Below are 461373 nucleotides of genomic sequence, written 5' to 3' on the forward strand. Positions count from 1 at the left end.
CCCGGCCGTCCACCCCTCCGCCGTCGCGGTATACCGGAAGCAGCACGTCGGCGCCCCAGCGGATGTCGTAGGCGGTGATGGCGCGCACGGCCTCGTCCACCGACACGCGCCGGATCGCCAGGTCGTGCAGTTGGGCGTCGTAGGCGTCGCCCTCGCTCAGGGCCTTGGCGAAGATCGTCGGGTTGGAGGTGACCCCGACCACGTTGCGCTCGGCGATCAGTGCGGCCAGGCCGCCGCTGCGCAGCCGTTCCCGGCTGATGTCGTCCAGCCAGACCGCCACGCCTGCGTCGGACAGCTTCTGAAGTGGGCTGGTCATAATCGCTCTTCCCTCGATCCCCATCGTCGTTGCGGCGTCGTCAACGGTGGTCGCCTGCCGACGAAGCGGAGGGCCCCGCTCAACGCGAGGCCCTCCCGTCAACCGCTAGCTACCGGTCGTTGTTCCACTTTCGTAGCCCAGTTTGGCGATACTGGCGTGCACTGCCGCCTCCACCCGCTCAGGGGTGATCCCGAACTGCTCGTACAGCGTCTGGTACGGCGCCGAGGCACCGAAGTGCTCCAGGCTCACCGACTCGCCGGCGTCGCCGATCAGCTCGCGCCACCCCAGGGCCAGCCCCGCCTCGACCGAGACGCGGGCCCGCACCTCCGGCGGGAGCACGCGCTGGCGGTAGGCGTCGTTCTGCTCGTTGAACCACTCCACGCACGGCATGGACACCACGCGGGTGGGTGTTCCGGCGTCCTCCAGGCGCCGGCGCGCGGCCAGGGCGATCTCCACCTCGCTGCCGGTGGCGATGATGATCGCCTGCGGGCGGCCGTCGCTCGCCTCGGCCAGCACGTAGCCGCCCTTGGCGGTGCCCTCGGCCGGACCGTACTCCGAACGGTCCAGGACCGGCACGTTCTGGCGGGTGAGCGCCAGGGCGGCCGGGCCGTCGCCCCGCTCGATGATGGTGCGCCAGGCCACGGCCGTCTCGTTGGCGTCGCCGGGACGCACCACGGCCAGGCCCGGGATGGCGCGCAGCGCCCACAGGTGCTCCACCGGCTGGTGGGTGGGGCCGTCTTCGCCCAGGCCGATGGAGTCGTGCGTCCACACGTAGGTGACCGGCAGCTTCATCAGTGCGGCCAGGCGTACAGCAGGGCGCATGTAGTCGCTGAACACCAGGAACGTGCCGCCGTAGGGGCGGGTCGGGCCGTGCAGGGCGATCCCGTTCAGGATCGAGCCCATGCCGTGCTCACGAATGCCGAAGTGCAGCACCCGGCCGTAGCGGTTGCCCGAGAACGCCTTGGTGGAGTACTCCTCGGGGATGAACGACGGCTCGCCCTTGGGCGTGGTGTTGTTGGATCCGGCGAGGTCGGCCGAACCGCCCCACAGCTCGGGGAGCACCGGGGCGATCGCGCTCAGCACGTTGCCGGAGGCGCTGCGGGTGGCCATTCCCTTGGCGTCGGTGTCGAAGGTCGGGACGGCTTCCTCCCAGCCCACGGGCAGCGCGCCGGAGAAGAGCCGGTCGAACAGTTCGGAGCGCTCCCCGGCGCCCGTGCGCCACGCTGCCAGGAACCCGTCCCACTCCGCGCGTGCCTCGCGTCCGCGGGCAACCGCGGCGCGGGTGTGCTCCAGGAGCTCGGCGGGCACGTCGAAGCGGGTGTCGGGGCTGAGGCCGAGCACCTGCTTGGTGGCCTGCAGTTCCTCGGTGCCCAGCTTGGAGCCGTGGACGGCGCCGGTGTTCTGCTTGTTGGGCGCGGGCCAGCCGATGATGGTGCGCAGCCGGATGAAGGACGGGCGGTCGGGCTCGGACTGGGCGGCCGTGATCGCCGCGTGCAGCGCCTCGATGTCCTCGTGGTAGGAACCGCCGCTGGTCCAGTCGACTTCCTGGACGTGCCAGCCGTAGGCCGCGTAGCGCTCGGCAACGTTCTCGGTGAACGCGATCTGGGTGTCGTCCTCGATGGAGATCCGGTTGTCGTCCCAGATCATGATCAGGTTGCCGAGCTTCTGCGTGCCCGCCAGCGAGCTCGCCTCGTGGGAGACACCCTCCTGGACGTCGCCGTCGGAGCAGATGGCGTACACGAAGTGGTCGAACGGACTCTCGCCCTGCGCGGCCTCGGGGTCGAACAGGCCGCGCTCGCGGCGGGCGGCCATCGCCATGCCGACCGCGTTGCCCACTCCCTGGCCCAGCGGACCGGTGGTGGTCTCCACGCCCGCGGTGTGCCCGAACTCGGGGTGCCCGGGGGTCAGGCTTCCCCATTGGCGCAGTCGCTTGATGTCGTCCAGGCTCAGGCCGTAGCCCGCCAGGTAGAGCTGGATGTAGAGGGTGAGGCTGGAGTGGCCGCACGACAGCACGAACCGGTCCCGGCCGACCCAGGTCGGCTCGCTGGGATCGTGTCGCATGATCTTCTGGAACAGCAGGTAGGCGGCTGGGGCCAAGCTCATCGCGGTTCCGGGGTGGCCGGACCCCGCTTCCTCAACCGCGTCCATCGCGAGGGCGCGGACCAGGTTGACGGCACGCTGGTCCAGCTCCGACCACTCAAGGGTCTTGGAGGTACCGGTGTTCACGCGGGCTCAGGGCTCCTTTCGCGCATCCAGGCCAGTGGCAGGCATGGTGGCCCGAAGAAAAAGTAGGTGGGTCAGGTGGTCCGGGACGCCGCGTTGCCCGCACCGCCAGGCGCGACGGCTAGCGACACACGGAGTGGCGGCGGGTGCCATCCGCAGTCCGCGGGGTGCGAAATGCCCAGGGGCATGACTACCCCGACCCTATCGCGCAAACCCCTCAAGCAGGATGTTCACCCCGCCCCACCTCAGGAGGCGGCATATGGCAGGCTCGCAGGAACCGTTCACGTGCCCGGTGCCGTTTCGAGGCGGACCCGGTGAGAGCCGCCATCTGGTAAGCACTACACTCTGTCGTTGATGGCTTGTGGACGGCTCGCGCGGTTGAGCCTGAGACCAGGGCCGTTTTGGGAGGCCGAACCGCGGGTCCGCTGTGGCGAGCGGGCGATCAGTCGTGAAGATTCCCTAATTCTTTCGAGGTTCTAGCGTGTCTGTAGAGCGGATGACCCCCGCCGTGCGTTTCGCGCCGCACGGTCGGCGGGCCGAACGGCGGCGGAGTGCTCCGACCGGGCACGCGTCGAGGAACCGGCGGTCGTCATGACCCTGCTCGACAGGTCCGCGGCCACCCCCGACGCACCCGACCCCGATCCCGCCGACGCTCCCGCCGTCGAGTCCTCGGTCCGTTCGCGTTCTTTCGGCGCCTACGTGCGCGCCTATGTGGCGCTGTCCAAGCCGCGCGTCATCGAACTGCTGCTCATCACCACCATCCCGGTGATGTTCGTGGCGGCCCAGGGCGTGCCTCCGCTGTGGACGGCTGTGTGGACGCTGCTGTTCGGCACGATGTCCGCGGCCAGCGCCAATGCGATCAACTGCTACATCGACCGCGACATCGACCAGGAGATGCGCCGGACCCGCAAGCGGCCCGGAGCCATGCACCAGGTCACCCCCCGCGGGGCGATGATTTATGGCCTCACCCTGGCAGTGGGCTCCACAGTCGGGTTCGCGCTGCTGGTCAACTGGCTTTCCGCGGTGCTTTCGCTGTTCGCGATCGCGTTCTACATCTTCGTCTACACGATGCTGCTCAAGCGGCGCACCGCACAGAACGTCGTATGGGGCGGTATCGCCGGGTGCATGCCGGTGCTGATCGGTTGGGCGGCGGTCACCGATCGTCTCGACTGGGCGCCTTTCATCCTGTTCCTGGTGGTGTTCTTCTGGACCCCCCCGCACACCTGGGCGCTGGCGATGCGCTACCGCGAGGACTACGCCGCGGCCAACGTGCCCATGCTGCCCGTCGTCGCCGGCGACCGTCGGGTGCTGCTGGAGTGCGTGCTCTACACCTGGGCGACCGTCGTGGTCTCGCTGATCCTGTGGCCGGTGGCCCAGACCACGCTGTTCTACCCGGCGGTGGCCGGCGTGCTCGGCCTCGTCTTCCTGGTCCAGGCGCACCGCCTGTTCAACCAGTCGCGCGCCGGTGTGTCGGGCGCCAAGCTGAAGACGATGAACTTCTTCCACCTCTCCAACGCCTACCTGGCGCTGCTCTTCGTGGCGGTCACCATCGACCCGCTCCTGAAGGGCCTGTTCGCCTGAGCGCGAGGCCGCCCGCCCGATCCGGGCGCGCGTGAAATCCGGTGATGCGGATGGGCCGTGCCGACCGGCACGGCCCATTGGCATGAACAGTCCCAAAGCCTGACGGGGAAGGGCAGCTGGCTTTCCCGAACGCCGTTGCCCGTGTCGCTGCCGGGCGCCGGCCGGCCTGCGGCGGGGAGGTCCGGCGATACGCAAGGGCTGTGCTTTGTCGCAGGGGCTCGCTATAACTTCTGCCATGTCCACCACTTCCCCTCCCACCGCCGAGCTGAACTGGGCAGAAGGCCCAGACGGCTACTCGCTCGCGCTGGACGGCACCACCCTCGTGTGCCGCAACGCCAAGGGCCGCCGCCTCAAGTCCGTGCCCAAGAAGGTGCGCGGCTCCGCCGAGGCCGAGCGCCTCACCTCCCTGGCCCAGTTCCTGGAGCGCCACGAGCGCGAGTGCCGCCACAGCGTGGAGTCCTGGCTGCTCGGTTCGCTCCCGGTCCCCGCTGCCACCCTCGCCCAGGTCTGGCCCGACCCGACCTGGCAGGACCTGCTCGCCAACCTCTTCGTGCTCCCCGCGCAGGGCGGCGAAGGCGGCTTCCTGCGCGGCGTTGACGACAACGGGCGCATCGGCGTCGTCGACCTCGACGCCGAGAGCACGTGGCTGGAGGCCGACCGCGTCGTCCTGGCCCACCCCGTCCTCATCGAGGACCTCGACGACGTCCGCGAGTTCGCCCTCGAACTCGACATCACCCAGCGCCTGCCCCAGCTCACCCGCGAGGTCCACCACAAACCGAGCCCCATCGCCCCCGACGCGACCGCGGTCACCGACTACGGCGACGCGGTCTTCGCCGAGCAGCGCCACGCGGTGGGCCGCGCCCAGCGTCTCGGCTTCGCCGTGCGCGGCGGCTATGCCGTATGCCGCGTGCTCGAAGGCGGCCGGTCCGTCCAGGCCCGCTACTGGATCGGTGCCGACTCGCCCGACTACCAGACCGAGGCCGGCTCCCTGATCTGGGTCAACGCCGACGAGCGCCCCATCAGGCTCACCGATGTGGGCCCCATCGCCTGGTCCGAAGGCATCCGCATGGCCGAGCTCGTCTACGCGGGCCGCACGATCAACGAGCAGGAGTCCCAGTGACCGCCACCCACAGCACCGCGATCGGACTCCTCGACGCGGGCCTCGCCCCCCTCGACATTGCCGATGACGGACACATCGACCCGGTGCGCGCCCGCGGCTACACCCATCCCGCCCTCGGCGAGCGCCGCCTGGTGCGCCTGGTCCCCGACACCCTCGCCCCGGCCGAGGACGCGGCGCTGGAGTTCCTGAACTTCGCCGCGCCCACCGTCTCCGAGCCACTGTCCATGGCCCGCCCGCGCGGCCTCGGCTACCCCGAATGGGCGCTGGTGCACGACCCCGAGCGCACCGCCGAGGCGCTCGCCCTGGTCAAGCCGATGGAGCGCGCGGCCCGCACGGCCGCCACCCGACCCGGTGCCGCCATCGAGGCATTCACCCGTCTGGCCACCACCGTCCCGGTCGCCCACCTCGCCTCCTATTGGGAGCAGGTCGGCCGGATCTTCATCGCCGCAGACGGCGCCACCACCGCCGCCGTCATGTTCGGCAAGGCCCGCGAGGCCGAGATCGTCTACAGCCTGCCCGTGCACGAGACCACCAGGCGCGAGGCGTTCCTGGAGTTCGCGTTCGCCGGCGCGCTCACCGTCAAGGCCCTGGCCAACCATGCCGCGGAGCTCAGTCGCCGCTACGAGCCCGCCCGTGCCTACACCGAGTTCCGCGAGCTGTCGCTGCGCCGGACCCTGGGCGGCCTCCCGCCCTGGACCAACCTCCCCAAGCAGCTGCGCTCCCTTGCCACGGCAGCCGGCCTGGACGCCGGCGCGGAGGAGACCGCGCTGCTGCGCGAGCTCATCGACATCCCGGTCGCCGCAGCCGCACCCGGCGGTTTCTGGAGGGCCGCCCGGGCCTCCACGGTCGCCCTCGGCCGTGCCGACGCCGACGCCGCCCGCGCGCTCCTGGGGCTCTTCCCCAACGGTGACACCGCCTTCCAGGGGTGGTGGCTGGACCTGCTGGCCGACGCGGGCGCACTGGACCTGCTCTCCGACGCGGGAGAGGCCGTGCCCGGCGGCGCGGCAGGCTGGCTGTCCCGCATGGTCCGGCACGTCAGGGGCTGGCGCAGTACCACCCCGGCCCAGCTCTTCGACCTCCTGCCGCGCATCGCCGAGCGTCTCATCGCCGACGGCGAGCCCCTCTACCTCGACGGCGGATACCCAGGGCGGGGCCGCGAGGTCAACCTCGGCCTCCTCGACCTCTGCCTCCACCTCGGAGTGCCGGTCCACCCGCCGCGCGAAGGCAGCCACCTGGACCTCGCGGACTGGGCGTACAGCGGCCGAAAGGTCCCGCGCCGCGACCTCGCCGCGTTGCTGGCCGACCCGGTCTGGGAGCCGCTGCTGGAACAGGCCGTCGCCGACTACGGCGGCCACCAGGAGGTGTTGGAGGACCTGCTGCCCTATCCGTTCCTGCACCCCTATGTGGACCGTCGGCTGCACGCCCTCGTGGGCGGCCTGGCCGGGAAGGCCCTGGGCGAGGCGCAGGTGACCATCGAGAGCCTCTCCCGCCAGGTCAGGGGCGAGGCGTTCACCGCCTTCCCCGATCGCCGTGCCGAACTCGACGCGGTCAACTTCGACGAGATCCTGGCCAGGACCCTGCGCGCCGGCATCCTCGACGAGTACGGCTGGGACGCCCTCGACGAGGCCGTCCGCGAGCTGGCCGGCGACAGGCCCAAGAAGCATGCGCTCACTACGACCACGAGCTGGCCGGTGCTCACGCTCACCTCCCAGACCAAGGCGATCGCCGTGGGACCGAAGGGGCGTGTGGCCGAGCACGACCTGCGCCTGCCCCCGGGGGGCAAGCAGCCGCTCGCCGTCTACTCCGGCGGTCAGTTCCTCGTCTGCTACCGCCAGGGGTACGACGATCACGCCTACTGGTCAACAGACCCCGAGACCCGGTTGGAGATCGACAACTACGGTGCCGTCTCCAACTGGCGCTGGCACACCACCGGAAGCCCCGCCCAGCTCGGCGCGGACGGGCTCCGCCTCTCCGGGCACCGTGCACTCGCGCCCGGTGACAAACCGGCCAAGGCCGACCTGCGCCTGTTGGGCGACGGTGCGACCTACTGGGTGCACGAGCACAACACCCTGCGCGAGGTGGACCCCGTCACCGGCGGTCGAGGCCGCGCCAGCCTCCCCGCCTTCCTCGAGGAACTGCCCGTCGCCCAGGGCGAACACCTGCTGTTGGGGAGCTCCAGCCTCGCCCGGCTCCCCGACGGATGCGGTCCCAGCCCGCTCGGCCACGCGGACGGCCTGGCCGGCTTCGCGGTGGTGCGGACCTCCTTCGGGAGGGGGTGGGGCGCGACCCACTCCTACCGGGTCACCACCATCGACGGCCGGACCCGCGCAGTGGCGCTGAAGCAGGGCGAACGCTACGCCCGGCCCGTCCCCGCGGGGCTCATCAGCTACCCGGGCGGCGCCGAGCACGTCCTCTCCAACGACAACGGCGTCTCCCTCCACGGAGCCGACGGAGCCCAGATCTGGAGCTGCCACATCGGCTCCGCCTGCGACTGCACCGCCAAACTGGGCACCCCCTATCTGCCCGAAGTGGCGTTCTGGCACTTCATGACCGCTCGTGATGTCGTCGCCTCCGCCCGGCTGCGCTCCGTTCGCGCGGCCGACCTCGCACCACTGCTCACGGCCGCCGAGGAGGAACACCGCGACGCCGCCGGGGCAGCGCGCACGGAGGCCGCGGCAGCCGCGCTGCTCGCGGACGGCTCCCACACGCCGCACCCTTCCCTGGTGAAGGGCGTCGCGGGCATCGCGCTGGCGGTCGTACGCCAGCAGAGGGCCCTGCGCAGGAAGGCGGTACAGGTCACCCGTACCGCCGCGGTTCCCGTCCAGAAGGAGAGCGCCGCCCTCACCAAGGGGCTCCAGCGTTTCCTGAGTGCCCGCCCCAGCGGTCCGTCCGACACCGTCGCCCAGATCCGGACGGTCTCGGACTTCCTGCGCGGTTCGACCGACGCCGACGCCGCGTCGCGCCATCCGCACTCCTCCGTCAACTGGACGGGCCTGGTCGGCGCGATCGCGCTCCCGGCCTGGTACGCCGTTTTGCCGAGCACCCCCGAAGACGTGCGCTCCGAACTCGTCGGCTTCCTCGGAGCCTGGTCGGAGACGGTCTTCGCCGACCCCTCCGCCTCCCTGGACCACGGCCTCATCCGGCTCGCCGGCGAGGACCGCATCGCGCACGCCGCCCCCGACGGCCGCCGCCGCCTCGGCCTGAACATGGCCGCGTACATCCCCGACATCGAGCGCCGGTACGGGAAGTTCACCCGGGCACGCCGCTTCGTCGAGCTGCGGCGCGGGCCGGCGCTCACGATCGAGGCCCCGGCCGCCGAGCACGAACGCGACCGGATGGCCCCGGGGTGGGGCTCCCCCGCCCAGCTCCAGGCCCTCGTCACCGCGGCCGCCGAGCACGGCCCCCTCACCTGGGACCCCGAAGCCGCACAGCTCCTGGCCGACCGAACCGGACTGACCCGGGCCGCAGCGGTCCTGCTGCTGACGTGCTCGATGCGCCTGACCCGTTGGGAGAGGCCGCTGGCCCCCCAGGCGAGGACCCTGCTGGGGCTCAAGGCCGCCGAGGCGGAGCTCGGCGCGACCGAGCTGTCCGCCCTCGGCCGGGACGGCCTGCTGCCGCTGTTCCGTTCCGCACTGCCCGAGACCCCCGAGGAGATCGCCGGACTGTGGAGCCCCGGTGGGACCCTGGTCGTGGCCGAACGCCTGGCCGAGGCGTGGAACGCGCGCTTCGGCCCCAGGCTCCCCCTGGACAAGACGACGCTGGCGGCCCTCGGTTCCCTCGCCCCCTCCGCGCAGGTGCTGGACTGGGTCCGCATGCTCGCAGACCCTGCCGGCGCGCCCGCCCTGGCCCAGGACACGCGTTCCTGGCTGGGGAGGGAGGAACGGGGCAACGGGCATCGCGCCATCGAGTTGTTCTTCTCCGACAGAACGACCATCACGCTCTCCGACATCGTCCCCGCCCTCACCGCCCTCATCCCCTGGGCCTACACCGAGCTGCCCGAGGGAAACCCCGTACGCAGCGGCATTCCCGCGGTGCTGCGCGCGGTACTGGACCGGCTCGCCGCCCCCGACCTCCTGCTCTTCGCCATGCGCAGTTGGGCGCACGGGGACGAGTCCCGGAACCGGCTCCTGGAGCAGATCGGGGGGACGCCCTACCGCGACCCCAAGGGCACCGAACCCTTCGGGCAAAGCGGTGACAACGGCGTCTCGGTGCTCGTGGCGGAGGGGGCGTACACGCAGCTGTACTTCCGCCCGGCCCGGCTCGGCGACGACGCCGACTCCCGGGTGCTGCGCGCGATGGCCGCCGACTCCTCCCCCTACGTCTCCCTGGTGGACCACGTGGACCTGCTGCGCAGTCCCGGCTTCGCGGCGATCGCGCAGCGCGTGGCGGACGGCCTCCCCGACGGTGCCTACGAGTTCGACCCGGGGGCTTCCGCGCCCCGGACCACCGAGGAGGCGGCGCAGGCACTCGGGGTGTCCTCGGAGGCGGCCCGGCTCTACCTCCAGTTGCTGGCGATGCTCGAACCCACCGACAAGCGGGTGCGTGCGGCCAACGGCTGGACCCCGGCCCGGCACAAGAAGGCACAGACCGAACTCGTGGACGCCGGCCTGGTCGTCGCGGCCAAACGCTCCCGAGCGGGACGGTCGGTGTTCCTGCCCGGTCAGTGGATCGACGCCAAGGCGCCCAACCTGCCCTTCGAGGCGTGGAAACTGCCGCTTTACGGCCTCACGACCGACAGCATGGGGCGTCCCGAAGGGCAGCTGACCAGGTTCGTCGCGCTGGATTCCCTGCCCGCGATCGTTGACCGTGCCTGGCAGCGGGTGCGCGGAGGGGACGGGCCCCGCTAGGGGTGAGGGTGCCCGCGAACCCGATCGCGGGCACCCGCCCCGGACGCGGGGCCGCTCAGGCCGACACGCGCCCCGCCGAACGTGTCCACGTCCACACCAGGACCCACGCCACCAGGACCACCAGGAGCATCGCCACCGGAACGTGCAGTTCAAGCATCAGGTGGCTGCCCAGGTAGGCCTGGACGAACCCCAGGCCGAACGCGAGCGCGCTTACCACCGCCGGCAGTGGGGATCCCCGGCCGGGACGCCACAGCAACAGCGCGGCGACGAACTGGAGCCCGGCCACCACGTGCAGCACGATCGCCCCACCGGCGTGCAGGGAAAGAGCGGTGAAGTCCTGTTCCACCAACCGGCCCGCCGTGACGAACTCCCAGACCAGCACTGCGGTCTGCGCCAACACCGCTGCGCGCAGGCCCCACAGCGGAATCGAGTATCGGGCGGGGACAGCGGTGCGCGCCGTCTGAGACATCGTTGCGGCTCCTTATCCGGATCAAACCAGCCGGGACACGGGGGAGCATAGCCGCCGCTGTCGGACGGTACCGGCTCTCCGCACTGTCAGCACCCTTTGATACTTCTTACTCACCCCACCAGCCTTCGAGGAGACCCGGTGTCCGTCACCACGACCGACGTACAGATCGAGCCGGCCGAGCGCCGCCACGCCGAGGAACTCGCCTTCCTCGCCGCCCACGACTCCGGTCCGCGCCCACCGGGCTGGCGCCTCACCCCGCGCTCGGTCGTCGTCTTCATCGTCGGCAGCGCCGGCGCCAAACTGCGTCTCGCCGACCCCGTGAACGGCCTCCCCGCCGCCATGGAGATCACGCCCAAGTTCGTCGGTGAACGCGGACTCGTGGAACGCTGCGTGGTCACCCTCGCCGGAGAACGAGGACTGCTCCTGGTGGGCGAACCCGGTACCGCCAAGTCGCTGCTGTCGGAGCTGCTGTCGGCCGCCGTCAGCGGGACCAGCGCCCTCACCGTCCAGGGCACGGCCGGAACCACCGAGGAGCACCTCCGGTACGGCTGGAACTACGCCCTGCTCCTGGCCAAGGGGCCCACCCCCGAGGCCCTCGCCCCCTCGCCGGTGCTCACCGCACTGCGTGGCGGCCGCCTGGCCAGGGTGGAGGAGGTCACCCGTTGCCTTCCCGAGGTCCAGGACGCGCTGGTCTCCCTGCTCTCCGACCGTCGCATGGCCGTGCCCGAACTGGCCGGCCTGACCGGAAGCGGTACCGGTGCCGACCTCGACGACGGTATTTTCCTGGCCCGCCCCGGCTTCAACGTCATCGCCACCGCCAACCTGCGCGACCGGGGCGTGTCGGAGATGAGTGCGGCCCTCAAACGACGCTTCAACTTCGAAGTCGTACCGCCCATCGCCGACCTCGACGCCGAGGTCACCCTGGTGCGCCGCCAGGCCGGTGCCGCGCTCGCCCGGCACGGCCACGAGCTCCCCGTGGACGACGCGGTTCTGGAAGCCCTCGTCACCGCCTTTCGCGACCTGCGTTCCGGCACCTCTGCGGAGGGCTGGCCCGTGGAGCGGCCCACCACCGTGCTGAGCACCGCCGAGGCGGTGGGCGTCACCACCTCGCTGGGATTGCAGACCGCCTACCTGGACGTGGCCGACCCCCTCTCCCTACTGCCGGGGTACCTCCTGGGGGCGGTCCGCAAGGACGACGCCGACGACCAGGGCCGGCTGCTGGCCTACTGGGATTCCACTATTCGCCACCGGGCGGAGAAGGGCGCCCGCCTGTGGAAACGCCTCTACGAGCTGCGCCACGTGGTGGGGGAGTGAGCGCCCGGGCTGCCGCCCCCCACGGGGCGGACACGGCGACGGGCATCGGCCCCGACGAAGCCACGGCCCTGCCCGAGGCCCTGGCCGCCGCCCGTGCACCCCACATCATCGGCGTACGCCACCACTCCCCGGCGCTGGCCGCGGCGATGCCCGCCCTCCTGGAAGCCGCCTCCCCCGACGCAGTCCTCGTCGAACTCCCGCTTGAGGCCCAACCCTGGTTGGAGTGGCTGGCCCACCCCGACACCCGCGCACCCGTCGCACTGGTCCTCGGCGACCCGTCCCGCGACCGCCACGGCTACTACCCCTTCGCCGACTTCTCCCCGGAGCTCGCCGCTCTGCGCTGGGCGTACGCCAACGGAGTGCCCGCCTACGCGATCGACCTCCCCTGTGCGCTTTCGGTCCCCGACGACGCACCCGATTTCGACCGCCCCCCGGGGCTGACCGACGCGCTCCTGCGCACTACCGCGACCACCGACTCCGAGGAGATGTGGGACCGCATGGTGGAGGCGCGGTCCTACGGGGCCCAGCCCGAGCAGGTCCGCCGTGCCGCCCTCACCTTCGGCTGGGCGACCAGGGCCGACACCCTGGGAAGGGGCGGTGCGGGCGCCCGCGACCGTGCCCGTGAAGCGTGGATGCGCCGTCGCATCGCCGAGATCGGGGCCCGGCGCCCGGTCGCCGTCGTAGGGGCCTTCCACGCGGCCGCCCTCCTCCCCGACGACCATCGCTTTGCCCACCTGCGGGGCCCGCAACCGGACGGGCTGCCCGCCACCGCCGAGGTAACCGTTCCCGCCCCCGGTACCGCCACCGACACGGGACTCACCACCGCGCTCATTCCCTACACGTTCGCCCTCCTGGACTCCCGTTCGGGCTACCCTGCCGGAATCCGCGACCCGCAGTGGCAGCAGGACGTCTACGAGACGGGCGGCCGCCCGGAGGAGGTCGAACGCGCGGCCGCACGCAGGTTCGCCGGCCTGGGCACGCACTTGCGCGCCCAGGGGCACGTCTCCGGGGTCACCGACACAGTCGCCGCCTACCGGATGGCCCGCGACCTCGCAGTCCTGCGCGGTCTGCCCGCCCCCGGACGACGCGAACTCATCGAGAGCCTCACCAGTGCACTGGCCCAGGGCGAACCGCTGGGCAGGGCCCGCGCCATCGCCCGTGCGGCCCAGCGCGAACTCGTGGGATCCAGGCGAGGCGCGCCCGCCCCCCAGTCCCCCGAGGCCGGACTCACCGTGCACGTGCGCGTGCTGCTGGCCGACCTCGGCCTTCCAGGGCCCGACGGTTCCGGAAAGGTCGAGGAAATACGGCTGGACCCCCTGCGCACCCGACGCGACCGTGACCGCCACATCGCCCTCCAGCGGCTCTGCGCAGCCGGAGTGGGGTACGCCGAGCAGCGCGGATCCTCCGGTGTCGGAGGCACCGAAGCCCTCGGCCGCACCTGGAGCGTGCGTTGGAGTCCCACCACGGCCGCCACCGTGGAACTGAGCGCCTGCTACGGGATCACTCTGGACCAGGCCGCGCGCGGGCGCCTGCGGGCCAGGCTGCGCACGGCACAGGAGAGCGCCGACAACGGTGAGATCACCCCCGCCGTTGCCGGTGCCCTGCTCGGTGACGCGGCCGAGTGCGCACTGCCCGATCTCGTCGGCGAACTCGGGGAGCGCATCGAGACCGAGGTGCTGCCGCGAGCCGGCCTGGCCGACGCCGTCGAACTGCACGAACACGTCCGACGCATCGCCGCAGGCCAGGTCCCCGGCATGGCTGCCGCCCCCGAGTCCCTGACCCGGCTGGGCATTCGGCTGGCCGAGGCGGCCGTGGCATCGGTACCGGGGATGTCCGGCAGCACCGACCCCGCCGACGCCGTGGCGCTGCTGCGGGTGGTACGCCTGGTGCAGGCCCAGACCGCGCTGCCCGGTGCGGTCGGCCCCCAACGCCTGCTGTGGCACCTGCGCGCACTCGCCGCCGACGGCGGTCCCCTCGCGCAGGGGGCGGCGTGCGCCGCGCTGCTGCTCTTGGAGGAGACCGGTACCGACGAATTCGCCGCCCGCCTGTCGGGGTGGCTGGATCTGCCCGCGGCCCACGGCCCGCGCGAAGGCGACCACGCCCCCGGACGCGTCCTCTCCCTGCGTCTCACCGGTGTCCTGACCGTGGCCGCGGCCGTGGTCGAAGGCGACCCCGGAGTGCTGGACGCACTGACCGGGCGGGTGGAGACCTGGTCGGACGACGCATTCCTGCAGCGACTGCCCGCTCTGCGCGACGGCTTCGAGACGCTCTCGACCGCTGCGCGCAGCCGTTTCCTGGAAACCATCACCGAACGCATCGGGGACACCGGCGGCGGCCTCGCCGTCGCCCCGGAGACCGCCGTGGCCTGGGTGCGGGCCGACCTCGCCGCCCGCGACGCCGTTCACGCCCTGCTGCCCGGCCTGACACTGGGCGCCTCCGTCACTGCCCCGGCGGAGCAGGCCCCCGTCGCAGGACCGCCGCGCTCGGAAGAGGCCCGGGTGATCGGCCCCGCCGACCGGTGGCGTCTCGTCCTGGGCCAGGCACCCCAGGCCGCCGGCGAGAAGGGGGCGCGCGCCGCGGCCGCCCTGGACGAGCTGTACGGGCGAGGCCACGGAGAAGGGTCCCGGGCGTCCGGCGGGGCGGGAACCGGCGCCTCGCACCCCGCGCCACGGGAATGGTCCCAGGAACTGGAGGCGCTGTTCGGTGAGAGGGTGCGCGAGGAGGTGCTGGGCCGCGCCGCGCAGAGGGGACGCTCCGATGTGCTGGAGCAGCTCGACCCGGAAAAGGTCGCCCCCTCGGTGGACCTCTTGGAACAGGTGTTGTCCCTGGCCGGGGGGATGCCCGAGGCGCGAGTGGCCCGGCTCAGACCGCTCGTCAACCAGCTCGTCGCCCAGTTGGTCCGCCAACTCGCGCGGCGACTGGCGCCCGCCCTGTCGGGACTGTCGGTACCGCGCCCCACCCGGCGTCGTGGTGGGCGGCTCGACCTCGGGCGCACGCTGCGCGCCAACCTGCACACGGTGCGCCCCGGCCCGGACGGCCCACAGGTCGTTCCGGAAAGGCCGATCTTCACCACCAAGGCCAAGAAGAGCGCGGACTGGCATGTGCGAATCGTGGTGGACGTATCAGGGTCGATGGAGCGGTCCACCATCTACGCCGCTCTGGTGGCGGCGGTCCTGCACGGCCTGCCGGCGTTGAGCGTGTCGTTCACGACTTTCTCCACCCAGGTCGTCAACCTCACCGACCGGGTCAGCGATCCACTGGCCCTGCTCCTGGAGGTCGCGGTCGGCGGGGGCACCGATATCGGTGCCGGCCTCGCCTACACCCGTGCCCGGATGACCGTTCCCGGTCGGACCATCGTCGCCCTGATCACCGACTTCGAGGAGGGCGGGAGCCTGTCCCGCACCCTGGGAGAGGTACGGGCACTGGCCGGTTCGGGTGCGCACCTGCTGGGGTTGGCGGCCCTGGACGATGCCGGCAAGCCCGTCTACAACAAGGCCACTGCCCAGCAGTTCGTCGCGGCGGGAATGCCCGTGGCGGCGCTGAGCCCCCAGGAGCTCGCGGCCTGGATCGGTGAGCAGATCCGCGGCAGCGGTTAGGCGCACCCCGGATGTCCTTCCCCTCCCTTCGTCCTTCCCGTACGCACGGAGTCCGACCGGCTTTCACCCCCGGTCCAGGCTCCTCCCGCGCCAGCCCGCCGAGGAGGCCCCCGGTGACCCAGCCCCGCCCACGCATCGACCCCGGTTTGCTCGCCGACCTGCTCGCCGCCGCGCCCGCCCGGGTGCGCAAGAAGATCGACGCCGACCCCCGTGCCGCCCAGTCATGGGAGTGGACTCTCGACGGCGACAGCTGGCTCGTCGCAGCGGGCACCGAGACCGTACGCCTGGGGGCGTCCGACATCACCGAAGTCGGCCAGGTCGGCTGCGGCTGCCTGCTCAGCCCCCGCTGCCTGCACCTGCTCTCGGTCGTCGGGCTCCTCGACAGCACCGACCCCCCTGAGCCGGGGGTGGACGGGCAGCCGGTCCACCCGCCGGCCCCCGACCCCGCCGAACCGTCCCGCACCGGAACCGTTGACGCCCTCGCCGAACAGGTGGAGGTTGACGAGGACACCCGCACCGCGGCCCGGTTCGCCTGGAGCGCAGGAGCAGGAGCCCTTGCCGTCGGGGTGCGCGCCGCCGGTGCGGCGGAGCGCGTCGAACTGCTGCGCGCGGCCGGGCTGGCCAGGGTCGCCCGGCTGCCCCGGCTCGCCGCCGCCTGCACCGCCGTGGCCGCCGGACCGCGCGACTTCGCCGGCCCCGGTTTCGCGTTGGCCGCCTACGCCGCCGAGCTGTCGAGCCTGTTGGATGTCGCCTGGCGGTTGGGCGGCGGCCCCGAGGGGCCCAGACCGGCCGCGACCCTGGCCGATGTCGGTATCGGGCGTCGTGCCTACACCCGGATCGGTTCGCTGCGGCTCTACGGTCTGGGCTGCGAACGCGTCGTCACCACCTCTGGTTACGGCGGGGTGGTCAGCCACGCCGTCTCCTTCGAGGAGGACGCGCCGCGCTTCTGGCGTATCGGGGCCGTCACGCCAGGGGGAGCGGACCGGGTCGTTCCGGCCTACGGCGGTTCGGTCGCCTTCGGACGGGTCTCGCTCAGCCACCGCGCCCTGACCCGGTCCGGTCTCATCGCCCAGGAGGTGAGCGCCAGCGCGGACGGCCGACTCAGCGGCGGCGCGGCCACCACGGCCGCCCCCATGGGCGGATGCGCCTGGAACGAGCGCCCCTTGGCGGTGCTCTGGGAGCGGCCCCTGGCCGACCAGGTCGGTGCGGCGTTGGCCGCGTTGGCCGCACCGGCGCACCGCACCGGCGCGGACCTGGTCTTCGTCAACCTCGCCCTCACCGGTCTGCTGGACGGGGGAGACGTCGGCGCGGTGGAGGCCGCGACCGGGCGCCGCTTGGTGCTGTCGGCGGGAACGGCGCGCGATCACCAGGGCGTCCGGACCCTCGCCCGCCTGGCCGCGGTTCCCGGCCTGCGGATGCGGGTGGTGGCCCGGCCGGTCGTTGACGCCCCCGGGACGCTCATGCCCCTGACCGTGGCACCGGACCCCGCCTTCCCGCTCGCGGCCGACTGGAAAGGGCTGGTCAACATCTCGCTCGACGACGTCCCGGGAACCGCCGCGCAGTCGGCGAAACCCGAACCGGGGGTGCCCGCGCATCCGGTTCGGGCTTCGCCCTTCACCGGGGTGGCCCGCGTCCTCAACCGGGTGGCAGAGGCGGGCCGCGACGCCGCTCCGCAGCCAGGCGTGCTGCCCGCCCAGCTGCGCAGGCATCACCTGCCGACGGCTGCGGGGCTCCTCGCCGAGCTCACCGGCGCCGCCCGGTACCGCCTGCGCACCACCACCGGCGAGTCGGCCGTCCCGCCGCCCGACGCCCTGGCCACGGCCTGGCTGGCCGCCATGACCTATCTGGACAGTGCCCGTTCCCACCTCGACGCCGACGCCTGGGCGCTGGCCGGCCATGACTGAGCGCTGCCCGGGCCTCGGGTCCCGGGCCGACCGCGGGGTGTTGTCCCATCGGGGAACGTGGCCTCCTGCGGCCGTTGCCGAACTGGCCGGGGGAGTGGACGCGCCTCGTCGGGGCCTTCGGCGCCACGGCACTGACGATGGCCCGCTGCGTGAACGGTTCCACGGCGGAAACCGTGCTGGGCAATACACCCTGGAACGGCGAGGGGCTCTGGTGCCGGAAGGCGAGGCGGCCGGGAACACTGCTCTTTCCCCGTGGGAGGAGCATCTCGACGGCGTCCAGGTGCACCAGGGGTGCTCGACGCGGACGATGCCGGTGGACGAGGCAAGGAACACCGGTCGAGTCGGTGCGGGGCCGCCGCTGGACGCGAGCGGCTCCATCCGCTCTGCCGAGTCGTGATCGGCGCCGTGGCGTGCGGTGCCCCTGTCGGGATGCTCCTACTGGATGTCAGTCGAAGAGGTCCGCTGCCGTCGCGGCCGTGATGGCGCGGCGCAGCCAGAGGGTGAGCTCATCGGGGTCGGTGCAGGAGGTGATCCGCTCGCGCACCGGCTCGGGAACCGCGATGCCGCGGGCATCGAGGATCGTCAGCACGCTCTCGGCCTTGCCCTCGGTCTTGCCCTCTTGGAAGGGGCGGCCGACGAAGTCGGTCTTGAACTCGTAGGTGCCTGCGGTCACGGCGTCCTCCAGGTACTTCCTGGCCGCGGCGGGAAGCGCCGCGAGCACGTAGTCAGAATACAGGGTGCTCTTCGACTCATCGAGGGAGTCGAAAGCAGGCAGCAGCGCGTCCAGTACGGTCGGATCGTCAACGTGGTTGTGGGCCGCGGCCAGGATCGCCAGTTCCGGTTCGGCGCGAGCCTCCTCGGGATCGGTGACCGGCTTGAGTGAGGAGAGCCCCAAGGCGAGGGGCCGGTGTACCAGATAGCCGCCGCCCAGGTCGATCGGTGTGGAACACCACCGTGCCAACGCCTCTGTGGGGGTCAGGGCGAGCAGGATCACCGGGCAGCCGAGGCGGGCGCGCAGGTTCGCCACGTACGCGGGCCAGCTGAAGCGTTTGTGCTGGTCGTAGCCGTTCTGACACTCAACTACGATCGCCAGGACCGGTGCGTCCGACTGCTCGCCGGGGTCCGCGTCGTGTTCGAGCACCACCACGGAATCCGCGCGCAGTTCGGGGGGCGCGGTCGTGGTCATGTCCCCCGAGTCGCAGCGGACCCGGGCGAAGTCGGGCAGCGGCCGTTCCGAGACGTGGTCGAGCAGTCGTACGGCGAGATCGGGCGCATGCCTGATCAGGTCGAGGGGGAACTCGTGGTCGAGTGAGGGCATGTCGATGAGATTAGGGGCACTGCTCCCGAAGGCGTGGCGCAACGGCGAAACATCCGGATATGTTGACATGCGGCACTGGCGTCATGCCGGTCGGCCGCGAAACCCCGATGCTTTCGCAGAGCCCGTTCTTCCTCTCCCGGCCCGCTACGCTCAGATGCCATGCCTGTCCTTGACACCAGAGCGATCCTCGAAGGCCGCAAACCCGGACGGCGCTCCGTCGGGTTGATCGTCGGCAGCGTCATCGGCGTGATCTGCATGTGTCTGATGCTGGGCTACCTGTTCCTGACGGGATTCGTCGCAGCGGGCCCGGCCGGGATCGTCGCGTTCTTCATCAGCGTGGTGGCCGCGGTCATCCCGGTCACGATCCTGATCCCGTTGATCCTGCTGCTGGACCGCCTCGAACCGGAGCCCCACAGCATGCTGGTGTTCGCGTTCCTGTGGGGTGCGGGGATCGCGGTCCTGGCCGCGCTCATCCTCAACACCCTGGGGCTGGAGCTCTACACGGTCCCGACCTTCGGCACCGACCTGGGGACCTTCATCACCACGGCGGTGGGCGCCCCACTGGTCGAGGAGAGTGCCAAGGGAGCCGCGTTGCTGTTCCTGCTGTGGCGGCGCCGCCACGAGATCGACTCCTACACCGACGGGGTCATCTACGCGGCGATGGTGGCCACCGGCTTCGCCTTCACGGAGAACATCTCCTACTTCCTCTCGGCGCTGTTCTCCGACGGCTTCGGCGGTTTCGCCTTCACCTTCGTCCTGCGTGGACTGATCGTCCCCTTCGGCCATCCGATCTACACGGCGATGACCGGATTGGGCGTGGCCTACGCGGCCATGCACAATGGCCGCGCCCGCTTCCTCGCCCCGATCGGGGGATGGATGCTGGCCGTCTTCCTGCACGGGATGTGGAACGCCTCGACCGTTTTCGGCTGGATCGGTCTGGGGGTCGCCTACCTCGTGCTGTTCGGCCTGCTCGTAGGGATCGTGGCCATCGCGGTGCACGACCGCCACAACCAGGTCGCGGCCATCGGCCACTACCTGCCGCCCTACATCCCCACCGGTCTGGTGACCCCGGCCGACGTGAACATGCTCAGTTCGATGCGCGGGCGCAAACAGGCCCGAGCCTGGGCCGCGCGCAACGCAGGCCGCCCCGGACGCAGGGCCATGGAGGATTATCAGATGGCCGCCACCGAGTTGGCGCTGCTCCACCAGCGCATCAACCGCGGTGTGGCGCCCCCCGCCTGGTGGGAGCGGCGCGATGCCTTCCTCGCGCTCATGCACGTGGCCCGCGACGCGTTCCTGGGGCGGATCGCCCAGCCAGCGGCGCCCTCATGGACACCGCAGGCCACCGACTCCGGGTTCCTCCGTCGGGCGGAGTTCTCGCACGTCATCGCCCAGGCGCAAGCCCAGCAGCACCGGCAGCATCCGGGACCTCCGCCGCAGGGCCCGATGCAGTAGGCGCAGTCCGCTCGGTGGTGGCGAAGTACAGGCGCAGGATCGCCACCCACGTCACGGTGGACCCCAGTACGTGCAGTACCACCAGCCACTCGGGCAGGTGCAGCGCGTACTGGACGTAGCCGATCGTGCCCTGGACGATGATCGCGGCGATCAGCAGCCACGCCTGGCGGCGCACCACCTGCGGGGCACGCGTGGCGATCGCCATGACCACGACGGCCACCGCCAGTGCCGACACCGCCCAGGCGAGGACGGAGTGGATCCGCGTCACCACTTCCAGGTCGAAGCCCCAGCGCGGTGCGGCAGCGTCCCCTCCGTGCGGTCCGGTTCCGGTGACCACCGTGCCCGCCACGATCAGCACCAGGCCCAGCGGTACCATCGCGGTGGCCGTACGGTGCAGCGGCCTGGTGACGGTACGCTTCAGCGGCCCTTGCGGTTCCCGGCAGCGCACGTACAGGGCCACGGTCACGATCACCACGAGAGTGGACAGCACGAAGTGCGACCCCACTGCCGCAGGGTGCAGGTCCGTCCACACGGTGATCCCGCCCACGACTCCCTGGCCGAGCACGCCGACCGGGACGATGGCGGCCATGAACACCAGGTCGCGGCGCTTGGGCCGGGTACGCACCGCAGCCACGAGCACGATCACGCCGACCGCCAGCACCAGGAAGGTCAGCGTGCGGTTGCCGAATTCGATGGCGGCGTTGAGCGCCGCGTGTTCGACGCCCACCGGGACGAAGCTCTCGGGTGTGCACTTGGGCCACTCCGAGCAGCCCAGGCCCGAGGAAGTCACGCGAACGGTGGCGCCGGTGACGGCGATTCCGGAGTTGACCACGATGTTGCCCAGCGCCCACCAGCGCAGCGAGCGTGTCGTCGGCTGCCAGATGGTGCGCGCCAGCAGTGCCAGGACCACCACGCCGAGCACGGCCAGTGCCACCTGCCACACCCAGAAGGGCTGGCCGAGAAGCACGAGTTCATCCGTCGCCGCGGCGGCGAGAGGGGGAGAGCCAGTCATACGACACACTGTAGTAGAGGGTTTTCGGTGCGGCTCTCGGGCCCGCCCAACCTCTGTGAGCAGCACGGACGGTCGTTCCCGGGGAGGGGTGGCCGCGCGCCGCGCCCACCGGACCGACGGGGCGGACGCAAGGGACGGTAACGACTACTGCGGCGGTGCACCCGCATCCGGTTGTGCTCGGCCCGTGCCCGGATCGGTCCGATCGGCGCGCGCCGCAGGCCCCCCGGCGGCCCGGCCCGCAGAGCGCGTGGCCCCTACGCTCGCGGCGACGACGCATCCCACCGCCAGCCACTGCCAGCCCGAGAGGAATTCGCCCAGCAGTGCCACGCCGACCAACGCGGCGGCTGCGGGCTCCAGGCTCATCAAGATCCCGAACACCCGCGGCGGCATCCGGCGCAGTGCCTGCATCTCCAGGGTGTAGGGGACGACCGACGACAGCAGGCCCACGGCCAGGCCGATCGCGAGCAGGGTCGGGTTGACGAGTGCGGCGCCGCCCTGGGAGATCCCGGCCGGGGCGATCAGGACCACCCCCACCACGCTGGCGATGGCGAGTCCGGAGGTGCCCGAGAAGCGCTGTCCGGTGGCCGCGCTGAGCAGGATGTAGCCGGCCCACGCGGCGCCGGCCAGCAGCGCGAAGGCCACCCCCGCGATGGTGAGATCGCCTCCGCCGCGTCCCAGGAGCAGCACGCCTGTCGCGGCCAGGGCCACCCACACCAGGTTGACGCGCCGCCGCGATCCGGCTACCGCGACGGCCAACGGGCCCAGGAATTCGATGGTCACCGCGATGCCCAGCGGGATCCGCGCGAACGATTCGTAGATGGCGTAGTTCATGGTCGCCAGGGACACCCCGAAACCGACCACCACCAGCCAGTCGGCGCGGGTCCGGCCGCGCAGCCTGGGACGCGCAATGGCCAGCAGCACCAGGGCCGAGGTGAGCAGCCGCAGCCACACCACCGCGCTCGGTGGCAACACGTCGAACAGGTTCTTGGCGATTCCCGCGCCCACCTGGACCGAGAGGATGCCGATCAGCACCATCCAGGTGGGGGAGAGCGAGCCCCCGGCGGCGCGCGTCAGTTCCGCGGCGCGGGGGAGGAGTCCCCTGCGAGGTGTAGCGGGAGGGCCCGCATCCGGATGCGCATTCACAGCCGATCATCCTATGTACCTGCGGTCGGGGCGTCGGCCGCAGGCCGTCCGGTTGTCCACGTCCATGCACGGCGAAGCCGTTTCCTCCTGGGAGCGGGGCAGCGTAAGTGAGCCGGCCTCCGGGAAGGTCCTCCGGTGGGTGCTGTCCCTGCCTGCCGTTCCGTGGTCACCGCGTCCGGCGTCTCCGGGCCCCGTGAGGGGCCGTCCAGCAACAGAAACCGAGGAGTCATGGCCTTTTCCGTCGCGTCCGAGGTAGGACGATTGCGCCAGGTCATCGTGCACCGTCCCGACCTGGAGCTGAAGCGGCTCACCCCCAGCAACAAGGATGACCTGCTCTTCGACGACGTGCTGTGGGTCGGCCGGGCCCGCGAGGAGCACGACGCCTTTGCCGACGCCCTGCGCGATCGCGGCGTCACCGTGCACGTCTTCCACGAACTGCTCCAGACGGTCCTGGACCTGCCCGAGGCAAGGTCCCACATCCTCGACCACGCGCTGGACGAGCGCTTCTACGGTCCGTTGGCCATCGACGCCATCCGCAACTGTTTCGACGTGATGGACTCCCCGACCCTGCGGCGTTTCCTCATCGGTGGCATCACCAAGCGCGAACTGCTGGAACGGGCGCAGGTGCCGTCCTCCGTGTGGTTCCACACCCTCAAGCCCGACGACTTCGTGCTCCCGCCCCTGCCCAACCACCTGTTCACCCGCGACACCTCCTGTTGGCTCTACCACGGAGTGTCCATCAATCCGATGCGCAAGAGAGCGCGTATGCGTGAGACCAACCACTACGAGGCGATCTACCGGTGGCACCCGTTGTTCGCCCGGGCGGAGTTCGAGATCTGGAATCCCGGTCAGGCCAATGCGCCGGCGACCATCGAGGGCGGCGACGTCATGCCCATCGGCAATGACTCGGTGCTGATCGGTATCAGTGAGCGCACCCAGTCGCAGTCGGTGGAGCTACTGGCCAGGGAGCTGTTCTCCCGGGGCGGAGCCCGGCGCATCCTGGGGATCGACATGCCAAAGGCCCGTGCCGTCATGCATCTGGACACCGTCATGACCAACGTCAACTACGGAGTGTTCACCAAGTACGCCGGTCTGGGAATGCTTCCCTCGTACACGATCGAGCCCGGCGACAACGACAAGGAGCTCAAGGTCACCGACCATGCTCCCGAGGACATGCACCGTGCGATCGCCGCCGCTGCCGGAGTGGACGACATCAAGGTGCTCACCCCCACCCAGGACGTCTTCTCCTCCGAACGCGAGCAGTGGGACGACGGCTGCAACGTCTTCGCCGTCGAGCCGGGCGTCGTGCTCTCCTACGAGCGCAACGTCACTTCCAACACCTATCTGCGCAGGAACGGTATCGAGGTCATCACCGTGCAGGGCAGCGAACTCGGACGCGGTCGAGGCGGGCCGCACTGTATGACCTGTCCGATCGAACGTGATGCGTAGCCCACTGGAAACCATTTCGCATGCATATGCGAATCTATGTATGTTTTTCCAGATGGTGCCGAGTGCACCCGTTCGCAACGACTGAGGCGCCCGCTGTCGGGGGCGCGAACCCGCCCGGCAACGGGCAGACACGGAGAGGGAAGCCGCAATGGCGTTCAACCTGCGCAACCGCAGTTTCGTGAAGGAACTCGACTTCACCCCCCAGGAGATCGCCTTCCTGCTCGCGCTCTCGCGCGACCTCAAGGCGGCCAAGTACGCCGGTACCGAGCGCCAGCGCCTCGCGGGCAAGAACATCGCCCTGATCTTCGAGAAGAGCTCCACCCGGACCCGCTGCGCCTTCGAGGTGGCCGCCCATGATCAGGGCGCCCACGTCACCTACCTGGACCCTGCCGGCTCCCAGATCGGGCACAAGGAGTCGATGAAGGACACCGCGCGTGTCCTCGGCCGGATGTACGACGGCATCGAGTACCGCGGATCCAAGCAGGCCCTGGTGGAGGAACTGGCCGAGTACTCGGGCGTTCCCGTCTGGAACGGTCTCACCGACGAGTGGCATCCCACCCAGATGCTCGCCGATTTCCTCACCATCACCGAGCACACCGACAAGCCGATCGGCGAGGTCACGTTCGCCTACATGGGCGACGCCCGCAACAACCTCGGCAATTCGTTGACCGTGACCGGAGCGCTCCTGGGCATGGACGTCCGCATGGTCGCCCCCAGGCAACTGTGGCCGGACGAGGAGACGGTGGCCCGGCCGGCACGCGAGATCGCCGAGTTGACCGGGGCCACGGTCACCTTCACCGACGACATCGCCGCCGGCCTGGCCGGCGCGGACTTCGTCTACACCGACGTGTGGGTGTCGATGGGCGAGCCCGCCGAGGTGTGGGACGAGCGCATCGCGCTGCTCACGCCCTACCAGGTCAACATGGCGGCGCTCAAGGCCACCAACAACCCCGACGTCAAGTTCATGCACTGCCTGCCGGCCTTCCACGACCGTGGCACCGCGCTCGGCGAGGAGATCTTCCAACGGACCGGCATGGCGGCACTGGAAGTCACCGACGAGGTCTTCGAGTCGCCCGCCTCCATCGTCTTCGACCAGGCGGAGAACCGGATGCACACGATCAAGGCCGTCATGGTCGCCACCCTGGGGAGCTAGTCCGCGATGCGAGTAGTCGCGGCGCTCGGGGGCAACGCGCTCCTACGGCGCGGCCAGCGCCCCGACGCCGAACGTGGCCGCCGCGGTGCGCGCGCTGGCACCGCTGGCCGCCGACAACGAGCTGGTCGTCACACACGGCAACAGTCCGCAGGTGGGGATCCTCGCGTTGGAGAGTGCTGCCGACCACTCGCTCGCCCACCCCTATCCCTTCGATGTCCTGGGCACCCAGACCCAGGGCATGATCGGCTACTGGTTGTTGCAGGCGCTGCAGAACGCGCTGCCCGGTCGTCAAGTGGCTGCACTGATCAATCAGACCCTGGTCGCGCGGGGGGACCCGGCGTTTCGCGACCCGACCAAGTTCGTCGGTCCGGTCTACGACCGGGCGGAGGCCCGACGGCTTGCCGCGGAGCGCGGCTGGGTGGTCAAGCCGGACGGCGACCGGTGGCGCCGCGTCGTCCCCTCCCCGCGTCCCCGGCGCGTGGTGGAGACCCGGCTGATCCGACTCCTGCTGGACTCGGGGGCCATCGCGGTCTGCGGCGGGGGAGGTGGCGTTCCGGTCATCCGCAACGAGCAGGGGCACCTCGCCGGGGTCGAGGCGGTGGTCGACAAGGACCTGACCGCCGCATTGCCGGCCGAGGCACTGGAAGCCGACATCCTCCTCCTGCTCACCGATGTCGCACAGGTCATGGTCGACTACGGCACCCCCGAGGAACGCGGTATCGCCAACGCCACACCCGCGGAACTGGCCGCGCTGGACCTTCCGGCCGGCTCCATGGGGCCCAAGGCCGAGGCGGCCTGCCGGTTCACCGAGCTCACCGGGGGAACGGCCGCGATCGGTTCGCTCGCCGACGCCGCGGAGATCGTGGCGGGTCGGGCGGGCACCGTCGTCACCCCCAGCGGGACCTATCCCGGAACGGGCCTCGCCGGTCCGGGGCGTCCCACCGGCCTCGGCCCGGAGACCGGGCAGGAGAAGCGGTAGCCCTGCCCTGCGTGCGGCGGATCACCGCCCCGGAAGCCACTGGGTATCGCGCCTGTCGGCCGGACCGGTGACGGTCCCGGTTCCCTCGCCCAGCGGCGCCGGCCCGGCCTTCGTGCGCGGCGGCGCCGACAGGACAGCGATCAGCAACAGCATCCAGGCGGTGAAGGTGACCAGCGGCTGTACCAGCAGCGTCACCAGACCGGCCCAGGTCTGGGTGCCCAGGTCCGCGCCGACCTGGAGGAGGATCCAGACGAAGGGCAACGCCGCTGCCAGCAGGTTGACAACCAGCGCCACGGTGACCAGGCCTCCGCGTGCGGGGCGTCGCCACAGGGTGAGGCCGATCCCGACGACCAGCAGTACGGCGGGTGGCCCGAGCTGACGCACGAGTACGAACCAGGGGACACCGAGGGATTCCATCCGCAGCAGTCTAGGTCCGGGCCGTGGCTAGTCCCACTGGAAGAAGCGGGTCGCCAGGACCGTACCCACGAGTGCCCAGACGAGGAGGACCAGCGCGGGAAGGACGGGGAAGGCCGCGCCGCCGGTGAGCACCGCTCGCAGGCCCGAGGCCAGAGCGGTGATCGGGAGCGCCTCCACCACCGGTTGCACGGCGCTCGGGTAGCGGTTGACCGGGAAGACGACGCCGCCCAGGCCGAGCAGTACCACGTAGACCAGGTTGGCCGCGGCCAGGGTCGCCTCGGCGCGCAGGGTTCCGGCCATCAGCAGCGCCAGCGAGCTGAACGCCGCGGTGGCCAGCACCAGTAGCACGACCGACGCGAGGATCGCGCCCAGGCCGCCGGAGGGACGCCATCCCAGGGCCAGTGCCACCCCGGAGAGCATCGCCACCTGGATTGCCTGAACGGCCAGTACCGCCATCGTCTTGGCGCCCAACAGGCCCAGCCGGGACAGCGGGGTGGCTCCGAGACGTTTGAGCACGCCGTAGCGCCGCTCGAAGCCGGTGCCGATCGCCTGGCCGGTGAAGGCGGTGGACATCACCGCCAGCGCGATGATGCCGGGGGCCAGGAAGTCCACTCGGGGCCCGTCGCCGAGGTCCAGTAGGGAGGTGGTGCTGAACCCGATCAGCAGCAGGACCGGGATCACCATGGTCAGCAGCAGTTGCTCGCCGTTGCGCAGCAGTACCCGCAGTTCCATTCCGGCCTGGGCCAGGATCAGGCGGTTCAGTGGTGCCGCACCGGGGCGGGGGGTGAAGGTTCCGGGTTCGACGAAGGAAGGAGAGGAAGTCATGATTCGCGCAGGTCCCGACCGGTGAGTTCGAGGAAGACGTCTTCGAGGGTGCGCCGTTGGATGCGCAGGTCCTCGGGCAGGATGTCGTTGGCCGCGCACCAGGTGGTCACGGTGGCCAGGAAACCGGGGTCCACTCCGCCCGGCTCGGTGGTGGTGACGACGTACTGGCCGCCGGAATGCTCCTCCACACCGCACCGTCCGGGCAGGGCCCGCAGCAGGGACGTGGAGTCCAGGCCGGGGGAGGCGCGGAAACGCAGTTCGTGGTCGGCGTCGGTGAGGTCGCCGGTCGGGCCGTCGGCGACCACGCGACCGCGATCGATGATCACCACGCGGTCGGCCAGGCGTTCGGCCTCCTCCATGTAGTGGGTGGTCAGTACGACCCCCACTCCGGAGGCCCGCAGCTCGGTGACCAGGTCCCAGGCCGCCATCCTGGCCTGGGGGTCCAACCCGGCGGTGGGCTCGTCCAAGAAGACCAGTTCGGGGCGGCCGATCACCGCGGCGGCAAGGGAGAGCCGCTGCTGCTGGCCGCCCGACAGCCGGCGAAACGGGGTACGCGCCGCCGATGTCAACCCCAGACGTTCCAGGAGGAGGTCGGGAGGGACGGGAGCGGCGTGGAAGGAGGCCATCAACCGCAGCCACTCGCCGGCGCGTGCGCCGGTCGGTACCCCACCCGACTGCAACATGACCCCGACCTTGGGTTTGAGGGTGCGCGCGTCGCCGATCGGGTCGAGTCCGAGGACGCGGACCCGGCCGGCGTCACCGCGCCGAAACCCTTCGCAAATCTCGATGGTGGAGGTCTTGCCGGCACCGTTGGGCCCCAGGAGAGCGGTCACGGCCCCACGCGGTGCACAGAAGGACACGCCGGCCACGGCGGTGGTGTCGCCATAGCGTTTGACCAAGTCGGTTACCTCGACCGCGGCTGTGTCCATGACCGAAAGTGTAGGACGGCACCGCACGTGGGGTGCACCGGCCCGTGTCGGCGACGTCGCGCAGCAGGGGCCGTCGCCCCCGGGGCCGTCGTGTCGCACAGTCGGGACCATCGATTTCCCTTCCATTATTTGAGACTGGAGTCTCAAATAATGGATATTGTGCGCCCGTGTCTTCATCCCGGTTGGCCGTGTGGCACGTTTCATTGCCGCGAAACGCCTGTTAGGCAAGGCTAACCTGCGTGATCTATGGCATCGGTCACGGTTTGCCGAAGGGGACTTAATTAAGCCACACTGATGTTGTGAAATACATGGGCGATCATCAGCGAGCAGACGGGACGGCCGTATCGGGCACGTCCCGCGCGCACGCTGTGCCCGAGCTCGGTGCCGAGACCGGCACGCGCGCCCGGGTCGCCCGCCTCATTCTCGAACATGGTCCGATCACGGCGTCCATGCTGGGCGAGCGGCTCGGACTGACGCCCGCCGCGATCCGCCGCCATCTCGACAATCTCATGGCCGAAGGAATGGTCGAGGCCCGCGACGCCCGCCCTATGGGGCGCCGGGGCAGAGGCCGTCCCGCCCGCGTCTTCGCGCTCACGGGTGCGGGGCGCGACGCCTTCGTCCACGGCTACGACGACCTCGCCTCCAGCGCACTGCGCTTCCTCGCCGAGAAAGCCGGTCCCGAGGCAGTCGCCGAGTTCGCCCACCGTCAGGTGGCCGACCTCGAACGCCGCTACCGTCCTCTGCTCGCCGCCGTCCCTCCGCAACAGCGGATCCGGCTGCTCGCAGAGGCACTGTCGGCCGACGGCTACGCGGCCTCGGCCACAAAGGCCCCCGTGCCCGGCGGCGGAGAGCAGCTGTGCCAGCATCACTGCCCGGTCGCCCACGTGGCAGCGGAGTTCCCGGAGCTGTGCGACGCCGAGGTCGAGGCGTTCTCGCGGCTGCTGGGCACACCGGTGCGGCGCCTGGCCACCATCGCTCACGGCGACGGTGTCTGCACCACGCACGTCAGTCCCCGCGACATCAGTACCAGTGCCCACGCCGGCGCCCGCCCCGAGCGGAACGCCGAGGGGCAACGCCAAAACAGGACGTCCCGTCCAGGAGGATCCGCGTAATGACGTCTATCGCGCACCCCGAGCTCGAAGGGCTCGGCACCTATGAGTACGGCTGGGCCGACTCCGACGTGGCCGGCGCCTCCGCGCGCCGAGGCCTCAACAAGGATGTCGTCCTCGACATCTCCGGCAAGAAGAGCGAGCCGGAGTGGATGCGCGACCTGCGCCTGAAGTCCCTCAAGCTCTTCGACAAGAAGCCCATGCCGGCCTGGGGCGCCGACCTCTCGAAGATCGACTTCGACAACATCAAGTACTTCGTGCGCTCCACGGAGAAGCAGGCCACCTCGTGGGAGGACCTGCCCGAGGACATCAAGAACACCTATGACAAGCTCGGCATCCCCGAGGCCGAGAAGCAGCGCCTGGTCGCCGGTGTCGCCGCGCAGTACGAGTCCGAGGTCGTCTACCACCAGATCCGTGAGGACCTGGAGGAGCAGGGCGTCATCTTCCTGGACACCGACACCGCCCTGAAGGAGCACCCCGAGCTCTTCCAGGAGTACTTCGGCACGGTGATCCCCCCCGGCGACAACAAGTTCGCCGCGCTCAACACGGCCGTGTGGAGCGGTGGCTCGTTCATCTACGTGCCGCCGAACGTCAACGTCGAGATCCCGCTCCAGGCCTACTTCCGGATCAACACCGAGAACATGGGCCAGTTCGAGCGGACGCTGATCATCGTCAACGAGGGCGCCTACGTCCACTACGTCGAGGGCTGTACCGCACCGATCTACAAGTCGGACTCGCTGCACTCCGCGGTCGTGGAGATCATCGTCAAGAAGAACGCCCGCTGCCGTTACACGACCATCCAGAACTGGTCGAACAACGTCTTCAACCTGGTCACCAAGCGCGCCGTGGCCTACGAGGGCGCCACCATGGAGTGGATTGACGGCAACATCGGCTCCCAGGTCACCATGAAGTACCCGGCTGTCTACCTCATGGGCGAGCACGCCAAGGGCGAGACGCTGTCCATCGCCTTCGCCGGCGAGGGCCAGCACCAGGACACCGGGTCCAAGATGGTGCACTGCGCGCCCAACACCTCGTCCACCATCATCTCCAAGTCGGTGGCCCGTGGCGGGGGACGTGCCTCCTACCGCGGTCTGGTCCAGGTCCAGGAGGGTGCGGAGCACTCCAAGTCCACGGTCAAGTGCGACGCGCTCCTGATCGACACGATCAGCCGCTCCGACACCTACCCCTACGTGGACCTGCGCGAGGACGACGTGGAGATGGGCCACGAGGCCACCGTCTCCAAGGTCAGTGAGGACCAGCTCTTCTACCTCATGAGCCGTGGGATGGACGAGGACGAGGCCATGGCCATGATCGTCCGCGGGTTCGTCGAGCCCATCGCGCGCGAACTCCCCATGGAGTACGCGCTGGAACTGAACCGGCTCATCGAGCTTCAGATGGAAGGAGCGGTCGGCTAATCATGGCCAGCCCCAATCTCGGAATCAAGGAACACTCGCACGGCGGGGACCTTCCTGTTTCCAAACTCGACGTCCACGGATCGTTCGACCTGAACGACTTCCCCAAGCCCAACGGGCGTGAGGAAGAGTGGCGCTTCACCCCGCTGCGCCGCCTCAGGGGCCTGCACGACGGCCGCGACATCGCCGACGGCGTGGTCACGGTTGACATCAAGGCGCCCGACGGCGTCACGGTTGAGACAGTGGGCCGCGACGACGCTCGACTGGGCACGTCCTTCCTGCCCACCGACCGGGTCAGCGCCCTGGCCTACGCCACCTTCGCCACCGCCACCGTCGTGACGGTGCCAAAGGATGTCCAGGCCGACGCCCCGGTGTTCGTCACGACCACCGGTGTCGAGCAGGGTGACGCCTACGGCCACATCGTGGTGCGTGCCGAGCGCCACTCCAGCGCCACCGTGGTCCTGGAGTACACCGGAAGCTCCGTCTACGCCGACAACGTCGAGTTCATCGTCGAGGACGGCGCCCGACTCAACGTCATCAGCCTCCAGGACTGGGAGCGCGACGCCGTCCAGGTCTCGCACCACTACGCCAGGGTCGGCCGCGACGCCCGCTTCAAGAGCTTCGTGATCACGCTGGGCGGCGACCTCGTCCGGCTGTCGCCCAAGGTCGCCTACACCGGCCCCGGCGGCGACGCCGAGCTGCACGGCCTCTACTTCACCGGTCCGGGCCAGCACCACGAGCACCGCTCGCTCATCGACCACAACGTGTCCAAGACCCGGAGCCGGGTCGAGTACAAGGGCGCGCTCAGTGGAGAAGGCGCCCACGCGGTGTGGATCGGCGACGTCATCATCGGCGAGGGCACCGAGGGCACCGACTCCTACGAGCTCAACCGCAACCTCGCACTCACCGACGGCACCCGGGTCAACTCCGTTCCCAACCTGGAGATCTTCACCGGAGAGGTCGAAGGGGCGGGCCACGCCAGTGCCTCCGGCCGTCTCGACGACATTCACCTCTTCTACCTCCAGTCGCGCGGAATTCCCGCCGACGAGGCCCGACGCCTGGTGCTGCGCGGCTACTTCGCCGAGCTCATCAACCGCATCGAGGTCCCGGAGCTGCGCGAGCGGATCATGGAAGAGGTCGAGGAGAAGCTGGCTCTCCATGAGTAACGACGGTTTCGTACGGGCCTGCGGCCTGGGCGACCTCCCCGACGAGGGCGCCCTGGCCGTGGAGGTTGACGACAACCCGGTCGCGATCGTGCGCTCCGAGGGGCAGGTCTACGCCCTGCGCGACGTCTGCTCCCACGCCGAGGTCAACCTGTCGGAGGGCGAGGTCGAGGACGGCACCATCGAGTGCTGGCTGCACGGTTCGTGCTTCGACCTGCGCACGGGAAAGCCGATCAACCCGCCCGCAACCCAGGCGGTACCCACGTACGTAGTGAAGATCGACGGCGACGACGTCCTCGTCGCGTTGAACACGAAGAACTCTTAGAGGCTGATCAATAAGATGACCAAGTTCGAGATTCGCGGTCTGCGCGCCGATGTCCTCATCGGTGCCGACGAGCGCCAGGAGATCCTCAAGGGCGTTGACCTCACCATCAACTCCGGTGAGACCCACGCCATCATGGGCCCCAACGGCTCGGGCAAGTCCACTCTCGCCTACGCCATCGCGGGCCACCCCAAGTACGAGATCACCGGCGGCGACGTCCTCCTCGACGGTGAGAGCGTCCTGGAGATGAGCGTGGACGAGCGCGCCCGCGCCGGCATGTTCCTCGCCATGCAGTACCCGGTCGAGGTCCCCGGCGTCTCCATGTCCAACTTCCTGCGCAGCGCCGTCACCGCCGTGCGTGGAGAGGCCCCCAAGCTGCGGGCCTTCTCCAAGGAGCTCCAGGGCGCCATGAGCGGCCTCTCCATCGAGTCCTCCTTCGCCGCCCGCGGCGTCAACGAGGGCTTCTCCGGCGGTGAGAAGAAGCGCCACGAGATCCTCCAGCTCGAGCTGCTCAAGCCGAAGGTGGCCATCCTCGACGAGACCGACTCCGGCCTCGACGTGGACGCGCTCAAGGTCGTGTCCGAGGGCGTCAACCGCGCCCGGGCCACCGGTGAGGTCGGCGTCATGCTGATCACCCACTACACCCGGATCCTCAACTACGTGAAGCCCGACTTCGTGCACGTCTTCGCGGCCGGCCGTATCGCCGAATCCGGCGGTCCCGAGCTCGCCGACGTGCTGGAGGCCGACGGCTACGAGCGGTTCGTGAAGGCGGGCGCTTAACCGTGACCGCACGCGAGCTGGACGTCGAGGCGATCCGGGCCGATTTTCCGATCCTGGCCCGGAGCGTCCGCGACGAGCGTCCGCTGGTGTATCTCGACTCCGGGGCGACCTCGCAGAAACCCCGGCAGGTCCTCGATGCCGAGCGGGAGTTCTACGAACACCACAACGCGGCGGTGCACCGCGGCGCGCACCAGCTCGCGGAGGAGGCCACCGACGCCTATGAGGCCGCCCGCGCCACCATCGCGGCCTTCATCGGTGCCCAGACAGACGAGGTGGTGTTCACCAAGAACGCCACCGAGGCCGTCAACCTCGTCGCCTACGCCATGAGCAACGCCGCCACCGCGGGCGACGAATTCGCCCGCATGGTGGTCGGGCCAGGCGACGAGGTCGTCGTCACCGAGATGGAGCACCACGCCAACCTGGTGCCCTGGCAGGAACTGTGCAGGCGCACCGGGGCGACCCTGCGCTGGTTCGGGCTCACCGACGAGGGCCGTCTGGATCTGTCCGATCTCGACGAACTGGTCAACGAGCGCACCAAGCTGGTCGCGCTCGCCCACCAGTCCAACGTGCTGGGCACCGTCAACCCGGTCGCCACCATCGCCGCCCGCGCCCGTGAGGTCGGTGCGCTGGTGCTCCTGGACGGCGCCCAGTCGGTACCGCACATGCCGGTGGACGTCGCCGCACTCGACGCCGACTTCCTGGTGTTCTCCGGGCACAAGATGCTCGGGCCCAACGGGATCGGCGTGCTGTGGGGCCGTCGCGAGCTGTTGGCGGGCATGCCGCCCTTCATCTCGGGCGGCTCCATGATCGGTGTCGTGCGTATGGAGGGCGCCACCTGGGCGGACCCGCCGCAGCGTTTCGAGGCCGGCGTGCCGATGGCCCCGCAGGCGGTCGGGCTGGCCGCTGCGTGCGACTACCTCAGTGCCATCGGAATGGACAACGTCGCCGCCCATGAGCACGCGCTCGTGGAATACGCGCTCAAACAGGTGGGTTCCATCGAGGGCGTGCGCATCATCGGCCCCACTGACGCCGACGGGCGTGGTGGAGCGGTGTCCTTCACGGTCGAGGGTATTCATCCCCACGATGTGGGGCAGGTGTTGGACGATCGCGGTCTGGCCGTGCGGGTGGGGCACCACTGCGCGTGGCCGCTGCACCGGCGCTACTCGGTCATCGCCACCACCCGCGCCTCGTTCTACCTCTACAACTCCTTCGCCGACGTGGACGCCTTGGCCGACGGTATCCGCGAGGCGCAGCGGTTCTTCGGCGTGGCCCGAAGCTAGAAGGGGCGTTTGGAAACCATGAAGCTGGACGCGATGTACCAGGAGATCATCCTGGACCACTACCGCAACCCTCACCACAAGGGTTTGCGGGACCCGTTCAACGCGGAGAGCCACCACATCAACCCGACCTGCGGGGACGAGGTGACGCTGCGCGTCGCCCTGGATCCCGCGGGGGCCGAGCTCGACAGCGCGGCCACGGTCGCCGACGTCTCCTACGACAGCATGGGCTGCTCCATCAGCCAGGCCAGTGCCTCGGTCATGGCCGACCTGCTGATCGGCAAGACGGTTGACGAGGGACTGGCCGTGCTGGACGAGTTCACCACCCTGATGCAGTCCAGGGGACAGGGCGAACCCGACGAGGACGTGTTGGAAGACGCCGTCGCCTTCGCCGGGGTCTCCCAGTACCCGGCCCGTATCAAGTGCGCCCTGCTCGCCTGGATGGCGTGGAAGGACGCGACGGCCAAGTCACTGGCAACAGAGAAGGAGGGCGCCGCATGACCGCAGGAAACGAGACCGTCCAGGTCCCCGACACCGACGCTCCGAACGTCCAGGACGCGGGTGAGGGCACCGAGGTCAACCAGGAGCTCCAGGAAGAGCTCATCGAGGCGTTGAAGGATGTCATCGATCCCGAACTCGGCGTGAACGTCGTGGACCTCGGGCTGATCTACGGCGTCAACGTCAACGGTCAGATCATCACCATCGACATGACCCTGACCAGCGCCGCCTGTCCCCTGACCGACGTGCTCGAGGAGCAGGCCAACAGCGCGCTGGAGGAGTTCGGCCGCGAGGTCAAGATCAACTGGGTCTGGATGCCGCCGTGGGGTCCGGACAAGATCACCGATGACGGGCGCGACCAGCTGCGCATGCTCGGTTTCAACGTCTGAGACCGTTCGAGACGATGCCGAGGGGGTGTCCCGCCACAGGGCGGGGCGCCCCCTCGTGCCCTCCGCCGAAACAGTGCCCCGGTGGAGGGGCTAGGGGACCACCACGGTCTGCACGCTCTCGCGCAGGGCGAAGCCCAGCTTCTCGTAGAGCCCCCGTGCCGGATTGCCCTCGGTCACCGCCAGCCCGAGCTCGGCCGTGCCGCGGTCGGCGGCCAGCACCACGGCGCGGCGCAGAAGAGCCGCGCCTGTTCCCCGTGGAGCGCGGGGATGTTTGAAGAGTTCCCCGACCCAGTCCAGGTCCGGTTCGCGCTCGAACACCAGCACCCCTGCCAGCACCCGATCCTCGGGATCCACCGCCAGCCCGCTCGCCGGTAGCAACGGGCCCAGGACCGCGCCCGACAGCAGGTGTTCGTACAGCGAGCGGCTCGTCGCGGCGTCCCAGGCGTGGTGGTCGGGATGCCCGGGGGGATAGGCGGCTTCGAGCGCGGGCAGCACCGCGTCGATGTCGCGGTCGTACGGTGTGATCCGGATTCCTTCGCCCAGGACGGGTGAGCGCCAGTCGGGGGGAGAGGCAACGCGGCGCAGGTCGCGACGGAGGTCGTGCGCGTGGCGCATGGGGATCGCGCCCCGTCGCAGTAGTTCTTCGCCCAGGGGCGGGTTGACGCTCACGGCCCAGCCGGACAACCGGGTCAGGATCGTGTTGACGGTTCCCGGACCCAAAGGACGCACCGTATGCGCCCAGGGGAGTCCGGCGCGGGTGTCGCGCAGATAGCTGAGTGCCGGGGCACCGTCGTCGTCGAAAGCGACGTGCCGGCCGGTTTCGGCCGCGGTCACGGCGTTCCCGTGCGGTGGAGTGGCGCTGCGCTCATGTCCGCACAGTGTGGACCGCGCTTTCTCGCCCCGCAACCCGGTTCTTCGTCGTCTCAGCGCGAGGCGTAGAGCGTGGACCGCAATTCGGCCGCGATGTCGTCGTCACCGCGTTTGGTCAGCATTTCGATGAGTTGCGTCGGATTGTTGTTCGTCCTGTCCTCGCCGTCCTCGCTGATCCGACGGCCGATGATCTCCAACGCCTCGTCGGTTCCCGCAGCCGCGGTGTAGCCGATCAGGTTGAGAGCCTTGCCGATGGAGCCGTTGTCGCCCAATGCTGCCGTGGGCAGCAGCCGGGCGTCCAAGCGGTCGCCGTTGACGGTGATGAACACGCGGTCGCCGGGCTGGGCCCCCTGGCGGCGCAGCAACGGTCGCAACGAGTCGAACGCGGGCTGGTCCCGCCATACCAGGACCAGGAGATCCGCGCCGGGGCCGGTCAGGCACAGCAACCGTCCCGGCTGCAGCCCCAGATGGGTGGCGTAGCCCGGGGGGACGGTCACCGGTGCGCCGTTGAGCTGGTCGGCGCTGACGTCCACCCGGTGCCACCAGCGTCCGTCCGGTGCGCGGAAGCAGCGAGCCGAGGTGGAGACCCCCAGAACGGGCTCCGGCCGAGGTGCGGCAACCGTCGGCCTGCGCCGTATCGGCAGGCCGCCCGCGGTGGTGGAACCGGGGGAGTCGGGGGTGACCGCTGCGTGTCCGGAGAAGGCGGGCGCCTCGGGGGCGTCGAGGGGCACCGTTTCGTTGACCAGAACGTAGCCGTCGTGGATACTCACGCCGGGCGTACTCAGCAGCCAGGCGCGCAGCGCCTGCGCTCTGATCCCGAGCTTGCCCAGGCGGAGCCCGGCCTCGGTGATGCTGGGCTGGCCCACCACGACCTGGCGGGTCTGCCAGCGCAGCGTTCCCGTCTCCGCCGACAGCAGCCATCCGTTGTCCAGACGGCGGTCGGTGAAGAGGGTGATGATCACCCGCCACAGCGGGATCCCGAGGGACGGGATGTCCACGGGGTGGTCGGGGTGGGAGCCGATCAGGTGATCCACCGTGGTGGCGGTGCCGAGCTGTTCGGAGACGTCGCGTACGTGCTTGGCGATGGGCGCGCCGGCAGGCGAGCCGAGCCAATGGAGCAGGCGCTCTTCGACGGTGCGCTGGGCGGTGCGGAGCTCGCCGATCTCCACCCGTAGCTGGTCCGAGAGCAGCCTGATGCTGGTGGGGTCGGCGGCGAACAGTCGTTCGGCGGCAACCAGCCGCTCAAGGTCGTTCCACTCGCGAAACAGCCGGTCGAGCAGATCGATCAGCGGGTACTGGCCGAGTTCGGGGGCCGGCGCGGTGGCGATGTCGGGGACTTCGGGAACGGCCGGGGTCTCCCCGCGCATTGCCTTGGGCGGGCCGAAGGCGGGGCGCCGCAGGGTGCGGCCCGGGCCCAGAAGGGTACTGCCACCGCGCCGGGCCAGCGCAGGCGTCGCCCCGGTGGCCGAACTGGATCGTCCGGAGCGGCCCGAGCGGGTGGGAGCCGCGTTGGCCCGCTCCTCGGCGAGATCCTCGTCCCGGTTGGCCCGGAGCGCGCGCAGGGTGCGGATGGCGCGGGTGGCCGGGCTCTGCGGTGAGATCTCGGGATCGGTCGTGGGGCCCGCGCAGTCCGAGCCGGTCGCGTTGGTGAGATAGGCCAGCGCGTTGTGCACGTGCTCGGGGGCCGAGGCGGGGATCCAGTTGGCGACGGTCCGCACTGCCTCGATCATCAGCGCCGGGGAGGGGGTCGGCCCGCCGCTGGGGTCGCGGGTGAACGGGTGGACCGCCCGCCACATGACCATGCTGACGACCTCGACGACGTCGCAGTTGCCGGGGAAGCCCCATTCGCGCATGGTTGCGGGGGAGGCCGCGACGAGTTGTTCCCAGTTGCCGGCTGTGGCCAGCACCGCGCCGCGGACGGGCTCGGCGACCTCGTCCATGTTGACGGACAGCGCCCGCAGGGTGGGGAGGAATTCGCAGACGGCGAGGTGGTCCCACTGTTCCACGGTGAGCCGCGCGAGGCAGTGCGCAAGCCAGGTGGGCCCGGCGATGTCGAGGACGCGGGGGAGGGGCAGCGAGCGCCACCAGCCGTCCACGAGTCGGGTGTGCTGCAGGATCTCGGAGATGTCGGCTGACTTGCTCCAGCGAAGAGCCGGGGCGAGGTCGGTTAGGCAGATCGGGGAGACGGCGTTCATCTGCTGGGGACCTCGACCTCCTGGCATACGGCTCGCGAGCGTGTGGGAGCGGCACTGGCATTCGGCTGTGCGCTACACACTACGCCTCCCCGGGCGTGCGCGGATGCCGGACGTGTGGGTTCGATGCGGCGGCTGCGCCTTGCGGGAGATCGCGTTCGGAGCTGAATGCTGATTCGACTTTACGTGGTGCTGATCTCTCGCAGATCGTACGGGCGTGCGCGCGCTATGTGTAGCCCAAGGCGGAGAAAACGGACAGTCGATGGTGAAGTGGCAGGTCAGTGGATCTCGTTCTGGCGTGGGGAATGATCGTCCGACATTCGCTTTTGCTGTGGCAGAAGTCACATTATTGACGCGTCGGGTGGGGGCCGGTCAGCGGACCGGCCCCCACCCGACCCCCGAGGTCGCTGTCTACTCGGCGGCCAGGGTGGCCACCGTCTCCGGATAGATCGGGACGCTCGCCTTGTTGCCGGGATTCACGGCCAGCCCCACGTCGCCGGGCAGCACGTCGGCGAGGTCCTGGGTCGGGATGATCGTGTACGGCAGTTCTCCACTGCGCGCGCTCAACTGCTCCTCGGAGGTGAACACGGGGACGAACGGCGAACCCTTGAGGTCCAGCGTCGGCAGCGCGATGGAGCCGTCGTCCTGGACGCCGGATCCTTCGGGAAGGGGGACCCACAGTGAGCCCTCCCGCAGGGCGCCGATGAAGCGCGACACCGACTCCGCGCCCTCGCTCTGGGTGTCGTCCGCGCTCTCGGGGGCGGCGGCGGTCCGCTCTATGGCCTCGGCGAGGGCGTTCTCCACCGGGTTGACGGGAAACGGTACGGAATCGCCTTCGGCCGAGCCGGTCGGCGTGGTCATGGCAGGACGCTCCTTATGAGTAGGGCACGAGGGTCGGAATCGGCATCCCCGGGGAGTGGTGCGCACGGTTCCCGGATGCCTCGACCAAAACCCGCATTTCATCAAACGCGCCGGTGAACAGCGGCGGTATGCTTATCTGGTCCGCTTTACCCCGACCGTTCGGCTTGACACATTCACCCTCGTGTTACGCAAGGCACGCACTCCGTGGTCCCCATGGGCCCCGTCATTCAGCGTGTCGGTGTCAAGCAGCATGATTGGTTGACGTGACTGATCTCGAGATGAACCCCCCTGACCGCATGCAGGCGGAGACCTCCGCGGTCATCCGCTCTTACGTCGCCATCGGGGACAGCATTACCGAAGGGCTCGACGACCCGAATCCTGATGGCTCCTACCTCGGGTTCGCCGATCGCCTGGCCCAGCACCTGGGCGCTGCCACCTCGGGCTTCCGATATGCCAACCTCGCCGTACGGGGCCGCCGATCGCACCAGATCTTCGGCGAGCAGTTGGAGCAGACACTGAAGTTCGCCCCCGAACTCGTCACGGTCAACGCCGGCGGCAACGACGTCCTGCGTCCCAACACCAACCTCGACCGCCTCGCCCAGCAGTTCGACGACGGTGTGCGCCGGCTGCGCGAGGCAGGTATCCGGGTGGTCATCCTCTCCGGCTACGACACCGGCTGGATCCCGGTGCTGCGGGTCTACCGTGGACGTATCGCCGTGTTCAGCATGCACCTGCGCGCCATCGCCGAGCGCAACGACTGCGACATCGTCAACCTGTGGTCGATGAACGCCCTCAACGACCCGCGTGCCTGGAGCACCGATCGCCTGCACTTCAACGGGGCGGGCCACCAGATCGTCACCGCGCGCATCGCCGAGATCCTCGGGCAGCCCATGGGCGGCCGTGAACTCTGGGCCCACCCCTGGGCGACACCCAACCTCCAGCTCCCGCGGATCCTGCGCCGTCGTCAGACCCGCAAGTGGGCCGTGGACTATCTGGTGCCCTGGTTGAGTCGCCGGGCGATGGGCCGTTCCTCGGGTGACGGCCGTCTTCCCAAGCGGCCCGACATGACCGAACTGGCACCCGACGAGGACTAGCGTCCGCTCATGCCCTCCGGATCAGGATTCCGGTTGCCCCTTGCGTCGATACCCCGACCGCAGCGGACCACCAGCCAGATCCAGGATCTGCGTGGCCACCATCACAAGAGCGCCGGCATCCCCGGTGCTCGCCAGGCGCTGCGCCTGTGCCAGTCGGGCGTGCACCACCGGATCGCACTCCAGCAGCCGCTGGGACAGCCACTTGCCCGCTCCCGACCACTCCCGCCGCACCAGCAGCACCAACCGTGCCCCGCTCCGCACGGTCTCGGCCGCGATGAATCCTCGCTCGTCGGTGTCGGTGCACCCCGTCAGGTCGTCCACCAGGTCGGTCAGCGCATAGCGCGCGTCCTCCAATTCACCGGGTGTGGCGGGGGAGGGGCCAGCCGCAAGGCGAGCGCGCGCCTGGCGTGCGATGGACGCCCCGGTGCCCTCGACGTCGATCAGGAGCTCCCCCGTGGCACACATCGACAACAGGGGCGAGCACCGGGAGGCCGCCTCCCTGCGCGCAGCAGAGTGCCACGACGCCTCGGTGTGCGCGAACACCTCCACCGGCCATTCCCGGTGGACCAGGCTTTCGCGGTAAGGAGCCGGGGGGGCCGGTGAGGATCACCACGATGTCCAGGTCCGACGTCGGGGTACGCCGCGGTGTACGGGAACTGCCCGCCAGAAAGGCCGCCCGCGCGTCCGGATGGTTCTTCCACAGCAGATCGATCGCTGCTTCCAGGGGGTCCATGCGGGTATTCAACCCGAATCCGGGCCGCAGCGCGCTCCCTTGCGGAGGCCGTTCCTGCGCGACCTCATCCCCTCGACAGGCTGCGGATCAGATCGCTCACATGGACGACCCCCATGCACTGGCCGAACTCGTTCACCGCGATCAGGTCCTCGTACACCCGCTCGCGCTCGGTGCCCGCCGACCGCAGCGCCGCGAGAGCCGGAGCCGTGCGCGCAACCGTCCGGGGAGCACCTGCCAGCCGCTGAGCGGGGCGCCGCGCGTGCAGCGCATGTCCGTAGGGCCCGGTGATGGACAGCAGGAACCGGGCACGGTCCAGCGCCGCCACCGGGCGTTCCCGGTGGTCGATGAGGATGACGCTGCTGAGTGCGGAGTCGTTGCCGAACGCTTCCAGCACCTCTTCGGAGGTGGCATCCTGCGTCATCGTCACCGCCGGGACCATGAATTCCGAGACCCGCGGACCCACGTTGACACCGGTCGATGTCAACTCCAACAGCGCCGCGTCCGGGATCGGGGCGACGCGTTCGCCGGGCGCCCAGTCGTCCCGCGCGAAGACCGGCCCCTGCGCCAATCGGACCCCCGCCTTGCGCAATCCCACCAACTGCGCTGTTGAGCACACCCCAGCGGCCAACGGAAAACTTCCCGCGCCCCGGCCGATACGGGTCATGCCCTCGACGATCGCGGTCAGCCGCTCGTCCCCGGGAACACCCGCAGTCAACTCCGCGTCCACGCGGAAGAAGAACGGCGCGGACCGTACGAGGAGGTCCGGCGCGATCCGCGCCGTCCCCAGCGCCGAGCGGAACCCCAGCTCCCGGAGCACGGCCACCCCACGCGTCAGCTGCTCGGACGGTAGTTCGCGCAGCCCGGCGTCCACCATGAGGGTGATGTCGCGAGGACGCCGCCCGGCGCGGCGAAACCAGCTTTCCAGCAAGGAGAACGGCTCCCGGCCCGCACACAGCAGCCGTGCGGGAACCGGCAGGACCAGCGGCAGCAGGCTTTCGCGATCCACCGCGCTGCGGGCCAGCGCCAGGAGCCGTTCGCCCAGTGCAGCGGCGTCGTCGCCCTGCCCGGCGTCGGTGGCCGGGGCGACCTCCACGGCGAGCACCGCTCCGGAGTCCAGGTCCACGATCGGTCGCAGCCGAGCGGTCGGCGGCTCGGCCCGACCGGTTTCGAGCCGCGCGCCGCGGGGGGAGGCACTCGTGGGCAAAGACACCCGTTCATGCTCTCCGGGCAGGGAAACCTTCGAAAGACACCCCGGTGAAGACGTGTTGAACTCATCGCCCGTGCACAACGGTGGGGTTGGCGGGGGAGGTGTTCCCGCCCACCCCACCGTTGCCCGCGCTGCCACAAAAGGGTGCTGTGGGCGGCGCCGCGCCGTGCCGCGGGTTTTTCCGAGCACGCCACGGACCGCCCGCGACCGGGGAAGACACCGTTCGGGGTTACGGCCGGCGGAAGACCAGGGCGATGTTGTGCCCCCCGAAGCCGAAGGAGTTGTTGACCGCTGCGGCGTCGCCGGGAGCGAGCTCGCGCGGCTTGTCGCGCACGATGTTGACCACGACACCGGGATCGATCTCGCGGAGGTTGCGCGTGGCCGGCACCACCCCGTTGTACAGGGACAGAACCGAGGCGATGGACTCCACCGCGCCGGCACCGCCCAGGAGGTGACCGGTCATGGACTTGGTCGAGGTGACCGCGACCCGGTCGGCCACGGAGTCGCCCAGCGCGCTGCGGATGGCGACGGTCTCGGCCACGTCGCCCGCGGGGGTGGACGTGGCATGCGCGTTGACGTGCACGATGTCGTCGGGGCTGAGCCCGGCGTCGGTGATGGCCGCGGAGATGGCGCGCGCCGCACCGGCACCCACCGGGTCGGGCTGCACGATGTCGTGGGCGTCGCAGGTGTAGCCGGAGCCGGCGGCCACCGCGTAGACCCGGGCGCCACGTGCGGCCGCGTGCTCGGCGGACTCCAGGATCACGATGCCGGCGCCCTCGCCCATGACGAAGCCGTCACGGTCAACGTCGAAGGGGCGCGATGCCGCCTGCGGGTCGTCGTTGCGGGTTGACAGCGCGCGCATGGAAGCGAACGAGGCGATGTTGAGCGGGTGGATCGCGGCCTCGGTGCCTCCGGCGATCACGACATCGGCACGGCCGGAGCGGATCATCTCGATGGCGTCGCCGATCGCCTCGGCGCTGGAGGCGCACGCGCTCACCGGGACGTGGGCCCCTGCCCGGGCGGTGAACTCCAGGGCGACGGCCGCTGCGGGGCTGTTGGGCATCAGCATCGGCACCGTGAACGGCGAGACGCGCTTCCAGCCCTGCTCGCGGAAGATGTCGTACTGGTTGAGGATCGTGAGGATCCCCCCTATGCCGCTGGAGACGACGACGCCCAGGCGCAACGGGTCAACCTCGGGAGCGCCGGCGTCGGCCCATGCCTCACGGGCGGCGACCAGCGAGAACTGCTGGGTCCGGTCGAGACGGCGCAGCCGGTGGCGCTCCAGTTTCTCGGCAGGGTCAACGGCGGCGACACCGCCGAAGTGCACGGGGAGTGAGTCGTGCCACTCCTCGGGAAGCGAGGTGATCCCCGACCGACCCTCGAGCAGCGCGGACCAGGTGGTGGCGACGTCACCCCCAAGAGGGGTGGTGGCTCCGAGGCCGGTGACGACGACTTCGCGAGTACTCATGGCCGATCGCCCTTCAGGTCAGATGGTCGAACCCCGATGGCGCGGTGCCGATGATGACGGGGAGGAGTGGGAGGCCGCGGGCCCCACCGGGATCGGTGGGCCCGCGGTGCCCGCCGGCGAACCGCTCCGGCGGGCGAGAAGAGCGAGGCGCCGCTACTTCTGGATGAAGGTGATGACGTCCTGGACCGTCTTGAGGTCCTTCAGCTGGTCGTCGGGGATCTCCACGCCGAACTTGTCCTGCGCGGCGACGGCGATCTCGACCATCGACAGGGAGTCGATGTCGAGGTCGTCCACGAAGCTCTTCTCCGGGCTGACCTGGTCCGCGGGGACACCGGCGATCTCGTCGATGATCTCGCCGAGGCCGGCCAGAATCTCCTGCTCAGAGTGGGCCATGTCAGGTTTCTCCTTCTTGATGCGAGTAGAACGGTTGGTCATGATGGGACCCCGGGCGCAACCGCCCGTGCGGGGTTGGTCCATCGATGTCTAGGGAATGCGCAAGACCTGCGCGGCATACGTCAGACCCGCGCCGTACCCCATGGTCAGCACAGTGCTTCCCGAGGGCAGCTCGCCGCGTCCGATCATGCGCGACAGCGCGAGCGGGACGGACGCCGACGATGTGTTGCCCGCGGTGACAATATCGCGGGCGATGAGCGCCTGCGGAGCCCCCAGCTTGCGAGCGATGGCTTCGACGATGCGCAGGTTGGCCTGGTGCGGGACGAACGCGGTCAGTTCCTCGGGGGCCACGCCCGCGCGTTCCATGGCCTCCAGCGCCACCGGGTACAGCTCGGTGGTGGTCCACCGGAAGACCGCCTGGCCTTCCTGGTGGAGGTATTTGTTCTCGCGCATGTAGATCTTGTCGGCGCGGTCTCCGGCGCTGCCCCAGGCCACGGGCCCGATGCCGGGCTCCTCCGAGGCGGACACGACCGCGGCCCCGGCACCGTCGGCGAAGATCACACACGTCGTTCGGTCGGTCCAGTCCATCCACTGCGACAGCTTCTCGGAGCCGATGACCAGGACGTTGCGCGCTGACCCCGCGCGTACCGCGTCATTGGCGACCGCCAGCGCGTAGCAGAAGCCCGCGCAGGCGGCGTTGACGTCGAAGGCGCCGGGCGCCTCGATCCCGAGGCGGGTGGCCACTCCGGCGGCGGCACTGGGGATCTGGTCGAGCTGGGTGCAGGTCGCGACGATGACGAGGTCGATGTCGGAGGGGCTCAGTCCGCTTGCTGCGAGCGCCTTGCCGCCCGCGACCACCGCCATGTCGCCCACGGTCTCGTCGGGACCGGCGATGCGCCGCTCCTTGATGCCGACGCGGCTTTGGATCCACTCGTCGGAGGTGTCGATCCGGGCTACCAGGTCGGCGTTGGTGACAACGTTGGCCGGCTGGTAGTCGCCGAAGGCGACGATGCGTGCTCCGGGTGAGCTCGGAGGAAATTTCATCAGCTCTGCCCTTCCAGGTCTGCGGTACCCGGACCCGCGTGCGCCTTGACGAGCTCGCGTGCACGGTCCAGGTCCTCGGGGGTCTTGACGGCGAGCAGTTCGACGCCTCGCATCGAGCGCTTTGCCAGACCGGTCAGAGTACCCGCGGGCGGCAGTTCGATCACGGCGGTCACGCCCAGGTCGATCAGCGACCGGGTGCAGGAGTCCCAGCGCACGGGGGAACTGATCTGGGACACGAGCCTGGAGAGGTAGTCGGTGCCCGAGGCCACTGCGGCGCCGTCGCGGTTGGACAGCAGCCGGACAACGGGGTTGACCGGTGTGAGCCCATCGGCCAGTACTTGTACCCGCTTCACCGCGGGCTCCATGTGGAGAGTGTGGAAGGCGCCGGCCACCGACAGCGGGCGCAGCCGGGCCTTGGCCGGAGGGGCGTCGGCGAACGCCTGAAGCTCGCCCAGGGTCCCGGCGGCCACGATCTGACCGGAGCCGTTGTCGTTGGCCGCTGTCAGCCCGGCTGCCCCGATCGCGGCCAGCACCTCGTCGCGGTCACCGCCCAGGACCGCGGTCATCCCGGTGGGGGCGACCGCGGCGGCGTCGGCCATCCCGCGGCCTCGCTCGGCGACCAGGGCCAGCGCGTCGCTGGGGGAGAGAACGCCGGCGATCGCGGCGGCGGTGAACTCGCCGACGCTGTGTCCGGCGACGACGTTGACGGACCCGCGGGCCTCGTCCAGGGTGCCCAACAGCGCGGTGGCCGCGGCTGCCCCTGCACTGACCAGCAGGGGTTGGGCCACTGCTGTGTCGCGGATCTCATCGGCGTCTGCGGTCGTGCCGTAGCGAACCAGATCGAGCCCGGCGACCTCGGACCATTCGGCGAACACTTCGGTCATACCGGGGAGTTCGAGCCATGGGGAGAGGAAACCGGGAACCTGGGCACCTTGGCCGGGAGCGACGATTGCAAGCACGACATCAACCTTGCCCTGTGGAACATCACCAGCTTGATGGGGACAGGCACGAACTTTGACCATCTCGTTTTGTAGGCTTTCCACAAAGAGGGTGGAGTGGGGGCCGTAAGTGCGTGTTCCATCTCACCTTATGACCGCTTGGTAGTGCACGGGGGCGCCGCCCGGAGGAGCAGGCTGCCACCCTAAGGAGGGTGACCACGGATTCTCATGACTCCTCGCCCGATTCCGACGCCGAAAGCGTTCGGGTCGAAACCGTCCAGCGCCTGGAAAGAGCCATGGGCGCGCTCGGTACCGCTGCTGTCGCCAGGATGGAGCAGCGGTTGTTCTGGTTCCGCGCGATGTCGGCGGAGGACCGTTCCTGGGTCGGGTTGGTGGCCCAGTCGGGTGTGGCCGCCTTCGTCAACTGGTTCAAGAACCCCGACCGAGTGCGTCCGGCCATCGCCGTGGAGGTGTTCGGCACCGCTCCGCGTGAACTCACCCGCTCCGTCTCGCTCCAGCAGACCGTGGAGATGGTCCGCGTCGTCATCGACGTCGTGGAGACCCGGGTCCAGGAGCTCGCGGCGCCAGGCGGCGAGCAGCAGTTGCGCGAGGCCATGTTGCACTACAGCCGAGAGGTCGCCTTCAGTACCGCCAAGGTCTATGCCCGGGCCGCCGAGGCGCGCGGCGCGTGGGACGCCCGGCTGGAGGCACTCATCGTCGAGGCGCTGCTCCACGGCGACCGCGAGGAGGGGCTGCAGACCTGGAGCGCCGCGCTGGGCTGGTCGCGCACTCCCGTCATGGCCGTCGCCGGACTCCTGGGCGGCCAGGACGCGGAGGAGGTCCTGGCCGACCTGCGGGCGATGGCCCGCCGGGCCGGCCACGACGTGTTGGCGGGTGCCCAGGGCGATCGGGTCGTCGTCGTGATCGGTGTCGCCGACCAGTTCGGAGCGGCCCCCATCTCCGCGGTCGAGCCACTGGCCGGTCTCTTCGGGCCCGGTCCGGTCGTGGTGGGGCCGCCGGTCACCGACCTGTACGCCGCGGGCCGTTCGGCCCGCGCAGCCGTGGACGGGTTGCGGGCGGCCCCGGCCTGGCCGGACGCTCCTCGTCCGGTCTCCGCCGCCGACCTCCTACCCGAGCGGGCCCTCGACGGGGACGAGGCGGCTCGGCGCAGACTCATCCAGGAGATCTACCTGCCTCTGCGCGGCGCAGGCTCTCCGTTGTTGGACACCCTTTCGGTGTACTTGGAGCACGCGTCCTCACTGGAGTTGACCGCACGCATGCTTTTCGTGCACCCCAACACCGTGCGCTACCGACTCAGCAGGGTCGCCGAACTCACCGGGTTCACCCCCTCGGACGGGCGCGGCTCGTTCGCGCTGAGGGTGGCCGTAACGCTTGGCCGATTGTCGGAGCGCGACTGAGGCGACCGATCCGGAACCTTTACGTGGCAGCCCTCGTTGCATTCAGTGGGACGTGACCGAAAGTGGTTCGTGCGTATGGTCCTCAATATGGGGTATCACGGGCCACGGCGGAGATGGAAACCGGATAACGTGGGTCATGAGCGGCGCGATCACGGTGGGCACCTGATCGCTGCCGCCGAGCAGACGCCTGCCCTCCTCGCGGGCGCGCTCGACCAGGGACGGTCTGTCCTGCTTGGTCTGCGGCGGCACATGGGTTTGGGGCGATAACGGTGTTCGGAGTGAAGCGGCTCTACGCAGGACTGGCGCGGATGGTGGGCGAGCCCACGGCGGCCGGCCACCTCCGGCGGCAGGTGTTCTTTTTCGTCCCCATACCGGTGCTGCTCGGAGGAGTCCTCGCTCTCGCGCTCGACACGCAGTGGTCGGCTCCCGGCTGGACGATCCTGTTCTCGGGGTCGATCTCGGTGACCTGCCTGTTGATCGCCTTTCTGGTGCATCCGACCCCGCTGCCCGAGGGCCTCTCCCAGGAGGCGTCGGTCCGGCGTTCGCTGCACCGTTTCCGTCAGATCACCGGTCTGCGGATCACGCTGGCGATGCTGCCGATCCTGCTCGGGGCCGGTGCCGCCCTGGCAGGCGGCGGGATGTTCCCCTACGCCGTGGCCATGGCCCTGGCCTGGCCGCAACTGCTGCTGGCCCTGCCCGGATACTTCACCGTCTCGCGGGCCCGCAGGGCCATGGAGGCGTGGGGGACCAAGGCGTACCTGTGGGCCGCCCTGGCCCAGCCCGCCAAGGTCGAGTGGCCGCTGATCACCCGCTACCTCGCCCGCCGCAAGGCCAAGGCCGCGTCCGCAGCCGTTCGGGGACCGAGCCGCCCCGCCCCCCGGCCTGCTCCGGCTCCGGCCGTTCAGGAGCAGGCCGCCCCGTCCGCCCAGGTCGCACCCGAGCCCGAGCCGCAGGCTCCCGCACACCGTCCCGAGCCGCTCATTCCGGGGCTGCTCGCCACGGGGGGCTCGGCGGTCGTGCCGCGTCCTTCCGGCCAGTTGCTGCGGCTGCGGGCCAACACTCGGCCCAAGCAGCGCAGCAGCCGCTCCGAGTCCCGTCAGCGCACCAAGAACTAGTCGGTCGCGGCCAGCGCCAGCAGACTCGCCAGCAGGGCGAGTAGGGGGAACAGCCCCTGTTTGAGCGCGCTGCCCCGCATCCGTGGGTCGGAGAAGGCCAGCACGATCGCTGCGCCGGCCATGCATCCGCATGCGAACAGCGACAGGGTGGTCCCCACGACAGGGGCGCCCCCGAGGGATACGGCAATTCCGCCCAGCGCACCCAGCGCCAGGAACAGGTTGTACCAGCCCTGGTTGAACGCCCAGGGACGCACCGCGGGCAAGGTATCGGGGGTGACCAGGAAGACCCGTGCGACTCCTGGCCGGTGCAGCAGGAAGCTCTCCATGACGAAGACGGCGACGTGAAACAGCCCGGACAGGGCGACAAGGACCAACACGGCTAGATTCATCCGGTCATTATTGTCCTGTCCGGTGACCGCTCGTCGCCGGGAGGCTACCGCCCCGGGGTCACCGCGTGGTGACGCCCCGTCCGCCGGAGAACGCCTCGACCAACTGGCGTTCGGCGGCGTCGAAGTACTCGGCCAGGCGGTCGGCGGCCTCGTCGAACGCCCCGGCGGCCAGAGAGTCGTAGATCTCGCGGTTCTCGCCCAGGTAGGGCGCGTGGAACTCGCGCGGAGCGGCCATCGCGTGGAAGACCAGGCGAAGCTCGGCCAGTAGTTGGTGCATGACCTCGTCGATGCGCGGACTGCCCGAGAGCCGGCCGATGGCTTCGTGGAAGTGCATGTTGGCGGTGCCGATGCCCCACCAGTCCCCCCGGGACTCGGCGCGCTCGCCTTCCTCCACAGCGGCCCCGACCGCGCGCACCGCGGCCTGAGGGGCATGGGCGGCGCCGCGCACCGCCGAGAGCTCCAAGGGGCGGCGGACCCGGTACAGGTCCACCACGTCGGCCAGGGTCGGCTTGGCCACGAAGACACCGCGGTTGAACTCGTGCACGAGCAGGCGCTCGTGTCCCAGCAGTCGAAACGCTTCGCGCAGGGTGTTGCGCGAGACCTTGAACTTCTGCCGGATCTTCTCCTCCGACAGGCGGGTGCCCGGAGCGAGCGCGCCGTCGATGACCAGGGCGCGCAGCTTGTCGGCGACCCGCTCAGCGGTGCTGGAGCGCTCCAGTTCCTCCCCGACATCGGGAATCCGGTCGATCCAGTCGTCCGTCACCGTCACGCCTGCTCCTTGTTCACCGTGTCCCACGTCTCGACAGTCCTGCCCATTGTCGCCGATCGCCGTGCCCATGGGAGGTGTGGGACCGCAATGCCCGAGGGGAAACCCCTGTCGGCACTGGTCGGCGGGTAAAAGTTACCGAAATTTACCCGCATGAAATCGCAGTATTGGAGTATTGTTCAACAACTCGGCGACAGTGTGGTCACCATCACTTCCCCTGTCCTTCCTTTGGCCCCAGACCGTGGAGATTCCCGCATGAGCGAGCCACCCAAGGCCGGCATCCGCCCCAACCTGAAGCGCACCGCCGGCAGCAGCGTCCTGCTGGGTGCCATGTTCTTGATGGCCACCAGCGCCATCGGTCCCGGGTTCATCACCCAGACCACGAACTTCACCGCCCAGCTCGGTGCCACGTTCGCTTTTGCGATCATGGTCTCGGTACTGGTGGACATCGCGGTCCAGCTCAACATCTGGCGGGTCGTCGGCGTGGCCGGCACCCGCGCCCAGGACCTCGCCAACAAGGTCCTGCCCGGCGCCGGCTACCTGCTCGCGGCCCTCATCGTCTTCGGCGGCCTCGTCTTCAACGTCGGAAACATCGCCGGTACCGGCCTCGGCCTGGACGCCCTGGCCGGCATCGACGTCAAGATCGGCGGCGCGGTCTCCGCGGCGATCGCCATCGCCCTGTTCATGGTCAAGCGCGCCGGCGTGGCCATGGACCGCATCATGGTGGTCCTGGGCGTGCTCATGATCGCCATGACCCTCTACGTGGCCTTCGCCTCCAGCCCCCCGGTCGGCGAGGCCCTGCGCCAGGCCGTGTGGCCCGACGAGCTGGGCACTGACCTGTTCCTGGCCACCGTCACCATCATCGGCGGTACCGTCGGCGGCTACATCACCTACGCCGGCGCCCACCGCCTGGTCGATGCCGGGGTCAGCGGCCCCGCCAACGTCAAGGAGATCACCCGGGCCTCGGTCACCGGCATCATCGTCACCGGTGTCATGCGGGTGCTGCTGTTCCTCGCGGTGCTCGGCGTGGTCGCCGGAGGCGTGTCCATCCTCGACTCGCCCAACCCGCCGGCCGAGGCGTTCTCCCAGGCCGCCGGAGAGGTCGGACTGCGCCTGTTCGGCGTCATCCTGTGGGCCGCCGGCATCAGCTCCGTCATCGGAGCCTCCTACACCTCGATCTCCTTCGTCGCGACCTTCTCCCCGCGCCTGGAGCGCAACCGCGGCTGGCTCGTCGCCGCGTTCATCTCCATCTCGGCCGTCATCTACCTGCTGCTGGACCAGACCCCTACGACCCTGCTGGTCCTGGCCGGTGCACTCAACGGGCTCATCCTTCCGGTGGGACTGGGCATCATGCTCTGGGTGGCGCTGCGCCGCTCGCGCGACCTCCTGCACGGTTACCAGTACCCCAAGTGGCTGCTGGTGGTCGGCGTCGTCGCCTGGCTGCTCACCATCTTCATCGCCTACCAGGCACTGGGCGGAATCTCCTCGCTCTGGTCCTGACCCCGTCGCCGGCGGCCGCGATCGCGGCCGCCGGCCCCACCGCACAAGGAGCCCACCGATGACCATGGACCTCAACTCCGACCTCGGCGAGAGCTTCGGCCGGTGGGAACTGGGCGACGACGAGGCGCTGCTGTCCATCGTCACCAGCGCCAACGTCGCCTGCGGTTTCCACGCCGGCGACCCCACCGTGCTGCGCCGCACCTGTGCCGCGGCCGTCGGGAACGGGGTCGTCATCGGAGCGCAGGTCGGCTATCGCGACCTCGCCGGATTCGGCCGACGCTTCATCGACGCCGATCCGGGCGAACTCACCAACGACGTCGTCTACCAGATCGGCGCCCTGGACGCCTTCGCCCGCATCGCCGGGGACCGGGTCCGCTACGTCAAGCCGCACGGCGCCCTCTACAACGCCATCGTGCGCCACGAGGCCCAGGCGGCGGCCGTCGTCGAGGCGGTCCGGCTCTACGATCCCGAACTGCCCGTCATGGGACTGCCGGGATCGGTATGGCTGCGCGCCGCGGAGCAGGCGGGGCTGCGCACCATCAGGGAGGCGTTCGCCGACCGCGCCTATACCCCCGAGGGCACCCTCGTCTCCCGTCGCGAACCCGGAGCCGTCCTGCACGACCCCCGTGAGATCGCCGACCGCTGCCTGCGCATCGCACACGGCGAACCGGTGAGCGCGATCGACGGCACGCCGGTGCACATCCGGGCCGACTCCCTGTGCGTGCACGGCGACAGCCCCGGCGCGGTCCAGATCGCCCGCGAGGTCGCCGACCACCTGGGCACATCCGGTGTCCAGATCGCGCCCTTCGTCCCCCGGAGCGGTCGCCGGCCCTCGGACCACAAGCGCTGAGGCACCAGAGTGGAAGAAGACCCACCGTGCAGGACGACCGGACCCCGCGCAGGGTGCCCCTGCCGGCGAAGGCCACCGCGAGGAGACAACGATGCGCATCCTGAACTGCGGCGACACCGGTGTGCTGGTCGAGGTCGCCGACCTCGACCAGGTGCTCGCCCTCCAAGCCGCCCTGGCCGAGGAGCCCCCACCGGGAGTCAGCGAGGCCGTCCCGGCCGCGCGCACCGTCCTGCTGCGACTGGAACCCGGAGCGGACCCGGCCGCGGTGGCCTCCTCGGTGCGCGCCCTGCGGCCCAGCCCCGGCCACCGCCCCGATTCCGGCGAGATCGAGATCCCCGTGCACTACGACGGCGAGGACCTCGCCGACATCGCCGCACACACCGGACTCAGCCGCAACGAGGTCGTGTCCGCGCACACCGCGGCCCTCTGGACCGTCGCCTTCTGCGGTTTCGCCCCCGGGTTCGGCTACCTCGTCGGCGACGACCCGCGTCTGCACGTCCCGCGCCGCGCCGAAGCACGCACCCGCGTCCCCGCCGGATCAGTGGCGCTGGCCGGAGAATTCACCGGGGTCTACCCGCGCAGTTCGCCGGGCGGATGGCAGCTCCTCGGTCGTACCGATGCCCGCATCTGGGACCTCGACCGTGATCCACCCGGCCTGCTGCGCCCCGGAACCCGGGTCCGTTTCATCGCGGCCTAGCAGGGCCCCAAGACACCACCGCCCCTTTTCCCGTGGAAGAAGACGACAGCACTGATGGCAGCCGCAGCCCTGGAAGTACTGGCGACCGGACCGCTCGCAACGGTGCAGGACACCGGTCAACCCGGGCATGCCGGTCTGGGAGTGGGCCGTTCGGGAGCCGCTGACGCGCGCTCCCACGCCCTGGCCAACCGGCTGCTCGCCAACCCCGTGCACGCCGCAACCCTGGAAGTCACCTTCGGCGGACTGCGCGTGCGCGCGCGGGGAACACTGACGGTCGCCGTCACCGGAGCCCCGTGTCCGCTGACCGTCAACGGACACGGGGCGGCCCTCAACAGCGTCCTCACCCTTGCCGACGGCGCCGAACTGGTGATGGGCACCCCGGCCACGGGACTGCGCAGCTACCTCGCGGTGCGGGGCGGCATCGACGTGCCCCCCGTGCTCGGTTCGCGCAGCACCGACACCCTCGCCCAACTCGGCCCCGAGCGGCCCGCTCCGGGAACGCTCCTCCCGGTGGGGGCCCCACCGGAACGGTTCCCCGTCACCGATTTCGCCCCCGTCGCCGCCATCGAGGGCCTCGAACTCGACCTGCGCGTCGTACCGGGCCCGCGCGACGACTGGTTCACCCCCGAAGCCGTGGGCACCCTCCTGTCCGCCGCCTACGAGGTGACCTCCCGCAGCGACCGGGTGGGCGCCCGTCTCCTCGGACCCGCGCTGACCCGCCGCGTCCACCAGGAACTGCCCAGCGAAGGCATGGTGGCCGGCTCGCTCCAGGTTCCCCCCGACGGCGACCCGGTCCTGTTCCTGGCCGACCATCCCGTGACCGGCGGCTACCCGGTGATCGCCGTGGTGGTCGCCGCCGACGTCTCCCGTGCAGCCCAGGCCCGCCCCGGCAGCCGCCTGCGGTTCCACCGCTGAAACCGCCCGATCCGAGACCGCCCCAGGAGGACACCGTGCCCCAGCCGCCCACCGCCCCCGCAGCACTGGCACCCGCCCAGGCGCGCGCCCTTTTCCGCGCGGGACTCAGCACTCCCACAGCCGGCTACTGCGCCGGCTACGCCCAGGCCAACCTCATCGCCCTGCCTCGCGACCTGGCCTTCGACTTCCTGCTGTTCGCCCAGCGCAACCCCAAGGCGTGTCCGGTCCTCGACGTCACCGAGCCCGGTGAGACCCGTTCGGCCGTCTTCGACGGCGACCTGCGCACCGACCTGCCCGCCTACCGCGTCTACGTTGACGGTCGGCTCACCGAGGAGACCACCGACGCCGGCGCCGCCTGGCGCGACGACCTCGTTGCCTTCCTCATCGGGTGCAGCTTCACCTTCGAGACCCCCCTCATCGAGGCAGGTATCCCGGTCCGCCACGTCGAGACCGGGACCAACGTCGCCATGTACCGCACCAACCGTGACTGCCGGCCCGCGGGCCGGCTCGCCGGTCCCCTCGTCGTGTCCATGCGGCCCGTCCCCGCCGACCGGGTCGCCGACGCGGTACGCATCACCTCGCGCTACCCGGCCGTGCACGGCGCCCCCGTCCACGTCGGCGACCCCGCCGCACTGGGCATCGCCGACCTCGGCCGTCCCGACTTCGGCGACCCCGTCGAGGTCCGGGCCGGGGAGATCCCGGTCTTCTGGGCCTGCGGAGTCACCCCGCAGGCCGCGGTCATGGCGTCACGGCCTGCCTACGCCATCGCCCACGCCCCCGGCCACATGGCGGTGACCGACGTCCGTGACAGCGTCTATCAGACGCCCTGAGACGTCGTCTCACCCGGTCAGGGGGTGCTCTGCCAGTTCCCGGACCCTGGGGCGCTCCGACGCCTCAGAGGCGATCTGGCGCGCTGCCGCGGGCACCGACGGCGAGTGGTCCCAGCGAACCGTGGCCGAGCGGCCGTCCAGGGTGAGCGTTGCCAGTGCGTTGTCGTACCAGGGGCCCTCGGCCAGTCGCCAGTCCAACACCGGTGCGCGGACACCCGCCAGCCGAGCGAGCCCCCGGCACAACAGCCCGGTGACCGTGCGCACCGCGACCCACATCAGCCGCCGCATCATCGGCTGCATCCAGTTGCAGGTCGGTGAGCACACCAACTGCGCGATCGTGGTCGTCAACCCCGCAGCTGAACCGCCGCGTGCCCGGGCCCGCGCCAAATAGGAGAAGTGCACGTCCCCGCCGAGGAAGAGCACGCTCGCCGGGGCCGCCCCGCGTTTGCCCCCGGCGACCTCCAGCACCGCCTCCGCAACCGCTCCGAAGGATCGCTGGAAAGCCGGCCAGTGCTCCAGGTCCACCTCTTGGCGCAGTTTCTCGCTCGGGCCGCGCAACCATCGGCCCCACGCCCCGGCGCACAACGCCTCGTTCCACGCCTCCAGGTAGTGCACCCCGGCGGGCATCAGGAACGGGAGCGTGCTGGCGAGCACCAGGTGGTTGACGTCGCCGCTCAACTGCTCGTCCAGCCACGCCGAATCGTCGGGGCCCAGAATCGAGCGTGCGCGGTCGTCGGCCACATCGCGGCCGCACCGGGTGTCCACCATCACCACCCGGCTGCGGCCGAAGTCGTGCCGGTGGCTCCAGCGGTAACTGGTGGGCTCGCTGTGGGCCCGCCAGGCGAACGCGTCCAGTGCCGCGCCCCCGTCTCCCGCGGATGTCATCTCCTGCCACACCGGGTCGGCGGCCCGCGTTTCGGGGGACAGGTTGCCCAGGTGCTGGTAGATCCAGTATGTCCCCAGCCCTGAGGTGATGCGCGGGCGCCACCACGGTGTCCGGGCGATCTGCTCGCGCCAGGTGCCCGATGTGTTCCAGTCGTCACGAATATCGTGGTCGTCGAACAGCATCAGGGTGGGAACCGTTGACAACAGCCAGCGGATATCGGGGTCGGTCCACGCCTGCCGGTACAGCTCGGCGTATTCGTCGAAGAACACGACCTCGTCGTCGGGGGCGCGATCCCGCTCGTCCTCGCCCTCGCGCCGATGCGCCAGGAACTCCTCCATCGACTCCTGGAGTTCGTCGGCGTACACCTGGTCGCCGATGAGCAGCAGCGCTGTCGGCTCGCCTGCGGCCGGTTCGTTTCCGATGTCCCCGACACGTTCGGCGGCCAGGCGCAGCGCATAGGCGCGCAGCATGTCCACCCCGTAACGCAGGACCGCGGCGGCGGAGTGGTCGGTGGGGGTGTGGCACGAGCCGAACAGCAACCGTGCCGGGGCCGAGTGGTCCAGCGGGCGCAGCGTGCTCGGCGGATAGGGGGAGTCCGCCTCGGGCCACACCCGGGTCTCGTCCAGGTACACCTGGTAGGGCACCTGTTTGCCGGGTGCGAGCCCTTCGAGCTCGCACAGGGCGTAATGGTGGCCGTGCACGGTGAAGGTCTCGGTGCGCACGCTCACGTCCTGTGCGCTGACCGTGACGGTGCACGCCGCGTCGGTCTCCACCCAGATCACGGCAGTGGTCTCGGTCACGTGCCGCAGCATCGGACCGAGCCGCAGTTCGGTACTCACTCTCTACTCCCAGCTCGTCGGGGGACGAATCGGCCCGGGGCAGAGGACACCCCTAGGCCGAGTATGACTTCTCGTCCGACTACCCGACGAGGGCGGCGGCGTGCGTTCGAACACCTGCGGATCCGGCACGATTGTGCCGGGCCCATTGTGGGTAGCCGTTGCGCATGCGGACCAAATTGCTCGACCTGCATACCGGTGGGTCCGAGACCGTCACCGACATCACGCCCCAGTGCACCGACTTCGTTGCAGAGACCGGCGGGGACGGCCTGCTCAACGTTTTCGTCCCGCATGCGACCGCGGGAGTGGCGGTCATGGAACTGGGCGCCCGATCCGACGAGGACCTGCTCGCGGCCCTGGGCGACCTGCTGCCCGCGGACGACCGCTGGCGTCACCGCCACGGCTCGCCCGGACACGGAAGATCGCACGTGATGCCCGCGTTGATCGCTCCATACGCCACCGTTCCGGTGATTTCAGGGAGGCCCGCGCTGGGTACATGGCAATCTATCGCCATCGTGGACGTCAACATCGATAATCCGCATCGTCAGGTCCGGCTGTCGTTCTTGACGAGTTCCGCTGACGGGGCAGGATGGTAGAAGCAGAGCGCACGACGGGTGCGACGCGTTGACGGATCAGGTACCCAGCGTGTGAACTTAGCCAGCAACGGCGGGATCGACTCCGGAAACGGGACTAGTCGCGGCCGAGCCCGTAAGGAGCGGGCGACATCGAGTGGAGGAGGACTTTCGTGAGCGCGACCGCGGGTCAGGCACAGAGCGAACGTGGCCTGGCCGATCGACTCGGATTCAAGCCGGGTCAGGTGGTGCAGGAATTCGGGTTCGACGATGACGTGGATGAGCAGCTGCGCGCGTCGATCGCCGAGCGCACCGGCAGTGAGCTGGTTGATGAGGACTACGAGGACGTCGTAGACGCGGCACTGCTGTGGTGGCGCGACGATGAGGAGGATGACCTCACCGACGTGCTCGTGGACGTGTCGGCCACGATTGAGGGCGGCGGAACACTTCTGGTGCTGACCCCCAAGGCCGGCCGTGAGGGGCACGTCTCGCCCAGCGATGTCGCGGAGGCCGCGACGACGGCGGGACTGTCGCAGACCAGCGCTGTGAGCGCGGGATCCGACTGGTCGGGAACCCGACTGGTCCTGCCCAAGGCGCACCGCTGATTCGATTCTGCGAGCCCACCCGGCGACGCCGCAGGCGTCTGACCTAGGGCGGCACGTGCCGCCCGTCGGGCGATTGACGGGCGGCACAACAACGGAACTCGCGCATCAACGACCAGGGACGAGCCAATGTCGATCGAAGTCGGCCAGAACGCCCCGGACTTCGAGCTCTCCGACCAGCACGGTCAAACCGTGCGGTTGTCGGACTTCAAGGGCCGAGCCGACGTCTTCGTGGTGTTCTACCCGCTTGCCTTCTCCGGCATCTGCGGGGGAGAGCTGAGGGAGCTGCGCGACAGCATCGCGGACTTCTCCAACAGCGATGTGCGGCTGCTGAGCATCTCGGTCGATTCCATGTTCGCCCACCGTGTGTGGGCCGACCAGGAGGACCTGCAGTATCCGCTGCTCTCGGATTTCTGGCCACACGGCGCGGTCGCCCAGGCGTATGGTGTCTTCGACGATGCCAAGGGCGTCGCGCTGCGCGGTACCTTCCTCGTGGACAAGGAGGGGGTCGTGCGCTTCAAGGTCGTCAACCCGATCTCCGAGGCCCGCGATATCGAGGACTACCGCAAGGCCCTTGCCGAGCTGAGCTGACTCAACCACCAAGGAGAATCCATGCCCTGCTATCTGTGCGGGGCGCGGCAGGGTGACCCTGCCCGGGGCGCGCAGCCGTGGAAACGCGGGGTGCGCCACGAGCGCCAGGTACTGGTCTGTCCGGAATGCCAACTCACCCAGGACTGGAAGGCCGACATCGACAGGTGCGGCCATTGCCGGTCCACGTTCTTGATCTCGCGACTCGGCGAGATCGAGTGCCACGACTGCAGGACCGTGCGCGAGCAGACGGTCCCGATCCCTGTCCAGGACCGCTCACCCGTGGATGCGGCCCTCACCGACGAGGTCGAGCGCGCGCTGTCCCGCGCCTTGAGCGGCCTGACGGCCCCGCTCGCCCAACGGGCGCGCCGATAGTCGTGAAACCGGTAGTATCGGGTGGAGCCGCCCCGGTGAAAGCCGGGGTGAGCTGTGTCCGGGCGCGTAGCTCAGTTGGTTAGAGCCCTCGCCTTACAAGCGAGTGGTCGGAGGTTCGAGTCCTCTCGCGCCCACAGCCCTTTGACTACGAAAAACGCCCCTTGAACTGTGGAAACAGTTCAAGGGGCGTTGTCATGCCTTAGTGGCTGTCAGTGGTTGCTTGCGGCTTCTGACGGGTGGCTGCGCTGAATACGCGCTGAAGTTCTACGGGCGCCTCAGCGCCTCTTCGATCTGCTTCTTCGCACGCTCCTCCTCACCTACGAGGCACTTGGCGCAGATCTTTTTCAGCACCGCGACACCGTGACCGGCCCACTGGGCGATCGGCGTTCTCGGAGGCCCCGGCATCGAGCCGCCTGGAGACGCACGTGTGGCGCGGTGTGCAAGGTGTCGCCGCCATCGGGGCGATGTCGTCCCCATTTCGGTAAGCGTTATCCGCCGGGCGTGCCGCCGTGCTCCCCGATGGGTGATGGCGGAGAGCATCTCTGTCCCGGGTCCCAGTGGGACGCCCGCCTCCGAACTCCTGTTGTGCCGGCTCGTCCTTGCACTCTCGGGGGCGTTGTCGTGGGACGTGCAGCGGTAGGTGCGGGACGGCGCCCGCTGTCCCGCGGCCACGCGAGGCCTTCGGTGACCCGCCGTATGTCCGCAGGCTTCACGGGTGCGGGACGCAGCCGGGCCCCTCTGGTCGTTCGTCGCGGTGGGCGAGGGGGCCGCAGGACGGTGCCCTCGTGTGTCGAAGTACATTCGAGCGTGTTCTTGCATTTCCGGCAAATTTTATGTAGAGGCTCTTGAAGAGTCGAGGTTTGAACAAGACCGGTGGCCGTGTGAAGTTTTGTTCCGCAGGTGCGCGAGCCGGATGTCGCGTGACTTTCGGTGTTCCTCGACTTTTTGCGCCGAGCGATCGGGGCATCCGCGCGAGTTGTGAATCCTGGCGGTTTGCTCGGTTGGTCAACTCTGTGAATTTTTGGGATGATCTCGAAGCGTCCAGCCGTACTGACCATGGGGTTGGTGGTGCCCGCCCCGGTTGACGCGCGAGGAGAGGGCCTCCCGCCATCCGAGTGTCCGGCCGTTTGAATCAATGCGTCCAGGACCGTTCGCGATTTGGCTCGCAGGCGGTTCACGAAATCCCGTCCGATCCTTTCGATCGGGTGGGATCTTGTTATTTCCTGGCTCGTCGAAAGGTCCCGATACCGGTCCGAGAATTCCCTTTCCTTCAGGGCGCTTCGCGTGCCGTGGACGCCTTTTCCGGCCGCCCGGGGCAGCACGAGTTTTCTGTCCCGCCGTGGCTCCGGGGAGTCGCCGCCCGGGGTGGGGAGATGTCCGGGAGAGGGGCGGAAGGGCGCGTGCGCACCGGTTCCGATGCAGGCGGTCGCGACCGGGCGTCTGTGTCCGGTCCGCTGAGTCGTTGACGAGACGGACCAACGGGTTGCGCTCAGAAGCACCCGACTCGAATTTCGGCGTTGGATTTCAATGAAATCGCAGTACAAAGGGCGTAAAGCGAAGTCGGGGCGTTCGGTTCCCCCAAAAAAGGTTGCGGGAACCCTCTTGACATGGAAAGCGCTTTCTTTACTCTCGGAGGAAGTTACGCCAATGTTTTTTCTCTATTGCCGAAGGGTGAACAGTGAGGCGATCCATTACGCGTTGACTTACATCGACGCTGGTCACCATGGTCATGGTGACGGCCGGTCTGGCCCTGCCGATGTCCCCGGCATCGGCGCAGACCGGTGGCGCCACGGGGTACGCGAGCCAGAACGGCGGGACCACCGGCGGCGCGGGCGGACAGACGGTGCGGGCCACGACCGGAACCCAGATCCACCAGGCCCTGTGCAGCCGGCCCAGCACCAGTACACCGATCATCATCGAGGTGCAGGGAACCATCAACCACGGCAACACCTCCAAGGTGTCGGGCCCCGGTTGCGATACTGCTGCCGACGTGATCGAGCTCAAGAAGATCAGCAACGTCACGATCGTCGGCACTGGCAGCGGAGCCGTGTTCGACCAGCTGGGCATCCACATCCGGGAGTCCAGCAACATCATCGTCCAGAACGTGACCGTCCGGAACGTCAAGAAGTCCGGCTCGCCCACGTCCAACGGCGGTGACGCCATCGGGATGGAAAGCGGTGTCCGCAACGTCTGGATCGACCACGTCACCCTGGAGGCGTCGGGCGGGGAGTCGGAGGGCTACGACGGCCTCTTCGACCTGAAGAACAACACCCAGTACGTCACCCTCTCCTACAGCATCCTGCGCAACTCCGGCCGTGGCGGTCTGGTCGGGTCCAGCGAGAGCGACCGCTCGAACGGCTATGTCACGTACCACCACAACCGATACGAGAACATCGACTCGCGCGTGCCCCTGCTGCGCGGCGGCATAGGGCACATGTACAACAACCACTACGCGGGGATCCACGCGTCCGGCATCAACTCCCGGGCCGGGGCTCGCGCGAAGGTGGAGAACAACTACTTCGAGGACTCCAAGGACGTCCTGGGCACCTTCTACACCAACGAGAGGGGTTCCTGGGAGGTCGGCGGCAACATCTTCGACAACGTGACCTGGTCCAGCGAGGGCAACCAGAACTACCCCGCCGGGCCCAACCCGCGGTCCACCACGTCGGTGAGTATTCCCTACACCTACGGGCTCGATGACGCGGGCTGCGTGCCGGAGGTGCTGAGCCAGACCGCAGGTGCGGGCAAGGGCAACCGGGTCTCCGACGGCAACTGCGAAGCGGAGGAGCCGACCGACCCCACCGACCCCACCGACCCGACAGATCCCACCGACCCCACCGACCCCACCGACCCTCCCGCGGGGACCAACCTCAGCACCGGGGCCGGCGCCGACGGCTCCAGCAAGGCCGGCGGGACCAGCTACGGCAACGTCGTCAACGGCAACATGGGCACCTACTGGTCGCCGAGCGGCTCGACCGGTCGCATCTCGGTCAAGTGGGACTCCGGCACCGCGGTGTCCAGGATCAACATCCGTGAGGCGGTCGGAGCCGGAGGCAACATCGGTTCCTGGCGGGTCGTCAACAACGACACCGGTGCCGTTCTGGCCACCGGAAGCGGAGCGGGCGTCGTCACCTTCAACCGGACGACGCTTCGAAAGATCAATTTCGAGATCACCAGCTCGAACGGCACCCCCCGCGTCGCGGAGTTCGAGACCTACGCCGGTTAGCGTCGGCGGGCGGGCTACCTCCCGCGGCGGTAGCGAAGCCGACCTGTGACCGATCCGGCCGAGAGCACCGGAGCCGGCCGGTCCGTCCGAAGAACTGGGCGGGCCGGCCGTTCCGGCTGTTGACGCCAGGGCCGGGCCGTGGGGCCCTTCGGTTGGGGTTCAGGGAGTCACCGCCATGGCGATCGCCCATCCCCACCGGTCGGCACCGCCTCTGGCAGCGCCCCGATACGTCCGGGTGACCTGAGATCGTGGCCGGCCTGCTCGCTCCGGCGGCGGCCGTGGTCGCACCCGTGCTCTTCGGTCCGCTCGGCCCGTTGGACCTGGACTCGGTGACCTTCGGGCTGGTCGCCACCCCGTCGGCTTCGCCGCAGCGTGTGCCGGACCACATGCGCTGGATGCTCGTCGGTGTGGTGGCGGGCATGGTCGCCTTGATCGTCAAAAGTGTGCTGAGCCATGCCGGCACGTCCCTGAACGGTTCGACGCCAACCTCAAGACATGTACGACGACGCGGGTGGTGGCGGCGCGTGGCCGCTGCGGGCCCGACGGAGCGGGTCGGCCTCGGCTGCTTTCTGCCCCGTCCGTCGATGCGGGCCAGGGCGGTGGGTGGGAAGAGCACACCGCGAACCGGTCAGCCCGGTCGGCGGATTGTGGCCTGAATTTTTGCTCCGATGTTCCTCAAGTGCCGGACCTCCACCCAGTCGATTACTTATTGTTATCAATGATTGCCGAAAGTGATATCCCGGGGTTCTGGGCGGCGGGCGGCCATCCCTTCACTGTTACTCAAGGCAAAATCGCACCGTTCTCCCGCTGTCCTGGGCATTCGGGGCCTTCCACTCCGAACCTCCACACAGTCAGGGAGAGCCATGAACGAGACATTGCCCTACTTCCCCTTCGCTCACCACGGTGATGCCGTGAGCCCGGAATGTCGCCAATTGCAGGAGACGCGGCCCATCAGCCGCGTGCGCACTGCCTCGGCAGAGGCGTGGCTGATCACCAGTCACCCGATGGCCGTCCGGGCGCTTGAGGACGAACGCCTGTCCCCGGCCCTGAAAGCGGACCTACAGGCGCCCGGTCAGGTCCTCGGGATGCCTGCGGACGCGGTCTCCTCCATGGAGACCTTCGCGCGAGACGGACTGCGCAAGGAATTCCTGCGTGCCATTGCGCCTCCGCGCCTGGCCGAACTCGAACCCTGGGCCCGCGGGGCCGCGCGGTCCATTCTCGACGGGATCGCCGCGTCCCCGCAGCCGGTGGACCTGTTCTCCGGGTACGCCAGGAGGTTTCCGATCGCCCTGAGCTGTCGCCTGGTCGGCATGCCGCTCGCCGAAGGCGAGACGCTCGCGGAACTGAGCGAGGCAGTGATGTCGCTTCGCCCCCGGGAGCCCGACGCCTATCTCGACGACTGGCAGCAGCTGCGCGATTATTTCAGTGGTTTGTTGGCCCGCCCGGGCCTGCCCGACGGCGTCGCCCGTCGCTACCGTGATGCCAACGCGGCGCGCCCTCCCGCGGACCGCGTTGACGAGCCCCGGGTTGCCGATGCGCTGGCCTGGTTCTTCGAATCCAGCCACGTCAGCGCCTCCAGTGTGCTGGGACATGCCTTCGTGACCATGCTCGACCAGTGCGGGATGATGGAGCACCTGCGGGGTGATTCCGGGGACCTGTCCGGTGTAGTGGAGGAAGCGCTGCGCCACGCCCTGTTCCTGAACACCGGCCTGCAACGTGTGGCCAGGCAGGACATCGAGTTGGGCGGCGCGACGATACGCGCGGGCGAACTCGTGCTGATCAGTGCGGACACGGCCAACCGTGACCCCGAGGCGTTCCCCCGGCCCGAGTGCTTCGATCCGAGCCGTGCCGCCAAGGGGCATCTGGCGTTCGGGCACGGCGCGGGCCACTGCCCGGGCAGCGCCCTGGGGAGGCTGATGCTGAAAGTGGCGATCGGTGAACTCGCGGACCGGTTTCCCCGGATGCGCCTGGCTGTTCCGTGCACCGAGATCGAGTGGCGCGACGACCTCCTGAACCGTCGGCCCATCCGGATTCCCGTCAGCTGGTGAGTCCGGAGTCCGTTCGCGCGACGTGCGCCGGGCCCCTCCGTGGAGTGCTCGACGGCTGAGAGCGGCTGGTCGTCCCGGCCGCACCGCATGGCCGGGACGACCCGGGCGGATGCCGAGACGCAGCCGTCCGGCTCGCTTGCCAGCTTCCTGAAGGTTGGGATTATTTGCCTAAAGGTATTAGGCAAATGTACGATCCTTTTCGTCAAAGAGAAGGAGCGATATGGCACGCGCGGGACTGACGACGGAACGCCTCGCCCGAGCAGGGGCAGAGCTGGCCGACGAGGCCGGCTTCGACCAGGTGACCGTCTCCGCGCTGGCCAGACGGTTCGACGTCAAGGTCGCGAGTCTGTATTCGCACCTGAGGAACTCCCACGACCTCAAGACCAGGATCGCCCTGCTCGCTCTGGAGGAACTAGCCGACCGGGCCGCCGATGCCCTTGCCGGGCGCGCGGGCAAGGACGCGCTGACCGCTCTTGCGAACGTCTACCGCGACTATGCCCGCGAGCATCCCGGCCGCTACGCCGCAGCCCAGCTCAGGTTGGACCCGGAGACGGCGGTCGCGAGCGCCGGAGTCCGGCACGCCCAGATGACACGGGCGATCCTGCGCGGTTACGACCTGACGGAGCCGGACCAGACCCACGCCGTCCGGCTGCTGGGCAGTGTCTTCCACGGCTACGTGACCCTGGAGATGGGAGGAGGGTTCAGCCATAGCGCCCCCGACACCCAGGAAACCTGGTCACGGACGATGGACGCCCTCGACGCCCTGCTGCGGAACTGGCCCGCGTCCTGAGCGCCGCCGGTGCTTCGCCGCCGCCGGTCGATGCGCGCAGCGGCAACGGGTCAACGCAACCCCACACCCTCGACCAACAGGCTGACATGATGAGCACCCAGAACAACTGGACCACCACACCCATCACTCCCGACCTCCTGCGCGGCGCTCTCGACCTGGAGCACACCGAGCACGGTGTGCTTCCCCACCGGCTGCCGGCAGCGGCCCGTGCCCAGTGCGCCGATCCGCAGCTGACCATGGCGGAGTCCCAGCCTTCGGGGGTGCGGTTGGTCTTTCGGACCCGGGCCACTGCCGTCGAGCTCGACGTATTGCCCACCAAGCGCTCCTACACCGGCGCCCCGCCACGCCCCGACGGGGTGTACGACCTTGTCGTTGACGGTCGGCTCGTCGACCAGGCCGTCGCAGCCGGCGGCAACGCCCTGGTCATCGATATGGCCACCGGTGCCGCCGAGACCCGCCCCGGCCCGGTCGGCACCCTCCGTTTCACCGGTCTGCCCGATCACGACAAGGACGTCGAGATCTGGCTGCCGCACAACGAGACCACCGAACTCGTCGCTCTGCGCACCGACGCCCGCACCGAACCCGCGCCGGACCGGGGGCGAAAGGTCTGGCTGCACCACGGAAGCTCGATCAGCCACGGCTCCGACGCCGCCAGCCCCACCACCACCTGGCCCGCGCTCGCGGCCGCCCTCGGCGCCGCGGAGCTGGTCAACCTCGGCCTGGCCGGCAGCGCTCTGCTCGACCCCTTCACCGCCCGCGCCATGCGCGACACCCCCGCAGACCTGATCAGCCTCAAGATCGGCATCAACCTGGTCAACTCCGACCTGATGCGCCTGCGCGCCTTCGCCCCCGCGGTGCACGGCTTCCTCGACACCATTCGCGAAGGACACCCCACCACGCCGTTGCTCGTCGTCTCGCCCCTCCACTGCCCCATCCACGAAGACACGCCGGGCCCCTGCGCTGTCAACCTCAGTAGTCTCGGCGCCGGAGAACTGCGGTTCCGAGCGACCGGCGATCCTGGTGAGCGCGCCGCCGGGAAGTTGACGCTCGCCGTCATCCGGGAGGAACTGTCCCGTATCGTGCAGCAACGGGCGGCCGACGATCCGAACCTGGACTACCTCGACGGTCGTGCCCTCTACGGGGAGGCGGACTTCGCCGAACTTCCGCTGCCCGACCAGCTCCACCCGGACGCCGCCGCACACCGCCGCATCGGCGAACGCTTCGCCGAACTGGCCTTCGGCAACGGCGGCCCGTTCTCCACCGAGCCTGTCTGAGGGCCCCGCACCCTCAAGGCGGAGACAGCCGGCGGGCACGCCCCGCTCCTTCGCGCGACCGCGTTCAGCGATCGTCGGAGGCCCGGTCGGCGGCGAGGGCGTCCAGCGTGCGGCGGGTCGCCTCCGTCAGTTCCGTGCCGGGCTCGGGCAGGGCTTGGGCCAGTCCCCAGCCGCGTCCGCGCACCCAGGTGGCGTCGTTGACTCCGAGTGCCGATCGAAAGACCTGCCTGGTGTGCCGGGTCGCCAGAAACAGCCAGGCGGGGATCAGGTCGCAGGCGGGGTCGCCCACGGCCAGGGTTCCGAAGTCGATGACCGCGCTCAGCCGGCCGTCCTTCATCAGGAGGTTGCCGGCGGCAAGGTCGCCGTGCACCCACACCGGTGCCTTCCCCCAGGCCGGGGCGGACATGGCGGCCTCCCACACCCCGTTGAGGAGGGCCAGGTCGTAGCGCCCCTCCAAGGCGGCGATCTTGGGGAGTACGCGCGCCTCCACGGTGACCGAGTCGGCGCTGTCGCCCATGGCAACGCCGCGAAACCCGTTACTCCACTCGGGGGGAGGGCCGCCGGTGGCGTCCGCGCCCTGGAGCGCGGTGATGAACGCGGCCAGGTCCGCCGCCGCTCGGTCGGGTGCGTCCAATCGCTCGAACCGCATGTCCTCGCCGTCGATCCACCGGTAGACCGACCAGGGGAAAGGAAAGTCCGCGTCGGGTTCGCCCCGTCCCAGGGGGTGCGGGACGGGGAGCGGTAGGTACGGGGCGAGGCGGGGAAGCCAGCGTTGCTCACGTTCCACCTGGCCGGTCCATCGGGGACAGCGGGGGAGCCGTACCGACATCTCCTCGCCGAGCCGGAAGGTCATGTTGTCGTACCCCGGTTTGGCGACGGCCCGGACGGTGTGGCCGGACCATTGGGGGAACTGGGCGCTGATCAGTCGCGTGACCAGGTGGGAGTCGATACGCGGGTGGGATTTGCGGCTGGTGGGCAATGCGCACCCTTTCGCTCGGTCGGATGTCCATCCCATCCGCCGAAAGGAACGGCTGTCCACTTGTTTTCGGCCGCTCCCGAGTGACACCACGGCCCGTCCGCGCGCCTGTCGCCCGACACCGACCCGGACAGGCTTAAATGATCTACGTCGTAAAGGCGATGGTTGTGAGCAACGCATCGGTCATCGAAAGCCGGTCGGGCAAATGCGGTGCGGGTTCACGCCCACGCGTCCCAGGCGAGTTTGGCGGCCAGGCCCAGACCGGCCAGGCCGATGCCGATCCGCAGCGGCCGCATGGGGAGTCGCCGGACGATCGCGGGGCTGATGCGGCCACCGATGAAGAAGCCGACGGCGAGCGGGAGGACGGCCGCCCAGTGCACCGGTCCGAACACGGCGAACGCCAACGCGGCCACAGCGTTGGGTGCCACCATCACCACGTTCTTCAACGCGTTGATCCGGGCCAGTGTCTCGTTGAACAGTGCCAGTAGCAGAGCGAGCAGCAGGACTCCTGCGGCAGCGCCGAAATAACCGCCGTAGACTCCGATCGCGAACACCACGACCCCTGTTCTGGCGCGGTGGGACTCCGCTGCGTCGAACGTGCTGGGGCGCGGGGGGAGAAGCACCATCAACGATGCTCCTCCGACGAGTACCGGAACGACCCGGGCGAAGGTGTCGCCTGGGGCTGCGAGGAGCAGGGCACCACCACATGCGCCACCCATCCCGGCCAGGAGTGCGAAGCGGCGGATCCGGTGGCCTTGGCCCCGCAATTCGAGCCGCGACCCCGCGGTCGCCCCGATGCCGTTGAACACCAGGGCCACCGTGTTGGTGACGTTGGCGGCCACGGGCGACAGGCCCGTCGCCAACAGGGCCGGATAGGACACCAGGGACGCCAGTCCCGCGATTGACCCGGTCAAGCCGGCAAGAACGCCAGCTCCGAGCAGTAGTAACGCCTCAAGCATGGTTAGCGAGTCTAACGATCTGGGACTGCCGTCCCATGGGTGGCCCCGCTGCGGGGCGTCCACCAGTGGCGGGCCCGGTCTCCTTTCGCCCGTATTGATTGGCAAAAAGGAGTAATGGGGCATTGTTTTGCTTTTGGTGGTCCGGTGGTGGGTTCTGGTGGTCGCGTGCGGTTGGGGCTGCTGCTTTTCTGGTGATCGGCCTGTGCTTGGTGCTTCGGGTGGAGTAGGATTCGGATTGGATTTTCTGCCGACGATTCCCAATCATGGTCACCTGAAATTGATCAGCTGGTACTCGCGGGCTCTTTAGCCGTAATGGTTGGTTGAACCGGCGGATCTGCATGCAGTCGTACTGTTGATTGCCGCGCTTTGCACATTTCCCGGCGGACCCGGATCCCGGCGACAATCACTCCTCAGTTTCCCCGCGGCCTTGTACCCGGAAGAGAAAAACCTTGGAATTCGTCCTGATCACCGTTGCCGTTGCACTGCTCGCCCTGGGCGGGTTCTTCGCCGTGCGCAGGTACGCCATCTCCGACGACGACTGCGGTGGGCCGATCGGCTCGTTCGTCGCCCCGGGCGTGCTGGCCATCTACCTCGTCGCCGTTGCGATGGCCATCGTCATCGGCTGGGAGAACAACTCCGCGGCCCAGGACTTGTCGGTTAGAGAGTCGGCAGCCGCCACCGACCTGTACTGGAGTACCGGGGCGATGCCGGAGGAGGAAGGGGAGCGGGTCCGCGCCGCCCTGCGTGACTACCTCGGCTCGGTGATCGAGGACGACTGGCCGCTGATGGCGGCCGGGGCCATGAGCGATGTCGCCGAAGAACGCCTCGGTGAGCTGCGGATGAGCGTCGGGGCGATCACCGCGGACGATCAGAGCGCGGTAATGGACCGGATGCTCGCCCACCAGGAGACGGCGTCGCTGATCGAGTTGCGCATCGACCGCGGTGACACCGCCGGCCCCAACATCCCGACCCTGTTGCTGTTGGCGAGCGTCGTGAGCGCGGTCGCGGTCATCGTCATGCCCTTCGCCATGGGGGTCAAGGGATCTCCCACCCGCAGGTTCTGGGCGATCGTCAACCTCGCACTGGTGGCCGGCAGCGTGTTGGTGCTGTTCTTCATCGACAACCCTTATGCCGGCCTGCTGGCCCTGGACCCCGGCAGCGTCGAGGACACCCTGGCCGGGTTCGATCGGATCGACCAGATCTTCGCCGGGGTCTGAGGCGCCCCGCGGCTCCGCGGATCGATCACCGCGGAGCCTGTGCTGGAGCAGGCGCCGCATGTCCCTCGCTCAGGAGGAGCGCGAGCGCGACGACCCCACCGAGGCCCCCACGCACACCCCGATGATGATCAGCATGACCGCCATGGTCTGCGGGGTGCTGAGGCCGGCTGAGGGGCGGTCGTCGCCCGCGCCGTGTGCCTCCGTCACGATCGTCAGGAGCTCGGCCCGAACCGGTGGGGTCAGCGGCGCGGGTGGCGCCGACGGGAAGGCCGGTTCAGCGGCGGACGGGACCGGCTCGGGGGCCGGTTGCGGCATCGGCGGCACCACGACCGGAAACAGCGGGGCGGCCAGGCCGGGGGAGGGAGCCGGTGGGTCTGTGGCGGGAGCCGGGGGAGGCGCAGAGACGGAAGGCGCGGGGGAAGGGGAAGGCGCCGGTGGCGACGGCTGCGCGGACCAACTCGGGCTGGGCGTCGGGGGCGCGGGTGACGGTACCGGCGGATGACAGTACCCGAAGTGGCCGTAGACGACGGTGATCCATTCCAGGCATCCCACGACGTCGTCGTAGATCTCCACCCCGAGCCCGGGCAGGTCCTGGGCGGGCCCGGGAATCGTGTCGGGGACGGACGCGGTGGGAAGGCCGACCTCGGGGAGCGGAGGGCTCGGGGGGTCGGCCGGTGCGCCCCCTGTCGTGGCGGCCAACGCTGCGGCGCCGATGAGGAGCGCGCCCGTTCCCCGTGTCGCCGCCCGTAGGGCCTGCAGCTGGTTGGGCCGGTGTCAACGACGCCACACGTGAGCACTCTCCGTACCTGATTGATTGCTTTTCGGAGTGTAGTGCTGCTCGGGATGGTGGATCCGGGAGTTGGGAGAAGTCGGTGGGCTGGGTTTCGCGGGTGTGCGCCGCAGGGCCGGCGGGGCGCGGTCGGCCCTGCCGGCGGCGGGGGGTAAGGCTGTTTTCGGGTGGGTTTTTCCGTGATTTCGGTTGGACTCGGCGGCGGCTGATCCTTCGCCTGTTCGGGGCGGCCGAAACCGGGTTTCACGATTATTTTGCGGAGTTTCGACTGCTTTATCGGTATTAAAAGACACCGGTGGGAGGCGTGATCGAATTCGCTTTCCCTGTGCGGTGACGGGGTTTCGGTTCAAGAGGATTTCTTTCTCCGACTTCGCGCTTGGTCGGCGGGTAATATCGCTCCAGCTGCGTTCGGTGGGCTTTTGGTAGACGAATTGATTTCGCCATTGCTGGGTCCAAGTGATTTCCGGTCCCGTAGTGTGCTCGTTGATTCGTACCCTTTTTCCTCGGGTGCGTGGCCGGATGTCCGCTTCTCCCATTAACTTTCTCGTTGATCGGCGGTTCGTTTCGTGACGGAAACTATTGGCACCGGTGCTGCTACGGGTGAGACTCAGCTGAGCCTGGGTACCGCGGCGGCGCGCAATCTGGCCACGACCACCAAGTCGGTGCCCCAGATGCAGGGCATCTCCTCCCGTTGGCTGCTGCGCAAGCTGCCCTGGGTGCAGGCCGCGGGTGGTGCCTACCGGGTGAACCGGCGGTTGAGCTATGCGGTCGGGGACGGTCGGGTGACGTTCACCAGCACCGGTTCGACCGTTCGGGTCATCCCGCAGGAACTGCAAGAACTCGCGCTGTTGCGGGGGTTCGACGACGAGGCCACGCTGAGTGCGCTGGCCGACCGGTTCGAGCAGCGCGAGTTCGCCCCCGGGGACGCGCTTGTCACCTCGGGCGATCCCGCCGAGCAGTTGTTCCTCATCGCGCACGGCAAGATCGGCATGGTCGTGGCCGGCGAGTACGGCAACGACACGGCACTGGGCACGCTCGCCGACGGCGATCACTTCGGCGACCGTGCGCTTGCCGATTCCCCGGGGGACTGGGAGTTCACCGCCAAGGCCCTGACCGCCTGCACCGTTCTGGTCCTGCCCCGCCGGGCCTTCCAGGAGCTGACCGACCAGTCAGAGCAGCTGCGCGAGCACATCAACCAGGTGCAGTCCGCCACCACCCAGCCCAGCAACAACCACGGCGAGGCGGCGATTGATTTGTCGTCGGGGCATGTGGGTGAGCCGGTGTTGCCGGGGACGTTCGTGGATTATGAGTTGGCGCCGCGTGAGTATGAGTTGAGTGTGGCTCAGACGGTGTTGCGGGTGCACAGTCGGGTGGCTGATCTGTACAACCAGCCGATGAACCAGGTGGAGCAGCAGTTGCGGCTGACCATCGAGGCGTTGCGGGAGCGTCAGGAGCACGAGCTGATCAACAGTCGTGACTTCGGGTTGTTGCACAATGCTGATCTGAAGCAGCGGATTCATACGCGTACGGGGCCGCCCACCCCCGACGACCTCGACGAACTGCTTGCGAAGGTGTGGAAGGACCCCGGTTTCTTCCTGGCCCACCCGCGAACCATCGCGGCGTTTGGCCGGGAGTGCACCCGCAGGGGAATCTACCCCCAGAGCATCGACATCAACGGCCACCAGGTCCCGGCCTGGCGCGGCGTGGCGATCCTGCCCTCGAACAAGATCCCGGTCTCCAAGACCCGGACCAGCTCCATTCTCCTGATGCGCACCGGCGAGGCCCAGCAGGGCGTCATCGGCCTGCACCAGACCGGCATCCCCGACGAGTACCAGCCCGGCCTGTCCGTGCGGTTCATGGGGATCAACGACCAGGCGGTCATCTCCTACCTGGTCAGCGCCTACTACTCCGCCGCGGTCCTGGTGCCCGACGCCCTCGCCGTCCTGGAGCACGTGGAGATCGGTCGCGAGGACTGACCCGGACCTTATGGTCCATCGGCCCCGGTCCGCCGGCCCGGCCCCCGGTCGTACATGCCCGGCGGGCCGGGCCGTCCTGCGGTACGGGGCCGCTTCTTCCCAGCACGAACACTGATTGGCGGTAGCAGAAATGACCATCATGGAGTCGCGTCCCAGCGCCGAAGAGGCGAGCGCCCAGCTGAGTCTGGCCACCGGCGCGGCGCGCAAACTGGCCACGACCACCAAGTCGGTGCCCCAGATGCAGGGCATCTCGCCGCGTTGGCTGCTGAACAAGCTGCCCTGGGTGGAGGCCGCGGGTGGTGCCTACCGGGTGAACCGGCGGTTGAGCTATGCGGTCGGGGACGGTCGGGTGACGTTCACCAGCACCGGTTCGACCGTTCGGGTCATCCCGCAGGAACTCTGCGAGCTGCCGCTGTTGCGCGGGTTCGACGACGTCGCCGCGCTGAGTGCGCTGGCCGACCGGTTCGAGCAGCGCGAGTTCGCTGCCGACGAGGTGATCGTGCGCTCGGGGGAGGACCTCGACCGGGTGTTCCTCATCGCGCACGGCAAGGTCGGTAAGACCGGCCTGGGCGAGTACGGCAACGACACGGCACTGGGCACGCTCGCAGACGGTGACTACTTCGGCCACCAGGCCCTGGCCGGGGACGCCGGCACGTTCGACTTCACCGCCAAGGCGGTCACCCCCTGCACCGTTCTGGTCCTCCCCGCCCGGGAGCTGGGCCAGGTCGCCGACCGGGTCGAATCGCTGCGCGAGTACCTGGACCGGGTTGACCGCGGAGACTCCCAGCCGCAGAACAAGTACGGCGAGGCGGCGATTGATTTGTCGTCGGGGCATGTGGGTGAGCCGGTGTTGCCGGGGACGTTCGTGGATTATGAGTTGGCGCCGCGTGAGTATGAGTTGAGTGTGGCTCAGACGGTGTTGCGGGTGCACAGTCGGGTGGCTGATCTGTACAACCAGCCGATGAACCAGGTGGAGCAGCAGTTGCGGCTGACCATCGAGGCGTTGCGGGAGCGTCAGGAGCACGAGCTGATCAACAGTCGTGACTTCGGGTTGTTGCACAATGCTGATCTGAAGCAGCGGATTCATACGCGTACGGGGCCGCCCACCCCCGACGACCTCGACGAACTGCTGTCGCGTCGCCGTAAGTCCGAGTTCTTCCTGGCCCACCCCGAAACCATCGCGGCGTTTGGCCGGGAGTGCAGCAAACGCGGGATCTATCCCGGCTCCGAGCGGGTGGAGGGCCACGCCGTCACCACGTGGCGCGGCGTTCCGCTGCTGCCCTGCGACAAGATCCCGATCTCCGACACCCGGACCAGTTCCATCCTGGTCATGCGCACCGGCGTTGACGACCAGGGGGTCGTGGGCCTGCACCAGACCGGCATCCCCGACGAGTACGAGCCCGGCCTGAACGTGCGGTTCATGGGGATCAACGACCAGGCGGTCATCTCCTACCTGGTCAGCACCTACTATTCCGCCGCGGTCCTGGTGCCCGACGCCCTCGGCGTCCTCGAACACGTTGAAATCGGACACTGAGTTCCGCGGAAGCAAGGGGGGAAGGGCCACATGACCTCAACGGGGGAACTGATCGAGGGCAGGCCGGCCCGTGAAGTGTTGGCGTGGAGCCGCGCCGTTGTGGAGCCCGCCCTGCGGGCCACCGCCGACGGGCTGCCCGAGTCGATGCGACACATCGCCGGTTACCACTTCGGTTGGTGGGACGAGAAGGGGAGCCCGAGCGCGACCAGCGGGGGCAAGGCGATCCGGCCGGCGCTGGCCGTGCTGTCGGCCCAGGCGGTCGGAGGGACCGCGCAGGACGCGTTGCCCGCGGCTGTGGCCGTGCAGTTGGTACACGACTTCTCGCTGCTGCACGACGATGTGATGGACGGCGACGTTTCCCGCCGCCACCGGCCCACGGCCTGGACGGTGTTCGGGCGGGGGCCGGCGATCCTGGCGGGGGACGCGCTGGTCACGGTCGCCTTCGACGTCCTCGCCGCCAGCGGTCACCCTGCGGCGGCCTCGGGGATGCGCATGCTCAGCAAGACGGTCCTGGGCCTGGTCGAGGGACAGAGCGCCGATGTGTCCTTCGAGGAGCGCACCGATGTGGGCCTCCCCGAGTGCGTGCGCATGGTGGAGGGCAAGACCGGCACGTTGCTGGGCTGTTCGTGTGCCTTGGGGGCGGCGTACGGGGGTGGAACCCCCGAGCAGGTCGAGGCGCTGGGCGATTTCGGACGTAATGTGGGGATCGCGTTCCAGCTCGTGGACGACCTCCTCGGTATCTGGGGCGACCCCGACATCACCGGTAAGCCCGTCTACTCCGATCTGCGCAACCGCAAGAAGTCCCTGCCGGTCGTGGCCGCATTGGACTCTCCGACCCCCGAGGCCGAGGAGTTGGCGGCGCTCTACTACCGGGCGGAGCCGCTCACCGACAGCGAGTTGGTGCACGCCGCACGGTTGGTTGACGGCGCGGGAGGGCGGTCCTGGAGCCAGCAGCGGGCCGATGAGCTGCTGGACCAGTCACTGCTGCGGTTGGAGGCCGAGTTGCCGGCCTCCCAGGCCGTCGCGGAGTTGAGTGCTCTCGCGCGGCTGGCGGTGCGCCGCGACCACTGAGGACTGTCAGCGCGGGGGGCGTTGGTCGGCCAGGCGGTGGCCCAGCGCGGTGTGGCGGCGGCCGGCGCCGGCGTTGCGCACCGCCTGGGCGATCGCCTTGCGGGCACCCACCAGGACGACGAGTTTCTTGGCGCGGGTGATGGCGGTGTAGAGAAGGTTGCGTTGCAACATCATCCACGCGCTCATGGTCACCGGGACCACCACGCAGGGGTATTCGCTGCCTTGGGAGCGGTGCACGGTCAGCGCGTAGGCGTGGGTGAGTTCGTCGAGTTCGCTGAACTCGTAGCCGATCTCCTCGTTCTCGTCGGTGCGCACGGTCATCGTCTGCTCGTCGTTGTCGATGGCGATGACGTTGCCCAGGGTTCCGTTGAAGACGCCGTTGGCGCCCTTGTCGTAGTTGTTGCGGATCTGGGTGACCTTGTCGCCCACGCGGAAGGTGCGCCCGCCGAAGCGCCGTTCGGGCAGTCCTTCGCGCCCGGGGGTGAGGGCGTTCTGCAACAGGGTGTTGAGGTTGCCGGCTCCGGCGGGGCCGCGATGCATCGGGGCCAGTACCTGGACGTCGCGCCGCGGGTCGAGGCCGAACTTCGCGGGGATGCGGTTGGCGACCACGTCCACGGTGATGTCGGCTGCGGCGTCGGTGTCGTCGCAGCCGAACAGGAAGAAGTCGTCCATCCCGTCCAGCAGGATGGGCTCACCGGTGTTGACACGGTGGGCGTTGACCACCACGCCCGAGCGCGCTGCCTGGCGAAAGACCTGGGTGAGGCGGACGTTGGGGACGGGGGAGCCCGCGCTCAGCAGGTCGCGCAGGACCTGGCCGGCTCCCACCGAGGGCAGCTGGTCCACGTCGCCGACCAGGAGCAGGTGGGCGCCGGGGGCGACTGCCTTGGCGAGTTTGTTGGCCAGGAGCAGGTCCAGCATGGAGGCCTCGTCCACTACCAACAGGTCGCAGTCCAGGGGGCGGTCGCGGTCGTAGGAGGCGTCGCCGCCGGGTTTGAGTTCCAGGAGCCGGTGCACGGTGGCGGCCTCGTGCCCGGTGAGTTCGGTGAGGCGCTTGGCGGCACGTCCGGTCGGCGCGGCCAGGACGATCTTGGCCCCTTTGGCGGCGGCCAGGGTGATGATCGAGGCCACGGTGAAGGACTTGCCGCAGCCGGGGCCGCCGGTGAGTACCGCGACCTTCGAGGTGAGGGCGAGACGGACGGCTTTTTCCTGTTCGGGGGCGAGTTCTGTTCCGGTGCGCTCCTTCAACCACCCCAGGGCGCGGTCCCAGTCAACGTCGTGGAAGGCGCCCATCCGGTCGGTTTCGGCGCCCAGCAGGGTACGGAGCTGGCCGGCAAGGGAGATCTCGGCGCGGTGGAAGGGCACCAGGTACACCCCCGCCACGGCCCCGTTGTCGCCGTCGGGCAGTTTCTCGCGGACCACTCCCTCTTCGGCCACGAGTTCGGCGAGGCAGTCGATGACCAGTGCCGAGTCCACCTGCAAGATCTTGACCGCGTCGGAGATCAGTTTCTCTTCGGGGAGGTAGCAGTGGCCGCTGCTGGTGGATTCGGACAGGGTGAACTGGATGCCGGCCTTGACCCGTTGGGGGCTGTCGTGGGGGATGCCCACCGCGCGGGCGATGGTGTCGGCGGTCTTGAAGCCGATGCCCCATACGTCGGCGGCCAGCGAGTAGGGCTCCTCCCTGACCACGCGGATGGAGGCGTCCCCGTGCTTCTTGTAGATCTTCACCGCCAGGGAGGTGGAGACGTCGATGCCCTGGAGAAAGACCATGACTTCTTTGATGGCCTTCTGTTCTTCCCACGCCTCGGCGATGATCTTGGTCCGTTTGGGGCCGAGCTTGGGGACCTCGATGAGGCGTTCGGGGGAGTGCTCGATGACGTCGAGGGCGTCGGCGCCGAAGTGGCCGACGATGTGTTCGGCCAGGCGTGGCCCCACGCCTTTGACGAGTCCGGAACCGAGGTAGCGCTGAATGCCCTGCACGGTGGCGGGCAGGACGGTGGTGTAGTTCTCCACCTGGAACTGCTTGCCGTACTGGGGGTGGGACCCCCAGCGGCCTTCCATGCGCAGGGACTCGCCGGGGTGGGCGCCCAGGAGCGCGCCGACCACTGTGACCAGGTCGCCGCCGCGTCCGGGGTCCACGCGGGCCACGGTGTAGCCGGTGTCCTCGTTGGCATAGGTGATGCGTTCCAGCACCGCTTCCAGGACCGAGAAGCGAAACGGTTCGCCCGAAGCCACCGCCCAACACCTCCTGCGCGGGTCGTCAATAGGGCCGGCTCGACGCTATCCGACCGTCGAGACAGCGGGGAGCGGAAAATAGGGTTCTGCCGTCTTTCCCCGCTGTGCTGTTGCCACCATCATGTGGGAGGGCCCTGATGCGAGCCGTGGTCGGGTCGTGGTTCCCGCACGATGGGGCCCGGGGTGCCGACAGTCGTGACCTTCGACCGTGAGGACTGCACCGTGCCCGATTCCGCCATTGATCCCCGCGACCCGCAACGCTCAGCGCCGCACACCCTGTTGCGCGACGTGCGCTTGGGCAGCGGCGGCCCCACGGTCGATGTGCGTTCGGCGGGCGGGAGAGTCGTGGAGGTGATGGCTCCGGGCGCACCCGAGGACGGTGCCCGGGTGCTGCGGTGTGCGGGAGGCACCCTGCTGCCGGGGCTGGTGGACGCGCACGTGCACGCCGTGCAATGGGCGGGGGCCCGGCGGAAGGTGTCGTTGGCGGCGGCCGACTCCGCGCAGGCAGCGGTCAACTTGCTGGCCGCCGAGCTGGAGCGTCGCCCCGTGCCGGCGGGCGAGCTGGTCCAGGGGTACGACTTCCGCGACGGGTTGTGGCCCGATCTTTTGCACAAGGACCTGCTGGAGCGGGCCCTGCCGGGCCGCGCGGTCACCCTGTTCAGCAGTGACCTGCACACGTGCTGGCTCAGCCCGGCCGCGCTCGACCTCATCGGCCGCGACCATCCCACGGGGGTCTTCGTCGAGGGCGAGTGCATGGCGGTCACCGCGGCCCTGCCCGCTGAACCGGTCGCGTTGCGCGACCGCTGGGTGATGGAGGCGATGGAGGCCGCTGCGGCGCGCGGGGTCACCGGGGTCACCGATTTCGAGTTCGCCGACACGGTCGAGGACTGGACCCGGCGCCTCCGGACGGCCCCGCCGACGGTGCGGGTCGCCTGCTCCATCGCGCGGCCCCTGCTCGACGCGGCGATCGGGCGTGGACTGCGCACGGGGCAGCCCGTGCCCGAGGGGCACGGCGTGCTGACGGTCGGCCCGCTCAAGCTGTTCGTGGACGGCTCGCTCAACACCCGTACGGCGCTGTGCCACGAGCCCTACCCGGGGGCGGACGCCGGCTCCGGGCGTTTGGAACTGGAACCCGAGGAGCTCGTGGCATTGATGGAGCGGGCCTGGGCGCACGGCGTGGAGCCGGCGGTGCACGCCATCGGAGATCGCGCGGCGACAGTGGCTCTGGACGCCTTCGCCGAGGTGGGCTGTCCGGGCAGGGTGGAGCACGCCCAGTTGGTGCGCGCCGAGGACCTGCACCGGTTCGCGGCGCTGGGCGTCGTGGTCGGGGTGCAGCCCGCGCACGCCCCCGACGACCGCGACGTCGCCGAGCGCTACTGGCCGGACCGTCTGGAGCGGGCCTACCGCTACGCCGACCTGCTGGCGGCGGGTGCCCGCCTGGAGATCGGTTCCGACGCTCCCGTGGCGCCCTTGGACCCCTGGGACGGGATCGCCTCGGCGGTGGCCCGGACCGATGACGAGCGGCCGCCCTGGCACGCTGAACAGGCGATCCCGGTGGGGGCGGCGCTGGCCGCCGCGAGCGAGGGCCGCACCGGGATTGCGGTGGGGGACCGGGCCGATCTGATGGTCACCGCGCTGGATCCGGCGGAGGTCGCGCCCCAGGACCTGCGTGAACTGCCCGTTGTCGCGACGCTGCTCGCCGGTCGCCCCACCCATGTGGCCGACGCGCTGCGTTGAGCGGTGGTGGGGCGCCCGGGGCGGCCCCCGTGCGGGCGGATGGGTATTACAGTGCGGACGGGGACGGCCGGGAGCCATGAGCCGTTCAGTGTCAACGGACAGGACATGCACCGTGAAGGACCAGGGAGAGAACCCCGCTGGAGCGGGCGGCGCCGAGGGGCGGACCGCACCGGTGCGGCCGTTGCCACCGGGGCCGTCCACCGCCCGGGTCAACCGTTGGCTGTGGGCGGTTCGTCTCACCAAGACCCGCGCCGATGCGGCGCAGGCGTGCCGGGCGGGCCACGTCCGGGTCAACGACCGCCCGGCCAAGCCCGCCACGGCGGTGCGCGTGGGCGACGACGTCCGGATCCACCTCAACGCCAGGACCCGCATCGTGGAGGTCGGCCACGTGATCGAGAAGCGGGTGGGTGCGCCCGATGCCGTGCGCTGCTACGTTGACAACACCCCGGTCCTGCCCCCGGAGGCCACGATCCCGGTGGCCAGACGGGACCGGGGGGCGGGCCGTCCCACCAAGCGCGATCGCCGACAGCTCGACCGGCTGCGCGTCGAGGAGCCCTGACCGGTCCGCGCCGCTGTGGTGGTGCGGACCGGTCGTTTCGGCGTGCGTTCAGGCGAGCGGTTCTTCCACTGGGGAGAGGTCACCGGCGGCGAGTCCCGCGGGGTGCTGTTCCCGGAGCGGATCGACCTCGGAGGAGGGCGCGGGCAGGGCGATCCGGGGCAGCAGGCCGGCCAAGACGCTGCGGTCCGCGGCCGGGATGAGGTTCCATGCCTGTTCCAGCCGCCGACGCCGGTAGCCGTGGATGGAGGTCAGCAGGGTGCGGCCCGCCGGCGTCAGGAAGACGATCACTCTCCGTCCAGCGGGGCGCCGTTCGAGCAGCCCGTGGCGTTCCAGCCGGTCGCACAGCCGGGTGGCCGAGGACGGCGGGAGGCCCAGGACCTCGGCCAGGGAGGACAGGTTGGTGTCGGACCGCTCCAGCGCGGTCAGGACGCGCATCTGCTGTTCGGAGATGCTCGGTGCTACTTGTTCACGTGTCGTGCGCCACAGTCCGATCAGTGTCTCGGCGATCTGTTCGAGCGCGGTGATCGTTTCCGTCGGCGTGGGTTGCCTGTCCACTGTCGCACCCTCTCTGTCGAAGGCAAGCGGGAGGGCATGGACGCCGTGGTTTCCGCTGAGCGGCGACGAATGTCTCGTCTGGCGCCATGCCCGCTAACATTTGCTGCGCGGCAACTATTCTGGGTCGATCGTGCCCGGCCGAGTGAGGCCGGAGCCGCGGATCTACTATCGCAACAGACGAGGAGGCATGTGAATGTCGGAGCCCGACGCGACGACGCAGCGCTCAGCGGCACAGTCCGTGGCTGATGTCCTGCTGCGGCGCCGTGAGCAGGTGGCACAACGGTGGGCGGAGCTCCCGCTGTTTCGTACCGTGTTCACGGTCACCCGTGACGAGGCGGTGGAAGCGGGACAGTCCGTCGTGGACGCGTTGGCCGTGGTCGCGTCGTCCGGACGTCCCGGCGACCTGGAGGCGTCGGGTTTCGATCCGGTCCGTGTCCAGATCGGGCGGATGTCGGCTTCGCGCTCGCGTGCGGGCGTGTCCGTGGGCCAGGTGGCCGCCGAGGTCGCGGCGCTCAAGGACGCCGTCGTGGACCTGCTGAAGGCGGAGTTGGAGCAGGAGCCCGCTGAGATCCGGCACGAGGCCGTGCTCTTCGCCTCGGAGCTGCTTGCCACCCTGCGGCTGGTGACGCTGGAGACCATGCTCGACGACGGCCAGGAGATCATCGTGCGCCAACGCCAGCAACTGCTGGAGGGCGCCACCCCGGTGATCAAGCTCTGGGAGGGCATCGTGGCGGTGCCGCTGATCGGCACGCTGGACAGCGCCCGCAGCCAGGTGGTCATGGAGAGCCTGCTGGAGGCGATCGTCGCCCAGCAGGCCAAGGTCGTGATCCTGGACATCACCGGTGTCTCCACGGTGGACACCCTGGTGGCCCAGCACCTGATGAAGACGGTCGCCTCGGCGCGGTTGATGGGGGCCGAGTGCATCGTCTCCGGAATCCGTCCCGCGATCGCCCAGACCATCGTCCAGCTCGGTATCGACCTCGGGTCGGTCATCACCCGATCGTCCCTCGCCGACGCGCTCGCGATGGCACTGCACCGGATCGGTCTTCGCGTGCACTCGGCACCCGATTCTCCACCTGTCGCAGGTCCGGCCGCCCTCTGAGTCAACGATCCTAAGGAGGGGCGCACCCCCGTGTCCCAGATCCCGGTCATCCCCCTCGGGGACGTCCTTTTCGTCAGCATCCAAGGAGAACTCTACGACGCCGTCGCCCTCAGCCTGCAGGACGATGTCACCAACGCGATCCAGGCCCACAACGCACGCGGCGTGATCATCGACATCTCCGCGCTGGACATGGTGGACTCCTTCCTCGGCAGGGTGCTGGCCGAGATCGCCGGCTGCTCGCGACTGCTGGGCGCGGACACGGTGGTCACGGGAATGCGTCCGGCCGTGGCCATCACCCTGGTCGAGCTCGGCCTGACCCTGCCGGAACTGCGGACCGCGCGCACGGTCGAGGACGCGGCCTTGATGCTGGGCGTGTGGGTGTCCTCCAGGACCTCGCGTGCGGCCCCCGTGGCCGTTCGACAGGACGAGCCGGAGGCCATGGACGGCGGCAGTGGAACGGACGGCCCATGAGCACGCCGGTGGACGAGACGGTGCGGCTGCGGATCGGTTCCGACGCCGACCTCTCCGCGGTGCGCCTCCAGGTCCGCGCCAAGGCGCAGGCGGCCGGGTTCGGCCTGGTGCAGCAGACCAAACTGGTGACCGCCGCCAGCGAGCTGGCTCGCAACACCCTCGTCCACGGCGGGGGAGGAGAGATGGAGATGAGCGAGGTCGCCCAGGCGGGCGTGCACGGCATCAAGTTGGCCTTCACCGATTCCGGGCCGGGGATCGCCGACGTCGAACAAGCGCTCGCCGACGGTTACACCAGCGGGAACGGGTTGGGCATGGGGTTGGGCGGAGCGCGTCGCCTCGTCCACCACTTCGACATCGACACCCGCTCGCAGGGCACCACCGTCACGATCGTGTCGTGGGCCACCACGCCGGTTGACCCGCAGGCAGTGTTGCGGTGACACGTGTCTGGGACGTGCCCGTGCACGACGCGACGCGGGTCAGGGACGCGCGGGTCGCCGTCGAGGAGGCGGCGGAGCTGGTGGGCCTGGGGGAGCGGCGCAGCGCCTCCGCGGCCCTGGTCGCCACCGAGCTCGCCACCAATCTCCTCAAGCACGGCGGCGGCGGACGGATGCTGATCGAACTGGCGCCCCATCCGGCGGCCGACCGCGACCGCGGCGCCGAGGCACCGGAGGCGGCCGTACAGATCCTGGCCATCGACCACGGCGACGGCATCCCCAGTCTCGCGGACGCAATGCAGGACGGTTTCTCCAGCACCGACTCCCTGGGAGCGGGGCTGGGGACCTGCCGGCGGACCTCCGACGTGTTCGACATCCACAGCGCCCGTGGCCGGGGCACCGTTGTGCTGGCACGGATCGCGCGCCCCGTTCCCGAGTACCTGTCGGTCGAGCCGCCCGCCCCGATCCTCGGGCGCATCGGCGGCGTGCACGTGCCTGTGGCGGGGATGCAGGAGTCCGGGGACGCCTGGACCTGCTGGTCCTCTCCGGGGCGCCGCACCCTGATGGTCGTCAACGGGCTGGGGCACGGCCCCGAGGCAGCCGAGGCGGGCGACGCGGCGGTCCGACGTTTCCACCGGTCGCCCGACCTGCCGTTGGAGGCGCTGCTGCGGGAGATCGACACCGCGCTGCACGGCACCCGGGGAGCGGCCATCGCCATCGCCCGGATCGATCCGTGGGCGGGACGCCTCGACTACGCCGGTATCGGCAACATCGCCGCGCGCCTGCGTACGGGGGGGCAGTGGCAGCACCTGCTGTCCAAGCCGGGTATCGTCGGCGCGCACCGGACGGTGGCCGCACCCCCGGCCCGCCACCCCTGGACCGCAGATGGCCTGCTGGTCATGCACAGCGACGGGTTACCCAACCGGTGGCAGTACAGCGGTGACGCCGACGGGGAACTGCACCGCCACGATCCCGCGCTGATCTCCGCGGTGCTGCTGCGCGACGCCAGCAGTCCGGCCAGTACCAACCGCGACGACACCACCATCGCCATCGCCACCGCTGATGGGGACCCGTGGCAGGAACGATCATGAACGACACCTTGCTTTCCCGCACCATCGCCACCATCGACGATGCCGTGATGGCGCGGGCCGCGGCCGGAGCCATCACGGTGGCGGCCGACCTCGACCCGGTCGAGCGCCTGGCCTTCCTGGCGGAGCTCTCGCGCAATCTGCGCCTCGTACTGATCGCGGAGGGCGATCACCACCTCCTCATCGGCACGGTGCCCGACCCCACCCCGCGTCTGCGGGCCGCGTTGCACCCGCCCGCGGACGCGGCCGACGAGGTGGCCGCGGCGGTCTGGGAGGCCGAGGCGGGACTGGGCGCGGAGGCCACCGCCGACCGGTTGGTCGAGGCGGCGGCCGGGGCCGAGGGCGGGACGGACCCCGAACGGGTCCGGGACGAGGCCGTGCAGGCGCTGTTGGACGGCGACGAGGACGCCGGTACGGTCGTGGAGCTGTTGCGCGAGGAACGCGCGCTCGTGGAGTGGCACCGCGACGAGATCGAGCACACCAACCGCGGCGTCCTGGCCCTGCACGCCGAACTCGACGCCGCCAGCCAGGCCCAGCGCCGACTGCTGGAGGCCGAGCACGCCGCGCGCACCACCGCCGAGACCGCGCGCAACCGGCTCAACTTCCTCTCCAGCGCCAGTGTCGCGCTGGCCGTCTCGCTGAATCACGAGGAGGTCCTGCGCCGCCTCACCCAACTGCTCGTGCCTGAGCGCGCCAGGGCGGCGCGGGTGTGGCTGCTGGACACGCGCCAGGGGCTGAGCCGGGCCATCTCCGCCGAAGGGGTCAGCGAACCCGGCGATGAGGACCGCCACCCTGCCGAGGCGGCGGTGCGCACCAGGCGCGTTCAGCACGTCGGTCCACGACCGACCGGCATCGAGGGCCTTGAGGACATCGTTGTCTCTGAGGACGAACCGCCGATGCTGGCCGTTCCGCTGATCGCGCGCGACACCGTCCTGGGCGTCCTCACGCTGACCGCCCCCGGCGACACCGTCACCCCCGACGAGGCGGTCATGCTGGTCGAACTGTCCCGCCGGGCCGCGATCTCCGCCGACAACGCCCTGCGCTACGAGCGCGAGCGCGACATCGCCGAAACGCTCCAGCGCGCGATGCTCACCGATCTCCCCGCTCGTGCCGACCTCCGGCTGGCGGCCCGGTACCTGCCCGCCACCAGCGGGATGAACGTGGGCGGCGACTGGTACGACGTCTTCCTGCAACCCGACGACAGCCTGATCGGCGTCATCGGCGACGTCACCGGGCACGGCATCCAGGCCGCGGTCATGATGGGCCAACTGCGCAACGCGTTGCGCGCCTACGCCATCGAGGGGCACGGTCCGGGCGGTCTGCTCACCCGGCTGCACAACCTGCTGCGCCATCTGGAACCGGACCTGTTCGCCAGTGCGATCATCGCCAGGATCCAGCCGGGAAACCCCACGGTCTCCTGGTCCAGTGCGGGGCATCTCCCGCCGTTGCTACGCGACCCCGACGGCCGGGTGCACGTTCTCCAGCCCCGCCTGGGCGCCATGCTCGGGCTGCCCATCGACCAGACCATCGAGGACCACGAACTCACCCTCGCCCCCGGCTCCACCCTCCTGCTCTACACCGACGGCCTCGTCGAGCGCCGCGCCAACGGTGTCGACCCCGGGATCGACCAGCTCGCCGAGGTCTTCGGTCGCCTGGGGCCGGTCCTGGAGCACGACCCCGACACCGCCGCCGATCTCATCCTCGAAGAGATGCTGCGCGACTACCCGGGGGAGGACGATGTGTGCCTGCTGCTCTGCCACGCGGACGGCGCGGTGTCCGGGACCGAGGGAACCAGTCGCCTCTCCGGTGTGGCCGGCACCACGGTGGTGATGTCCCAGACGGGCTGAACCGGCCACGAAGAACCGGGCGGTCGGCTCCCGTCCACCGCGCCCGGGGAACGGGGACCGCCCTTGTCGAGCAGGCACCTCCGGTGTTGCGGGGGAGGGGCGGTGCCGCCTCGATGCTCGCCGCCGCAGAGACGCGAAGAGCCGGCCCCGATGACGGCCCCTCGGTGGGCGGCACGATGCGCGGCGAAACCGCTGGGTGGCGGATGCGCCCCGGGGCGACCCCGGGACTGTCGGTGTTGCCCGACGTCCGCGCCGTGCCCTGCGAGTGATGCGTGTGCGGCGACGCAAGCCGCGGGAGGACTATCCCGGCTCTGCCCGACGGGATTGATCTCCGGAACAGACCGTTTCCGGTGCCTCGCTCCGATGAACCTGTGTGGTTACTTCCTTCGCGTGAGGAAAGGGGTTTTTCATGTCGGATGTTCTTTTCTCGACAAGTGAATGAAACGAGGGTTACCCACTGGTAGAGTCCCTGGTCATTAAGGGTGCTCCCCGCGCACGCGGGGATGGTCCCACCGACGACCTCTCTGCCGTCTACGGGGGCACGTGCTCCCCGCGCACGCGGGGATGGTCCGCGCACTTCCGCCCCTTGCGCGCCGATCCCCATGTGCTCCCCGCGCACGCGGGGATGGTCCCGTAACTCGCCTCCGGGTTGACTTTTTCGATGAGTGCTCCCCGCGCACGCGGGGATGGTCCCAGTCCAACGCCGCTATCACAGCGCTAAGCGCGGTGCTCCCCGCGCACGCGGGGATGGTCCTCGCGAATTACGTTGCCCCCGCGCGCGGCGACGGTGCTCCCCGCGCACGCGGGGATGGTCCTGTCGGTTCGGTTTCTGTCCCACTTACCTGGACGTGCTCCCCGCGCACGCGGGGATGGTCCGACCACACCGGAGGACTTGTAGGCGCCGTGGACGTGCTCCCCGCACACGCGGGGATGGTCCCTGCCACTTGCCGTCGGTGTCCTTGCCCATCCGGTGATCCCCGCGCACGCGGGGATGGTCCGGCAGCGGGCCATTCCCGGCCCCACGTGATCAAGTGCTCCCCGCGCACGCGGGGACGGACCGAGCGTGTCTATGTTCGTCACCGTTGTACGCATCGCCCGAGCACTGGACGTCCCGGTGCGGGGGTGTTGTGGAACGAGGAGGACAGCGGCTCCGACGAGGAGCACACCCGCAGCCCACCCGGCAGCGGGACCATGCCGGGATGGGGGCTTACAAGAACGTCCCGACCAAAGACGTTCGTTCCGGCTGTTCGGCGTGCTCCTGGGCAGTACCGGGGTGTGCGCAGCCGCCGGTCCGAGCGAAGGGACGTCCACCATGTCCGATGAGGGTTCCGGCGCGACCCCGCAGCCGCCGCCCGCGACACTGCGCAAGTGGCGTCGCCTGCTTGCCAACGAGCGCGAGGCCGCTCGTGGATACCGCGAACTGGCATCGCGCCGTACCGGTGAGGAGCGCGACATCCTGCTGGGGCTGGCCGCGGCCGAGCAGCGCCACGTCGCCCACTGGGAGGGCCTGCTGGGCGAGCATGTCGGACCGCCGCGTCGCGGCAGCCCCCAGACCCGGGTGCTCACCTTCCTCGCCCGCCATTTCGGCTGGGTCTTCGTGCTCGCACTCATGCAGCAGGCGGAGGCGCGCCCCCTTTACGAAGGCGACGCCGACGCGCCCGCCGCCATGGCGGCCGACGAGCGCATCCACGGTGAGGTCGTGCGCGGGTTGGCCGCGCGCGGGCGCACACGGATGTCGGGGACGCTTCGTGCCGCGGTCTTCGGCGCCAACGACGGCCTGGTCAGCAATATCTCGCTGGTGCTGGGGGTCATCGGTGGGGGAGCGAGCCCCCAGACCGTGCTGCTGACCGGGATGTCGGGGCTGCTGGCCGGGGCGCTGTCCATGGCCGCGGGGGAGTTCATCTCGGTGAATTCTCAGCGTGAACTGCTGGCGGCCTCCGACCCCGACGGTCGGGCGCGGGAGTCGGTGATTCACCTCGACGTTGACGCCAACGAACTCGCGCTGGTGTATCGGGCCCGGGGGATGTCCGCCGACGAGGCACATGCCCACGCCGATGCCGTGCTGCGGCAGGGCGCGTCCGCCCCCGCGTCCGCCGAACCGGTCCGCGAACGGGGCACCGACGCCGTGGGAAGCGGCCTGGGCGCCGCGGCGTCCAGTTTCGCGTTCTTCGCCACCGGTGCGCTCATCCCGGTCCTGCCGTTCCTGTTCGGGGCGGGCGGGGTGACCGCTGTGGTCGTCGCCGGCGTGCTCACCGGCTCCGCGTTGATGCTGACCGGAGGGGTGGTGGGGGTGCTCTCGGGGGCGCCGCCGTTGTGGCGGGCGCTGCGCCAACTGGTGATCGGCGCGGCCGCCGCGACCGCCACCTACCTGCTCGGGCTGGCGTTCGGCGCCGTGACCGGGTGAGGGAGGAACAGGACAGGGGCGCAGCACTCAGCCGCCCCGGCCGGGGGCGCCTGCCGACACGGCACCGTGGGGACCGCTAGCGAGGGGAGGCCGGCCAAGCCGAACAGTGAACCCGGTCCGCCCGGACCGGGCCGAACCCGTAGGCGGCGAACATCACCACCCCCGCTCCCTCCGAGCCCAGGCCCGCGAACGAGGTCACGGGCGCCCGCGCCTCCTCGCCCGCGACCTCTTGCCGACGCGATCGACCGCGCCTGCCGTCGGGCCGGTTGGCGCGGGTTCGTGAGGGTGGACTCACCGGGAGTGCCGGGGCGGTGCCCGAAACAGTGGGCATACCGGAGATGATGGATTTTTCCGCTGTCTTTCCCGTCTGCGAGGCTTTTCCCATGAGACCGCCCTACGACCTGCCCCCGCTGCCGGTGTTGACCGTTCAGGGATGCAGCGTGGTCACCCTGCCAGCGGACATCGACATGCTGGTGCGCGACCACATCACCGCCACCCTGCACCAGGTGCTCCAGGAGGGGCCCGCCGCGATGGTCATCGACATGACCGCCACGTCCTTCTGCGACTCCGCCGGGATCTCGGTGTTCATGAGCGCCTACCGGCGTGCCCGCGAGGCCGACGTGGGCCTGCACCTGGCCATCGCCAACCCCCGGGTGCGCAGGGTCTTCCACCTCGCCGGGATCGACCTCGTCACAGCCATCCACGCCACTCTCGACGAGGCGGTTCACGCCGCACGTACCGCCTCGGGCCGGCCCTGAGCGTTCTTCCGGGGGCGGCCCGGCCGCCCGAACCGGCGCTTCGCGCCCCTCGTCGAGCAGGTCGAGCAGGTCGCGCAGGTATCGACGAGCCTTCCGCCCGCCACGGCATTCGATACCTTCACTCAAGGCACCCCCGCCGATAAATTAGGGTAGCCTAACTTTGTTTTGAGTGTCAGGAGTTTCATGACCGAGTCGCAGGCGCCCGCTGCCACCGGTGCGGCCCCGGCCCGCCCCCCGAAACACGAGACCCGCCCCCATGTCGGTTGACGCCCGGCCCCCCGGGGGCGGTGGCCGCCTGCTGCGCCGTGCGCTGGCCAGGAACCGCGGCCGTCTGGCCGTCGGTGTCACCGGCGCCTCCGGTCACCAGGCCGCAGAAGCGATGGTGCCGGTTGCGATCGGCCTGATCATCGACCGCGCCGTCGCCACCGGTGACCTTTTCGCACTCGCCCTCTCCCTGGTCGGTCTGGTGGTCCTGTTCACCTTCCTGACCATGGCCTGGCGCTTCGGAGCCCGCTCGCTGGTCGCCGCCATCCAGCGCGAGGCCCACCTGCTGCGGGTCGAGGCCGCGGGCCGCATGGTCGACCCCCGAAGGCAGCAGACCGGGAAGCTCTCCGGCGAACTCCTCAGCATCGCCACCTCCGACGCCGACCGGATGTCCCGGCTGCTGCACTTCGTACCGGCCTTCGTCTCCGGTCTGGTCGCCCTTGCCGTCGCCGCGGTTGCGCTGCTGCGCATCGACACCGCCCTGGGGCTCGCCGTACTCGTGGGGGTTCCTCTTCTGGTCGTGGCCGTGCAGCTCCTGGGGCCGCTGCTCACCCGGAGGGCCGCCCTCCAACAGGCGGCCACCGCCGAGACCACGGCGCTGGCCACCGACCTGATTCGCGGAATCTCCGCACTGCGCGGGATCGGGGCCGAGCACAACGCAGCCCTGCGCTACCGCGACTCCAGCGGTGCCGCCCTGCGCAGCACCCTGCGGGCAGCCGCCCCCACCGGCGCCTACCACGGCGCAACCATCGCGGGCGGCGGTCTGCTCCTCGCGGGGGTCGCCGCACTCGCGGGATGGGCGGCCCTACAGGGCCGGATCAGCATCGGAGAGCTGGTGGCCGTCGTCGGCCTGGCCCAGTTCATCACCGAGCCGGTACGCGAACTCGGTCTGTGCGGCCAGGGGATCGCCCTGTGTCGCGCCTCGGCGCGTCGGCTGGCGATGGTGTTCGACGCCGGTTTCCGGCTCGCCCCCGGGGAGCTCGACGTCAAAGGCACGGGCCGAGTGGAACTGCGCGGGGTGCACTACCGGTCGCTGCGCGGGATCGACCTGGAGTTGCAGCCGGGGGAGATGCTCGGTGTGGTCAGTTACGACCCTGCCGACGCCCAGGCACTGGCGGCGTTGCTGGCCGGTCGGGTCCCGCCCCGGGAACGTGAAGGCGAGATCCTCTTCGACGGGGTCCCGCTGGAGCGGATCTCCCTGGACGCGGCCCGCCGCGCCGTCCTCGTGGAACCGCACGAGGTTGACCTCTTCGAGGGGTCACTGCGCTCCAACGTGCTGGTCGGGGCTCCCGAGAGCACAGAGGACGCCCTCGATTCGGCGCTGCGCGCCTCCGCCGGGAACGAGGCCGTCAGTGCCCATCCCGACGGCCTCGACCACCGGATCACCGACCGCGGCACGGTCCTCTCGGGTGGCCAGCGCCAACGGTTGGGCCTTGCCCGAGCGTTGGTCGCCCGCCCGTCGGTGCTGGTGCTCGACGAGCCCACGACGGCGGTCAACGCCATGACCGAGGAAAGCATCGCCGAAGGGCTGCGGCTGGCCCGGCACGGTGCCGAGGCCGACGCGGTCTACGGAACGATCGTACTGACCAGCAGCCCCGCGCTCCTGGCCCGCGCCGATCGGGTGCTGGTGGTCGCGGGGGGAGCCGTCGTTGGTGAAGGCACGCACGCCGAACTCGCCGGCGATCCCGACTACCGAAAGGCGGTGCTGCGATGACGGTCAACACGCAACGACCACGGGAGGCGGCAGCACCGGCTGCGCACCGGCTGCTTCCGATCGCCTCGGCGCGGGAGACACTGGCCCTCGTCCTGGCCGAGCTGGGGCAGGCCAGGAGCGGCGCGCTGGCGGCCCTGTCGCTGTCCGTGGCCGCCAACGCCTGCCTGTTGGTCGCCCCCTGGGTCCTGGGCCTCCTGGTCAACGCCGTGACCCAGGGAACGACGGGTGCCCAGGTCGCGTCCTTCGCCGTGATCATCGCCGTGGCCGCCGTTGTGGGCGGTGTGCTCACCTCGGTGGCGTTCACCCTGGTCGCGCGCACGGGGGAGACCGTCCTGGCCCGGCTCCGGGAGCGGGTGGTCGAACGTACCCTTCGGTTGCCGGCCCCCACCCTCGCCCGGTTGAGCGCGGGCGACCTGCTCTCCCGGGTCGGGGACGACGTCTCCGTGGTCAGCGAGACCGTGCGGGAGAAGGTCCCGTTCATCCTGTCCGCGCTGATCACGGTGGTACTCACCATGGGCGGTCTGTTCGCCCTGGACTGGCGTCTGGGGCTGGCCGGCATGTGCTCGCTGCCCGTCTACGTGTGGTCCCTGCGCTGGTACCTGCCGCGTTCTGCCCCGCTCTACGCCCAGGAGCGCGCTGCCATGGGCGAGCGGGCCCAGGCGCTGGTGGGATCGCTGCACGGAGTGGAGACGGTGCACGCCTACCGGTTGCACGACCGACGCCTGAGACTGGTGAACGAGCGCTCCACCGCGGCGATGAACACGACCGTCCGGGTGTTCAGGCTCTTCACCCGGTTCGCCGGTGGAATGAACATGGCCGAGTGCGTCGGTCTGGCGGCCATCGTCACGGTGGGGTTCTGGCTGGTCGGCGCCGACCTGGTGACGGTGGGGGCGACCACCGCGGCCGCGCTCTACTTCCACCGCCTCTTCGGGCCGCTGGGCGCGATCATGCTCACCTTCAACGACGTGCAGTCGGCGGGGGTCAGCCTGGCCCGGATGGCCGGGGTGGCGCTACTGCCCGAGCCGGAGGCCCCGGCCGACCCCGTACGGCCGGGCGACGCCGGCGTCGAGATCCGTGGAGTCGCCCACCGCTACGACGACGGCCCGGTCGTGCTCGACGGGGTCACGTTGCACATCGCCCCCGGTGAGCGGGTGGCCCTCGTCGGAAGCAGCGGTGCCGGAAAGACCACCCTGGCTTCCGTGGTCGTGGGGCTCATCGCCCCGACCGAGGGAACGGTACTGCTGGGCGGGGTACCCGTCGAGCGGCTCCACCCCGATGTCATGCGGCGGCACCTGGCGCTGATCAGCCAGGAGTCGCACGTGTTCGCCGGAACGTTCGCCGACAACGTCCGGCTGGCGGCACCGGAGGCCACCGAAACGCAGGTGCTCGAAGCGTTGGACACGGTCGGGGCCCGCGACTGGGCGCTCGCGTTGCCCGACGGTGTGGCCACCGTGGTCGGGGAGAGCGGACTGCGGTTGACGGCACACCAGGCGCAGCACCTCGCGCTGGCGCGCCTGGTACTCGCCGACCCCGCCGTGGCGGTGCTGGACGAGGCCAGTGCGGAGGCCGGGAGCGCGGGTGCCCGCGATCTCGAACGTGCTGCCACAGCCGCCACCCGGGGACGAACGACCCTGGTGGTCGCCCACCGGCTTCCCCAGGCGGTGGAGGCCGACCGGATCGTGGTGCTCGAAGGAGGACGGATCGTCGAGGTCGGCCCGCACGCCGAACTGGTGGCCCGTGGCGGCCGTTACGCCGCGTTGTGGAGGGCCTGGCAGGACGGCGGCCGTGACGCCAACGATCCCGACGAGCGGCTGTCGGCCGCCGACGTCTGAGGCGGGGCGCCCGGAACCGGAGGCGGGAACCGCGTGCGGTCCCGGCCCCGTCCGGTCCGTCGGCGCGAGGACCGGACGAATTCCCGCGCGTCCGCGACCGGCGCCCGGGGCCCTTCCCCCGGCTGCGTCGTCGGGGGAACGTCGTGGGTCCGTTGACCGTCGAAGCGGGCCCGGACGGGGCGGTGCGGCCGGCGCTGCACGGAGGGGGCCCGGGTGCGGTTCCGGGGTGCACGGGCAGCCCGGAACCGATCGGTCTGGTGCGGTCTGTCCGCGGTTGGGCCGCCCGGGGCTCTTGCCCGTGGGCGAGGCGCGGGCGGTCCACTGGTCGCGGCATTGCCTGCGCTTCACCTTTGGGCCCGGCACGGTCCGGGACAGGGGAAGCGAGAAGGGAAGCCCAGCAGCGGATCAGGCGCGATCGCGCAAAAGTCCTGTTCGTCGCCGTGCATTTGATGGCGGGGTTGACCAACGGCACCCCAACGACGGCAATTATTACTTTCGGTCGCTCAGCGGGTTTGCAGGGTTAGCGTCCGCCTCTGAGGGTCATGGGACCTATTAGCCATTCATTCACCGGTGATCGTCTTCGGGTCGCTTCGGCAGAGCTGGGGGTCCGGGAGGCGTAGAACGCAATGGCAGACAGTTACACCGCCAGAGAAAGGAAGTATCAGCAATGAGCCGCAAGACTCTGGCCCGCATCGCCTTCACCGCTGTCGCTGTCCCGGCGCTGGCCTTTGGAGCTCCGGCGCTGGCCCTGGCCGACAGCTACTACAACGCGAACTACACCTCGGCAGGGTACGACGGGGCGTTCTCCGGGAGCGTGAGCTCCTACGCCAACAGTGGCTACTACTACGGTCACGGCTACTACGGCAACGGCTACTACGGCAACGGTTACTACGGTGGCGGTTACTACGGTGGCGGTTACGACTACTGGTACTAAACGCACGAGCCTGAGGCCGAGGCCGCGACCCTTCGGGGGCCGCGGTCTCCCCTGTGTCCCGGGTGCTGCGCCATGGGCGCCGCCCGGTTTCCAGATCGCCCCCGTTTCCCCTTCCTGCCCCTGTCAACGGGGTCGGGGCTCGGAGGGTCCGCAGCAGCCATGAAAAGATATTTCCCCCAAAGTAATTAATTGGCTACTTTCTGTTGCCATCGGTGGCAGGGTTGGCATTCCGAACAGGGGTGCACAGAACTGCGGGGGAACCGGTGAGCCGGGATGTGATTCGCGAGTCCGCTCTGGCGGGCAGGGTGGTGCTGTGGGAGGAATCGGCCCGCGACGGTGCGCAGGCCAAGACGTTGATGAGCCCGGACTTCCGGGTCCGCCTCGCCCGTGAGCACGGACGGGTCTTCGGGGCGGACGGCCCGCGCCATGTGGTTTTCGCGGCAGGGTTTCCGGCGGTGTGCGCGCAAGAGTTCGAAGCGGTCCGACGCGTCGCCGTGGAGGCGGAAGGTCTGGTCAGCGTGGCCGCGGTGTGCCGGGGCACGGTCGAGGACGTGCGGCAGGCATTGGCGTCCGTGCGGGACACCGCACACGCGCGGATCATGGTCGTCGTTCCCGCGTCGGAGCCGATGGCCGCGGTGATGACGCACCGGACGGCCGGCGCGGCCCTGGAGGAGGGGGTCGCGCTCGTCCAGGCCGCGCGGGAGCGTGACGACCGGGTGGCGGTGGACGTCTGTCTCGCCGACGCCTCACGAGCCGACCACGGACTCATGGCCGCCGGCGCGTCGGCGATGACCGAGGCCGGAGCGGGAACCGTGCTCCTCGCCGACACCGTCGGCTGCCAGCTCCCGGCCGAGGCGGGGGGCATGTTCGCGCGGGTCCGGGCCGCATCCGGGGACGAGGTCGTCCTGGCCTCGCACATGCACAACGACCTCGGCCTGGGCCTGTGCAACACGATCGAGGCGCTGCGTGCGGGCGTGCGGGTCGTGTCCAGCTCCTGGCTGGGCATCGCAGAGCGCAGCGGACTGGTGGCAACGGAACAACTGCTCTTCCTGCTCGCCTACCGGGCCGAACGCACAGCGGTACTCCTGGGGGAGGCGATCGCCCCGTGGTGGACGGCCCCCGACCTGACCAGGCTGCCCGCCATCGCGCGGATGGTCTCCCAGGAAACAGGGGTACCGCTGAGCGTGACGTCACCGATCGTCGGTTCCGGAGTGGGGACGATCTCCACCGGTACACCCTTCGTGCACCCCCAACTCTTCCAACCGTTCGACCCGCAGGAGTCGCTGGGCATCACCCCGACAGTGGTGCTCACCCATCTGGCCAGTGCCCGGGTGGTGCGTGCGGTGGCCGCCGGCCTGGGACACGAACTCGACGACGAGCAGGTCCGCACGGCGATGACGTGGGTCAAGTCCCGTGCCTACCGGTCGGGGCAGGCCGTCGTCGCCGATCAGGACTTCGCCGGCTACCTCGACAGACAGCAGACCGTGGGAGTGGGCGAGCGATGAATGCGGGCATCGTCAACACGCGCGGTGCCCGATGCGCGCTCGGCAGGGGGGAGGCCGTCGTCCTGCCCAATCCGGCACCGCTGACCTTCGTCGTCGCGGCCACCAGTCCGCAGGCCGTCAACGCGGCCAAAGGACGTCCGCTCGATCAGGCCGTCGCACTCTGGACCCACGGGGCACGCGCACTCACGGCCCTCGACGGCGCGCTCGATCTCCACGGCCGGACCGTATCGGTGGCCGGCCGCCTGCTCAGCGAGGAGCGGGTGACCCTGTTGGTCCCCCTGCGGTTGACCGCCCACCCGCCGCACTGGCTTCGCCCGGCCAGCAGGGACGGGTGGGCCCTGCTCTTCGGCGCCCGCTGGGCCCCCTTGTCGCCCGTTCTGGCAGGTGCGCCGATCCTCTACGTGAGCAGCGCCAATCGCACCGGTCACCCGCCGGCCGCCTCGGTCGCCGAAGCCATCGCGATGTTCGCGGCCACCCCCGTTCTCGGGGCGGTCGTGCCCGACTGCGCCGCGGAGCGGGGCCGCGGTGCCCCCCGCAGGGCGACCACGACCCTGCGCCTGCACCCAGACGGACGACTGGAGCTGCACCGCCGCGGAGCGCAGGACCTGGTCCATCCCGATCCCGAGGAGTACCTCGACCGCATCCGCGCCGCCTACTGTTCGGAAAACGGCCCGGAGCCGTTCAGCGGTCTTTCCCCGCGCCGTCGCCGGTCGCCAAGACGTGGTAGTTCTCCTCCTCCTGGGTGAAATGCAACTGGAGTACCGCGTACAACTCGATCACCAGCCGGGCGGCGTGTCGCCGTGTCTCGGGGCGGCAGTCGGTGCGCAGTTCCCCGATCGCGGCGCCGATCCGCCGGGAGAGGACGTCGATCTCCGAATGCCCCCGGCTCATCGCCGCGGTTGCGCCCCGGACCCCCAGGGCCCGGTTGACCTGTGGGTAGAGCAGCTTCTCGTCGCGCTCCTCGTGCTCGCCCACTTCGGCCAGGAACGCGGTCAGGCCGTCGAGCAGTTCCGTACTCGGTTCCCCGCTCCCCAGCGCTATGGCTTCGGACACCTGGGGCAGCTCGTGGATGCGCGGCCACAGCCTGTGGTGTTCCTCGTCGAGTGAGCGCACCAGTTCGGCCGATGCCCCTCTGAGTTCGTGGGAATGTCCGCGCAGTCCGCCGTTCAGGGCACGCAGGGCGTTGACCACCACAGCGACGTCGATCAACTCCTGGAGCACAGCGCCCGCTGTGGGAGGCAGCAGCCCTGCGGCGGCCACCAGCATCGCGCCGAACGAGAGCACCATGCCCACCAGGGCGCTCTCCCGTGCGATGGAACGGGTCCGCCGGGCGATGACCAGGGTCTCGGCGAGCCGAGCCAACCGGTCCACGGTGATGACCACGTCCGCTGACTCCGATGAGGCGGTTGACCCGCGTGCGCCCAGCGCCACTCCGACTCCGGCGCATGCAAGCGCAGGCGCGTCGTTGACACCGTCGCCGACCATGACCGTCGGTGCCCGACCGCTCTCCGTCCGGACGACCTCGACCTTGTCCTCGGGGGACTGCTCCGCGCGGACCTCGTCGGCTCCCACGTACGCGCCGACGAGGTCCGCCACGGCCTGCCGGTCACCGGTGACCATCACGGTCCGGTCGATGCCCGCGATGCGCAGCAACCGGAACGTGCGCGGCGCGTCGGTGCGCAGGCGGTCCTTGAGCAGCAGCACTCCGGCGAACCGACCGTCAACCCCGACGAAAACGGTTACCGACCCGTCCCGTGCGGCCTCGGAACGGGCCGCGGACACCCAAGGCGGTTCTTCCTCACCGCACCCTGCCCAGGCGGCTTTTCCCACCCTGACCAGGTACTCGCCCACCACCCCCTCAATGCCTTCACCGAGGGATTCGGACACCCGCCCGGGTTGCTCCAGCCCCAGACCGTTTTCGCGCGCGGCGCGAACGATGGCCGTGGCCAGTACATGCGCGGAGACCTGGTCCAGACAGGCGGCCAGGCGCAGGACGTCCTCGCCGGAGCCGTCGGTTCCGGTGGCGGTGCGGGCCAGCCGAGGCCGCCCCTCGGTGACGGTTCCGGTCTTGTCGAACAGGAGTACCCGGGCGCGGGCCAGCCGCTCCAGCGCGGCACCGCTCTTGACGATCACCCCGCGCCGTGCGCACCGGGACATCCCCGAGGTGAAGGCGATGGGGGCGGCCAGGATCAGGGGGCAGGGCGTCGCCACGACCAGTACCGCCACGGCCCGCACCGGATCCTGGGACATCAGCCAGGCGACGCCGGCCACCACGACCGACACGGGAAGGAAAATCGCTGAGTATCGATCGGCCAGCCGTACGAACGGGGCGTTGTCGCTCTTGGCGTCACCGGCCAGCCGGACGATGGCGGCGAACGTGCCCCGCCGGGCGTCGGTCGTGGCCCGCAGCCGGAACGGGCCGGCCGCGTTGACCGTCCCACTGCGCGCGGCCTCACCGGCCTGCCGTTCGACCGGTAGGGGTTCACCGGTCACCACGGACTCGTCGAGAACCGCGGCGTCCCCCTCGATCCTGCCGTTGACGGGGAGGACCTCCCCGGAGCGGACCAAGAGAAGGTCGCCCGGCCGCACGTCGTCGGCCGGGACCGTGACGATCTCCCCGTCCAGCAGCCGATGCGCGGTTGTGGGCGATCGCGCCAGCAGCGCGCTCAGGTCGCGTCGGGCCCTTCGGCCGGCCCGCTCCTCCAGCACGCGCCCGCCGGTGAGCATCACCGCGATGATCGACCCGGCCAGGAGCTCGCCGACCAGGAGCGTTCCGATGAGCGCCAGCAATGCGAGGGTGTCGGTGCCGAAGCGTTTGTGGCGCAGGCCGTCGAGCACCCACCAGGCCGACGCCGCGGTCCCCAGGAGGGTGGCGCCCAGCCACGCGGTGTGCGCGGAGGAGGGCGACCAGGCGAGATGGAGCAGGCCCCCGGACACGAGTCCCGCCAGACACAGGACGAGCAGGGTTGACTGCGTGCTGGGGCCTTTGCGGACTGCGTCGTTGCCCTGGTCCATGTTCTCCACTGTGCGGTCTTTCCGCTCGCCCGGGGCAGGGAGGAGGTCCCGATGGGCCGGGCCGTTGGTCACGTGTCGGTCTGCCCCGGGGCACTGGGAAGCGCGCACGTGCGGCCCGCGGACACCCGCACCTTCTGTCCCTTGAGCTCCACGGTGACGGGTGGGGCGCGGTCGTCGGGCATCTCGATCCCGACCCGTTCGTCGAAGAAGTCCAGGCGCATTCCCCAATGACCGCGATAGCGCAGGGTGAAGGACAGGCCGTCGAGTTCGGCGGGAACCAACGGGCTCAGTTGGAGGCTTTCGTTACGTGCGACCAGGCCGGTGTAACAACGGGTGAGCAGGTTGACGGTGCCGGCCATCGAGCCCAGGTGGATGCCTTCGGAAGTGGTCCCGCCCTGGACGTCGTCGAAGTCGCAGCGGAGCGCGTCGAGGAAGAACTCCCAGGAGGCGTGCCGGTCCGTACGGGCAACCACCCAGGAGTGCACGACGGAGCTGAGGGTGGAGCCGTGACAGGTGCGCGCCATGTAGTAGTTGACCGTGCGCGGGATGAGGCCGGGATCGTAGGGATAGCCCAGGTCCTCCAGGAGCTCGGCGAGTTCTTCCGCGGGAAGCAGGAAGAACAGCATGAGCACGTCGGCTTGCTTCGAGGCCTTGTAGCGGTTGCATGAGTCGCCTTCCGCCTCCAGGATCCGGTCGAGTCTGCGGATGTCGCCGTAGGTCTTGCGGTACCCGGGCCAGTCCAGTTCGGCCAGCGACTCGTATCCGGCGAACTGGCTGATGACACCGTCGTGGAAGGGGACGCGCATCCTGGTGCAGATGTCCTCGAACCGGTCGAGTTCTTCCGGTGCCACCTCCAGTTGCTCCAGGAGTTCGGCCCTGCCGCGTCCGGGCAGGGCCGCCAGCGTGTCCAGCGCCCGGCGCAGTACCCACACCGTCATGACGTTGGTGTAGGCGTTGTCGTCCACCCCTGCCGTGTCCCGGTCGGGGTAACCGTCGTGGTATTCGTCCGGCCCCATGACACCGCGGATCACGTAGCGGCCGAGATCGGTGTCGAGCGAGGCGAGCGAGGCGAGCAGCCGGGCGGTCTCCAGCAGTAGTTCGGCGCCGAAGTCGACGAGGAAACTCGTCTCGCCGGTCACCTGGTAGTGCTGCCAGACGTTGTGGGCGATCGCGATGTTGACGTGGCGTTGCAGGTGCGAGTTGTCGGGGATCCACCGCTTCGACCGTGGGTTGACGTGCAGCCTCTGGGCTTCCTCCCTGCCGTCGCTGCCGCTCTGCCAGGGGAACATGGCTCCCCGGTGCCCCGCCGCGTGTGCTGCCGCACGGGCCTGGGGAAGCCTGCGCCAGCGGTAGCGCAGCAGGGCGCGCGCGGTCTCGGGGAACCGCGTCGTGAGGAACGGGAAGACGAACAGCTCGTCCCAGAAGACGTGCCCCCGGTACGCCTCCCCGTGCAGGCCGCGCGCGGGGACCCCCACGTCGAGGTCCGCTGTGTGCGGTGACAGCGTCTGGAGCAGGTGGAACTGGTGGAGGTTCAGAAGCCGTTGGTCCTCCTCGTTCCCGATGTCCACCGACGACGCCCACCACAGCCGGCCCCAGGCCGCGTGGTGACGGTGCGACAGTTCGTCGAAGCCGTCTGCCAGCGAGACGTTCTCCAGTGCCTCGGTCAGACAGTCGCTGATCGCGGTGTCACGGGAAGTGTGGATGGCCACGACCTTCTCCACCGTTACGCCCCGGGACGCGCGGGCTTCGACCTCCAGGTCCTGTTCGATCAGGCCGTCCGGGGAATCCGGCCGCGTCACCGTGGGAGCCGGGCCCTGGGTGACCGTTGTGCGGGCGGCCAGGGCGATGTCGATGCCGGAGGACACGGTCCGTGACCGCAGCCACATGAGACCCGGGGCGCGCCTTCCGCTGCCCGCGGGGCGCAGGTGCGTGCGGTCGAGGTCGCTGTAACGCGCTACCCCGGCGTTCACCACCCGGCCGTCCAGCCCGGAGCGGACCGTCAACGTCCCCGTCCAGTTCTGCGGAACGATCACGGTTCGTAGTGCCACCACGTGCGGGGAGTCCATCGACACCAGTTGACGCTGCTCGAATCGTGTCCGTCGCCCCCCTCGGTCGCAGACCACACCGGTACGGATCAGCACACCGGAGCGCATGTCCAGTTCGCGTTCGTCCTCCTCGACGAAGCTTCCGTCGCCGCCCAGCCAGTCCCCGCCGTCCGCCCGGAAAGTGAACGGCAACCAGTTCGGGACGTTGACGATGTCCTCGTTCTCCACTTCGTGGCCTCCGACCGTCGAGGTGAGCCGGTCGTAGCAGCCCGCGACATAGGTCCCCGGATAATGCGTGCCGTCGGCGTGCGACTCCGCAGCCGCGCCGCGCGTGGCGAGATACCCGTTGGCCAGTGTGCACAAGGCCTCCCGGACCCCCTCGGCCGCTGGGTCGAAGCCGCTGTATGTCAGGTGCCAGTGATCCATGGGACCGCCTTCTTCTCACTCAGGGCCAGTTCCCCCAGGTCCGCCACGACGACGTCGGCTCCACGGTCGATCAGCCCGTCGTGCTGCCCCGCGCGGTCAACGCCCACGGTGAATCCGAAACCGCCGCGGCGTGCGGCCTCGACCCCGGCCAGGGAGTCCTCGACCACGGCGGCACGGGACGGGGCCACGGCCAGGCGCCGCGCGGCCTCCTGGAACAGGGCCGGGTCGGGCTTGCCGGGCAGGTTCCACCGAGCCGCGTCGATGCCGTCCACCCGGACGTCGAACAGGGCGGCCACCCCCGCGGCCCGTAGGACCGCCTTGCAGTTGCGACTGGCCGAGACCGCGGCGGTTCGAAGGCCTCTGTCGCGGAGCTCGTGGACGAAAGCCACCGTTGAGGGAAAGGCGGCGACGCCGTACCTGCGGATGTAGTCCAGGAAATAGTGGTTCTTGCGATCGCCCAGGGAGGACACGGTGAGGGCTTCCGGCCGGTTCGGTTCGTCCCCCTCCGGAAGGGTGATGTCGCGTGAGGCCAGGAAGGTTCGGACACCGTCGGACCGGCCCATGCCGTTGACGAACCTCCGATAGTCCTGGCGCAGGTCGAATGGCCGGAACGGCCCGAGGCCGCTGCGGGACCGGTCCAGGAGGAATTCGTCGAATGTCCGCTTCCACGCCGCGGCGTGCACCGATGCGGTATCGGTGACCACTCCGTCAACGTCGAAGATCACCGCCAGGATCTGGCCGAGCGGTACACCGTTGCCGTTGCTGTCGAACACCTTCATCACATCCTCTCCACGCCTGGCCGGCTCCTCTCGGCCCGTCCACCTCCCATTCCACGCCGTTTTCATGCCCGCCGACCGGGGCGTTGGTCATGATCCGCAGGGCCGAAGGCACCCGGGGCGGTCCCGGACCGGCCGGTTCAGTCCGGTCCGGACGCGAAGTCGAGGACAGCCGCCCCGTCAACCCTGTCCGCGGCAACGTCCGCCAACGCACGGTCGGCCTGGTCGAACGAGTAGGAAGTGGTCGTCACGGACAGCGGGTTCCCGGCCGCGATCGTGAGGAAGCTCCGGGCGTCGTCTCTGGTGTTCGCGGTCACGCTGCGCACGGTGCGCTCCTGGAAGAGGTGCCGCTGGTAGTTCAGCGGTGGGATGTCGCTGAGGTGGATGCCCGCGATCGACAGGGTTCCCCCTCGGTCCAGGGCGCTGAGGGCCGTCGGAACCAGGGTGCCGACCGGTGCGAACAGGATCGCGGAGTCCAGTGGTTCGGGTGGGGCCGTGTCGGCTCCGGAAGCGGAGGCGCACCCCAGCTCCAGGGCCAGGGCGCGGGCTCGCACCGCACGTGTCATCACGTGCACCCGTGCCCCACCGGCCAGTGCGACCTGCGCGGTGAGATGGGCCGAGGCACCGAAGCCGTAGATGCCGAGCACGCCTCCGGCCGGCAACTGCGCGCGCCGCAGCGCCCGGTAGCCGATTATGCCCGCGCACAACAGCGGCGCGGTGGCCGGGGCCGCCGCGTCCTCGGGCAGCGGGTAGACATAGCGTTCGTCGGCGCTCAGGTAGCGCGCGTATCCGCCGTTGACGTCCCAGCCGGTGTACGTGGAGCGCGGACACAGGTTCTCGGCTCCGCGCAGGCAGTACCGGCACGTTCCACAGGTCGAGTGCAGCCAGGCGACGCCCACCCGGCTACCAACGGTGATCTCGCGCGCGTCGGGACCGTGCGCGACGACGTTTCCGACCACCTCGTGGCCCGGTACGGTGCCGCGGTGCTTGGGCCGGAGATCGCCTTCGGCGAGGTGGAGATCGGTCCGGCACACCGCGCACGCTTCCACCCGGACCAGTAGTTCGCGCTCCACCGGTCGCGGAACCGGGCGGCGCACCAGGCGCAACGGCTTCGTCGCGATCGGTCCCGGGCTGTTGACGACCCATGCGTCCATCTCGGCGGCGACTGTGTCCATGCCCTCAAGCCCACCACCGATTCCCGTGTCGGGCGGAGGGGCGAAGGCCCTCGTTTCCGGGACCTTCTTCCCCGGGGCCGTTCGGAGCCGTGCCGGTCAGGCTCCGCTGTTCCATTGAACGTAGGCGGGCACGACGTCGTCGGTTCGCCAGTCGGGACCGACGGGGACCGACACCACGCCCTCCACACCGCTGACGCGCCTGACCAGTTTCTGGGCCTCGCTGCGCCGCTCCACGGTTCCCGACAGGGTGACCACACCGTCGTGTACGGCCGCTGCGGGGTGCTCGATGCGGATGCTCCGCATCGCGACGGCCAGTTCGGCCTGGACCGTTTCGGTGATGTCGTCGTCATCGTGGAGGAACACCAGGAGCAGGTTGCGTTGACTGATCATTCCTTTCAGACACCCCGAGTCGTCCACTACCGGCAAGTGCCGTATTCCGCATCGTTCGATGAGCCGCGCCGCCTCGACCACGGAGGCACCGGTGCGAATCGTCACGGCGGGGCGGGTCATGAGATCGGCGGCCCGCCGCCCCGCGGCCTTGGCCGCCGGAGGGGATGCCTGTAGACCGGTGCCGCGCAACCGGTCGCGCAGCCGGGACCGCACTGGAGGCCGGTAGGCGTCGTCTTCCTTGAACTCCTCCTTGTACAGCAGGTCTCCCTCCGAGACCACTCCGATCACCCGGCCGTCCCGGGCGATCACCGGAAGCGCACCTACTCCGTACTCCACCATTGTGGCGACGATCTTCTTGTAATCGGCTTCCTCGGTCACCGAGACGACCCTCGTCGTCATGACCTCGCCGACAGTGCTGTCCATGCCGCCCCCTTGTTTTCGGCCGGACCCGGGCCCGGCCGGTAACCGGAAACGCCGCCGCCCCCGACGGACAGCGACCTGCTCTCCTTCTCCACTCTCCTCCGATCACGCCGTACCGGGGAGAGTCCTCCGTGCCTTCGTCGAGGGACCTTCGTGCCACTGCCGTTGCGGATCGTCCCCGAGCGCTTCCGTGTCGGAGGCCCCACCCGAGTCGTCGTCAGGAGCGGTCTCCGGCGTGCACGACCATCACGGGGCAGCGCGCGTGCGACAGCACTGACTGGCTGATCGACCCAAGGAGCATTCCGCCGAAGCCGCCCCGCCCGTGCGACCCGACCACGAGCAGGTCCGCCTTTTCCGATTCGGCGGCCAGTACCTCGGCGGGGTGACCGGAGACCGCCTTCTCCCGCACAGCCACGTCGGGGTGCAGCTCCCTCTGTCCGGCGAGCGACTCCGACAGGTGCCGGCGGGCCTCCTCCAAGGCGGCGCCTCTCTCAGGCACACCGGAGAACCCCGGGGGAGGGGTCTCCAGGGTGCGGAAAACACCGTGTGAGGCGTGGTCGTACGCGGTCACCGCGTGCACGGTCGCCCCACGGGCGGACGCCTCGGTGAATCCCCAGGCGGCTGCGACCTGCGCTGTGTCGGAACCGTTGACGCCCACCACCACGCGGCCGGTGGCGGAGCGGGGTTCCCGGGTGACGACGGTGACAGGACATGCCGCCCTGGCGGCGAGCTCCAGGCCGGTGGAGCCGAGAAGAACAGCTTGAAGGCCGTGCAGACCACGTGAGCCGACGACGACGGTGTGCGCGTTCTCGGCCTCCAGGAGCAGGGTGGGGGCGACCCCGCCGGTGATGTGTACGGCCTCGACGGTCAGTTCCGGGGCACGTCAACGGACTTCGTCGTCGGCGGCGGCCACAAGCCGCCGGGGAAGTTCGTCGATGTCGAAACCCGGGAGGTCGCGCGGGATCGTGTGGTGGAGAGGCCACTCGAACGCATACACGATGCGCAATCCGCGGTGCGTCAGGAGGGCCTGGTCGGTGGCCCAGGCGAGGGCGCGTTCGCTACCGGGCGTCGCGTCGATCGCCGCGACCACGGGCTCGGTGCTGTTGTGGGACACGGGTGCCTCCTCGAACACTCGAATCGCTCCGTTTCCGGTTCCCGCCGTCTGCGGGAGGATCCCGCTAAGGGGGCGGTGTGCTCCCGCTTCCAGATGGTCGTTCCTGGTCGTGCCGGGTGCTTTCGGCTTTGAGTCGTGCGGCCAGTGCGGCGGCCTGGGTGCGGCGTTGCATGTCGAGTTTGGCCAGCACGGTGGAGACGTGGTTCTTCACCGTCTTCTCCGCGAGGAAGACCCGTTCGCCGATCTGGCGGTTGGTCAGCCCCTCGCCGATGAGGGTGAAGATCCGGTGTTCGCGCTCGGTCAGCTCCGACAGCGGGTCCTCGCGGGTGGCGTCCTGGCGGATGCGCTCCATGATGCGGGCGGTGCTGCGCGGGTCCAGCAGGGACTGTCCGGCTGCGACGGTGCGCACCGCGCCCACGAGGTCGGAGCCGTGGATCTGCTTGAGGACGTATCCGGCGGCGCCGGCCATGACGGCTTCGTAGAGGGCGTCGTCGTCGGAGTAGGAGGTGAGCATCAGGCAGGCCAGGCCGGGCAGTTGGGAGCGGACGTCGCGGCAGACCTCCACGCCGCTGCCGTCGGGCAGGCGCACGTCCAGGACGGCCACGTCGGGTCGGGTCGCGGGGATCCTGGCGAGTGCTTGGGCGGCGGTGGCGGCCTCGCCCACGATCACGATGTCGCCCTCGGCCTCCAGCAGGGCCGCCACCCCGCGGCGCACCACGGCGTGGTCGTTGACCAGGAACACCCGGATCACGTCGTCACCGGTCTCTTTCACGTGAAAGCCTCCTCGGGGTGCTGTGCCGTACCGGAAGGCCCGCACCCGTCTGGTCCTTTCCGCACGCCTACCGTGTCCCCGGCCCTCGGGAGCCCCTCCGTCATGGGTGCCCTCCGAGGACCCTGCGCCCGGTGATCTTCGTGGGAACGATCATGACCAAGAGGTCCCGCTTTCCGGCGGCCCAGGGCCGGACGGGCGCGGTCGCCCGCAGCGCGGACAGTTCGGCGGTGTCGCGCACGGCACGCGCCCGGCCGGTGATCAGCACGCTCCACCCCTCGCTCGTGGCGCCGTCGAGCCTGTCCGTCTCGAAGCAGACGTCGATGCCGATGGCGTGCTCGGCGATCATTCCGTGCGCGGCCGTGCGGAAGACGACTCCGTTGCCGGCTATGAGGAAGTTGACGGGAAGTACGGTCGGCGCGGTGTCCCCGGCCACGGTGAAGGCGATGCGCCCCACCCCGCCCTTTCCGATCAGCTCCATGCACTCCTGCGAGTCCAGGGAACACAGGCGGGGATCCGGGATCCGGGTGCTTGCCGATCCCGCCGGTTCCTCGAATCCCGCCCCCAGCAGTGAGTCCGGACTGGTGTGCAGAGCGTCGGCCAATCGGTTGAGTGCGGCCCTGCTCAGGTTGGGGGGGTTGTGTTCCAGGTAGTCGATGTATCCGAGGGCCATGCCCGCACGCTCGGCGAGCTGCGGTCGGGTCAGGCCCAGTTCGATGCGACGGTGCGCCACCCTTCTGCCGAGGTCGTCCCGCGATCTGTTCGAATCATTCGTCACGTTCACCGTTCCCCCTCGGAGCGCGTGTGCTCGGACACCCCTCCTCAGCTGATGTCCGCAACGTCACTGTTCCAACCAGGGCGAACGTCCCGGATTGTCGTCTTGCGCGATTTCTGTCGAGGTGGTGTTGACGGAGCAGGGCCCCGGACCGTCGGTTCAGGTGAGGCAGTCCTCGTCGAGGGGCGCGCTCCAGTGGAGCCGTGTCCCTCCCCTCACCCCGGGGCCGGCCTCGAACGCCCCGCCCAAGGCCCTCGCCCGGTCGGCGAGGTTGCGCAGACCACTGCGCCGCCCCTGCTCGGGGATGCCGATCCCGTCGTCGGTCACCTCGATGCTCACCGCGTCGTTGACCGTGACGCGGATCTCCACTCGCGAGGCCCCGGCGTGCCGGGCGACATTGGAGAGCGCTTCGCGCAGGACCGCCAGGACATGCTCGGAGACATGGTCGGGGACCCTGCTGTCGATGGGGCCGTCCAAGCGCAGGTCGGCGGAGAAGCCCAGCGGACCGGTGGCCTCGTTGACCACCTCCAGGATCTGGTTGCGCAGCCACGGGCGGTCGCCGCCGACGTTTTGCAGGGCGAAGATCGTCGAGCGGATCTGGCGGATGGTGTCGTCCAGGTCGTCCACGGCCTGTCGGACCCGGTGGGCGGGGTCGGGGGAGTCGATGCGCCGGACGCTGCCCATCAACGACATCGCGATGGCGAACAGGCGCTGGATCACGATGTCGTGCAGGTCTTTGGCGATGCGGTCCCGGTCCTCCAGGATGCTCAGCCGCTCGGCGTCGCTGCGTGTTCGGGCCAGTTCCAGGGCCACGGTCGCGTGGTCGGCGAAGGAGTGCAGCATGTGCACGGTCGAGGCGGGGAAGGGGGCGCTGCCCCGGTTCCTGGCCAGGAGCAGGACGCCCATGACGCCGTCGCGTCCACCCAGCGGAACCACCAGGGCCGGCCCGGTCCCCAGGTCGTGCAGGAGAAGCGCGGGTTCACCGCACGGCTGGGTGGAATCGGCGAAGACGGGTGCACCGTTGCGCACCGCCTGCCCGACCAAGGTTCCTTCCACGTCCATGGTCCGGCCGAGCCACTCCGCGGAACCGGGGCCGTCGGCGGTGCGCACGGTCAGCCGCTTGTCGTGGTCGTCGGGGGTCGCGATTGCCACCAGTTCGGCGTCGGCCATGCGTCGTGCGCGATGGGCGATGAGTTGCAGTACTTCGTCGGCCCCGGCGCCGCGCAGCAGCCGGGTGGTGATCTCGTCGGAGGCGTCCAGCCACAGTTCCCGGCGGTGGGTCTGTCCGTACAGGCGCGCGTTGGCGATCCCCACGCCCGCGGCGGTGGCCAGTGCGGTGACGACGGCCTCGTCGTCCTCGTCGAAGTGTCCGCCGTCGGCCTTCTCGGTCAGGTACAGGTTGCCGAACACCTCGTCGCGGATGCGGATCGGCACCCCGAGGAATCCGCGCATGGGCGGGTGGCCGGGAGGGAATCCCCGGGAGGCGGGGTGGTCGGCCAGGTTCTTCAGGCGAAGAGGGCGGGGGGACTTGATCAACAGGCCGAGCACGCCCCGGCCCTGCGGCCAGTGCTCGATGGCTGCGATCTGCTCCCGGTCCAGACCCACAGGGACGAACCGCTCCAGTTCGCCGTCGCCGCCGATGACTCCGAGCGCCCCGTAGCGGGCGTTGACCAGCGCCATGGACGTTTCGACGATCCGGCGCAACATCGTTTCCAGATCCAGGCCGCTGCCGATGGTGACCACCGCGTTGAGCAGGCCGTGCACCCGATCTCGCGTCAACATCACCCTGTCGAGGCGTTCCTGTACTTCCACGAGCAACTCATCGGGTTGTCCCTGGGGGAGGAGAAGGTCGGCCCGCTCTGGTTCGGGAGCGTTGTTGGCCATGGTCGGTCCCCAAGGAAGTCGAAGCGTTGTCGTAATCACCCGTTGGTGTTCCCTGAGGCCGATTGTAGGCTCCTCTCGGAGGAATATCGGCTGGTCAGCGCGGTGAATTGTCGATGGTCGCTTAAAAACGAGCACAGGATCGAACCCCCGCCGACGGTCGGCGGCACTGCTCAACAGGGCCGGTCTGCCTCGGCCGGGCAGCACGGCCACCGTCACCGCTCGGTCAGTAGCCGGTCAACATGGACTCGATCGCCTCGTCGCGCTCATCGAAGCAGGGCCCTGCCCGGCCCAGGCGCATGAGCATCTGCGGGTGGGCGCCGCCGCACAGGCGTTCGGTGACGAAAGCGCGCAACAGCGGCTCTTCCAGGGGTTGGGTGTGAAACGCCGAGGCGACCCCCGCCGCTGTCGCTGTCAGCAGCACACGCTCCAGGGCCTGCCCGGCGGCCAGGTGACTCACCCGTGTATCGGAGACCGTGGTGAGCAGCGCTACCGTGCCTCGTACGGCGCCGTGGACTTCTCGGCTTCCGCTGATCCGGCCGTGTCCGTAGTCCCGGTCGGGGAACAGTGCGCCGGCGACCCGCCGTTCGGGCGGGAAGTCCGCGGCCCGCATCCCGCCCGGTCGTCCGCTCTTGGGCGCGTGGACCCAGCGCGCCAGCTCGTCGGTGTGCGCGCGCTCGCGCCGGTGGATGTGTTCGGCAGCGGCCACGAGGCCGGCGAGGGAGTGGACCAGCGAGTCGTCGGTGACCAGCCTCAGGGTCGCTTCCTCGGCGGAAGCGGCCGCCACCAGGACCCGGGCAAGTTGTTCGTTGCCGATGTCGGAAAGGAACGGCCCGCGATGGGTCCGCCGTTGTTCGATGGAGTCGAACAGCAGGTTGTCGAGTCCGCTCGCCTGCGCCTCCTCTGTCGTGATCACGTCCGCGAGGAGCCCGGGACGGTCCGGATCGGGGAAGACCTCGACCCGCGGAATGACACCGTGTGCGCGCAGCGCGGTCCGGATGTTGAACAGCGCCGCGCCGCAGCTGATCACCAGCTCCCTCGCCCCAGGGTCGGCCGTGCCCAGCTGCCGGTCGGTGTCGGTGCTGATGGAGATACGGCCGCTGTCGTTGACCAGTCTCCATGGCCGCGTGTTGTGGACCGACGGAGCCCGTTCGGCGGCGCGCAGTGCGGCCCGAACGGGATCGCTTCCGGTCAGGTGGGTGCTGTGCGTCCTCAACGTACTCACCTCTTCTCGGCCGCGTTTCCGACGAGCCCCGGTCGCGATGACGCGGACTCCTGCTGCATCGGCAAGGGGATAACCACGACAGGGCACGAAGCGGTGCGGACGCATGCCGACGTGGTCGGGCCCAGGGCCGGGGACGTCGGGGAAGAGTGCTCCGGCGCTCCCAGTACCAATAGTGCCGCGCTGGTGGCGGCCTTGTTCAGGGCCCGGGCGGCGAGAGCGTCGTAGACCAGGACCTGGAGGACACGGGTTCCGCTGCCCTTGGCCTCTTCGGCCGCACGGTGGAGTTCGTGGATGGCGACCGCGTGTTGGGCGGTGGTGTCCCCGTCGGCTCCCGCGTATTGGGCACGTGGGAGCCGGCCGTCATCGAGCGCGCGCACGATCCACAGCTCGCAGTCGCGCAGGCGTGCTTCGCGGGCAGCCCAGTCCAAAGCCACGGTCGCTGGCCTCGAACCGTCGTAGCCGACGACGATCGCTTCTGCCGCGGATGTCTCGTTCATCGGGTGAACCTCTCGTGTGTGCCGCCAACGTCCTTGTCGGAGCCGCCGCCGCAGGAGCGGATGGTCGGCCGCCGAGCCTTCCTGTCCTCACTCCATCCGATGGCCGGCAGCTCGGCCAGGGCCTGACGGTTGCCATGACGGGGACAGAGGTCCCGTTGACGTTTCGGCCCCCCGCAGGGCCGGTCAGTCGGCGGTCAACAGGGGGCGACTGGGGAGCCACTGGGCCACCGGCGGACTGGGCCTGGCCACTGCCAGCATCTCCTCCAGCGCGGCCCGCACACTGTGTGAGGTGTCCACGCACGTCGCGTCGGGCCATGGTGCGAAGGTCGATGACACGGCTCGCTCGATCGCGGCGTCGGCGTCGGAGAGGCAACCGTCCCTGGGACGTTCGGCCAGACGCCGGGCCACGGTCGCGGCGGGCGCTGTGCAGCGGAACTGCGTGAAGTCGGCGGCGTTGTCCTCGGCGGTCATCGCTGCGGCCTGCCGCCACGAGGCATCGGCCCAGCAGGCGTCGAGCACGACCGATTCTCCGTTGGCCAGGAGCAGCCCCGCGCGTTCGAGTATTTCGGTGTAGACCCGCCTGCTCGTCTCCGCATCGTAGGGACCCTCCCCGAAGGCGGCGGCGGAGGAGGCAAGGGGAGAAATCCCGCACTGTTCCTTCCGGACCCGGTCACTGCTGATGAGTACCGCCCCGAGCAGGTCGGCCAGTCCACCGGCGACCGTTGTCTTGCCCGTTGCGGGCGTACCGCCGACGACGACCAGCCGTACCGCTCCGTCGCGCAGGTGTCCGAGGGCGATGTGTTCGAGCAGCCGTGCCTGCGGCCCTGCCGAGCCGTCGCCCTGGGTGTGGCGCAGACAGGCGACCTTGGCGCGCACGAGCGCCCGGTAGGCCACGTAGTGGTGGTGGAGCGACGCGGGTGCGGGGTCGCCGGTGAACTCGGCGTAGAGGCGAAGGAACACCTCGGCTGCCCCGGCGGCACCGAGCCGTTCCAGGTCCATCGCCAGGAAAGCCGCGTCGTCCAGCGCGTTGACCCAGCGCAGCCGGTCGTCGAACTCCAGGCAGTCCAGGATGCGCGGGCCGTCGTCGAGGCAGAAGATGTCATCGGCGAGCAGGTCGCCGTGTCCGTCGATGACGCGCCCTGCGTTGACACGGGCGGTGAACAGGGCCTGCCGACCGTTGACGAACCGTAGGGCCAGCCGTTCGATCTCCTCGGTCTCCCCGCCCAGTACCTCGCCACGAAAAGGGCGGATCTGGTGGAGACTGGCGGCCCATCTGCCCCGAAGCGCGTCGGTTGACCCTTGCTCACGGACCTCCGGGCCGCTCGGCGCGCGGCTGTGGAACGCGGCCAGGAGGCGGGCGACGGCGCGTAGTTCGCCGCCGAGATCGCGATCGCCGTGCACCAGGGTGGACAGTCGGCGCGACTCCGGCATCCGTCGCATCGCGATCAGGTGATCGAACGGTCGTCCGGTGGAGTTGACGACATCGAGCACGCCCTCGTACACGTCAGGGGCGAGACGGCTGTTCAGTTCGACCTCGCGCAGGCAGGCGGCCAACCGCAGCTCGCGCGTACTGTAGTCCAGGAACCCGAAGTCCTTCGGTTTTTTCAGCTTGTAGGCCTTTTCCCCGATGAGGACGACCACGCCCGCATGGGTTTCCCGGATGTCCGCGTAGCGAGCCCCGGCAACGTTTGGCTGCATGTGTTGTCCTCTGCCTCGAAGCGCCGTCGCGCGAGGGACCTGCACGAACACCCCCGCGCGGTGTCCGCGTCTACTCGGTGGAGCTGATGGGGACTCGGCGGCTTTCCGTTCCCTGTTGGGCGAGGCCGAGGCTGACTTCGAGAATCCCTTTCTCATACGTCGCGGTCACGTCGTTCTCGTCGCAGTTCTTCGGGAGCGCGACGGTGCGGGTGAACGAGCCGTAGCGAAATTCCGAACGGCGGCCTTCCCGGTGCTCCTCCCGCCGTTCGGCTTCGATGGTCAGCCGTCCGGGCGATACCGTCACAGCGACGTCCTTGTCCGGATCGATGCCGGGAAGTTCGGCCCGGATGACGTAGTGCCCGTCGCGCACGACGTCTTCGACGCTGATGTCCGACAGGTGCCGGAACGGTAGGAGCGGGGATTCGAGCAGTTCGGTGAGATCGGGCATGAATTGGTGTCCTTCGCGACGTGCGAGCGTGTCCATGGTCTCCTCCGTCGTTGGTCGGTGTCCTCTCCTGCCCTCCCAGTCCACCCCCGTGACGCCCGGGGCGGCATGGTCCGTTCGTCTGCCCGGCCAGGGCCGAAGGTCACTCTCGTCGGTGTCCGGGTGTCCGGGTGTCCGGGTGTCCGGGTGTCCGGGTGTCCGGGTGTCCGGGTGTCCGGCACTACGGCCACCGCGGCGCAAAGTCCCTTTCGTTGAACTTTCGGTGCTTCTGGTGTCGGGGAGTCGTCCTGCGGGACATGGGGCGGCCGGTCTCGGCGACCGTCCGTGAGCGGGGAAGCCGGCCCTCCACGCCGCTGTGCGGGACCTGTCGGCCCTTCGCGTCCGGTGGGTGCGTGTGGCACGCGGAGACGACCGGTGACTTTCGAAGTACCGGGAGAGGACCTCGGACCGTTGGTGGTGAGGGCCGCAAAGGTTGAGGCTTGTCCCAGGAGCATCGAGTGCGAGGGGGTTGTGATGAAGAGGGAGATTCTGGTCGGGGTGGACGGATCGGGGACCGGACTGAGGGCGGTTGACTGGGCTGCCGGTGAGGCGGCACGCCGTGGATGTGCTCTGCGGTTGCTGACCGCGTTCGCCCTTCCCTCGGGCGAGGCCGCGTTCGTGTGGCCGGAGGACGAGATCCGGAAGAACTCGACAGCGGTCCTGAGGGAGGCGGAGGAGCACGTCCACGAAATCGCCCCTGGCACGGAGGTCGCCTCGACCACTGTGATCAGTGCGCCGGCCGCCACGTTGGTGGAGCTGGCAGAGACGGCGCTGATGGTGGTCGTGGGGCTACGAGGGAGAGGAGGGTTTCCCGGCTTGAGGATCGGTTCCGTCGCCTATCAGGTCGCCGCTCACTGTTCGGTGCCCGTCGTTGTGGTCGGTCCGGAGCCTGTCGTTGACTCCGAGGCCGAGGTCGTCGTCGGACTGGACGGCTCCGAGTCCTCCGAGGACGTCCTGGCGGAGGCGTTCGAGTGGGCTGCCCTGACGGGCACGCGGCTACGTGCGATCCGAGCCTGGACCGATCCGATGCTTCCGGCGCCGGCCATGCGACCGATGCTCTACGACACCGATCGGGTCCGGGAGGCGGAGGCCGCCGCACTCCACCACGCGCTGTCGCCGTGGAAGTCCAAGTATCCGCAGGTGGAGGTTGTTGCCCAGGTAATGGAGCAGCAACCGGTCCACGCCTTGGTCGATGCTGCCGAACACGCCCGCCTGCTCGTCGTGGGGGCGAGGGGCAGGCGCGGGTTCAGCCGGTTGGCCCTGGGGGGAACCGCGCACGGATTGCTGCACCACGCGCCGTGCCCGATCATGGTCGTCCACAAGACGCTTTGACCCGACGTGATCGGAGAGGGGATTTCTCCGAAGAACGATTGCCTGAGCGAGGTTGACGTTGACGAACCGGGCTTTCTCCGGCCTCTCGGGCTCTCGGTGTGAATACGGATCGAAGCTGCCGAAGACCGCGTCGTCAACGGCGGTAGGTGGTCGGGCCGAGTCGGCGCGGCCCCATTGAGGGACCGGTATGGAACGGAGCTGTGACCCCGTCTCGGCTTGCGGGGTTTGCCGGCCGGGCGTTGCGGAAATCCTGGTTTCCAGGGCATTCAGCCGTTTCTTTTGCGGCTGCTGCTGCCCATTTCTTCGCCGGGCGTCGGGGCCTCTCCCCTCCGATGCCGTCGGGCTCTCCGCGTTTGCCCGAGGTGTCTGGAAGTCACGCGGAACCGTCGTTTTCGCTACGGTCCCAAAGTTGCTCTTCCGGTGGAGAGGGAAGCTCGGGTTGACGGTGCCACTATGGGGAGCGGTGGGAAAAATGATTAACGCGCGGTCGATTGGAAAGGTGGTCCGAGGGAGACGCGTTCACTGAAGCCGCCGTCCTTCTCGGCTTCCCTGTGGCAGGGGCGGTCCAATGGGGGTTCGGCGTGTGATGGGCAGTTGGCCAATGGGGGAGTCCTGTATCTCCTTGGAGCTTAAAATATAACCTTTCAATATTTCCTTGGATCATGTAGAAATAGCTTTCTCGGGGCGTGCGTGTAGGCTATATTGATCTTGTAGGGAATAGTAGATTTGTTTAAGGAATAACTTCGTGGCGCAAAAAGTCCAGGTAATGCTCATTGATGACCTTAACGGGGGAGAGGCCGAGGAGACCGTCTCTTTCGCTGTGGATGGTGCCACCTACGAGATCGACCTCAGTGGGGACAATGCCGCTGCGTTGCGTGAGTCGCTCGCGCCGTTCGTCGATGCCGCTCGCAAGGCTCCGGCCAAGGGGCGCACGGTGCGCGGGGCCAAGCAACGCACCGCACCCGGTCGGGAGCGCAGCTCGGAGGTTCGCGCCTGGGCCAAGGCCCAGGGGAAAGAGGTCAGCGAGCGAGGCCGGATCCCGCAGTCGATCATGGACGAGTACGAAGCCGCCCACTGATCCACTGCTTTTCGCTCAGTAGGTCCTAGGGGCGAGGTCCTTCCTCGCCCCTATCGGTGAGGCACGACCGGTGTCGCGTGCGCTCCCGTGCACCCCGCCTGCGCTTCGGCGCCCGCGGTGCGGTGGACCCGGTCCGCTCGGGCCGGGGACTCGCCGGCGTCGTCCTCGCCATCCACCACGGGAGCCCCACCGACCAGATCGCCCACGTCGGGATCGACCGGTCCCCGACCCGGCGCCGATCGGCGGACCGGAGCGTTCGTCTGCTCCGGCGACCGTGCGCTGACCGGCTCCGGTCGCCCGAATCGGGGCACCCGACCCGCGGGATCTGAGAAAATGGCGGATGTGCGAGTAGCGTTGCTGGGCCCCTTCGAGCTCCTGGACGGGCAGAGCCGTACCGTCGCACTCGGCGGACGCCGGGTCGAGACCCTGCTCGCCCGCCTCGCACTGTCGCCCGGCGAACTGGTCCCGGCCGGCTTGCTGATCGACGATCTGTGGGGCGACGCCCCCTCCGGAGGCGGAGCCAACGCACTCCAGCGACTGGTCTCGCGGGCTCGACGCGCGATCCAGGAGCACGGCGCCGGCGACGTGACGGTCCAGTCGGGGCCAGGCGGCTACCTGCTCACCGTCGCCCCCGACGAGGTGGACGCCACCGTATTCGAGGGGCTGGCCGCAGAGGGGCGTCGGCTGCTGCGCGAGTCCGACCCCGCGCGGGCCGTCGAGCCACTGCGCGGCGCCCTGGAGCTGTGGCGCGGCGTCCCGCTCGCCGAGTTCGATGTCGGCTTCGCCCATGCGGCAGCCCAGCGACTGGGGGAGCTGCGGCTGTCGGCCACAGAGGACCTGTTCGAGGCCGAACTCCGGCTGGGCCGCTCCGCGGAAGCCGCGGTCGAGCTCGCACGGTTGTGCGCGGAGCACCCTCTCCGGGAACGTGCCGCGGGCCTGCTGATGATGGCGCTGAACGCGAGCGGTCGCCAGACCGACGCCCTGGGCGCCTACGAACGCATCCGATCCGCGCTGGCCGAGGAACTGGGCGCCGACCCCTCCCCCTGGCTAGGCGAACTGCACGTGGGCCTGCTCCGCGGAAACAGTGCCGCGCGGCAGGGGGACGGCAAGGAGCAGCCGCGATCGGAGGCGGCCAGGCTGCCCGCGCGACTCGCCCGGTTCGTCGGCCGCCGGAACGAACTCGCGCAGTTGGAGACGGCGCTGGAACGTTCGCGCCTGACCACCCTGTTCGGTTCCGGTGGGGTGGGCAAGACCCGCCTGGCCATCGAGTACGCGACCCGGTTGCGCGACCGCACGGCCGAACGCATCCGGTTCGTGGAGCTCGCCCCGCTCCGGGCGGGGACCGACCTGGCCGAGACGGTCGCCGCCGCGCTCGGCTCGGGCCAGACCCTGCTGCTCGACCGGCCCTTTCCCGACCGCAACCGCTTCGACCAGCTCGTGTCCGTGCTGTCGGGCGATCCCACCCTTCTCATCCTGGACAACTGCGAGCACATGCTCGACGACGTCGTCCTGTTCGTCGGACGAATCCTCACCGACTGCCCCCAGCTACGGATCCTGGCCACCAGCCGCGAGCCGCTGGCGATCACCGGCGAGGCGCTGTGCCACATCGGCCCGCTGGGCGTCCCGGAAAACGTCGAGGATGCGGAAGGGGCCGCGGCCATCCAGCTCTTCTGTGACCGCGCGGCCCTGGTCAGGCCCGGTTTCGCCCTCACCCCCGAGACTGTCGGGGCCGTTGTGGAGATCTGCCGCAGACTCGACGGTCTTCCGTTGGCCGTCGAACTGGCCGCAGCCCGGTTGCGCACCATGACCGTGCGGCAGGTGGCCGACCGCCTGGACGACCGCTTCCGGCTGCTCACCGGTGGCAATCGCACCTCAGGGGTGCGCCACCGTACGCTTCGCGCGGTACTGGACTGGAGTTGGGACCTCCTGGAGGAGCCCGAACGCGTCCTGGCCCGGCGCCTGTCGGTCATGGCCGGGGGGACCACCGCCGACGCGGCGGCGGTTGTGTGCGCCGGGGCCGGCCTGATCGGTGACGACGTGCTGTACGTGCTCTCCTCCCTGGCGGAGAAGTCACTGGTCCAGGTGCTGGAGCCGGAGCCCGGCGAGGTCCGCTACCGAATGCCCGAGACCACCCGGGCCTACTGCCGGGAGCGGCTGGTCGAGGCAGAGGAACTGGTCCGTACCGAGGTCGCGTGCACCGCGTATCTCCTGGAACTGGCCGAGCGTGCCGGAACCGGGCTGCACGGCCGCGACCAGCCCCGACTCCTGGCCCTGTTGGACGCCGAGCACGACAACCTCGTCCAGGCCGTGCAGCGCGCGGTCGTTGACGCCGACCTGGACGTCGCGGTGCGGTTGTGCCTCGCGCTGAGCTGGTACTGGGTGATGCGCGGGCGTTACGCCGAGGCGGACCGCTGGTTCGGTGCGCTGCTGCGGTTCGGTGACGGTATCCCGGTGCGGGCCCGCGCGGTGTTCGCGGCGACACGCGTGGTCATCCCGGTGTCCTTGGAAGCGGACCGTGCCCGGGTCACCGCCGAGGCCGCCGACCTCGCGGACCGCGTCGGCGCCATGGCCGACCACCGGCTGCTGGCCATGGTGGAGCCCAAGTGCTGGCTGCTGGTGGGCGACTACGAGCGCCTGGCCGCCAGCGCCGAGCGTGCCCGTGCGCATCCCGACCCCTGGGCCAGGGCGGCGGGGATCGCGTCGTTGGGCCTGGCCGCCCAGGCAGCAGGGGACGTGGCAGCCGCCGAGCGGCACGTCGTTTCGGCCCTGATGGCGTTTCGCGAACTCGGTGACCTATGGATGGCCGGACAGCTCATCAGCGAGCTGTCGGACTTCCAGTCGCTGCGGGGGGACACCCTGGAGGCCGTGCACAGCCTGGGGGAGGCACTGGAGGCGGTCCGTATGGTCGGCTCACCTGACGACCTCACCCCCATCCTGATCCGGCGGGGGACCGAACAGTTGCGTTCGGGGATGCTCGCCGAGGCCGAGGCCAGTTTCCACCAGGCCCTGGGCAGCACCCGCTCGCCGGCCACCGAGCACCGGATCCTGGTGTCGGTAGGTCTCGCCCGGTTGGCGCTGGCGCGCGGGCGCCCCGAAACCGCTCGCGTGTTGCTGGCAGACGCCTCGGCGCTGCTGGGTGACGCGTCGTTCGGGGTCCTTGCGTTGCGGGTGGAGGTACTGCTCCAGGTGGCGGCCCTGAAACTGGAAATGGACGCGACGGTTCCGGCGGCCCGTGCGGCGTTCGAGTCGGCGGTTCGGCTCGCCCGGGAGTTCGGCGACAAGGCGGTTCAGGCCAAGGCCGCCGAGGTCGGGGCGCAAGTCCTGTTGGCCGAGGGCGATCCGCAGGCCGCGGCCCGGACCTTGGGTGAGGCGACCCGGCTGAGAGGGGTGCGCGACGACGGAAGCCCACAGGTCAGGGGACTGGTGGCGCGGCTTACGGCAGCCCTGGGGGATGAGGGCTACCGGCGCGCCTACGCGGCCGGGGCAGGAACGGCCCCGCTCAGCTGTTGAGGAAGGCCAGTACCGCCAGGACCCGGCGGTGCCCGCTTCCGGTTCCCGACGCGGCCAACCCGAGCTTGCCGAAAATGTTGCCGATGTGCTTGCTGACCGCTGCCGAGGACAGCTCCAGCAGGTGACAGATCCTCGCGTTGTCGTGTCCCTCGGCCATCAGCGCCAGGACCTCGCGTTCACGCGCGGTGAGCGAGCCGAGGGGGTCGCCGGCGGTGTGTCGGCTGAACAACTGGGAGATCACCTCGGGGTCCAGCGCGATGCCACCGGAGGCGACCCGGCGCAGGGCGTCGACGAAGTCGCCGACCTCGCCCACCCGGTCCTTGAGCAGGTAACCGATGCCGCTGGCACCGTCGCCCAGAAGTTCTGTGGCGTACCCGTCCTCGACGTAGGCGGAGAGGACCAGCACCGGGAAACCGGGGGTGGCCCGTCGCAGTTGGGCGGCGGCACGCAGCCCTTCGTCGCGGAAGGTCGGAGGAAGGCGGACATCGACCACCACCGCATCGGGGGTGTGCCGGTTGACGAGGACCATGAACTCCTCGATGTCCGCGGCGGCCCCCACGACCTCGACCCCTTCGGTCTCAAGGAGGAGCGCGAGTCCCTGGCGCAACAGGGCGTCGTCCTCGGCTATCACGACCCGCATGGCAGCACCACCCGGATCGTGGTCGGCCCGCCCGGCGGACTGGCGACCTCGGTCGTTCCGTCGAACGCGGCTGCCCGGCGCCGAATCCCGGCCAGGCCGGTTCCCGACGCCTCGTCGGCGCCGCCGTGACCGTCGTCGACGACCTCGACACACATCGCGGTGTCGTCGATGCGCAGTTCCACCTGGATGGCGGTGGCGCCGGCGTGTTTGATCGCGTTGGTCAACGATTCCGCGACCACGAAGTAGGCGGCGACCTCCAACGCGGCCGGTGCGCGTTCGAGCTCCGTCAGTCGGGTGGAGCAGGGGACCGGGCAGCGTGCGGCCAGCGCCGACACGGCGCTGGCCAGCCCGCGGTCGGCCAGTATCGGCGGATAGATGCTGCGGACGACGCCGCGGAGTTCGGCGAGCGCGTCGTCGGCCGCGGTCTGTGCGGTCGTGATCAGTTCCAGGGCCTTGGCCGGGTCGGTGCGCAGCATCCGCTCCACCAAGCCGAGGTGCATGCGTACCGCGACCAGCCGGTTCTGTGTGCCGTCGTGGAGGTCGCGCTCGATTCTGCGCAGTTCCGCGCCGTGTGCCTCCAGAGCTTCGAACCGGGAGGCGGTCACTTCGGCGAGCCGGACACTGATCCCCGCACGGCCGACGGAGGTCAGCAGGGCGTAGGCGATTCGGGCGTGCCCGGTGGCCATCGCCGGCACCGCCACCATGAGCGCCGCGATGTAGACGAGGCCGGCGACCGGAGTGAGAATTGCCGCCGGCCAGGAATCAACAGGGTAGCCAGCTGGATTGACCGCAAAGCCTTCGGGGAGTATCCACCACCACAGCGGAATGGTCAGAGAAATCGTGGTGCCGACGGTGAGGATGAGTACGGTTACCCCGAAAAGCAGGCCGACGACCGCATTCGTGAAAATCCAGCGGAGCTGGAGCCAGAAACCGATTATTGCGGATGCCCGTAATTTGTCTCGGTGGGGGCCAGTGCGGCCGAGGAGCCGTGTGCTGGAACGAAGATCGCGGTCGGCTGCTCTTTCGACGGCTCCCATGAGAAGGGCGCGGAGGGGAATCCCGATTCCCACCGCCGACAGTCCCTGCGCCCCCAGCAGGCCGCACAGCAGGAACCAGTAGACGAGGGAATTGCCGCCCGCGTCCAAGAGGTAGGGCAGGCCCGATCTGGTGTCGCGGATCAATCGTTGCGCCACAAAACCCCTGTTGGGAGAGGGTTTCCGTGAGTCGTCGAGGCGGATTTGAGGCTGTTCGCCTCCCGCGGGGAACCGCGAGTGCGAATTCAATTCCATGGAATCGGTGATCGTCCCAACCCCCTTCCGGTTCGCCCGCGCAGCCGCAGTATTTCGATGTGCCGGCACCGCGGCCGCCTGTTCTACCGTTCCCGGCGGCGTCGGTTCCGTCTTTTTCGGGCTGTCGCCGGTAAACGGCAGATAATCCTTCGTCGCGGGAATTTCACGAAACTGATGTATGGTACCGTCGCGACGATTATTCAGAGGGGGGAGCCTCGTGGCAAGTGGGGTGGGGGATTACGGTCGTGCGGTGCGCACCACCGGCAGGGGGGCGGGAGGAGAATCCGGCCCGATAAACGCGCTGAGAATGGACGGACTATACAAGACGTACGGGTCTGGTGAGAATCAGGTCGATGCTCTTCGGGATATTTCCGTAGGGCTTGCCGCGGGCACGTTCACGGCGGTAATGGGCCCCTCGGGCTCGGGGAAGAGCACCTTCCTGCACTGCGCGGCGGGGCTCGACCGGCCCACCCGGGGAGAGGTCTGGCTCGGCGACACGCCGCTCTCGACCATGCGCGAGACCAAATTGACCCGGCTGCGCCGCGACCGGATCGGCTTCGTCTTCCAGGCATACAACCTGCTCCAGGCGCTGACCGTGCAGGACAACATCACGATGCCGCTGCGGCTCAGCGGTCGCCCCCTGGACCGTGCCTGGTGCGACCGCGTCATCACCCAGGTCGGTATCGCCGACCGGCTGCGGCACCGTCCCGCCGAGCTCTCCGGCGGTCAGCAGCAGCGTGTGGCCATCGCACGCGCACTGATCGCCCGCCCCGACCTGGTCCTGGCCGACGAACCCACCGGGGCCCTCGACTCCCGGACCGGTGGCCAGGTCCTGGCGCTGCTACGCGACATCGTCACCGACATGGGGCAGACCGTGCTCATGGTCACGCATGATCCGGTGGCGGCCTCCTTCGCCCAGAGCGTGCTGTTCCTTGCCGACGGGCGGTTGGTGGAACGCTTGGAATCGCCCACCCCCGATGCCGTCGCCGAGCGCATGACCCACCTCGGGGACCGGTGAGCACCGTGCTGTCGATCGCGTGGAAGACGCTGCGCGCGCGCAAGGCCGCATTCGTCGGTGCGTTCGTCGCACTGCTGGGCGGTTCGGCGGTGCTGACCGCCTCCGGGGTGCTGCTGGAGTCCGGGCTGCGCTCCTCGGTCGCTCCCGAGCGCTATGCCGGGGCGTCCCTGGTGGTGGCCGCCGACCAGACGTTGCGGTTGCCCGGGGCCGACTTCACGGTTCGTGAGCGGCTGCCCGAGCCGGTCACCCTGGACGCGGGCACCGCCGCCACGATCGACGCACTGGCGGGGGTGGACCGTGCCATCGGCGACTACCGGGTGGCGGTGGCGGTGCGCTCCACCGGCAGCACCGATGCCCCGGCACCCGCGTCCGGGCACGGCTGGGACTCCGCCGGACTGGCACCCTACGCCCTGACCGACGGCCGAGCCCCCGAGTCCGACGGCGATGTCGTCCTGGACGCGGCCGTCGCCCGGAACGCGGGGGTCGGCGTCGGGGACAGCGTTGACCTCGTCGTCCGGTCCGCGGCTGCCCCGTACAGGGTCAGCGGGACCGCGGTCCCGGAGTCGGGGGAGACCTTCCGACGTACCGGGGCGGTGTTCTTCACCGAACAGGAGGCCGGACGGCTCTCGGGGCACGCGGGCCGTTTCGACGCCGTCGGAGTGCTCGCCGCCCCCGGAAGCGACATCGACGCCCTCGCCGGCTCCATTGCCGAAGAGGTGGCCGAACCGGTCGTCGTCCACGAGGGTTCCGCCGCCAGTCAGGTCGAGTTCGCCGACGTGGGCGCTTCTCGTGGGGTGCTGCTGCTGGTGGCGGGTTCCTTCGGTGGGATGGCCATGCTGATCGCGATGTTCGTCGTGGCCACGACCCTGGCGCTGTCCATCGACCAGCGGCGCCGGGAGTTCGCCGTTTTGCGCGCGATCGGTTCGACCCCCTGGCAGATCGTCCGACTGGTCGCGGCCGAAGCCCTGCTCCTCTCCCTGCTCGGCGGAATCGCGGGTGTCGTGCCCGGCTTCCTGCTCGCCGAACTCCTGCGCGGCTTGTTCGCCGGCTTGGGAGTGGTGCCCCCCGACCTGCCGATGTCGATGGGCCCGCTGCCACCCCTGGCGGCCGTACTGCTGATCGTCGTGACCGCGGTGGCGGGCGGCCTGGTCGCCGCGGTCCGGCCTGCCCGGATCAACCCCGTCGAGGCACTGCGCGAATCCGCCGTCCCTCCGGCCGACCTTCCCCGGTGGCGCAGGACGGCCGGTCTCATCTGCCTGGTCCTGGGGGGTACCGCCGCGCTGACCCCGCTGTCGGTCCAGGGCGCGATCGGCGCTGCGGGCACCGGGAGCGCCGCGCTGCTCCTCGTGGTCGCGGTGGCGCTGCTGGGGCCGGTCGTGCTGCGCGGTGCCGTCTCGGTGTGCGCGGTACCGCTGCGATGGTCGCGGGTGAGCGGTTTCCTGGCCGCGGCCAACAGCGAGTCCGGTGCGCGGCGCATGAGCGCGGCGGTGACCCCGTTGGTCCTGGCGATCGGATTCACCGTGACCATGGTCTACTCCCAGAATGTGGTGGCCGCGGCCGTCCAGGCCCAGTCGCAGCGCGCGATCACGGCGGACTTCGTGGTCGCCGACACCGGTTCCGGCGGGGTCGGTGAGGAGGCCGCGGACGCGGTACGCGCCGTGCCCGGTGTGGCACGGGCGACCGCGGTGGCCACGACCACGGTCTTCGTCCCCTACAGCGTGTTCGGCGACCCCGACCTCGCGGTCTACTCCGCGCGGGGGGTCACCTCCCAGGGCCTGGCCCAGACCGTCGATCTCGGCGTCGTCAACGGCGACCTCGCCGACCTGTCCGGTCGCGCGGTCGCGCTGGAGGACTCCGGCGCCGGCCTGCTGGGCGCCTCGGTAGGCGACGACGTCGAGGTGCGCTTGGGCGACGGCGCGACCGAGACACTGCGCCTGGTGGCCACCTACGAGCACGGTATGGGGTTCGCCGAGATGACCCTGCCGATGGAGGTGGTGGAGGGACACCTCGGGGCCGCCCCCAGTCATCTGCTGGTCCGCGCCCAGGACGGCGAGGCATCGGCCGTCGAGGCGCGGCTCGCCGAACTGGTGCAGCGCTATCCCGGTCTGACCGTCACCGACCGGGGCGCGTTCACCGCGGCCGCCGGCGCGGAGGCCGCGTTGGTGGCCTGGGTGAATCTCGTGGGACTCGCGATGATCCTGGCCTACATCGCCATCGCGGTCGTCAACACGTTGGTGATGGCCACTGCGGGGCGCGCACGGGAGTTCGCCCTCCTGCGCCTGATCGGGATGTCGCGTGCCCAGGTGGTGCGCACCATGCGGTTGGAGGCACTGCTGCTCGTGACCCTGGCCGCCCTGCTGGGCACGGCCGTCGCGGCCGTGCCGTTGGGGGTGCTGAGCCTGGCCTTCCTGGGCACTCTGCTTCCGGCAGGGTCACCACTCGCCTACTTCGGGGTGCTGGCCGTGACCGCCCTGTTGGGGCTGGTGTCGGTGCTGGTCCCCGTGCGCCTGGCGCTGCGCAGCAGGCCGGTGGACGCGGTCGGTGTCCGGGAGTAGCCGGCGGACGCCGCCCCGGCCGGGGTGAGCTCCCAGGCGCACGCCGTGGGGCGCCCCACTGCTCGTCCAGTTGAGATCCCTGCTCTCCTTCTCGGGGAGCAGGGATCTTTTTAGCCTCGGCCGTGGGAGTCGGTCGGCGTCCCCGCCTCCGTCGGAACGCGTGCCCCGCTCGGCGCGCAGCGGCACCGGCCCGGTCCGAACCGACAACGGAGGGGCCCGCGGCGGATGCGTGGGCCGTCGTCCTGCCCAGCAGCGGTTGCCGCTCACCGCTGCGCCCGGCCCTGTTTTTGAGATGTCAGCGTCCTGTGGGTGCCGTGTCAGGTCCCGCGCCCACTGTGGGGTGCAGACCTAGGAGGAACCTTCGATGACACTTGCGATCCAGGCCGAAGGCCTGGTGAAACGCTTCGGTGACACAACGGCGCTGGCCGGGGTGGACCTGGCCGTGCCGGCCGGCAGCATTCTCGGGGTGCTCGGCCCCAACGGTGCGGGCAAGACCACGGCTGTGCGCATCCTCGCGACGCTGTTGCGTCCCGACGCCGGAACCGTCACCGTCGCCGGCTACGACGCCCTGCGCGATCCGGTACTCGTGCGGGGTGTGATCGGGCTGACCGGCCAGTACGCCTCCGTTGACGAGGAGCTCACCGGTTACGAGAACCTGGTGCTGATCGGACGGCTCCTGGAACTGCCCTCCCGGGAGGCCAAAGCGCGGGCCACGGAGCTGCTGGAACGCTTCGACCTCGTCGAGGCGGGCGGCAGGGCGATCAAGACCTACTCCGGGGGCATGCGGCGCCGGGTTGACCTGGCCTCCAGCCTGGTGGGCCGCCCCCAGGTGCTCTACCTGGACGAGCCCACCACCGGCCTGGACCCCCGCAGCCGCAACCAGGTGTGGGACATCGTCCGCCGGCTCTCCGACGAGGGGACCTCGGTGCTGCTGACCACCCAGTACCTGGAAGAGGCCGACCAGCTCGCCGAGCGGATCACCGTGATCGACCACGGCCGCGTCGTCGCCGAGGGGCGCCCCGAGGAACTGAAGCGGCGTGTTGGCGGGCGCAGCATCCAGGTGCGTCCGGCAGACCCCGCCGACAGTGCGCGTACCGCGCGCATCCTCGGCGAACTGACCGGGTGCGTTCCCGCCTCCGACAACGACACGGGTCTGCTCACCGCTCCGGTTGACGACCCCGTCCTGCTGTCGGCGCTGGTGCGCCGCCTGGACGAGGCCGCGATCAGTGCGGAGGAACTGGCCATCCGGCTGCCGAGTCTGGACGAAGTCTTCCTCGCCATCACCGGACGCCCCGCACAGGCGGAGGCCGAGACCAGCGGCCCGAGCGCCGTCCCCGAACGGAGCGCCGTATGACCGCCCTCGCCCAACGCCCCCCGCTCGTCCACATACCTCCACGGCGACGCATCGGCCCGCTCCGCGGCCTGCGCCACGGACTCACCCTCGCCAACCGCAACATCCGCTACATCGTCCGCTCTCCCTCGACCCTGATCGACACCGTCATCCAACCGGTGCTGTTCCTTCTGGTGTTCGTGTTCCTCTTCGGCGGGGCCATCGCGGGAGGGTGGCAGGAGTACCTCCAGACCCTGGTCCCCGGACTGATGGTGCAGATCACCCTCTACGCGAGCGTCGGCACCGGGCTCGCCCTGAACACCGACATCTCCAAAGGGGTCTTCGACCGGTTCCGCAGCCTGCCCATCGCGCGTTCGGCGCCGCTGGTAGGCGCGGTCCTGGGCGACGTGGTCCGCTACGCGGTCGCGGTGACCGTGCTCCTCGCCCTGGCGTTCGCGCTCGGGTTCCGCACGAGCACGGGCCTGTTGCCGGTGCTCGGGGCGGTCGCCCTGGTGATCGTGTTCGGACTCACCCTGTGCTGGCTGTCCGTGCTGGTCGGGATGGTCGCCAAGAACCCTCAGGCCGTGCCGGGTATCGCCATGGCGGTGATTTTGCCCCTGACGTTCGGCAGCAACATCTTCGCCGACCCGCAGACGATGCCCGGGTGGCTCCAGGTGTGGGTTGCCGTCAACCCGGTGACGCACTTCGTCGACGCCGTCCGCGGCCTGATGCTGGGGGGCGAGACGGCCGGTCCGCTGATGGCGAGCCTGGTCGCCGTCGTCCTCCTGCACGCGGTCCTGTTCCCGTTGGCGATCCGCGCCTACCTGCGCCGCACTCGCTGACCCGCTCCACCCGCACCGAACCGATACGACGCACGGGTGCCGCCCGGGGCCACAAGCCCGCTACGGACGGCACCCGGTGCTGGGACGCGCCCCAGCACCGCAACGATCGAGGAGTTTTCCCTTGTCCACGACCCATTTCACCCACGACGACATCGCGCGGACACGTCTGTCTCCGGCCACGAACCCGATGATCGAGGCGCTCTTCGCGCTGGACTTCCTGTTGTGCGACCCGGGGCGGGCCCGGCCCGGCGGCTGGGTGCGCCACGCGCGCGCCCGCCTCGCGGAGACGGCCAGTATCCGCTCGGAGCTGGAGCGCGCGGCCGGACTGGCCGCCGAGCTGATGCCGTTCCTCCAGGACTCGGCCGCCTCCCCGGGGGTCCGTGACACCACTGGCTGGCCCCCGGCGCTGCGCGGCCCCATGGCGACACTGGTCGAGGTGCAGCGCTCGTGTGTCGCGCCGTACTGGTCCAGTGTGCGCGGCCTTCAGGCGCAAGCCGGGCGCCGGGTCCACCGGTTGATCGCCGAACACGGTATCGCCGCAGCGTTGGAGACCGCCGGAGAGCGCGTGCGGTGGTCGGGGGGAGTCCTCACCCTGGACGACGGCGCGGACCGCACGGTGTTCCTCGGCGGTCGGGGCGCGATCCTGCTGCCGTCGGTGTTCCTGAGCGGCGGCCCGCGGTTCTTCTCCTGGCCCGAACCGGGCACCGGCCGGGCCACCGGTGTCCTTGCCTTCTCGGTGTGCCCGCACGGACGGGCGGCCGGCGCCCTGACCAAGGAGGACGAGGACGTCCCGGAGACGCTGGCCAGGCTCTTGGGGCGGACCAGGGCCGCGGTGCTGGCCGCCCTGACTCGCGCGCGTTCCACCGGTGGGTTGAGCCGGGAGCTCAACATCTCGGCGACCACGGTCAGCGAACACACCTCGGTGCTGCGCGGTGCGGGACTGATCACCACGACCCGGCGCAGCAACAGCGTGCGACACCTCGTCACCCCCTTGGGGATGACGGTGCTGCACTCACCGGGGGAACAGCAGGAGCAGTGGTGCGGGGAGTGCGCATACCGCAACACACCGCTGGCGCGCTCGGCATGAGAACGGCGGCCCCGCACCGGGGCCGCCGGCCGGCTAACCCTCCATCGCCTTGACCAGACTCGCGGGTCGGAGGTCGGTCCAGTTGCGTTCGACGTACTCCAGTGCGTCGGCGCGGCCGGTCTCGGCCAGTGCTACGTCCCAGCCCTCGGGCACCTGCGCGAACGACGGCCACAGGGAGTGCTGGCCCTCGTCGTTGACCAGGACCAGGAAGGTGCCGTTCTCGTCGTCGAAGGGGTTGGTCACGGGGGTTCCTTTCAATCGGTGGGTGCTGTGGTGGTCGGTGGGGACGGGCTCAGCGCCCGTCGGGTGGGGCCGCGCCCGCGATGGCGCGCAGGTGGTCGGCGAAGGCCAGTGCGACGCGTTCGACGGTTTCCCGGTGGTGCAGCTCGGTCGAGTAGGTCCAGGAGAACTCCAGCCGTTCACCGGTGACGGCCCCGGTGACGTCGAGAAGGTTGGTGCGTTCCTGGCTGGGCGCCTGGTCGCCGCCGGGGGAGGACAGGAAGCGGTGGTAGAGGCCGCCTCCGCCGTCGTCGCCGAATCGGCCGAGGTAGTTGAAGGAGACAGGGACGGTGGGCATCGCACGCAGGGGGTCGGTCCGCGGCCCCGTCGCCAGGTGGCGCAGGGCCCCGAAGCCGATGCCCCGGTTGGGGACGCGGCGCAGCTGCCGTTTGACCGAGGAGACTGTTGTGCGCCAGCCGCCGTCGGCCCCGACGTCGAGCAGCACCGGGTAGACGGTGGTGAACCAGCCGACGGTGCGGGACAGGTCGATCTCGTCGAACAGTTCCTCCCTGCCGTGCCCCTCCATCTCCACCAAAACGCGCGAGGAGCCGGTCCACTCGCCGAGGGCCCGGCCCAGTGCGGCCAGGAGCACGTCGTTGACCTGGCTGCGAAATACCCCGGGGACGCCGTGCAGCAGCCGCCGGGTGTCCCCCGGGGACAGGGACACCGTGACCACGTCCTGGGAGGCGACGGTTCCGGGGCCCTCGACGGGAAGGTTGACCGGGATCGGGGCGACCGGCTGCGTGGCGACAGTGGTCCAGTGGTCGATCTCGTCGTCGAAGCCGCCCTCCCCGGTGAACTTCGCGAGGCGAAGCGCCCAGTCCCGGAAGGAGCTGGTGGCGGTGCCGAGGTCGAGGGCCCGCCCCGATGCGAGTTGCCGATGGGCTGTTGCCAGGTCCTCCAGGAGTACCCGCCAGGACACACCGTCCACGACCAGGTGGTGGGCCGACAGCAGCAGTCGGGAGTGGCGGTCGGTTCCGCCGTCGAAGAGGACCGCGTCCAGGAGAGGCCCCTGGGCCAGACGTGCCGCTGGGCGCTCCCTGTGCGCGACCGCGTCCACCGCCGCCGCCAGGCCGGCGTCGTCCAGCGCGCGGACGTCCACCGTACGCATCAAGTGCCTGGCGTCCTGCTCGGCCGGGATCCACTGGTGCCACCGACCGTCCCGGTGCTCCGCGCGGGCGCGCAGCATGGCGTGACGGGTGCCGAGCGCGGCCACGGCCTGTTCCACCAGCGCGGGGTCGGTGCCCTTTTCCAGTTCCACGAGCACCGACATGTCGAAGTGCCAGGGGGCGTGCGGATGGGTGTCGAGGAACCAGCGCTGCACCGGGGTCAGCGCGACGTCGCCGGTGACCGGGGGCGAGGCCGCCGTCGGTTTCGCGGAACCCACGGCGGCCGTTTCGCCGATTCCGGCCGCCAGCCCGGCGATCGTCTGGCGCACGAAGACGTCCTTCGAGGTCAGTGCGAGGCCGGCCCGGCGGGCGCGCGAGACGAGCTGGATGGTGAGGATGGATTCGCCGCCCAAGTCGAAGAAGTTGTCCTCCACACCGATCTTCTCCACTCCGAGCAGCTCCGACCAGATCTCGGCCAGCACCCGCTCGGCCTCGGTGCTGGGCGGAAGATAACCGGCCCCGCCCAGCGCCTCGTGGCGCACGGCGGGCAGTGCGCGGCGGTCGAGTTTGCCGTTGGCGCTGAGCGGGAGCTCGTCCAGCACCACCACGGCAGCGGGGACCATGTACTCGGGCAGGAGGTGGCGCAGACGGGCGCGTGCGTCAGCGGCGGAGAACGTTCCGGCGACGTCCTGGTTGACCACCGCGTAGGCGACCAGCCGGGCGGGCCCCGACGGCTCCCGCTGGAGCACGACCGCGTTGTGGCGTACTTCCGCAAGACCGGCCAGCGCGGCCTCGACCTCGCCGAGTTCGATGCGGAAGCCGCGCAGTTTCACCTGGGAGTCGGACCGGCCGATGAACTCCAGCTGGGCCTCGGACGTCCACCGCACCACGTCGCCGGTGCGGTACAGCCGCCCGCCCGCCCCGAAGGGGTCGGCGACGAAGCGTTCCGCCGTGCTGCCCGGACGGCCGTCGTAGCCCTGCGCGACGCACGCGCCGGCCAGGTACAGCTCGCCGTGCACCCCCGTCGGTACCGGCCGGAGCCGGTCGTCCAGCACATGGACGTTGACCCCGGGCATGGGGCGGCCGATGAGGGGGCGCACACCGGCGCGAATCGGCCAGTAGACGCTGTTGACCGTGTTCTCGGTGGGGCCGTAGAAGTTGTACCCGGTGGCCACCCCACCCGCGTGCAGTGCGTCGAGCAGCGCGTCGTCCAGGGCCTCGGCGCCCACGGTGAGCACGGTCGGCCGGTGCGCGCCCTCGGCGAGCAGCCCCGCGGCCACGAGCTGGGCGAGGTAGGAGGGTGTGGTGTCGAAGTAGTCGATCCGGTGGCCGTCGAGGTAGCGGCACAGCGCTTCGGCGTCCAGGCGGGTGTCCTCGTCGATGACGTGCAGGTGCTGTCCGTGCAGTAGCCACACGAGCGGGTCCCAGGAGGCGTCGAAGGACCAGGCGGCGATGTGTGCGGCGGTCAGGGCGCGCTCGGGCACACCGGCGGGGGCGAGCACCGCGTGGCGGTAGCCCTCGATCATGGCGCGCAGGTTGGCGTGGCTGACCACCACCCCCTTTGGGGTGCCGGTGGAGCCGGAGGTGTACATGACGTAGGCGGTGTGGGCGTCGCTCAGGGGGAGGAGCCGCTCGGCGTCGGTGATCGGCGCGCTGTCGTGTGCGGTGAATGCGGCTGCGGTGTCGGCCGCGTTGACGACCACGACGGGCCGGTCGGGGCCCAGCAGGTCGGTGAGCCCGGGAGCGGTGGCCTCGGCGGCCAGGACCAGGGAGGGGGCGGCCTGCTCGACGATGCCGCGCACCCGCTCCGCCGGGTAGGCGGGGTCGATGGGGACGTAGGCGGCTCCCGCGCGCAGTACCGCGAACACGGCGATGACGGCGTCGGCGGTGCGGGGAAGGAGCAGCGCGACCCGGTCGCCCGGGCCCACCCCCGCGGCGACGAGGAAGCGGGCCGTCCGGTTGACGCGGCGTTCCAGTTCGCCGAAGGACAGGGTGAGGGCCCCGGCGGTGAGCGCGGGCCGGTCCGGCCCGCGGTGTGCCGCGTCGGTCAGGCCGCCCAGGACGTGGCCGGTCCCGGGCTCCTGGACGGGGCCCCTCGCCGCGGCCGACAGGGCGGAGCGCTCCTCGGGGGTGCGCAGGTCGAGATCGTCCAGTGGGGTTCGGGGGGAGCCGGCGAACAGGCCCAGCAGGGCGCACAGGTGGTCGCTGAGACGGTTGACGGTGGCGGGCTCGAACAGGGCGGTGTCGTACTCGATCGCCCCGAGCAGCCGCCCTCCGCTCTCGGTGAAGTCCACGCTGATGTCGAACAGTGAGTACCGCCGGGTCAGCGGGTGTTCCCGCAGCGACAGCCCGGCCAGTTCCAGATGTTCCTCCGGCGCGTTCTGCAACGCCACGACCGCCTGGACCAGGGTCGGCCGCGCGGGGTCGCGTTCGGGTGCCACCGCCTCCACGACCCGGTCGAAGGGGACGTCGGCGTGCGCGAACGCCTCCAGCAGGCCCTCGCGCACCGAGGCCAGCAGATCGGCGAGGGTTCCGGTGTCGTTGACGCGGGTGCGTACCGCCAGTGTGTTGGTGAAGAACCCGACGACGCCCTCCAACTCGGCGCGTTCACGGCCGGAGGTGACGGTGCCCACCGTGATGTCGCGCTGGCCGGAGTAGCGCGACAGCAGGAGTTGGACGGCGGCGGTCAGCACCATGAACAGTGTGGTGTCGTGGGAGCGTCCCAGTTCCCGCAGGCCGGTGTGGATGTCGGCCGGCACCTCGAAGAGGCGGGTGGCGCCGGTGGTCCCGCGCACCGGGGGGCGTGGATGGTCGGTGGGCAGTTCCAGGGGCGTGACGCCGTCCAGGTGTGTGGCCCAGTAGGCCAGGGCGTCCTCGAAGTCCGCGCTGTTCAGGTACGCGTCCTGCCAGGCCGCGAAGTCGGCGTACTGCAACGGCACCGGTGCCAGTCCGGCCTGCTCGGCGAGCTGGTCCGCGGGGAGCCCCGGGTGAGCGGCTGCGGCCGCGTACAGGGCGCCGAGTTCGCGGGTGAGCACCGACATCGACCAGGCGTCCATGACGATGTGGTGCAGGGTCAGCAGGAGCACGTGGTCCTCGGGGCCCAGGGCGACCAGCAGCGACCGCACGAGTGGTCCGGTCCCCAGGGAGAAGGGGAGGTCTACCTGCTCGGCGAGCAGCCGGTCCAGCTCGGCGTCCCGCAGGGGGGCGTCCCACGCGGAGAGGTCGGCGGTGGCCGGGGTGGTCGCCACCCGGTCGTGCACGACCTGGACGGGGCGGCCCTCACGCTCCTCGAAGGTGGTGCGCAGCGACTCGTGCCGGCCCACCAGTTCCGCCAGGGCGGCGTCCAGTGCGGCGCGGTCCAGCGGGCCGGCCAGTCGCAGTGCGGCACCGGAGTTGTACTCGGCGCTGCCGGGCTCGTACTGGTCGAGGAACCACAGTCGGCGCTGGGCGGCCGACAGCGGCAGGTCGGCGCCGCGCGCCACGGGGGTGATGCGCGCGCCCGGTGCCTCGCCGCGTCCCGCGGCGGCGAGCAGCACGGGGGCGAACCCGGCGATCGTGGGGTGGTCGAAGACGGCCCGTGGCGGCAGCCGTACCCCGAACGCGTCGGCCACGCGGGAGGTCAGCCGGATGGCGCCGATGGAGTCGCCTCCCGCGCCGAAGAAGTCGTCGTGTACTCCTACGCGTTCCCGCCCCAGGAGGTCGCGCCACAGCGCGGCGAGGGCCTCCTCGGTGGCGTCGCGCGGTGCGACCGTTTCGGCCGGCCCGGTTCGGTCCACGGCAGGAAGGGCGGACCGGTCCACCTTGCCGTTGCCGGTCAGGGGGATGGCGGCCATGCGGTGCACCACCGCGGGCACCATGTATCCGGGGAGGACGGCCGCGGCCCGCCCGCGCACCTCCTCGGCCCCGACACCGTCGTCGAGGACGACGTAGGCGAGGAGCCGGCTTCCCGCTGCGGTGCGTTCAGCGGTCACGACCGCTTGCGCGACCCCGGTCAGCGCGGTCAGCGCGGCTTCGACCTCGCCGGGTTCAATCCGGTGGCCACGGATCTTGACCTGATCATCCACCCGGCCGATGAATTCCAGTTCGCCGTCGGGGCGCCGCCGCACTACGTCACCGGAGCGGTACATCCGCGCCCCCGGTACGCCGAACGGATCGGCCACGAAACGTCCCGCGCTCAGACCGGGCCTGCGCCAGTAGCCGCGGGCCAGGCCGTCCCCGGCGATGTAGAGCTCACCGGGAACCCCGTTGCCCACCGGGCGCAGCCACGGGTCGAGCACGTACACCCGGGTGCCGGAGACCGGCCCGCCGATGGGGGGCGTGTTCGCCCCGGTCAACGGCCGGCTCATCGTGGCGCACACGGTGGACTCGGTGGGGCCGTAGGCGTTGACCATCGTGCGGTCCGGGGCGAACGTCGCGACCAGTTCCCCGGAACACGCCTCTCCGGCCACCAACAGCGTCAACACCGGGCCCAGTTCGGTTGGCGACAGTGCGGGCAGCAGTGCGGGCGGCAGGGTGACGTGGCTGATCCGGTGCTCGCGCAGGGCCGCGGGCAACCCCTCGCCCAGCAGGGTCCGCTGCGGCAGGACCACGACGGCTGCACCGTTGAGCAGTGCCACCGCCAGTTCGGCGATCGCGGCGTCGAAGCTGGGGGAGGCGAATTGCAGCATCCTGCTGTCGGTGCCGACCGCGAGCACGGTCCCTTGGGCGTGCGCCAGGCTCGCGATGCCGCGGTGCGTCACGACGACACCCTTGGGGGTGCCGGTGGAGCCGGAGGTGTAGATGACGTAGGCGGCGTCGTCGATCCCGATCCCGATCCCGATCCCGATCCCGGAGTCGGAGTCGGGGGCGGAGCCGACGGGCGCGGTGGCCGCCTCGGCCACCGATACCGCCTCGACCGACGACGGCAGCCGGACGGCGAGCCCTGGGACGGTCAGCACCGTGCGCACGCCCGAGTCCTCGATCATGAACGCCAGACGCCGGGCCGGGTAGTCGGGGTCCAACGGCAGGTAGGCGCCACCCGCGCGGGTGATGCCCAGCAACGCCACCACCAGTTCGGCGCCGCGTTCCAGGCAGACACCGACGAACACGCCGCGGCGCACGCCGCGCTCGCGCAGCCCGGCAGCCAGGGTGCGGACCCGCGCGTCGAGTTCGGCGTAACTGAGCTCCCCGCCGGGAAAGACCACCGCGGTGGCGTCGGGGTGGGCCGCGACCCGGTCGGCGAACAGTTCCGGCAGGGTGCGCGGTACCGGCGGGGCACCGGCAGCGGACCCCGCTGCCAGGATGCGGACGCGCTCGGCGTCGGCGACGAGGTCGATCGCACGCAGCGGACGCTCGTCACCCACCGCGGCGAACACCGCGCGCAGGTCCGCGCCCAGCGACTCGATGGTGGCGCGATCGAAGAGGTCGGTGCTGAACTCCACGCCGACGTCGATCCCCTCGGGACCGGGGGCGAACTCCACGGTCAGATCGAACACGGAGTGCTCGCGCCGCACCGGGAACACCTCGGCGGCGAGGTCCCCCAGGGAGACGGCCCGGGCGTCGCCGGCGTTCTGGACGACGATCGCGGCCTGGACCAGAGGGGGGATGGAACTGTCGCGTTCGCCCAGCACGGCGTTGACCACCGTGTCGAAGGGCACTTCGGCGTGGTCGAGGTCGGCCAGCACGTCGTCCTTGGTGCGGTCCAGGAGGTCGCCGAAGCAGTCGCGCTCGTCGATGTGTCCGCGCAGGGCAACGGTGTTGACGAAGAAACCGGTGACCCCGTGCAGGCGGGGGTCCTCGCGGCCGCTGGTGACCGTGCCCACGACCACGTCCTGGGTCCGGCTCCACCTCGCCAGGGTCAGGCGCACTCCGGCGACCAGGAGCACGAACAGGTTCGCGTCGCGGGCCCGCGCGACCTCGGCCATGCGCGTGGCGGTCGCCGCGGGCAGCCGGAAGGCGACGGAGTCGCCGTGGGTGCCGCGCACCGGCGGTCGTGGACGATCGGTGGGCAGTTCCAGCGGCTGCGCCCCCGTGAGCCGTTCGCGCCAGTGCGCCAGGGACTGCTCGTGGCGTGCGCCGGTGAGACGGCCGTTCTGCCAGACGGCGTAGTCGGCGTACTGGATTTCCGGTTCGCTCAACGAGGCGGCGGCAGGCAGGGCGATAGCAGCAAGGTCCGGGGAGGCGCACGCGGCGGTGTAGAGCCGGTCGAGTTCGTCGCGCAGCAGTCCGATGGACCAGCCGTCGGTGATGATGTGGTGCAGCACCACGAGCAGCACGCACCGCCCGGGGCCCGCGCGCAGCAGGTGGATGCGCAGCAGAGGCCCGGTCTCCAGGTCGAAAGGCAGGGCGTAGCATTCGCCCACCCGTGCGGACAGGGCGTCCTCCCCGCCGGGAGGCGCGGACTCGGTCCGCAGGGGCGGGGCAGTCGGTTCGTGCACGACCTGCACGCCCTCGCCGTTGACCTCGTGGAAGGTGGTGCGCAGCGACTCGTGCCGCACCACCAGCGCCGCGCAGGCCCGAGCCAGAGCGGCTTCGTCCAGGTCGCCGTGCAGGTCCAGGGCGAACCCGGAGTTGTAGTCCGCTCGCCCGGGCGCCATCCGGTCCAGGAACCACAACCGCCGTTGAGCGGGTGAGAGCACGATGGGCGCGTCGCGCGGCACACGGGGGATCTCCGCGTTCCGCTCGCGCCGCGCGGCCAACCGCCGCAGCATCTCCGCGCGTACCCGGGCACTGGTCCCGGTGGACGGGGGTTCGGCGGTGCGGGGGGTAGCGGGGCCGTCCTGGGCCGGGTTGGCGGTCATCGCCTGGTCCTCCACCGTTGGGTCGAAAAACGTCTCGGGCTGGGGGCGGTCGGGGTGGGACGCACCGGCTCAGCCGCCCATCTCGTCCAGAACCGCGGCCTCCACCGCGGCGGCGAACTCCCGCAGCGTCTGGTGGTCGAACACGGTCCGAGTGGGGAGACGGACCGCGAACGCGGCTTCGATCTCCCCGGTCACGCGGATACTGGCCACCGAGTCGCCGCCGATCTCGAAGAAGTTGTCGTGCACACCGACCCGGTCGAGCTTGAGTGCGGTGGACCAGATATCGGCGACGACCTCTTCGGCGACCGTCTCCGGCGCGGTGTAGCGGGCCCGTGCGGCCGGCGCCCAGTCGGGGGCGGGCAGTGCCCCGCGGTCCACCTTGCCGTTGTGGTTGAGGGGAAGCGCGTCCATGACCGTGAGCACTGCGGGCACCATGTAGGCGGGCAGGGACGCTCCCAGCGCTGCCGTCAGCGCCCCCGTGTCGGGTGCGTGGCCGGTTTCGGGCCGGATATGGCCCACCAGGACCTGGGTGCCCGAGGGGGCGGTGGCCACGGTCACCGCGGCCTGGGCCACCCCCGCGCACGCGGTCAGCGCGGCCTCCACCTCGCCCAGTTCGATGCGGTGCCCGCGCACTTTGACCTGGCCGTCGGCACGGCCCAGGAACTCGATGCGGCCGTCGGTCCCCCAGCGCACCACGTCACCGGTGCGGTAGAGCCGTCCGCCCGAACCGAAGGGATCGGCCACGAACCGTTCGGCGGTGAGCCCGGGACGCCCCTCGTAGCCGCGTGCCACACCGTCGCCGGCGAGGTAGAGCTCACCGGGCACCCCGACCGGTACGGGCCGCACCATCGCGTCGAGCACGTAGGCCCGGGTGCCGTCCATGGGGCGACCGATGGGCGTCCGGGCGGACTGTGCTCCGACAAGGTCGATCGGGGTGCAGGTGGCGAAGGTCGTCGTCTCGGTGGGGCCGTACACGTGCACGACCCGGGTGGTCGGGCACGCCTGGAGCACGCGGGCGAACGCCGCGGGCTGGGCGGCCTCGCCTCCGGTCCACACCTCGCCCAGGTCGGCGAAGCACTCCGGATCCTGTTGGGCGAACAGGGTGAACAGGGCGGTGGTGAGAAACAGTGCGCGCACGCCGTGCTCCCTGCCGGCCCGGCGGATCTCCGCGGCGGTGAGGTCGCCCTCGGCCACGACCACGGCACCCCCGCCCAGCAGTGGCGCCCACACCTCGTAGGTGGCGGCGTCGAAGGCGTGCGGGGAGTGCCACAGCACCCGTTCGTGGCCGCGGCGCCAGTGCCGGTCCAGGGCCAGGCCCACGATGTTGTGGTGGTTCACGACCACGCCTTTGGGCGCACCGGTGGAGCCGGAGGTGAACATCGTGTACGCGGCTGTGGCCGGGGGCACCGCGACAGCGTCGGCGAGGGGCCCCGAGTCGGGGCCGAGGTCGGTGTCGGGCCCGAACTCCAGGATCTGCGGCACCGAGGTGTCGGGAAGCCGATCCGCCATCGCGGGGTTGACGACGGCCGTGCACGCCCCGGTGTCGGCGCGTAGCCGGGCGACCCGGTCGGGCGGGAACGACGCGTGCACGGGAACGTAGGCCGCGCCTGCCTTGAGCACGGCGAGCATCGCCACCACGACCCGTGGGGAACGCGGCATCAGCAGCAGCACCCGCGACTCAGGGCCCACCCCCAGATCGCGCAGCCGTGCGGCGAGGCGTCCGGACTCGGCGTCCAGTTCGGCGTAGGTGAGGGTGCGTTCGGTGGAGATCAGCGCAGGGGCGTCCGGGTGCTTGGCGACCCGGGCGCCGAACAGGTCGGTCACCGAGCCCGCCGGCAGGTCGGCGTGCTCGCCCCGGGCCAGGCCCAGGGGGCGGTGCGGTGCGGTGCGTTCCAGCCGGCCCAGCGGAGCGTCGGGAGCGGCGGCCAGTGCGGTGACGATACCGGCCAGGTCGGCGAGCAGTCCTCGGATCGTGGCCGCGTCGAAGTGGGCCGGTTCGTAGCCGATGAGCAGCCGGATGCGCTCGGTGGCGTAGGCGCTGAGGGCCAACGGGTAGTTGGTGGCCTCGCTGGCGGTCACACCGGAGACGGTGACGCCGTGGTCGGTGGTGGTGGTGTCGGGGTAGTTCTCGAAGACGACGATGCTGTCGAACAGGGGGGTGTCGGCGGGGAGGTCGGTGTGGTTGTGGATGGCTGTGAGTGAGATGTGGTCGTGGGGGCGTGAGTGGAGTTGGTTGTCTTGGATGGTGTGTAGCCAGTGGGTGACGGTTGTGGTGGGGTCGATTCGTATGCGTACGGGCAGGGTGTTGATGAAGATGCCGATGGTGGATTCGACGTTGGGGAGGTCGGTGGGGCGTCCGGAGGTCGTGGCGCCGAAGACGATGTCGGTCTGGCCGGAGTGGGCCGACAGCAGCAGCGCCCACGCGCCCTGGACCACGGCGTTGACCGTGAGCCGGTTGCGGCGTGCGAATCCGTGGACCGCCTCCGAGGCGTCGGCCGACAGGTCGTGGCTGATGCGCAGACTGGAGCGGGCGGCGCGGACGTCCTCGGGTGCGCGGTCGTAGGGCAGCGCGACGGGGGTGTCGAACCCGGCCAGTGCGTCGCGCCAGTACGCGAGCCCGGCTTCCTGGTCCTGCTCGCCCAGCCAGCGCAGGTGCTCGCGGAAGCCGGGGCGCGCGGGGAGCGCCCCGCCGCGGTAGGCGGTGAGGACGTCGTCGAGTACCAGTGGCAGGCTCCAGCCGTCCAGGAGCAGGTGGTGGAAGGTCCAGACCAGTTGGACCCTGGTGTCGTCCAGGCGGGCCAGCGCCACCCGCGCGGCGGGGGCGACGGCGAGGTCGATACCGGTGGCCTCGTCGGCGGCCAGTAGCGCGGTGAGCGCGTCGGCCTGTTCTGCCGGGGAACGTCCCCGCCAGTCCAGCACCGTCACGGGCAGCACGGCGTCGCGGTGTACCAGCAGCACGGGGGACGGCGTTCCCCGCCACACCGCCGACGTGCGCAGCAGGGGAGTGGCCGCCACGAGTTCCTGCCAGGCACGGGCCAGCGCTCCGGTGTCGTTGACCCCGTCGAGCTCCAGCACGATCTGTTCGAGGTACGCACCCGAGTCGGGTTCGAGTAGGGAGTGGAAGAGCATGCCCTGTTGCATGGGGGTGAGGGGGTAGACGTCCTCGATGGTGCGGCCCGCCCCGACGAGCCGGTCGAGGGTCTGCTGGTCCAGGTCCACGAGCGGGAAGTCCGACGGGGTCGCGCCGCCGCGACCCTCGGCGAGGCAGAAATCGGCCAGCTCGGCCAGTTCCGCGGTGAAGCGCTCCGCGAGCCCGGTCACGGTGGACTCCTCGTGGAGCGTGCGCGAGTAGGCCCAGTCGAAGACGAGGGCGCCGCCCTCCAACCGGCCCACCACGTCGATCAGGTGGGCGCGCTCGGCCCCGGGGGACTCCGCACCTCCCGGCCGGATCGAGGTGAACAGGGAATCGGGGCCGGTGGTGTCGAAGCGGCCCAGGTAGTTGAAGCTGACGGCGGGGGTGGGGACGGCGGCCAGTGCGGCCTGTTGTTCGCTGGTGCCCAGGTAGCGCAGTGCGCCGAAGCCCACGCCGCGGTTGGGCACCGCGCGCAACGTCTCCTTGGTCTCCTTCAGCGACGCGGCCCGGTCGGTGCCGACCCCCAGTGCCACGGGGAACATGCTGGTGAACCAGCCCACCGTGCGGGAGGTGTCCACTCCCTCGAACAGGTCCTCGCGGCCGTGGCCCTCCAGATCGACGAGGATCCGTTCCCTGCCCGTCCACGCGCACAGCACCCGGCCCAGTGCGGCCAGCAGCACGTCGTTGACCTGCGTGCGATACACCGCGGGGACGTCCTGGACGAGGCGCCGGGTCAGGTCCGGGGGGAGTGTCGTTGACACCAGGGAGCGGGAGGCGACCGTGTTGTCCCCTGTCCCGTCCACCGGGACCGCCGCGGGTGCGTCCAGGTTCGTCCAGTAGTGGGTTTCGGTGTCGAAGCCGCCGGTGGTGGTGAGGGTGGTCAGTTGTCGGGCCCATTGGGGGAAGGGGGTGGTGCGTGGTCCGAGGTCGGGTGGGTGGCCGGTGGTGGTGTGGGTGTAGGCGGTTGCGAGGTCGTCGAGGAGGATGCGCCAGGACACGCCGTCCACGATGAGGTGGTGGGCGACCAGGAGCAGTCGGGTGGGTTCGTTGTCGTTGCCGGTGAACAGGACGGCTCGGATGAGTGGTCCCGTGGCCAGGTCCAGGGATGCCTGCACCCGCTCCACCACGGTGGCGACCAACGCATCCAGCGCCTCTCCCGTTGCCGTTGAGGCGTCCACGAATTCCACGACCGGTCCGGCATCGGCCTCGGTGCCGATGCGCGGCCCCGGGCCGTCGCCGCCGTCCACCCGCAGCCGCAGCATGTCGTGCCGGTCCAGCAGCACGCCGATCGCGGCCACGAGCGCCGCGCGGTCCAGGCGTTGGGCCGTCTCCACCAGCACCGACATGGTGAAGTGGTGCGGGGACAGCGGGTGGGTGTCGAAGAACCACCGCATGATCGGCGTCTGCGCCACCGGCCCGTACACGGGGCCGTTGACGGCCCCCGCTTCGCGGGCCGGTGGTGCGGCTGCGGCCAGCGCCGCCACGGTCTGGTGGGTGAAGACGTCCTTGGAGCTGAGGGAAACCCCCGCGCGGCGGGCGCGCGAGACCAACTGGATGCTGACGATGGAGTCGCCGCCCAGGTCGAAGAAGTTGTCGTGCACGCCTACCCGGTCCACGCCCAGGACCGAGGCGAACACCTCGGCCAGCACCCGCTCGGCGTCCGTGCGTGGGGCGACATGGTCCCCGGCGCTCTTCGCCCCGGGGGCGGGCAGCGCACGATGGTCGGTCTTGCCGTTGGGGGTGCGGGGGATCGCGTCCACGACGACCACGGCCGTGGGCACCATCGCGCCCGGCAGGACCGCGGCCACAGCCGTGCGCAGCCGTGCTCCGTCCGGCACGCTTCCCGGGCCGCCCACGACGTAGCCCACCAGCTGCCGCACACCGGGCCGGTCCTCACGGACCACGGCCACGGCCTGGCGCACACCGGGCTGGGCCGCCAGCGCCGCCTCGACCTCGCCCAACTCGATGCGCACACCGCGCACCTTCACCTGGCCGTCGGCGCGGCCCAGGAACTCCAACTGCCCCGAAAAGGTCCATCGGGCCAGGTCGCCCGTGCGGTAGAGGCGCCCGCCCGAACCGAAGGGGTCGGCCACGAACCGCTCGGCGGTCAGCGCATTCCTGCCGTGATAGCCGCGGGCCACGCCCGCCCCGCCCACGTACAACTCACCCGGTGCGCCCACCGGTACCGGCCGCAGGAATGTGTCCAGCACGTAGATGCGGGTGCCCTGGACCGGACGGCCGATCGGTGGGGTGCGGCCCGGTTCGAGGGGGTCGCTCAGCGAGGCGGCGATCGTGATCTCGGTCGGCCCGTAAGCGTTGACCATGCGCCTCCCCGGTGCCCAGCGGCGCACGAGTTCGGCCGGGCACGCCTCGGCGCCCACCACCAGGGTGCGCAGGTCGGGGAAGTCGCCTTCGGGCAGAGTGGCCAGTACCGACGGCGGAACGATCGTGAGGTTGACGCGGTAGTCCCGCAGCACCCCGGCCAGCGCCTCTCCGGCCAGTGCTCCCGGAGGTGGCAGGACCAGCGCGGCACCTGAGCCCAGGGCCATCAGCACCTCCATGACGGAGGCGTCGAAACTGGCGGAGGCCAGTTGCAGGACCCGGAACCCCTGCTCGGTGGCGAAGCGGTGCGCCTGCGCGGCGGCCAACTCCGCCACCCCCCGGTGGGTGACCACCACTCCCTTGGGAGTGCCGGTGGAGCCGGAGGTGTAGATCAGGTAGGCGGCGTCGTCCAGCCCGATGACGGGCCGTACCGCCTCGGGTGCCGATCCGGCGGGCGTCCTCGCCAGCGCGTCCGGGGACACCCGGCGCACCCCCTCGGGCAGGGCGAGGGCGGTGCCGTCGCCGGCGATGACCACGCGGGTCCCGGAGTCGGCGATCATGAACGCCAGACGCTCGGGCGGGTAGCCGGGATCCAGCGGAAGGTAGGCGGCCCCGGCCCCGACCACGCCCAACAGTGCTGCGACCAGGTCCGGGCCTCGCTCCAGCGCAACCCCCACCACCGCGCCCCGGCCCACGCCCAGGGCGAGCAGGCCCTCGGTGACGGTGTCGGCGCGATCCGCCAGACCTGCGTAGTCGATCTCCGTGCCGGCACTGATCAGGGCCGGCGCGTCAGGGCGCTGTGCCACCTGCTCCGCCAGCAGCTCCACCAGAGTCTGTGCGCGCGACGGCCCCTCGGGGGCACCCCACGTGTGCAGGACGAGGTCCCGTTCGGCGGCGTCCTGTTGCGGCAGCGCCGCGAGGACGTGCTCCGGCCCGGCCACGAGCGCATCCACCAGACACAGGAACCGGTCCAGGAGGGTGGCGGCGGTATCCGGATCGAAGTGGGCGGGGTCGTACGCGAGATGGAACCCGACGCGCTCGCCGTCGTAGGCGACCAGGGTCAGGGGATAATTCGTGGCCTCGTGCGCACCGGCCTCCTCGACGGTGACGCCGTGGTCGGTGGTGGTGGTGTCGGGGTAGTTCTCGAAGACGACGATGCTGTCGAACAGGGGGGTGTCGGCGGGGAGGTCGGTGTGGTTGTGGATGGCTGTGAGTGAGATGTGGTCGTGGGGGCGTGAGTGGAGTTGGTTGTCTTGGATGGTGTGTAGCCAGTGGGTGACGGTTGTGGTGGGGTCGATTCGTATGCGTACGGGCAGGGTGTTGATGAAGATGCCGATGGTGGATTCGACGTTGGGGAGGTCGGTGGGGCGTCCGGAGGTCGTGGCGCCGAAGACGATGTCGGTCTGGCCGGAGTGGGCCGACAGCAGCAGCGCCCACGCGCCCTGCACGACGGTGTTGGGGGTGAGGCGGTGCTGCCTGGTGAAAGCGTGCAGTGCCGCCGAGCGCTCGGCCGACAGCTCAGCCGTGCTCCGCTCGGTGGAGCGGGCGGCGCGCGCGTCGTCGGGACGGCGGTCGTAGGGCAGCGCGACGGGGGTGTCGAACCCGGCCAGCGCGTCGCGCCAGTGCTCCAGGGCGGCGCCGGGGTCCTGATCGGCCAACCAGCGCAGATAGTCGCCGAACGCCGGACGGGGCGGCAGGACGGCGCCGCGGTAGGCGGTGAGGACGTCGTCGAGTACCAGTGGCAGGCTCCAGCCGTCCAGGAGCAGGTGGTGGAAGGTCCAGACCAGTTGGACCCTGGTGTCGTCCAAGCGGGCCAGCGCCACCCGGACCGGAGGCCGGGCTGTCAGGTCCAGGCCCGCGGCCTCGTCGGCGGCCAGTAGCGCGGTGAGCGCGTCGGCCTGTTCTGCCGGGGAGCGTCCCCGCCAGTCCAGCACCGTCACGGGCAGCACGGCGTCGCGGTGCACCACCTGGACCGGGGCCTCCAGGCCCTCCCAGGCCACCGTCGTGCGCAGTACCGGTGTGGCGGCGGCCACCGAGGTCCAGGCGCGGGCCAGCGCGTCAACCTCCCCACCGACCCCCGCCACGACGTAGCAGACCTGCTCGACATAGGCGGCGGAGTCGGGTTCGAGTAGGGAGTGGAAGAGCATGCCCTGTTGCATGGGGGTGAGGGGGTAGACGTCCTCGATGGTGCGGCCCGCCCCGACGAGCCGGTCGAGGGTCTGCTGGTCCAGGTCCACCAGGGGGAAGTCCGACGGGGTCGCGCCGTCGCCGTCCTCGGCGAGACAGGCGTCCACGGTCGCGGAGAGTTCCGCGGTGAAGCGCTTTGCGACCTCGGTGATCGTGGCCCGGGAGTGCAGGGTCCCGGAGTGGATCCAGTCGAACAGCAGCCGGCCCTCGACGACGCGGCCCACGACGTCGAGCACGTGGCTGCGCACCTCGTCCGGTGCGTACTCGCCGCCCGCGTTGAGCACGACCGAACCGATCAAAGACGTGTCCGCGCCGGTGGTGTCGAAGCGGCCCAGGTAGTTGAAGCTGACGGCGGGGGTGGGGACGGCGGCCAGTGCGGCCTGTTGTTCGCTGGTGCCCAGGTAGCGCAGTGCGCCGAAGCCCACGCCGCGGTTGGGCACCGCGCGCAACGTCTCCTTGGTCTCCTTCACCTGGTCGCAACGGTCCGCCCGCGTCCCCAGTACCACGGGGAACATGCTGGTGAACCAGCCCACCGTGCGGGAGGTGTCCACTCCCTCGAACAGGTCCTCGCGACCGTGGCCCTCCAGGTCCACCAGCACCTGCCGCGCGCCGGTCCACGCGCACAGCACCCGGCCCAGTGCGGCCAGCAGCACGTCGTTGACCTGCGTGCGATACACCGCGGGGAGGTCGTGCAGCAGCCGGTGCGTCGCCTCCTCGTCCAGCTCGACGCGCACCGTCTCCCGGGTGCTCTCGGTGGTGTCGGTGGCGTCGGGGAAATCGAGGAGGAGTTCGTGGACGGCGCCGTTGGCCAGGTTCGTCCAGTAGTGGGTTTCGGTGTCGAAGCCGCCGGTGGTGGTGAGGGTGGTCAGTTGTCGGGCCCATTGGGGGAAGGGGGTGGTGCGTGGTCCGAGGTCGGGTGGGTGGCCGGTGGTGGTGTGGGTGTAGGCGGTTGCGAGGTCGTCGAGGAGGATGCGCCAGGACACGCCGTCCACGATGAGGTGGTGGGCGACCAGGAGCAGTCGGGTGGGTTCGTTGTCGTTGCCGGTGAACAGGACGGCTCGGATGAGTGGTCCCGTGGCCAGGTCCAGGGATGCCTGCACCCGCTCCACCACGGCGCGTACCGCCGGGGTGCGGTCGCCGTCCGTCGCGGCGAGGTCGGCGACCTCCAGCGGCAGCTCGGCCTGCCCCACCGGTACCACCAGAGGAGACGGGGCGCCCTCGGCGTCGCGGGGAACCCGCAGCCGCAGCATGTCGTGCTGGGCGGCCAGGGCGTCCAGCGCCCGCGCCAGCGCGGTGATGTCGGTGCCGGTGTCCAGATCGAGCAGCACCGACATGGTGAAGTGGTGCGGGGACAGCGGGTGGGTGTCGAAGAACCACCGCATGATCGGCGTCTGCACCACCGGCCCCTCCGCCGGGCCGCTGCCGACGGCCCTGGCACCGTCGGCGTCAACCGGTACTGCCGCCTCGGCCAGCGCCGCCACGGTCTGGCGGGCGAAGACGTCCTTGGAAGTGACCAGGAGGCCCGCGCGCCGGGCCCGCGCCACGACCTGGATGCTCAGGATGGAGTCGCCGCCCAGGGTGAAGAAGTTGTCGTGCACGCCTACCCGGTCCACGCCCAGGACCGAGGCGAACACCTCGGCCAGCACCCGCTCGGCGTCGGTGCGCGGCGGCGTGAAAGCGGCTGTGCCCAATGCGTCGCGGTCGGGGGCGGGCAGTGCGCGGCGGTCCACCTTGCCGTTGGCGTTCAGCGGCATCGCCTCCATTCGGACGAGGACCGAAGGCACCATGTACTCCGGCAGCGTCGCGGTGAGCAGCCCGCGGATCGTCTCGGTGTCACCCGTCCCCACCAGGTAGCCCACTAGTTGGCGCACCCCTGCGTCGGTCGAGTGGACGATCACGGCCGCTTCGTCCACGCCCGGGAAGCGCAGCAGCGCCGACTCCACCTCCCCGAGTTCGATCCGGAAACCGCGGACCTTCACCTGGGCGTCGCCGCGGCCCACGAACTCCAGTTCCCCGGTCGTTGTCCACCGCACCAGGTCCCCGGTGCGGTACAGCCGTCCGCCACCGCCGGAGGGGTCGGCGACGAACCGTTCCGCGGTGAGCCCCGGGCGCCGCCAATACCCGCGAGCCGTCCCCGCACCGCCGATGTAGAGCTCTGCGACCACCCCCGCCGGGACCGGCCGCAGGAACCCGTCCAGGACGTGCACCCGCATCCCGTCCAATGGTGAACCGATCGGCGGTGCCACCGTTGACGCGAACCCCGGGACGAGTGGCGAACAGGTCGCGAACGTAGTGGTCTCGGTAGGGCCGTAGATGTTGGCCACCACCGTGTCCGGGCAGGCCCGCACCACCCGGGCCAACGCCTGCGGGTTGGCGGCCTCGCCGCCGGTCAACACGGCGCGCAGCCCCGCGAAGCAGGCCGGGTCCTGGCCGGCGAACAGGACGAACAGCGCCGTCGTGACGAAGGCCGCCGTGACGTCGTACTCCCGGACCAGACCGGCGAAGGAGACGGGATCGAGTCGTCCGGGGGGCGCCACGACCACGGTCGTTCCCGACAGCAGAGGCACCCAGACCTCGTAGGTGGCGGCGTCGAAGGCATGCGAGGAGTGGAAGAGGACACGGTCGTGACGCCCGCCCCGCCACCGCTGGTCGGCGGCCAGGGCGACGATGTCCTGGTGCGTGACGGCCACGCCCTTGGGCGCGCCGGTGGAGCCGGAGGTGAACATCAGGTAGGCGAGGGTGTCCGGTCGCACCGCGCACGCACGCGCCTCGGGTCGGGCGACGGCACCGGATTCCCGTGCCACCAGCCCCGATTCCTCCAGGACCAACAACGGGCAGCCCAGGTCCTCGGGCACTCTCGGTGTCGAGGGGGTGTCGGTGAGGACGCAGACCGCACCGGTCTCCCCGGCCAGGTGGCGTACCCGTTCGACCGGGTCGCCGGCGTGGGAGGGAACGTAGGCGCCCCCTGCCCGTAGCACGGCGAGCATCGCGACCACGGTGTGGACGCCACGCTCCACCACCAACAGCACCGGCGACTCCGCGCCCACCCCCAGGGCCCGCAGCCGCTGTGCCAGCAGCCGTGCCCTCTCGTCGAGCTCGGCGTAGCTCACCGGCCCCCCGGGACCGTCCAACGCCGTCGCCCGGGGGGCGGTCGCGACCCGGGACGCGAACAGCTCGGGCACCGTGGCCGGCGCCGCAGCCGCGACGTCGCCCCTCCATCGTTCGAGCGTTCGCCGTTCGGCATCGGTGCGCAGGTCCAGTGCGGCCAACGGTGTCCGGGGGGAGTCGGCTGCCCGGTTGACCAGCGATCCCAGCGCGGCGGCGAGCCGGGCGATGCGCTCGGGCCGGTAGAGGTCGGTGTTGTACTCGATGTTCAGCCGCAGTCCGCCGGCGTGCTCCTCGAACTCCAGGACCAGGTCGAACAGGGCACACGCCCGCGGAAGGTCCAGTGCCTCGACGTCGAGGCCCCCCAGTTCCAGTCGCCCGGAGTGGGCGTTCTGCACAACCAGGAGTGCCTGGAAGAGCGGTGTGCGAGAGGGGTCGCGTTCGCCGACCAGTCGTTCGACCAACAAGTCGAACGGCACCTCGTTGTCGAAGGCGGTGAGCACGGTGTCGCGCACGTCGCCCACGAAGGACTCCAGGGTTGCGCGGCGGTCCAGCGTCGAGCGGATCACCAGGGGGTTGACGAAGAACCCGACCACCGGGTCGAGCTCGGGGCGGTCGCGCCCCGCGGAGGCCACGCCCAAGGCGATGTCGCGCTCGCCCGATACCGAGGCCAGCAGGACCTGTGTCACCGCGGTCAACGTCATGAACAGGGTCGCCCCGCAGCGGCGTCCCAGCTCTCTGAGCCCCCCGACTGCGGCAGCGGGGATCGTCGAGCGGTGCACCGCGCCCGTCGTCGTGCGGATCTCCGGACGCGGATGGTCGGTGGGGACGGCCAGTACCGGCGGTTCGGCGAGGTGCCGGGACCAGTACTCCAGGCTCCGCTGTACCCGGGGCCCGTTCCAGCGTCCCTGCTCCCAGACCGCGAAGTCGGCGTAGCGTGGCCCCGGCGCTGGGGGGACGGCCTGCTCGCCCCGTACCCGGGCGCGGTACAGGGCGGCGAGGTCGGCGGTCAGCACGTCCAGTGACCAGCCGTCGCTGACGATGTGGTGCGCACTGAGCACGAGCACGTGCTCGTCGGTGTCCTTGCGTACCAGCAGGGCCCGAAACGGGGGCCCTTCGGCGAGGTCGAAGGGCCGGGCCACCTCGGCGGCCAGCAGCCCCGCCAACGCTGACTCGCGCTCGGCCGGAGGCAGCGAACCGAGATCCTCGTGGCGGGTGAGGGCGAGGGGGTCGGGCACCGCGGCGACGCGCTGCCGCGGTTCGCCGTCCACCTGCTCGAAGACGGTGCGCAGCGACTCGTGCCGGTCGGTGAGGTCGGCCAGCGCGGCGCCCAGTGCCGTGGCCGACAGCGCACCGCGGATCAGGTAGGCGCTACCGGTGTAGTACTCGGCACTCGTCTGCTCGTACTGGTCCAGGAACCACAGGCGGCGCTGGGCAAAGGACAGGGGAAGCGGCCCCGTGGCGGAGGTCCTCCCGATGACGGCGTCGGTCGCGTCCTGCGCGTCGCGCAGCCGCTCGGCGAGCAGCGCCGCGGTGGGCGACGCGAACAGGGCGCGCCGCTCCAGTGTCCGACCCGAGACAGCGGTCACCCGCGACAGCACCCGGGCCGCGAGGATGGAGTCGCCGCCCAGGTCGAAGAAGTCGTCCTCGACACCCACCCGCTCCAGCCCCAGGGCAGCGGCGAACTCCTCGGCCACGGTCTGCTCGACGGAGTCGCGGGGAGCGGTGAACGACGTCTCGAACGTCGGTGCGGGCAGGGCGGCCCGGTCCACCTTGCCGTTGGCCGTCATCGGCAGCGCCTCCAGCACCACCACCGCTGAGGGCACCAGGTGCTCGGGCAGCGTCGCGGCCAGTGCGGCACGCAACGCGTCGGGTGAGACCTCGGGGGCGTCGGGGGCGACGACCGGGTAGGCGACCAGCCGTCGTTGTCCGGGTCGGTCCTCGCGGACCGTCACCACGGCGTGCAGCACCCCGGGCAGAGCGGTGACCGCTGCTTCGACCTCGCCGGGCTCGATCCGAAAACCCCGGAGTTTCACCTGGTCGTCGGTGCGGCCGAGGAAATCGAGGTCACCGTCGGGCCGGATCCGCACGAGGTCACCGGAACGGTACATCCGGGCACCCGGAGGTCCGAAGGGGTCGGCGACGAAGCGCTGCGCGGTCAGCCCGGCGCGGCCGTGGTACCCGCGGGCCAGCCCTCGCCCCGCGATGTAGAGCTCACCGGTGCCGCCCGGCCCGAGCGGGCGCAGCGCCTCGTCCAGGACGTAGACCGACGTCTCCTGCACCGCCCGTCCGATCGGCGGACGTCCGGTGCCGTCCAGGGGGGCGCTCATCGTGGCGCACACCGTGGACTCGGTGGGGCCGTAGCCGTTGTACATCCGCCGGCCGCGCGACCACAGCTCCACCAGTTCGTCGGGACAGGACTCCCCGGCCACCATCAACGCGGCCAGGTCGGGCAGGCCCGTGGGGTCCAGGCCGGGCAGTACCGCCGGGGGCAGGGTCACGTGCGTGATCCGCTGCTCGCGCATTGTGGCCACCAGCGAATCGCCGAGCAGTCGCTCCTGGGACAGCACCACGAACGCCGCGCCGTTGAGCAGCGACATGCAGACCTCGAAGATCGAGGCGTCGAAACTGGGGGAGGCGAACTGCAGTACCCGCGAGTCCGGCTGCACCGCCATACGCACGCGCTGGGTCTCGGCCAACGCGGCTATCCCCCCGTGGGTCACCACTACGCCCTTGGGGACGCCGGTGGAACCCGACGTGTAGATCATGTAGGCGGCCTCCTCCACCCCCGGAGCGGCCGGTAGGACTGCCCCGTTGCCTTCGGCCCGTTCGATGAGCAGCGTGCGTACCCCGGCCGGTACCACGCGGGCAAGGCCCTCCTGGGTCAGCACCAGTTCCGCCCCGGAGTCGGCGACCATGAACTCCAGTCGGGCACGCGGGTAGGCCGGGTCCAGCGGCAGGTAGACCCCGCCCGCGCGCATCACCGCCAGCAGCGCCACCACCAGGCCCACGCCCCGCTCCAGGCACACCCCCACGGGCGCTCCCCGCGAAACGCCGCCGGCGACCAGTGCCGCGGCCAGTTGTTCGACCCGTCCGGCCAGATCGGCGTAGGCCAGGGTCTCGTCCTCCGCGACCAGCGCCACTGCCTTCGGTGTGCGCTGTGCGTGCGCTGCGAACAGGTCCGGCAGCGCACACGCGGTCCGTGCCGCCCGGTTGAGGGAAGGGCTGACGTGCTCCGCGGTATGGGTGGACTCCTGGGCAGACGGCACGGGGCCCTCTCCTTATGGTGTTCTTCGACGGCCGTGCGACCGGCCGACCGTTACGGGGGACTGCGGGAAGGGTGCGGGGTCAGGCGGCGAGGTGCCGGGCCACGGCCGCGCGGCGCAGCGTCCGGCCGTTGTACTGCATGGACTCGATGGGGCCAAAGACCCCTGCGGCACGCAGGAAACGGCCACTGAACAGCGGCTGGTCACGTTCGGCCGACGTCACGCTGAAGGTGAGGTCGGGGTCGGCGTCCAGTACGCCCACGAAGCCGTTGGAGACGCCGAACCGCAGCGCTCCCGTGCTGTCGGAGGTGACGCTGATGGAGAGGTCGCCGTTGGTGTAGTCACCGGTGACCTGCTCGCCGACACCCGCCGCCGCGCCGACCGGGGCGGGCTGGCAGTAGTGGCCGATTCGCAGACCGGCGTTGCGCAGCTCCACCACCAGCTCCTCCCACAGCTGTAGACCGCTGGTGGCATTGGTGGTGAGGGCCACGGCCGCTCCGCCAATGGGGTCGAACCGGACGTTGCAGGTTCCGCCGTCCAGGGTGCCGTCGTGGCCCAGCCAGCGGGTTCCGTCGGCGTGGAAGATCCCCCACCCCGCGCCCCAGCCGTCGGCGAGGCCGAAGGGATCGGCACCGGTGACGGAACGCCCCATCTCGGCCAGCACGTCGGGCCCGGCGATCGCTGTTCCGGGCACGGTGTCGTCGTCGCCCATGAAGGCGCGGGCGAAAGCGACCAGGTCGGTTGCGCTGCCGGCGATTCCTCCGGCGGCGGCCAGCGTGGACTCCACGTAGAAGTCGATCGGGGTGACCTGGCCGGTCGCGGCGTGCACGGCGTGTCCGCTGACCGTGTCCGCCACGGCCGAGGGAAAGCGTGCATCGTGGATGAAGGCGAGGTCGAGTCCGGCGGGGCGGGCCAGGTAGGAGCCGAGGGTTTCCCACCAGTCCTGTCCGGTGACGGCCTCCACGATGTAGGCGGCCACGGCGTAACCGGTGTTGGAGTAGGAGAACGCGGTACCGGGGCGCAGGAGCTGCTCGGTGCCCAGCACCGAGGCGAAGTAGCGGCGCAGCGATGCCGAACGCAGCGGTTCGCCCTCGTGGTCGGAGACCAGGCCCGCGGTGTGGCTGAGCAGATGGCGCAGCGTCACCGTGTGCATCGGGTGGCCCTGTGCGATCCGGTGTGTCGCCAGGTAGGCGGGGACGGGTTCGTCCAGGTTGACCTCGCCCTCCTCCACCAGTTGCATGATCAGCGCGGCGGTGAAGACCTTGCTGACCGAACCGAAGGCGAATCGTGAGCGGGGGGAGACCGGCCGAGTCGTCCCGGACCGTTCCACCCCGTAGGTCATTTCGTGCAGCCCGCCGTCCCGGTAGACGGTGAGTTGTGCGCCCGGTACACGATGCCTGTGGGCCAGCTTCTCAAAGAGGTCCGACAGGTGTTCGCGTTCCATTTCGTCTCCCCCGTGCAATCTCGTAAATCCGGTGAATCTATGCGATTCCGCCCCTGAGTGGTACGGCTGACCCTAAAACCCGTAGTAGGGCAGGGTCTACCTATAGGGAAAGACTCACCCATACCGAGGTAAATGTGCAAGTGGGTGCGGCGGGAGCCGAAAAGCGCAGGTGCGGGCCTCGGAGGTGCTGGAGCAGGGCTTCTGCGGGGTTTGCGGAGGTGAGGCGGATGTGTGGCTGTGCACCCCTCCGCTGTGAGGCGCAAATGCCTATTGGATAAGGGATTCGGAAATTCGAGCAGCCTCGGGGAGGGGTGGTGGCTCTTCGGTGCTGTGCGATCCGTCCCGCTCTCCCTGAATCCCGGATCCGGTGGTTTCCCTCGTGGGGCGGAGGTCAGGTGCACCAGGTGGCTGTGTACCTATTTTTGAGTAGAGAGCGCTTTTTCTCGGTTCCGACCCGGTGGAGAACGCGGTGGAAAAAGTGTTTCACAAGTGCTCTGAACAGCAAAAACAGTATGTCTGTGGCAGGGGGGCCGGTGCTCTTCCCTTGTGAAGGTCTTTCGAGGATTGGTCGAGGGGAATGGCCGGAATTGGCCATGGGGGGAGCTGGGGAAATAAAAGCGGTCCGCTCCCCGGGCAATCGTGAAAAGAAGTGGGGCGTTCGTGCGGATGAGTGGGGGATTCGGTGGGGTGGCCATCGGCGGCGAGGAGAAGGGGGTGTTTGGAAGGGCTCGTGCTGTGCGGGCAAAAGGTGCGTTCCATGGTCATGGGGAGCACGAAAGCTGCACTGTTCTATTGCCGTGTTGTCGAATCGATCATAAAGACGAAGAGGCTTGCCGAAAAATCTTCGCGGTGGCCATTTTCGGCCATTACGACAAAAGCAACTATTTTTCGCCTGCCGGTGCGGTATGAGGTGGGAACGTGAAGGAAAGTTTTGCCGAACAAGGGCGGCAGCGTCGCCCGGTGGGAGAGTGGGGCGCTTCCGGGGTCGGCGGGAAACCATTCACCGGCGCTCGGTAGAGGCGGCGGGAACCATTCACGTCTTTGGCCCGGCGGAGAAAAACCGGGGACGGTCGGAGGAGTGGACCGTCATCGGCCACTGCGACAGCGCCCGGCAAAGGCATTCCGGCCGGCGCGCAACCAGGCCGATCACACCGCGGTCATCGCAGGTGGGCGCCGCTTCTCCGGAGTTTCGGTGCCGCGCGCGGCAGCGGTGTCACGTCACGCTCCGGGCGGGCGCGGTCCCACGGCGATCGCGCAGCGAGGAGCCCGTACGGATCGACGGCCGGCTGCCGCATCCCTGCCCGGGCACAGAATCCGCGGCTCCTCCGCGCCCCGTGCCGAGCGGGTTGACCAGCGACCGCACCTCAAACACCACGAGCCCGCGCCTGGCCGCAACCCGGTCCGGTCGGGGCAGCCGCTCAACGAACGGCACCGCGCCCGGCCGGCGTGTGCTTCGACGACGTCACCGCCGGCGCAGGTGGCCGACCACCAGCAGCACGATGCACAGCACGGTGATCAGCCCGAAACTCAGGCTGACCAGCGTGGGGAACCCACTCAACGAGGTGACCGCGTTGGCCGTGGCGCTGACGATCAGTACCGTCCACAGCAGTCCGCGTCGCAGGGAACCGTCGCGCACCGCCTCCCGGCGCCGTCCTCTGCGCGGCGCATCAGGGGTGTTGTCGATCCGATAGGGGTCGCTCATGACTACTCCGTTGCTCGTAGGCGGATACAGGTGGGGCGAGGCACATGGCACACATCGGCCACAGCGTGCCTTACCCGAGGCTAGGAAGAAGGCCCCGAGAACAGCGATCCCGCACCCTGGCGCAACGGGAGTAGTGCAGGCTGTACCCGCACCGTCCCCTGATTTTCCGGGCGACCGGTCCGCGACGGACGGTAAGGTTCAGAGCCGACCGCCCCACCGGTTCGGAGAGGAACACGGGTCAGCCATGGACCGCAGTCAACGGTTGTCCCCCCGCACCGCAGTCCTTCGCGAAGCCGCCGTCACCGGCCTGCGCAACCTCTTCGACGCGCTGGAGCGCCTCGCCGGTGGCCTGGTCACAGCGGTCCTGGCACTGGCCACCGCTACCGCACTGCTGATCGTGGCAGTCACCGGCCCGCTCGGTATCGGTCTGCTCCTGCTCCCCTCCGTGCTGAAACTGGTGCGCACGGTCGCCGACCGCGAACGCGACCGGCTCTCCCGCTGGGGGGTGGATGTCCTCCACCCCTACACCCGTTTTCCGGCCGGCCCCGTGGACAGCCTGCGCAGCATGGTCCACGACCCCGCCACCCGACGTGATCTCGCCTGGCTGCTGGCACACGCCTCCCTGGGATTTCTCCTCGGGCTCCTGGGCGTCCTTCTGCCCGTCTTCGCCGTACGCGACCTCAGCTTCCCGCTGTGGTGGTGGCTCCTGCCCCGCGAGGACGCCGGCGCGGCCATCGGAATCCCCGTCAACGACTGGCCCGCCGCCTTCGCCGTCAGCCTCATGGGCCTGGGGTGGGGCGCTGTCGTCTTCGGACTGGGGCCACTGATCGCACGAGCCCAGTCCTGGCCCGGACGCAAGCTCCTCGGCCCGCCCGCAGGCACCGACCTCACCCAACGCATCGCCGAACTCACCAGCACCCGTGCGGCGGGACTCCACGCACACGCCGTGGAACTACGCCGCATCGAGCGCTCATTGCACGACGGGGCGCAGAACCGGCTGGTCGGCGTCACGGTGCTCATCGGTGCCGCACGGCGCGCACTCCAGAACGACCCGGCCCGCGCCGACGCCGCTCTCGAACGCGCCCAGACGATCACCGAGGAGGCGCTGGCGGAACTGCGCGTGGTCGTCCGCGCGATCCTGCCCCCCATGATCGCCGACCGCGGACTGGACGGCGCCCTCGAAGCCTTGGCCGCCGCCTGCTCGGTGCCCTGCGAGGTTGACGTCGAACCCATCGGACGCTGTCCGGCCTCCATCGAGTCCACCGCCTACTTCGTGGTCGCCGAGGCACTGACCAACGTGACCCGCCACAGCGGAGCCGGACGGGCCGAGGTCGCCGTGCGCCGCGAAGGCGACCGGCTCGTCGTCCTCGTGCACGACGACGGCCGAGGCGGCGCCCACGAGGCGGCAGGAACCGGCATCCTCGGGATCCGACAACGCGTGGAAGCCCACGACGGAACCGTCCGCGTGCTCAGTCCCGAGGGCGGACCCACCACCATCACCGCGGAGCTGCCATGCGGATTGTGATCGCCGAGGACGACGCCCTGCTGCGCGAGGGCCTGACCCTCCTGCTGCGCGGGGAAGGACACGAGGTGGCCGCCGCGGTGGCCACTCCACACGAGTTCCTGGCCGCCGTGGCCGCGCAGCCCCCCGACATCGCCCTGGTCAACGTCCGCATGCCCCCCACCTACACCGACGAGGGCATCCGCGCGGCGGTCCAGGCCCGCAGCGCCAACCCCGGCCTGCCTGTTCTGGTGCTCTCCGCGCACGTCGAGCAGACCTTCGCCACGGACCTGCTGGGAGCGGGTACCTCCGGTATCGGCTACCTGCTCAAGGAACGGGTCGGCCGGGTCAACCGGTTCCTCGACACCCTCGACCGGGTCGCGGCCGGGGAGACCGCCATCGACCCCGAGGTCGTGGCGCAACTGTTCACCCGCAAACGTCCCGGCGACCCCCTCGGCCGGCTCAGCCCCCGAGAGCACGAGGTGCTCGCCACGATGGCCGAGGGACTGGGCAACGCCGCCATCGCTGAGAAGCTGGTCGTCACCGAGGGCGCCGTTCACAAGCACATCCGCAGCATCTTCAACAAACTGGACCTCGCCCCGACCGACCGCTCCGACCGCCGCGTCGCGGCCGTACTGCGCTACCTCGACTCCAACCGCTGATCCGTACGGTCGGGGCCCGCCGCCACCGCGCGGGGATTCGCCCCTCCTGCGGCAGGGCGTCCCGCCCCACGGCGCGGCCCGTTCGCGAACTCCTCGGGCTCGGCGGGAACCGGGTGCACACCGGTTCGGCCCTCGCCCCGTCTGGAGCGGGGTGCTCGTCGAGGACGGTGCGGATCGAGGCGGTCGTGGCGTCATGGATGGCGGACGGCGTTGACAGTTCGGTTCCCCCACCCGAGAAACTGGCGTGGACCCCCGCCCTTTCGCTTCTCGACGTAGGGGCGGCGGGGGCGGCGTGTCCCTGGCGTACGGCGGTCTCAGTACCCCGCATCGGTGTAGGCGTCGCGCTCCCAGTCGGTGACGGCGGTGCAGAACCGCCTCCATTCCAGGGATTTCATCGCCAGGAAGAGCGCGGCGGTCTCCTCGCCCAGGGCCCCGGTGCTGACGGGGTCGGCGGAGAACCGCTCCAGGGCCTGCTCCAGCGTGTGCGGCAGTGCGGGGAAGCGTTGCGCGGAAGCGTGGTCCTCATGGGCCTTGTCCGGACCGGGGTCGGTCTGGTTCTTGATGCCGTCCTCGATCGCGGCGATGAGGACGGCATGGGACAGGTAGGGGTTGGCCATGGCGTCCGGGAGCCGGAACTCGACCCTCCCGTTCGCCGGTAGACGCAGGGCGCACGCCTTGGTCTCCCGGCCCCAGTTGACGTGCGAGGGGGTGAATTCGCTCGCTTGGGCGAGGCGTTTGTAGGAGTTGACGGTGGGACACACGACGGCCGACATCGCGGCCGCGTGGGTGAGGATGCCGCCCATCGCGTACCGACCGATGTCGCTCAGGTGCAGCTCGCGCGTCTGGGGGTCGCTGAACACGTTGACCCCGTCCCGCCACAGGCTGAGGTTGTGATGGCAGCCGTTTCCCATGTGGCGGTCGCTCGGCTTGGGCATGAAGCTGACGGTGAGCCCCAGTTCGCGTGCGACCTGTCGGCAGATCTGGCGGTGGACGATCAGCCGATCGGCGGTGCGGTCGGCATGGTCGAACATCCAGTTCATCTCCAACTGGCCGTCGTCGCCCTCGTGCCCGCCCTCGGTCATGTCCAGGCCCAGCGCCTGCCCGTACGCGATGATGCGCTGGTAGACGGGCCGGAACCGGTCAAGGGAGTCGAGATGGAGCGCCGGAGTCACCCGATGGCCCCGAGGAGGTTCCAGGCCAGGTCCGCTCCACGCGGCCTCCGGCTCGCAGCCGCTGCGCAGCTCCAAACCGGTGCGGGTGGTGAAGTCGGCGTGCATGCGTTGCAGGCCGCCCCGTACGTCGGTGGGGAGGGGCTGGCCGCGCACTCCCTCGGGCCGGTGGTCGGGCTCGTAGAGGCGACAGAAGAACCGGGCCGTGCGGGGATCCCAGGGGAGTACGGCGAAGGTGTCGAGGTCGGGCATGGCCGTGAACTCGGCCGCGTCGTTGCCGCCGCCGAGAAGCTCCCCGGTCGGATCGGTGTGCAGGTCCCCGAGGACGGTGCGGAACTGCTGGACGCCGTTCTCCAGGCTGCGTCGGAGATGCCGGGCGGGCACGGTCTTGCCGACGACCCGCCCGGTGAGCGTCACCGCCTGGTAGTGCACGTAGTCGATGCCGGTTTCCAGGATGCGTTTGCTGACATCCTCCACAGCGGTCGAGTCAGTGTTCAGCTCGCGGTGCTCATCCAGCGTGGTGCGGCCGTTCGAGATTGTCATACTTACCTCGCAGACAGCAGGGCGGGCCAAGTGGCAAGGAATGGCTAACCCCGGGCCGCGGGACGTAAACCAGGAGGATGGGCCGGTCTCACACCCGGGTGTGGTTGTCGTCGGTTGTGGACTGCACCGCTGTGTCGGCCGCTGCCGCGTACGGGGCGGGCGGTGCGGCGGGTGCGCGCCCGATCGAGGGAGGCCCGGCCGTTCGCCGGCTGCGTGATGGTGCACCCTCGATGGCACCGGCCTCGTCATCCGTGCTTTTCGACCCGGCTGTCCGGGCTCTGTCGGCGTCTTCCGAGCAGGCTCCGCCCCCGGGACGTGCCTGCCCGGTGCGATACGTCGCTACCTGTCCTTGACGGTGATGCCCAGGGTGAACGCCGGCGCCGGCGCCATCCCGGTCAGTTGCGCCTCGCTGATGGTCGCCCCCGCAACGACTCGTAGCCCGAGGCCAGGTCCAGTCCGGCCGCGTCGCGAAGATCGACCTTGGTCATCGATGCCTTGGCCAGGTGGACGCCTTCGAGGGTGGAGCCGGGGAAGGAGACCCGGTTCAGGACGGCCTGGCTGAAGTCCACGTCGATGAGGGCGCAGTTCTCGAAGACGACGTCGAACAGTTCTGCGGCCCGGACGTTGACCGCGTTGAGCTTGCAGGACGAGGACACCACCCGCTGGATGCCGGAGCCGAACGAAAACTAGCACCGGGCCGTGTGTGCTCTTCTCTCAGCGGCACCCACTGAAGGGCGACCGCTCCCGATCTGTTGAGAGCGGGAGCGGTCGCCCTGCTGTTCCTCACCCCGAAGGGTGCGCCGGCAATTGTTCCGCGTTGCTCGGCTCCGCGTCTTCCGGCGTGTCCCCGGTGGCCTTGATATGCCTCAGCGTCACTGCGGTCAGGACCGCCAGGGCCAGAATCGTCACCGCACCGACGACGCCGGCGGTGTTCAATCCCGATATGAAGGCGTCCTTGGCCTGTTCCACGACCTCTGCCGGAACCCGGTCGGCAACCGAAGTCGCACCGGACAGGCTGTTCTCGACCGAATCGACAGCATCGGAGGGAAGGTCGGCGGAGTACTCGACAGCCTGCATGCGGTTCCGGTAGACCGCGGCAGCCATGCTGCCCACGAGCGCGATGCCGGCGGCCAGCCCCAGTTCCTGCACGGTCTCCGACATCGCCGATGCCGACCCCGCTTTCTCCGGTGGTGCCGCTCCGACGACCAGATCCGTTCCCAGAGCGGCGATCGCTCCCAGCCCCAGATAGACCAGGGAGAAACCGAGTACGACGAGGACCAGTCCGTCGGAGCTTCCGACGAGGCCAAGGAGGACGTATCCCACGGCGGAAAGCGTGAGTACGCCCGCCACGACGTATCCCGCGCGGATACGTCGTGCGATCAGCGGCGCGATGATCGCCGAGAGCATCATCATCAACGCCGGCGGGCCGTACCACAGGCCGGCCACCAGGGGGGAGAGCCCTTCCACCAACTGCAGGTACTGCGTCACCAACAGCATGGTCCCGCCGACGCCGACCAGCCCGACGAGCATCATGCCCAGCGCCACGCTGAATGCCCGGTTGCGGAACAGGCTCACGTCCAGCAAGGGGCTGGCCAGAAGCCGTTGACGTTGGACGAACACGACCGTGAAGACAAGGCCCGAGACGACGGCCGCGATCACGCCGACGGTTAGCCCGTCCTTCGCGAACTGTTTGATGCCGTATACGACCGGAAGGATGGCAGCCAGCGAAAGAACCACACTGAGCAGATCGAGCCTGCCGCTCTCCGGGTCCCGGTACTCGGGGAGCAGGAAAGGCGCGGCCAGCAGCATGATCCCGATCATGGGGATCGCCAACAAGAACGCGGCACCCCACCAGAAGTGCTCCAACAGCACTCCTCCGACCAGGGGCCCGGCAGCCATCCCGCCGGCGAAGAACGTCGCCCACAATCCGATCGCGAGGGCACGCTGTTGAGCGTTGTGGAACATGTTGCTGATCAGTGCCAGTGTCAACGGCATGAGAGTGGCGCCGGCGATCCCCAACGCCGCGCGGGCGGCGATCAGCATTTCCGCGCTGGTGGAATAGGCGGCAGCCAGTGAGGCAGCGACAAAAGCGATGCCGCCTATCATGAGGAGCCGGCGACGGCCGATCCGGTCCCCGAGGGTCCCCATCGTTATGAGGAAACCGGCGATCAAGAACCCGTAGGCGTCCACGATCCACAGTTCCTGGGTTCCGCTCGGACGCAGGTTGACCGCCAGCGAGGGCAACGCCAAGTGCAGGACGGTGACGTCCAGGCCCAACAGAACGGTGGGCAGTGCCAGGACGGCAAGTCCTCCCCACTCCGCCGGGCCGGCCCTGCGGTCACTTGTCCGGGGCATGGAAGCTCCTCTTCTTCATAGGTGGAAGAGGCTTCATCGTCCTCGACCGTGCGCACGGTCCGCGCACGAAATACTGGGGGCTCTGCCGGTAGGATTCAGCTATGCGTTACGGGGTGCTCGGCCCGCTGGCTGCCTGGGACACCAGCGGAAGACAGGTAAAGATCCCCGAAGCGAAGGTACGGGCAATCCTGGCGAACCTCTTGGTCCACCAAGGAGGTCCGATATCCGCCGATCGGCTCATCGACGACCTCTGGGGGGACGCACCGCCCGGTCGTCCCCTCAACACACTGCAGACCAAGATCTCCCAGTTGCGACGTGCGCTCGGCCCGGACCAGGTGGTCCGTCAGCCGGCGGGCTATCAGTTGAACCTGGACGGGGACGGCCTCGACGCGTACTCGTTCCAGCAGCTGACCGAACTGGCGGCCCGCACCGGCAACCCGCGCAGCCGGGTGAAAGTGTTGACCGACGCCTTGGCATTGTGGCGGGGGCCCGCTTACGCCGACGTCGCCGACGCCGCGTTCGCCGGCGCGGAGATCACCCGTCTCGAAGAGTTGCGGTTGGCCGCCCTCGAACATCGGGCCGCGGCGCGCCTTGAGCTCGGCGAGCACAGCGCGACCATCGCCGAGCTCGGTGAATTGGTGAAGCTGAATCCGTTGCGCGAGCAGCTTCGTGCGCTCCACATGCTCGCCCTCTACAAGGCCGGGCGTCAGGGCGAGGCGCTGGACTCCTTCCACGACCTCCGGACCAAGCTCGGCGAGGAATTGGGGGTCAACCCGGGGCCGGCACTGAGCGGGCTTCACACGTCGATCCTGCGTCAGGAGCCGAGCCTGGTGGCCGAGGTGCCCGCGGCCCCGTACCGGACCAACCTGCCGAGTCCGGCCACCCCACTGATCGGGAGGGAGAAGGAAGTTGAACAGCGTCCGCAGGGCGCTGTCGGCCGGCCAAGGGGGTCGGTTGGTGACGTTGACCGGTCCGGGGGGCGTCGGGAAGACCCGGCTCGCGATCTCGGCGGCCAGGACGCTGACCGAAGAGTTTCCCGACGGAGTTTGGCTCGTGGAGCTTGCCGGCCTGGACCGCCATGCCTCGGCAGGAGACGTCGCGGAACGGATCATCACGACACTGGGCCTCTGCGACACGGCGGCCGAATCCGACCCCGTCAACCTGGTGAACTGGCTTTGTGTCGCCATCGCCGACAAACGTCTCCTGATTCTTCTGGACAACTGCGAACATGTGGTCGAACCGGTCTCCGTCGTGGCCACGGAACTGCTTGCCGCCGCTGCGGTGACGCACACCTTGGTGACCACTCAGGAGGCACTCGACGTTCCTGGTGAAACGGTCTGCCCTGTGGCGCCGTTGGCCCTGCCGAAGCTCCCCACCGTCCCTTCGGTCAGGATCGCCGAAGAGATCGGCCGTTCCAGCGCCGTCCAGCTGTTCGTGGAGCGCGCCGCTGCGGCGGTGCCCGGTTTTGCCATCACTCCTGACAACGCGTCGTTCATCGCCTCGATTTGCAGGCGGCTCGACGGCATACCGCTTGCCCTGGAACTGGTGGCCACCCGCCTTCGCGTGCTCAGCCCCGAACAGATCACCGAAGGGCTGGACGACCGGTTCGCGCTTCCCACCGGTCCGGGGCGCGGGCGCCCCACGCGGCAGCAGACACTGCGAGCGATGATCGGTTGGAGCTGGGAGCTCCTGTCCGATTCGGAACGGGCGGTGCTGCGCCGTCTGGCGGTGAGCGCGGACGGCAGCACACTCGTCGGCGCGCGTACGGTGTGCGCCGACCGCTCCGTCCCCGAACGCGATGTCCTGGACGTGCTCTCGCGCCTGGTCAACCGATCGCTCGTGGTCCGGGACGGTGAACGGTTCCGTCTGCTGGAGTCGGTCGCGGCCTACTGCATGGAGCAGCTGGCGGAATCGGGAGAACTGGCCGAGGTCCGGCTCAAATTCGTGCGCTTCCACGTGGCACAGGCCGAGACGGCGGAAAGAAATTTGCGCGGTCCCGACCAGGGCCGGTTCCTCGAACTGCTGGATACCGAGACGGTCAACATGCGAAGGGCGCTGGAGCTCGCGGTACGACACGGTGAGGCGGCTCTCGCGCTGCGACTGGTGAACGCATTGGCCTGGTACTGGCTGCTCCGCAGCAGGCTGACCGAGGCGCGCAGGTCTTTCCGGGCGGCACTTGAGGTGGAAGGCAGCGCCGAGGGAAGCCGGGAGATCGCCGAGGCGTGGTTGGCGGGCATGGAGGGAAAACCGGCCCGGATCCGCATCGAGGATCTCGTGCTCAGCTCACGCCTTCATTGGTTCGTGGGGGCTTCCCTCTACCGGGTCGGACGCCATCAGGAGGGACGGGCCCTGATAGAGGAGGCGTTGGTCGCCGCGCGTTCGCATTCCGACTGGTGGGGGGAAGCCGCGGCCCTCGCAGAACGGGCCGACCACAGCTTTGACGGCAAAGATTTTCTTTCGGCGCGCAGCGATGCCGAAAGGAGTGCGATGCTGTTCGCCCAATTGGGTGACCGTTGGGGGCACCTGCGTGCGGGACGGTCGCTGGCCCGTGTGGCAGAGACCGACGGGAACCACGCAGAGGTGACCGGGCTTCTCAGCGAATGCCTGCGGGCGGCTGAAGGCCTCGGCCTGTGGGTCGAAGCCGTCGAAACCTTGTTCCGCATCGGTCGTGCCTTTTATGTCCACGGTGATCTTGCCGCGGCCGGGAGAATGTATGAAAGAGCTCTCCAGGTGGCTTCAGAGCGTTCCTACACACGCGGTGAGGTCGAGGCCGACACCTGGTTGGCCAAGGTCGCCCTGTGCGGCGGAGACACCGGCGCCGCCGAGTTCCATCTCCGTCGTGCGGTGGAGCGCGGTCAGTCGCACGGGTTTGCCGTAGGCGGGGAAGAGACGTTTCCGGGCATCGGCAGAAAAGCCTACGAAACGTCTCCACCGGGAAAGACACTGCCTGGAATGCCTGTGCAGGGACGTTCGTGACGCTTTCCTGAGCTCTGCCGGGATGCCCGTTCGGTTTGGGGCCCGGGGCCGGCGCTGCTTCGTCAAACCCGGTACCGCGTGGTTTGCCCGCCGACGCCGGACGCGCATACTGGCCCGGGTGAGTAGCTTTCAGGCCCGACCCGTAGGAGGAGAACTGGACGAGTCCACAACGGATGGGCGAAGGCTCAAGGGCCTGAGGCGTAGACACGCGCTCATCGAGGCGACCTTGCGGGTTATCGAACGGGATGGGGTGGCGGGTGTCAGCCACCGGAAGGTGGCCCGTGAGGCGGGAATGCCCACGTCCGCATCGACCTACCATTTCACCAGCCTGGGAGAGTTGCTGACCGCAGCATTGACCAGTGTCATGGAAGAGGACTCGGCGCGTATGCGCAGGCTGTCTTCCGGAGGTGATCGACGACGTGATCTGGCGGTCCTGCTCGCGCAGGTCGTGGCTGATCCAGGGCGTCTACTAGCTGAATACGAGTTGTTTCTCCTGGCGGCAAGGCGCCCCCATCTGCGATCGGCGACCGACGGATGGCTCGGTGCGGTCAAGGCATTCGCAAATTGCTATACCGACGATCCGGTGCGAGTACGGGTGGTCGCAGGTGCGATCGACGGATTGCTGCTGCACACCTTGCTCACGGACGACAAACCGAGTGCTGAGGAGTTCGAGGGCTTTCTCACCGACCTTCTCCCGTCTCCTGGCAGGTCGTGAGCTCTACCGACTTCTGTGGAGCCCGTTGGTGGTGCGGCAGGATCGGGGACGACCGGTGCCCCGGCTGTCCTTGCGGAGTGCGCCCGCGGCCCGGTGCGGGGCGGCGCCCTTCGGATATCGGTTTACCCGGCTGAGCCGGAGCGGTTGAGGAGGACGGCCCTGTCGGTTCTGCTCGATCCGCCTGCAAGAACATTGAGCACCACGGCTCCGGTCCGGGTCGGCAGACGGCCCCGCGGTCAACCTAGCGCGGTGGGTGTCGCCGAGGCGCGCTAGGGCCTGTTTGGGAATGTGTTGGCCTGGGACGAAGCGCATCAAAACAGTAACGGCGGGCGCGTCGCCCCACACATAAGCGAAGCCTTCGGTGGACGAGTCAACGACGAAGAAGACCAAGCCCACCGAAGGCTTCGCTGTGACCCTACCCGGCCACGGACGCGGTGACCTCACCGACATCCAATGGGCACTGCTCGAACCGCTCCTGCCCACCCCGACCACCGGCCGCCCGCCCGGGTTGGACAGGGGCGATTATCGGGCCCGGCACGCGGTGGAGTGTGGGATCAACCGGCTCAAACGTAATCGGGCGGTGGCCACGCGCTATGACAAGCTCGCGCTTCGCCACGAGGCCACCCGCCACGTCGCTGCCATCAACGAATGGCTCTAACTATCCAAACAGGCCCTAGTCGGCTTGGTCCAACGGAGGCCGGCCGACTCGACGGTCTCGTGGGTAGAGGCGGCGCGGTGCATCCGGTGTTCAGTCCGCCAGCCGTGCCAATAGTTCGGGGTGGTCGGCCAGGGAGGACCGCACCAGTTCCTGGGTCAGCCGTGCGAAGGAGGGACGATCCACCGTCAACCAGTCGATTCCGCCCAGGGGTGGTTCAGGGTCATATTCGATCACCAGTTGGGCGTTGCGCGCGGCCTGCTCGCCGGCGAACAGGTGCACCAGTTGCAGCGCCATGTCGATGCCCGCCGATACCCCGGCCGCGGTGAGCACGTTGCCGTCACGGACCCAGCGCTCGTCCACCGGATGCGCACCGAACTTGGGCAACAGGTCCCGAAAACCCCAGTGGGTGGTGGCTCTGCGGCCCTGGAGCAGACCGGCCGCACCCAGGATCAACGAACCGGTGCACACCGAGGCCATCACCTCGGCCGTGGTCGAGGCCTGGCGGAGCCACGCGAGCAGCGACTCGTCCGCGCAGGCTTTGAAGGTTCCCCCCATGCCGCCGGGCACGATGACGATGTCGGGTGCGCTGACCTCGTCGAAAGTGGCCGTCGCGGACAGGTGCAGCGGAGCGTCGCTGGGTTGGGGAGCCAGGTCGTGGGCGAGGACCACTGACCGGAATTCGGGCCCCACGGCTGTGGTCACGGTGAGCGGGCCCACCAGGTCCAGGGCGGTGAGGCCGGGGTAGAGCACGAAGGCGATGGTTTTGGTCATGGCTCTACTGTGGGCGCCGGCCCGCAGCCGGGCGAGACTTCCATCCAAGTAGGTCCGAATTGCTGGGAAACCTGTCATTCGGACCTAGAGTTGGATTCATGGACGTGCGTCGGGTGGTGGTCGTCGGGTACGAACAGGCGGAGTTGTTGGACATCGCCTGTGTGACTTCCACGCTGGAGACGGCCAACCTGATGGGGACCCGGGTCCCCTACGAAGTGGTCCTGGCCACGCCGGGCGGGCACCCGATCACCTCCTCCTCGGGACTGGTGCTCCAGGGACAGGCCGTGCTGGAGCGGACCGTGGGCCCTCTCGACACCGTCCTGGTCTCGGGTGGGTTCGGCTCTGAGCGGGCCGCTGCCGACACGCACGTCGTCGCGCACGTGCGTCGGCTGGCGCGCGAGAGCCATCGGGTGGCCTCGGTGTGTACGGGGGCCGCCATCCTGGCCGCTGCCGGACTGCTCGACGGCAAACGCGCCACCACCCACTGGTTCGCGGCGCAGCGGTTGGCGGCCCGATACCCACGGGTCGAGGTGGACCCCACGCCGATCTATGTCAGGGACGGCAAGGTGTCCACCTCGGCGGGGGTCACCACCGCCCTGGACCTGACGTTGGCCTTCGTCGAGGACGACCACGGGGCGGATGTTGCCCGATCGGTGGCGCGGGCCCTGGTGACCTACCTCCAACGCCCCGGCAACCAGGCGCAGATGAGCGTGTACGTCGCCGGCCCGCCGCCCGAGCACGTCCTGGTCCGGCAGGTGGCGGACTACGTCACCGCCACCCTGGCCGGGGACCTGCGTACGAGCGTCCTGGCCGAACGGGCGGGCGTGAGCGAACGACATCTGACCAGGCTGTGCGTGGAGCACCTGGGGCGCACACCGGGCCGGTTCGTGCGCGAAGCGCGAGTCGAGGCGGCCGCGCGCCTGCTCGTGTCGTCCCGTCTGCCGTTGGCGGGGGTCGCGAAACGATGCGGGTTCGGGTCGGTGGAGACGCTGCGGCAGGCGTTCACGGCCCGGTTCGGGGTGGCGCCCTCCAGGTACCGGTCAACCCAGCTGCGCCGGAGTGGTTGAGGAGGGTGGTCCCGGCGATTCTGTTCGATCCGCCTGTACGAACAGCGGGCACCACAGCTCCGGGGCGGGCCGGCGGGCGGCCCGGGAGCGGTCTGGCGCGTGGGGTGCCGCCGGGACCGACAGGGGTTCGGCTGTTCAGTCGGTTCTGGCCGGAGAGCCGAGCAAAGCCCGAACGGCGTCTGCGAGACCGCCCGCCTCGACGGTGATCGTCTCGGCCGCGCTCTGCGCTGCGCCGTCGAAGAGCCACCGGACCCAGACGGCGAGCCGGTCAACGGGAACGTCGTCACGGATCGTGCCGTGCTCTTGGGCGATGGCCAGGTTCCGGGTGATGAACTCCGACGTCGCCCTGGCCTCGTCGAGCAGTACGCCGGCGACTTCCGGTACCTGCTCCACTCCGGCGATGGCGTGCACGAACCCGCTGTAGGACGGGTCCGTCAGTTCGTTCTCGAACGCCTTGACGTAGGCCAGTATCGCGTCAACGCCCTTCTGCTGCTGTTCGATCAGTGCCAACTGCCGCACCGTCGCCTCCGCGCCTGAGGCGAGGAGGCCGATGAGCGCGTCGAGCTTGGTCGGAAAGTAGTGGAAGAACGTTCCCGACGAGATCCCCGCGCCGCGGCAGATGGACGCGGTGGTCGTGCGGTCGAAGCCAGACGCCGAGAACTGGCGGTGGGCCTCTTGGAGTATCGCGTTGCGCCGCTCGTGATAGCGGTGCTGGTCAACTGTTCGAGCCATGCCACGAGCATAGTGCATTATTAGATTTACTGCTCTAGAGTGACCACTCTATGAATGAGAATGCAGGCCCTTCGTCTTCCGGTACCGCGCGTCCCTCCGAGGGCGAGACCGCAGGCACGTCACGCACCGCGTGGCGATGGGCGGTCGTCCTCGGGGGGCTCGGTCTGGCCTATTCCCCGATGTGGCTGCCGCGGGTCCGTGAGGCGACGGGTATCGACATCGGGATAACAGGACCCGCTTCGTCGATCGTGTGGAACGCGCTGGCCGTAGCCCTGTTGATCGGTTACGTCCATGCCGTGGAACGACGCGGGCTCGATTCGGTCCGGCTCGTGCGCCCCTGTGGAACAGACCTGGAATGGGCGCTTGTCCTGTTCGGCTGCCACATGGGGTGGACCTGGATCGTGCACACGCTCTGGCCGCCTCCGACGGACACGGGAACGGCGACGATCACGGCGCTGCCGATCGTCGTCGTGTTCGCCGTCGTCGTCTCCGCTGCGGTCTTCGAAGAGATCCTCTACCGCGGGTACCCGATCGAACGGCTCACCGAACTCACCGGGCACCGCTGGATCGCGCTCGTATGCACCCTGCCGCTCTTCATCGTGCCCCACCTCTTCTTCTTCGGGCCGCAGTGGCTCCTTTACCACGGCAGCGGCACGCTCGCAATCTACGTACTCTTCCTGTGGCGACGCAACCTCGTCGCGTGCATGCTCCTGCACCTGGGCATCAATCTCCCGATCCTCATCCCCACGATCGCGGGCCACCTCGCCGAGTAGCGTCTGGTGGCCCGCAGCGGCAGGGGCGGTCCGACCGCGCGATCCTGCCGTTTTCCCTGACGGGTTCCGGAGCCCGGACCGCCCCGGGCGGCGGACGCTTCCATCCGGCCGGGCTCCGGCGGTCCCACCCCGCCCGAGCCGCCCGCGCGTGCACCGCCCGCAGGAAGCCACCCGCGACGAGGCGCGGTACCGGCGCGCGCCCGGCTCACGGGGCCGGGGGTGCTGCGCCGGTCGCGGCGTCGGTGTAGCGGCGGGCCAGGTGGGCGAAGGCCTCCCTGAGGTCGGCCGGTCCGACGACCTCGATGTCCGCGTCGAACCTGCCGATGGCGGCGGCCAGACTGGTCCACGACCACGAGCCCAGGCTGAGGCGGCAGCGGTGCGGACCGAGCTCCTCCACGACCCCGTCGTGGGTGTGGCGGGACACGGAGGCGGCGGGCAGGGCGAGGATCACCTCGCCGCGGCAGGGCCAGTCGCCCGAGCCGTCGGAGCCCCGGAACCTGTTGGTGATGAAGGCGGCCACCTCGCCCCCGGGCAGTTCGCGCGGGGTGAAGCGGGGTCCGGCGGGGGTACGCGCAGTGATCCGGTCCGCCCGGAAAACGCGCCAGTCCCCACGGTCGAGGTCCCAGGCCACGAGATACCAGCGCCCGCCCCAGGTGACGAGGTGGTGGGGCTCCACCCGGCGAGGGGATGCGGGGGAGAGGCCGTCGCCGGCGGTCCCCGCCGGGAGGGCGTAGTCGAAGCGCAGCACCGTGCAGGCGTGGACGGCGGCGCCCAGCACCGTGAGCACGGTGCTGTCAACCGTGGAGCCCGTCCCGGTCGTGGGCCGTTCGACGGCGGTGACCTGGAGGGTGTCGATGCGACGGCGCAGCCGGGCGGGCATGACCTGCCGAACGGTGTTCAGCGCGCGCAGGGCTGCTTCCTCGATACCCGCGCCGGCGGTGACGGCGACCTGGAGGCCCACGGCGAGGGCGACGGCCTGCTCGTCGTCGAACAGCAGCGGCGGCAGCTCCGCGCCGGCGTCGAGCCGGTATCCGCCGTCGGGGCCCTTGGCGGCCGTTATGGGGTAGCCGAGTTCGCGCAGCCGGTTGACGTCGCGGCGCACCGTGCGCGGACTGACGTCCAGCCGCTCGGCCAGCAGCGCCCCGGGCCAGTCCCGGCGCGCCTGGAGCAGCGAGAGCAACGAGAGGAGTCGCGCTGAAGTCTTCTGCATAATTCCATGGTGCCGGGAGAAGAGGACACATCCTGTCCGCTGCCGCTGCGATTGTTCTCGCATGTCAGACAACAAGAACGACCAGCAGGGCACGGTCACCGCGCCCGCCACGACCACGTCGGCTCCGGACCTCGACGCGGAGCGGGCCGATCTGCTCGCCCAACTCGCGGCCGCGCGGTCGGCCCTGACCACCACGGCGCGCGGGCTCGGCGACGAACAGGCCGGTGAGCAACCCACGGTCAGCACACTGTGCCTGGGCGGGCTGATCAAACACGTGGCGTCCATGGAGGAGGGGTGGCTGCGCTTCGCGGTCGAGGGCCCGTCGGCCATGCGCTACGACCTGCCCGACGGGGTCACCTGGGCCGACCTCGAAGCCGGCACCGCGCGCGAGTTCCCGCAGTGGGCGATCGACCACCAGAGCGACTTCCGGATGCAGCCGGGCGAAACGCTGGCCGGGATCATCGCGCACTACGAGCGGGTCGCCGCACGGAGCGAGGAGGTCATCGCCTCCGTGCCCGACCTATCGGCGACGCATCCGCTGCCGGAGGCGCCCTGGAACGCACCTGGGGCCGTATACAGCGTGCGCCGGGTGTTGCTGCACGTCATCGCCGAGACCGCCCAGCACGCCGGTCACGCGGACATCGTGCGGGAGACGCTCGACGGTCGGACGTCCACCTGAGCGCCGCCCGCCCCAGGGCCCGGGGGCGAGCAGCCGCCCGCCCCCGGGCCCCGCTGTGTCAGGCCGGTCGGTCGGTGACCACCGATCATTACTACGGAGACGAATATGTTCAATGTTGTGGGCGATGTGAACTGGATCGGCGTCCTGGTCGCCTTTCTCGCTTTTTCGGTGCTGGGCGCCCTGTGGTTCGCGCTCCTGTTCACCAAGGCGTACAACGTTTCGCTGGGGCGGGACGCGTCGGCCAAGCAGGAGGGGTCCGCGCTCTTCTATGCCGGGCCGCCGCTGGCCTCGCTGGTCATCACCATCACCAGCGCGGTCCTGATGGCGGCGCTGGGGGTCGACTCCTATCCGGACGCCCTGCTGTTCGGTCTGATCGTCGGAGCCGGATACCTGGTGGCCAACACGGTCACCATCGCGATCAACCCCAATTTCCCGCGGCCCCTGTTCTACTCGCTGATTTCCGGAGCGTACAACCTGCTCGGAAGCGTCCTGGTCAGCGCCGTCCTGGTGACTGTCTAGGTCGTTGCCGACGGTAAGGCACCCGACGGTTCGTCCCCGTGGGCGTCGAGGAGACCGGCCGGTCAACGGTGCTCGACCGCGCCGGCCTCGGCGGCCCGCCCCTCGCGGGAACGTTCGTGGGGGCCGGCGCCGCCGTGTTCTCGCCTCGGCCGTGTTCGCTGGTGGGCGGGCGGTGCTGCGGCCTGTGCCCAGGCGACGACGGGGCCACCGCCCCAGGACGGGAGGCGTCGGCCGTCAGTCGTGGAAGCGGAGGTCGCCGGGGGTGAGAGGGCGGCCGGGCAGGGGAGCGTCGGAATTTGCCCGCAACCCGTCCAGACTCAGGGCCAGAACCCTCTCGTACACCGTCGCCCCCAGCGCGCCGGAGGACGCCCGCATACCGGTGACCACGAGCGCGATGAGCATCAACACGTCCCCGGTGCCGACGTCGGAGCGCAGTGTCCCCTCGGCCTGTCCGACCCGGACCAGGCCGTCGAACACGGTCGTGAACTCCTCGGCCCTGGCGAGGGCGTGCGCATCGCCCTGGATGATCGCCCAGGCATCCGGTGAGAAGAGTGTCAGGCGCAGGGTGAACCACAGTTCGGGCAGGTCCTTAAGCACTCCCAGGAAAGCCTCCCAACCGCGGTCGCCCTCGGCCTCCGCCTCCCGGGCCCTGGAGAGCAGGACCGTGAAACTGTCCCGCGCGACCTCCCGGATCAGCGTGTCACGGTCGGGGAAGCGCCGGTAGAGGGTTCCGACGCCCACGCCGGCCCGGCGGGCGACCTCCTCCATCGGAACGTCCGGGCCGCGCTCCGCGAAGACCGTCTTGGCCGCGGCGATGATCTGGTCGCGGTTGCGTCTCGCGTCGGCCCGCAGCGTCTGCGGCTCCGCCATCGTGTCACTCCCCCTTCTTGTCGGGACGGACCCATTGTCCCACCGCCGGATGATGTGGACGAATCTCTTCCGCTTTGTTAGCGTCGGAAGGCAAGCGGAGGAAATCGTTCCAGATAAGAACCGCGCAAGGGGAGTCCAACCGTGCCCGCAGAACAGTCGCCCGCCCTGCCCATCGCCCGCACCTGTCCGTACGCCCCGCGAGACGAGCACGTCCGGCTCCGCGAAACCGACCCCGTCAGCAAGGTCACGCTGCCCACCGGCGCCGAGGTGTGGGTCGTCACCCGGCACGAGGACATCCGCGCCCTGCTGGCCGACACGCGCTTCAGCTCCGACCGGAGACGGCCCGGATTCCCGATGCTGGACAACGGGAGCGGAGCACCCACGGACGTCCTTCCCCCACTTCTGCTCACCATGGACCCGCCCGAGCACGGCCCGGCCCGCCGCGCGGTGCTCGGCGAGTTCACCGTCAAGCGGATGAACAAGCTCAAGCCGCGCATCCAGGAGATCGTGGACGAGCACATCGACCGGATGCTCGCCGGGCCGCGCCCGGTCAACCTGGTCCGGGCGTTGTCGCTGCCGGTTCCGTCCCTGGTGATCAGCGAACTCCTCGGGGTGCCCTACGACGACCACGCGTTCTTCCAGAGCAGGTCCGCCTCGCTCGTGAGCCGTACCGTGTCGCAGGAAGAGAAGCAGAAGGCCCTGTTCGATCTGGCCGGCTACCTGGACGAACTGCTGCGGGCCAAGGAGGAGGTCCCCACCGACGACCTCCTGGGGCGCCAGATCCTCCGCCAGCGCGAGGTGAACGGTGCCGTCAACCGCAAGGACCTGATGGGCCTGGCCTTCCTTCTCCTCATCGCGGGGCATGAGACCACGGCCAACATGATCTCGCTGACCATGCTGCAACTGGTCCGCGACCCCGGGGCCAGGGAGGCGCTGCGCCAGGACCCGGGCACGACCCTGCCCGCAGTCGAGGAACTGCTGCGGTACTTCACCATCGCCGAGCAGGCCCTCGCCCGGGTCGCCGTCGAAGACGTCGAACTGGGCGGACGGCTCATCAAGGCCGGGGACGGCGTCCTCGCCCTCGCCCACACGGCCAACCGCGACCCGCGGGTGTTCCCCGACCCCGACACGTTCGACGTCGGACGCGGGGCCCGCAACCATCTGGCGTTCGGCTACGGTCACCACCAGTGCCTCGGCCAGAACCTCGCCCGCCTGGAACTCCAGATCGTCATCGACACCCTGCTGCGCAAAATCCCCGACATCCGGCCCGCCGTGCCCGTCGACGAACTGTCGTTCAAGGACGACGCCATCATCTACGGCATCTACGAGTTCCCGGTCACCTGGTAGGGGTGCGCCCGCCGATACGACCAGCCGCGAGGAAGAAAGGACACGGGCATGAAGGTCCGCGTGGAAGAGGACAGGTGCTGCGGGGCCGGGCAGTGCGTACTGCTGGCGCCGCAGGTGTTCGACCAGCGTGATGACGACGGGATCGTGGTCCTGCTCGACGGGACACCGCCGGAGGCAGAACACGAGGCCGTCCGGGAGGCTGTCTCCGTGTGCCCGGCGGCGGCGATCCATGTCAACGGGGACGGATGAACGACCCCGTCGGACGTCCTGGCCGTAGGCGTCACCACCGCCTCCGGGGGACACCGGTCGCGGTCCCGTCGTCACCACGACGGGACCGCGACCGCGTACCAGGGCCCTAGCTGTCGAACCCCAGGCCGAGGCGATCCAGAAGACGCAACCACGGATTGCGCCGACCCTGGTTGCGGTCGGCGCGGTCCAGCGACCACCGCGTCAGCTGGATGCCGATGTAGCGGACCGGCTCGGGAGGGAAGGGAAGCGGACGGCGACGCACCATCTCCAGGCGGGTGCGTTCGGTGTCGGCGCCGGCCAGCAGGTCGAGCATGACCTCGGCGGCGAATCGGGTGGCCCCCACCCCCAAACCGGTGAATCCCTGCGCGTAGGCCACCCGGCCGCCGCGCGCGGTTCCGAAGAACGCGGTGAAGCGGGTGCAGGTGTCGATGGCGCCGCCCCAGGCATGGGTGAAACGCACGTCGGCCAGGGCCGGGAAGGTGTCGAGGAACTGCCCGGCCAGGCGCTCGAAGGTCGCGGAGCGGGTGTCGTGCTCGGACCGGATCCGACCCGCGTAGTGGTAGACGGCGTCGTAGCCGCCCCACAGGATGCGGTCGTCGGGGGTGCGCCGGAAATAGTGGAACTGGTTGCCGGCGTCGGTGAGGCCCTTGCGGGTGGGCCACCCCAGTTCATCGAGGCGTTCGGCGCCGATGGGCTCGGTGACCAGGACGTAGTCGTAGACGGGCACGGTGGACAGCCGGGTGCGGCGCAGGAGCGGTCGGAAGCCGTTGGTGGCCAGGGCGACGCGCTGGGCGCCGACCCGTGCGGTGTCGGTGGCCAGGACGACGCCGCGCGCGGTGGCGGTCAGCCTGCGCACGGGCGTGTGCTCGAAGACGCGTACTCCCATCGCCAAGCAGGCGGCCTTGAGCCCCCAGGCGAGTCGGGCGGGGTCAAGGGTGGCGCAGCCTTCGGGGTCCAGGAGCCCGGCGAGGTAGCCGGGGGCGTCCACGGAGGTGCGCAGTTCGTCCCGGCTCAGAAGCTTCAGCGACCGGCCGTGCCGGTCCGCCAGGGCCACGGCTTCCTCGAACGCCCGTACCTGGTAGGGCTCGGTGGCCAGACTGATCTTGCCCTGGCGGTCGAAGGCGCAGTCGATGCCGTAACGGGTGAGGGCCGCCTCGATCTCGTCGAGGTTGCGCAGTCCCAGGCGTTCCAGCAGGGCCAGGTCGTCGGGCCAGCGCTGCGCACCGTTCTCCATGCCGTGGGTGAGGCTGGAGGCGCAGAAACCACCGTTGCGGCCCGAGGCCGCCCAGCCGGCGGTGCGGCCCTCCACGAGGACGACGTCGCGTGCTGGGTCCCGCTCTTTTGCCAGGAGCGCTGTCCACAGCCCGGCGTAGCCACCGCCCACGACGGCGAGGTCGCACACGGTGTCGGCGGCGAGTGCGGGTTCAGGTCCTGGGGCGTCGGGGGAGTCGAGCCAGAAGGGGGTGTGGCTGATGCCGGCCAGTGCTCGGGCCACGTCGGGGCGGGACATGGGATCTCCTCAGGCGATGACGCGCAGCGCGTGGTCGAGGGCGGAGAGGGACCGGGGCCCCTCGGGCGTGCACAGGACCGTGTCGCCCATCTTCAGGCCGAACCCCTCGTCCAGGAGGGCGAGATTGGGTTCGATCGTGAAGGACATGCCGGGGGTGATGACGTGGTCGTCGCCGGCGACCAGGGTCATGGGCTCCAGCCAGCCCGGCGGGTAGGCCACCCCCACGCTGTAGCCGATGCGGTGGCAGCGGTTGGCGACCAGGCCGAGTTCGGAGAGGACGTCGTCGCAGGCGGTGTCGGGGGCGTGCGCCGGAGCGCCGGGGACGGCTGCGGCGATGGCCGCCTCGGTGGCGCGTTCCAGGCAGTCGGCGACCTCGCGCACCCGCGGCGAGGGCTCGCCGATAACGGCCGAGCGCATCAGCACCGCATGGTAGCGGTTGACGACCCCGGCCAGTTCCACGCACACCACGTCGCCGTGTGCCACGGTGCGCCTGCCGGCCATCGCGTGCACCAGGGCACTGCGCTCACCGGTGACGACCATGGGCGGGATCGCGGCGTGTTCGCCGCCGGCCGCGCCCAGCGCCGCCGCGGCGATTCCGGCCAGCTCCACCTCCGAGATCCCCGGGCGCAGTGCCGCGAAGACCTCGTTCATGGCGTGGTCGGCGATGCGGGCCGCCTGATGTTGGTAGGCGAGTTCGTCGGCGGACTTCACCAGCCGTTCCTCGGGTACGAGCATAGAGGTGTCCACCCATGTCACCTCGGGCAGCAGTGTGCGCAGGCGGTCCCAGCCCCCAGGGGAGAGGGTGAAGGTGTCCAGGTCCAGGCCGACGGTGGCGCTGCCCAGCCCGGCCGCGCGGATTGCCTCGGCGATGACGGCGATGGGTTCCTCGGCCGCGATGTCGTAGTAGCGGACCGAGCGCAGCCAGGACAGCCGTCGCACGCACGGCTCCTCCGTGGTCCGGGTGACCAGGGTGGGCTCGCCCGCCCCCGCCCCCACGACCAGTGCTTGGGGCCAGAGGTAGCCCACCGAGCTGACGCCGGTGAGCCAGTGGATGGTGTCGGGCATCGTCAGCACGATGCCGTCCAGGCTCTGGGCGCCCATCCGGGCCCGGGTCCGGGTCAGCCGCTCGTCGTAGGTGGAGAGGGTGAAGGCGAGTTCCATCGGTTGTCCTCGTGGTTGAGGGGGCGGGGGTCTAAGGAGCGGGGTCCGCAGGGGGAGCGCCGGCGCCACCGGGCCGGGAGGGGGCGATGGGGACGGCGTTCTGTTCGCCGACGCCCCAGCCGTAGGCCATCTTGTGGATCTCCAGGATCAGGAAGGACTCGGTGGAGGCGACTCCGTCGATGCGGTGCAGCTGTTTGGTCAGCAGCTGGTTGTAGTGGGCGGTGTCGCGGCACACGACCTCGACGATGAGGTCGAAGGAGCCGGCCAGGGAGGCCACGTAGCTGGTCTCGGGCAGGGTCTTGATCTCCTCCACGACGCTCTCCAGACGGCCGGGGACGACCCGGACGCCGATCATCGACATCAGGTCGAACCCGATCTTGAGGGGATCGGCGATGCCCACGATCTGCAGGATCTTGGCCCGCTCCAGGCGCTGGACCCGGTAGCGCACCACGCTCTCGCTCGTGCCGATCTCCTTGGCGAGTTTGGTGAACGAGCGCCGCCCGTCCACTTGGAGGACGGCCACGATGCGGCGATCGATCTCGTCCAGTTGCGCCAGGCCGCTATCAACCAACTCTTGCGAAATCCGAGACATCTCACGTTCCATGAAGGTTAATTCGCGAATACAGCCTTGACCATCTGCGGAATACGAGAGATAGTCAAGCCCACATTGCGAATATTCGTCAACAGGTACCAGCCCATTGGATGGACCGTCGGCTCGCTGGGGGGCGAGCCGGGAACGGCCATCCTCTCGGGGCTACGCACGCCTTAGGGCACAGGGCTTCGCCCAATTTCCATGCGGATCTTTCCAGTCTCAGGAGAAGCGACCGTGGACCTCGCCGCACTCGAAACCTTTCTGGCCCGGCACCGGGAGCAGAACCAACCCGCCCCCGCCATCCCCTTCACTCCCGAGGAGTACGACCGACGCCTCACGGCGCTGCGCGCCGCGATGGCCAAGGACGGCATCGACCTGCTCCTCCTGTCCTCACCCGAGGCCATGTACTGGCTGCACGGTTTCGCCAGCCGCTGGTACAAGGCCCACGCGCCGCGTCAATGGCGCCCGCTCATCTGTACCGCCGTCCACGTGGACCACGACCGGCACATCAGCTTCGACGGCGCCGAGCACGCCGAACTGTTCAGGCGCACGTCGATCGCCACCGACGTGCGTTTCCTCCCCCGCGACCAGCGCGACGGCATGCTGGGGTTCATCGTCGAAGAGCTGCGGGCCGAGGGCTGGCTGGGCACCACCGCCGGACTGGAGAAGTACTCCTACCTGCCCAACCCGGCCGTCAGCGCCCAACTCCAGGAGGCGCTTGAGGCTCAGGGATGCACGGTGGTGGACGGCACCGACGCAGTGCGGCGGGTCCGGCGACGCAAGTCCGCGGCCGAGCTGGCCTGCGTGGAACGCGCCGCCGAGATCTGCGACATCGGCCTGACCCACCTGGCCTCGGTCCTGCGCCCCGGCATGACCGAGCTGGAGGCGTGGTCGGAGATGGTGCACGCGATGTCGGCAGCAGGAGGCGAGCCGGCGGCCATCCACGAGATGGCGGTGGTGGGGCCGCGCGCCGGACACGCCATCGCCGGGCGGCGGGTGCTCAAGGAGGGCGACATCGTCAACGTCAACCCTTGTGGCGTCTACAACCGCTACCACTCCAACCGCACCGGCACCCTGTGCCTGGGCGAGCCGCCCCGAGAGCTCGTGCAACTCATGGAGATCCTGGCCGGAGCCTTCCCCGTGCTGTGCGCGACCGCCAAGGCCGGCACACCGGTGCGCGAGGTCAACCGCGCGCTGCGCGAGTACTACGACTCCCAGGGCCTGTGGCGCCTGCGCGACCAGATCTGGATCGGCGGCTACGAACTGGGCGTGAGCTTCCCGCCCGACTGGGTCGGGGACTGGATCTTCACCGTCAACGACGACGACACCGAAGAGGTCTTCGAGGAGGGGATGGTCACCAACTACGAGTCCATGCTCTACCTCGGCCTCATCGACACCCTCATCTACGAACCCTCAGGCGCGCGAACCCTCTCCGCGCTGCCCCACGAGATCACGGCGGTGGACTGTTGAGCACGACACGCACGACCCTCATCCCCTGTGCCGCCGCAGTGGCGGCGCTGACCTTGCTGGCCTCCGCATGCGCGTCCCCTGCCGCCGACGGCGGCGGAGCGGGTTCCGGTTCCGACGGCGCCCTGGTCATCGCCAGTTGGGGCGGACGTTTCACCGAGACCACCCAGAAGCACCTGGCCGACCCCTTCACCGAGGAGACCGGCATCCAGGTCCAGATCGTGGACAGTCCGGGCACCTTCGCCACGAAACTGCAGTCCATGAGCGAGGCCGGCAACATCGAGTGGGACATCATCGACAGCTCCGGTGCCGCCGACGCCTTCTTCATGGCCCAGGAGGGGCTGGTCCAGGACCTCCCCGCCGACATGCGCTCCTCCTTCGAGGACGCCCTGGGCGAGGGAAAGGTGAGCGACTTCGGCTTCACCTACGCCAACCTCGGCTACGTGATCGCCTGCAACGACGAGGCGGTGGACGCCTGCCCCACGACGATCCCGGAATTCTTCGACACCGATGCGTTCCCCGGCCGACGCATCATGCCCGGTGAGGCCTACAGTCAGATGACAGCCGTCCTGGCCCAGGCCGCGGGCAGACCGGTTGACGACGCACTGCCCATCGACGTGCCGGAGATGCTCGAACCCCTGCGCGACATCAAGGCCGACACCTCGGTGTGGTGGACCTCGGGCGACCAGATGGAGCAGAGCCTGCGCCAGGGCGAGGGGGACCTGGGCATCTTCATGAGCGGACGGGCCTACAACCTCGCCGAGACCGGCATGGACGTCACCGTCAACTGGGCGGGCTCCTACGACCCCGGCTACACCATGGCCGTGACCGACGCCCCCAACCAGGAGGAGGCCATGCAGTTCCTGCAATGGGTGGTGGACCACCCGGAGGCGCAGGCGGCGTGGGCTGAGGAGATGCAGTACAGCGTGCCCAGTCCCGACGCGCTCGACCTGCTTCCCACCGAGGTGGCGGAGACGCTGGCCGACTACCCCGCCAACTTCGAGGGCCTGGCCCAGCAGGACTTCGAGTGGTACCTGGAGAACAAATCCGAGATCGACTCCGGGATGCAGCAGATCATCCAGGGCGGATGAGTCCGAGGCTCCACACGGCCACGGACACGGAAAGGGAGACCGATGGCGACGGTTGAGACGGTGCGGCCGGCGAAAGGGCGGGTCCGCGCCCGCCCATGGCGGCCGGAGGCGGGGCCGGTCACCGGACTGCTCCTGGCAGCCCCGATGCTGGTGGCGATCGTGCTGTTCGTCGCCTTCCCCCTGGTCCAGGTGTTCGTTGACGCCTCATCGGGTGGTGTGCCCGTCCAGCGCTACACGGACGTGTTCACCAACCCGGTGAGTCGTCGGGCCCTGGCCACGACCCTCACCGACAGTGCGCTGGTGGCGGTCGTGACCGTGGCACTGGGCGCGGTCATCGCCTGGACACTGCACACCACCGCCCGCCGCTGGGTGCGGGTGCTGCTGTGGACCACGGCCCTGGTGCCGTTCTGGATGGGCATGATCATCAAGAACTATGCGATCTACCTGCTGTTGGCAGCCAACGGTCCCCTCAACGCGCTGCTGATGGGGCTGGGGGTCGTGGACAGCCCGCTGAGCCTGCTCTACACCAAGTTCGCGGTGGTCTACGGGATCTCCTACTCCCTGCTGCCCTACGCGGTGCTGGCGCTGTACTCGGTGTTCGTCCAGGTGGACCGGAGCCTGCTGTCCTCGGCCGCGGTCCTGGGCGCAGGCAGGGCACAGGTACTGGCCACCGTGGTCGCGCCGCTGGTGCGCGGCGGGGTACTGGTGGCACTGGCCCTGATCTTCCTGCTGTCGATCGGTTTCTACGTCACCCCCATCATGCTCGGCGGTCTGCAGACCCCGTTCATGGCCACCGTGATCAACCAGCAGGTCTTCTCCCTCTACGACTTCCCCGGCGCGGCGGCCTCCGCGGCGATCCTCCTGGTCATCGCGTTCGTCGTGGTGGCCACGATCCTGGCGCTGGCCGGAGGGAAAACCCTGCGGAGGATGCTGTGAGCGCCCCCCGACGCGCCGGCGAGAAGCTGTTCGCGGCCTGCGGTGCCGTGATCACCGGCACGATCGTCGTCCTGGTCCTGGCGCCGGTGGTGCTCACGGTGCTGTTGTCCTTCTCCAACGACGCCGCCATCCAGTTCCCGCCGCAGTCCTGGGGGGTGCAGCGCTACCTGGACCTGGCCGCCAGCACCAAGTGGCTGACCGCGCTGTGGCTGTCGGTGCGGCTGGCCCTGACCAGCGCGACCATCGCCTTCGTCCTGGGCGTCGGTGCGCTGCTGGCCATCCACCGCACCCGGCTGCCGCTGCGCTCGTGGCTGGAGCAGGCCGGGATCGTGAGCCTGCTGATCCCGATGTCGGCCTACTCGGTGGCCATGTACTCGGTGTTCTCCCAACTGGGGCTGCTGGGCAGTTTCCTGGGCCTTGCGCTGGCCCACGCGGTCCTGGCCCTGCCCTTCATCATCCTGGTGGGCAGCGCCTCGATGCGCGGGGTGCCGCCCGACCTGGAACTGACCGCGATCACGTTGGGCGCGAGCCGAGCACGGGCCTGGGGCGGCATCACCCTGCGCCTGGTCACGCCAGCGCTGGCCGGGGGGTTCGTGATGGCCTTCCAGACCAGCTTCGAAGAAGCGGTGTTCGTCAACTTCCTGGGCGGTCCGGGGCTGGTGACGCTGCCCAAGGCCATCTTCGACTCCGTGCAGTTCGGCAGCGACCCCGTTATCACCGCCATCTCCGCCAGCATCGTCTTGATTTCGTCCGTGGCCGTGGCACTGCCGTTGGCCCTGACGCGAGGAGCACGCCGTTGAACACCATCGAGGAGCGCCCGCAGCAGGCATCCACCGCCGGGCCCCCGACCGCGCCCCCGGCAGGTTGACACGCCGTGGAACTGATCGGCCTGGGCAAGAGCTACGGTCCCGAGACCGCGGTCGCCGGGGTGGATCTGGCCGTGGAGCACGGAGAGCTCATCGCCATCCTGGGGGCCAGCGGGTCGGGCAAGAGCACCCTGCTGAAGATGGTGGCGGGCTTCGAGGGCCCGAGCCGGGGCCGCATCCTGCTGCACGGGCAGGACGTGTCCAGCCTGAGTCCCGCCGACCGCGAGATCGGCATGGTCGTGCAGAACTACGCACTGTTTCCGCACCTGAGCGTGGCCCGCAACGTGGAGTACGGGCTGCGCATGCGCAAGTGGCCCAAACGCGAGCGCGCCGAGCGCGTCGCGGAGATGCTGGAGCGCATGCGGCTCAGCGCCTTGGGCGACCGGCTGCCGCGCCAGCTCTCCGGCGGTCAGCAGCAGCGCGTGGCGATCGCTCGGGCGCTGGCCTATTCGCCGCGCATCATGCTCATGGACGAGCCGCTGGGGGCGCTGGACAAGGCGCTCAAACAGGACCTGGTGGAGGAGATCCACCGGGTGCACCGGGAGTTCGCCACCACCATCCTCTACGTCACCCACGACCGGGAGGAGGCGATGACCCTGGCCGATCGGGTGGTGCTGATGCGCGACGGCCGGATGGCGGCCTGCGCACCGGTGGAAGAGCTGTACCTGCGCCCCCCGACGGCGTACGCGGCCGGGTTCTTCTCCGGGGCGAACCTGGTGCCGGCCCGGGTCGTCGATCGCGTCGAGGGCCGTGCCCGGGTGGAGATCGGCGGTCGGACCCTCGACACGACCTGCCCCGTGGACCCGCTCGGCTCTCCCGTCACGGCCGCGGTCCGACCGGTGTGCGTGGTCCTCGACCCGCCCGACGACGCCTGGGCACTGGAGGGGGAGGTGACCGACCGGCTGTTCCTGGGCGACTCCGTCCAGCTCAAGCTCGCCTACTCCGATGCGGACACATCGGGGGTGGTCAGCTGCCTGCTCCCGGCCACGGCCCCCGGACTTCCCGGCGCGGTCGGGGAGAAGGTCAGATTCGGTTTCACCCCCGACACGGCACGGATCGTGCCCGACGATCAGGAGACGCGATGACATCGACGACCGCCGCCGATCTGGTGGTGCGCGGCCCCGTTTACACCTGTGACGCGGCGGGCTCGTGGGCCTCGGCGTTCGCGGTCCGCGACGGGCGGATCGCCGCCGTGGGCGGTGTGGCCGACGTCGCCGACCTGGTGGGGCCGGGAACCGAGGTCGTGGAGGTGGACGACGCGGGGGCGGTCGTGCCCGGATTCGTCAACTCCCACGTGCACCCGCTCAACGGCGGCCTGGAGCGGTTGCGCTGCGACCTGTCCGGGGCCCGTACGCGTCACGACTGCCTGGAGACGATCGCGGAGTACACGCGCACCCGCCCTGGAGCGGGCTGGGTGCGCGGGGGCGGCTGGTCCTTCGACGCGTTCCCCGGCGGGGTGCCCGACGCGGCCGACCTCGACGCCATCGACGCCACGCGCCCCATGGCCTTCTACAACCGTGACCATCACACACTGTGGGTGAACTCCCGGGCCATGGAACTGGCCGGCATCGACGCCGCCACGCCCGATCCGGTGGACGGACGCATCGAACGCCGTGCCGACGGCAGCCCGTGCGGCGCCCTGCAGGAGGGCGCGATGACCCTGGTGGAGCGGGTCCTGCCCGACCTGTCCCCCGACGAGTTGCGCGCAGGACTGCTGGCGGGGCAGGAGTACCTGCACTCGTTGGGCGTGACGGCGTGGCAGGACGCCAAGGTGCACGAACGCGACTTCGGCGTGTACGCCGACCTCGTGGCGCGCGGAGAGCTCAGCGCCACGGTGGTGGGCGCCATGTGGTGGGACCGCCACGCCGGCCTGGACCAGTTGGCGGGCCTGACGGAGCGTCGGGCCGAGGCCGCGCGCCGGGGGCTGTCGCGCTTCGACTCGGTCAAGGTCATGCTCGACGGGGTGTGCGAGAACTTCACCGCGGCCATGCTGGATCCCTACGTGGGGTCAGCCGCATCCGCCGACCTGGGCACGCGCTTCTTCGCCCAGGACGACCTGGAGCGCTACGTGGTCGCCATGGACGCCGCCGGCCTGCAGGTGCACTTCCACGCGGTGGGCGACGCGGCCGTGCGCCAGGGACTGGACGCGGTGGCCGCGGCGCGGTCGGCCAACGGCGACACCGGGCGCTACCACCACATCGCCCACGTCCAGGTGGTGCACCCTGATGACCTCCCGCGGTTCAGGGCGCTTCGGGTCGCGGTCAACGCCCAGCCGCTGTGGGCCCGCTACGAACCGCAGATGACCGACCTCACCATTCCGTTCTTCGCGGAGCACCGTGTGGGATGGCAGTACCCCTTCGGTGACTTCGTGCGGCACGGGGCGGTGCTGGCGATGGGCAGCGACTGGCCGGTCTCCACCCCCGACCCGGTGCATCAGATCCATGTGGCGGTCAACCGGACGCCGGTGCCGGTGAACACCGCGTGGACGCCGGAACAAGGGGTGTTCTTCCCGGAGCAGCGCATCACCCTGGCCCAGGCGCTGCGCGCCTTCACCATGGGCAGCGCGTTCGTCAGCGGACTGGCGAACACGCACGGCTCGATCGAGGTGGGCAAGACCGCGGACTTCGCGGTGCTGGACCGCAACCCCTTCGCCGGGCCGCCGGCCGACATCCACCGGTCACGGGTGCGCCAGACCCGGGTGGCCGGACGGACGGTGTTCGAGGCCGGGTGAGAGCCCACGGCCGCGCGGCCCGCCGGGGCCCGGACAAGGGAGACCCGGCGGGCACCGCGTTCGCGCGTCGGAAGGACGACGAGCCTTCCTGCCCCTGGACCGACGCATGCGTCGCCGGCAAGGGGCGGGGGCGGGCGCAGTGGACGGGGGTCGTTCAGGGGGCGACGCGGCGGGTGCCGCGTTCTCGTTCCCGGAGCGGTCCATCCCGGGAACGAGGAGCTGTCACCTGCTGCAGTTCAGCCGCAACCGCGCCCAGGAGTTGTTCGCGTACCCCTTGGGGTTCCACAGGTGCGCCGCCGATTCCGGTTGGGCGGCGCCGGTGGAGTCCCAGGCGCGAGCGGTGATCTCGACCTCCCCTTCGGGAAGGTCGAGGGTGGTGCGCCAGTACTGCCAGGTCCAGGGGCCGATCGGGGCGTCCACGCCGGCCTGGGACCAGGTGCGCCCACCGTTCACGGAGACGTTGACCCGCGCCACGGTGCGGTCGTCGCCGGCGAAGGCGTAGCCGACGATCTCGGCGGGCCCCGCGATCCGGCGTACCGTGCCGTCGGGGCGCAGGATCGCGCAGTTGAGTGCGACAGGACCGAGAGAAATGCCTTCGTGGGCTCCGACCGCGGCCGGGTCGGCGTCGGCGGGCAGCAGCCGGTACGCCGTGGCCTGGAAGTAGTTGCCGGAGGGTTTGCGCTGCGCGGTGATCCGCTGGAGCCATTTGACGCTGCGCGCACCGATCCAGCCGGGCACGACCACGCGCAGCGGAGCGCCGTGGACGCGCGGCAGGGGAGCCCCGTTCATCGTCCAGGCCAGGAGCACTTCGCCGTGGACGGCCTTGGCGACGGGCACCGACGCGCCGTAGGGCTGGGGCGGATCGGCCAACTGGGAGACGTCGGGGGCGGCGAAGGCGATGTGCTCTGCGCCGGCCTTCAGCCCGGCCGCGGTCAGGAGGTCAAGCAGGCGCACTCCCGTCCATCGGGCGGTCAACGTGGCGCACGGGCCCCACGGGTCCTCCCCGGGGATGTCGCGTATCTCGGTGAAGCCGGACCGCTGGTTGCCCGCGCACTGGAGGGTCGCCGCCACCGTGTGCTCCTGGAAGCGCTCGCGCAGTTCGGCCAGCGACAGCAGCAACGGCCGTTGGACCAGGCCGTCCAGTGCCAGCCGCCACGATGCCGCGTCGATTTCGGGAACGGGGCCGTGGTTGCGGCTGTAGAAGGTGTCCGCGGGCGTGAGCGGCCCGCCCGCCAGCGCGCTCCTGGGCGGTTCCGCGTTGTACGGGTCCCGCTCGTGTACCACCATGTCGTCTCTTTTGCCCCATGGTCCCATGGGGAGGCGGCTACCCAGTGGGGCCTGGTGGTACCCCTGCCCATCTGCGGTGACTGCTGTGGCCGGGCCGCCCGGGCCCGGCCGTGGGCAGTTGCTCCCGGCCGGGCGCGGGATCAGCTCCCGTCGTCTCCGGTGTAGAACGCCCGCGTGCGCTCGCCCGCGGTGCGCGCGACGTCGGCGGGCGCACCGTCGGCGATGTGGGCCCGGGCCCAGCCGCTGCTCGCGGCCGCGATGGAGGCACGCCCCTGGGCACTGGCCGTCCAGGCCGCCCCGTCGAAGTCCGCGGTGCCCGTGCCCAGGTGGTGCTCCAGGGCGATGAGCATGATGTCCCAGCCCACACCGGCGGCGCCGGGGCCGTACGTGATCCAGTGGTCGTCGTCGACCGCGGCACAGACATGTGCGAGCTCGAAGGCCGTACGGTCGAGGTCGGTCTCGCTCAGGTGTACCTCCACGACGGAGAAGGCATCGTCGAACTCCCAGGTCACCCTGAGCCGGTTGGGTTTCTCGCAGACCTCCACGATTCCGCCGGCGTTGCCTTCGAGTTGGTAGCGCCCGCCGACGGTGAAGTCGCCGGAGACCGGCCCCACCCAGCGCCCGAGCCGTTCGGAGGAGGTGCACGCGTCCCACACTCCACTGATCGGCTCGGGGAACTCGCGGCGCAGGACGACGGCCCTGGCGGGGGCGCCGCGAAGGGTTGTCGCCTCCAGTGTGCGCTGGGTCCGCTGATGATCGGTCATGTCGCTCGCTCTCGTGTCGCGCGTCGTCCGGTGCCGTTCGCGGTCTTGCGGTGGGTGCGGTGACACGAGTCCGTCGGGACGCTTTTCCCAGAAGGGGCGGAAGCGCTGCACCCACTCGTCAACCTCGGCCATGCGCTCTCCACGGATCGTGTAGAGCCGTCGGGTGCCCTCGGGGCGTACGTTCGCGAACCCGGTGTCGCGGAGGACCCGAAGGTGCTGCGAGACAGCGGGCTGGGTGACCCCGAACTCTGCGCGCACGGCCTCGGTGAGCAGCCCCGATGTCGTCTCGCCCGACGTCAGCAGTTCGAGGATGCGGCGGCGGATCGGGTCGCCCAGGACGTCGAACGCGTGCATTCACCCATTATATAAACCACGTCTTCAATAAGCGGGAGCTGTTAAAAGCCGCTCGGCAAACAACGAGGACGGCCGGCGTGTCGGGCACGTCGGCCGTCGTGAACGGACAGGGAGCGGCCCGAGCGGTTCAACGCTGCGGGAGCCGGTTCGACGTCCACTTCTGCAGGGCCTCCAGCGGCCCCTGGGAGAAGCGGCGCAGCCACAGGGTGGATCCCACGAGCAGGACCGCGCAGACCGTTGCCCACAGTCCGAACACCCACCACGGCCCGGTGCCCTCCAAGCGCTCGGCCAGCCCCAGGCCGATGCCGTAGCAGGCCAGCACGCACAGCACGTTCTGGAGCACGTACCCGCTCATCGCGGTGCGGCCCAGCGACGACAGGCCGGTGACCAGCGGTCCGTCGGATCGGACCCGGTCCGCGCCCCAGCCGATGAGTCCGATGAGTCCCAGTGCGAACAGTGGCGCGGCCAGGTAGCGGTCGGCGAAGAAGAACGACGGTCCGGCCAGGGTGGTGGCCACGTTCAACGGCAGCCCCACGCCCAGGCCCCACGCCATCAGCCGGGCGCGGATGCGCCGACCGGTGGTGTCGTCGCCGAACGCGCCGGCTCGCAAGAGCAGGACGCCCACCAGGAACAGGAGCACCAACAGCGGGAAGGAGACGACGGGTTCCACCCGCAGCAGCAGTACGTTGTCCAGTCGGAACGCGATCTGCTCCGCATAGGAGCCCTCTGCGTAGAGGGCGACCACATCGGCGGGGGCGCCCCCGGCCCCGTTTCCGGCCGGCGCGGCCTGCTCCACGAGGACCAGGGCGCCGGTGGCCAGCGCGGTCATTGCCCCGTGCAGAACCGCTGCCGTCCACAGCGCGGCCTTTTGCACACGTTCGGTACGCGCCAGCAGCCACGCCACCAGCAGCGCGGTCACCGCGTACCCCATGAGCACGTCCCAGGCGAACACCAGGGTGAAGTGCACCGCGCCCTCGACGAACAGGAACAGCGCCCGGCGGGGGTAGGAGCCCGGCCAACGCCGGCCCCGCGAGGTCGCGGAGCGGTACTGGATGGCCAGGCCCACCCCGAAGAGCAGGGCGAGCATCGCCAGGAACTTGCCGTTGGCCGCGAACCGGAAGGTCTCGGCCAGCACCGTGCCCACCGAGGGATCGGCTGACACGCCGGCCACCGGCGAGAACGCGTCGGGATCGAACAGTGGTCCCGCCTCGGCCCCGGGCGAGGCGAAGATCCACACGTTGGTCGCCAGCGTGCCCAGGATCGCCACCCCGCGCAGCACGTCCAGCAGCGGAAGCCGCTTGCGTGCCTCCCCGCCGGAACGCTCCACGGGAGCCCTCGCCCGACGGGCCGTGGTCGGATCCATGCTGTCCCCTGATCGGCCGTGCGACGGCCACTGCGGCGTCGCGACTGGTTTTAGTCTGGGCACGACAGGGGGCGCGACACCTCCTGCGCGCAGCCGAACCCGCCTGGCACTTTGGATGTACGTCGGTGCGGTGGTCAGGCCAAGGGCGGTCGCAGGAGGAATTCGGTGATGTGCTCGGAGAGGGGGACGCCTGCTCCCAGTCGGTGGCCGCGGTGGCGGTTGGCCCGCCAGGAAGGAGGGCCGGCCCGTTTCACGCCGTGCTGCTGCCGCCGGAGTGGTCGTGGTGAAGCGTCTCGGCGCGGTCCACGGTCCGCAATCGTGCCCCGACCAATGCCCCCACCGAGAGCAGCAGGACGCAGAGGCCCAGGAAGACCGCCGGGACGCCCAGAGCGCCCGCGGTCACTCCCGCGGCGAGCGCCGCGAACGGCATGACCCCCCAGGTGATCCAGCGGTAGGCGGCGTTGATCCGGGAGAACATCTCAGCGGGGACGGTGCGCTGGCGGTAGGTGATGCTGGCGACGTTCCAGAACATGATCACCATTCCGTAGAGAGCGAGCCCGGCGACCAGGGCCCCGACGTGCCGCACGGTCAACAGCAGCACGCAGCCGGCCAGCAGGGGCAGGCACAGCCGGAAGACCGTCCGCTCCCCGATGACGGCCATCACCCGGTGCGTCAGCATTCCGGCGGTGATGCCGCCGAAAGCGCCGGCCGAGACGACCAGTCCGTAGGCTGCCGGCGTCAGCCCCAGGGGGCCCGTGCCCCAGAGGGGGATCACCGTCATCATCGCGGTCAGGGCGAAGTTGGCCGCGGCCGCCAGGGCCGCCAGCGAGAGGATGTCGGGCCGCCGGACGAAATAGCCCATCCCTTCGCGGATGTCCGAGACGGAGACCGCCACCGCGGCGCCCAGCTGACGGATACCGGGGCGGTGCGATCCCGGTTCCGGCCCCCGGTCCGACCGGACGGACAGCAGGGCGACCAGGCCGAGGAGGTAGACCGCCCCCAGAAGTCCGAAACTCCCGGAGATGCCCAGCAGTACGAAGTAGCCGGCCACAGCGGGCCCCACCAGTTGGACGGTGGTGATCTGGATCGACTGCGTGCGGCCGTTCGCGCGTACCAGGTTCGGCGCCTCCACCAGGCGGGGAACCATCGCCTGGGCCGAGAGGTCGCTGAACACGCCGGCGGTGCCGAGGACCAGGGCGCCCACCGCGAACCCCCACAGGGGCAGCAGCCCGAGGAAAGCCAGCCCGCCGAGGCCGAGGATCAGTGACGCCCGGACGATGATCGCGTATCGCATCACCAGCAGCGGTGCCGACCGGTCGGTGAGCGCTCCGGCGGGAAGCGCGACGACCAGCCACGGAAGCCAGGACGCGGCGACGATCAGGCCGATCGCCTCGGGGGAGCGGGTGAGGGAGAGGGCGAGCAGGGGAAGTGCCACGCGGTAGACGCCGTCTGCGAGTCCGGAGAAGACCAGGACTCCTTGAAAGACCGAGAAGGGTTTTCCGAGTCGCGGCCGGGATGTGTCCTCGATGGAAATCGCCCCTCCAAGCCGAGGTTTCCTCGGCTCTTGTACTCGGTGCAGGTTAATTCTCGGATTTTTGTGTAAACGAAGGGTTTCCGGATGAAAGCGCCGCGATTCTAATTGCGGAGGGAGAGTGCGGCAAGGTGGTGCATTTTGTGAAAAATTACCAAAGGGGAAAGAGTTGCGGAACGCATTCTTCACGGAGGGTAGCCGTGCCGGAAGGCGGGGACTGCGTTCTTTCGTGGCCTCGTCGATCGCTGTAGGGGAAAGTCCGTTGCGGGGGTGCGGGCGGTTGGCATCCGCCAGAAGGGTCGTCGCGCACAGTAGTCGGTTCGGTGGTTTCCTGGATAAAGAAAGGCGGGTCCACCGTCGGTTTCGTGGCCGTTTTCGGCCATCGGGGGGAGGGGGGGAAGTCAGCGGTAAACGCTGCGGCAAGAGGGAAGGATGAAAGAAATTGACGAAAATGACTGGGTGGACGGGAGCGGATCGGTGAATGTCCGGTCAGCGACCCGCAAGCCCAGTGCGCACATCTTGGCGAAAGACGGCTGATTTCTGCTGTTTATGGTTGTCCGGGGCCGCGTTGGGCCTGGGGCGAGCGTGGCGGACGAACGCGAGGCCGCCATCCCCTACGGCACGGTCAGGGGCTGCGTTCGGGGTCAGCCGACGGCGCGTGATGCCACTTGATCAGGTCCGCCGATGCCGTTGCACCTGTCCCGGACCGACGTCGTCGTCAACGGACACCCGGGGTGTCGTGCCGGGATTCCCCGAGTCGAAGGACGTGGAGTCGTGAGGACGTTCGAGGTCTGGTTCGTTTTCCTCTTGATGCTGGGGGCGGGGCTGTACCTGGTCCTCAGCAGCCTGCCCTCCACCCCGAAAGAGGTGGCGACCTGCGACGGGGAGTTCATGACCGGCGAGGACGTCTGCGAGTACGTCTCCTCACGGGATGGCCTCGTCGGACGCTACGACCTGGACGCGATGCGGGAGAAACAGGACCGGGACGCGCAGTTCCAACCGGTGGTGCTGGTGGCGGGCCTCGCGATCGTTTCCATGGGTGTCCTCTTTTGCGTCGGCATGGTCTACGCGGAGCGAAAACAGGATGCGGAAGCCTGGGATGAGGACTGACCCGGGAGCGGTGCGCGTCCGAGAGGCGCTCGCCCCGGACGTGCTCCGACAAGAGAGTCGATCCACTGAACGAGGGCGAACTGTCCGTTGGCAATGAAAGTCGGCCCATTGGCAGCGAATCCCATCCACAGACGGTTCTGGTGAGCGATCCTGATCTCAAGGTGAGACCCGCAGGAGGCTGCTGTGGACACAGGGCCGGCCGAGACCGAACCTGACCGGCCGAGCGCCGAGGTCTCGTGTCTCGACGGCTCGGGGAACCGCCAACGAAGACCACTGCTGTCGTGCGCGCCCACCAGCATGCCGGCGAGGCCGCGAAAAAAGGGGAAGGTGCAGGTCACGAAACGGCAGAGCCCGCCGACCACGGGCTGGGACGTGCACGCGGTGGGTGGACCAGGCGTGGCCGACCGAGGGGCTGGTTCCGGCCGTGGTCGAGTTTGAGCACTTGAAGGCCACGGGCACCGACCACCGCGGCCTGCGGCTCGTGCTGGACACAACCCGCATCGCCCCGTCGGCAGTAGTCACCCCGAGCCGCTGACCGATCGCGACAGGGGTCGGGCCGCGGGCACTGAGGAACAGGTCGCGCCCCACGTTGAGGGAGAGGGCCGCCCAGCTACCTAGACACCGAGCGGGACAGTGCGTCCCCGAGGATGAAAGACAGCGGCTGTCGGGTGATCGGGTGCCGCGGCGGCAACGAGGCGGTCGATGCCGGCCTCGATCATCCCCACGGCTTCGTCAAGTGCGTCGTCGGCCGCTTGGGGGCTTGGTGGGATTCGGTCGTACGCGGCGCCGAGGAGCCTTTGGATCGACGCGATGAGGACCGGAACCCGGGTCGGATCGGCAAAGGCGGCCGACAGGGTGCCGGTGGCGAGAATCTCGAGCGCAGTCACTGTCTCATCGATGTCAACGTCATGGACCAGGCCGTGTCGCTGCATGCTTGAGACGAGCTGATGCACGGTGTTGCGGGGAAATTCGTCGATGCTCGTGTCCTCCAAGCTCAGGAGTCGCGAGGCCATGGTCGGGTTGGCCACTGTTGCGCTGATCTCCCGGCTGAGGATCGCACTCAACGTCAGCGCGACCGTGCCGCCACGCAGTTCATCCGATAGATCGGCGAGCATGCGTGCGGTCTCGAGCCGGATCACCGCCTGGCGCAATCGTGCCTTGGAGGGCCAGTACAGGAACACCGTGCCCTTGCCGACTCCTGCCTGCGAGGCGATGGCGTCCATGGTCGTCGCGTCAGGACCGTGTTCCTGGAACTGCTGTCTCGCCGCGGCCATGATCACCTCGGCGCGGTCTTCTGCGGTGCGTGCCATCTCGGGCTCCTCTCCTCGCGTCGATAGTACGAGAAAATTCTTGACTCAAATGACCAGTTCGGTCAATAATTCCATGCATCGGCGACCGAAGCCTGCGCGATTCTGTGCTGGGGCGGCCGAGACACGAGCGGAGACGAGCATGGAACAGAAAAACGGACCGCGTGCCCTTGTGGTCGGCATGGGTATAGCGGGTCTGACGACCGCGCTCCGTCTGCACGAAATCGGATGGTCCACGGTGTTGCTGGAGAGATCGCAGCAACGACGGGCGGGCGGGTACTTCATCGGGTTGTTCCCCACGGGGGCGGCTGCCGCGCAACGGCTCGGCATTCTCGACGCCATCGGAGACCGGACCCACCCGGAAGGCAAGGTCTACGACGTTTCCCGAAGCGGTGCGAAGCGGCCGGGTCTCGGGTTCAGCGACATCCCGGGCTCCCCGCGGTTGATTCTGCGCGGGGATGTCGAGGCCGCGCTGTACGAGGTAGCCGGCTCGGTGAGCGAACAGCGATTCGGCTCCACCCCGGTGGAGATCGTTGAGGATTCCGCCGGTGTCGAGGTCACGATCCAGACGACGACTGCGGACGGCGAGGTCAGTGAGACGACCGAGCGTTTCGATCTGGTCGTGGGTGCCGATGGTGTGCGTTCGACCGTGCGGCGCCTGCGCTACGGGCCGGACGAGGACTATCTGTCCTCGATGAACCACATCGCTGCGGCCTCCATCCTTCAGGCTCCCGTCGCCGGGTACACCGCATCCGACGGGTTGGTGCTCGCCGAGCCGGGCCGCGCTCTGTGGGTATTCCCGTTTGTCGGCCACCCGCCGGGCGTCATGATGAGCTACCGGACGAACGACGAGGCCGCGGAGTTCCGGGGCCGTCCTGTCGACGCACTGCGTCGAGCGTTCGGACCGGCCCGGCTCGGTCCCGTGCTCACCGACGTCCTGGACCAGTTCGAGGCATCTGACGATTTCCTGTTCGACTCCACTCATCAGGTGGTGATGCCGCGATGGCACACCGACCGCACCGTGCTCGTGGGTGATTCCGCATGGTGCTTGACACTGTTCTCGGCCATGGGTGCGTCTTCGGCGCTTGCCGGCGCCGACTACCTCGGCTCCGCGCTACAGCGCAACCCCGGAAACGTCCCCCGGGCGCTTCGTGAATGGGAGGGGCGTATGCGGCCCTTCGTGGACCGTCTCCAGAAACTCGGACGCAAGGACATCACGATGTTCGTGCCGCAGACCCGACGAGACAAGCTGAGCCGCACGGTACTCCAGAGCGTGTTCGGAACCCCGTGGGGCAAGCAGATCGCCCGTAGGGTGTTCGTGGATAAGCCCAACGATCCGCGCTCGACCGACATCGCCGCAGCCTGATGAGCGAGCTGAGGCCGGAAGGGTCCTCGGCCCAGGGAAAAGGCCGCAGACCACTCCGGTATGTCGAGAAGAACCGCCACGTGCTCCACGCCTCGGTGCTCAGCACCGAACGAGTGACCCCGAGCATGGTGAAGGTCACCATCGGGGGCCCCGAACTCGCGCAGTTCCATCCGTTCGGCGGGGATCAGATGCTGCGGCTTTTCTTCCGTAGGAGCGGCCAGAGCTCGTTGCGCCTTCCCACGCAGCGCAAGGGCGGATGGATGCGCGGTTACGCGCTCATGTCGAGCGCGGCCAGGCCGTACACCCGCTTCTACACCGTGCGTGCATTCCGGCCAGAGACACTGGAGATGGACATCGAGTTCGTCGTGCACGGCGACGCCGCGCCCGCCTCCGGGTGGGCGCTCCGAGCGGAACCAGGTGAACAGGTCGGGATCTTCGACGAAGGCGCCACGTTCCTGCCGCAGTCCCTGGACGGCTGGCAACTGCTCGCCGGAGACGAGAGCGCGCTTCCTGCGATACTCGCAATCCTGGACGGCGCGCCCGCCGACATGAGCGCGCACGTGTTCGTCGAGGTCCCGCACGCATCCGATATCCGAAACGTCACGGTACCCGACGGGATCAAGGTGCACTGGTTGCCGCGGGAGGACGACCGAGCCGTGCCCGGCAGGCTCGCTCTGCGGACGCTCACTTCGGCGCCATTGCCTGCGCAAAACCCCGCAAGGGCGTTTATCGCAGGCGAGAGCGGTCTCGCGACCGCCGCTCGCCGATTTCTCGTCAACGAGCGCGGGATGCAGAAGTCGGAGGTACGCTTCCTCGGCTACTGGAAGCACGGCCGCGCGAGCCTCTGAGGGCTTGTCGGTAATCGACACGTCGCTTTGATCTTTTTGTCCGGGGCAAGGAACCTCTCAGCGTCACCTGGTGTGACGGAGAGGGACGAAAAAGGAAAAGCAGGCCAGAGAAAATCTCTGACCTGCTTTTTCGCTGGTGGGCGATACTGGGATTGAACCAGTGACCCCTACCGTGTCAAGGTAGTGCTCTCCCACTGAGCTAATCGCCCGAGCTTGTCAACTCGGAGGTGGAGACGGGATTTGAACCCGTGTGGACGGCTTTGCAGGCCGCTGCCTCGCCTCTCGGCCACTCCACCGGAGGACCAGACGGAGAGGGTGGGCCCTCTTCGCCGATTCCGAGCGGACGACGGGATTCGAACCCGCGACCCTCACCTTGGCAAGGTGATGCTCTACCACTGAGCCACGTCCGCGTGCCGTGGGGACCGGACCCGGTTGGAGCCGGTTCCAGCGCCTCGCTGCATTAAGAACTGTAGCGGAAACTGGCCAGACGGCAAATCCGGTTCGCCATCGACCTCGGCCGACGGTGTCGCCGCCGTCCCGACGGTCCCACCGGGGAGGTGCGCCCGAACCGTTGAGATGTCGAGATATACAGGGAGGTGTGCGAGTACATGGGGAGACCGGCCGACGCGGCGGCACCGGGCGCGCCGCCGACGCGGCCATGCCCTGGGCGGCCGCGCGGCGCGCCGCGCGAGAACTGGGCGCCCGCAGCGGACCGGTGCCCGCGGTGCGCGAGCCGTTGGCCGCTGCGCTGGACGCGGCCCTGGCCGACGATCTGATCGCCCGCATCCCCCTGCCCCCGTTCGACGCCTCGGCAATGGACGGATACGCCGTCTGCGGTCCCGGCCCCTGGGCGCTGCGCGGCCAAATCCTCGCCGGACGCCCCTCCGACATCGACCTCCGTCCCGGCGAGGCGGCCGAGATCGCCACCGGTGCGCGCGTGCCCACCGGCACCACCGCGGTACTGCCCTATGAGCGTTCCGAGGTGCGCGACGCCTCGCTGCACGGTGCGATCGAATCCGGCCGCCATGTCCGCTGGCGGGGCGAAGAGCTCGCCGAGGGCTCCGTCGTGCTGCCGGCGGGGCAGACCGTGACCCCCGCCGTCCTGGGCCTGGCCGCGAGTCTCGCCCACGACGACCTCGCGGTGCGCCGGCCCAGGGTCGCGGCCTTCGTCAGCGGCGACGAGCTCGTCAACGACGGCGTCCCGGCCGTGGGCGCGGTCCGCGACGCCATCGGCCCGATGCTCGAAGGACTGGTGCGCTGGGGCGGGGGAACGCTCGCCTCGCGCGAGCGCATCGGTGACGGTTTCGCCGCGATGGTCTCGGCCCTCGGCGGTGCGGCCGGCGCCTCGGTCGTCGTGGTGTGCGGGGCCTCCTCGGCGGGGCCGGCCGACCACCTGCGTGGAGCATTGGCCGAACTGGGCGCCTCCGTCGTGGTCAACGGTGTGCGCTGTCGGCCCGGACACCCCCAGCTCCTGGGCCACCTGGGTCCCCCCTCCGAGCCGGGGACACTGGTCGTGGGACTGCCCGGGAACCCCAACGCCGCGCTCGTCGCCGCGCTCACCCTCCTCGTGCCGCTCCTGCGCGCGCTGGCCGACCGTCCCCCGGCCGACCCCGGCCTGGCCGCGGGCTGCCTCGTCGAGGGCGACGTCCGCCCGCACGAGCGCGACACCCGCCTGGTCGCGGTCCGTGTCGAGCAGGGGCGGGCCCGGCCGGTGGGCCACGACGGGCCCGCGGTGCTGCGCGGCGCGGCCCTGGCCGATGCCTTCGCCGTCATCCCGCCGGACTGGCGCGGCCCCGACGCGCGGCTGATGTGGCTGCCGCGCTGAGCCCCGGGGCCCGAGGCCCCCACTGAGTACAATCGCGCCAACGCCCACGTCCCGCCCAGAACGGAAAGTACGGAGCCCCAGTGCCCTCGACCCCGCTCCCCAAGGGACTGCTCGCCAAGCAGGTGCGCCACCCCGCACCGTTGCGCGAGAGCGTGCACGAGGCGCTGCTCGAGCTGATCACCCAGCGCGGACTGCCGCCGGGGCGGCATCTGGTCGAGAGCGAACTGGCGTCGATGCTCGGTGTCTCGCGTCAGCCCGTGCGCGAGGCCCTGCAACGGTTGGCCAACGAGGGCTGGGTGGACCTGCGCCCCGGTTACGGCGCGTTCGTGCACCAGCCCACCGAGAGCGAGGCCGAGCAGCTCCTGGCGGTGCGCGGACTCTTGGAGACGGAGTCGGCGCGCCTCGCGGCCCGCAGCGCCACCGCCGAGGGCCTGGAGCGGTTGCGCGCGGTGTACCGGTCGGGGGTGGCGGTTCTCGAAGGGGGCGGCGGGCCCCAGGAACTGGTCGAGGCCAATGCCGAGCTGCACCGCTGTGTCACCGAGCTGTCGGGCAACACGGTCCTGGCCGAACTCACCGGTCAGGTCGCGCGCCGGGTGCGCTGGTACCACGCGCTGGTGGCGGTCCAGCGGGGGAGCGGCGCCTGGGACGAGCACGCCGCGATCATCGCGGCCATCGCCGAGGGCCGCGAGGATGATGCGGGCCGGCTGATGCGCGAGCACACCGAGACGACCCGCCTGGCCTACCACGCCCGCGCCGCCCAGGACGGTTCGTCCCGGGTGTGAGCCCCGGGAGGCGCGGCGCTACTTCTTCGAGGCCCGCACCCCGGCCCGGTCGCGGCGGCGCCGGGGTCCGTAGGCGCCCAGGGCGCTCAACGCGCAGACCGCGCCGAACACCCCGGCCACCAGCACCGAGGAGGTACGGGCGTCCTGGGTGGGCAGGGTCAGGCCGAAGCCGATCGCGTCGCCCAGGTCGGAGGCGACCCGGATACCGATCGCGGTGTAGAGCGCCGCGCCGGAGGGGACCAGCAGCATCGCCGCGCCGCACGCGAGGTCCCGGGCGAGCACCGCCCGGGTCAGGGTCGCGACCTCGGGGTCGGCGACCTGCCCCGAGAGCGCTGTGGGCACGGTCATGGCCTCGGGGCTGGCGATGACGTAGAGCGCGTACCCCATGGTGAACACCCCCAGCGCGCGGGGCAGCAGCCGCAACGCGGTCGTGGCGGGGGTGTCGTCCAGGTAGTGGTCGCGCACGTAGCGGCTGAGGTTCATGCCCGCGCTCTGCCCGCTGGCACGGGCGTTAACCGCGTGCCGCGGGCAGAGCGTCTGGCATTATGCGTCCGGGGTGCGCCGGGGCTCGGGGGAGACCGCGCCGTGCTTGGTCGAGCCGCGCAGCAGCAGTCCGGCCTGGAGCGCGGCGTAGGCGACGATGAGCCCGCCCACCAGGCTGGTGGCGTGGATGCCGTCGGTGAAGGCGATCTGGGCGGTGGCCAACAGGTTCTCGCCGACAGGGCCGCCGATCTCCTCGGAGATGACAGCGGCGGCCCCCAGTGTCTCGCGGGCCCCGTCCATGGATGCGGCGTCCACCCCCGGTACCGCCGCGAGCTCCAGGCGGTACACACCCGTCAGCAGGCTGCCGAGGACCGCCACGCCCAGCGCTCCGCCCAGTTCGTAGGCGGTCTCCGACACCGCGGAGGCGGCGCCGGCGCGCTCGGGGGGAGCGGCGGTGATGATGGCGTCGTTGGTCAGGGTCTCGGAAATGCCCACTCCGAAGCCCACCAGGGCGAAGGCGCCCATGACCAGGACGGTGCCGCCCTCCAGGGGCAGCTGGGTGAGGGCGAGGAAACCGGTGGCGGTCAACGACAGGCCCATCACGATCATGGTGCCCAGGGTCAACCGGCGGGCGAGCACCACTGCCACCAGGTGTCCCACTACGGCCAGGGTCAGCCCGGGCAGGAGCAGCAGGCCGGCCTTGAGCGGGGTGATGCCCAGGACCAGCTGGATGTACTGGGTGAGGAAGAACAGGGAGGAGACCATCGCGAAGACCACCATGAGGTTGGTGGCGATGCTGACGCTGAACGTGCGGATGGCGAACAGCCGCATGTCCAGCATCGGCGACTCCAGGCTCAGCTGGCGGCGGACGAACACCCAGCCCAGCGTCAGGCCCAGCGCGATGGAGGCGAGTGCCAGCAGGGTGGGGCCGTTGGCCGCGATCTTCTTGACGCCGTAGACGACCGGCAGGATGGCCAGCAGTGACAAGGCCGCACTGGGCAGGTCGTAGCGGCCGGGTGCGGGGTCGCGGAACTCCGGCACCAGAATCGGGGTGAGGACCAGGATCAGCGCCATCACCGGCAGGTTGATCAGGAAGACCGAGCCCCAGTGGAAGTGCTCCAGCAGCCAGCCGCCCAGGATCGGGCCCAGCGCGGCGCCGCCGGAGAACATCGTGCCCCACACCGCGATGGCCATCAGGCGCTGGCGCGGGTCGAGGAAGATGTTGCGCAGCAGCGACAGGGTTGAGGGCATCAGGGTGGCCCCGGCCAGGCCCAGAAGGGCGCGCGCGGCGATGAGCACCTCGGAACTGGGGGAGTAGGCCGCCAGCAACGAGGCCAGACCGAATCCGGCCGAGCCGATCATCAGCAGTCGGCGCCGCCCGATGCGGTCGCCGAGGGTGCCCATCGTGACCAGGAGCCCGGCCAGCATGAACGCGTAGATGTCGATGATCCACAGCAGCTGGGTGCCCGAGGGGCGCAGTTCCTCGCTGAGGAAGGGCACGGCGAAACCGAGCACGGTCATGTCCACGGAGATCAGCAGGACCGGAAGGGTCAGGACGGCCAGTGCTGCCCACGCCCGCGGTCCGGCGGTGGGCGGGCCCCCGCTCGCGGGCGTCCGGGGGTGGGCGGCGGCGGAACTCATGGTCGCTCGGTTTCTGCTCGTGATCGGTGTGTCGGTCGAGTGAGAGGTTGTCCGGTCATGGGACTAATCGCGCTCTCAACCGTCCAGACGGTACAGTACCGTCTGGACGGTAAATTACCGTCTGGACGGTAAAGTGGCAACCGTGAGTTCTTCGACAACGCGCGACCGCATCCTGGATGCGCTCCAGGACGTCCTGATCGAGGGCGGGACCTCCGCAGCCACGCTGGAGAGCGTCGCCGCCGCCGCGGGAGTCTCCAAGGGCGGCCTGCTCTACCACTTCCCGTCCAAGGCGGCCATGATGATCGGGCTGGTCCGGCGCATGAGCGACCGTGCCGAGGAGGAGTTCCGCGAGTGTGTGGCGCAACCGGGCGGTGTCGTGCGCGCCTGCCTGCGTACCTCGCTGCCGGGGTCGTCGGAGGAGGCCGCGCTCTACTGGTCGGTCATCGCCTCCCTGCGCAGCAAGGAGGACCTCCCCGACGAGGCGCGCGACCTCATCCACAACCTGTTCGCGCAGTGGTCCACCCTGCTGCGCGAGGAGATCGACGATCCGGTCCTGGCCGAGACCATCCGGCTGGTGGGCGACGGCCTCTACCTCACCGCCATCGCGGGTCTGCCCCAGCCCGACCCCGAGGTGATCGAGCAGATGATCGAACGTCTCGTGGCCCAGGCCGACGCCGCCCGCTCGGTGTCCTGATCCGGCCGGGGTCCGAGCACGGCCGTGTCGGTATCCGTCCTGCTCAGCCTGCGTCGCCCCGCTCGCGGATCAGCCGCACGGACTCCTCGACCAGTTCCTCGGGGGAGCACGCGATGTCCAGGACCCACCCGGCCTCGTCGGTGCCCAGTGGTTCCAGGGTGGCCGCCTGCGAGGCCAGTAGGCCGGGGGGCATGAAGTGGTCGGCGCGGGCGCGCAGCCGCTCCCCGATCAGTTCCGTGGTGCCGTCCAGGTGGATGAAGGCCACGCCGGGCGCTTTGCTGCGCAGGATGTCGCGGTAGGAGTGCTTGAGCGCCGAGCAGGCCATGATCGTGGTGGCCCCGGCACGGTCGTGCTCGCCGATCCAGGCGGCCAGCGACTCCAGCCAGGGGCGCCGGTCGTTGTCGGTCAGCGCGACCCCGCTGGACATCTTGGCGATGTTGGCGGCCGGGTGGAAGGCGTCGGCCTCGGCGTAGGGCAGCCCCAGGCGCTCGGAGACCCGAAGCGCAACGGTGCTCTTGCCGCTGCCGGACACACCCATGAAGACGAAGTGCATGTGACGGACTCTCGTTCTTTAATAGTGATACGAATTGCGGCGCATGATTGCTGCGCCTTCATCAAGCACGAGGGAGACCGATGACCGACGCGGACCACCGAACGCTGCACAATCGCGTCCTGGCGGCCCTGGGCCCGGCGATCGCCGCCGGCGAGTTCGCCCCCGGTCACGTGTTCACCCTGGAGCGGTTGGAACGCGAGTACGGCGTCTCGCGCACCGTTGCCCGCGAGGCGGTGCGGGTGTTGGAGTCGATGCACCTGGTGTACAGCCGTCCGCGACTGGGGGTGCGCGTGCGTCCCCAGGACGAGTGGAGCGTCTTCGACCCCCAGCTCATCCGCTGGCGCCTGGCCGGCTCGGCCCGCACCCACCAACTGCGCTCGCTGACCGAACTGCGCGCGGCCGTGGAACCCCAGGCCGCGGCTGCCGCTGCCCGGCGCGCCCCCGAGGAGGAGCGCCGGCGCCTGGTCGAGATCAACGAGGCCATGCTCGCCACCGGTGCCGCGGGCGACCTCGAGGCGTTCCTCGACCTGGACATCCAGTTCCACCGGCTGGTCCTTCGGTTGTCGGGCAACGAGATGTTCGCCGGCCTGTCGGGGGTGGTGGCCGAGGTACTGGCAGGGCGTACCGCCTACGACCTCATGCCCCACCACCCCCGCCCGGAGGCGCTGCGGCTGCACACCCACGTGGCGGCCGCCGTGCGCGACGGCCTCCCCGCGGTGGCGGAGGCCGCCATGCGCGCCATCGTTGACGAGGTCGTCGAGGCGCTGGAGGAGCTCGGCTAGAACACCAGGCTCAGGAGCAGCGCGAAGGTGAAGCCGACCACGCCGATCAGGGTCTCCATGACCGTCCACGTCTTGAGGGTGGTCTTGACGTCCATGTTGAGGAAGCGTCCGACCAGCCAGAAACCGGAGTCGTTGACGTGGCTGAGCACGGTCGAACCACAGGCGATCGCGATCACGATCAGCGCCAGGTTGACGGAGGACAGTCCCGAGGTCTCGGCCACCGCCGGAGCGATCAGCGCCGCGGCGGTGGTCAGGGCCACCGTCGCCGACCCCTGGGCCACCCGCAGGCAGGTGGCGATCACGAAGGCCGCCACGATCACCGGCAGCCCGGTGGCCTCCAGGCTGGAGGACAGCGCGTCGCCGATGCCGCTGGCGCGCAGCACGCCGCCGAACATCCCGCCCGCGCCGGTGATCAGGATGATGGAGCAGACCGGGCCCAGCGCGCCGTTGGCCAGCTCCTCGACCCGGTCGCGGCTCAGACGGCCCCAGGTCAGCACGAACATGCTGACCAGTGCCGTGATCAGCAGGGCAACGGGGGTCTGGCCGATGAGCAGCAGCGCCTGGACCACCGGGTTGTCACCGTCGAGCGCTCCGGAGGTGACCAGGGTGTTGGTGCCGGTGTTGGCGAAGATCAGGATCAGCGGCAGCACCAGGATGCCCACGACGGAGGCGAAGCGGGGCGGGTTCTCGTAGGCGAGCTCGCCGTCGGCGGTGAAGTCCTCGGGAACCGGGATCTCCCAGCGCTTGCCGGCGTAGCGGGAGAACAGGTAGGAGGCGATGTACCAGGTGGGGATGCCCAGGAGGGTGCCGACCAGCAGGGTCAGTCCCATGTCGGCGCCGATCAGGTCGGCGGCGGCCACCGGGCCGGGGTGCGGGGGCACGAACGCGTGCATCACCGCGAAGGCGCCCGCTGCGGGCAGCGCGTAGAGCAGTACCGACCCGCCCACGCGTCGGGCGACGCTGAAGACGATCGGCAGCATGACGACCAGGCCGGCGTCGAAGAAGATCGGGAAGCCGAACAGCAGACAGGCCACGCCCAGCGCCATCGGGGCGCGTTTCTCCCCGAACGTGGAGATCAACGTGTTGGCCAGCACGGCGGCACCGCCGGTGACTTCCAGCATCCGCCCGATCATCACACCGAGCCCGACCAGCAGGGCGACGCTGGCCAGGGTGCTGCCGAAGCCGCCCAGCAGGGTCGGCATGACGTTGACCAGTGGGATCCTGGTGGCCAGGGCGGTCAGCAGGCTGACCAGCACCAGTGCCACGAAGGCGTGCATCCTCAACTTCATGATCAAGAACAGCAGCACGCCGACGGCGCCGAGCGCGATCAGCAGCAGTGGAACGGTCCCGTAGGCGGGCTCGATCGCTTCCATGGTGGGCCTCCGGTGGGAAAAGGCAGGTGGGAGGTGGTGGGACGGGGGCGGCGCCATGCCGCGGATCACATTGCCGGAATGGTAACACCATTAATGGGAATTGGTGAGAAGGGTTGTGTGGAAATGTGACGCCGGCCGGACGGTCGTGCAGTTCGTGTGCCCCAGAACACAGTCGCGCGCTCCGATCGGACCCGTCCCGGTCGTTGCGACCTGCGTGCACACCCCACCCGCCCAAGACGCGAACGCGAAGGGGCTGGACACGCGAACAGCCGACTGGTGCGGTAGTACCTGCACCACATTCGTTGGTAGCGGAGACGCTGGTGCCGGTGCCGGGCGGGACCGGCCAGACTGAGATGGTCACAAGCCACGGGACGGCAACGAAAGTGCGGGGCGGATGCGAAGGCTGATCAACCAGGTGCGTCCCTATCAATGGGGGTCGTCCACCGCGATCCCCCGCCTGTTGGGAACACCCCCCGACGGCCGGCCCCAGGCCGAGCTCTGGCTGGGCGCGCACCCGGGCGCCCCCAGCGCGCTGCTGACCGAGGACGGCGAACGCTCCTTCGACAGCGTCATCACCGCCGACCCCAAGGAAGTGCTGGGCGAGCGCACCGTGACCACCTTCGGTGAACGGCTGCCCTTCCTGCTCAAGGTCCTGGCCGCCGACGCTCCGTTGTCGCTGCAGGTGCACCCCGACGCCGACCGCGCCCACGCGGGGTTCGCCCTGGAAGAGGCGAAGGGGATCGCCGCGGACGCCCCCGAGCGCAACTACCGCGACCCCAACCACAAGCCCGAACTGGTGCTGGCGCTGGAGCCCTTCGAGGCGCTGTGCGGATTTCGTTCTCCTCGGGATGCCTGTGTCGAGCTGGCCGGTTTCACCTCGCCCCTGGCCCGCGCCTTGCACGAGGACCTCGCCCGGCCCGACGAGCGCACCGCGCTGCGCTCGGCCATGACCCGGCTGTTGACCCTGCCGCGCGACGATCGTGCCGAACTCGTGGACACGATGGTCGCCGAGCTCGCCCTGCGGCCCCGGTGCGGTCCGCACGCCGCCACCGTCGCCGAGCTCGCCCACCGCTACCCCGGCGACCCCGGGGCGGTGGCCGCGCTCCTGCTCAACCGGATCACCCTGCAACCGGGGGAAGCCCTCTTCCTGCCCGCCGGCAACGTCCACGCCTACCTGCGGGGGGTGGCCGTCGAGGTCATGGCCAGTTCCGACAACGTGTTGCGCGCCGGTCTGACGGGCAAGCACGTCAACCCCGTCGAACTGCTCGACGTCGTGGACTTCGCGGTTCTGCCGATCCCCTACGCCAGCCCCGCGCGCGAGGCCAACCGATTGGACTACCGTCCCGCGGTCCCCGACTTCGCCCTGTCGGTGCTGGAGCCCGGCAGCGGACCGACGGTGCTCGACGGGGGCGCGCCGTCGATCGTGCTCGTGCTGGAGGGGGCGGCGCGCATGCGTGCACAGTGCGGATCCGAACTCGTGCTGGTCCGGGGCGAGTCGGCCTTCGTGGCAGCCTCCGACGGTGCGATCGCCGTCGACGGCGGCGCGCACGCCGTGGTGGCCACGACCGGGGCCCTGGACTGAACCGCCTGGGCCGAGCCCTCGGGCGGGGCGGGGGTGCCGTCGGCACGCTCGTGACCCCGCTAGGCTGAAGAGTTCCGTCACCTCCACGACAAGGGGCTTTACCCATGGCGCTTGAGCGTCCCGAGATCGACTTCATCGACGGCCCGCCCCCGAGCGAGCTTCAGGTCACCGACATCTCCGTCGGCGACGGCGCCGCCGCGGAGCCCGGCTCCACGGTCCACGTGCACTACGTCGGTGTGGCCCACTCCAGCGGCGAGGAGTTCGACGCCTCCTGGAACCGCGGCGAGCCGCTGGTCTTCCCGCTGGGTGCGGGCCGGGTCATCGCCGGCTGGGACCAGGGCGTAGCGGGGATGCGCGTGGGCGGCCGGCGTCAGCTGGTCATCCCGCCGCACCTGGGCTACGGCGACCGCGGCGCGGGTGCCGTCATCAAGCCGGGCGAGACGCTGATCTTCGTGGTCAACCTCATCGGTGTGAGCTGACGCGTCACCCCGATCGCGGGGCCGTTCCCCGCCGACGGGGAACGGCCCCGCGACGTTTGGAGCGGCTCCGCCGGCAAGGGAAGCCGACCATTATTACCAGAGTATTCCTCTGTCGCTTTTCACGTTGCTAATCTCCTGGCATGGAGCCAGTGTTTTATCGGCAGTTCGCGGTCAAATTGTCCCTTCCTGACAAAACCCTTCAGGGAGTCACCGAACTCGCCGAAACGGGCAATTTGCGTTTTGGTCCGCTGATTCAATGGGCGCAGTCCTGGGCGGACTACTTCGGTCAGCCCGTTCCCTGGCAGGCCAGTCAGAACGGGAAGCTCGTGCGCGAGGGGGTGGCGCGGCCGGCGTCGGCCGACCGCGCCACGGTGGAGGGCAGCTCCCGGTAGGACGTTCACCACCACCGGGAGCCGCCGGTCTGGGTCAGCCGAACAACTCCTCGTGGGCGGCGAAGGCCGTCGCGATCTCCACCTGGGCCCAGAACCGGTGCCGCTGAACGATCGGGGCGGGCACGTTCTCCGGGTCGGCCAGGTGCGCCTCCACGTCCGGCCACATCGGGTCGTCCTCCAGGAAGGAACGGATCGACAGGAAGGTGGCTCCCGGCTCGATCACGTCGCCGTTGGGCATCGTGCCGGAGAAGCCCGGAGGAATGTAGAGGCCGTCCTGGCTCTGGGAATCCCAGGTGTCGGTCAGCCGGCTCCAGTCGGGCTGGTCGGGAGTGGTGATGCCCAGATCCCCGCTGTGGGCCAGTAGGGCGTCCAGCAACCCCTCGCCGGTTGCGCGGGCGTCGGCGTCGCCGGAGCCCTCGGCGTAGTACAGCAGGGTCTTGGCCAGCGCTGCGGCCACACCGACATCCTGGCTGTAGTCCTGCACGTCCACGTGCAGGCCCGGGTTGCCCGTGGACGTCCCGGTCCAGGTGTCGGGCTGGCCCGACCACGTGAGGTTGGCGGGGACCTGGAAGTCGGCCCCGCCGTTGTCGGTGTCGGTGTGCTCGATGGCCCACGGCACCCACGTGTCGAGGATGGCCTCGGCCCGCGGGTCACCGGTCACCTGGTAGAGCTGGGCCACGCGCTCCATGTTCCACACCTGGAAACCGAACCAGTTGTTGGAGGGCGGGTCGTTCCACACCGGCTGCCAGTCGTAGTACATGCCGTAGAACGTTGACAGTCCGCCCGGGGGCTGGGCGTAGCTTCCGCCCCAGCTGTTCGTTGCCCCGCCGGCGATGCCGCCTTCGGATGCCTGCAGCCACTGCAGGAACTCCAGCTGCCGGTCGTAACTGATGGCCCAGTCGTCGGCACCGGTGGGGGAGGCCGGCTTGAGCTCGGGAACCTGCGACAGCGCGTAGGCGGCCAGCACGTTCTGGTAGCCCTGGTGGGAGGCGCTGGAGCCGATGCGCCACGCCCACGGCGAGGATGTGTCGGTCGCCCCGCCCCAGGCGTAGTACCAGGACATCAGGTAGTGCGCGCTGTCCTTTCCACTGGCGCCCTGGCAGGCAGAGGCCCCTACGCAGTCGCCGATCTCCTTGAAGTACTTGTCGAACATCGCGTAGCGCAGGTAGTCGCCCATCTTGGCCGCGTCGTCCAGCAGTCCGTCCAGCTCGCCGCCGTTGCCCTGCTCCTCGGCCCACTGCTGCGCCCAGAACATCACCTGGACGGCGCGCGCGTCGGCGTCGGGGGCATTGGTGTAGCGCCACTGCTCGGCATAGTCGGAGTCGTCGGTGAACAGGTCGAGGTAGCCGTTGGGACCGCCGTGCTCGAAGGTCTCGCAGGAGGGATGGGGGACGGTTTCCCAGACCGACTCCTTGGAGCCGCGCTGGTAGCTGTTCATGTAGACGGGGGCGTCGTCGGAGCCGTCACCGCAGAACCCGAAGCCGTAGACGTTGTCCACGTCCAGCAGCCAGTGCATCCCGTACACCTCGTCGGTGCCGTAGGTGCTGCTGAGCTCGGTGGCGATCGGGTCGTTGCCCACGTTGACGTTCTGCTGTAGGGCCGAGGGGTAGCCGTCCATGTTGGGCTGCTCGGGGATGTAGGTCGCCGGAGAACCGGGGTTGTAGGCGGCGTTGGTCGGCTGGTCGGCCGTGCCGGGGATGATGAAGGCCTCCATCGACTCCCAGGCGTCGTGCAGCGGCTCCCAGTCACCGGTGACCCGCCCGTAGTAGGCCTCCAGCCAGAGGTAGTAGCTGAACGCCTCCGACGTGGTCTGGTGCCCGTGGTCGGGGGCCTCCACGATCATCGTTTCGATGGAGTGGTAGGGGACCAGGAGCCCGTCGAACTCGCGGAAGTATCCGCTGGCGGGGTCCTTGATCTTCTCGTACTGCTCCAGGAACGCCTCGTCGTAGGCCGAAGCCGAGGCCGAGGTCTCGCGCACGGTCACGGTCGCGGCGTCGTGGCCGCTGGCGGAGACGGTGAAGACGGCCTCGCCCGGGTCGCCGCCATTGTCGGCGGAGGCCACGGTGACCTGCTGGGGCTGGTCCCAGTTGCTCGTGGTGAACGACAGGGAGGCGCCGCTGGAGACGCTCAGGTCGGAGCTGCCGGAGCTGCGTGCCACCGTTGCGGTGACGGTGCCCGAGGGCTGGTTGGACAGCTTCACCCCGAAGGTCGCCGTCTGGCCCTGGCGGACGCGCACGGTGGCGGGGGTGGCCAGGAGGCCCGGTGTGTCCAGGACCTGCACCGTGACGGGTGCGGAAACGGTGCTGGCACCGGCGTCGTCGTAGGCCGTCGCGGTCAGTGCGTGCCGGCCGGCCGTGGCGTTGGTCCAGGAGAACGTGTAGGGGGCGGTGGTGTCGGTGCCCAGTACCGTGCCGTTGGCCGCGAACTCCACCCGGTTGACAGAACCATCGGAGTCCGACGCGCTGGCTGCCAGGTTCACTGCCTGGCCCACCAGGAAGGACGCGTTGGCCGCGGGCGCGGTCAGCGCAACCTCGGGGGCGACGTTTCCGGGGTTGCCCCCACCGCAGGGGGCACCGTTGACGGTGAACGACCCGGGGGCGGTGTTGGTGCCCGAGTAGGTGGCCTGGAAGCCGAACGACGTTGACTGACCGGGGGCGATGGAGGGGGCCCAGGCGGGGTGCTGGGCGGTGACGGCCGTTCCGCTCTGGGCCACGACCGCGTTCCAGCCGTTGCTGATCTGCTGGTTGCCGGGGAAGGTCCAGCCCACCGACCAGTTGTTGATGGCTTCGCTGCCCTCGTTGTGCACGGAGACGTTGGCGGTGAAGCCCGTCCCCCATTCATTGCTGACCTGGTAGTCCACGGAGCAGGCCACGGCGGCCGCTTGAGCTGGGCCGGGCGTCATCAACGCCGCGACCATCGCCGCGGCGAGCGCGCCCGGCAGCAGCGCGCGTCTGCGCGCGGAGGAGAAGGATGCGAATTTCACGGGGGGCGACCTCCGGATTTCCCGGTCCCTGGTCGTGCCGCTTCGCACGGGCATGGCGCTGAGCGGCGCGACTTCGCCTCGGCGGGGACCGCGTCGTCACAAAAAGCGGGTGCGGGGCCGTCCTGCGGGAGGTGCGGACGACACAGCGGGGGAGGCGCGCGGTGGGTCGGGGGTGGGGCCGGGCGCCGGCGGGTCAGCGGGGGGACAGACGGATCGTGGCCCGGTGGTCGAGGGGGTGGCACCGGGCGCCGTGGCTGCCGTACTCCTTCCGAACAGTTCCACCGATATTTTGGGAGCGCTCCCACGCGACTTCGAGAGCTCCGGCCGCCATTTCCCCATCCACCGGGGTGGTGGGGGCGAACCCCGGTGGATGGGGAGCGGAGCCGGAAGTCGAGAAGGGCTCTCAATGGGGAGATTAACCCCAGAAATGCCCGGTGTAAACGGTCTGTAAATAATAACTTGACCGGTTTTGTTCTCCGGGCCCGTCTTTGTGGAATCCGTACTGGTGGGGGTGTTTTTTCGCCGTTTCCCCGCTCGTGCGGCCCCCGTTGCGTCCCGCTGCCGGTCGGTAGGGTTCTCGGGCCGGACCAGTGCGAGGGAGGGCCCGACCGAGATGGTGTCGGACGACCGCGCGGGAGTGGGGTTCACCCTGGGGCGCCCCGTACCCGATGACATCAACGGGGTGCTCGCCTGCCGCGCGACTCCCGCACCCGACGGCGCAGCCGCCCCGGGACTGCTCCCTGGCGAGGAGGACCACATCCGTGCCATGGTCGATTCCTGGATCGGGGACTGGCACGACCGGGGTATCGGCTACTGGGTCCTTCGCGGGCGCGCGCACGCAGGATCGGGGAGCAGACCGATCCTGGGCGAGGGCGGAGTCCGCTACTCCCCGACCCCGGTCGGCGAGGTCTTCAACCTCTACTACCGCCTCGACTTCCGGGTGCGCGGGCGCGGGTGGGCCCGGCTGCTGGCCCGCCTCGCCGTGATCGCCGCGCACGCCCACGACCCCGACACCGTCGTGATCGCGCGGATGGCGCCGGACAACCACGCTTCGCACCGCACCGCGCTGGCGGCGGGGTTGCGCCCCGTGGGACGGGACGCCTCCGGACGCCTCGCGCTGGCCGACCGCCCGATCGACGGGCGTCTCACATGGGCGCTGGCCGCTCTGTGACCGCCCGACGGACGTCCCGGAGCGGGGGAGCGGTACCCGCGCCTGCGCAGGAGCAGAAGGTGAGGACTCCTCGACGTCACATCCCGCCGTCGAGGATGTCGGGCGCGTAGTACTCGTCCACCGGGACCGGACCGCGGTACCCCTGGCACATGCACTTGCGGTAGGAGTTGGCGTTCTCGCCCGTCCACTTGCCCGGGATCACCACCTGGGCTTGGCAGACCTTCTTCTCGTGGTCGTGGAACACCAGATGGTGTCCACAGCCGCACATCGGTTGAGGGGTCGGCGGGCGTTGTTGGGCGACCGCCGGGTACCTCGACGACTGCTGCGGCCGGGGGGCCTTGCGATTGGGCAGTGCACGTCCCAGCAGGACGCCGCCCAGTGCGATCATCGCGCCGACCACCAGACTTACGGGCTCCATGACGGCACCGACCTCCAATCACCTCGCTCGTCATCATTGTGGTCTACCCCGCCCCGGTTTCCTCCCCGCATGGCGGTCGTGACCGATTTCGTGCCCGGCCTGCCGCCTCTTACCCGGGGAGGGCGGCACGTTGTCGCGCAGCTTCTTCAGCATCTCCACGTCGGAGGCATGCGCGCCCGTCGGCCCTGGCGTCTCCAACGTGACGGGTACTCCCGCCGACACCGGATGGGTGAACAGTTCGGCGAAGGGCGTGGACCCGATGTAGCCGGAACCGATGTTGGCGTGGCGGTCCCGGTTGGCGCCGCACGGGGCCGCGGAGTCGTTGGCGTGCACCAGCCGCAGCCGGTGGGCGCCCGCGACCTCGCCGAACCGGTCCAGCATCGCCCGCATCCCGGCAGGGGTGGAGATATCGTGTCCGGCAGCGAAGACGTGCGCGGTGTCCAGGCACACCGCCGCCTTGGGGTGGTCGTCCAGCGCCCGGAGATAAGGGCCCAGATCGTCCACGGTCGCACACAGCACCCGGCCCTGGCCGGCCATCGGCTCCAACAACACTTGGGGTGCGTCCTCGGCCAAGCCCTCCAAGATCGGTAGGAGCCGGGCGCGCATCCGCTCCAACCCGTGCGTCCGGGAACCGTTCACCGCCGACCCGGTGTGCACCACCACCCCCCGTGCGCCGATCTCGGCCCCGCGGCGCAGCGCGTGCTCCAGCGACGCCACCGACTTGGCGGCCACCGCCTCATCGGGGGCGCCCAGGTTGATCAGGTAGGGGGCGTGGATGAAGACCGGAAGATCGGCGCGCTCGCGCAGCAGCGCGTCCTGCCCGGGGTCGCCCGGCCCGGTGGCCCACCCGCGCGGGTTGCTCACGAAGACCTGAATGGTCTCGGCCCCGATCTCGGCGGCGTAGGCCAGCCCGCTCTTGGCGAGCCCTCCGGCGACAGGAACGTGCGCCCCGACGGGCGAGAAAGATTCGGTAGTCATGGCCGCACCAGCCTAGGGCGTCACCCGCGGCACACCGGTACCGGACCGGGCCCCTACCGGTAAAGGGTTTCTGAGCCGCTTCGCGCCTTCGGGGCTGAGCTCTGCTACTCAGGGAAACCGTTTCGACTGGTGCGACCATGAAGACATGACGACACAGACGAAGAGCACTGCGTCCCGAGACTTCCTGGTCGCCGCAGGAACCGGTGCGGTGGCGGGGATCCTTTCCTACGGCCTCACCCACGGCATCGCATCGGTCGTCCTGGCGGTCACCGATCCGCCCGACGCCAACATCGGCCTGGGAATCCTGATGATGGCGCTGAACGTGCTCTTAGTGCCGCTGCTGTCCTGGCCGGCACTGCGCGGCCTGGGCGTATCGAGCCCGGGACTGTCGGCACTGTTCGGCGGGATCATCCACCTGGCGCTGCTGATCGTGCTCGTCCCGGTCGGGAACACGGTGGACGGCGCGCTGGTCCAGAGCTCCGCCGCGGCGCCGGTGAGCATCGCCGTCGGCCTGATCGCGGCCGCGGTGCAGGCGGGCCTGGGCCTCGGCGTGGGCGCGCTGGCGGCCCGCCGGATCGCGCGCGGCCGGACCGCGCGGGCCTAGCGGACGAACCGCAGGGAAGCGCCCCGGTACGGGGCATCCGTACCGGGGCGCCGGCCATGGCGGTTCCCGCGCAGCGCACCCGGCGTCTCGCCGGGGCCGGAAGGAAAGCTAGTCCCCGCCTTCCTCGTCGTCGGTCAGCGCGTCCACGCACACCGCCACGCTCAGCACGAGCGCCGGGTCGCCGCCCGCGTCCTTGCGGTGCGTGTTCACGTCCACGGCATAGGTGTCGCGGACCCGGAACCACTTGCGGCTGATGTGGGCGATCGGTCCGTCACCGTCGCCGATCACGTACTCCTTGTCGAGGAAGTCGCCGGTGACCTCCCATTCCCCGCCCTCGGCGAGGTTGACGATCAGCTTGTTCCTGATCGGGTTGAACAACCGCTTGCGCACGGTGGCCACGGTCTTGCCGTCGCGTTCGATGCGCATCGTGTCGCGTACCGACAGCAGCCGCTTGCGGATCCGGAAGATCTCGTTGCCGTCCATGTCCTTCAGCTCGAAGGTCTGGCGGATGCGCAGCGCCTTGCCGTCCACCAGGAACGCACGGTCGCCGTTCTGGTCCTCCACCCAGTAGTCGTCACCGATGTCGAACACGCGCTCGCGTACCAGGAACTTCACTCTTGACCCCGATTCCTCGTCACTGACGTCAGCGCGGTCGAGGCTATTGGAGGGACGGCGGCTTCGGCCAGGGGGACGGGCCGATCAGCCCACCCCGGCCAACGACTGCACCCCGATCGTCCCCTCGTTGCCCAGCGCACGCAGCAGCGCGAGAACCGCCCGGTTGAGGGGCACGTCGATGCCGTGCCGCTCGGCGGCACGCACCACCGCCCCGGTGATCAGGTCGTGCTCCACCGAGCGTCCTGCGAGACGGTCGTAGAGCATCGAGGTGCCGCTGTGCGGGTGCATCGCCGCGAAGAAGTCCAGTGTCTGGTCCACGTCGGAGGAGGCCAGCGACGCACCCTCCGCCCGGCCCACCGCCACGGCCTCGGCCAGCATGCCCCGCGCGAGCTCGCGCATGTCGGGGTTCTGGAGCACGCCGATGCGACGCATCGTCAGTGCGGTCAACGGGTTGGCCGCGAGGTTGGTCAACAGCTTGCGCCAGGCAGCGGTGGTGAAGTCGGCGTCCAGGACCACGTCCACCGTCGAGCCGCTGAACAGTCGCGCCAGACCGGTTCCCTCGGCACCCGTCGGGACGACCACCTTGCGGCCCCAACGGTGGGTGACATGGTCGCGCGAAACCCGCTCGGCCGCGATGTAGACCAGCGCCGGGACGAGAGTGCCGCGGGCCAGCAAGGGGGTGATGCGCTGGACATGGTCCACCCCGTTCTGTAGCGCCACCACCTTCGTCGTGGGGCCGGCCAGCCGCCGGATCCAGCTCAGCGCGCGTTCGGTGTCCTGGGCCTTGGTCGCCAGCAGCAGGTAGTCCACCGGTGCCCCGACCGCGTCGGGCGTGGTTGCGGTGGGCAGCCGAAGTCGGCGCCGGGCGTCCCCGCGTTCGATCGTCAGGGCAGGCAACGGACTGCGCACGCACAGGGTGACGTCGTGTCCGGCCAGGTGGGCGGCCTCGGCCACAATCGCCCCGATCGCGCCCGCCCCTACGACGGCAACGCGCTGTGAGCGCTCCAGGGGAGCCGGGGTGGTGGCCGGGGCCTGGTGCTCAGCGGTCGTCGATTCGATCATCGAGTCCCTCCAAAGGAAGACCAGCGGGTCTCGCCGGTCGCCGTCGATGCTCGGGCCGTCGTGTTGCAGCCATGTCACTAGCGAACAAACCGGGAGTTAAGTCACTTGTCAGACACTGTGGTGCTTCTGACACCGCGTATGGCAGAGGCGTTAACCTGCCCACCGTGACTACTTCACCGGCGCCGCCGACCCTGCACGATGTCATCGCCGCTTTCGAGGGCGTCTACGACCCCTCCTGGGCCGCCTCCTGGGACGCGGTCGGCCTGGTGTGCGGCGACCCCGTCCAGCCCGTGCGGCGTGTCATGTTCGCCGTGGACCCGGTCGCCGAGGTCGTGGAGGAGGCCGTGGAGTGGGGTGCGGATCTGCTCGTCACCCACCATCCCCTCTTCCTGCGCGGTGTCACCAGCGTCGCCGCCACCACCCCCAAGGGGCGCCTCGTCCACCGGCTGATCGGTGCGGGCACCGCCCTCTACACCGCGCACACCAACGCCGACACCGCGGCCCCGGGCGTCTCCGACGCACTCGCCGCGGCCATCGGGCTCACCGGCGAACTGCGTCCTTTGGATCCCGACCCCGCTGACCCTCTCGGCCGCAGGGGAATCGGCCGCATCGGCACGCTCGACACCCCTGAGTCCCTGCGCTCCTTCGCCGACCGCGTCGCCGGCGGGCTGCCCGCGACGGCCGCGGGGGTGCGCGTGGCCGGGGATCTCGACCGCCCGGTCCGCGTGGTCGCGGTCTCCGGTGGAGCCGGCGACTCCCTGCTGGGGGCGGCCCGGGCCGCCGGCGTGGACGTCTTCCTCACCGCCGACCTGCGCCACCATCCCGCCTCGGAGTTCGCCGAACACGGCGACACCGCCCTGGTGGACGCCGCGCACTGGGCCACCGAGTGGCCGTGGCTGGCTGAGGGCGCAGCCCGACTCGCGCACGCGTTGGGCGGAGAACGGGCTAACGTGGAGATGCGTGTGTCCGGCCTCGTCACCGACGCCTGGACACGGGCAGTGGGAACCCCCGACACCCCCACGAGTCGCCACAAGGAATCAGAGGACAAGTGAAAGCAGAACCCGTCCACCAGGTCCGCCTCCTGGACCTTCAGGAGATCGACGCCGCCCTGGACCGCTTGAAGCACCGCGCGCGCACCATCCCCGAAATCGCCGAGGTCAAGGAACTGGACGTCCGCATCGTGGCGTTGCGCGACCAGGTGGCGGTCGCTGAGACCGCGCTGCGCGACCTGGACCGGGAACAGCGCAAGGCCGAGAGCGACGTTGACCAGGTCCGGGTCCGCTCCGACCGCGACGCCCGGCGGCTGGAGACCGGCCAGGTCTCCTCCCCCAAGGAACTGGAGGGACTGCAGTCCGAGATCGTGTCGCTGCAGCGCCGCCAGGCCGAGCTGGAGGAGATCGTCCTGGACGTCATGGAGCGCCAGGAGCTCGCCCAGGCCCGCCGCGCCGACATCGAGAAGGAACTCGTCGCCCTCACCGCGGAGCGCGAGGCCGCAGAGGACCGTCGTTCCGAGGCGATCCTGGAGATCCGGGCCGACGCCGACAGCACCAACCAGCGTCGGGAGCGGGTCGCCGCGGAGATCCCCGAGGACCTGCGCGCGCTGTACCTGAAACTGCGCGAGCAGCAGGGCGGCGTCGGGGCCGCGGCGCTGCGCTACGGCAGGTGCGAGGGCTGCAAGCTGGCGTTGAGCACTGCCGAACTCAGCCAGATCCGCTCCGCCCCCGCCGACGAGGTGCTGCGCTGTGAGGACTGCCGCCGCATCCTCGTGCGCACCAACGAGTCCGGGTTGAGCGGGCCGGTGCAGGAGTGAGGGCCGCCGCGCACGGGCGGGGCCGATGAGCCGGGCGCTGATCGTCGAGGCCGACGGCGGTTCCCGCGGCAACCCCGGGCCGGCCGGTTACGGGGCGCTCGTGCGTGACGCCGGCACCGGCGAACTCCTTGCCGAGGTCGCGGAGCCGATCGGTGTGGCCACCAACAACGTCGCCGAGTACCGCGGCCTCATCGCGGGCCTCGAGACGGTGGCCGCTCTCGCCGCGGCGGCCGACGTCGAGGTCCGGATGGATTCCAAGCTCGTGGTGGAGCAGATGTCGGGGCGGTGGAAGATCAAGCACCCCGACATGCGTCCCCTGGCAGCCCGTGCGGGTGAGCTCGCGTCGGGGCTCGGGCGGGTCCGCTACACCTGGATCCCGCGTGCGGAGAACGCCCACGCCGACCGGCTCGCCAACGAGGCCATGGATGGTGCGTCGCGCGGCATCGGCGACGGTGTCCCCGACGCCTCGGTCGAAAGCGCCGCGCCGGTATCCGGCTGGTCCGCGCCCGACACCGCCCCCACCCAGCTCGTGTTGCTGCGGCACGGGCAGACCCCGCTGTCGGTCGAGCGTCGGTTCGCCGGTGTCGGCGACATCCCTCTCACCGACACCGGTCACGAGCAGGCCCGCCGCGCTGCACGCCGGTTAGCCGGCCGCGGGATCGACGCGATCGTGTCCTCGCCGCTGCGCCGCACCCGGGACACCGCGGCCTACGCAGCCGCTGAACTCGGCCTGCGGGTCCACATCGACGAGGATCTGCGGGAGACCGACTTCGGTGACTGGGAGGGCATGTCCTTCGCCGAGGTGCGGGCCAAGCAGCCCGATGAGCTGTCGCGCTGGCTCGCCGACCCGGCCGCAGCGCCACCGGGAGGGGAGAGTTTCGCGGAGGCCGCGGATCGTGTCGCCGCTGCCAGGGACCGGTTGCTTGCCGACCACCCCGGTCGGACGGTGCTCGTGGTCAGCCACGTCACCCCGATCAAGGTGCTCCTCCAGCAGGCGCTGCTCGCGCCGTTGCAGGCGCTGTACCGGATGCACCTGGACGTGGCCTGCTTCTCGGAGGTCCATTGCTTCAGCGATGGTCCCATGGTGGTGCGGCTGCTCAACGACACCGGGCATCTGGCCTAGGCGCTAGAATCGTGGGACGAGGGGGAGTCGGCCAGACGGTCGCGGCGTCGCTTGCGGCGTCGAGGAAAGTCCGGACTCCACAGGGCAGGGTGGTCGGTAACGCCGACCCGGGGCGACCCGCGGGACAGTGCCACAGAGAACAGACCGCCGCCGGGCGACCGGCGGTAAGGGTGAAACGGTGGTGTAAGAGACCACCAGCGTCCGGAGTGATCCGGGCGGCTTGGTAAACCCCACCCGGAGCAAGGTCAAAAGGGGGACGCGAGTCCTCTGCGCGGACGATCGAGGGCGGCCCGCCCGATGTTCGCGGGTAGACCGCACCGAGGTCGCTGGTAACAGCGGCCCCAGATGGATGGCCGTCCGGCCCGGCGACGGGCCGACAGAATCCGGCTTACCGGCCGACTCCCCCTCCTTTAAGGTCTCTGACCTGCACCTTAGCTTCGGATCAGAAGCCCTGTTCCGTCTCTGTTCCGGAATCCTCCTTAGAACGGGTCAGCATCGTCTCGACCGCACCCCGGCCAAGTTCCTCGTGGTCAGGGAAGAGGTGACCGTAGGTATCGAAGGTCTCCGTGATCGATGCGTGCCCCATACGCCGTTGAATGGCTTTGGCGTTCACCCCCGCAGCGATGAGCGTCGATGCGTAGAAGTGCCTCAGGTCGTGGAAACGGGTGCCCGCAGGGAGCCCCACCTTTCCCACGGCCTTGGCCCAACACGAGTTGAACGACGATGGCTTGGCGATCGCCCCCCACGTATTGCTGATGAGAACCTGCTCAGGGCCGGGGGAGTAGCACCCCATGTAGCGCCGTAGCTCGTCCAGGATGAGGTCGTTGACAGGCACGACCCGTTTGGAGTACTTCGTCTTCAACTCGACGAGCTTGCCTTTCTGTGCCTGTAGGCGCACATCGAGGTTGCGCTTGAGGAAGTCCACTCGCGGCACCACCAAGCCGAGGGCTTCCCCGCGGCGAAGTCCGGCGCCAGCACCGAGGAACACCGCCACGCGGTAGCGGGGAGCGATCGCTTCGGCAAGTCCCAGCACCGCGTCCGGGGGCAGGGGGTCAACGACCCGGTCCGTCAGCCGGGGCAGTTTCACACGCGAACACGGATTCGCCATGATGACCTCGTCGTCCACGGCCGCCTGCATCAGAATCCGCAAGGTCGCGAACGCGGTGTGGATCGTACTGGCGGAAAGGTCGGGGTTCCGGTCCATCAAAGCCACGAAGTGCTTCGCGTCGGTGCGGGTGAGACTGCCGATCTCCCGCTCACCAAGAGCCGGATAGACCCGGTTGCGAAGGTGTCGAACGTAGGTCTCCCTGGTGCTTTCGCTGATGTGAACCAGGAGCGGAAGCCACCGCGTTTCCGCGTAAGTGCGCACAGTCACCCGTCCCGCCCGGGGATCGATGTACGCCCCTCGCAGGCGATCGGCCTCCATCACCGATCCGTGACGTGCCGCATCGATCTTGCGCTCGAAAGCCCTGGTCTTCTCCCTGCCGTCCGGACCGTCCCAGACTGCGAGGTACCGCTTACCGGCGCCGTACCGCGAAGTCCGAGAACCGTCCTTGTTCTTCCACAAGTCCTTGACCCGTGCCATCAGGCTGCCTTCTCTTTCTAGGGCTGTTGGGTCACCCAGACGTAGACCTCAGTGGGGATGTAACGGACGTGCCGGCCGACTCGATGAGAGGGCGGGCCTACCTTCTTGTGCCGCCACTGGTAAAGGGTTTTCGCAGGCACCCCCAAGAAAAGAGCCGTTTGCCCAACCGACCACAGGGAATCGGCGGCAGATGTGCGCTTCGTGAGTTCGTGAACGGTCATGCCGACAGTGCTCCTCTTGGGGGTGCGGCCCCGGTTGGCAGTGGATGGGTGCGGAGCCCGGGGCGGTCGGTATTAGAGAGTTGGGGAAGTTAGCCTCCGCAGCCCCCGCAGGCTCCGAGACCGTTCCTGAGCTGGTGTTTTGTGCGGGGGCTGGTGCGGAGGCTGCGGAGGCTACAGCCCCCGCCCGTTCTGGCCGGGAGCGTCATCCGTCTGTAGGAAAAGCCCGTCTTGCCTGGTCGTCGGGGTGTTCGTGGTCGGGATGTCGTGCGGAGGCTGGATGTTGACGTCGTGAGCGGTGAAGGTGTAGAGCTGGCGGCGGTGCCTGTCCTTGGATCGGCCGGCCTCTTCCACGGTGATGCCGATCGAGCGCAGAACCGGGGCATCGCGTTTGAGCTGTCCGGAGGCGCGGGTGGCGTCGATGGGCCAGGAACGGGGCCGTGGGTCGGGCGCCTGAATGAGCGCGAGAAGCTGACTAATGGGTCCGGTCCAAGAGCCCCGCCCGTCGATGAAGTCGGCCACCGCGCTGGTGAAGGGCTTGGCGTCCAGCAGGTCGGCGCTGCTGATCTCGGATGCGGACCGGTAGGTGTGCAGGGTGTCCCACCCCATGACCGTGTCCAGGGCTCCCAGGATGCGGGCGAAGTCCGCCATGCGCGGCAGGGTGGTCAGGTGAGTGGTGGGCAGGGTGGCCAGCACGAGGCACAGCAGGTCCAGCAGGGCGGCGCGGATGGCGGGGGCGGCCTGGTCAAAGGCTGCTTTGACTTCGGCGTCGGTGCGGCGCTGGTCACCCTTGATGGGCAGGAACTCCGCGGTGAGCATCCGCTCGGAGAGATCGGAGGCAAGGGCTCCGGTGTCAATCGAGGTGAGCGCGAGCAGTCGCCGGAAGGACAGCACGGACACGTCGTCGTCGGAGTAGAGCGCGCGGTTGACCAGGCCGTCACCCGTGACCGCTTTGCACAGGGTGTCCGACAACCACGCCGGGATCACCGACACGTTGTCCAGGCACACCGCCCAACTCGCGCTGGCCACGGTGGCCCAGGTCTTGATGTCCTTGGGCAGCGACCTCAGCGGCGCGGGGGATGGGTTGACCAGGTTGATCAGCATGGACAGCGCCGTGCTCTTGCCGGTTCCCTGTTCGCCTTTGGCAGCAAGGATCGGGTGGGGGATGTCGGGCAGGAACGCGGCGACCAGCCATCCCACGATCAGGCGGAAGTGGTGTTCGTTGACGTTCAGCAGGGCCCGCAGCGCGGCCAGTCCTCGGTCGGTCTGCCCGGCCGGGCCGGGGTCGGGCATGGGTGAGGTCAGTTTGGTGCGTCGAAACAGCACCGGTGAGGTCTGTTCGATGCCCCACCCGTTGGGGCCTGCGACCACACACCGCCCGTCGGGGGTGCCCAGGTCGATGACGATCTGGTCGCCGTCGTCGGTGCGGCGGGTGGCCAACCGGAGGTTGATGTTCTGGGGGTCGGAGTCCATGGCGCGTCCTTCCAGAACGCTGATGGCATCGGTGAGAGCGCTTTGGCTCGGTACGGACTTGTGCTCCTGGTAGTACTGGCGGGCCAGTTGCACACGCAGTCCGTCCTTGCGCAGGAGCGGGAACGCCAGCGACGGTCCGCCCCTGCGCACGGCGTAGGTGCGTCCGTCGCCCCCGGCCACGACGTTGACCTGGCGGTCGGCCATCTCGATCAGCAGGGTGGCTTGGCTCTTCTTGTCGTCGGTGTCCCCGCTCATCTACGCGGCTGCCTTCCTCGGTGGTGTGGTGCGGTGGGTGCGTCGGGGCTCCCTGAGCCCTTTGGCCAGTCCGGAGCGGATGGTGGCGGCGATCTCGCCGGCCGGGTTGGGGTCGTCGTGGCCGTTGGCGGCCAGCGCGGCCGAATACAGCGCTTCCTGAATCCACCCGGCATCGAGCAGCCCTTCGCGTGCGAGCTGTCCCAGGGAGGCGGCGGCGACGTACAAGCTGGTGTTGCGGGTGCCGGGGAGAGCAGCCCCCACCCTGGCTAGCTCCCCCGTGACGGCCGCGTGGGTGTAGGCCCTACGGCGTCGGTCATCGGTGGTGATGGCTGCCAACACGTCGGTTGCGGGCCGGGCAGAGGGCACACGCGCGGTGGTGGGCCGGTCCGGGGAATCGGGCCTGCGAAGCAGGCTCCCTATCCAGTCGGGCAGGGGCGCGGGCCGGTCGCGATTGAGCGGTTCGTAGCGCCCGGTCCCGTCGCGCTCGTCCACGTAGCCGCCGGGGCCGACCACGTAGCCGCCGTGTGCGCGGGTGTCGATCAACCACCCCATCGCGGCGGCGGTGTTGGTGAGGCGCGCCCCGGCGGGGTGGGTGAAGTACAGGTGCAGGCCGCCACGCCGGGTGCGGACCATGAACGTCTCCAGGGGCATCGCTTGGCCGGCGCGCTCTGCCAGGACGGCCAGGACGTCGGCCCCGTCGGTGACCCCGGACAGGTCCCATTGCCGGGGCACGGTCGCCCCGGGCTTGGGCACGTCCAGATCGACGACGACCAGGCAAGACGGGCCGGTGGCAATGCCGTAGTTGGCGGTGGGCCACTGCCGCCACCACGCCCGGATCTGCCGCTCGTCGGTGCTGGCGGCCTTCTCCCAGTCGCGCACGAGAGGGGGTTTCTTGGAGCGGGGAGTGAGGGGGAAGACAGGCCACCCCCGACGGGCAGCGGCCAGGGCGTAGTCAAGGGGCGTGAACGTGCTCATCGAACCTCTTTCGTGACTCTGAGTAGTTGGATATGGGTGTGGTGATGTTCGGGCGTGAGACGGTTGGGGTGGGGGTGCTTGGATGAGAGGACGCGCCACCTGGCGGCCGTGCGGTGGGGTTGGCGTGGTGGCGCTTGGGGCCTCTACCTCCGCTACCGTGCAGGTGGCGAGGGGCTACCGGCCCCGCTACCGGGGTAGTGGGACCCCTCTACTCGCCGGGGGTGTCCGGGGAGTGGAAAGCGGGGGAGTTTCAGGGGGTGGGGGTAGAGGCGACCCCTCTACCCCCACCCCCTTTCCGGCTACTGAGAGTCGCCACCGGTGGTGGTGTCGTCGGTGCGGGCGGCGAAGATGTTGACGGGCACGGCCGCCTCGATGTCGGCGCGGCGGTATCCGGCCCGGTTGACGCCGTTGATCTTGACCTGCTTGCCCTTGCGTTCCACACCGGCCGTCTCCAGCTCGCTGGCCAGTCGGGTGGCGTCCCAGTCGCCGTAGCCGTCTTCGTCGAGGTTGACCAGCCCGTTCAAGATGTCCTCGGAGTGCATCCGGTCGGAGTGGCGCATCACGTCCAACACGTCGGTGACCAGGGGGTGGATCATGACCCCGGCCGCGTCCGCGCTGGCCTGTACGCCGGTGGCGGCCTCTCCGGTGAGCTGGCCGTGCTCTTCGCGAAGAGCGCGACCACGCGCGCACATCGCCAAAAACGCGGGCCCGTCCAACAGGTTGACCTTGACGGTGACCGCGCTTGAGGGGCCGGTGACCAGAACCCCTACACCCTTGTGGTCTTCGCTGAGAACGGAGGCGTCAGCGCCCTGGGTGGCCTTGCCCTTGCCCAGCACCATGTCCGAGGACGCCTTGTCGATGACCTGGGTGCAGTAGCGAAGGCTGATGATCTCGCGCAACTTGGTGGGCACCGATTGGGCGTCGGGGCGCTGGCTCGCGAAGTTGCAGATGAACCCCGCAGCCGGGCCCCGCCGCGCCAGGCGGCACAGCCAGTCGATGATCTGCTCCCTCGTCTTGTCGTCCACCGCGGTGAAGAGTTCTTGCAGTTCGTCGATGGTGATGAAGGTGACGGGCATGTCGTACTTCTTGGAGATCTCCGGGGTGAGCTTGCCTTCGGGGCACACCGACACCGGCAGGTCACGCAGCTTCTTGAAGCGGGCTTCCATGTCGGCCAGCAGCTCGGAGAGGAACGCCTTGAACGCCTCCACCGCGTCGTCTTCGGCTCCCAGCACCAGACGGTGGGCGACTTGGCGCATCCCCATCCAGTCCGCTCCACCCTTGAAGTCGGCCACGTAGTGGCGCACGTGCGGGTCGAGCAGTCCGGCGGCGGTCAGCAGCCGCTGAGAGAAGGTCTTGCCCCGGCGGGGCAGCCCGCCGAAGAACATGGACTGCCAGATGATCTGGAACGCCACCCGGTTGCCCCGGGCGTCAGCGCCGAAGGGGATGTCGCGCCACACACTGAAGGTGTCCATGTCCACCAGCGGCGACGTGGTGGGTTTGCCGATGTAGGGGTCATCGTCGGCCACCCACATGGACATGCGCCCGGCGTGGCCACCGGCAGCGGCGCGCACCCGCTCCATGATGAGCTGGATCTCATCCACTCCCAGTTCGGCGGCGATCACCTCGCGCTTGGCCAAAACGTCCTTGGCGGACTTGCCCGAACCACGCGGCATGTCCACCACGGCCGCCCACCCCTTGCCCTCACGCAGGATCGGCGTGCACAGCGTCAGCGACGTCTCGCCCTTGAGCAGCCCGGCCGAGCGGAAGGCGTCGTTGAGGTGATCAGGTGCCAGGTCCACCCGAACGGGAAGGTTCGGGGAATCCATCATGGGGCGCGCGTCCTCAGGGCGACCGGCCATGTAGGCCGCGACCAGCGCGGCGGTGGTGACCACGACCAGCACCAACGGCCCAAACGCCATGGTGCCCACCCCCACCAGAGCGGCCCCGGCGGCGGCGGTGATGCCCACGATCTTGGCACGCTTGGCCCGCTCAACGCCTTGAGAGGCACGGTGAGCCACCACGAGGTCAGCGTGACCGGCCGCCTTCTCTGCCTTGATGAGCTGGGAATACTCACTGGCGCGCATGTAGCCGACGACGTGGGCACCACCGATGCAGGTTCCCCGGGTCACCCGCCAGGTCACGCGCCCCACGTAGATGGGAGAGCGCAACGCGTGCCAGGCCACGACGTGACCGCCACGCCGGGCTTGTGCGGCCACCTGCGCCTTGAAGGCATCAGGGGTGGCAGCCCACGCGGGCAGGATCGGCCCCATCGAATCGGGAACAGGGGTTCCCACCAGAACGGGGTCATCGGTGGTGACCTCTCCCTGATACACCGGCCCCACCACCGCCCCACCGGTCGCGGTAGGGGGCGGTGGTGGGGTGGCGGTGTGCTGATCAGGGGCATCGGGCGTGGCAGCGTCGTTCAGACCGACCGGGAAGGGGATGACAACGGCGTCGTGGTGATGGTTGGGGTGAGACATTGGAGGCTCCTCCTGGTGAGGGGCGGGCGACGGTGATCTTGGCGGATGGCGTCGCCCGCTGTTGCGTTCTGGTCAGGTAGTGCCGGTCGGCCCCTCCCGCCACCAGGTACGTGACCTGGTGGCCAGGGGCGCCTACCGGGTGGCGCGGTGGTGAGCGGTAACGGTGCGTCCTTGCCGGGTGTGGGTGCGCACCAGCGCGCCAGTGCTTCGCCGGGCCTTGCCGGCGCCCTTGGTGCGGCGCTTAGCGGTGGACACGGTGCGGGTGCCGAAGTACCAGCGCGCACCAGCGGTGGCCTTCACCCGACCGGTCCGGATGGCTTTGCGTATGGCGGCTTTGGCGCGGGCCTTGAATGGGTGGTGTTTGCGCTTCCCGGCGAGTCGGCCGCTGGACACCGCCAGGGCGGCACCGCCCACGGTGAGGACGGTGGCGACCCCGGCGAAAACGAACAACATGGTTGCTCCTCAGAAGAGACACAGTTGCGAGGCGCACAGCGTGCACGCCTCCCAGGGGCGGTTGCCGTGGGTGGTGGTGTCGCGGCACCGCGTGGACTCAGGGGCGGCGACGGTGTCGATGTGGGCGGCGCGGTCGTGGTCAGCCGCGCTCTTGACGTAGCGGGCGGGGCCGTGGTGTCCACACGGGCACACCACCCGGTAGACCAGCACCGACCCCTCCCGCTTGCTCTCCTCCACGGTCTTGACCACGCGGGGGCGGTGCCGGATACTCACGCCGCCTCCCGTTCTGCCTCAACAGCGGCATCAACGACGCTCAGCTGTCCCGGCACAAGGGTTTCGGTGCTCTCGGAGTGCAGCGCCATGACGCGCTTGGCACGCTCGAACCCGACTCCCAAAGCCTTCTGGACAGCAGCCACGGGCGCGGACTCGGCCAGCTCCCCGGACTTCACGAGAGCGGTCAACCGCTCGGCCAGATCGGCGTCGGAGAGCTTGCGCGGGGAGGTCTCCACGGGCTTGCGGGCAGCGGAGGGAACACGCGTCCCCTTGTCCACGCGCGGCTTGGCAGAGGCTTTCGAACCCTGCTTTTCGCCCTGGTCAATGACCGAACGGCGCCCCTGTCGGACCTCGTGGCGCGGGTGCGGCACAAGAGGAAGCAACCGCACGCCTGAGGGCACCGTCCACGAGGGTTCGGGACGCTTCCCCTCCGCGCTCTCGACAACGGTCGGGCGGGCGGTGAGGGTGAGCAGCCGCACCCCTTGGGGAGCGGCACCCGGCCACGCCGGGACACTCTCAACAGCACTCTCGAAAGCGGCTTCCTCTTCCTTCTCGACAGCGTCAGAGAGCACCAGCGATGGTGCTTTCGATCCGTCGTCGAGAGTCCAGGGAGTCGCCTTGGCCACTCCCTCTTGGACGATGCTGATGAGGTAGGCCGCGCCTGCCGCGCCGATGGGGCCAAGGGCGTGTCCGGCCATCGCGGCCAGGGCCGCGCCGTCGAAGCTGTCGGGCCAGTGTCCGGCCATGTTGAGGATGATGGAGGTGGCCAGCGCCCCGAACTCCACGTAGGTGGCGCGCTCGTCCAGGGTTCCGCCCGCCGACTGGAGCCGGGCGCGGATCAGGATGACCCCGGCCACGATCCCCAACAGCGCGGGCTCGACCAGCCACGCGGCATAGGCGGCCGGGGAGTTGGGTGCCAGACCGAGCATGGCCACCATCCCGGCCTGCACACCGGCCGCGCTCCACGCACCGAACGCGGCCATGACCGGCAGCAGAGTGGCCAAGGCCAGAGCGCGGGTGCGCTCCACCCGCATCGCGCGGGCCTCCCCCGACTGGTTGACCTCATGGCTGGTGCGCGCCAACTGCCCGGCGATCTCGGCCGATCTGCGCAGGTTGTCGCGCCGCTGGTCGGCACGCCGCGCCGCACGGCGTGCGGCCACATCGCTCTTGACGCCAGCGCGGGCCTCGCGCTGTTCCAGACGCTGACGCAGCTTCACAAGCTCCGGAGACTCCGGCGGCCGGGTCGTGGCTGTGGTGCTCACGTGTTGACCTCCTCGGCCTTGGCCAAGACGTCCTTGGCGTCGTCGTGGGGGATCATCGGCGGTCTCCTCGGATTTTTCGCAGAGTGGCCAGGTCGGCGGAGCGGTCGGGGATGAGACGCCACACGATCACCGCGACCACGGCCGCGCCCGTCAGCGTCAAAAGCACAGCGATCACGAGGGCTCACCGGCCCCGGTCACCGAAAGGGGGGTGGCGGCCAGATCGGCCAGGGTGTCCAAGCCCATCGCGGCGGCGGCCAAGGGCAGAGCGATCAGACGCAGCAGGGTGACCGCCAACGTGATGAGCAGCAGTACCAAAACGGCGAAGGTGCCGGCGGCGGCGATAGCGTGCGTGGTGGTTGACATCACGCCTCCACGTAGGTCCACAACCGCACGGTCACGCCGTTGACGGTGAAGAGCACCTCGGGGTAGCGGTCGCCAAGTCGGTCCCAGTCCACGGTCGTGTTGAAGACGGTGGCCCACGCGGTGAGGTCGGCGCGGGCCTGCTCAAGGGTGCGATCGTCAGGGAGGTAGCCATCGAGCCGGTCGGGGCGGGCAGTGCTGATGCTCCACTCCGCTTCGGGCAGGCGCATGGACAGCAGGGTGTCGAGCACACGCACGCTGCGCTGCTGTGCGGTGAGGTAGTCGGTGTGCGACATTAGAATCACTCCTTTGGAGTGCGGCCCCGGCAGGGCTTGTTGGCTTGTGTGCCGGGGCCGCTGGTTGATTGCGTGGCTCCACCCGTGCTTGGGGCTTGGGTGGGGCCGCGTTCATGTCAGGGACGGTCTTGGGGCGGTTTCTGCTCCTGTTTGCGCTGCCATTCATCGGCGGCGTCACGCACCTCGCGCGGTTCCCCGTCGGGCCAGTCGGCCATCAGGCCGCCCACCCCGTGGCCAGGTCGGCGGCCGACATATCCCACACGGGGGCGGTGCGAACGATGCTCAACACCAGGGCGTCGTCACCGTCGTCGGGGCCGGTGTCGCAACCGAGGTAGTGGGCGGCGATGTCGGTCGCGGCGTCGCGGCGCGCGGCCCGCTCGACGTCGTCCTCACCGTCGAGAGCGATGGCGAACAGGTCGGGGTCACTCAGCAGCTCGGGCGGGATGCTGGGGAGCAGGGCGGTGGTCTCAGTGGTCACGGTGGGTGGTCCTCTCGGTGGATCGGTGGGTGTGGGTGTGAAAGAGCCCCGCCGGGGCGGCTGTCGCCAGGCGGGGCTCGCTGTGTAGGGCCTAGAGCGGGCCGACGTCGGCCATCAGCTCCTCGGTCAGCGCCAGACCGTAGTCCTCCTCGTCGTCGATGCTGACGTGGTCGTAGCCGTAGAAGTCCTCATTCATCGCGTTTCTCCCGTTCGTCGAGCTGATGTGGGCCGTGTGGTCCCGGCACCGCCCCGAAGGGCGGCACCGCCATCACACGGAAAGCGCCGCGTCCAGAAGCGGGCGATGCGCCTCGTAGAGGCCGCCGTGCGCCGCGAGGTCGGCAACCAGCTGTTCGATAGAGGTGAAGGGCACCCACATGGCGTCGGTCGCGTCGTCGGCGGCCTCAGCGGGGATCACGTCGGGCAGCGTGTAGAGGGCGGCCGTGGTGGTGATCCACGCGTGGTCGGTGTTGCGCCAGTCGGCCACGTAGCGGCGGGCGAGGATCACGGGGGTGTGGTCGGTGAGGTCCACGCCGGTCTCCTCGCGCAACTCCCGCACGAGGGCGGCCGGGGCGGTCTCGCCGGGGTTGACCATGCCGCCCGGCAGGGCCCACACGCCGATGTCGCTGCGCTGGATGAGCAGCACGCGGCGGGTGGCACCGGTTCCCGCGACGACGACGGGGTCGGCGGCCTGGTTCTCCCCCCACGCTCCCAAGTTGCGTCCGGACCGGCCGGTGCGGCCGGTGGGGTTGAGCGGCCATCCAGCGGCGGAGGTTTCATAGTCCACCAAGGCGTTGATCTGCCGGGCGTCCCAAACGGCTTCGGGCAGCTGTTGGGGGGAAGCGACCGTGTCGGTGATCCAGGTGGGGGTTTCGCCGGTCAAGGCGTCGGCCCGCAGCTCCGGCGGGGTGATGTTCACGGGGGTGTAGTCGGTCCAGGTTTTGAACCAGGGGCGCTTGTTGTCGGGTACCGGGGTGCCGGGGTGGTCAACGGGCGCGTTCTGCATCGGGTGCCTTTCTGGGGGCGGGTGGCGGACCGGTCTGGTCCCGGACCCCCGCCCGCGAGGACGGCGCGGGCGGAGGAGCGGGAAAGGCCGGGCTGCTACCAGCTGTTCATGTCGCGGGCGATCTTTTTGGCCGCCTCGATCTCTGCGGGGGAGGCGTTGCGGATGAGGGCGTCACGGCGCGCGGCGGACTTGCGGCCCTTGGTGTTGGTGTCGTCCGAGCCGAGACCATAGGTCGAGTGGCCCCCCTTGGCGGCCTTCTCGTAGAGGGCTGCGTTGGTGATCGAGGCGGCGAGCTTGTTGACGTGGTCGTTGCGGAACAGGCCCATGAGGGGCTCCTTTGAGTGAGGTCGTGCGGTGTGGACCCGGGTGGTCCCTGCCGGCCCCCGCTCTTCTGGTGGTCCAGGAGAGCGGGGGCGGACAGGCACCCCAGGGGGTGCGGCGCGGCCATTCCGTGCGGCCCCGGGATCACCCGGGGCGGCGCACCCGTATGGGGTGCCGTGGCCGCTTCCCTTCGCCGCCCCTTGTCTGCTCGGGGTGGGGTCGGGGCGTGCTCGCTATGTGCCGTGGGCTTGTCAACGCTCGTGCGCTCCGGGCTTCCACACGCCTCACCACAGGTGAAACGGAGTCCGCTGCCAGGCGCCTAACTGGCTTGCGCCAGTGCTGGCTTAAGCCAGTAGAACACTTGGCTGGGAGTCCGTCAAGTGGGTGGCTTGAGCCAGCTGGGTACAGTGGGGGTATGAGTGAGAACGAGCAGGCACAGCAGCTCCCCAGTAGGCGTATGGCGGACGACTTACGTGCAGCCATCGCGTCTGGCGAGTTGAAAGAGAATCAGAAATTGGATTCTGAGAGAAAGCTCGCTGAAAAATACGGAACCGCTCGAAATACGGCTCGCGAAGCTTTTCGCCTGTTGGCGGAAGAAGGGCTCGTTGACATTCGACATGGAAAAGGTGTTTTTGTCCGAGTGAAGCGCAAACTCCTCCGCTTTGGTGGGGAGCGCTACTCGAAACGAGTTCGCGAACAGACGGGACTTTCTCCCTATCGAGCTGAGTTGGAAAAGCAGGGGCTGACTCCCCGAGTGGAATGCACGTCGATCGAACGGGTAGTTCCACCGCCGGACATCGCCAAGCGTTTGAAATTAGATCCAGATCGGTATGTTGTTCGACGCGAAAACTGGTATTACGCCAGCGATGGAAAAGAAGAGTATCCGGTTCAGCTCGGGGTCACTTATATCCCTTGGGAAATCGCAGAGGGTAGCGTCCTTGCGACCTCGGCTCAGATGGGAAAGGGGAGCCTCTATGCAAGATTTGAGGACCTTGGTTACCCAATTACCCGAAGTCGAGAGGAAGTGTGTGCGCGCATGCCGACCCCTCAAGAGGTAGTCGGCCTGGGTATTCCTGAGGGGGTTCCGGTCCTCGACGTCATCCATACCGGAATCAACCCAGACGGAGTACCCTTTGAAATTACCCACTTCGTCATGCGTGCTGACTTCAGCGGGTTGGATTACAACATGCCGATTGAGGACTGAGAGTGAATACACCCCCCATAATTCGCATTCGGACAGAAGGCGATATTGCTGCCTGTGCAGAAGCATTGATTCAGGTGTATGCCAGTGATGGGTACCCCGTTGAAGGCGTTGCAGACCCTAAGGCGTGGCTGAATCCAGAAGGAATACTTTCCTCTTGGGTGGCAGAAGTTGACGGCTTAATAGTCGGCCATGTCATTATCAGTGAGCCCGATGGGGAAGATGCGGTTGACCTGTGGATCAAACAGGCTTCCGTGGCGGCCGATGAGGTGGGAGTTCTTGCGCGTCTTTTTGTTCTATCGGAGGCGCGAGGGCATTCGATAGGGGCGAAGTTGACTGAAGCGGCGACTTCCCATGCGCGAACTATTGGACGCCGATTGGTGCTCGATGTGATGGAAAAAGATCGATCTGCCATTCGACTCTATGAGCGCTTGGGGTGGCGGCATATCGGGGATACCGCCCATAAGATGGACGGGACTTCCGATGTTCCTGCCCGCTGTTACATCTCGCCCGAACTTCCCCTAGCTAGTAGCTAGCCAGTGGGGGTGAATCCAGGAGGTTCACCCCCATTTTTGTGTGCTTAGGCGGTGAGAGCTGGCACTATGGCGGCGATTTCCTTGGAACGCTTGGACAGGATCACCGCAGAGCCTTGAACGGCCGGGGCGATGGTGGTGGGGAACGCTTCGCGGGCGGCTTGCAGGCCGATGGTGGCTTTGGCGCGGTCGGTGGGGGTCCACCCGGTCCAGTCCACAGAGTCGATGGCGACCAGGGCCACCACGACGGTGGTGGTCATCGCAATGAGCGTGCTCTGTCCCGAAGCGGCCAAGGTGGCCAGTTTCGATAGGTCGGTGCGGGCCTGTTCCAAGGTGAGTGCGGGGCCGTGGGCGGAGATGAGACGGTCCAGGCGTGCGGCGTGCACCGACGCCGGCGTCACCACGGGAGTGTTCTGGTGGCGTGTGTGATGCGCTGTCCATGGCAGGGACAGGCCGTCTTCGGGGTCGCGGGGCACGAGGTGTACGTGTAGGTGCGGCACGCTTTGGGTGGCGGCGTCGCCCACGCTGGTGATCAGGTTGACGTCGTCGAGCCCCTCGTCGCCTATGAGTTCGGCGGCGCGGCCCATCACGGTGGCGGTGACGGTCGGGTCGGCGGCGGCGTCGATTACGTGGGTGCGGGGGATGATCAGCCAGTGTCCGGGGGTCACGGGGGACAGGGGGACAATGGCCAGCGCGTCGTCCCATTCGCGTATGACGGTGGCCGGTGCGTCGCCTCGCACGATCTGGCACATCACGCACTCGCCGGTCCCGGGGTCGGGCAGTCTCATCAGGGAGTCCTCTCACAGCCAGGAAGGCCCCGCCCAATTGGGCGGGGCCACGGTTTCAGGCCACAGGTAGCGGTGTCGTTCCCATGGTGCCGCTGTGGCGGGAGGTGGTTGACGCTTTTGGCCGGGTCGGGTTCAGGGCTGGATGACGGGTAGGTCGATGTGGGCGTGGGTGATCTCCACGGCCAGGCCCATCGCGGCCAGGACTTCACCGGCGCGCTGGGCCACCCACACCGAGCGGTGCCGGCCGCCCTTGCAGCGGGTGAGCAGTTCGACGAACTCCCCGCGTCGGCGGGCGGTGGGCAGGGCGCCCAGGACCTGGGCCACGGTGCGCTGCACGGTCTCCCATGCGTCGGGGGTGTTGGCCATGTGCGCGCTCACCGGGGCGTCGAGGCCGGTCATTTCGCGCATGGCCGGGTCGTGATGGGGATTGCGCAGTGCGGTGGTGAGGTTGACGGTGATGGCGTCGGCGGAGTGGCCGGGGGTGTCGTTGTGCAGGACGCCGTAGGAGGTGATGACCACGTCCAGGTGGGCGTCGTCGGGGGTCGTGGCGGCAGTGGTGGGGGGCTGGTAAAGGCCGGTGTGGTTGTCACCCTCGACCACGGTTACCGGGCCTGATCCGGCGAACACGGGACCGGTGACGGTGTCGCCGGTCCCGGTGTGGCGGGGGCCGTTCTCGGTGGCGATGATCGTGCCGTGGTTGAAAGCCACGCTGGGCATGGTGCGCATGGGGTCCTCTTTCGTTCGGTGTTCTCTCCAACACGTTTAACCTTACGAATTCGTAAGGTTAAATGCAAGTCCTGATCGGGGAGGTCTCCGCCGCGTTGGTGTCTGCCTGTTGGGCTAGCCAGTGGGGGTGATGCGGAGGCTGATGCGGAGGCTGCGGAGGCTAGCGGAGGCTGAGGATTGGTGCTAGCCTCCGCATCGAAGGTGCAGGTCAGACATGGTTTCTGCTGCATGGCGGAGGCTGCGGAGGCTGTTTCTTCTTACTCTCTAAAAAGGAAGAGGTAGTACAGGAGGGTCACCCCCCACTGGCTAGCTCCAGAGGTCGAACTGTGTTCCGGCTCTGTTCCGAAGCGAGCTGAGAAACAGTAGGGAACAGCGAGAAGCCACGAGACCTGTCGGTGCAGGTCACGCGACCTCTTGGAGCGTCTGTCCAGGTGAGCGGAACGGGGCTTTTGGAATCCGGCTTACCGGCCGACTCCCCCTCGCTTTTTGTTCGCCGCCTTCTGGGCCGGCCCTCCGGCCCTTCGGGTGTTTCGGCGCACGTACAGAATTCGGGGCAGGGGCAAATAGGGTGTTGCGGACGGTTCGCCGATACTGATGAACCCCGATTGTCTCCGACGAGAAATCCCCGGTCAGCCGGGTGCCGGTGTGCAGCCGGGTGCCGGGGTCCCTGATTTGGTGGTGTGCCGGGCTGTCGGGCCGGGCCGACGACGCTAGATTGGTGGGGTCCGGGCGTCACCCAGCATCGAAGTCGGTGAGCATGAGTTCCACGTTGTACCTGCTGATGTTCGGTCTGCCCATCGTCGCGATCATCGTGATCATCGGCTTCGCGCGGTACCAGGCGTCCCCCGTCGAACGCGACGAGCGTGAGGACGAGCGTTCCAGCGAGGAGTAGTCGGCGCTGCCGTACACCCGAGAGGCGGTTGGCCGCGCCGACCTGCCAGCTCGCGTGCGGGACGGGTGCGTCCCGCACGCTTGTCAACTACTGCGGCTGGTGTTCCATGCCGCCCACGCGCTGTTCCGGGATCCGGTGGCCGCCAACCGCCACGAACTGCCTGGTCGATGCGTCCAGCACGTGCACCATCGCGGTCTCCAGGTCGAAGTACATCCCGGTCAGCTCCAGACGACCGGCTTCGTAGCGTTCCCGGACCGCCGGGTAGCTGAGCAGATGCTCCAGTTGCTGGACGATGTTGGCCTCCGCCAGCCGTCGTACCGTCTCCGCCGCGGGCAGCCCATGGCGGTCCGTGCCCAGCCGGGTCACACTGGGTGCACCGTGGCGCAACCAGCGCACAACCGAGGAGAGGTCCGCCTCACCGGGTCTGACCGGGCACCCTTCGATCAGCGCCCGCATCGCCCCGCAGTGTGAGTGCCCGCACACCACGATCGAAGGCACCTCCAGTACCGACACCGCGTACTCCACGGCAGAGCCCACGGAGTCGTCGCTGACCCCCGGCTCCCATCGCGGCACGAAGTTGCCGACGTTGCGCACCGTGAACAGGTCGCCCGGCCCGCTCGCGGTGATCAGGTTGGGTACCACCCGGGCATCCGCGCATGCGATGAACAACGCGGCCGGTCGCTGACGCTGGGACAACCGCCCCATGAGCGTGCGCATTTTCTCGGTGGTGGAGGAGTGGTACTCCCGGGCCCCTGCCACGAGCAGACCGGACGCACTCTCTCCCGAGCTGCCGTCCTGGCGCATCCCCCATGGGGCCCACCAGCGGGACCGTGAACTGGACGGGGTCTTGGCCACCGGCGCGGTACTCGTGCAGTTGCGCTCGTACCAGTTCTCGTGCGCCTCGTCGATGTCCACGCGTCCGCCGGTGCGCTCATGGTCGAGCCGCCAGGCGTGGATGGACTCGAACGCGGCGTGGTCCATGAAGTCCACGTGCAGGTCCAGGTCCACCTTCGCACCGGTGGGAATGGTGCGCAGGACCTGGGTGACCTGCGGGACGCCCAGGAACGTCAACGACCCCTGTACGACCACGTGCCACTCGTTCTTGTCACCGGGCCGCTCCTCGGTCCGCACGTTCACCTTGGTCAGTCGGCGCAGTGAGACCAGGACCGCCAGGGCGAAGCCGATCAGGACCCCTTCGAGCAGACCCAGCCCCACGACGCCGGCAACCGTCACCAGGTACACGCTCACCTCGTGGTGTTTGCGCAGGTTGCGCATGTGGGCGAGGCTGACCATCTGGAGGCCGATGTAGACCAGCAGCCCGGCGAGGGCCGCCATCGGGATCAGCTCCACCGCTGAGGCGAACAGCACGACGAACAGCAGTGTCCAGACACTGTGCAGGATCGTGGAAAGCGGGGTGCGGGCACCGGCCCGCGCGTTGGCTGTGCTGCGGACGATCACGCCGGCCACGGGCAGTCCGCCCAGGGCGCCGCTGGTGGCGTTGGCCGCGCCCTGGCCGAAGAGTTCCCGGTTGAGGCGAACCCTGCGTCCGTCGTGGAGCCGGTCCACGGCCACGGCGCACAGCAGCGATTCCACGCTGGCGACCATGGCGACCGTCGCCACGGCGATGACGACTCCGTGGATCTGCCCGGTCTCGGGCAGGGCCGGACCGCTCCAGGCACTGGCCAGGGAATCGGGCAGGTTCACCCGCTCGACCTGCCAGCCGGCGAAGACGGCCACACCGGTTGCCGCGGCCACCGCGACGAGGGCGGAGGGCACTCGGCGCAGGCGCACCCGGCCGAGGTCGGGAATCCGCGACCACACCAGCATCACCGCGATGGTCACCAAGCCCACCATCACCGCGGGGCCGTGGTTGTCGGCGATCTGCCCGGGGAGTTCCTGGATGTTGGCGATCGCCGAGCTCTGCGGGGCGCCGCCCAGGACCACGTGCAGTTGGGCCAATGCGATGGTGATGCCGATTCCCGCGAGCATTCCGTGGATGACCGCGGGGGAGATGGCCAGCGCCGCGCGGGCCACCCGAAACAGTCCCAGCGCGATCTGCACCAGTCCGGCCAGGAGCGTGATGAGGCAGGTGATGCCCCAACCGTAGGTGAAGACGAGATCGGCGACGATGATGGTCAGTCCCGCGGCCGGGCCGCTGACCTGGATGGCCGAACCGCCGACCGCGCCGGCGACGATGCCGCCGACCACGACCGCGATGATTCCTGCGATGAGCGGGGCGCCCGACGCGACGGCGATGCCCAGCGACAGTGGGACGGCGACGAGGAAGACCACCAGCGAGGCCCCGAAGTCCGCGGCCGCTGTGTGCGGTAACCGGATACGTCGGCGAGCCGGTTGGCTGTCGTACCCCTCCTGGGTCGGCTGTGTTCCCTGAGCGTCTTCACGCATGCGATACCCCCGGTGGGTGTGGGGTCCGCGCGCCCGAACCGGGTGCAGCCGGTCCGTTGGTCGCGCACGGTTCCCAGATGAAATGGCGCTTGGGGACAGCGGCACAGCTGAGGGCGGGCCGTCACGGCCGGGTAGGGTCACATCCCTTGTTCCGGCAGCGTCGGGGTTGCAATCACCCGTCGAGCGCTGTCAGTCACTTACTGTAATCAATCTTTTGATGTGAAAAATTCTCTACAGAAGTGATCTTCGTGACTGTTTTTCACGGAACGACTGAGAAGTGTCATGCGTTCTTGCAGGCTGTGGCTTTTTTAATGGTATTAAAACGGAAAATGGGGCCCAAATTGGACCCCATTTCCCGTTTCGTGAAATGCAATTAAGCGAATTATGTCCGAACTTTTATCTATACGTTCCGTCACCGTAGCGGTAGCCGTGCGGGTCGTAGTTCGGATCGTCCTCCGGCGTGTTGGGCCGCCTCTGCTGAGAGCCGCCCTGCCCGAAGTCCTGCCAGTCGCTGTTCTGGGTGTCATAGCCCGACGGGCCGGCCCCGTACCCGTCGTTGCGCGGGTGCGCGGGAGGCTGTGCCGCCCCACCGCCGTAACCGCCCAACGCGTCTGTGGTGTAGCCGTTGTAGGCCGGCGGCTGCGGGTTCACGGGCTGGCCGTAGTCGCCGCGGGCGTAGGACCCGGTGTCGTAGGAGCTGGTGTAGCCGGGCGGTGTGGTGTAGCCGTCCACGGCCGGTTGCTCGCCGGTCGGGGAGTACCCGCCGCCGAACGCCGGTCGCTGCTGCTCGGCCCCGCCGAGAGGAGACTGGGCACTGCTTCCGCCCGCCCAGGACGACTGGTCCCAGCCGCCCTGTCGGGTGCTGTCGCCGTACCCCGCCGCCGGGTACTGCTGTCCCTGGTCGGACACGGGCTGGCCGTAGTCGCCGCGGGCGTAGGACCCGGTGTCGTAGGAGCTGGTGTAGCCGGGCGGTGTGGTGTAGCCGTCCACGGCCGGTTGCTCGCCGGTCGGGGAGTACCCGCCGCCGAACGCCGGTCGCTGCTGCTCGATTCCTCCGTGGCGGGGAGGCTGCGCAGCGTTCGGCGGAACCGACGGTCCACCGAACGAGGACGGTTGGGCGGGCGGCGGCGGGACCTGCGGCCGCTGGTGCGACCCAGTGTCCATGCTCGACCAGATCGGCGACCCCGTCTCCGGTGCCGCGCTCGGCGACCGGGAGAAGGAAGGGTCGGTGAGCGGGTCGCCCGAGGACGGCGTCGCAGCCGCTCCCCCCGAGGAGAAGGATCCGGTGTCGTAGGAGGAGCGGTTGTGCGAACCGGTGTCGTAGGAGGGTCGCGAGTGCGAGCCGGTGTCGTAGGACGATCCGGTTGACTGCGGTGCCTCGTAGCCGCCCCGGCTGTGCGAGCCGGTGTCGTAGGACGACGGACCCGAGGAGAAGGATCCGGTGTCGTAGGAGGAGCGGTTGTGCGAACCGGTGTCGTAGGAGGGTCGCGAGTGCGAGCCGGTGTCGTAGGACGATCCGGTTGACTGCGGTGCCTCGTAGCCGCCCCGGCTGTGCGAGCCGGTGTCGTAGGACGACGGACCCGAGGAGAAGGATCCGGTGTCGTAGGAGGAGCGGTTGTGCGAACCGGTGCTTCCCGACGACGACGAGAGTGGCCCGCCCAGCGGGTCGTCGTCACGGGGGCTCCACGCCTGGGTGCGGTCCGAGGGGCCGGTGCCCGATGCCTGCTCCGGCTTGGGGGCAGGAGGCGCGGGAAGCTCGCGTCGGGCCTGCTGGCCCAGCGGGTCGTGCAGTGCCTCGCCGGCCACCGGGGTGGGCGGATCCGAAGCGGCGGGATCACCGCTCTCAGTGCCCTGGCCGAGACTTGCCAGCATCGCCAGCGGATCCGCACCGACGGCGGGCGCCGGCTCCGCGGCCGCCGCGCGACCCCGCCGAGAGCCGCGGGTGTCCTCCGCCGGGTAGTCCTCGGGGTCGGGTACCACCGTCATGGCCTGGGTGGACTCGTCGCGGGTGTCGCGGCGCGGCCGTGCCGCATCGCGGTCCTCGTCGTCGTTGACCGGCGCATCATCGGCCAGGCTCGACCAGAAATCGTTGTCGGAGAGCCCGTCGTCCCCGTCGCCCCACTCCTCGGCCACGGCGTCACGGCTGCGGCGGGAGCGCTGCTTGCGGGAACTGCGGGGCTCGGCCTCGGCGCGGGAGCGCCGGCCACCGCGCGAGCGCGGTGCGGGCTCCTCGTCCGCCTCGATGTCGTCGTCCTCATCGACATCGTCCGCGGCAGCGGGGCGGCGGGAACGCCGCGGCCGGCGTTCCTCCTCGTCGTCCTCCACGCCCTCGTCTTCGGCGGCGTCGTACTCGTCGTCGTAGTCGTCCTGGTTGTTGCCGGCCCCCAGGGCACGCAGCCCCAAGACGATCAGCAGGAGTACGACGATGACGATGACGATGACAAACGCAGTAATCATGGTGTACGCACCACCCTGGGCCCCGCGGCCTGATAGAGGACAGAGTTGGCACCGGCAATGGTGATGCGACCGGCCGGTGTCGGACCGTTCCCGCCGTGATGGCGTCCGTACACGATTGGCGGTTCGGGCCATCCCGAAAAGGGATGGCCGTCGTCGGCGCGTACGCGGTCGCGCGTACGAACACGCCGGCGCCAGAACGCGCACGGAACGAATTCGGTCATCAAAGAATCAACGGGGGGCACGGCCCCACTTTATGCATAGATGTGCTGTCCGTGCAGAGGGCGACGTCAGCTTCTCCCTGCAACACGGGGGACGGGGTGTCGATGGCGTGGGCCATGTCACGAATCGCTCACGGACATCAGACGCCCCCTGGCCAGCGTATGCGCAGCAATGGCTCCAAGGGCCTCGTCCAACGGAGCCCCGTCGGACAACTCCAGTTTCTTGGATAGCGCATAAACGGTGAAACGGAACTCGTGCTCCCGTCCTTCCTGAGGACACAGCGGCGCGTAGGCCGCCTCTTCGAAACTGTTCTGTCCCTGCTGCGAGGGCAGGGGCAGCCCGCCCTCGGGAATTTGTGTTTCGCTCGGGTCGATCCCGTAGACCACCCAGTGCACGGTCGCCCCGCCGACGGCCTCGGGATCGTCCACGATCAACGCCAGAGACTCGGTGCTGGTGGGCAGACCCGACCAGCTCAACGGCGGCGAGGCCCCGTCGCCCGCACAGGTGTAACGCTCGGGGACGGCTTCGCCTTCCTGGAGCATCGGACTGGTGACGGTGATGTCGTCCGTGGTTTCACCGTTGTTCGTCTCGATCAGCACCCCGCACCCAGTGGTGAGGGCGGCCAGCGTGACCGCGGCACCGCCGGTGGCGGTGAGTCGGCGGACGCGCTCTCCGACCGGGAGATGTCGTGCGAAGGCGAACATGGGACTCCTGCGAGAACGGGATGAACAAGGGCGCTTCGGCCGGGCCGGCGCGCGGCGGTCCCCGGCGGGACCACGGCAGCGGCGCATCCCCGGCGGGCTCCAACGAACCATACTGCCGTCGGCGGGTCGCTCGCCCCAGAGAACGCGTGTGTCCGGCAGGTCACGACGCCTTGATGACGGCAAGGAGCTGGGATCGGCCACCATAGTGGGGTGAAGTTCTCGATCCTGGGTCCTTTGAGTGTTCGCGACGATCAGGGGAGGTCCGTGCGGGGCGGCGGAGCCTGACCGCGCACCCTGCTCGGACTCCTGCTCGCGGAACCCGGCCACACCGTGGGTGCCCAACGACTCATCGACGAGATCTGGGACGGTGTACCCCCGGCCAGGGCCGACAACATGTTGCAGGCCCTGGTGTCCAAGCTGCGCCGGATCCTCGGCGAGGGGGCAGCGCCCAGCGCTGAGCCGGCCGGCTACCGACTGGCCGTCGAACCCGCCGACGTCGATCCGTGGGCGTTCCAGGACCTCGTGGACCGTGGTCGCCGCGCGGTTCCTCGCCGCCTGCCCCAACGCCCGCGCCCTCGCCATCAGCCGTGAGCAGCTGGGCGTGGCGGGGGAGCGTCTACTCCAGGTGGCGTCGTTGGACCTTCCCCCGAGGGGGGCGATGCCGAACGGGCCACGGGACACGCCTCGGTCCGGCTGTTCGTCGAACGGGCGCGAGCCGTCCAACCCGGTTTCGCGATCACCGAGGGCACAGTGGGCCGCGTCGTGCGGGTGGGCCGCGGGCTCGACGGGATGCCGCCGGCTGGCCGCCGACACCGGTGAGCAGGGGCGCGCGGCCGGCCTGCTGGGGGTCACCGACCGGGTCCGCGGCATCACCGACACGGTCACCCCCGACGCGGTGGCCATGCGGGTCCGGCTGCTGTCGGAGCTGGGGGAGGAGAGGTTCACTCGCGACTACGGCGAAGGACACGCGTTTGACACCGCCGCGACGGTGGCCGGGATCGGCACGTGGATCGCGGGGTGGAACGCCGCCCCGGACAGGTGAACCGTCCGGGGCAGCAGGGCGGGGTCAGGAGCGGCGGCGGTAGGCGCGGGTGGCCAGCGGGAAGAACACGGCCGTCAGCAGCACCGTCCACACCCCGCTCCACAGCAGGGACTCGGCCAGCGGCACGGTCACCGAGGGGTCGTCCGGTCCCAGCATCAGCGACCGCATCGCGTTGGTGACGTGGGTGACCGGGTTGGCGTCGGCGAACACCTGCAACCAGCCCGGCATGTTCTCCGTGGGCACGAACGTGGAACTCGCGAAGGTCAGCGGGAACATCCAGATCGAACCGAAGATGTTGACCGCCATCGGGGTGCGCAGCAGCAGCCCCATGAACGCCGACAACCAGCACAGCGAGAACGCGAAGACCATCAGCACCGCGACTGCCCCCAGGACCCCGGCCGCCCCGCCGCTGGGGCGGAACCCGATGACCAGGGCCACCACGAGGACCATCACCACGGTCAGGAGGTAGCGCACGAGGTCGCCGAGGATCGCCCCGATCAACGGGGCCGAGCGGGCCACCGGGAGGGAGCGGAACCGGTCGAAGATGCCCTTCTCGATGTCGGTGTTGAGCGCGACACCGGTGCCGATGGTGGCGAACACCACCGACTGCGCGGTGATACCGGGGATGATGAAGTCCCGGTAGGTCTGCCAGTCGCCCATCATGGCCTGCCCGAACACGAACACGAACAGCGCCACGAACATGATGGGCATGAAGGTCAGGCCCAGGACCTCTTCGGGGTTGCTCTTGATTCGCAGCAGGCTGCGCCAGGTCAGCAGCAGGCCGTGTTGCACCGCGGTGGCGGGGGAGATGCGGGCCGCTGGTTCCGGCGCCGTCGGTGCGGAGCCCCGCACCGCGGGGTTGTCGGTCACGGCGCTCATACGGCGGTCCTCTCGGGGGAATCGATGGGGGCGTCGGCGCGCTCCGGCGCGGCCGTCCGGCCGGTGATGGCCAGGAACACCTCGTCCAGGCTGGGTTTGCGCAGGGAGAGCTCGGCCACCCCGATCTGTGCGGCGTCCAGGCGCCGCACGACCTCGGGCATCGTGCCGGGGTCGGTGACCGAGGCGCCCACGCCGTGTTCGGTGAGGCGGGCCTCGGCCCCGGTCACCTCTGCCACGATGGCCGCCGCCGTCTGTGCCTGTTCCGGGCGCACCGTCTGTAGTTGCAGGACCTGGTGGCCGGCACGGCCCTTGAGCTCCTCGGGGGTGCCCGTGGCGATGACCTTGCCATGGTCGAGCACCATGATGTCGTCGGCCAGTTGGTCGGCCTCCTCCAGGTACTGGGTGGTCAGCAGGACGGTCACGCCTTCGTCCACCAGCCCGCGCACCACGTCCCACAGTTCGTTGCGGCTGTGCGGGTCGAGTCCGGTGGTGGGTTCGTCCAGGTAGAGAACGCTGGGCCGGCCCACCAGGCTCGCCGCGAGGTCGAGGCGCCGGCGCATGCCCCCGGAGTAGGTCTTCGCGGTGCGGTCGCCGGCATCGGTGAGCGCGAAGCGTTCCAGCAGTTCGGCGGTGCGCAGCCGGGCGTCCGGGCGGGAGTAGCCGAGCAGGCGCGCGATCAGCATCAGGTTCTGCACACCGGTCAGCTCCTGGTCCACCGCCGCGTACTGGCCGGTCAGGCCGATCAGGCGGCGCACCTGATGGGGCTGGCGCACCACGTCGAAGCCGCCCACCAGCGCGTGTCCCTCGTCGGGACGCAGCAGAGTGGACAGGATGCGCACCGTGGTGGTCTTGCCCGATCCGTTGGGACCGAGCACGCCGAGTACGGCCCCGGCGCGGGCGACCAGGTCCACTCCGGCCAGGGCGGCCTTGCCCTTGAAGCGCTTGACGAGGCCCTCGGCGCGGATGGCGTTGGTCATCGGTCCTCCGTGTAAGTCGTGTTCACGCCGGTCAGTCTTGTCGATGCCACTGACAAGAAGCTGACAGGTATCCCCCGAGCGGCTGAGGGGCGGCAGGGGCCGCCACTGGTGCAACACCGCGCCCGTCGGGTGAGTTCCCGTCGAATCGGTGCTTTTCCGCTCGCCGGTCGATCCGGACGTCATGGGATCCAAGCCACAAACCCCTAGACTTGGCCGGGTGACCACCGCCGCCAGCCTTCGCCCCCCGCAGAACCGTGTTTCGCGACGAGCCGTCTGGATGTGGACGGTCCGCAGCGCCATCGGTGTCCTTTTCATGCTCGCCCTGATCGGGGGTGCGTCCTGGGCGGTCGGTTTCTTCGCGTGGTCGTGGGTCCCCGCCCCGGTCGTTGACCACGTCTGGGCCCTCCCGGCCCTCTACGCCTGCTACGGCGTGGCCAAGACGATCATCGCGCCCCGCTGGCGCTACCGGGTGCACCGTTGGGAGGTCACCGCCGACGTCGTGTATACCAGGGTCGGCTGGCTCAGCCGCTCCTGGCAGCTGGTCCCCGTGGGCCGCATCCAGACGGTGGATCACACCCAGGGGTGGCTGGAGCGGATGTTCCGGCTGGCCACCCTTGAGGTGCAGACCGCCTCACACGCCGGTTCCTCCACCATCGAAGGGCTGGAGGAGCCCGAGGCGCAGCGGATCTCCGAGGAACTCGCGGCGCGCGCCGGCGACCTGAGAGACGATGCCACGTGAGCGATCCCCACGAGCAGCCCGAACCGGACCGGCAGCCCGAGCGGCCCCCGGGCCCTCCGGCCGAACCGGGGAGGGCGCCCGACACCGCCGATCCCGCTGCCGGGGTTCCGGTCACGGGGCCGGCCCCGGCCCCCGACCCCCTCTCCGAGGCGGTCGGGGGCACCGGTGACGACGGTGCACCCGCCGCGGCCGCGGCCGAACCGGAGGAGGACCGTCGGCTCAGCCCGAAGACGATGGTCACCGCCTCGCTCAACCAACTGCGGTCCTTCATCATCCCCATCGCCGTCGCCCTGTTCGCGGGGCAGTTCAACCCCTGGGTACTGGGCGGTTCGGGCATCGCACTGGTCGGCATCCTCATTTCGGGCGTCTACACCTACAAGACCTTCCGCTACCGCGTGGGAGCCGAGCGTCTGGAGATCCGCAGCGGCCTCATCGCCCGGTCCCGCCGCACCATTCCGCTGGAGCGCATCCGCGGGGTGGACATCACCTCCACCCTCCTGCACCGCGTCTTCGGGCTCGCCGTGGTCAAGATCGAGGCCGCGGCCGGTGGCAGCGGTGCGGAGGAAGGCAAGCTCGACGCGGTCACCCGTGCCGAGGCCGAACGGCTGCGTACCGAACTCCTGCACCGCCGTGCGCTGCTGACCGGCGCGCCGGAGCCGGACGCCGCTGCCGTTCAGGTCGATTCCCAGGACCCGCAGACCGAGGAAGGCGGGCACGAGCAGCACGCTCCAGGCGCAGCGGCACCGGCGGACGTCGTCTACTTCCAGATGCCCACGCGCTGGTACTTCTACGCGGTACTGAGCCTGGGCTACCTGCTCACCCCATTCGCGGCCCTCGCCGCGCTGTTCGGTTTCGCCTCCCAGGTGTTCGGCGGCGACACCCTCAGCGACTACCTGGCCGACGGTGCGATCGCCGCGGTGGACGCCGCGCGCGACGGACTGCTGGTCCTCGTCCTGTTGGCAGTAGGGCTGGTTCTGTTCCTGGCCGTGGCCATGCCGCTGTTCGCGGTCATCACCTACGCGGTGAACCACTGGAACTTCACGCTGCGCCGCAGCGGTGAGTCGTTGGTGACCGAGCGCGGGCTGTTCACCCGGCGCAGCGTCACCCTGGAGCACCGCCGTATCCGCGGGCACGAGCTCGCCGACACCCCCTTGGAGCGGACGCGTTCCCTGGTCAAGCTGTCGGCGATCGTGACCGGGCTCGCCGACAGCTCCACCCGCGCCACCCTGTTGCCCATCGGCAAGCGCGTCACCGTCAACGCCGTCGTCGCCCGGGCGCTGGCGCCCTTCACCGCGTCGCTCATCGCGCACCCGCCGGCGGCCCGCACCCGCCGCCTGGTGCGGGCGATCGTGCCCTTCGCCCTGCTCGCCGCCGGGGCCGGGGCGCTGGGCTGGTACTGGGTGGCGGGCGGCCTGGCGGTCCTCGCCCTGTTGGGCGTCCCACTGGGGCTGGACCGTTACCGCTCGCTGGGGCACGGCTACGACGGCGGCCGGGTCAGCGTGCGCTCGGGGTCGTTGCAGCGCGGCCAGGCCGTCGTGGAGCAGAGCGCGATCATCGGCTGGTCGTGGTCGCAGACGCTGTTCCAACGACGCTCGGGCCTGGCCACCATGGAGGTCGCGGTTGGGGCCGGCAGCGGCAGCTACGACGCCGTCAACGCCGACTTCCACGAGTCGGTGGCTTTCGCCGCGGGCGTCACCCCGGCCATGATCGGACCGTTCCTGGTCGCCGAGCCCGAGCCGGATCAGAGCCGACCGTAGTACCGCAACGACGAAGGGGGCCACCGATGAAGATCGGTGGCCCCCTTCGTCGTTGCGGCGTGCGCTACTCCGACTTCTTGGAGCCGAACATGATCTCGTCCCAGGAGGGGACCGAGGCGCGCCGTCCGCGTCCCTTGCGCCGAGGCGGCTGGGCCCCACCGGAGGTGGAGGTGGGCAGTGGCGGTTCGGGGCGGGCGGGTGGTTGGGCCGCGGCGGGACGCTGTGCCGCCGCCGGTTGGGCGGCCGGTGGCCGCTCGGAGACGGGCTGTTGCGCCGCGGGAGCCTCGGGCCGGGGCTCGGGCTGCACGGGCCTGGCGGGTTCCGGGCGGTACCGGGGTTCGGCCGCCGGACGTCCGGGCGAACCGAAACCGGAGTCGGGCTCCATGGCGCGCACCCGATCAGGAGTGATCGGGACCCGGGGTCCCTGCGCGCCGAGCGGGCGTGGCGCGGGCGCCGGGGCCTGCGTCGGCTCGGGCTCTGGTTCGGGGGGCGGCGCCACCTGCTCCATGGCCGGGGCGATGTCACGCACGCTGGGCCGCCGGGGCACGAACGGGGTGACGTTGGCGCTGCCGGGGCCGAGGTCCAGCGGTTCTTCGGGGGGAGCGCCGCTCAGGAAGCGCACGGCCTCCTCGTCGTAGGGCGTGACCGAGCGCCGTCTGGGGTCGAAGACCCAGTGCGCGACGTGTTCCATGCCGGAGAGCGAGAAGGTCAGCTTGACCTGCCAGGTGTTGTCCTCGCGCTTCCAGGAGTCCCACAGTGCGTCGCCGGTTTCGAGCTGGTGCTGGCCGATCCGCTCGGCCACCACCTCTCCCAGGGTCGGCCCCGGTGAGGAGTCGCCCTGGCGGCGTACGCTGACCCGTTGGGCCTGCTGGGCGATGTACTCGCGTTCTTGAAGGACCGGGCCCTCGAACCAGCGCACACGCTCGATGGGGATCCCGGCGGCCTGGGCGATGGACTCCGCGGTCTCGCCCGAGCGGATCCGGGCCTGGATTTCCTTTGGGCGCAACGGATTCTCCACTTCGATCTCGTACTGGCCGAGCCGAGAGAACTGGCCGCGCACAGCGGCGCGCAGACGATCGTTGACGGGCAGCATGAACCGGGTTCCGCGGCCGGCGCTCGCCAGCACCAGGTAGGTTCCGTCCTCGCTGACGGCGACCAGGCGAAGCTCCTGCATCGCCCTCCCTTTCGCGTCCCGTCGAGGGTATGTCGGTATGCCCTACATCCCCCACGTCTTCAGTCTTGTCGGCCTCAGCCCTTTCGGCCAGTACCGCGCCCGGCATGTCCGAACCCGCGAGGCTGGTTCGGATGAAATGGTGCGCCCGAGCCCGGACATGCCGGGAGCTCTCAGGCGTCGCGTTCCTATCGTGCCATCTTGACACGCCGATGGGGCGGCCCCGAGGTCACGGATTCGACTCCGCCGCGATCCGCGCTTGACGCCGTGCCGGTGATGCTATCCGCACAGGTGATGCGGGGAAGGTCAAGCCCCTCCAATCGGCGCGTCTTCCGTGTGAAGCACATAAAACCGACTTTTGGCGAATCGACACGCCGCTCGCTATCCAAGGGTGATCCATCCAATTTCTTCTAGTTATAGGAACATTGTTGGCCTTGGTGAAAGTTGTCCACTTGTGGACGCATGACTAGTGAAGTGTCCGTAGTGAGTCATGAGCGGTGTCCACCGCGCCACCACGGTCCACCACCAGGAGAGGGGGAAGATGAGCGAGGACGCGCAAGAGAAGAAGAAACGGATCGATCTGAGCATGTCCCAGATCGCCGGCGGTGGGCTCGCCACGTTGACTGCGGCAACGGCGGCCTCCTACCTGGGGGTCTACGGCACGATCATCGGTGCCGCGGTCATGAGCGTCATCAGCACGGTTGGAACGGCCGTCGCCCAGCACTACCTCAAGCGCAGCGGGGACCAGGCCCGTGTCCTGGCCGAACGGGCCCACCTGGTGCCCGGTGGGCCCAACGCCCCCATGACCGCCACCGGCGAACTGCGTGTCAGTGGACCGGGGACCGTCACCGACGCCGACACCCTGCTGGCGGCGACCACCGAGACCGGTGCCGCCGACCTCGACGACCACACGCGGACCCGGGCGCTTCCCGTTCTGGGCACAGACGTCACTGGTGCCACCGACACCACACGGGCGATCCCCGAGCCCGACGCCGACGACCCCCAGGACGGTCCCGGCCCCCTCCCCGCAGCGAAGTGGAAGAGCCCGCGCTCGATGATCCTGGCCGCCGTCGCGGTTTTCCTCGTGGTCATGGCCGTCATCTTCACGTTCGAGCTGGTCTCGGGGCGCTCACTGGGAGACACCGTGCGCGGCCGGGACGGCGCATCGGCACCCTCGCTGCTGGGCGGCGCGCCGGCGACGGAACCGGCCGACCCCGGTGAGCAGGAGTCCGGCCCCCGGCCCGACGCGGTGGAGTCCTCACCGGAGCCGGTGGCCCCCGAGCCGTCAACCGATCCGCAGGACGGGACCACCGACGACAGCACCACCGGGCCCGTCAACCCGACCGGGCCCGCCCCGGACGAGCCAGGCGAGCCGACCGCACAGCCCGAGCCCGGTTCCGAGGGCGGGCAGGACGGTGGCGACCAGGAGCCCGGCGCCCCCGCACCCGCCCCCGGCGGGCAGGGCGAGCAGGGGACGCCGCCCTGATCCTCGGCCGCCCAGGACTCAGGGGCCCAGGACGGTGTCCAGGTAGGGGTTGGCGAACCGGCGCCGGGGATCGACCCGTTCGCGAACGGCCAGTGCGCTGTCGAGCCGGGGGTACACCGTCTCCAGGTAGGAGCGGTCGCGGGTGTGCATCTTGGCCCAGTGCGGCCGTCCGCCCACACTCGTGAAGATGGCCTCCAGGTCCGCGAAGTACGCCTCGTGCGGCGTTCCCTTGTAGACGTGCGCGGCCACGTAGGCGGTCTCGCGGCCGTAGGCCGTGGACAGCCACACCTCGTCGGCCGGGGCGAAGCGGATCTCCAACGGGAAACTGATCCGGTGCCTGCCCCGGTCCAGGACCTCCTTGACCGCGCGCAGCACGTCGGCGAGGTGCTCGGCGGGGACCGCGTACTCCATCTCCAGGAACTTCACCCGCCGCGGGCTGGCGAAGACCTTGTGGGAGCGGTCGCTGTAGGTGCGCGCCGAGAGCGCGCGGGCCGACACCTGGTTGAGGGCCGGAACGACCGACGGCATCCTGCGGGCCGCCCTGTTCGCTGCCTCGAACACCGTGTTGGACAGGAATTCGTCGTCCAGCCACGCCTTGAACGCCGTCAGCGGCCGGGCCGGCCCCCCGACCCGGTTGTTGCGCTTGGTGTTGGTGGACCCGGTGTGGGGGAACCAGTAGAACTCGAAGTGCTCGTTGTCGGCGCGCAGTTCCGGCAACCGTTCCAGCACCTCCGCCAACGGCATGGGTTCTTCCCGCGCGTGCAGCAGGAAGGCCGGTTCGATCGCCATGGTCACCGCGCTCACCACGCCGAACGCGCCCAGTCCCAGGCGCGCCGCCGCGAACAGCTCCGGTTCGACGTCGGCCGAGCAGGTCACCACCGACCCGTCGGCCAGCACGATCTCCAGGCCGCGGACCTGCGCGGCGAGACCGGCCGAGGAACGTCCGGTGCCGTGCGTCCCGGTCTGGGTGGCCCCGGCCACGGTCTGCACCGCGATGTCGCCCATGTTGGTCAGGGCGACCCCGTGCTCGGCCAGGGCGGTGTTGAAGTCGCACAGCTGGGCGCCCGCCTCCACCGTCGCGGTGCCCGCCGCGGGGTCGATCGAGCGGACGCGCGACAGCGCGGTGGGGGAGAGCATCAGGCCGTCGGTCACGGCGACGGCGGTGAAGGAATGGCCCGAGCCGACCATCCGTACCCGCAGGCCGTCGTCGCCGGCTGAGCGCACCGCCGCGACGATCTCGGCGGTGCTGTTGGGGGTTGCCATCCGGCGCGGACGCGCTCGGTGTGTATCGGCCCACGTGAGCCAAGTCACATTGCTCATGGGGGGAGGCTACCCAGCCGAACGGGAGAGGGTAACCGCTCGGTAACTTTTGTTCCGGGACGGTTACCCGCGCTTGCCCGGGGGTCGGGCGGGACACGCCCGAACAGCTGGTTTCATGGGACCTATGAGCTCCTACGACGCGTTTTTGCTCCTCTCCTTCGGCGGCCCGGAGAAGACCGACGATGTCATCCCGTTCCTCGAAAACGTCACCCGAGGCCGCAACATCCCGCGCGAGCGGCTGGCCCAGGTGGGCGAGCACTATTTCCTCTTCGGCGGGGTCAGCCCCATCAACCAGCAGTGCCGCGACCTGATCGAGGCGATCCGCGCCGACTTCGACGCCAACGGCGTCGAACTCCCCGTCTACTGGGGCAACCGCAACTGGGACCCCTACCTGGAGGAAACCGTCGCGCAGATGGCCCGCGACGGCGTCCGCCGCGTCGTCGCACTGGCCACGTCGGCCCACAGCTGCTACTCCAGCCACCGCCAGTACATCGAGGACATCGACCGGGCCCGGGCCGCCGTCGAGGACGCCCCGCACATCGACCTCATCCGTCCCTACTACGACCACCCCGGCTTCATCGAGTCCTTCGCGGACAACACCGTCAAGGCACTGGAGCGGCTGCCCGCCGAGCTGCGCCCCGGCGCCCGGCTGCTGTACTCCGCGCACTCGATCCCCGAGACCATGGCCCAGGCGTCGGGAGACCCGCGCCAGGACTACGGGCCCACCGGCGCCTACGAGGCCCAGCTGGCCGAGGCCGCCCGCCTGATCACCGAACGCGTGGGCGGCGGGCACCGGTACGAGCTCGTCTACCAGAGCCGCAGCGGTCCGCCCAGCCAGCCGTGGCTGGAGCCCGACATCAACGACCGCCTCGCCGAACTCAAGGACGAAGGGGTGGAAGCGGTCGTCGTCGTGCCGCACGGCTTCGTCTCCGACCACATGGAGGTCAAGTACGACCTCGACGTCGAGGCGCTGGAGACCGCCGGCAAGCTCGGAATGCGCCTGGAGCGCGCACTGTGCCCGGGCACCCACCCGGCCTTCGTGGCGATGGTGCGCGACCTGGTCGCCGAGCGCTCCGAGGAACGCCCGCCCGCCGGTCTGAGCAGGATCGTGCGCAAGTGCCACGAATGCCCGCCCGACTGCTGCAAGATCCGCTGACCCCGCGCGCCCGCCGTCCGCGTCGCGGCGGGCGCCGTCCAAGGCGGCCCCTCCCCTCCTCACGCCGGGTATCCCCCCGTGGATAGGGTCCGAGGAGATCCGATGTCAACGATGCGGAGGGTTCTGTGAGTCACCCGTGGTGTGAGCTAGACGGATACATGGCGTTGCGCCGAGTCAACGGACTGTGCCTGTCCCCGGACGGTCAACGGCTGGTCGCCCCGGTTGGCGAACTCGCCCCGGACGGCACATCGTTTGGCACCTCGCTCTGGGAGATCGACCCCGAGGGCCGCACCGCGCCCCGCAGGATCACCCGCTCCGCCGCGGGCGAGAGCGCGCCCGCCTTCCTGCCGGACGGCTCGCTGCTGTTCTCGACCAGGCGCCCCGACCCCGACGCCGCACCCGGCACCGACCCCACCGCAGCCCTGTGGCTGCTGCCCGCGGGCGGGGGAGAGGCCAGGCCCGTGGCCGCCCGGCCGGGAGGAATCGGCGCGGTCACGGTCGCGCGCGACGCCGGGACGGTCCTCTACACCGCCCAGACCCTGCCCGGGGCCACCGACGCGGACGAGGACACGGCGGCGCGCAAGGCCCGCAAGGACGCCGGCGTGACCGCGATCCTGCACGAGGCCCACCCGGTCCGCTCCTGGGACCACGACCTCGGCCCCGCCCAGCCCCGGTTGTTCGCGGCGGCGCCCCCCGAAGGCCCCGACTCCGGCCTGGGGGCCACGCGCGACCTCACCCCCGCTCCCGGGGGAGCACTGCACAATGCCGACCCGGCGATCTCCCCGGACGGCCGCACCGCGGTGGTCGTCTGGCTGACCTCCACCGAGACCGCCGAACCGTATGAGGAACTGGTCGCGATCGACATCGCCACCGGCGACCGCAGAACCCTCGCCGACGACCCCCGGCACGACTCCTACGGGTCCCCGCGGATCTCCCCGGACGGGCGCTGGGTCCTGACCGTGGCCTCCCACGAGGGCACCTACGACGGCGAACCCCGCAACAGCACCCTCTGGCTGATCGACCTCGCAACCGGCCGGGGCCGCGACCTGCTGCCCGAACACGAACTGTGGCCGCGCGAGACCGCCTGGGCACCCGACTCCTCGGCCGTCTACTTCGTCGCCGACGACCACGGCCGCCGCCCCGCCTGGCGGGTCGGCCTCGACGACGCGGCACCGGTCCGCCTCACCGCGGAGGGCGCCTACAGCGCGCTCAACCCCGCCCCCGACGGCGCGTTCCTCTACGCCCTGCGCGACTCCTGGGACGAGCCGCCCACCCCCGTGCGCCTGGACACCCGCGCCACCGGCCAGGACCCCGCACGCCTCCCCTCGCCCACCCCCGCACTGGACCCGCCGGGCACCCTCACCGAGGTCGAGGCCACCGCCGACGACGGCACCGTCATCAGGTCCTGGCTGGTACTGCCCGACGGCGCCTCCGACTCCGCACCGGCCCCGCTGCTGCTGTGGGTGCACGGCGGCCCCTACATGAGCTTCAACGGCTGGTCCTGGCGCTGGAACCCCTGGCTGATGGCGGCCCGGGGCTACGCGGTGCTGCTGCCCGACCCGGCACTGTCCACGGGGTACGGCCAGCAGATGCTGCGCCGCGGCTGGGGCGACTGGGGGCCGCGTACCTTCGCCGACGTCATGGCCGCCACCGACGCCGCCGTGGCCCGCCCCGACATCGACGCCGAGCGCACCGCCATGATGGGCGGCTCCTTCGGCGGCTTCATGGCGAACTGGATCGCCGGACACACCGACCGTTTCAAGGCGATCGTCTCCCACGCCTCCCTGTGGTCGTTGGACGGCTTCCACGCCACCACCGACTCCCCGGCGGTGTGGATGCGCGAGTTCGGCGAGCCCCGCACCCAGCCGGAGCGCTACCTGCGCAACTCACCCCATCTGCACGTCGCGGACATCCGCACGCCGATGCTGGTCATCCACGGCGACAAGGACTACCGGGTGCCCATCGGCGAAGGGCTGCGGCTGTGGTGGGACCTGCTCAGCCACCGGGTCAACGCCAAATTCCTCTACTACCCAAACGAGAACCACTGGATCCTCGGCCCGGGCAACGCCAAGGTCTGGTACGAGACCGTCTTCGCCTTCCTCGACCACCACGTGCACGGCAACGAATGGCGCCGCCCCGACCTGCTGTGAACCCGGCGAACATCGGCACCACCGATCGGGCTCGGGCCCACAACCGGCAACAACCAAGGAGAGACAACTGATGGCCGACCACGACCCGCACGACCTCCTGGCACTGGCGCTGCGCGCCGCCGAGGACGCCGGTGCGCTGGCCGCGCGCGGCCAGGCCGGAATCGCGGTCCTGGACACGAAGTCCTCGCCCACCGACGTCGTGACCGAGATGGACCGGGCCGCCGAGGAGTTGATCCGGGAGGTGCTGCTCGGCGCGCGCCCGGGCGACGCGATCCTGGGGGAGGAGGGCGGCGCCGCCGAGGGCCGATCCGGCGTGCGCTGGCTGGTCAACCCGATCGACGGCACCGTCAACTACCTCTACGGGCGCCCCGACTGGGCGGTGTCCATCGCAGCGGAGGCCGACGGCGTCGTGGTGGCCGGGGTGGTCTTCGCGCCGGCGCGCGGCACCGTCTACACGGCGGTGCTGGGGGAGGGCGCCACCCGGGACGGGAGCCCCATCACGGCGGCCCCTCGGGTGGGGCTGGGACTCGCGCTGGTGGGCACCGGTTTCGGCTACGCGGCCCAGCGCCGCGTCCACCAGGCCGCGGTGTTGAGCGAGGTGGTTCCGCGCGTCCGCGACATCCGCAGGGCGGGCGCGGCGGCCCTGGACTTGTGCGCGGTGGCCGACGGCCAGCTCAACGCCTACTACGAGCGCGGGCTGCACCCCTGGGACTGGGGCGCGGGCGCGCTCGTCGCGCAGGAGGCGGGCGCCCGGGTGGGCGGCCTCCGCGGGCTCGGCCCCAACGGGGACCTGACCCTGGCGGCGGCGCCGGGACTGTTCGAGGAACTGCACAACCTGCTGGAGCCCTTGGGGGCCGACCGGGACGCCTAAAGGCGGCGGGAAGCGACGAGGCCGGGCCGTGTCCCCTCACGGGGACGCGGCCCGGCCTCGGTGGATCCGTGGGCTCGGCGCTCTAGGCGAAGCGCGGGTCGATGCCGTTTCTGGCGGCGATGCGGCGCAGGTCCTCAAGTTCCGACGCGTGCGTGTCGGCAAGGAAGTCGTCTTCGGCGGCCTGGGCCGCTTGCAGCGACGTGTAGGTCTCGTTGATGCGGACCCGAATCTCAGACAGGAACTCGCCCATCGTCACTCCCCTCTCACCCACATGGTCAGCGGTCGCGGAACATACCCACGACGGCGCTGGTGCCGAACCCCGCAGAGGCAAAGTTCACCAACCGGTAACACGACGTTGTGCCAGATCCGGGCGGTTCCCCCGCGAGGTCCCAACATGATGCCAACCCCTCCGGAAATCCCGCAAGCGGGGGTGCCTTAGGCGTTTTCGGTCGGGACGAGCGGTCCGCGCGCCACGGGGGTGTGAGTGCGGAGGGGAGTTGGAGGGAAAGGCCCCCGACTGCCGGAGGTCGCGCCTGCCGTGCCGGCCCCACGCTGGCGGGCCGTGGTGTTCGCGCGGCTGACGGTGGCGGTTAGGGCCGTTGCCGGTCGGGGATGGGTGCGGGCCAAAACGGCTGCCCGGTGAGCGGGGGAGGCACAGGCCAGGGGAAACGCGGTGCTGTCCGCTGAGCCCGTCCTGCCGGCCAGCGATCACTCCCGGGCGTTCGACCCCGGCGGATCTGCGTGCTTACGGCCCCTGGGGAGAAGAAGGGGGTCTTGTGTGTGGAATGTTCTTTTCTCGACAAGTGAATGAAATCAGGGTTACTCGCTGGTAGAGTCCCAGGTCAACGAGAGTGCTCCCCGCGCACGCGGGGATGGTCCGATGGGCAACCCGCGCTACCTCTGACCCCTCTAGTGCTCCCCGCGCACGCGGGGATGGTCCTCGTCGTCTCCAACGATGCCGATCTCACCTCGAGTGCTCCCCGTGCACGCGGGGATGGTCCCCACCCGGTCCCCGCCCCGTGCGCGGCGATGGGGTGCTCCCCGCGTACGCGGGGTTGGCCCGTGAGAGGCCCAATTTTTTCGTGTGTGGCTTCTGGGATGTGGTTTGCCTTGCTGTGGCTGCTCATCCGTCTCTGAAAAGCAGCGCGTCCAACCGGTTCCAGACACGAAACAACCCCCTCTCGATGAGCGAAAGGGGGCGGCTGAAACCTGGAAGGGAGTAGCTACAGACGGCCGGATTTCACCTCGGCGAGGAACGCGCCCCACGCCTCAACCGAAACCCCCACATGCCCAAGGCCCCGGTTCTGCGTGTCACGCACGAACACCGCATCCGCAGTCTCCGCGACCTCTACACAGTTACCGCCGGTGTCGCTGCTGTAGCTGGACTTGTGCCAGGACAGGTCGGTATTCATGAGAACTCTCCTTGAATCCTTTCGATGAGGCTGCGCGATGCGTCGGGCGGCAGTGCCACCCCCCTCAACTCTCCGAAGAGTCGGGCGTAGTGCTCCAGCTCCTCTGATGTGTCGATTGGTGTTCCAGAAACTCTGGTTTCCAGGTAGAGGAGCTGTCCCTTGTCCGGGATCGTCAACATCTGGAACCCCGCCAGCAGTTCGGGGTGGTACTCGGTCGCCATCGGTATCACGTAGATCATCACATGCGGCAGCCTCGACATTTCCAGCAGGTGGTCCAACTGCGCGTGCATGACGGCCTTGCCCCCGACGGGGCGCACCAGGGCCGACTCGTCCAGGACCACTACGAGGTGTGGAGGCTTGGCGCCGGTGAGAATGGTTTGTCGTTCGAGTCGTGCCGTTACCTGTTGTTCGACCTCTTCGGCGGTGGCCGTTTGTTGAGCGAGGCGAACACGTGTGTGCGCGTAGCCCTGGGTCTGCAACAGTCCGGGGATAAGGGCGATTTGGTATTCCCAGATCTCCGTGGCTGCCCGTTGCAACTGATCGACGTCGCGGAACCAGTCGGGAAACACACTGTTTCTCTGGTTGGTTTTCCAGAGCCGGTGGATTTTGCCGCCTGTGTTGAGGGCCTGGTCGATCTGTATCGCCAAGTCCGGTTTGCAACTTCGGATTCCGCGTTCCACGGCGCTGAGCATCGCGGGCGAAACGGTAAGAGCTTTGGTCAGTTGCGCTTGGGAGATCCCTTGGGATTCCCGAATCGCGCGGATTTGAGAGCCAACCTTGAGCCACTGGGGGCGCACTTTGTCAGTCACACCTCAACACTCCACCACGTAGCCAACACTCCTGGCAACACGGTTAGACGAAAAACCCCAGTTCAGTTGAGTCTCTAGAAAACCAAGTTCTGTTGAGTAAGTGTTGATACTGGCTCGGATCTCAAATTCGAGAATCTGAGTGTGTACCAACGCAAGCGGCCCTGACCAGCGGTAACGACGCCGGGCAGGGCCTTAAGCCCCCACGACTGGAATGGCCAGGTGGAGACTCTATGGACAAGGTTAGTGCCCGACTCGCCCCTCAATGCCCCTATGCGCGAACAGCCCGGCGGGTGCGCTTCTACGTACGACGCGTGAATGGCTGGGTGGCGTGATGACGGTGTGCACAGCAGTGTTTCCCGGCATCCCCGGCAGTGTGGCCGAGGTGCGGCGCTTCGTCGCCGCAGCGTTGGCCACCGCCCCTGAGGCGGTGGTTCCCTCCGAGGTGGTGGAGGCCGCTGGGTTGTTGGTCAGTGAGCTTGCGACCAACGCCATCACGCATACCCACAGCGGTGATCCGGGTTCGTCTTATGGCGTGGAGGTGCGCGTGGATGCGGGCAGGGTGCGGGTGGAGGTGAGCAATCGCAGTCCCCACGACGTGTTGGACCGTCCCCGGGTGCGCACGCCTGAGGCGGATGCCGAGCACGGACGCGGACTGTTCCTGGTGGCGGTGCTGTCCACCGAGTGGGGCGCTATGGCCCACACGCAGGGCGTGTTCTTCACCCTGGAATGGGTGGTGGGAGCCCCCGCCGAAGAGGCGGTCCTGGCTCGGGCGCGACCGTGCGGGGAGCGAGGAAGCCATTGGGTGAGCCGCCCTCGTCCAACGGCAGGACCTCACCGGAAGGGGACCCCGCCGCGTTTGTTGCCCCTGCTCGCGTTGGCGGGTGTGTTGGTGGTGGCGGCGGTGATGCCTGCCCGGCGAGTGGGCCGTCACTGTGCCGGTGCCCCCGGTATGCCTGGTGCCGCGCCGGGTGTGTTCGGGCCGCAGCCTGCGCCGGTGCGTCAGGCGCGGGTGGTGCCGCGTATCCCGGACTATCCGCGTTTCGCGGAGGTGGCGGAGTCGCATTCGGCTCTGTGGGAGGTGACCTACCGCTATGGCGAGGCTGCGCCTTATGCCGCGCGCAACCGCGTCACCGCCCACGTGCTCGCGGTCTCGGACGTGGAGTTGTTGGACCACTGCCTGCACGTCTACGAGCCGCCCTCACCGCTGCGCGCCTACACCGCACCGCGCGTACGCGCCTACGCCCCGGCGCAGTGCCCACCGGGCCGGTGAGGACAGTGGTCGCCTCCGACGGTGTCGCGGCTGCTTTGGCCCGGGTGCGGTGGGACTTCCCGGCCTGGACCATCACCCACACCCCTGACACCGACCCCCAACGGGCGTGGAGCGCACACCGTCGAGCGCCGTTGACCCGGGCCGAACACGCACACGGGCGCAGGCGTCACCTGCACGCCCCCACCCTCGACGCCCTCCTCACCCAGCTGGGCGCCGAGCAGCGGGCCCTGGACGACCACCCCGGCCATCCGGACCGCCCCGGCCGGTGAGTGACCGGCCCTCAAGCGAGGGGCCGCGCGTTCGCTCACCCCGACACGCGGCCCCTCCCTCCCCTCAACCACCAGCTGTGCGTCTGCCGTCCAAGGCGGGTGCCGGTTTTGCCCGAACGGACTCCTCACTCTCATGTCTTGCACCGACTCCACCCCCACCGGACCGGATACGCCCCTGGAAAGCGTCCACGGCGCCCTGTTGATGAACCACCAGGTAGCGACCCTGTTCGGGGTGGACGCCTCCACCGTGGCCCGCTGGGGAAGCCACGGCCTCATCACCTACGTGACCACCCCCGGCGGAGCACGCCGCTACCCCGCAGCGCAGTTCCGCGACCTGCTCGACGAAACCCCGCGCACTGGCCCTGCCAACCACACCGGTCCGCTGGGCCACGCGGACTCTCCCGGTCAGGACACCCCCTGATGGGTGGTGACGTCTCGGGCGCGCTCGTCAAACACCAACGCAACCTGGCCTTGGATGAACCCCACGGCCAGATCCGCGCCTTCGCACCCTCGATCGTGCCCGCGCCCCTGCAAACCGCGACCTACGCCCGCACGGTCCTGACTGCTTCGGGGCTGTTACGGCCTGAGCATGTGGAAGAGGTCGTGGCGATCCGGATGCGCCGCCAGCGCTTGCTGATCGATGCCGAATACCCCCGCACCTACGTGGTGACCGAGACGGCGCTGCGTCGTCCTATTGGTGGGGTGGAGACCATGGCCGAACAACACCTGCTGCTCCTGGCGTTGGCCGAGCTGCCACATGTCACCCTGCGCATCCTGCCCGAGAAGCAGGACCCTCCGGTGATCTGGTCGTGCGGGTTCACCCTGACCGAGAACGCCACCACGGTGGAGACGATCCCTTTCCCCTTGGCGTTGCCGATCACCGACACCCGCCACTACCTCGCCCACTTCCAGGACCTCTTCCACGCCGCCCACCCCTACCGGCTCTGAGTGGGGGAGTGGGTGGGGTGTTGGTGCCTGTTCAACGCAGGTGGTCAACAAGTCGCGAGGGGCAATGCGGACGGTTTCCTTCCGCGATCGCTTCCGCCTTTCCCGCGCAGTGGGGGTGTGGCATCTGTTGGAGGTCCCTGTTGCGAAGCCCTGCTTGGTCGCGTGTCGTGGACGTAGTGCCTGGTGGGGGTGGGGGAGTGGTTGGTCTGGCAGGGGGTGGGAGTGGGTGGATAATAGGGATGCTGGACGCCTCACCGAAAATCTCATAATGGTAACGGCTCGCAAAGTGCCAGGTCATTAACTGTGAGCCCCGCGCACGCGGGGATGGACCGGCTCCCATGTCTCACCAGCCCAGCAGGGGACCGTGAGCCCCGCGCACGCGGGGATGGACCGTTTGCTTGAGGCCGGTGTCACCACCAACCCAAGTGAGCCCCGCGCACGCGGGGATGGACCGGCGGGCGTGCCGGTCAGCGGCCTGCGCGTCGGGTGAGCCCCGCGCACGCGGGGATGGACCGCGGCACAGGTCGGTGAGGGTGCGCTTGCCTTTGTGAGCCCCGCGCACGCGGGGATGGACCCACCCTGTTCACCTGGGTCCGCGTCCTGCACTCGTGAGCCCCGCGCACGCGGGGATGGACCGGAACGGGTTACTACTGAATGACTCGTTGTCCGGGTGAGCCCCGCGCACGCGGGGATGGACCTTTGTGAGCGTGACGCTGTTGGTTCTCTTCCGAGTGAGCCCCGCGCACGCGGGGATGGACCGGTGTGCCGGGCCAAGCTCGCCGGCTACTGGCGGTGAGCCCCGCGCACGCGGGGATGGACCGCTCAGCTTCCTTCGCGTCCTCCTGCGAGGTCCGTGAGCCCCGCGCACGCGGGGATGGACCGGCGTGAGCCGCCGGTCCGCGAGCCTGTACGCCGTGAGCCCCGCGCACGCGGGGATGGACCGAAGCTCGCGCCGTCGTCGGCGACCAGGCGTCCGTGAGCCCCGCGCACGCGGGGATGGACCGGTGGCCGATCATGACGGCCGCCCGTCTGGCCAGTGAGCCCCGCGCACGCGGGGATGGACCGGCCGGGCAGGCTCCCCCGGCTCTGGCGGCCGGGTGAGCCCCGCGCACGCGGGGATGGACCCTCCCGTGCACGTGTATCTACCGGACAAGTGCCGTGAGCCCCGCGCACGCGGGGATGGACCGGACCGACCGCGACACCGAGCTGGGGGAGATGTGTGAGCCCCGCGCACGCGGGGATGGACCGGTGCGCGGGGCGATGGGCAGCGCCGGGTCGATGTGAGCCCCGCGCACGCGGGGATGGACCGGTTCTCCGAGGGTTGACGTGCGCGGGTGCCTAGTGAGCCCCGCGTACGCGGGGATGGACCCTCCCGTGCACGTGTATCTACCGGACAAGTGCCGTGAGCCCCGCGCACGCGGGGATGGACCGGACCGACCGCGACACCGAGCTGGGGGAGATGTGTGAGCCCCGCGCACGCGGGGATGGGCCTTTCAACTTCCTCGGGGAGACCATCAACGGCGCGTGAGCCCCGCGCACGCGGGGATGGACCGGGGTTCACGGTGCCGTAGTCGATGCCCACCGCGTGAGCCCCGCGCACGCGGGGATGGACCGCGGCGCGGGGAGTATGGGCTCGGCGGCCAGCGTGAGCCCCGCGCACGCGGGGATGGACCGCTCGAATCGATCCTGGTACTGGCCTCACGCATGTGAGCCCCGCGCACGCGGGGATGGACCGACGCACGTGGCCAGGTAGAGCGGATGCGTTCCGTGAGCCCCGCGCACGCGGGGATGGACCTTCATCACGACCCCCACGACCCCAGCGGGCTTCGTGAGCCCCGCGCACGCGGGGATGGACCGGGATAGACCCCCATGGCCAACCAGCTTTTGACGTGAGCCCCGCGCACGCGGGGATGGACTGCGAGAACGGGGAACGGCTCACCCCTCGTCGCGAAGCGCGGCGCGCAGGTCCTCCGCTCCCGGCTGCCCGTGCAGATCGGTGGCCAGCTGTCGCAACCGCCCTCGGGTGGTTGCCCGCAACGCCCCCGACGGGACCGACTCCAGCACGCCCACGCCCAAAGCGGTCGCGCTCCGAGAGTCCCGGGCAGCGGCGTGGGCACGCGCGAGGACCGCCGTTGCCGCGGCCCATCCCGGAGACCCGGCGCGCTTGAGCCCGGCCGAGGTCTCGGCGTGGCGGCCGGCCGCTGCGGGGTCGCGGCCGAGCAGCGCTTCGCCGAGGTGCAGGTGGAACTCGGCGCGGTCGAACCCGAAACGGCCTCCCTCCTCCTGGTCGGCGGCGTCCATGTGCAGCTGCGACGCGGCGACGGATTCGTCCAGTCGTTCCCAGTCGCCCAAGGCCGCGAGCGGACGCAGCCGGCACCAGGCGGTCGTCTGGGCGCGGCGCAGCGGGGTGTCGGCGTATTCGGCCGCCTGCTCCGCGAGCTCCAGGGCTTCAGCGGGCCGGTCCTGGGCCATGGCCGCCATCGACTGCGCGCCCAACGCCCACCCCGTCAGACGCGGCTCACCCACCCGCACTCCGGCCCGGGAGGCGGCACCGAGGTGCACGAAAGCGCCGGGGGCGTCGCCGGTGTGGTGGGCGAGGTTGCCCAGGAGGGCGGAGAGCCATCCCACGACGCGCCGCATGTCCGTGGAGACGGTGCTGTGGTCGATGAGCAGGGAGCGGCAGCGGGCCACCTCCGAGGCGAGCACCCGGGGAGGGTAGTCGCTGTAGCGGATGGTGTAGAAGTCGAGGGCGTGCTGGGCCAGATCGAGCACCCCGACTCCCGGACCGTTCAGGGCGATGCTGTCGGCAACGGCTGTGAGTTCGGGGTGATGGCCGGGCATTGGATGCTCCTGTCGCGGATGCGGTACCCGGCGACCGTACCAACCGGGTAACCGCAAGGGGGGCGGTATGCCCAGGCCGGTCCGAGCAACCCCGTCCCCGCACGCCTTGGCGTGCGTGTGGCCCATGGTCGGGTGCCGGAGCGTGGTGCCCGCTGCCCCTGCCCCGTGCGGACGCGCCCCGCCGAAGCAAGGTGCCACTTCCGCGAAGAGGGGACGGGCGTACCGGTGGGGCTGCGGGCCGACCGGGCGCGGTTCGCCCGGTCCACGCTCCGCGCCACACGAGAGCCGCGAGGCTCCCCGTCCCGATCCGTTCACGTTCCGCCGAGGACCGTCCGGATTCTCTGAATCTACGCCGTAAAGGCAGGGATTCGTGTCGCTGGGAGACCGCTGTCGAGGAGCCCCTTCTGGCGAACCTCGGCATGCCGGTGGAGCCCGCACGGCCGTGGAGGCCACCGGAGCCGCCCGCTTCGGTCGGCGCAGTCAACTGCGCCTTGCCTCGAAGGGCCCGTTCACCCGCCCCGGGACCCCCGCGGACCTCACGCCGGTGATCCGGCGGTGGTCAGGAATCCGCGGATGTACCCGGCCACGGTGTCCAGGTGGCTTTCGAGCAGGAAGTGCCCGCCCCCGGGGACCAGGTGGATCTCCGCGTCCGGCAGGTCCCTCGCGAAGGCGCGCGCCCCGTCCGGGCCGAAGATCTCGTCGCCCGCGCCCCAGACCGCCAGGAGCGGGACCCGGTGTTCCCGGAAGTAGGCGTGCACCCGGGGGTAGAGGGGCCGATTGCTCGCGTAGTCGCGAAACAGGGCCAGTTGCGCCAGGTCGTTGCCCGGCCGGTTGACCTCGCGGTGGTCGGCGGCCCAGGTGTCGGGGTTGACCAGCTCGGGCCGGTCCACTCCGTGCAGGTACTGCCAGCGGATGGCGTCGAGTGAGAGTGCGGCCCGGACGGCGGGTTCGGTCCGGGGGCCCGGGTTCTCGGCGTACGCCCATACGGGCTCCCAGAAGTCCGGTACGAAGCCGTCCTCGTAGGCGTTGCCGTTCTGCGTGATCACCGCGGTGATCGCCTCGGGGGAGCGCAGGGCCAGCCGCCAGCCGATGGGCGCGCCGTAGTCCTGGACGTATACGGCGTAGCGGGTGACGTCGAGCTGGGCCAGCAGGGCTTCGGTGACATCGGTCAGGGAGTCGAAGGTGTAGGCGAACGTGTCCACGGGCGGGGTGTCGGAGTTGCCGAAGCCGAGGTGGTCGGGGGCGATGACGTGGAATCGATCGGCCAGTGCCGGGATGAGGTGGCGGAACATGCGCGAACCGGAGGGAAAGCCGTGCAGGAGTACGAGCGTGGGTGCCTCGCGGGGCCCTGCCTCGCGGTAGAAGACACGATGCCCCCGCACCGTCGCGTACTGGTGGCGAACCTCGGCCATTTCTAACCCCTTCAATTAATTTTGCTGGTTATCCCGGATGCCCAGTAGACCGCCCGTCGAGTAACCTGTCAAGTGGCTTGATAGAGTTAGGTGGAGAGGTGGGGCAGTGCTGGACGACCAAGCTTTGATGCAGGCGCTGAACAGCACCCCTGTCGTGGACGGCCGGCGCCGGGACCTCTGGCGCGACGACCACGCGGTGGACGGCTGGGCGCGGGAGCACGGGGGCCTCGGCGGCGGCGAGGAGCGCCGGTGGCTGCGCACCGCGCGGGATGCGCTCCAGGCGGTGGAGTCGGGCGCCCCGGCGGAACCCCGCCTGCGCCGGATCCTCGCCGGTGTTCGCAAGGTTCCGCGGCCCGGCACGTCGGGCGTCGAGTGGCGCCTGGAGGTGCCGTCGGAGCGACGGCTCGCGGTGGAGCTCGTGCTCGCGTGGGCGGACGTCAAGGAGCGCATGCCCGGCCGCCTGCGGCCGTGCGGGAACCCCGAATGCCGCCTCTTCCTCCTGGATCGCAGCCGTGCCAACGCCGCGCGGTGGTGCTCGATGAAGACCTGTGGGAACCGGCTCAAGGCCCGTCGGCACCAGGCGCGGGTGCGGGAGGCGCCGCGGTCCGAGTAGGGCGCCGTCGGCAGGGGCGCTTTTTCGGTAGCGGACGTGTGGGGACGTGGCGGCCGGTAGGGGGTGGGCTTCCCGCCGGCCCGGGGGTGCCGGTCGGGCGGGACGCTCGCGGGGCCGGGGGCGCGCGCCTCGACTGGTTCGCTGGGCCGTCGATGTCGAACTCGCGCGGCTGTGCGGGGTCGGGTCCGAGGCGCTGCACGCGACGGTCTTCCGTCCTGTGGCCTGTGTGCGACCCATGCACACGGCGGGCGGGAGAAAAATCTGCGGGCGGACCCGAACCATCGGGGCCGGGCGGGCATCTCCCACAAGGAAACCCGGAAGCATTGGGCGGGATGTGTCCTACCCCACAAGTGTCAAGATTGTCCCCCTTCTTACTTACTTCTTATCCATCTTGTGTCAGATTTGAGATGTGCGGGGTGAGCGTTGCCGCCGGCGGTTGGGGGATGCGCCGGCGGCAACGCTCCTTCTTTGGGGCTCCCCTCGGCTTCCTCGGGGGCTTGAGGAGTACCCCGGACGCCGTATTATCGGGATGCTTGCCGGTGCGGCCCTGGAGTGCCCTGGAGTTTGCCCTCTCCGCCCAATGGCCATAGCGTTGAGTTGCGCAGGTCAGGCCCGACCGAGCAAGACCAAAGTCTTCCTGGTTGCGAAGCGTCGAAAACGGTTTACCCGCCCCTTATCCGGGGTGTGGAATAACGGTTGACGCAGCCGGGATTGAACGCCGCTGCCGGTGTGTTGGGGGATGCGCCGGCAGCGGCCTTTTTTCTGCACCGACGCTCCGGGAAGCGAAGGAAACAGTGCGCGTACTCGTGGTCGAAGACGAACAGGTCCTCGCCGACGCGGTTGCCGTGGGCCTACGGCGCGAGTCGATGGCCGTGGACGTCGTCTACGACGGGGACAGCGCCCTGGAGCGCACCAGCGTCAACGAGTACGACGTGGTCATCCTCGACCGCGACCTCCCGGGAACGCACGGCGACGACGTCTGCCGGATTCTTTCCTCGCAGAGCTACACCGGCCGGATCCTGATGCTCACCGCCGCCGGCGAACTCGACGACAAGGTCGCCGGACTCACGATCGGCGCCGACGACTACATGGCCAAGCCCTTCGCCTTCGCCGAGCTCATCGCCCGGGTCCGTGCCCTCGGCCGGCGCGCCACCCCCCCGCTTCCCCCCGTCCTCCAGCGCGGCGGCATCGTCTTGGACCCCGCCAACCACACCGTGGAGCGCGACGGCCGTCCCGTCGTGCTCACCCCCAAGGAGTTTGCCGTCCTCGAAGTCCTGATGCGCGCCGGGGGCACCGTGGTCAGCGCCGAAGGGCTCCTGGAGAAAGCCTGGGACGAGAACGCCGACCCCTTCACCAACGTCGTACGGGTGACCGTCATGACCCTGCGCAAGAAACTCGGCGAACCCCCGGTGATCCGGACCGTGCAAGGCGCGGGGTACCGGATTTGAGTTCCACCGAGCCGACCGGCGCGGGACGGACGGCCCCGAACAAGGGGGAACGGGAACCGGCCTTCGCCCCCGCTCCGGTCCCGCTCGGCGAGGTCGCGCCCACGCCTCCCGGCGAGACCGGGACCTGGCGGCGCCTCACCCAGCCGGCCAAGGCGCAGGACCCGCGCATCGACGCCGACGGTGCGGTGCGCAGGGGCAGCCACTTCGCCGACAACATCAGCCTGCGGATGCGCCTCACCCTCATCTACGGGATGCTCTTCTTCGCGGCCGGCTCGCTGTTGGTCCTGCTCAACTACGTGGTCCTGGTCAGCGTCCTGGACAACCCCAACTTCAGCGTCAAGGTCGGCGACTACAACCTCGACCCGATGATCGCCCAGGGGATCAAGGACGACCTGATCGACGGCATCGCCAACCAGGTCACCCGGTTCTCGGTCATCGCCCTGGTCCTCGTGGGCATCCTCGCCGTGGCCCTGGGATACGCCGTGGCGGGCCGGGCGCTGTCGCCGCTTCACAAGATCACCCGGACCGCGCGCCGTCTCTCTGAGCGCTCTCTGCACGAACGCATCGCCATGAGCGGCCCCGACGACGAGATCCGCGAACTCTCCGACACCTTCGACGCGATGCTGGAGCGCCTGGACCGGGCCTTCGACGGTCAGCGCCGGTTCGTCGCCAACGCCTCCCACGAGTTGCGCACGCCCCTGGCGATCAACCGGACCCTCCTGGAGGTCGCCCTCGCCGACCCTGAGGCGTCCGCGGACCTGCGGACCATCGCCCGCACGCTGCTGGAGACCAATTCCCGCCACGAACGCCTCATCGACGGCCTGCTGTTCCTGGCGAAGAGCGACCGCGAACTCAACGTCCGTGCCGTCGTGGACCTCGGCGAGGTCTCGGCCACCGTGCTCAGCCAGCTCAGCCACGACATCGAGTCCTCTGGGCTGAAGGTCCGCACCGACCTGCGCGACGCCCCCGTGACCGGCGACCCGGTCCTGCTCGAACGCCTGGTGGGCAACCTCGTGGAGAACGCGCTGCGCTACAACGTCGAGGGCGGGGAGATCACGGTCCGCTCGGGCATCAACGAGGGCGCACCGGCGATGCAGGTGGAGAACTCCGGGCCCGTCATCCCCGTCTACGAGATCGAGGGGCTGTTCGAGCCCTTCCGGCGGGGTTCCGGCGACCGGGTGCGCTCCAAGAAGAGCGCGGGGCTGGGACTGTCCATCGTGCGTTCGGTCGTGCGGGCCCACGGCGGCGCGGTGAGTGCTTGGCCGCGCGTCGGAGGTGGCCTTGTGGTGACTGTTCGCTTCCCCGTTTTCCGCCGCCGCCTCGACGCCGAGAGCGGCGGCTGAGGTCTTGCTGAAACGGCCGACCGGGGAGCTCGCAGGACCGGCTGCGGTTGTTCCCGACTCCGTGATATTCATACGTGGCCGATGACACGGTCCTCCGCGGTACGGAGTGGTCCCACGGGTAGGTATGCTCACCCGGGCATCGGTACGGCGGGAAGACGTCCTGTCGTGACATGTCCGCTCTGACCTCGTGACTTGGTGTGAGTAACCGCGCTCCAGCCGGTTAGGGGAAAGACGGAAAAACAGGTCAGAATCCCTTGGGCGTTGGGTAGCACATGAGAGCGGGCCGGATGGCGAAGCACCAGGTGCTCCGCCTGTTCGGCCACTCAACGCTGCCATTTCAGGTGCGACCGCACCCGGGAGGGGTCACAGTCCACTTACGCCCGAGGGACTTTCTGGCCGGATCGGGCACAAGAAACGTCTCTCAAGCGTTACAACCGCGCGACGAGGCACATAGATCGAGGGGGATGGAGTAAGAAAGATGGCCACCGACTACGACAGCCCGCGCAAGACCGACGAGGACCTCAACGAGGACAGCCTTCAAGAGCTGCAGGCGCGTCGGGTGGACAAGGGAACCAGCACCATCGACGTCGATCCTGACGACGTCGCCGAGGGCCTGGAACTGCCGGGCGCGGACCTGTCCGGCGAGGAACTCGCCGTCCGGGTACTGCCGCGCCAGGCCGACGAGTTCACCTGCGGCCGCTGCTTCCTGGTTCACCACCGAAGCCAGCTCGCCGAGGAGCGAAAGGGACAGCTCGTCTGCAGGGAGTGCGCTTAAGCCTTACGGCAGGGCACCCCTACCTCCCTCCGCACCGCCTCACCGGTCGAAACGCGCTATGTGATGCGTCCCCGGGACCCTGTGTCTTCCGGGGCGCATCCGTTTTTCGTCCGGTTGTTCATCCCCCTTATGGAACGACCGCGACCTGCCGCTCGTCTACGTTGTGTGCACTGGACGCCTTCACCTCAAGGGGGATGAGACCGTGTCCGACAAGACTGAGCACGATCGTGACGACCCGGACGCCCCGGACCCGGGCGAGAACCAGAACCTGCCCGAGCGTTCCCATGACGCCGAGGTGGGCGAGCTGGTCACCCTCCTGGCCGCCGACGACGGCACCGACAAGCAGGGACGCGCCAAGCTGCTGCGGCGTCTCACGGGGGCCGTCGCCCGCAGCGCCCGTACGGCGGGCGTCAGGAGCATGGCCGGCGGGCGTTGGCTGACCGACCTCTTCAGCGAGGAGATCGCCCCGCGCATCGCGGTGCGCGACCGCGAGACGCTGATCCGCCACCACAAGGGCCTCCAGGGCGAGGACCTCGCCGACGCGCTGGAACGCAACGCCGTCAACGGAACCACCGCCGTTGGGGCGGCCGGTGGCGCGCTGGCCGCCGTCCAGTTCACCGCACCACCCCTGCTGCTGACCGCCCCCGCCCAGATCGTGGCCGAGACCATCGTCGTCGCCGCCATCGAGATCAAGCTGATCGGCGAACTGCACGAGGTGTACGGCACGCCGGCCCAGGGCAGTGCGCTGCAACGCAACTCCGGCTACCTGGTGGCCTGGACCAAGCGCCGCGGCGTCAACCCCACGCAGGCCGCGGAGTCGGTCACCGTCGCGCTGGGCGCCGCGGCCAAGACCGCGCTGCGCAACCGCCTCATGAAGTTGATGGGCCGGCACCTGAGCACGCTGGGCCCCTACCTGACCGGAGCCGTCGCGGGGGGAAGCCTGAACCGGGCCGGTACCCGCGCCATGGCCGGCGCGGTCCGCTCCGACCTGCGCTCCCTCACCCTGCCCACCATGGACAAGAGCGCCGTGGTCCCGCTCGATTCGCGCCGGGCCGTGGAGCGCGACTAGCGACGCAGCCGCAGACGACATGGGCGAGGGGGCGGCGCTTCCCGCGCCGCCCCCTGCCCCGTGTTCGCACGGACCGTCGGATCAGACGCCGAGGTCCTCGATCTCGCGGTGGCGCCGGGGTGCGAACCGCTTGTGGGCGGTGCGCGTCGCCAGCACGCGGGCGACCTCCATGCCCACACCCGTCACGACCGCCCAGCCCAGTGCCTCGCCCAGACTGATGTCGGGCGACTCCGGGTCGATGGGGGGTTCCTTGCCCATCGTCTTGGTCCAGGCGTAGGTCAGGGCCTTGCGCGTGACGTAGGCGGCGGCCAGTGCGGCCACACCGCCGACGATGCGAGCGGTGAGCTCGCCATCCTTGTCAGCCATCTGAAATAGGTCACTTCCGTTGTCGTCATCGGACGCCCAGCCGGGGAATGCTGTCCGAAATACTGTCATGGCGGTGCCGCCCCCGCAGGGACGACGCCCGCCGCGCCTCGCGTGCGCAGCGGCCTGGCGAACCAGGAGCGATCAGGGGCTCCGGAGCAATACCATTACCCCCATGACCAACCGCTCTCATTCCTTCAACGTGCCCGACAAGCCTTCGCTCGACGGTATCGAGGCGAAATGGGTGGACGTCTGGAATGAGTCCGGCGTCTACCACTTCGACCGCACCAAGAGCCGCGAAGAGATCTTCTCGATCGACACCCCGCCGCCCACGGTCTCCGGTTCGCTGCACATCGGCCACGTCTTCTCCTACACCCACACCGACACCGTCGCCCGCTTCCAGCGGATGAACGGCAAGTCCGTCTTCTACCCGATGGGGTGGGACGATAACGGACTGCCCACCGAGCGCCGGGTGCAGAACTACTACGGCGTGCGGTGCGACCCCTCGATCCCCTACGTCGAGGACTACGTCCCCCCGGCCAAGCCCGACCCCAAGCGCCAGGTCCCCATCTCGCGGCGCAACTTCATCGAGCTGTGCGACAAGCTCACCACCGAGGACGAGAAGGTCTTCGAGCGCATCTGGCGCACCCTGGGCCTCAGCGTCAACTGGCGCCACACCTACGCCACCATCGACGACAACTCCCGCGCCACCGCCCAGCGCGCGTTCCTGCGCAACCTGGCGCGCGGCGAGGCCTACATGGCCGAGGCGCCCACCCTGTGGGACGTCACGTTCCGCACCGCTGTGGCCCAGGCCGAGCTGGAGGACCGCGACCGTCCCAGCGCCTACCACACGCTGTCCTTCCACCGCGAGGGCGGTGAGCCGGTCCTCATCGAGACCACCCGGCCCGAGCTGCTGGCCGCCTGCGTCGCGCTCGTGGCCAACCCCGACGACGAGCGCTACCAGCCGCTGTTCGGTTCGACCGTGCGCACGCCCGTCTTCGGCGTCGAGGTGCCCGTCGTGGCGCACCGCCTCGCCGACCCCGAGAAGGGGTCCGGCATCGCCATGATCTGCACCTTCGGCGACCTCACCGACGTCACCTGGTGGCGGGAGCTACAGCTGCCCACCCGCCCCATCATCGGCTGGGACGGCCGGATCGTGGCCGACCCGCCCGCGGGCCTTGACTCCGATGCCGGTCGCGCCGCCTACGCCACCCTGGCCGGGGCCACCGTGCACACCGCGCGCGAGCGCATGATCGGGCTGCTGCGCGAGTCCGGCGACCTGCTCGGCGAGCCCAAGCAGATCACCCACCCGGTGAAGTTCTACGAGAAGGGCGACAAGCCCCTCGAAATCGTCACGACCCGGCAGTGGTACATCCGCAACGGCGGGCGCGACGAGCAGATCCGTGAGGACCTGCTGGCTCGCGGACGCGAACTCACCTGGCACCCCGGCCACATGAGCAGCCGCTACGAGCACTGGGTCGGCGGGCTCAACGGCGACTGGCTGATCAGCCGACAGCGCTTCTTCGGCGTGCCGTTCCCGGTCTGGTATCCGCTGGACGACGAGGGCAACCCCCGCTACGACGCCCCCATCACCCCTGCGGAGTCCGCACTGCCGGTGGACCCCAGTTCCGAGGCGCCCGAGGGCTACACCGCCGACCAGCGCGGCGTGCCCGGCGGATTCACCGGCGATCCCGACGTCATGGACACCTGGGCCACCTCCTCGCTGTCGCCCCAGGTGGCCGGTGGCTGGGAGCGCGACAACGACCTCTTCCAGCGGGTCTTTCCCATGGACCTGCGCCCCCAGGGCCAGGACATCATCCGCACCTGGCTGTTCGCCACCGTGGTCCGCTCGCACTTCGAGCACGGCTCGCTGCCCTGGAGCACCGCAGGGATCTCCGGGTGGATCCTGGACCCCGACCGCAAGAAGATGTCCAAGTCCAAGGGCAACGTCGTCACCCCCATCGACCTGCTCGAAAAATACAGCTCCGACGCGGTGCGCTACTGGGCTGCCAGCGGACGGCTGGGCACCGACACAGCGCTGGACGAGGGCCAGATGAAGGTCGGGCGCCGCCTGGCCATCAAGATCCTCAACGCCAGCAAGTTCGCGCTCTCGGTCGCCGGACAGGACACCGCGGTCAACGCCTCCGCCGTCACCGAGCCGCTGGACCGGTCCATGCTGGCGGCCCTCGCCGAGGTCGTGGCCGAGGCCACCGCCGCGTTCGAGAACTACGACCACACCCGGGCCCTGGAACGCACCGAACGGTTCTTCTGGGACCTGTGCGACGACTACCTGGAGCTGGTCAAGGCCCGCGCCTACGACACCGAGTCGCCCGCGGGCGCGTCGGCGCGCGCCTCGCTGCTCATCGCGCTCTCCACCCTGCACCGGCTGTTCGCCCCGTTCGTGCCGTTCGTCGCCGACGAGGTGTGGTCGTGGTGGCAGGAGGGCTCCGTGCACGGCGCCGCCTGGCCGGCCGCCGCGGAGCTGCGCACCGCGGCGGGCGACGGCGACCCCCAGGTCCTGGCGGCCACCGCCGAGGTCCTGCGGGCCATCCGCAAGTCCAAGTCCGCTGCGAAGCTGTCCATGCGCGCCGAGGTCTCCAACGTCGTCGTGCGCGGCAAGCAGGCCGACCACGCCCGACTCGCCGGAGCCGACATCGCCTCCGCGGGCCGGGCCGAGGCCCTGGACTTCGTTCCCAGCGACGACACCGACCTGCACGTCGAGGTCACCCTGCCCGAAACCGTCGAGTAGCCCCGCACGCCCGTGCGGGCGCCCCGCCACATGGCGGGGCGCCCGCCGCCGTTAGCGGTAGGCTCGGCCAGTGTGAGCAACGTTTCCCTGGACACTGACCCGGTGGAGATCCCGATCGTGCGGATCGACCCCGACCTCCCCCTGCCCGGCTACGCCCACCCGGGTGACGCCGGCGCCGACCTGGTGACCGCCGAGGACGTGGTCCTGGACCCCGGCCAGCGGGAAACCGTGCGGACCGGGGTCGCCATCGCGCTGCCCGAGGGCTACGCGGCCTTCGTGCACCCGCGTTCGGGCCTGGCCGCCAGGTGCGGACTGACCGTGGTCAACGCTCCCGGCACCGTGGACTCCGGGTACCGGGGGGAGATCAGGGTGACCCTGCTCAACACCGACACCACCACTCCGGTGAAACTGACCCGCGGCGACCGTGTCGCCCAGCTCGTCGTCCAACGGGTCGAACGTGCGGCCTTCCGCGAGGTCCGCGAACTCGACGATTCCGAGCGCGGCGCAGCCGGGTTCGGTTCCACTGGCGGGCACGCCGCGCGGCCCGACCACAGATGAACGGTTCCCGGGGCCCCCGGGACGCAAGGAAGAGGTGTTGAGGCGTGTTCGGACGCCGAGGCAAGAAGAACGTCAAGAGCGGCGCTAACGACATCGCCCCGCCCGTCCCGTCCGGCCACAGCGCTGTTGTGGAACCGACCAAGGACGACGACCGGCACCGTCTTCAGGGGCCGTGGGACACCTCTGAGGACAGTCCCGAGCTGCCGCGCGTCAACCTGGGAAGCCTGCGCATCCCCATCGGGTCCGACATCGAGGTCCAGGTCAACGTCGCCAAGCAGAACAACAAGGTCATCGGGGTGACGGTCCTCAACGGCCAGACCGCGCTACAGGTGCAGCCCTTCGCCGCGCCCAAGACCACCGGGCTGTGGGAGGAGATCCGCGCCGAGATCAGCGCGGAGATCGCCCAGTCGGGCGGCAAGAGCGAAGACTTCCAGGGAACCTTCGGACCCGAGCTGCGCGCGATCGTGCCCATGCCGGGAAAGACCACCGACGAGGGGCGCCAGCTCGGCCAGCCCGCCCGCTTCATCGGGGTGGACGGTCCGCGCTGGTTCCTGCGCGGTGTGATCCGCGGGGAAGGGGCGGTCAAACCCGACGTCGCGGCGCGCATCGAGGAGATCTTCGCCGGCATCGTGGTGGTCCGCGGCGACAACCCGGTCCCGCCCCGGGAACTGCTCGAACTCAAGCTCCCGCAGCAGACCCAGGCGGCGATGGCGGCCCAGCAGGCCCAAGCCGCCAAACCGGCCGCGAACCCCGCCACACCGGACGCGACCTCGTAAAATGGTTGCCCGCGGGGGTCTTACCGCCGATCATGGCTTCATGCTGATCCGACGCGAGACCCCCGCGGACATCGACGCCATCCGCTCCGTGACCACCAAGGCGTTCTCCGCGCCGGGACAGGAACCTCCGCGCGAGGCCCCGCTCGTGGACGAACTGCGCGTCCATGCGTCATGGCTGCCACTGCTCTCCCACGTCGCGATCCACGACGACCAGGTCGTGGGTCACGTGGTGTGTACCCGAGGCAAGATCGGCGGCGCACCCGTGCTCGGCCTCGGCCCGATCAGCGTGCTGCCGGAGCACCAGCGCTCGGGCGTCGGCTCGGCCCTGATGCACTCGGTGATCGGTGCGGCCGACGCACTCGGCGAAACCCTCGTGGGGCTGCTGGGCGATCCCGCCTACTACGCCCGGTTCGGCTTCGTCCCCGCTGAGAAGCACGGGGTCGTCGCGCCGGTGCCCGAATGGAGCCCCTACTTCCAGGTGCGCCCGCTCGCCGCCCACTTCCCCGGACTGCACGGCACCTTCGCCTTCCCCGAACCCTTCGACCGGGTCTGAGCGGCCACACCGGTCCGGGTCACTCGGCGGGCCCGGGGTCCTTCGGCTCGGTGACCTCGCCCAGGAACAGGATCGCGCCGCGGCGTCGCAGGATGATGCGGAAGGGGCGGTCCACGACGAAGGGCACCGGTGGAGGCGGCGGGGTGATGCTCGCGCGCATCATCACCACCGCGGTGGCGGCCGCGCCCTCCGCGCCCTTCTCGTCCACTCGCAGTTTGGCCTGGTGGATCACCTGATCGACCTTGAGGGGGACGGGGGAGAGCCCGCTGAGGTCGGCCCCGTCGCCGAAGACGGTGTGCACCCCGGCCGCGACCAGGGGTTCGGTGAGTTCCTGGTGGTGGGTGATGTCGAAACGCGGCAGCATCAGCCGGACGTCAACGACGTCGGTCCCCTGGTACAGCGCGCCCAGCGTCTTCTCGTCGAGGACGGCCCCGGGGGCGTCCTCGGGCGGCAGGAGGACATCCATGAACAGCTCGTCGTGGCCGGCCAGGGTCACCATCCGCCAGCCACCGGACACGGCGTAGGGGAGCTGGCCCGTGCGGCTCATGGTGGCGGTCTCGCGGGTCCCCGACGGCGCGCGGAAGGGATGGTCCACGGTGGAGTCGGTCGTGAACGGCGTCAGCCAGCGCATCTTCACCCACAGTGCGTTGACCAGAACCGAAATCGTGCCCGGGTTGATGCTCCCGGAGGTGAGCAGGTCGGTGATCATGCCCCGGGTGGTCGTGGCGACGTCGTCGTTGATGCGGGCGCGTACCCCTTCGGGGTCGCCGCGGAAGTCGGCGACGCGCACGTCGGAGTCGGGCCGTGCGCGCACCCTGGCCTCGAAGTCCTCGTGCACGGGAATGTCGCCGCGCAGCCACAGCGCGGTCCGCGACGCCAGTTCGGGCCCGCCCTCCACCGCTTCGTCCAGGCCGGCCAGCACGGCGTCGATGTCGGGGCCCAGCAGCCCGGTCAGCTCCTCGCGGGTCGCCCCGGCCGCCCCCGAGGCCACCAGTCCCAGCGCGCACGCCACCGAATAGGGCGACCACATCGCTCCGGTGTCGGTCGTGTCGTCGCTGAGCACCGCGTTCAGTCCGAGCGCGAACGCGACGTGGTCGGGACGCAGCGGGGTGGTGGGCATCAGGCACACTCCTCGTAGTCCTGCGGGTACTCCTCGCCCACCGAGCCTAGGCGACACGCCGTTCGTATTCCATCGGCGGCGACCGTCGGAGTCCGAGGGCCGTGTCGCAAAACCGCCAGCCGGGCGGGTGTCCAGCAGCGATGATGGAATGCGTAGGCCATCACATCGATCGACGACGAAAAGGGGCGCCATGACCGCCGCGCAGGAGATGCTCGGCCTGGAGCTGCCCGAGGACGGCGACTGGCTCGACCCGGTGGACTTCTCCGCCCCCGGTGATGGGCCGGTCCGCTACACCACGACGCCCACACCCATCGGTGAGCTGCTGCTCACCGGTGACGGCCATGCACTCACCGGCCTCTACATGCTGCCCGAGCACCGGTGGGGGCCCGAGGTGGGGTCCGACTGGGTGCGCGAGGACACCGCCTTCACCGAGGCGTGTACGCAGTTGGCCGCGTATTTCGCGGGGGAACTCGACGTCTTCGCCCTGCCGATGGCCCCGCGCGGCACTCCGTGGCAGCTCCAGGTGTGGCAGGCGCTGTCAACCATCCCCCACGGGCGGACCCGATCGTACGGGCAACTGGCCGCCCGGCTGGGACGCCCCACGGCCTCCCGGGCGGTGGGGATGGCCAACGGGCGCAACCCCATCTCGATCATCGTGCCCTGTCACCGGGTGATCGGCGCGAACGGTTCGCTCGTCGGATACGGCGGCGGTCTGGAACGCAAACAACAGCTGCTCGGGCTGGAGCGCGGGGGCCGATAGAGCGGCGGATACCTTCCGTTGGGGAACGTCGCACTACTCTGGTGTGATGCCACGGTGATGGTGTTGCCCCATGTTCGTTCGCGAGTCCCGTCCGGTAGGAGCAGCATGACCGATCAACAGCAGGGTGTGGAGGCCACGGGCGGCCAGGGCGCCCCTCCCGACAAGGAGGGGCCCGGGCCCAACGGATCCACCTCTGATGGGACCGGTGCGCGCGAGAAGGTCTCCGAGCAGACCGTCGAGGAAGTCGTACGCGGCCAGCTGGGCAAGGCCCTGGGCGGCAAGCGCGGCATGCTCGAAGCCGCGGTGCCCACGGTCGCCTTCACCCTCACCTACATCATCGGCTCCCGCTACGGCCTGGGCGATGCCGTGGGCTTCAGCGACGTCCAGGTCGCCCTGGGCCTCGGTGTGGGCGCCGCGCTGGTGCTGGGCGCGATCCGGCTGGTGCAGCGCTCCTCCGTCCAGTTCGTGGCCAACAGCCTGTTCGGTATCGGGATCGCCGCGGTCTTCGCGCTGCGCAGCGGACAGGCCGAGGACGCGTTCCTGCCCGGCATCATCTACAACGCCGTCTACGCGGTCGTGCTGATCTTCAGCATCCTGGTCCGCTGGCCGGTGATGGGCCTGCTCATCGGCGCGGTGACCGGAGACCCCACGGGTTGGCGCTCCAACCCCGCCGTCGTCCGGCTCAGTTCTCAGCTGACCTGGCTGTTCGTCCTTCCCTGCGTGATCCGCGTCCTCGTCCAGTACCCGCTGTGGGCCTCGGGCATGGTGGGGTGGTTGGGCGCCTCCAAGATCCTGATGGGCTGGCCCCTCCAGGTGGCGGCCCTGGCTGCCATGGTCTGGCTCCTGGCGCGAGGCCGCACCCCCATCGAGCCGGTGCCCGAGGAGCGCACGGCCTGACCGTCCGCGTTGTGCTCCGGCGTGGTTCAGCCCGCGCCGGACAGCAGCGCGTCGAGACCGTCGTCGGTGGTCCCGTCGCTCAGCAGGATCAGGTCGTCGCCCGGCGACAGGATCGTGCCGGGCAGGGGCGCCGTCACCCGGCCCGAGCTGACCACCGCCACCAGCACGACCCCTTCGGGCAGCAGCGCGGCCAACTCACCGGCACCGCGCCCGGCGTGCGGGGAGTCCGCGGGCAGGGTGATCTCCAGCAGGTCGGCGCTGTCCAGTCCGGCCGCCGCCACCGTGTCGCCCGCGGACGCAGCGGCGCCCTCGTCCTCCACCAGCGCCGCCATCAGCCGCGGCGGGGACACCGCCACGTCCACGCCCCAGGAGTCGGTGAACAGCCACTCGTTGCGGGGGTCGTTGATGCGGGCCACCACCCGGGCGGTGCCGAACTGGGTCTTGGCCAGCAGCGCCACCACCAGGTTGACCTTGTCGTCGCCGGTGGCGGCCACGACCACGTCGAACGCGTCGAGCCGGGCGTGTTCCAGGGAACTGAGCTCGCAGGCGTCGGCCAGCATCCACTCCGCGCGCTCCAGCGCGTGCACGTCGATCGCACGCGAGTCGCGGTTGACGAGCAGCACCTCGTGCCCGTTGTCCAACAGTTCGGCGGCGATGGAGCGTCCGACCCCACCCGCTCCGGCGATGGCGATGCGCATCACGCCCGACCTTCCTCGTCCTCGTCCGCACCCAGGCGGGCCAGCAGTTCCCGGGCCGCTTCCGTCTTCGTCAGCACGTGCACCACGTCGCCGTCCACCACCCGGGTGTCCCCGCGCGGCAACAGGGCCGCTCCGGCCCGCTCCAGGTAGGCCACGCGCAGGCCGAGCGCCGTCTCGATCTCGTTGACCGTGCGATCCGACCACTGTGGCCCGGGCGTGTCCGCGGCCATCACGAGGGCGCCCGACGGGTCGTGCCACGGCGTCCCACCGGTCGGGGAGGCATCGGAGGGCAGCAGACGGCGCAGGATGGTGTCGGCGGTCCAGTGCACGGTGCCCACCGTGGGGATCCCCAGCCGCTGGTAGACCTCCGCGCGCCGCGGGTCGTAGATCCGCGCCACCACGTTGCGCACCCCGAACGTCTCCCGGGCCACGCGCGCGGCGATGATGTTGGAGTTGTCGCCGCTGCTGACCGCGGCGAACGCGTCGGCGCGCTCGATCCCGGCCCTGACAAGCGCGTCCCGGTCGTGGCCCAGGCCGGTGACCGCGGTCTTCGCGGTGGCCGAGCGCAACCGCCGAAACGCCTCGGGCGACCGGTTGACCACCGCGACGGTGTGACCGGAGTCCTCCAGGGTGTGCGCGAGGGTGGAACCCACCCGCCCGCAACCCAATATGACGATATGCACGTGCTGTCCGCTCCGCTCGACCCGAATCCTCTGTGGAATCCCCGCTCGGGCGCGCGGCCCGGGTGACAATGGTCTACCCAACGGGCCAGCCCGCCCAACGGGTCAGCTTAGGGGGATCACGCGTGCGGCGCGGGACCCCGCGACTCCCGGGCCCGATACGGCCCCGATCGTGGAGCACGGATTCTGCGCCCCCGTGCTCGACTACAGTTGTCGCAGATGGGCGGTGGCTAGCAGGGGTCACCCGTGCGATGCCCAGAATGTCCCGTCTGTGTGGAGGTCGTTTTTCATGAGCCGTGTCGGAACCCACCTCGAACTGAGCGTCAACGGCGTCGCCCACGGGGGATGGTGTGTGGGCCGCCACGACGAGCAGGTCGTCTTCGTGCGCCACGCCCTGCCCGGCGAGCGCGTCCGTGTACTGGTGACCGAGCAGACCAAGCGTTTCCTGCGCGGCGACGCCGTCGAGGTGCTGGAGGCGTCCGCGGACCGCGTCGAGCCGCCCTGCCCCTCGGCGGGACCGGGCAAGTGCGGCGGCTGCGACTGGCAGCACGCCTCGCTGGAGGCCCAGCGCGCGATCAAGGCGCGCGTGGTCACCGAGCAGCTGCGCCGCATCGCCGGCATCGAGCGCGACGTGGTGGTCGAGGAGCTGCCGGGCACCCCCGACGGCCTGGGCTGGCGCACCCGCGTGCGCTTCGCCATGGACGCCCAGGGCTCGCCCGGGCTGCGCAAGCACCGCTCCCACGAACTCCAGCTCATCGACGACTGCCCCATCGCCCACCCCGAGGTCAACCGGCTGGGCGTGACCCACCTGGAGTGGCCGGGTATCGCCGAGGTCGAGGCCGTCACCTCGGCCGCCACCGCCGACACCGCGCTCATCGTGACCCCCAGCGCCGCGAAGATGCCGTTGCTGCCCACGCCGGAGGCGTCCACCGCCGTGCTGCGCCGCTTCAAGGGCGGCCGCACCCAGCCCGTCAAGGGCAAGCGCGGCATCCGCGAGCGCGTCGCGGGCCGCGAATGGCGGGTCAGCGCGGGCGCCTTCTGGCAGGTGCACCCGGCCGCCGCCGAGACGCTGACCGCCGCCGTCCTGGACGCCCTGGAGCCCAAGCCGGGCGAGACCGCCCTGGACCTCTACTGCGGCGCGGGGCTGTTCGCCGGCGCCCTGGCCGAGGTCGTCGGCCCCGAGGGCCGGGTCATGGGTGTCGAGGGCCAGGCCGACGCGGTGCGCGACGCCCAGCACAACCTGCGCGACCTTCCCCAGGCCAAGATCGAGCGCGGCGACGTCGCCGGACGCCTGCGCGAGTGGGCCGACCTGCGCGCCGACATCGCGGTCCTGGACCCGCCCCGCGCGGGCGTGGGCCCCGAGGTCGTGCAGTCCCTGGCGAACCTGCGGCTGCGCCGGGTCGCCTACGTCTCCTGCGACCCCGCCACGCTGTCGCGCGACATCGCCTCCTTCCTGGAGCTGGGGTACCGCCTCGGCGACCTCCGCGCGTTCGACGCCTTCCCGATGACCCACCACGTGGAGTGCGTCGCGGTGCTCGAACGGGCCACGAAGCGCTCCTGAACTGTGGTTCTTCCCGTGCAGGGGCGGTACCCCGACGCCGGTGACGCCCACTTGACGCTCGTCCTGACGGAGCGCCAGGTGGGCGGAGGGCTGGTCAGGCGGCCTGCCCATCCCTCCGGTGAGCCGAGGGCGGCAGGAGCCACAGCGGCGCAAGGGGCACGGTGCGCTTGCGGGAATCCTCCCGGCAGTGGGGTCCCCGCGTCCACCGTGCACCTGTGCGGGCGGTGAACGCGGGGACGTAGCGGACAGGCCCGAAGCAGGACCGCTCGTCCACGGATGGCCGACGGGATTCCGCGGAGCCTTTCGACCAGAGGTTTCCGCGTTTCTCCGTCCGTGTCCGCCTCTGTCACCTGTTGGACGTCCGCCAGCGCGTTCTGGTCGCGGGGCCGTCCGTGGACGTGAAGCATCGAACGGTCGGCCTCGGACGCCCGGCTGCTTTGAACCCCGGTCCTCACCAGGGTTCGGCCGGCCTGCGGTTCTCCGTGCCGGCGGCGGTGCACCCCATGACTTCTCTTTTCCGGCCGACGGGACGAACGCCGACGCAGACCTGCGCGTGAGGACGTCGTGCTCCCGGCGTCGGGCAGGGCAATCGCCGCTGCGCGTCAGGCCGGCCCCTGCGCCGAGCCGTCCCGCGTCGCGGCCACGGCTTGGTCCACGTTGTCCACGACCGTGACCCGGCCGCCGTCGCCGGGGTCGGGATCGGGCATGACCGATTCCGGGTCGACGAGGTAGATCTCGTGACCGCCCAGCGTCAGCCGGCGTGCGATCTCCAACAGCACGCGCCGTGCCACGTCGTCGATCGAATTGACCCGTGTCAGGTCGAAAGCGACCCTGCCGTCCGAAGCGGAGATGTCCATGGCTTCCTGGACGACTCTCTCGGCTCCGGCGAAGCCGACGCCGCCTTGCAGTTGCAGCACCCGCAGCGCGTTCGATCCGCTGCCGGCGACATGGTTGGACCGCACGACGGCACGCGCGGCGGCGGGGACCTCCATCACGTGCAGACCCATGTCCGAGGAGAATCGTTCGAACAGCGACACCCCGCGAACACTGTTCCCGTGAACGTCCAGCCGTGGCGAGAACGTGGCGATGCCGATCTGTCCGGGGAGCGCGCCGATCAGGCCCCCGGCCACCCCGCTCTTCGCCGGAATACCGACCTGGGTCGCCCAGTCGCCGGCGGCGTCGTACATTCCACAGCTGAACATGACGCTCAGTACCTGACGCACCACCGGTTCCGGCACCACCTGCTCGCCCGAGAGGGGGTTCGTCCCGCGGTTGGCCAGCGTCGCGGCCATCATGGCCAGATCCCGCGTGGTGACGAGCACGGAACACTGGCGGGTGTAGCCGTCCACGACGGCCCTCGGGTCCTGGGTGAGGACATCGTGGCTGCGGAGCATGTGGGCAATGGCGAGGTTGCGATGCGCGTGCTCCATCTCCGACGCGCACACCGCCTCGTCCATCCTCAGCCGACGACCAGCGAACGCCGACAGACCGTGGAGCACGTGCTCCACACGCTCTGTCGGATTCAGGTCCTTCGCGCCGGCCAGTGAGTGCACGGTGATCGCGCCCGCGTTGATCATGGGGTTGAGAGGGCGCCCCGTATCGCTTTCGAGAGAGATCTCGTTGAACGCCTCTCCGGACGGCTCGACACCCACTTTGGCGAGCACGGGGCCGAATCCGCGATCGGACAGGGCCAGCGCATAGACGAACGGCTTGGAGATCGACTGGATCGTGAACTCCATATCGATGTCACCGGCGCCGTAGACCTCCCCGTCGGTCATGGCGAAGGCCACGCCGAGGCGCTCGGGGTCCGCTGCCGCGAGCTCGGGGATGTATCCCGCCGGCTCTCCGGACCTGTCCGACTCCACGTCTCCCAGCGCCTCGGCCAGGTAGTCGGGAATGATCGGCCGCATTCGTCCTCCATGTGTGGTTGCGATCTTCGCGCCGTGAGAACCGCGTTGCGTCCGCCCTGGTATCAGGAGGAACCCGGAGGCGCTGCACGGCGCCGCATCGTGTGATGCGCCCCAGGGAGATGTCATCACGCTTCGCCGAACGCGGGGTTCGGCCGAAGCGCTCCTGTTCTTTTGTTACGAGTGCTCAAGAAGTCGTGTCGGAGCGGGGGCGGCGGTAAGCACGCGGAGCTGGTCGGCGTCAACATTGGCTCCGAATGCGGGGGTTCCGGGTTCGAGCCGGACGCCCGCTGCGAGGTCGCCGATGGTGAGGGGGTCGAATCCGAGAGCGTCGATCAGCGCGGACACGACGGCGAGATCCTCGGGCGAGTCGCCGGCGATCGCGATGGCCTTGCGTCCGGGCTCGCCGGCCGGACGGGCCCCGTCCTCCAGGTCGTGGTAGCCCATGTGGTTGAGGGCTTTCACGACACGTGCGCCCGTCAGGAACCGCTGGACGACTTCGCTCGACGAGGTGTTGGGCGGGAGGACCGTGTCGCGCGGACCATCGACCTCCCACCAGTGGTTCATCGCGTTGACGACCAGTCTTCCCTCCAGCTCCGGGACGGGGAGGCCGCGGTGTTTGCCGAGCGGGAGAGCCAGGACCACCACGTCGGCGGCATCCGCTGCCCGGGCCGGCCATACGGCGGTCGCTCCGGGGGTGAGGATCGTGGCGGTCAGCGCGATCTCGGCGGGGTCACCGGACCCGGAGACCAGGACGCGATAGCCGGCGGCGACCGCCAGACGCGCCAGGACGGTGCCGACTTTCCCGGCTCCCAGGATCCCGATAGTGGTGACAGGGTCGGTCATCGCGTCGCTCCCGCCGGGGCCGCGGGCTGCTCGGCCAGAAGCTCGCGGACCCGAGGGATGACCTGGGTGCCGTACAGCTCGACCGAACGCAGCCGTGCGGAGGCCGAAACGGTGCCGGCGGTGGAGTAGATCATGTCGAACCGGCCCGCGTTCAGTACCCGGACGGCATGGGCGATCTTGGCCGCGACGGTCTCGACCGAGCCGACGTACAGCGATCCGCGGTCCACCTCGGAGTCGAATTCCTCCCGGCGCAGCGGCGGCCAGCCGCGCTGCGCCCCGATCCGGTCGCGGATCTCCTTATACCCGGGGTAGAAGAGCTGTTTGGCCTCTTCGTCGGTGGACGCGACGAAGCCGGGCGAATGCATCCCGACCGGCTGTGCGGTCGTACCGAACTCCTGGGCGGCACGCTGGTACAGATCCACGTAGGGAGCGAACCGGTCGGGGGAGCCGCCGATGATCGCGAGCATGAGCCGGAAGCCGTATTTGGCGGTGCGGATCACGGACTGCGGTGTCCCGCCGACCCCTACCCAAGTGGCGAGACGTCCCGAATCCGTCTTCGGGTACACGTCCGCGTCGTGCAGGGCGGCACGAGTGGTGCCTTCCCAGGTGACCGGCTTCTCGTCCAGGAGCCGGTGGAAGAGGTCGATCTTCTCCTCGAACAGCACCTCGTAGTCCTTGAGGTCGTATCCGAACAGGGGGAACGACTCGGTGAAGGAACCGCGTCCGAGGATCACCTCGGCGCGGCCGTTGGAGAGCGCGTTGACCGTGGCGAACCGCTGGAACACCCGCACCGGGTCGTCCGAGGACAGCACCGTCACGCCCGAGGCGAGCCGGATGCGCTTCGTGGCCGTCGCGATGCCCGCCAGCACCGTCTCAGGGCTGGAGAGCGCGTACTCGGGCCGGTGGTGCTCGCCCAACGCGACGACGTCGATACCGACCTGGTCGGCGAGGACCGCTTCGGCCACCGTGGCGCGGATCGCCTGCGCGTGCGAGACGATCACGCCCCGGTCGTTTCGGGGCAGGTCTCCGAAGCTGTCGATACCGAACTCGATTTGCGAGACATCCGTCGTGTTCACTTCGCTCAACGCTTTCGTTGTGTCGGGGTGTGGCGGTGCGTACTCCGTGACGACCGGGCAGTGCGCACCCCGGGGCGACCCGCGCGTTCCCCGTTCACGGGGAACGCGCCCACACCACCTCCGCCAATTTAGTTGACGCGTAAACAATTGCATCTTTATGGTTTACATGTCAACTAGATTGTGGTGCGGCGGTAGGGGGTGCTTGCTCATGATCGACACGCGATTGAACGCGTCGATGGTGACCGCCGTCCAGATCACGGCCGGGATCCGGTCTTCGGAGAGGGCCTGTCGGGCGGCCTCGTAGGCGGATGCCTGGGTCGCGGCGTCCGCCGGATCGGTTTCGGCCTCGGAGGCCGTTGCTCGGACCGCCTCCGAGACCTGCGTCAGGGTAGGGGGTCTTGGGGCTCTACTTGTCGATGAAAATCCTGCGGAGTGGGGGCTTGGGGGCTGGTCGCTTGCGTCGGGGTCTCCTTCGGGCCATGCCCGGAGCGGCCCGCGTTCGTGCGGGGGTCGTGGTCATCGCCCTGCCTCCGTGCCACTATGGTTGACGAGACAACTAGATTTCTGAGGAGGCGCTCTCGGTGAGCAACCCGGAAGCCGATGCCGAGGCCCTGCGCTGCGGTGCGCTCGTCGAAGACGACCGGCCGACCGGAGTCCCGCGGGTCGATGTCCTGTCGGCGCGTGAGGTCCCTCTCGGCGGTCCACGTGCGATGCGCGTGCGGCGGACGCTGCCCCAACGGGAGCGCACGCTCATCGGCGCCTGGTGCTTCGCCGACCACTACGGCCCGCACCAGGTCGCCGCGTCGGGCGGCATGGACCTGCCCCCGCATCCACACACCGGACTGCAGACGGTGACCTGGCTGTTCAGCGGAGAGGTCGAGCATCGCGACACCCTCGGCACCCATTCCCTGGTCAGGCCCGGCGAGGTGAACCTCATGACCGGGGGATACGGCATCGCCCACTCGGAGATCTCCACGCCGAACACCAGGGTCATCCACGGTGTCCAGTTGTGGGTCGCGCTGCCCGAGGAACACCGCAACGCCGCCCGCGACTTCCAGCATCACGTGCCCGAACCCGCGCAGGTCAACGGAGCCCGGATCAGGGTCTTCCTGGGCTCGCTCGCCGGCCGGACCTCCCCGGTCCGGACCTTCACGCCGCTGCTCGGCGCCGAGATCGTCATCGAACCCCGTGCGGCGCTCTCCCTCGCCGTCAACGCGGCTTTCGAACACGGCCTCCTCGTGGACAGCGGGGACATCCGCCTGATTGACACGGTGCTGCGGTCTGCCGAACTCGGCTATGTCCCTCGCGGCGCGGACACCCTGACGATGGTGAACGAGACCGACGCCCCGGCGCGGGCCATCCTCCTGGGCGGGCCTCCCTTCGGGGAGGAGATCGTCATGTGGTGGAACTTCGTCGGCCGCAGCCACGAGGACATCGTGAAGGCCCGCGAGGACTGGGAAGCCTCCTCCGACCGCTTCGGCGTCATCGAGGACTCTCCCGGCGGACGCCTTCCCGCACCGGCCCTGCCCAACGCCGTCATCACACCGCGCCGGAACCCGCCGACCCGCTGACCTCCCTTGCGAAAGGCACACCATGAGCGAGTCCTCCACCACCACGATCGTCGAGCGTGCGGACGCCGACAGCCGGTACGACATCCTGGTCAACGGCCGGCGCGCCGGTCTGGCCGCCTACCGCGACCTGGGCGTGCAGCGTGTCTTCTTCCACACGGAGATCGACGAGGACTTCGCCGGCCAGGGGCTGGCCCCGCAGCTGGTCCGGCAGGCACTCGTCAACGTGCGCGCATCCGGAATGCGGATCGTCCCGGTCTGCCCCTACGTCGCCAAGTTCCTCAAGCGGCACGGCGAGTTCGCGGACATCACCGACCCGGTCACACCTGACGTCCTGCGGTGGTTGGAGACGCAGCTCGGCTGAACAGCCGATTCGACTCCTCCCTCTCCTGGCGGAGGCGGTTCCCGGCCCCTTCGCCCGGCTCCCGGCAGCCCCGCGTGCACCTCGGGCCGGTGCGGCCGGTCGTCGTGGGAGAGGGCCTCGCCCGCGAGGCCCATGCGCCATTGGATCAGGTACTCCGACGTCTCCGATACCCGGCGCATCCCGTCGTGGCGGGTGCGGCGCCCGGCTACGGGGCATGCCGCCGGTGCAGGAGTTCCAGCGCGTCGGCCCTGCCCCTGCCCCTGCCGATCGCCGCGAGCAGTGTGGCGTCCGAACTGTCCGCGTCGTAGTCGGGGACGCGTCGAGCGCGTCGAAACAGCTTCACAGTGCTCTTATCGTGTCCCGACCGCGTTCCGGTTCATCCCGGGGACCTTTCCTTGGTCCCACGAGGATCCCCGGCGGTTGCGCGCACACGGCAGTGAGCAGTCCCATCGCCGGTTCGGGGCGCGCCGGGCGGGGTCCGGGGCCCCGGTGCAGGAGAATCGGCACATGCGTTTGAGGATTTTCACCGAACCACAGCAGGGCGCCGACTACGACACGCTCCTCACCGTGGCCAAGGCCGCCGAGGACCTCGGATTCGACGCCTTTTTCCGTTCAGACCACTATTTGAAAATGGGCGACGTCAGCGGTCTTCCCGGCCCCACCGACGCCTGGATCACGCTGGCGGGTCTGGCCCGCGACACCTCCAGCATCCGGCTGGGCACGCTGATGACCGCCGCGACGTTTCGCCACCCGGGGCCGCTGGCCATCAGCGTGGCCCAGGTGGACGCCATGAGCGGGGGACGGGTGGAGTTCGGGCTGGGGGCCGGTTGGTACGAGGCCGAGCACACCGCCTACGGACTGCCCTACCCCACGGCCGCTCGGGAGCGCTTCGAGCGCTACGAGGAGCAGTTGGAGATCATCACCGGGCTGTGGTCCACCCCGGTGGGGGAGACCTTCGACTTCACCGGGCGCCACTACCGCCTCGCCGACAGTCCCGCGCTGCCCAAGCCGGTGCAGTCGCCGCGCCCGCCGGTGCTCATCGGCGGCACCGGGCCCAAGCGCACCCCGCGGCTGGCGGCGACCTACGCCGACGAGTACAACGTCCCGTTCGCCTCGGTGGACGACACCTCGGCGGCCTTCGAGCGCACCCGGGCCGCTGTCCGGGCCGCCGGACGCACGGCCCCGATGGTCTACTCGGCCGCGCAGGTGGTCTGCGCCGGTCGTGACGACGCCGAGGTCGCCCGCCGCGCCGCGGCGATCGGCCGCGACGTCAACGAGCTCAGGACCAACGGTCTGACCGGTAGCGCCGCCGAGATCGTGGACCGGATCGGGAGCTTCGCCGAGGTCGGCGCGGAGCGGGTCTACCTCCAGATCCTCGACCTGTCCGACCTCGACCACCTGGAGTTCATCGCCTCCGAGGTCGCCCCGCAGTTGGGGTAGTGGACGCGGCGTCCGGTGGGGTGCTCCGTACCGCGGCGCACCCCACCGCGCCTACCCGAAAGTAACTTGATATCGAGATACATGTTGGATAACTTGATGTCGAGATAAAATCAAACCACTGAGCACGCTTCACCGTTGTCCGGGGACCGGCCTGCCATGATGGGACCGAGGCGGTCCGTGCGGCCCACGGCGAGGCCAAGGCCGTCGGCGCCGATGGAATCCGCCCTCCGGCGGATGGCAGGTCGCGGGTGCCTCGGGTCTTAGGGGGAGCGATCTCGTAAGGGCAGCCTCAGTGGTTTCCCGGCATCGCGGCTACGGCAGGATGCTGGGAAAAAGTGGCGAGATCAGGAGGCGAACAACCGTGTCCGCGAACAGCTTCGGCAGCCGTGACACGCTCCGCGTTGGCGACGAGTCGTACGAGATTTTCCGTCTGGACGCCGTTGACGGCGCCCAGCGGCTTCCCTACAGCCTGAAGGTGCTGCTGGAGAACCTCCTGCGCACCGAGGACGGGGCGAACGTCACCGCCGAGCACATCCGTGCCCTTGGCAACTGGGACGCCACCGCGCAGCCCAGCCAGGAGATCCAGTTCACCCCCGCGCGGGTGATCATGCAGGACTTCACCGGTGTCCCCTGCGTGGTGGACCTCGCCACGATGCGCGAGGCCGTCAACGACCTGGGCGGCGACCCGGCCAAGATCAACCCGCTGGCCCCCGCCGAACTCGTCATCGACCACTCCGTGATCGTCAACGTCTTCGGCCGTGCCGACGCCTTCGAGCGCAACGTCGAGATCGAGTACGAGCGCAACCGCGAGCGCTACCAGTTCCTGCGCTGGGGCCAGACCGCCTTCGACGAGTTCAAGGTCGTCCCGCCCGGCACCGGCATCGTGCACCAGGCCAACATCGAGCACCTCGCGCGCGTCACCATGACCCGCAACGGCCAGGCCTACCCCGACACCTGTGTGGGCACCGACTCCCACACCACCATGCAGAACGGCCTGGGCATCCTGGGCTGGGGCGTGGGCGGTATCGAGGCCGAGGCCGCGATGCTGGGGCAGCCGATCTCCATGCTGATCCCGCGCGTCGTCGGCTTCAAGCTCACCGGTGAGCTGCCCGCGGGCACCACCGCCACCGACCTCGTGCTCACCATCACCGAGATGCTGCGCAAGCACGGCGTCGTGGGCAAGTTCGTGGAGTTCTACGGCGACGGCGTCGCGGCCGTGCCGCTGGCCAACCGCGCGACCATCGGCAACATGAGCCCGGAGTTCGGCTCCACCGCCGCCATGTTCCCGATCGACGCCGAGACCATCCGCTACATGCGCCTGACCGGCCGCAGCGAGGCCCAGACCGCTCTGGTCGAGTCCTACGCCAAGGAGCAGGGCCTGTGGCACGACCCCTCGGTCGAGCCCGTCTTCTCCGAGTACCTTGAACTGGACCTGGCCGAGGTGGTCCCTTCCATCGCCGGCCCCAAGCGTCCCCAGGACCGCATCATCCTGGCCGACGCCAAGCCGACCTGGCGCAAGAACGTGCGCGACTACGTGCACGACGACGGTCTCGACGGCAAGGTCAACGAGGCCAACGCCGAGTCCTTCCCCGCCTCGGACTCTCCCGCGGTCTCGGGCAACGGCAACGGCCAGCCCGCCGACCAGGGAACCGAGGTGCCGGGTGCACGCCCGCGCAACCCCGCCAAGGTCACGATGGCCGACGGCACCCAGACCGAGATCGACCACGGCGCCGTCGTCATCGCCGCGATCACCTCGTGCACCAACACCTCCAACCCCTCGGTCATGCTGGGCGCCGCCCTGCTGGCCAAGAAGGCGGTGGAGAAGGGCCTGTCCCGCAAGCCCTGGGTCAAGACCTCCATGGCGCCGGGCTCCAAGGTCGTCACCGACTACTACGAGCGCTCCGGTCTGACGCCCTACCTGGACAAGCTGGGCTTCAACCTGGTCGGCTACGGCTGCACCACCTGCATCGGCAACTCCGGTCCGCTGCCGGAGGAAGTCTCCAAGGCCGTCAACGACAACGACCTCGCCGTGACCGCGGTGCTCTCGGGCAACCGCAACTTCGAGGGCCGGATCAACCCGGACGTGAAGATGAACTACCTGGCCTCGCCGCCGCTGGTGGTCGCCTACGCGCTGGCCGGGTCGATGGACATCGACATCACCACCGAGCCGCTGGGCACGGACACCGACGGCGAGCCGGTCTACCTGGCCGACATCTGGCCCTCCGCCGAGGAGATCCAGGAGGTCATGGACTCCGCGATCGCCTCGGACATGTACGAGCAGGCGTACTCCGACGTGTTCGCCGGCGACGAGCGCTGGAAGTCGCTGCCCACGCCCACCGGCAACACCTTCGAGTGGTCCGACGACTCCACCTACGTGCGCAAGCCTCCGTACTTCGACGGCCTGCAGCCCACCCCGGCCCCGGTCACCGACATCGAGGGCGCACGGGTGCTGGCCAAGCTCGGCGACTCCGTCACCACCGACCACATCTCCCCGGCCGGTGCCATCAAGCCCGGCACCCCGGCCGCGGAGTACCTCAAGGGGCACGGCGTCGAGCGCCGCGACTTCAACTCCTACGGTTCGCGTCGCGGCAACCACGAGGTGATGATCCGGGGCACCTTCGCCAACATCCGGCTGCGCAACCAGATCGCACCGGGCACCGAGGGCGGCTACACCCGCGACTTCACCCAGGCCGACGGCCCGGTGTCGTTCATCTACGACGCCGCGCAGAACTACGCCGAGCAGGGCACCCCGCTGGTCGTCCTGGGCGGCAAGGAGTACGGTTCGGGCTCCTCCCGCGACTGGGCGGCCAAGGGCACCAGCCTGCTGGGCGTGCGCGCGGTCATCACCGAGTCCTACGAGCGCATCCACCGCTCCAACCTCATCGGGATGGGCGTCATCCCCCTCCAGTTCCCCGAGGGCCAGTCGGCGGACTCGCTCGGCCTGACCGGTGAGGAGACCTTTTCCATCAGCGGCATCACCGAGCTCAACGAGGGCCGCACCCCCGCCACGGTCAAGGTCAGCACCGACACCGGCGTCGAGTTCGACGCCGTGGTGCGCATCGACACCCCGGGCGAGGCCGACTACTACCGCAACGGCGGCATCCTGCAGTACGTGCTGCGCCAGCTCATCGCGAAGTAGCGGTTCACCGCGCCACCCCGTGACCGGGCCCACCAGGCCCGGTCACGGACGCCAAAGGGTCCGTCCCCGTCGAGAAGAGGGGGCGGACCCTTTGGCGTCCGGGCTCAGCCGAGGTGGGGAAGCCTCTCGGGGAGAAGGGCGTGCCGGACGCGGAGGCGCTGGGTCCGGTGCAGGAGGAGCGCGTCGATCTCGTCGCGCGGGATCCAGCGCACCACGACGGACTCGTCGCTGACGGCCAGGAGGCCGCCCACCGGGCGGCCGCGGAAGCAGATGTTGAACTGGCGGCGGACCTCGCCGTCGGTATAGGCGATGATGTGCCGGGGATCGGTGTAGGTACCGACCAGGCCGGTGATCTCGATGTCGATCCCGGTCTCTTCCCTGGTCTCGCGCACGGCCGCCTCGGGCAGGCTCTCGGTGGGCTCCAGTACCCCACCGGGCAGGGCCCACAGCCCGTTGTTGACGCGTCGCTGCATCAGCAACCGCCCCTTGGAGTCGAACACGGCCGCGCTGGCGGTGACCACCGTGCTGTTGGGCGCGGGTGCGGTGGGATCGTCGTAGTACTCGGTGCGGGCCATGGCGGGGTCACTCCCGAATCGGATTCGACGTAGTCCGCACCGTGCCGCCGATCGCCGTGTGAGACGACGGAGAGACCCCGGGAACGGCCACGTCGGAGGTGGAAGGCGAAATCGGCACGGACGCCCGCTCCGCAGACACGGACCTTGCTCCGATGGGGGAGCCGGCCGGTGCTGACCCAGCGTTCAATGGTCTTCGGGTCGGTCAACAATGCCGCGGCGAGGGAACGCACCGTGTGCCCCGTGGTGATCATCGCGGAACGCAAACGTTCATTGGGCATGGGGACCTTCTACCGCACCGGTCCGTGTCGGCGCGGGGGAGAACGAAAGAAGCCGACCCTCCCCGCCCACACGGTCAGAGCAGGGTGAGCAGTTCGGCCGGTCCGAAGAGGACGAGCAGTGCACCCACGGCGCTGGACGCGGAGACGACCAGCGCCAGCGCGCCCCACAGCCACTCGCCGCGCCGTCGCCGCCACGACACCACCAGCATCACCAGACCGCCCACGACCCCCGCCAACCAGCCGGCCCAGGGCAGGAGCAGCGCCACGACCAGCAGGATCGGGTTGCACGCGGGGGCGTCGGCCACGGAAGTGCAGGAGGCGGGCTGCATCACCGTGGCGATGGACATGAAGGGGAGCACGGCCCCGCCGGCGAAGGCCGCCAACAGCAGGATCATGCCCAGGCCGCGCGACACCACCCGTTGGGGCGTCAGGGGCTGCGGGGGAGAGAAAGGCTGCTGGATCATACGACCCCTTTTCGTCAAGGAGCCGGGCAGGGCGGCTCGGATGCGTTCGCCTGGTTCGACGCCGCAACCGCCCGGGTGGTTCACCGCGGCCCGATTGCTCGTGTGGCGTAGGAATAATCACGGTTGTCGGGGTATCTGGTGGATTGACGACGCTACGGAAGGCGATCCCATGACACAGGGTGACACTCCGAGACAGCCGCGCCCGAGGCCGTGGGCCGCCCTGCTGCTCCTGGTGCTTCCGGCACTGCTTCTCGGGTGGGCAGGCGCGGAAGCCGCCGGCGGCCTGCCGTCGCGGCCCGATGCGGCGGTCGCCCAGGTCCTGGCGGTCGCGATGCCGGTCTGGCTGGTTCTCGCCGCTGCGCTGTCCGGCGTGCGTCGATGGCGGCGCAGGTCCTCCGAAGCGTCCCCGATGTCCACACGACCGGGTGAGCCGCGCTCCCTGGAGCGCCGCCTCGCCCGTGCGCTGGCCAGGCACGGCGAGTACCATCCCCGCGCCATGCGCCTGCGCCGTAGGCTCGGCGCCCACTACGCCCACCACCAGCGCCGCGACTGGGAGAAGGCGCTGGAGCACTACGGGCCGCTGATGGCGGCGCTGGAGCACTGGCAGGACGCGCGCTCGGCACGACTGCGCCGTCTGGAGACCGGGGCGGAACTGCTTCGGCTCTATGACGCCACCGGTCGTGCCGAGCTGCGTGACGCGCTGTGGGAGCGGTTGGTCTATCCGGGGCCGCGCGAACGCGGTGACCGGTCCGTGCTGACCCTGCGGCGCGATCTCGTCGTCCAGATGGGCTACCTCGACCTGGCCCGGACAACCGCGGCGTGGGCGGCCCTGGTCCCCGAACTCACCCGCGCTTTCGGCGACGACGCCCAGATCACGATGGAAGCCCGTGAGCAGCACGCCAACGCACTGCTCGCCGCGGGAGACGTCCGCCGCGCCCATAGCGTCCTCAACGCCCTCCTGGACCGCCAGATCCGGCTCTACGGGGCAGGGGACGGCAGGGTCGCGCGTACCAGAAGGCGTATCGAGGGTGCCCGGGACCGCGAGCGCGAGGACGGCGCGGGACGAGGACTCGGCCGGCTGAGAGAGGCCCTGTCCTGGCTGCCCCGTCCCCGTTCGCACGCGTCCGCCGAGACCGGCGAACCACCGGTCAGCGAGGACCCCGACGCGCGTCCGGTGGGGTAGGGCCGGCGCAGCGGGCCGACTCCCGTCGCCTTCGGCTCCGCCCCGGTCACCACCCCTTTGCCGGCCCCCGTCGCGCGACTCGTCCGGATGCGCCGGCAGGCCGCGGATGCCGGTTGCGCGTTGCCGGGCGCGGTCGCCGGCGAACCCGTCCGATGCCGGTCCGCAAGGACACCCCAGCGTGGGGGCGGGCAACCGGCCGCTTCACCGCTGAAACGTATGTCTGCTGTTGGCTCCCCTCGGCGGGCCGGATGGATTGTCCACGATCGTGTCGGCGTGGTCGTCGCACCGGTGCTCGGCGTAGAAGAGGTCCTCCTGGGCGGCCCACATCGAGCGGTGGGGAGCGTAGTCGGCCGCGTCCGACCTGGCGTCCAGCCGCCTGGTCCGCAGCGAGGCAGGCGCCTCGACCCAGATCAGCGCGGCCAGGAACGGGCGCAGCCCTTGTGCCCCGCTGCCGCACCCCTCGACGACCAGACCGTCGGAGACGGGGGTGCGCACCCATTCGGTGTGCTCCCCCCGTTCCCAGTCGTAGCGACGCCAGCACGGGTCCGCACCTCCTACCAGTGGATCGACGACCCACCGGCGCACCAGTGCCTCCGTGGCCGCCAGGCCCGTCCACCCGGGGTAGAGATCGTCCAGGTGCAGGACCGGCCATCCCAGGTGGGAGCCGAGCAGAGCGGCGACGAAGCTCTTTCCCGCTCCCGATCTGCCCTCGATCGCAACCACCCGTGCCGCCCCGGCCCGGGCAGGGGCGCGCTGTGCACGCATTGCCAGCGCTGCCGCGAAGCCGGCATCGGCGGTCAACAACCGCACGGCCCGGCCCTCGTCACCGGTCCGTTCCATGGCTCAACCACCCGCCCGAACCGGAGTAGGCCAGGGCAGGGTGCGGGCCGCCACTCGCCGTGGCCCGTTCCTTGATGCAGCCGCTTCCACTCGACCCCCACTGCCCGCGCCGTCGTTTGCCGAGGTTCCACTTTCGCACCCGATTCCCCCGGTGGTGCGTTCCGGCTTCCGTACCTGGAGATCGCCGCGGTCCCGTTCGTCGCCGCCCGCACGGGGTAGAGACGCCATCGCGCAACCGATCCCGTCCGGTCGGGGTCACCGGCGAAGAGGAGAACCACCATGGCAGCTCGCACCCTTGGGACGCTCACCGCGTTGCGCCGCCTAGCCGTGGCGGGAGCGATCGTGCTGTTCGCGGTGACCTCGCTCTCCGCCTGCGACGACACCCCCGGTGTGGGCGAAACGGAGGCTCCGGCCCAAGAGGAGCGCGACGAGGCCCCGGATGGTTCCGAGGACACCGACGAAGAGCGGGACGAGGACACCCGGGACGACGTTCGGGACGGCGGCGACGAGGACGGTGACAGGGACGACGACAGAGAGGACGGCGACGACAACTGATCCGCGTTTCCCGGCGCGCCGGCATTCGAGGTGCCATCTCACCGGGTGTTTTCAAGCCTTGTAAGCTCGACTGCACCGGCCTTGGGCCACCGATGGTCGAGCGAAGGAGCATCCGTGACGACGGACGCGCAGGTTACGCCCGGGTCGCAGGCTGCTTTGCGCCAGGCCAACCGCGAGCGGGTCGTGGCCGCACTGCGTGAAGGCGGCACCCTGACCCAGGCCGAGATCGCGCGCTCCACCGGCCTCTCGGCGGCCAGCGTCTCCAACATCGTGCGCGACCTGCGCTCCACCGGTGCGGTATCGGTGCGAGAGACTTCCTCCAACGGTCGCCGGGCGCGTGCGGTCACCCTGCTGCGTCCGCCCGGTGTGGTGGTGGCGATCGACTTCGCCAACACCCGTCTCGGCGTCGCCCTGGGCGACAGCCAGGGGCGGTTGCTGTTGGAGGAGTCGATCGCCTACGACGTGGCCGACGACCCCGTGCGCGGCGTCCGGCGTGCCGTCTGGCTGACCGAGACACTGCTCACCCAGGCCCGAGTGGACCACTCGATGGTCATCGGGGTGGCCGCAGCCGTTCCCGGCCCCATCGACCCGGTCAGCGGAGCGGTCGGGGGGATCACCTGCATGCCGCGTTGGGCGGGGTTCGCTCCGGGCAGCGAGCTCGCCGAACGGCTGGGGCTCCCCGTCACCGTCGACAACGACGCCAACCTGTGCGCCCTGGCGGAGTCCTTCGAGGGCGTGGCCCGCGGAGTGGAGCACGTGGTCTACGTCAACGTCGCCCAGGGGGTGGGGGCGGGCGTGATGATCTCGGGACAGCTCTTCCGCGGTGCGGGGGGAACCGCCGGGGAGATCGGGCATATCGGTCTCGACGAGCGCGGACAGGTGTGCCGTTGCGGCAACCGCGGCTGCCTGGAGACGCTGGTGGGGGCCCCGCACCTGTTGGACATGCTGCCCCAGTACAGCAGTGTCGAACACGGGGCCACGCTTGAGGGGCTGATCGCGGCTGCTGTCGCGGGCGATCCCGGATGCCGGCGGATCGTCTCCGAGGCGGGCTCGGCCCTGGGGCGCGGTGTGGCGATCATGGTCAACATGTTCAACCCGCAGATGGTCATCGTGGGCGGTGCCATCGCCGAGTCGGGAGAGCTGCTGCTCGAACCCATGCGCCGGGCCATGGAACTGGGAGCACTGGGCAGCGCACTCGCCGACCTACAGCTCGTTCAAGGCGAACTCGGCCGCCGTGCGGCCCTGCGCGGTGCCCTGCGAACCGCTCTTGTCTCCACTGTCTGAAGCTACTAGGTAAAAGACTTCCGACGGCACAGATTTTCACAAATCGGGCGATAAGCCCATTGACCTGGGTGAACGCTGTCTTCAAGGCGTGAAGTCGATGTCCGTAACGTTTCAGTTATGTGTTCAAGACTTGACGTCAAGGTTTCCAAGAGTTTGACTTCACGGCATCGGTTCACCGAGTGATCCAGCGCACGTTGCGGTGGGCGCGTCCGCATCCCCCGGGTCGGTGGACCCACAAGGAGGCCAAGTAATGAGCAAGCGAAACAGGTTCGTCCACCGCGTGATGGTCGGCACCGCGGTCGGTGCCGCGACCGTGCTGACACTGGCGGGCTGCGGGGCCACCACCACGGGTGGAGCCGCAGGCGAAGGCGGCGATGCCTCGGTCGAGGAGGGCTTCACCATCGGGCTGCTCCTCCCCGAGTCAAAGACCGCGCGCTACGAGAAGTTCGACAAGCCCTACTTCGAAGAGGCCGTCGCCGAGCTCTGTCCCAACTGCGACGTCGCCTACCAGAACGCCGATCAGGACACCGCCAAGCAGCAGTCGCAGGCCGAGGCCATGCTGACCGAGGGCGTCAACGTCCTGGTCCTGGACGCCGTTGACGCCGAAGCAGCCGGAGGTATCGTCCAGCAGGCCAAGGGGCAGAACGTTCCGGTCGTCGCCTACGACCGTCTGGCCCAGGGCGGCGTGGACTACTACGTCTCCTTCGACAACAAGACCGTCGGCACCGTTCAGGGCGAGTCGCTCCTCGAAGGCATCGAGGAGGCCGGCGCGACCGGCGAGGGCGAGATCGTCATGATCAACGGTTCGCCCACCGACCCCAACGCCGCCGACTTCAAGGCCGGCGCGCACGAGGCCCTGGACGGCCAGGTCGAGATCGGTGCCGAGTACGACACCCCCGACTGGTCCAACGACAAGGCCCAGCAGCAGATGGAACAGGCGATCACCTCCATCGGCGTCGAGAACATCTCCGGCGTCTACAGCGCCAACGACGGCATGGCCGGCGGCATCATCGCCGCGCTCAAGAGCGCCGGCGTGGACGAGATGCCCCCCATCACCGGTCAGGACGCCGAGCTCGCGGGCATCCAGCGCATCATCTCCGGTGACCAGTACATGACCGTCTACAAGGCCATCCGCCCCGAGGCCCAGGTGGCCGCGGAGATGGCGATCGCCGCAGCCACCGGCGGCGAGTACGACGGCGGTGGCGAGTACACCGTCACCGAGGCCACCGACGGCGGCGGCGAGACCGTCCCCGCCGTGCTGCTCCCGGCGGTCGCGGTCACCGTCAACAACATCGAGGACACCATCATCGCTGACGGCCTCTACACCGTCGAAGAGATCTGCACCTCGGCCTACGCCGACACCGACCTGTGCAAGTCGGCAGGGTCGGGGCAGTAGCGAAACCGGAAGCAGGGGCACCGGGCCCGTCCATTCGCCCGGTGCCCCCTCCACGGCGACAACAGGCGGCCGAGGGATCCACAGACCCCGTCGGGGCGCGGCTTGAGGAAGCGACAATGACACAACCAGTCCTGGAACTCTCCGGGATCTCCAAGCGGTTCGGCGCGGTACAGGCGCTCAGCGAGGTCGATCTTCGGGTCAACCCGGGCGAGGTCGTCGCCCTGCTGGGTGACAACGGCGCCGGAAAGTCCACCCTCGTCAAGGTGATCGCGGGCGTTCACCCCGCTGACACCGGCACCATCTTCTGGGACGGCCGGGCAGTCCCGGTCGCCAAGCCCGGGGACGCCCAGCAACTGGGCATCGCCACCATCTACCAGGACCTCGCGCTCTGCGACAACCTGGACATCGTCGCCAATCTGTTCCTCGGAAACGAGCGCACCACCGGCGGAGTCCTGGACGAGGTGGAGATGGAGCGCCGTGCCAGCGAACTGCTGGACTCGCTCTCCGTCAGCATCCCCAGCCTGCGCATCCCGGTGGCCTCCCTCTCGGGAGGCCAGCGCCAGATCATCGCCATCGCCCGCTCCCTGCTGGGCGACCCCAAGGTCGTCATGCTGGACGAGCCCACCGCGGCGCTGGGCGTCGCCCAGACCGCCCAGGTCCTCGACCTCATCGAACGCCTCCGTGACAAGGGGCTCGGAGTGATCCTGATCAGCCACAACATGGCAGACGTCCGCGCGGTCGCCGACCGGGCAGCGGTCCTGCGCCTGGGCCGCAACGCCGGAGACTTCCGGGTCGAGGACACCAGCTACGAGGAGATCGTGGCAGCCATCACCGGAGCCTCGGACAACGCCGTGTCCCGGCGGGCCGGTCGTGTCTCGGTGCCGGGAACGGAGGAAGCGTGATGGCCCAGCAGACCCCAGTCGCGGACAGCGCCGTCGGCGTGCGCGACCCCCGCCTCATCGTGACCGCCAAGTCGCCCAGCGGCCTGGCCTCGGCCGTGGTACGCCGCCTGCGCGGCGGTGAACTCGGCCCGGCCCCGGTCCTCATCGGCCTCGTTCTCATCTGCGTGGTCTTCCAGTCCCTGAACGCCAACTTCCTGTCCCCGCAGAACCTCTCCAACCTGGCGTTGCAGATCGTCGCGCCCGGCCTGATGTCCTGCGGCGTCATCATGGTCCTGCTGCTGGGGGAAATCGACCTGTCGGTCGGTTCGGTCTCCGGCGTCTCCGGTGCGGTCCTGGCCGTCCTGGCCGTCAACCAGGGGCTGCCCGAGATCGCGGCGATCGCCCTCGCGGTGGTGTCGGGTGTCGTGATCGGCGTGCTGCAGGGCACGGTCTTCGCCAAGATCGGCGTTCCCGCGTTCGTGGTCACCCTGGCCGGCCTGATCGGCTGGCAGGGCATGCAGCTCTACCTGCTGGGCTCCGACGGCACCGTCAACGTGCCCTACACCGGCGCCATCGCCTACCTCACCCAGACCTTCTTCGTCCCGGTCATCGGGTGGACGATCGCCGGGATCGCGGTCGCGCTCTACCTCGTGCTCAACATCCTCGGGGAACGCCGACGCGCGGCGGCGGGCCTGCCCGCCAAGTCGCTCATCGAGATCGCCGTGCGTACCGTGTTCCTGGCCGTCCCGGTCTTCGGGTCGGTGGCCGTGCTCAACCTGTGGAAGGGCGTCCCCCTCTCCTTCCTGATCTTCGTCGGCTTCGTCGTGGCCTTCGACCTGATGCTGCGCAAGACCCGATACGGCCGGATGGTCTTCGCCGTCGGCGGCAGCGCAGAGGCCGCACGGCGTGCGGGCATCAACGTCAACTTCGTGCGCATCTCGGTGTTCGCGCTGGCCTCGACGCTGGCAGCGGTGGGCGGCATCATGGCCGTCTCCCGGGCCTTCGCCATCAGCCAGTCCACCGGCTCCGGTGACGTGCTCATGCTCGCCATCGCCGCGGCCGTCATCGGCGGCACGAGCCTGTTCGGTGGACGCGGCAGCGCCTACTCCGCGCTGCTGGGCGGTCTGGTCCTGGGAGCCATCACCTCCGGGCTGTACCTGCTCCAGATGGACTCCTCGGTCCGGTTCATGATCACCGCCGCGGTCCTGCTGATCGCCGTCATCCTCGACGCCGTGTCGCGCCGGAGCAGAAAGACCCACGCCCGAGGCTGACCCCCGGGCTCTCCCAGCCGGCCGCGCCGCCGACCCACCACTCCATCGGCGCGCACGACCGGTACCGCGGCCCCCGGAGCTCCCTCCCCTCCGGGGGCCGCCTCTCACCTTTTTCCAACACTGGGCGCACCTTCCTCTAGTCCGTCGCGCACATGATTGGCCGTGCAGAACCGATCAGGGCAGACGAAGGGGAGTGGTTCCCGATGCCGCTGCTACAGCAGAACGCGGAGTCAACCGCGCGGGGAGTGCTGGTCCATCAGCGCCCCCGCGAACGCCCCGGCGACCCGTCTCCGGAGCCGTCCGGCCCGGCCTCGGCCGACGTCCCCGTGACCATCGTCGAGACCCAGGCCGCCCGGCCCTGGTGGACCTGGCCGATCCCGGGGCTGCGCAACCCGCCCACGAGCGTGCTCTAGCACCCACCGGCCCCGCACGGCCGGCCGGGGAGTAGTCTCGCCTTCCGTGTCCGATCTGGTCTTTGTGCTCATCGCCGGTACGGCCGTGCTCCTCGGCGCCCTGGTACAGAGCGGGGCCGGTCTCGGACTCGGTCTCATCGCCGCCCCGGTCGTATCGATGCTGGACCCTTCACTGATGCCGGGGTCCATGCTCGTGGCCACCGCGGTGCTGCCGATGCTCACGATCGGTTCGGAGTGGCGCCACGTCAACTTCCGGGGTGTCTCCTGGGCACTGGCCGGACGGATGGTGGGCACGGTGGCCGGGGTGTGGGTGGTGGCGGTGCTGTCGCCCCGCACGCTCGGGATCGCGGTCGGGATCCTGGTCCTGGTGGCCGTGGCCCTCACCGTCTCCACCGTGCGACTGCGCCCCACCCCCCGCACGCTGAGCGTGGCCGGGACGATCTCCGGGGTGACCGGGACGGCCACCTCCATCGGAGGACCGCCCATCGCCCTGGTCTACCAACACGAGACCGGTCCTCGCGTGCGCGCGACACTCGGCGGTTATTTCATCGTCGGGGCGCTCGTCTCCTTGGTCGCGCTGGCCGTCGGTGGCCAACTACAGCTGCGCGAACTCCTGGTCGGCTGTGTCTTCGTGCCGTTCACCATCGCCGGTTTCCTGCTCGCCCGCCCGCTGCGCCGCTTCCTCGACGGGCCGTGCCTGCGGTGGACACTGTTGGTACTCATCACTGCTTCGGGAACGGTGCTCCTGGTCCGCTCGCTTCTGGCCTGAGCAGTACCCGCCCCGGAAAGGACCCCTATGCCCGCCCGTCCCACCAGGGCCGACCTCGTCGCGGCTGCCGACCGGACCGTGCCCGACGTCCTCGGCCCGGACCTGGACATCCTGTTGTGCGGAATCAACCCCGGTCTCTACTCCGCCTGGACGGGATTTCACTTCGCCCGTCCCGGAAACCGGTTCTGGCCCGCACTGCACGCCGCCGGCCTCACCCCTCGGCTGCTGCGGCCCGACGAGCAGGACCAACTGCCCGCACTGGGGGTGGGGATCACCAACCTGGCAGCCAGGGCCAGCGCCCGTGCCGACGAGCTGGCCCCCGCCGAGCTGCGCGAGGGCGGTGCGGTGCTCGCCGCACTGTTGGAGCGCCATCGCCCCAGGACACTGGGGGTGCTGGGCGTCACCGCCTACCGTCGCGCCTTCGGTCGGCCCAAGGCCCGGATCGGCCGCCAGGACACGGAAGAGGCCATCAGCGGGGTGCCGGTCTGGGTCCTGCCCAACCCCAGCGGCCTCAACGCCCATTGGACCACCACCGACATCGGTGACGAGCTGCGGCGTTTGCACGTGTGGGCCCGAGGCGCCCGAGCAGGGCGAGAAGCTGGGTGACTTCGGTAGGTTCGGGGCGAGAACGGCGTTCGGGGCTCGTAGACTCGGGATGAGCGCGCCCGCATGCGCGGCGCGTCCGATTCGCAGACGAGGGGCATCCGCTCCCCGCCCGCGGCGCCCGGGTCCCGCTTCGCCGAGGGGCCCGCGGGTTGACCCGGACCGAGTCATCGGTACCAGAGGGAGGTGCACTCGTGATGGCTGAGTTTCACGCTGATGAGCGGTTGCGCTCGGGTGGGCCATCCGGTGACGGGCGTTGCGCTCGGTACCCGGAACGTACCCCGCGTGGAACACGGTTGTGGGGAGCCCCGCAGGGCCGACACCCGGCCCCGCAAAGACCCCGCCCCGCCGCCCCCGCCGGGGACGAGCGGGACGATCCGGGCCGTGCGGCCCGCATCGTGTCTGACACGGGCAACGGGAGGCCCCGACGCCGCCCGTGTCCGACCAACACCCTCAGGAAGGAGCGAGGCGCGTTCTTCCCGGCGTGACCGCCGGACCATCCGCGCCAGAATCCAGATGACGAGAGTGACGTTGCTCGAGTCGGTGCACAATCCGGACGACCTGAAAAAGCTCTCCGCGGAGCAGGTCCCCCAGCTCGCGGCCGAGATCCGTGAGTCCCTGATCTCACAGGTCGCCAGAACGGGCGGACATCTCGGCCCCAACCTGGGTGTCGTTGAGCTCACCGTTGCGCTGCACCGGGTCTTTGACTCCCCGCGCGACCCCATCCTGTTCGACACCGGGCACCAGGCATACGTGCACAAGATGCTCACCGGTCGCCAGGACCTCTCCGACCTGCGCAGCGAGGGCGGCCTTTCGGGCTACCCGTCGCGCGCGGAGTCCGAGCACGACTTCATCGAGAACTCGCACGCCTCCACCGCACTGTCCTACGCCGACGGCCTGGCCAAGGCCAACGAGGTGCAGGGCCGTACCGACCGCACCGTGGTCGCCCTCATCGGCGACGGCGCGCTCACCGGTGGCATGGCCTGGGAGGCGCTCAACAACATCGCGGAGGGCAAGAACCGGCGCGTGGTCATCGTCGTCAACGACAACGGCCGCTCCTACTCGCCGACCATCGGCGGGCTCGCCGACCACTTCGCGTCCTTGCGTATGACACAGGGCTACGAGCAGGTCCTCGACATCGCCAAAACCGCCCTGAACCGGGCCCCGGTCGTCGGACCGCCGCTGTACGAGGCGCTGCACGGCTTCAAGAAGGGCCTCAAGGACGCGATCCAACCGCAGATCATGTTCGAGGACCTGGGACTGAAGTACCTCGGCCCCATCGACGGCCACGACACGGCCGCGGTCGAGAAGGCGCTGCGGCGCGCCCGCGACTTCGGCGGCCCCGTCATCGTGCACGTGCTCACCCACAAGGGCAAGGGCTACGCCCCGGCCGAGAACCACGAGGAGGACCAGTTCCACTCCCTCGGCGCGTTCGACGTCGAGACGGGGCTGCAGTCGGCCAAGCCCGGGCTGAAGTGGACCTCGGTGTTCAGCGAGGAAATGGTCAGCCTCGGTTCCGAGCGCTCCGACCTCGTCGCCATCACCGCGGCCATGCTGCATCCCACCGGCCTCGCCGCGTTCGCCGAGGCACACCCCGATCGCATCTACGACGTGGGTATCGCCGAGCAGCACGCCGCGACCTCGGCAGCCGGCCTGGCCATGGGCGGCCTGCACCCGGTCGTGGCCGTCTACGCCACCTTCCTCAACCGCTGTTTCGACCAGGTCCTGATGGACGTGGCCCTGCACCGTCAGGGCGTCACCTTCGTCCTCGACCGTGCTGGGGTCACCGGGGACGACGGGGCCAGCCACAACGGGATGTGGGACATGTCGATCCTGCAGGTCGTGCCCAACCTCGGCCTGGCCGTGCCGCGCGATGCAACCCGGCTGCGCGAACTCCTGCGCGAGGCCGTCGCCGTGGACGACGGCCCCACCGTCGTGCGCTACCCCAAGGGAGTCGTGGGAGCGGACATCCCGGCCGTCGGTCACATCGGCGGTATGGACTTGCTGCGGCGCGCGGAGAAGGACGGCCGGACCCCCGATCTGCTGCTGGTCGCCGTCGGTGCGATGGCCGAGACCTGCTGTGAGGTCGCTGATCGGATGGCCGCCCAGGGCATCGGGGTCACCGTCGTCAACCCGCGATGGGTCAAACCCCTGGACCCGGCCCTCGTGCCCGAGGCCGCTCGGCACAGCGTCGTGGCCGTCGTCGAGGACAACGGCCGCGTCGGCGCGGTGGGTGACGCGGTCGCCCGTGCGATGCGCGATGCCGAGATCGACGTTCCGGTACGTACCTTCGGTGTGCAGCAGCGTTTCCTCGACCACGCGAAGCGCGAGAAGATCCTCGGCGAGATGGGTCTGGCCCCCCAGGACCTGGCCCGCAAGCTCATCGAGACGGTCGCCAAGCAGACCGAGAAGGCGCTGGCCGACGAGCCTGCCGGCTGAGCCCGCTGGCCCCGCGTTCCGCCCCCGCCGGGCGGAACGCGGGACGCGCATCGCCCCCGTTCTACCGCTGCGACCTGCGGTTGTGAGGCACAATGGTGGGGTGGAGCCATCCGACGCGCTACGCGTCGCCGTCATCGGATCCGGACCTGCGGGCATCTACACGGCCCAAGCGCTGATCGGCCAGACCCGCGAACCCGTGGCCGTGGACGTCATCGACAGGCTGCCCACCCCCTACGGCCTCGTCCGCTACGGTGTCGCTCCCGACCACCCCACCATCAAGACGATTGCCGCCGTACTGGCCCGGGTCCTGGAGGACCCCCGCGTGCAATTCGTGGGCGGGGTGGAATTCGGTCGCGATGTCACCCGCACCGACCTGGCCCACGCCTACCACGCCGTGGTCTACGCCACCGGTGCCTCCACCGACCGCCTCATGGGGATTCCCGGCGAGGAGCTGCCGGGAAGCATCGCCGCCGTCAACATCGTCAACTGGTACTCCGGCCACCCCGACACCGGCCTCGGGTGTTTCGCGCTCGACTCCGAAGAGGTCGCGGTCGTGGGGGCGGGCAATGTCGCGCTGGATGTGGTCCGCGTCCTCAGCCGCACCGTCAACGACCTGCGCCGCACCGATGTCCCCGCACCCGTCCTGGACGCGCTGGCCGCCAGCCGGATCCACAGGGTGCACCTGGTCGCGCGGCGCGGACCGGACCGGACCAGATTCTCCCCCAAGGAACTGCGCGAGCTGGGGCGCCTGCCCGGTGTCGGTATCGGGGTGCACCCCACCGATCCGCTCCTGTCCCCGTCCCTCGCCCCGGAGGAGATGTCGCGCACGGCACGCACCAATGTGCGGACCCTGGCCGAATGGGCCCGGCATCCGAAAGAAGGCATGCGCCGTGTCGAACTGAGGTTCTGGCGAAGGCCCACCGCGGTCCTCGGCACCCGGCGGGTCGAGGGCCTGGAGCTCGAGCACACGCGACTCGACGACGAGGGGCGGCTGCAGGGGACCGGTGAACGCGAGGTATTGCCGGTGGGAATGGTCGTCCGCTCGGTCGGCTCGGTCGGTCGGCCGCTTCCCGGTGTTCCCTTCGACCCCGTGACAGCGACGGTCCCTCACGACCGGGGCCGGGCCCTCGACTCCCACGGGCATCCGATGCACGGAGAGTACGTCGCCGGATGGCTCAAACGAGGCGCTTACGGGGTGATCGGCACGAACAAGTCCGACGCCGCCGAGACCGCCCGGGCGCTCCTAGAGGACGCGCCCATGCTGCGCAGGACCCCACCCGACGTCTGCGCCGACCGGATGCTGGCCGATTGCGGTGCGGCGACCAGCTCCTATACTGACTGGCTGGACATCGATGCCGCGGAGGCCGCGCTGGCCCGGCGGTTGTCGCGCGGTGAACGCGTCAAGCTCTGCGGATGGCCGGAGTTGCTCAGGGCAATCGGAGACCGGCGACATCCCGGTCGCTGACCGTGCCGACACGGCCGCATTCGGCACCGGCCCGCTTCGGTGTCCGTCAAACATCCCGGTGCCGGCAGACTGCGCGGGCGGGAAAAGGTGCCGATGCTGCGAGGGGAACGCGACGGTGACGCAAGAAGCGGCTAACGGTGAGAACCTGAAGGTCGGCGGTTACCGGTTGCAGCGCCTGCTCGGCGAAGGCGGCTTCGGCGCCGTCTACCTGGGTGAGGACGACCAAGGCCGGCTCGCCGCCGTCAAACTCCTGCACCGCGGCCAGGCGACCGAGGGCGTGCGCGAAAGTCTTTCCCGAGAGATCGAGGCCGCCCGCAAGGTCAGTCCCTTCTGCATCGCCCAGGTCTTCGACGCCGATCTTTTTGCCCCCCAGCCCTGGATCGCCACCGAGTACCTCGAAGGCCCCACGCTGGCCGAACGCGTGCGTGATCGAGGGCCGCTCTCCGGGGCCGGACTACAACGACTGGCGATCTCCACCGCCACGGCGTTGACCGCCATCCACCGGGCCGGCATCCTGCACCGCGACTTCAAACCCGACAACATCATCCTCGCCCCGGACGGCCCCCGCGTCATCGACTTCGGGATCGCCAAGGCCACAGAGCAGACCAAGGTCCTGGCCAGCGCGGTTATCGGGACCCCCGCCTACATGGCCCCCGAACAGATCGAGGGCGTCGCACTCACCCCGCACGTGGACGTCTTCTCCTGGGGGGCGGTCATGGCCTACGCGGCGACGGGGCGCAACGCCTTCGACGGGCCCAACGTACCGGCGGTCATCAAACGGGTGATCATGGACGAGCCCGACCTTGCCGGCCTGGACCCGGCGCTGCTGCCGGTGGTGCGTCGTTGTCTGGAGAAGGAACCCGGGCGGCGCTACCGCGCCCACGAACTCCTCAACACCCTCCTCGGAGCAGGGGAACGGGGAATGGACACCGAGTCGGCGTTGAGCGAGGGCAGCACAGCGGTGGAGAAGCTGGAGCCCACCGGGCCCCGCCGGTCCTCCGCGGCCTCGTCCTTCGCCTACCGCTCGCAGCCCCCGCCCGTTGCCAGTGGGGTCGTCACCGGCCCGGGCCACCAGTTGTCCCGTTCCGCCAGGTCCGTTCCGCCATTCGAGTTCGCCGGCCGGCGTTTCTACGAACCCGGGGCACTGGCCGAGGCGATGCAGGGAGACTGGCCGGCGGCCGTGCTGATGTTCGGGGATTCGCTCAGCCGCGGTGATCTGCGCGACTGGATCATCGACGACCTGGGCGACACCCTGGTCAACCGGGCCGTACTGCGTCGCGAACCCGAGGCCCCCGACCTCGCGGTGGCACGCTTCGTCGCCGACCTGCGCCCCGACCTCGCCCCTCGTTACCGGGGCTTCGACATGCGGATGGGGCTGCTCAAGCAGAACCTGGTCCGTGGCGACGGGGTGAACCCCGCGGCCGTGGACACCCTGGTCCGCGCCTTCTTCGTGCCCGGGATGCGGCGCAGCCCGATCGGCTGGTTGGAGGAGGTGCTGTCGGTCATGGCCACCCACCACTGCGCCGACCCCCGGCACTCCTGCCCGTCCGAGGCCCCCTGCCAGGGCTATCAGATGCTGGTCCGCGACTATCAGGAGGCGGCCCGCGCAGTATTTCGGACCGCGCAGCACATCAACCGGATTCTGGCGCAGGGCCACGACAGCGCGGTCCTGTTCGAGCCCGACCGGCCGGACACCGCGGTCCTGGTCCTTGCCCGGCTGCTCGCGGGGGAACGCCGGTCCGAGAAGGAGGACCAGTTCGTCTCCACGACGACTGAGGCGTGGACGGCCGCCTTCCAGGCCGCTGCCGGTCCGGTCACGGGTCCGGCCCGCGCCGGTGCGGACGCGCTGCTGGGGCAGGCCGGTGACGTCGCCCATCATTTGGGGAGTCTGGAGCACACCTGCCGCAGGGAACAGGACAACTACGTCGCGGCGATCGACAAGGCCGTGCGGGTGCGCCGCTGGTACGAGATCGGTTCGGTCGCCCACCCGATCGTCTGTGCACTCCTGTTGCTGGGCCTGGTTACCGGCTGTGTCGCCGATCTCTCCTCGGGCGGTGGGGGAGCAGGCGGTTACTTCACGTGGATCCTGGTGGTGGGAGTGCTGTCCCTCGTGCTGCGCAAAGTCGTGCGCAACAGTGCGGACTTCCCTGGTCGTCAGGCCCATATCAATTATCTGAAGCAGACCCTGTACTCCATCCGCGACCGGATCGCCCAGGCCGAGGGCAAGCGCCACCAGCTGGAGAGAACCCGCTAGCAGGCCCGCCCGGTCCTGCCACCGCGACGTTGGGCATCGGAGGGCGCACCGGAACGGGCCGTGCTCGCGATGGTGGCCGCGAGCACGGCCCGTTCCGGTGATGCGGGGGAGCGCGCTTCCCCGGCTACTTGGTCAGCGCCTTGCTCGCGCCGAAGGTGTTGCACGCCTCAAGGGTCTCCATCTCGGCCCCGGAGTCGAACCAGTGCACGCGGTTGGTCGCGCTCCCGTGGCTGGTGCTGTCGGCACTGTCGGCGTTGAAGTTGCGGTTGGTGAACTCCGCATCGTCGGCTCCGTACCCGTTGACCGCTGTGAAGGCCGCTCCTGCGAAGCACTCGGCCTGGAGTTCCACCCGGCGGCTCGAGTCCAGGAACTCGTTGTCGGACGTGGAGCTGTTGCCGACGGAGTCGCTCTCCGCCAGGATCTCGGTCTGTCCCTGGATGTGGTGGCCGTACTCGTGGGCCAGGAGCGCGAACCAAATGCGCTCGTCGCCCATGTTGGGGTACGGCAGCAGGTTGCGGACGCTGGGTACGAGCACGGTGATGGTGAGGTCGTAGTCCATGTAGTACGCCAGGACCCACCCCTCCTCGTCGTCGCCCTCCATCTCCGGCGGCACCTTGTCCAGCACGACGTAGGAGGGAGTCTCCGGGTGCAGTCCCAGTTCCGCCATGGTCGGGTTCCACATGGCGTCCAGGCAGGGGCCCACCGTCTCGGTGAAGGACTCCCACTCCGCCGCAGAGGAGGCGTCGAAGGCGGGGACGTCGCAGTCCACCGGTGCCGGCGGCGACAGGTCGTACAGCGGGTGGTCCTGGATGTCCACGGCGATCGGGTCGGCGGAGGAGTACCAGCTGGAGTCGTAGGGCCGTTCGGGTTTTCCGGGGGAGGTCGAACCGTCCTGGATGGAGACGACCATGAGCCCCACGCACAGCACCAGTGAGACCACCGCGGCGAACGCCGAGCCTCCCGCGGTCAGCCAGAGGCCGAGTCCGCGGCGGCGGGGCCGGGGTTGTGAGGGCTGAGGCGCCCACGGGCCGTACCCCGAGGCAGGGTGCGCCGCGTACGGCCACGGCCCCTGGCCGTGCCCCGGGGGAGACGGTTGCACACCGTAGCCCCATCCGGGCGGCTGCTGGTAGCCGGGACCGGACGTTCCCTGCTGCCAGGCGGGCGGGCCGTGGGGACGAGCCGGTGCGGCGGGGAAGGGCCCGCCCGGTGCTGCCCAGGGAGGGGGACCGACGGGGGACCGCCGGCCGTTCTCGGCTGTTGGCTGCGAAGGCGGCCGGCCGTCGGTGTGCGCTGGGGAAGGGGGCGGCTGTGCGGGCGAGGGACCCTGCTGGGGGCGGGGCTCATCCACGGTCGGCTCACGCGGTGCGGCCTGGGGAACCGGGGGCGGCTCCTGGCCGGGCTCAGGCTCACCGTCGCGGGGAACGTCCAAAACGGGGTCCTTCGGTGTGAGGGGTTGCCAATAGGGTTGATCAACTCTATTCGGACATGGGGTGGGCGTGGGTGGCTCGGGGCGCCGTGCGGATTGCGCATGGGGCGCGGTCGCAGACGAGTGCGTTCCCGTTTACCGGGGTGACCGGTACTCCACCCCTGCTGAGCTCAGGATGTCGCTCAACTCAGCCTCGAACAGGGCTTCCATGGTGTCCATGGCGAATTCCATGTGCTGGAACACCTCCATGCACACCAGCCCGTAAAGCCGGACCCAGCAGCCGACGAGCACGCGTAGCGCACCGTCGCTGGCGTTTTCCGTGGTGAAGCCGGCGTGTTCGGCAAAAGCCCGCAGCTGCCGGCTCAGTTCCGGGGAGATGTCGTCCTCGGGAGGAAGGCTGACCCGGTGCTGTTGGAGCAACTCGTCGAACAGGGTCAGGAAGGTCGCCGCGAAGTGCCGGCCCGCTTCGATCGCCACGCTCTCGTGCTGGCAGGAGCGGTGCGGGTGGGACGGGCCGAACAACAGGGTGAACTCGGCACGGTTGGCCAGCGCCCAGGTACGAAAGGCGCGCAGCGAGCTCAGGAGACGGCCGTCCACGTCCCTTTCCGGGAGGGCGTCGTTGGCGGTGCGTACGGCCATCGAAAGTTCGGTGAAGAAGTCCGCGCTCAGCGACAGCAACAGGTCGTCCAGGCTGGAGAAATAGCGGTAGAGGCCGGGGGCGGTCATGCCCATGTCGCGCGCGATCGCGCGCAGCGAGACTCCGCCCGGACCGTGTTCCACCAGGTGGCGCCGCGCGATGTCCTTGATCTCCACGAGTGTGGCTTCGCGCACACGTTCACGCCTGGACAGCGGCTGGATTGCCGGTTCCGTCCCGCTGACCTGTGTTGATACCGCCTCGTTTGGCACAGTTGTTCCTTACCGGAGGGTTGGGCCCGCCTTGCCCACCTTGACATCGGTTAACGCGGTCCGCTTCAGTAAACGGCGTAAGCTTACGCCGTTTACTGAAATTAGGCGTATTTACCTCAAATTAACACCCATCGGAGGGTCGCTTCATGTTCACTGCGCTCGGCAGGCTCGCCTACCGTGGCCGGGTCTGGGTGCTTCTGCTGACCGGGGCGTTCGTCGTGTTCGCCGGGGTCTGGGGCACGGGCCTGTTCAGCGCCGTCACCGACGGTGGTTTCGAGGATCCCGGTGCGGAGTCGGCCAGAGCCGCCGAAGTCCTCCAGGAGGAACTGGGGCGCGACGACGTGGATGTCGTCGCGGTCTACCGCGACGACGACGTCGAAGTCAACGACCCAACCTTCGCACGTGCCATCGGCGACGTCGTCAACCGGCTGCCCGACGAGCACGTGAAATCGGCCACGACCTATCTCGACGAGGGGCTCACCGACATGCAGCGCGGTGCCCTCGTCTCCGAGGACCGCCACGCCACGTACATCCCGCTCACCCTCAACGGTGCGGACAAGGCCGAGCGGATGGAGTCCTACCACGCCATCGTCGACGACATCGACTCCGATGTACTGGACGCCCGGTTCGGCGGCCCGCTGCCCATCGAGGCCGAGATCTCCGAGCAGGCCGAGAGCGACATCATTCGCGCCGAACTGTTCTCGCTCCCGGTTCTGCTCCTGCTGCTGGTGGTCATCTTCGGTGGCCTGGTGGCAGCGCTCATGCCGCTCGCGGTGGGCGGTCTGGCCATCCTCGGGTCCCTCACGCTGCTGCGCGCGCTCACCTATGTCACCGACATCTCCGTCTTCGCCGTCAACGTCGCCACCATCCTGGGACTGGGGTTGGCCATCGACTACGGGCTGTTCATGGTCAGCCGCTTCCGCGAGGAGATGAAACGTTCCGGCAATACCGCCGCTGCCATCCCCACAACCCTGGCAACCGCGGGGCGTACCGTCGCCTTCTCAGGCGTCACCGTCATGATCGCCTTCGCCGGGCTGCTGTTCTTCCCCCAGCCCATCATGCGCTCCATCGGGATCGGCGGTATTGCCGTGGTCCTGTTCGACCTGGTTGCCGCCCTCATCGTCCTTCCCGCGCTGCTCGCCGTCATCGGCCGCAGAGTTGACGCCCTGCGCCTTCCCTCCTTCGGCGGACAGGGATCGCTGCTGGGCTCCCTCACGGCCCGGTGGCGCAGCCGCTCCGAACGTGACGCCTCTGCACGCCCCGGCGAGGGCGACAGCCGCCCGGGCGCCACGGGAGCCTGGTCGCGCCTGGCCTACAGCGTGATGCGCCGCCCCACCCTCTACCTGCTCGTCGTCGGCGCGGTACTCGTCGCCTTCGCGTCATCCCTGATGTCCCTGCACATCGGCTCCACCGACCAGCGCTACCTCCCCGACACCTCCGACAGCCGAATCGCCACCGAGATGCTGAGCGACGACTTCCCCGGCGGAGGCTTCGGCTCGCTGGACGTCGCCGTTGTGGGGGACGTGGCCACTGACGACCTCGATGCCTTCGCCGCCGAACTCGGTGACCTCGACGGGGCCGAGGGCGCCGCAGTCGTGCGCGCCGGCGACGACGTCGCGCACCTGACCGTCAGCTACGAGGGCGAGACCGACGACCCCGGTACCGCTGACCTGGTGCGTGACGTCCGCGCGGCAGAGATCCCCCAAGGCGCCGACGAGGTACTGGTGGGCGGGGCCGCGCCGATGCAGATCGACAACGTTGACGCCATCGTTGACGCCGTGCCCTACACGCTGCTGTTCGTCTCGCTGTTGACCCTGGTGCTGCTGTTCATGGCCTTCGGCTCGGTGGTTCTGCCCATCAAGGCCGTCCTGATGGGCTTCTTGTCGCTGGGCGCGTCGCTGGGCGTGGTCATCTGGGGTTTCCAGGAGGGTCACCTCGCCGGTCTGCTGGGTTTCGAGGCCGTGGGCACCATCGACCCGACCTATCTCGTGCTGATCATCATCATCGCCTTCGGTCTCGCCATGGACTACGAGCTGTTCCTGCTCAGCCGCGTGCGGGAGGAGTACCTGCTCACCGGGGACAACTCCCATTCCGTGGCCGTCGGACTCCAGCGCACCGGCCAGATCATCACGAGTGCCGCGCTGCTGCTGGTGGTCGTGTTGGCGGGTATGGGGGTCTCCGGGCTGCTGTCCCTGAAGATCATGGGCATCGGCCTGGTCGTCGCGGTCGTCATCGACGCCACCCTGGTGCGCGCCCTGCTGGTTCCGGCCACCATGCGGTTGCTGGGCAGCGCCAACTGGTGGCTGCCGCGTCCGCTGCGCTGGCTGCACGACCGCATCGGCATCAGCGAGTCCGAGGAGGTTCCCGAGGCGACGTCTGAGGGCGCACGCGAACGCGAGACCGCGCCCGTGGGCTGACCCTGTCTCGGTCGTCCCCCTATCCCGGCCGAAACGGGGGCGGGCGGGGGGACGCAAGTGGGCAATTGGCCGAAGATCACCCTTGGTGATCGGTTGGTTGTGTAGCGTCGTGGGGATCGGGTCGGGGGTCGGCCCGGTCCCCGCTGTCGCGGCGGCTACCGCATGCCCACAATGGAGGACTTCTCCGTGCTGCACATTCCATGGGCCGATTCGAACGCGCTGATCACACGACTGGTCCAATGGCACCCCGAACCGGCCCACGGGTCCCGGGCCACCGACGGCCGCGTCCGGGCCACCGCCTCGTTCAACCAGTACAGGCACTTCAGTGCCGCCCGCGAGGCACGCGAGCAGAAGCGCCCGGAACACACGTGGGTCGCGGTCTCCTCCAAGGTGGCCGGCCCATGCGCCCCGGCAGCGGGTCCGGGCCGTGCCCGCCTCCCCCGGGGGGCGAGGAGCGACGGAATCCGGCCGGTCGGCCGCGGACGAGCGCTGAGAGACGATCCGCGTCGGGGCCGGCGCCGGCGCTTCGCCGCGGTTTCGGGGGCAGCCGATCGACAAGGGGGCAGCGCCTCCTTTGTCCGCCCCCCGACGCCGCAGCAGCTGTTCCGGTCCCCCGCCCGCGTTCCCGTGCCCGGAGCGTGCGCGAACGACCGCTCCCTGTTCGGCGGGTACGCGTGCGCCCGGACGACACCCAACTGCCTCCACGCTCTCCACGACCGCCTCCGAAACGGTGGTCCGACGTGCTCGCTGGTGTCGCGCACGGCCGAGGTGGGCGAAGGCGTGACAGGACATCTGCCGGTGTCCGCAACGCAGAGGTCGGCGCGGCCCTTCCGATCGCGGGCGTCCCGGCTATCGGATGCCCGGAGCTCCCCGATGCCGGGGTAAGTGGCGTTCAGTTGCCCGATCGACGTCATCTGCCCGGGCGCTTCCCTGGGATGCGCGGCGAGCCGATGGCGTTGCAGGACGAACACGTGTCCGGCGGGGGCCGCCCCGCCGTTGACGACCACTACCGGCGCTGGTCGTTTTCTCGGACGACAGCCGCTATCGGACAAGTAATTCCTTTGAGTCGTTTCGGGAATTGGTTGTCCTGAGCCCGACGGTGCCTGTCTCGTTCAAATTCTGATCCGCCGGTGTCGTCCCGGTCGCCTTCGATGCGATCGAGCGGATTTGGTCGTGCGCCGGGTCGCAGCCGGATAGTTGCGTTGAATGCCAGCGTCTGTCCGTTTCCCGCCCGATGATGAATCCCGAATGTGCCGGCGATACGGCAATTGACAACAGGAAAGGCAATCATGCGTCAGATTCCCATCGAAGAGTTGGATATTGCGCCGGGGTACGCCGTGGAATGGAGCGTGGTATCCCCGACCAGGGGTGGAGCCGCCGAACCCACGCAAACGCCTCCGGTCGCCTCCTACATCCAGGAGCAGCATTTCGCCCTTGCGCAGTACCTGGAGGGAGAAGAGATCTCCTGCCCGTCGTACATCGGCGGATCATTCGAGATCCGGGGGCGACTCGACCGTGACGCGCTCGGAGCCGCTCTCCTCCACTTCGTGCGCCGTCACGAGGTGCTGCGCTGCGTGTTCCGGACAACCGACGACGGGCCGGCCATCGAGCTCCTGGCACCCGAGGAGATCAAGGTTGACCTCGTCGAGGTGGGGCAGCTCGCGTTGACCGCAGACGTCCGTTCGTACGTCCACCGGTTCCTCCAGGGCACCCACACGCTCCGCGGCCCTTGGTTCGTCATGGGGGCGATGATCAGGGACGAATCCACGACGGTGTACTTCGCCTGCGACCACCTCGTGACGGACGGGGTGTCAACCCCGGTCGTCGTGGAGGACATCAGCACCGCCTATGAGGCCTTCTCCCGCGGTGAGGAGGTCGTCCTCCCCGAGGTGGGCAGCTACCTCGACTTCGCCGTCCAGGAGCGCGACCGCGGCCGGTCGCTCACCCCCGACGACAGCCGACTGGACTACTGGAAGGGGTTCACGGCGCGCAACGGCGGGATGTTCCCGCGGTTTCCCCTCGACCTCGGGGTCGAGCCGGGCGTGATGTACCCCGTGATCAACGAGACGTACCCCCTGCTGGGAGGCCATGACGCCGACGCGATGGAGCTCCGCTGCCGAGAAGCGGGCAGCGAGCTGGCCGCGGGGGTCCTGGCCGCTGTCGCGGTCACCCTAAGGAAAGAAGGGGGACCGGAGGTCTACCGAGGTCTCATGCCGGTCAGCCGGCGCGGGCGGGGCAAATACGCCAACAGCATGGGCTGGTTCGTCAACACCCTTCCGGTCGAGTTCTCCGTTGCAGGGGAAAAGGACTTCGCGGAAACTATTGGTGCGGTGCGGACCGCGCTCGTCGCGATGCTGAAGAGTGCCAATGTGCCGTTCCCCAAAGTTTTCGACCTGATGCCGTCGCAACATGCAGGCCCTCAAGGGTGGCCCTTCCCCATCAATTTCTTCTCCTACCTTGATTTCGGCAAGACTCCGGGGGCGGGTAGTCAGGTCGCGCGAAAAGCCTGCGGACATATCTGGGGGTCGCACAGCAACGGCATCTTCTTCTGGTTCTATCGGAACGACACGGGGCTGTACCTGAACGCGGCCTTTCCAGACACGCCGCAGGCCCGCAGGACCGCGAAAGAGTTCCTGGGGACGCTCGGCACGACGATGGACAACATCATCGGGAACGGAACCTTCTGACCGGTTCCGTGCTCCGTGCCCACCTGCCGGCGACCACGCGCCCCGCAGCCTGCCACAGGCCGACGGCCTCCTCGATGCGGTCCCACAACCGCACCGGGCCGTGCTGACGCACGACCCACCCCCGTCCCCGTCGTCGTCGGCGAGCGCCCACGACCCTGACGCGATGTCACGCACCCCACGCCCAGCACCCAACACGAGCGGGGTCGCGCCCGGCGCCGCGAGCTGGACGACGAAACGCCCCGCCCAATCATCGGACACCCCCGGTCCCACCTCGGTGGGCCGCTCGGACGCATCGGAGGAGAACACCATCGGCGGCGCGGGCGGGGCCTGCATCGAGCGGGCCGTCATGAACGACCATCCGTCCGACGCCCGATAGTCACTGTTCCAAAGGGTTTTGTATACCGCCGGGGCGTTTGCACGTATGAAGGCACGTGCCCGGTCCGAAACATTGGTGATCAGCGTGCGTGGAATCGTGAGCCCGCACCGGGTCGCGGCTTCGAGCTGAGCGGGTTTGGCCTCAGTGTCCCGGTTGCGCCACGGGTGGTTGACGTAGAACGCTCCCGGTATCGACGCCAAGATCTCGCCCAGCCCCCACCGGATCTGGTTGACGGTCCACGCGGCATCCTGCTCTTCCACGCCGGCAGGAGCGGTGTAGGCGGACGCACGCCGCCAATACACAGCCCGGACTCTCTCCAGCGAAAGCTCGCGCGTGAGGGTGCTGAGGTAGCCGCCCATACCCCTTACAGAGAATTCGGTGCTCGTCTCCACCTGGTGGGGAAAGGTGCGGGGGTCCAACCGGACCAGCGGTACGTGCCGCTCGTTGAGTCGGGAGATCACCAGGTCGGCGGTAGGGTCATGCGCGCGTGCGCGGGGAGCAGAACACAGGTGCCTGTGTAGAGGTTGCCGAAACTGTGGATGAGGTGTTCGTGCGTGACACGCAGAACCGGGGCCTTGGGCATGTGGGGGTTTCGGTTGAGGCGTGGGGTGTGTTTCCCGCCGCAGTAAAGGCGGGGCGCGTGTAGCCGCATGGCAGGTGACGATAGCCCTCGGGGTTTTGAACCGCTCCCCGGAAGGTGGACTGAGAAATCAGTTCTGACTCCTGGGGAGCGGCTCGTTGCCGAGCAGCGTGCGGCTCCTAGACCGCCTTCAGGCCGTCGGGGTGGAACAGGCGCCCGTTGACCTTCTCCGAGATTCCGGAGCGGTCCAGGTAGGGCGTGATCCCACCCAGGTGGAAGGGCCAGCCCCCACCCGTGATCAGGCACAGGTCGATGTCGGCGGGCTCGGCCACCACGCCTTCGTCCAGCATCAGCCTGATCTCCCGGGTCAGCGCCACCAGGACGCGTTCGAGGATCTCGGCCTCGCCGGAGGGGCGGTCACCACCGGTGAGCAGCGCACGCACCTCCGGGTCGATGGTGAAGTCCGGGGCGAAGATGTTCTTCTTGCCCGTGGCCACCAGTTCCTCGAACTGGGCCGAGACCGCGAACCGGTCGGGGAAGGCGGCCTGCAGGGTCTGGGCCACGTGCAGGCCCACCGCCGGCCCGACCAGCTGGAGCAGCAGCAGCGGCGACATCGGCAGTCCGAGCGGTGCCACCGCGCGGTCGGCGACCTCGGGCTCGGTGCCCTCCTCGATCGCCGCCATGACCTCGCCCATGAAGACCGTCAGCAGTCGGTTGACCACGAACGCGGGAGCGTCCTTGACCAGCACCGCCGACTTCTTCAGGCCCTTTGCGGTCACGAACGCCGTGGCCAGTGTGGCCTCGTCGGTGGCGTCGCCGCGGATGACCTCCAGCAGCGGCATCACCGCCACGGGATTGAAGAAGTGGAAGCCGACCAGGCGCTCGGGGTGCTTGAGGTCTGCGCCCATCTCCGACAGCGACAGCGAGGAGGTGTTGGTCGCCAGAACGGCCTCGGCCGACACGTGCTCCTCGACCTTGGCGAAGACGGTCTTCTTGACCGCCATCTCCTCGAAGACCGCCTCGATCACGAAGTCCGCGTCGGAGAACGCCTCGTAGGACAGCGAACCGGTGACCAGGCTCTTGAGCCGGTTGGCCTTGTCCGTGGAGACCCGGCCCTTGGCCAGGAGCGTGTTGACCTCGCCGTGCACGTAGCCCACGCCCCGGTCCAGACGTTCCTGGTCCAGGTCGGTCATGACCACGGGCACCCCGAGTCGGCGCGCGAACAGCAGCGCGAACTGACCGGCCATCAGACCGGCGCCCACCACGCCGACCTTGGTGACCTTGCGTGCCAGCGACTTGTCCGGCGCACCGGCGGGGCGGCGGGCCCTCTTCTGGACGAGGTCGAAGGCGTACAGGCCGGCCGTGAGCTCGTCACTCATGATCAGGTCGGCCAGGGCCTCGTCCTCGGCGGCGAAGCCCTCGTCACGGGTGCGGTCCTTGGCCTTGGCCACCAGGTCCAGCGCGCGCACCGGAGCGGGGGCCGCACCGTGCAGCTTGCCCTCCACGACCCAGCCGGTGTTGGCCACCGCCTGGTCCCAGGCCTCGCCCTTGTCCACGCCGGCGCGCTCGACGGTGACGTCGCCGTTGACCACGCGTGCCGCCCAGCGCAGAGATTCCTCGACGAAGTCGGCGGGCTCGAACATCGCGTCGGCGATGCCCATGTCGAACGCCTTCGGGCCCTTGATCGTCCGGTTCTGGGCGAGCGGGTTGTCGATGATCAGTTTGAGGGCCTGCTCGGCGCCGATCAGGTTGGGAAGCAGGTAGGTGCCGCCCCAGCCGGGAACCAAGCCGAGGAAGGTCTCGGGCAGCGCGATCGCCGGTACGCCCGAGGAGACGGTGCGGTAGCGGCAGTGCAGTGCGACCTCCAGGCCGCCGCCCATGGCCGCGCCGTTGACGAACGCGAAGGTCGGCACCGAGATCTCGCCGAGTTTGCGGAAGACGTCGTGGCCGAGCCTGCCGATGGCGTGGGCCTGTTCGCGGGTCCGGATCCTGGGCACGCCGTTGAGGTCGGCGCCCACCGCGAAGATGAACGGCTTTCCGGTCAGGGCCACCGCGACGACGTCGGTGCGCGCCGCGGCGGCGTCGATCGCCGCACCCAGGCTCAGGAGACCGCCGGGGCCGAACGTGTTGGGCTTGGTGTGGTCGTGCCCGTTGTCCAGGGTGATCAGTACGGCAGTGCCGGCACCGTAGGGGAGTTCGACGTCGCGGGAGAGCGCGCGTGTGACGACCTCGTCGCCGAACAGGTCCTGTGCTTCCTCGAGGGGACCGCTCACTTGGTGTCCTTCCCGTCCCAGTTGGTGTTCTCCCACAGCACGGTGCCGCCCATACCCAGCCCCACGCACATCGTGGTCAGGCCGTAGCGGACGTCGGTACGCTCGCCGAAGAGGCGCGAGAGCTGCGTCATCAGCCGTACGCCGGAGGAGGCCAGCGGGTGGCCCAGGGCGATCGCGCCCCCCCACGGGTTGACGCGGGAGTCGTCGTCGGCGATACCGAAGTGCTCCAGGAACGCCAGCACCTGGACCGCGAACGCCTCGTTGATCTCGATCAGGCCGATGTCGTCGATGCCCAGGCCGTTGCGTTCCAGCAGCCGCTCGGTCGCCGGGACGGGGCCGACCCCCATGACCTCGGGCTCGACGCCGGCGAAGGAGAAGTCCACCAGGCGCATGCGTCCGCTCAGGCCCAGTTCCGCGGCGACGTCCTCGGCGGCCAGGATCGCCCCGGTCGCGCCGTCGTTGAGCCCCGCGGCGTTGCCCGGTGTCACGTTGCCGTGTGAGCGGAACGGGGTCTTGAGCGAGGCCAGACCCTCCATGGTCGTCCCCGGGCGCGGCGGCTCGTCCGCGGTGGCCAGGCCGTACCCCTGTTCGGCCGAACGGACCAGCATCTCCACCAGGTCGCGCTGGATCTTGCCGTCGGCGTAAGCCTTGGCGACCTTCTCCTGGCTGCGCACCGCGTAGGCGTCGGCGCGCTCCTTGGTGATGCCGGGGAAGCGGTCGTGGAGGTTTTCGGCGGTGTTGCCCATGACCAGGGCGGATACGTCCACCAGTTTCTCGGAGAGGAACCGGGGGTTGGGGTCAACGCCTTCGCCCATGGGGTGGCGGCCCATGTGCTCGACGCCGCCGGCGATGACGACGTCATAGGCACCGAAGGAGATCCCGGCGCCGCTGGTGGTCACCGCGGTCATCGCGCCGGCGCACATCCGGTCGATGGCGTAGCCGGGGACGCTGCGCGGCAATCCGGCCAGGAGGGCGGCACTGCGGCCGATGGTGAGGCCCTGGTCGCCGATCTGGGTGGTGGCGGCAATGGCGACCTCGTTGACGCGCTCCGGGGGCAGCCCCGGATTGCGGCGCAGCAGTTCCCGGATGACCCGGACGATCAGGTCGTCGGCACGGGTCTCGGCGTAGAGGCCCTTGCCGGCCTTGCCGAACGGAGTGCGCACCCCGTTCACAAAAACGACATCGCGGGCAGTTCGCGGCACGATTGCCCCTCTCTTCTCAAGCGGGTGGGTGGACGTGATGTCCATATGCTACTCGCCGGTAACTAGTGGCGCGAGCATTGGGGGTGGGGGTTTTGAAGCCGTCGCTGGAATGTCAGGCGAGATGGTGAAGATGGGGGGAATGGTTCGCTTCTGTCGAGCATCCGTCAATCAAAATTGACGATCCATGATTGCCTGTGTCAACTTTTGTTGACCGCTTTTCCGGGTCGGACATCCCCATCGAGACGAGGAGCCCATGCCACCCACGGACCACGAGAGACCCGGCCCCGACCTCCAAGAGGCCCCGAAAGCCTCGATGCGCCGGTTGTGGGACTATGCCCGACCGCACTGGCGGATCCTCGTCGTCGGCGCAACACTGACCTTCCTCGGCGGACTCACCGAGCTCGCCCAGCCGCTGGTGGCCAAGACGGTCATCGACGCTCTGGGTGCAGGGACCTCGCTCACCCGCCCCTTGCTCGTCCTCGGCGGGCTCATCCTGGTCGGCGCCGCCCTCGGGGCCATCGGGGCGTTCGTCCTCGAACGCGTCGCCCAGAGCGTCGTCCTGGACGCGCGCCGCGGACTGGCCGTGCGGCTTCTGCGGCTGCGGGTCGCCGAAGTGGACCGCCTCAAACCCGGTGACCTGATCTCGCGTGTCACCAGTGACAGCACCCTGCTGCGCTCGGTCGCCACCGGAAGCGTCGTCAACGCCTTCACCAGTGGGCTCCTCCTGCTCGGCGGCGTCGGGCTCATGGCCGTCATGGACCTCACCCTCTTCGGCGTCACCTTCGGGGTACTCGTCCTGGTCGGCCTCGTCATGGCGTTCGTGCTGCCCAGGATCAACAAGGCCACCATCGCCGGCCAGGTCGCGGTGGGAGAGATGGGAGCACTGCTCGAACGGCTCTTCGGTGCCTTCCGCACCGTCAAGGCCAGCGGCGCCGAACACGCCGAAGGGGCAAAGGTCGAAGCCGCTGCCCAGCGCGCCTGGGAGAAAGGGGTGACGGTCGCCGGCTGGACCGCCTTCTCCGGAACGCTGTCCATGCTCTCCGTCAACATCGCCTTTCTGACCGTCCTGGGGATCGGCGGCGCGCGGGTAGCGGCCGGGGACCTGGAGATCTCCGCGTTGATCGCCTTCCTGCTGCTGCTGTTCTACCTGATGGGCCCGATCACGTCGCTGATCAGCGCCGCCACGCAGATCCAGAGCGGCCTTGCCGCCATCCACCGCATCGACGAGGTCGGTCGTCTCGACATGGAGCCGGAGAGCACCGGTGTCCCCGCGCCGACCGCCGGGGCCCGGCCCGCCACCGTCTCCTTCGTCAACGTCGCCTTCCGGTACGCCCCCGACCTGCCGATGATCCACCACGGCGTCACCTTCGACAGCGCCGCCGGGTTGACCGCCCTGGTCGGTCCCTCCGGGGCGGGCAAGACCACGGTCTTCTCCCTGCTGGAGCGCTTCTACGATCCGGTGGCCGGAACCGTGCTCCTGGACGGCAAGGACGTCGGGGAGTGGCCGCTGGCCGACCTGCGTGCCGCGATCGGCTACGTCGAACAGGACGCCCCGGTCCTAAACGGAACCCTGCGCGAGAACCTGGTGCTGGCCGCCCCCGCTGCGGACGATGCCGAGGTGGAGCGGGTGGTGCGCCTGGCCCGCCTCTCCGAGCTGGTCCAGCGCCTCCCGGAAGGGCTCGACAGCAGGATCGGGCACCGCGGGACAACGCTGTCGGGGGGAGAACGCCAGCGCGTTGCCATCGCACGGGCGCTGCTGCGCCGCCCGCGCCTGCTGCTCATGGACGAGGCCACCTCGCAGTTGGACGCGGGCAACGAGGAGGCGCTGCGCCAGGTGATGCTGGAGGCGGCGCGCGAGACCAGTGTCATGGTGGTGGCCCACCGACTGTTGACGGTGACCCGCGCCGACCGGATCGTCGTACTGGAAGCCGGAGCGGTGCGGGCCACCGGCACGCACGAGGAGCTGATCGCCGCTGACGCCCTCTACCGCGACCTCGCGACCTCGCAGCTCCTGGCCACGTCGGACTCCTGAGGAGGCCCCTCCCTTTCCGGGCCCCCGCGCAGGTCGGTGCGGGGGCCCGTATCCAGGCAGGCCGCCGCCAGGGGACGATCCGCCCGCCGGTAGGCGTCGGCGAGGTTGCGCCGTACGGTCAGGGTCTCGGGATGGTGCGGGCCCTGGACGTGGATGGCGAAGGTCAGCGCGACCTCGTAGTGCCTGATCGCTTCGGAGAGCCGCCCGGCCAGGACGTAGTCGAAAGCCAGGTTGTTACGGCTGGTCAGTGTCTCGGGGTGGGCCTGCCCCAGAAGTTCCTCGTGATGCCCCAGGAGCAGTTCGTCCCGGGAGATCTCCTTGGCCAGGGCTGCTCCGCTGGGGGGCGGGGGCCGTCGTTCGAACAGCCACCAGGTCACCCCGGGGATGATCACGGCCACCGCCAGGGCCAGTGCGACCCCCAGGAACGGACGCCCCGATTCCCAGAGGACCCACCCCAGGGCCAGCCCGATGGCGATCTGTCCACTTCTCGTCAACAACAGTGCGAGTTTCACGGCACTCCGTTCCGCGTCACCTGTCCGACTGACGCGTAACGTTCCACAAAACTCGAAGAAATAACGTGATCGCCGTTTTCCGGGGGTTCCGGACCGCTTTGTTGACGACCGTGCTGCTCGATCCGCGGTGGACGCGGCGAAACCGTCGGGGGGAGCAGGGGCGGCTCCCCCCGACGTCGCTAGAACAGTGCGGCGGCCTCGCGGTGCAGGCCCGCCGTGCGGTAGACCCCTGCGAGGTCGCGGCGTACCCGCATGGTGAGCAGCCGGACCTCGTGGTCGCCGGCCGCAGCGAGGCAGTCGCGGTAGGTCTGGCGCAAGGTGCGCAGCGCCTCCGGCTCGCGGCCCGCCGCCACGTAGGCCCGCCCCAGTTGGTGGTGCACGCTCAGCGTCAAGTGGTGCCGGGCACCCAGGCGTCGGCGGCGCTGGGCCAGCACCATCCGGAACTGTCCACAGGTCTCTTCCAGCCGCCCGATCGCCTTCAGCGCCAACGCCAAACCGATCCGCATACCCTCCAGTTCGTCGGAGGCCACCCCGCGGGAATCGCCGATGGCGAGCTCGAAGTGGGCGATGGCCGCGTCGTAGAGACCGCTCTTGCGGTAGGCCGAAGCCAGACTCGCCCGGGCCGACACCGTCTCGGCGGCGTGCGGCCCCATGCGCTCGTTGCGCTGTTGGACCAGGCTCTCCCACTGTCCTGCCGCCTCGCTCGGACGTGCGGCGTCCTCATAGCACAGGGCCAGGTTCTCCCGGATGACCTCTGTTTCGGGGTGCTCCTCGCCCAGCGTTGCCAGAGCGTCCTCCACCGCCTGCTCGAACTGGGCGATGGCGGCCGTACGGCGACCGATCTCGGCGTACTTGCTGGCCAGGTTGTTGCGGGCGGCGATGGTACGTGGATGGTGCGTGCCCAGGGTCTGCACAGCCGAATCCAGGGCCAGCTCCAGGCGAGCTGCTCGTTCCGCAGGGGTCACCCCGGTGCTGTCGCCGAAGGTCGTCGGCTCCGGCGCGGAGAAACCGATCGTTCGAAGCACGGATTGCCAGGCGGCCGTCAGAGCATCCACCGTGCGCCGGCTCAGCGCCAGGCGGACGTCGCCGTTTCGCGTCAAGGTCAACACGATTCCATAACATAAACGACCCAAAGCGGCATGAGGTACCGAGTGGGTGGGAGTGGCCAGAGTGAGACGCATCACCTTCTCTGAAGAAAAGGTTTAGCCGCGCTCGCGTCAAGTGTCGGTTTTTTGCGGCGGCTATGCAAGAGGGAAAAGACCGCTTCGCGAAGTGATCTACGGTACGCGCAGCCCAGCGCGCCGGTCGAACCCCCATGCCGTTTCAGCTGGGGGTTCGACCGTTACCACGGAGTCTAGGAGGCGGCCTCGCGCAGTGCTGACGCCAGCCCCTCGCTGGTCAGCTCGATCTGCCATTCCCGGGCGTTGTGCTCGCGCAGACGCGTTTTGACGGTCTCGGCGTTCACCGGGCGCGGAGGGGCCCAGGCCAGGCGTCGGACCGCGTCCGGCTGAAGCAGGTTCTCCGTCGGCATCCGCACCCGTTCGGCGATACCGCTTACCGCCGAGCGCGCTGCCTCCAGCCGGCGGGCAGCCGCGGGATCGCGATCGGCCCACCGGTTTGTGGGCGGCGGGCCGTCCCCGGGGGCGCTGGGCTGCGGAAGCTCCACGGTGCGCATGTCGCGGGCCCGGTTGATCGCCTTCACCCACACCGGCACATAGCGCCGGGCGAGCCGGATACTGAACGCCTTGATCTCCACCAGCTCCGCCGAGGTCCGTGGCATCGCCAGCGCGGCCTCCACCATGGCCGCATCCTGGAGGACCCGGCCGGGGGAGATGTCGCGTTCCTGGGCGATTCGGTCGCGCTCCAGCCACAGCTCCCGGACGATTCCCAGAGCCCGCTGGTTGCGTACCTTGTGGATGCCCGACGTGCGCCGCCATGGATCGGGACGGGGTTCCTTGGGCGGTGCCGCCAGTGACGCCGCGAACTCCTCGCGCGCCCATTCGAGCTTGCCGGCCTCGGCGAGCTCGGCCTCCATCGCGTTGCGCAACTCGACCAGGATCTCCACGTCCAGTGCCGCGTATCGCAGCCAGTCCTCGGGAAGCGGCCGGATCGACCAGTCCACGGCGGAGTGCTCCTTGGCCAGCCGCAGTCCCAGGACGCGCTCCACCATCGCTCCCAGACCGACCCGCTGGTAGCCCAGCAGCCGACCGGCGAGCTCGGTGTCGAACAGGACGTCCGGGCGCAGGTTCACCTCGGTCAGGCACGGCAGGTCCTGGTGCGCGGCGTGCAGGACCATCTCCGCACCGGAGAGAGCCTCGCTCAGCGGTGCGAGGTCGGGGCAGGCGATGGGGTCGATCAGTGCGGACCCCGACCCCATACGGCGCAGCTGGACCAGGTAGGCGCGCTGGCCGTAGCGGTAACCCGAGGCGCGTTCGGCGTCCACCGCGACCGGCCCGGTCCCTTTGGCGAATGCCGCGACCACGCCGGCCAGACCTTCGGCGTCGGAGACGACAGGCGGCAGCCCCTCGCTGGGTTCGCTCAGCAAGGGAGCCTCTTCGGCCTCCTGCCCGTTCGAGGCACTGGGGTCAGGGTCGCCTGTCTTTGAGTTCAGCACGTTCGCCACATAACTAAGGTATGTGGTTTCGCTCCCACCCTGGTGCCCGGCACCGGGGCTAAAGACGGCAAAGAACGCCTCGATCTACTGGTGGGCGGTATTTCAGGACTCCTGGCGGCTTCGTCGAGAGATGTCGGCGACATCCACCGGCGGCAGGCCGGCAGCCGTGGACAGCAGATCCAGCCACGCGGCCATGTGCCCGGAGAGGTCGTCCTCCTCGGTGGGCGTCCACGAGGCGCGCATCTCCAGTTCGGTCGTCGTCGGCTGGTCGGCCTTGCGGCCGAACCCCTCGGTGGTCGCCCGGGTCACGGTGCCGCTCAGCGTGTGGTGCCCGGCGGACTTCGTGCGCAGGGCATCGGTCAACCAGGTCCACGCGACCTGCCCCAGCAAGGGATCGGCCGACATGTCCGGCTCCAGCTCCGCGCTCACATAGGCCACGACCCTGAACGGGCCGGGCCAGTCGCGCACACCCTCGGGGTCGTACAGGACGATCAGCCGCCCAAAGGCCGCGTCCTCCTCACCACCGGCGTGCACGCTCGCCGACATCGCCACCGAGTGCGCTGCCAGTCGTTGCGGTGCGGGAATGTTCTCCAGCGCGATTTCGTGCCGCACCACCTGTGCGCGCAGGCTCGCGACCGCCCGCTTGAAGACAGGTGGAGCGTCATCGGCCCTACTGCGAGGGGGCATGGTGGAAGCGTCAGCCTTAATCTTGTGAAAGTCAGCCACGTGGTGCCGCTGGACGCCGATTCTCCGCGAATGCGTTTTTCACCGGGTCCCGGAAGGGCACGCTTAAGACGGTGGCACGAGTCACGCCCTTGCCAGTGGAGCTTTTCCGGCGTGTCGGCGTTTTGTGATGATCTTGGGATGTGCGGCGCCCCACCGCCGGGTACCCGCCGAAGCCCCGACCGCGCCCCAACGGTCCCGCGCACATGGCACGATCGAGGGGTGACGCTCCAAGACTCTCCTTTCCTCCGCGCCTGCAAGCGGCTGCCCGTCTCCCACACCCCGGTGTGGTTCATGCGCCAGGCCGGGCGTTCGCTGCCCGAGTACCGCAAGCTCCGCGAAGGCGTGGCGATGCTCGACGCGTGCGCTCGACCCGACATGATCGTCGAGATCACCATGCAGCCCGTCCGCCGCTACGGCGTGGACGCAGCCATCTTCTTCAGCGACATCGTCGTTCCGCTCAAGGCCATCGGTATCGACCTCGACATCAAGCCGGGCGTCGGGCCGGTCGTCGCCGAGCCCATCCGCGACCTCGCCGCGGTCAACCGCCTCCGCGCACTCGAACCCGACGACGTCCCTTACGTGACCGCCGCGGTCGGCGCGCTCACCGGCGAGCTGGGCGACCGTCCCCTGATCGGCTTCGCCGGAGGCCCCTTCACCCTGGCCTCCTACCTGATCGAGGGTGGCCCCTCCAAGAACCACGAGCACACCAAGGCCCTCATGTACGGGGAGCCCGACGTGTGGGCCGAGCTGATGCAGCGCCTGTCGGCCATCGCGCTGGACTTCCTGCGGGTCCAGATCGCTGCGGGCGCCAGCGCCGTCCAGTTGTTCGACTCCTGGGTGGGTGCGCTCAGCGCCGAGGACTACCGCGCCAGTGTGCTGCCCTACACCTCCTGGATCTTCGAGCAGCTGGGCGAGCTGGACGTACCCCGGATCCACTTCGGTGTGGGAACAGGGGAACTGCTCAGCCTGCTCAGCGAGGCGGGCCCCGACGTGGTGGGCGTGGACTGGCGGGTTCCCCTGGACAAGGCCGTGCAGCGGGTCCAGCCGGGCACCGCTCTTCAGGGCAACCTCGACCCCGCCACTCTCTTCGCGCCCTGGAGCGTCGTCGCAGAGCGCACCGACGCCGTCCTGTCCAGCGCGAAGGCAGCCGACGGCCACGTCTTCAATCTGGGCCACGGTGTCCTCCCGACCACCGACCCGGCAGTTCTGGAGCGGCTTGTGGACTACGTGCACGAGAAGACCGCGCGCTGACCCGGGACGCCAGCCCGCCGCGCCCGAACCCGTCGAAGGGCCTGCCGCGCAGGGCAGGCCGCCCCGTGGCGCCGATGGCCGCTGCGAGCCCCCGTCACGACGCGCGGGGCTCGCAGCGGACCGGCTAGGACTTCTCCGTGTCCGTGCCGTCGGGGCTTTCGGCGGACGCATGGCCCTGCGACGATCCGGGCTCCGCGGCCGGCTGCGGGGCCGCACCGCTCGGCGGCGCGTTTCCGGGGGCCGGGCGAGTTCGGCGAAGGCCACCGCGGGTGCGACGGAGCACCCACAGGGCCGGAACCGCGAACAGCGCGATCACGACGAGGAACGGGAGCAGCAGGCCCACTGTCACCGACAGGAAGTCCACCGTGGACAGCAGCCCCCGCCACCCGACGGACAGCCCGCCCACGAAACCGGGCGAGTCGCGGTCGGCCTCGGGGGCAGCCGAGGACGGCAGGCTGAGATTCAGCTGCACGGTGCTGAAGGACGTGAGATCGGCCAGCGACTCCTGACGTGCCAGCAGCGACTCGAGATCGGCCTGGCGTGTGCTGACCTGCGCCTCGATCTTCAGAACCTCCTCGACGGTCTCCGCGTCGTCCAGGAGTGCCAGCAGTCGCTCCAGGGACGCTTCGGCAGAGGCGACCCGGCTGTTGACATCGGCGACCTCCTCGGTGACGTCCTGGGCCTGGCGGTCCAGGTCGAGTTGGCGGCCCAGGCCGGCCAGCTCCTCCAGTCCTTCCTCGTAGCGGTCCACCGGCACCTTGAAGGTGAACTCCGCGGTGGGCGCGGCCGCATCGGGGCTGCTCGCGTACTCGGCGGCGATATAGCCCCCGGTCGAGCGCACCCACTTCTTGGCCTCGGCCCCCGCCGCGTCGAGATCGTCCACCCGCACACTCAGCGATGCGGAATGGATCACAGCGCGTTCGGAGACGTTCACGTCGGCTCCGGCGGCCGTACCCGCCCCGGAGCCGTCCGCGTCGGTGCGGGCGGCCTCGGGCGCCGCCTCGTGGGGGGCGGCCGCGCCGCCCATGTCAGCAGCCCCCGAGCTGCTCTGCTCGCCGGCGCCGCCGCACCCGGCCAGGAGAAGGGCGAACACAATGGGGACGAAGGGGAGGACCAGCCGGCGTCGCTGCGCACGCCTGCGCACAATGGCGTTCATACCGGTTTCGACTCCACCCGCACCAGAGGCGTTTCTCCCGAGGCGTAACGTATCGGTCACGTTGTCCGCCCCAGAACCGGCGGGGGCGAACGCGGACCGGCGCCGATATCTGCAAAGCTGGGCTGCATGGAGACGAAACCGCACGTTGTTGTGGTCGGCGGCGGGGTGTCCGGGCTGGCTGCGGCGCATCGGCTCAGCGTGGACGGCCACGCGGTCACGGTGTTGGAGGGCTCTCCCCGGTTGGGCGGCAAGATCGACGTCTCGCCCGTTGCCGGGGTGCCGGTGGACGCGGGGGCTGAGTCGGTCCTGGCCCGTCGCCCGGAGGGGATCGCCCTCATCGGCACCCTCGGCCTCGACGGCCGCCTCGCCTACCCGGGGACCCTGACGGCCGGCCTGTACAGCCGGGGCGCGCTGCGCGATTTCCCCGCCAACCACATGATGGGAGTGCCCGGCGACCTGTTGTCCCTGGTCCGCAGCGGCGTGCTTTCACCGGCGGGCGCCCTGCGCGCCGCCCGGGACCTGGTGTGGCCGGCCACGCTGGTCCGCGACGACGTCCCGGTGGCCGCCTACATCGGTATCCGCATGGGCCACGAGGTCGTGGAGCGGTTGGTCGAGCCGCTCTTGGGCGGCGTCTACGCGGGACGCGCCGACCGGCTGTCGCTTGATTCCACCCTGCCCCAGATCGCCCCTTTGGCCCGCAAAGAGCGTTCGCTGATGACCGCGGTCCGCACCGCCAAGCAACGCGCGGCCGACGCCGCGCCCGAGGGGAAGCCCACGCCGGTCTTCGCCACGCTGCGCGGCGGCCTGGGCACCCTGATCGATGCCCTGGCCGCGCGCCCCGGTGTGCGGGTGGAGACCTCGGCGACGGTGCGCGAGCTCAAGCGCACCGAGCAGGGCTGGCGACTCACCGTGGGGTGCGCGACCCAGCCCCGCACCCTCGACGCCGACGCAGTGGTGCTGGCCTGCCCCGCACCGGCCGCCGCGCGGCTGCTGAGCGCAGAGGTCCCCCTCGCCGCCACCGAGCTCGCAGCCATCGACTACGCCAGCATGGCCGTGATCACACTGGCCTACCGGGCCTCGGCGTTCCCCTCCGGTCCGGTCGGAAGCGGATTCCTGGTCCCTGCCGTGGAAGGGCGTGCCGTCAAGGCCGCAACCTTCAGCAGCCTCAAATGGCCGTGGCTGGCCGACGCACTCGATGCCGCCCATCCCGACACCCCGATGGTGATGCTGCGCTGCTCCATCGGCAGGGTGGGGGAGGAGGCGCTGCTCCAGCGCTCGGACGAGGAACTGGCCGCGCTCGCCATGGCCGACCTCGCCGATATCTGCGGCATCCGCGAGCTTCCCGTTGACCGCAGGGTCACCCGCTGGGGCGGCGGACTCCCGCAATACGCTGTCGGGCACGCCGATCGGATCGCGCGGGTCCGCTCGGCGCTGGCCGAACACGAGGGCCTTGCCGTCTGCGGAGCGGCCTACGACGGAGTGGGCGTCCCCGCCTGTATCGGCAGCGCCGATGACGCGGCGACCTTGATCAGCCGATCGACACAACAGATCATCCGACGAAGGAGTCACACGTGAGCACCGGGCAGCACAACCACACCGTCACCCCCGAGGCGGAGGAGCTCAACCGTCTCATCCGCTACACCATGTGGTCGGTGTTCAAGGTTGACAGCCTCGGCGACCTCGACCGCGCCGCCGTCGGCGACGAACTGGCCCATTTCCTCAAGGACGCCGAGGAGCAGGGCGTGACCACCCGGGGCGGTTACGACGTCCAGGGGTTCCGCGCCGACGCCGACATCATGTTCTGGTGGATCGCGGACACCCCCGACCAGCTCCAGGACGTCTACTCGGCCTTTCGTCGTACCGCGGTCGGCCGCAACTCCGAGCCGGTGTGGTCGGTTATGGCACTGCACCGCCCCGCCGAGTTCAACCGCGGTCACGTCCCGGCGTTCCTGGCGGGGGAGGACCCGCACGACTACATCTGCGTCTACCCTTTCGTGCGTTCCTACGAGTGGTACCTGCTGCCCGACGACGAGCGCCGCGCCATGCTCGCCGAGCACGGACGCATGGCCGCGCCCTACCCCGACGTGCGCGCCAACACGGTCTCGACCTTCGCGCTCAGCGACTACGAGTGGATGCTGGCCTTCGAGGCCGCTGAACTGCACCGCATCGTGGACCTGATGCGCACCCTGCGTGCGGCCGAGGCCCGTCGCCACACCCGTATCGAGGTCCCCTTCTACACGGGCAAGCGAAAGACCCCGGCGGAACTGGTCGCGGCCCTGCCCTAACCGGAGCCCGCGCGAAGCGGAGCCTCAAGCGGCCAGCACGACCAACAGCGGCGCGGCGACCAGGCTTCCCCATCGGATGGCCGCCTCGGGAGCGCCTCCCACGGTGATCCTGTGAGCCGGGCCGAGCATCCGCCACCGCTGGCCGCGCATCCGCACGGGCCACAGCAGGGGTGCGCCCGCCTTGGTGAGGGCGTCGCCCAGGGAGTGCGTGATCATCCCGACGGCGACCGTGAGCCCCATCAGGGAAGGGGACACCCCTGCATCGATGAGCAGCCATGTCGCTGCTCCGGCCAGCAGGCTCACCGCCCCCCAGTTCGCCCGACGCGCCCTGACGCACCCCCACAGACCGCGCACGGCCAGGCTGAGCAGGAACCACAACAGCACGGTCAGCAGCGGCAGCCACTGGCCCGCACCGGCCACGAGAAGGCCCGCCACCACCGCCGCGAGCACGGTGTGGGTGAGGTGCCGGTGTGCGCCGTCACGGTCGTGTCCGCCGCGATCGTAGTGCGTACGGGTGGCCCGCCACACGGCCGTGCTCGCGGCCCGGGCAACCGCCGAAGCCGCTTCGGACACCGGGCCCTGGGAGCGGGTCGCGGTGGCGTCGGGGTGGTCCAGGTCGGGCAGGAGCGCGGCTCCGGCGCAGACCAGGATTGCGGCGATGATGTCGGGCAGCGACAAGGACACACCGGCAGCGGCCATCGTCATGGTGACCGCTGTGCCGGCCGCCAGCCCGGTCGCGGCATGGGAAGGACCCATCATGGGGGGCTCCGCTCACTTGGGGGTCGGTGAGGTCCGCCCCCGACCGACCGGGTGTGCGGTAGAGGTCGGCGAGCACACGAAATCCCGCCGGAGCCGGCCTCGGAGTGGATTTTCCCGGGACGGGTTCCACTCGTGCAACCCTGCTGTGTCGCAGCAGCGGCGCCTTGCCGCGCGGTGATCGTGCAACAGGACCGTGGCCAGCGGCGACGACAACGGCGCTGCCGTCACGGCCTGATCCGGCCAGTACACGTCGGGGTCCGGGAAGCCCGTGGCGCATCGGCCTGCCCACGCCTCGCCCCGCCCGAACGGTCCGGTTGTCCTTACCCGGAGTTCACAGCGATCGCAGTACCATTCGCGCAGTCGCTTGAGACCGCTGCCGGGCGTCGTGACACGACGCCTTCCGGTAAATCCCGTCGTGCTGCGGCCAAGACGAGCCGCTGCGTTCCCGGGTTGTTACGAGCCAGGGACACGCCGGCTCCGTATTCCCGCACTCTTTGCCAGAGGTTCGGTCTCGCGATCTTCCTTTTTCCGGCCGCACAGAGACAATGAGGAACATGGCACCGCTGGAATGGTCCCTCTCCCTTGCCGCAGGCACCGTCGATCCGGCGATCGACCCCTCCCACCAATACGAGGGGTTCATCGGCTGGGTCCTCAGCCTGATGACCACCCTGGGCGAACCCGGGGTGGGCCTCGCCCTGGTGATCGAGACCTTCTTCCCCCCGATGCCCAGTGAAGCGGTGCTCCCCGGAGCGGGTTTCCTGGCCTACGCCGGTCACATGAACGTCTGGCTGGCCATCCTGTGGGCCACCATCGGCTGTCTCGTCGGCTCCTGGGCCTTCTACGGCATCGGTGCGCTCCTGGGCCGTGAGCGCACCATGTGGCTGGTTCAGAAGACCCCTTTGCTGGAGATCGAGGACTTCTACAAGGCCGAGCGTTTCTTCGCCCGATTCGGTGGCCTGGCGGTGCTGTTGGGACGCTGCGTGCCCCTCGTACGCAGCTTCATCTCCGTTCCTGCCGGTATCGAGCGCATGCCACTGGTGAAGTTCTCCGCCTACACCGTTATCGGCAGCGCAGTGTGGAACAGCCTCTGGATCGGCCTGGGCTACGTGTTCGGACCGGCCATCGAGCCGATCCTGGTGCAGTGGAGCGGCGTGATCAGCAACGTCGTACTCGCCATCATCGCGGTGCTCATGCTGTGGTTCGTCGTCGTGCGTCTGCGCAAGATCCTCAAGGCCCGCAAGGCCGGTTCGAGTGCTGCCGCCGTCGCGCCCACGGCGGAGACCGCCCCGACCGCTCCGTTTCCGCAGGAGCCCCCGATGAACCAGCCCCACCCGCCGCGGCGCGACTAGGGCACGCACGACGCGTCCGCGACCCGATGACGAAGGGCCGCTCCCCGACGGGGGAGCGGCCCTTGCGCACGCACAGCCAGAACGTCTACACCTCGACGCGACGGGCGTCCTCGTCCCGGCGGCGGGCATTGCGACGAACCGTCACCAGGTAGACCGGGGCGAGAAGCGTCAGCGTCAGCATCAGCCCGGAGCCCGAGTAGAGCAACAGTTCGCCGCCGGGGGCGTTCATGGCCCAGGCGGCGAGGCAGGCCACCCCCGCCATGATCGCGCCGAGAACGGCGTAGGCGACCCGTCCGCGCGGCTTGGGGTAGCGCACCTGGCTGATCATCAGCCAGGCCACGAGCAGGATTGCCGCAACCCCCAGGTACAGCGGTGGGTGCAGCACCACGATCACGATGACCGCCATCGCGCCGAAGGGACTGGGCAGGCCGGTGAAGTAGCGCTCACCCGGAGCCTGGCACGAGAAACGGGCCAGCCGGACCACAACCGCCAGCAGTACGGCCGCGGCAGCGACAATCGGCAGCACCGAGGCGGCGGCGTCGGTCCGGTCGCTGAGCGCCCCCCACGTGACCACGAAGAACGCAGGGGCGAACCCGAAGCTGATCACATCGGCCAGGTTGTCCAGTTCCGCGCCCATCGCACTGCCGCCCAGCTTGCGGGCGACCCGACCGTCGAAAAGGTCGCAGGCAGCAGCGATGAGGAGCAGGATGACCGAGACGGCCACGGCGTTGCGCTGAAGCGGACCTTCCGCGCCGGCCGAGATGTGTGCCATCTGCGCCGCCGCCAGTTGCCACACCGCCATGAAGCCGCACAGGGCGTTGCCGAGGGTGAAGTAGTCGGCCACCGCCAAGCGCATCCTGGGCGTCGCCTCGACCGCCACGGAGGCGGGGAGGATCTGCTCAGGAGTCGCGGTCAAGACGGGTTTCTCCGGCGCGGACCTTTTGCCCGATTTCCACGGCAGGAGCAATACCCGCGGGGAGGTAGACGTTGACGCGCGACCCGAACCGGATGAGCCCGATCCTTTCGCCCTGTTCGACCTTCTGCCCGACCGCGTGATACGGGACGATGCGGCGGACCATCGCCCCCGCGATCTGAATGACCGTGACTTCGCCCATTTCGGTGTCGAAGGTCCAGATGACGCGTTCATTACGTTCGCTGTCCTTGTCAAAAGCCGGTCGGAAGCCCCCGGGGCGGTGTTCGATACTGGTCACCACGCCGGCGAGGGGAGCCCGGTTCACGTGGACGTTCAGTGGATTCATGAACACCGCGACCCTGGTCCTGCCGTCGGGCTGGGGGTCGATGCTCTGCACGACGCCGTCGGCGGCGGAGATGAACCGTCCGCTTGCGGGGCCGCGATCGGGGTCGCGGAAGAACCACGCCATCCCGGCGGCCAGCCCAACCACGGGGACGGCCACGGCCGTTCGAACGGCCGAGCCGCGGCTTGCGAGTACGGCGACACCGGCTGCTGCGACAGCCGGCACGAGCCAGGGCGCTGAGCCCCGGGCCATTCTCACAAGTGGTCGGGAGGAGGGGGCTGCGTGATGGTCGTGGGTCATTGCGAGCTTTCGTTGAGGATGCCGGGAAGAGGCGTCAAGGACCTTCGGGAAGAAGAAGAGGTCGCGGGCGCGCCCGCACACCCGATGCAGAAGAGGATGCTATTGCACTGCGTCGTCCGGCTCCAGGGTCAAGGATACGGAGTTGATGCAGTAGCGGTCGTCGGTCGGGGTCGGGTAGCCCTCTCCGTGGAAGACGTGCCCCAGGTGGGAATCGCATCGGGAGCAGCGGACCTCGGTACGTATCATGCCAAGGGTTTGGTCCTGATGCAGAGTTACCGCTGAGCTCTCCGCGGGATCATAGAAGCTCGGCCACCCACAGTGCGACTCGAACTTTTCGCTTGAGCGGAACAATTCCGCGCCGCACGCCCGGCAGCGGTAGACGCCGGTGGTCGCGGTCAACACGTATTCCCCGCTCCACGGCCGTTCGGTGGCACCCTGGCGCAGCACCGCGAAGGCCTGTGGATCGAGTCGTTCGCGCCACTCCTCCTCGGTCCGTTCTACCTGTGCTTGTGATTCGTCCATGTCATTGACGCTACCTGGTTTCCGTTTCCCTGCGCAGGAACACCCTCTGCGATATATCGGGCACTCGGGGTAAAGCAGTCATGGGAGTTTCCTGTCTCTTTCTTCGCTCTTGGGGAGTTCGTCCCCGAAACCATGGGGTAGGGCCTCAGGGGCAGAGCGAGAGCGGGAGTGATGACCATGGTCACGTACCAGCAGTCAATGGGTTGTCGTCAACCGCTTCGCGTGGGGTGGATGCGCTACGGCCGCATGTGGATGGAACACCAGACCGATCGTGCGGTGGTGCGGGTGCGCACCGCGGGGATCGCGGCACGGTCGGTTTCGGTTCCGGGCGCCACCGCCGTGGCCTCCGGTGCCGCCTTGGCGGCTTCGTTGGCCGCGGGAGCCAGGACGGTCGTCGCCCAGCGGGTGCCGGCGCGTCCTCGGCCGATGGATGACGGTGCGCTTCTGGCCACCGCCGTCCTGACCGGGTTGGGGGCGCTGGTCGTCGCCGTGCTGCTGGGGTTCTCCCTGGCGGGGTGGATGGCGACCACGCCTCACGACGCGCCGGCCGTGGTCGGCGGGGTCGCGGTGGGTGCCGCGTTCCTCGGTCTGGGGTACCTGGTGTTCGCGTCGCACCGTCGGCGCGGCGAAACACGACACGCGAAGAATCGGTCGGCCTGACGGGGACGGCGTCCCGGCTCGTGGCGGCGGGCCGGGGCCGTCCTCCCCGGCCCGCCGCGCACGGCTCCTCCCTCGTGGCACGAGAAAAGCGGCACACGAGGTGGTTCTCTAGAGAGCCGATTGCTCCATATCGACACACAAGCGCCGGCTAGTCAACCTTTATGTGGCTCTGTGTCCGTTTGCTGGGGTGTGTCACGGTTGCCTGGATGACATGTTCCGAATTTCCACCGACGCGTGAACACACTGACCAGCGAAGGGCCAACGGTTAATCCAGCTTCACCGTAACGCCCGTGTGTCACAGAACGGTAGCGTTCGGCGAACCCGTGACGTCCGACGACGGAATGCGGCCATGCCCGTATGTCGAGTCCGGTGTCCGTGCGGCGACCACGGGGTCGGCTCACGCGTCGAAGTCGTATTGGAGGACGTACGCCGAACCGTCCAATGTCATCTCGTTGAGTTCCACCGCGCGGTGTTCCTTCGTCAACGCAACCCGCATGACGTGCATGACCGGAGTCCCCGGGGAGAGGGAGAGCTTCGTGCGCTCGTCGGGGGAGGGCATGCGAACCCGGATCTCCTCGGTGAAGTGAGCCGGAGCCTGCCCCAATTCGGCCAGGCGGGCGTAGATTCCGCCGGGGCCGGTGTCTGGACGGGTCACCGAAGTTCCCGCTACGAGCTCGGCCGGCAGGTAAGAGGTCGCCAGCTGCATCGGCCGGTCGTCCAAGCGGTAACGGCGCCGCCGCCGCAGGACCCTGTCGCCTTCGTCCAGGTCGAGGGCGCGTGCCACGTGGGCGGGCGCGCGCATCTCGCTCACGGTGACACTGTCGGTGGCAAAAGGCCGTTCGGCGGTATCGGCTCCCCAGATGGCGCGGCCCGTGCTCCACAGCTCTTTCGACAGGCGTCGTCAACCGTGTCGCACCAGCGGACTGAAGCCGCGCACATATACGCCCGAACCGCGCACGGCTACCGCGATTCCCTCGTTGATGAGGACCGAAAGCGCCTGACGTGCTGTCGCGCGAGCGACTCCGTGCCGTTTCATCAGCTCGTTCTCGCCTGGGATGCGGTCTCCGTCGGAAAGCTCCCCTGAGGCGATCGCGATGCGCAGTGTGTCAGCTATTTCTCGGTAGACCGGCGGGGAGTCGTTTTCGGGCGTCAGCACTCAGTTCATCCTCTCGACAAGCGCGAGACTCATACATCCGGTATGTCCGATCAATAGCCGCTTCATGCCTAAATTGCGGTTATCCGAATTTGAGTGATCTCGGAGATAATTTGGCTTTGTGTCGGCAGCCAAGTTATCGGGACGGTTCGCCGACTGGGCGGACGGGGCGTGCCCGGCCGCGTACGGCGTGTCCACACGTGCGACTGTGCGTCCTGCCCGTCGTGAGCGGTCAGGGTCTGGTGTAGCGCAGGAACAGCGACCCTTCGGCCTCTGCGAGCGCGGCCAGACACATCCGCTGCACCTCCGGCCGGGGGCCACCGGTGACGATCCGATCTGCTCCGGGGCCTGCCAGCGTGGGACTCATGGTCAGGCACAACTCGTCCAGAAGATTCGCCCCCGTCAACTCGCCCAGGAGCCGGGGGCCGCCCTCGGTCAGTACCCGGTGCAGGCCACGATCGCCCAGAGCGGCCAATACTGCCGCAGGCTCGACCGACTCCTCCCCGGCGACGACGACGTCCGCGTGCTCGGCCGCGGCGATCCTGCGCTCCCGCGGGGAGTTCTCGGTGGTGAAGACGATGGTCCGCGCGTCGTCGGGAGCATCGCGCAACAGTTCCGGCTCCAGGTCGAGGCCGCGCGTCACGACCGCGATGCGCGGGGTGGCGGGTCGGCCGGTGCGCAACCGGTCCCATACCTCGCGGGGGCGCACCGGACGGTAGCGTTCTGCCCGTGCGGTACCCGCACCGGTCAGCACCACGTCGGCGAGTCCGCGCAGGACTCCCATGAGCGCGCGGTCGGCGGGGCCGGAGAGGTCCCGGCTGCGCTGGGAGGGCCCCCAGGCGGCCCCGTCGGTGCTGGTAACCATGTTGGCCCGCAACCAGGGGGCGGAGAGCCCGTCCGGATAGGCGTAGCCCGCCACGAGGTCGAAGTCGTCGCACGCGTCGGGGAGGAGCCGCCGAAAGCGCGGCGGAGTTGGGGAACTCATGGTCCCTGAGATTAGAGCCTCGACCATCGCCACCTGCGATTGGGACGCCCTACCCGCCCGGCGTGGCGCGTTTTCGGGCCGTTCTCCTTCACCCGTCCCTGTCTCCCGCGGGCCGGGCGCCGGTACGGAACCGGTGCCCCTTCCCCGCCGCAGACACTCTGCCCCGGTGTTCCCAGGGGCGCCCACTAGCCCTCGGACACGCGTTTGAGCATCAGGAAGGCGCGGTCGATCACTGTCACGGTGCCGTCCGGCAGAGCGAACGGCCGGTCGCTGATATCGGGATCGGCGGTGTCGAGCACCGTCTCCCACGCGGTGCCGTAGCTCTTGTCCGGCACGGTGAACGCCACGTCAGTGGCCCCGGCGTTGAGCAGCAGCAGGAAGGAGCCGTCGTGCACCCTGCGCCCGGTGGGGTCCGGCTCGGTGATGGCGTCGCCGTTGAGGAAGATCCCCAGCGCCTGTTGCCCGTTGCCCCAGTCGTCGTCGCTCATGATCGCGCCGTCGGGCCGCAGCCACGCGATGTCGCGGAGTTCGTCGCCGTTGGGCGACACGCCCTGGAAGAATCGTCGGCGCCGGAAGACCGGATGGGCACGGCGCAGGTGGGACAGCGTACGCACGAACTCCAGCAGGTCCTCCTGCTTCTCCGCGTGCTTCCAGTCCATCCAGGCGATCTCGTTGTCCTGGCAGTAGGCGTTGTTGTTGCCGCCCTGCGTGCGGGCGATTTCGTCGCCGTGGGACAACATGACCACGCCCTGCGAACAGAACAGTGTGGCCAGGAGGTTGCGCACCTGACGGCGGCGCAACGACAGGATCCCGGGGTCGTCGGTGGGGCCCTCGACCCCGCAGTTCCAGGACCGGTTGTCGTCGGTGCCGTCGCGGTTGTCCTCGCCGTTGGCCTCGTTGTGCTTGTCGTTGTAGGACACCAGGTCCGCCAGCGGGAAACCGTCGTGGCAGGTCACGAAGTTGATCGAGGCGACCGGGCGCCGACCGTCCGCCTGGTAGAGGTCGGAGGAGCCCGATATGCGGGAGGCGAGTTCGGGCAGTACCGGATGACCGCGCCAGAAGTCGCGCACGGTGTCGCGGTACTTGCCGTTCCACTCGGTCCACAGCGGCGGGAAGTTGCCGACCTGGTAGCCGCCGGGCCCGACGTCCCACGGTTCGGCGATCAGCTTGACCTGCGAGATCACCGGGTCCTGCTGCACGATGTCGAAGAACGTGCTGAGCCGGTTGACGTCGTGGAACTCCCGGGCCAGCGCCGAGGCGAGGTCGAAGCGGAACCCGTCCACGTGCATGTCCAGCACCCAGTAGCGCAGCGAGTCCATGATCAGCTGCAACGAGTGCGGGTGCCGGGCGTTCAGCGAATTGCCGCAACCCGTGTAGTCCAGGTAGTAGCGCTGGTCGTCATCGCGTACCCGGTAGTAGCTGAGGTTGTCGATACCGCGCAGCGACAGGGTCGGTCCCATGTGGTCGCCCTCGGCGGTGTGGTTGTAGACCACGTCGAGGATCACCTCGATGTCGGCCTCGTGCAGGGCCTTGACCATGGCCTTGAACTCCTGCACCTGCTCGCCGCGCGTTCCCGTGGCCGCGTACCCGCTGTCGGGGGACAGGAAGGCCAGGGTGTTGTAGCCCCAGTAGTTGGTGAGGCCGCGTGCCACCAGGGCGTGTTCGGGCAGGGAGTGGTGCACGGGCATCAGCTCGACCGCGGTCACCCCCAGCGACTTCAGGTACTCGATCATGACCGGGTGGGCCAGGCCGGCATAGGTCCCGCGCAGGGACTCGGGCACGCCGGGGTGGCGCATGGTCAGCCCCCGCACGTGCGCCTCGTAGATCACCGTCTCGTGGTAGGGCGCGTTGGGGCGGTGTTCGTTGCCCCAGTCGAAGAACGGGCTGATGACCACGCACTTGGGCAGATACGGTGCGCTGTCGCGCGTGTTGACCTTGGCGGGGTCGTCGAAGTGGTAGTCGAAGAGCGAGTCGTGCCAGTCGATTCGGCCGTCGATCGCCTTGGCGTAGGGGTCCACCAGCAGTTTGGCCGGGTTGCAGCGCAGACCGCGGGAGGGGTCGTGCGGCCCGTGCACCCGGTAGCCGTAGCGCTGCCCCGAGCCCACGCCCGGCAGGTAGCCGTGCCAGACGTGGCCGTCCTTCTCGGTCAGCACGATCCGTGTCTCGGTGTCGTCCTCGTCGAACAGGCACAGCTCGACACCGGTGGCTATCTCCGAGAACAAGGAGAAATTGGTTCCGGAGCCGTCATAGGTTGCACCGAGCGGATAAGAGGTACCGGGCCAGACTTCCACCATGGACACGTTTCTCTCTGCAATGCGCGGGTGCGGACGGACCTGGTTGTTCCGCTATAGCGTGCGGTCTATGCCTGCGTTGGGTTATCGACACCCGATTGTGCTGAGAAGGCGCGGATGAATGCTCGCAAAAACCCGATGCCGGCTAATTCGGGCTGCTGTGAATCCGCGAATGATGGCGAAGGTTTCCCGGTGCGGTCATGGCCGGTTCCGGTCGATGATCGCTCCGACGTCGGCTGCCCGGTCCAGCGTCCCGAAAACGTGGCCGCGCCCGTCACCGAGGCGGGATGCGACGAAGGCATCGGCGACTGCCGGGGGTGCATGGCGTACCAGAAGGGCTCCCTGCAGGCACAGCGCCATCAGTTCCACCACTGAGCGCGCGCGGTACTTGATGCCGTCCGTATCGGCGAGCTCCGCGCGCAGGCGGGTGACCGCTGCGTCCAGGCGGATGTCGCCTCCGGCTGCCAGGTCGAGTTCGGCCAGCAACGCCGCGATACTGTCGGGTTCGCGCTCTATCGCACGCAGCACGTCCAGTGCCGCCACGTTGCCCGCCCCCTCCCAGATCGAGTTGAGTGGCGACTCGCGAAACAGTCGCGGCATCCCCGACTCCTCCACGTAGCCGTTGCCACCCAGGCATTCCAGTGCCTCGGCGACGTGCGGTGCCTGGCGCTTGGTCACCCAGAACTTGCCCACCGCCACGGCAAGGCGCCGAAAGGCGATCTCCTCGGCGTCGCCGCCGATGGCGCGATCGGTCGAGCCGGCCAGGCGCAGCATCAGGGTGGTGGCGGCCTCCGACTCCAGCGCGAGGTCGGCCAGTACGTTGCGCATCAGTGGCTGTTCCAGCAGTGCCCGGCCGAAAACGTACCGCTGGCTCGTGTGGTGCACGGCCTGGCCCAGCGCCGCGCGCATTCCGGCCGCGGAACCGATCACGCAGTCCAGCCTTGTGCTGTTGACCATTTCGATGATCGTGCGCACCCCGTGCTCCGGGTCGCCGACCGGCCAGGCCAGCGCCCCGTCGTACTCCAGTTCGGCGGATGCGTTGGAACGGTTGCCGAGTTTGTCCTTGAGACGCTGGATGACGAGGGCGTTGCGGGAACCGTCCTCCAGTACTCGCGGCACCAGGAAGCACCCCAGCCCCTCGGGGGACTGGGCCAACGTCAGGAAGAGGTCGCCCATCGGAGCGGAGGTGAACCACTTGTGGCCGCGCAACCGGTAGGTGCCGTCAGGAGCGGGCACTGCCTGGGTGGTGCCCGCCCGGACGTCGGAACCGCCCTGTTTCTCGGTCATCGACATGCCTGCCAGTAGCCCCTGCTTGGTGTGGGGAGGCCGCAGCCCGAAGTCGTAGGAGCGTGCGGTCAGCAGCGGCTCGAACTGCTTGGCGAGTCCGGGGGAGTGGCGCAGAGCCGGGATCGCGGCGTAGGTCATGGACATCGGACATCCGTGGCCGGCCTCGTTCTGGCTCCACACGAAGAACTTGGCGGCCCGAGCCACGTGCGCCCCGGGCCGGTCCTCGGCCCACGGGGCGGCGTGCAGGCCGTGCGCCACTGCCGTGTCGGTGAGGACGTGCCACGCGGGGTGGAAGTCAACCTCGTCGATGCGGTTGCCGTAGCGGTCATGGGTGCGCAGCACCGGTTCGTTGACGTTGGCCTGCTCGGCCCATCCGTGCGCCGCAGCACTCCCGGCCAGCTTTCCGAGCTCGGAGAGTTCACCGGCCGCCCACCCCGCGCCCTCGCGTTCGATCCCCTCGGTCAGCGCGGCGTCGTCGGCGACGTCGTAGTCCTCCAGGGGGGAGGGCTGATTGAACACCTCGTGCGTGGGGGGCATGGCTGCTGGCTTCCCTTCCGGCCGGTCCTGGCGTGCTTTCCACCCTAGTCGGAGGGGGCGGCGATGAAAATGAATCGAATTCATTTTCTGTCCCTGTCCCTGCTCCTGCGCCGACGCCGGTCCGCCGTGCACTGCCCTCCCGGTCGGTGCGGTGGGGCGGAAACAGCCGTGCGCCCGGCCCCATGAGGGAACCGGGCGCACGCGGGACCGGATCAGCGCGTCGCGCAGCCCGAGGCCGGTACCGGACGCAGCGCCGCGTCGTAACGCGCAACGACGATCTCGGCCAGTTCCGGGCAGTCGCCCAACGCGTCCGACACCACCACCGCGCCGGCCGCCTCCGCCTGCTGTGCCACCCGATCGGCGAAGAAACCCGGTGCTAACAGGTAGGTGGCCACCGCGACCCGACCCGCACCCTGTGTGCGCAGCAGCTCCACCGCTTCACCGGGAGTGGGAGCGGACGCGGAGGCGAAGGCCGGGCGCACCGCACCCCAGTCCCCCCGCTCGGCCAGCCGACGCGCCATCTCGGTGACCACCGCGTTGGCGCCCGCATCGCTGGAACCGGCTGATGCCAGCACCAGCGCGGTGTCGGGCCCCGCCGTCGCACCCGCCTCGGCGAGCCGCCGCTCCACCGCCGCCAGCAGCAGTGGATCAGGCCCCAGGGTGTCGGCGTAGCGGACCTTGAGCCACGGGTAGGCCGTACGGACCCGGGTCAGGACCCGGGGCAGGTCCACCTTGCTGTGGTAGGCCGCCGTCAGCAGGGCCGGCAGCACCACGACCTCTCCCGCACCCTGGGCGGCCAGCGTCGCCACCGCGGTCCCGGGATCGGGGGAGACGTGGTCCAGGTAGGCCACCCGCACGTCCAGTCCCGGCCGCAGTCGGCGCACCCGGGCGAAGAGCGCCTCCACGGCGGCGGCCGAACGCGGGTCCCGGCTGCCATGTGCCACCGCGATCAGTGGTGCCCGCTCCGGGACCGGACGGGTGTTGCCGCCGGTCACAGGTGAATACCGCATTCCGTCTTGCCCGTCCCCGCCCAGCGCCCGCTGCGGGGATCGGCCCCCTCCTCGACACGCCGGGTGCACGGTGCGCACCCGATCGAGGGGTATCCGTCGTACTGCAGCGGGTTGACCAGCACACCGTGCTCGGTCATGTAGGAGTCCACGTCCTCCTTGCTCCACCGCGCGATCGGGTTGACCTTCACCATCTTCTTGCGCTTGTCCCACTGCACGACGCCCACGTCGCGCCGGGTCGTGGAGTCCGCGCGGCGCAACCCGCTCAGCCACGCGTCGTACGGTTCCAGCGCGCGCTTGAGCGGTTCGACCTTGCGCAGGTGACAACAGATGTTGGGGTCGCGTCCGTGCAGGCGCGGACCCAGGTCGCGGTCCTGCTCCGCCACGGTGCGCAGCGGCTCCACGTTGACCAGGTTGATCGGGTAGATCGCTTTGACCGCGTCCCGGGTGCCGAGGGTCTCGGCGAAGTGGTAGCCGGTGTCCAGGAAGATGACGTCGATCCCGGGCACCACCTTGGAGACCAGGTCCACCATGAGGGCGTCAGCCATCGAGGAGGTCATGCACAGCCGGTCGCCGAAGGTCTCCGACGCCCACCGGATGATCTCCTGGGCGCTGGCCTCCTCTAGCTCGGCCGCGGCCCCGGCTGCCAGCGCGGCGCCGTCCAGTGTGACGTTCATGCGTTCTCCTCCAGCGTCGGTGTAGCGCGTCCCGCCTCGGCGATGGCAGCGGCACGAAGGCCCACGAACTTGACCCGGAACACGCGGGCGCACGAGGCGCAGGCCCAGGCATAGCCTGATCCCTTCTCCCCGTCCCCCTCGTGCGGTTCCAGGTCTTCGTCACCGCAGTAAGGGCAGTAGTAGGGTGCGGCTCGCTCGCTCATCGGCGGGCCACCTCCGCGCGGTCCGTTCGGTGTCCGGTACTCACTTGAGGTCCGCCTCCTCGGCTCGGGTCACCCAGGTCGCGAACGCCTCGCCCTCCTGCTTCTGCGCCAGGAAACGGCGCAACACCCGCTCGACGTAGTCGGGCAGTTCCTCGGCGGTGGCCTTGAGCCCGCGTACCTTGCGGCCGAACCCGGCCGTCTCCAGGCCCAGGCTGCCGCCCAAGTGGATCTGGTAGCCCTCGACCTGGTTGCCCGCGGAGTCGGTGACCAGTTGGCCCTTCAGCCCGATGTCGGCCACCTGGATGCGCGCGCAGGAGTTCGGGCAGCCGTTGACGTTGATGGTCAGCTGCTCGGCGAACTCCGGGAGCCGTCGCTCCAGCTCCTCGATCAAGGTCATCGCCCGCCCCTTGGTCTCGACGATGGCGAGCTTGCAGAACTCGATGCCCGTGCAGGCCATCGTCTGACGGCGGAAGGTACTGGGCCGGACCTGGAGGTCCTCGGCTTCCAGCGCCGCCACGATCGACTCGACCCGGTCCTCGTCGATGTCGAGGACGACCAGTTTCTGGTCGGTGGTCGTACGGATGCGGTCCGACCCGTGTGCCTCGGCGATATCGGCGACTCGGTCCAGGAGGGTTCCCGAGACCCGCCCCACCCGCGGGGCGAATCCGACGTAGAACCGGCCGTCCTGCTGGCGGTGCACGCCCACGTGGTCGCGCAGCGAACCTTCGGCGATACCGGAGTCGGGGCCGTCCGCCAGCGCGTAGCCGAGGTACTCCTTCTCCAGTACCTCGCGGAACTTCTCGGCCCCCCAGTCCTTGATCAGGAACTTGATGCGGGCGCGGTGGCGCAGCCTGCGGTAGCCGTAGTCGCGGAAGATGCCGCAGACTCCGGCCCAGACCTCGGGCACCTGCTCGGGGCGTACGAAGGTCCCCAGCCGCTTGGCCAGCATCGGGTTCGTGGACAGGCCCCCGCCCACGTACAGGTCGAACCCCGGGGCGCCGTCGGGGCCGATGACGCCGATGAAGGAGATGTCGTTGATCAGTCGGGTGTCGGCGGTCAACGGGTTGCCGCTGATGAGGGTCTTGAACTTGCGCGGAAGGTTGGAGAACTCGGGGGAGCCGATGTAGTCGTCGTAGATCTTCTGGATCTGCGGCGTACCGTCGATGATCTCGTCCTCGGCGATTCCGGCCAGTGGACAGCCCAGGATCACCCGGGGGGTGTCGCCGCACGCCTCCATCGTGGACAGTCCCACCGACTCCAGCCGGTCCCAGATGGCAGGCACGTCCTCGACCCGCACCCAGTGCAACTGCACGTTCTGGCGGTCGGTGATGTCGGCCGTGTCGCGCCCGTAGGCGGTGGAGACCTCGGCCACGGCCCGCAGCTGGGCGACGCTGAGCTGACCGCCGTCGATGCGCACGCGCAGCATGAAGTAGCGGGCGTCGAGCTCCTCGGGTTCCAGGACCGCGGTCTTGCCGCCGTCGATGCCCGGTGCGCGCTGGGTGTAGAGACCGAACCAGCGGAACCGGCCGCGCAGATCGGCCGGGTCGATGGAGTCGAAGCCCCGCTTGGAGTAGACGTTGATGATCCGATCGCGGACGTTGAGTCCGTCGTCGTTCTTCTTGTTCTCCTCGTTCTTGTTCAGCGGTTCACGGTAGCCGAGGGCCCATTGGCCCTCGCCGCGGCGGGGACGGGCGGTCGCTGCTGATGCGGGAGGCATCGCGGGGTCCTCCGAAGTCTCTGGGTGTCAACCGAGCCGCGGGTCGAGGGCTGGTACCCGGGAGCGCGGCCGGCGGTGCGGGTTGTGGACCGGCCCAGAAGACGTGCATCCCGCAGGGCTCCCGTACCGTGGACGTCATTGTGCGCGTGGCAGGGAGGAAGCGAGAGAGCGAGAGCAACGTCGGCGCTGAGCTGGCCCCGTATAGGGCGGAAATAGCTACAAAGCTGGCGTGGAATCAACCGACGTTGCGACAGATGGCGCTGCGGACCCGAAGGAAGTCCACGTGCCGGCGCACGCAGAGCATCGGGTCGATAGCAGCAGTCATAGGAACGACAATGACATGCCGGAGAAACCTTTGTCCAGGCATGGGCGTCCCGGCTCGACAGTGAGCCGCGTCACGTTAACTACCTTTAACTGACTGATTGAGTGGGATATGTGGCGCAGTGGTCACGGTTCGCCATCGAAACGGTGTGAATCCATAGCCTGTGCCGTGTAGGGCCCGCCCTGTGCCGGTTCGAACAGTAGCTTTGACCTGTGCGACGCATCTCGGACCGGATCCGCCAGGCCGCGGAGGACGCGCGTGACCGCCATCCGCGTACTGGCGCGGCCGGCACACTCGTCGTGCGTACCGTCAAGTCGGTCATTCGGGTGCGTGTCCTGGGGCTCGCCGCCGAATCGGCATTCTTCACCCTGTTGTCGCTGCCGGCCCTCCTGCTTGGACTGCTGGGCACCCTCGGCTACTACAGCTCGGTGCTCGGCGCCGACACCGTTCTGGAGATCCGGGTCTGGATCCTCGACCTGGCCGCCCGGGTCCTGACCAGCGAAACCGTGGACTCCCTGGTGGCACCCCTGGTCAACGACTTCCTCGGCGGTGTCCAGGGCGGGATCATCTCGCTGACCTTCCTGGTGTCGCTGTGGTCGGGGTCGCGGGCCATGAGCGTCTTCATCGAGTCGATCACCATCGCCTACGGACTGGCCGATGTGCGCGGCTATATCCATCACCGCGGGCTCGCCTTCCTGGCCTACCTGGGCGGACTGTTGTTCGCGCTGCTCGTGTTGCCGGTCCTGGTCGCCGGTCCCGACCTCATCCGCCGCCTGCTGCCCTTCCTTGACGAGCCCTTGCGCCTGGCCTACTGGCCGGCCGTCGGCATCCTCCTGCTGGTCTGCATCGTCACTCTCTACACGGTCAGCGTCCCGGTGCGCACCCCGCTATGGCGCCACCTGCCCGGCGGCATCCTCGCGATGCTGATCCTGCTGCTGGGCTCGGTCGGCCTGCGGGTCTACCTGGACGTCTCGTTCGGCCAGGTGAGCATCTACGGTTCCTTGGCCGCCCCCATCGCGATCATGGCCTGGCTGTACGTCATGGCGCTGGCGATCCTGATCGGCTCCTCCCTCAACGCCGAGATCGACGCGATGTGGCCCACCCCCACAACCGCTGAGGCCCGCGCCGAGATCGCTGCCCGCCGGCATGCCTGGGCCGTGCGCAACGTGCGCTACCGGGAGGAGGCGCTACAGAGCCTTGCCGAGAGCACGGAAGCCAAGAAAGGCAACAACGGCAACGATGACACCCCCGGCGAGACGGTGACCGACGGAGCGCCCCCCGTGGACACCGGTGCTGTTGGCCGAGAGGACGCCCCCGACCGCCCCGTCCCCGATGACGTCGCTGCCTGTCCCGCGCCCGCCGTCCCTGTTGCCCGGCCTGCCGGTGAGAGTGCGACCATCGCATCGCGCACCACCGAGGACCACTGATCCCCGACCCCGACCCGACGAGTATCCCCCCACGACCCCGCCCCGACCCGGGCGGGCGAAGAGAGCAAAATGGCGCGATCGACCAAGAAGCCCCCCAAGTCCCCGAAGTCCACCATCACCGGCCTGGTCGCCTCCATCGCTGCGCTGGCGGTGGCCGCACTCCTGGTTGCCTTCCTCACCGGCAACAACGTCATCGATGTCTTCCGCGACCTCAGCGGCCAGGAGGGCCAGGGCGGTTCCGGTGGCAGCACCGAGCAGCAGGGACCGGCCACCGAGGCCGATGCGGAGCAGGCCCGCGAGCAGTTGGCCGCCCTCCAGATCACCGAGCCCGCACCCCGCGGCGACTACGAACGCAGCGAGTTCGGCAGCGGCTGGATCGACACCGACAAGAACGGCTGCTCCACCCGCAACGACGTGCTCGCCCGCGACCTCACCGACACCGATATCGCCCCCGACTGCAAGGTGCACAGCGGCACACTGGACGACCCCTACACCGGCCAGAGCATCGAGTTCAGCAGCCAGGACCCCCAGGCGGTGCAGATCGATCACGTGGTGCCGCTCTCACTGGCCTGGCGTATGGGAGCCGACCAGTGGGATCGCGACCGGCGTGTGGAGTTCGCCAACGACTTCGGCAACCTGTTGGCCTCCGACGGTCCCGCCAACCGGCAGAAGAGCGACTCCGGTCCCGGGGAATGGCAGCCCTACGAGGGGTACCGCTGCTCCTATGCCGTGGCATACGTGGACGTGAGCCATCGCTACGAACTCCCTGTCTCCACAGCCGACCACGACGGACTGACCGAAATGCTCGACACCTGCGCCTCCTAGCCGGAGCCGTCACCCGGGAGCCGGCCCGGAACCGCTGTGCGTGGACGCAGACTCCAGGCCAGGCACGCAGCGACCAGGCCGGCCACCGGAACCGCCAGCAGGCCCACGCGTAGCGACGACAGGTCACCGATGGCGCCGATCAGGGGCGGGAAGGCCAGGAATCCCAGCCTGGCCAACCACGCCACCACGGTCACGCCGTCACCGCTGCGCACGCCCGGGATCTCACCGGCCGCGGCCAACGCGAGCGGAAAGAGGGGAGCCACCCCCAGTCCGCACAGACCGAACCCGACGATCGTCAGCATCTGGCCGCCACCGGCCAGTGCGAGGCCGAGCCCGACCGCAGACAGCAGAAGGCCGCTCCGGGCCACCGTCACCGCTCCGAACGCGTCGGTGAGCCGGTCGCCCACCAGGCGGCCCAGCGTCATCATCGCCTGGCAGGCGACGAAGGGCAGTCCGGCCAGGAAAGCGGTCGCGGAGAGTTCGTCACGCATGTAGACCGCGCCCCAGGAAGCCGCCGCATCCTCGATCGCGCCCGAGAGCATCAGCAGGACGCTCAGCGCCATCAGCAGGCCCAGTGCCCCTGAAGGCAGTCGCCATCGTCGGCCCCGCACCGTGGTGGCCCCGTCGGCCCGTTCGCTGTGCTCGGCGCCGCCCAGCAGGAACTGCGCCGCCACCAACGACGCCAGGGTCAGCGTCACGGCGACGCCCGTCAAGTGTCCGACGATGGGTATTCCCAGCCCGGCCATGAGGACGCCCAGGAGTCCGCCCGCAACCGCCGCGATGCTCCAGACCGCGTGGAAGGTGTTGATGATGGTGCGCGCATAGCGCCTCTGCACCCGCAACCCGTGGGCGTTCATCGCGGAGTCGCCCCAGGTGTCGCCGCACCCCAGCACGAAGAGCGCCGTGGCCAGTACCCCCCAGGACGGAGCGAGCGCCACGACCGGCAGCGTCCACGCGGCCAGGATTCCGGAGGCGACCGCGACCCGGCCGCTGCCAAACCGTGCGATGAGCGGTCCCGCCACCATTCCGGTCAACGCCGCGCCCAACGGCATCGCCGCGATCGCGGTCCCCAGTGCGGCGTTGGACAGGTCCAACCGGTCCTTGATGATCGGCAGCCAGGGCACCACGTTGGTGTAGGTGAAACCGTTGATCGCGAACAGTGCGAGCACGGAGGTCCTGGCCCGCTGCGCCTGGGCATCGGGTGGCGCCGTTGTGCGCTGAACGCCGGTCACCGTTCTCCCTCGGCGGATCCTGCGGGGGCCTGGATTGCACCATCGGCGGACTGTGCGGGCACTCGCTCATCCCCTCGGGTCGATGACCGGGGCAGCTTCGGTACAAACGCTTAGGCTGTGAGCGCTCCCCTGCCGATGGGATACGGACCGCCCGGAGCTGCTGACGACCTTCCGACCCTAATCCTTCACATGAAGTTGCGGAATCGGTTTCACCCCCTCTAAATATGAACTCCCGGACCTGCTTCCCCCCGGACGACCGGAGCCTCGTACCGATGATCGACATGACCGCACTGCGCGAGAAGCCGGTACTGGCCGGCGAGCACGTTCGACTGGTACCGCTGACCGAGGAGCACGCTGAGGTCTTTCACGCCTCGACGTTGGACCCCGAGGTTCGGAGGTTGACCGGCACCCATCGGTTCCTCGACCGGAAGGAGGCCGAGGACTGGTGCGCCACCCGCGACGCGCAGGCCGACCGGCTGGACCTGGCGATCATCGAGCAGCACAGCGGCAGGTTCTTCGGTGAACTGTCCCTTATGAGCGTTGATGTCAACAACGAGAGCGCGGCCTACCGCATCGCGCTCTCGGCGATCGAGTTCACCGGTCGTGGTCTCGGCAAGGAGGCGACCCGCCTGTTGCTCGACTACGCCTTCGACCGGATCGGACTCCACCGGGTCTGGCTTCGTGTCTATGCGTTCAACATGCGCGCCATCGCCGCCTATCTCTCCTGTGGTTTCACCGTCGAAGGGCGGATGCGCGACGCGCTGCTGTGGGAAGGCCGTCGCCACGACGCACTGCTGATGTCGGTCCTGCGTGACGACCCGCGAAAAGACGGCGGACGAGCGGTCGCCGGTCAGGGCCTCTGATTCGACGGCCGGCCGGTAGCGCTTCGGAAAACGCGCGTCGCGGGCCGGGGCAAGGGCCGACAACCGTACTGATGGTTCCCCGGGCGGATCGGCCGCTCCGTCGTGGTTGGTCCGGCGACTTCAACGGGTATGCCGGTAGGCACGTTTTCCGTGCAGAGCCGAGTTGTGCGGTGGTTGCCGTGAGTCCACTACCCGTATCACTGCCGTTCGCCGACCGGGCAGAGGCCGGACGACTGCTCGCCGAACGGGTGGGCGCCCTTGCCGAAACCGACCCGGTCGTGATCGCGCTGCCGCGCGGTGGGGTGCCGGTGGGTGCGGAACTGGCCAGGCGATTATCCGTTCCATTGGACGTCCTGGTAGTGCGCAAGATCGGTCTGCCGGGCCGCCCTGAGGCCGGAGTCGGAGCCCTCGCCGAAGACGGGCACGTCTGCTACGACGACGGCACGTTGTCGAGGCTGCGCCTGTCCCGTGGGCAGTTGGCCGATGTGGTCGGTGCCGAGCGCGTCGAACTCGGACGCCGCCTGGAGGTCTATCGGGGAGACAGACAGGCGCCCAGACTCACCGGCCGCGACGTCATCGTCGTCAACGACGGTGCGGCCACCGGTGGCACCGCCCGAACCGCACTGCGCATGGTGCGTCGTCAGTGCCCGGCCCGGCTCTTCCTCGCGGTCCCGGTCATCGCGCCCCGGGCGCTCACCCTGTTGCAACCGGAGGCCGACCAGGTTGTCGCGCTGGCCGTTCCGGAGAACTTTCGGGCGGTGGGGGAGTGGTACCGCGATTTCACCCAGGTGGGCGACGGCCACGTCACTGCCGTGCTGACCGAGTTGCGCGACGCCGACTCCACGGGGCAGACCGAGCGTGCTGTTCGTGTCCAGGTGCACGACCGGCACCTGGACGGCGACCTCACCCTGCCGGCAGCCATCCGCGGGGCGGTCGTGTGCGGGGTCGGGCACGGCAGGGGCAGTCCCTACAACCGTGCCATCGGCACGGTCCTGCGCCAAAGCGGGTACGCCACCCTGCTGCTCGACCTTCTCACCCCCGCAGAGCGCAACGAGGCGGCCAACGGCGGAAGCGGGGCAGGCCCCCTTGTGCTGGGGGACCGATTGGCGGCCGCGGTGAGCTGGTTGCGTCGGGCCACCACCGTGGCCGGCGGCCCGGTCGGTCTGCTGGGCATCGGCACCGCGGCGCCGGCGGCTCTGGTGGCCGCGGCCCGGCTGCCGCACGACGTGGGAGCGCTGGTGCTCAGCGGTGGCCGGATCGACCTGGCCGGTGACGCGCTTTCGCAGGTCCGCTCCCCGGCGCTGATCATGGTGCGGGGGGCGGACCCGTTCGTCCGGGAACTCGCCGAGTGGGCGTTGGGCCGGTTGGGGGCGCCCTACGAGCTGGTCGTACTTCCGGGCGCCGAACAGCTGCTCGACCACTCGGAGGAATGGCGCTCGGTGGGAGAGCGGGCCGCGGAGTGGTTCCGGCGCACTCTCTGACGGGGGTACCGGTGGCTGGACGACACCGCGGCGCCCTCGACGAGGAAACGTCGGGGCGCCGCGGGGAACGGCCGATCGGGCCGGATACTGAGTTGTTGCCGGGGGAGGTCCGTTAGGGAACGTGCCTTGCCGGTCCTTGCCGAGCCACCCAAAGGGGGCGGGTGCTCAGCGCCGCGATTCTCGCCGGGGGCGAGGCGGGATCAGGCTGCGTTGGCGCGGCGCATACGACGCCGGCGCTCGGACGCGCGCTCGTCTTCGTTGAGCCCGCCCCACGTTCCGTACTTCTCGGGACGCGAGATCGCGTAGTCGAGACATTCGGTGCGGACGGGGCAGTGAGCGCAGATCTCCTTGGCCTTGCGCTCGCGAATCTCCCGCTCCGGCTGGCGTTCGCCATCCGGGCCGAAGAAGAGCACAAGGTCCTCGCCCCGGCACGCGGCGGCATCCTGCCACCCCCAGCTCGGGCGGGGGCGCAGCGCGGCCTGCCGACGTACCTGAGACATGGTTGAACCACCTCTACTGAAATCGCTAGTAAGCTATGTGCAAGCTGATGATCAAACTGGGCAAAGCTACGTGAGTCGCCCAGCACGGTGTTAACGCCGTGCTGTGCTTCGGTGTTCCCCGTGTGGTTGAGACCACGCTGGCGCAGATCCGCCGAATCGGCGGGCGCTCACGCGACGGGCCGAGGAGGCGGAAGACGCTCTCCCTGCGGGCCGGTACGTAATCATGCCATCCCCGCTCCCGATCGCGCACGGGGGGTAGGGAAATTCCTCGCTGAACCGTTACCGAAAACTAGATTAGGGCACTGGACGAACCGGGTACCTGTCATGGTTTACGGCAGAAATACGTGATCCACCCCTGACGGGACGGATAAGGAACATCCTAGGGGGGTTTTCGGTCTCTGGCCAGAGGTCTGTGTTGATACGCCGGTCACATCCTTGTCGCCGATGGCGCTCACACCTCACTGCTCTCTCCGGGCGACAGTCGTTCGTATCCCGCGTCGCTGCCGGTCATGGCCAGATTGCGTCCGTAGACGGCTATCCCGTTCTCGTTGAGCAGCCCGTCGTGGATGGCGACACTCCGTCTGGCCCCGACCGCGCGGACGTAGTCGATGAGTTCCGCGGACTTCATCCAGGGGGCGTGCAGCGGGACCAGGAGTGTGCCGACCGGATCGTCGGGAACGGTGTAGGCGTCGCCGGGATGGAACACCCCGCCGGTAGGGGTATCAATCCGAAACCCGATGTTGGGTACGACCGGAATATCGGGGTGGATGACAGCGTGCCGCTCCCCGTGCACCTGGACGTCGAACCCCTCGACCTCGAAGCGGTCGCCCGACTCCACGCCCAGGTGGGTCACCCCGAGAGGGAGCAGGTGCGGGGCGAGCGAAGGGTGCGCGTACACCCGCAGCCCCGGGTTGGCGGCCGCAGCCGCACGCAACCGGTCGGTGTCGAGGTGGTCGGGATGCTCGTGCGTGATGGCGACGACGTCGGCACCCACCGCGGCCTCCTCCTCGCTGAAGGAGCCGGGGTCGATCACCAGCGTCGCTCCGTCTTTCTCCAGACGCACGCACGAGTGGCCGAGTTTGGTCAATCGCATGACCGCCTCCTTGACTGTCGGCGTTCTGCCGCGTTGGTCCGGGTGGCCTACCCGCCGACTCCGACGCTATTCACCCGGCGCTGGGACAACTGCCGTCCGGTCCGCTTCACCCGGCGCAGCAACTCATCCATCACGGAGGCGTCAACGGAGTCGCGTGCAGTCGAGATCCTCGGCGGATCGGCCGGCAGGGGCAGCAGGACCTCGGCTTCTCGTGTCTTCTCCACGACGCATGGCCTCCCCATGGCGAACAGACGCCACACCGGAGGCAAATAGATTTTTGGCCCGGCGTTTCCCGGGAAGGGGAACGAAGCGGGACAACAGGGCTTCCCCTAGGGGGGAAGTACGGGATGGGCGCCGGAACTGGTGGCGCCGCGTCCCCGTCAGACGTAGTAGACCTTGAGCGGTCGCCGCCGTTGTCGGCCGACCGTGCAAAGACCAAAGAAGAATGAGGTGTCGGGCAACGTGGGCCTGCTGCGGTTAATCCTTAACATCATCTGGCTGTTCGTGGCGGGGCTCTGGCTTGCGATTGGTTACGCCATCGCCGGGATCATCTGCTGCATCCTCATCATCACCATCCCCTTCGGTGTCGCGTCCTTCCGGATGGCCGCTTACGCGCTCTGGCCTTTCGGCCGCGACCTGGTGCGCCGTCATGATGCCGGCACCGCCAGCACCGTCGGCAACGTCATCTGGATCATCGTGGCCGGCTGGTGGCTGACCATCGGTCACATCACGACCGCGGCGGCGCTTGCGATCACCATCATCGGTATCCCCATGGCCTGGGCGTCGATCAAGATGATTCCGATGGCCCTCGCGCCGTTCGGCAACGAGGTCGTTCCCTCCGGTTCCCACCGATCCACATGGGGCATCTGATTCGAATAGGTCCTTGAGCGACCGCGGTCAGGGGTACGGGTCCGAGTGCTTCGGACCCGTACCCAGTCGGTGGGAAACGGGGCCGAGTGGGACTTAAGGGGTAAAAAGGTGGAATTCAAGCGATCGAAATGGTGGTCCGCGGCGCGCAAGCGTCGTGCGGCGCGGACCAGGGCTGTGCCCGCGCCCGAGTCGGTGCCGGCTCCCACACCGGAACCGGTGCACCAGGACGACCTCTTGAAGACGGTCAGCAATGCCGCCTGGCGCCTCTTGGTCATCGGGGTGGTGGTCGCCCTGCTGTTGTGGGGGGCGATCTACATCCGGGTCGTGGTCCTGCCGATCATCCTCGCCATTTTCGCCACGGCGCTGCTCATGCCGGTCGCCAACTGGCTGCGGTCAAAGGGGATGGGGCGCGGGACCGCCACCGCCATCACCGTGTTGGGGGCGCTGATCGCTTTCGGCGGCGTCGTCACCATCGTCGTGATGCCGGCGGTCTCGGGTTTCAACAGCATCGCCACCAGCGTCAACCAGGCCGTGGTCACGCTGCAGGACTTCGCCGCCTCGCTGGGATTAAACGACCGCCTGGTCAGTGACTGGGTGGCCAGCGCCCAGGCCGAGATCCAGCGCAACAGCAGCCAGTTGGTCAGCGGGACCTGGGCGGTGGCCGTCGGGGTCGGCGAGGTCCTGATCGGCGTGATCCTGGTCCTGGTCCTCACCGTCTACTTCGTGCACTCGGGCGACGAGCTGATGAAGTGGGTGCGCGAACTGTTCCCCCAACCGAGCCGTCGCGCGATCCAGATCGCCGGCGAGGTCAGTTACGACGTCATGGGCCGCTACGTGCGCGGGGTCGCGCTGGTGGGTCTGTTCGACGCCATCGGCATCGGCATCGTCCTGCTGTTCTGCCTCGACCCCACCCTGGCCTGGCCGCTCATCGTGTTGACCTTCATCGGTGCCTTCCTGCCGGTCATCGGTGCCTTCCTGACCGGGCTGATCTCGGTCCTGGTGGGCCTCGTCGCGGAAGGCTGGATCGTGGCGCTGATCATTCTGGCCGGCACTGTTGCCGTACAGCAGTTGGAGAGTCACGTCTTCGCCCCCCGTGTCTACGGAAAGGCCCTGGAGCTTCCTTCCGCGGTGGTGCTCCTGGCGATCGCCATCGGTTCGATCATCGGTGGCATCACCGGTGCGTTCCTGGCGACCCCGGTGGCAGCGGTCCTGGCCGCGCTGCTGCGCAACCGGCCCTTCGCGATCGCCGAGGCGCAGGTGCTCGGCGCCTCCGCTCCTTCCGTCCCGTCGCCCCAGGGCACAGCGGCCCCGGCAGCCCCGGCAGCCCCGGCGGCGTCGCCGGCCCCGACGACGCGTCCGGCCACCAGCCCACCCCCCGCGGCGGACGGGTAGCAGTCCTCTCCCGCCGGTTGCGTCCGGTCGGGCCACCGAATCCTGTGGACGGATCGGTGGCCCGGCCGCTTTACCGGACCGGTTAGGGTAGTGGGGTGCGTCTTGCGGACTGACGAGCCTTACGTCCCCAAACAGCGGTCCCCGCTCCATGAGCGGCTGAGCCGCCGAACCGTCGTCCCCTCCACGCACCCCGCGCGCCGTAGCGAGAAAGTCGTCATCACCCATGCTCATTGCTTCTGACCTCGAACTCCGTGTAGGCGCCCGCCTGCTGCTGGAGCCCACGTCCTTCCGGGTGGGCCCTGGCGACCGGATCGGCCTGGTCGGCCGCAACGGAGCCGGGAAAACGACGATGACCAAGGTCCTCGCCGGAGAGGGCATGCCGGTCGGTGGTGGGGTCACGTCCTCGGGGAGTATCGGTTACCTGCCCCAGGACCCGCGCACCGGCGACCTCGAAGTCCTGGCGCGCGACCGTATCCTCTCCGCCCGTGGCATCGACGACGTCCTCCGCACGATGCGTGCGGCCGAGCAGAAGATGACCAGCGACGTTCCCAAGACCCGCGACCAAGGGGTGCGCGCCTACGCGCGGGCCGAGGAGCGGTTGCACGTGCTGGGCGGTTACGCGGTCGAGTCCGAAGCGGCCTCGATCGCCACCAGCCTGGGGTTGCCCCAGCGCATCCTGGAGCAGCCGTTGCACACCCTCTCCGGCGGCCAGCGCCGCCGGGTCGAGCTGGCGCGCATCCTCTTCAGCGGTGCCGACACCCTGCTGTTGGACGAGCCCACCAACCACCTCGACGGTGACTCCATCGTCTGGCTGCGCGACTTCCTCAAGTCCCACCAGGGCGGGCTCATCGTGATCAGTCACGACGTGGAACTCGTCGAACACGTGGTCAACAAGGTCTTCTACCTCGACGCCAACCGCTGCGTCATCGACATCTACAACATGGGTTGGAAGGCCTACCAGACCCAGCGCGAGGCCGACGAGCGCCGGCGTCAACGCGAGCAGGCCAACGCCGAGAAGCAGGCGTCGGCCCTACAGAAGCAGGCCGACAAGTTCCGGGCCAAGGCCAGCAAGGCCAAAGCGGCCCAGCAGATGCTCAACCGTGCGGACCGCCTGCTCAACTCGGTCGCCGGCCAGCGGGTCGCCGACCGGGTCGCCAAACTGCGGTTCCCCGACCCCGCCCCCAGCGGTCGCACCCCGCTCGCCGCTGAAGGGCTCTCCAAGTCCTACGGGTCGTTGGAGATCTTCACGGGAGTCAACCTCGCCATCGACCGCGGCAGTCGGGTGGTCATCCTCGGTCTCAACGGTGCGGGCAAGACAACGCTGCTCCGGATCCTTGCCGGGGTGGAAAAGCCCGACACCGGAGGCGTGGTCCCGGGGCACGGGCTGCGGCTGGGCTACTACGCCCAGGAGCACGAGACCCTGGACACCGAGCGCTCGGTGCTGGCCAACATGATGAGCGCAGCTCCCGACCTGCCCGAGGTCGAGGCCCGTCGCACGCTGGGATCGTTCCTGTTCACCGGCGACGACGTTGACAAGCCGGCCAGCGTCCTCTCCGGTGGAGAGAAGACCCGGCTGGCGCTGGCCGCCCTGGTCGTCTCCAGTGCCAATGTGCTCCTCCTGGACGAGCCGACGAACAACCTCGACCCGGCCAGCCGCGAGGAGATCCTCAGCGCGCTGCGCAACTACAAGGGCGCGATCGTTCTGGTCACGCACGACGAGGGCGCGGTCGAGGCACTTCAGCCCGAAAGAGTCATCCTGTTGCCCGACGGCGTCGAGGACGTCTGGAACACCGAGTTTGCCGACCTCATCGCGCTGGCCTGACCTCCTGCGCAGCGCCGGACGGGTCCCGCAGGTGGTTCCCCGGCACGGTTTTTCGTACCCGGGAACCACCGCTATCACAACGACATCCTTTCTTTCCCCTCCGGTGGGTAGCCAGTTGGCGGTCCATGGCTGATCATGGGCAGCAATGTGTCGCCCATCTCGCTGACCCACCAGGAGGCATCCGTGGCAGAGACTCTGAGAAAGGGCACCCGCGTGACGGGAAGCGATCGGTCGGATCTTGCCTCTGACCTGAAGGAACGCTACGAGCAGGGGGAAAGTATCCGCTCGCTCGCCGCTGCCACCGGGCGCTCCTACGGTTTTGTGCACCGGTTGCTCACCGAGGCGGGCGTGGTGTTGCGTGGCCGCGGCGGTGCCACGCGCAGAAACCAGGGGTGAGTCCCGCGCGCCGGGGGCGTGCGGGCTACGGTCTCTTCCAACAACGGTAAACCGAACCGGATTCTGGGTGCGGTCCGAGTGCGCGGAGGCATGTATGGGGCAGGCGACGATCCCCTCGACCGAGGAATTGGCCGCGGCGGGGCTGGGTATGGCGGTCAACGGTGCCGTCGTGCGGATCACCATCGCACGCCCCGAACGCCGCAACGCCATGACCGGCCGAACCTGGACCACTCTGGCCCGGATCGGGCAGTCCCTTTCCGAGTCGGTGCGTGTCGTCGTGATCACGGGGGAGGGGGCCACCTTCTCCTCCGGTATCGACCTGGCGATGTTCGAGCCCGGCGGGGTCCCCGGTGAGGAGTCGCTGTTCGCCCGGGCCGTCAGCGACCCCGACGACACCGCCGCCCTGGACGCGGGAATCGCCGCCTACCAAGACGGCTACCTATGGTTGCGGCGGCCCGGCATCGTCTCCATCGCCGCTGTGCGGGGCCATGCCATCGGTGCCGGTTTTCAGCTTGCTCTGGCCTGCGACATCAGGGTTCTGGCCGACGACGCCCAGTTGTGCATGAAGGAGCCCGCGCTCGGTCTCGTCCCCGACCTCACCGGTACCAAGCCCCTTGTGGACCTGGTCGGCGTCAACCGCGCCATCGAGTTGTGCCTGACCGCTCGGACGGTCTCGGCACAGGAGGCCCACGAACTACGCCTGGCCGAACGCGTGGTGCCCGAGCCGCAGCTCGACGCCGCCGTAGCCGATTTGGTGGAAGCGCTACTGGCCACGCCGGTCGAGGCCGCGGCGGCCACCAAAGCACTGCTGCTTCAGGCCCGGCACAACGACCTCCCCACTCAGGCACGGGCAGAGCGCACCGCGCAGATCGCCCGCCTGCGCGCGCTGGTTGCGGGCGCCTAGCGGGTGCCGCGCGTGGTGCGCCCGCCCCGGGCGCAAGACGGTCCTGCCCGATCGCCCCGGGGCGTCTTCCCTTCAGTATTGATCGCGCCGGCCGTTGACCGGGGAGCGCGCAATCCCACCGCTGTTCGTGCGGCTTTTGGTCCCAGGCGGCTTTGTGCCGCAACGAGAACGTCCAGACCCGCTTACCGGTTCGTAAGAGTTGTCTAGTATGTTGTTCGAGGCGGTCAATTAGTGCTGCGCGCATCCGGCGCGCCGGGCCGCCTGGCGCCGGGGGAAGTCCATACCCCCCGTGTCGCGTTTACCCGGCGCGTTTGTGTGATTTCTTCGCGGTTCCATGTTGACCAACCTCGGAGCCTTCCTCGAAACGCAGCCCAACGATGAGGAAGGTTTACGTCACTTGACGGACAATGCCGCATGCCCGCAATTCGGTGATCTCGGTCTCCCCGAGGCGATCGTCGAAAAGCTGGCGCAGAACGGTGTGACCACCCCGTTCCCGATTCAGGCAGCGACCATTCCGGACGCCATCGCCGGTCGCGACGTGCTCGGCTGCGGGCGCACCGGATCCGGCAAGACCCTGGCCTTCGGCCTGCCGATGCTGGTTCGCGCGGCCCAGGCACGTGCGGAGTCCCGCCGCCCCCGCGGCCTCGTGCTGGTGCCCACCCGCGAACTCGCCCACCAGGTCCGCGACGCCCTGCTTCCCTACGCCCACGTGCTCGGCGTCCGCGTCGGCGACGTCGTCGGGGGCAGCTCCTACACCCGCCAGATCAGCGAACTGCGTCGCGGTATCGAGATCCTGGTCGCCACGCCCGGCCGCCTCAGCGACCTGATCGACCAGGGCGCCTGCGACCTGCGCGACGTCGAGCTGTCCGTGCTGGACGAGGCCGACCAGATGTGCGACATGGGTTTCATGCCCCAGGTCAGCGAGCTGCTCGACCAGGTGCGCCCCAAGGGGCAGACGCTGCTGTTCTCCGCGACCCTGGACGGCGACGTCAACAAACTGGTCCGCCGCTACATGAACGACCCGCAGACCCACTCGGTCAACCCGCCGGTCTCCCAGGTCAGCACGATGGAGCACCACCTGCTCAAGGTGCTTCCGCGCGACAAGAGCCGCATCATCACCGAGATTGCCGCCCGCGACGGTCGCACCATCCTGTTCGTGCGCAGCAAGCACCGCGCTGACAGCATCAGCGAGCAACTGGTCAACGCCGGCGTTCCGGCCGCTTCGCTGCACGGCGGCAAGACCCAGAGCGTACGCACCAAGACGCTGGCCAAGTTCCGCGAGGGCAAGATCCAGACCCTGGTCGCCACCGACGTCGCGGCCCGCGGTATCCACGTCAACGGCATCGACCTCGTGCTCAACGTCAACCTGCCCACCGGGCACAAGGACTACCTGCACCGCGGCGGCCGTACCGCCCGTGCGGGCGAGTCCGGTCGGGTCGTCTCCATCGTGGCACCCAACCAGCGCCGTCAGGCCCGCCGTCTGCTCATCGACGCCGGGGTGGACGCCAAGCAGCACCTGGTCAACCCCGGTGACGAGCTGCTGACCGAGGTCACCGGCGCCCGCGAGCCCTCGTGGGAGCCCTGGATCGAGCCGCCCGAGCCCGAGCGTCGCGGCCGTGGCCGCGGCGGTCCCCGCCGCGGTGGGTACGGAGGTGGGGGCGGCCGTCCGCGTCGCGACTTCGGTGACCGCGACAGCCGTCCGCGTCGCGACTTCGGTGAGCGTTCCCAGGGCGGCGAGCGCCGTTCGTTCGGTGACCGCGACGACCGTCCGCGCCGCGACTCCGCGGACCGCCCACAGGGCGAGCGCCGTTCGTTCGGCGACCGCGACGACCGTCCGCGCCGCGACTTCGGCGACCGCGAGGGCCGTCCCGCCTTCCGCAGTGACGACCGCCGGGGCGGCGGAGCACGCACGCCTGCCTTCCGTGGTGGTGACGACCGCCGTCAGGGCGCTCCGCGCGCCTGACCCCGCCTGAAACGCCGGTGGCCGCGCTCCCCTCGGGAGCGCGGCCACCGGCGTTTCACGGGCTGTTCGGGCGGCGCTCGTTCTACGGAGGGTTCCCCTCGCTCCCACCGCGCTTTCGCGCCGAGCGTGGCGGCCGCTTCTCCTGCACCACCCCGGTGTCCTTGAAAATGCCGATCGCCAAAGCGACCAGGCCGCCGAACGCGAACACCACGACGCCGATCCCGACCACGAGCCAGGACGGCCCCTGCGTCAGGCCGACCCCTGCCGTGATGAAGCCGACGACCATGACCAGAACCATCGCCCATGACGAGGCCCGCCCCTTGTGCGAGCGGTGCAGACCGGCCCCGTCGATGTCCGGTGCGTCGCCGAAGTGCCCCTGCCGGTCGTTCATGTCAATCCCCCTGACCAGGACAACTGCCCGTGGCCGCTCGACGCCAAACACCACGGAGGCGGACGGCATACTGCCGGTGTGAGACGGCGCGTTGTGGGAAGCCAATGGGGTGACCAGTCCCGCAGATCCAGGAAAGCCGAGTGCCGTCATGTCGGTCACCGCCCGTGAGATCCACCTCGCCGCCTACCCCAAGGGTGAGCCCACGCCCACCAACTTCACCCTGGCCGAGCGCGTGCTACCCGATCCCGGGCAGGGCGAGTTGCTGGTGCGCAACCTCGCGCTCTCGGTGGATCCCTACATGCGGGGCAAGATGACCGGTGTCCGCAGCTACACCGACCCCTACGAGATCGGCGAACCCATGGACGGCGCCGCCGTCGGTGTCGTCGAGGCGAGCGGGGACCCCTCCTATCCCGTCGGCACCACCGTCCTGCACGGCCAGGGCTGGCGTTCCCACGCCCTGCTGCCCGTCTCCTCGGTGCGTCCGGTCAACGTGACAGGGGACCTGCCCGCCAGCGCTTACCTCGGGGTCCTCGGGATGCCCGGCCAGACCGCCTACATCGGCCTCTTCCACAAGGCGGAGATGCGTGAGGGCGACACCGTGTTCGTCTCGGGCGCGGCCGGCGCGGTGGGCAGCGTCGTGGGACAACTGGCCAAACGCAACGGTGCCAAGCGGGTCATCGGCAGTGCGGGATCGTCGGAGAAGGTGCGCCACCTCGTCGAGGACCTCGGGTTCGACGCCGCCTTCAACTACAAGGACGGGCCGGTGCGCGACCAACTCGTCGAGGCGGCCCCCGACGGAATCGACGTCTACTTCGACAACGTCGGTGGCGAGCACCTGGAGGCAGCCATAGCGGTGGCCAACGATTTCGCCCGTTTCGCGCTGTGCGGAGCGATCTCCGGCTACAACGCCACCGAGCCGCCCCAGGCTCCGCGCAACCTCTTCCAGATCGTCGCCAAGCGGCTCACCCTGCGTGGTTTCATCGTCGGTGACAACCCCGAACTCGTGGGATCGTTCTACCGCGATGTGGCCCCTGCCGTGGCCGAGGGCGCCATCACCTTCCGAGAGACCATCGTGGACGGACTGGAGAACGCCCCCCGGGCGTTCATCGACATGCTGCGTGGCGCCAACACCGGGAAGATGATCGTGCGCCTCGGACAGTAACCGCCCCGGGAGGGCACAGCACGGCGGCGCACAGTGAAAACGGTTATCGGCTACCATGCGACGGAATCCCTGACTTCGACCGACGAGTGAGGATCCGGCGTGCCGGAACGACCATCCCCTGGGGCTCCTCCTGCCCTGGGCGACTCCCTGGCCCACGGGTGGGACGACCCCGACGGCCAGAACCTGCCGCCCGCGGACTGGGGGCGCCCCACTGGGCCGCGGCGTACCGCAACCATCTGGCTCTTCGCGCTGTTCATCATCGCACTGGCCGTTGGAAACGCGTGGCTGTCCGACACACTGACCAGTGAGGCGTTCCTCGCCTGGGCGACGATCTTCACCGCCATCAGCCTCCAGGCGCTGCCGTTCCTGGTGTTCGGCGTCGCATTGTCGGCGGCGCTGAGCGCGTTCGTCCCGGCGTCGTTCTGGCAGCGCGTCATCCCGCGCAGACCTGCCCTGGCGGTACCGGTGGCGGGCCTCTCCGGTGCCGTCCTGCCCGGCTGCGAGTGCGCCTCGGTGCCCGTGGCCAGCGGACTGATGCGCCAGGGGGTCGCCCCGGCTGCCGCGCTGACCTTCCTGCTGGCCGCCCCGGCCATCAACCCCATCGTCTTGGTGGCCACCGCGGTGGCCTTCCCGAACCAGCCCGAGATGGTGGCCGCGCGGTTCCTGGCGTCGCTCGGCGCGGCCGTGGTGGTCGGCTGGGTGTGGGCACGGTTCGGTCGCACCGACTGGCTGCGGCCGCCGCGCCGCCACCACGATCCCGACGCCTCCAAGTGGCTGGTCTTCCGGGAGTCCATGCAGCACGACCTCATGCACGCGGGAGGCTTCCTGGTCGTGGGCGGCCTGGCCGCAGCCACGCTCAACGTGCTCGTCCCCCGGGACTGGATCACGGCCGTCGCCGACCGGCCGGTGCTGTCGGTCCTGGTTCTTGCGCTGCTGGCCATCCTGCTGTCGATCTGCTCGGAGGCCGACGCGTTCGTCGCGGCGAGCCTGACCGCGTTCTCGCCCACCGCCAAGCTCGCCTTCCTGGTGGTCGGTCCCATGGTTGACCTCAAGCTCATCGCGTTGCAGGCCGGTACCTTCGGTTGGTCCTTCGTCTACCGGTTCGTGCCGCTCACGCTGGCAATGACCCTGATCTTCACCTTCGGAATCGGCTGGTGGCTGCTGTGAACCGGATCGCCCAAGGAATGGTCCTCGTCCTGCTGGGGGCCTCCGCGCTGAGTGTCACGCTCGCTTCAGGCCTCTACCTGAACTATGTGCAGGCGGCCTTCAAACCGTTCCTGGTCGCCGCCGGCGTCGTATTGGTCGTCCTCGGCGTTGTCGCCGTGGCCAGTGACCTGCTGGCCGCGGCGCGCGGCGCGGACGAGAACCCGGAGTCCGGGGGCGGCGATGACGACCACCACGGACACTCCCATGCGCGGGGTCCCGGAGTGGCCTGGCTGCTGCTCATGCCGGTCATCGCGGTGTTCGTGGTCGCGCCGCCGGCACTGGGCGCTTATACGGCCTCGGCGGCCAACCCGCCGGCGCCCTCCGACGTCGAGGCCGGTTCCCTGGACGAGTTCGGCGCCGATGTCCCGGCCGGTGAGCCCGTGCCCATGGAGCTCCAGGCGTTCGTCATGCGTGCCTGGACCGACGCGGACCGGCAAATGGCCGGGCGCGAGATCGAGCTCACCGGGTTCGCGGTACCCAACCCCGAGGGGGAGGGCTGGTATCTGGCGCGGTTGCAGATGGCCTGTTGCGCGGCGGACGCCATCGTCAACCGTGTCCTGGTCGAGAACGAGCCGGAGCCACCCAAGGACTCGTGGTGGACGGTCACCGGGACCTGGGCGGAGCCCGAGGGCGACCTTCAGGAGATCCGGGACCACCGGTTCACCGTCGGCGAGATGACCGCGGTGGACAACCCCCCGGATCCCTACGAGTAGTCGGAGCCCCACGTCGAGGGGCGAGTACGCGAGGGCGGGTCAGATCCGGCGGGCGCCCAGCTCACCGGATATGCGTGCGGCCGTGCCGACCACATCGGGCCCCAGCTCGCGGACCTGGGCGGCGGTGAGCCGGCTGGCCAGGGAGGAGACGCTGATCGCGGCGGTGGCCTCGTCGTTGTGGTCGAACACCGCGGCGGCCACGCACCGGACCTCCGGCTCGTTCTCCCGGTCGTCGATGGCGTAACCGCGTTCGCGCACGCGCACCAGTTCGCGCCGGAAGGCATCGGGATCGGTGATGGTCTTCCCCGTCACCGGGGGCAGCCCTGCGGCGACCACGTCGTTGACCAGGTCGGGCGGACCGTGGGACAGGATGGCCTTGCCCACCGCGGTGCGGTAGGCGGGCATGCGCGCCCCGATCCGTGAGGCCATGCGCACCGTGGCGGTGTCCTCGACCTTGTCCGCGTAGACGACGTCCAGTCCCTCCAGCACCACCAGGTGGCAGGTGTGCCCGGTGCGCCGCATCAGCTCCCGCAGGTGCTTGGACGCCACCGAGCGCAGGTCCAGCTGGTCGAGGTAGGCCTGTCCGAGTGAGAGCGCGGCGGCGCCCAGGCGGAACCGGCCGGTCTCGCGGTCCCGGGTCAGCAGCCGGGCCTCCAGGAGCGGGGTGGCCAGCCGCAGGACGGTGCTTTTGTTCAGTTCCAGGGCCTCGGCCAGGTGGGTGAGGCTCACCCCTCGACTGCCTGCCGGCTGGAAACGCACCTGTTCCAGGATGGCCAGTGCGCGGCGCAGCGACGCCGAGGAGTTGCGTGCGGGCCGCGTCCCCGGGGTGTCGGCCGTCATCCCTTCACCGCCCCTCCCAGTCCGGAGACGAGGTGGCGCTGGACCAGGATGAAGAACACCAGGACGGGGATGGTCATCAGCACCGATCCCGCCATGATGCCACCCCAGTCGTTCTCGTCGGGTTTGAAGAAGGTCAGGAGCGCGATGGGCAGCGTCTGGTTCTCCTGCGCCGAGATGATGAAAGTCCTGGCGAAGAGGAAGTCGTTCCAAGTGGCGATGAAGGAGAAGATGCTGCACGCGACCACCCCCGGCGCCACGAGCGGGAACAGGATGCGTCGCACGAAGGTGAAGCTGCCGGCCCCGTCCAGCCGGGCGGCCTCTTCCACTTCGCGCGGGACCGCCGCGACGAACCCTCGCAGCATCCAGATCGCGAAGGGGATCGAGAAGGCGAGGTGCACCAGGACGAGGGAACCGAGATGGTTGAGGCCGAGCGCCGGAACGGTTCCGCCGATGTTGCGCATGAGGAAGAACAGCGGGATGGTCAGTGCCTCCACCGGAACCATCTGGGCGACCAGCACCATGACCAGCAGGGTCGTGCGGCTGCGGAACCGGTAGCGGGTCAGGGCGACAGCGGCGAGGAACGCGCACACCGTGGACAGCACCACCACCGCGGCGGCGATCAACAGGCTGTTGAACAGGTACTGGCCGAATCCGTCCACCAGGATCACCCGGCGAAACGACTCCAGGGTGGGGGCGAGGGTGAACGGGGTGGCGTCTCCGGCCTCCAGTTCGGTGCGCGGTCGCAGCGCCGACAGCAGCATCCAGTACAGCGGGAACGCAACGACCGCTGCCACCGCCAGTGCTGCCAGGTCGGCCAGCGGGAACCGCCGTCGGGTGCGACCGGTGGTCGAAGTACTCACAAGACCTCCCCGTTGCGGCGCAGGACGCGCAGGTAGACCAGCGTGATGGCCAGGAGCAGCAGGGTGGTGACCACGCCGATGGCCGAGCCGAGCCCGTACTCGCTGGCGGCGAACGCCTGCTGGTAGCCGTAGACGTTGAGGACCAGGTTCTGGCCCGAGACACCACCGCCGTTGGTCATGATGTAGATCTGCGTGAAGATCTTGAAGTCCCAGATGATCGACTGGATCGTCACGATCATCATCACCGGGCGCAGCATCGGCAGCATGATGCTCCAGGCGATGCGGGGGGTTGTGGCGCCGTCCAGCCTGGCTGCCTCCACGATCTCCTCGGGAATCGACTGGATCCCCGCGTACAGCGTCACCATGACGAAGGGGAACGAGCACCACACCACCTGCGCGCCGACCAGGCCGAAGGCCGACCACTTGTCGTAGGTCCAGGAATGTCCGGCGAACCCGTCGAACCCGATCCCCGCCAAGGTCTGGTTGACCAGCCCCAGGGTGGGATCGAAGAGGAACAGCCACACCGCACTCCCGGTCACCGCGGGGGTCGCCCAGGCAGCCAGCGCTGTCAGGAACAGTGCGGTGCGCACCCAGGGACGCAGCCGCGTGGCCAGCACCGCCAGGGAACCGCCGACCAGCAGCGTGCCCAGGACACAGGCCCCGGCGAAGACCGTCGTGTTGGCGAGAACCGTCCAGAACCGCTCGCTGCCCAGTAGGGCCGTGTAGTTGTCCAGCCCGATGAAACGCAGCGGCTCGGTTCCGCTGACCTGTGCCTGGCGGTAGTCGAACAGCGAGACGAGGCCGAGCTGGTACAGGGGGTAGACCAGCATGACGGCGAGGATCACCAGCGCGGGCGCGAGATAGACCCATGGTTCGTGGCCGCCGCGTCGGCGGCCGGGGGCTTTGCGGCCCCCGGCCTGCCGCACGGGCAGAACGGGTGTTGTCATCGGTTCACTGACCGAACGCGTCGTTCATCTGGCCGGCCGCATCGTCGGTGGCCTCGTTGACCGACGCGCGGTCGCCGGCGATCTGCTGCATCATCGAGGGCAGCACGGTCTGGGCGTCGATCGTGGCCCATGCGCCGGTGGCCGGTACGAACCGGGTGCCCGCATCCAGGGTGGTGACGAACGGGTCCATCTCGGGGTGTTCCGCGGTGATGTCGGCTTGGACGTCGGTGAACGCCGGCAGGTTGCCCATGGCGTCGAACATCTTGCGCTGGTACTCCTTGCCGCCCAGCAACTGGGTGAATTCCAGGGCGAGGGTGCGGCGTTCGGTCCCTGCCAGGATCCCCAGGTTGTTGCCGCCGGCGAACGCGGGGGCCACCGAGCCCTCCTCCACCCCGGGCAGCGGGACGACGGCGAAGTCCTCACCGATCGCGCTCTCCTGGACGGCGTTGAGGCTGAAGTTGCCGCCGATGGTCATTCCGGCTTTGCCCGCGACGAAGTTCTGGACGCTGTCGTTGCCGCCCATCTCCGAACAGGTCTGGGGCGGGCAGATGTCGTCGGAGAGCAGCTCGGCGTACTGTTCGACACCGGCGCGGGACTCGGCCGAGTCGATGGCGGAGGTGAAGGAACCGCCGGAGGGGATGGCGATGTCACCGCCGTGCGCCCAGATGAAGGGCATGAAACCGTAGGTGTAGGCGCCGCCGGTGGAGATGCCGAGCAGGTCGGGCTCCTTCGCACGGATCGTGCGCGCGGTCGTGGCGAGCTCGCCCAGCGTCGCGGGCACGTCCAGGTCGTGGTCGGCGAAGACGTCGGTCCGGTAGAAGAGGGCGCGGATGCCCACGTACCAAGGGACACCGTAGGTGCTGCCGTTGACCTGGGTCGTCCGGGCGAGTTCGGCATCGATGTCGGCGGCCTCGTCCCAGGCGTCGATGTCGGCGCTGATGTCGGCGAAGCCGCCTGCCTCCACGTACCCCGCGAGGTCGGTGTTGCCGAACTCCGCGACATCGGGGGCACTGGCGGGATCGTTGAAGGCCGCGCGGAACCGCTCGGCGCGGGTGTCCACCGGGATGTACTGCACGTCTACGGTGACGTCGTCGTGGGCTGCCTCGAAGGCCGCGATCGCCTCGTCCACGACTTCCTCTTTGGGGCCTTGGTTGACTTCGGAGAACAACCAGACGCGCAGGGTACCGGTGTCGAGGTCGGCGTCGGAGGCGGAGTTGGTCAACTGTGCGGGGGCGCACGAAGCCAGTAGTGCGGCCGTGCAGGCCACTCCCAGGGTGCGGATCAGTCGCATCGAAGCTCCTTGGCGCGGGGATCGTTCGTGACGGTGGCGAGAACGGGCCGTGGCCGGGATGGGGCCCGGAGGCGGCCTGTCTTTCTCTAGCTCGGCAAGCTATAGATCCGTTGACGAGTCTTTGAAGAGCCCGCGCGCAAAGTTGTGCATTGCACAATCGCTGAGTACCTATGCAGTGCTCAGGTGGATTTCGATTCCTGGAGCTGGGGTTACGCAAGGTGTCGTGGCCGTCTTGCGGCCAGATCCGGGCCCGGGCGTGACATGACGCGGGGCGCGAGAACGTTCTCGCGCCCCGCGTCCGCGCCCGGGTGTGGTTTTAGAAGGCGAAGACCCCGGCGGCCGCCTGGGCGGCCATGCAGGGGTTGCCGAACTCCCTGCCGTAGTTCACTTCTTGACCCAGCCAGTAACCGCGGGCGGTGACGGTCACCGGCTCGTACTGCATGGTGCAGAAGCCCCCACGATGCGGCAGCGACTCGAAGTCACCGTTGGTCGCCTTGAGCGCCGCACACGCCCCCCGGGAATTGGGGTGGCTGCCGACTGCGGCGGGGTGGCAGGCCAGAGTCACCCGGCGGTGGTCGGTCAAGGGGCCGTCGGCGGCCTGGGAGCCCTTTGCCGTGGTCAGCACCAGTGCCGATCGCAGAGCTGGCTCGGCGGCTGCCGCGGGGGATGCCGTCACCAGGGCTGCTGCGGTGGCGGTCAGGGCGGTCGCGATGGTCAAAAACGTGCGCACGAGCTCTCCCGGAGTCATGATGGGTCGCCCTACCGGCAAGGACAACTAAGTGTTATTTAACAGTCACTTAAAGTAGCGCGCACGCTTTTTTGGAAATCCGCCCCATTGCGCGGAGGGGGTAGATGTCCAGTAAGATAATGATAATCGTTTTCAATCGAAGGGGAGTGAAGGTCCTGATGCCACAGGCCACGGCCGCCCGAGTGGTTGTCGTCGCGGGGTTGCACCGCGCGGCGCGCTCGTACGCGGTGGACGAGTTCCTGTACGGGATGCCCGACGCAGTTGCGGTGCACCACGATCTCACCGGTATCGCGGAGGGGGTCGTCCACCGGGTGGTGCGCGACCGTTGGGGCGAGCGCGACCGTCAGCGCGTCAACCTGGTGCACGCCTGCGTCTCCTGCACTCTGCGCGAGGACCTCGTCCCCCTCCTCCTGAAGCTCGCGGCGCAGGGGGAGGCCGCTCTCTATGTCGTGGAGGCGTGGGACGGTGTCGAGCCCCGCGCCATCGTCGAGGCGTTGACGATGGCCGAGGTCAACCGGAGCCCCATCGCCGACTGGTTGACGGTGGAAGCCGCGGTCACCGTCGTGGACGCCGAACTGTTGGTCGCCGATCTGACCTCCGGCGACGACATGTGCGATCGCGGTCTGGACATCGCTCTCCAGGACGACCGTACGGTCGCCGAGGTGCTCAGCCGGCAGGTGGAATACCCCACCGCGTTGGTACTGCACGGAGGCGAGCGCGCTCCGGAACTGACCGAGCAGTGCACGGCAGTGCTCAGCCAGCTCAACCCCGCCGCAGCGATCATCGCCCCCGACCGGGGCCGGCTCGCCGCGCTCGCGGGCGGTCGCTTCGACGCCGTCGCCGCTGCTGCACGGTTGGACCCGGCATGCGTCCAGCCCCTGGACTTCTGCGAGACGGGTCAGGTGCGTACCGTCACCTGGCGGCGTTCGCGTCCTTTGCACCCCGGCAGGCTGCACGCCGCGCTCGACGACGTGGTGGGTGCGGGGTTGCGCAGTCGGGGGCGGTTCTGGCTGGCCAGTCGTCCCGACACGCTGCTGGTCTGGGATGCGAGCGGGACCTCGCTGGCCATGGAGACCGCCGGCCCGTGGTTGGCGGCGCTGCCCGACGCCGCCTGGGACCTGGTACCCGAGCAGCGTCGTATCGCCGCGCGGCTGGATTGGCATCCCACCGCCGGGGACCGCTGCCAGTGCCTGTCCTTCACCGGGATCGGTCTGGATGCCGGGCGGCTGGTCGAGCTGTTGGACTCCTGCTTGCTCACCGAGGCCGAGCTGGAGGAGGCGGCGCGCGAGTGGCCCGCTGCCGAGGACCCCTTCGCCGAAGTACTCGACGCGGTCTCCTGAGAACCGTGCTTCGGACCGATTCTCCCGTGACCTGCAAAGAGGAAAGAGGAGGCCGTATGGCTCCCCGTCCACGTCCCCAGCGCGCACCGCACCGTTTCGCCAATCCGCTGCACGGTGTGACCTCCATCGACTACAAGGACGTCGCCCTGCTGCGTACGTTCATCTCCGACCGCGGCAAGATCCGCAGTCGCAGGGTCACCCGGCTGACCGCCTGCCAGCAGCGGCTGCTGGCGGCAGCGGTCAAGAACGCCCGTGAGATGGCCCTGCTGCCCTATCCCAATACCGACGGTACGTCTGCTGCCCGTCGCTGAGAAGCCGGATGGCCCGCCGCGATCGTGGTGGGCCATCCGGAGATCCGGCGCTGTCAAAGGGCACTACCAGCTGGACTTGGTGACTCCGGGCAGCTCGCCGCGATGGGCCATCTCGCGGAAGCGGATGCGCGACAGCCCGAATCTGCGCAGGTGCCCGCGCGGGCGGCCGTCTACGGAGTCGCGGTTGCGCAGTCGGGTCGTGCTGGCGTCGCGCGGTTGGCGGCCCAGTGCCAGAACGGCTTCGGCCCGTGTCCGCGGATCGGTGTCGGAGGCCTTGATGATCCGCTTCAGTTCGGCGCGACGCCCGGCATGGCGCGCCACGACGAGGGAGCGCCGGTCGTTGCGGGCGATCGTGCTTTTCTTCGCCACGGTGGCTCCTAGATCTTTGTGCCACGGGCGCGCATGCCCGCCACCACGCGTTCGATGCCTTGTGCGTCGATGACACGAATGCCCTTGGTGCTCAGACGCAGCCGGATGTAGCGCTGTTCGCTGGGTAGCCAGTACCGCTTGACCTGGATGTTCGGGTCGAAACGGCGCTTGGTGCGCCGGTTCGAGTGGGAGACGTTGTTGCCGAACGCGGGCGCTTTGCCCGTCACCTGGCAGACCTGGGACATCGGATTGCTCCTCTCGGGGGAACGGGGGTGGGAAGCCCCAGCTTACTAAAATGAAAACCATTTTCATAATTGGAAGAGGGGTGACTCCGAGAAGAATCGCCGCTCGGCCTTCCGGCGGGTCGGGGGCCGGCTCGGTTAGGTTGTGAGTCGATCCCGGTGCTGGAGAGGGCGGCTCATGGCGGCGGACAGCGGACAAGAGACCGTGGGAGCCACGCCTTCCGTGCCCCCGGCCGCCGTCGGTGGAAGTACTGCGGGGCGCCCGGCCGCCCCCGGTGGTCCGGTCGCACCCGTCGGGCCGCCCGGCCCCGCCGACCGTCCCGAACCCCGGCGCCGCAACAATTACTTCGCCATCGGCTTCACCGGTGCGCTGGGCGTGCTGACGGCGTGGCTGCTCGCTCAAGCGCTGGTCCAGGCGCGCGCCATCCTCATCTACATTCTGGTCGCGCTCTTCCTGGCGGTCGGCCTCAATCCGATGATCGAATTTTTGAGGCGTCGTCTGCTCCCGCGCTGGGCGGCGATCGTGGCTGTGTGCGTGGGTCTGGTGGTCCTGGCCGGCGGATTCGTCTGGGCGATCGTCCCGCCGCTCACCCAGCAGGTCGCCGGTATCGCTGCGGACGCGCCCCGCTACATCCAGGAGCTACAGGACAACAAGTTCGTCGCCGACCTCGACGAGCGATTCAAGATCCTCAGTCATCTCCAGAAGGCGGTCGTCAGTCCCGACTTCGGGCAGCAGCTCTTCGGCGGGCTCGTCGGGGTCGGCCAGGTAGTGGTCAACTCGCTGGTGGCCACCTTCACCGTGCTCATCCTGACGCTGTTCTTCATGTCCTCGCTCCCCGGCATCACCGAGGTCGCCTACCGGTTGGTGCCGCGGTCGCGCCGCGAAAGGGTGCGCGAACTGGGGGACGAGATCCTGGAGCGCATCGGCAGCTATATCGGCGGACAGCTGCTGATCGCGCTGATCAGTGGGCTGGTCGCCTTCGTCTTCTTGATGCTCATCGGCTCCGACTACGCACTCACCCTGGCCCTCGTCGTCGGAGTCACCGCGCTCATCCCGCTGATCGGCACCACCCTCGGCGCGCTGGCGGCCTCGCTCGTGGTGGGGATCGGCGACCTGCGGCTCGGGTTGCTCACCCTGGCCTTTTTCCTGGTGTACCAACAGATCGAGAGTTATGTGATCGCGCCCCGGGTGATGCAGCGCTCGGTGGACGTCGCGCCCACCGTGACCATCACCGCCGCGTTGCTGGGCGGTGCGCTGCTCGGTCTGGTGGGCGCACTGATCGCGATCCCCACCGCCGCCGCGGTCACCCTGTTGCTCAAGAAAGTGGTTTTTCCCCGCCTGGAAGAGCGCTGAACAGGGTTTTCCCGGCCCGCTGTCAACGACCGCCCGTGTGACGAGCATGTTGCACGGTGGTTTCAAACGTGATTTCTCAGACACTGTCCTGTGCACTTTTTATGGCTGATCGTCACTTTTGCGAACCTTTCTCGTCTTGACACCGCGCACTCCGTCAATCGACACTTGCACACAGTTGCTTAGGTAAGCATTGCCTTAGTAAGGCAAGGCTGTGCAAAATGCTGCGCAAAAACCATAGGGGGAGATGTGGGCCGGAACGGGATCGATGGGTCGATCGCCCTGGTCACCGGTGCGGGGCAGGGGATCGGCAGAGCGGTCGCCGCAGCACTCGCCGACGAGGGTGCCACCGTTGCCGCGGTCAACATCGATCCCCACCGGATCGAGGCGTCCGGTGCCGACCGGACCGGCGCCGAGGCCACCATCTGCGCCTACCCCGCCGACGTCACCGATCCTCGGCAGGTCAACTCCCTCCTGGAGCGCATCGAACGCGACCTCGGCGCCGTCAACCTGGCCGTCAACGTCGCCGGGATCCTGCGCACCGGTCCGGTCACCGAGTGCACCGACGCCGACTGGGCCGCGATGCTCGCCGTCAACGCGACCGGCGTCTTCACCGTTTCCAGGGCAGCGGCCCGGTTGATGCGGCCGCGCCGCAGGGGACAGATCATCACCGTCGCCTCCAACGCCGCGGGCGTGCCCCGCGCGAACATGGCCGCCTACGCCGCGTCCAAAGCCGCAGCGGTCGCCTTCACCAAATCGCTGGGCCTGGAGCTGGCCCCACACGGGATCCGCTGCAACGTGGTCTCCCCCGGATCGACCGACACCCCGATGCTGCACGGCATGAACGGCGCCACGGGCACCCCCGACGTCGTCGCCGGCGACCCCGCCTCCTACAAGGTCGGCATCCCGTTGGGCAGGATCGCCGACCCGGGCGACATCGCCGCGGCCGTCTGCTTCCTGGCCTCCGACGCAGCCCGACACATCACCATGCACGACCTCTACGTCAACGGCGGAGCCGCCCTGCGCTGACCCCGCGCACCACGCGACCCTCCAGCACCCCGCTGCACAGCGGGGACCAGGCTGCCCGGCCCACCACCACCCTTACGGCGGTGCCCGGCATGTCCCGACACAGAAAGGCCAATCGGTGCCCCAACAGCGTGTCGTCACCAGCGCCTCTACGGCCGGCGACCTTCTCGACCACTACCGGCCCGGTGATTCCTTCTTCTCCTCGGCCGCGCGTGCGGTCCGCGGGGAGGGAGTCCTCGCCACCGCGACCAGGATCGACGACCTCCCCACCGTTCTCAGCGGCATCGACACCGACGACTCCCAACCGCCGATCGCCATGGGTGCGCTGCCTTTCGACCCGGCCGAACCCGCCCACCTCGTTGTCCCGAGCACCGTGTGCTGGGCGCCTCCGTTGGCCGCCCACGCCGCCGCACCCGTTGCGCGCCGCCCGCTCGCGGGGACCTGGAGCATCACCCCCGTGCCCCCGCCCGCCGAACACGTGGCCGCAGTGGAGCAGGCCCTCAAACTGCTGGCCGGCGCCTCCGGCGAGGGCCTGCGCAAGGTCGTCCTTGCCCGCTGCCTGAGGGTGAGAGGCAGCGAGCCCGTGGACGTCGCCCAGGTCCTCGCCAACCTGGCCCGGCGCGACCGCTCCGGTTTCACCTTCGCCATGAACCTGCCCGAACGGGCAGCCGGGACCCGCACCCTGATCGGGGCCAGTCCCGAACTGCTCGTGGCCAAACGCGGCCGTTCGGTGACCTCCAACCCCTTGGCCGGATCGGCGCCGCGCAGTGCCGATCCCACCCTCGACCAGCAGCGGGCAGTCGCCCTGCTCACCTCGGCCAAGGACCGCTACGAGCACGCCGTGGTGGTCGATGCGGTCGTCGAGGCGCTGCGTCCCCACTGTCGAGGACTGGACGTCCCAGCCGAGCCCGAACTCATCGGGACCGCCACGATGTGGCACCTGTCCACGCGGGTCTCCGGGGAACTGCGCGACCCGACCACGCCCTCCCACACCCTGGTCAAGGCACTGCACCCGACACCCGCCGTGTGCGGCACCCCGACGGCCGCGGCGCATCGCGCCATCACCGGCATCGAACCCTTCGACCGCGGCTTCTACACCGGAGCGGTGGGTTACACCGATGCCGCCGGAGACGGCGAGTGGGTCGTCACCATCCGCTGCGCCGACACCGAGGGCCGCGACCTCGAACTCTTCGCCGGCGGCGGCATCGTGCCCGAATCCGACCCCGAGGCCGAGCTCGCGGAAACCTCCGCCAAGCTGCGCACCCTGCTGCTCGCCCTCGGTATCAACCAGTCCCTCTGACCCTCTCGCCCGACGCCCCTACGAAAGGCCGGTTCGACCATGCTCGCCGGATGCACCCCCTGGCCCGAGGCGGACGCCGCCCGGTACCGCGCCGCCGGGTACTGGACGGGCGAGACCCTCGGCGCGTTCCTACGCGAACGCGCCGAACGTTTCGCCGACCGCCCCGCAGTCGTCGGAGACGGCCGCCGCTGGACCTACGCCGATCTCGACGCCCGCGTCAACCGGCTGGCCACCGGCCTCTCCCGGCTCGGACTGGACCGCGGCGACCGGGTCGTCGTGCAACTCCCCAACATCCCCGAACTCATCGAACTGGTCTTCGCGCTGTTTCGGCTGGGCGCACTGCCGGTGTACGCGCTGCCCGCGCACCGCCGCAGCGAGATCGAGCACCTGTGCACGGCCACCGGAGCCGTCGCGCTCGCGGTGCCCGGACGCCACGGGGGATTCGACTACGCGGCCATGGCGGCCGGCATCGCCGACACCAGTCCCGCGCTGCGCCACGTCCTCGTCGCCGGTGACACCGACGCGTTCACCGCGCTGGACGACGTGCGCGCAGCAGAGCCCGACGCAGTCGCGTTCATCGACGCGGACCCCGGTGACGTCGCGTTCTTCCAGCTTTCGGGTGGCACCACCGGGCTTCCCAAGCTCATTCCGCGCACCCACGACGACTACCTGTATTCGGTGCGCGCCAGCGCCGACATCTGCGGCCTGGGCCCCGAAACCGTCTACCTGGGGGCTCTGCCCCTCACCCACAACTTCCCCATGAGTTCGCCCGGTTTTCTGGGCGTCCTGCACACCGGGGGCACCATCGTCCTGGCGCCCGATCCCAGCCCCGCCACGGCGCTGGCGCTCATCGAGGCCGAACGCGTCACCATCACCGCCGTCGTTCCGCCGGTCGCGCTGCTGTGGCTGGACGCCGTCCAGAGCGGAGCCCAGTCCGACCGCGACCTTTCCTCGTTGCAGGTACTCCAGGTCGGCGGAGCCAAATTCAGCCGGGAAGCCGCCCGGCGGGTGCGTCCGCTTCTGGGCTGCACGCTCCAACAGGTCTTCGGCATGGCGGAGGGCCTGGTCAACTACACCCGACTCGACGACGCGGAGGACGTGGTGACGGGGACGCAGGGCCGACCGATCAGCGTCAACGACGAGATCCTGGTCGTCGACGACCAGGACCGCCCGGTGCCCGACGGCACCCCCGGCCACCTGCTCACCCGAGGGCCCTACACCATCCGCGGCTACTACCGGGCCGACGCGCACAACGCCACTGCCTTCACCGCCGACGGCTTCTACCGCACCGGCGATATCGTGCGCCGCGACCCCGCCGGCTCCCTCGTCGTCGAGGGCCGGGCCAAGGACCAGATCAACCGCGGGGGAGAGAAGGTCGCGGCCGAGGAGATCGAGAACCACATCCTGGCCCACCCCGACGTGCACGACGCGGCCGTCGTCGCGATGCCCGACCCCTTCCTGGGCGAACGAGTGTGCGCCTACGTCATTCCCCGCGCCCAGGCCCCTGCGAAGAGCGTCCTGCTGCGCTTCCTGCGCGGACGCGGGCTGGCCGCCTACAAGATCCCCGACCGCGTCGAGTTCGTGGAGCGCTTCCCCGCCACGGGCGTCGGAAAGATCTCCAAGCGCGAACTCCGCCGGGCGATCACGGCCGGTCTACGCGCCGCCCAGGCCCAGTCCTGAGACCGCTTCGTTTCCACCCAGCGATTGGACCACCTGATGGCACTGCCCACGATCGAGCCCTACCCGCTCCCCGGCGCGGGGGACCTGCCCGAAAACCGGGCCGGATGGACCCTCGACCCGCGGCGCGCACTGCTCGTCGTGCACGACATGCAGCGTTACTTCCTGCGCCCCTACCCCGAGGCCCAGCCGCTCCACGGCGCCCTGGCCAACATCCGTGCGCTGAGCGCGGACTGCCGCGCCGCCGGGGTCCCGGTCGTCTACACCGCAAAACCCGGCGGCATGAGTGCGGGCGAGCGCGGGCTGGAGCAGCACTTCTGGGGGGCCGGGATGAGGGCGGTCGCCGAGCACACCGACATCGACGAGCGTCTTGCCCGCGAGCCGCAGGACGTACTGCTCACCAAATGGCGCTACAGCGCGTTCGTGCAGACCGACCTTGCCCAGCGCATGGAACAGGCCGGACGCGACCAGATCATCCTGACCGGCGTCTACGCCCACATCGGCTGCCTGTTGACGGCTGCCGACGCGTTCATGCGCGACATCCAGGTGTTCTTCGTCGCCGATGCGATGGCGGACTTCACCGCAGAGGACCACCGATTCGCGGTCGGCTACGCGGCCCGCCGTTGCGCCGTCGCGGTGCTCGCCGACCAGGCACGCACCGCACTGGGCGCCGACCTGGCCAGCACCCCGGCCAGAGCCTGACCGGCCCACTCGCGCCACACCACTAGTGAAGGGCAACGACATGTCAACGCTTGAGCAGGAGACCGTGGTCCACGACCTGGTCGGGGTCGGGTTCGGCCCCTCCAACCTCGGCCTGGCCATCGCACTGGACGAGCGCGCCACGCAGGAACGATCGCTCAGCGGAGTATTCCTGGAGCGTCAGGCCGCCTTCGGATGGCATCGGGGAATGCTGCTGGACGACGCCACCATGCAGGTCTCCTTCCTCAAGGACCTGGTCACCACCCGCAACCCCGCCAGCGACTTCAGTTTCCTGGCGTTTTTGCACCAGGCCGACCGCCTGCACGACTTCATCAACCACAAGACCCTGTTCCCGCTGCGCGCCGAGTTCCACGACTACCTCGCCTGGGCAGCTGCCAGGGTCGCCGGCCAGGTCCGTTACGGCCACGAGGTGACCGGCCTGCGGCCGGTGCGCTCCGAGGGCAGGGTCACCTGCCTCGACGTCATCGCCCGGGACCAGGCGGGCCGGGAGAGCACGCTGCGGACCCGAAACGTCGTCTTCGGCCCCGGCCTGACCCCCCGCCTGCCCACGGGCGTCACCCCGTCCACGCGGGTATGGCACAACGAGTACCTGCTGCACGAACTCGCCGCGCTGCCCGAGGACGCCGCCCCTCGGTCGTTCGCGGTCGTGGGTGCAGGCCAGAGCGCCGCCGAGGTCGTGGACCACCTGCACCAGCGTTTCCCCGCGGCCGAGGTCAACGCGGTGTTCTCCCGCTACGGCTACAGCCCCTCCGACGACAGCCCCTTTGCCAACCGGATCTTCGACCCCGAGGCCGTGGACGCCTTCTTCGAGGCCCCCACCGAGGTCAAGGCCGAACTGATGGGCTACCACCGCAACACCAACTACTCGGTGGTCAACCCCGACCTCATCGACACGCTCTACCGCCGGGTCTACGCCGAAAAGGTCCACGGCGTCCAACGCCTGCGGATGCACAACACCTCGCGGGTCGCGGGCCTCGTCGAAGGGCCCGACAACGTCACCCTGACCGTCGAGCACCTGCCCACCGGCAAGCAGACGCCTCTGATCGCGGACTACGTCGTCTACGCCACCGGCTACCACCCCGCCGACCCCCGCCCCCTCCTGGGCGACCTGGCCGCGCACTGCGCCACCACACCCGAGGGGCGACCGGCCGTCCAACGGGACTACCGGCTGGTCACCAGCGACGACATCACCTGCGGTATCTACCTCCAGGGCGGTACCGAGCACACCCACGGGGTCTCCTCCTCCCTGTTGTCCAACGTGGCCACCAGAGTTGCCGAGATCCTCGACTCCATCCAGACCAGAAGCGGCGCTTCCGCGCGCGGCTGACCACCCCCTCCAGGAGAGCGAGCACCATGTCCGAACCGACCGGCACCACCCCCGGACTCACCGCCCGACAGGTCCGCGCCGACGTCGAACGGGTCCTCGGACCCGACAGCGCCGGCCTCGCCGGCGACGAGGACCTCCTCGACCACGGCATGGATTCCATCCGGCTGATGAGCCTGGTCGAGACCTGGCGTGCGGCAGGGGTGGAGACCGACTTCATCACCCTGGCCGAGGAGCCGACCCTGGACGCCTGGTCGGCGCTGTTGTCCCGCAGCTGAGCAACGGCCGCCACCCACCGCGGCGGCCCCGCCAGCCGTTCGTCCCACCCCGCAACCGAGGAGCCCCCTGCCGATGGCCGACCACTCCGCATCCCGCCTCCCGCTCACCGCGGCCCAGGCCGGCGTCTGGTACGCCCAGCAGGTTGACGTCACCAACCCCGTCTACAACGTCGGGCAGTACGTTGACATCCCGGCGGCCCTCGATCCCCGGCTGCTGGCGGCCGCCCTGCGCAAGGCGGTCGCCGAGGCCGAGGCGCTGAGAACCCGCTTCGCCGACGCGGACGGCCATCCCCTGCAAGAGGTCCTCGACGACTGGGACCCCCTGTTGGACGTGCGCGACCTGCGGACGCAGGCCGACCCCGAGGCCACGGCACTGGAATGGATGCGCCAGGACATGGCGGTGCCCGCCGATCTCGCGGCGGGGCCGCCGCACGCCCACGCCCTGCTCCTCCTAAGCGAGCACCGCTGCCTGTGGTACCAGCGCTACCACCACGTCGTCGCCGACGCCTTCACCGTCACGCAGGTCGCCCGCCGGGTCGCGGAGGTCTACACCGCCCTGGCCGAGGGAAGCGAGCCCCGGGCAGCGCGCACCGGAGCACTGGCCGACGTCATCGCCGCCGAGCACGCGTACACCGGTTCCGCCGCTGCCGCCGCGGACCGTACCTACTGGGGGGAGCTGCTGTCCGGTCGGGCCGAACCCGCCCTGCTCAGCGATGCCCCGCCCGCGCCGCCCCGCACCACCGTCCGCGCCGACGGCGGGCTCGGCCCCGATGCCCTCGCCGGGATCGACCGACTCGCCGCCGAGACCGGAGGGACGTGGGCCGAGACGGTCATCGCGGCCTTCGGTCTCTACACCCATCGTCGTACGGGGCGTCGTGACGTGGTGGTGGGGGTGCCGGTGATGGGGCGTCTGGGGTCGGTGGCGCTGCGCACCCCCGCCATGGTCGTCAACGTGTTGCCACTGTGCCTGGACCTCGCCCCCGCCACCGCTATCGGCGATGCCCTGGCCCACACCCTCGACCGGCTGCGGGGGGTGCGTGGGCATCAGCGGTACCGGGCGGAGGAGGTGCGGCGTGATCTGGGGCTGGTGGGTCGTGCGACGGGTCTGTACGGTCCGATGGTCAATATCAAGGCGTTCGACTATGCGTTGTCCTTTGCCGGGGCGGGGGCACTCACGCACACGCTTTCGGAGGGCCCGGTCAACGACCTCTCGCTGTCGGTCTACCGCGGCACCGACAGTGCCCTGCGCTTTGAACTCAACGCCAACGCCGCACGCTACTGTGCGGCCGACGCCGCACAGCGCCTGGCCGAATTCGTCCGACTGCTCACCGACCTGTCCCGGGCACGCACCACCGATCCCGTGGCCCGCCTGGGCCTCCTCACCGACGGCGAGCGCCACCGGCTCCTGACCGGCCTCAACGCCACCGACCGTGCCGTGCCCGACCGGCCACTGCCCGATCTGTTGGCGGAGGCCGCCGCACGTACTCCCGACGCCCCCGCTCTGATCACCGCAGACGCCGTTGTCACCCACGGGCGACTCGACGCCCGCGCCGACCGGCTGGCCCACGTCCTCCACCAGCGCGGTGCGGCTCCCGGCCGGGTCGTGGCAGTGGCGCTGGAGCGCACCGCCGACCTCGTCGCCACCCTCCTTGCCGTGCTCAAGACCGGGGCCGCCTACCTGCCCCTCGACCCCGGTTTCCCCGCGGACCGGCTCGCCCACATGCTCGCCGACTCCGGCGCGGTCCTCCTGGTGACCACCACCGACCTCGCCCCCGCCCTCCCCGACACGGCCGAACGGGTGGTCCTGGACGCGCCCGACACCCTGACCGCGGTGGCCGCGGCCCCGGGGCGCCCCTTCGACCGAGCCGGGGCCGGCTCGGGCACGTCGGCCATCGACAGCGCCGCCTACGTCCTCTACACCTCCGGTTCCACCGGCCGCCCCAAGGGGGTGGTCGTCTCCCACCGCGGCCTCGTCAACTTCCTCGTCAACATGGCCGCCCGGTTCCCGCTCGCGCCCGAGGACCGGATGCTGGCGGTCACCACGGTGGGCTTCGACATCTTCGCCCTGGAGCTCTACCTGCCGCTGCTGCACGGCGCGGCCGTGGTCCTGGCCACCCGTGACACGGTGCGCGACCCCGCGGCGTTGGCGGCCCTGTGCGCCTCCAGCGGGGCCACCGTCATGCAGGCCACCCCCACCCTGTGGCAGGCCCTGGCCGACGAGAACGCCGATGTCCTGAGAGGGCTGCGCATCCTGGTGGGCGGCGAAGCACTGCCCCCCGCCCTGGCCCGCCGACTGGCCGCCCACGGTCCCACCACCAACCTCTACGGTCCGACCGAGACCACGGTGTGGTCCACGGCAGCAGCCGTGGAGAGCGGGGAGGTGAGCATCGGGCGGCCCATCGCCAACACCCGGGTCTACGTGCTCGACGGTGCCCTGCACCCGGTGGGGGAGGGCACCCCCGGCGACCTCTACATCGCCGGAGCCGGTCTCGCCCACGGCTACCTGGGCCGGTTCTCCCTCACCGCCGAGCGGTTCGTCGCCGATCCGTACGGGGGGCCGGGGGAGCGGATGTATCGCACCGGTGACCTGGCGAGCTGGCGGGCCGACGGGTCACTGGACTTTCTGGGGCGCAGCGATCACCAGGTCAAGATCCGCGGTTTCCGGATCGAGTTGGGCGAGATCGAGGCGGCCCTCACCGAACATCCCGACGTCGCCCAGGCCGTCGTCGTGGCCCGGGAGGACACCCCGGGGCGTACCGTCCTCGTCGGGTACCTGGTCCCTGTCGGACGGGAGCCCGACCCGGCGGAACTGCGCACCCACCTGGCCGGTCGGCTGCCCGACTCCATGCTTCCCGCAGCGCTGGTGACGTTGGACGCCCTGCCACTGACCGCCAACCGCAAGATCGACCGTGCCGCACTGCCCGAACCCGGGCCCGTCGCCGGTCCCAGCGGACGTGCACCGCGCGGCGCGGGGGAGCGGACGCTGCTCGCTGTCTTCGGTGACCTTCTCGGCGGCGACGCCGTAGGTGTTGACGACGACTTCTTCGCGCTGGGCGGCGACAGCATCCTGGCCATCCAGGCCGTGAACCGGGCGCGCACCGCCGGAATCGCCCTGACCATGGCGCAGGTCTTCGAGCACCGGACCGTTGCGGCCCTCGCGCGCGTCGCCACGGCCGCCCCGGCCCCCGTATCGGCGGTGTCCCTCCGACCCGACGCCGACATCGAGCGTCTGATCCGGGCGGACCGGGCCGGGCTCGACCCCGATGGCCCGACCGGCATCGACCACGTCCTGCCCCTCACCCCCCTCCAGGAGGGGTTGTTCTTCCAGAGCCGCTACTTTGCCGGACACGATCCCTACGTCGTACGCACCCAAGTGGACCTGGACGGTGAACTGGATACCGCGCGGTTGCGCGCTGCGCTGGCCGCACTGGCCAACCGCCACCCCGCCCTGCGCACGGGCTTCTGGCAGGACGGTGACGCCTCGCCCGTTCAGTTCGCGGCCGTCGGCATCCACGCGCCGCTCACCGAGGTTGACCTGGGTGAGCTGTCCGACGACGAGCGCGCACGTGCCCTCACCGATCTCGCCGAGCACGATCTCGCCGAGCCCTTCGACCTGACCAGGCCCCCGTTGTGGCGCGTCACGCTGATCCGGCTGGGACCGGGACACCAGCGCATCGCCGTCACCCACCACCACATCCTGCTCGACGGCTGGTCCATCCCTCTCTACCTGCGCGATCTCCTCCACCTCTACGCCACCGGCGCGTCGGGAACCGCGCCGGCCGGGCCTGGCCCGATACGTGCCCACCTGGAGTGGCTCGCCGGGCGCGACAACCGGTCGGCCGATGAGGCATGGGCCGCGGAACTGCGCGGACTGTCCGCCCCGACCCTCGTGGCGCCCGAAGCACCGACCGCAGTCCCGGGGCCGACCGCAACCGCCCTACTGGAACTGCCGGGCGCGACCACCGACGCCCTCGACGCCACCGCCCGACGCCTCGGCACCACCCCCAACACGCTCGTCCAGGCAGGGTGGGGGCTGCTGCTCGGCGCCCTCACCGACAGTCCCGACGTCGTGTTCGGTGCCACCGTCGCCGGACGATCCGCCGACGTCGCCGACGCCGAGACCGCGATCGGGATGTTCATCAACACCATCGCCGTCCGCGTGCAGGCCCGCCCGGGCGACCGCGTGAGCGACGTGCTCGGCGACCTGCGCGCCCGCCAGACCGCGCTGTTGGAGCACCAGCACCGCGGCCTGGCCGACATTCAACGCGCCGCAGGTCTGGGCCCCCTCTTCGACACCCTCCTGGTCTTCGAGAACTTCCCCTTGCGTGCACGCGTGGCGGACGGGGAGCACGGCGGGCTGACCGTCACCGACACCACCGTCACCGACGCCACCCACTACCCGTTGGCGCTGAGCGTGTTCCCCGGCGCACGCCTCGGGCTGCGGCTGGTTCACCGCACCGACGCCTTCGACGCGCGGGAGGCCGCCCTGATCCTCGACCGCCTCGCGGCGGTCCTCACCCAAGTCGCGACCGATCCCGGGGTCCGGGTCCGCGACATCGACCCGCGCTCCCCCCACGAGCGCGCGCACCCGCCCGCGGCCCCCGCCCCCGAAACCGTTGACCTCACCGACCGCGTCGCCGAGTACGCCCGGCTCGACCCGGGCGCTCCCGCCGTCGTCGCCGCCGACGCCGTCCTGGACTACGCCGAACTCGACGCCGCCGCCAACCGGACCGCGCGCCTGCTCGCCGCCCGGGGTGCGGGGCCCGAGTCGGTCACGGGCGTGGCCCTGCCTCGTTCCTCGGTGCTGGTGCCGACCCTGCTGGGGATACTGCGTGCCGGAGGCGCCTACCTGCCGCTCGACCCCGCACAACCCGCCGGGCGCATCACCGGGATGCTGTCCGACGCCCGGGCGCGCCTACTCGTCACCACCACCGAGCTCGCTGCCGCCTTGCCCGACGACGTCGCGACGATCATCCTGGACGCCCCCGAAACCGCCGCTGAACTGCGCTCGCTCTCCCCGAAGCCGCTGACTGGCGGCGAACAGGCCCTGCGCGACCCGGCCGCGACCGCCTACGCCATCTTCACCTCGGGCTCAACCGGTCGGCCCAAGGGCGTGGTGGTGTCCCGCGGCGCGATGGACGCCTTCCTGGCCTCCGTCGGGGAAGCGGTGCCATTGGGGCGGGGCGAGCGGATGCTGGCCGTGACCACGCTCGTCTTCGACATCTCCGTCCTGGAACTGTTCCTGCCCCTGCTGCACGGCGCGACCGTGGTTCTCGCCGACCGCGACACGGTGCTGGACCCCGCGGCGTTGGCGGCCCTGCGCGCCTTTAGCGGCGCCGACGTCATGCAGGGCACCCCCACGCTGTGGCGAGCGCTGTTGAGCGAGGCACCACAGATCCTCCCCGGGCTGAGGCTGCTCACCGGCGGCGAGAGCCTGCCCGCCGATCTGGCCACCGGCCTCGCCGCGGCGGGTGCCCGGGTGACCAACCTCTACGGCCCCACCGAAGCCACCGTCTGGGCATCGGCCGAGCAGGTCACCGACCCCGCCGATCCCACCATCGGCCGTCCCCTTCCCGGCTACCGGTTCCACGTACTCGACCACGCACTGCGCCCCGTGCCGCCGGGAACGGTGGGCGACCTCTTCATCGGCGGCCCGTTCACCGCCCGCGGTTACGCCGGGCGCCCCGACCTCACCAGCGCGGCCTTCGTCGCCGACCCCTTCGGTCCGCCCGGCACCCGGCTCTACCGGACCGGGGACCGTGCCCGGGTGCGCGCCGACGGCCGCACCGACTTCCTGGGCCGCACCGACCACCAGGTCAAGATTCGCGGGCACCGCATCGAACTCGGCGAGATCGAGTCGGTCCTGGCCCGCCAGCCGGGGGTGACCGCTGCGGCAGCCGCCGCGCACGCCAGCGCGGCCGGCGTCACCCAGTTGACCGGTTATGCCGTGGTGGGCACCGGTGAACGCCCCGATCCCGCCGTACTGCTGGGGGCACTGGCCCGGCTGCTTCCCGACTACATGGTCCCCTCAGCGTTGGTGTTCCTCGACGCGCTACCGCTGACATCGAGCAACAAGGTCAACCGCGCGGCGCTTCCCGCGCCCGACGCCGCCGCCCCCGTCCAGCGCACGGCCCCCCGCAACCGGGCCGAGCAGGTCCTCGCAACCGCCGTCGGGCGACTGCTGGCCGGTACCGAACCCGGGACGGACGACGACTTCTTCGCTTTGGGCGGCGACAGCATCACCGCCATGAAACTGGTGGGCCGGGCCCGGTCGGCAGGGCTGGAACTCACCGTGCGCGAGGTGTTCGAGCTGCGCACGGTCGCCGCACTGGCCCGCGCGGCCCGCACGGCCGCAACCGCCCCTTCGGCCACCGTCCTCGACGTGCCCCTCACCGACGCCCAGCGGCGCGCCGTGACGACCGCGGCCGGCCCGGCCGGCGTTGACCAGATCTGGCCCACCACCCCACTACAGGCGGGTTTCGTCTTCCACGCCCTGCACGGCGGAGCCGACGACACCTACGTCTACCAGGCCGTTCTTGAACTGGCCGGTGACATCGACCCCGAGCGGCTGCACCGGGCCGCCGACGCTCTGCTACAGCGCTACCCCAACCTGCGCGCCGGGTTCGCCCACGAGGGCCTTGACGAACCGGTGCAGTTCGTCGTCGAGGGCGCGCGGCTGCCCTGGCGGTCCGACACCGCGGACCCGGCCGGTGACCCCGAGGCGTTGGTGGCCGGCGTCGCCCGCGCCGAACGCGCGGCCGGCTTCGACCTGGCGCGACCGCCGCTGCTGCGCATGGCTCTGGTGCGGATGTCCGCGCACGCCTCCCGGTTGGTCCTGACCCACCACCACGCCGTCCTGGACGGATGGTCGATGCCCCTGCTCCTGCGCGACCTGCTCGCCCAGTACGCCGGGTACCCCCTCGACCCGGCACCGGCCTACCGCGACCACCTCGCCTGGCTGGCCGACCAGGACCCCTCCGTCGCGGAGGACGCCTGGCGCAGCGCCCTGAGCGGGCTCGACGGCCCCACCCTGGTCGCCCCCAACGGTGACGCCGACACCGGGCCGGCCGTGCGCGCCCGCCTGGAGCTCTCCCCGGAACTCACCGGGCGCCTCGCCGACCTGGTGCGCCGACTGGAGATCACCACGGGCACGCTGCTGCGCGCCGTGTGGGCCCTGGTGCTGGGCACGCTCGCCGACCGCACCGACGTGGTCTTCGGCGAGACCGTGTCGGGGCGCCCGGCCGCGCTGCCCGGTGTCGAGGAGATGGTCGGACTGTTCGTCAACACCGTGCCGGCACGGGTCCGACTGAACCCGGGGGAGAGCGCCGCCGCACTGCTGCGTCGGGTCCACGCCGAGCAGGCCGCGCTGCTGGACCACCAGCACGCCGGGCTCCCACAGGTGCAGCGCGCTGCGGGCCTGGGCACCCTCTTCGACACGCTCCTGGTCGTGGAGAACCACCCCGACGACCAGGAGCTGCGCGGTCGGGACTTCGCCGGTGCGGTGCTGAGCGCGGTGTCCTTCGACGACGCCACCCACTACCCCCTCACCCTTACCGCCTACCCTCGCCGGCGCCTGCTGCTGCACCTGGACCACCGCATCGGCGTGCTCCCCGAGGCGACGGCCCGCGAACTGGTCAACCGGATCGCCGGCCTGCTGGAACAGATCGCGGCCGACCCCGACCAGCCGGTGAACCGCCTCGCCCTGGTCACCGGCGCCGAAAGAACGACGCTTGCGCCCGCCCCGCTCGCCACCGCCCCCCGGGACGCGGCCGACGTCTTCGCGGACACCGTCGCCCGGTGGCCGGACCGTCGCGCACTGGTCCACCCCGCCGGCGTGCTCACCTTCGCCGAGCTCGACGCGGCCGCCGAGCGCCTGGCCCGCCTGCTGCGCACCCGTGGAGTGGCGCCGGGCGACCGGATCGCGCTGGCGGTGCCCCGCTCGGTCCGCCTGCCCGTGGCGATCCTGGCCGCCCTCAAGGTCGGCGCCGCCTACCTGGTCCTCGACGCCGACCACCCGCCCGCGCGACTGGCGACGCTCCTCGCCGACCTCGCACCCGTCGCCGTCCTGCGCGCCGCCGGCTTCGACACCGAGTTGCCGGAGAAGAGCCCGGTCATCGACCTCGACGCGTCCGACCGCGTCGATGCTCCCGGCCCACCCCCGGCCGATCCTCCCCGGACGCCCGACGCCCCCGCCTACCTCGTCTCCACCTCGGGCTCCACCGGAACCCCTAAGGGCGTGGTCGTGCCGCGCCGGGCCCTGGCCAACCTGCTCGACCACCACCGCACCGGTTTGTTCGGCTCCGCGCGGGAGCCGCTGCGCGTCGCCCACACCGTGTCCTTCACCTTCGACGCCTCCTGGGACGCCTTCCTGGCGCTGTTCCTGGGACACGAACTCCACCTGCTGGACCAGGACCACTACCTTGACCCGCCGCGCCTGGCCCGCTACGTCACCGAACACGCCATCGACTACCTGGACTTCACCCCGACGTTCTGGCAGCGGCTCCTGGACGCGGGCCACGACTTCACCATGCCGCGGATCGCGGTGGTGGGGGGTGAGGCGTTCCCCGCATCGCTGTGGACGCGGATGCGGGCCCTGCCCGACACCCGGGTGCTCAATCTCTACGGCCCCACCGAGAGCACCGTGGACGCCCTCGTCGGGGACGTCGCCGACACTCCCGCGCCCACTGCGGGGCATCCACTGCCCGGCACCGCCCGCTACGTGCTCGACGCCTGGCTGCGACCGGTACCGCCAGGTGTGGCCGGCGAGCTCTACCTCTCCGGAGCCCACCTGGCACTGGGGTACCTCAACCGCCCCGGCGGAACCGCCGAGCGATTCGTCGCCGACCCCTTCGCCGCACCGGGAGCACGCATGTACCGCACCGGCGACCGCGCCCGGCTGCGCGCCGACGGCCGGGTCGAGATCCTGGGCCGCGCCGACGGCCAGGTCAAGATCCGCGGCCTGCGCGTGGAACCCGGAGAGGTCGAGGCCGCACTGGCGGAACTGCGGGGGGTCGCACGGTGCGCGGTCGTGGCACGTTCGGACGGTCCCGCGGGGCCGCGCCTGGTCGGCTACGCCGTCCCCGGCCCCGACACCGCCCTCGACCCCGATGCGCTCGGCGCCGAACTCGCCCGGGTCCTGCCGACGCACCTCGTCCCCTCGGCCCTGGTCGTCATGGACGACCTGCCGCTGATGGTCAGCGGCAAGCTCGACGTGTCCGCGCTGCCCGCGCCCCAGACCCCGGGCAGGGGGACGGGGCGGGGGGCAGCCGACACCGTCGAAGCAGCGTTGGCCGCCGCGTTCGCCGAGGTGCTCGGCCTCCCCGAGGTGACCGTTGACGACGACTTCTTCGCCCTCGGCGGTGACAGCATCGTCTCCATCCAATTGGTGGGTCGTGTGCGCGGACTGGGACTGGCCCTCTCCACCCGCGACGTCTTCGAGCATCCGACGGTCGCCGGACTCGCCGGCGTCGCGGTCCCCCTCGACGACACCGAATCCCCCCGGGCGGCAGATCCCGAGGCCGGCCTGGGCCGCCTGCCGTGGACCCCGATCATGCGCGACCTGTTCGAGCGCGGCGGTCCGGTGCGCCGGTACAACCAGACCCAGTTGGTGCGCCTGCCGGCCCCCACCGACCACAGGGCGCTCACCACGGCCCTCCAGGCGTTGTTGGACCACCACGACGCGCTTCGCCTGATCGTTGACCCGGCCGACCCCGACGCCGGCGCACTGGTCCCGCCCCCCGGCACGGTACGCGCGGAGGAGGTCCTGCGCGAGGCGGACCTGTCCGGTCTGGACGGCGACGCCCTCCGGCACCGAACCGCCCACGAGGCCCACGCCGCGGCCGACCGCCTCGACCCCGCCGCGGGTCGGGTCGTGGCCGCCGTACGCCTGGACGCGGGCCCCGACCGACCCGGCCGGCTCCTGCTGGTCGTGCACCACCTCGCCGTTGACGGCGTCTCCTGGCGCATCCTGCTGCCCGACCTGGGCCGGGCCTATACGGCGGCGCTGGCCGGGCGGGACCCCGCCCCCCAACCCACGGGGACCCCCCTGCGCCGTTGGGCCGAAGACCTCGTCGAGCACGCCCGCGGCGCCCACCGCGCCGGTGAACTCGACCTGTGGCGTGCGACCCTGGCCGCGCCCGCACCGTTCACCGCACGCCTGGACCCCGCCGGCGATACGGTCGCCACCGCGGCCACCCGCACCTACACCCTGTCCGCCGACCTCACCGACACCGTTCTGAGCGTCGTCGCACCCGCCTTCGGAGCGGGCGCCGACGACGTGCTCCTGAGCGCCCTCGCGCTGGCACTCGCCCGATGGCGCGCCCCGGGCGTCCCCGCAGGGGCCTGGCGGGTAGACATCGAGGGCCACGGTCGCGAGGACGTCATCGGCGGTGCCGAGCTGTCGCGCACGGTCGGCTGGTTCACCACCGTCTACCCCGTGGCACTGGACCTGGGCGGTCTGGACGCCGAGGACGCCGTCGCGGGCGGCCCGGCCGCGGGCGTCGCCGTCAAACGCGTCAAAGAGGCACTGCGCCGCGTCCCCGACCACGGAATCGGGTTCGGCCTGCTGCGCCACCTCGCCCCCGACACCGCGGCCGAGCTCGCCCGCCTGGACACCCCCGGTCTGCTGTTCAACTACCTGGGCCGCTTCCCGGTGGGCACGGACGCTCCATGGCAGCGCGTCCCCGAAGCGGCCGAACTGCCCGACACCGCCGACCCGGACCAGCCGCTCAGCCACCCCGTCGAGGTCAACGCGGTCGTCCACGAGGAGGACGGCGCCGTGCGCCTGGTGGCGTCCTGGCGGTGGGCGCCCCGGCTGGTCAGTGAACAGCAGGTTGACGACCTGGCCGAAGGATGGTTCGCGGCATTGCGCGGTATCGCCGCCCACGCGGCCGGCACCGGTGCGGGCGGGGCCACCCCCTCGGACCTGTCACTGGTCTCCCTGGACCAGGACGAGATCGACGACATCGAAGCCCTGTTGCGTGACCTGTGATCCCCTTCGTCAGCGCCCCACCCACCGAGAGCAGGAGACCATGAACTCCCCCGACAGTGTCCGCCTGGCACTGACCGGCGCCCAACTGGGCGTGTGGTACGCGCTGCGCGTCGATCCGGGGACGGCCGCCTACAACGTCGGCCAGTACGCCCGGATCACCGGCCCCCTGGATCTCGCCGTCTTCGAAGAGGCCGTGCGTGCGGTCATCGACGAGACCGATGCGCTGCGCACCGGTCTGGGCGTCGAGGGCGACGTCCCCCACCAGATCATCCGGCCCCGACTGGACTGGTCGCTGCCGGTGGTGGACCTGCGCGGCCACACCGACCCCCGCACCGTCGCATACGGGCTCATGCACCGCGACATGGCCACCGCCGTCAACCCGCTGAGCGGACCGCTGTTCGACTACACCGTCTACCGCCTCGCCGACGACCAGCACCTGTGGTACCAGCGGGCCCACCACATCATTCTCGACGCCTACGGGATCACCACCCTGGCCCGCCGCGTCGCCGAGGTGCACACCGCACTGGCGGCCGGACGTGTGCCGCCCCGCCGCTTCGGGACCCTGGCCGACGTCGTCGGGGCCGAGGCCGCCTACCGTGCCGGCCCCCAGTACCTCGCCGACCGTGCGTTCTGGACGAAGACCCTGGCCGACCGGCCCGAACCCGCACTGCTCAGCACCGCCCCTCCCGCACCCGCACGGGGCTGCCGAAGACACGTCCTCGACCTGCCGGAGGGCATGGCCGGCGCACTCGACGCGCTGGGCGGGCGCAGCGGGGCGACCTGGGCCGAGGCCGTGGTCGCCGGTGTCGCCGCCTACACCCATCGTCGTACGGGGCGTCGTGACGTGGTGGTGGGGGTGCCGGTGATGGGGCGTCTGGGGTCGGTGGCGCTGCGCACCCCCGCCATGGTCGTCAACATCCTGCCCCTGCGATTGGACATCGGTCCGGCCACCGGCGTTCACGCCCTGGTCGCCGCGACCCGGGATGGCCTGCGGGGGGTGCGTGGGCATCAGCGGTACCGGGCGGAGGAGGTGCGGCGTGATCTGGGGCTGGTGGGTCGTGCGACGGGTCTGTACGGTCCGATGGTCAATATCAAGGCGTTCGACTATGCGTTGTCCTTTGCCGGGGCGGGGGCACTCACGCACACGCTTTCGGAGGGGCCGGTCAACGACCTCTCGCTGTCGGTGCGCCGAACCGGCGACACCCTCCAGGTCCACGCCAACGCCAACGCCGCACGCTACCCCGAAGCCGACCTCGCCGAGCGCGCCGCAGAGCTCACCGAGTTCCTCACCGGATTCACCGCGCCCACCCCTCCCTCGGCCGACCGGCCGGTGGGCCGGCCGTACCTGCTGCCCCCAACACGCCGTGCGACCGTGCAATCCTTCGGTGCGCCCGCGGTCAGCGGTCCGGTCGGACCCTCCTCGTTTCACCGCATGGAGGTCGCCGCACGCAATGCTCCCGACCACGTCGCCGTTGTCAGCGACGAGGGGAAATGTTCCTACCGCGACCTCGACGCGCGCGCCGACCGCTTGGCGCGGCTTCTCCTGCGGCGCGGTGCGGCCCCCGAACGCGTCGTGGCAGTGGCGCTGGAGCGCAGCGTTGACCTCGTCGCCGCCCTCCTGGCGGTGCGCAAGACCGGGGCCGCCTACCTGCCCCTCGACCCCGGTTTCCCCGCGGACCGGCTCGCCCACATGCTCGCCGACTCCGGCGCGGTCCTCCTGGTGACCACCACCGACCTCGCCCCCGCTCTCCCCGACACGGCCGAACGGGTGGTCCTGGACGCGCCCGACACCCTGACCGCCCTCGCCGCACTCCCCGACACCCCCCTCGCTTCCGAGGAGCGTGTCGGTTCCCGCCGCGCCGACGAACTGGCCTACCTGCTCTACACCTCCGGTTCCACCGGACGCCCCAAGGGGGTGGCGGTGCCCGACGACGCCCTGGCCAACTTCCTCGCCGACATGGCCGCCCGGTTCCCGCTCACGCCCGAGGACCGGATGCTGGCGGTCACCACGGTGGGCTTCGACATCTTCGCCCTGGAGCTCTACCTGCCGCTCATGGCCGGAGCAACCCTGGTGCTGGCCGGCAAGGAGACGGTGCGCGACCCCGCGGCGTTGGCGGCCCTGTGCGCCTCCAGCGGGGCCACCGTCATGCAGGCCACCCCCACCCTGTGGCGGGCGCTGCTTGCCCACGCCCCGACGGCGGCGAGCGGGCTGCGCGCCCTCGTGGGGGGCGAGGCGCTTCCCCCCGACCTGGCCGAGGACCTCGCGCATGGAACACGCGGCGCGGTGAACCTCTACGGTCCGACCGAGACCACGGTGTGGTCCACCGCCGACCGTGTGACGGGACGCCGGGTGGGTATCGGGCGGCCCATCGCCAACACCCGGGTCTACGTGCTCGACGGTGCCCTGCACCCGGTGGGGGAGGGCACCCCCGGCGACCTCTACATCGCGGGGATCGGACTGGCCAGGGGATATGTCGGTCGTCCCGATCTGTCGGCCGAGCGGTTCGTCGCCGATCCGTACGGGGGGCCGGGGGAGCGGATGTATCGCACCGGTGACCTGGCGAGCTGGCGGGCCGACGGGTCACTGGACTTTCTGGGGCGCAGCGATCACCAGGTCAAGATCCGCGGTTTCCGGATCGAGTTGGGCGAGATCGAGGCGGCCCTCACCGAACATCCCGACGTCGCCCAGGCCGTCGTCGTGGCCCGGGAGGACGCGACCGGACGCCCCCGGCTGCTGGGCTACGCAGTAGCGCACACCGGCACAGCCCCCGACCCGGTCCGACTGCGCCAGGACCTGGCACGGACACTGCCGGAATACATGGTGCCCGCAGCGATCACGCTCCTCGACCGGTTCCCGCTCACGGCCAACCGCAAGGTTGACCGCGCGGCACTGCCCGAACCCGACCTGGCCGTGTTCAGCGGACGGCACCGCCCCCGCACCGCCGTGGAGACGACGCTGTGTGCCGCCTTCGCCGACGTCCTGGGACTGCCCGACGCCGGCGTTGACACCGACTTCTTCGCCCTGGGCGGCGACAGCATCCTGGCCATCCAGCTCGGCAACCGGCTGCGCGCCCGCGGTCTGGCCATCACCGTCCAGGACGTGTTCGCCCACAAGACCCCGGACGCGCTGGCCCGCGCCGCACGTCCGCTCGCAGAGGAACCGGCGGATACCCCGGCCGGGCCCGCCGCCATGTCCCTGGTGTCGCTGGAGGACGACGACCTCGGCGCGTTGGAGGCACTACTGCGCGATGAGCAGTGACGCCCGGGCAGTCCACCGACAACGAACCAAGTATGAGGAGGCAGCGGTGCCCAAGCCCGCACTCGAAGACGTGCTCCCGCTCACCCCGCTCCAGGAGGGGCTGCTCTACCACGCCGTCTACACCGCCGATGACATCGACGTCTACACCGTGCAGACGCTGTTCCGCTTCACCGGGCCGGTGGACACCACCGCGTTGCGCACCGCCGCCTGCGAGACCGTGTTCGAGCGTCATCCCAATCTTCGCGCCGGGTTCCTGCACGAGGGCGTCAAACAACCGGTCCAGTTCATTGTGCGCACGGCCGTCGCCCCTTGGCGCGAGGTTGACCTCGGCGCCACCGCGCCCGCCGAACGCGAGGCCGCGCTGGAACGGGTCTGGCAGGACGAGCGCCATCGCCGGTTCAACCTCGCCAAACCACCCCTGTTCCGTTACGTGTTCGTGCGCCTGGACGACGAGCACTCCGCGTTGTTGTCCACCAGCCACCACATCCTCGCCGACGGCTGGTCGCTCGGTCTGTTCAAACGCGAGCTGCTGGAGCTCTACCGCGGCACCGAACCCGCAGCCCTGCCCGAGGTCCGTCCCTTCCGCGATTACCTCGCCTGGCTGCGCGACCGTGATCAGGCCGCCGACTTGGCCGCCTGGCAGGAGGCGCTGTCGGGGTTCACCGAACCCACGCTCGTGGCCCGCCCCGATCCCGACGGCCGCAACGTGGTCTCGGTCCCGCTCACCGAGCACCTGTCCGGTGCCGAAGCCGATGCCGTCACCGCGCTCACCCGCACGGCGCGGGTCACCGCCAACACCGTCTTCAGCACGGCGTGGGCAATGGCGCTCGGTGCACTGGTGGGCCGGGACGACGTGGTTTTCGGCAGCACGGTCTCGGGACGTCCGCCCGAGTTGGCCGGGGTGGAATCGATGATCGGGCTGTTCCTCAACACCCTGCCGGTGCGGGTCGTGCTGCGTCCCGGCGAGCGCGTCCTGGACCTGCTCCGCAGAGTGCAGGCCGAGCAGACCGCGCTGCTGCCCCACCACTACACGGGCTTGGCCCAGATCCAGCACGCCACCGGCGCCGGGCAGCTCTTCGACACCCTCTACGTGTTGCAGAACATGCCCCGCCGTGACGCCGCCTTCGAAGAACTGGTGCGCGAGACCGGCCTCAGCGAGATCAGCGACTCCGACCAGACGCACTACCCGTTGACCTTCGTCATCCGCCCCGATGAGAACGGTTACGAGATCCAGTTGGCCTATCGGCCCGACAAGGTGGACGACGCGCTGGCCCGCCGCACCCTCGACTCCGCACTTCGGGCGGTGCGCCTGATGGCGGCCCGTCCCGAACAACAAGTGGGCCGCCTGCGGCTCTTCGCCGACACCGACCTGGCCCCGATCGAGGCGTTCAACGACACGGCCCTGGACCTGCCCGCGACCTCCATCGCCACGCTTTTCGAGGAGGGCGCCCAGCGCTGGCCCGAACGCACCGCGTTGGTCTTCGGCGACATCGAACTCTCCTTCGCCGAACTCAACGCGAGGATCAACCGCCTGGCCCGCGTGCTCATCGACCGCGGGGTCGGCCCGGAGACGCTGGTGGCCATCGGGGTGCCGCGCTCGGTGGACTCCGTGGTGGCCCTGTTCGCGGTCCTCAAGGCGGGGGCGGGTTACGTCCCCCTCGAACTCGACCATCCGGCCGAACGCCTGGCGGGTATGCTCGTCCGCTCCGCCCCGGCCATGGTCCTCGTCAGCCGTTCTTCCCACGACCGGGTTCCCGGGGTGCCCGGCCTGGAGCGCCTGGTCCTGGACGCCCCGGAGACGCTCGACCTGCTGGACGTGACCGGCGCCGCCGATATCACCGACGCCGAACGCACCGCTCCCGCCTCGCCCGACGCCATCGCCTACACCATCTACACCTCCGGCTCCACCGGCGAACCCAAAGGCGTGGCGGTGCCCTACCGCGGCCTGACCAACATGCTGCTCAACCACCGCGCCGCCATCTTCGACCCGGTCGTGGCCGATGCCGGCAACCGGGTGCTGCGCATCGCCCACACGGTTTCGTTCTCCTTCGACATGTCGTGGGAGGAACTGCTGTGGCTCGTCCAAGGGCACGAAGTCCACCTCATGGACGAGGAGATGCGCCGCGACTCCCTGACCCTCACTTCCTACTGTGCGAAGCACGCCATCGACGTCATCAACGTCACGCCCTCCTACTGCGCCCAACTCGTCGACGACGGTCTGCTCGACGCCTCGCGGCATCGGCCGTGCCTGGTGCTGCTCGGGGGAGAGGCGGTCTCGGAAGCGGTCTGGGAGCGCCTTGCCGAGGCCGAGGGTGTACTGGGCTACAACCTCTACGGCCCCACCGAGTACACCATCAACGCGCTGGGCGGTGGCACCCACGAGAGCGCCACCCCCACCGTCGGCGGCCCCATCGCCAACACCAGGGCCCTGGTGCTGGACACCGCCCTGCGCCCCGTTGCGGTGGGGGTCCCCGGAGAGCTCTACCTGGACGGTGTGGGGCTTGCACGCGGATACGCCGGCCGCCCCGACCTCACCGCGGAACGGTTCGTGGCCAACCCCGCCGGTGCGGCGGGCAGCCTCGTCTACCGCACCGGCGACCTCGTGCGCTGGCGCGCCGACGGACGGCTGGACTTCCTGGGCCGCACCGACGACCAGGTCAAGATCCGGGGCTTTCGTATCGAGCCCGGGGAGGTGGAGTCGGAGCTGGCCGCGTGTGCGGGTGTGGCCCAGGCCGCCATCGCGGTGCGTGAGGACGTCCCCGGGGCGAAACGGCTGATCGGTTACGTCGTCCCCGCCAGGGGCGGTGCCGATCTGGAGGAGGTGCGTGCGGATCTGGCGCGGCGGCTGCCCGCAGCCATGGTCCCCGCAGCTCTCGTCGAGCTCGACGCGCTTCCGCTGACGGTCAACGGCAAGCTCGACCAGCGCGCGCTGCCCGCCCCCGAACCGCGCCCGAGCGTCGGGCGGGCCCCGCGCGACGAGCGCGAAACGGCGCTGTGCGCGATCTTCGCGGAGGTGCTGGGTCTGCCCGAGGTCACCGTGGACGACGATTTCTTCGTCCTGGGCGGCCACTCACTGCTGGCGATGCGTGCGGTGGGCCGCATCCGCAAGGCCATGGGGGTCCGGCTCACCGCCAGCATCCTGGTTCTCGCCCCCACGGTCGCCCGGCTGGCCGCGCACGTGGCCGACACCGGTGCGGCCTCCGAACATGCCCGGTCCTCCCTGCTGCCTCTGCGCGAGGGACGCCGCAAGAAGGCCGTCTTCTGCTTCAGCCCCGGGCATGGCGTCTCCTGGGGATTCGCCGGACTGGCCCCCTACATCGAGGAGGGGCGGGCCGTCTACGGACTCCAACCGCCCTCCTCGGGCGACGTCTCCCGGATGCCGGCCAGTACCGAGGAGATGGCGCACTACTACCTGGAGCGCATCCGCGCGGTCCAGCCCGAAGGGCCCTACCACCTGGTGGGCTGGTCCTACGGCGGGCAGGTCGCCTACACGGCGGCCACCCTGCTGCGCGAAGCCGGGGAGCGGGTCGGACTACTGGCCCTGCTGGACACCTTCCCGGTTCCCCCGCTGGAGGAGATGTTGACGGTGACCGACCCGGTCGAACTGGAGCAGACGGCACTGTCGGACATGCTCGCCTACGCCCGCGCCACCGTCCAGGACGCGGGAGGGCCGCCCTTGGTGCGCGAACAGGTGTTCCCGGTTCTGCGCGCCAGTGACCACCCGCTCCTGGCCGCCCAGGACGACGCCACCCTGACCTGGATCCTGGAGTCCTGGATCCACATCGGGCGCCTGATGCCCTTCACCGAGTACCGCCCCTACGACGGTGATCTCGTGGTCTTCACCGCCAAGGCCAACGTCAGCCCCGGTGCCCAGTATCGCGACCACCGGCACTGGGGCCCCAAGGTTGACGGAACGGTCGTCAACCACGACGTCAACTGCGACCACGACGATTTCGCCACCCCCGCGGTGATGGCCGTGATCGGCCCGGTTGTCGCCGAGGGCGTCGAGAACGCCGAACCCCAGGGCCGCTAGGCCCCTGTTTTCCCGTCCCCGAGCATTGATGGAGGAATACCGATGAGCAACCCGTTCGACGACACCGAAGGCGTGTTCCTGGTCCTGGTCAACGACGAGGACCAGCACTCCCTGTGGCCCGAGTTCGCCGAAGTCCCTGCGGGCTGGCGGATCGTGCACGGCCCGGGCAGCCGGGAGGAGGCGCTGGACTACGTTAACGCCAATTGGGGGGACCTGCGCCCGCGCAGTCTGCGCGTGGCCATGGGGGAGTCCTAGGCCGGGCCTCCGGGTCGGTACGCGGGCGTAAAGCGCCGCCCGCCGACCCGGAGGGCGTGTCACCGTCGTCCCGAGGACAGCCGAACCGGTTGACCCACCCTGATAAGGTGAGCCTTGCCTAATATTATGTTGTGGGGCGGGTGCCGAGCCGCGCAAACTGGAGTCCCGTGAAACTCGCCGATTTCGTCATCGACCTCAGCCCGCTGCGTTCCAGTCCCGCCTTTCGGGCAGTGTTCACCGCCCGGGTCGTCTCCTTGTTCGGGATCGGCTTCACCATGGTGGCGCTGCCGCTCCAGGTCTATGACGCGACCCGGTCGTCCCTCCTGGTGGCCACCGTCTCCGCCACGGCCGGGGCCTCGGTTCTGGCGGGCACGCTCATCGGGGGGTTGCTGGCCGATCGGGTGGACCGTCGCCGGTTGATCATCACCGGCAGGGCCGCGGCGACCCTGGCGTTCGCCGGCCTCGCCCTCAACTCCGCCCTGCCCGACCAGCCCGCCCTCGCGGCGATCTACGCCTGTGCGGTCCTCAACGGTGTGGTCGGGACGTTCAGCGCAGTGGGCCTACAGGCATCGGCTCCCGCGCTGGTGGGCAGGGACAAGCTCCCCGCGGCCGGTGCCCTGATCGCGCTCAGCAGCGAAGTGGGAATGGTGGCTGCCCCGGCGCTGGGCGGGATCATCATCGCGGCCTGGGGTTTCACCGCGAACTACACGGTGACGGCCGTCGCGTCCGCACTGACCACTCTGCTCGTACTGCGGTTGCCGGCACTGCACCCGCAGGGCGCGGTCGCGCGGCAGTCGGTGGTCGCGGCGATCGGCGAAGGGCTGGGCTTCGCCGTTCGCCACCGTGTCGTGGGCCCGTTGCTGCTCCTGGGGTTCGTCCAACTGCTGTTCGCCGCTCCGCAGGTCCTCATCCCGGAGTTCACCGACAAGGTCCTCGACGGTGACGCCACGACCGCGGCACTGCTCTACACGGCACCCGCTGTGGGCGCGCTGCTCGGCTCGCTGACCAGTGGCTGGACCGGAAGAGTGGACCGTGCGGGGGCTGTGGTGGGCGGTGCCGTCCTGATGTGCGGTGGCGCCGTCCTGTGCCTGGGGGCCAGCCCCACCCTGCTGCCGGCGTGCGGGGCCCTCGTCCTTCTCGGTCTGGCCGAGGTCGTCGAGGAGATCCTGCGGTATTCGCTCCTCCAGTCCCAGACCCCGGACGCGCTGCGCGGCCGGGTCAACAGCGTCTGGACCGCCCAATCCACTCTCGGGGCCTCCGCCGGAGCGTTGACCCTGGGGGCGATAGCGCCTTTTGTCGGCCCTGCTGCGGCCGTCATGGCGGGGGGCGTGCTGACCATCGCGTTGGGGGGCGCCGTCCTGGCGGCCTTCCCGTCGCTGCGCGCCGCCCGTATGGCGGACCCGGCCGACGAGGCCGACAGCGCCCCACAACCGACCTGAGACGGTGGGGCCGTGCGGTCCCGCCCCGACCCCGACCCCGACGACGACCGGCTCCGGACCGGGTTCGTCGCACGAGTGCAGAGGTGCCGCCCATGACCGCGACCCGATCCGCCGGCCGCGTCGAGTTCTATCCGCTCACACCCCGGGCCCTTGAGGTGGCCGCGGTACGCCGCATCACCCCGCGGATGATCCAGGTGGTTCTGGTCGGCGACGACCTGGCGGGTTTTCGCACCGACAACCACGCCGACCACGTCAAGCTGTTCTTTCCCGAAGAGGGCACCGGCCGCCACGTCATGCCGGTGATGGTCGAGGACGAGCGCTGGAACATCCGCGCAGAGGGGATCGTCTTTCGCGACTACACCGTCCGGCGCTACGATGCGCGGGCCGGTGAGCTCGTCGTGGACTTCGTCGCCCACGAGCACGGGCCGGCCGGCCGCTGGGCGGCGCAGGCCCGGCCCGGCCAGGTCCTTGGCGTACTGGGGCCGCGCGGAACCCGGTTCCCGCCCACCGGATTCGACTACCACTTGGTCGCCGCGGACGAGACCGCGCTGCCGGCGGCACTGCGCCTGATCGAAGGGCTGGCGCCCGACGCGGTCGTACACGCCTTCCTCGAAGTCGTCGATGCCGCTGAGGAGCAGGAGGTCGCCGCACCCCGGGGCGCGCGCATCACCTGGGTGCACCGAGGGGACGCGGAGCCGGGCACGACCGACGTGCTGGAGCGCGCACTGCGCGCGTGGCGGCCCCCGGAGGGGAGCGGATTCGCCTGGGCCGCCGGTGAGGCCGACAGCCTCAAACCGATCCGCGGGTTGCTCAAGGAGTACGGCTTCGTCCGCGGGGAGTCGGCCGAGACCGACGGCTACTGGCGCCGAGGAGCCGTCAACCTCGACCACCACGCCTGACCCGTCGGGCGGGGTGGCCGCCGTATTCTGGTGCCGTCCCGCCCGATCATCGTGGTGTTGCTAGGGGACAATCTCGCCGATAAAACTGACGTCGTCCTGGTAGACCAGGGCAATGTTTTCCGCAATGAGAAGCTTTTGGAGATCCTGATCCGGCTCGCTCGGCACCAGGACGGCAAGCCTCGGATTTGGGGGAGTGACGTGGCGTCGGTAGTCAAGAAGCTGGCCGATGGCCATGCGTATGTCCTTGCGGGTGCTCGTCCCCTTGGCTTCGTACAACACATGGTCGGTCACATCGTAAAGATCAGTCATCAGAGTTGAGGTGAGTCCCTCTGGTCTGATCTGGACCCGCTTGACCTCATGGCCGTTAGTTGCGAGGTGCTTCTGATAGGCATCGGATAATGCTGCTTCGCGGCGCTCGGTCGGGGTGCTGGGCTGAGCAGAGCGTATGCCCTTGATCTTCTTGTTGTTTTCTGGTTCCACCATGGAACTGGTGGTGACCTCGGCGGGAACCAAGTTCACCTGTGTGGCTGGAGCCGGCGGGATAGTGTCTTTTTCGTTGCGTTTGACGTCACTAGTCGGGCGCAACCGAAAAACGATGACGGTTCTCAAGGTATCGGTGTCATCGGGAGCCTGCCGGAGGACGTACGGCTGTTGCAGATCTAATGCGAACTGGCCGACGTAGCGCTGAAATTTTGTTCCCGACCCCGGAACTTTGCCGGCCGCAATGAAAACGCGGAGAACACGATCGTCAGCATCATGATGCAGAATCGCTTTGTTGCCGCTTCCCTTTTGTCCTTGAAAGGTTTGATCGCCAACGGTGCCGGCCCCGGTGTATTCGAAGATTGGTCCGTGCTCGTCTTCTTCGGCCAGCCAGCCGTCGTAGTACCCGTAGCGGTGTCCGGTGGAATGGTCGGAGTAGATGAGGATGGTGTCCGTCGTGGTGGAGGGAACGATTCCCCCCTGTGGGCCGCCCCCGAAGAGGTCCTTCATTTCGGCGCGGGTTGTAATCTGTCCCGGTTCGATGCCTGCTTCAGCCATCTCATGAGAGTAATTGGTCGTACGGACAGCGGCGTATGGGTGTGACTTCCGGGCACCCATTGCGACGGTCGGTCGCTGGCGACCTTGGGGAGCCAGCAGTCATCAATCGAGCAGTCTTTGTGCGGTGCAAAAATCCGGTTGCACCGCGCAGGCCCCTGGCAGTTGCCCACGGGCCTGCGCGGTGACCCGAAGCGCCCACATCGTTGGGGGCGCTTCAGCGCAGCGGGGGAAGAAGGCGGTTGCCCGCGCGGCTCTTCCCCCTGGTGGCTACAGCTTGCTGAGTAGATCCTTCTCCAGCGCGTCCAGGCGCAGCATGGCGGTCGTGTAGGTCAGTGCCTCGGGCCAGGCCACGGTGTAGACCCGGCCCGCCTCGACCGGCTCCAGTTCCTGCCAGACCGACTGCTCCAGCACAGGCCGGATGAGTTCGGTGGGTTCCCCCGTCCCGTCGCCGGGAATGACGACCAGGTCGTAGTCGTCGAGCCGGTCCAACTCCTCGAAGGACAGCGTCTCGAAGAAACCGCCGTCCTCGGCCGCCTGGTCGAAACGCAGCCCCGCGTCCTGGATGACACTGGTTGACCAGGAGTCCTGGTAGTCGAACTGCCACTGGTTCTTCTCGAACCCGGCGGCGATCGAGGCTGCGGAGACGCCCTCCAGCTTCTCGCCGTAGGTTTCGTTCAGCTCCGCCGTACGGGCATCGTAGTCCTGCGCCATCCGCGCGACCGTGTCCTGTACGCCGGCGGCGTCGGCGATGGTCTCGTTGGTGGTGCGCCACTCGCCGGGGTTGCCCGGTTCGGCCACGACGACCGGGGCGATCTCGGTCAGGGCGGTGTAGTCGAACTCCATCTTCGATGGGATGCCGGAGATGATCAGGTCCGGTGCGAGGGTGGCGATCTCCTCGATGTTGATCTCGGTGCGCTGCCCGACCTTGGGCAGTTCCTCGTAGCTCGTCAGCGCGTCGGGGGCGATCAACGTGGTGTCGGCCTCGCTCACCCCCACCAGCGGGATGCCCAGCTCCAGTGCGGAGGGGGTGGCCTGACCCAGGGTGATTACGCGTTGGGGCGCAACGGGGATCTGCACCGTCGTGCCGTCGGGGTTGGTGTAGTCCCGGATCTCCGCGGCGTCGGGAGCCGCCGGCTCCTGGGCGCCTGAGCCGCCGCAAGCACTGGCGCCCAGCAGGGTCAACGCCCCGACACCGGCGACCAGCACCCGCCACGCCGCGGGTGTGCGGTCCCGGGCGCGCTCGACCGCGGAGCCGCGGTTCGACAGACGGTTCATTCGTCCTCCAACACTTGGGGCAGAGGGGACGTCCCCTCCATAGCCATGCCTAACTTAGGTAAGGCTAGCCTGTGAGGCTGGTGGTTGGGGAGGGGGGTTCCTGGTCGATCCGTAGAGGCCGGCTCCGGCCGGGGGTGACCGGATCCGGCCCGATCCGTAACGGTATTGCTCTTCCCCGGAAAGCGGCCCGCATGTGAGCCTTGGGGGACACCGGGACACGCTCGGGCGGGTGAAGAGGAGAGCCGCGGGTGCGTAAGGGGGCGGGGACGGGGCGCGCTGAGGGAGAACGCTACGACCCCGACCGGGACCGGATCGCCACCTACATCGAGTGGCAGAAACAGGGGGCCTGGGTCGTGCTCTGGGGCCCCTATACCCGCAGGTTCTGGGCCTTCGCCTGCTGGCCGCTGCCCGAAGGCGGCGAGGCGGTCTCCGCGCTCGATCCCACCGAGCTCTACTCGGAGATGCGCCGGGTGGAGCGCGAGCGCGGTTTCCTCCAGTGGCGCTACGGGCGCCGGCGCTCGGTCCAGGTCGAGCCGGCCTCGGTCGAACCCGCCTAGGGGCCGCCCCGTCGGTGTGCCCCTGCCCTGCGCGCGTCTCACGGGTCCTCGTCGCACATACTGCCCCCGCAGCCAGGACGAGCAGCCCTCCCTTCGTGCAGACCGAACACTCGGTTGGCCGTGGAAAGGCGGAGCAACCAATGGTCGAGGCTGCTTGTCGGCGCGTCCGCAGGCAGGGGCCGAGGGACCGGGTGAGGCGGCGCTAAAGGCCGGGAGCCTGTTAACGCTCCGGACGTGATCGTGGAACGGATCGGTCCTTTCGTATGCGCAGGATCAAGGCGACCGCGTCCTCCGGGCGGGTTCCGGGAGTCAGGACTTCCTGCAGGAGGAGGCCGCGAATCGCGGCAACGGTGACGGTGGCCGCATCCCGCGCTTCCTTCGTGCCGAGCCCTTCGCGTTCCGCGAGCGAGGACAGCATCACGGTCAGGTCGTCGATCGACTCTATGAACTCACGGAAGCCCTCGGAGTCGTACGTGGCCAGTCCGACGACGTAGAAGAAGCCACGGACTCGCGACAGCTGTTCCGGCCGGGTGTAGGTACGCCAGATCGCCACGACGAAATCGTCGAAGGTGCTCTGCCGGGCGGCTTCCAGAAGTGCCTTGTTGTCACGGGATCGCTGCGCCTTGAGCATGGCGGCCAAGACGCCCGAGAGCGAACCGAAGTGGTATCGCAACAGGGCGTGGCTGGTCCCGATCCGGGCGGCGACCTCACGGAGCGACATCTCCGGCGGGGGAAGGGCCGCGCCGAAGGCGTCGAGAAGCCGTGCCAGGAGTCGCTCGCGCGCGCTGCCCGCGCGTTCCGAAATTGACAGGATCACTCCCATAGTTTATCCATTGGAAAAGAAAAATCGGCGGTTCCGTGTCGCTTCGCACATGATCGCAGTCAGCTCGCAACGGCGGAGGACCGACTATGGGGCCCGAACATGTGGTCGGCGCGGCGGGCATCGACGGATCGCGGCGCGATCCCGGCAATCTCGGCATCCCTGTCGGGAACGGCCGCACCGCCGGAGCCGGTCCCGCCGAGTCGACCCGCGACCGGGCCAGGGGCACGTGCGAGCAGACGGCGAAAGCGCTCGCCGTCGCCGAGCACGCAGGAGTACGGATCGGGCCGGGTGTTGACCTCGTCGGTCCGGCCCAGGGCCGTCGCGGCAAGGAACTCGGCCTGCGCGCGGCCCGCGAGACGCCGATGGAAGCGCTCGGGGCGACGACCCGGACCGACGCCGAGGTCCTCGACCTGTCCGGCCGGGTGGGTGTCGTCGCTCCCCGAGCCCGGGCAGACCCCGTTCTTCGGAACGGCAACCCGCTCGACGGCCCAGAACCGTTCCCCGATCCCACCGACGCCGTCCTCGTCATCCAAGGCCGGCCAAATCGTGAAGGACCTCAGATGAGCACCATGTGGCAGGGCTGCCTCCCCCATACCGACTACTTCGAGATGCGCTCCAGCGGTGGGCACGACTACGGGGTCTGGGTCACCACGCCACCGCGCTACGACCCTGCCGCGGCGCAAGCGCCTGTCGTGTACGTCCTCGACGGCAACTGGGCCGTGGGCTTGACCGCCCCACTCATCGTCACGCAACTGGACCCCATGCAGTCGATTCAGCCCTACGTCCAAGTCAGCGTGGGGTACGCGGGCAAGGAAGCAGAGCAGTGGGAGCGGTTGCGCAACCGCGACCTCGTGCCCCCCCGGCGAACCCATCGCGAAGGAGTACATCGATGCGGTGGAGATGGGGATCGAAACGGGCACGATGACTCGCGAACAAGCCGACGCCTACCTCGCTGAACTGAGCGACAGCCGCGGAGATGTGTTCCTGAACTTCCTTACCGACGAGCTGCACCCGCGGATCGAACGCGACTACGGCACGGCCCCGGGCGGTCACGGCCTCTTCGGCTATTCCTACGGCGGACTCTTCAGTCTCTACGCCTGGCTCACCAACAGCACCTTCTTCGAGAGCATCGGCGCGGGCAGCCCCGGCATTGTCAACGCGGAGAGCCAGGTGTTCGCTCGTCTTCAAGCAATGGACGACACCCTGCCCGCCACGAAGCTTCACGTGACCTTCAACGACCGCGAGCTCCTCGGAGACCTGGCGGTCTACCAGAACCTCGCGAAGAACGCGGCCACGTTCCTTCACCACCTCACCCCGCGCAGCGGATCCGTCACCAGCGCACTCATGCACGAAACGCACGTGACCGGGCTACAGGCATCGTTCCTCAGCTACCTCAGAACCTGCCGTGCCCAGTAGACCGGGACGCCGAGGCCCTGCCGGACCGCAGCGCTGAGCGGTGGTGCTCCCGGCCGGTGCCGCCGCCCCGGATTCCCGGCATCGCTCGTGGTACCCGACCGGAACGCGTTTCGAGCCGGTCGGGCAGGGAAGCCGCTGCCACGTGCATCCGGAAGTCGCTGTGCACACGATCGCGGCCGGAACCTCCCGACCGCCATGCCGACGCCGACCGCCGCCCTGTGGTCGCGAAGGTGCCTCGGGCATCACCCGCCGCACGATCGAAACCACGACCGACAGGTCGGCGATCCGAACGAGATGACGTCTAAGGGGCAAGTGTTCTAAGGGGCAAGTGCGGGGTTGCGGATCCACTCCTGCAACTCGTCGCGCCGCTGGGTGTCGTTCTTGAGCGGACACGTGGTGCAGTATCCGTGCGCGGGATCGCCCTTGTAGTCGAAGCAGCAGGTACCGCGTACGGCCCACGTGCCCCGCGGGTCCTCCTCGCAGAAGGGAAAGAGCCGGGGGCGGGCCCGGGTGACGGCCCCGGCCTCGACCAGGGCGTCGGCCAGTCGGTCGGCACGACTCCATGCCGCCCCCGCGTCACGGCCCAGGAACCTGGCCGGGTTGAGCATGTAGAAGTGCATGGTGTCCATGATCCAGCCCCAGAGAGTGCGCAGCCCTACCCGGGTATGGGCCTGCACGGCGGTGACCAGCGGGGAGAAGGCGTCGAACATCCCCTGGGCAGCCAGGCGGTCCAGTTCGTCGGCGTCGGCGGCCACCACCGCGTCGGGGTGGTCGGCGAATGCGTCGCCGCGCAGGACCGCAACACGCGAGCCGGTCAGCATCGGGGTACCGAAATCGGCGTTGTAACCGGTGGGGAACCACAGGTGATGGGCCCGCAGCAGCGGTGCCCGCCCGGTGAGATAGATCCCCGCTGCCACCATGAAGATGGGCTCGCGCAAGAGCCGGCGCAACAGGTGTGTCGCCGACGGAAGAGGGTGTCCGGGGCCGTGCGCGGCCATGAAGCGGTCGTAGACGGGGCCCAGCGCACCCTTGGCCGAGAGGAGGTCGGCCCGGTACCAGTGCTCGGTCTCCGGTTCTTCCGTCGCAGTCAGGACCTCGGCGGTCCGGATCTGCGGCAGCGGCGAGAACTTCAACGGCGCACAGGCGTCTACCACCGTGGAGAGCGGGTGGCGCGAGTGAGCCATGGCGAAAAGCCTTCCTGCGGACGCGAGTGCGCCCGACGCGATCAATGCCCCGGTGGCCTGCGCGGCAGCGTCGGTCTTCCCGACGGCGCGGCAGTCACCTCCTGTATACAAGTGAGGGTAGCCTCACCTATTGACTTTGGCAATTAACGCGGATCGGTTTGGTGTGTCCTGCCTTTCCGCGGCAAAGCCGCAGAAGGGGAAGGTTATACGCAACGATGGCGCACCGGGGGTCCGGAACGCCATCGTCACCTGCGTGTCATCTGCGGCTTTCGCCGGTTCTACCGCAACAGCACCAGCTGGTGGCGAACCAGGACCCGGGCCAGTTCCGCGGCCGTCGCCACGTCGGTTCCGGTGCTCGTGGCCAGTTCGCCCAGTGTCAGGGTCCGCGCGCGGGCCAGTTCGGCCAGCATCGGCTCGGCCGCCACCGGGAACCGGTAGCGCCGCCCCGACACCGCCAGGGCAACCCGGTCGTCTTCCCGCTCCAGGGCGGGGGGCAGGATCGGGGTGAACTCCACGACGGTGTCGGCATCCGGCACCGTAGCGTCCACCGCCCAGGGAAGGGCGAAGGACTGCCGGCGCGGGAATCGGGCGTCGCGTTCGGCAAAGAATCCGTCCAGGTCGTGTTCTTCCGCCAGATCGGTCAGCCGCCGGACCAGCTCGTGCTGGTGCTTGCGGCGTTCCTCGGCAGAGGCGAACCGGGGAAGGTCGGTGCGCAGGAACTCCGCCTCGTGCAGCCGCTTCAGCAGCGACTGTGCCCAATCGATCCCGGTGGCGCGAGTGAACCCGAACGTCAGGTGCATACTGACGTCCCCGTTGCCCTTGACGGTGTGCCACCAGCCGCGCGGAACGTGCAGTACCTGGCCGGGGCGCAGGATCCCTTCCCACACGGTCGTCCCGGGTGGGGTGTGCGCGTGGTCGGCATCCACCTTCATCGGGTGCGGGCGGCTGCCCTGGCCGTGCACCTGCCAGGACTTGCTCCCCGCCAGTTGCACGATGAAGGTGTCGTGGTCGTCCCAGTGGGTGTCGAAACCGTGGGAGTCGCCCCAGATCAGATACAGGTTCACTTGGGCGCGTTCACGGACGAGCCGCATCAGGTCGTCGGTGGCCGCACGGACCGGCGGATGCAGCCGGTCCACGCCGTCCAGGACCAGGCTCGCCCCCTCGCGCAACTGCTGGTACAGCGCCTCGGGGCGCACCACGCGCCGTTCGCCCCCGGAGGAGTCACCCAGCTCGGTGTAGTCGCTGAGGGGAACCGGCTTTCCCAACCGGTGCAGCCGAAGCCGGGGCGGCTCCAACTGGTGGGAGCCGAGGATGTCGCTGAGGGCATCGAAGGTCAGTAGTTCGCGCACGGTCTCCTCACCCAGGTCGGCGAACACGAACTCGTTCGACAACCGGGACTGGAGCAGGTCCTCGCCGACGGCGGTGCGCAGCGTCTCGGTGAACAGGCGATCGGTCACGAGCGGTGGTCCTCCACAATCACAGGGGGGCTGGGCGTGCGCGGACACCGCCCGGAAAACGCGGGGGAGCGGAAAAAGAGGGGGCGGCCGCCGAAAAGGCCCCTTCGGCGACCGCCCGAGCGTGCTAGATGAAGTCGGAACTGCTGTCAGTGCCGTCGCTGTCGCCGCCTGCGGTGATGTCCCGCGAGGTGACCTCGGTCAGCTCTTCGACCTCTGCCTCGAACTGGTTGGGGTCCATCTGCGTTCACCTCATCTTTCGTTATGGGGCCGGGCCCGCCGTCGGCGGGCCGGTGACAGCCCCGTCTCCGCAGCCGCGAACGCGTGTGCGTCGGCCGCGAGTTCGATTGCGCGGGTCACGGATCGCGGGCCGTGGCCCACGCCGTGCTCGTAGCGCAGCAGGATCGGGCGCGGTCCGGTCGCCGCCGCCAGCAGAGCCGCGCACATTTTGCGGGGATGGGCGGCACCGGTGCGGGTGTCACCGCCGAACCCGGTCAGCAGTACCGCCGGGTAGCGGGTCGGCCCGCCGCGCAGCACGCGGTGGTACGGGGAGTAGTCCAGGAGGGCGGCGAAGTCCTCGGGATCGGCGGCCGTGCCGAACTCCCGGATCCACATCGCGCCCAACCCCAGCCGTTCGAAGCGGACCATGTCGGCCAGTGGCGCCGAGGCGATCACCGCCGCGCACAGGTCGGGCCGCCGTGCAGTCGCGGCCAGCACCAGCAGTCCACCCGCCGATCCGCCGGACAGGCACAGTTGGTCGCGGTCGCACATCCCCCGCGCCACAAGGGTGTCGGCCGCGGCGACGAGATCCATGACCGCGCGCGCCTTGTTCCGTCCGGCGCCTGCCAGATGCCAGGCACGCCCGCGGTCGCCACCGCCGCGTACGTGTGCGACCGCGTAGCGTCCGCCTGCCCGCAGCCAGGCCAGCACCGTCGCGGAGAAGCCGAACTGGCGCGGACGGCCGAACCCGCCGTAGCCGTGCAGGATGGTCGGTCCGGCGGACGCGCCGTCCAGGGAGAAGACGCTCACCGGAACCCGGGTGCCGTCGGCGGAGGAGCACCACAGGACACTCCTGCGAACCGGCGTGCGGTCCGGGGCCGATGCGAGGTCGGCCGGCCAGCGGATCGGCGGCTCGCCGCTGCGGTACACCCATACCGACAATTGCGAGGAGACGTCGGCATAACAGAAATGGGCGCCTCCCCGGGAGTCCGCGGCCAGTTCGGCGACCATTCCCTCACCGGGCAGTTCGACCGCCCGTTCCGTGCCCCTTTCAGGATCGTGTGAGGCCAACTCGCTGATGCCCAGTCGGGTCCGGGTCACCAGCACCTCGACCGATCCGGGGCGTCCCGTGACCGCGAAACCGTCCAGGGTCGCCTCGGGGTCCTCGGGGACCACTTCGCGCCAGTTGCCTGTGTCGGGGCGTTCGGGCGTGGTGACGCACACCCGGCGCAGCGGTGCGCCGTGCGTGGTGCGCAGGTACAACAGCCCGTCCGGCCCGACGTCGGCCTCGGACTCCGCCTCCAGCCCCACGTGGACCGGGCGCAGCGCAGGAGCACCGGGATCCTCACCGGACAGGTCGGCGATCCACAGGTCGCTGCGGTGCCCGGTGCCGTGGCTCTCGCTGATCAGTAGCCAGCGCCCGCGGCGCAACCGGACGCCCGGTACGGTCCGCGGACCGGTGCACGCGTGCACCAACGTGTCGGTTCCCCTGGCAGCGCCGATCCGGTGCAGCCACACCCCGCGGCGGCCGTCGCCGTCGTCGCGCCGGGCGAAATAGAAGGCGGGGCCGTGCTCGGCGGGCAACCAGGCCACGTGGGAGTACCGCACCCCGGGCACGGGGCGTTCGACGGGGTTTCCGTCCGTGGCCGAGAGCACTTCGAGTGCGCCGCGTTCGGTGCCGCCGCTGGAGGTCTGCACCGCCACCAGTGCGCCGTCGGGGCTGGGCTCCCAGGCATCCAGCGTGGTCGCCCCGGACGGGTCCACGGCCAATGGGTCGAACAGCACCCGCTCGTGGTCGCCCTCCACCACGACCAGCCGCGGATGCTCGTCCCCGGCGTCGCGCCGGGTGGCGAACACGGCCGTGCCGCGCGTTTGCGGTACCGACCAGAGCACACCGGAGACGAGGCCGCGGATGTCGTCGGCCAGGTCGGCGCGCAGCGGCCACTGTGTCGCGGCTGCGCGCAGTTCTGCGTCGCGGTCGGCCAGCCAGCGCTTCGTCTCCGGCGATTCGTCTTGTTCGAGTCCCTGGTAGGGATCGACGACCCGGTGCCCGTGCAGGGTCTGGGTGAACGACTCGCTGTCGAGCCGCGCTTCCTGGTCCGCGCGCACCTAGCGGGCCTCCGAGGTCGCACCTGTGGGGCGGTGGGGAGGCAAGGGGCGGGAGGCACTGAGCAGGCTGGGCACGTCTGCAATACATCAATGCCGGTCGCCCACGGTCAAGGCAGGAACGGCTTGCCTGACCACGACAGGAGTGTGGCGTCAGGTATACGTTTACCCGCGCGATTTTTGTGTCGGTCCAGGTCGAGACGGTGTGGCAGGAAATGCCGGAAAGGTTCTGTCGTCGGCTGCTGTGATCTTTCCCGGTCCGGCTCGCCACCCTCAATCGGCTTCGCGGTGCTCCTGCGGGGGGAGAAGGGGACCGCCCTCCCACTCCTCGAAGACCAGCATCGTCTGCACCTGGGTGACCTCCGGGCGGGTGGTGAATTCGTCCACGACCAGCCGTTGCAGGTCGGCCACATCGGCGGCGGCGACCAGCACCAGGAAGTCGTTGACCCCGGCCAGGTGGTAGAGGGCCCGGGTCTCGGGCAGCGCGCGGATGTGCTCGGCGGTGGAGCGCAGCATCGTGTGGCTGTGGTGGACCCGCAGCGACAGGAACGCCTGGATGGGGCGGCCCAGTGCGCTGGGGTTCACCCGGAGCCGGTTGCCGGTGATCACGCCCGATTCGCGCAGTCGTGCCACGCGATCGAGGCAGGTCGAGGGGGCAAGGCCCACGGAGGCCGCGAGATCGCGGTTGGTGATCCGTGCGTCGTTCTGCAAGATCCGCAGAATCTCCAGGTCGGCCGAATCCAAGCGAACATTCTCAGTCATTTGCCGAACTTAGCACGGCAATTTGCGATTCTTGCGGAAGTATCTTCATAATTGAAGCATTGTGGCCGTGAACTGGGCGGATTTTCGCCGCCCCGACCGTGTGTCGTTCGCAGCTCTCGGAGTCCCGTCTCCGCACCCCGATCATCACCTGAGGAGTACCGCTATGCCCATGCCCGAACACCTTCTCGTGTTCGTGCTCGCCTCGGCCGTCATCGTCGTCCTGCCCGGGCCGGACTTCGTGCTGGTCACGCGGAACACGTTGGCGCATGGGCGCGGTTCCGGAATGGCGACCGGGCTGGGGTCCACGACGGGGATCGCCGCCTACACGTTGCTTGCCGCCGCAGGGCTCACCGTGATGATCGCGGCCAGTCCGGTCGCCCTGGTCGTGCTGCGTTTCGCCGGTGCGGCCTACCTCGTCTACCTCGGCGCGGCCGTCCTCCTGCGACTGTGGCGCGGCTGGCGGCGCGGGGACCTCGCGGAGCTGGCGCCGGGGGCCGAGTCCGGCCGAGGAGGTTCGCCCTTTACGCAGGGGCTGCTCAACAACCTGCTCAACCCAAAGCCGCTGGCGTTCTTCCTGACCTTCCTTCCCCAGTTCGTTGCTCCTGACGCGGCCGCCGCACCGCAGATCATGCTCCTGGGGGCGATCGTCATCGCCATCGCGTTGATGTGGTGGGCGGTCTACGTGTTCGCCATCTCCCACCTCTCCGAGCTGCTGCGCCGGCGAAGGGTTCGCCAGGGCATCGAGCTGACCAGTGGAATGGCGCTGACCGCCTTCGGGGTGGCGCTGGCCGTGGCCGCCTAGCGTCCCCGCGCGCCCCTGCTGCCCGTCCGGTTGTCCGTCCTCGGGCAGGTCGGGGCGGGGGATCAGTGGGAGGCGAGCAGGGCGGCGCCGTCGTGAACGGTGAGGGCCAGGGGGCCCGGGGCCAGGGCGGCCAAGGCCGCCCGGTAGCCGGCTCCGGCGTCCAGATCGGTGAGGCACACGGCTGCGGGAGCATTGGGCGGATCCCAGTGCAGCACGGCCGCGTCCTCGTGCGGACCGTTGACCGCAACCGAGGTCAACCCGCCCGAGAGTCCCGCCCCGGTCGCTTTGAGCAGTGCCTCCTTGCGCGACCAGTAGGAGAAGAAGCCCGCGGCCCGCTCGGCCTCGGGCCGGGCGTCCAGGGTTGCCCGCTCGGCGGCGGTCAGTGCGTAGTCGGCCAGGCCGTCGAGGTCGCGCGTGGGCTTGATCGCTTCCACGTCCAGTCCCACGGGCACTCCCCGGGACAACGCCACCCCCACGCGTTCCCCCGAGTGCGTGATCGAGATTTCCAGCCCCTCGGACGGACCCGTGGGGCGGGGTTTGCCGTGGGGGTCGGTGCGCGTGCAGTACCCGCAGTGCAGGGCGAACGTCACCTCTCGCGGGTCGCACCCGCTCTCCTGCGCGCACAGCAACCGGGCGAGGGCGTGTGCCACGGCGTAACGGTCGCGGTCGCTCGATTGGCGCAGGCGGCCGTGCCGGGCCCGTTCGTCGGTGTCGAGAATGTCGAGAAGGGCCGGCGTGGCAAGGGCCGGGGCGGCCCACCAGACGGCGCAGGGGACGGGGCTGCTGGCTGATGAGGAGAGCACCCCACCATTGTGACCGGTTCGGGATGTCGCGCGGCAATGTGCTTCGGTTCACTCGACAATGCTGATAGTTCACACATATTTAAGGTCCGTACCTCGATCTAATGAACATCTTCTGTGTTTGAATTGCGACATGGACAGCGTCGAACGGATGGATCTCATCGTCGCCCGGCTCCGTGAGGAGGGCGAGGTCACCGTTGTGGAACTCGCCGAGACCACCGGACACTCGGAGATGACCGTCCGACGCGACCTCGACCACCTCGCAGGGCAGGGCGTTTTGCGTCGGGTGCGCGGCGGTGCGGTCAGCCTGTTGCCCCGTGGACAGGAGCCGCCCTATGCGATCCGGGAGCGCCAAGCCCCCGATGCCAAACGGCGGATCGCCGAGGCGGTCGGTGAGCTGATCGGTGACGGCCAGGCGGTGCTGCTCGACAGCGGGACGACCACCCTCCAGGTGGCTCGGGAACTCGCCGAGCGACACATCACCGTGATGCCCTTGTCGTTGCAGGTGGCTCAGGTTCTCAGTGATGGTCGAACTGCCCGCCTCCTCATGGCGGGGGGAGAAGTGCGCGTCGGCGAGCTCTCCCTGATCGGCCCTCTCGCAGAGGCGTCGCTGAACGCGGTGCGCTTCGACACCGCCGTCCTTGGATGCTGCGGCCTGTCGGTCGCGGAAGGGGTCACTGCCTACGACCTCGGCGATGTCGCCATCAAACGGGCAGCCATGCGGTCGGCGCGGCGCGTCGTCCTGGCGGCCGACTCCACCAAACTCGCCCAGGTGGCCATGGGATACGTCTGCCCGGTGGGCGACATCGACGTCCTGGTCACCGATACCGATGCCCCCGACGAGGCCGTGGCCGCGATCAGCGCCGCCGGTGTCGTCGTCCAGTGCGTCTAGCGCACCTTCCTCCCATCCGTCAACCGTGTGCCCCCGGGCGGTCCGTGCGCCCGGTTCCAGGCGCCGGTGCGCTCCTGTCCGGAGCTCCCGGTCCGCTCGGGCGACGGGGCCGACCCGGCCGCGCCGCCCCTCGCCCCGTCGCCGCCGGCCGATCCCGGCGACGTCGGGCCCGCCCAGTACGCCCCCAGCACGACCCGAGTGAGGGTGAACCGTGACCGAGAACCAGCGCATTCCCCGTCCTGTGCCACCGAAGGCCGCTCCGGCTGTTTCCCCTGTTCTGCGTCGAGCACGCCGTACCGTCTGGGCCTACTTCTTCGTTGCGGGAATGATCATCGCGACCTGGGCTGCCCGCATCCCCGCTGTCAAGGAGCAGGCAGGACTCAACGACGGGCAGTTGAGCCTCGCCCTGCTGGGGCTGGCCGTCGGTGCGCTGGCCGCGATGCAGGTCGCCGGACGCCTGGTGGACCGGCACGGCAGCACCGCCACCATCCTGCCCGCGGCCGTCATCGGCAGTCTCGCGCTGGTCGCGCCGGGCTACGCCAACTCCCTGCCCTTCCTCTTCGTGGCACTGTTCGCGATCGGGGCCGGCCACGGCATGATCGACGTCCCCATCAACGTGCACGCCGCCCGGGTCGAACGCCTCTACGGTCGTCCGATCATGGCCTCTTTTCATGCGGCCTTCTCCATCGGCGGTTTCACCGGCGCGGCCCTCGGCGGACTGGCCGCCTACGCCCGGATGAGCGCCGCTCTCACCTTCTGGATCGTCGCCCTGGTCCTGGTCGTGCTTTCGGTGGCCGTGCGTCGTGGGCTGCTGGGCGGACTGGACTCCACCGCCCCGGCCCCGGTCCGTGGTGACCAGGACCCGACCAGCCCGAAACCAGGGGGTCGCGCCCGGATCTCGCCCAAGGTCGTGTTCTTCGGTCTGGTCGCCCTGTGCTGCATGCTCGCCGAGGGATCGGCCACGGACTGGGCCACGGTATTCCTCCACGACCAGCGGGGCGCGTCCGGTGCGCTGGCCGCGGCAGGCTTCGCCGCGTTCTCCGCCCTCATGGCCGCCGGCCGTCTCGTGGGAGACCGCCTGACCGCCCGCTTCGGCCCGGTCGCCATCGTGCGCGCGGGCGGGCTCCTGGGGGCCTGCGGGCTCACCCTGAGCCTGGTGGCGCCCTGGACCCTCGCCTCCATCGTGGGCTTCGCGATCATGGGGGCGGGTCTCTCCTGCATCATTCCCCAGGTCTTCACCGCCGCCGTCGACTACGACCCCGCCCGCGCCGGCCGCAATCTCGGATTCGTCGCCGCGATCGGCTATGTGGGACTGCTCAGCGGCCCCGTGGCCATCGGTGCCCTTGCCCACGTCACCAACCTGACCGTGGCCATGGCGGTGCCGGCCGTGCTCTCGGTGTTCATCGCACTGGCTGCTGTCGCGCTCCGCCCCGACCGCGAGGGTTCGGTCCACCCCGTCAACGCATGACTCCTCTCCGACCGCCCGGCACCGGAGCCGGTGCCGGGCGGCAGTGCGTCCGCCCACCATCCGATATCGGGTGACAGCACTATCACCAAGGCGAGCCCCTGGGCGCGTGTAACGAGTGCGTGGGCAGGGAATCCCCACAGGGACGTACTCGGTGAGCTGGGTCATATCCCGGATGCCGTGCATGGTGGTTCACCCCCGGCCCGAGGGAGCCAAGGCATGTCCGTGCTGCTGATGTTCGGCATCGCCACACTGGTCGCGTTCGCCGTTGTGGTGACGCTCTTCATCCTGGCCCTGGTCCTCGGCAACGGAACCGAGGACGGCGACGATTCCTCCGACGACCATGGTGACGACGAGGCGATCGACAAGGCGTTCTCCGCACACGGCGTTCGCTTCGACTGACCGCCTGCTCCCTTATGATCTGATCGCGGCATCAGCGGTCGGACCACCCGGTCCGACCGTCGCCGCGGCAGATCGAGATGGGGTCAAATGGCTCGGGAGGGCAAACCGGTGTTCGCCGCCGAGCGCCGGGAGCGGATCCTGGAGCTGGTGCGGGCCAACGGCACGATGGCGCTGCGCGACCTCGCCGATCGGGTGTGCGCCTCGGAGGTGACGGTCCGCCGCGACGTGCGCACGCTCGAGGCGCAAGGGCTCATCGACCGCAGGCGGGGCGGGGCTGCCCTTCCAGGGCGAATACGTGCCGGCGATACCCGCTCCGCCGACCACGCCCGGTCCGAATGGCCGGCGATCGCCCGATCCGCGGCGCGGCTGGTCGTCGACGACGACGCGATCGTGCTCGGCCCCGGCGATGCCACCGAGGCGCTGGCCCGCGAGCTCACCGGCCGCGCGGGCCTCACCGTCGTCACCAACTCGCTGCGCGTCGCCCAGGTCCTGGCCGAAGCCACCGGTGTGGAGGTCGTGATGACCGGGGGGACGCTGCGCGGCTCGCTCATGGCGCTCGTCGGCAGCGCGGCCGAACACTCCCTGGGCGGCCTGCGGGTGCACCGCGCATTCGTCTCGGGCAACGGGGTGACCGCGGAACGGGGCCTGAGCACGTCCAACGCCGCAGTGGCGAGTGTGGACCGCGCGCTGGTCGCCTGCGCCGAGGAGGTCATCGTGCTCGCCGACCACACCACCGTCGGAGCCGACACGATGGTGCAGACGGTTGCTCCCGAGGCCATCGCGCACCTGGTCACCGACAACCACGCCGACCCCGAGATCCTGATGACCCTGGAGGACACGGGGACCACGGTGCACGTCGCCGTCCCGGAGAGCGACCGCGGGGAGTAACGGCCCGATGCCGTCGCCGTGACGGTCGGCGTCGGAGGGCGGCGGTTCCGGCCACAATGGTTGGAGTGAGACGCAGCCAGCGACCACGACCCGCCACCGGTTACGCTCCCGGATTCCGATGATGGAGGCCTTCTCCCCCATGCCCACCCCGGTCACCCTGCCCGAGCCGTGGTCCCGATCCCGGCTAAGCGTCGTCGTCCCCACCTACAACGAGGCGGACAACCTGCCCGTGCTGGTCGCCCAGCTGATGGCACTCGAACTGCCCGGCCTGGGCCTGGTGATCGTGGACGACAACTCACCCGATGGCACCGGCGAGGTCGCCGACAAGCTTGCCGCCGAGCACGCGGGCCGGATCACGGTGGTGCATCGCACCGCAAAGGACGGCTTGGGGCGCGCCTACATCGCCGGGATGACCCGAGCCCTCGACGACGGGGCCGACTTCGTCGCCCAGATGGACGCCGACCTCTCCCACCCCCCGGCCTATGTGCCCCAGTTGCTGGGCACCCTGCTCTCCACCGGTGCCGGTGTGGTCATCGGCAGCCGTTACGTACCCGGTGGCAGTCTGTCGGGGGAGTGGGGAGTGCGCCGCCGCCTGCTCAGCGGCTGGGCCAACACCTACGTCAAGGCGATCCTGGCGATGCCCATCCGCGACGTCACCGCGGGCTTCAAACTCTGGCGCCGTGAGGCCCTGGAAGCCCTCGACCTGGGCAGCATCCACAGCAGCGGGTACAGCTTCCAGGTGGAGATGCACTTTCGCGCCTACCGTCGAGGCCAGAAGATGCTGGAGATCCCCATTCACTTCGAGGACCGCGCCGAAGGCATCAGCAAGATGGACCTCGCGGTGCAGGTCGAATCCGCGCTGCGCCCCTTCCGGTTGCGCAAGTACGAGCGCGAGGCGCATCGCCCCGGTTGATCCACCCCTGCGCCGGCTCCCACGGTCCGGTGCCGGCGCAGGGCCAGGGCCTGTTTCAGGGCACCACGGTCGGTTCCACCGCGCGATTGCGGAGCACGGTGTCGGCGATTCGCTGGGCCAACTGCTCGGCCTGGGCACGGATCTCGGGAATCGCCGTGGTCTCGTAGAGCTGGCCGCGGCGTACCGGCCCCAAAGCGAACAGGCGTCGGCTGACCCGCCCGGACGGGGTCACCAGGGCGCCGCGCGGGCAGGTGTCCACCCCTAGGCCCAGGTGGTTGGGGCGCGCCAGGCCGTCACCGAGGATGCGGGTGATGAAAGGCGCGCTTCCGGGGTTGGCACCGGTGCAGTTCAGCACCGCGTCCACGTCCAGGGCCGTTCCATCGCCCAGTCGGGCGCGCAACGCGCCGTCTGCCCGGCCGACCTCGCGGAGCCCACCGCTGTGGATCCGGAGCCGGCCCTGTGCGCGCAGCGCCGAAAGCCGGGCGGCGACCTCGGGGGCCATCCGGTGGCGTGCGGCCTCCCAGTGCCGGGCCAGGCGGTCCAGGAAGCGGCGCTGTTCGCTCGCGGACAGCCCTTGCCACACCATCTGCACGTGCGGCCGCAGCGAGTCCACGACGTGGCGCCAGTCCCCCGGATAGTCCCGTACCGCCGCGCGGACCCGCCGGGTCAGGTCGCGCAACGACGGAGGGTTGCCCGCCATGCCGTGCAGGTTGACCAGTCCCGGCGGGGTGACCAGGGGAAGCCGGTGCTCCTGCGGCAGCAGTCCGTGCCGCGAGACCGCGTGCACCACCGTGTCCGGGCGGCTGCGGGTCAGGCTCAGGGCGACATCGACCATGGTGAGGCCGGTTCCCACCGCCAGAACCCGGTCGGCGCGCTCAAGGGCTGTGATCCCGGAGTCCGGGTGCCACGGGTCGGAGACGACTCCCGGCAATTCCGGGCAGCCGGGGGTGTGCATCCCGGCGGCGTTGCCGGTGGCAACCACGACGCCGGAGGCGCGCAGCTCCTCGCCGCTGCCCAGACGCAGGGTGACACCGTCGTCGCCCGGACGGGCCGACTCCACCCGGGCGGTGCGCAACTCCAGGGAGGCGTGCGGTTGCGCCCAGGCCGCCGTCCGGGCCAGCGTCTGGGCCAGGTAGTCGCCGTAGACGCGACGGGGGAGAAAGGAGTCCGGTCCGTGTCCGAGAGCGTGCTCGTGCGACCATTCGGCGAGATGGCCGGGTTGGTCGGGGAGCGCGGACATGGATTTCAGCGGCGAGTTGAGCAGGTGGCCGTCGTCGTGGGTGGAGTAGGCGACCCCGCGCGCGTGCCGGCCGTGCTCGTCGAACAGCACGAGCCGGTAGCGCAGTCGCAGCCACGTGGTGGCGCGCAGCAGCGCGATCGCGGTGAGGGCGGAACTTGCCCCGCCACCCACGCAGGCGATGACCGGCCGCGGATCGGGCTCCATCAGATCGCGGACCATAAACCTACTCTATCGATCGGAATTAGCGATTGGAATGGTCCGGCGCAGCGGGCCTTCCGGCGGCGATACCCAGGAATGTAACCCGGAAGCAGCTCCGGAGGGAAATAGGAAACGCAAAGCGGGCGCTCGACGAGAAACTCCTGGAAAACGCCCGTTTCGCGCAATCGGCCGATGCTGGTCGCTCGTCAGCGCCCCCGTGATCGAGGTCCGCACGGCCCGGCGCGATCGAGGCGATCAGTCCTGTCGGCACCGCGATCGCGATGAAGGCGCAGATCTGCCCCACCGGCAGGGCCCGGTCCATGAACATGTTTCCCGCAGCCCAGCCGAACAGGATGCCCAGCACGGCGCCCACCAGCGACACCAGTACCGCCTCGATGCTCAAGCATCGCGCCCACCTGTCCTTTGGACAGCCCCAGGGCGCGCACCAGAGCCGATTCCCGGCGACGTTCGATCACCGGCAGCGCCATGGTGGTGGCGACGCCGAACACCGCGATCAGGATCTCTGCTCCCGAGCGCGCGTCCAGGTTGCCGGTGGGCGTCGGAATAGACCGCCTCGGGCGCGTCCAGCAGGGCGCGGGCCACGGGCCACGCGCTGTGGCCGACCCCCGGAAAGTTCGGAGGTCGGGTGGTCCAGGCGGTCGGCCACCCCCACCGCCCCGATCACGTGGGCCAGGCATCGGGCGTCCACGGTGCGTTTGGCGATCCGGGCGGGCAGCACGATGGTGTGGTGCGCGGTCGGCATGGGGAGCAGGTTGAAGGACTGGAAGATGAATCCGATGCGCTCGCGGCGCGGCCGGGTGAGCCGTCTGTCGTCGAGGGTGGTGATGCCGGTGCGGCCCAGGCGCATGCTTTTGGACGTGGCGGTGTCGGCCCGCCAAGCACTGCATCAGGGGGGACCGCCCGACTCCGAGGGCCCACGACGGCCGTGAACGCGCCCCGGGCGAACTCCACGTCCACCCCGCCCGATCCCCGCACCGCAGGGGTTCTCGCCCCGTACACCTTGGTCGGCCCGCGCGCCGTCACCGCGGGCGCGGCGGATGGGACGGGGGACGCCGCCGTCCGGCTCACGGTGGTTCTCCTGGGCATGGGTGGAGGCATCAGCCGGTCGGGCGCAGACGTGACTGTGCAGGCCGCCCGGCCGACGAATTCCACGCTGGGCCGGCCCGCCCCTTCGACCTCGCCCGAACTGCTGATCGCGGCCACGGTCGAAGGGGGAGGGAAGGCCCAGGGTCGTCCTTTCGCCCGAAACCGTTCCCGACTTTCGTCGGTGCCCTGCAACACCATCGGGAAGCAGAGCGTCGGCCGATTGCGCCGCTACCTGCCCGGATACGGGCCATCGACTTTCGTCACCCGCGCGCCACGCCTTTGAACAGGGATTCTTTGGCTGCTCATCCGCTCGTAGAATCCCGCTCATGGTGTGGCGATGGATGCAACGGACGGCCGCGCCCTGGAAGTGGGGCCGGACGCACCGCTACAGGGTGGCCGACGTCTGCTGGGCGATCGGCTTCTTCCCCTTCGTGATGCTGGGGATGGCCGGCGGATTCGGTTCCACCCTCGGCAACGGCATACTGACCTTCAGCCTTTTCGCCGGCGATTCGGGCAGTGTCCTGCCCCGTCTGCTGGTCGTCACGTATGCGCTGATCCTCCTGCTGGTCCTGCCGACCGCGGTCGCCGTCACGATCATGCTGCGCCGCTCGCGGCCCATCTGGCTGCTGGCACTGAGCCTGGCGCTGCTGCTGCTCTTCGGCAATTTCGTCCCGCTGTCCATCGCTATCTACAGCTACGCGGTCTGGTCCGCTGACCGGTTCCGGCTGGTGTCCTGGGCAATCGCCTACTTCCTGGCGCTGGTCGTCGTCTACTGGGAGCAGCCTTTCGGGACCACCCTCTTCACCGTCAGCTTCTCCCTTGTCCTCCCGCTGGTCCTGGGGCTGTGGGTGGGGACCCGGCGTCAACTCGTGGACAACCTCCGCGACCGTGCCGCGCGGCTGGAGCGCGAGCAGAACCTCAAGGCCGAGACCGCGATCGCAGCCGAGCGGACCCGAATCGCCCGGGAGATGCACGATGTGGTGGCCCACCGGGTCAGCCTGATGGTCCTGCACGCCGGCGGACTGGAGGTGTCGGCCGGGGACGACGCGACCGTGCGGACGGCCGGACTGATCCGCACCACCGGACGGGAGGCGCTGGCCGAACTGCGGGAGATCCTTGGGGTGTTGCGGGACGACCAGACGGCAGGCGCCCCCACTGCTCCCCAGCCGATGCTCAGCGACCTCGCCAAACTGATCAACGATTCGCGTGCTGCCGGTGTGGAGGTGCGGTGGCGGACCACCGGAACCCCGCGCCCTTTGGCGGCCCAGCTGGAGCGCACCGCTTACCGGGTGGTCCAGGAAGCGTTGACCAACGTTGCCAAGCATGCCCCCAACAGCCCGGCGAGCCTGCGGCTGGACTACGGTTCCTGCGACCTGGAGGTGGTGGTGGTCAACGACCCGCCGTCAACGGGCGCAAAGGAGAGCCCGCCCAGCAGTGGGTACGGCCTGGCGGGGTTGCGCGAGCGCGTCACCCTGGCCGGCGGTACGCTCGCCGCGGGGCCCCACCCCGACGGTGCGTGGCAGGTGCGCGCCGTCCTGCCGTTGGTGGAGGCAGCGCGGGCCGAGGGCCCGTCAACCGGAGAGCAACCATGACGGGGGCCGCGTGATTTCGATCGTTTTGGTCGATGACGAACAGTTGGTGCGTTCAGGACTGCGGATGATCCTGGACTCCGCCCCCGATCTCGAAGTCGTCGGCGAGGGGGCGGACGGAGCCGAAGCGCTGGAACTGGCGGCCCGGCTCGCTCCCGACGTCATTCTGCTGGACATCCGGATGCCGGGGATGGACGGGCTGACCGCTGCGGCCCGACTCGCCGAGTTGCCCGGATCGCCCAAAGTCATCCTGTTGACCACTTTCGACCTGGACGAGTACGTGCACGCGGCGCTGCGCGCCGGGGCGATGGGTTTCCTCCTCAAGGACACTCCGCCCCGGGACCTGATCACAGCGGTGCGCACCATCGACGAGGGCAATGCGATGCTGGCCCCCAGTGTCACCAAGCGGATGCTGGAGCGTTTCGCGGCCCAGGCTCCTGCGGCAGGTGCGGACCAGGCTGCTCGGCGGCTGGACGTGCTGAGCGAACGCGAGCGCGCCGTCCTGGTGGCTGTCGCCCGGGGCATGTCCAATGCCGAGGCGGGGCGGGAACTCGGTATGCGCGAGGCGACGGTGAAGGCCCATGTGAGCCGAATCCTGGCCAAACTGGACATGAGCAACCGGGTGCAGGCCGCGATCTCGGCCCACGATGCCGGCTGGGTGTGAGTCGGATCGGAACCGATGTCTTCGTAACAGTGGCGACACATGAAGGTCACGTATAAATAACGCCTGGAGTGGGTGATGGTGACCGGCGCGTCCTAAGGTGGTTCCGTGTGCACCGCGGTGGCCGTGTCCGGCCGTCTCGGGCCGAGGTTGTTCGAGCCGCAGAAGGGCAGTGCCGTGGCCGTTGTGGTCAGCCGCTTTGACTCCATTGTCGCAGGGACGGGAGTCGAGGGGCGCCTGCGCGCCGCCGCCGTCGAGGTCGTGGTCGCGGCGGTCGCCGGACCGGTGGCCGTTTTTCCCGGTCGGAGCGAGCGCGAACTCTTCCACGGGTTGATCGAGCAGGGTCAGCGCAGCGGTGTCTTCGCCGATCAGGTTGCCGGGGACGTGGTGGCCGACTTCTTCTTCGGTTCGGTGCGTTCGCTGCGCACCTGGTTCCAGCCGCGGGGGGAATGGACGCCCGCGGCGGCGGGAGAATACTACGCGCGGTTGCTCCTCGACGGCCTGCGTCCGGCCGCCTCCTCGATCGCTCGATAATTGTGGCCCGCGACGCTTTTCTCTTCTCCTCGCGGTCCTCCCGGTCGTGACCCTCTGGGGTATATTGCGCTACGCCCGGTAGTAGATACCGGTCGGTCGGTATGTGATGGGGGAGGGGAACTGTGAGCGGAGCCAACCCACCCGGGCTCGACCTCGAACGGCTGAGAAGGTACCTGGACAAGGCACGCCCCGGCCTGGTGGGCGAAACGTTGACCGGGCGACTCATCGCGGGAGGCCGCTCCAACCTGACGTATGCCGTCACCGACGGCGTGCACCACTGGGTGGTGCGCCGGCCCCCGTTGGGCCACGTCCTGCCCACCGCACACGACATGGCCCGCGAGTACCGCGTCATCACCGCCCTGGCCGCCACCCCCGTTCCGGTCCCCGCCACCCGGCTGCTGTGCACGGACGAATCGGTCATCGGTGCGCGTTTCTACGTGATGGACCTCGTCCCCGGCACTCCCTACCGCGACGGCGCCCAACTGGCGGCCATCGGCCCCCGGCGCACTCACGCTGTTCTGCTGCGGCTCGTGGACACCCTCGCCGAACTGCATGCGGTCAACCCGGTTTCCGTGGGGCTCGCCGACTTCGGGCGTCCCGACGGCTTCCTGGAGCGGCAACTGCGTCGCTGGAGCAGACAACTGGCCGCCTCGCACAGTCGCGACCTCGCCGGTGCCGAGGAGCTTCGCGCCCGGCTCGCCGCGGGTCTTCCGCGGGAACGCGCCGCGGCGATCGTCCATGGGGACTACCGCCTGGACAACGTCCTGGTGGATGACGCCGACCGCATTACGGCCGTTCTGGACTGGGAGATGTCCACTCTTGGCGACCCGCTCACCGATCTCGCCCTCGTCCTGGCCTACAGCAGCGCGGAACTCCCCGAGGACATCGGGGTGAGCAGTGTGCGTCGGGCCCCGGGATTCCCGGGGAGTCGGGAGATCGTCGCCCGTTACGTCGAGCGCTCCGGGTGCGATGTTGACGACCTCGCCTGGTATGTGAGCTTCGCCTACTTCAAGATCGCCGTGATCCTGGAAGGCATCCACTACCGGTTCATCCACGGCCAGACCGTAGGAGCCGACTTCGAGCGGGTCGGTACCGCCGTGCCCGCCCTGATCGCCGCGGGCATCGACCGTCTCGACGCGCACTGACGGGCGGGCTGGTCGTGCCGGACGTCGGGCGAGGGGCGTGATCGCCCGGTCCACACGCTTGTCCCAGCGGTGATCTGAGTCTCCGTACCGGGTTCCCCGACGGTGCTCAGCGGCCGTGTCGCGGGGCAAATGCCGTGTCGGTGTAACCGAATCCGCCGATGTTCCCGGGGCCTCGGTTGGGACTACCCATCGGTAGCTGGATAGCCTGCTGTCCGTTCTTCACACGATACGCAATGTCTGCGCTGCTCTGCAGCGACTTCGGAGGTGCCGTTCATATGTCTCGCTCGGTTCTGGTCACCGGCGGCAGCCGGGGGATCGGCCTGGCCATCGCCCGGGAGCTCAAAGAGGCCGGCGACGACGTCGCGGTGACCTACCGCTCGGGCGAGCCTCCCGAGGGTCTCCTGGGTGTCCAGTGCGACATCACCGACACCGCCCAGGTTGACGCCGCCTTCAAGCAGGTGGAGGAGGAGCAAGGCCAAGTGCAGGTCCTGGTCGCCAACGCCGGCATCACCAAGGACCAGCTCCTCGCCCTGATGAGCGAGGAGGATTTCTCCTCGGTGGTCAACACCAACCTCACCGGTTCCTTCCGCGTCGCCAAGCGTGCCGTGCGCGGCATGATGCGCAAGCGCACCGGCCGCATCATCTTGATCTCTTCCGTGGTGGGACTGCTCGGCTCGGGCGGCCAGGCCAACTACTCCGCCTCCAAGGCCGGCCTCGTCGGTTTCGCGCGTTCCCTCGCCCGCGAGCTCGGCTCGCGCAACATCACCGTGAACGTCGTGGCGCCCGGTTTCATCGAGACCGACATGACCGCCGCGCTTCCCGAAGACCGCCAGGTCGGCATCAAGAAGAACGTGCCCCTGGGCCGCTTCGGCTCCGCCGACGAGATCGCCAAGGCCGTGCGCTTCCTCGCCAGTGACGACGCCGCCTACATCACCGGCGCGGTCATCCCCGTTGACGGCGGCCTCGGCATGGGCCACTAGGCGCCCCCCGTCGGCTTCGGCCGACCCTGATTCCGCACGGCAACTATCGAACAAGGACAAAAACCGCCAATGGGAATTCTTGAAGGAAAGCGCATCCTGGTCACCGGGGTGCTCACCGACTCCTCGATCGCCTTCCACGTGGCCAAGCTCTGCCAGGAGCAGGGCGCCACGGTCGTGCTCACCGGATACGGTCGGCTCAGCCTGGTCAACCGCATCGCCCAACGGCTGCCCGACACGCCCCCCGTGCTGGAACTCGACGTGACCGACGAGGGCCACCTGGAAAGCCTCGCCGGACGTATCGCCGAGCACGTGGACGGCCTCGACGGCGTCGTGCACTCCATCGGCTTCACCCCCCAGGACGCGTTGGGCGGCAACTTCCTCAACACCAAGTGGGAGGACGTCGCCACGGCCATCCACACCTCGACCTTCTCGCTGAAGTCCCTCACCACCGCGGTGCTGCCGCTGATGAAGGACGGTGGCTCGGTGGTGGCGCTGGACTTCGACAACAGCGTCTCCTACCCGATCTACGACTGGATGGGCGTGGCCAAGTCCGGCCTCACCTCCACCGCGCGCTACCTGGCCCGCTACCTCGGCGAGCAGAACATCCGGGTCAACCTGGTCTCCGCGGGCCCGCTGAGCACCATGGCCGCCCGCAGCATCCCCGGCTTCGACCAGCTGGCCTCGGCGTGGCCCGAGCGCGCCCCGCTGGGCTGGGACACCACCGACCCCGAGCCCGCCGCCCGCGCCGTCGTCGCGCTGCTCTCGGACTGGTTCCCGGCCACCACCGGCGAGATCGTGCACGTCAACGGAGGGTTCCACTCCACCGGCGCGTAGTGTCCAGCACCACCCGGCCGCGGGTACCCGCCACCACTCGGGTACCCGCGGCCTTTGCCTGACCCACGGTCACCGACAGAGGGAGACGACAATGGACTTGGGACTCGACGGAGCAAGGGTCGTGGTCACCGGCGCCAGTCGCGGCATCGGCCGTGCCATCGCCCAGGCCTTCGCCGACGAAGGCGCCGACCTCGCGATCTGTGCGCGCTCCCCGGAGCCGCTCACCGAGGCGGCCGGGCAACTGCGCGGCACGGGTGCCACGGTCGTGGATCAGGCGCTGGACGTCACCGACGAGGCGGCCCTGCGCGCCTTCGTCGCCCGCGCGGCCCATGAACTGGGTGGAATCGACATCGTGGTATCCAACGTCTCCGCCGGCAGCAGTGCGTCTCCCGACCAGTGGCAACGGAATTTCAGTACCGACCTCATGCCCTTCGTCCACCTCGTGGACGAGGCCGAGGAGCACCTGGCGGCCTCCGCCCGGGGCGGCTCGGTGGTACTGATCTCCAGCACCTCGGCGCTGCACACCTCCGCTCCGTCCGGACCGAAGGCGTACGGCCCGCTCAAGGCAGCACTCAACCACTACGCGGCCGGTCTGGCCCGCACGCTCCCTGCCCGAGGGGTGCGCGTCAACACCGTCTCCCCGGGGCCCACCGAGTTCGAGGGAGGCGGCTGGGCCCGGCGTCGGGAGACCGACCCCGACTTCTATGCCGGCATCCGCTCCCGTATCCCCAGCGGTCGCCTCGGCACGGCCGAGGACGTCGCCCGTGCCGTGGTGTTCCTGGGCTCGCCGGCGGCCGAGTACATCACCGGGACCAACCTGGTCGTGGACGGCGGTTTCCTAGACCGTGTGTGACGCACGTTTCCCGGAGGCTCAGCTCTCGCGCAGGATCTGCACCAGCCGGGTGTGTCGTTCGGGGGCGGTCGCGTCGCGCACCGCCCCCGACAGCGCGGGAGCGTTGGCGGTCACCACACAGACGTGGCTCTCCCCCCTGGTGAGCGCGGTGTAGAACTGCGCACGCGACACAGGGGCGTCGGGACCGTAGACCAGGATCGCTGCGGGCCAGGTCCCGCCCTGCGCGGCGGGGACGGTGATCGCCCAGCCCGGCCGCAAGTGGGCCGGCACCGAGACGGTGACGGTACGTCCGTTGACCAGTTCCACCGCGGCGCCTTTCTCGCCCACCGCACCCAGCACGCCTGCGTCACCGGGGAGGTACCCGGGCCCGCTTCCGGCGAGCAGGACCCGGTCGCCGGGGTCCAGACCGGCCACCGCGCCGGGGCCGGGATTGAAGTGCGCCTTGCACGCGGCGTTGACGGCGTCCGAGCCGGCCTCCCCGGTGCGCTCGGCCGTGATGATCTGGACGTGCTCGGCGGCGATCCCGAACGCACGCGGAACGGCATCGGTGATCAGCTGGACCGCGCGGTGCGCGGCCTCACCCGCGGAGGCCGCCGGGACGACCACGACCTCGCGATCGGGAGCGTGGACGTCAGTGGGGTCGAACCGGCCGTCGGCGACCTCCGCGGCCAGGAGCACCTGCGGGCCCGGAGCCGGGTCGCCCGGCAGCACGGCCACGGCCGCCACCCGTGAGGTGATCAGGTCGTCAACCAACTGTCCGGGCCCCACCGAGGGGAGCAGCCCGGGGTCGGCCACCAGCACCAGGTGGGTATCGTCGCCGCAGGCCGCCACCAGCGCCGCGGCCGTCTCGGTGTCCAGGGCGGTGGCGTCGGTGAGGACCACGAGCCCCGCTTCTCCGGGACCACCCGCGTCCAGGAGTCCGGCCACCGTGCCCGCCCGTACCGCGGAGTCCGCCAGCCTGAGGTTCAACGCGGCGGCACCGGATGCGGTCGGCGCTGCCACCGCCAGGCCGACCTGGCTCTCCTCCGCGATCGCCGAGGCGTAGCGCACGGCGTCGGCGATGGTCGCGTGCGAGCCCGCCCCGTGCACGAGCACGCTCACGCCCCGCAACGCGACGGTGACCATTGCCGCGGCCGTCTCGGGCAGCAGCTCCCGGTCGAGCGAGGCAGCCGCGGCCTGCACGGTCTCCACGGCCGTTGCCGAGTCCATGATCGGTTCTGCACTGATGAGCCGCAGCAGGCCCTCGCCCAGCTGCTGTTCGGCCAGGCCCAGTCCGTCCAACGCCAGAAAGCGTTCGGCATCGGGCATCTCGGGGGAATCCTCGCCGAACTCGTCGTCGTCGGCGGAGTCGGGGAACACTTCGACGAGCTGCACGTGCGGCCCGTCGGTCGCTGCGCTCATGGCCGCGTTGACCGAGCGCACCTGCTGGTCGCGCAGGGCGCCGGCCACCCGGGCCTCGGCCAGGGCGGTGTGCCCGCTGCGCGCTGCGCGACGCAGCAGATGGGCCACCAGTGCGCGGCCGCGCCGGGGGTCGTCGGGGTGTGCGGCGTCACCCAGCAGCGTCCGCGCGCAGAAGTCCGCCTGCCGCACGGTGACCGCGGGCAGCTCCAGCAGGCGCCAGGGGTCGGCGGTGAGCTCGTGGGCCGCAGTGGGTCCGAGCACGGCCACCAGGCGCGGCGCCAGTTCCGCGGGGGCGCCCATCCGTGCCAGCACCTGCCGGGTGCCTTCGGCGGCGTCGTCCGCTGCGGCGGGCGGGGGCGGCGATGACGGGTTGACCACGGGAACAGACCTCACTGGTGTGCTGGCGTCGGGCATGGGCTGCGGGGCGAACCCCGATGGGCGAGCCTATCGAGAACCGCCCACCGGACCGCGCGAAACGTCTCCGGGGGCGCGTTCGCGGGTCACGAGCATGCGTCGAACCTGGTGGGTGCCGTTGCCCCGCCGATGCCGCGGTGTACGTCCAAGGGTGCCACTGTTCGCGCGCTTGCGCCGGACCACCGCGTGAACTGTGGACGATCGGGTCCGGTCGCGGGTCAGTGGGCGGTCGCGGCCGATGCGTCGGTCAGGGCCTCACGAATCTCTCGGGGCAGTGTCACCGTCTCGGCCGCCAAGATCTCGCCCAGTTGGGTCGCGGTGCGCGGGCCCACGGTCGCGGTGGCCACGTGCGGCTGGTCGCGGACCCAACTGAGCGCGACCGCCAGCGGAGAGACACCCAGGCCGTCGGCAGCGGTGCACACCGACTCCACGACGCGTCTGCTGTGCTCGTCCAGGTAAGGCTCGACGTAGGGCGCCATGTGCGGCAACGCTCCGCGGGAGTCGCTGGGCACCCCGTTGCGGTATTTGGCGGTCAGCACACCGCGCCCCAGCGGGCCCCAGGCGATCATCCCGACCCTGGAGTCGGTGGCCGCGTCCAACAGCCGGCTCTCGCAGCGGCGGTTGAGCAGCGAGTACTCCGTGCCGACCGAGATGATGGGGGAACGCCCCTGGTCGCGGCCGGCCGCCTGCCACGTGGCGTACTTGGCCAGCTGCCATGCGGCCACGTCGCCCACCCCGACGTAGCGGACCTTGCCCGAGGCGACGGCCGCGTCCACCGCCGACAACGTCTCCTCGACCGGGGTGTCTGGGTCGTGCACGTGCAACTGCCACAGGTCCACGTGCTCGACCTGCATCCGGCGCAGTGAAGCCTCCAAGGAGGCCATGAGGTGGCGCCGGGAGGTATCACACGGGCGTTGGCGGTCCGGAGTGTGCCCCACCTTAGTGGCGATTATCACATCGTCGCGACGCACTACCGTGCGGAGCAGACGGCCCACAATGCGTTCGCTGTGGCCGCCGGTGTAGATGTCGGCCGTGTCGATCAACGTGCCGCCCGCGTCCACGAACGCGGCGAGCTGATCGCCCGCCTCTTCCTCCTCGGTGTCTTTGCCCCAGGTCATCGTCCCCAGGGCGACCCGGGAGACCCACAGGCCAGACCCGCCCACCTGTCGCTGTTCCATGGCGCGGAGAGTACCGCTTCGCGTGCGTCGGCACAGCTCGACGTGCGGTACGACCCCCATGCGGCCCCCGCGCCGCCGTTCGGGCGACCGGCGCGCTTCACCACTCGTTCACCGTCCGTCCGCGCCCGAATTCGCGGGTCGGGGCGCCGAGGGGCGGACGGAGTAAGCTGCCGGGGTCTTCCCACCCACTCCTCCCGCGGCACCCGCGTGGCAGTGTCCATATCTCCAGGAGCCGAACCAGCCGTGTCCATCATCGAGGCCATCGTCCTTGGGCTTGTCCAGGGACTGACCGAGTTCCTGCCGATCTCCTCCAGCGGCCACCTGCGCATCGTCGCGGCCTTCTCCGGATGGCCCGACCCGGGTGCGGCGTTCACCGCGGTCAGCCAGATCGGTACCGAACTCGCGGTGTTGATCTATTTCCGCAAAGACGTCTGGAACATCATCAGCACCTGGTGCCGTTCCCTGGTCGTCAAGGAACTCCGGCGCGACATCAATGCCCGTATGGGCTGGTACGTCATCCTGGGCAGCCTGCCCATCGCCATCGCCGGGCTGCTGTTCGAGGAGCAGATCGCCGAACCCTTCCGCGACCTGCGCCTCATCGCCCTGACCCTCATCGTCTTCGGCGTGCTGCTGGGCATCGTGGACCGTTACTCCCGCAAGCACCGCGAGCTCACCGACCTCACCGCCCAGCGCGGCGTCGTCTTCGGCCTCTTCCAGATGCTCGCCCTGGTCCCGGGCGTCTCCCGTTCCGGAGCCACCGTCACCGGCGGGATGCTGCTGGGCTTCAAGCGCGAGGCCGCGGCCCGGTACGCCTTCCTGCTCGCGATGCCCGCAGTCTTCGCCTCGGGGGTCTACAAGCTCAAGGACATCGGCGGTGACGAATACGCCGGAGTCGGTGCCACCATCGTGGGCACCGTGGTCGCCTTCGTGGTGGGCTACGCGGTCATCGCCTGGTTCATGCGGTTCATCTCCACCAACAGCTTCATGCCCTTCGTCTACTACCGCATCGTGCTCGGCGTGCTCATCCTGACCCTCGTCAGCTTCGGGGTGCTCACCCCGGAGTCGGGAGCGGATGCCTCGTCGGGAGAGGTCACCGTCCAGGAGCAGGGCACCGAGACCGCCGTCCCCGCGGATTCCTGACCGGGGCGGGGACGTCCCGGGACAGGGGTGTTTCCCCGGCCCGCCTGCTTATATGGTCTGGTGATGAGCACCCCACACGATCGCGCCTCCCGGCGATGGGCCTCCCCCTTGGGGAGCGAGGCGGACCCCGGTTTCCTCGCCTCGTTGGGCGGCAGTGCCACGCCGTTGTCGGTCCTTCGCCTGCTCTCCGTGGCCATGGCGGGTGTGATCCCGCTGATCACCGGGGTCATGGTCGTCGTCATCGGGGTGGAGTTCGCCTTCACCCCGATCGCCATCGCGCTTCCGGCCGTCGGGCTGGGCGCGGTGGCCGCGGCGTTCCTGCTCCGGCCGGCGCCCCTGGACACGGACCTCACCCCGGGGGCCGCTGGGCATCAGGCGGTCCTCAGGGCCAACTCCACGACCCTGGTCCGCCTCGCGTTGTGCGAGGCCGCTGTGATGCTCGGTCTGGTCGGGGCGTTCCTGGGCGAGATGAGCCTCACCCCGCTCCTGGCCGGGGCGGTCATCTCCCTGCTGGGTATGGCCATGGTCGCGCTGCCCACCAGGTCCACCATCGAGGAGTACCGCGAGCGCCTCGAATCCCGAGGGGCCACCTCCTACCTCTGGAACGGTCTCACCGATCCCGACCGTCCGCGAGCCGGCGACGAGGTCCCGGGCCAGTGAGCGGCACGCGAACCGCGACCCTGGTGCTGGTCCGGCACGGACTGACCCCCCTCACCGGTTCCGCCCTCGCCGGATGGACCCCGGGCGTGCACCTGGACGAACGCGGGCGCGCCCAGGCCGCCCGGGTCGGTGCGCGACTGGCCCCGATCCGCTTCGACGCGATCGTGTCCAGCCCGCTGGAGCGCTGCCGCGAGACCGCCCAGGCGATCGCGGACGCGGCCGAGGCCGCCCCCGCGATCACCGTTGACGAGCGCTTCGGGGAGTGCCACTACGGCGAGTGGACCGGACGTCCGCTGGCGGAGCTGGCCCATGAGCCGCTGTGGCAGGTCGTGCAGTCCCATCCCAGCGGTGCGCGCTTCCCCGGCGGGGAGAGCCTGGCCGAGACGGCCCACCGTGCGGTCGCGGCGGTACGCGACCACAACACGCGTCTCACCGAGCACACGGAGCATCCGGTCTACCTGGTGTGCAGTCACGGTGACGTGATCAAGGCGATCCTCGCCGACGCACTCGGCCTGCACCTGGACCAGTTTCAGCGCCTCAACGCCGACCCGTGCTCGCTCAGCGCGGTGCGTTACACCGCGTTCCGCCCGTTCCTGCTGCGCCTCAACGACCTCGGGGAGTCCCTGTCGGGACTCCAGGTCGGTGGGGCGGCCGGCTCTACCGACGCAGTGGTCGGCGGAGGCGCAGGCGAAGGCTGATAGAACAGTTCCCAGCCGGTTTCCCGTCCCCGCACGCGCGGGGCCGTCACCATGCCCAGCCAGCGCAGACCATTCCCGGAGCCTCAGCGATGCCCGTGTTCCAGTACGACCCGCCCGAACGATTCGTGGCCGGCACCGTCGGCCAGCCAGGGGAGCGCACCTTCTTCCTCCAGGCCGTCGGCGATGGCCGTGTCACCAGTGTTGCCCTGGAGAAAGCGCAGGTCACTGCACTTGCGGAACGGGTCGGGGAACTCTTGGACGAGGTCCGGCGCCGCTTCGGCGACGACACCGACCTCGACGCCACGGCGGGAAGCGACGATGCTCCGCTGGAGCAGCCGATCGAGGAGGACTTCCGGGTCGGCACGATGGCTCTGGCCTGGGACTCCGACACCAGGCGCGTGGTGATCGAGGCCCAGCAGATCCGCGAGGTCGAATCGGGCGGGGAACCCACCACGGAAGAAGAGGTGGAGGCATTCGCCGACACCGAGACCGCCCACGACGTCCTCCGCGTCTACCTCACGCCGGCCTTTGCGCGGGCTTTTGCCGGACGGGCGCTGCGCGTCGTGGCAGCCGGGCGTCCCAACTGCCCCCTGTGCGGTGGACCGTTGGACCCCGAGGGGCACATCTGTCCGCGCCAGAATGGGTACAAGCCTGTCGGGCTGAACTAGGGCACGAAGAAAAACGGGGGGCCGCATGACAGCGTCGTCGCCGTCCGATCGCCGCACCGCAGCCGACTTTCTGGAGCTTCTCCGAGCCGGCCACATCCAGGTGCTCGGGCGGTTGACCGGCGCTTCCAACACCACCCTCTACTGCGAGGTCTCCTCGGGCCTCGACAGTGCCGCCTGCGTGTACAAACCGGTCGCGGGGGAGCGGCCGCTGTGGGACTTCCCCGACGGCACGCTTGCCGGCCGGGAGGTCGCGGCGCACGCGGTGTCGGAGGCGCTGGGCTGGGCGGTGGTCCCGCCGACGGTGTACCGCGACGGCCCGCACGGGCCGGGGATGGTGCAGTTGTGGACCGAACCCGACCCGGCGGTCAACCTCATCGCGCTTGCCCGCGACCTCGACCATCCGGGGCTGCGCCGGATGGCCGTTTTCGACGCCGTCATCAACAATTCCGACCGCAAGATCGGACATCTGCTGCCGGTCCCGGACGGCCATCTCTACGGCTGCGACCACGGGGTCGCGTTCGCCGAGGACTACAAACTGCGCACCGTGCTGTGGCAGTGGGCCGGGGAATCCCTGCCCGAGGGAGCGCTGGAGCGGCTGAATTCCCTGCTCACCCTGCTCACCACCCCCCACAGCGACCTCGCGCGGACCCTGGAGCAACACCTGACGGGGCCCGAACGCTACGCCACCCGCCGGCGGGTCGAGGTCTTGTGCGAGCACGATCTGCACCCCTACCCCTCCCCGGACTGGCCGGCCGTCCCCTGGCCGCCGATCTGACCGCTGCCGGCGCGGGACGTGCCCGCGCCGGCCGGCCGCACCACGCGACCGCCGCCGAAGGTCAGGAAGCGGTGTCGCGCGCGAAGAACCAGTCGTCCACAATCCGCACGACGGTGATCAGCGTTGCCGCGACCCCCGCCACCACCAGGGCGGTGGTGAGCTTCGCGGGGTCGCTGACGTCCAGGGCGAAGAAGGTCCGGCCCGCCGGGGTGAGCAGCGCGGTCAGCAACAGCCCGGCCATCGCCCCCACCAGCACCACCTTCCACCACACGTAGGGTTTGGCCACCAGCAGCAGCACCCACAGCGTCGTCGCGCACAGCGTCACCACGACCGCTGTCCGGTCGGTGAGGTCGGGTGTCCTCGCGCCTTCGAGCACCATCAGATAGGTGGTGATCGCTGCGAATCCGCTGATCAGGCCGGCTGGTACCGCCAAGCGCAGGGTGCGCTTGACGAACCCCGGCCGGGCACGTTCGTTGTTGGGGGCCAGCGCCAGGAAGAACGAGGGGATGCCGAACGTGACCGCGTTGATCAACGTGGCGTGCCGGGGCAGGAACGGGTAGGCCACAGCGAGCACCCCGACGACACTGGCCATCGTCATGGAGTACACGGTCTTGGTGAGGAAGAGGTTGGCGACGCGCTCGATGTTGCCGATGACGCGGCGCCCCTCGGCCACCACGTACGGCAGGGTGGCGAACCGGTTGTCCAGCAGGACCAGTTGGGCGACCGATCGGGCCGCCTGGCTTCCCGACCCCATGGCGACGCCGATATCGGAGTCCTTCAGCGCCAGGACGTCGTTGACGCCGTCGCCGGTCATGGCGACGGTGTGTCCCCGCTCGCGCAGCCCGCGCACCATGGAGCGTTTCTGCTCAGGCGAGACGCGGCCGAAGACCGTGCCCTCCTCAACCCGGTCGGCGAACGCCGCGGCCTCGGTGGGCAGCTTCCGCGCGTCCACCGGATCGTGGGCGCCGGGGAGCTCCAACTCGGCGGCCACCGCTCCCACCGACACGGCGTTGTCGCCGGAGACCACCTTGACCTCGACGTCCTGGTCGGCGAAATAACGCAGTGTCGCCGCCGCGTCGTCCCGGATGCGCTGCTCCAGCACCACCAACGCCACCGGGGTGATCACGGTGGGGGCGGCGTCGGCACTGACCCGTTCGGGGGCGGCTGCCAACAGCAGCACCCGAAGACCCGTCGCACCGATCTCCTCGGCCTGGTCGGCCACCGCACTACCCGGTGCGGCCAGGACGTCGGCCGCCCCCAGGACCCAGTTGCGCCCGCCCTCGGGAGTGGCGAAACTGGCGCCGCTCCACCTGCGCCCCGAGGAGAACGCGGCGATGGACGTGGGCTCCCAATCCGGGGCCTGCGGGTACGCCTCGGCGATGGCCAGCATGCTCAGGTTGGGGCGCGGGTCCACCGCGGCCAGGGCGGCGAGCACTTCGCCGACCGGGAAATCGTGGGTGTCGCCGAGCTGATGGATCCGCGACAGCCGCATACCGTTCTCGGTGAGGGTGCCCGTCTTGTCGGTGCAGACCACGTCCACCCGGGCCAGGCCCTCGATCGCGGGAAGCTCCTGGACCAGGCACTGGCGTCGTCCCAACCGGACCACGCCAACGGCGAACGCGATGCTGATCAGCAGCACGAGTCCTTCGGGCACCATCGAGACCAGCGCGGCCACCATGCCGCGCAGGGCGTCGGGTACGGGGCCGTTGATGAATCCGTCGGTGACGGCGGCGTCACTGGTGACCTGGCTGCCCAGGTACAGCTGACTGTAGATCAGCAGAGCCCCCACGGGCAGGAGCAGCCAGGTGATGAAGGTCAGGATCCGGTTGACGCCCGCGCGCAGCTCGGAGTTGACCAGTCCGAACCTGCCCGCCTCCTCGGCCAGGCGCGCGGCGTAGGCGTCCCGGCCGACCTTCGTCGCCCGAAACCGCCCACTGCCGGCGACCACGAAACTGCCCGACAGGATCGGGTCACCCGGCTGCTTCACCACGGGGTCGGCTTCTCCGGTCAGCAGCGATTCGTCCACCTCCAGGCCCGCGGAGGAAAGCACGACCCCGTCCACGACGGCCTGCTCGCCCTGACCGAACTCCAGGACGTCGTCCAGGACGACGCCCTGGGTTGACACCTCCGTCACCTCGTTGTCGCGCACCACACGGGGGTGGGCGGCGTTGACGATGGCCAGCGCGTCCAGGGTGCGTTTGGCGCGCAGTTCCTGGATCACGCCGATCAGTGTGTTGAAGACGATGACCAGAGCGAACAAGCCGTCCTGGAGCGGGCCGATCACCGCGATGACGGCGAACAGCACCGCGACCATCGCGTTGATCCGGGTGAACACGTTGGCTCGGACGATCTGCCCGAGACTCCGGCTCGCCCGGATCGGAACGTCGTTGCCCAGCCCTGACGCCAGCCGGCGCGCTGCCTCCGCGGAGCTGAGTCCCCGCACGTCCTGTGCTGCGACCGCCGCTGCTCCACCCTGCTGGACCATCCGGTCTCCATCCGTGAATTGCCTTCTGGGGCCAGCGGCGGCGTCTAGAGGACGCGGCCGGGCCGGGGTGCTCACGCACCGGAGGTCTGAGCTTATGAGACCGGTGGCTTTCGCGTGTTCGCGCGAGCATTGTTTTCCACCCTGGCCAGAGCCGGGGCCGGCCCCGGCTCTTTCATTCGGTCGGCCCGTTATCCGGCGCTTATGGTGGGTGTGTCTCTTGCGTTAAGGAGTGCTCGGATGTGCACCGTCATCATCGGCTTCGACCCGGCGTCGCCCGTCCCGCTGGTCGTCGCAGCGCTGCGCGACGAGATGACCGACCGCCCCTTCGAGTCGCCGGGCGCGCACTGGCCCAGTAGCCCAGGACTGCTCGGCGGACGCGACCTGCTGGCCGGTGGGACATGGCTGGCGGTCTCGACGCAGGGTTCCCCCCGCGTCGCCGCCGTCCTCAACGGACGGCTCGACACCGCGCACACCGCTGGTCGGCGCCCCGTACTGGACCGCACCGTCGCCCCTGACATCCCGCGCCGCAGCAGGGGCGAGCTCCCCCTCCTGGCAGCACGCACGGGTGAACTCGGGCTTTCCCTCGACCAGTTGCGCGCATTCGACCCGTTTCACCTGATCATCGCGGACAGCGAAGCTGCGGCCCTGCTCAGCTGGGACGGGACCGGGCTCGCGCGCCAGGCGCTCGCCCCGGGGGTCACCATCGTCGTCAACAACGGTGTTGACCCGGCCGAGCCGCGCGCCGCCCGCAACACCCCGCTGTTCGAGCGCACCCGTCCGGTGCCGGGCGCCACCGTCCTGGCGTCGGCCGGCTCGGTCGGAGCCGTCTGGGGGGCCTGGCCCGGCCTGCTCGACGGTTCCGTACGCGACGGGGCGCGCACCGCCGGCACCGGTTCGGGGACCGACGACCCCGCAGCCCTGATCACCCGGGTCGAACTCATGGACGGCAGGGTGTGGGCCACCGGGTCGATCACCCTGTTGGCCTGCGCGCCCACGGCGCTGCGCTACGCCTTCAGCGACCGGCCGGGCGACCCGACCGCCTGGCGGATGATCCGCTGATCCGTCGAACGCTGCCCCGGTAAACCACTGTCGCCAGGCAGACGTCTGTTAGTCGAGCCAGTTGAGGCAGGACCGAAAAAGCCCCAGTCGGAAGGGTTGCGTACTCGAAGTGACCAATCGCGGAGCGCACGCGCGCCCGGGCGGCCCCAACGGCGGTGCGGGCCGGGCCAAAGCCGCGCTGGCCTGGGAGCGCGCGGCCTACTGGCTGCTCTACGTGGTCGCGCTGGCGGCCACCCTGTGGCACTGGAGTCACGACAACCTGGGACTGTCGGTGCTGTGCCTGGGGGCGGTCGTGGCGAGCATGGCGATGGTCGCCCTCTCCTCGCGGCCGCCCGACACGCCCTGAGTGCCTCCCACGAACACATCCGCCGCCCGATCCGATTCCCACGACGACTGGGGCGTTCGTCTCCCTAGGTCAGATGCCATGCCGGGCCGATTCCGCCCAGACGGGCAGATAGTCTCTTGCTCATGCGTTCTTGGTCTGCGCCCGAAACCGTCGCCCTCCCCGGAAACGGCGGGCCGCTCAGCGTCCACGACACCGTCACCGGCACCCTGCGCACGACAACCCCCGACCGTACAGCGCGACTCTACGTCTGCGGGATCACCCCCTACGATGCCGCACACCTGGGGCACGCCTTCACCTACCTCGTCTTCGACCTGCTCAACCGGGTGTGGCGCGATGCCGGCCATGACGTGGACTACGTCCAGAACACGACCGACATCGACGACCCCCTCCTGGAACGGGCCGAGGCCACCGGCGAGGACTGGCGGGCCCTGGCCGAACGCGAGATCCAGGTGTTTCGTGAGGACATGACGGCCCTGCGGATCCTGCCGCCGCGCGCCTACGTCGGAGTCGTCGAGTCCATCGACCTCATCGCCGATTTCGTCGCCCGCCTGCGGGAACGGGGCGCGGCCTACGAACTCGACGGTGACATCTACTTCTCCGCCGCCTCCTCCGAGGGCTTCGGCTCGGTCAGCGGCCTGGACCGCGACCAGATGCTGCACCTGTTCGCCGAGCGTGGCGGCGACCCCCAGCGCCCCGGCAAGAAGGATCCCCTGGACTGGCTGTTGTGGCGTGCCCAGCGTCCCGGAGAGCCTGCCTGGGATACCCCGCTCGGCCGTGGCCGTCCCGGCTGGCACGTCGAGTGCAGCGCCATCTCCCTGCACGAGCTCGGCATGTCCTTCGACCTCAACGGCGGCGGCGACGACCTCGTGTTCCCCCATCACGAGATGGGCGCGGCCGAGGCGCGTTGTGCGACCGGTACCGCCCCGCACGCGCAGAACTACGTGCACGTGGCGATGGTCGGCCTGGACGGCGAGAAGATGTCCAAGTCGTTGGGCAACCTGGTCTTCGTCTCGCGGCTGCGCGCCGACGGGGTGGACCCGATGGCGGTACGCCTGGCCCTGCTCGAACACCATTACCGCACCGCCTGGGAGTGGGGCGACACCTCCCTGGACGAAGCCCGTGCCCGCCTGGAGCTCTGGCGTTCCGCCGCCGCCCTGCCCGCTGCACCCGACGCCGCTCCACTGCTGGCCGAGGTGCGTGCGGCGCTTGCCGCCGACCTCGATTCGCCCGCGGCGCTGCTGGCCGTCAACACCTGGGCGAGGAGAGCACTGGCCGAGCCGCACGGCGACCCCGCAGCCCCGGCCCTGCTGCGCGACATCGTTGACACCCTCCTGGGTGTAGCGCTCTGACCCGTGCGGTCTCTCCAGGCCGCTGCGATCGCCCGCCCCCCGGGGAGACCGACCGTGCGCCGCGCAGTCGCGGGCACGGTCGGGGGAGCCGCCGAACCGTCATCACGCGATGGCGTTCCGTGATGTCATATCCCTATGACAACCCCCACCAAGAAGAGCGGCGCCGCCGCTCTCATCCACACCTTCATCAGTACCGGGGACTCGCTCTCCGACCGGGCCGATCTCGCCCGCTTCCTCCGGGAGCAGCGGCTGGCCACCGAGGGGGCCATCCCCATCACCCTCGCCGACCTCGACGAGGCGATCGCCCTGCGCGACGGACTGCGCGCCCAGTTGAGCCACGCGGCAGGGGGCCCCGGCGATCCCGAGGCCGTGGCCCGTGCCCAGCGGGTGCTCGACGGATTGCGTGTGACCGTGCGCCTGGTGCCGGGTGAGGCGGCGTTGTCGCCACTGGCCCCGGCCGTGGTCGACGAGGTGCGGCGCGGCCTGGCCCGGATCGCCGGCGCCTGGGCCGCGGTACTGGCCACGGGGGAGTGGCGCCAGATCACCCCGGGCTGACGGCAGGGAGGATCCGGCCCCGTGGGGGCCGGATCGTGCCGTCTGGCGAGCGTGCGCGGAGCCGGCCAGTCGGTTCCCGGTCGAATCGGGCGCGGCCGCAGGGAAAACGGGGCCGGGCCCGGTGGAGAAACCCCACCGGGCCCGGCCCCTGGACCCATGAACCGCTAGGATCCCTGGCCGCGTCGCTTCAAATAGCGTTCGAACTCCCGCGCGATCGCCTCGCCCGTCGCCTCGGGCAGCTCCGAGGCGTCCTTGGCCTCTTCAAGGCTGCGCACGTACCCGGCGACGTCCGAGTCCTCGGCCGCCAACTCGTCCACCCCGCGCTCCCAGGCCCTGGCGTCCTCGGGCAGCTCGCCCAGGCGCACGGTGAGGTCGAGGGTGTCCTCGACCCGACGCAGCAACGCCAGGGTTGCCTTGGGGCTGGGCGGCTGCGCCACGTAGTGCGGTACAGCGGCCCACAACGAGAACGTCTCCACACCCGCTCGGCTGAACACGTCGTGCAGCACGCCGATGATCCCCGTGGGGCCGTCGTAGGTCGTCGGCTCCAGGTTCATCGTCTTGGCCAGTTCGGGATGGGAGAACACGCTCGTCACCGGCACCGGCCGGGTATGCGGCACGTCCGCGAGCAACGCGCCGAGCAGGACGACCCGGCGCACTCCCAACTCCTGCGCCACCGACAACAGGTCGCTGGCGAACCCTCGCCAGCGCATGCTCGGCTCCGACCCCCGGACCAGCAGCACATCCCGCCCGCCGGGCGGACGCGACACCGACACCTTCACCCCCGGCCATCGGATGGACTGGCTGTTGCCGTTGACCGACTTCACCCGCGGCCGCGCGACCTGGAAGTCGTAGTAGTCCTCCGAATCCAGAGAAAGAAGTTCTTCGGAACCCCACGTGGTGGCCAGGTGCTCGACGACGGCGCTGGCCGCGTCACCGGCGTCGTTCCACCCCTCGAACGCGGCCACCATCACGGGCTCGACGAGCTTTCCGACGCTGTCGAGCTCAGGCACAGGCCGTCTCCTCACATTCCGGGCGCCACTGGTGGGTCACCCGGTCAACACCACCGACTGCCATCCGGCCGTTCCGCGAACCCAAGTCGCGTCGGCGGCGAACTCATCCGACGACGAAGTCGAACGCGGCTCGGCCGGTCCCGACCACCCTATGTCCAACGCCCCAGTGGGCGCAGTGGGCGAGCACCAAGTGTGTGCCCCTCCCGTACAACGACACGGTGTCGGGTCAACGAGGGCATAACAACGGCGGCACCGGTGTTCTTCCGACGCGTCCGAGCCCTTGTTGAACCCGTGCGATATCGTCGGGAGGTCGGCCGCGCCGCCAGCCGTAGGACACCGTCGTCCGACCCCGAGGGCTGAGCCGGTCACGGCTACGGCCCCCTGGACAACGGGCACGGCCCGCGGAACCCCAGTCCAACACCGAAGCCAGGTATATGAGTTCTCGACCCTCCTTTCGCGATGTCCTCACTTCCCGCGTCATCGTCGCCGACGGTGCGATGGGCACCATGCTCCAGGCGCACGACCTCGGTCTGGACGACTTTCAGGGACACGAGGGCTGCAACGAGATCCTCAACGTCACCCGGCCCGAGGTCGTGCGCGCCACCCATGCCGCTTTCTTCGACGTCGGTGTCAACTGCGTCGAGACCAACACCTTCGGCGCCAATTTCGGCAACCTCGGCGAGTACGACATCGTCGAACGCACCTACGAACTGGCCGAGTCCGGTGCCCGCCTCGCTCGTGAGGTCGCCGACGAGTACACCACGCGCGACCAGCCCCGTTACGTCCTCGGTTCGGTTGGTCCCGGGACCAAGCTGCCCACCCTCGGCCACGCGCCCTACGCCCTCCTGCGCGACTACTACGAGCAGTGCGGCCAGGGCCTCATCGACGGCGGCGCCGACGCCATTTTGATCGAGACCTGCCAGGACCTCCTCCAGGTCAAGGCGGCCGTCGTGGGTTCGCTGCGCGCGGTGCGCGCCGCGGGCCGCGATGTCCCCGTCATCGCCCAGGTGACCATCGAGACCACCGGCACCATGCTGATGGGCTCCGAGATCGGTGCGGCGCTCACCTCGCTGGAGCCGCTGGGCATCGACATGATCGGGTTGAACTGCGCCACCGGACCGGCCGAGATGAGCGAGCACCTGCGCTACCTCGCCCAGCACGCCCGTGTCCCGATCTCCTGCATGCCCAACGCCGGCCTGCCGGAGCTGGGCTCCACCGGTGCCGTCTACCCGCTCAGCCCCACCGAGCTCGCGGACGCCCACGACTCCTTCACCTCGGAGTTCGGTCTGGCCCTGGCCGGTGGCTGCTGCGGTACCACTCCCGAACACCTGCGCCAGGTGGTGGAACGGGTCCAGGGCCGCGGTATCAGGGAGCGCAAGCCGCTGAGCGAGCCCAGCGCCGCCTCGCTCTACCAGAGCGTTCCGCTCCGTCAGGACAGCAGCTACCTCGCAGTGGGCGAGCGCACCAACGCCAACGGCTCCAAGGTCTTTCGCACCGCGATGATCGAGGAGCGCTACGACGACTGTGTGGAGATCGCCCGCGACCAGATCCGTGACGGTGCTCACCTGCTCGACCTCAACATCGACTACGTGGGCCGTGACGGCGCCGGTGACATGCGCGAGCTCGCCTCCCGCCTGGCGACCGCCTCCACGCTGCCACTGATGCTGGACTCCACCGAGCCCGCTGTTCTGGAGGCCGGACTGGAGATGGTGGGCGGACGCGCCGTCGTCAACTCCGTCAACTACGAGGACGGCGACGGACCCGAGTCCCGGTTCACCACAATCATGGCCCTGGTCAAAGAGCACGGCGCGGCCGTGGTGGCGCTGACCATCGACGAGGAGGGCCAGGCGCGCACCGCCGAATGGAAGGTGCGCGTCGCGGTCCGGCTCATCGAGGAACTGACCGGTACCTGGGGGATGCGGGTCGAGGACATCATCGTCAACACCCTGACGTTCCCCATCGCCACCGGGCAGGAGGAGACCCGGCGCGACGGTATCGAGACGATCGAGGCCATCCGCGAGGTCTGCCGCCGCTACCCCGGGGTGCAGACGACGCTGGGGCTGTCCAACGTCTCCTTCGGCCTCAACCCGGCCGCGCGGATCGTGCTCAACTCGGTGTTCCTCAACGAGTGCGTCGAGGCCGGGCTGACCTCGGCGATCGTGCACGCCGCGAAGATCCTGCCGATGAACCGCATCCCCGAGGACCAGCGCCAGGTCGCCCTGGACATGGTCTACGACCGGCGCACCGCCGACTACGACCCGCTCGAGCGGTTCCTGGAGATGTTCGACGGGGTCAACGCCCAGCAGCTCAAAGCTTCGCGTGCTCAGGAACTGGCCGCCCTCCCGCTGTGGGAACGCCTCGAACGCCGCATCATCGACGGCGAACTGGTGGGGATCGAGAAGGACCTCGACGCCGGTCTCGCCGAGCGCCCGGCGCTGGCCATCGTCAACGACACCCTGCTCGCCGGGATGAAGGTCGTGGGCGAGCTGTTCGGCTCGGGGCAGATGCAACTCCCCTTCGTCCTCAAGTCCGCCGAGGTCATGAAGAAGGCCGTGGCCTACCTCGAACCGCACATGGAGAAGAGCGACGACGACGGCAAGGGCCGTATCGTGCTGGCCACGGTCAAAGGTGACGTCCACGACATCGGCAAGAACCTCGTGGACATCATCTTGAGCAACAACGGCTACGACGTCGTCAACATCGGTATCAAGCAGCCGGTCGCGGCGATCCTGGACGCCGCGGAGGAGCACCGGGCCGACGTCATCGGAATGTCGGGTCTTCTGGTCAAGTCCACGGTCATCATGCGCGAGAACCTGGAGGAGATGAACTCCCGAGGTATCTCCGAGCGCTACCCGGTGCTGCTCGGTGGCGCCGCACTGACCCGCTCCTACGTCGAGCAGGACCTCGCCGGGATATTCGACGGCCACGTCCGCTACGCGCGCGACGCCTTCGACGGACTGCGGCTGATGGACGCCTTCATGGCGGTGAAGCGCGGGGTCGCGGGAGCCGAGCTGCCTCCCCTGCGCCAGCGCCGGGTCAAGACCGGCGCCAAGCTCACCGTCACCGAGCCCGAGGCGATGCCGGAGCGCAGCGACGTCTCGGTGGTCAACCCCGTACCGGCCCCGCCGTTCTGGGGGGACCGGATCAGCAAGGGCGTACCGCTCGCCGACTACACCGCCTTCCTGGACGAGCGCGCCACCTTCATGGGGCAGTGGGGACTGAAGGGATCGCGTGGCGACGGCCCCGGCTACGAGGAGCTGGTGGAGACCGAAGGCCGACCGCGCATGCGCATGTGGCTGGACCGTATCCAGACCGAGGGGTGGTTGGAGGCCGCGGTCGTCTACGGCTACTACCCCTGCTACAGCGAGGGCGACGACCTCGTCGTGCTGGACGAGGACGGCGCGACCGAGCGGACCCGGTTCACCTTCCCCCGCCAGCGCCGCGACCGCCACCTGTGCCTGGCCGACTACTTCCGCCCCAAATCCTCGGGGGAACTGGACGTGGTGGCCTTTCAGGTGGTCACCGTGGGCTCGGCGATCAGCCGGGCCACCGCGGAGCTGTTCGAACGCAACGCCTACCGCGACTACCTCGAACTCCACGGTCTTTCGGTACAGCTCACCGAGGCGCTGGCGGAGTACTGGCACACCCGCGTGCGTGCCGAGCTCGGGTACGCCGGTGAAGATCCAGCCGAGCTCGACGCCTTCTTCAAGCTCGGCTACCGCGGCGCACGGTTCTCCTTGGGCTACGGCGCATGCCCCAACCTGGAGGACCGCGCCAAGATCGTGGGGCTTCTCCAGCCCGAGCGTGTCGGAGTCACCCTGTCGGAGGAGTTCCAACTCGTTCCCGAGCAGGCAACCGACGCCATCGTCATCCACCACCCGGAAGCGAAATATTTCAACGTATGACAGCTGAGACGATCCACGCCGTGCTGTTCGACATGGACGGCACTTTGATCGACACCGAGCACCTGTGGGGGGAATGCGAGCGCGAGGTTGTGAGCGAGCTCGGCGCGGTCTGGACCGACCAGGACCAGCGCAACACGGTCGGCGCCTCGGCGACCATGGTCACCCGGTACATGATCGACAAGACGGGCACCGACCGTTCCGCGGAGCAGATCCACACCATGCTCGCGGAGGCCATGGAGACCCGGCTCAAGGGCGGGGCGGACCTGCGCCCCGGAGCCAAGGAGCTCCTCGCCCAGATCGCTGATGCCGGTATCCCGATGGCACTGGTCACCTCCACCCATCGGCCGCTGATCGGCTACTCCCTGGACCTCATCGGCGCCGACTACTTCCAGGTCACCGTCGCCGGTGACGAGGTGTCGCACAACAAGCCGCACCCCGAGCCCTACCTCAAGGCCGCACGGATGCTGGGCGTCAACCCCCGGCGGTGTGTGGCGTTCGAGGACTCGCCCACCGGTGTCGCCTCGGCCCAGGCCGCCGGTTGCGTCACCGTGGCCGTGCCGCACCTGATGGCCATCGAAGAGGCCGACCGGCGCCACGTCGTGCAATCACTGGAGGGCATCGACGCCCAGTGGGTCCGTTCGGTGGCGCGTCCCTGACGACAATCCGAGCGTGAACCGTGGCCACCCGTCGCGACCTGCCCTCCCTAGGGGACACGCCTGATGCTCTCGGGCAGCAGGTGATGTCAGACTGGAACCATGCCGACACAGATCCCTTTTGAAGGTCCGGTGCTGGGAGCCGCTCTCACTGTGGTGGGGCTGATCGTCTCGTGGCTGGTGTGGCGCCGCAAGGGCGCCGCGCCCGGGCTGCGTGCGGTGGCCTGGTCACTGCTCCCCCTGGCCGTTGGCCTCATGGGGCTGATGACGATCCTGTGGCGCCTGGTCGCCGATGTCATCGGTTTTTTCGCGAGCCTGGTGTTCAATCCGATCGTCTGGGCCGGTGTCGCCCTGACCGGCCTGGCCGTGGTGCTGTGGGTGGCCGGCGGCTTCATGGCGGCACGCGGGATCGGTGTCCGGGCGGGGGCCAAGCGCCCGACCGCGGCAGCCGGGGGTGCTGCTGAGGGTGCGCCCCAGGTCGCGGCGCCCAAGGCCAAGCCCGCCGCAGCACCGACGTCCGGGGCGGACGACGATTTCGACGACATCGAGGCGTTGCTGCGCAAGCGCGGAATCGACTGAGCCGGCGGTGACCGCGTCGCGCCAACGCTCGAAGGGCCGTCGTGTCCGATTCGGTCGTGCGTTTTCGACGGCGGTTCCGCCCGGTTTCCTTCATGGGAAGCTGGTGGCGGGGCCGCCGTTGCTCGTGTCGGGAAAGTTCCTTTTCGGATCACATATGCTCACTCTGCGCGAGACATTGCAGGCCGCCGTCCTGGCACGGAAAGCCTCCGTTCGTGCACAATGAGTAACCAGTGCATGGTCCCAAGGGTCGGTGTGCGTCCTGCGCACAGATGACGGATTTAGCTTTGTCTCGTCACGATTCAGCTACAAGGTGCCTGGCTGGACGTTTTGCTACCTACTCGGGCGTAAATTGTCCGTCGTGCGCTGTAGGGCGCACAATGAGGGTTAGTTCTGTTTGCGTCATCCGTTAAGCGGGGCTTAGTTTGACGCCACTGGTGTGAGAGACCCACTCACAGCCAGTGACGGCCGGATCAGTCGAAGCGTGATCATCGGGCTCCTCTTCACCCCCGAATCACGTCGGTCCCGCCGAGTTATCCGGAAGATCCACCGGAGTCGAATCCGCAGCCACAAGCAGGTAGTGGGGGAGTAGTGGTGTCATGACCGCGCCTTTGGACGCACCAGAATCGGCGCAGCAGGCCGATCCAGAGGCGATTGCCCGAGGGGCCCGCAACGTTGCGAGTCGTTCGCTCACCCAGATCGCCTGGCAGCGCCTTCGTCGCGACAAGATCGCGATGATCGCCGGCCTCATCGTGCTGCTGCTCATCCTCGCCGCGGTGTTCGCGCCGCTGCTGGTCAAGTGGTTCGGCTACCCGCCCACCGAGTTCAACCAGGCTCCCATCGACCCGGCCACCGGTGGCGTCTACAAGGACCCCGACAACCCGTTCGCGGGGATCGACAAGACCGGCGGCATCAGCTGGGACCACCTGCTGGGTCTGGAGCCCAAGACCGGGCGAGACCTCTTCAGCCGCATCCTCTACGGTGCGCAGATCTCGCTGCTGGTCGCCTTCCTGTCCACGATCCTGTGCGTGTTCATCGGCACCGTCTTGGGGATCATCGCCGGATACGTGGGCGGCTGGGTTGACACCGTGATCAGCCGGGCCATGGACATCTTCCTGGCCTTCCCGCTGCTGCTGTTCGCAATCGCGCTGGTCGGTGTCATCCCCGACTCCGCGTTCGGGCTCACCGGAAACGGGCTGCGGGTCGGACTGATCGTCTTCATCATCGGCTTCTTCAACTGGCCCTACGTCGGCCGCATCGTCCGGGGCCAGACCCTGACGCTGAAGGAGCGAGAGTTCGTCGAGGCCGCCCGGAGCCTGGGCGCGAGCAACCGGCACATCCTCTTCCGAGAGCTGCTGCCCAATCTGCTCACGCCGATCCTGGTGTACGCGACGCTGCTCATCCCCACCAACATCCTCTTCGAGGCGGCGCTGTCCTTCCTCGGTGTGGGAATCAGCCCCCCCACCCCGACCTGGGGACGCATGCTCTCCGAGGCGCTGCCCTATTACACGACGTCACCCCACTTCGTGATCATCCCCGGTGTGGCGATCTTCATCACCGTGCTTGCCTTCAACCTCTTCGGCGACGGCCTGCGCGATGCCTTCGACCCTCGCTCCTCCGACTAAGCGGTGACCGGTCGCAACCGGACCGGGCACCTGCCGGAGGACATCCCCACCGTATTTCCCTAGCCCGTAAGAAAGGCTGACTACATTGAAGAAACGAGCACTGGGGTTTATCGCGCTCGGCGCGGCCTCTGCTCTGTTGCTCTCCGCCTGTGGCGGAAGTGACGGCGGCGGTACCGGAAGCGGTGACGCACCGGGTGAGTTCAACCAGGGCGCGACCGAGGTCGTCAACCCCTCCGACGCCACCGGTGGCACCCTGCGTTACGCCATCAACGACGACTTCGACTCCACGGACCCCGGTAACACCTACTACGGGTTCTCCTGGAACTTCTCGCGTTACTACGCGCGCACCCTGGTCACCTACAAGACCGAGCCGGGCGCAGCCTCCTCCGAGATCGTCCCCGACCTCGCCGAGGAGATGCCCGAGCCCAGCGACGAGGCCAAGACCTGGACCGTCAAGCTCAAGCAGGGTCTGAAGTACGAGGACGGCACGGACATCGTCGCCGAGGACATCAAGTACGCCATCGCGCGCAGCAACTACGGCGGCCAGCTGAGCAAGGGCCCCGAGTTCTTCGCGCAGCTCCTCGACGAGGACGACTACAAGGGTCCCTACGAGGACGACGACCTCGACAACTTCACCGCGATCGAGACCCCTGACGACCACACCCTGGTCTTCAAGCTCAAGGAGTCGTTCTCGGAGTTCCCCTACGTCCTGCTCCAGCCGCAGACCGCTCCGGTCCCGGCCGAGGCCGACAATGGCGAGCAGTACCAGACCAGCGTCCTCTCGTCCGGCCCGTACAAGTTCGACGGCGACTACGAGCCCGGCGTGAAGCTGAACCTGACCCGTAACGAGGAGTGGGACGCCGAGTCCGACCCCATCCGCACGGCGCTGCCCGACAACATCACCGTCGAGCTCGGTGTTGACCAGGACGAGATCGACCAGCGTCTGGTCAACGGCCAGCTCGACGTCAACCTCGCCGGTGTCGGCGTGGGCCCGGCCATGAAGGGCCAGCTCGTCGGTGACGAGTCCAAGCAGGCCTTCCTGGACAACCCGCCCAGCGGCGCCCTGCGCTACGTCAACATCAACAACACCGTCATCCCCGACGTGGCCTGCCGCCAGGCGATCATGTACGCCGCCAACCGCGACAGCCTCCAGCGCGCCTGGGGCGGCGCCATCGGTGGCGACATCGCCACCCAGCTCATGCCGCCGCAGCTGCCGGGTGCCGACAACGACTACGACCCCTACCCCTCCGAGGACAACACCGGCGACCTCGACGCCGCCAAGGAGAAGCTGAAGGAGTGCGGCGAGGAGGACGGTTTCAGCGTCAACATCGCCGCGCGCGAGGGCCGCGACAACGACATCGCGACCGCCGAGGCCCTGCAGGAGTCGCTGTCCCGCGTCGGGATCGAGACCAGCATCAAGTCCTACCCGGCCTCGGACTTCGCCACCCAGTACGCGGGTTCGCCCGACTACGTCAAGGACAACGACCTCGGTCTGATCGTCCTCGGCTGGATCCCCGACTGGCCCACCGGCTACGGCTTCATGAAGAGCATCATCGACGGTCGCTCCATCAAGGACTCCGGCAACTACAACATGGCCGAGTTCGACAACAAGGAGGTCAACGACCTCTTCGACGAGTCCGTCGAGACCGTTGACGACGACGAGCGCGCCGCGATCTACACCGAGATCGACAAGATCGTCATGGAGGAGGCCGCGGTCCTGCCGGTCGTCTTCGACAAGGGCCTGCTCTACCGCCCGGAGAACCTGACCAACGTCCACTTCTCCAACGGCTTCGCGATGTACGACTACATGACCCTCGGCACCAGCAACACCGAGTAATCGAGTAGTAGTCGGCAGTACGGTTCGCCGCTACCGCGAAGCGGCACCACACCTGCGGGTGACGGGGCCCGGATCCCGAACGGATCCGGGCCCCGGTCCCGCTCGTATCCGGACCGACCGCCCCCTCTGGTCGGCCCGGGACTTCGGAACCTTGACGGGCGCGCCGCCAATCGCCCCTGGCTCGCCCCGCACGAAAGGCACCCCATGAACAAGCGCGGACTCGGTTCCGTCGCGGTCGCGACCGCTACGGTGCTCCTCCTCGGCGCCTGCGGTTCAGTCGAAGAAGGGAGCGACGTCGAGGACACGTACAACTTTGCCACCGAGCAGGTTGTCAACCCTTCTGACGCCACCGGTGGAACGCTCCGCTTCGGATACAGCGACCAGATCGAAAGCACCGACCCGGGAAACACCTATTACGGGTACAACTGGAACTTCACGCGCTTCTACGCGCGGGCGCTGATGACCTATGCCCCCGACGTCGGCACCGCCGGAACCGCTGCGGTCCCCGACCTCGCCGTCGATCTGCCCGTCCCCAGCGACGACGGTCTGAGCTGGACGGTCAAGATCCACCCCGGCCTCAAGTACGAGGACGGCACGGAGATCGTCGCCGAGGACATCAAGTACGCCGTCGCGCGCAGCAACTACGGCGAAGAACTGCTCAACGGTCCCAAGTACTTCCAGGAGCTGCTGGCCGACAGCGACTCCTACGCAGGCCCCTATGCCGGCGGCGACCCGCTGGCCGGCTTCGGCGGCATCGAGACCCCTGACGACCACACCCTGGTCTTCAAGCTCAAGCGGCCCTTCGCCGACTTCCCCTACATCCTCACCGAGCCCCAGAGCGCGCCGGTCCCCGTTGACACCGAAGAAGGCAAGGGCGAGCTCTACCAGACCCGCGTCCTCTCCTCCGGCCCCTACAAGTTCGCCGAGGACTACCAGCCCGGAAGCGGACTCCACCTGGTCCGCAACGACCAATGGGACCCTGCCACCGACCCGATCCGCAAGGCCCTGCCCGACGAGATCACCGTCGAGGAAGAGCTCGACCCCAACGAGATCGACCAGCGCCTCATGACGGGGGCGCTCGACGTTGACCTCGGCGGAAACGGCCTCTCCCCGGCAGCCAAGGGCGCCGCGATCAGCGACGGGCAGATCAAGCCCCGGCTGGACAACCCCTCGACCGGCGCCGTACGCTATGCGGCGATCAACACCCAGGTCGAGCCGCTGGACGATGTGGCCTGCCGCCAGGCCATCATGTTCGCCGCCGACCACGATTCGCTGCGCCGCGCCTGGGGTGGTGAGATCGGTGGTGAGATCCCCACCCAGTTCCTGCCGCCCACCCTGGCCGGCCACGACGCCACCATCGACTTCTACCCCTCGGAAGACGACAAGGGCGACGCCGACCTGGCGCTGGAGAAGCTCCAGGAGTGCGGTGAACCCGACGGGTTCAGCACCAACATCGCCGTGCGCAGCGACCGCCCGGCCGAGGTCGAGGCCGCGCAGGCACTCCAGCAAAGCCTTGAACGGGTCGGGATCTCCACCGAGATCAAGGAGTACCCGAGCAGCCCGTTCACCAAGAGCTACGCCGGCTCGCCGGAGTACGCCAACAGCAACGACATCGGGCTCACCTTCTACGGCTGGATCCCCGACTGGCCGACCGGCTACGGCGTGCTGTACCCGCTGCTCTACGGCGGGGACAACATCCGCGCCCAGTCCAACAGCAACCTGTCGCAGCTCGACGACCCCGACATCAACCGGTTGCTCGAACGCTCCACCGAGACCACCGACCCCGATGAGCAGGCGGCGATCTACGCTAACGTCAACAGGCTGGTCATGGAGAACGCGGCGATCGTGCCCGCGGTCTTCGAGAAATCAGTGCTCTACCGGCCCGAGAACCTGACGAACGTCTACTTCCACTCGGGTTACGCCATGTACGACTTCATGGCACTGGGCACCACGAACAAGTAACACCCAAGCACCGTCCACGAGTTTGAGATAGGCAGGTGAAGGCCGCGGGGGCGGCCGGGACCTCCACAAGGGGTCCCGGCCGACCGTCGCTGCCGGCGTACGTTGCTCACATACATCCTTCGTCGCCTCGGCGCCGGCGCACTACTGCTGGGTATCGTCACCATGGTGACGTTCGTCATCTTCTACGGAGTGCCCCGCATGGCCGGGCAGACCGTGGAGCAGCTCGCTGCCATGTACGTCGGTAGGGCGCCCACCCCGGCGGCCATCGAGGCCACCATCGAGCGCCTCAACCTCGACCAGCCCATCGCGGTCCAGTTCTGGGAATTCCTCAAGGGCATCTTCATCGGCGCCGACTACCAGTACGGCCGCGACATCGTGCACTGCTCCGCGCCGTGCTTCGGCTACTCCTTCCAGAACAACACCGAGGTCTTCGGCGAGATCGTCAAGCGCCTCCCGGTGACCTTCTCCCTCGCCATCGGCGCGGGCGTGCTCTGGCTCATCGGCGGCGTGGCCGTCGGTGTGGTCTCCGCGATCAAGAAGGGCAGCATCTTCGACCGCGTCGCCATGGGCGTCGCCCTGGCCGGCGTGTCCATGCCGATCTTCTTCACCGGTCTGCTGGCGCTCGCCTTCCTGGTCCACAGCTGGAAGATCCTGCCCAACGCCAGCTACACGCCGTTCACCGAGAACCCCGTGGCCTGGGCGTCGGGCTTGTTCCTGCCCTGGGTCGTCCTGGCCTTCCTGCACGCGGCCCAGTACGCGCGCCAGACCCGCGCCGGAATGCTGGAGACCATGGGCGAGGACTACATCCGCACCGCTCGGGCCAAGGGCCTCAAGGAGCGTACGGTCGTCCTCAAGCACGGCCTGCGTCCGACCCTCACCCCGATCCTGACCATCTTCGGTCTGGACATCGGTCTGGTCCTGGGTGGTGCGGTGCTCACCGAGCAGGTGTTCTCGCTCAACGGCATCGGCCGCTACGCGGTCAACGCCATCGCTTACAAGGACCTCCCCGTCGTGCTGGGTGTCACCCTGTTCGGCGCAATCTTCATCGTCGTCTGCAACCTGCTCGTCAACCTGCTCTACCCGCTGGTCAACCCCCGGGTGCGGGCCGCGCACTAGCCGGCCTGGCGGTACCGCGATCCGGTACCGCCTCGCCGGACCCAGTACCACGATGACGATCCTCTCCCGCCCCGGGACAACCCTCCCGCGGCGCCCGAGCCGAAGGAAGACCGGCAATGACCAACCCGGGAACCCGCACCGCGGGCAGCGGTGACCCCGTCGTCTCCGTGCGAGACCTCTCCATCACGTTCGCGTCCATGGACGGCGACGTCCACGCGGTGAAGAACCTCTCCTTCGAGGTTCCCGCCGGCGGCGCGCTGGGCATCGTGGGCGAGTCGGGCTCGGGCAAGAGCGTCACCTCGCTCGCGCTCATGGGCCTGCACCGCGGTTCCAAGGCCCGTATGAGCGGCGGTCTCACCGTTGCCGGGGTCAACGTGGTGAGCGCGCCCGACTCCAGGATCCGCGCCATGCGCGGAAACGACATCGCGATGGTCTTCCAGGACCCGATGTCGTCGCTGCACCCGCAGTACACGATCGGCAACCAGCTGATCGAGGCCTACCGCACGCACCGGCCCAAGGCCAGTGCCGCGGAGGCCAAGGCGCGTTCGATCGACGCCCTTGAGCGGGTCGGCATCCCCGAGCCCGCCAAACGGATCAACTCCTACCCGCACGAGTTCTCCGGCGGTATGCGCCAGCGCGTGCTGATCGCCATGGGGCTGGTGTGCGAGCCCAAGGTGCTGCTCGCCGACGAGCCCACCACGGCCCTGGACGTCACCGTGCAGGCGCAGATCCTCGACCTCCTCGACGACCTGCGCCAGGACCTGGGCATGTCGCTGATCCTGGTCAGCCACGACCTCGCGGTCGTCGCCGGATCGGTGGACGAGGTCCTGGTCATGAAGAAGGGCGAGGCCGTCGAGCGGGGCGACGTGCGCTCGGTGCTCTCCTCGCCCGAGCACCCCTACACCCGCTCGCTGCTGGCCGCGGTGCCCCGGGTCGAGGTCTCCCGGGCCCAGCGCCGTGCAGAGGTGCGCGCCGACCGTGCTGCCGCGCAGCAGGCCGCCCCCCAGGCCGAGGCCACCCCGAAGGGCAGCGTCAAGGATTCCGGATCCGGCGTCGCAAAGGGCGAGCTGCTGCTGAGCGTGACCGACGTCCGGCAGAAGTTCAAGGTCCGCGGCGGCATGTTCGGCCGCACCACCGACTTCTACGCCGTGGACGGCGTCTCCTTCGACCTCTACCAGGGGGAGACCCTGGGCATCGTGGGCGAGTCGGGCTCGGGCAAGAGCACCCTGTCGCGGATGGTCATGCGACTGCTCCAGCCGACCGAGGGCTCGATCGTCTTCGAGGGCAACGACATCACCCGGCTGCCCGAGCGCAAGCTGCGCCCGCTGCGCCGCGACATCCAGATGATCTTCCAGAACCCCTACTCCTCGCTCAACCCGCGTCTCACCGTGGGCGACAGCATCGGCACCGCGCTCCGGGTGCAGGGAGAGGGCGACGGCAAGCTCATCAAGCGCAAGGTTCAGGAGCTGCTGGAGCGCGTCGGCCTGGAGGCCAACCACTACAACCGCTTCCCGCACGCCTTCTCGGGCGGCCAGCGCCAGCGCATCGCCATCGCCCGCGCGCTGATCCTCAATCCCAAGCTGGTCATCTGCGACGAGCCGGTCTCGGCGCTGGACGTCTCCACCCAGGACCAGGTGTTGCGCCTGCTCTCGGAACTGCAGGACGACTTCGACCTGACGCTCATTTTCGTGGCCCACGACCTCGCGGTGGTCCGCCAGGTCAGCGACCGGGTCGCGGTCATGCGCAAGGGCAAGGTCGTGGAGATGGGGGACGGCGACGCCGTGTACGAGAACCCCCAGCACGATTACACCAAGCAGTTGCTGGCAGCCGCCCCGATCCTGGACCCCGACGAGGCCAAGCGGCAGCGCTCCGCGCGTCAACAACTGCGCAAGCAGGTCAGCGCGGTCGTCTAGGATCCACCGCCGGCCCCGGCCGTCGTCAGCGCCCGTTCGCCGGGTCTCCCGTCAAGGGGGGACCGGCGGGCGGGCGTTCTTGCTGTCCGGGTCACGGTTCGGGAGAACCCGTCGGTAACAGGCGGGGGAGCGGTGAGAGTTGTCGCCAGTAGATCCGAACGCTGGGAGCGGGAACGGGGCACTGTGGTGTGGTCGGCACGGGGATCGGGTCCTTCGTACAGCCGTGCTCTCGGCGCGCGGCACCTGAGCGTGCTCGCGGCCGTGGCGGCGCCATTGCTCGTCGCAGCGGTGCTGCTCGGTTTCCTGATGCTCAGTGCGTACGGACCAGGCGGGCGCTGGTGGGCGACGATCGGATACGTGACCGCTTTTTGCATCCTCGCTGTCAGTCTCCTGCGCGGAACCCCCGCTTTCCTGCCCGGAGCCCTCGTCTTCCTGGCGATCGGGACCACGGCGACCGCCTTCGAGAACTGGGTACTGGCTGACCGGGGACGGGTGGCCGACTGCACCGTGCTGGACGTGGACACGCGGGTCGTGACGCTCACCCGTACTGACGTCGATGATTACGGCTTTACCACCGACACGGTCCACTACGACTACCGTCTCGACTGTCTGGGCGGTGCTCCCGCCACCCTGACCACGGGCAGTCCGGCCCACCGCGCGGACCGACCCCTGACGGTGGCCTACGACCCCGGCGGCAGGGTCGATCCCAAACCGCAGGCCCACGTGGACATCGACTCGGCATGGTGGGCCGCGGGCCTGATCGCGGCCTCGATCATCGTGGGCGTGGGGTGGACGCTGTGCGAAAAGGAACCCTGGTAGGCATGGGGTGCTCCGGCAGCGGACCGTCGAACGGGGCGGGCCCGTGTCCGTACCGCTATGGACACGGGCCGTCGGTCAGTAGCCGCCGCGGGTGCGCCGTGCGGCCTGGCGCCCACGGCGTCCGGCGCCGGCCAGTCCGCCCCGTTGGAAGGCGCGTACGAGTTCGCCACCGAAGTTGACTCCGGCGCCCAGGGCCATGCCCACGGCCACGGCCTCGCAGATACTCACCATGCCCGACACCGGGTCCCCCATGCTGATCTGCAGCAGCCCCCGGTACAGGATGCTGCCCGGCAGCAGCGGTGCGATCGCCGGGACGATGTAGGTCAGCGCCGGGCGCTGGGTACGTCGTGCCAGCCAGTGCCCGAGGACGCCGATCACGATCGCGCCCACCGCGGTTCCCACGATCGGCGGTACATCCAGGACCTCGCGCAGTCCTGCGTAGCAGACCCAGATCAACACGCCCAACGCGCCGATGGGGGCGAGGGTCGGCAGCGGTACTGCCATGGACACCGCGAACGCCACGGCGATCCCGGCCGCTCCCAGCAGTACGGGGGGAGCCATCGAGGTCCCGGCCGAGGGCAGATTGTCCAGGTCCATGTTCACGCCCAGCTGCACGGCCGTGTAGGCCACCATGCCGACGCCCGCGATGATCGCGCCCAGGGTGAAGAACACCTCCAGCAGCCGTGCCGCCGACGAGACGTAGGCCCCGCTGATGCCGTCCTGCAGACTGGAGACGAGGGGCCGCCCGGGCAGCAGCGCCATGATGTTTCCGGTGATGATCGCCGCAGCCTGCAACCGCAGATCCAGCTCGGAGCTGATCCACAGCAGGCCCACGCCCATGCTCGCGGCGATGGTCGCGGCCGCGATCATCTGGTAGAACTCCGCCACGCCGCGCTCGGCCAGTCCGACCGAGACCCGGTCGCCCAGCACCGTCGCCAGGAACGCGGCGGTGGCCACGATGAGGCCGCCGCCCATCATCACGCTGGCGCTGGAGGCGATCAGCCCGAACCCAGCCACCATCAGCCAGCGCGGGTAGGGCGGTTGGGCCCGTTTGACCGCGCGCAGCCGTGCGATCGCCCCTTCCAGTTCCACCTGGCCCAGTGCCGCATCCTGGACCAGGGTGTGCAGTTCGCTGACCCGGAAGTAGTCGAGGGTGCGCCGCCGTACGACACGCTCCCCGGTGACCGGGGGCTGGTCGCCGCCGGGGTGGCAGGACAGGGTGATCGCGGTGAAGGTCACCGACACCTCGCTGCGCGGCAGTCCGAAGGCCACCGACAGGCTCAGCATCGCCTCGCTGACGGCTTCGGTGGACTCCCCACTGGCGAGCAGGAGTTCTCCCACCCGAAGGACCAGATCGATCGCCCGCGGGTCGGGAAGCTGCACCGCGTCGTCGTCGAACTCCTCCGCCCCCGATTCGGGATCGCGCGAGGCGCGCCAGTCGCGCAGGCGGCTCAGCAGGGTGTCGTCGTTCAGCGGGCTGTGCCGCTGGGCTCGCTCGGTCATCGCCGGGGTTGGATACCTCCTCCAAGACGGTCCCGTCTCGATCCGGTCATCGGATGAGTTCGGGGGATCGAGGCATGTGCCCCGCCCCGTGGGACGCGGGGCGGGGGCGTGGGGTTGGCGGCGCACGACCGACTCCGAAGAGTGACCTCCGTCACGTGGAATCTCCCCTGTTGCCCCGCCGATACGGTGGGCCCGCTCCAAACCGTGGCAGCCCTCGGGTCAGTCGTCCGCCTTACCCGGAGTGATTACCCCGTTCTCGTACGCGTAGACCACCGCCTGCACCCGGTCGCGCAGCCCCAGCTTCGTCAGTACGTTGCCGACGTGGGTCTTCACCGTCGTCTCACTGACCACCAACCGGTGCGCGATCTCGGCGTTGGACAGTCCGCGTGCCAACAGCCGAAGAACCTCGCGCTCGCGTTCGGTCAGATAGTGCATCCGTGGTGGGACGGAGACACGCGTCGAGGGCAGCCGGTCGGCGAACCGGTCGAGGAGACGGCGGGTCATCGAGGGGGCCACGGTCGCGGCGCCCGCGGCCACCACGTGGATCGCCGACAGCAGCTCGGTGGGAGGGACGTCCTTGAGGAGGAAGCCACTGGCACCGGCGCGCAGCGCCTCCACCACGTATTCGTCGAGGTCGAAGGTGGTCAGGACCAGTACCCGCACGGCCTGTCCGGCATGTGTCGCCCACGTGGTGATCTCCCGGGTGGCGTCGATACCGTCCTTCCCGGGCATCCTGATGTCCATGAGCACCACGTCGGGCAGCAACCGCCTGGTGGCGGACACCGCGGCGTGACCGTCACCGGCCTCGCCCACCACACTGACCCCGGACTGGGACTCCAGGATCATCCGGAAGCCCTGGCGTAGGAGGGGTTGGTCGTCAACGAGCAGCACACGGATGGACATGGTCCCGATTCTTCCCGATCAGCGGACCACAATCACGGTTGGCGCTTCCCGGAGACCGGATCGGCACCGCCGGTCAGGAGGAGGCCGGCAGCGGCGGGGGAGTCCCACCGAACTCCGGGCAGTGCGCCTGGTAGTCACACCATCCGCACAGCTTGGACTTGCGCGGTTGCCATTCCCCGGCCCGCGCGGCCGCGGTGATCTCGTCCCACACCGACCGGATGTGCGCCTCGGCGTCGCGTAGCTCGGCCTCGGTGGGGTCGTACCATCGTGCGCCGCCGTCGCCGCCCAGGTACAGCAGCTGCAGGCGATCGGGGACCCGGCCGGTCTCGCGCCAGATCATGACGGCGTAGAAGAAGATCTGGAATCGGGCCTTCTCCTCGAACCGGGCCGATGGTTTCTTGCCGGTCTTGTAGTTGACGATGCGCACCTGGCCGTTGGGCGCGACGTCCAGCCGGTCGATGTAGCCGCGCAGCCGTGGTCCGTCCGCGAGCTCGACCTCCAGCCGCATCTCGCGCTCCCGTGGTTCGAGCCGTTCGGGGCGTTCCATCTCGAAATAGCGTTCCACCAGCGCCCGTGCGGCGCTCAGCCATTCCTGGAGCGCCGTGTCGTCGGCGAACATCTCCATGATCTCGGGTTCGCGTTCGCGCAGCTCCTTCCACTGCGGCTCCAGCAGCGCCAGTGCCGAGCGCGGGGTGCGGCTCTCGGCGGGCAGTTCGAACAGGCGCTCCAGCACCGCGTGGACCAAAGTCCCGCGCTTGGCCGCCGGGCTGGGCTTCTCCGGCAACCGGTCGATCACCCGGAACCTGAACATCAGAGGGCACTGCATGAAGTCCCCGGCACGCGATGGCGACAGTGCCCGGAGCACGGGAGAAGGAGTGGAGCTCATGACTCCTCACCCTAGACGCGCACGACGACATCCGCAGGCCCGGCGTTCGGGGACCGCGTAGCCTGAAGGAGTGACCGAACAAGGCAGGACCCCCCGGCAGACACGGACCACGAGCAGTTCGAGAGGGCGCGGTGGGATCCGGATCGTCACCCTGCTGGGCGTACCCGTCTACGTCACGCCCTCGTGGCTGCTCATCGCGGTGATCATCACGGTCCTCTACCAGCCGATGGTGGAGCGTGCGCTGCACCTGGGGCCGGCCTCCTATCTGGTCGCCCTGGCCTTCGCCGTGTTGCTGTACGTCTCGGTGCTCATCCACGAACTCGCCCACTGCGTGGCCGCGCGTTCCTTCGGCCTCCCGGTGCGCCGTATCACCCTCTACATGCTGGGCGGGGTCTCCGAGATCGAACGGGAGGCGCCGACCCCGGGACGCGAGTTCTGGGTCGCGTTCTCCGGGCCGCTGCTCTCGGCGGTACTGGCCGGTGGCGGTTTCGTCGTCTATCTTCTCGTCGATCCGGCCACCGTCGTCGGGGTTCTGGTCTGGCAGCTCTGGGTGGCCAACCTCCTGGTGACGGTCTTCAACCTGCTGCCCGGCCTCCCGTTGGACGGGGGGAGAATCCTGCGCGCCGGGGTGTGGGCCGTCACCCGCCGGCCGCACAGCGGAACGGTCGCGGCAGCCTGGGTCGGCAGGGGGCTGGGTGCCCTCATCATCGCGCTGCCGTTCGTGTACGCGGTCTGGTTGGGCGTCGCACCCAGCCTGTTCGGGATGCTCTGGTCGGTGCTGCTGGGCGCCTTCATCTGGATGGGGGCCAGCTCGTCGTTGCGCAACGCACAACTGCGTCAGCGCATCCCCGCGATCCGCGCTCGGCTCCTCGCCCGTCGGGCCGTCCTGGTGATCGGGGACACCCCGTTGGCCGAGGCGCTGCGGCAACGAGCAGTGGCCGATGCCGGGGCCATCATCGTCACCGACTCGCTGGGCACCCCGACCTCGTTGGTCAGCGACACCGCTGTGTCGGCGGTCCCCGAGCCCCGGCGTCCGTGGCTGCCGGTCGCCAACACCGCGCGCGCCATCGTTCCGGAGATCGTGCTCTCGGCAGACTCCAGCGGAGAGGAACTGCTGCGGGCGATGCACGACTACCCGTCCGCCGAGTACCTCCTGGTCGAGGCGGACGGGAGCCCCTACGGCGTGCTGATTGCAGCCGACGTGAACCGGGCCTTCGCCGCGGCGGGGTGAGTCCGCGGAAAGGACCCGGGGCGCCTCCTCTCAGGCCGGCAACCGACCGGTGATCATCGCGGTGAGTTGTTCGTCCAGCAGGCTGACACAGCGGGCACGCGGGCCGTGGTAGTCGCGGCGAAACCGCCTGACCCGCCCGATCACCCGTTCGGAGCGGAAGTTCACTCCGGTGCGCAGCGCTTCGGAGGCCAGTCGGAACGCCTCGTCAACGTCTCCGGCATCGGCGTGCGCCGAGGCGAGCTCCACCATCAGGATCGCCCCTTGCTTGGCCCCGGGGGGCCGGGAGTTGCCGAACGCCTCGTAGAACGCCGAGCGGGCTTCGTGCGGGCGCCGCAGGCGGACCGCGGCCAGTGCCCGGTACCCCGCCACCTTCGCGTCGTCGAACGCGAACACCCACGGCCATGGTGGTTCGGCGTTGTCGGGGCGGGCCACCTCGGCTCCGGCCGTCCTCAGCTCGCGGTGCGTGGAGGAGGAGTCGCCCAGACCGGCGTACCCCATCGCGCGTACGCACGCCAGCCAGGCGCGCGCCGTGGGGTGGGAGTCGTTGCCGAGGCGGCGGGTCGCCTCGGCGGCCAGGCCCAGCCCGAGCTCGGCATCGTCGGAGTCGATTTCGAACGCGGCCAGGCTGCCCAGCATGTACACGTCGAGCAGGCCGTGGCCGGCCTGACGGGCATGCTCGACCGCCACCCGGTAATAGGACCGTGCCGACCCGGCGTCACCCATGTCGGCATGCAGCCACGCGGCGAAGCCCGCTGCTTCGCTGGCTGCGGCGGCCACGTCCACCAGGTGCGGTGTACGTCGTGCCCTCCCCAGGGTCCGCCCCGACAACTCCAGGTGGGCCAGTGCGGCCTTGGCCAGGTCGCGGGAGGGGGAGGATGCGTCCAGACGCCGCTGCCCACCGGTGATGGAGCGCAGGGTCGGCGCCGTGGTCTCATTGATGTTGCCCGCTGCGCTCGCCAACGGCAGTGGGGTGGCCGTCATGGCGACGACCTTTGCGAACTCTCGGCGCCTCGTTGGATCCGCCCCCTTCACGATGCCCACCGCGCTCACGGTGGGACGGCGTGACGATGCGAAGGACGTAGGCATGGCGCCCACGGTCGCGAACCTGAGAAGATGGACCGGGATATCGAGCCGTCCCGCGATCTCCCTCACCTGGTCGATGGTGAGGGACTGTTGGCCGTTGACGACTCGTGACACCCAGCTCTGGCTGTAGCCCACGGTTCGGGCCAACTCAGCCTGAGACCATCCGCGGGTCAACCGGATGGCTTCCACGATCGCCGCCATGTCGCAGGTGGCCAGTGCGGTGGCCATTGCGGGGCGGGACCAGAACTCCGGAGGTAAGGCACCATCACGCTGGGGCATGAGCCTAGATTAGGGACCCGACCTGGGCTTCGTGGCTATCCGTAAAAGAAATACCTCTATGCGTGATTTGCATAGGGTTATCTTTCGAGGTGAAAGGGGGTGCAGAGTCAAGGGACTAAAGTCCCGTTTTCGTGGGAAATCACCAGTGGATAGGACCTGTGAATGACCATCGAGACACCCCCAATGGGCATGCCTTCGCTGGCCGGATCCGGACAGCACATTGATTACGGCCGCAACGACGTGCTGTGGCTCTCCGCTCTGCGCTCGCTCGACGCGCGGCTGCAGGAGTGTGGGCTGGAGACGTCCCTGGACGGCCAAATAGGCGCAATTGACGCAACTCTACGCGACCCGTCCTCTATCTGGGGTGTGCCCCTGAGGACTCAGCGCACAGTGCTGCGTCCGCACCGCGGCCGGCTGTGGTGGTGGCTGCGTGCCTCGCACGAAGAGCCGGCCGTGCCGTTCATGAGCCCGCTCACCCCGGCAGTCAACTCCTCGGCTGCGGCGCGCCGCATCCTCGGAGTGCTCACCCCCCGCGCCAACTAGCAGGCGCACCGAGCACGTATGACCGGTCCGGTCCCGCCTCTGGTGGCGGAGGACGGGCTGTTGCACCGCACACCCTGGGAGGGGAAACGCCCGGCCGTCGGGAGAGGCACGGCCGGGCAGTGGTCTTTTCGGTGCGTCAGCCCAGTTGCTCCGCGGCCAGGACGGCGGCACCGACGATCCCGGCGGTGTTGCGCAGCTGAGCCGCGACGATCGGCGCCCGCAGGTGCAGGTGCGGCAGGAACTTGTCGGCCTTGCGGCTCACCCCGCCACCGACCACGATCAGGTCCGGCCAGAGCAGGTCCTCCACCACCGAGTAGTAACGCTGCAGGCGTTCCTCGGCCCACTGCTGGTAGGACAGGTCCTCGCGCTCCTTGGCACTGGAGGCAGCCCGGGTCTCGGCGTCGTGCCCGTCGATCTCCAGGTGACCGAACTCGGTGTTGGGCACCAGGCGGCCGTCCAGCAGCAACGCGGTCCCGATTCCGGTTCCCAGCGTGGTCAGCAGTACGACTCCTTCGGTTCCCGCAGCCGCCCCGTAGCGGTGCTCGGCCACCGCTGCCGCGTCGGCGTCGTTGACGACGTAGACCCGGCGCCCGGTGGCCTTGGCCAGCAGGTGCTCCACATTGGTGCCCACCCAGGACGGGTTGACGTTGGCCGCGCTGCGCGCGACCCCGTGCTGGATCACCGCGGGGAACGTGACGCCCAGAGGGCAGTCGGCATCCACGTGATGGGGGAAGTGCGCGGCGATCTCGGCCACCACCTCGGCCACCGCCTCGGGGGTCGCGGGCTGCGGGGTGGCGATCTTGACCCGCTCCACCAGGAACTCCCCGGTGTCCAGGTTCACCGGGGCCCCCTTGATCCCGCTCCCGCCGATGTCGATTCCCAGTCCGGTCCGCACCGCGTGCTGCACCATCGAGTTCATGCCCTTCTGCTGTCGGCCACACCCGCCACTTGGCCACCGGTACTCCGAGGCCGTCCGACCAGTATCCAACCCCCGCCGGGCGAAGTGTGTGGCGCGTCACCCCTGCGCGTTTCGGGGGGTGCGCGAAGGCCGATACGCTGGGCGACCGGCCCAGAAGCACACGATCTACACCGCAGAGACGAGAAATCAGTGACCGGCATCCACGGCCGCCGCGGACCCTTCGGGGACGGCGACATCGTGCAGCTGACCGACCCCAAGGGGCGGATGCACACCATCACCCTGCGCGCCGGGACGGCGTTCCACACGCACCGTGGCCGCCTGGACCACGACGATCTGATCGGCGCCCCCGAGGGCAGCGTGGTCACCGCCAGTTCGGGGACCGCCTACGTGGCGCTGCGTCCCCTGTTGGCCGACTTCACCCTGTCGATGAAGCGCGGCGCGACCATCGTCTACCCCAAGGACGCCGCACAGATCGTCGCGCAGGCCGACATCTTTCCCGGCGCCCGCGTGCTGGAGGCCGGTGTCGGATCGGGCGGGCTGTCGTGCTGGATGCTGCGCGCTGTGGGGGATGACGGCCTGCTCTCCTCCTACGAGCGTCGCGCCGATTTCGCCGACATCGCGCGTACCAACGTCCAGCGTTTCTTCGGGGCCGAGCACCCCGCCTGGAAACTGACGGTCGGCGACCTGGTGGAGAGCCTGGACGAAGGCGACTTCGACCGGGTGGTCCTGGACATGCTGGCCCCTTGGGAGTGCCTGGACGCCGTTGCCAAGGCGATGGTCCCCGGCGGTCTCATCTGCGTCTACGTCGCAACCACCACCCAGCTTTCCAGGGTCGTCGAAGGGCTGCGCGAGCACGGCTCCTTCTACGAGCCCTACTCCTTCGAGACCATGCTGCGCACCTGGCACGTCGAGGGCCTGGCCGTGCGCCCCGACCACCGGATGATCGGCCACACCGGTTTCCTGGTCACCGCCCGTCGTCTGGCCGACGACACCACCGCGCCGGACCGCCGCCGTCGTCCCGCCAAGGGCTCCTACGGCGAGGAGTACGCCAAGAACCGCGCACAGTCCGCTCCTGAAGCCGCCGCTGCCGGTTCGGTGGAGCCCGCCGCGACGCCGGACGCCGCGGCCACGGACGCTGCGACTCCTCCTGTCAACTCCGAAAACGGACAGTAAGGCCGGGACCGGACGTTACGTTCTCATTACGAGAACACCCTGATCGGCAGGGTGAGCTCGTCTTATCCGCGATTAAAAACCGAGTGGTTCGACACTGGCCGCCGAGGACAGGTTAGGAATGGGCCCCGGGTAGGTAGGCTCCCGATTAGGTTTTTCCTCTTAACGGGAGGTGGCGGACGTGGCCGATCGCGACGACGAGCGTCAGGCAGAGCGCGACCGTGAGGAGCTCGTGGCCCAGGTCTCCTACTTGGAGCAGGAACTGGGCGTCCTGCGGCGCAAACTCGCCGATTCCCCTCGGCACGTACGGTTGCTCGAGGACCGACTCCGGGAGGCCCAGGCCAGCCTGGCTGCGACCAATGGTCAGAACGAGCGCCTGGTGGCGACGCTGAAGGAGGCGCGCGACCAGATCGTGGCGCTCAAGGAGGAGGTCAACCGGCTGGCGCAGCCGCCGTCAGGCTTCGGGGTCTTCCTTGAGGCCCGTGACGACGAGACCGTCGAGATCTTCACCAACGGCCGCAAGATGCGGGTCAACGTGAGTCCCTCGGTCGATCTCGACACCCTGCGGCCGGGGCAGGAGGTCATGCTCAACGAGGCGTTCAACATCGTCGAGGCGGCCTCCTACGAGACGATCGGTGAGGTCGTCATGCTCAAGGAGCTCCTTGAGGACGGCGAGCGCGCCCTGGTCATCTCCAACCACGACGAAGAGAAGATCGTTCGACTGGCCGAGCCGCTGCGCGACCAGCCGGTGCGCGTGGGCGACTCGCTGCTGTTGGAGTCGCGTTCGGGCTACGTCTACGAGCGCATCCCCAAGTCCGAGGTGGAGGAGCTGGTCCTCGAAGAGGTCCCCGACATCGCCTACAGCGACATCGGTGGCCTCGGTGGTCAGATCGAACTGATCCGCGACGCGGTCGAGCTTCCCTACCTGCACAAAGACCTGTTCTACGAACACAAACTGCGTCCGCCCAAGGGCGTCCTGCTCTACGGTCCGCCCGGCTGCGGCAAGACGCTCATCGCCAAGGCGGTGGCCAACTCCCTGGCGAAGCAGGTGGCGGAGCGCACCGGCCAGGACGCGGGCAAGAGCTTCTTCCTCAACATCAAGGGTCCGGAGCTGCTCAACAAGTACGTCGGCGAGACCGAGCGGCACATCCGCTTGGTCTTCCAGCGTGCGCGGGAGAAGGCCAGCGAAGGCACCCCGGTCATCGTGTTCTTCGACGAGATGGACTCGATCTTCCGCACGCGCGGCTCGGGTGTTTCCAGCGATGTCGAGAACACGATCGTGCCCCAGCTGCTCAGTGAGATCGACGGTGTCGAGGGCCTGGAGAACGTCATCGTCATCGGCGCCTCCAACCGCGAGGACATGATCGACCCGGCGATCCTGCGTCCGGGGCGACTCGACGTCAAGATCAAGATCGAGCGTCCCGACGCCGAAGCGGCCCGCGACATCTTCGCCAAGTACATCGTCAACGACCTTCCGCTGCACCCCGACGACCTCGCCGAACACAGCGGTTCTGCGGCCGAGACCGTCAACGCCATGATCCAGCGCGTCGTGGAGCGGATGTACGGCGAGACCGAGGAGAACCGCTTCCTGGAGGTCACCTACGCCAACGGCGACAAGGAGGTCCTGTACTTCAAGGACTTCAACTCCGGCGCGATGATCCAGAACATCGTGGACCGCGGCAAGAAGATGGCGATCAAGGACTTCCTGGAAGTCGGCGCGCGCGGGCTGCGGGTCGCCCACCTGCTCCAGGCGTGCGTGGACGAGTTCGCCGAGAACGAGGACCTGCCCAACACCACCAACCCCGACGACTGGGCGCGCATCTCCGGTAAGAAGGGCGAGCGCATCGTCTACATCCGGACGCTGGTCTCGGGTAAGAAGGGCGCCGACTCCGGCCGGTCCATCGACACCGTGGCCAACACCGGCCAGTACCTGTAGGAACGCGCTTCACCGAAAGAACGACGGGGACCTGCCGGCCACCGGTGGCTCCCCGTCGTCCTCGTTCTTCCCGGTCGTCACGGTTGCGCGATCGTCCCGGGGCGAGAGGAGCGGACAAGCAAGCCCCCGGTTCCCCTCGGGCCTGCCGTCCCGAGGGGAACCCCGGAACGACCAGGGGCGTTGGTGTAGGGTCGGCCATCTCGCACGGCCCGGGGCCGCAGCCGGGCGCGGGCCTGTGGGCACGTGGCCCCGGAGGGGCGCCTCCGGAGCGTTCCGAGCCTCCCCCACCTTCAGGAGTTCTCCCACATGCACCGCGCAGTACTCTTTGCCGCCACCGCCTTCTGCCTCGCCCTGCTCGCCGGCTGCTCCGCCGGCGACGGCTCGCAGGAGACGGATCAGGACGCCGCCCGCGGGTGGACGCTGCCCGAGGACTGCGCGGGTCTCGCGCAGCAGGCTCCGGCGCTGGGCGACGCGGTGGCCGGGCTGGACCCGCTCATCGACCAGTTCAACGATCCCGCCGAGTTCTCGCTGCCCGCCGACGAGCAGGAGCTGATCGGACAGGACATGGAGTCCCTGCCGGGCCTGGTCTGTTCCTGGCAGGGCGGAGAGGTCGCCTCCCTCGTCGTGGAGGTGTTCCCTGACGAGCCGTTCTGGTCGGAGCACCGTTTCGACCCCGAGGGCGCCGGAGACGGTACCGAGGTGACCGGTCTGGGCGAGGAGGCCCTGCACCGCGAACGCAACGGCATGCATTCCATGGTCAGCCGTTCGGGTCGGACCCTCGTCTTCGCCACCACCTACGAACTCGGCCTGGGGCGTGCGGAGCTGACGGCCCTGCACACCGACATCCTGGCAGCCGAATAGGCCACCCCTGCGGTACGCGCCAAGTCGATGAGCAGCAGGGGTGGCGCAGGGCAGCCGAACCGGTACTATCCGGTGGCTCAGGGAGCGCATGCCCCGGGTCGCCCCGAGCGGTGCTCCCCGCCCCGCTATCACCTGGAGTACCCATGCGCGTCATCCCCCCATCCCTGACCCTGTGCGCTCTCGTCCTGCTCGTGGGCTGTGCCGCAGCAGACGAACCGGATACCTCCTCCGCCGCCCCCGACGCTGCCGGACAGAGTCCTGAGGCCAGCACGTGGCCGCTGCCCGAGACGTGCGCCGGCCTTGTCGAGGCCGCGCCCGCCCTCGACGGTGCCGTCACGGACATGGAACTGTCGGAGGAGTGGTTCAACGACCCCGCCGAGTTCGAGATGCCCGCTGACGCCGAGGCCGCCGCAGGTCAGGCACACGATCGTTTCCCGGGCCTGCACTGCGGCTGGATGGGTGCCACCGGCGGCTACATGCTCGACGTCTATCCCCACGACCCCGTCTTCTCCGAGCTGCGCCTGGCCGGCTCGGCCCAGACGGAGGTTGCCGGACTGGGCGAGGAAGCCGTGTACCGGGCCGACGCGGGCTCGCTGACCAGCCGCACCGAGGAGATCCTCGTCTTCAGCACCGCGCTCGGGGAACAGGCGACCCAGGAGGACCAGGTCGCCGTCCACGAAGAGGTCATCGCCCAGGCAGACTGAGCAGCCCGGGCCCTGTCGCCGCCCCGTCGTGCCACCACGCTCCGGGGCGGCGGCAGCCGTGCAGGTCACGGTGCTGTGTCGGAGTGGTCCCGGCTCTTTTCGGGCCCTGGGCGCCGCACCCGACCCGCGGACGCAGCGCGGCTGTTAGAGCACAATCGGCGACACGACGTTCCAAAACGGTGTCCGCTGGATAACCTCAACCTATGACTGTGCGGCGGATTATGGGCATCGAGACCGAGTACGGCATCTCCGTGCCCGGCAACCCCGGTGCCAATGCGATGGTGACCTCCACTCAGGTGGTCAACGCCTACCTGGCGGCTTCGGCGGCCCGGGCCCGCAAGGCCCGATGGGATTTCGAGGAGGAGAACCCGCTCCGCGACGCCCGCGGCTTCGATCTCGCCCGAGAAGTCGCCGACCCCACCCAGCTCACCGACGAGGACCTGGGGTTGGCCAACGTCATCCTCACCAACGGCGCGCGGCTCTACGTCAACCACGCCCACCCCGAGTACTCCGCGCCCGAGGTCACCGGTCCGCGTGACGCGGTGCTGTGGGACAAGGCGGGGGAGCGCGTCATGGCCGACGCGGCCCGGCGCGCCTCGGCCATTCCCACTGTCGAGCCCATCCAGCTGTATAAAAACAACACCGACAACAAGGGCGCCTCCTACGGCACCCACGAGAACTACCTGATGCAGCGGGCCACGCCCTTCGCCGAGATCGTGCGCAACCTCATCCCGTTCTTCGTCTCCCGTCAGGTCGTGTGCGGCGCGGGACGGGTCGGCATCGGCGCGGACGGGCGCGACGCGGGGTTCCAGATCAGCCAGCGCGCCGACTTCTTCGAGGTCGAGGTCGGTCTGGAGACCACGCTCAAGCGGCCCATCATCAACACCCGCGACGAGCCGCACTCCGACCCCGACAAGTACCGTCGTCTGCACGTCATCATCGGCGACGCCAACATGAGCGAGATCTCGACCTATCTCAAGGCCGGTACCACCGCGATCGTGCTCGCCATGATCGAGGACCGCTTCCTCAGCGGTGACCTGTCGCTGGAGACCCCCGTGGCCGATCTCCGCGCGATCTCCCACGACCCCACGCTCACCCACGCGGCCAGGCTGCGCGACGGTCGCAAGATGACCGCGCTGCAGTTGCAGGGCGAGTACCTGGAACAGGCCCGCAAGTACGTCGAGGATCGTTTCGGCTCCGACGTCAACCCCGACACCGCCGACGTCCTCGACCGCTGGGAGGCCGTCCTCGCAACCCTGGCCGAGGACCCCATGCGCCTGGCCGACCAGCTCGACTGGGTCGCCAAACTCAAGATCTTGGAGGGATACCGCTCCCGCGACGGCATCGACTGGGACCATCACCGCCTCCAACTCGTGGACCTGCAGTACTCCGACGTCCGCGAGGACAAGGGGCTCTACAACCGCCTCGTGGCCCGGGGACGGATGCAGCGACTGCTCGACGAGGCCGAGGTCGAACGCGCCATCACCGAACCGCCCACCGACACCCGCGCCTACTTCCGGGGCCGCTGCCTGGCCAAGTACGCCGATTCCGTCGCCGCGGCCTCCTGGGACTCCGTCATCTTCGACATCCCCGGCACCGACTCGCTGCAACGCGTGCCGACCCTCGAGCCGCTGCGCGGCACCAAGGAGCACGTCGGGGCGTTGCTGGACCGGTCGGCCACCGCGGCGGACCTGCTGGCGGCCCTCGGCGGAGAGCGACGGTAGCGGGTTACTCCAGATCCTCACCGGTGTGGTCGGGATCGGGGGACAGCTCCATGGCCAGGGCGAGCTCCAGGCGGTGCCTGGGCGAGTCCAGCGAGCGGCCCATGACCCGCTCGGCGGTGCGCAACCGGGTCCGAAGCGTGTTGCGGTGCACGCCGAGGTCCCGCGCCGTCGCCTCGATCCCTGCCCCGTTGTCGAGGTAGTGCCGCAGGGTGTGCACCAGGTCGGCGCCATTGCGCGTGTCGTGTTCCTGAAGGGCGCCCAGGACCGAGCGGGTGAACTCCCGCTCGGCGGCAGGGTCGATGGCTCCCCGCAGTACGGACCAGGAGTCGGCGTCGTCGGTGTTGCGGTACCCGCGTCCCGTCGTTGCGGCGTGTCGGGCACGCGCAACCGCCTCGCGTATCCCGGACGGCCCCCGTGCCCCGCACGCCCCGGCCGACCGTTCCGCTCCCGCGGCTGCCGACAGCACTCCGAGGAGCCGTTCGCCGACCCGGGGGCCCGTCCCACCGGTGTCGGGCAGGACCACCACCAGGCCCGCGCCCAGGGCGCACATGGCTACGCGTTCGGTGCCGGTGGTGTCGCCGAGGACGTCGGGCAGCGCGTCCGCGGCCGTGTCCAGCAACCGGGCGGGGTCGTCACCGGGATAGTAGGCCACTTCGAGCGGTCCCACCGGCAGCGGCAGAAGCCGGGTGGTCAGTTCCTCCGTCGCCGTGGAGCCTTCGATCAGCGCACGGAGCAGCGGCGCCCGCTGGTGGTGCAGCGCGCGCCGCGCGTCACGCGAATGCAGCAGGTCCACCGCCAGCAGGGACGCCGCGTGGTTGGCCAGCATCCGGGTGTGGGTGGAGACGGGCGACGCGCAGCGCAGCCCCAGCCAGCCCAGCGTGGTACCGCTCGCCCCGAGGCTCTGCAACAGCACACTGGCCGCGCCGTCCGCGAGCACGGTCATCCCGCGCGGTCGTGAGCCGTCCAGTACCAGCGCTGAGCGAGCCGCCGCGTGCCATGCGGGTTCGCCCGCGGGCGCGGTCGAGGCGGTCATGCCGTTGCGGTCCAAGAGCAGCGCCTGTCCGCCGGTGGCCGTGGCCAGCTCGCCCAGCACCCCGGCGGGCCCCGAGCGCAGCGCGGCGCGCGCCATCGCGTCCTGGGCCGCCAGGACCTGGCGCTGAGCCTCCACCCGTTCGGCGGCGTAGTGGTCGGCAACCGCTTCCACGATCGCGATGAAGGGCGTGCTGCCCTCCACCACCAACAGTGGAAGTTCGCACGCGCCGGCCGCCTCGGGAACGGCCGGGGGCAGCTCGCTCAACCAGGTGTCCACTGCGACCCCCAGACCGGCGCAGCCCGCAGCGGACAGCCGGGCCACGTAGGCGCGTTGCTCGGCAGGAGTGGCGCCAAGGCCCAGGCCCACGGTCAGCACCAATTCGCCGCCACGCAGCCACCGCACCGGATCGGCGAGTTCGGTCACGTGCGCCCAGCGGATCGGGTTGTCCAGGCCCGACGTCCCGGCCACCGCTCGCACTTCCAGGTCATCGTGAGCCACGAGTCCGCGGACCGTCAGCGTCATCCCTTCCCCCTTGTCTTCCGGCCGGTGCCGCTGACTGTGCGGACTGCACATTAGTCACGGGCCCGACTGTGGAGATCGTCCTGCGCGTTGCGTTGTTCGGGTGTCTACCGTCACATCATCGCCCGTTCGTCCCACGCCGAACCGCTCGCGAGCAGGGACGACTCCCCGCTCGCCCGGTCCGGACCGATTCCCGCACGGAGTTGCCATGTCTGAGCGCATTCCCCCCACGTCCGATCACCCGGCACGTGCGGCCATCGCGGCCTTCGTCGGAACGACCATCGAGTGGTTCGACTTCTACATCTACGCCACCGCCGCCAGCCTGGTCTTCGCCACCCTCTTCTTCCCCGCGGGCATCGACCCGATGACCGGTCTGATGGCCTCGTTCGCCACCTTCGCCGTCGGGTTCTTCGCCCGCCCGCTGGGCGGCATCCTCTTCGGCCACTACGGTGACCGCATCGGCCGCAAGTCCGCTCTGGTCACCACCCTGTTGATGATGGGCGTGGCCACCTTCGCCGTGGGGCTGCTGCCCACCTACGAGCAGATCGGCGTCCTGGCTCCCGTGCTCCTGGTCGTGCTGCGCTTCGTCCAGGGCATCGCCGTCGGTGGTGAGTGGGGCGGTGCGGTGCTCATGGCCGTGGAACACGCCCCCGAGGACAAGAAGACCTTCTACGGTTCCTTCGCGCAGTTGGGCAATCCCGCCGGCGCGCTGCTGGCAACAGGAGCCTTCAGCCTCATCGCCACCTTCGGCGGAGACGCCCTCTACACGTGGGCCTGGCGCCTGCCGTTCCTCGCCTCGGCGCTGCTGGTGGCGGTGGGTCTGCTGATCCGGCTCAAGGTGGAGGAGTCGCCGGTCTTCACCGCGGCCCAGCAGGCCGACGACCGGCCCACCGAACTGCCGCTGCTGGAGGCCGTGCGCGGCTCGTGGCGCCCGCTGCTGCTGGGCATCGGCGTACTGCCGGTCGCCGTCGGCGGATACTACATCGTCACCACGTTCCTCCAGGCGTACGGTACGACCGAGGCGGGCATCAGCGAACAGGTCATCCTCACGGGCCTGTCGGTGGCGGCCTTCGTCGAACTCGTGGCCACGCTCGGCGTGTCCTGGCTGGGCGACCGCTTCGGCACCGTGCGGGTCGTCACCATCGGCCTGCTGGCCGTCGCAGTGCTGGCGGTCCCGCAGTTCCTCGTCCTGGAGACCGGGAGCACCGCCCTGATCTTCCTCGTCCTGTGCGTCATGCGCCTCGCCATGGCCACCGTCTACGGGCCCATCGCCCGGGTGCTGTCCCAGATGTTCCCGCCCAAGGCGCGCTACACCAGCGTCTCGCTGGCCTACCAGATCGCCGGTGCGATCTTCGGCGGCCTGTCCCCACTGGCGTGCACCGCCCTCTTCGCGCTCACCGGCAGCATCTACCCGGTCGCCGGCCTGCTCGTCGCGATGGCACTGCTGAGCATCGCCTGCCTGGTCAAGGCGCCCCGCTACCGCGACGAAGACGTTCTCGTGCCCGCCTCCTAGGCAGGCCCGAACGCCCCATCCGCCCGTGCCGCCGCGCCCGATCCACGCGGTGGCACGCCCCACCCGCCCAAGGAGAACGCTGCCCGTGTCCGCACTGCTCATCCACAACGCCACCGTCCTGACCATGGACGACGCCAACCCTCGCGCCTCCGCGCTGGCCGTGCGCGACGGCCGGGTGCTGATCGCCGCCGACGACGCGACCGCACGCGCCGCCGCCGGTCCGGGCGCGGTCGAGGTGGATGCGGGCGGACGCACCGTCCTTCCCGGGTTCATCGACCCGCACAACCACCTGCTGTCCACGGCAGAGTCGCTCGCCGCGGTGGACGCCGGCTACCCGGCGGTCACCAGTGCCGAGGAGCTCGCTGCGGCGATCGCCGCGGAGGCCGTGCGCACCCCCGCCGGCCAGTGGGTCCGCGCCTTCGGCATGGACGACGCCAAGTACCCCGGGGGCCGCCCCGACCGGCGCACCCTGGACGCGGCCACCACCGAGCACCCGGTGATCGTCTACCACGTCTCCGGCCACCAGGCCGTGGTCAACTCCGCCGCACTCGCCTGGAGCGGTATCTCCGAGGACGTCGCCGACCCCGCGGGCGGAACGTTCCTGCGCGACGAGGGCGGCCGGCTCACCGGGATGGTCCTGGACGCCGCGATGGAACTGCTGCTGCCCCTGGCGGTCAACATCGGCTGCCACGGTCCCAACTTTCACACCGCACTGCCCACCGACCAGCTCCTGGGCTGGTTGGCCGCCGCGGCCGACCCCTACCTGTCCGCGGGTGTCACCACCGTGTGCGACCCGCAGGTCTCGGCACGCGAACTGCGTGTCTACCGTGCGGCCCGCGCAGCCGGGACCCTGCCGCTGCGGACCTTCGGCATGCCGCTCTCGCACCAGCTCGACGCACTCACCTCGATCGGTCTGGCCGGCCCCTTCGGCGACGACTGGCTGCGCCTCACCGGAATGAAGTTCTACTCCGACGGCACCCTGCTCGGCGGCACCGCGAAGTTCAGCACGCCCTACGGCGAGCGGGGGCAGTTCGCCGGAAGCATGTACCACGATCCCGACCAGTTGGTGCACCTGGTGACCAAGGCCGCCGAACAGGGCTGGCAGGTCGCGATCCACACCCAGGGCGACTGGGCCATGGAGCAGACCCTGGCCGCCATCGCCTCCGCAGCGAAGGTCTCGGGTCCCGACCCGCGTCCCCGGGTCGAGCACTGCGGCTACCCCACGCCCGAGCAGGTCAAGCGGTTCACCGACTACGGCGTCATCCCGGTCAACCAGCCCAATTTCCTGCACGACAGCGGCGGCGACTTCCTGCGTCGCCTGGGCGACCGGGCCCACCGGTTGCAGCCGATGCGGGAGGAACTCGACCTCGGCCTGCGCCCCGTGCTGTCCAGCGACTCCTTCGTCTCCAGCCTGCGCCCCCTGGACACCATCGCCAATGCGGTGCGCCGCACCACCCGTGAGGGCGCGGCCATCGGTACCGACCAGGCCGTCACCCTGCACGAGGCGCTGCGCGCCCACACCCTGGACGCCGCGCACGCGGTGGGGGTGGAGGACCGACTCGGCTCGTTGCGCCCGGGAATGCTCGCCGATGTGGTCGTCCTGGACCGTGACATCGAGGCCGCCCCCGTGGACCGCATCAGCGAGGGGGCGGCCTGGCTCACCGTCCTGGACGGC

At 69.6% G+C, this 461373-nt stretch carries 379 protein-coding genes, 4 tRNA genes, 1 other RNA gene, 7 pseudogenes and 2 CRISPR repeat arrays (2 of these 393 running past the window's edge); of the genes and pseudogenes, 221 read left to right on the plus strand and 170 right to left on the minus strand.

Annotated features, from left to right (window positions below; genetic code table 11):
* A protein-coding gene (gene tal / locus AC0VYP_RS07525; protein ID WP_475473172.1) for a transaldolase crosses the window boundary here: on the minus strand, positions 1-316 show its 5' end (the start). The gene continues 791 nt to the left of window position 1, outside the view; 316 of the gene's 1107 nt are visible here — the first part of the coding sequence; the start codon lies at positions 314-316; its stop codon lies off the left edge, out of view.
* 105 nt (positions 317-421) lie between these two features.
* Positions 422-2542: a transketolase gene (gene tkt / locus AC0VYP_RS07530; protein ID WP_475473174.1), complete on the minus strand. Its 2121-nt coding sequence runs from the start codon at positions 2540-2542 to the stop codon at positions 422-424.
* Positions 2543-3130: 588 nt separating this feature from the next.
* Here tkt and AC0VYP_RS07535 point away from each other — a divergent pair.
* The 3 genes from AC0VYP_RS07535 to AC0VYP_RS07545 all read left to right on the plus strand — a co-directional run bounded on the left by AC0VYP_RS07535 (position 3131) and on the right by AC0VYP_RS07545 (position 10087).
* Positions 3131-4120 (plus strand): heme o synthase, encoded by a 990-nt coding sequence (locus AC0VYP_RS07535; RefSeq protein ID WP_285760987.1) that lies wholly within the window; start codon positions 3131-3133, stop codon positions 4118-4120.
* Positions 4121-4355: 235 nt separating this feature from the next.
* Entirely contained in the window at positions 4356-5240 is an 885-nt protein-coding gene (locus AC0VYP_RS07540; RefSeq protein WP_475473175.1) for a DUF4132 domain-containing protein, read from the plus strand.
* Positions 5237-10087, plus strand: a complete 4851-nt coding sequence (locus AC0VYP_RS07545; RefSeq protein ID WP_475473176.1) for a hypothetical protein — start codon at positions 5237-5239, stop codon at positions 10085-10087. The genes AC0VYP_RS07540 and AC0VYP_RS07545 overlap by 4 nt, the downstream gene beginning before the upstream one ends.
* Positions 10088-10142: 55 nt before the next feature.
* Here AC0VYP_RS07545 and AC0VYP_RS07550 read toward each other — a convergent pair whose 3' ends face one another.
* The gene (locus tag AC0VYP_RS07550; RefSeq protein ID WP_285760993.1) at positions 10143-10556 is read right to left on the minus strand and encodes a hypothetical protein; all 414 of its coding nucleotides are present in this window, start codon (positions 10554-10556) and stop codon (positions 10143-10145) included.
* 138 nt (positions 10557-10694) lie between these two features.
* Here AC0VYP_RS07550 and AC0VYP_RS07555 point away from each other — a divergent pair, with 138 nt between their 5' ends.
* From AC0VYP_RS07555 to AC0VYP_RS07570, 4 genes are all read left to right on the plus strand, one after another.
* Positions 10695-11870: an ATP-binding protein gene (locus AC0VYP_RS07555; RefSeq protein WP_475473177.1), complete on the plus strand. Its 1176-nt coding sequence runs from the start codon at positions 10695-10697 to the stop codon at positions 11868-11870.
* A complete protein-coding gene (locus AC0VYP_RS07560) occupies positions 11867-15466 on the plus strand; it encodes a DUF5682 family protein (RefSeq protein ID WP_475473179.1) in 3600 nt (1199 codons plus the stop codon). Before AC0VYP_RS07555 ends, AC0VYP_RS07560 begins: the two co-directional genes overlap by 4 nt.
* Positions 15467-15579: 113 nt before the next feature.
* Complete coding sequence (locus AC0VYP_RS07565) at positions 15580-17370, plus strand: hypothetical protein (RefSeq protein ID WP_475473180.1); 1791 nt, start codon at positions 15580-15582, stop codon at positions 17368-17370.
* A gap of 211 nt (positions 17371-17581) precedes the next feature.
* Complete coding sequence (locus tag AC0VYP_RS07570; protein WP_475473182.1) at positions 17582-17767, plus strand: hypothetical protein; 186 nt, start codon at positions 17582-17584, stop codon at positions 17765-17767.
* A 48-nt stretch (positions 17768-17815) separates the two neighbouring features.
* Here AC0VYP_RS07570 and AC0VYP_RS07575 read toward each other — a convergent pair whose 3' ends face one another.
* Positions 17816-18757 carry a hypothetical protein gene (locus tag AC0VYP_RS07575; RefSeq protein ID WP_475473183.1) on the minus strand — a complete coding sequence of 314 codons (942 nt, stop codon included), beginning with the start codon at positions 18755-18757 and terminating at the stop codon, positions 17816-17818.
* A gap of 90 nt (positions 18758-18847) precedes the next feature.
* On the opposite strand from AC0VYP_RS07575, the gene AC0VYP_RS07580 reads away from it, so the two are divergent.
* Positions 18848-20143 carry a PrsW family intramembrane metalloprotease gene (locus AC0VYP_RS07580; RefSeq protein ID WP_475473185.1) on the plus strand — a complete coding sequence of 432 codons (1296 nt, stop codon included), beginning with the start codon at positions 18848-18850 and terminating at the stop codon, positions 20141-20143.
* Here AC0VYP_RS07580 and AC0VYP_RS07585 read toward each other — a convergent pair.
* Positions 20073-21155 (minus strand): COX15/CtaA family protein, encoded by a 1083-nt coding sequence (locus AC0VYP_RS07585; RefSeq protein WP_285761005.1) that lies wholly within the window; start codon positions 21153-21155, stop codon positions 20073-20075. The two genes, AC0VYP_RS07580 and AC0VYP_RS07585, sit on opposite strands and share 71 nt — an antisense overlap.
* A 144-nt stretch (positions 21156-21299) precedes the next feature.
* Entirely contained in the window at positions 21300-22298 is a 999-nt protein-coding gene (locus tag AC0VYP_RS07590; RefSeq protein ID WP_475473186.1) for an EamA family transporter, read from the minus strand.
* 228 nt (positions 22299-22526) lie between these two features.
* Here AC0VYP_RS07590 and AC0VYP_RS07595 point away from each other — a divergent pair, with 228 nt between their 5' ends.
* The 3 genes from AC0VYP_RS07595 (at position 22527) to AC0VYP_RS07605 (ending at position 25879) form a co-directional block, all read left to right on the plus strand.
* Positions 22527-23747: an arginine deiminase gene (locus AC0VYP_RS07595; protein WP_475473188.1), complete on the plus strand. Its 1221-nt coding sequence runs from the start codon at positions 22527-22529 to the stop codon at positions 23745-23747.
* A 148-nt stretch (positions 23748-23895) separates the two neighbouring features.
* Positions 23896-24900, plus strand: a complete 1005-nt coding sequence (argF, locus tag AC0VYP_RS07600; protein ID WP_475473189.1) for an ornithine carbamoyltransferase — start codon at positions 23896-23898, stop codon at positions 24898-24900.
* An 85-nt stretch (positions 24901-24985) separates the two neighbouring features.
* Positions 24986-25879, plus strand: a complete 894-nt coding sequence (locus AC0VYP_RS07605) for a carbamate kinase (RefSeq protein ID WP_475473190.1) — start codon at positions 24986-24988, stop codon at positions 25877-25879.
* 21 nt (positions 25880-25900) lie between these two features.
* Here the strand turns inward: AC0VYP_RS07605 and AC0VYP_RS07610 are convergent, their stop codons facing one another.
* Genes AC0VYP_RS07610 through AC0VYP_RS07620 form a run of 3 tightly spaced genes read right to left on the minus strand, consistent with a single transcriptional unit; the run spans position 25901 to position 28050 of the window.
* The gene (locus AC0VYP_RS07610) at positions 25901-26296 is read right to left on the minus strand and encodes a hypothetical protein (protein ID WP_475473192.1); all 396 of its coding nucleotides are present in this window, start codon (positions 26294-26296) and stop codon (positions 25901-25903) included.
* A 27-nt stretch (positions 26297-26323) separates the two neighbouring features.
* The gene (locus AC0VYP_RS07615; RefSeq protein WP_475473193.1) at positions 26324-27121 is read right to left on the minus strand and encodes an ABC transporter permease; all 798 of its coding nucleotides are present in this window, start codon (positions 27119-27121) and stop codon (positions 26324-26326) included.
* A complete protein-coding gene (locus AC0VYP_RS07620; protein WP_285761015.1) occupies positions 27118-28050 on the minus strand; it encodes an ABC transporter ATP-binding protein in 933 nt (310 codons plus the stop codon). The genes AC0VYP_RS07615 and AC0VYP_RS07620 overlap by 4 nt, the downstream gene beginning before the upstream one ends.
* A gap of 308 nt (positions 28051-28358) precedes the next feature.
* Here AC0VYP_RS07620 and AC0VYP_RS07625 point away from each other — a divergent pair, with 308 nt between their 5' ends.
* From AC0VYP_RS07625 to AC0VYP_RS07660, 8 genes are read left to right on the plus strand one after another with little or no spacing between them, the layout of a single operon-like run.
* Positions 28359-29162 carry a helix-turn-helix transcriptional regulator gene (locus AC0VYP_RS07625; RefSeq protein ID WP_285761016.1) on the plus strand — a complete coding sequence of 268 codons (804 nt, stop codon included), beginning with the start codon at positions 28359-28361 and terminating at the stop codon, positions 29160-29162.
* Entirely contained in the window at positions 29162-30574 is a 1413-nt protein-coding gene (sufB, locus tag AC0VYP_RS07630) for a Fe-S cluster assembly protein SufB (RefSeq protein WP_475473195.1), read from the plus strand. Before AC0VYP_RS07625 ends, sufB begins: the two co-directional genes overlap by 1 nt.
* A gap of 2 nt (positions 30575-30576) precedes the next feature.
* A complete protein-coding gene (sufD, locus tag AC0VYP_RS07635; RefSeq protein WP_475473196.1) occupies positions 30577-31737 on the plus strand; it encodes a Fe-S cluster assembly protein SufD in 1161 nt (386 codons plus the stop codon).
* Complete coding sequence (locus AC0VYP_RS07640) at positions 31730-32059, plus strand: non-heme iron oxygenase ferredoxin subunit (protein ID WP_285761019.1); 330 nt, start codon at positions 31730-31732, stop codon at positions 32057-32059. Before sufD ends, AC0VYP_RS07640 begins: the two co-directional genes overlap by 8 nt.
* A 15-nt stretch (positions 32060-32074) precedes the next feature.
* Positions 32075-32836: a Fe-S cluster assembly ATPase SufC gene (gene sufC, locus AC0VYP_RS07645; protein ID WP_285761020.1), complete on the plus strand. Its 762-nt coding sequence runs from the start codon at positions 32075-32077 to the stop codon at positions 32834-32836.
* Between the two features lie 2 nt (positions 32837-32838).
* A complete protein-coding gene (locus tag AC0VYP_RS07650) occupies positions 32839-34116 on the plus strand; it encodes a cysteine desulfurase (protein ID WP_285761021.1) in 1278 nt (425 codons plus the stop codon).
* Between the two features lie 18 nt (positions 34117-34134).
* Entirely contained in the window at positions 34135-34614 is a 480-nt protein-coding gene (sufU, locus tag AC0VYP_RS07655; RefSeq protein WP_285761103.1) for a Fe-S cluster assembly sulfur transfer protein SufU, read from the plus strand.
* Positions 34611-35000 (plus strand): metal-sulfur cluster assembly factor, encoded by a 390-nt coding sequence (locus tag AC0VYP_RS07660; RefSeq protein ID WP_475473198.1) that lies wholly within the window; start codon positions 34611-34613, stop codon positions 34998-35000. Before sufU ends, AC0VYP_RS07660 begins: the two co-directional genes overlap by 4 nt.
* Before the next feature lie 90 nt (positions 35001-35090).
* On the opposite strand, the gene AC0VYP_RS07665 is transcribed toward AC0VYP_RS07660, so the two are convergent.
* The 3 genes from AC0VYP_RS07665 to AC0VYP_RS07675 all read right to left on the minus strand — a co-directional run bounded on the left by AC0VYP_RS07665 (position 35091) and on the right by AC0VYP_RS07675 (position 38923).
* Positions 35091-35834: a GNAT family N-acetyltransferase gene (locus AC0VYP_RS07665; RefSeq protein ID WP_475473199.1), complete on the minus strand. Its 744-nt coding sequence runs from the start codon at positions 35832-35834 to the stop codon at positions 35091-35093.
* Positions 35835-35923: 89 nt separating this feature from the next.
* On the minus strand, positions 35924-38065 hold the full coding sequence (locus tag AC0VYP_RS07670) for a hypothetical protein (protein ID WP_475473200.1): 2142 nt from the start codon (positions 38063-38065) through the stop codon (positions 35924-35926).
* A gap of 408 nt (positions 38066-38473) precedes the next feature.
* The gene (locus tag AC0VYP_RS07675) at positions 38474-38923 is read right to left on the minus strand and encodes an SseB family protein (RefSeq protein ID WP_475473201.1); all 450 of its coding nucleotides are present in this window, start codon (positions 38921-38923) and stop codon (positions 38474-38476) included.
* 263 nt (positions 38924-39186) lie between these two features.
* On the opposite strand from AC0VYP_RS07675, the gene AC0VYP_RS07680 reads away from it, so the two are divergent.
* Positions 39187-40017: an SGNH/GDSL hydrolase family protein gene (locus AC0VYP_RS07680; protein WP_475473202.1), complete on the plus strand. Its 831-nt coding sequence runs from the start codon at positions 39187-39189 to the stop codon at positions 40015-40017.
* Positions 40018-40038: 21 nt separating this feature from the next.
* On the opposite strand, the gene AC0VYP_RS07685 is transcribed toward AC0VYP_RS07680, so the two are convergent.
* The 6 genes from AC0VYP_RS07685 to AC0VYP_RS07710 form a co-directional block, all read right to left on the minus strand.
* On the minus strand, positions 40039-40566 hold the full coding sequence (locus AC0VYP_RS07685) for a hypothetical protein (RefSeq protein ID WP_475473203.1): 528 nt from the start codon (positions 40564-40566) through the stop codon (positions 40039-40041).
* A gap of 248 nt (positions 40567-40814) precedes the next feature.
* A complete protein-coding gene (locus AC0VYP_RS07690) occupies positions 40815-41960 on the minus strand; it encodes an EAL domain-containing protein (protein WP_475473204.1) in 1146 nt (381 codons plus the stop codon).
* A 226-nt stretch (positions 41961-42186) separates the two neighbouring features.
* The gene (gene fabF, locus AC0VYP_RS07695; RefSeq protein ID WP_475473205.1) at positions 42187-43425 is read right to left on the minus strand and encodes a beta-ketoacyl-ACP synthase II; all 1239 of its coding nucleotides are present in this window, start codon (positions 43423-43425) and stop codon (positions 42187-42189) included.
* Positions 43426-43578: 153 nt separating this feature from the next.
* Positions 43579-43818 carry an acyl carrier protein gene (locus tag AC0VYP_RS07700; RefSeq protein WP_285761030.1) on the minus strand — a complete coding sequence of 80 codons (240 nt, stop codon included), beginning with the start codon at positions 43816-43818 and terminating at the stop codon, positions 43579-43581.
* A gap of 90 nt (positions 43819-43908) precedes the next feature.
* The gene (locus AC0VYP_RS07705; RefSeq protein WP_285761031.1) at positions 43909-44862 is read right to left on the minus strand and encodes a beta-ketoacyl-ACP synthase III; all 954 of its coding nucleotides are present in this window, start codon (positions 44860-44862) and stop codon (positions 43909-43911) included.
* Complete coding sequence (locus tag AC0VYP_RS07710; protein ID WP_475474186.1) at positions 44862-45746, minus strand: ACP S-malonyltransferase; 885 nt, start codon at positions 45744-45746, stop codon at positions 44862-44864. Before AC0VYP_RS07710 ends, AC0VYP_RS07705 begins: the two co-directional genes overlap by 1 nt.
* Before the next feature lie 266 nt (positions 45747-46012).
* On the opposite strand from AC0VYP_RS07710, the gene AC0VYP_RS07715 reads away from it, so the two are divergent.
* The gene (locus tag AC0VYP_RS07715; protein ID WP_475473207.1) at positions 46013-47218 is read left to right on the plus strand and encodes a PucR family transcriptional regulator; all 1206 of its coding nucleotides are present in this window, start codon (positions 46013-46015) and stop codon (positions 47216-47218) included.
* A gap of 278 nt (positions 47219-47496) precedes the next feature.
* Positions 47497-48333 carry a hypothetical protein gene (locus AC0VYP_RS07720; protein ID WP_475473209.1) on the plus strand — a complete coding sequence of 279 codons (837 nt, stop codon included), beginning with the start codon at positions 47497-47499 and terminating at the stop codon, positions 48331-48333.
* On the opposite strand, the gene AC0VYP_RS07725 is transcribed toward AC0VYP_RS07720, so the two are convergent.
* The gene (locus AC0VYP_RS07725) at positions 48330-48722 is read right to left on the minus strand and encodes a DUF1304 domain-containing protein (protein WP_285761035.1); all 393 of its coding nucleotides are present in this window, start codon (positions 48720-48722) and stop codon (positions 48330-48332) included. The genes AC0VYP_RS07720 and AC0VYP_RS07725 overlap by 4 nt on opposite strands.
* A gap of 58 nt (positions 48723-48780) precedes the next feature.
* Entirely contained in the window at positions 48781-49491 is a 711-nt protein-coding gene (locus AC0VYP_RS07730; protein ID WP_285761036.1) for a GntR family transcriptional regulator, read from the minus strand.
* Positions 49492-49743: 252 nt separating this feature from the next.
* On the opposite strand from AC0VYP_RS07730, the gene AC0VYP_RS07735 reads away from it, so the two are divergent.
* From AC0VYP_RS07735 to AC0VYP_RS07755, 5 genes are all read left to right on the plus strand, one after another.
* Positions 49744-50988, plus strand: coding sequence for an NRAMP family divalent metal transporter (locus tag AC0VYP_RS07735; protein ID WP_285761037.1), 1245 nt, complete (start codon positions 49744-49746; stop codon positions 50986-50988).
* Positions 50989-51046: 58 nt separating this feature from the next.
* Complete coding sequence (locus tag AC0VYP_RS07740; RefSeq protein ID WP_475473211.1) at positions 51047-51838, plus strand: LamB/YcsF family protein; 792 nt, start codon at positions 51047-51049, stop codon at positions 51836-51838.
* A gap of 91 nt (positions 51839-51929) precedes the next feature.
* Positions 51930-52535 (plus strand): 5-oxoprolinase subunit PxpB, encoded by a 606-nt coding sequence (gene pxpB / locus AC0VYP_RS07745; protein ID WP_285761039.1) that lies wholly within the window; start codon positions 51930-51932, stop codon positions 52533-52535.
* A 54-nt stretch (positions 52536-52589) separates the two neighbouring features.
* On the plus strand, positions 52590-53450 hold the full coding sequence (locus AC0VYP_RS07750) for a 5-oxoprolinase subunit C family protein (RefSeq protein ID WP_475473213.1): 861 nt from the start codon (positions 52590-52592) through the stop codon (positions 53448-53450).
* 35 nt (positions 53451-53485) lie between these two features.
* Positions 53486-54280 (plus strand): putative hydro-lyase, encoded by a 795-nt coding sequence (locus tag AC0VYP_RS07755; RefSeq protein WP_285761041.1) that lies wholly within the window; start codon positions 53486-53488, stop codon positions 54278-54280.
* Positions 54281-54289: 9 nt separating this feature from the next.
* Here the strand turns inward: AC0VYP_RS07755 and AC0VYP_RS07760 are convergent, their stop codons facing one another.
* Positions 54290-56005 carry an alkaline phosphatase D family protein gene (locus AC0VYP_RS07760; protein WP_475473214.1) on the minus strand — a complete coding sequence of 572 codons (1716 nt, stop codon included), beginning with the start codon at positions 56003-56005 and terminating at the stop codon, positions 54290-54292.
* Between the two features lie 164 nt (positions 56006-56169).
* On the opposite strand from AC0VYP_RS07760, the gene AC0VYP_RS07765 reads away from it, so the two are divergent.
* From AC0VYP_RS07765 to AC0VYP_RS07810, 10 genes are all read left to right on the plus strand, one after another.
* Entirely contained in the window at positions 56170-56598 is a 429-nt protein-coding gene (locus tag AC0VYP_RS07765; RefSeq protein ID WP_285761043.1) for a YjbQ family protein, read from the plus strand.
* A gap of 149 nt (positions 56599-56747) precedes the next feature.
* Positions 56748-57179, plus strand: coding sequence for a DUF3052 domain-containing protein (locus AC0VYP_RS07770; RefSeq protein ID WP_285761044.1), 432 nt, complete (start codon positions 56748-56750; stop codon positions 57177-57179).
* Positions 57180-57305: 126 nt separating this feature from the next.
* Positions 57306-57767, plus strand: coding sequence for a peroxiredoxin (locus AC0VYP_RS07775; protein WP_285761045.1), 462 nt, complete (start codon positions 57306-57308; stop codon positions 57765-57767).
* 21 nt (positions 57768-57788) lie between these two features.
* The gene (locus AC0VYP_RS07780; protein ID WP_285761046.1) at positions 57789-58139 is read left to right on the plus strand and encodes a hypothetical protein; all 351 of its coding nucleotides are present in this window, start codon (positions 57789-57791) and stop codon (positions 58137-58139) included.
* Positions 58140-58199: 60 nt separating this feature from the next.
* Positions 58200-58273: transfer RNA gene (locus tag AC0VYP_RS07785), tRNA-Val, on the plus strand.
* 1589 nt (positions 58274-59862) lie between these two features.
* Entirely contained in the window at positions 59863-61365 is a 1503-nt protein-coding gene (locus tag AC0VYP_RS07790) for a pectate lyase family protein (RefSeq protein ID WP_475473216.1), read from the plus strand.
* Between the two features lie 248 nt (positions 61366-61613).
* Positions 61614-62021, plus strand: a complete 408-nt coding sequence (locus AC0VYP_RS07795) for a hypothetical protein (protein ID WP_475473218.1) — start codon at positions 61614-61616, stop codon at positions 62019-62021.
* Between the two features lie 207 nt (positions 62022-62228).
* Positions 62229-63413: a cytochrome P450 gene (locus AC0VYP_RS07800; RefSeq protein ID WP_475473219.1), complete on the plus strand. Its 1185-nt coding sequence runs from the start codon at positions 62229-62231 to the stop codon at positions 63411-63413.
* 220 nt (positions 63414-63633) lie between these two features.
* Positions 63634-64203: a TetR/AcrR family transcriptional regulator gene (locus AC0VYP_RS07805; RefSeq protein ID WP_285761049.1), complete on the plus strand. Its 570-nt coding sequence runs from the start codon at positions 63634-63636 to the stop codon at positions 64201-64203.
* Between the two features lie 89 nt (positions 64204-64292).
* Positions 64293-65477 (plus strand): GDSL-type esterase/lipase family protein, encoded by a 1185-nt coding sequence (locus AC0VYP_RS07810; RefSeq protein WP_475474188.1) that lies wholly within the window; start codon positions 64293-64295, stop codon positions 65475-65477.
* Positions 65478-65541: 64 nt separating this feature from the next.
* Here the strand turns inward: AC0VYP_RS07810 and AC0VYP_RS07815 are convergent, their stop codons facing one another.
* Both AC0VYP_RS07815 and AC0VYP_RS07820 read right to left on the minus strand, forming a co-directional pair.
* The gene (locus AC0VYP_RS07815; protein WP_475473222.1) at positions 65542-66456 is read right to left on the minus strand and encodes an aminoglycoside phosphotransferase family protein; all 915 of its coding nucleotides are present in this window, start codon (positions 66454-66456) and stop codon (positions 65542-65544) included.
* A gap of 215 nt (positions 66457-66671) precedes the next feature.
* Positions 66672-67412 carry a sulfite exporter TauE/SafE family protein gene (locus tag AC0VYP_RS07820; protein WP_285761052.1) on the minus strand — a complete coding sequence of 247 codons (741 nt, stop codon included), beginning with the start codon at positions 67410-67412 and terminating at the stop codon, positions 66672-66674.
* Positions 67413-67861: 449 nt separating this feature from the next.
* Between AC0VYP_RS07820 and AC0VYP_RS07825 the strand changes: the two genes are divergently transcribed.
* Positions 67862-68629: a bestrophin-like domain gene (locus AC0VYP_RS07825; RefSeq protein WP_285761053.1), complete on the plus strand. Its 768-nt coding sequence runs from the start codon at positions 67862-67864 to the stop codon at positions 68627-68629.
* 69 nt (positions 68630-68698) lie between these two features.
* Here the strand turns inward: AC0VYP_RS07825 and AC0VYP_RS07830 are convergent, their stop codons facing one another.
* Entirely contained in the window at positions 68699-69328 is a 630-nt protein-coding gene (locus AC0VYP_RS07830; protein WP_475473224.1) for a hypothetical protein, read from the minus strand.
* A 657-nt stretch (positions 69329-69985) separates the two neighbouring features.
* On the opposite strand from AC0VYP_RS07830, the gene AC0VYP_RS07835 reads away from it, so the two are divergent.
* The 3 genes from AC0VYP_RS07835 to AC0VYP_RS07845 all read left to right on the plus strand — a co-directional run bounded on the left by AC0VYP_RS07835 (position 69986) and on the right by AC0VYP_RS07845 (position 74000).
* The gene (locus tag AC0VYP_RS07835; protein WP_285761055.1) at positions 69986-71395 is read left to right on the plus strand and encodes a family 2B encapsulin nanocompartment shell protein; all 1410 of its coding nucleotides are present in this window, start codon (positions 69986-69988) and stop codon (positions 71393-71395) included.
* Between the two features lie 139 nt (positions 71396-71534).
* Positions 71535-72929: a family 2B encapsulin nanocompartment shell protein gene (locus AC0VYP_RS07840; RefSeq protein WP_475474190.1), complete on the plus strand. Its 1395-nt coding sequence runs from the start codon at positions 71535-71537 to the stop codon at positions 72927-72929.
* 30 nt (positions 72930-72959) lie between these two features.
* Positions 72960-74000 (plus strand): family 2 encapsulin nanocompartment cargo protein polyprenyl transferase, encoded by a 1041-nt coding sequence (locus AC0VYP_RS07845; RefSeq protein WP_475473225.1) that lies wholly within the window; start codon positions 72960-72962, stop codon positions 73998-74000.
* 6 nt (positions 74001-74006) lie between these two features.
* Here the strand turns inward: AC0VYP_RS07845 and recD2 are convergent, their stop codons facing one another.
* Complete coding sequence (gene recD2, locus AC0VYP_RS07850; RefSeq protein WP_475473227.1) at positions 74007-76232, minus strand: SF1B family DNA helicase RecD2; 2226 nt, start codon at positions 76230-76232, stop codon at positions 74007-74009.
* Positions 76233-76415: 183 nt separating this feature from the next.
* On the opposite strand from recD2, the gene AC0VYP_RS07855 reads away from it, so the two are divergent.
* A complete protein-coding gene (locus AC0VYP_RS07855) occupies positions 76416-77969 on the plus strand; it encodes an amidohydrolase (RefSeq protein ID WP_475473228.1) in 1554 nt (517 codons plus the stop codon).
* Between the two features lie 172 nt (positions 77970-78141).
* Positions 78142-78528, plus strand: coding sequence for an RNA-binding S4 domain-containing protein (locus AC0VYP_RS07860; RefSeq protein WP_475474192.1), 387 nt, complete (start codon positions 78142-78144; stop codon positions 78526-78528).
* A 48-nt stretch (positions 78529-78576) separates the two neighbouring features.
* Here AC0VYP_RS07860 and AC0VYP_RS07865 read toward each other — a convergent pair whose 3' ends face one another.
* Positions 78577-79083 carry a MarR family winged helix-turn-helix transcriptional regulator gene (locus AC0VYP_RS07865; protein WP_285761059.1) on the minus strand — a complete coding sequence of 169 codons (507 nt, stop codon included), beginning with the start codon at positions 79081-79083 and terminating at the stop codon, positions 78577-78579.
* Positions 79084-79276: 193 nt separating this feature from the next.
* On the opposite strand from AC0VYP_RS07865, the gene AC0VYP_RS07870 reads away from it, so the two are divergent.
* From AC0VYP_RS07870 to AC0VYP_RS07930, 13 genes are all read left to right on the plus strand, one after another.
* On the plus strand, positions 79277-80185 hold the full coding sequence (locus AC0VYP_RS07870) for an STAS domain-containing protein (protein WP_285761060.1): 909 nt from the start codon (positions 79277-79279) through the stop codon (positions 80183-80185).
* Positions 80186-80215: 30 nt separating this feature from the next.
* Positions 80216-80656, plus strand: a complete 441-nt coding sequence (locus AC0VYP_RS07875; RefSeq protein WP_285761061.1) for an STAS domain-containing protein — start codon at positions 80216-80218, stop codon at positions 80654-80656.
* Complete coding sequence (locus AC0VYP_RS07880) at positions 80653-81093, plus strand: ATP-binding protein (protein ID WP_475473229.1); 441 nt, start codon at positions 80653-80655, stop codon at positions 81091-81093. Before AC0VYP_RS07875 ends, AC0VYP_RS07880 begins: the two co-directional genes overlap by 4 nt.
* The gene (locus AC0VYP_RS07885; protein WP_475473231.1) at positions 81090-82181 is read left to right on the plus strand and encodes a SpoIIE family protein phosphatase; all 1092 of its coding nucleotides are present in this window, start codon (positions 81090-81092) and stop codon (positions 82179-82181) included. Before AC0VYP_RS07880 ends, AC0VYP_RS07885 begins: the two co-directional genes overlap by 4 nt.
* The gene (locus AC0VYP_RS07890) at positions 82178-84025 is read left to right on the plus strand and encodes a PP2C family protein-serine/threonine phosphatase (RefSeq protein ID WP_475473233.1); all 1848 of its coding nucleotides are present in this window, start codon (positions 82178-82180) and stop codon (positions 84023-84025) included. Before AC0VYP_RS07885 ends, AC0VYP_RS07890 begins: the two co-directional genes overlap by 4 nt.
* Positions 84026-84138: 113 nt before the next feature.
* On the plus strand, positions 84139-84294 hold the full coding sequence (locus AC0VYP_RS07895; protein ID WP_285761065.1) for a hypothetical protein: 156 nt from the start codon (positions 84139-84141) through the stop codon (positions 84292-84294).
* Positions 84295-84507: 213 nt separating this feature from the next.
* Positions 84508-85085: direct repeats of the CRISPR family, unit length 29 nt; unit sequence GTGCTCCCCGCGCACGCGGGGATGGTCCC.
* A gap of 252 nt (positions 85086-85337) precedes the next feature.
* Positions 85338-86429 (plus strand): VIT1/CCC1 transporter family protein, encoded by a 1092-nt coding sequence (locus tag AC0VYP_RS07900; protein ID WP_475473234.1) that lies wholly within the window; start codon positions 85338-85340, stop codon positions 86427-86429.
* 383 nt (positions 86430-86812) lie between these two features.
* Positions 86813-87187, plus strand: a complete 375-nt coding sequence (locus AC0VYP_RS07905) for an STAS domain-containing protein (RefSeq protein ID WP_475473236.1) — start codon at positions 86813-86815, stop codon at positions 87185-87187.
* A 256-nt stretch (positions 87188-87443) separates the two neighbouring features.
* Complete coding sequence (locus AC0VYP_RS07910) at positions 87444-89165, plus strand: ATP-binding cassette domain-containing protein (RefSeq protein WP_475473238.1); 1722 nt, start codon at positions 87444-87446, stop codon at positions 89163-89165.
* Positions 89162-90997, plus strand: a complete 1836-nt coding sequence (locus AC0VYP_RS07915) for an ABC transporter ATP-binding protein (protein WP_475473240.1) — start codon at positions 89162-89164, stop codon at positions 90995-90997. The genes AC0VYP_RS07910 and AC0VYP_RS07915 overlap by 4 nt, the downstream gene beginning before the upstream one ends.
* A 667-nt stretch (positions 90998-91664) precedes the next feature.
* On the plus strand, positions 91665-91931 hold the full coding sequence (locus tag AC0VYP_RS07920; RefSeq protein WP_475473242.1) for a hypothetical protein: 267 nt from the start codon (positions 91665-91667) through the stop codon (positions 91929-91931).
* A gap of 263 nt (positions 91932-92194) precedes the next feature.
* Positions 92195-93436, plus strand: coding sequence for a 2-isopropylmalate synthase (locus tag AC0VYP_RS07925; RefSeq protein ID WP_475473244.1), 1242 nt, complete (start codon positions 92195-92197; stop codon positions 93434-93436).
* Positions 93433-94182, plus strand: a complete 750-nt coding sequence (locus tag AC0VYP_RS07930) for a hypothetical protein (protein WP_475473245.1) — start codon at positions 93433-93435, stop codon at positions 94180-94182. Before AC0VYP_RS07925 ends, AC0VYP_RS07930 begins: the two co-directional genes overlap by 4 nt.
* Here AC0VYP_RS07930 and AC0VYP_RS07935 read toward each other — a convergent pair.
* From AC0VYP_RS07935 to AC0VYP_RS08005, 15 genes and pseudogenes are all read right to left on the minus strand, one after another.
* Positions 94118-96451 (minus strand): heavy metal translocating P-type ATPase, encoded by a 2334-nt coding sequence (locus AC0VYP_RS07935; protein ID WP_475474194.1) that lies wholly within the window; start codon positions 96449-96451, stop codon positions 94118-94120. The genes AC0VYP_RS07930 and AC0VYP_RS07935 overlap by 65 nt on opposite strands.
* Before the next feature lie 68 nt (positions 96452-96519).
* Entirely contained in the window at positions 96520-98922 is a 2403-nt protein-coding gene (locus AC0VYP_RS07940) for a glycoside hydrolase family 65 protein (protein WP_475473247.1), read from the minus strand.
* Complete coding sequence (locus AC0VYP_RS07945; RefSeq protein WP_475473249.1) at positions 98904-99701, minus strand: HAD family hydrolase; 798 nt, start codon at positions 99699-99701, stop codon at positions 98904-98906. The genes AC0VYP_RS07940 and AC0VYP_RS07945 overlap by 19 nt, the downstream gene beginning before the upstream one ends.
* A gap of 137 nt (positions 99702-99838) precedes the next feature.
* Positions 99839-100873, minus strand: coding sequence for a zinc-dependent alcohol dehydrogenase family protein (locus AC0VYP_RS07950; protein WP_475473251.1), 1035 nt, complete (start codon positions 100871-100873; stop codon positions 99839-99841).
* A 96-nt stretch (positions 100874-100969) separates the two neighbouring features.
* Positions 100970-101686 carry a CBS domain-containing protein gene (locus AC0VYP_RS07955; protein ID WP_475473252.1) on the minus strand — a complete coding sequence of 239 codons (717 nt, stop codon included), beginning with the start codon at positions 101684-101686 and terminating at the stop codon, positions 100970-100972.
* A gap of 214 nt (positions 101687-101900) precedes the next feature.
* Positions 101901-102341, minus strand: coding sequence for a universal stress protein (locus AC0VYP_RS07960; RefSeq protein ID WP_475473254.1), 441 nt, complete (start codon positions 102339-102341; stop codon positions 101901-101903).
* A 48-nt stretch (positions 102342-102389) separates the two neighbouring features.
* Positions 102390-102554 (minus strand): annotated as a pseudogene (locus tag AC0VYP_RS07965) (universal stress protein); the annotation flags it as partial.
* Positions 102555-102566: 12 nt separating this feature from the next.
* Positions 102567-102797 (minus strand): adenine nucleotide alpha hydrolase family protein, encoded by a 231-nt coding sequence (locus AC0VYP_RS07970; protein ID WP_475473255.1) that lies wholly within the window; start codon positions 102795-102797, stop codon positions 102567-102569.
* A gap of 64 nt (positions 102798-102861) precedes the next feature.
* Positions 102862-103569: a response regulator transcription factor gene (locus AC0VYP_RS07975; RefSeq protein WP_475473256.1), complete on the minus strand. Its 708-nt coding sequence runs from the start codon at positions 103567-103569 to the stop codon at positions 102862-102864.
* A gap of 100 nt (positions 103570-103669) precedes the next feature.
* On the minus strand, positions 103670-104344 hold the full coding sequence (locus AC0VYP_RS07980) for a helix-turn-helix domain-containing protein (protein WP_285761080.1): 675 nt from the start codon (positions 104342-104344) through the stop codon (positions 103670-103672).
* A 156-nt stretch (positions 104345-104500) separates the two neighbouring features.
* Positions 104501-106225: a sensor histidine kinase gene (locus AC0VYP_RS07985; RefSeq protein ID WP_475473258.1), complete on the minus strand. Its 1725-nt coding sequence runs from the start codon at positions 106223-106225 to the stop codon at positions 104501-104503.
* Positions 106226-106448: 223 nt separating this feature from the next.
* Positions 106449-107438, minus strand: coding sequence for an Acg family FMN-binding oxidoreductase (locus AC0VYP_RS07990; RefSeq protein WP_475473260.1), 990 nt, complete (start codon positions 107436-107438; stop codon positions 106449-106451).
* Between the two features lie 5 nt (positions 107439-107443).
* Positions 107444-107944, minus strand: coding sequence for a universal stress protein (locus tag AC0VYP_RS07995; RefSeq protein ID WP_285761083.1), 501 nt, complete (start codon positions 107942-107944; stop codon positions 107444-107446).
* A gap of 183 nt (positions 107945-108127) precedes the next feature.
* The gene (locus AC0VYP_RS08000) at positions 108128-109642 is read right to left on the minus strand and encodes a bifunctional aminoglycoside phosphotransferase/ATP-binding protein (RefSeq protein ID WP_475473262.1); all 1515 of its coding nucleotides are present in this window, start codon (positions 109640-109642) and stop codon (positions 108128-108130) included.
* Between the two features lie 70 nt (positions 109643-109712).
* The gene (locus AC0VYP_RS08005; RefSeq protein ID WP_475473264.1) at positions 109713-110126 is read right to left on the minus strand and encodes an Hsp20/alpha crystallin family protein; all 414 of its coding nucleotides are present in this window, start codon (positions 110124-110126) and stop codon (positions 109713-109715) included.
* A gap of 474 nt (positions 110127-110600) precedes the next feature.
* Between AC0VYP_RS08005 and AC0VYP_RS08010 the strand changes: the two genes are divergently transcribed.
* The 3 genes from AC0VYP_RS08010 (at position 110601) to AC0VYP_RS08020 (ending at position 116046) form a co-directional block, all read left to right on the plus strand.
* Positions 110601-111458 carry a universal stress protein gene (locus tag AC0VYP_RS08010; RefSeq protein ID WP_475473266.1) on the plus strand — a complete coding sequence of 286 codons (858 nt, stop codon included), beginning with the start codon at positions 110601-110603 and terminating at the stop codon, positions 111456-111458.
* A 745-nt stretch (positions 111459-112203) separates the two neighbouring features.
* Positions 112204-112536, plus strand: a complete 333-nt coding sequence (locus AC0VYP_RS08015) for a histone-like nucleoid-structuring protein Lsr2 (RefSeq protein ID WP_285761087.1) — start codon at positions 112204-112206, stop codon at positions 112534-112536.
* Positions 112537-112878: 342 nt separating this feature from the next.
* Entirely contained in the window at positions 112879-116046 is a 3168-nt protein-coding gene (locus tag AC0VYP_RS08020; RefSeq protein ID WP_285761088.1) for an ATP-binding protein, read from the plus strand.
* Here the strand turns inward: AC0VYP_RS08020 and AC0VYP_RS08025 are convergent.
* Positions 116036-116686, minus strand: a complete 651-nt coding sequence (locus AC0VYP_RS08025) for a response regulator transcription factor (RefSeq protein WP_285761089.1) — start codon at positions 116684-116686, stop codon at positions 116036-116038. The genes AC0VYP_RS08020 and AC0VYP_RS08025 overlap by 11 nt on opposite strands.
* Positions 116674-117879, minus strand: a complete 1206-nt coding sequence (locus AC0VYP_RS08030) for a sensor histidine kinase (RefSeq protein ID WP_475473269.1) — start codon at positions 117877-117879, stop codon at positions 116674-116676. The genes AC0VYP_RS08025 and AC0VYP_RS08030 overlap by 13 nt, the downstream gene beginning before the upstream one ends.
* A gap of 403 nt (positions 117880-118282) precedes the next feature.
* Between AC0VYP_RS08030 and AC0VYP_RS08035 the strand changes: the two genes are divergently transcribed.
* The 5 genes from AC0VYP_RS08035 to AC0VYP_RS08055 all read left to right on the plus strand — a co-directional run bounded on the left by AC0VYP_RS08035 (position 118283) and on the right by AC0VYP_RS08055 (position 124807).
* On the plus strand, positions 118283-118993 hold the full coding sequence (locus tag AC0VYP_RS08035) for an ABC transporter ATP-binding protein (RefSeq protein ID WP_475473270.1): 711 nt from the start codon (positions 118283-118285) through the stop codon (positions 118991-118993).
* Positions 118990-121548 (plus strand): ABC transporter permease, encoded by a 2559-nt coding sequence (locus AC0VYP_RS08040; RefSeq protein ID WP_475473272.1) that lies wholly within the window; start codon positions 118990-118992, stop codon positions 121546-121548. Before AC0VYP_RS08035 ends, AC0VYP_RS08040 begins: the two co-directional genes overlap by 4 nt.
* Positions 121549-121912: 364 nt before the next feature.
* Complete coding sequence (locus AC0VYP_RS08045) at positions 121913-122902, plus strand: ATP-binding cassette domain-containing protein (RefSeq protein WP_285761093.1); 990 nt, start codon at positions 121913-121915, stop codon at positions 122900-122902.
* Positions 122899-123720: an ABC transporter permease gene (locus tag AC0VYP_RS08050; RefSeq protein WP_285761094.1), complete on the plus strand. Its 822-nt coding sequence runs from the start codon at positions 122899-122901 to the stop codon at positions 123718-123720. The genes AC0VYP_RS08045 and AC0VYP_RS08050 overlap by 4 nt, the downstream gene beginning before the upstream one ends.
* A 121-nt stretch (positions 123721-123841) precedes the next feature.
* A complete protein-coding gene (locus AC0VYP_RS08055; protein ID WP_285761095.1) occupies positions 123842-124807 on the plus strand; it encodes an ArsR/SmtB family transcription factor in 966 nt (321 codons plus the stop codon).
* A 33-nt stretch (positions 124808-124840) separates the two neighbouring features.
* Here AC0VYP_RS08055 and AC0VYP_RS08060 read toward each other — a convergent pair whose 3' ends face one another.
* The 5 genes from AC0VYP_RS08060 to AC0VYP_RS08080 all read right to left on the minus strand — a co-directional run bounded on the left by AC0VYP_RS08060 (position 124841) and on the right by AC0VYP_RS08080 (position 150133).
* Complete coding sequence (locus AC0VYP_RS08060; protein WP_475473274.1) at positions 124841-125050, minus strand: MbtH family protein; 210 nt, start codon at positions 125048-125050, stop codon at positions 124841-124843.
* Positions 125051-125099: 49 nt separating this feature from the next.
* Positions 125100-132974: an amino acid adenylation domain-containing protein gene (locus AC0VYP_RS08065; protein ID WP_475473276.1), complete on the minus strand. Its 7875-nt coding sequence runs from the start codon at positions 132972-132974 to the stop codon at positions 125100-125102.
* Positions 132975-133043: 69 nt separating this feature from the next.
* Positions 133044-146990 carry an amino acid adenylation domain-containing protein gene (locus tag AC0VYP_RS08070; protein ID WP_475473277.1) on the minus strand — a complete coding sequence of 4649 codons (13947 nt, stop codon included), beginning with the start codon at positions 146988-146990 and terminating at the stop codon, positions 133044-133046.
* A gap of 79 nt (positions 146991-147069) precedes the next feature.
* Positions 147070-148431, minus strand: a complete 1362-nt coding sequence (locus AC0VYP_RS08075) for a serine hydrolase domain-containing protein (RefSeq protein WP_475473279.1) — start codon at positions 148429-148431, stop codon at positions 147070-147072.
* Positions 148432-149893: 1462 nt separating this feature from the next.
* On the minus strand, positions 149894-150133 hold the full coding sequence (locus tag AC0VYP_RS08080; protein WP_285760572.1) for a hypothetical protein: 240 nt from the start codon (positions 150131-150133) through the stop codon (positions 149894-149896).
* 244 nt (positions 150134-150377) lie between these two features.
* On the opposite strand from AC0VYP_RS08080, the gene AC0VYP_RS08085 reads away from it, so the two are divergent.
* Positions 150378-151658, plus strand: a complete 1281-nt coding sequence (locus AC0VYP_RS08085; protein WP_285760571.1) for a sensor histidine kinase — start codon at positions 150378-150380, stop codon at positions 151656-151658.
* Positions 151646-152296 carry a response regulator gene (locus AC0VYP_RS08090; protein ID WP_475473281.1) on the plus strand — a complete coding sequence of 217 codons (651 nt, stop codon included), beginning with the start codon at positions 151646-151648 and terminating at the stop codon, positions 152294-152296. Before AC0VYP_RS08085 ends, AC0VYP_RS08090 begins: the two co-directional genes overlap by 13 nt.
* 314 nt (positions 152297-152610) lie before the next feature.
* Here AC0VYP_RS08090 and AC0VYP_RS08095 read toward each other — a convergent pair whose 3' ends face one another.
* From AC0VYP_RS08095 to AC0VYP_RS08105, 3 genes are all read right to left on the minus strand, one after another.
* On the minus strand, positions 152611-154008 hold the full coding sequence (locus tag AC0VYP_RS08095) for a glutamine synthetase family protein (protein WP_285760569.1): 1398 nt from the start codon (positions 154006-154008) through the stop codon (positions 152611-152613).
* A gap of 395 nt (positions 154009-154403) precedes the next feature.
* Complete coding sequence (locus AC0VYP_RS08100; protein WP_475473283.1) at positions 154404-154664, minus strand: pentapeptide repeat-containing protein; 261 nt, start codon at positions 154662-154664, stop codon at positions 154404-154406.
* A gap of 127 nt (positions 154665-154791) precedes the next feature.
* A complete protein-coding gene (locus AC0VYP_RS08105) occupies positions 154792-156363 on the minus strand; it encodes an MFS transporter (RefSeq protein ID WP_475473285.1) in 1572 nt (523 codons plus the stop codon).
* Between the two features lie 101 nt (positions 156364-156464).
* Between AC0VYP_RS08105 and AC0VYP_RS08110 the strand changes: the two are divergent.
* The 4 genes and pseudogenes from AC0VYP_RS08110 to AC0VYP_RS08125 all read left to right on the plus strand — a co-directional run.
* Positions 156465-157115, plus strand: a pseudogene (locus tag AC0VYP_RS08110) (AfsR/SARP family transcriptional regulator); the annotation flags it as partial.
* A gap of 157 nt (positions 157116-157272) precedes the next feature.
* Positions 157273-159339 carry an ATP-binding protein gene (locus tag AC0VYP_RS08115; RefSeq protein WP_475473286.1) on the plus strand — a complete coding sequence of 689 codons (2067 nt, stop codon included), beginning with the start codon at positions 157273-157275 and terminating at the stop codon, positions 159337-159339.
* A 214-nt stretch (positions 159340-159553) separates the two neighbouring features.
* Positions 159554-160054, plus strand: coding sequence for a TetR/AcrR family transcriptional regulator (locus AC0VYP_RS08120; protein WP_475474195.1), 501 nt, complete (start codon positions 159554-159556; stop codon positions 160052-160054).
* A gap of 361 nt (positions 160055-160415) precedes the next feature.
* Positions 160416-160712, plus strand: coding sequence for a hypothetical protein (locus tag AC0VYP_RS08125; RefSeq protein WP_475473287.1), 297 nt, complete (start codon positions 160416-160418; stop codon positions 160710-160712).
* Between the two features lie 90 nt (positions 160713-160802).
* On the opposite strand, the gene AC0VYP_RS08130 is transcribed toward AC0VYP_RS08125, so the two are convergent.
* Complete coding sequence (locus AC0VYP_RS08130) at positions 160803-161483, minus strand: DJ-1/PfpI family protein (RefSeq protein ID WP_475473288.1); 681 nt, start codon at positions 161481-161483, stop codon at positions 160803-160805.
* Positions 161484-161581: 98 nt separating this feature from the next.
* Between AC0VYP_RS08130 and AC0VYP_RS08135 the strand changes: the two genes are divergently transcribed.
* A complete protein-coding gene (locus tag AC0VYP_RS08135) occupies positions 161582-162550 on the plus strand; it encodes a GlxA family transcriptional regulator (RefSeq protein WP_475473289.1) in 969 nt (322 codons plus the stop codon).
* A gap of 135 nt (positions 162551-162685) precedes the next feature.
* Here AC0VYP_RS08135 and AC0VYP_RS08140 read toward each other — a convergent pair whose 3' ends face one another.
* Positions 162686-163282, minus strand: coding sequence for a TetR/AcrR family transcriptional regulator (locus AC0VYP_RS08140; RefSeq protein ID WP_285760554.1), 597 nt, complete (start codon positions 163280-163282; stop codon positions 162686-162688).
* A gap of 50 nt (positions 163283-163332) precedes the next feature.
* On the opposite strand from AC0VYP_RS08140, the gene AC0VYP_RS08145 reads away from it, so the two are divergent.
* Positions 163333-164055, plus strand: coding sequence for a CPBP family intramembrane glutamic endopeptidase (locus tag AC0VYP_RS08145; protein WP_285760553.1), 723 nt, complete (start codon positions 163333-163335; stop codon positions 164053-164055).
* A gap of 205 nt (positions 164056-164260) precedes the next feature.
* On the opposite strand, the gene AC0VYP_RS08150 is transcribed toward AC0VYP_RS08145, so the two are convergent.
* Positions 164261-165265, minus strand: a complete 1005-nt coding sequence (locus AC0VYP_RS08150; protein ID WP_475473290.1) for a helix-turn-helix transcriptional regulator — start codon at positions 165263-165265, stop codon at positions 164261-164263.
* A gap of 61 nt (positions 165266-165326) precedes the next feature.
* Here AC0VYP_RS08150 and AC0VYP_RS08155 point away from each other — a divergent pair, with 61 nt between their 5' ends.
* Positions 165327-165944, plus strand: coding sequence for a DinB family protein (locus tag AC0VYP_RS08155; protein WP_475473292.1), 618 nt, complete (start codon positions 165327-165329; stop codon positions 165942-165944).
* A gap of 105 nt (positions 165945-166049) precedes the next feature.
* Entirely contained in the window at positions 166050-166463 is a 414-nt protein-coding gene (locus AC0VYP_RS08160) for a DUF1761 domain-containing protein (RefSeq protein ID WP_285760550.1), read from the plus strand.
* A gap of 234 nt (positions 166464-166697) precedes the next feature.
* Here the strand turns inward: AC0VYP_RS08160 and AC0VYP_RS08165 are convergent, their stop codons facing one another.
* The gene (locus AC0VYP_RS08165) at positions 166698-167333 is read right to left on the minus strand and encodes a TetR/AcrR family transcriptional regulator (RefSeq protein WP_285760549.1); all 636 of its coding nucleotides are present in this window, start codon (positions 167331-167333) and stop codon (positions 166698-166700) included.
* 141 nt (positions 167334-167474) lie between these two features.
* On the opposite strand from AC0VYP_RS08165, the gene AC0VYP_RS08170 reads away from it, so the two are divergent.
* The gene (locus AC0VYP_RS08170; RefSeq protein ID WP_475473293.1) at positions 167475-168680 is read left to right on the plus strand and encodes a cytochrome P450; all 1206 of its coding nucleotides are present in this window, start codon (positions 167475-167477) and stop codon (positions 168678-168680) included.
* 48 nt (positions 168681-168728) lie between these two features.
* The gene (locus AC0VYP_RS08175) at positions 168729-168929 is read left to right on the plus strand and encodes a ferredoxin (RefSeq protein ID WP_475473295.1); all 201 of its coding nucleotides are present in this window, start codon (positions 168729-168731) and stop codon (positions 168927-168929) included.
* A gap of 106 nt (positions 168930-169035) precedes the next feature.
* Here AC0VYP_RS08175 and AC0VYP_RS08180 read toward each other — a convergent pair whose 3' ends face one another.
* Genes AC0VYP_RS08180 through AC0VYP_RS08190 form a run of 3 tightly spaced genes read right to left on the minus strand, consistent with a single transcriptional unit; the run spans position 169036 to position 172171 of the window.
* Complete coding sequence (locus tag AC0VYP_RS08180) at positions 169036-170439, minus strand: NAD(P)/FAD-dependent oxidoreductase (protein WP_285760546.1); 1404 nt, start codon at positions 170437-170439, stop codon at positions 169036-169038.
* 9 nt (positions 170440-170448) lie between these two features.
* The gene (locus AC0VYP_RS08185) at positions 170449-171600 is read right to left on the minus strand and encodes a M24 family metallopeptidase (RefSeq protein WP_285760545.1); all 1152 of its coding nucleotides are present in this window, start codon (positions 171598-171600) and stop codon (positions 170449-170451) included.
* Between the two features lie 31 nt (positions 171601-171631).
* A complete protein-coding gene (locus AC0VYP_RS08190) occupies positions 171632-172171 on the minus strand; it encodes an Lrp/AsnC family transcriptional regulator (protein ID WP_475473297.1) in 540 nt (179 codons plus the stop codon).
* 255 nt (positions 172172-172426) lie between these two features.
* On the opposite strand from AC0VYP_RS08190, the gene AC0VYP_RS08195 reads away from it, so the two are divergent.
* From AC0VYP_RS08195 to AC0VYP_RS08220, 6 genes are all read left to right on the plus strand, one after another.
* Positions 172427-173662, plus strand: coding sequence for a M24 family metallopeptidase (locus AC0VYP_RS08195; protein WP_475473299.1), 1236 nt, complete (start codon positions 172427-172429; stop codon positions 173660-173662).
* Positions 173659-174750, plus strand: a complete 1092-nt coding sequence (locus AC0VYP_RS08200) for an extracellular solute-binding protein (protein WP_285760542.1) — start codon at positions 173659-173661, stop codon at positions 174748-174750. Before AC0VYP_RS08195 ends, AC0VYP_RS08200 begins: the two co-directional genes overlap by 4 nt.
* A 42-nt stretch (positions 174751-174792) precedes the next feature.
* Positions 174793-175686 (plus strand): ABC transporter permease, encoded by an 894-nt coding sequence (locus AC0VYP_RS08205; RefSeq protein WP_285760541.1) that lies wholly within the window; start codon positions 174793-174795, stop codon positions 175684-175686.
* Positions 175683-176486, plus strand: coding sequence for an ABC transporter permease (locus AC0VYP_RS08210; RefSeq protein WP_285760540.1), 804 nt, complete (start codon positions 175683-175685; stop codon positions 176484-176486). The genes AC0VYP_RS08205 and AC0VYP_RS08210 overlap by 4 nt, the downstream gene beginning before the upstream one ends.
* Positions 176487-176560: 74 nt before the next feature.
* On the plus strand, positions 176561-177637 hold the full coding sequence (locus tag AC0VYP_RS08215; protein WP_475473301.1) for an ABC transporter ATP-binding protein: 1077 nt from the start codon (positions 176561-176563) through the stop codon (positions 177635-177637).
* Positions 177634-179283: an amidohydrolase gene (locus AC0VYP_RS08220; protein WP_475473303.1), complete on the plus strand. Its 1650-nt coding sequence runs from the start codon at positions 177634-177636 to the stop codon at positions 179281-179283. The genes AC0VYP_RS08215 and AC0VYP_RS08220 overlap by 4 nt, the downstream gene beginning before the upstream one ends.
* Before the next feature lie 222 nt (positions 179284-179505).
* Here AC0VYP_RS08220 and AC0VYP_RS08225 read toward each other — a convergent pair whose 3' ends face one another.
* From AC0VYP_RS08225 to AC0VYP_RS08240, 4 genes are all read right to left on the minus strand, one after another.
* Positions 179506-180570 carry a sulfite oxidase gene (locus AC0VYP_RS08225; protein WP_475473305.1) on the minus strand — a complete coding sequence of 355 codons (1065 nt, stop codon included), beginning with the start codon at positions 180568-180570 and terminating at the stop codon, positions 179506-179508.
* 140 nt (positions 180571-180710) lie between these two features.
* The gene (locus AC0VYP_RS08230) at positions 180711-181688 is read right to left on the minus strand and encodes an ArsR/SmtB family transcription factor (protein WP_285760536.1); all 978 of its coding nucleotides are present in this window, start codon (positions 181686-181688) and stop codon (positions 180711-180713) included.
* A gap of 127 nt (positions 181689-181815) precedes the next feature.
* The gene (locus tag AC0VYP_RS08235; RefSeq protein WP_475473306.1) at positions 181816-183051 is read right to left on the minus strand and encodes a DUF418 domain-containing protein; all 1236 of its coding nucleotides are present in this window, start codon (positions 183049-183051) and stop codon (positions 181816-181818) included.
* Between the two features lie 250 nt (positions 183052-183301).
* Positions 183302-184771, minus strand: a complete 1470-nt coding sequence (locus AC0VYP_RS08240; protein ID WP_475473308.1) for an MFS transporter — start codon at positions 184769-184771, stop codon at positions 183302-183304.
* Between the two features lie 585 nt (positions 184772-185356).
* Between AC0VYP_RS08240 and AC0VYP_RS08245 the strand changes: the two genes are divergently transcribed.
* Positions 185357-185692, plus strand: coding sequence for a hypothetical protein (locus tag AC0VYP_RS08245; protein ID WP_475473309.1), 336 nt, complete (start codon positions 185357-185359; stop codon positions 185690-185692).
* A gap of 614 nt (positions 185693-186306) precedes the next feature.
* Here the strand turns inward: AC0VYP_RS08245 and AC0VYP_RS08250 are convergent.
* Entirely contained in the window at positions 186307-187002 is a 696-nt protein-coding gene (locus AC0VYP_RS08250) for a TetR/AcrR family transcriptional regulator (protein ID WP_475473311.1), read from the minus strand.
* Positions 187003-187141: 139 nt separating this feature from the next.
* On the opposite strand from AC0VYP_RS08250, the gene AC0VYP_RS08255 reads away from it, so the two are divergent.
* Both AC0VYP_RS08255 and AC0VYP_RS08260 read left to right on the plus strand, forming a co-directional pair.
* On the plus strand, positions 187142-188365 hold the full coding sequence (locus tag AC0VYP_RS08255) for an FAD-dependent monooxygenase (protein WP_475473312.1): 1224 nt from the start codon (positions 187142-187144) through the stop codon (positions 188363-188365).
* Positions 188366-188445: 80 nt separating this feature from the next.
* A complete protein-coding gene (locus AC0VYP_RS08260; RefSeq protein ID WP_475473314.1) occupies positions 188446-189213 on the plus strand; it encodes a siderophore-interacting protein in 768 nt (255 codons plus the stop codon).
* 134 nt (positions 189214-189347) lie between these two features.
* On the opposite strand, the gene AC0VYP_RS08265 is transcribed toward AC0VYP_RS08260, so the two are convergent.
* The 3 genes from AC0VYP_RS08265 to AC0VYP_RS08275 form a co-directional block, all read right to left on the minus strand.
* Positions 189348-189422: transfer RNA gene (locus AC0VYP_RS08265), tRNA-Val, on the minus strand.
* 16 nt (positions 189423-189438) lie between these two features.
* A tRNA-Cys gene (locus AC0VYP_RS08270) sits at positions 189439-189509 on the minus strand.
* A 42-nt stretch (positions 189510-189551) separates the two neighbouring features.
* A tRNA-Gly gene (locus AC0VYP_RS08275) sits at positions 189552-189623 on the minus strand.
* 248 nt (positions 189624-189871) lie between these two features.
* Here AC0VYP_RS08275 and AC0VYP_RS08280 point away from each other — a divergent pair.
* A complete protein-coding gene (locus tag AC0VYP_RS08280; RefSeq protein ID WP_475474197.1) occupies positions 189872-191038 on the plus strand; it encodes a molybdopterin molybdotransferase MoeA in 1167 nt (388 codons plus the stop codon).
* Between the two features lie 80 nt (positions 191039-191118).
* A complete protein-coding gene (locus AC0VYP_RS08285) occupies positions 191119-191820 on the plus strand; it encodes a GntR family transcriptional regulator (protein ID WP_285760532.1) in 702 nt (233 codons plus the stop codon).
* An 18-nt stretch (positions 191821-191838) separates the two neighbouring features.
* Here AC0VYP_RS08285 and AC0VYP_RS08290 read toward each other — a convergent pair whose 3' ends face one another.
* Both AC0VYP_RS08290 and AC0VYP_RS08295 read right to left on the minus strand, forming a co-directional pair.
* Positions 191839-192303, minus strand: coding sequence for a hypothetical protein (locus tag AC0VYP_RS08290; protein ID WP_285760531.1), 465 nt, complete (start codon positions 192301-192303; stop codon positions 191839-191841).
* Between the two features lie 60 nt (positions 192304-192363).
* Positions 192364-193944, minus strand: a complete 1581-nt coding sequence (locus tag AC0VYP_RS08295; protein ID WP_285760530.1) for an MFS transporter — start codon at positions 193942-193944, stop codon at positions 192364-192366.
* A gap of 142 nt (positions 193945-194086) precedes the next feature.
* On the opposite strand from AC0VYP_RS08295, the gene AC0VYP_RS08300 reads away from it, so the two are divergent.
* Positions 194087-194638 (plus strand): TetR/AcrR family transcriptional regulator, encoded by a 552-nt coding sequence (locus AC0VYP_RS08300; protein ID WP_285760529.1) that lies wholly within the window; start codon positions 194087-194089, stop codon positions 194636-194638.
* Positions 194639-194681: 43 nt separating this feature from the next.
* Here AC0VYP_RS08300 and AC0VYP_RS08305 read toward each other — a convergent pair whose 3' ends face one another.
* Positions 194682-195191 (minus strand): gluconokinase, encoded by a 510-nt coding sequence (locus AC0VYP_RS08305; protein WP_285760528.1) that lies wholly within the window; start codon positions 195189-195191, stop codon positions 194682-194684.
* An 80-nt stretch (positions 195192-195271) separates the two neighbouring features.
* Here AC0VYP_RS08305 and AC0VYP_RS08310 point away from each other — a divergent pair, with 80 nt between their 5' ends.
* The gene (locus tag AC0VYP_RS08310; RefSeq protein WP_285760527.1) at positions 195272-195973 is read left to right on the plus strand and encodes a FadR/GntR family transcriptional regulator; all 702 of its coding nucleotides are present in this window, start codon (positions 195272-195274) and stop codon (positions 195971-195973) included.
* Here the strand turns inward: AC0VYP_RS08310 and AC0VYP_RS08315 are convergent.
* On the minus strand, positions 195970-197346 hold the full coding sequence (locus AC0VYP_RS08315; protein ID WP_475473317.1) for a GntP family permease: 1377 nt from the start codon (positions 197344-197346) through the stop codon (positions 195970-195972). The genes AC0VYP_RS08310 and AC0VYP_RS08315 overlap by 4 nt on opposite strands.
* A 394-nt stretch (positions 197347-197740) precedes the next feature.
* On the opposite strand from AC0VYP_RS08315, the gene manA reads away from it, so the two are divergent.
* From manA to AC0VYP_RS08330, 3 genes are all read left to right on the plus strand, one after another.
* A complete protein-coding gene (manA, locus tag AC0VYP_RS08320) occupies positions 197741-198928 on the plus strand; it encodes a mannose-6-phosphate isomerase, class I (RefSeq protein ID WP_475473319.1) in 1188 nt (395 codons plus the stop codon).
* 104 nt (positions 198929-199032) lie between these two features.
* Entirely contained in the window at positions 199033-199407 is a 375-nt protein-coding gene (locus AC0VYP_RS08325; protein WP_475473320.1) for an FKBP-type peptidyl-prolyl cis-trans isomerase, read from the plus strand.
* Between the two features lie 149 nt (positions 199408-199556).
* Complete coding sequence (locus tag AC0VYP_RS08330) at positions 199557-199799, plus strand: hypothetical protein (protein ID WP_475473321.1); 243 nt, start codon at positions 199557-199559, stop codon at positions 199797-199799.
* A gap of 34 nt (positions 199800-199833) precedes the next feature.
* On the opposite strand, the gene AC0VYP_RS08335 is transcribed toward AC0VYP_RS08330, so the two are convergent.
* Positions 199834-202716 (minus strand): glycoside hydrolase family 48 protein, encoded by a 2883-nt coding sequence (locus AC0VYP_RS08335; protein ID WP_475474198.1) that lies wholly within the window; start codon positions 202714-202716, stop codon positions 199834-199836.
* A gap of 679 nt (positions 202717-203395) precedes the next feature.
* Here AC0VYP_RS08335 and AC0VYP_RS08340 point away from each other — a divergent pair.
* Entirely contained in the window at positions 203396-203953 is a 558-nt protein-coding gene (locus AC0VYP_RS08340; protein ID WP_285760522.1) for a GNAT family N-acetyltransferase, read from the plus strand.
* Positions 203954-204029: 76 nt separating this feature from the next.
* Here the strand turns inward: AC0VYP_RS08340 and AC0VYP_RS08345 are convergent, their stop codons facing one another.
* Both AC0VYP_RS08345 and AC0VYP_RS08350 read right to left on the minus strand, forming a co-directional pair.
* Positions 204030-204371 (minus strand): hypothetical protein, encoded by a 342-nt coding sequence (locus tag AC0VYP_RS08345; RefSeq protein ID WP_285760521.1) that lies wholly within the window; start codon positions 204369-204371, stop codon positions 204030-204032.
* Between the two features lie 33 nt (positions 204372-204404).
* A complete protein-coding gene (locus AC0VYP_RS08350) occupies positions 204405-205349 on the minus strand; it encodes a deoxyribonuclease IV (protein ID WP_475473324.1) in 945 nt (314 codons plus the stop codon).
* Between the two features lie 145 nt (positions 205350-205494).
* On the opposite strand from AC0VYP_RS08350, the gene AC0VYP_RS08355 reads away from it, so the two are divergent.
* Positions 205495-205953 (plus strand): hypothetical protein, encoded by a 459-nt coding sequence (locus AC0VYP_RS08355; protein WP_475473325.1) that lies wholly within the window; start codon positions 205495-205497, stop codon positions 205951-205953.
* A gap of 108 nt (positions 205954-206061) precedes the next feature.
* Here the strand turns inward: AC0VYP_RS08355 and AC0VYP_RS08360 are convergent, their stop codons facing one another.
* Both AC0VYP_RS08360 and AC0VYP_RS08365 read right to left on the minus strand, forming a co-directional pair.
* Entirely contained in the window at positions 206062-206568 is a 507-nt protein-coding gene (locus AC0VYP_RS08360; protein WP_475473327.1) for an LURP-one-related/scramblase family protein, read from the minus strand.
* Between the two features lie 84 nt (positions 206569-206652).
* Positions 206653-207630 (minus strand): 2-dehydropantoate 2-reductase, encoded by a 978-nt coding sequence (locus tag AC0VYP_RS08365; RefSeq protein WP_475473329.1) that lies wholly within the window; start codon positions 207628-207630, stop codon positions 206653-206655.
* A gap of 164 nt (positions 207631-207794) precedes the next feature.
* Here AC0VYP_RS08365 and AC0VYP_RS08370 point away from each other — a divergent pair, with 164 nt between their 5' ends.
* From AC0VYP_RS08370 to rnpB, 4 genes are all read left to right on the plus strand, one after another.
* Positions 207795-208682 (plus strand): Nif3-like dinuclear metal center hexameric protein, encoded by an 888-nt coding sequence (locus AC0VYP_RS08370; RefSeq protein ID WP_475473330.1) that lies wholly within the window; start codon positions 207795-207797, stop codon positions 208680-208682.
* Positions 208679-209440, plus strand: a complete 762-nt coding sequence (locus AC0VYP_RS08375) for a zinc ribbon domain-containing protein (RefSeq protein WP_285760515.1) — start codon at positions 208679-208681, stop codon at positions 209438-209440. The genes AC0VYP_RS08370 and AC0VYP_RS08375 overlap by 4 nt, the downstream gene beginning before the upstream one ends.
* Positions 209441-209465: 25 nt before the next feature.
* A complete protein-coding gene (locus AC0VYP_RS08380) occupies positions 209466-210563 on the plus strand; it encodes a bifunctional RNase H/acid phosphatase (RefSeq protein ID WP_475473331.1) in 1098 nt (365 codons plus the stop codon).
* 23 nt (positions 210564-210586) lie between these two features.
* Positions 210587-210970, plus strand: an RNA gene (gene rnpB, locus AC0VYP_RS08385) — RNase P RNA component class A.
* A 35-nt stretch (positions 210971-211005) separates the two neighbouring features.
* Here rnpB and AC0VYP_RS08390 read toward each other — a convergent pair.
* From AC0VYP_RS08390 to AC0VYP_RS08455, 14 genes are all read right to left on the minus strand, one after another.
* Positions 211006-212148 carry a tyrosine-type recombinase/integrase gene (locus AC0VYP_RS08390; protein ID WP_475473332.1) on the minus strand — a complete coding sequence of 381 codons (1143 nt, stop codon included), beginning with the start codon at positions 212146-212148 and terminating at the stop codon, positions 211006-211008.
* A 17-nt stretch (positions 212149-212165) separates the two neighbouring features.
* Positions 212166-212369: a helix-turn-helix domain-containing protein gene (locus AC0VYP_RS08395; RefSeq protein WP_475473334.1), complete on the minus strand. Its 204-nt coding sequence runs from the start codon at positions 212367-212369 to the stop codon at positions 212166-212168.
* A gap of 171 nt (positions 212370-212540) precedes the next feature.
* A complete protein-coding gene (locus AC0VYP_RS08400; RefSeq protein ID WP_475473336.1) occupies positions 212541-214094 on the minus strand; it encodes an ATP-binding protein in 1554 nt (517 codons plus the stop codon).
* Positions 214095-215069, minus strand: a complete 975-nt coding sequence (locus tag AC0VYP_RS08405) for a bifunctional DNA primase/polymerase (protein WP_475473337.1) — start codon at positions 215067-215069, stop codon at positions 214095-214097. It abuts the gene before it with no gap.
* 299 nt (positions 215070-215368) lie between these two features.
* Positions 215369-217549: an FtsK/SpoIIIE domain-containing protein gene (locus AC0VYP_RS08410; protein WP_475473339.1), complete on the minus strand. Its 2181-nt coding sequence runs from the start codon at positions 217547-217549 to the stop codon at positions 215369-215371.
* A 132-nt stretch (positions 217550-217681) separates the two neighbouring features.
* A complete protein-coding gene (locus AC0VYP_RS08415) occupies positions 217682-218002 on the minus strand; it encodes a hypothetical protein (RefSeq protein ID WP_475473341.1) in 321 nt (106 codons plus the stop codon).
* 9 nt (positions 218003-218011) lie between these two features.
* The gene (locus AC0VYP_RS08420) at positions 218012-218275 is read right to left on the minus strand and encodes a hypothetical protein (protein ID WP_475473343.1); all 264 of its coding nucleotides are present in this window, start codon (positions 218273-218275) and stop codon (positions 218012-218014) included.
* Positions 218272-219537, minus strand: coding sequence for a hypothetical protein (locus tag AC0VYP_RS08425; protein WP_475473344.1), 1266 nt, complete (start codon positions 219535-219537; stop codon positions 218272-218274). Before AC0VYP_RS08425 ends, AC0VYP_RS08420 begins: the two co-directional genes overlap by 4 nt.
* A gap of 52 nt (positions 219538-219589) precedes the next feature.
* Positions 219590-219712 carry a hypothetical protein gene (locus AC0VYP_RS08430; protein ID WP_475473346.1) on the minus strand — a complete coding sequence of 41 codons (123 nt, stop codon included), beginning with the start codon at positions 219710-219712 and terminating at the stop codon, positions 219590-219592.
* Complete coding sequence (locus AC0VYP_RS08435) at positions 219709-219900, minus strand: hypothetical protein (RefSeq protein WP_475473347.1); 192 nt, start codon at positions 219898-219900, stop codon at positions 219709-219711. Before AC0VYP_RS08435 ends, AC0VYP_RS08430 begins: the two co-directional genes overlap by 4 nt.
* Positions 219900-220193 carry a hypothetical protein gene (locus AC0VYP_RS08440; RefSeq protein ID WP_475473349.1) on the minus strand — a complete coding sequence of 98 codons (294 nt, stop codon included), beginning with the start codon at positions 220191-220193 and terminating at the stop codon, positions 219900-219902. Before AC0VYP_RS08440 ends, AC0VYP_RS08435 begins: the two co-directional genes overlap by 1 nt.
* Before the next feature lie 214 nt (positions 220194-220407).
* Positions 220408-220671 (minus strand): hypothetical protein, encoded by a 264-nt coding sequence (locus tag AC0VYP_RS08445; protein ID WP_475473350.1) that lies wholly within the window; start codon positions 220669-220671, stop codon positions 220408-220410.
* Between the two features lie 268 nt (positions 220672-220939).
* Positions 220940-221674, minus strand: coding sequence for an NUDIX domain-containing protein (locus AC0VYP_RS08450; protein ID WP_475473352.1), 735 nt, complete (start codon positions 221672-221674; stop codon positions 220940-220942).
* A gap of 95 nt (positions 221675-221769) precedes the next feature.
* Positions 221770-222000, minus strand: coding sequence for a hypothetical protein (locus AC0VYP_RS08455; RefSeq protein WP_475473354.1), 231 nt, complete (start codon positions 221998-222000; stop codon positions 221770-221772).
* A gap of 410 nt (positions 222001-222410) precedes the next feature.
* Between AC0VYP_RS08455 and AC0VYP_RS08460 the strand changes: the two genes are divergently transcribed.
* Entirely contained in the window at positions 222411-223199 is a 789-nt protein-coding gene (locus tag AC0VYP_RS08460; protein WP_475473356.1) for a GntR family transcriptional regulator, read from the plus strand.
* Between the two features lie 2 nt (positions 223200-223201).
* The gene (locus AC0VYP_RS08465) at positions 223202-223732 is read left to right on the plus strand and encodes a GNAT family N-acetyltransferase (RefSeq protein ID WP_475473358.1); all 531 of its coding nucleotides are present in this window, start codon (positions 223202-223204) and stop codon (positions 223730-223732) included.
* A 44-nt stretch (positions 223733-223776) separates the two neighbouring features.
* Here the strand turns inward: AC0VYP_RS08465 and AC0VYP_RS08470 are convergent, their stop codons facing one another.
* The gene (locus tag AC0VYP_RS08470; RefSeq protein WP_475473360.1) at positions 223777-224517 is read right to left on the minus strand and encodes an HIT family protein; all 741 of its coding nucleotides are present in this window, start codon (positions 224515-224517) and stop codon (positions 223777-223779) included.
* A gap of 132 nt (positions 224518-224649) precedes the next feature.
* Complete coding sequence (locus tag AC0VYP_RS08475) at positions 224650-225243, minus strand: RapZ C-terminal domain-containing protein (RefSeq protein WP_475473362.1); 594 nt, start codon at positions 225241-225243, stop codon at positions 224650-224652.
* Positions 225244-226000: 757 nt separating this feature from the next.
* On the opposite strand from AC0VYP_RS08475, the gene AC0VYP_RS08480 reads away from it, so the two are divergent.
* Positions 226001-226135, plus strand: coding sequence for a hypothetical protein (locus AC0VYP_RS08480; RefSeq protein WP_285760513.1), 135 nt, complete (start codon positions 226001-226003; stop codon positions 226133-226135).
* Positions 226136-226222: 87 nt separating this feature from the next.
* Here AC0VYP_RS08480 and AC0VYP_RS08485 read toward each other — a convergent pair whose 3' ends face one another.
* From AC0VYP_RS08485 to AC0VYP_RS08495, 3 genes are all read right to left on the minus strand, one after another.
* Complete coding sequence (locus tag AC0VYP_RS08485; RefSeq protein ID WP_285760511.1) at positions 226223-228541, minus strand: bifunctional SulP family inorganic anion transporter/carbonic anhydrase; 2319 nt, start codon at positions 228539-228541, stop codon at positions 226223-226225.
* A gap of 396 nt (positions 228542-228937) precedes the next feature.
* Entirely contained in the window at positions 228938-230998 is a 2061-nt protein-coding gene (locus AC0VYP_RS08490; RefSeq protein ID WP_475473363.1) for a hypothetical protein, read from the minus strand.
* A 338-nt stretch (positions 230999-231336) separates the two neighbouring features.
* Positions 231337-231921 carry a YbhB/YbcL family Raf kinase inhibitor-like protein gene (locus AC0VYP_RS08495; protein WP_285760510.1) on the minus strand — a complete coding sequence of 195 codons (585 nt, stop codon included), beginning with the start codon at positions 231919-231921 and terminating at the stop codon, positions 231337-231339.
* A 294-nt stretch (positions 231922-232215) separates the two neighbouring features.
* Here AC0VYP_RS08495 and AC0VYP_RS08500 point away from each other — a divergent pair, with 294 nt between their 5' ends.
* Both AC0VYP_RS08500 and AC0VYP_RS08505 read left to right on the plus strand, forming a co-directional pair.
* The gene (locus AC0VYP_RS08500) at positions 232216-232512 is read left to right on the plus strand and encodes an AfsR/SARP family transcriptional regulator (RefSeq protein WP_475474200.1); all 297 of its coding nucleotides are present in this window, start codon (positions 232216-232218) and stop codon (positions 232510-232512) included.
* The gene (locus AC0VYP_RS08505) at positions 232451-232963 is read left to right on the plus strand and encodes a hypothetical protein (protein WP_285760509.1); all 513 of its coding nucleotides are present in this window, start codon (positions 232451-232453) and stop codon (positions 232961-232963) included. Before AC0VYP_RS08500 ends, AC0VYP_RS08505 begins: the two co-directional genes overlap by 62 nt.
* 24 nt (positions 232964-232987) lie before the next feature.
* Here the strand turns inward: AC0VYP_RS08505 and AC0VYP_RS08510 are convergent, their stop codons facing one another.
* Both AC0VYP_RS08510 and AC0VYP_RS08515 read right to left on the minus strand, forming a co-directional pair.
* Positions 232988-233842 (minus strand): ABC transporter permease, encoded by an 855-nt coding sequence (locus AC0VYP_RS08510; protein WP_475473365.1) that lies wholly within the window; start codon positions 233840-233842, stop codon positions 232988-232990.
* On the minus strand, positions 233839-234819 hold the full coding sequence (locus tag AC0VYP_RS08515) for an ATP-binding cassette domain-containing protein (protein ID WP_285760507.1): 981 nt from the start codon (positions 234817-234819) through the stop codon (positions 233839-233841). Before AC0VYP_RS08515 ends, AC0VYP_RS08510 begins: the two co-directional genes overlap by 4 nt.
* 277 nt (positions 234820-235096) lie before the next feature.
* On the opposite strand from AC0VYP_RS08515, the gene AC0VYP_RS08520 reads away from it, so the two are divergent.
* On the plus strand, positions 235097-235558 hold the full coding sequence (locus AC0VYP_RS08520) for a PH domain-containing protein (RefSeq protein WP_285760597.1): 462 nt from the start codon (positions 235097-235099) through the stop codon (positions 235556-235558).
* The gene (locus tag AC0VYP_RS08525) at positions 235555-237315 is read left to right on the plus strand and encodes a PH domain-containing protein (protein WP_475473367.1); all 1761 of its coding nucleotides are present in this window, start codon (positions 235555-235557) and stop codon (positions 237313-237315) included. Before AC0VYP_RS08520 ends, AC0VYP_RS08525 begins: the two co-directional genes overlap by 4 nt.
* A 64-nt stretch (positions 237316-237379) precedes the next feature.
* On the opposite strand, the gene sepH is transcribed toward AC0VYP_RS08525, so the two are convergent.
* On the minus strand, positions 237380-238489 hold the full coding sequence (gene sepH / locus AC0VYP_RS08530; RefSeq protein WP_475473369.1) for a septation protein SepH: 1110 nt from the start codon (positions 238487-238489) through the stop codon (positions 237380-237382).
* A gap of 487 nt (positions 238490-238976) precedes the next feature.
* Here sepH and AC0VYP_RS08535 point away from each other — a divergent pair, with 487 nt between their 5' ends.
* The gene (locus tag AC0VYP_RS08535) at positions 238977-239972 is read left to right on the plus strand and encodes a hypothetical protein (protein WP_475473370.1); all 996 of its coding nucleotides are present in this window, start codon (positions 238977-238979) and stop codon (positions 239970-239972) included.
* Positions 239973-239990: 18 nt separating this feature from the next.
* Here AC0VYP_RS08535 and AC0VYP_RS08540 read toward each other — a convergent pair whose 3' ends face one another.
* The gene (locus AC0VYP_RS08540) at positions 239991-241292 is read right to left on the minus strand and encodes a D-arabinono-1,4-lactone oxidase (RefSeq protein WP_285760502.1); all 1302 of its coding nucleotides are present in this window, start codon (positions 241290-241292) and stop codon (positions 239991-239993) included.
* 124 nt (positions 241293-241416) lie between these two features.
* On the opposite strand from AC0VYP_RS08540, the gene AC0VYP_RS08545 reads away from it, so the two are divergent.
* From AC0VYP_RS08545 to AC0VYP_RS08555, 3 genes are all read left to right on the plus strand, one after another.
* Positions 241417-242448 carry a ferrochelatase gene (locus tag AC0VYP_RS08545; protein ID WP_285760501.1) on the plus strand — a complete coding sequence of 344 codons (1032 nt, stop codon included), beginning with the start codon at positions 241417-241419 and terminating at the stop codon, positions 242446-242448.
* 125 nt (positions 242449-242573) lie between these two features.
* Positions 242574-244598, plus strand: a complete 2025-nt coding sequence (locus AC0VYP_RS08550) for a S9 family peptidase (RefSeq protein ID WP_475473372.1) — start codon at positions 242574-242576, stop codon at positions 244596-244598.
* Positions 244599-244668: 70 nt separating this feature from the next.
* On the plus strand, positions 244669-245469 hold the full coding sequence (locus tag AC0VYP_RS08555; protein ID WP_475473374.1) for an inositol monophosphatase family protein: 801 nt from the start codon (positions 244669-244671) through the stop codon (positions 245467-245469).
* Positions 245470-245551: 82 nt separating this feature from the next.
* On the opposite strand, the gene AC0VYP_RS08560 is transcribed toward AC0VYP_RS08555, so the two are convergent.
* The 3 genes from AC0VYP_RS08560 to AC0VYP_RS08570 all read right to left on the minus strand — a co-directional run bounded on the left by AC0VYP_RS08560 (position 245552) and on the right by AC0VYP_RS08570 (position 247690).
* Positions 245552-245719, minus strand: coding sequence for a hypothetical protein (locus AC0VYP_RS08560; RefSeq protein ID WP_285760498.1), 168 nt, complete (start codon positions 245717-245719; stop codon positions 245552-245554).
* Positions 245720-246692: 973 nt separating this feature from the next.
* Positions 246693-246881 carry a DUF397 domain-containing protein gene (locus AC0VYP_RS08565; protein ID WP_475473375.1) on the minus strand — a complete coding sequence of 63 codons (189 nt, stop codon included), beginning with the start codon at positions 246879-246881 and terminating at the stop codon, positions 246693-246695.
* Positions 246878-247690, minus strand: coding sequence for a helix-turn-helix domain-containing protein (locus tag AC0VYP_RS08570; RefSeq protein WP_475473376.1), 813 nt, complete (start codon positions 247688-247690; stop codon positions 246878-246880). Before AC0VYP_RS08570 ends, AC0VYP_RS08565 begins: the two co-directional genes overlap by 4 nt.
* A 331-nt stretch (positions 247691-248021) precedes the next feature.
* Here AC0VYP_RS08570 and AC0VYP_RS08575 point away from each other — a divergent pair, with 331 nt between their 5' ends.
* From AC0VYP_RS08575 to AC0VYP_RS08590, 4 genes are all read left to right on the plus strand, one after another.
* Positions 248022-248960 (plus strand): ATP-binding protein, encoded by a 939-nt coding sequence (locus AC0VYP_RS08575; protein ID WP_475473378.1) that lies wholly within the window; start codon positions 248022-248024, stop codon positions 248958-248960.
* A gap of 5 nt (positions 248961-248965) precedes the next feature.
* Positions 248966-249229: a hypothetical protein gene (locus AC0VYP_RS08580; protein WP_475473379.1), complete on the plus strand. Its 264-nt coding sequence runs from the start codon at positions 248966-248968 to the stop codon at positions 249227-249229.
* A gap of 133 nt (positions 249230-249362) precedes the next feature.
* Complete coding sequence (locus AC0VYP_RS08585) at positions 249363-249650, plus strand: hypothetical protein (RefSeq protein ID WP_475473381.1); 288 nt, start codon at positions 249363-249365, stop codon at positions 249648-249650.
* The gene (locus AC0VYP_RS08590; protein ID WP_475473382.1) at positions 249650-250177 is read left to right on the plus strand and encodes a DUF5753 domain-containing protein; all 528 of its coding nucleotides are present in this window, start codon (positions 249650-249652) and stop codon (positions 250175-250177) included. The genes AC0VYP_RS08585 and AC0VYP_RS08590 overlap by 1 nt, the downstream gene beginning before the upstream one ends.
* Before the next feature lie 303 nt (positions 250178-250480).
* Positions 250481-252095: a CRISPR direct-repeat array (repeat unit 29 nt; unit sequence GTGAGCCCCGCGCACGCGGGGATGGACCG).
* Positions 252096-252112: 17 nt separating this feature from the next.
* On the opposite strand, the gene AC0VYP_RS08595 is transcribed toward AC0VYP_RS08590, so the two are convergent.
* Positions 252113-253018 (minus strand): tetratricopeptide repeat protein, encoded by a 906-nt coding sequence (locus tag AC0VYP_RS08595; RefSeq protein ID WP_475473383.1) that lies wholly within the window; start codon positions 253016-253018, stop codon positions 252113-252115.
* Positions 253019-253554: 536 nt separating this feature from the next.
* Complete coding sequence (locus tag AC0VYP_RS08600; protein WP_475473385.1) at positions 253555-254430, minus strand: alpha/beta fold hydrolase; 876 nt, start codon at positions 254428-254430, stop codon at positions 253555-253557.
* Positions 254431-254536: 106 nt separating this feature from the next.
* On the opposite strand from AC0VYP_RS08600, the gene AC0VYP_RS08605 reads away from it, so the two are divergent.
* The 5 genes from AC0VYP_RS08605 to AC0VYP_RS08625 all read left to right on the plus strand — a co-directional run bounded on the left by AC0VYP_RS08605 (position 254537) and on the right by AC0VYP_RS08625 (position 259678).
* Positions 254537-255043, plus strand: a complete 507-nt coding sequence (locus AC0VYP_RS08605; RefSeq protein WP_285760489.1) for a CGNR zinc finger domain-containing protein — start codon at positions 254537-254539, stop codon at positions 255041-255043.
* Positions 255044-255837: 794 nt separating this feature from the next.
* Positions 255838-256491 carry a response regulator transcription factor gene (locus AC0VYP_RS08610; RefSeq protein WP_285760488.1) on the plus strand — a complete coding sequence of 218 codons (654 nt, stop codon included), beginning with the start codon at positions 255838-255840 and terminating at the stop codon, positions 256489-256491.
* The gene (locus AC0VYP_RS08615) at positions 256488-257834 is read left to right on the plus strand and encodes a sensor histidine kinase (protein ID WP_285760487.1); all 1347 of its coding nucleotides are present in this window, start codon (positions 256488-256490) and stop codon (positions 257832-257834) included. The genes AC0VYP_RS08610 and AC0VYP_RS08615 overlap by 4 nt, the downstream gene beginning before the upstream one ends.
* Before the next feature lie 478 nt (positions 257835-258312).
* Positions 258313-258609, plus strand: a complete 297-nt coding sequence (locus tag AC0VYP_RS08620; RefSeq protein WP_285760486.1) for a DUF4193 domain-containing protein — start codon at positions 258313-258315, stop codon at positions 258607-258609.
* 202 nt (positions 258610-258811) lie between these two features.
* On the plus strand, positions 258812-259678 hold the full coding sequence (locus tag AC0VYP_RS08625) for a hypothetical protein (RefSeq protein WP_475473387.1): 867 nt from the start codon (positions 258812-258814) through the stop codon (positions 259676-259678).
* A gap of 81 nt (positions 259679-259759) precedes the next feature.
* On the opposite strand, the gene AC0VYP_RS08630 is transcribed toward AC0VYP_RS08625, so the two are convergent.
* A complete protein-coding gene (locus AC0VYP_RS08630; RefSeq protein ID WP_285760485.1) occupies positions 259760-260044 on the minus strand; it encodes a DUF4235 domain-containing protein in 285 nt (94 codons plus the stop codon).
* 172 nt (positions 260045-260216) lie between these two features.
* Here AC0VYP_RS08630 and valS point away from each other — a divergent pair, with 172 nt between their 5' ends.
* From valS to AC0VYP_RS08650, 4 genes are all read left to right on the plus strand, one after another.
* Positions 260217-262790, plus strand: coding sequence for a valine--tRNA ligase (gene valS, locus AC0VYP_RS08635; protein WP_475473389.1), 2574 nt, complete (start codon positions 260217-260219; stop codon positions 262788-262790).
* A 72-nt stretch (positions 262791-262862) separates the two neighbouring features.
* Positions 262863-263348, plus strand: coding sequence for a dUTP diphosphatase (dut, locus tag AC0VYP_RS08640; protein WP_285760483.1), 486 nt, complete (start codon positions 262863-262865; stop codon positions 263346-263348).
* A gap of 44 nt (positions 263349-263392) precedes the next feature.
* Positions 263393-264124 (plus strand): DUF3710 domain-containing protein, encoded by a 732-nt coding sequence (locus tag AC0VYP_RS08645; RefSeq protein WP_475473391.1) that lies wholly within the window; start codon positions 263393-263395, stop codon positions 264122-264124.
* A 40-nt stretch (positions 264125-264164) separates the two neighbouring features.
* Positions 264165-264677, plus strand: a complete 513-nt coding sequence (locus AC0VYP_RS08650) for a GNAT family N-acetyltransferase (RefSeq protein WP_285760481.1) — start codon at positions 264165-264167, stop codon at positions 264675-264677.
* Between the two features lie 19 nt (positions 264678-264696).
* On the opposite strand, the gene AC0VYP_RS08655 is transcribed toward AC0VYP_RS08650, so the two are convergent.
* Positions 264697-265797, minus strand: a complete 1101-nt coding sequence (locus tag AC0VYP_RS08655) for a serpin family protein (protein ID WP_475473392.1) — start codon at positions 265795-265797, stop codon at positions 264697-264699.
* 190 nt (positions 265798-265987) lie between these two features.
* Between AC0VYP_RS08655 and AC0VYP_RS08660 the strand changes: the two genes are divergently transcribed.
* Both AC0VYP_RS08660 and AC0VYP_RS08665 read left to right on the plus strand, forming a co-directional pair.
* Positions 265988-266557: a methylated-DNA--[protein]-cysteine S-methyltransferase gene (locus tag AC0VYP_RS08660; RefSeq protein WP_285760479.1), complete on the plus strand. Its 570-nt coding sequence runs from the start codon at positions 265988-265990 to the stop codon at positions 266555-266557.
* 105 nt (positions 266558-266662) lie between these two features.
* The gene (locus tag AC0VYP_RS08665) at positions 266663-267454 is read left to right on the plus strand and encodes a DUF3159 domain-containing protein (protein ID WP_285760478.1); all 792 of its coding nucleotides are present in this window, start codon (positions 266663-266665) and stop codon (positions 267452-267454) included.
* 26 nt (positions 267455-267480) lie between these two features.
* On the opposite strand, the gene AC0VYP_RS08670 is transcribed toward AC0VYP_RS08665, so the two are convergent.
* Both AC0VYP_RS08670 and AC0VYP_RS08675 read right to left on the minus strand, forming a co-directional pair.
* Positions 267481-268152 (minus strand): potassium channel family protein, encoded by a 672-nt coding sequence (locus tag AC0VYP_RS08670; protein WP_475473394.1) that lies wholly within the window; start codon positions 268150-268152, stop codon positions 267481-267483.
* Complete coding sequence (locus AC0VYP_RS08675; protein WP_475473396.1) at positions 268152-268835, minus strand: potassium channel family protein; 684 nt, start codon at positions 268833-268835, stop codon at positions 268152-268154. The genes AC0VYP_RS08670 and AC0VYP_RS08675 overlap by 1 nt, the downstream gene beginning before the upstream one ends.
* 286 nt (positions 268836-269121) lie before the next feature.
* Here AC0VYP_RS08675 and AC0VYP_RS08680 point away from each other — a divergent pair, with 286 nt between their 5' ends.
* Positions 269122-270393, plus strand: a complete 1272-nt coding sequence (locus tag AC0VYP_RS08680; RefSeq protein WP_475473397.1) for a class I SAM-dependent RNA methyltransferase — start codon at positions 269122-269124, stop codon at positions 270391-270393.
* A 602-nt stretch (positions 270394-270995) separates the two neighbouring features.
* On the opposite strand, the gene AC0VYP_RS08685 is transcribed toward AC0VYP_RS08680, so the two are convergent.
* The 3 genes from AC0VYP_RS08685 to AC0VYP_RS08695 form a co-directional block, all read right to left on the minus strand.
* Entirely contained in the window at positions 270996-272303 is a 1308-nt protein-coding gene (locus AC0VYP_RS08685) for a glutaminase (protein ID WP_475473399.1), read from the minus strand.
* A gap of 174 nt (positions 272304-272477) precedes the next feature.
* Positions 272478-273146 (minus strand): NADPH-dependent F420 reductase, encoded by a 669-nt coding sequence (locus AC0VYP_RS08690; protein WP_475473401.1) that lies wholly within the window; start codon positions 273144-273146, stop codon positions 272478-272480.
* The gene (locus AC0VYP_RS08695; RefSeq protein WP_475473403.1) at positions 273143-274222 is read right to left on the minus strand and encodes an LLM class flavin-dependent oxidoreductase; all 1080 of its coding nucleotides are present in this window, start codon (positions 274220-274222) and stop codon (positions 273143-273145) included. The genes AC0VYP_RS08690 and AC0VYP_RS08695 overlap by 4 nt, the downstream gene beginning before the upstream one ends.
* A 581-nt stretch (positions 274223-274803) precedes the next feature.
* Between AC0VYP_RS08695 and AC0VYP_RS08700 the strand changes: the two genes are divergently transcribed.
* Positions 274804-275793 (plus strand): pirin family protein, encoded by a 990-nt coding sequence (locus AC0VYP_RS08700; protein ID WP_475473404.1) that lies wholly within the window; start codon positions 274804-274806, stop codon positions 275791-275793.
* 22 nt (positions 275794-275815) lie between these two features.
* On the plus strand, positions 275816-276154 hold the full coding sequence (locus tag AC0VYP_RS08705; RefSeq protein ID WP_475473406.1) for a GNAT family N-acetyltransferase: 339 nt from the start codon (positions 275816-275818) through the stop codon (positions 276152-276154).
* A gap of 205 nt (positions 276155-276359) precedes the next feature.
* On the opposite strand, the gene AC0VYP_RS08710 is transcribed toward AC0VYP_RS08705, so the two are convergent.
* On the minus strand, positions 276360-276497 hold the full coding sequence (locus tag AC0VYP_RS08710; RefSeq protein WP_475473407.1) for a hypothetical protein: 138 nt from the start codon (positions 276495-276497) through the stop codon (positions 276360-276362).
* A gap of 164 nt (positions 276498-276661) precedes the next feature.
* Between AC0VYP_RS08710 and AC0VYP_RS08715 the strand changes: the two genes are divergently transcribed.
* Both AC0VYP_RS08715 and AC0VYP_RS08720 read left to right on the plus strand, forming a co-directional pair.
* A complete protein-coding gene (locus AC0VYP_RS08715; protein ID WP_475473408.1) occupies positions 276662-277594 on the plus strand; it encodes an LLM class F420-dependent oxidoreductase in 933 nt (310 codons plus the stop codon).
* 361 nt (positions 277595-277955) lie between these two features.
* Positions 277956-280733, plus strand: a complete 2778-nt coding sequence (locus tag AC0VYP_RS08720) for an aconitate hydratase (protein WP_475473410.1) — start codon at positions 277956-277958, stop codon at positions 280731-280733.
* A 104-nt stretch (positions 280734-280837) separates the two neighbouring features.
* Here the strand turns inward: AC0VYP_RS08720 and AC0VYP_RS08725 are convergent, their stop codons facing one another.
* Both AC0VYP_RS08725 and AC0VYP_RS08730 read right to left on the minus strand, forming a co-directional pair.
* The gene (locus tag AC0VYP_RS08725) at positions 280838-281308 is read right to left on the minus strand and encodes an NUDIX hydrolase (RefSeq protein ID WP_475473411.1); all 471 of its coding nucleotides are present in this window, start codon (positions 281306-281308) and stop codon (positions 280838-280840) included.
* A 352-nt stretch (positions 281309-281660) separates the two neighbouring features.
* Positions 281661-282050: a hypothetical protein gene (locus AC0VYP_RS08730; RefSeq protein WP_475473413.1), complete on the minus strand. Its 390-nt coding sequence runs from the start codon at positions 282048-282050 to the stop codon at positions 281661-281663.
* A 169-nt stretch (positions 282051-282219) separates the two neighbouring features.
* On the opposite strand from AC0VYP_RS08730, the gene AC0VYP_RS08735 reads away from it, so the two are divergent.
* Positions 282220-283233, plus strand: a complete 1014-nt coding sequence (locus AC0VYP_RS08735) for a hypothetical protein (RefSeq protein WP_285760455.1) — start codon at positions 282220-282222, stop codon at positions 283231-283233.
* A 201-nt stretch (positions 283234-283434) separates the two neighbouring features.
* On the opposite strand, the gene AC0VYP_RS08740 is transcribed toward AC0VYP_RS08735, so the two are convergent.
* The gene (locus tag AC0VYP_RS08740; protein ID WP_475473414.1) at positions 283435-284073 is read right to left on the minus strand and encodes a nucleoside/nucleotide kinase family protein; all 639 of its coding nucleotides are present in this window, start codon (positions 284071-284073) and stop codon (positions 283435-283437) included.
* Positions 284074-284352: 279 nt separating this feature from the next.
* Here AC0VYP_RS08740 and AC0VYP_RS08745 point away from each other — a divergent pair, with 279 nt between their 5' ends.
* From AC0VYP_RS08745 to AC0VYP_RS08795, 11 genes are all read left to right on the plus strand, one after another.
* Positions 284353-284628 carry a DNA primase gene (locus AC0VYP_RS08745; protein WP_475473415.1) on the plus strand — a complete coding sequence of 92 codons (276 nt, stop codon included), beginning with the start codon at positions 284353-284355 and terminating at the stop codon, positions 284626-284628.
* A gap of 114 nt (positions 284629-284742) precedes the next feature.
* Positions 284743-285912 carry an ROK family transcriptional regulator gene (locus tag AC0VYP_RS08750; protein ID WP_285760452.1) on the plus strand — a complete coding sequence of 390 codons (1170 nt, stop codon included), beginning with the start codon at positions 284743-284745 and terminating at the stop codon, positions 285910-285912.
* A 250-nt stretch (positions 285913-286162) separates the two neighbouring features.
* A complete protein-coding gene (locus AC0VYP_RS08755) occupies positions 286163-287308 on the plus strand; it encodes an ABC transporter substrate-binding protein (protein WP_475473416.1) in 1146 nt (381 codons plus the stop codon).
* 116 nt (positions 287309-287424) lie between these two features.
* Positions 287425-288210 (plus strand): ATP-binding cassette domain-containing protein, encoded by a 786-nt coding sequence (locus AC0VYP_RS08760; protein ID WP_475473417.1) that lies wholly within the window; start codon positions 287425-287427, stop codon positions 288208-288210.
* Entirely contained in the window at positions 288210-289460 is a 1251-nt protein-coding gene (locus AC0VYP_RS08765; RefSeq protein ID WP_475473418.1) for a sugar ABC transporter permease, read from the plus strand. Before AC0VYP_RS08760 ends, AC0VYP_RS08765 begins: the two co-directional genes overlap by 1 nt.
* A 203-nt stretch (positions 289461-289663) precedes the next feature.
* Entirely contained in the window at positions 289664-289873 is a 210-nt protein-coding gene (locus AC0VYP_RS08770; protein ID WP_475473420.1) for a hypothetical protein, read from the plus strand.
* A gap of 46 nt (positions 289874-289919) precedes the next feature.
* The gene (locus AC0VYP_RS08775) at positions 289920-290642 is read left to right on the plus strand and encodes a TSUP family transporter (RefSeq protein ID WP_475473422.1); all 723 of its coding nucleotides are present in this window, start codon (positions 289920-289922) and stop codon (positions 290640-290642) included.
* A gap of 27 nt (positions 290643-290669) precedes the next feature.
* Positions 290670-291248: a G/U mismatch-specific DNA glycosylase gene (mug, locus tag AC0VYP_RS08780; RefSeq protein ID WP_285760446.1), complete on the plus strand. Its 579-nt coding sequence runs from the start codon at positions 290670-290672 to the stop codon at positions 291246-291248.
* A gap of 522 nt (positions 291249-291770) precedes the next feature.
* A complete protein-coding gene (gene dxs / locus AC0VYP_RS08785; protein WP_475473423.1) occupies positions 291771-293684 on the plus strand; it encodes a 1-deoxy-D-xylulose-5-phosphate synthase in 1914 nt (637 codons plus the stop codon).
* 100 nt (positions 293685-293784) lie between these two features.
* Entirely contained in the window at positions 293785-295149 is a 1365-nt protein-coding gene (locus AC0VYP_RS08790; RefSeq protein WP_475473425.1) for an FAD-dependent oxidoreductase, read from the plus strand.
* Between the two features lie 115 nt (positions 295150-295264).
* Positions 295265-297403 carry a serine/threonine protein kinase gene (locus tag AC0VYP_RS08795; protein ID WP_475473427.1) on the plus strand — a complete coding sequence of 713 codons (2139 nt, stop codon included), beginning with the start codon at positions 295265-295267 and terminating at the stop codon, positions 297401-297403.
* A 124-nt stretch (positions 297404-297527) separates the two neighbouring features.
* On the opposite strand, the gene AC0VYP_RS08800 is transcribed toward AC0VYP_RS08795, so the two are convergent.
* On the minus strand, positions 297528-298502 hold the full coding sequence (locus AC0VYP_RS08800; protein WP_475473428.1) for a neutral zinc metallopeptidase: 975 nt from the start codon (positions 298500-298502) through the stop codon (positions 297528-297530).
* A gap of 462 nt (positions 298503-298964) precedes the next feature.
* Positions 298965-299660, minus strand: a complete 696-nt coding sequence (locus tag AC0VYP_RS08805; protein WP_285760441.1) for a TetR/AcrR family transcriptional regulator — start codon at positions 299658-299660, stop codon at positions 298965-298967.
* 221 nt (positions 299661-299881) lie between these two features.
* Between AC0VYP_RS08805 and AC0VYP_RS08810 the strand changes: the two genes are divergently transcribed.
* Both AC0VYP_RS08810 and AC0VYP_RS08815 read left to right on the plus strand, forming a co-directional pair.
* Positions 299882-302152 (plus strand): MMPL family transporter, encoded by a 2271-nt coding sequence (locus AC0VYP_RS08810; protein WP_475473429.1) that lies wholly within the window; start codon positions 299882-299884, stop codon positions 302150-302152.
* Between the two features lie 1289 nt (positions 302153-303441).
* Entirely contained in the window at positions 303442-304839 is a 1398-nt protein-coding gene (locus AC0VYP_RS08815; RefSeq protein WP_475473430.1) for a condensation domain-containing protein, read from the plus strand.
* 594 nt (positions 304840-305433) lie between these two features.
* Here the strand turns inward: AC0VYP_RS08815 and AC0VYP_RS08820 are convergent.
* Positions 305434-305676, minus strand: a pseudogene (locus tag AC0VYP_RS08820) (ATP-grasp ribosomal peptide maturase); the annotation flags it as partial.
* A gap of 89 nt (positions 305677-305765) precedes the next feature.
* Between AC0VYP_RS08820 and AC0VYP_RS08825 the strand changes: the two are divergent.
* Positions 305766-305861: a hypothetical protein gene (locus tag AC0VYP_RS08825; RefSeq protein ID WP_475474202.1), complete on the plus strand. Its 96-nt coding sequence runs from the start codon at positions 305766-305768 to the stop codon at positions 305859-305861.
* 113 nt (positions 305862-305974) lie between these two features.
* Here the strand turns inward: AC0VYP_RS08825 and AC0VYP_RS08830 are convergent, their stop codons facing one another.
* Entirely contained in the window at positions 305975-308068 is a 2094-nt protein-coding gene (locus AC0VYP_RS08830; RefSeq protein ID WP_475473431.1) for a 3-hydroxyacyl-CoA dehydrogenase NAD-binding domain-containing protein, read from the minus strand.
* Complete coding sequence (locus AC0VYP_RS08835; RefSeq protein WP_475473432.1) at positions 308065-309270, minus strand: thiolase family protein; 1206 nt, start codon at positions 309268-309270, stop codon at positions 308065-308067. Before AC0VYP_RS08835 ends, AC0VYP_RS08830 begins: the two co-directional genes overlap by 4 nt.
* Positions 309271-309523: 253 nt before the next feature.
* Between AC0VYP_RS08835 and AC0VYP_RS08840 the strand changes: the two genes are divergently transcribed.
* The gene (locus AC0VYP_RS08840; protein ID WP_475473434.1) at positions 309524-311302 is read left to right on the plus strand and encodes an ABC transporter ATP-binding protein; all 1779 of its coding nucleotides are present in this window, start codon (positions 309524-309526) and stop codon (positions 311300-311302) included.
* Here the strand turns inward: AC0VYP_RS08840 and AC0VYP_RS08845 are convergent.
* From AC0VYP_RS08845 to AC0VYP_RS08860, 4 genes are all read right to left on the minus strand, one after another.
* Entirely contained in the window at positions 311254-311814 is a 561-nt protein-coding gene (locus tag AC0VYP_RS08845) for a tetratricopeptide repeat protein (protein ID WP_285760434.1), read from the minus strand. The two genes, AC0VYP_RS08840 and AC0VYP_RS08845, sit on opposite strands and share 49 nt — an antisense overlap.
* Positions 311815-311993: 179 nt before the next feature.
* A complete protein-coding gene (locus tag AC0VYP_RS08850; protein WP_475473436.1) occupies positions 311994-312920 on the minus strand; it encodes a tetratricopeptide repeat protein in 927 nt (308 codons plus the stop codon).
* 248 nt (positions 312921-313168) lie between these two features.
* The gene (locus AC0VYP_RS08855) at positions 313169-314437 is read right to left on the minus strand and encodes a ribonuclease D (protein WP_285760432.1); all 1269 of its coding nucleotides are present in this window, start codon (positions 314435-314437) and stop codon (positions 313169-313171) included.
* A gap of 93 nt (positions 314438-314530) precedes the next feature.
* Positions 314531-315115 carry a DUF3000 domain-containing protein gene (locus AC0VYP_RS08860; RefSeq protein WP_285760431.1) on the minus strand — a complete coding sequence of 195 codons (585 nt, stop codon included), beginning with the start codon at positions 315113-315115 and terminating at the stop codon, positions 314531-314533.
* Between the two features lie 321 nt (positions 315116-315436).
* On the opposite strand from AC0VYP_RS08860, the gene hemE reads away from it, so the two are divergent.
* The gene (gene hemE, locus AC0VYP_RS08865; RefSeq protein ID WP_285760595.1) at positions 315437-316405 is read left to right on the plus strand and encodes a uroporphyrinogen decarboxylase; all 969 of its coding nucleotides are present in this window, start codon (positions 315437-315439) and stop codon (positions 316403-316405) included.
* A gap of 124 nt (positions 316406-316529) precedes the next feature.
* On the opposite strand, the gene AC0VYP_RS08870 is transcribed toward hemE, so the two are convergent.
* Positions 316530-317561 carry a DUF4349 domain-containing protein gene (locus AC0VYP_RS08870; RefSeq protein ID WP_475473437.1) on the minus strand — a complete coding sequence of 344 codons (1032 nt, stop codon included), beginning with the start codon at positions 317559-317561 and terminating at the stop codon, positions 316530-316532.
* Positions 317562-317687: 126 nt separating this feature from the next.
* On the opposite strand from AC0VYP_RS08870, the gene hemG reads away from it, so the two are divergent.
* Complete coding sequence (gene hemG / locus AC0VYP_RS08875; RefSeq protein WP_285760428.1) at positions 317688-319136, plus strand: protoporphyrinogen oxidase; 1449 nt, start codon at positions 317688-317690, stop codon at positions 319134-319136.
* A gap of 68 nt (positions 319137-319204) precedes the next feature.
* Complete coding sequence (gene hemQ / locus AC0VYP_RS08880; RefSeq protein ID WP_285760594.1) at positions 319205-319846, plus strand: hydrogen peroxide-dependent heme synthase; 642 nt, start codon at positions 319205-319207, stop codon at positions 319844-319846.
* Between the two features lie 24 nt (positions 319847-319870).
* Here hemQ and AC0VYP_RS08885 read toward each other — a convergent pair whose 3' ends face one another.
* A complete protein-coding gene (locus AC0VYP_RS08885; RefSeq protein WP_285760427.1) occupies positions 319871-320605 on the minus strand; it encodes a metal-dependent hydrolase in 735 nt (244 codons plus the stop codon).
* 554 nt (positions 320606-321159) lie between these two features.
* Here AC0VYP_RS08885 and AC0VYP_RS08890 point away from each other — a divergent pair.
* Positions 321160-321954, plus strand: coding sequence for a DedA family protein (locus AC0VYP_RS08890; protein WP_285760426.1), 795 nt, complete (start codon positions 321160-321162; stop codon positions 321952-321954).
* A gap of 85 nt (positions 321955-322039) precedes the next feature.
* On the opposite strand, the gene AC0VYP_RS08895 is transcribed toward AC0VYP_RS08890, so the two are convergent.
* The 3 genes from AC0VYP_RS08895 to msrB all read right to left on the minus strand — a co-directional run bounded on the left by AC0VYP_RS08895 (position 322040) and on the right by msrB (position 324032).
* Entirely contained in the window at positions 322040-322870 is an 831-nt protein-coding gene (locus AC0VYP_RS08895) for a CDP-alcohol phosphatidyltransferase family protein (RefSeq protein ID WP_432707492.1), read from the minus strand.
* A complete protein-coding gene (locus AC0VYP_RS08900) occupies positions 322854-323510 on the minus strand; it encodes a phosphatidylserine decarboxylase (RefSeq protein WP_475473438.1) in 657 nt (218 codons plus the stop codon). The genes AC0VYP_RS08895 and AC0VYP_RS08900 overlap by 17 nt, the downstream gene beginning before the upstream one ends.
* A gap of 99 nt (positions 323511-323609) precedes the next feature.
* Positions 323610-324032 carry a peptide-methionine (R)-S-oxide reductase MsrB gene (gene msrB, locus AC0VYP_RS08905; protein WP_475473439.1) on the minus strand — a complete coding sequence of 141 codons (423 nt, stop codon included), beginning with the start codon at positions 324030-324032 and terminating at the stop codon, positions 323610-323612.
* Positions 324033-324203: 171 nt separating this feature from the next.
* Here msrB and AC0VYP_RS08910 point away from each other — a divergent pair, with 171 nt between their 5' ends.
* Positions 324204-324692 (plus strand): hypothetical protein, encoded by a 489-nt coding sequence (locus tag AC0VYP_RS08910; RefSeq protein WP_475473440.1) that lies wholly within the window; start codon positions 324204-324206, stop codon positions 324690-324692.
* Positions 324693-325089: 397 nt separating this feature from the next.
* Here AC0VYP_RS08910 and AC0VYP_RS08915 read toward each other — a convergent pair.
* The 8 genes and pseudogenes from AC0VYP_RS08915 to AC0VYP_RS08950 form a co-directional block, all read right to left on the minus strand.
* Positions 325090-325848: pseudogene (locus tag AC0VYP_RS08915) on the minus strand (GntR family transcriptional regulator).
* 229 nt (positions 325849-326077) lie between these two features.
* The gene (locus tag AC0VYP_RS08920) at positions 326078-326830 is read right to left on the minus strand and encodes a pyrimidine reductase family protein (protein ID WP_285760421.1); all 753 of its coding nucleotides are present in this window, start codon (positions 326828-326830) and stop codon (positions 326078-326080) included.
* 185 nt (positions 326831-327015) lie between these two features.
* Entirely contained in the window at positions 327016-329124 is a 2109-nt protein-coding gene (gene glgX, locus AC0VYP_RS08925; RefSeq protein WP_475474204.1) for a glycogen debranching protein GlgX, read from the minus strand.
* 195 nt (positions 329125-329319) lie between these two features.
* On the minus strand, positions 329320-330945 hold the full coding sequence (locus AC0VYP_RS08930) for an acyl-CoA dehydrogenase family protein (protein WP_285760419.1): 1626 nt from the start codon (positions 330943-330945) through the stop codon (positions 329320-329322).
* Positions 330946-331157: 212 nt separating this feature from the next.
* A complete protein-coding gene (locus AC0VYP_RS08935; protein ID WP_475473441.1) occupies positions 331158-331955 on the minus strand; it encodes a sirohydrochlorin chelatase in 798 nt (265 codons plus the stop codon).
* Positions 331937-332629 carry a phosphoadenylyl-sulfate reductase gene (locus AC0VYP_RS08940; RefSeq protein WP_285760417.1) on the minus strand — a complete coding sequence of 231 codons (693 nt, stop codon included), beginning with the start codon at positions 332627-332629 and terminating at the stop codon, positions 331937-331939. The genes AC0VYP_RS08935 and AC0VYP_RS08940 overlap by 19 nt, the downstream gene beginning before the upstream one ends.
* Positions 332626-332832 carry a hypothetical protein gene (locus tag AC0VYP_RS08945; protein ID WP_285760416.1) on the minus strand — a complete coding sequence of 69 codons (207 nt, stop codon included), beginning with the start codon at positions 332830-332832 and terminating at the stop codon, positions 332626-332628. The genes AC0VYP_RS08940 and AC0VYP_RS08945 overlap by 4 nt, the downstream gene beginning before the upstream one ends.
* 40 nt (positions 332833-332872) lie before the next feature.
* Positions 332873-334549, minus strand: coding sequence for a nitrite/sulfite reductase (locus AC0VYP_RS08950; protein ID WP_475473442.1), 1677 nt, complete (start codon positions 334547-334549; stop codon positions 332873-332875).
* A 534-nt stretch (positions 334550-335083) separates the two neighbouring features.
* Between AC0VYP_RS08950 and AC0VYP_RS08955 the strand changes: the two genes are divergently transcribed.
* Complete coding sequence (locus AC0VYP_RS08955; protein ID WP_475473443.1) at positions 335084-336298, plus strand: YihY/virulence factor BrkB family protein; 1215 nt, start codon at positions 335084-335086, stop codon at positions 336296-336298.
* A gap of 69 nt (positions 336299-336367) precedes the next feature.
* The gene (locus AC0VYP_RS08960; RefSeq protein ID WP_285760413.1) at positions 336368-337123 is read left to right on the plus strand and encodes an HNH endonuclease family protein; all 756 of its coding nucleotides are present in this window, start codon (positions 336368-336370) and stop codon (positions 337121-337123) included.
* On the opposite strand, the gene AC0VYP_RS08965 is transcribed toward AC0VYP_RS08960, so the two are convergent.
* Positions 337120-338355, minus strand: a complete 1236-nt coding sequence (locus AC0VYP_RS08965) for an MFS transporter (RefSeq protein WP_475473445.1) — start codon at positions 338353-338355, stop codon at positions 337120-337122. The two genes, AC0VYP_RS08960 and AC0VYP_RS08965, sit on opposite strands and share 4 nt — an antisense overlap.
* A 272-nt stretch (positions 338356-338627) precedes the next feature.
* On the opposite strand from AC0VYP_RS08965, the gene AC0VYP_RS08970 reads away from it, so the two are divergent.
* Positions 338628-339218 carry a GNAT family N-acetyltransferase gene (locus AC0VYP_RS08970; protein ID WP_475473447.1) on the plus strand — a complete coding sequence of 197 codons (591 nt, stop codon included), beginning with the start codon at positions 338628-338630 and terminating at the stop codon, positions 339216-339218.
* Between the two features lie 179 nt (positions 339219-339397).
* Positions 339398-340699 carry a phosphoribosyltransferase family protein gene (locus AC0VYP_RS08975; protein WP_475473449.1) on the plus strand — a complete coding sequence of 434 codons (1302 nt, stop codon included), beginning with the start codon at positions 339398-339400 and terminating at the stop codon, positions 340697-340699.
* A 200-nt stretch (positions 340700-340899) separates the two neighbouring features.
* On the opposite strand, the gene AC0VYP_RS08980 is transcribed toward AC0VYP_RS08975, so the two are convergent.
* From AC0VYP_RS08980 to AC0VYP_RS08990, 3 genes are all read right to left on the minus strand, one after another.
* A complete protein-coding gene (locus AC0VYP_RS08980) occupies positions 340900-341199 on the minus strand; it encodes a WhiB family transcriptional regulator (protein ID WP_267887221.1) in 300 nt (99 codons plus the stop codon).
* 451 nt (positions 341200-341650) lie between these two features.
* Positions 341651-342292 (minus strand): MBL fold metallo-hydrolase, encoded by a 642-nt coding sequence (locus tag AC0VYP_RS08985; RefSeq protein ID WP_285760409.1) that lies wholly within the window; start codon positions 342290-342292, stop codon positions 341651-341653.
* Positions 342293-342339: 47 nt separating this feature from the next.
* Complete coding sequence (locus AC0VYP_RS08990) at positions 342340-342516, minus strand: hypothetical protein (protein ID WP_285760408.1); 177 nt, start codon at positions 342514-342516, stop codon at positions 342340-342342.
* A gap of 238 nt (positions 342517-342754) precedes the next feature.
* Between AC0VYP_RS08990 and AC0VYP_RS08995 the strand changes: the two genes are divergently transcribed.
* The 6 genes from AC0VYP_RS08995 to AC0VYP_RS09020 all read left to right on the plus strand — a co-directional run bounded on the left by AC0VYP_RS08995 (position 342755) and on the right by AC0VYP_RS09020 (position 349639).
* Positions 342755-343162, plus strand: a complete 408-nt coding sequence (locus AC0VYP_RS08995; protein WP_285760591.1) for a YccF domain-containing protein — start codon at positions 342755-342757, stop codon at positions 343160-343162.
* A gap of 108 nt (positions 343163-343270) precedes the next feature.
* The gene (locus AC0VYP_RS09000) at positions 343271-344554 is read left to right on the plus strand and encodes an AI-2E family transporter (RefSeq protein ID WP_285760407.1); all 1284 of its coding nucleotides are present in this window, start codon (positions 343271-343273) and stop codon (positions 344552-344554) included.
* A gap of 223 nt (positions 344555-344777) precedes the next feature.
* Positions 344778-346376 carry an ABC-F family ATP-binding cassette domain-containing protein gene (locus AC0VYP_RS09005; protein ID WP_475473452.1) on the plus strand — a complete coding sequence of 533 codons (1599 nt, stop codon included), beginning with the start codon at positions 344778-344780 and terminating at the stop codon, positions 346374-346376.
* Positions 346377-346559: 183 nt separating this feature from the next.
* On the plus strand, positions 346560-346772 hold the full coding sequence (locus tag AC0VYP_RS09010) for a helix-turn-helix domain-containing protein (RefSeq protein WP_285760405.1): 213 nt from the start codon (positions 346560-346562) through the stop codon (positions 346770-346772).
* Positions 346773-346866: 94 nt separating this feature from the next.
* The gene (locus AC0VYP_RS09015) at positions 346867-347676 is read left to right on the plus strand and encodes an enoyl-CoA hydratase/isomerase family protein (RefSeq protein WP_475473453.1); all 810 of its coding nucleotides are present in this window, start codon (positions 346867-346869) and stop codon (positions 347674-347676) included.
* A 397-nt stretch (positions 347677-348073) separates the two neighbouring features.
* Positions 348074-349639, plus strand: coding sequence for a DEAD/DEAH box helicase (locus AC0VYP_RS09020; protein WP_475473455.1), 1566 nt, complete (start codon positions 348074-348076; stop codon positions 349637-349639).
* A gap of 82 nt (positions 349640-349721) precedes the next feature.
* Here AC0VYP_RS09020 and AC0VYP_RS09025 read toward each other — a convergent pair whose 3' ends face one another.
* The gene (locus AC0VYP_RS09025) at positions 349722-350030 is read right to left on the minus strand and encodes a hypothetical protein (protein ID WP_285760402.1); all 309 of its coding nucleotides are present in this window, start codon (positions 350028-350030) and stop codon (positions 349722-349724) included.
* Between the two features lie 148 nt (positions 350031-350178).
* Between AC0VYP_RS09025 and AC0VYP_RS09030 the strand changes: the two genes are divergently transcribed.
* From AC0VYP_RS09030 to AC0VYP_RS09040, 3 genes are all read left to right on the plus strand, one after another.
* The gene (locus tag AC0VYP_RS09030) at positions 350179-351192 is read left to right on the plus strand and encodes an NADP-dependent oxidoreductase (protein WP_285760590.1); all 1014 of its coding nucleotides are present in this window, start codon (positions 350179-350181) and stop codon (positions 351190-351192) included.
* A 99-nt stretch (positions 351193-351291) separates the two neighbouring features.
* On the plus strand, positions 351292-352359 hold the full coding sequence (locus AC0VYP_RS09035) for a permease (protein WP_285760401.1): 1068 nt from the start codon (positions 351292-351294) through the stop codon (positions 352357-352359).
* Positions 352356-353111 carry a TIGR03943 family putative permease subunit gene (locus tag AC0VYP_RS09040; protein WP_285760589.1) on the plus strand — a complete coding sequence of 252 codons (756 nt, stop codon included), beginning with the start codon at positions 352356-352358 and terminating at the stop codon, positions 353109-353111. The genes AC0VYP_RS09035 and AC0VYP_RS09040 overlap by 4 nt, the downstream gene beginning before the upstream one ends.
* Before the next feature lie 39 nt (positions 353112-353150).
* Here AC0VYP_RS09040 and AC0VYP_RS09045 read toward each other — a convergent pair whose 3' ends face one another.
* The 5 genes from AC0VYP_RS09045 to AC0VYP_RS09065 all read right to left on the minus strand — a co-directional run bounded on the left by AC0VYP_RS09045 (position 353151) and on the right by AC0VYP_RS09065 (position 357797).
* Positions 353151-353951 carry an IclR family transcriptional regulator gene (locus tag AC0VYP_RS09045; protein WP_475473458.1) on the minus strand — a complete coding sequence of 267 codons (801 nt, stop codon included), beginning with the start codon at positions 353949-353951 and terminating at the stop codon, positions 353151-353153.
* Positions 353948-354811 (minus strand): carbohydrate ABC transporter permease, encoded by an 864-nt coding sequence (locus AC0VYP_RS09050; RefSeq protein ID WP_285760398.1) that lies wholly within the window; start codon positions 354809-354811, stop codon positions 353948-353950. The genes AC0VYP_RS09045 and AC0VYP_RS09050 overlap by 4 nt, the downstream gene beginning before the upstream one ends.
* A complete protein-coding gene (locus tag AC0VYP_RS09055; RefSeq protein WP_285760397.1) occupies positions 354808-355758 on the minus strand; it encodes a carbohydrate ABC transporter permease in 951 nt (316 codons plus the stop codon). Before AC0VYP_RS09055 ends, AC0VYP_RS09050 begins: the two co-directional genes overlap by 4 nt.
* Before the next feature lie 4 nt (positions 355759-355762).
* Positions 355763-357049 (minus strand): extracellular solute-binding protein, encoded by a 1287-nt coding sequence (locus tag AC0VYP_RS09060; RefSeq protein WP_475473459.1) that lies wholly within the window; start codon positions 357047-357049, stop codon positions 355763-355765.
* Positions 357050-357365: 316 nt separating this feature from the next.
* Complete coding sequence (locus AC0VYP_RS09065; RefSeq protein ID WP_285760395.1) at positions 357366-357797, minus strand: subtilase-type protease inhibitor; 432 nt, start codon at positions 357795-357797, stop codon at positions 357366-357368.
* Between the two features lie 158 nt (positions 357798-357955).
* Between AC0VYP_RS09065 and AC0VYP_RS09070 the strand changes: the two genes are divergently transcribed.
* Both AC0VYP_RS09070 and rpsR read left to right on the plus strand, forming a co-directional pair.
* Entirely contained in the window at positions 357956-359137 is a 1182-nt protein-coding gene (locus AC0VYP_RS09070) for a CobW family GTP-binding protein (RefSeq protein WP_475473461.1), read from the plus strand.
* Between the two features lie 56 nt (positions 359138-359193).
* A complete protein-coding gene (gene rpsR, locus AC0VYP_RS09075) occupies positions 359194-359448 on the plus strand; it encodes a 30S ribosomal protein S18 (protein ID WP_475473463.1) in 255 nt (84 codons plus the stop codon).
* Between the two features lie 63 nt (positions 359449-359511).
* On the opposite strand, the gene rpsN is transcribed toward rpsR, so the two are convergent.
* Both rpsN and rpmB read right to left on the minus strand, forming a co-directional pair.
* A complete protein-coding gene (rpsN, locus tag AC0VYP_RS09080) occupies positions 359512-359817 on the minus strand; it encodes a 30S ribosomal protein S14 (RefSeq protein ID WP_475473465.1) in 306 nt (101 codons plus the stop codon).
* An 8-nt stretch (positions 359818-359825) separates the two neighbouring features.
* Entirely contained in the window at positions 359826-360062 is a 237-nt protein-coding gene (gene rpmB / locus AC0VYP_RS09085) for a 50S ribosomal protein L28 (RefSeq protein WP_285760390.1), read from the minus strand.
* 175 nt (positions 360063-360237) lie between these two features.
* On the opposite strand from rpmB, the gene AC0VYP_RS09090 reads away from it, so the two are divergent.
* From AC0VYP_RS09090 to AC0VYP_RS09150, 13 genes are all read left to right on the plus strand, one after another.
* On the plus strand, positions 360238-361413 hold the full coding sequence (locus tag AC0VYP_RS09090; RefSeq protein WP_285760389.1) for an AI-2E family transporter: 1176 nt from the start codon (positions 360238-360240) through the stop codon (positions 361411-361413).
* Between the two features lie 246 nt (positions 361414-361659).
* Entirely contained in the window at positions 361660-362439 is a 780-nt protein-coding gene (locus tag AC0VYP_RS09095; protein WP_475473467.1) for a 2,3-dihydro-2,3-dihydroxybenzoate dehydrogenase, read from the plus strand.
* A gap of 115 nt (positions 362440-362554) precedes the next feature.
* Positions 362555-363736, plus strand: a complete 1182-nt coding sequence (locus AC0VYP_RS09100) for an isochorismate synthase (RefSeq protein WP_285760387.1) — start codon at positions 362555-362557, stop codon at positions 363734-363736.
* Between the two features lie 39 nt (positions 363737-363775).
* A complete protein-coding gene (locus tag AC0VYP_RS09105; protein ID WP_475473469.1) occupies positions 363776-365416 on the plus strand; it encodes a (2,3-dihydroxybenzoyl)adenylate synthase in 1641 nt (546 codons plus the stop codon).
* Positions 365417-365452: 36 nt separating this feature from the next.
* The gene (locus tag AC0VYP_RS09110; RefSeq protein ID WP_285760385.1) at positions 365453-366115 is read left to right on the plus strand and encodes an isochorismatase family protein; all 663 of its coding nucleotides are present in this window, start codon (positions 365453-365455) and stop codon (positions 366113-366115) included.
* A 40-nt stretch (positions 366116-366155) separates the two neighbouring features.
* A complete protein-coding gene (locus tag AC0VYP_RS09115) occupies positions 366156-367460 on the plus strand; it encodes a lysine N(6)-hydroxylase/L-ornithine N(5)-oxygenase family protein (RefSeq protein WP_475473471.1) in 1305 nt (434 codons plus the stop codon).
* Between the two features lie 26 nt (positions 367461-367486).
* Positions 367487-367735, plus strand: a complete 249-nt coding sequence (locus AC0VYP_RS09120) for a phosphopantetheine-binding protein (RefSeq protein ID WP_285760383.1) — start codon at positions 367487-367489, stop codon at positions 367733-367735.
* Between the two features lie 73 nt (positions 367736-367808).
* Positions 367809-378725 carry an amino acid adenylation domain-containing protein gene (locus tag AC0VYP_RS09125; protein WP_475473473.1) on the plus strand — a complete coding sequence of 3639 codons (10917 nt, stop codon included), beginning with the start codon at positions 367809-367811 and terminating at the stop codon, positions 378723-378725.
* A gap of 40 nt (positions 378726-378765) precedes the next feature.
* The gene (locus tag AC0VYP_RS09130) at positions 378766-381984 is read left to right on the plus strand and encodes an amino acid adenylation domain-containing protein (RefSeq protein ID WP_475473474.1); all 3219 of its coding nucleotides are present in this window, start codon (positions 378766-378768) and stop codon (positions 381982-381984) included.
* Between the two features lie 46 nt (positions 381985-382030).
* Complete coding sequence (locus AC0VYP_RS09135) at positions 382031-386017, plus strand: amino acid adenylation domain-containing protein (protein ID WP_475473475.1); 3987 nt, start codon at positions 382031-382033, stop codon at positions 386015-386017.
* Positions 386018-386059: 42 nt separating this feature from the next.
* On the plus strand, positions 386060-386272 hold the full coding sequence (locus AC0VYP_RS09140; protein ID WP_285760379.1) for an MbtH family protein: 213 nt from the start codon (positions 386060-386062) through the stop codon (positions 386270-386272).
* Between the two features lie 167 nt (positions 386273-386439).
* Positions 386440-387711, plus strand: a complete 1272-nt coding sequence (gene entS, locus AC0VYP_RS09145) for an enterobactin transporter EntS (protein ID WP_285760378.1) — start codon at positions 386440-386442, stop codon at positions 387709-387711.
* Positions 387712-387803: 92 nt separating this feature from the next.
* Positions 387804-388610, plus strand: coding sequence for a siderophore-interacting protein (locus tag AC0VYP_RS09150; RefSeq protein ID WP_475473477.1), 807 nt, complete (start codon positions 387804-387806; stop codon positions 388608-388610).
* Between the two features lie 60 nt (positions 388611-388670).
* Here the strand turns inward: AC0VYP_RS09150 and AC0VYP_RS09155 are convergent, their stop codons facing one another.
* Both AC0VYP_RS09155 and AC0VYP_RS09160 read right to left on the minus strand, forming a co-directional pair.
* A complete protein-coding gene (locus tag AC0VYP_RS09155) occupies positions 388671-389648 on the minus strand; it encodes an SRA domain-containing endonuclease (protein ID WP_475473479.1) in 978 nt (325 codons plus the stop codon).
* Positions 389649-389915: 267 nt separating this feature from the next.
* The gene (locus tag AC0VYP_RS09160) at positions 389916-390923 is read right to left on the minus strand and encodes an ABC transporter substrate-binding protein (protein ID WP_285760375.1); all 1008 of its coding nucleotides are present in this window, start codon (positions 390921-390923) and stop codon (positions 389916-389918) included.
* Positions 390924-391171: 248 nt separating this feature from the next.
* Here AC0VYP_RS09160 and AC0VYP_RS09165 point away from each other — a divergent pair, with 248 nt between their 5' ends.
* Entirely contained in the window at positions 391172-391480 is a 309-nt protein-coding gene (locus tag AC0VYP_RS09165; protein ID WP_285760374.1) for a hypothetical protein, read from the plus strand.
* Between the two features lie 220 nt (positions 391481-391700).
* Here the strand turns inward: AC0VYP_RS09165 and AC0VYP_RS09170 are convergent, their stop codons facing one another.
* Entirely contained in the window at positions 391701-392303 is a 603-nt protein-coding gene (locus AC0VYP_RS09170) for a TetR/AcrR family transcriptional regulator (RefSeq protein ID WP_475473482.1), read from the minus strand.
* Between the two features lie 86 nt (positions 392304-392389).
* Between AC0VYP_RS09170 and AC0VYP_RS09175 the strand changes: the two genes are divergently transcribed.
* Together AC0VYP_RS09175 and AC0VYP_RS09180 are read left to right on the plus strand one after the other, a co-directional pair.
* The gene (locus tag AC0VYP_RS09175; RefSeq protein ID WP_475473483.1) at positions 392390-393259 is read left to right on the plus strand and encodes an alpha/beta hydrolase; all 870 of its coding nucleotides are present in this window, start codon (positions 392390-392392) and stop codon (positions 393257-393259) included.
* Positions 393225-393719, plus strand: a complete 495-nt coding sequence (locus AC0VYP_RS09180) for an alpha/beta hydrolase-fold protein (RefSeq protein WP_475473485.1) — start codon at positions 393225-393227, stop codon at positions 393717-393719. The genes AC0VYP_RS09175 and AC0VYP_RS09180 overlap by 35 nt, the downstream gene beginning before the upstream one ends.
* A 126-nt stretch (positions 393720-393845) precedes the next feature.
* Here the strand turns inward: AC0VYP_RS09180 and AC0VYP_RS09185 are convergent.
* The 5 genes and pseudogenes from AC0VYP_RS09185 to AC0VYP_RS09205 all read right to left on the minus strand — a co-directional run.
* Positions 393846-393962: pseudogene (locus AC0VYP_RS09185) on the minus strand (IS5/IS1182 family transposase); the annotation flags it as partial.
* Positions 393963-394036: 74 nt separating this feature from the next.
* Positions 394037-394903 carry a (2Fe-2S)-binding protein gene (locus AC0VYP_RS09190; RefSeq protein WP_285760372.1) on the minus strand — a complete coding sequence of 289 codons (867 nt, stop codon included), beginning with the start codon at positions 394901-394903 and terminating at the stop codon, positions 394037-394039.
* A gap of 278 nt (positions 394904-395181) precedes the next feature.
* Entirely contained in the window at positions 395182-396360 is a 1179-nt protein-coding gene (locus AC0VYP_RS09195; RefSeq protein WP_475473487.1) for a JmjC domain-containing protein, read from the minus strand.
* Positions 396361-396609: 249 nt separating this feature from the next.
* Positions 396610-398685, minus strand: a complete 2076-nt coding sequence (locus tag AC0VYP_RS09200) for a prolyl oligopeptidase family serine peptidase (RefSeq protein WP_285760370.1) — start codon at positions 398683-398685, stop codon at positions 396610-396612.
* Between the two features lie 270 nt (positions 398686-398955).
* Complete coding sequence (locus AC0VYP_RS09205; protein ID WP_475473489.1) at positions 398956-399444, minus strand: Lrp/AsnC family transcriptional regulator; 489 nt, start codon at positions 399442-399444, stop codon at positions 398956-398958.
* Between the two features lie 163 nt (positions 399445-399607).
* Between AC0VYP_RS09205 and AC0VYP_RS09210 the strand changes: the two genes are divergently transcribed.
* The gene (locus AC0VYP_RS09210; protein WP_475473491.1) at positions 399608-400246 is read left to right on the plus strand and encodes a LysE family translocator; all 639 of its coding nucleotides are present in this window, start codon (positions 399608-399610) and stop codon (positions 400244-400246) included.
* Positions 400247-400308: 62 nt separating this feature from the next.
* Here AC0VYP_RS09210 and AC0VYP_RS09215 read toward each other — a convergent pair whose 3' ends face one another.
* On the minus strand, positions 400309-401049 hold the full coding sequence (locus AC0VYP_RS09215) for a 4'-phosphopantetheinyl transferase family protein (RefSeq protein ID WP_285760367.1): 741 nt from the start codon (positions 401047-401049) through the stop codon (positions 400309-400311).
* A 130-nt stretch (positions 401050-401179) separates the two neighbouring features.
* Here AC0VYP_RS09215 and AC0VYP_RS09220 point away from each other — a divergent pair, with 130 nt between their 5' ends.
* From AC0VYP_RS09220 to AC0VYP_RS09240, 5 genes are all read left to right on the plus strand, one after another.
* Positions 401180-401938, plus strand: coding sequence for a DeoR/GlpR family DNA-binding transcription regulator (locus AC0VYP_RS09220; protein WP_285760366.1), 759 nt, complete (start codon positions 401180-401182; stop codon positions 401936-401938).
* A gap of 211 nt (positions 401939-402149) precedes the next feature.
* Entirely contained in the window at positions 402150-403406 is a 1257-nt protein-coding gene (locus tag AC0VYP_RS09225) for an MFS transporter (RefSeq protein WP_475473492.1), read from the plus strand.
* Positions 403407-403622: 216 nt separating this feature from the next.
* A complete protein-coding gene (locus tag AC0VYP_RS09230) occupies positions 403623-403805 on the plus strand; it encodes a hypothetical protein (protein WP_285760365.1) in 183 nt (60 codons plus the stop codon).
* Positions 403806-403892: 87 nt separating this feature from the next.
* The gene (locus AC0VYP_RS09235; protein WP_285760364.1) at positions 403893-404693 is read left to right on the plus strand and encodes a DeoR/GlpR family DNA-binding transcription regulator; all 801 of its coding nucleotides are present in this window, start codon (positions 403893-403895) and stop codon (positions 404691-404693) included.
* Between the two features lie 139 nt (positions 404694-404832).
* The gene (locus AC0VYP_RS09240; protein ID WP_285760363.1) at positions 404833-405606 is read left to right on the plus strand and encodes a polyprenol monophosphomannose synthase; all 774 of its coding nucleotides are present in this window, start codon (positions 404833-404835) and stop codon (positions 405604-405606) included.
* Between the two features lie 55 nt (positions 405607-405661).
* Here the strand turns inward: AC0VYP_RS09240 and AC0VYP_RS09245 are convergent, their stop codons facing one another.
* The 3 genes and pseudogenes from AC0VYP_RS09245 to AC0VYP_RS09255 all read right to left on the minus strand — a co-directional run.
* Entirely contained in the window at positions 405662-407065 is a 1404-nt protein-coding gene (locus AC0VYP_RS09245) for an FAD/NAD(P)-binding protein (RefSeq protein ID WP_475473493.1), read from the minus strand.
* Between the two features lie 177 nt (positions 407066-407242).
* A pseudogene (locus tag AC0VYP_RS09250) lies at positions 407243-407583 on the minus strand (FtsX-like permease family protein); the annotation flags it as partial.
* Positions 407560-408151 (minus strand): annotated as a pseudogene (locus AC0VYP_RS09255) (ATP-binding cassette domain-containing protein); the annotation flags it as partial. The pseudogenes AC0VYP_RS09255 and AC0VYP_RS09250, both read right to left, overlap by 24 nt.
* 341 nt (positions 408152-408492) lie before the next feature.
* On the opposite strand from AC0VYP_RS09255, the gene AC0VYP_RS09260 reads away from it, so the two are divergent.
* The 7 genes from AC0VYP_RS09260 (at position 408493) to AC0VYP_RS09290 (ending at position 414747) form a co-directional block, all read left to right on the plus strand.
* On the plus strand, positions 408493-409743 hold the full coding sequence (locus tag AC0VYP_RS09260; RefSeq protein ID WP_475473494.1) for a sensor histidine kinase: 1251 nt from the start codon (positions 408493-408495) through the stop codon (positions 409741-409743).
* Positions 409744-409753: 10 nt separating this feature from the next.
* Entirely contained in the window at positions 409754-410404 is a 651-nt protein-coding gene (locus AC0VYP_RS09265; protein WP_285760360.1) for a response regulator, read from the plus strand.
* 105 nt (positions 410405-410509) lie between these two features.
* Complete coding sequence (locus tag AC0VYP_RS09270) at positions 410510-410935, plus strand: TetR-type transcription factor C-terminal domain-containing protein (protein WP_285760359.1); 426 nt, start codon at positions 410510-410512, stop codon at positions 410933-410935.
* A 122-nt stretch (positions 410936-411057) separates the two neighbouring features.
* Positions 411058-412080 (plus strand): phosphotransferase family protein, encoded by a 1023-nt coding sequence (locus AC0VYP_RS09275; protein WP_475473496.1) that lies wholly within the window; start codon positions 411058-411060, stop codon positions 412078-412080.
* Between the two features lie 275 nt (positions 412081-412355).
* A complete protein-coding gene (fabG, locus tag AC0VYP_RS09280; protein ID WP_475473498.1) occupies positions 412356-413060 on the plus strand; it encodes a 3-oxoacyl-[acyl-carrier-protein] reductase in 705 nt (234 codons plus the stop codon).
* A 69-nt stretch (positions 413061-413129) separates the two neighbouring features.
* Positions 413130-413894, plus strand: a complete 765-nt coding sequence (gene fabI / locus AC0VYP_RS09285; protein ID WP_475473500.1) for an enoyl-ACP reductase FabI — start codon at positions 413130-413132, stop codon at positions 413892-413894.
* A gap of 91 nt (positions 413895-413985) precedes the next feature.
* On the plus strand, positions 413986-414747 hold the full coding sequence (locus tag AC0VYP_RS09290; RefSeq protein ID WP_475473501.1) for an SDR family NAD(P)-dependent oxidoreductase: 762 nt from the start codon (positions 413986-413988) through the stop codon (positions 414745-414747).
* Between the two features lie 18 nt (positions 414748-414765).
* Here AC0VYP_RS09290 and AC0VYP_RS09295 read toward each other — a convergent pair whose 3' ends face one another.
* Both AC0VYP_RS09295 and AC0VYP_RS09300 read right to left on the minus strand, forming a co-directional pair.
* A complete protein-coding gene (locus tag AC0VYP_RS09295; RefSeq protein ID WP_475473503.1) occupies positions 414766-416526 on the minus strand; it encodes a helix-hairpin-helix domain-containing protein in 1761 nt (586 codons plus the stop codon).
* Between the two features lie 254 nt (positions 416527-416780).
* Positions 416781-417740: an aldo/keto reductase gene (locus AC0VYP_RS09300; RefSeq protein WP_285760353.1), complete on the minus strand. Its 960-nt coding sequence runs from the start codon at positions 417738-417740 to the stop codon at positions 416781-416783.
* Positions 417741-417983: 243 nt separating this feature from the next.
* Here AC0VYP_RS09300 and AC0VYP_RS09305 point away from each other — a divergent pair, with 243 nt between their 5' ends.
* The 5 genes from AC0VYP_RS09305 to AC0VYP_RS09325 all read left to right on the plus strand — a co-directional run bounded on the left by AC0VYP_RS09305 (position 417984) and on the right by AC0VYP_RS09325 (position 421681).
* Positions 417984-418880, plus strand: a complete 897-nt coding sequence (locus AC0VYP_RS09305; protein WP_285760352.1) for an undecaprenyl-diphosphate phosphatase — start codon at positions 417984-417986, stop codon at positions 418878-418880.
* 63 nt (positions 418881-418943) lie between these two features.
* Positions 418944-419540, plus strand: coding sequence for a hypothetical protein (locus AC0VYP_RS09310; RefSeq protein WP_285760351.1), 597 nt, complete (start codon positions 418944-418946; stop codon positions 419538-419540).
* Positions 419537-420238, plus strand: coding sequence for an MSMEG_4193 family putative phosphomutase (locus AC0VYP_RS09315; protein ID WP_285760350.1), 702 nt, complete (start codon positions 419537-419539; stop codon positions 420236-420238). Before AC0VYP_RS09310 ends, AC0VYP_RS09315 begins: the two co-directional genes overlap by 4 nt.
* 89 nt (positions 420239-420327) lie before the next feature.
* Positions 420328-420906 carry a DUF3090 domain-containing protein gene (locus AC0VYP_RS09320; protein WP_285760349.1) on the plus strand — a complete coding sequence of 193 codons (579 nt, stop codon included), beginning with the start codon at positions 420328-420330 and terminating at the stop codon, positions 420904-420906.
* 25 nt (positions 420907-420931) lie between these two features.
* On the plus strand, positions 420932-421681 hold the full coding sequence (locus tag AC0VYP_RS09325) for an SCO1664 family protein (protein ID WP_475473505.1): 750 nt from the start codon (positions 420932-420934) through the stop codon (positions 421679-421681).
* A 61-nt stretch (positions 421682-421742) separates the two neighbouring features.
* On the opposite strand, the gene AC0VYP_RS09330 is transcribed toward AC0VYP_RS09325, so the two are convergent.
* On the minus strand, positions 421743-424166 hold the full coding sequence (locus tag AC0VYP_RS09330; RefSeq protein WP_285760347.1) for an HAD-IC family P-type ATPase: 2424 nt from the start codon (positions 424164-424166) through the stop codon (positions 421743-421745).
* Between the two features lie 237 nt (positions 424167-424403).
* Between AC0VYP_RS09330 and AC0VYP_RS09335 the strand changes: the two genes are divergently transcribed.
* From AC0VYP_RS09335 to AC0VYP_RS09350, 4 genes are all read left to right on the plus strand, one after another.
* On the plus strand, positions 424404-425225 hold the full coding sequence (locus AC0VYP_RS09335; protein WP_475473508.1) for an NRDE family protein: 822 nt from the start codon (positions 424404-424406) through the stop codon (positions 425223-425225).
* Positions 425226-425334: 109 nt separating this feature from the next.
* On the plus strand, positions 425335-425571 hold the full coding sequence (locus tag AC0VYP_RS09340; RefSeq protein WP_285760345.1) for a hypothetical protein: 237 nt from the start codon (positions 425335-425337) through the stop codon (positions 425569-425571).
* Between the two features lie 116 nt (positions 425572-425687).
* Entirely contained in the window at positions 425688-426920 is a 1233-nt protein-coding gene (gene mshC, locus AC0VYP_RS09345; protein ID WP_475473510.1) for a cysteine--1-D-myo-inosityl 2-amino-2-deoxy-alpha-D-glucopyranoside ligase, read from the plus strand.
* 135 nt (positions 426921-427055) lie between these two features.
* Positions 427056-427475 carry an ABATE domain-containing protein gene (locus AC0VYP_RS09350; protein ID WP_285760343.1) on the plus strand — a complete coding sequence of 140 codons (420 nt, stop codon included), beginning with the start codon at positions 427056-427058 and terminating at the stop codon, positions 427473-427475.
* A gap of 164 nt (positions 427476-427639) precedes the next feature.
* On the opposite strand, the gene AC0VYP_RS09355 is transcribed toward AC0VYP_RS09350, so the two are convergent.
* Positions 427640-428485 carry a PAC2 family protein gene (locus AC0VYP_RS09355; RefSeq protein ID WP_475473512.1) on the minus strand — a complete coding sequence of 282 codons (846 nt, stop codon included), beginning with the start codon at positions 428483-428485 and terminating at the stop codon, positions 427640-427642.
* Between the two features lie 434 nt (positions 428486-428919).
* Between AC0VYP_RS09355 and metH the strand changes: the two genes are divergently transcribed.
* The 9 genes from metH to AC0VYP_RS09400 all read left to right on the plus strand — a co-directional run bounded on the left by metH (position 428920) and on the right by AC0VYP_RS09400 (position 442891).
* Entirely contained in the window at positions 428920-432390 is a 3471-nt protein-coding gene (gene metH / locus AC0VYP_RS09360; protein WP_475473513.1) for a methionine synthase, read from the plus strand.
* The gene (locus AC0VYP_RS09365) at positions 432387-433046 is read left to right on the plus strand and encodes an HAD family hydrolase (RefSeq protein WP_475473515.1); all 660 of its coding nucleotides are present in this window, start codon (positions 432387-432389) and stop codon (positions 433044-433046) included. The genes metH and AC0VYP_RS09365 overlap by 4 nt, the downstream gene beginning before the upstream one ends.
* 99 nt (positions 433047-433145) lie before the next feature.
* Complete coding sequence (locus AC0VYP_RS09370) at positions 433146-433622, plus strand: cellulose synthase (RefSeq protein WP_285760339.1); 477 nt, start codon at positions 433146-433148, stop codon at positions 433620-433622.
* Between the two features lie 596 nt (positions 433623-434218).
* Entirely contained in the window at positions 434219-435244 is a 1026-nt protein-coding gene (locus AC0VYP_RS09375) for an ABC transporter permease (protein ID WP_285760338.1), read from the plus strand.
* A gap of 85 nt (positions 435245-435329) precedes the next feature.
* The gene (locus AC0VYP_RS09380; RefSeq protein WP_475473517.1) at positions 435330-437081 is read left to right on the plus strand and encodes an ABC transporter substrate-binding protein; all 1752 of its coding nucleotides are present in this window, start codon (positions 435330-435332) and stop codon (positions 437079-437081) included.
* A gap of 204 nt (positions 437082-437285) precedes the next feature.
* Positions 437286-439043 (plus strand): ABC transporter substrate-binding protein, encoded by a 1758-nt coding sequence (locus tag AC0VYP_RS09385; RefSeq protein ID WP_475473519.1) that lies wholly within the window; start codon positions 437286-437288, stop codon positions 439041-439043.
* Positions 439044-439145: 102 nt separating this feature from the next.
* A complete protein-coding gene (locus tag AC0VYP_RS09390) occupies positions 439146-440159 on the plus strand; it encodes an ABC transporter permease (RefSeq protein WP_475473521.1) in 1014 nt (337 codons plus the stop codon).
* Between the two features lie 116 nt (positions 440160-440275).
* The gene (locus tag AC0VYP_RS09395) at positions 440276-442072 is read left to right on the plus strand and encodes an ABC transporter ATP-binding protein (protein WP_475473522.1); all 1797 of its coding nucleotides are present in this window, start codon (positions 440276-440278) and stop codon (positions 442070-442072) included.
* Between the two features lie 132 nt (positions 442073-442204).
* Entirely contained in the window at positions 442205-442891 is a 687-nt protein-coding gene (locus AC0VYP_RS09400; protein WP_475473524.1) for a hypothetical protein, read from the plus strand.
* A 75-nt stretch (positions 442892-442966) separates the two neighbouring features.
* Here AC0VYP_RS09400 and AC0VYP_RS09405 read toward each other — a convergent pair whose 3' ends face one another.
* The 3 genes from AC0VYP_RS09405 to AC0VYP_RS09415 all read right to left on the minus strand — a co-directional run bounded on the left by AC0VYP_RS09405 (position 442967) and on the right by AC0VYP_RS09415 (position 446183).
* The gene (locus AC0VYP_RS09405) at positions 442967-444394 is read right to left on the minus strand and encodes a threonine/serine exporter family protein (RefSeq protein WP_285760332.1); all 1428 of its coding nucleotides are present in this window, start codon (positions 444392-444394) and stop codon (positions 442967-442969) included.
* Between the two features lie 219 nt (positions 444395-444613).
* Positions 444614-445297 carry a response regulator gene (locus tag AC0VYP_RS09410; protein ID WP_285760331.1) on the minus strand — a complete coding sequence of 228 codons (684 nt, stop codon included), beginning with the start codon at positions 445295-445297 and terminating at the stop codon, positions 444614-444616.
* Positions 445298-445370: 73 nt separating this feature from the next.
* Positions 445371-446183, minus strand: a complete 813-nt coding sequence (locus AC0VYP_RS09415; protein ID WP_475473525.1) for a RecB family exonuclease — start codon at positions 446181-446183, stop codon at positions 445371-445373.
* A gap of 70 nt (positions 446184-446253) precedes the next feature.
* On the opposite strand from AC0VYP_RS09415, the gene AC0VYP_RS09420 reads away from it, so the two are divergent.
* Complete coding sequence (locus AC0VYP_RS09420; RefSeq protein WP_475473526.1) at positions 446254-447414, plus strand: site-2 protease family protein; 1161 nt, start codon at positions 446254-446256, stop codon at positions 447412-447414.
* A 30-nt stretch (positions 447415-447444) separates the two neighbouring features.
* Here the strand turns inward: AC0VYP_RS09420 and AC0VYP_RS09425 are convergent, their stop codons facing one another.
* Positions 447445-448725: a helix-turn-helix domain-containing protein gene (locus AC0VYP_RS09425; protein WP_475473528.1), complete on the minus strand. Its 1281-nt coding sequence runs from the start codon at positions 448723-448725 to the stop codon at positions 447445-447447.
* A 213-nt stretch (positions 448726-448938) separates the two neighbouring features.
* On the opposite strand from AC0VYP_RS09425, the gene AC0VYP_RS09430 reads away from it, so the two are divergent.
* The gene (locus AC0VYP_RS09430; RefSeq protein ID WP_475473530.1) at positions 448939-449319 is read left to right on the plus strand and encodes a hypothetical protein; all 381 of its coding nucleotides are present in this window, start codon (positions 448939-448941) and stop codon (positions 449317-449319) included.
* 136 nt (positions 449320-449455) lie between these two features.
* Here AC0VYP_RS09430 and ppgK read toward each other — a convergent pair whose 3' ends face one another.
* Complete coding sequence (ppgK, locus tag AC0VYP_RS09435) at positions 449456-450229, minus strand: polyphosphate--glucose phosphotransferase (protein WP_475474207.1); 774 nt, start codon at positions 450227-450229, stop codon at positions 449456-449458.
* A 198-nt stretch (positions 450230-450427) separates the two neighbouring features.
* Between ppgK and AC0VYP_RS09440 the strand changes: the two genes are divergently transcribed.
* From AC0VYP_RS09440 to dop, 5 genes are all read left to right on the plus strand, one after another.
* Entirely contained in the window at positions 450428-451411 is a 984-nt protein-coding gene (locus AC0VYP_RS09440) for a tRNA (adenine-N1)-methyltransferase (RefSeq protein ID WP_285760326.1), read from the plus strand.
* Positions 451412-451580: 169 nt separating this feature from the next.
* Positions 451581-453344 (plus strand): proteasome ATPase, encoded by a 1764-nt coding sequence (arc, locus tag AC0VYP_RS09445; RefSeq protein WP_475473531.1) that lies wholly within the window; start codon positions 451581-451583, stop codon positions 453342-453344.
* A gap of 306 nt (positions 453345-453650) precedes the next feature.
* Complete coding sequence (locus AC0VYP_RS09450) at positions 453651-454205, plus strand: hypothetical protein (protein WP_285760324.1); 555 nt, start codon at positions 453651-453653, stop codon at positions 454203-454205.
* Between the two features lie 143 nt (positions 454206-454348).
* The gene (locus AC0VYP_RS09455; protein ID WP_285760323.1) at positions 454349-454909 is read left to right on the plus strand and encodes a hypothetical protein; all 561 of its coding nucleotides are present in this window, start codon (positions 454349-454351) and stop codon (positions 454907-454909) included.
* A 203-nt stretch (positions 454910-455112) separates the two neighbouring features.
* A complete protein-coding gene (gene dop / locus AC0VYP_RS09460) occupies positions 455113-456633 on the plus strand; it encodes a depupylase/deamidase Dop (RefSeq protein ID WP_475473533.1) in 1521 nt (506 codons plus the stop codon).
* Between the two features lie 4 nt (positions 456634-456637).
* Here the strand turns inward: dop and AC0VYP_RS09465 are convergent, their stop codons facing one another.
* Positions 456638-458188 (minus strand): PucR family transcriptional regulator, encoded by a 1551-nt coding sequence (locus tag AC0VYP_RS09465; RefSeq protein ID WP_475473534.1) that lies wholly within the window; start codon positions 458186-458188, stop codon positions 456638-456640.
* 205 nt (positions 458189-458393) lie between these two features.
* Here AC0VYP_RS09465 and AC0VYP_RS09470 point away from each other — a divergent pair, with 205 nt between their 5' ends.
* Positions 458394-459698: an MFS transporter gene (locus AC0VYP_RS09470; RefSeq protein WP_285760321.1), complete on the plus strand. Its 1305-nt coding sequence runs from the start codon at positions 458394-458396 to the stop codon at positions 459696-459698.
* 85 nt (positions 459699-459783) lie between these two features.
* Positions 459784-461373, plus strand: partial view of an amidohydrolase gene (locus AC0VYP_RS09475; RefSeq protein WP_475473536.1) — the 5' portion only. Its footprint extends 27 nt past the window's final position; only the first 1590 of its 1617 coding nucleotides appear in the window; the start codon lies at positions 459784-459786; its stop codon lies beyond the right edge, outside the window.

The organism is Nocardiopsis sp. iso_186 (genome assembly GCF_056173365.1).

Coding starts and splice junctions, on each gene's coding strand:
- AC0VYP_RS07535 (WP_285760987.1), top strand. CDS start 3,131: ATGACCCTGCTCGACAGGTCCGCGGCCACCCCCGACGCACCCGACCCC.
- AC0VYP_RS07540 (WP_475473175.1), top strand. CDS start 4,356: ATGTCCACCACTTCCCCTCCCACCGCCGAGCTGAACTGGGCAGAAGGC.
- AC0VYP_RS07550 (WP_285760993.1), bottom strand. CDS start 10,556: ATGTCTCAGACGGCGCGCACCGCTGTCCCCGCCCGATACTCGATTCCG.
- AC0VYP_RS07575 (WP_475473183.1), bottom strand. CDS start 18,757: ATGTCAACATATCCGGATGTTTCGCCGTTGCGCCACGCCTTCGGGAGC.
- AC0VYP_RS07580 (WP_475473185.1), top strand. CDS start 18,848: ATGCCTGTCCTTGACACCAGAGCGATCCTCGAAGGCCGCAAACCCGGA.
- AC0VYP_RS07585 (WP_285761005.1), bottom strand. CDS start 21,155: ATGACTGGCTCTCCCCCTCTCGCCGCCGCGGCGACGGATGAACTCGTG.
- AC0VYP_RS07595 (WP_475473188.1), top strand. CDS start 22,527: ATGGCCTTTTCCGTCGCGTCCGAGGTAGGACGATTGCGCCAGGTCATC.
- argF (WP_475473189.1), top strand. CDS start 23,896: ATGGCGTTCAACCTGCGCAACCGCAGTTTCGTGAAGGAACTCGACTTC.
- AC0VYP_RS07610 (WP_475473192.1), bottom strand. CDS start 26,296: ATGGAATCCCTCGGTGTCCCCTGGTTCGTACTCGTGCGTCAGCTCGGG.
- AC0VYP_RS07615 (WP_475473193.1), bottom strand. CDS start 27,121: ATGACTTCCTCTCCTTCCTTCGTCGAACCCGGAACCTTCACCCCCCGC.
- AC0VYP_RS07620 (WP_285761015.1), bottom strand. CDS start 28,050: ATGGACACAGCCGCGGTCGAGGTAACCGACTTGGTCAAACGCTATGGC.
- AC0VYP_RS07625 (WP_285761016.1), top strand. CDS start 28,359: ATGGGCGATCATCAGCGAGCAGACGGGACGGCCGTATCGGGCACGTCC.
- sufB (WP_475473195.1), top strand. CDS start 29,162: ATGACGTCTATCGCGCACCCCGAGCTCGAAGGGCTCGGCACCTATGAG.
- sufD (WP_475473196.1), top strand. CDS start 30,577: ATGGCCAGCCCCAATCTCGGAATCAAGGAACACTCGCACGGCGGGGAC.
- AC0VYP_RS07640 (WP_285761019.1), top strand. CDS start 31,730: ATGAGTAACGACGGTTTCGTACGGGCCTGCGGCCTGGGCGACCTCCCC.
- sufC (WP_285761020.1), top strand. CDS start 32,075: ATGACCAAGTTCGAGATTCGCGGTCTGCGCGCCGATGTCCTCATCGGT.
- sufU (WP_285761103.1), top strand. CDS start 34,135: ATGAAGCTGGACGCGATGTACCAGGAGATCATCCTGGACCACTACCGC.
- AC0VYP_RS07660 (WP_475473198.1), top strand. CDS start 34,611: ATGACCGCAGGAAACGAGACCGTCCAGGTCCCCGACACCGACGCTCCG.
- AC0VYP_RS07670 (WP_475473200.1), bottom strand. CDS start 38,065: ATGAACGCCGTCTCCCCGATCTGCCTAACCGACCTCGCCCCGGCTCTT.
- AC0VYP_RS07675 (WP_475473201.1), bottom strand. CDS start 38,923: ATGACCACGCCGACCGGCTCGGCCGAAGGCGATTCCGTACCGTTTCCC.
- fabF (WP_475473205.1), bottom strand. CDS start 43,425: ATGAGTACTCGCGAAGTCGTCGTCACCGGCCTCGGAGCCACCACCCCT.
- AC0VYP_RS07700 (WP_285761030.1), bottom strand. CDS start 43,818: ATGGCCCACTCTGAGCAGGAGATTCTGGCCGGCCTCGGCGAGATCATC.
- AC0VYP_RS07705 (WP_285761031.1), bottom strand. CDS start 44,862: ATGAAATTTCCTCCGAGCTCACCCGGAGCACGCATCGTCGCCTTCGGC.
- AC0VYP_RS07710 (WP_475474186.1), bottom strand. CDS start 45,746: ATGACCGAAGTGTTCGCCGAATGGTCCGAGGTCGCCGGGCTCGATCTG.
- AC0VYP_RS07725 (WP_285761035.1), bottom strand. CDS start 48,722: ATGAATCTAGCCGTGTTGGTCCTTGTCGCCCTGTCCGGGCTGTTTCAC.
- AC0VYP_RS07735 (WP_285761037.1), top strand. CDS start 49,744: ATGAGCGAGCCACCCAAGGCCGGCATCCGCCCCAACCTGAAGCGCACC.
- AC0VYP_RS07740 (WP_475473211.1), top strand. CDS start 51,047: ATGACCATGGACCTCAACTCCGACCTCGGCGAGAGCTTCGGCCGGTGG.
- pxpB (WP_285761039.1), top strand. CDS start 51,930: ATGCGCATCCTGAACTGCGGCGACACCGGTGTGCTGGTCGAGGTCGCC.
- AC0VYP_RS07750 (WP_475473213.1), top strand. CDS start 52,590: ATGGCAGCCGCAGCCCTGGAAGTACTGGCGACCGGACCGCTCGCAACG.
- AC0VYP_RS07765 (WP_285761043.1), top strand. CDS start 56,170: ATGCGGACCAAATTGCTCGACCTGCATACCGGTGGGTCCGAGACCGTC.
- AC0VYP_RS07775 (WP_285761045.1), top strand. CDS start 57,306: ATGTCGATCGAAGTCGGCCAGAACGCCCCGGACTTCGAGCTCTCCGAC.
- AC0VYP_RS07780 (WP_285761046.1), top strand. CDS start 57,789: ATGCCCTGCTATCTGTGCGGGGCGCGGCAGGGTGACCCTGCCCGGGGC.
- AC0VYP_RS07790 (WP_475473216.1), top strand. CDS start 59,863: ATGGTCATGGTGACGGCCGGTCTGGCCCTGCCGATGTCCCCGGCATCG.
- AC0VYP_RS07800 (WP_475473219.1), top strand. CDS start 62,229: ATGAACGAGACATTGCCCTACTTCCCCTTCGCTCACCACGGTGATGCC.
- AC0VYP_RS07805 (WP_285761049.1), top strand. CDS start 63,634: ATGGCACGCGCGGGACTGACGACGGAACGCCTCGCCCGAGCAGGGGCA.
- AC0VYP_RS07810 (WP_475474188.1), top strand. CDS start 64,293: ATGAGCACCCAGAACAACTGGACCACCACACCCATCACTCCCGACCTC.
- AC0VYP_RS07820 (WP_285761052.1), bottom strand. CDS start 67,412: ATGCTTGAGGCGTTACTACTGCTCGGAGCTGGCGTTCTTGCCGGCTTG.
- AC0VYP_RS07840 (WP_475474190.1), top strand. CDS start 71,535: ATGGAGTCGCGTCCCAGCGCCGAAGAGGCGAGCGCCCAGCTGAGTCTG.
- AC0VYP_RS07845 (WP_475473225.1), top strand. CDS start 72,960: ATGACCTCAACGGGGGAACTGATCGAGGGCAGGCCGGCCCGTGAAGTG.
- AC0VYP_RS07870 (WP_285761060.1), top strand. CDS start 79,277: ATGTCGGAGCCCGACGCGACGACGCAGCGCTCAGCGGCACAGTCCGTG.
- AC0VYP_RS07880 (WP_475473229.1), top strand. CDS start 80,653: ATGAGCACGCCGGTGGACGAGACGGTGCGGCTGCGGATCGGTTCCGAC.
- AC0VYP_RS07890 (WP_475473233.1), top strand. CDS start 82,178: ATGAACGACACCTTGCTTTCCCGCACCATCGCCACCATCGACGATGCC.
- AC0VYP_RS07895 (WP_285761065.1), top strand. CDS start 84,139: ATGCTCGCCGCCGCAGAGACGCGAAGAGCCGGCCCCGATGACGGCCCC.
- AC0VYP_RS07900 (WP_475473234.1), top strand. CDS start 85,338: ATGTCCGATGAGGGTTCCGGCGCGACCCCGCAGCCGCCGCCCGCGACA.
- AC0VYP_RS07905 (WP_475473236.1), top strand. CDS start 86,813: ATGAGACCGCCCTACGACCTGCCCCCGCTGCCGGTGTTGACCGTTCAG.
- AC0VYP_RS07910 (WP_475473238.1), top strand. CDS start 87,444: ATGTCGGTTGACGCCCGGCCCCCCGGGGGCGGTGGCCGCCTGCTGCGC.
- AC0VYP_RS07915 (WP_475473240.1), top strand. CDS start 89,162: ATGACGGTCAACACGCAACGACCACGGGAGGCGGCAGCACCGGCTGCG.
- AC0VYP_RS07920 (WP_475473242.1), top strand. CDS start 91,665: ATGAGCCGCAAGACTCTGGCCCGCATCGCCTTCACCGCTGTCGCTGTC.
- AC0VYP_RS07930 (WP_475473245.1), top strand. CDS start 93,433: ATGAATGCGGGCATCGTCAACACGCGCGGTGCCCGATGCGCGCTCGGC.
- AC0VYP_RS07935 (WP_475474194.1), bottom strand. CDS start 96,451: ATGGACCAGGGCAACGACGCAGTCCGCAAAGGCCCCAGCACGCAGTCA.
- AC0VYP_RS07940 (WP_475473247.1), bottom strand. CDS start 98,922: ATGGATCACTGGCACCTGACATACAGCGGCTTCGACCCAGCGGCCGAG.
- AC0VYP_RS07945 (WP_475473249.1), bottom strand. CDS start 99,701: ATGAAGGTGTTCGACAGCAACGGCAACGGTGTACCGCTCGGCCAGATC.
- AC0VYP_RS07950 (WP_475473251.1), bottom strand. CDS start 100,873: ATGGACACAGTCGCCGCCGAGATGGACGCATGGGTCGTCAACAGCCCG.
- AC0VYP_RS07955 (WP_475473252.1), bottom strand. CDS start 101,686: ATGGACAGCACTGTCGGCGAGGTCATGACGACGAGGGTCGTCTCGGTG.
- AC0VYP_RS07985 (WP_475473258.1), bottom strand. CDS start 106,225: ATGGCCAACAACGCTCCCGAACCAGAGCGGGCCGACCTTCTCCTCCCC.
- AC0VYP_RS07995 (WP_285761083.1), bottom strand. CDS start 107,944: ATGAACGAGACATCCGCGGCAGAAGCGATCGTCGTCGGCTACGACGGT.
- AC0VYP_RS08000 (WP_475473262.1), bottom strand. CDS start 109,642: ATGCAGCCAAACGTTGCCGGGGCTCGCTACGCGGACATCCGGGAAACC.
- AC0VYP_RS08005 (WP_475473264.1), bottom strand. CDS start 110,126: ATGGACACGCTCGCACGTCGCGAAGGACACCAATTCATGCCCGATCTC.
- AC0VYP_RS08010 (WP_475473266.1), top strand. CDS start 110,601: ATGAAGAGGGAGATTCTGGTCGGGGTGGACGGATCGGGGACCGGACTG.
- AC0VYP_RS08025 (WP_285761089.1), bottom strand. CDS start 116,686: ATGCGGGTCGTGATAGCCGAGGACGACGCCCTGTTGCGCCAGGGACTC.
- AC0VYP_RS08035 (WP_475473270.1), top strand. CDS start 118,283: ATGGACGGACTATACAAGACGTACGGGTCTGGTGAGAATCAGGTCGAT.
- AC0VYP_RS08045 (WP_285761093.1), top strand. CDS start 121,913: ATGACACTTGCGATCCAGGCCGAAGGCCTGGTGAAACGCTTCGGTGAC.
- AC0VYP_RS08050 (WP_285761094.1), top strand. CDS start 122,899: ATGACCGCCCTCGCCCAACGCCCCCCGCTCGTCCACATACCTCCACGG.
- AC0VYP_RS08065 (WP_475473276.1), bottom strand. CDS start 132,974: ATGACCGCCAACCCGGCCCAGGACGGCCCCGCTACCCCCCGCACCGCC.
- AC0VYP_RS08075 (WP_475473279.1), bottom strand. CDS start 148,431: ATGGAACGCGAACACCTGTCGGACCTCTTTGAGAAGCTGGCCCACAGG.
- AC0VYP_RS08080 (WP_285760572.1), bottom strand. CDS start 150,133: ATGAGCGACCCCTATCGGATCGACAACACCCCTGATGCGCCGCGCAGA.
- AC0VYP_RS08085 (WP_285760571.1), top strand. CDS start 150,378: ATGGACCGCAGTCAACGGTTGTCCCCCCGCACCGCAGTCCTTCGCGAA.
- AC0VYP_RS08090 (WP_475473281.1), top strand. CDS start 151,646: ATGCGGATTGTGATCGCCGAGGACGACGCCCTGCTGCGCGAGGGCCTG.
- AC0VYP_RS08095 (WP_285760569.1), bottom strand. CDS start 154,008: ATGACAATCTCGAACGGCCGCACCACGCTGGATGAGCACCGCGAGCTG.
- AC0VYP_RS08105 (WP_475473285.1), bottom strand. CDS start 156,363: ATGCCCCGGACAAGTGACCGCAGGGCCGGCCCGGCGGAGTGGGGAGGA.
- AC0VYP_RS08130 (WP_475473288.1), bottom strand. CDS start 161,483: ATGACCAAAACCATCGCCTTCGTGCTCTACCCCGGCCTCACCGCCCTG.
- AC0VYP_RS08135 (WP_475473289.1), top strand. CDS start 161,582: ATGGACGTGCGTCGGGTGGTGGTCGTCGGGTACGAACAGGCGGAGTTG.
- AC0VYP_RS08140 (WP_285760554.1), bottom strand. CDS start 163,282: ATGGCTCGAACAGTTGACCAGCACCGCTATCACGAGCGGCGCAACGCG.
- AC0VYP_RS08145 (WP_285760553.1), top strand. CDS start 163,333: ATGAATGAGAATGCAGGCCCTTCGTCTTCCGGTACCGCGCGTCCCTCC.
- AC0VYP_RS08150 (WP_475473290.1), bottom strand. CDS start 165,265: ATGCAGAAGACTTCAGCGCGACTCCTCTCGTTGCTCTCGCTGCTCCAG.
- AC0VYP_RS08155 (WP_475473292.1), top strand. CDS start 165,327: ATGTCAGACAACAAGAACGACCAGCAGGGCACGGTCACCGCGCCCGCC.
- AC0VYP_RS08160 (WP_285760550.1), top strand. CDS start 166,050: ATGTTCAATGTTGTGGGCGATGTGAACTGGATCGGCGTCCTGGTCGCC.
- AC0VYP_RS08165 (WP_285760549.1), bottom strand. CDS start 167,333: ATGGCGGAGCCGCAGACGCTGCGGGCCGACGCGAGACGCAACCGCGAC.
- AC0VYP_RS08175 (WP_475473295.1), top strand. CDS start 168,729: ATGAAGGTCCGCGTGGAAGAGGACAGGTGCTGCGGGGCCGGGCAGTGC.
- AC0VYP_RS08180 (WP_285760546.1), bottom strand. CDS start 170,439: ATGTCCCGCCCCGACGTGGCCCGAGCACTGGCCGGCATCAGCCACACC.
- AC0VYP_RS08185 (WP_285760545.1), bottom strand. CDS start 171,600: ATGGAACTCGCCTTCACCCTCTCCACCTACGACGAGCGGCTGACCCGG.
- AC0VYP_RS08205 (WP_285760541.1), top strand. CDS start 174,793: ATGGCGACGGTTGAGACGGTGCGGCCGGCGAAAGGGCGGGTCCGCGCC.
- AC0VYP_RS08220 (WP_475473303.1), top strand. CDS start 177,634: ATGACATCGACGACCGCCGCCGATCTGGTGGTGCGCGGCCCCGTTTAC.
- AC0VYP_RS08225 (WP_475473305.1), bottom strand. CDS start 180,570: ATGGTGGTACACGAGCGGGACCCGTACAACGCGGAACCGCCCAGGAGC.
- AC0VYP_RS08230 (WP_285760536.1), bottom strand. CDS start 181,688: ATGCACGCGTTCGACGTCCTGGGCGACCCGATCCGCCGCCGCATCCTC.
- AC0VYP_RS08235 (WP_475473306.1), bottom strand. CDS start 183,051: ATGGATCCGACCACGGCCCGTCGGGCGAGGGCTCCCGTGGAGCGTTCC.
- AC0VYP_RS08250 (WP_475473311.1), bottom strand. CDS start 187,002: ATGGCACGCACCGCAGAAGACCGCGCCGAGGTGATCATGGCCGCGGCG.
- AC0VYP_RS08255 (WP_475473312.1), top strand. CDS start 187,142: ATGGAACAGAAAAACGGACCGCGTGCCCTTGTGGTCGGCATGGGTATA.
- AC0VYP_RS08280 (WP_475474197.1), top strand. CDS start 189,872: ATGCCCTGGGCGGCCGCGCGGCGCGCCGCGCGAGAACTGGGCGCCCGC.
- AC0VYP_RS08290 (WP_285760531.1), bottom strand. CDS start 192,303: ATGAACCTCAGCCGCTACGTGCGCGACCACTACCTGGACGACACCCCC.
- AC0VYP_RS08295 (WP_285760530.1), bottom strand. CDS start 193,944: ATGAGTTCCGCCGCCGCCCACCCCCGGACGCCCGCGAGCGGGGGCCCG.
- AC0VYP_RS08305 (WP_285760528.1), bottom strand. CDS start 195,191: ATGCACTTCGTCTTCATGGGTGTGTCCGGCAGCGGCAAGAGCACCGTT.
- AC0VYP_RS08310 (WP_285760527.1), top strand. CDS start 195,272: ATGACCGACGCGGACCACCGAACGCTGCACAATCGCGTCCTGGCGGCC.
- AC0VYP_RS08315 (WP_475473317.1), bottom strand. CDS start 197,346: ATGGAAGCGATCGAGCCCGCCTACGGGACCGTTCCACTGCTGCTGATC.
- manA (WP_475473319.1), top strand. CDS start 197,741: ATGCGAAGGCTGATCAACCAGGTGCGTCCCTATCAATGGGGGTCGTCC.
- AC0VYP_RS08325 (WP_475473320.1), top strand. CDS start 199,033: ATGGCGCTTGAGCGTCCCGAGATCGACTTCATCGACGGCCCGCCCCCG.
- AC0VYP_RS08335 (WP_475474198.1), bottom strand. CDS start 202,716: ATGGTCGCGGCGTTGATGACGCCCGGCCCAGCTCAAGCGGCCGCCGTG.
- AC0VYP_RS08340 (WP_285760522.1), top strand. CDS start 203,396: ATGGTGTCGGACGACCGCGCGGGAGTGGGGTTCACCCTGGGGCGCCCC.
- AC0VYP_RS08345 (WP_285760521.1), bottom strand. CDS start 204,371: ATGGAGCCCGTAAGTCTGGTGGTCGGCGCGATGATCGCACTGGGCGGC.
- AC0VYP_RS08350 (WP_475473324.1), bottom strand. CDS start 205,349: ATGACTACCGAATCTTTCTCGCCCGTCGGGGCGCACGTTCCTGTCGCC.
- AC0VYP_RS08355 (WP_475473325.1), top strand. CDS start 205,495: ATGACGACACAGACGAAGAGCACTGCGTCCCGAGACTTCCTGGTCGCC.
- AC0VYP_RS08365 (WP_475473329.1), bottom strand. CDS start 207,630: ATGATCGAATCGACGACCGCTGAGCACCAGGCCCCGGCCACCACCCCG.
- AC0VYP_RS08380 (WP_475473331.1), top strand. CDS start 209,466: ATGAGCCGGGCGCTGATCGTCGAGGCCGACGGCGGTTCCCGCGGCAAC.
- AC0VYP_RS08390 (WP_475473332.1), bottom strand. CDS start 212,148: ATGGCACGGGTCAAGGACTTGTGGAAGAACAAGGACGGTTCTCGGACT.
- AC0VYP_RS08395 (WP_475473334.1), bottom strand. CDS start 212,369: ATGACCGTTCACGAACTCACGAAGCGCACATCTGCCGCCGATTCCCTG.
- AC0VYP_RS08400 (WP_475473336.1), bottom strand. CDS start 214,094: ATGAGCGGGGACACCGACGACAAGAAGAGCCAAGCCACCCTGCTGATC.
- AC0VYP_RS08405 (WP_475473337.1), bottom strand. CDS start 215,069: ATGAGCACGTTCACGCCCCTTGACTACGCCCTGGCCGCTGCCCGTCGG.
- AC0VYP_RS08410 (WP_475473339.1), bottom strand. CDS start 217,549: ATGTCTCACCCCAACCATCACCACGACGCCGTTGTCATCCCCTTCCCG.
- AC0VYP_RS08415 (WP_475473341.1), bottom strand. CDS start 218,002: ATGTTGTTCGTTTTCGCCGGGGTCGCCACCGTCCTCACCGTGGGCGGT.
- AC0VYP_RS08435 (WP_475473347.1), bottom strand. CDS start 219,900: ATGTCAACCACCACGCACGCTATCGCCGCCGCCGGCACCTTCGCCGTT.
- AC0VYP_RS08440 (WP_475473349.1), bottom strand. CDS start 220,193: ATGTCGCACACCGACTACCTCACCGCACAGCAGCGCAGCGTGCGTGTG.
- AC0VYP_RS08450 (WP_475473352.1), bottom strand. CDS start 221,674: ATGCAGAACGCGCCCGTTGACCACCCCGGCACCCCGGTACCCGACAAC.
- AC0VYP_RS08455 (WP_475473354.1), bottom strand. CDS start 222,000: ATGGGCCTGTTCCGCAACGACCACGTCAACAAGCTCGCCGCCTCGATC.
- AC0VYP_RS08460 (WP_475473356.1), top strand. CDS start 222,411: ATGAGTGAGAACGAGCAGGCACAGCAGCTCCCCAGTAGGCGTATGGCG.
- AC0VYP_RS08470 (WP_475473360.1), bottom strand. CDS start 224,517: ATGAGACTGCCCGACCCCGGGACCGGCGAGTGCGTGATGTGCCAGATC.
- AC0VYP_RS08475 (WP_475473362.1), bottom strand. CDS start 225,243: ATGCGCACCATGCCCAGCGTGGCTTTCAACCACGGCACGATCATCGCC.
- AC0VYP_RS08480 (WP_285760513.1), top strand. CDS start 226,001: ATGAGTTCCACGTTGTACCTGCTGATGTTCGGTCTGCCCATCGTCGCG.
- AC0VYP_RS08485 (WP_285760511.1), bottom strand. CDS start 228,541: ATGCGTGAAGACGCTCAGGGAACACAGCCGACCCAGGAGGGGTACGAC.
- AC0VYP_RS08490 (WP_475473363.1), bottom strand. CDS start 230,998: ATGATTACTGCGTTTGTCATCGTCATCGTCATCGTCGTACTCCTGCTG.
- AC0VYP_RS08495 (WP_285760510.1), bottom strand. CDS start 231,921: ATGTTCGCCTTCGCACGACATCTCCCGGTCGGAGAGCGCGTCCGCCGA.
- AC0VYP_RS08510 (WP_475473365.1), bottom strand. CDS start 233,842: ATGAGCGCCGTGACCGACAACCCCGCGGTGCGGGGCTCCGCACCGACG.
- AC0VYP_RS08515 (WP_285760507.1), bottom strand. CDS start 234,819: ATGACCAACGCCATCCGCGCCGAGGGCCTCGTCAAGCGCTTCAAGGGC.
- AC0VYP_RS08520 (WP_285760597.1), top strand. CDS start 235,097: ATGTGGACGGTCCGCAGCGCCATCGGTGTCCTTTTCATGCTCGCCCTG.
- sepH (WP_475473369.1), bottom strand. CDS start 238,489: ATGCAGGAGCTTCGCCTGGTCGCCGTCAGCGAGGACGGAACCTACCTG.
- AC0VYP_RS08535 (WP_475473370.1), top strand. CDS start 238,977: ATGAGCGGTGTCCACCGCGCCACCACGGTCCACCACCAGGAGAGGGGG.
- AC0VYP_RS08540 (WP_285760502.1), bottom strand. CDS start 241,292: ATGAGCAATGTGACTTGGCTCACGTGGGCCGATACACACCGAGCGCGT.
- AC0VYP_RS08545 (WP_285760501.1), top strand. CDS start 241,417: ATGAGCTCCTACGACGCGTTTTTGCTCCTCTCCTTCGGCGGCCCGGAG.
- AC0VYP_RS08555 (WP_475473374.1), top strand. CDS start 244,669: ATGGCCGACCACGACCCGCACGACCTCCTGGCACTGGCGCTGCGCGCC.
- AC0VYP_RS08560 (WP_285760498.1), bottom strand. CDS start 245,719: ATGGGCGAGTTCCTGTCTGAGATTCGGGTCCGCATCAACGAGACCTAC.
- AC0VYP_RS08565 (WP_475473375.1), bottom strand. CDS start 246,881: ATGAATACCGACCTGTCCTGGCACAAGTCCAGCTACAGCAGCGACACC.
- AC0VYP_RS08575 (WP_475473378.1), top strand. CDS start 248,022: ATGACGGTGTGCACAGCAGTGTTTCCCGGCATCCCCGGCAGTGTGGCC.
- AC0VYP_RS08585 (WP_475473381.1), top strand. CDS start 249,363: ATGTCTTGCACCGACTCCACCCCCACCGGACCGGATACGCCCCTGGAA.
- AC0VYP_RS08590 (WP_475473382.1), top strand. CDS start 249,650: ATGGGTGGTGACGTCTCGGGCGCGCTCGTCAAACACCAACGCAACCTG.
- AC0VYP_RS08595 (WP_475473383.1), bottom strand. CDS start 253,018: ATGCCCGGCCATCACCCCGAACTCACAGCCGTTGCCGACAGCATCGCC.
- AC0VYP_RS08600 (WP_475473385.1), bottom strand. CDS start 254,430: ATGGCCGAGGTTCGCCACCAGTACGCGACGGTGCGGGGGCATCGTGTC.
- AC0VYP_RS08620 (WP_285760486.1), top strand. CDS start 258,313: ATGGCCACCGACTACGACAGCCCGCGCAAGACCGACGAGGACCTCAAC.
- AC0VYP_RS08630 (WP_285760485.1), bottom strand. CDS start 260,044: ATGGCTGACAAGGATGGCGAGCTCACCGCTCGCATCGTCGGCGGTGTG.
- valS (WP_475473389.1), top strand. CDS start 260,217: ATGACCAACCGCTCTCATTCCTTCAACGTGCCCGACAAGCCTTCGCTC.
- AC0VYP_RS08650 (WP_285760481.1), top strand. CDS start 264,165: ATGCTGATCCGACGCGAGACCCCCGCGGACATCGACGCCATCCGCTCC.
- AC0VYP_RS08655 (WP_475473392.1), bottom strand. CDS start 265,797: ATGCCCACCACCCCGCTGCGTCCCGACCACGTCGCGTTCGCGCTCGGA.
- AC0VYP_RS08660 (WP_285760479.1), top strand. CDS start 265,988: ATGACCGCCGCGCAGGAGATGCTCGGCCTGGAGCTGCCCGAGGACGGC.
- AC0VYP_RS08665 (WP_285760478.1), top strand. CDS start 266,663: ATGACCGATCAACAGCAGGGTGTGGAGGCCACGGGCGGCCAGGGCGCC.
- AC0VYP_RS08670 (WP_475473394.1), bottom strand. CDS start 268,152: ATGCGCATCGCCATCGCCGGAGCGGGTGGGGTCGGACGCTCCATCGCC.
- AC0VYP_RS08680 (WP_475473397.1), top strand. CDS start 269,122: ATGAGCCGTGTCGGAACCCACCTCGAACTGAGCGTCAACGGCGTCGCC.
- AC0VYP_RS08685 (WP_475473399.1), bottom strand. CDS start 272,303: ATGCGGCCGATCATTCCCGACTACCTGGCCGAGGCGCTGGGAGACGTG.
- AC0VYP_RS08690 (WP_475473401.1), bottom strand. CDS start 273,146: ATGACCGACCCTGTCACCACTATCGGGATCCTGGGAGCCGGGAAAGTC.
- AC0VYP_RS08705 (WP_475473406.1), top strand. CDS start 275,816: ATGAGCGAGTCCTCCACCACCACGATCGTCGAGCGTGCGGACGCCGAC.
- AC0VYP_RS08715 (WP_475473408.1), top strand. CDS start 276,662: ATGCGTTTGAGGATTTTCACCGAACCACAGCAGGGCGCCGACTACGAC.
- AC0VYP_RS08725 (WP_475473411.1), bottom strand. CDS start 281,308: ATGGCCCGCACCGAGTACTACGACGATCCCACCGCACCCGCGCCCAAC.
- AC0VYP_RS08730 (WP_475473413.1), bottom strand. CDS start 282,050: ATGATCCAGCAGCCTTTCTCTCCCCCGCAGCCCCTGACGCCCCAACGG.
- AC0VYP_RS08735 (WP_285760455.1), top strand. CDS start 282,220: ATGACACAGGGTGACACTCCGAGACAGCCGCGCCCGAGGCCGTGGGCC.
- AC0VYP_RS08740 (WP_475473414.1), bottom strand. CDS start 284,073: ATGGAACGGACCGGTGACGAGGGCCGGGCCGTGCGGTTGTTGACCGCC.
- AC0VYP_RS08745 (WP_475473415.1), top strand. CDS start 284,353: ATGGCAGCTCGCACCCTTGGGACGCTCACCGCGTTGCGCCGCCTAGCC.
- AC0VYP_RS08755 (WP_475473416.1), top strand. CDS start 286,163: ATGAGCAAGCGAAACAGGTTCGTCCACCGCGTGATGGTCGGCACCGCG.
- AC0VYP_RS08760 (WP_475473417.1), top strand. CDS start 287,425: ATGACACAACCAGTCCTGGAACTCTCCGGGATCTCCAAGCGGTTCGGC.
- AC0VYP_RS08765 (WP_475473418.1), top strand. CDS start 288,210: ATGGCCCAGCAGACCCCAGTCGCGGACAGCGCCGTCGGCGTGCGCGAC.
- AC0VYP_RS08770 (WP_475473420.1), top strand. CDS start 289,664: ATGCCGCTGCTACAGCAGAACGCGGAGTCAACCGCGCGGGGAGTGCTG.
- mug (WP_285760446.1), top strand. CDS start 290,670: ATGCCCGCCCGTCCCACCAGGGCCGACCTCGTCGCGGCTGCCGACCGG.
- AC0VYP_RS08810 (WP_475473429.1), top strand. CDS start 299,882: ATGTTCACTGCGCTCGGCAGGCTCGCCTACCGTGGCCGGGTCTGGGTG.
- AC0VYP_RS08815 (WP_475473430.1), top strand. CDS start 303,442: ATGCGTCAGATTCCCATCGAAGAGTTGGATATTGCGCCGGGGTACGCC.
- AC0VYP_RS08840 (WP_475473434.1), top strand. CDS start 309,524: ATGCCACCCACGGACCACGAGAGACCCGGCCCCGACCTCCAAGAGGCC.
- AC0VYP_RS08860 (WP_285760431.1), bottom strand. CDS start 315,115: ATGCCCCCTCGCAGTAGGGCCGATGACGCTCCACCTGTCTTCAAGCGG.
- AC0VYP_RS08870 (WP_475473437.1), bottom strand. CDS start 317,561: ATGAACGCCATTGTGCGCAGGCGTGCGCAGCGACGCCGGCTGGTCCTC.
- hemG (WP_285760428.1), top strand. CDS start 317,688: ATGGAGACGAAACCGCACGTTGTTGTGGTCGGCGGCGGGGTGTCCGGG.
- hemQ (WP_285760594.1), top strand. CDS start 319,205: ATGTGGTCGGTGTTCAAGGTTGACAGCCTCGGCGACCTCGACCGCGCC.
- AC0VYP_RS08885 (WP_285760427.1), bottom strand. CDS start 320,605: ATGATGGGTCCTTCCCATGCCGCGACCGGGCTGGCGGCCGGCACAGCG.
- AC0VYP_RS08890 (WP_285760426.1), top strand. CDS start 321,160: ATGGCACCGCTGGAATGGTCCCTCTCCCTTGCCGCAGGCACCGTCGAT.
- AC0VYP_RS08900 (WP_475473438.1), bottom strand. CDS start 323,510: ATGACCCACGACCATCACGCAGCCCCCTCCTCCCGACCACTTGTGAGA.
- msrB (WP_475473439.1), bottom strand. CDS start 324,032: ATGGACGAATCACAAGCACAGGTAGAACGGACCGAGGAGGAGTGGCGC.
- AC0VYP_RS08910 (WP_475473440.1), top strand. CDS start 324,204: ATGACCATGGTCACGTACCAGCAGTCAATGGGTTGTCGTCAACCGCTT.
- AC0VYP_RS08920 (WP_285760421.1), bottom strand. CDS start 326,830: ATGAGTTCCCCAACTCCGCCGCGCTTTCGGCGGCTCCTCCCCGACGCG.
- glgX (WP_475474204.1), bottom strand. CDS start 329,124: ATGGTGGAAGTCTGGCCCGGTACCTCTTATCCGCTCGGTGCAACCTAT.
- AC0VYP_RS08930 (WP_285760419.1), bottom strand. CDS start 330,945: ATGCCCCCCACGCACGAGGTGTTCAATCAGCCCTCCCCCCTGGAGGAC.
- AC0VYP_RS08935 (WP_475473441.1), bottom strand. CDS start 331,955: ATGCGGTATTCACCTGTGACCGGCGGCAACACCCGTCCGGTCCCGGAG.
- AC0VYP_RS08940 (WP_285760417.1), bottom strand. CDS start 332,629: ATGAACGTCACACTGGACGGCGCCGCGCTGGCAGCCGGGGCCGCGGCC.
- AC0VYP_RS08945 (WP_285760416.1), bottom strand. CDS start 332,832: ATGAGCGAGCGAGCCGCACCCTACTACTGCCCTTACTGCGGTGACGAA.
- AC0VYP_RS08950 (WP_475473442.1), bottom strand. CDS start 334,549: ATGCCTCCCGCATCAGCAGCGACCGCCCGTCCCCGCCGCGGCGAGGGC.
- AC0VYP_RS08960 (WP_285760413.1), top strand. CDS start 336,368: ATGGCGCGATCGACCAAGAAGCCCCCCAAGTCCCCGAAGTCCACCATC.
- AC0VYP_RS08970 (WP_475473447.1), top strand. CDS start 338,628: ATGATCGACATGACCGCACTGCGCGAGAAGCCGGTACTGGCCGGCGAG.
- AC0VYP_RS08980 (WP_267887221.1), bottom strand. CDS start 341,199: ATGTCTCAGGTACGTCGGCAGGCCGCGCTGCGCCCCCGCCCGAGCTGG.
- AC0VYP_RS08985 (WP_285760409.1), bottom strand. CDS start 342,292: ATGCGATTGACCAAACTCGGCCACTCGTGCGTGCGTCTGGAGAAAGAC.
- AC0VYP_RS09005 (WP_475473452.1), top strand. CDS start 344,778: ATGCTCATTGCTTCTGACCTCGAACTCCGTGTAGGCGCCCGCCTGCTG.
- AC0VYP_RS09015 (WP_475473453.1), top strand. CDS start 346,867: ATGGGGCAGGCGACGATCCCCTCGACCGAGGAATTGGCCGCGGCGGGG.
- AC0VYP_RS09025 (WP_285760402.1), bottom strand. CDS start 350,030: ATGAACGACCGGCAGGGGCACTTCGGCGACGCACCGGACATCGACGGG.
- AC0VYP_RS09030 (WP_285760590.1), top strand. CDS start 350,179: ATGTCGGTCACCGCCCGTGAGATCCACCTCGCCGCCTACCCCAAGGGT.
- AC0VYP_RS09045 (WP_475473458.1), bottom strand. CDS start 353,951: ATGACGGCCGACACCCCGGGGACGCGGCCCGCACGCAACTCCTCGGCG.
- AC0VYP_RS09055 (WP_285760397.1), bottom strand. CDS start 355,758: ATGACAACACCCGTTCTGCCCGTGCGGCAGGCCGGGGGCCGCAAAGCC.
- AC0VYP_RS09060 (WP_475473459.1), bottom strand. CDS start 357,049: ATGCGACTGATCCGCACCCTGGGAGTGGCCTGCACGGCCGCACTACTG.
- AC0VYP_RS09065 (WP_285760395.1), bottom strand. CDS start 357,797: ATGACTCCGGGAGAGCTCGTGCGCACGTTTTTGACCATCGCGACCGCC.
- AC0VYP_RS09070 (WP_475473461.1), top strand. CDS start 357,956: ATGCCACAGGCCACGGCCGCCCGAGTGGTTGTCGTCGCGGGGTTGCAC.
- rpsR (WP_475473463.1), top strand. CDS start 359,194: ATGGCTCCCCGTCCACGTCCCCAGCGCGCACCGCACCGTTTCGCCAAT.
- rpmB (WP_285760390.1), bottom strand. CDS start 360,062: ATGTCCCAGGTCTGCCAGGTGACGGGCAAAGCGCCCGCGTTCGGCAAC.
- AC0VYP_RS09090 (WP_285760389.1), top strand. CDS start 360,238: ATGGCGGCGGACAGCGGACAAGAGACCGTGGGAGCCACGCCTTCCGTG.
- AC0VYP_RS09105 (WP_475473469.1), top strand. CDS start 363,776: ATGCTCGCCGGATGCACCCCCTGGCCCGAGGCGGACGCCGCCCGGTAC.
- AC0VYP_RS09110 (WP_285760385.1), top strand. CDS start 365,453: ATGGCACTGCCCACGATCGAGCCCTACCCGCTCCCCGGCGCGGGGGAC.
- AC0VYP_RS09115 (WP_475473471.1), top strand. CDS start 366,156: ATGTCAACGCTTGAGCAGGAGACCGTGGTCCACGACCTGGTCGGGGTC.
- AC0VYP_RS09120 (WP_285760383.1), top strand. CDS start 367,487: ATGTCCGAACCGACCGGCACCACCCCCGGACTCACCGCCCGACAGGTC.
- AC0VYP_RS09125 (WP_475473473.1), top strand. CDS start 367,809: ATGGCCGACCACTCCGCATCCCGCCTCCCGCTCACCGCGGCCCAGGCC.
- AC0VYP_RS09130 (WP_475473474.1), top strand. CDS start 378,766: ATGAACTCCCCCGACAGTGTCCGCCTGGCACTGACCGGCGCCCAACTG.
- AC0VYP_RS09140 (WP_285760379.1), top strand. CDS start 386,060: ATGAGCAACCCGTTCGACGACACCGAAGGCGTGTTCCTGGTCCTGGTC.
- AC0VYP_RS09150 (WP_475473477.1), top strand. CDS start 387,804: ATGACCGCGACCCGATCCGCCGGCCGCGTCGAGTTCTATCCGCTCACA.
- AC0VYP_RS09155 (WP_475473479.1), bottom strand. CDS start 389,648: ATGGCTGAAGCAGGCATCGAACCGGGACAGATTACAACCCGCGCCGAA.
- AC0VYP_RS09160 (WP_285760375.1), bottom strand. CDS start 390,923: ATGAACCGTCTGTCGAACCGCGGCTCCGCGGTCGAGCGCGCCCGGGAC.
- AC0VYP_RS09170 (WP_475473482.1), bottom strand. CDS start 392,303: ATGGGAGTGATCCTGTCAATTTCGGAACGCGCGGGCAGCGCGCGCGAG.
- AC0VYP_RS09175 (WP_475473483.1), top strand. CDS start 392,390: ATGGGGCCCGAACATGTGGTCGGCGCGGCGGGCATCGACGGATCGCGG.
- AC0VYP_RS09180 (WP_475473485.1), top strand. CDS start 393,225: ATGACTCGCGAACAAGCCGACGCCTACCTCGCTGAACTGAGCGACAGC.
- AC0VYP_RS09190 (WP_285760372.1), bottom strand. CDS start 394,903: ATGGCTCACTCGCGCCACCCGCTCTCCACGGTGGTAGACGCCTGTGCG.
- AC0VYP_RS09205 (WP_475473489.1), bottom strand. CDS start 399,444: ATGACTGAGAATGTTCGCTTGGATTCGGCCGACCTGGAGATTCTGCGG.
- AC0VYP_RS09210 (WP_475473491.1), top strand. CDS start 399,608: ATGCCCATGCCCGAACACCTTCTCGTGTTCGTGCTCGCCTCGGCCGTC.
- AC0VYP_RS09220 (WP_285760366.1), top strand. CDS start 401,180: ATGGACAGCGTCGAACGGATGGATCTCATCGTCGCCCGGCTCCGTGAG.
- AC0VYP_RS09230 (WP_285760365.1), top strand. CDS start 403,623: ATGTCCGTGCTGCTGATGTTCGGCATCGCCACACTGGTCGCGTTCGCC.
- AC0VYP_RS09235 (WP_285760364.1), top strand. CDS start 403,893: ATGGCTCGGGAGGGCAAACCGGTGTTCGCCGCCGAGCGCCGGGAGCGG.
- AC0VYP_RS09240 (WP_285760363.1), top strand. CDS start 404,833: ATGCCCACCCCGGTCACCCTGCCCGAGCCGTGGTCCCGATCCCGGCTA.
- AC0VYP_RS09245 (WP_475473493.1), bottom strand. CDS start 407,065: ATGGTCCGCGATCTGATGGAGCCCGATCCGCGGCCGGTCATCGCCTGC.
- AC0VYP_RS09260 (WP_475473494.1), top strand. CDS start 408,493: ATGCAACGGACGGCCGCGCCCTGGAAGTGGGGCCGGACGCACCGCTAC.
- fabG (WP_475473498.1), top strand. CDS start 412,356: ATGTCTCGCTCGGTTCTGGTCACCGGCGGCAGCCGGGGGATCGGCCTG.
- fabI (WP_475473500.1), top strand. CDS start 413,130: ATGGGAATTCTTGAAGGAAAGCGCATCCTGGTCACCGGGGTGCTCACC.
- AC0VYP_RS09290 (WP_475473501.1), top strand. CDS start 413,986: ATGGACTTGGGACTCGACGGAGCAAGGGTCGTGGTCACCGGCGCCAGT.
- AC0VYP_RS09300 (WP_285760353.1), bottom strand. CDS start 417,740: ATGGAACAGCGACAGGTGGGCGGGTCTGGCCTGTGGGTCTCCCGGGTC.
- AC0VYP_RS09310 (WP_285760351.1), top strand. CDS start 418,944: ATGAGCACCCCACACGATCGCGCCTCCCGGCGATGGGCCTCCCCCTTG.
- AC0VYP_RS09320 (WP_285760349.1), top strand. CDS start 420,328: ATGCCCGTGTTCCAGTACGACCCGCCCGAACGATTCGTGGCCGGCACC.
- AC0VYP_RS09325 (WP_475473505.1), top strand. CDS start 420,932: ATGACAGCGTCGTCGCCGTCCGATCGCCGCACCGCAGCCGACTTTCTG.
- AC0VYP_RS09330 (WP_285760347.1), bottom strand. CDS start 424,166: ATGGTCCAGCAGGGTGGAGCAGCGGCGGTCGCAGCACAGGACGTGCGG.
- AC0VYP_RS09335 (WP_475473508.1), top strand. CDS start 424,404: ATGTGCACCGTCATCATCGGCTTCGACCCGGCGTCGCCCGTCCCGCTG.
- AC0VYP_RS09350 (WP_285760343.1), top strand. CDS start 427,056: ATGACAACCCCCACCAAGAAGAGCGGCGCCGCCGCTCTCATCCACACC.
- metH (WP_475473513.1), top strand. CDS start 428,920: ATGAGTTCTCGACCCTCCTTTCGCGATGTCCTCACTTCCCGCGTCATC.
- AC0VYP_RS09365 (WP_475473515.1), top strand. CDS start 432,387: ATGACAGCTGAGACGATCCACGCCGTGCTGTTCGACATGGACGGCACT.
- AC0VYP_RS09370 (WP_285760339.1), top strand. CDS start 433,146: ATGCCGACACAGATCCCTTTTGAAGGTCCGGTGCTGGGAGCCGCTCTC.
- AC0VYP_RS09375 (WP_285760338.1), top strand. CDS start 434,219: ATGACCGCGCCTTTGGACGCACCAGAATCGGCGCAGCAGGCCGATCCA.
- AC0VYP_RS09385 (WP_475473519.1), top strand. CDS start 437,286: ATGAACAAGCGCGGACTCGGTTCCGTCGCGGTCGCGACCGCTACGGTG.
- AC0VYP_RS09395 (WP_475473522.1), top strand. CDS start 440,276: ATGACCAACCCGGGAACCCGCACCGCGGGCAGCGGTGACCCCGTCGTC.
- AC0VYP_RS09405 (WP_285760332.1), bottom strand. CDS start 444,394: ATGACCGAGCGAGCCCAGCGGCACAGCCCGCTGAACGACGACACCCTG.
- AC0VYP_RS09410 (WP_285760331.1), bottom strand. CDS start 445,297: ATGTCCATCCGTGTGCTGCTCGTTGACGACCAACCCCTCCTACGCCAG.
- AC0VYP_RS09415 (WP_475473525.1), bottom strand. CDS start 446,183: ATGAGCTCCACTCCTTCTCCCGTGCTCCGGGCACTGTCGCCATCGCGT.
- AC0VYP_RS09425 (WP_475473528.1), bottom strand. CDS start 448,725: ATGGCCACCGCACTGGCCACCTGCGACATGGCGGCGATCGTGGAAGCC.
- AC0VYP_RS09430 (WP_475473530.1), top strand. CDS start 448,939: ATGACCATCGAGACACCCCCAATGGGCATGCCTTCGCTGGCCGGATCC.
- ppgK (WP_475474207.1), bottom strand. CDS start 450,229: ATGGTGCAGCACGCGGTGCGGACCGGACTGGGAATCGACATCGGCGGG.
- AC0VYP_RS09450 (WP_285760324.1), top strand. CDS start 453,651: ATGCACCGCGCAGTACTCTTTGCCGCCACCGCCTTCTGCCTCGCCCTG.
- AC0VYP_RS09455 (WP_285760323.1), top strand. CDS start 454,349: ATGCGCGTCATCCCCCCATCCCTGACCCTGTGCGCTCTCGTCCTGCTC.
- dop (WP_475473533.1), top strand. CDS start 455,113: ATGACTGTGCGGCGGATTATGGGCATCGAGACCGAGTACGGCATCTCC.
- AC0VYP_RS09465 (WP_475473534.1), bottom strand. CDS start 458,188: ATGACGCTGACGGTCCGCGGACTCGTGGCTCACGATGACCTGGAAGTG.
- AC0VYP_RS09470 (WP_285760321.1), top strand. CDS start 458,394: ATGTCTGAGCGCATTCCCCCCACGTCCGATCACCCGGCACGTGCGGCC.